At 36.2% G+C, this 461,373-nt stretch carries 404 protein-coding genes, 8 tRNA genes, 3 rRNA genes and 6 pseudogenes (2 of these 421 cut by a window edge); 227 read left to right on the forward strand and 194 right to left on the reverse strand.

Annotated features, from left to right (window positions below):
* Positions 1-595: the beginning of an ABC transporter ATP-binding protein gene (locus tag MUB18_RS12360; protein ID WP_094773337.1), read on the reverse strand. 1,181 nt of this gene lie to the left of the window's left edge; the window shows 595 of its 1,776 coding nt (coding positions 1-595); it begins with the start codon at positions 593-595; its stop codon lies beyond the left edge, outside the window.
* A gap of 172 nt (positions 596-767) precedes the next feature.
* On the opposite strand from MUB18_RS12360, the gene MUB18_RS12365 reads away from it, so the two are divergent.
* From MUB18_RS12365 to MUB18_RS12395, 7 genes are all read left to right on the forward strand, one after another.
* Positions 768-1,841, forward strand: coding sequence for a Glu/Leu/Phe/Val family dehydrogenase (locus tag MUB18_RS12365; RefSeq protein WP_094773338.1), 1,074 nt, complete (start codon positions 768-770; stop codon positions 1,839-1,841).
* A gap of 52 nt (positions 1,842-1,893) precedes the next feature.
* Entirely contained in the window at positions 1,894-2,841 is a 948-nt protein-coding gene (gene nusB / locus MUB18_RS12370) for a transcription antitermination factor NusB (RefSeq protein WP_045755835.1), read from the forward strand.
* A gap of 10 nt (positions 2,842-2,851) precedes the next feature.
* Positions 2,852-3,319, forward strand: coding sequence for a DUF1573 domain-containing protein (locus MUB18_RS12375; RefSeq protein ID WP_248753288.1), 468 nt, complete (start codon positions 2,852-2,854; stop codon positions 3,317-3,319).
* 22 nt (positions 3,320-3,341) lie between these two features.
* Positions 3,342-3,653, forward strand: coding sequence for a preprotein translocase subunit YajC (gene yajC / locus MUB18_RS12380; protein WP_045755837.1), 312 nt, complete (start codon positions 3,342-3,344; stop codon positions 3,651-3,653).
* Positions 3,654-3,772: 119 nt separating this feature from the next.
* Positions 3,773-4,723: a hypothetical protein gene (locus tag MUB18_RS12385; protein WP_248753289.1), complete on the forward strand. Its 951-nt coding sequence runs from the start codon at positions 3,773-3,775 to the stop codon at positions 4,721-4,723.
* Between the two features lies 1 nt (position 4,724).
* Positions 4,725-5,306 (forward strand): dephospho-CoA kinase, encoded by a 582-nt coding sequence (gene coaE / locus MUB18_RS12390; protein WP_248753290.1) that lies wholly within the window; start codon positions 4,725-4,727, stop codon positions 5,304-5,306.
* A 6-nt stretch (positions 5,307-5,312) separates the two neighbouring features.
* Complete coding sequence (locus tag MUB18_RS12395) at positions 5,313-6,269, forward strand: MBL fold metallo-hydrolase (RefSeq protein WP_248753291.1); 957 nt, start codon at positions 5,313-5,315, stop codon at positions 6,267-6,269.
* Positions 6,270-6,326: 57 nt separating this feature from the next.
* Here the strand turns inward: MUB18_RS12395 and MUB18_RS12400 are convergent, their stop codons facing one another.
* The 5 genes from MUB18_RS12400 to MUB18_RS12420 all read right to left on the reverse strand — a co-directional run bounded on the left by MUB18_RS12400 (position 6,327) and on the right by MUB18_RS12420 (position 11,186).
* A complete protein-coding gene (locus MUB18_RS12400; protein ID WP_094773340.1) occupies positions 6,327-7,520 on the reverse strand; it encodes an MFS transporter in 1,194 nt (397 codons plus the stop codon).
* 94 nt (positions 7,521-7,614) lie between these two features.
* Entirely contained in the window at positions 7,615-8,421 is an 807-nt protein-coding gene (metQ, locus tag MUB18_RS12405) for a methionine ABC transporter substrate-binding lipoprotein MetQ (RefSeq protein ID WP_045756076.1), read from the reverse strand.
* Between the two features lie 17 nt (positions 8,422-8,438).
* Positions 8,439-9,092, reverse strand: a complete 654-nt coding sequence (gene metI / locus MUB18_RS12410) for a methionine ABC transporter permease MetI (protein ID WP_045756075.1) — start codon at positions 9,090-9,092, stop codon at positions 8,439-8,441.
* The gene (locus MUB18_RS12415; RefSeq protein WP_248753292.1) at positions 9,085-10,104 is read right to left on the reverse strand and encodes a methionine ABC transporter ATP-binding protein; all 1,020 of its coding nucleotides are present in this window, start codon (positions 10,102-10,104) and stop codon (positions 9,085-9,087) included. The genes metI and MUB18_RS12415 overlap by 8 nt, the downstream gene beginning before the upstream one ends.
* Positions 10,105-10,265: 161 nt before the next feature.
* Positions 10,266-11,186, reverse strand: a complete 921-nt coding sequence (locus MUB18_RS12420) for a TIGR01777 family oxidoreductase (protein ID WP_248753293.1) — start codon at positions 11,184-11,186, stop codon at positions 10,266-10,268.
* Positions 11,187-11,325: 139 nt separating this feature from the next.
* Between MUB18_RS12420 and MUB18_RS12425 the strand changes: the two genes are divergently transcribed.
* Both MUB18_RS12425 and MUB18_RS12430 read left to right on the forward strand, forming a co-directional pair.
* Positions 11,326-13,236, forward strand: coding sequence for an AAA domain-containing protein (locus MUB18_RS12425; RefSeq protein WP_248753294.1), 1,911 nt, complete (start codon positions 11,326-11,328; stop codon positions 13,234-13,236).
* 83 nt (positions 13,237-13,319) lie between these two features.
* A complete protein-coding gene (locus MUB18_RS12430; protein ID WP_248753295.1) occupies positions 13,320-13,934 on the forward strand; it encodes a hypothetical protein in 615 nt (204 codons plus the stop codon).
* A gap of 136 nt (positions 13,935-14,070) precedes the next feature.
* On the opposite strand, the gene clpB is transcribed toward MUB18_RS12430, so the two are convergent.
* On the reverse strand, positions 14,071-16,674 hold the full coding sequence (gene clpB / locus MUB18_RS12435; protein WP_094773345.1) for an ATP-dependent chaperone ClpB: 2,604 nt from the start codon (positions 16,672-16,674) through the stop codon (positions 14,071-14,073).
* A 277-nt stretch (positions 16,675-16,951) separates the two neighbouring features.
* Here clpB and MUB18_RS12440 point away from each other — a divergent pair.
* Positions 16,952-17,024: transfer RNA gene (locus MUB18_RS12440), tRNA-Thr, on the forward strand.
* A gap of 24 nt (positions 17,025-17,048) precedes the next feature.
* A tRNA-Thr gene (locus MUB18_RS12445) sits at positions 17,049-17,121 on the forward strand.
* Positions 17,122-17,245: 124 nt separating this feature from the next.
* Here the strand turns inward: MUB18_RS12445 and MUB18_RS12450 are convergent.
* Entirely contained in the window at positions 17,246-17,965 is a 720-nt protein-coding gene (locus MUB18_RS12450) for a TIGR00730 family Rossman fold protein (RefSeq protein ID WP_084405459.1), read from the reverse strand.
* Between the two features lie 110 nt (positions 17,966-18,075).
* Here MUB18_RS12450 and recR point away from each other — a divergent pair, with 110 nt between their 5' ends.
* The 3 genes from recR (at position 18,076) to MUB18_RS12465 (ending at position 23,516) form a co-directional block, all read left to right on the forward strand.
* Entirely contained in the window at positions 18,076-18,690 is a 615-nt protein-coding gene (gene recR, locus MUB18_RS12455; RefSeq protein WP_262917495.1) for a recombination mediator RecR, read from the forward strand.
* Between the two features lie 140 nt (positions 18,691-18,830).
* Positions 18,831-20,099, forward strand: a complete 1,269-nt coding sequence (locus MUB18_RS12460; RefSeq protein ID WP_045756326.1) for a Gfo/Idh/MocA family oxidoreductase — start codon at positions 18,831-18,833, stop codon at positions 20,097-20,099.
* 18 nt (positions 20,100-20,117) lie between these two features.
* Positions 20,118-23,516 carry a family 16 glycoside hydrolase gene (locus tag MUB18_RS12465; protein WP_248753297.1) on the forward strand — a complete coding sequence of 1,133 codons (3,399 nt, stop codon included), beginning with the start codon at positions 20,118-20,120 and terminating at the stop codon, positions 23,514-23,516.
* A gap of 286 nt (positions 23,517-23,802) precedes the next feature.
* Here the strand turns inward: MUB18_RS12465 and MUB18_RS12470 are convergent.
* The 9 genes and pseudogenes from MUB18_RS12470 to MUB18_RS12505 all read right to left on the reverse strand — a co-directional run bounded on the left by MUB18_RS12470 (position 23,803) and on the right by MUB18_RS12505 (position 29,444).
* Positions 23,803-24,133, reverse strand: a pseudogene (locus tag MUB18_RS12470) (DMT family transporter).
* Positions 24,134-24,237: 104 nt separating this feature from the next.
* Positions 24,238-24,798: a Crp/Fnr family transcriptional regulator gene (locus MUB18_RS12475; RefSeq protein WP_108159022.1), complete on the reverse strand. Its 561-nt coding sequence runs from the start codon at positions 24,796-24,798 to the stop codon at positions 24,238-24,240.
* Positions 24,799-25,206: 408 nt separating this feature from the next.
* Positions 25,207-25,419, reverse strand: coding sequence for a hypothetical protein (locus MUB18_RS12480; protein WP_045755988.1), 213 nt, complete (start codon positions 25,417-25,419; stop codon positions 25,207-25,209).
* A 35-nt stretch (positions 25,420-25,454) separates the two neighbouring features.
* Complete coding sequence (locus tag MUB18_RS12485) at positions 25,455-26,165, reverse strand: siderophore-interacting protein (RefSeq protein ID WP_248753298.1); 711 nt, start codon at positions 26,163-26,165, stop codon at positions 25,455-25,457.
* Positions 26,166-26,243: 78 nt separating this feature from the next.
* A complete protein-coding gene (locus tag MUB18_RS12490) occupies positions 26,244-27,107 on the reverse strand; it encodes a helix-turn-helix domain-containing protein (protein ID WP_094773349.1) in 864 nt (287 codons plus the stop codon).
* Positions 27,108-27,195: 88 nt separating this feature from the next.
* On the reverse strand, positions 27,196-27,810 hold the full coding sequence (locus MUB18_RS12495; RefSeq protein WP_248753299.1) for an alpha-ketoglutarate-dependent dioxygenase AlkB family protein: 615 nt from the start codon (positions 27,808-27,810) through the stop codon (positions 27,196-27,198).
* A gap of 74 nt (positions 27,811-27,884) precedes the next feature.
* Positions 27,885-28,736 carry a methylated-DNA--[protein]-cysteine S-methyltransferase gene (locus tag MUB18_RS12500; RefSeq protein ID WP_248753300.1) on the reverse strand — a complete coding sequence of 284 codons (852 nt, stop codon included), beginning with the start codon at positions 28,734-28,736 and terminating at the stop codon, positions 27,885-27,887.
* Between the two features lie 225 nt (positions 28,737-28,961).
* The gene (locus tag MUB18_RS21855) at positions 28,962-29,087 is read right to left on the reverse strand and encodes a hypothetical protein (protein WP_262917496.1); all 126 of its coding nucleotides are present in this window, start codon (positions 29,085-29,087) and stop codon (positions 28,962-28,964) included.
* Positions 29,088-29,273: 186 nt separating this feature from the next.
* On the reverse strand, positions 29,274-29,444 hold the full coding sequence (locus MUB18_RS12505) for a hypothetical protein (RefSeq protein ID WP_248753301.1): 171 nt from the start codon (positions 29,442-29,444) through the stop codon (positions 29,274-29,276).
* A 45-nt stretch (positions 29,445-29,489) separates the two neighbouring features.
* Here MUB18_RS12505 and MUB18_RS12510 point away from each other — a divergent pair, with 45 nt between their 5' ends.
* The gene (locus tag MUB18_RS12510; protein ID WP_094773352.1) at positions 29,490-30,047 is read left to right on the forward strand and encodes a hypothetical protein; all 558 of its coding nucleotides are present in this window, start codon (positions 29,490-29,492) and stop codon (positions 30,045-30,047) included.
* A gap of 14 nt (positions 30,048-30,061) precedes the next feature.
* The gene (locus MUB18_RS12515; RefSeq protein WP_248753302.1) at positions 30,062-30,529 is read left to right on the forward strand and encodes a lipocalin-like domain-containing protein; all 468 of its coding nucleotides are present in this window, start codon (positions 30,062-30,064) and stop codon (positions 30,527-30,529) included.
* 176 nt (positions 30,530-30,705) lie between these two features.
* Here the strand turns inward: MUB18_RS12515 and MUB18_RS12520 are convergent.
* From MUB18_RS12520 to xerD, 4 genes are all read right to left on the reverse strand, one after another.
* A tRNA-Arg gene (locus tag MUB18_RS12520) sits at positions 30,706-30,777 on the reverse strand.
* Between the two features lie 73 nt (positions 30,778-30,850).
* Positions 30,851-31,390 (reverse strand): hypothetical protein, encoded by a 540-nt coding sequence (locus tag MUB18_RS12525; protein ID WP_094773398.1) that lies wholly within the window; start codon positions 31,388-31,390, stop codon positions 30,851-30,853.
* A 14-nt stretch (positions 31,391-31,404) separates the two neighbouring features.
* Positions 31,405-33,687 carry a TonB-dependent receptor gene (locus MUB18_RS12530; RefSeq protein WP_262917497.1) on the reverse strand — a complete coding sequence of 761 codons (2,283 nt, stop codon included), beginning with the start codon at positions 33,685-33,687 and terminating at the stop codon, positions 31,405-31,407.
* A 323-nt stretch (positions 33,688-34,010) separates the two neighbouring features.
* On the reverse strand, positions 34,011-34,916 hold the full coding sequence (gene xerD, locus MUB18_RS12535) for a site-specific tyrosine recombinase XerD (protein ID WP_045752105.1): 906 nt from the start codon (positions 34,914-34,916) through the stop codon (positions 34,011-34,013).
* Positions 34,917-35,004: 88 nt separating this feature from the next.
* Here xerD and MUB18_RS12540 point away from each other — a divergent pair, with 88 nt between their 5' ends.
* Complete coding sequence (locus MUB18_RS12540) at positions 35,005-37,860, forward strand: M16 family metallopeptidase (RefSeq protein WP_248753304.1); 2,856 nt, start codon at positions 35,005-35,007, stop codon at positions 37,858-37,860.
* A gap of 82 nt (positions 37,861-37,942) precedes the next feature.
* On the opposite strand, the gene MUB18_RS12545 is transcribed toward MUB18_RS12540, so the two are convergent.
* The 4 genes from MUB18_RS12545 to MUB18_RS12560 form a co-directional block, all read right to left on the reverse strand.
* Positions 37,943-38,404, reverse strand: coding sequence for a copper resistance protein NlpE (locus tag MUB18_RS12545; RefSeq protein WP_248753305.1), 462 nt, complete (start codon positions 38,402-38,404; stop codon positions 37,943-37,945).
* Positions 38,405-38,477: 73 nt separating this feature from the next.
* Entirely contained in the window at positions 38,478-38,765 is a 288-nt protein-coding gene (locus MUB18_RS12550; RefSeq protein WP_045752102.1) for a SelT/SelW/SelH family protein, read from the reverse strand.
* Positions 38,766-38,867: 102 nt separating this feature from the next.
* Positions 38,868-39,752, reverse strand: coding sequence for a 4,5-DOPA dioxygenase extradiol (ygiD, locus tag MUB18_RS12555; protein WP_248753306.1), 885 nt, complete (start codon positions 39,750-39,752; stop codon positions 38,868-38,870).
* Between the two features lie 107 nt (positions 39,753-39,859).
* Positions 39,860-40,693 carry an AraC family transcriptional regulator gene (locus MUB18_RS12560; protein WP_248753307.1) on the reverse strand — a complete coding sequence of 278 codons (834 nt, stop codon included), beginning with the start codon at positions 40,691-40,693 and terminating at the stop codon, positions 39,860-39,862.
* A gap of 81 nt (positions 40,694-40,774) precedes the next feature.
* On the opposite strand from MUB18_RS12560, the gene MUB18_RS12565 reads away from it, so the two are divergent.
* The 6 genes from MUB18_RS12565 to rrf all read left to right on the forward strand — a co-directional run bounded on the left by MUB18_RS12565 (position 40,775) and on the right by rrf (position 47,092).
* On the forward strand, positions 40,775-40,936 hold the full coding sequence (locus tag MUB18_RS12565; protein WP_248753308.1) for a hypothetical protein: 162 nt from the start codon (positions 40,775-40,777) through the stop codon (positions 40,934-40,936).
* Positions 40,937-41,936: 1,000 nt separating this feature from the next.
* Positions 41,937-43,466, forward strand: a 16S ribosomal RNA gene (locus tag MUB18_RS12570).
* Positions 43,467-43,595: 129 nt separating this feature from the next.
* Positions 43,596-43,672, forward strand: a tRNA-Ile gene (locus MUB18_RS12575).
* 9 nt (positions 43,673-43,681) lie between these two features.
* Positions 43,682-43,755, forward strand: a tRNA-Ala gene (locus tag MUB18_RS12580).
* A gap of 226 nt (positions 43,756-43,981) precedes the next feature.
* Positions 43,982-46,870, forward strand: a 23S ribosomal RNA gene (locus MUB18_RS12585).
* A gap of 110 nt (positions 46,871-46,980) precedes the next feature.
* Positions 46,981-47,092: ribosomal RNA gene (gene rrf / locus MUB18_RS12590) — 5S ribosomal RNA — on the forward strand.
* The 16S, 23S and 5S rRNA genes sit together here with 2 tRNA genes alongside, the layout of an rRNA operon.
* A 770-nt stretch (positions 47,093-47,862) precedes the next feature.
* On the opposite strand, the gene MUB18_RS12595 is transcribed toward rrf, so the two are convergent.
* The 3 genes from MUB18_RS12595 to MUB18_RS12605 are packed head-to-tail and all read right to left on the reverse strand — an operon-like array spanning position 47,863 to position 51,699.
* Positions 47,863-48,591 (reverse strand): MIP/aquaporin family protein, encoded by a 729-nt coding sequence (locus tag MUB18_RS12595; protein WP_248753309.1) that lies wholly within the window; start codon positions 48,589-48,591, stop codon positions 47,863-47,865.
* Positions 48,592-48,602: 11 nt separating this feature from the next.
* On the reverse strand, positions 48,603-50,111 hold the full coding sequence (gene glpK / locus MUB18_RS12600; RefSeq protein WP_248753310.1) for a glycerol kinase GlpK: 1,509 nt from the start codon (positions 50,109-50,111) through the stop codon (positions 48,603-48,605).
* Between the two features lie 10 nt (positions 50,112-50,121).
* A complete protein-coding gene (locus MUB18_RS12605; protein ID WP_248753311.1) occupies positions 50,122-51,699 on the reverse strand; it encodes a glycerol-3-phosphate dehydrogenase/oxidase in 1,578 nt (525 codons plus the stop codon).
* A 158-nt stretch (positions 51,700-51,857) separates the two neighbouring features.
* Here MUB18_RS12605 and MUB18_RS12610 point away from each other — a divergent pair, with 158 nt between their 5' ends.
* From MUB18_RS12610 to cmk, 4 genes are all read left to right on the forward strand, one after another.
* Entirely contained in the window at positions 51,858-52,622 is a 765-nt protein-coding gene (locus MUB18_RS12610; RefSeq protein ID WP_045752258.1) for a DeoR/GlpR family DNA-binding transcription regulator, read from the forward strand.
* Between the two features lie 154 nt (positions 52,623-52,776).
* A complete protein-coding gene (topA, locus tag MUB18_RS12615) occupies positions 52,777-55,206 on the forward strand; it encodes a type I DNA topoisomerase (protein WP_094773463.1) in 2,430 nt (809 codons plus the stop codon).
* 5 nt (positions 55,207-55,211) lie between these two features.
* A complete protein-coding gene (locus tag MUB18_RS12620) occupies positions 55,212-55,625 on the forward strand; it encodes a hypothetical protein (protein ID WP_045756028.1) in 414 nt (137 codons plus the stop codon).
* Between the two features lie 4 nt (positions 55,626-55,629).
* Complete coding sequence (cmk, locus tag MUB18_RS12625) at positions 55,630-56,316, forward strand: (d)CMP kinase (protein WP_045756027.1); 687 nt, start codon at positions 55,630-55,632, stop codon at positions 56,314-56,316.
* Positions 56,317-56,348: 32 nt separating this feature from the next.
* On the opposite strand, the gene MUB18_RS12630 is transcribed toward cmk, so the two are convergent.
* The 4 genes from MUB18_RS12630 to MUB18_RS12645 form a co-directional block, all read right to left on the reverse strand.
* Complete coding sequence (locus MUB18_RS12630; RefSeq protein WP_045756026.1) at positions 56,349-56,642, reverse strand: hypothetical protein; 294 nt, start codon at positions 56,640-56,642, stop codon at positions 56,349-56,351.
* Between the two features lie 272 nt (positions 56,643-56,914).
* Positions 56,915-58,114, reverse strand: coding sequence for a pyridoxal phosphate-dependent aminotransferase (locus MUB18_RS12635; RefSeq protein ID WP_045756025.1), 1,200 nt, complete (start codon positions 58,112-58,114; stop codon positions 56,915-56,917).
* A 99-nt stretch (positions 58,115-58,213) separates the two neighbouring features.
* Positions 58,214-58,588 carry a DUF1573 domain-containing protein gene (locus MUB18_RS12640; protein WP_045756024.1) on the reverse strand — a complete coding sequence of 125 codons (375 nt, stop codon included), beginning with the start codon at positions 58,586-58,588 and terminating at the stop codon, positions 58,214-58,216.
* Positions 58,589-58,715: 127 nt separating this feature from the next.
* A complete protein-coding gene (locus tag MUB18_RS12645; protein ID WP_094773460.1) occupies positions 58,716-59,681 on the reverse strand; it encodes an SIS domain-containing protein in 966 nt (321 codons plus the stop codon).
* 99 nt (positions 59,682-59,780) lie between these two features.
* On the opposite strand from MUB18_RS12645, the gene recQ reads away from it, so the two are divergent.
* The 3 genes from recQ (at position 59,781) to MUB18_RS12660 (ending at position 64,079) form a co-directional block, all read left to right on the forward strand.
* Positions 59,781-61,970, forward strand: a complete 2,190-nt coding sequence (recQ, locus tag MUB18_RS12650; protein WP_094773459.1) for a DNA helicase RecQ — start codon at positions 59,781-59,783, stop codon at positions 61,968-61,970.
* 15 nt (positions 61,971-61,985) lie between these two features.
* Entirely contained in the window at positions 61,986-62,801 is an 816-nt protein-coding gene (kdsA, locus tag MUB18_RS12655) for a 3-deoxy-8-phosphooctulonate synthase (protein ID WP_248753312.1), read from the forward strand.
* A gap of 189 nt (positions 62,802-62,990) precedes the next feature.
* Positions 62,991-64,079, forward strand: a complete 1,089-nt coding sequence (locus MUB18_RS12660) for an SGNH/GDSL hydrolase family protein (protein ID WP_248753313.1) — start codon at positions 62,991-62,993, stop codon at positions 64,077-64,079.
* Here MUB18_RS12660 and MUB18_RS12665 read toward each other — a convergent pair.
* The 5 genes from MUB18_RS12665 to MUB18_RS12685 form a co-directional block, all read right to left on the reverse strand.
* Positions 64,069-65,244: an NAD(P)/FAD-dependent oxidoreductase gene (locus tag MUB18_RS12665; protein WP_248755930.1), complete on the reverse strand. Its 1,176-nt coding sequence runs from the start codon at positions 65,242-65,244 to the stop codon at positions 64,069-64,071. The two genes, MUB18_RS12660 and MUB18_RS12665, sit on opposite strands and share 11 nt — an antisense overlap.
* Before the next feature lie 172 nt (positions 65,245-65,416).
* Positions 65,417-66,454 carry an ACR3 family arsenite efflux transporter gene (gene arsB, locus MUB18_RS12670; protein WP_045752165.1) on the reverse strand — a complete coding sequence of 346 codons (1,038 nt, stop codon included), beginning with the start codon at positions 66,452-66,454 and terminating at the stop codon, positions 65,417-65,419.
* Between the two features lie 2 nt (positions 66,455-66,456).
* Positions 66,457-67,068, reverse strand: coding sequence for a protein-tyrosine-phosphatase (locus MUB18_RS12675; RefSeq protein ID WP_248753314.1), 612 nt, complete (start codon positions 67,066-67,068; stop codon positions 66,457-66,459).
* 11 nt (positions 67,069-67,079) lie between these two features.
* Entirely contained in the window at positions 67,080-67,538 is a 459-nt protein-coding gene (locus tag MUB18_RS12680) for a DUF6428 family protein (protein ID WP_045752164.1), read from the reverse strand.
* A 77-nt stretch (positions 67,539-67,615) separates the two neighbouring features.
* Complete coding sequence (locus tag MUB18_RS12685; RefSeq protein ID WP_094773454.1) at positions 67,616-67,942, reverse strand: ArsR/SmtB family transcription factor; 327 nt, start codon at positions 67,940-67,942, stop codon at positions 67,616-67,618.
* A gap of 185 nt (positions 67,943-68,127) precedes the next feature.
* Between MUB18_RS12685 and MUB18_RS12690 the strand changes: the two genes are divergently transcribed.
* Positions 68,128-68,349, forward strand: coding sequence for a hypothetical protein (locus MUB18_RS12690; RefSeq protein WP_045752281.1), 222 nt, complete (start codon positions 68,128-68,130; stop codon positions 68,347-68,349).
* A gap of 169 nt (positions 68,350-68,518) precedes the next feature.
* On the opposite strand, the gene MUB18_RS12695 is transcribed toward MUB18_RS12690, so the two are convergent.
* Together MUB18_RS12695 and MUB18_RS12700 are read right to left on the reverse strand one after the other, a co-directional pair.
* On the reverse strand, positions 68,519-69,385 hold the full coding sequence (locus MUB18_RS12695) for a cation diffusion facilitator family transporter (RefSeq protein ID WP_094773452.1): 867 nt from the start codon (positions 69,383-69,385) through the stop codon (positions 68,519-68,521).
* Between the two features lie 171 nt (positions 69,386-69,556).
* On the reverse strand, positions 69,557-69,937 hold the full coding sequence (locus MUB18_RS12700) for a hypothetical protein (RefSeq protein WP_248753315.1): 381 nt from the start codon (positions 69,935-69,937) through the stop codon (positions 69,557-69,559).
* Positions 69,938-70,282: 345 nt separating this feature from the next.
* Here MUB18_RS12700 and MUB18_RS12705 point away from each other — a divergent pair, with 345 nt between their 5' ends.
* The 11 genes from MUB18_RS12705 to MUB18_RS12755 all read left to right on the forward strand — a co-directional run bounded on the left by MUB18_RS12705 (position 70,283) and on the right by MUB18_RS12755 (position 83,184).
* Positions 70,283-72,304: a BCCT family transporter gene (locus MUB18_RS12705; RefSeq protein ID WP_045752283.1), complete on the forward strand. Its 2,022-nt coding sequence runs from the start codon at positions 70,283-70,285 to the stop codon at positions 72,302-72,304.
* A 15-nt stretch (positions 72,305-72,319) separates the two neighbouring features.
* The gene (locus tag MUB18_RS12710; protein ID WP_045752284.1) at positions 72,320-73,342 is read left to right on the forward strand and encodes an LLM class flavin-dependent oxidoreductase; all 1,023 of its coding nucleotides are present in this window, start codon (positions 72,320-72,322) and stop codon (positions 73,340-73,342) included.
* A 418-nt stretch (positions 73,343-73,760) separates the two neighbouring features.
* On the forward strand, positions 73,761-74,414 hold the full coding sequence (locus MUB18_RS12715) for a TetR family transcriptional regulator C-terminal domain-containing protein (protein WP_248753316.1): 654 nt from the start codon (positions 73,761-73,763) through the stop codon (positions 74,412-74,414).
* Positions 74,415-74,496: 82 nt separating this feature from the next.
* On the forward strand, positions 74,497-75,813 hold the full coding sequence (locus tag MUB18_RS12720) for an ABC1 kinase family protein (RefSeq protein WP_045752286.1): 1,317 nt from the start codon (positions 74,497-74,499) through the stop codon (positions 75,811-75,813).
* Positions 75,814-75,969: a DUF2256 domain-containing protein gene (locus tag MUB18_RS12725; RefSeq protein WP_084405251.1), complete on the forward strand. Its 156-nt coding sequence runs from the start codon at positions 75,814-75,816 to the stop codon at positions 75,967-75,969.
* Positions 75,921-77,222, forward strand: coding sequence for a DASH family cryptochrome (locus MUB18_RS12730; RefSeq protein ID WP_248753317.1), 1,302 nt, complete (start codon positions 75,921-75,923; stop codon positions 77,220-77,222). The genes MUB18_RS12725 and MUB18_RS12730 overlap by 49 nt, the downstream gene beginning before the upstream one ends.
* The gene (locus MUB18_RS12735) at positions 77,210-78,688 is read left to right on the forward strand and encodes a cryptochrome/photolyase family protein (RefSeq protein ID WP_248753318.1); all 1,479 of its coding nucleotides are present in this window, start codon (positions 77,210-77,212) and stop codon (positions 78,686-78,688) included. Before MUB18_RS12730 ends, MUB18_RS12735 begins: the two co-directional genes overlap by 13 nt.
* On the forward strand, positions 78,688-78,969 hold the full coding sequence (locus MUB18_RS12740) for a TIGR03643 family protein (protein ID WP_045752289.1): 282 nt from the start codon (positions 78,688-78,690) through the stop codon (positions 78,967-78,969). The genes MUB18_RS12735 and MUB18_RS12740 overlap by 1 nt, the downstream gene beginning before the upstream one ends.
* Positions 78,970-79,029: 60 nt before the next feature.
* Entirely contained in the window at positions 79,030-79,728 is a 699-nt protein-coding gene (locus MUB18_RS12745) for an SDR family NAD(P)-dependent oxidoreductase (RefSeq protein ID WP_248753319.1), read from the forward strand.
* Between the two features lie 1,238 nt (positions 79,729-80,966).
* Positions 80,967-82,247: a hypothetical protein gene (locus tag MUB18_RS12750; RefSeq protein ID WP_248753320.1), complete on the forward strand. Its 1,281-nt coding sequence runs from the start codon at positions 80,967-80,969 to the stop codon at positions 82,245-82,247.
* Positions 82,248-82,251: 4 nt separating this feature from the next.
* Positions 82,252-83,184: a hypothetical protein gene (locus MUB18_RS12755; protein WP_248753321.1), complete on the forward strand. Its 933-nt coding sequence runs from the start codon at positions 82,252-82,254 to the stop codon at positions 83,182-83,184.
* A 206-nt stretch (positions 83,185-83,390) separates the two neighbouring features.
* Here MUB18_RS12755 and MUB18_RS12760 read toward each other — a convergent pair whose 3' ends face one another.
* The 3 genes from MUB18_RS12760 to MUB18_RS12770 all read right to left on the reverse strand — a co-directional run bounded on the left by MUB18_RS12760 (position 83,391) and on the right by MUB18_RS12770 (position 85,696).
* The gene (locus MUB18_RS12760; protein ID WP_248753322.1) at positions 83,391-83,969 is read right to left on the reverse strand and encodes a nuclear transport factor 2 family protein; all 579 of its coding nucleotides are present in this window, start codon (positions 83,967-83,969) and stop codon (positions 83,391-83,393) included.
* A gap of 121 nt (positions 83,970-84,090) precedes the next feature.
* Positions 84,091-85,104: a hypothetical protein gene (locus MUB18_RS12765; protein WP_248753323.1), complete on the reverse strand. Its 1,014-nt coding sequence runs from the start codon at positions 85,102-85,104 to the stop codon at positions 84,091-84,093.
* A 61-nt stretch (positions 85,105-85,165) separates the two neighbouring features.
* Positions 85,166-85,696: an NAD(P)H-dependent oxidoreductase gene (locus MUB18_RS12770; RefSeq protein WP_248753324.1), complete on the reverse strand. Its 531-nt coding sequence runs from the start codon at positions 85,694-85,696 to the stop codon at positions 85,166-85,168.
* 96 nt (positions 85,697-85,792) lie between these two features.
* Here MUB18_RS12770 and MUB18_RS12775 point away from each other — a divergent pair, with 96 nt between their 5' ends.
* A complete protein-coding gene (locus MUB18_RS12775; RefSeq protein WP_045756547.1) occupies positions 85,793-86,155 on the forward strand; it encodes a winged helix-turn-helix transcriptional regulator in 363 nt (120 codons plus the stop codon).
* Positions 86,156-86,375: 220 nt separating this feature from the next.
* On the opposite strand, the gene MUB18_RS12780 is transcribed toward MUB18_RS12775, so the two are convergent.
* The gene (locus MUB18_RS12780) at positions 86,376-86,780 is read right to left on the reverse strand and encodes a helix-turn-helix domain-containing protein (protein WP_248755931.1); all 405 of its coding nucleotides are present in this window, start codon (positions 86,778-86,780) and stop codon (positions 86,376-86,378) included.
* A gap of 168 nt (positions 86,781-86,948) precedes the next feature.
* Between MUB18_RS12780 and MUB18_RS12785 the strand changes: the two genes are divergently transcribed.
* From MUB18_RS12785 to MUB18_RS12795, 3 genes are all read left to right on the forward strand, one after another.
* Complete coding sequence (locus tag MUB18_RS12785; protein WP_248753325.1) at positions 86,949-87,419, forward strand: hypothetical protein; 471 nt, start codon at positions 86,949-86,951, stop codon at positions 87,417-87,419.
* Entirely contained in the window at positions 87,406-88,581 is a 1,176-nt protein-coding gene (locus tag MUB18_RS12790) for a hypothetical protein (RefSeq protein ID WP_248753326.1), read from the forward strand. The genes MUB18_RS12785 and MUB18_RS12790 overlap by 14 nt, the downstream gene beginning before the upstream one ends.
* Positions 88,582-88,722: 141 nt before the next feature.
* Positions 88,723-90,231 carry a HEPN domain-containing protein gene (locus tag MUB18_RS12795; protein WP_248753327.1) on the forward strand — a complete coding sequence of 503 codons (1,509 nt, stop codon included), beginning with the start codon at positions 88,723-88,725 and terminating at the stop codon, positions 90,229-90,231.
* 119 nt (positions 90,232-90,350) lie between these two features.
* On the opposite strand, the gene MUB18_RS12800 is transcribed toward MUB18_RS12795, so the two are convergent.
* Positions 90,351-90,440 (reverse strand) — tRNA-Ser (locus tag MUB18_RS12800).
* A 131-nt stretch (positions 90,441-90,571) separates the two neighbouring features.
* Positions 90,572-92,686, reverse strand: a complete 2,115-nt coding sequence (locus tag MUB18_RS12805) for an HD family phosphohydrolase (RefSeq protein WP_248753328.1) — start codon at positions 92,684-92,686, stop codon at positions 90,572-90,574.
* A gap of 170 nt (positions 92,687-92,856) precedes the next feature.
* On the opposite strand from MUB18_RS12805, the gene rpe reads away from it, so the two are divergent.
* The 4 genes from rpe to MUB18_RS12825 all read left to right on the forward strand — a co-directional run bounded on the left by rpe (position 92,857) and on the right by MUB18_RS12825 (position 100,042).
* Positions 92,857-93,537, forward strand: coding sequence for a ribulose-phosphate 3-epimerase (rpe, locus tag MUB18_RS12810; RefSeq protein ID WP_248753329.1), 681 nt, complete (start codon positions 92,857-92,859; stop codon positions 93,535-93,537).
* 458 nt (positions 93,538-93,995) lie between these two features.
* Positions 93,996-96,758 (forward strand): bifunctional aconitate hydratase 2/2-methylisocitrate dehydratase, encoded by a 2,763-nt coding sequence (locus tag MUB18_RS12815; RefSeq protein WP_094773444.1) that lies wholly within the window; start codon positions 93,996-93,998, stop codon positions 96,756-96,758.
* Positions 96,759-96,816: 58 nt separating this feature from the next.
* Complete coding sequence (locus MUB18_RS12820) at positions 96,817-99,084, forward strand: aconitate hydratase (RefSeq protein WP_248753330.1); 2,268 nt, start codon at positions 96,817-96,819, stop codon at positions 99,082-99,084.
* 67 nt (positions 99,085-99,151) lie between these two features.
* Positions 99,152-100,042, forward strand: coding sequence for a hypothetical protein (locus MUB18_RS12825; protein WP_045752532.1), 891 nt, complete (start codon positions 99,152-99,154; stop codon positions 100,040-100,042).
* Positions 100,043-100,080: 38 nt separating this feature from the next.
* Here the strand turns inward: MUB18_RS12825 and MUB18_RS12830 are convergent, their stop codons facing one another.
* Positions 100,081-100,917 carry an MBL fold metallo-hydrolase gene (locus tag MUB18_RS12830; RefSeq protein ID WP_248753331.1) on the reverse strand — a complete coding sequence of 279 codons (837 nt, stop codon included), beginning with the start codon at positions 100,915-100,917 and terminating at the stop codon, positions 100,081-100,083.
* Positions 100,918-101,001: 84 nt separating this feature from the next.
* Positions 101,002-102,144 carry a serine hydrolase domain-containing protein gene (locus tag MUB18_RS12835; protein WP_248753332.1) on the reverse strand — a complete coding sequence of 381 codons (1,143 nt, stop codon included), beginning with the start codon at positions 102,142-102,144 and terminating at the stop codon, positions 101,002-101,004.
* A 336-nt stretch (positions 102,145-102,480) separates the two neighbouring features.
* On the opposite strand from MUB18_RS12835, the gene MUB18_RS12840 reads away from it, so the two are divergent.
* Positions 102,481-105,087, forward strand: a complete 2,607-nt coding sequence (locus MUB18_RS12840) for a TonB-dependent receptor (RefSeq protein WP_248753333.1) — start codon at positions 102,481-102,483, stop codon at positions 105,085-105,087.
* 82 nt (positions 105,088-105,169) lie between these two features.
* On the opposite strand, the gene gap (MUB18_RS12845) is transcribed toward MUB18_RS12840, so the two are convergent.
* The 7 genes from gap (MUB18_RS12845) to MUB18_RS12875 form a co-directional block, all read right to left on the reverse strand.
* Positions 105,170-106,168 (reverse strand): type I glyceraldehyde-3-phosphate dehydrogenase, encoded by a 999-nt coding sequence (gap, locus tag MUB18_RS12845; RefSeq protein WP_248753334.1) that lies wholly within the window; start codon positions 106,166-106,168, stop codon positions 105,170-105,172.
* 9 nt (positions 106,169-106,177) lie between these two features.
* Positions 106,178-106,786, reverse strand: coding sequence for a redoxin domain-containing protein (locus tag MUB18_RS12850; RefSeq protein ID WP_094773439.1), 609 nt, complete (start codon positions 106,784-106,786; stop codon positions 106,178-106,180).
* A 96-nt stretch (positions 106,787-106,882) separates the two neighbouring features.
* Positions 106,883-107,968: an AI-2E family transporter gene (locus MUB18_RS12855; RefSeq protein WP_045752537.1), complete on the reverse strand. Its 1,086-nt coding sequence runs from the start codon at positions 107,966-107,968 to the stop codon at positions 106,883-106,885.
* 213 nt (positions 107,969-108,181) lie between these two features.
* Positions 108,182-108,574 carry a VOC family protein gene (locus tag MUB18_RS12860; RefSeq protein ID WP_248753335.1) on the reverse strand — a complete coding sequence of 131 codons (393 nt, stop codon included), beginning with the start codon at positions 108,572-108,574 and terminating at the stop codon, positions 108,182-108,184.
* A 6-nt stretch (positions 108,575-108,580) separates the two neighbouring features.
* Entirely contained in the window at positions 108,581-109,645 is a 1,065-nt protein-coding gene (locus tag MUB18_RS12865) for an NADH:flavin oxidoreductase/NADH oxidase (RefSeq protein WP_248753336.1), read from the reverse strand.
* A 54-nt stretch (positions 109,646-109,699) separates the two neighbouring features.
* Positions 109,700-110,419 (reverse strand): 3-ketoacyl-ACP reductase, encoded by a 720-nt coding sequence (locus MUB18_RS12870; RefSeq protein ID WP_248753337.1) that lies wholly within the window; start codon positions 110,417-110,419, stop codon positions 109,700-109,702.
* Between the two features lie 52 nt (positions 110,420-110,471).
* Positions 110,472-111,059 carry an NUDIX domain-containing protein gene (locus tag MUB18_RS12875; protein WP_248753338.1) on the reverse strand — a complete coding sequence of 196 codons (588 nt, stop codon included), beginning with the start codon at positions 111,057-111,059 and terminating at the stop codon, positions 110,472-110,474.
* 22 nt (positions 111,060-111,081) lie between these two features.
* Here MUB18_RS12875 and pyrE point away from each other — a divergent pair, with 22 nt between their 5' ends.
* Positions 111,082-111,729: an orotate phosphoribosyltransferase gene (pyrE, locus tag MUB18_RS12880; RefSeq protein ID WP_248753339.1), complete on the forward strand. Its 648-nt coding sequence runs from the start codon at positions 111,082-111,084 to the stop codon at positions 111,727-111,729.
* An 18-nt stretch (positions 111,730-111,747) separates the two neighbouring features.
* Positions 111,748-112,146, forward strand: a complete 399-nt coding sequence (locus MUB18_RS12885; RefSeq protein ID WP_045752543.1) for an SRPBCC family protein — start codon at positions 111,748-111,750, stop codon at positions 112,144-112,146.
* Between the two features lie 86 nt (positions 112,147-112,232).
* On the opposite strand, the gene MUB18_RS12890 is transcribed toward MUB18_RS12885, so the two are convergent.
* The 6 genes from MUB18_RS12890 to MUB18_RS12915 all read right to left on the reverse strand — a co-directional run bounded on the left by MUB18_RS12890 (position 112,233) and on the right by MUB18_RS12915 (position 119,845).
* Positions 112,233-112,949, reverse strand: coding sequence for a superoxide dismutase (locus MUB18_RS12890; RefSeq protein WP_248753340.1), 717 nt, complete (start codon positions 112,947-112,949; stop codon positions 112,233-112,235).
* Positions 112,950-113,346: 397 nt separating this feature from the next.
* Positions 113,347-114,639, reverse strand: coding sequence for a branched-chain amino acid transport system II carrier protein (brnQ, locus tag MUB18_RS12895; RefSeq protein WP_248753341.1), 1,293 nt, complete (start codon positions 114,637-114,639; stop codon positions 113,347-113,349).
* 424 nt (positions 114,640-115,063) lie between these two features.
* Positions 115,064-115,927: a hypothetical protein gene (locus MUB18_RS12900; RefSeq protein ID WP_248753342.1), complete on the reverse strand. Its 864-nt coding sequence runs from the start codon at positions 115,925-115,927 to the stop codon at positions 115,064-115,066.
* A gap of 245 nt (positions 115,928-116,172) precedes the next feature.
* Complete coding sequence (locus tag MUB18_RS12905) at positions 116,173-116,733, reverse strand: biliverdin-producing heme oxygenase (protein WP_248753343.1); 561 nt, start codon at positions 116,731-116,733, stop codon at positions 116,173-116,175.
* A gap of 18 nt (positions 116,734-116,751) precedes the next feature.
* The gene (locus tag MUB18_RS12910) at positions 116,752-117,471 is read right to left on the reverse strand and encodes an HmuY family protein (RefSeq protein WP_248753344.1); all 720 of its coding nucleotides are present in this window, start codon (positions 117,469-117,471) and stop codon (positions 116,752-116,754) included.
* 4 nt (positions 117,472-117,475) lie between these two features.
* Positions 117,476-119,845, reverse strand: coding sequence for a TonB-dependent receptor (locus MUB18_RS12915; protein WP_248753345.1), 2,370 nt, complete (start codon positions 119,843-119,845; stop codon positions 117,476-117,478).
* Positions 119,846-120,135: 290 nt separating this feature from the next.
* Here MUB18_RS12915 and MUB18_RS12920 point away from each other — a divergent pair, with 290 nt between their 5' ends.
* From MUB18_RS12920 to MUB18_RS12930, 3 genes are read left to right on the forward strand one after another with little or no spacing between them, the layout of a single operon-like run.
* Positions 120,136-120,987 (forward strand): hemin ABC transporter substrate-binding protein, encoded by an 852-nt coding sequence (locus tag MUB18_RS12920; RefSeq protein WP_248753346.1) that lies wholly within the window; start codon positions 120,136-120,138, stop codon positions 120,985-120,987.
* Positions 120,988-120,994: 7 nt separating this feature from the next.
* Entirely contained in the window at positions 120,995-122,029 is a 1,035-nt protein-coding gene (locus MUB18_RS12925) for a FecCD family ABC transporter permease (protein ID WP_248753347.1), read from the forward strand.
* 3 nt (positions 122,030-122,032) lie between these two features.
* The gene (locus tag MUB18_RS12930; RefSeq protein ID WP_248753348.1) at positions 122,033-123,862 is read left to right on the forward strand and encodes a heme ABC transporter ATP-binding protein; all 1,830 of its coding nucleotides are present in this window, start codon (positions 122,033-122,035) and stop codon (positions 123,860-123,862) included.
* A gap of 7 nt (positions 123,863-123,869) precedes the next feature.
* On the opposite strand, the gene MUB18_RS12935 is transcribed toward MUB18_RS12930, so the two are convergent.
* Positions 123,870-124,829 carry a helix-turn-helix transcriptional regulator gene (locus MUB18_RS12935; protein ID WP_248753349.1) on the reverse strand — a complete coding sequence of 320 codons (960 nt, stop codon included), beginning with the start codon at positions 124,827-124,829 and terminating at the stop codon, positions 123,870-123,872.
* Between the two features lie 253 nt (positions 124,830-125,082).
* Here MUB18_RS12935 and MUB18_RS12940 point away from each other — a divergent pair, with 253 nt between their 5' ends.
* Both MUB18_RS12940 and MUB18_RS12945 read left to right on the forward strand, forming a co-directional pair.
* Complete coding sequence (locus MUB18_RS12940; RefSeq protein WP_248753350.1) at positions 125,083-126,129, forward strand: ferredoxin--NADP reductase; 1,047 nt, start codon at positions 125,083-125,085, stop codon at positions 126,127-126,129.
* A gap of 210 nt (positions 126,130-126,339) precedes the next feature.
* On the forward strand, positions 126,340-128,247 hold the full coding sequence (locus tag MUB18_RS12945) for an acetoacetate--CoA ligase (protein ID WP_248753351.1): 1,908 nt from the start codon (positions 126,340-126,342) through the stop codon (positions 128,245-128,247).
* 111 nt (positions 128,248-128,358) lie between these two features.
* Here the strand turns inward: MUB18_RS12945 and MUB18_RS12950 are convergent, their stop codons facing one another.
* Positions 128,359-129,966: an acyl-CoA carboxylase subunit beta gene (locus MUB18_RS12950; RefSeq protein ID WP_248753352.1), complete on the reverse strand. Its 1,608-nt coding sequence runs from the start codon at positions 129,964-129,966 to the stop codon at positions 128,359-128,361.
* Positions 129,967-130,117: 151 nt separating this feature from the next.
* Here MUB18_RS12950 and MUB18_RS12955 point away from each other — a divergent pair, with 151 nt between their 5' ends.
* The 4 genes from MUB18_RS12955 to MUB18_RS12970 all read left to right on the forward strand — a co-directional run bounded on the left by MUB18_RS12955 (position 130,118) and on the right by MUB18_RS12970 (position 134,130).
* On the forward strand, positions 130,118-131,263 hold the full coding sequence (locus MUB18_RS12955) for an acyl-CoA dehydrogenase family protein (protein ID WP_248753353.1): 1,146 nt from the start codon (positions 130,118-130,120) through the stop codon (positions 131,261-131,263).
* Positions 131,256-132,101, forward strand: coding sequence for a hydroxymethylglutaryl-CoA lyase (locus MUB18_RS12960; protein WP_045754713.1), 846 nt, complete (start codon positions 131,256-131,258; stop codon positions 132,099-132,101). The genes MUB18_RS12955 and MUB18_RS12960 overlap by 8 nt, the downstream gene beginning before the upstream one ends.
* A 12-nt stretch (positions 132,102-132,113) precedes the next feature.
* The gene (locus MUB18_RS12965; RefSeq protein WP_248753354.1) at positions 132,114-132,899 is read left to right on the forward strand and encodes an enoyl-CoA hydratase/isomerase family protein; all 786 of its coding nucleotides are present in this window, start codon (positions 132,114-132,116) and stop codon (positions 132,897-132,899) included.
* A gap of 508 nt (positions 132,900-133,407) precedes the next feature.
* On the forward strand, positions 133,408-134,130 hold the full coding sequence (locus MUB18_RS12970; protein ID WP_248753355.1) for a class I SAM-dependent methyltransferase: 723 nt from the start codon (positions 133,408-133,410) through the stop codon (positions 134,128-134,130).
* A 302-nt stretch (positions 134,131-134,432) separates the two neighbouring features.
* On the opposite strand, the gene MUB18_RS12975 is transcribed toward MUB18_RS12970, so the two are convergent.
* From MUB18_RS12975 to MUB18_RS13020, 9 genes and pseudogenes are all read right to left on the reverse strand, one after another.
* Positions 134,433-134,900: a hypothetical protein gene (locus MUB18_RS12975; protein WP_094773430.1), complete on the reverse strand. Its 468-nt coding sequence runs from the start codon at positions 134,898-134,900 to the stop codon at positions 134,433-134,435.
* A 10-nt stretch (positions 134,901-134,910) separates the two neighbouring features.
* On the reverse strand, positions 134,911-136,770 hold the full coding sequence (locus MUB18_RS12980; RefSeq protein ID WP_248753356.1) for a CocE/NonD family hydrolase: 1,860 nt from the start codon (positions 136,768-136,770) through the stop codon (positions 134,911-134,913).
* A gap of 143 nt (positions 136,771-136,913) precedes the next feature.
* Entirely contained in the window at positions 136,914-138,218 is a 1,305-nt protein-coding gene (locus tag MUB18_RS12985) for a DEAD/DEAH box helicase (RefSeq protein WP_248753357.1), read from the reverse strand.
* A gap of 74 nt (positions 138,219-138,292) precedes the next feature.
* Positions 138,293-139,300: an aspartate--ammonia ligase gene (gene asnA, locus MUB18_RS12990; RefSeq protein WP_248753358.1), complete on the reverse strand. Its 1,008-nt coding sequence runs from the start codon at positions 139,298-139,300 to the stop codon at positions 138,293-138,295.
* A gap of 279 nt (positions 139,301-139,579) precedes the next feature.
* Positions 139,580-140,949 (reverse strand): annotated as a pseudogene (locus tag MUB18_RS21995) (IS3 family transposase).
* Between the two features lie 81 nt (positions 140,950-141,030).
* Positions 141,031-141,357: a HesB/IscA family protein gene (locus MUB18_RS13005; RefSeq protein ID WP_021189141.1), complete on the reverse strand. Its 327-nt coding sequence runs from the start codon at positions 141,355-141,357 to the stop codon at positions 141,031-141,033.
* 90 nt (positions 141,358-141,447) lie between these two features.
* Complete coding sequence (locus MUB18_RS13010; protein WP_248753359.1) at positions 141,448-142,620, reverse strand: cysteine desulfurase family protein; 1,173 nt, start codon at positions 142,618-142,620, stop codon at positions 141,448-141,450.
* Positions 142,621-142,645: 25 nt separating this feature from the next.
* The gene (locus MUB18_RS13015; protein ID WP_045754004.1) at positions 142,646-143,080 is read right to left on the reverse strand and encodes a DUF983 domain-containing protein; all 435 of its coding nucleotides are present in this window, start codon (positions 143,078-143,080) and stop codon (positions 142,646-142,648) included.
* Between the two features lie 2 nt (positions 143,081-143,082).
* Complete coding sequence (locus MUB18_RS13020) at positions 143,083-143,952, reverse strand: AraC family transcriptional regulator (RefSeq protein ID WP_052627587.1); 870 nt, start codon at positions 143,950-143,952, stop codon at positions 143,083-143,085.
* A gap of 137 nt (positions 143,953-144,089) precedes the next feature.
* Here MUB18_RS13020 and MUB18_RS13025 point away from each other — a divergent pair, with 137 nt between their 5' ends.
* Positions 144,090-144,941 (forward strand): mechanosensitive ion channel family protein, encoded by an 852-nt coding sequence (locus MUB18_RS13025; protein WP_045754003.1) that lies wholly within the window; start codon positions 144,090-144,092, stop codon positions 144,939-144,941.
* Between the two features lie 111 nt (positions 144,942-145,052).
* Here the strand turns inward: MUB18_RS13025 and MUB18_RS13030 are convergent, their stop codons facing one another.
* The 5 genes from MUB18_RS13030 to MUB18_RS13050 form a co-directional block, all read right to left on the reverse strand.
* A complete protein-coding gene (locus tag MUB18_RS13030) occupies positions 145,053-146,048 on the reverse strand; it encodes a 2-hydroxyacid dehydrogenase (RefSeq protein WP_248753360.1) in 996 nt (331 codons plus the stop codon).
* A gap of 160 nt (positions 146,049-146,208) precedes the next feature.
* A complete protein-coding gene (locus MUB18_RS13035; protein WP_248753361.1) occupies positions 146,209-147,639 on the reverse strand; it encodes a serine hydrolase domain-containing protein in 1,431 nt (476 codons plus the stop codon).
* A gap of 36 nt (positions 147,640-147,675) precedes the next feature.
* Positions 147,676-148,416, reverse strand: coding sequence for a LytR/AlgR family response regulator transcription factor (locus tag MUB18_RS13040; protein ID WP_045754001.1), 741 nt, complete (start codon positions 148,414-148,416; stop codon positions 147,676-147,678).
* Positions 148,409-149,452, reverse strand: a complete 1,044-nt coding sequence (locus MUB18_RS13045) for a sensor histidine kinase (protein WP_045754000.1) — start codon at positions 149,450-149,452, stop codon at positions 148,409-148,411. Before MUB18_RS13045 ends, MUB18_RS13040 begins: the two co-directional genes overlap by 8 nt.
* 2 nt (positions 149,453-149,454) lie before the next feature.
* Positions 149,455-150,354: a LiaF transmembrane domain-containing protein gene (locus MUB18_RS13050; RefSeq protein ID WP_248753362.1), complete on the reverse strand. Its 900-nt coding sequence runs from the start codon at positions 150,352-150,354 to the stop codon at positions 149,455-149,457.
* A gap of 284 nt (positions 150,355-150,638) precedes the next feature.
* On the opposite strand from MUB18_RS13050, the gene MUB18_RS13055 reads away from it, so the two are divergent.
* Positions 150,639-150,968 carry a DUF3276 family protein gene (locus MUB18_RS13055; RefSeq protein ID WP_045753998.1) on the forward strand — a complete coding sequence of 110 codons (330 nt, stop codon included), beginning with the start codon at positions 150,639-150,641 and terminating at the stop codon, positions 150,966-150,968.
* 225 nt (positions 150,969-151,193) lie between these two features.
* Here the strand turns inward: MUB18_RS13055 and MUB18_RS13060 are convergent, their stop codons facing one another.
* Positions 151,194-151,925 carry a FadR/GntR family transcriptional regulator gene (locus MUB18_RS13060; protein ID WP_045753997.1) on the reverse strand — a complete coding sequence of 244 codons (732 nt, stop codon included), beginning with the start codon at positions 151,923-151,925 and terminating at the stop codon, positions 151,194-151,196.
* A 138-nt stretch (positions 151,926-152,063) separates the two neighbouring features.
* Here MUB18_RS13060 and MUB18_RS13065 point away from each other — a divergent pair, with 138 nt between their 5' ends.
* From MUB18_RS13065 to MUB18_RS13075, 3 genes are all read left to right on the forward strand, one after another.
* Positions 152,064-155,363, forward strand: a complete 3,300-nt coding sequence (locus MUB18_RS13065; RefSeq protein WP_248753363.1) for a SusC/RagA family TonB-linked outer membrane protein — start codon at positions 152,064-152,066, stop codon at positions 155,361-155,363.
* 22 nt (positions 155,364-155,385) lie between these two features.
* Positions 155,386-156,921, forward strand: a complete 1,536-nt coding sequence (nanU, locus tag MUB18_RS13070; RefSeq protein ID WP_248753364.1) for a SusD family outer membrane lipoprotein NanU — start codon at positions 155,386-155,388, stop codon at positions 156,919-156,921.
* 111 nt (positions 156,922-157,032) lie between these two features.
* Positions 157,033-157,953, forward strand: a complete 921-nt coding sequence (locus MUB18_RS13075; RefSeq protein WP_248753365.1) for a dihydrodipicolinate synthase family protein — start codon at positions 157,033-157,035, stop codon at positions 157,951-157,953.
* A gap of 121 nt (positions 157,954-158,074) precedes the next feature.
* On the opposite strand, the gene MUB18_RS13080 is transcribed toward MUB18_RS13075, so the two are convergent.
* Both MUB18_RS13080 and MUB18_RS13085 read right to left on the reverse strand, forming a co-directional pair.
* Positions 158,075-159,901: an alpha-L-fucosidase gene (locus MUB18_RS13080; RefSeq protein WP_248753366.1), complete on the reverse strand. Its 1,827-nt coding sequence runs from the start codon at positions 159,899-159,901 to the stop codon at positions 158,075-158,077.
* A 189-nt stretch (positions 159,902-160,090) separates the two neighbouring features.
* Positions 160,091-160,984, reverse strand: coding sequence for an AraC family transcriptional regulator (locus tag MUB18_RS13085; RefSeq protein ID WP_248753367.1), 894 nt, complete (start codon positions 160,982-160,984; stop codon positions 160,091-160,093).
* 569 nt (positions 160,985-161,553) lie between these two features.
* Here MUB18_RS13085 and MUB18_RS13090 point away from each other — a divergent pair.
* Genes MUB18_RS13090 through MUB18_RS13105 form a run of 4 tightly spaced genes read left to right on the forward strand, consistent with a single transcriptional unit; the run spans position 161,554 to position 168,133 of the window.
* Positions 161,554-164,310, forward strand: a complete 2,757-nt coding sequence (locus MUB18_RS13090) for a DUF1553 domain-containing protein (protein ID WP_248753368.1) — start codon at positions 161,554-161,556, stop codon at positions 164,308-164,310.
* A gap of 5 nt (positions 164,311-164,315) precedes the next feature.
* On the forward strand, positions 164,316-165,809 hold the full coding sequence (locus MUB18_RS13095; RefSeq protein ID WP_248753369.1) for a DUF1501 domain-containing protein: 1,494 nt from the start codon (positions 164,316-164,318) through the stop codon (positions 165,807-165,809).
* A gap of 12 nt (positions 165,810-165,821) precedes the next feature.
* Positions 165,822-166,703: a sugar phosphate isomerase/epimerase family protein gene (locus tag MUB18_RS13100; RefSeq protein ID WP_248753370.1), complete on the forward strand. Its 882-nt coding sequence runs from the start codon at positions 165,822-165,824 to the stop codon at positions 166,701-166,703.
* A complete protein-coding gene (locus MUB18_RS13105) occupies positions 166,700-168,133 on the forward strand; it encodes a c-type cytochrome domain-containing protein (RefSeq protein ID WP_248753371.1) in 1,434 nt (477 codons plus the stop codon). The genes MUB18_RS13100 and MUB18_RS13105 overlap by 4 nt, the downstream gene beginning before the upstream one ends.
* A gap of 206 nt (positions 168,134-168,339) precedes the next feature.
* On the opposite strand, the gene MUB18_RS13110 is transcribed toward MUB18_RS13105, so the two are convergent.
* The 7 genes from MUB18_RS13110 to MUB18_RS13140 all read right to left on the reverse strand — a co-directional run bounded on the left by MUB18_RS13110 (position 168,340) and on the right by MUB18_RS13140 (position 176,640).
* Positions 168,340-168,885 (reverse strand): GNAT family N-acetyltransferase, encoded by a 546-nt coding sequence (locus MUB18_RS13110; RefSeq protein WP_248753372.1) that lies wholly within the window; start codon positions 168,883-168,885, stop codon positions 168,340-168,342.
* A gap of 96 nt (positions 168,886-168,981) precedes the next feature.
* Positions 168,982-169,422 carry an N-acetyltransferase gene (locus tag MUB18_RS13115; protein WP_248753373.1) on the reverse strand — a complete coding sequence of 147 codons (441 nt, stop codon included), beginning with the start codon at positions 169,420-169,422 and terminating at the stop codon, positions 168,982-168,984.
* A 71-nt stretch (positions 169,423-169,493) separates the two neighbouring features.
* Positions 169,494-169,961: a VOC family protein gene (locus MUB18_RS13120; protein WP_248753374.1), complete on the reverse strand. Its 468-nt coding sequence runs from the start codon at positions 169,959-169,961 to the stop codon at positions 169,494-169,496.
* Positions 169,962-170,043: 82 nt separating this feature from the next.
* Positions 170,044-170,892: a helix-turn-helix domain-containing protein gene (locus MUB18_RS13125; protein ID WP_248753375.1), complete on the reverse strand. Its 849-nt coding sequence runs from the start codon at positions 170,890-170,892 to the stop codon at positions 170,044-170,046.
* Between the two features lie 169 nt (positions 170,893-171,061).
* Positions 171,062-172,744, reverse strand: a complete 1,683-nt coding sequence (locus MUB18_RS13130; protein ID WP_248753376.1) for a RagB/SusD family nutrient uptake outer membrane protein — start codon at positions 172,742-172,744, stop codon at positions 171,062-171,064.
* A gap of 10 nt (positions 172,745-172,754) precedes the next feature.
* On the reverse strand, positions 172,755-175,715 hold the full coding sequence (locus MUB18_RS13135) for a SusC/RagA family TonB-linked outer membrane protein (protein ID WP_248753377.1): 2,961 nt from the start codon (positions 175,713-175,715) through the stop codon (positions 172,755-172,757).
* A 529-nt stretch (positions 175,716-176,244) separates the two neighbouring features.
* On the reverse strand, positions 176,245-176,640 hold the full coding sequence (locus tag MUB18_RS13140; protein ID WP_052627821.1) for a DUF2809 domain-containing protein: 396 nt from the start codon (positions 176,638-176,640) through the stop codon (positions 176,245-176,247).
* A gap of 194 nt (positions 176,641-176,834) precedes the next feature.
* Here MUB18_RS13140 and MUB18_RS13145 point away from each other — a divergent pair, with 194 nt between their 5' ends.
* The 3 genes from MUB18_RS13145 (at position 176,835) to MUB18_RS13155 (ending at position 179,174) form a co-directional block, all read left to right on the forward strand.
* Complete coding sequence (locus MUB18_RS13145) at positions 176,835-177,407, forward strand: Crp/Fnr family transcriptional regulator (RefSeq protein ID WP_248753378.1); 573 nt, start codon at positions 176,835-176,837, stop codon at positions 177,405-177,407.
* A 71-nt stretch (positions 177,408-177,478) separates the two neighbouring features.
* Positions 177,479-178,300 carry an alpha/beta hydrolase gene (locus MUB18_RS13150; RefSeq protein ID WP_045756441.1) on the forward strand — a complete coding sequence of 274 codons (822 nt, stop codon included), beginning with the start codon at positions 177,479-177,481 and terminating at the stop codon, positions 178,298-178,300.
* Positions 178,287-179,174 carry an EamA family transporter gene (locus MUB18_RS13155; protein ID WP_248753379.1) on the forward strand — a complete coding sequence of 296 codons (888 nt, stop codon included), beginning with the start codon at positions 178,287-178,289 and terminating at the stop codon, positions 179,172-179,174. The genes MUB18_RS13150 and MUB18_RS13155 overlap by 14 nt, the downstream gene beginning before the upstream one ends.
* 158 nt (positions 179,175-179,332) lie before the next feature.
* On the opposite strand, the gene MUB18_RS13160 is transcribed toward MUB18_RS13155, so the two are convergent.
* The 5 genes and pseudogenes from MUB18_RS13160 to MUB18_RS13180 all read right to left on the reverse strand — a co-directional run bounded on the left by MUB18_RS13160 (position 179,333) and on the right by MUB18_RS13180 (position 183,666).
* Positions 179,333-180,721, reverse strand: a complete 1,389-nt coding sequence (locus MUB18_RS13160; RefSeq protein ID WP_411028122.1) for an aldehyde dehydrogenase — start codon at positions 180,719-180,721, stop codon at positions 179,333-179,335.
* An 8-nt stretch (positions 180,722-180,729) separates the two neighbouring features.
* Entirely contained in the window at positions 180,730-181,317 is a 588-nt protein-coding gene (locus tag MUB18_RS13165; protein WP_248753381.1) for a glutathione peroxidase, read from the reverse strand.
* A gap of 451 nt (positions 181,318-181,768) precedes the next feature.
* A pseudogene (locus tag MUB18_RS13170) lies at positions 181,769-182,752 on the reverse strand (aldo/keto reductase).
* Positions 182,753-182,764: 12 nt separating this feature from the next.
* The gene (locus MUB18_RS13175; protein WP_248753382.1) at positions 182,765-183,052 is read right to left on the reverse strand and encodes a putative quinol monooxygenase; all 288 of its coding nucleotides are present in this window, start codon (positions 183,050-183,052) and stop codon (positions 182,765-182,767) included.
* Complete coding sequence (locus tag MUB18_RS13180) at positions 183,049-183,666, reverse strand: NAD(P)H-dependent oxidoreductase (RefSeq protein ID WP_045756435.1); 618 nt, start codon at positions 183,664-183,666, stop codon at positions 183,049-183,051. The genes MUB18_RS13175 and MUB18_RS13180 overlap by 4 nt, the downstream gene beginning before the upstream one ends.
* 393 nt (positions 183,667-184,059) lie before the next feature.
* Here MUB18_RS13180 and MUB18_RS13185 point away from each other — a divergent pair, with 393 nt between their 5' ends.
* Positions 184,060-184,959 (forward strand): LysR family transcriptional regulator, encoded by a 900-nt coding sequence (locus MUB18_RS13185; protein WP_248753383.1) that lies wholly within the window; start codon positions 184,060-184,062, stop codon positions 184,957-184,959.
* Positions 184,960-185,149: 190 nt separating this feature from the next.
* Positions 185,150-186,139, forward strand: coding sequence for a Gfo/Idh/MocA family protein (locus tag MUB18_RS13190; protein ID WP_045756434.1), 990 nt, complete (start codon positions 185,150-185,152; stop codon positions 186,137-186,139).
* Between the two features lie 195 nt (positions 186,140-186,334).
* Here MUB18_RS13190 and MUB18_RS13195 read toward each other — a convergent pair whose 3' ends face one another.
* A complete protein-coding gene (locus MUB18_RS13195) occupies positions 186,335-186,736 on the reverse strand; it encodes a hypothetical protein (protein WP_248753384.1) in 402 nt (133 codons plus the stop codon).
* Between the two features lie 812 nt (positions 186,737-187,548).
* Here MUB18_RS13195 and MUB18_RS13200 point away from each other — a divergent pair.
* Positions 187,549-188,055 carry a sigma-70 family RNA polymerase sigma factor gene (locus MUB18_RS13200; RefSeq protein ID WP_045754878.1) on the forward strand — a complete coding sequence of 169 codons (507 nt, stop codon included), beginning with the start codon at positions 187,549-187,551 and terminating at the stop codon, positions 188,053-188,055.
* A gap of 86 nt (positions 188,056-188,141) precedes the next feature.
* On the opposite strand, the gene MUB18_RS13205 is transcribed toward MUB18_RS13200, so the two are convergent.
* Entirely contained in the window at positions 188,142-189,185 is a 1,044-nt protein-coding gene (locus MUB18_RS13205; protein ID WP_248753385.1) for a DNA topoisomerase IB, read from the reverse strand.
* A 418-nt stretch (positions 189,186-189,603) separates the two neighbouring features.
* Between MUB18_RS13205 and MUB18_RS13210 the strand changes: the two genes are divergently transcribed.
* From MUB18_RS13210 to MUB18_RS13230, 5 genes are all read left to right on the forward strand, one after another.
* Positions 189,604-190,596 (forward strand): aldo/keto reductase, encoded by a 993-nt coding sequence (locus MUB18_RS13210; RefSeq protein ID WP_248753386.1) that lies wholly within the window; start codon positions 189,604-189,606, stop codon positions 190,594-190,596.
* A gap of 165 nt (positions 190,597-190,761) precedes the next feature.
* Complete coding sequence (locus MUB18_RS13215; RefSeq protein ID WP_248753387.1) at positions 190,762-191,478, forward strand: type 1 glutamine amidotransferase domain-containing protein; 717 nt, start codon at positions 190,762-190,764, stop codon at positions 191,476-191,478.
* 16 nt (positions 191,479-191,494) lie between these two features.
* Entirely contained in the window at positions 191,495-192,451 is a 957-nt protein-coding gene (locus MUB18_RS13220; protein ID WP_248753388.1) for a YihY/virulence factor BrkB family protein, read from the forward strand.
* Between the two features lie 686 nt (positions 192,452-193,137).
* Positions 193,138-193,473 (forward strand): hypothetical protein, encoded by a 336-nt coding sequence (locus tag MUB18_RS13225; protein ID WP_045754883.1) that lies wholly within the window; start codon positions 193,138-193,140, stop codon positions 193,471-193,473.
* Positions 193,474-193,507: 34 nt separating this feature from the next.
* Positions 193,508-194,185, forward strand: coding sequence for a hypothetical protein (locus MUB18_RS13230; protein ID WP_248753389.1), 678 nt, complete (start codon positions 193,508-193,510; stop codon positions 194,183-194,185).
* A 147-nt stretch (positions 194,186-194,332) separates the two neighbouring features.
* Here the strand turns inward: MUB18_RS13230 and MUB18_RS13235 are convergent, their stop codons facing one another.
* Together MUB18_RS13235 and MUB18_RS13240 are read right to left on the reverse strand one after the other, a co-directional pair.
* Positions 194,333-194,494 (reverse strand): hypothetical protein, encoded by a 162-nt coding sequence (locus MUB18_RS13235; protein WP_248753390.1) that lies wholly within the window; start codon positions 194,492-194,494, stop codon positions 194,333-194,335.
* A 30-nt stretch (positions 194,495-194,524) separates the two neighbouring features.
* On the reverse strand, positions 194,525-195,727 hold the full coding sequence (locus tag MUB18_RS13240; protein ID WP_248753391.1) for a glycosyltransferase family 4 protein: 1,203 nt from the start codon (positions 195,725-195,727) through the stop codon (positions 194,525-194,527).
* Between the two features lie 443 nt (positions 195,728-196,170).
* Here MUB18_RS13240 and MUB18_RS13245 point away from each other — a divergent pair, with 443 nt between their 5' ends.
* The 7 genes from MUB18_RS13245 (at position 196,171) to MUB18_RS13275 (ending at position 204,296) form a co-directional block, all read left to right on the forward strand.
* Complete coding sequence (locus tag MUB18_RS13245) at positions 196,171-197,637, forward strand: ATP-binding protein (protein ID WP_248753392.1); 1,467 nt, start codon at positions 196,171-196,173, stop codon at positions 197,635-197,637.
* A gap of 6 nt (positions 197,638-197,643) precedes the next feature.
* Positions 197,644-201,240 carry a response regulator gene (locus MUB18_RS13250; protein ID WP_248753393.1) on the forward strand — a complete coding sequence of 1,199 codons (3,597 nt, stop codon included), beginning with the start codon at positions 197,644-197,646 and terminating at the stop codon, positions 201,238-201,240.
* A gap of 17 nt (positions 201,241-201,257) precedes the next feature.
* Positions 201,258-201,629, forward strand: coding sequence for a response regulator (locus MUB18_RS13255; RefSeq protein ID WP_045754888.1), 372 nt, complete (start codon positions 201,258-201,260; stop codon positions 201,627-201,629).
* Positions 201,630-202,454: a CheR family methyltransferase gene (locus MUB18_RS13260; RefSeq protein WP_045754889.1), complete on the forward strand. Its 825-nt coding sequence runs from the start codon at positions 201,630-201,632 to the stop codon at positions 202,452-202,454.
* A 19-nt stretch (positions 202,455-202,473) separates the two neighbouring features.
* Positions 202,474-203,043: a chemotaxis protein CheB gene (locus MUB18_RS13265; protein ID WP_045754890.1), complete on the forward strand. Its 570-nt coding sequence runs from the start codon at positions 202,474-202,476 to the stop codon at positions 203,041-203,043.
* Between the two features lie 69 nt (positions 203,044-203,112).
* Positions 203,113-203,493 (forward strand): response regulator, encoded by a 381-nt coding sequence (locus MUB18_RS13270; RefSeq protein WP_045754891.1) that lies wholly within the window; start codon positions 203,113-203,115, stop codon positions 203,491-203,493.
* Positions 203,494-203,771: 278 nt separating this feature from the next.
* On the forward strand, positions 203,772-204,296 hold the full coding sequence (locus MUB18_RS13275) for a ferritin-like domain-containing protein (protein WP_045754892.1): 525 nt from the start codon (positions 203,772-203,774) through the stop codon (positions 204,294-204,296).
* Between the two features lie 260 nt (positions 204,297-204,556).
* Here MUB18_RS13275 and MUB18_RS13280 read toward each other — a convergent pair whose 3' ends face one another.
* A complete protein-coding gene (locus MUB18_RS13280; protein WP_248753394.1) occupies positions 204,557-205,465 on the reverse strand; it encodes a diacylglycerol/lipid kinase family protein in 909 nt (302 codons plus the stop codon).
* 84 nt (positions 205,466-205,549) lie between these two features.
* On the opposite strand from MUB18_RS13280, the gene surE reads away from it, so the two are divergent.
* Together surE and MUB18_RS13290 are read left to right on the forward strand one after the other, a co-directional pair.
* A complete protein-coding gene (surE, locus tag MUB18_RS13285) occupies positions 205,550-206,278 on the forward strand; it encodes a 5'/3'-nucleotidase SurE (RefSeq protein ID WP_248753395.1) in 729 nt (242 codons plus the stop codon).
* Positions 206,279-206,417: 139 nt separating this feature from the next.
* Positions 206,418-206,687 (forward strand): hypothetical protein, encoded by a 270-nt coding sequence (locus MUB18_RS13290; protein WP_248753396.1) that lies wholly within the window; start codon positions 206,418-206,420, stop codon positions 206,685-206,687.
* A 204-nt stretch (positions 206,688-206,891) separates the two neighbouring features.
* Here MUB18_RS13290 and MUB18_RS13295 read toward each other — a convergent pair whose 3' ends face one another.
* Positions 206,892-207,353, reverse strand: coding sequence for a ferritin-like domain-containing protein (locus MUB18_RS13295; protein WP_248753397.1), 462 nt, complete (start codon positions 207,351-207,353; stop codon positions 206,892-206,894).
* Positions 207,354-207,597: 244 nt separating this feature from the next.
* On the opposite strand from MUB18_RS13295, the gene MUB18_RS13300 reads away from it, so the two are divergent.
* Positions 207,598-207,810: a hypothetical protein gene (locus tag MUB18_RS13300; protein WP_248753398.1), complete on the forward strand. Its 213-nt coding sequence runs from the start codon at positions 207,598-207,600 to the stop codon at positions 207,808-207,810.
* 1 nt (position 207,811) lies between these two features.
* Positions 207,812-208,489 (forward strand): DUF421 domain-containing protein, encoded by a 678-nt coding sequence (locus MUB18_RS13305; protein ID WP_248753399.1) that lies wholly within the window; start codon positions 207,812-207,814, stop codon positions 208,487-208,489.
* A 124-nt stretch (positions 208,490-208,613) separates the two neighbouring features.
* Here the strand turns inward: MUB18_RS13305 and MUB18_RS13310 are convergent, their stop codons facing one another.
* From MUB18_RS13310 to MUB18_RS13330, 5 genes are all read right to left on the reverse strand, one after another.
* Entirely contained in the window at positions 208,614-209,654 is a 1,041-nt protein-coding gene (locus MUB18_RS13310) for a fatty acid desaturase (RefSeq protein ID WP_094773413.1), read from the reverse strand.
* 326 nt (positions 209,655-209,980) lie between these two features.
* A complete protein-coding gene (locus MUB18_RS13315; RefSeq protein ID WP_045753501.1) occupies positions 209,981-210,175 on the reverse strand; it encodes a cold-shock protein in 195 nt (64 codons plus the stop codon).
* 318 nt (positions 210,176-210,493) lie between these two features.
* Positions 210,494-213,031 (reverse strand): outer membrane beta-barrel family protein, encoded by a 2,538-nt coding sequence (locus MUB18_RS13320; RefSeq protein WP_248753400.1) that lies wholly within the window; start codon positions 213,029-213,031, stop codon positions 210,494-210,496.
* A gap of 158 nt (positions 213,032-213,189) precedes the next feature.
* Positions 213,190-213,879 (reverse strand): LytR/AlgR family response regulator transcription factor, encoded by a 690-nt coding sequence (locus MUB18_RS13325; RefSeq protein ID WP_248753401.1) that lies wholly within the window; start codon positions 213,877-213,879, stop codon positions 213,190-213,192.
* The gene (locus MUB18_RS13330) at positions 213,869-214,909 is read right to left on the reverse strand and encodes a sensor histidine kinase (RefSeq protein WP_248753402.1); all 1,041 of its coding nucleotides are present in this window, start codon (positions 214,907-214,909) and stop codon (positions 213,869-213,871) included. Before MUB18_RS13330 ends, MUB18_RS13325 begins: the two co-directional genes overlap by 11 nt.
* 148 nt (positions 214,910-215,057) lie before the next feature.
* Here MUB18_RS13330 and MUB18_RS13335 point away from each other — a divergent pair, with 148 nt between their 5' ends.
* Both MUB18_RS13335 and MUB18_RS13340 read left to right on the forward strand, forming a co-directional pair.
* Entirely contained in the window at positions 215,058-215,450 is a 393-nt protein-coding gene (locus MUB18_RS13335; RefSeq protein WP_248753403.1) for a DUF1398 domain-containing protein, read from the forward strand.
* Positions 215,451-216,071: 621 nt separating this feature from the next.
* Positions 216,072-217,487: an MFS transporter gene (locus tag MUB18_RS13340; RefSeq protein WP_248753404.1), complete on the forward strand. Its 1,416-nt coding sequence runs from the start codon at positions 216,072-216,074 to the stop codon at positions 217,485-217,487.
* A 233-nt stretch (positions 217,488-217,720) separates the two neighbouring features.
* On the opposite strand, the gene MUB18_RS13345 is transcribed toward MUB18_RS13340, so the two are convergent.
* Together MUB18_RS13345 and MUB18_RS13350 are read right to left on the reverse strand one after the other, a co-directional pair.
* Entirely contained in the window at positions 217,721-219,523 is a 1,803-nt protein-coding gene (locus MUB18_RS13345) for a serine hydrolase (protein WP_248753405.1), read from the reverse strand.
* Between the two features lie 205 nt (positions 219,524-219,728).
* Positions 219,729-220,196 carry an Lrp/AsnC family transcriptional regulator gene (locus MUB18_RS13350; protein ID WP_094773410.1) on the reverse strand — a complete coding sequence of 156 codons (468 nt, stop codon included), beginning with the start codon at positions 220,194-220,196 and terminating at the stop codon, positions 219,729-219,731.
* Between the two features lie 86 nt (positions 220,197-220,282).
* Between MUB18_RS13350 and MUB18_RS13355 the strand changes: the two genes are divergently transcribed.
* Positions 220,283-221,725, forward strand: coding sequence for an MFS transporter (locus MUB18_RS13355; protein WP_248753406.1), 1,443 nt, complete (start codon positions 220,283-220,285; stop codon positions 221,723-221,725).
* Between the two features lie 224 nt (positions 221,726-221,949).
* On the opposite strand, the gene MUB18_RS13360 is transcribed toward MUB18_RS13355, so the two are convergent.
* Positions 221,950-222,023: transfer RNA gene (locus MUB18_RS13360), tRNA-Ile, on the reverse strand.
* A 300-nt stretch (positions 222,024-222,323) separates the two neighbouring features.
* Between MUB18_RS13360 and MUB18_RS13365 the strand changes: the two genes are divergently transcribed.
* Complete coding sequence (locus MUB18_RS13365; protein ID WP_248753407.1) at positions 222,324-223,577, forward strand: MFS transporter; 1,254 nt, start codon at positions 222,324-222,326, stop codon at positions 223,575-223,577.
* Positions 223,578-223,702: 125 nt separating this feature from the next.
* Here the strand turns inward: MUB18_RS13365 and MUB18_RS13370 are convergent, their stop codons facing one another.
* Positions 223,703-224,464 (reverse strand): hypothetical protein, encoded by a 762-nt coding sequence (locus MUB18_RS13370; protein WP_248753408.1) that lies wholly within the window; start codon positions 224,462-224,464, stop codon positions 223,703-223,705.
* Positions 224,465-224,759: 295 nt separating this feature from the next.
* Here MUB18_RS13370 and MUB18_RS13375 point away from each other — a divergent pair, with 295 nt between their 5' ends.
* Both MUB18_RS13375 and MUB18_RS13380 read left to right on the forward strand, forming a co-directional pair.
* Positions 224,760-226,565, forward strand: coding sequence for a beta-lactamase family protein (locus tag MUB18_RS13375; protein WP_248753409.1), 1,806 nt, complete (start codon positions 224,760-224,762; stop codon positions 226,563-226,565).
* A 364-nt stretch (positions 226,566-226,929) separates the two neighbouring features.
* On the forward strand, positions 226,930-227,787 hold the full coding sequence (locus tag MUB18_RS13380) for a bestrophin family protein (protein WP_248753410.1): 858 nt from the start codon (positions 226,930-226,932) through the stop codon (positions 227,785-227,787).
* Positions 227,788-227,975: 188 nt separating this feature from the next.
* On the opposite strand, the gene MUB18_RS13385 is transcribed toward MUB18_RS13380, so the two are convergent.
* Entirely contained in the window at positions 227,976-228,431 is a 456-nt protein-coding gene (locus MUB18_RS13385; protein ID WP_094773407.1) for a GNAT family N-acetyltransferase, read from the reverse strand.
* A gap of 647 nt (positions 228,432-229,078) precedes the next feature.
* Positions 229,079-229,426, reverse strand: coding sequence for a hypothetical protein (locus MUB18_RS13390; RefSeq protein ID WP_248753411.1), 348 nt, complete (start codon positions 229,424-229,426; stop codon positions 229,079-229,081).
* A gap of 485 nt (positions 229,427-229,911) precedes the next feature.
* On the opposite strand from MUB18_RS13390, the gene MUB18_RS13395 reads away from it, so the two are divergent.
* A complete protein-coding gene (locus tag MUB18_RS13395) occupies positions 229,912-230,154 on the forward strand; it encodes a hypothetical protein (protein WP_248753412.1) in 243 nt (80 codons plus the stop codon).
* Between the two features lie 43 nt (positions 230,155-230,197).
* On the opposite strand, the gene MUB18_RS13400 is transcribed toward MUB18_RS13395, so the two are convergent.
* From MUB18_RS13400 to MUB18_RS13425, 6 genes are all read right to left on the reverse strand, one after another.
* Entirely contained in the window at positions 230,198-230,926 is a 729-nt protein-coding gene (locus MUB18_RS13400) for an SDR family oxidoreductase (RefSeq protein ID WP_248753413.1), read from the reverse strand.
* Positions 230,927-231,382: 456 nt separating this feature from the next.
* Positions 231,383-232,216: an AraC family transcriptional regulator gene (locus tag MUB18_RS13405; RefSeq protein WP_248753414.1), complete on the reverse strand. Its 834-nt coding sequence runs from the start codon at positions 232,214-232,216 to the stop codon at positions 231,383-231,385.
* A 221-nt stretch (positions 232,217-232,437) separates the two neighbouring features.
* A complete protein-coding gene (locus MUB18_RS13410; RefSeq protein WP_248753415.1) occupies positions 232,438-233,433 on the reverse strand; it encodes an SDR family NAD(P)-dependent oxidoreductase in 996 nt (331 codons plus the stop codon).
* A gap of 1,643 nt (positions 233,434-235,076) precedes the next feature.
* Positions 235,077-235,775: a CPBP family intramembrane glutamic endopeptidase gene (locus MUB18_RS13415; protein ID WP_248753416.1), complete on the reverse strand. Its 699-nt coding sequence runs from the start codon at positions 235,773-235,775 to the stop codon at positions 235,077-235,079.
* A 199-nt stretch (positions 235,776-235,974) separates the two neighbouring features.
* On the reverse strand, positions 235,975-236,433 hold the full coding sequence (locus tag MUB18_RS13420) for a cyclic nucleotide-binding domain-containing protein (RefSeq protein WP_248753417.1): 459 nt from the start codon (positions 236,431-236,433) through the stop codon (positions 235,975-235,977).
* Positions 236,434-236,523: 90 nt separating this feature from the next.
* A complete protein-coding gene (locus MUB18_RS13425; RefSeq protein ID WP_248753418.1) occupies positions 236,524-236,733 on the reverse strand; it encodes a hypothetical protein in 210 nt (69 codons plus the stop codon).
* Positions 236,734-237,037: 304 nt separating this feature from the next.
* Here MUB18_RS13425 and MUB18_RS13430 point away from each other — a divergent pair, with 304 nt between their 5' ends.
* The 6 genes from MUB18_RS13430 (at position 237,038) to MUB18_RS13455 (ending at position 246,215) form a co-directional block, all read left to right on the forward strand.
* On the forward strand, positions 237,038-237,655 hold the full coding sequence (locus MUB18_RS13430) for an RNA polymerase sigma factor (RefSeq protein ID WP_248753419.1): 618 nt from the start codon (positions 237,038-237,040) through the stop codon (positions 237,653-237,655).
* A gap of 65 nt (positions 237,656-237,720) precedes the next feature.
* A complete protein-coding gene (locus MUB18_RS13435) occupies positions 237,721-238,695 on the forward strand; it encodes a FecR family protein (RefSeq protein WP_248753420.1) in 975 nt (324 codons plus the stop codon).
* 126 nt (positions 238,696-238,821) lie between these two features.
* Positions 238,822-242,469, forward strand: a complete 3,648-nt coding sequence (locus tag MUB18_RS13440) for a SusC/RagA family TonB-linked outer membrane protein (protein WP_248753421.1) — start codon at positions 238,822-238,824, stop codon at positions 242,467-242,469.
* 15 nt (positions 242,470-242,484) lie between these two features.
* Entirely contained in the window at positions 242,485-244,137 is a 1,653-nt protein-coding gene (locus tag MUB18_RS13445) for a SusD/RagB family nutrient-binding outer membrane lipoprotein (RefSeq protein ID WP_248753422.1), read from the forward strand.
* Positions 244,138-244,165: 28 nt separating this feature from the next.
* Positions 244,166-245,365, forward strand: coding sequence for a purple acid phosphatase family protein (locus tag MUB18_RS13450; RefSeq protein ID WP_248753423.1), 1,200 nt, complete (start codon positions 244,166-244,168; stop codon positions 245,363-245,365).
* Between the two features lies 1 nt (position 245,366).
* Positions 245,367-246,215: a glycerophosphodiester phosphodiesterase family protein gene (locus MUB18_RS13455; protein WP_248753424.1), complete on the forward strand. Its 849-nt coding sequence runs from the start codon at positions 245,367-245,369 to the stop codon at positions 246,213-246,215.
* A 108-nt stretch (positions 246,216-246,323) separates the two neighbouring features.
* Here MUB18_RS13455 and MUB18_RS13460 read toward each other — a convergent pair whose 3' ends face one another.
* The 8 genes from MUB18_RS13460 to MUB18_RS13495 all read right to left on the reverse strand — a co-directional run bounded on the left by MUB18_RS13460 (position 246,324) and on the right by MUB18_RS13495 (position 257,332).
* Positions 246,324-247,163: an SDR family NAD(P)-dependent oxidoreductase gene (locus MUB18_RS13460; protein ID WP_248753425.1), complete on the reverse strand. Its 840-nt coding sequence runs from the start codon at positions 247,161-247,163 to the stop codon at positions 246,324-246,326.
* A gap of 72 nt (positions 247,164-247,235) precedes the next feature.
* The gene (locus MUB18_RS13465) at positions 247,236-248,144 is read right to left on the reverse strand and encodes a helix-turn-helix domain-containing protein (protein WP_248753426.1); all 909 of its coding nucleotides are present in this window, start codon (positions 248,142-248,144) and stop codon (positions 247,236-247,238) included.
* 413 nt (positions 248,145-248,557) lie between these two features.
* The gene (locus MUB18_RS13470; protein ID WP_248753427.1) at positions 248,558-249,568 is read right to left on the reverse strand and encodes a purple acid phosphatase family protein; all 1,011 of its coding nucleotides are present in this window, start codon (positions 249,566-249,568) and stop codon (positions 248,558-248,560) included.
* A 12-nt stretch (positions 249,569-249,580) separates the two neighbouring features.
* Entirely contained in the window at positions 249,581-251,230 is a 1,650-nt protein-coding gene (locus MUB18_RS13475) for a RagB/SusD family nutrient uptake outer membrane protein (protein WP_248753428.1), read from the reverse strand.
* A gap of 15 nt (positions 251,231-251,245) precedes the next feature.
* The gene (locus MUB18_RS13480; protein ID WP_248753429.1) at positions 251,246-254,272 is read right to left on the reverse strand and encodes a SusC/RagA family TonB-linked outer membrane protein; all 3,027 of its coding nucleotides are present in this window, start codon (positions 254,270-254,272) and stop codon (positions 251,246-251,248) included.
* A 19-nt stretch (positions 254,273-254,291) separates the two neighbouring features.
* Positions 254,292-255,401 (reverse strand): FecR family protein, encoded by a 1,110-nt coding sequence (locus MUB18_RS13485; RefSeq protein WP_248753430.1) that lies wholly within the window; start codon positions 255,399-255,401, stop codon positions 254,292-254,294.
* 163 nt (positions 255,402-255,564) lie between these two features.
* Complete coding sequence (locus tag MUB18_RS13490) at positions 255,565-256,089, reverse strand: sigma-70 family RNA polymerase sigma factor (protein WP_248753431.1); 525 nt, start codon at positions 256,087-256,089, stop codon at positions 255,565-255,567.
* 163 nt (positions 256,090-256,252) lie between these two features.
* A complete protein-coding gene (locus tag MUB18_RS13495) occupies positions 256,253-257,332 on the reverse strand; it encodes a hypothetical protein (RefSeq protein ID WP_248753432.1) in 1,080 nt (359 codons plus the stop codon).
* A 559-nt stretch (positions 257,333-257,891) separates the two neighbouring features.
* Between MUB18_RS13495 and MUB18_RS13500 the strand changes: the two genes are divergently transcribed.
* From MUB18_RS13500 to MUB18_RS13510, 3 genes are all read left to right on the forward strand, one after another.
* Positions 257,892-259,196 (forward strand): Gfo/Idh/MocA family protein, encoded by a 1,305-nt coding sequence (locus tag MUB18_RS13500; protein ID WP_248753433.1) that lies wholly within the window; start codon positions 257,892-257,894, stop codon positions 259,194-259,196.
* Positions 259,197-259,655: 459 nt separating this feature from the next.
* The gene (locus tag MUB18_RS13505) at positions 259,656-260,012 is read left to right on the forward strand and encodes a two-component system response regulator (protein ID WP_045755869.1); all 357 of its coding nucleotides are present in this window, start codon (positions 259,656-259,658) and stop codon (positions 260,010-260,012) included.
* A gap of 281 nt (positions 260,013-260,293) precedes the next feature.
* Positions 260,294-261,013 carry a YoaK family protein gene (locus tag MUB18_RS13510; protein WP_045755870.1) on the forward strand — a complete coding sequence of 240 codons (720 nt, stop codon included), beginning with the start codon at positions 260,294-260,296 and terminating at the stop codon, positions 261,011-261,013.
* A gap of 15 nt (positions 261,014-261,028) precedes the next feature.
* Here the strand turns inward: MUB18_RS13510 and MUB18_RS13515 are convergent, their stop codons facing one another.
* From MUB18_RS13515 to MUB18_RS13530, 4 genes are all read right to left on the reverse strand, one after another.
* Complete coding sequence (locus tag MUB18_RS13515; protein WP_045755871.1) at positions 261,029-261,625, reverse strand: methyltransferase domain-containing protein; 597 nt, start codon at positions 261,623-261,625, stop codon at positions 261,029-261,031.
* Between the two features lie 617 nt (positions 261,626-262,242).
* Complete coding sequence (locus MUB18_RS13520; protein ID WP_045755873.1) at positions 262,243-262,428, reverse strand: hypothetical protein; 186 nt, start codon at positions 262,426-262,428, stop codon at positions 262,243-262,245.
* Between the two features lie 422 nt (positions 262,429-262,850).
* The gene (locus tag MUB18_RS13525) at positions 262,851-263,216 is read right to left on the reverse strand and encodes a PleD family two-component system response regulator (protein ID WP_248753434.1); all 366 of its coding nucleotides are present in this window, start codon (positions 263,214-263,216) and stop codon (positions 262,851-262,853) included.
* Positions 263,209-264,720: a PAS domain-containing sensor histidine kinase gene (locus tag MUB18_RS13530; protein ID WP_248753435.1), complete on the reverse strand. Its 1,512-nt coding sequence runs from the start codon at positions 264,718-264,720 to the stop codon at positions 263,209-263,211. The genes MUB18_RS13525 and MUB18_RS13530 overlap by 8 nt, the downstream gene beginning before the upstream one ends.
* 508 nt (positions 264,721-265,228) lie before the next feature.
* Between MUB18_RS13530 and MUB18_RS13535 the strand changes: the two genes are divergently transcribed.
* Positions 265,229-267,742 carry a cation-translocating P-type ATPase gene (locus tag MUB18_RS13535; protein ID WP_248753436.1) on the forward strand — a complete coding sequence of 838 codons (2,514 nt, stop codon included), beginning with the start codon at positions 265,229-265,231 and terminating at the stop codon, positions 267,740-267,742.
* A 191-nt stretch (positions 267,743-267,933) separates the two neighbouring features.
* Positions 267,934-269,373, forward strand: a complete 1,440-nt coding sequence (locus MUB18_RS13540; protein ID WP_248753437.1) for an SDR family oxidoreductase — start codon at positions 267,934-267,936, stop codon at positions 269,371-269,373.
* Positions 269,374-269,404: 31 nt separating this feature from the next.
* Here the strand turns inward: MUB18_RS13540 and MUB18_RS13545 are convergent, their stop codons facing one another.
* From MUB18_RS13545 to MUB18_RS13560, 4 genes are all read right to left on the reverse strand, one after another.
* On the reverse strand, positions 269,405-269,905 hold the full coding sequence (locus tag MUB18_RS13545; protein ID WP_248753438.1) for an RNA polymerase sigma factor: 501 nt from the start codon (positions 269,903-269,905) through the stop codon (positions 269,405-269,407).
* Positions 269,906-270,339: 434 nt separating this feature from the next.
* Complete coding sequence (locus MUB18_RS13550) at positions 270,340-270,693, reverse strand: hypothetical protein (RefSeq protein ID WP_248753439.1); 354 nt, start codon at positions 270,691-270,693, stop codon at positions 270,340-270,342.
* A gap of 175 nt (positions 270,694-270,868) precedes the next feature.
* Positions 270,869-271,324 (reverse strand): hypothetical protein, encoded by a 456-nt coding sequence (locus MUB18_RS13555; RefSeq protein WP_248753440.1) that lies wholly within the window; start codon positions 271,322-271,324, stop codon positions 270,869-270,871.
* 108 nt (positions 271,325-271,432) lie between these two features.
* Positions 271,433-272,815, reverse strand: coding sequence for an arginine decarboxylase (locus MUB18_RS13560; RefSeq protein WP_248753441.1), 1,383 nt, complete (start codon positions 272,813-272,815; stop codon positions 271,433-271,435).
* Positions 272,816-273,326: 511 nt separating this feature from the next.
* On the opposite strand from MUB18_RS13560, the gene MUB18_RS13565 reads away from it, so the two are divergent.
* From MUB18_RS13565 to MUB18_RS13590, 6 genes are read left to right on the forward strand one after another with little or no spacing between them, the layout of a single operon-like run.
* Entirely contained in the window at positions 273,327-273,881 is a 555-nt protein-coding gene (locus tag MUB18_RS13565) for an RNA polymerase sigma factor (protein ID WP_248753442.1), read from the forward strand.
* 53 nt (positions 273,882-273,934) lie between these two features.
* A complete protein-coding gene (locus MUB18_RS13570; protein WP_248753443.1) occupies positions 273,935-274,927 on the forward strand; it encodes a FecR family protein in 993 nt (330 codons plus the stop codon).
* 1 nt (position 274,928) lies between these two features.
* Positions 274,929-277,967, forward strand: coding sequence for a TonB-dependent receptor (locus tag MUB18_RS13575; protein WP_248753444.1), 3,039 nt, complete (start codon positions 274,929-274,931; stop codon positions 277,965-277,967).
* Positions 277,968-277,971: 4 nt separating this feature from the next.
* The gene (locus MUB18_RS13580; protein WP_045756578.1) at positions 277,972-279,315 is read left to right on the forward strand and encodes a DUF4876 domain-containing protein; all 1,344 of its coding nucleotides are present in this window, start codon (positions 277,972-277,974) and stop codon (positions 279,313-279,315) included.
* Between the two features lie 31 nt (positions 279,316-279,346).
* Positions 279,347-280,891, forward strand: coding sequence for a DUF6850 family outer membrane beta-barrel protein (locus MUB18_RS13585; RefSeq protein ID WP_248753445.1), 1,545 nt, complete (start codon positions 279,347-279,349; stop codon positions 280,889-280,891).
* Positions 280,892-280,911: 20 nt separating this feature from the next.
* Positions 280,912-282,057, forward strand: coding sequence for a cytochrome-c peroxidase (locus MUB18_RS13590; protein ID WP_248753446.1), 1,146 nt, complete (start codon positions 280,912-280,914; stop codon positions 282,055-282,057).
* Between the two features lie 3 nt (positions 282,058-282,060).
* Here the strand turns inward: MUB18_RS13590 and MUB18_RS22000 are convergent, their stop codons facing one another.
* On the reverse strand, positions 282,061-282,474 hold the full coding sequence (locus tag MUB18_RS22000; protein WP_411028102.1) for a DUF6713 family protein: 414 nt from the start codon (positions 282,472-282,474) through the stop codon (positions 282,061-282,063).
* Between the two features lie 288 nt (positions 282,475-282,762).
* Here MUB18_RS22000 and MUB18_RS13595 point away from each other — a divergent pair, with 288 nt between their 5' ends.
* The 4 genes from MUB18_RS13595 to MUB18_RS13610 all read left to right on the forward strand — a co-directional run bounded on the left by MUB18_RS13595 (position 282,763) and on the right by MUB18_RS13610 (position 286,477).
* Positions 282,763-283,143 carry a DoxX family membrane protein gene (locus MUB18_RS13595; protein ID WP_248753447.1) on the forward strand — a complete coding sequence of 127 codons (381 nt, stop codon included), beginning with the start codon at positions 282,763-282,765 and terminating at the stop codon, positions 283,141-283,143.
* 580 nt (positions 283,144-283,723) lie between these two features.
* Positions 283,724-284,560: a sulfite exporter TauE/SafE family protein gene (locus tag MUB18_RS13600; protein WP_045756582.1), complete on the forward strand. Its 837-nt coding sequence runs from the start codon at positions 283,724-283,726 to the stop codon at positions 284,558-284,560.
* Entirely contained in the window at positions 284,560-284,940 is a 381-nt protein-coding gene (locus tag MUB18_RS13605; protein WP_248753448.1) for a DUF1634 domain-containing protein, read from the forward strand. Before MUB18_RS13600 ends, MUB18_RS13605 begins: the two co-directional genes overlap by 1 nt.
* A gap of 604 nt (positions 284,941-285,544) precedes the next feature.
* The gene (locus MUB18_RS13610) at positions 285,545-286,477 is read left to right on the forward strand and encodes a hypothetical protein (protein WP_248753449.1); all 933 of its coding nucleotides are present in this window, start codon (positions 285,545-285,547) and stop codon (positions 286,475-286,477) included.
* A 3-nt stretch (positions 286,478-286,480) separates the two neighbouring features.
* On the opposite strand, the gene MUB18_RS13615 is transcribed toward MUB18_RS13610, so the two are convergent.
* A complete protein-coding gene (locus MUB18_RS13615) occupies positions 286,481-286,864 on the reverse strand; it encodes a winged helix-turn-helix transcriptional regulator (protein WP_248753450.1) in 384 nt (127 codons plus the stop codon).
* A gap of 153 nt (positions 286,865-287,017) precedes the next feature.
* Between MUB18_RS13615 and MUB18_RS13620 the strand changes: the two genes are divergently transcribed.
* Positions 287,018-287,695 carry a YceI family protein gene (locus tag MUB18_RS13620; RefSeq protein ID WP_248753451.1) on the forward strand — a complete coding sequence of 226 codons (678 nt, stop codon included), beginning with the start codon at positions 287,018-287,020 and terminating at the stop codon, positions 287,693-287,695.
* Between the two features lie 100 nt (positions 287,696-287,795).
* Here MUB18_RS13620 and MUB18_RS13625 read toward each other — a convergent pair whose 3' ends face one another.
* Complete coding sequence (locus MUB18_RS13625; RefSeq protein ID WP_248753452.1) at positions 287,796-289,208, reverse strand: MFS transporter; 1,413 nt, start codon at positions 289,206-289,208, stop codon at positions 287,796-287,798.
* 119 nt (positions 289,209-289,327) lie between these two features.
* Here MUB18_RS13625 and MUB18_RS13630 point away from each other — a divergent pair, with 119 nt between their 5' ends.
* Both MUB18_RS13630 and MUB18_RS13635 read left to right on the forward strand, forming a co-directional pair.
* Positions 289,328-289,666: a winged helix-turn-helix transcriptional regulator gene (locus MUB18_RS13630; RefSeq protein WP_248753453.1), complete on the forward strand. Its 339-nt coding sequence runs from the start codon at positions 289,328-289,330 to the stop codon at positions 289,664-289,666.
* Between the two features lie 122 nt (positions 289,667-289,788).
* A complete protein-coding gene (locus tag MUB18_RS13635) occupies positions 289,789-290,856 on the forward strand; it encodes a DUF4476 domain-containing protein (RefSeq protein ID WP_248753454.1) in 1,068 nt (355 codons plus the stop codon).
* Between the two features lie 9 nt (positions 290,857-290,865).
* Here the strand turns inward: MUB18_RS13635 and MUB18_RS13640 are convergent, their stop codons facing one another.
* The 3 genes from MUB18_RS13640 to MUB18_RS13650 form a co-directional block, all read right to left on the reverse strand.
* Positions 290,866-291,822: an alpha/beta fold hydrolase gene (locus MUB18_RS13640; protein ID WP_248753455.1), complete on the reverse strand. Its 957-nt coding sequence runs from the start codon at positions 291,820-291,822 to the stop codon at positions 290,866-290,868.
* Between the two features lie 190 nt (positions 291,823-292,012).
* A complete protein-coding gene (locus MUB18_RS13645; protein ID WP_094773667.1) occupies positions 292,013-292,768 on the reverse strand; it encodes a Ku protein in 756 nt (251 codons plus the stop codon).
* 54 nt (positions 292,769-292,822) lie between these two features.
* The gene (locus tag MUB18_RS13650; protein ID WP_045753954.1) at positions 292,823-293,014 is read right to left on the reverse strand and encodes a hypothetical protein; all 192 of its coding nucleotides are present in this window, start codon (positions 293,012-293,014) and stop codon (positions 292,823-292,825) included.
* Positions 293,015-293,525: 511 nt separating this feature from the next.
* Between MUB18_RS13650 and MUB18_RS13655 the strand changes: the two genes are divergently transcribed.
* On the forward strand, positions 293,526-294,542 hold the full coding sequence (locus MUB18_RS13655; RefSeq protein WP_248753456.1) for a hypothetical protein: 1,017 nt from the start codon (positions 293,526-293,528) through the stop codon (positions 294,540-294,542).
* 987 nt (positions 294,543-295,529) lie between these two features.
* Positions 295,530-297,008 (forward strand): glycoside hydrolase family 130 protein, encoded by a 1,479-nt coding sequence (locus tag MUB18_RS13660; RefSeq protein ID WP_045753952.1) that lies wholly within the window; start codon positions 295,530-295,532, stop codon positions 297,006-297,008.
* Here the strand turns inward: MUB18_RS13660 and MUB18_RS13665 are convergent.
* Entirely contained in the window at positions 296,986-299,202 is a 2,217-nt protein-coding gene (locus MUB18_RS13665; RefSeq protein ID WP_248753457.1) for a glycosyltransferase family 4 protein, read from the reverse strand. The genes MUB18_RS13660 and MUB18_RS13665 overlap by 23 nt on opposite strands.
* Positions 299,203-299,574: 372 nt before the next feature.
* On the opposite strand from MUB18_RS13665, the gene MUB18_RS13670 reads away from it, so the two are divergent.
* A complete protein-coding gene (locus MUB18_RS13670) occupies positions 299,575-299,763 on the forward strand; it encodes a CsbD family protein (protein WP_031289203.1) in 189 nt (62 codons plus the stop codon).
* Between the two features lie 538 nt (positions 299,764-300,301).
* Here MUB18_RS13670 and MUB18_RS13675 read toward each other — a convergent pair.
* Positions 300,302-300,375 (reverse strand) — tRNA-Ile (locus MUB18_RS13675).
* An 88-nt stretch (positions 300,376-300,463) separates the two neighbouring features.
* On the opposite strand from MUB18_RS13675, the gene MUB18_RS13680 reads away from it, so the two are divergent.
* From MUB18_RS13680 to MUB18_RS13715, 8 genes are all read left to right on the forward strand, one after another.
* Positions 300,464-301,102, forward strand: coding sequence for an HAD family hydrolase (locus tag MUB18_RS13680; RefSeq protein ID WP_248753458.1), 639 nt, complete (start codon positions 300,464-300,466; stop codon positions 301,100-301,102).
* 88 nt (positions 301,103-301,190) lie between these two features.
* Positions 301,191-301,385 carry a 30S ribosomal protein S21 gene (rpsU, locus tag MUB18_RS13685; protein WP_021190399.1) on the forward strand — a complete coding sequence of 65 codons (195 nt, stop codon included), beginning with the start codon at positions 301,191-301,193 and terminating at the stop codon, positions 301,383-301,385.
* Positions 301,386-301,477: 92 nt separating this feature from the next.
* Positions 301,478-302,356, forward strand: a complete 879-nt coding sequence (locus tag MUB18_RS13690; protein WP_045754593.1) for a tyrosine-type recombinase/integrase — start codon at positions 301,478-301,480, stop codon at positions 302,354-302,356.
* A 14-nt stretch (positions 302,357-302,370) separates the two neighbouring features.
* Complete coding sequence (gene hpf / locus MUB18_RS13695) at positions 302,371-302,715, forward strand: ribosome hibernation-promoting factor, HPF/YfiA family (RefSeq protein ID WP_045754592.1); 345 nt, start codon at positions 302,371-302,373, stop codon at positions 302,713-302,715.
* 191 nt (positions 302,716-302,906) lie between these two features.
* On the forward strand, positions 302,907-303,281 hold the full coding sequence (locus tag MUB18_RS13700) for a DUF6686 family protein (RefSeq protein WP_045754591.1): 375 nt from the start codon (positions 302,907-302,909) through the stop codon (positions 303,279-303,281).
* A gap of 180 nt (positions 303,282-303,461) precedes the next feature.
* On the forward strand, positions 303,462-303,989 hold the full coding sequence (locus MUB18_RS13705) for a ferritin (RefSeq protein ID WP_045754590.1): 528 nt from the start codon (positions 303,462-303,464) through the stop codon (positions 303,987-303,989).
* Positions 303,990-304,218: 229 nt separating this feature from the next.
* Positions 304,219-306,882: a TonB-dependent receptor gene (locus tag MUB18_RS13710; protein WP_248753459.1), complete on the forward strand. Its 2,664-nt coding sequence runs from the start codon at positions 304,219-304,221 to the stop codon at positions 306,880-306,882.
* Positions 306,882-307,850 (forward strand): NAD(P)H-quinone oxidoreductase, encoded by a 969-nt coding sequence (locus tag MUB18_RS13715; RefSeq protein WP_045754589.1) that lies wholly within the window; start codon positions 306,882-306,884, stop codon positions 307,848-307,850. The genes MUB18_RS13710 and MUB18_RS13715 overlap by 1 nt, the downstream gene beginning before the upstream one ends.
* On the opposite strand, the gene MUB18_RS13720 is transcribed toward MUB18_RS13715, so the two are convergent.
* The gene (locus MUB18_RS13720) at positions 307,847-308,719 is read right to left on the reverse strand and encodes an AraC family transcriptional regulator (protein ID WP_248753460.1); all 873 of its coding nucleotides are present in this window, start codon (positions 308,717-308,719) and stop codon (positions 307,847-307,849) included. The genes MUB18_RS13715 and MUB18_RS13720 overlap by 4 nt on opposite strands.
* A 141-nt stretch (positions 308,720-308,860) precedes the next feature.
* Between MUB18_RS13720 and fucP the strand changes: the two genes are divergently transcribed.
* The 7 genes from fucP (at position 308,861) to MUB18_RS13755 (ending at position 315,576) form a co-directional block, all read left to right on the forward strand.
* Positions 308,861-310,123, forward strand: coding sequence for an L-fucose:H+ symporter permease (fucP, locus tag MUB18_RS13725; RefSeq protein ID WP_248753461.1), 1,263 nt, complete (start codon positions 308,861-308,863; stop codon positions 310,121-310,123).
* The gene (locus MUB18_RS13730; protein ID WP_248753462.1) at positions 310,116-310,469 is read left to right on the forward strand and encodes an L-rhamnose mutarotase; all 354 of its coding nucleotides are present in this window, start codon (positions 310,116-310,118) and stop codon (positions 310,467-310,469) included. Before fucP ends, MUB18_RS13730 begins: the two co-directional genes overlap by 8 nt.
* A gap of 1 nt (position 310,470) precedes the next feature.
* On the forward strand, positions 310,471-312,135 hold the full coding sequence (locus MUB18_RS13735; protein WP_248753463.1) for a UxaA family hydrolase: 1,665 nt from the start codon (positions 310,471-310,473) through the stop codon (positions 312,133-312,135).
* A 131-nt stretch (positions 312,136-312,266) separates the two neighbouring features.
* Positions 312,267-313,031 (forward strand): SDR family NAD(P)-dependent oxidoreductase, encoded by a 765-nt coding sequence (locus tag MUB18_RS13740; protein ID WP_248753464.1) that lies wholly within the window; start codon positions 312,267-312,269, stop codon positions 313,029-313,031.
* 56 nt (positions 313,032-313,087) lie between these two features.
* Complete coding sequence (locus MUB18_RS13745; RefSeq protein WP_248753465.1) at positions 313,088-313,945, forward strand: fumarylacetoacetate hydrolase family protein; 858 nt, start codon at positions 313,088-313,090, stop codon at positions 313,943-313,945.
* Positions 313,946-313,955: 10 nt separating this feature from the next.
* The gene (locus MUB18_RS13750; RefSeq protein ID WP_248753466.1) at positions 313,956-314,783 is read left to right on the forward strand and encodes an amidohydrolase family protein; all 828 of its coding nucleotides are present in this window, start codon (positions 313,956-313,958) and stop codon (positions 314,781-314,783) included.
* Position 314,784: 1 nt separating this feature from the next.
* Entirely contained in the window at positions 314,785-315,576 is a 792-nt protein-coding gene (locus MUB18_RS13755; protein ID WP_045754582.1) for an SDR family oxidoreductase, read from the forward strand.
* Between the two features lie 63 nt (positions 315,577-315,639).
* On the opposite strand, the gene gap (MUB18_RS13760) is transcribed toward MUB18_RS13755, so the two are convergent.
* Genes gap (MUB18_RS13760) through pfkA form a run of 3 tightly spaced genes read right to left on the reverse strand, consistent with a single transcriptional unit; the run spans position 315,640 to position 318,500 of the window.
* Positions 315,640-316,638: a type I glyceraldehyde-3-phosphate dehydrogenase gene (gene gap / locus MUB18_RS13760; protein ID WP_045754641.1), complete on the reverse strand. Its 999-nt coding sequence runs from the start codon at positions 316,636-316,638 to the stop codon at positions 315,640-315,642.
* Positions 316,639-316,642: 4 nt separating this feature from the next.
* Entirely contained in the window at positions 316,643-317,494 is an 852-nt protein-coding gene (locus MUB18_RS13765; protein ID WP_045754642.1) for a hypothetical protein, read from the reverse strand.
* Positions 317,495-317,513: 19 nt separating this feature from the next.
* Positions 317,514-318,500: a 6-phosphofructokinase gene (gene pfkA / locus MUB18_RS13770; RefSeq protein ID WP_084405365.1), complete on the reverse strand. Its 987-nt coding sequence runs from the start codon at positions 318,498-318,500 to the stop codon at positions 317,514-317,516.
* 163 nt (positions 318,501-318,663) lie between these two features.
* On the opposite strand from pfkA, the gene MUB18_RS13775 reads away from it, so the two are divergent.
* From MUB18_RS13775 to MUB18_RS13815, 9 genes are all read left to right on the forward strand, one after another.
* Positions 318,664-319,335: an NUDIX hydrolase gene (locus MUB18_RS13775; RefSeq protein ID WP_084405366.1), complete on the forward strand. Its 672-nt coding sequence runs from the start codon at positions 318,664-318,666 to the stop codon at positions 319,333-319,335.
* A 156-nt stretch (positions 319,336-319,491) separates the two neighbouring features.
* Complete coding sequence (locus MUB18_RS13780; protein WP_248753467.1) at positions 319,492-320,103, forward strand: TetR/AcrR family transcriptional regulator; 612 nt, start codon at positions 319,492-319,494, stop codon at positions 320,101-320,103.
* A gap of 21 nt (positions 320,104-320,124) precedes the next feature.
* Positions 320,125-321,474, forward strand: a complete 1,350-nt coding sequence (locus MUB18_RS13785; RefSeq protein ID WP_248753468.1) for a TolC family protein — start codon at positions 320,125-320,127, stop codon at positions 321,472-321,474.
* A gap of 12 nt (positions 321,475-321,486) precedes the next feature.
* The gene (locus tag MUB18_RS13790; protein WP_248753469.1) at positions 321,487-322,545 is read left to right on the forward strand and encodes an efflux RND transporter periplasmic adaptor subunit; all 1,059 of its coding nucleotides are present in this window, start codon (positions 321,487-321,489) and stop codon (positions 322,543-322,545) included.
* 16 nt (positions 322,546-322,561) lie between these two features.
* Positions 322,562-325,738, forward strand: a complete 3,177-nt coding sequence (locus tag MUB18_RS13795) for an efflux RND transporter permease subunit (protein ID WP_248753470.1) — start codon at positions 322,562-322,564, stop codon at positions 325,736-325,738.
* Positions 325,739-325,913: 175 nt separating this feature from the next.
* Complete coding sequence (glmS, locus tag MUB18_RS13800; protein ID WP_248753471.1) at positions 325,914-327,755, forward strand: glutamine--fructose-6-phosphate transaminase (isomerizing); 1,842 nt, start codon at positions 325,914-325,916, stop codon at positions 327,753-327,755.
* Positions 327,756-327,760: 5 nt separating this feature from the next.
* On the forward strand, positions 327,761-329,947 hold the full coding sequence (locus MUB18_RS13805) for a DUF4954 family protein (protein ID WP_248753472.1): 2,187 nt from the start codon (positions 327,761-327,763) through the stop codon (positions 329,945-329,947).
* Between the two features lie 245 nt (positions 329,948-330,192).
* Complete coding sequence (locus MUB18_RS13810; RefSeq protein WP_248753473.1) at positions 330,193-332,196, forward strand: DUF3858 domain-containing protein; 2,004 nt, start codon at positions 330,193-330,195, stop codon at positions 332,194-332,196.
* Entirely contained in the window at positions 332,193-334,088 is a 1,896-nt protein-coding gene (locus MUB18_RS13815; protein ID WP_248753474.1) for a DUF3857 domain-containing protein, read from the forward strand. Before MUB18_RS13810 ends, MUB18_RS13815 begins: the two co-directional genes overlap by 4 nt.
* Before the next feature lie 44 nt (positions 334,089-334,132).
* Here MUB18_RS13815 and MUB18_RS13820 read toward each other — a convergent pair whose 3' ends face one another.
* Complete coding sequence (locus MUB18_RS13820) at positions 334,133-334,405, reverse strand: hypothetical protein (protein WP_045754652.1); 273 nt, start codon at positions 334,403-334,405, stop codon at positions 334,133-334,135.
* 304 nt (positions 334,406-334,709) lie between these two features.
* On the opposite strand from MUB18_RS13820, the gene MUB18_RS13825 reads away from it, so the two are divergent.
* Positions 334,710-335,354, forward strand: coding sequence for an NAD(P)H-binding protein (locus MUB18_RS13825; RefSeq protein WP_248753475.1), 645 nt, complete (start codon positions 334,710-334,712; stop codon positions 335,352-335,354).
* A gap of 215 nt (positions 335,355-335,569) precedes the next feature.
* Positions 335,570-337,783, forward strand: a complete 2,214-nt coding sequence (locus MUB18_RS13830; RefSeq protein ID WP_248753476.1) for an NADP-dependent isocitrate dehydrogenase — start codon at positions 335,570-335,572, stop codon at positions 337,781-337,783.
* 411 nt (positions 337,784-338,194) lie between these two features.
* Here the strand turns inward: MUB18_RS13830 and MUB18_RS13835 are convergent, their stop codons facing one another.
* From MUB18_RS13835 to MUB18_RS13870, 8 genes are all read right to left on the reverse strand, one after another.
* Positions 338,195-338,710: a MepB family protein gene (locus MUB18_RS13835; RefSeq protein WP_248753477.1), complete on the reverse strand. Its 516-nt coding sequence runs from the start codon at positions 338,708-338,710 to the stop codon at positions 338,195-338,197.
* Between the two features lie 35 nt (positions 338,711-338,745).
* Positions 338,746-339,402, reverse strand: coding sequence for a DUF1801 domain-containing protein (locus MUB18_RS13840; RefSeq protein WP_248753478.1), 657 nt, complete (start codon positions 339,400-339,402; stop codon positions 338,746-338,748).
* Between the two features lie 190 nt (positions 339,403-339,592).
* On the reverse strand, positions 339,593-340,858 hold the full coding sequence (locus MUB18_RS13845) for a hypothetical protein (RefSeq protein ID WP_248753479.1): 1,266 nt from the start codon (positions 340,856-340,858) through the stop codon (positions 339,593-339,595).
* 6 nt (positions 340,859-340,864) lie between these two features.
* A complete protein-coding gene (locus tag MUB18_RS13850) occupies positions 340,865-342,853 on the reverse strand; it encodes a hypothetical protein (protein WP_248753480.1) in 1,989 nt (662 codons plus the stop codon).
* A 4-nt stretch (positions 342,854-342,857) separates the two neighbouring features.
* A complete protein-coding gene (locus MUB18_RS13855; RefSeq protein WP_045754659.1) occupies positions 342,858-343,544 on the reverse strand; it encodes a hypothetical protein in 687 nt (228 codons plus the stop codon).
* 159 nt (positions 343,545-343,703) lie between these two features.
* Entirely contained in the window at positions 343,704-344,333 is a 630-nt protein-coding gene (locus MUB18_RS13860) for a response regulator transcription factor (RefSeq protein ID WP_248753481.1), read from the reverse strand.
* Positions 344,333-346,591, reverse strand: coding sequence for a sensor histidine kinase (locus tag MUB18_RS13865; protein WP_248753482.1), 2,259 nt, complete (start codon positions 346,589-346,591; stop codon positions 344,333-344,335). The genes MUB18_RS13860 and MUB18_RS13865 overlap by 1 nt, the downstream gene beginning before the upstream one ends.
* 151 nt (positions 346,592-346,742) lie before the next feature.
* Positions 346,743-348,098 (reverse strand): WG repeat-containing protein, encoded by a 1,356-nt coding sequence (locus tag MUB18_RS13870; RefSeq protein ID WP_248753483.1) that lies wholly within the window; start codon positions 348,096-348,098, stop codon positions 346,743-346,745.
* Between the two features lie 333 nt (positions 348,099-348,431).
* On the opposite strand from MUB18_RS13870, the gene MUB18_RS13875 reads away from it, so the two are divergent.
* The 5 genes from MUB18_RS13875 to MUB18_RS13895 all read left to right on the forward strand — a co-directional run bounded on the left by MUB18_RS13875 (position 348,432) and on the right by MUB18_RS13895 (position 353,452).
* Complete coding sequence (locus tag MUB18_RS13875; protein WP_248753484.1) at positions 348,432-348,926, forward strand: hypothetical protein; 495 nt, start codon at positions 348,432-348,434, stop codon at positions 348,924-348,926.
* Positions 348,927-348,997: 71 nt separating this feature from the next.
* Entirely contained in the window at positions 348,998-350,521 is a 1,524-nt protein-coding gene (locus tag MUB18_RS13880; RefSeq protein WP_248753485.1) for an NAD(P)H-hydrate dehydratase, read from the forward strand.
* 372 nt (positions 350,522-350,893) lie between these two features.
* Complete coding sequence (locus MUB18_RS13885) at positions 350,894-351,697, forward strand: hypothetical protein (protein ID WP_094772671.1); 804 nt, start codon at positions 350,894-350,896, stop codon at positions 351,695-351,697.
* A gap of 222 nt (positions 351,698-351,919) precedes the next feature.
* Positions 351,920-352,315 carry a VOC family protein gene (locus MUB18_RS13890; RefSeq protein ID WP_045754665.1) on the forward strand — a complete coding sequence of 132 codons (396 nt, stop codon included), beginning with the start codon at positions 351,920-351,922 and terminating at the stop codon, positions 352,313-352,315.
* Positions 352,316-352,483: 168 nt separating this feature from the next.
* Positions 352,484-353,452 (forward strand): ROK family protein, encoded by a 969-nt coding sequence (locus MUB18_RS13895; RefSeq protein ID WP_094772669.1) that lies wholly within the window; start codon positions 352,484-352,486, stop codon positions 353,450-353,452.
* Positions 353,453-353,587: 135 nt separating this feature from the next.
* Here MUB18_RS13895 and MUB18_RS13900 read toward each other — a convergent pair whose 3' ends face one another.
* The gene (locus MUB18_RS13900; protein ID WP_211322301.1) at positions 353,588-354,223 is read right to left on the reverse strand and encodes an alpha-ketoglutarate-dependent dioxygenase AlkB family protein; all 636 of its coding nucleotides are present in this window, start codon (positions 354,221-354,223) and stop codon (positions 353,588-353,590) included.
* 298 nt (positions 354,224-354,521) lie between these two features.
* Between MUB18_RS13900 and MUB18_RS13905 the strand changes: the two genes are divergently transcribed.
* On the forward strand, positions 354,522-355,904 hold the full coding sequence (locus MUB18_RS13905; RefSeq protein ID WP_248753486.1) for a M20/M25/M40 family metallo-hydrolase: 1,383 nt from the start codon (positions 354,522-354,524) through the stop codon (positions 355,902-355,904).
* A 152-nt stretch (positions 355,905-356,056) separates the two neighbouring features.
* On the opposite strand, the gene MUB18_RS13910 is transcribed toward MUB18_RS13905, so the two are convergent.
* Positions 356,057-356,992 (reverse strand): alpha/beta fold hydrolase, encoded by a 936-nt coding sequence (locus tag MUB18_RS13910; protein ID WP_248753487.1) that lies wholly within the window; start codon positions 356,990-356,992, stop codon positions 356,057-356,059.
* 697 nt (positions 356,993-357,689) lie between these two features.
* Between MUB18_RS13910 and acnA the strand changes: the two genes are divergently transcribed.
* Positions 357,690-360,464 carry an aconitate hydratase AcnA gene (gene acnA / locus MUB18_RS13915; protein WP_248753488.1) on the forward strand — a complete coding sequence of 925 codons (2,775 nt, stop codon included), beginning with the start codon at positions 357,690-357,692 and terminating at the stop codon, positions 360,462-360,464.
* Between the two features lie 129 nt (positions 360,465-360,593).
* Here acnA and MUB18_RS13920 read toward each other — a convergent pair whose 3' ends face one another.
* A complete protein-coding gene (locus MUB18_RS13920) occupies positions 360,594-361,247 on the reverse strand; it encodes an HAD family hydrolase (protein WP_248753489.1) in 654 nt (217 codons plus the stop codon).
* A 338-nt stretch (positions 361,248-361,585) separates the two neighbouring features.
* Complete coding sequence (locus tag MUB18_RS13925) at positions 361,586-361,792, reverse strand: hypothetical protein (protein ID WP_248753490.1); 207 nt, start codon at positions 361,790-361,792, stop codon at positions 361,586-361,588.
* Between the two features lie 758 nt (positions 361,793-362,550).
* Here MUB18_RS13925 and MUB18_RS13930 point away from each other — a divergent pair.
* Entirely contained in the window at positions 362,551-363,309 is a 759-nt protein-coding gene (locus tag MUB18_RS13930; protein WP_248753491.1) for a hypothetical protein, read from the forward strand.
* A gap of 156 nt (positions 363,310-363,465) precedes the next feature.
* Here MUB18_RS13930 and MUB18_RS13935 read toward each other — a convergent pair whose 3' ends face one another.
* Both MUB18_RS13935 and MUB18_RS13940 read right to left on the reverse strand, forming a co-directional pair.
* The gene (locus MUB18_RS13935) at positions 363,466-364,290 is read right to left on the reverse strand and encodes an ATP-binding protein (protein WP_248753492.1); all 825 of its coding nucleotides are present in this window, start codon (positions 364,288-364,290) and stop codon (positions 363,466-363,468) included.
* Between the two features lie 265 nt (positions 364,291-364,555).
* Positions 364,556-365,254, reverse strand: coding sequence for an ankyrin repeat domain-containing protein (locus MUB18_RS13940; protein ID WP_248753493.1), 699 nt, complete (start codon positions 365,252-365,254; stop codon positions 364,556-364,558).
* 511 nt (positions 365,255-365,765) lie between these two features.
* On the opposite strand from MUB18_RS13940, the gene MUB18_RS13945 reads away from it, so the two are divergent.
* From MUB18_RS13945 to pepF, 3 genes are all read left to right on the forward strand, one after another.
* Positions 365,766-366,239: a hypothetical protein gene (locus MUB18_RS13945; protein ID WP_248753494.1), complete on the forward strand. Its 474-nt coding sequence runs from the start codon at positions 365,766-365,768 to the stop codon at positions 366,237-366,239.
* A 90-nt stretch (positions 366,240-366,329) separates the two neighbouring features.
* A complete protein-coding gene (locus MUB18_RS13950; RefSeq protein WP_248753495.1) occupies positions 366,330-367,130 on the forward strand; it encodes an SOS response-associated peptidase in 801 nt (266 codons plus the stop codon).
* A 319-nt stretch (positions 367,131-367,449) separates the two neighbouring features.
* Entirely contained in the window at positions 367,450-369,324 is a 1,875-nt protein-coding gene (pepF, locus tag MUB18_RS13955) for an oligoendopeptidase F (RefSeq protein WP_248753496.1), read from the forward strand.
* 125 nt (positions 369,325-369,449) lie between these two features.
* On the opposite strand, the gene MUB18_RS13960 is transcribed toward pepF, so the two are convergent.
* Together MUB18_RS13960 and MUB18_RS13965 are read right to left on the reverse strand one after the other, a co-directional pair.
* Positions 369,450-369,857 (reverse strand): hypothetical protein, encoded by a 408-nt coding sequence (locus MUB18_RS13960; RefSeq protein WP_248753497.1) that lies wholly within the window; start codon positions 369,855-369,857, stop codon positions 369,450-369,452.
* A 166-nt stretch (positions 369,858-370,023) separates the two neighbouring features.
* Entirely contained in the window at positions 370,024-370,566 is a 543-nt protein-coding gene (locus MUB18_RS13965; protein ID WP_045752887.1) for an RNA 2'-phosphotransferase, read from the reverse strand.
* 614 nt (positions 370,567-371,180) lie between these two features.
* On the opposite strand from MUB18_RS13965, the gene MUB18_RS13970 reads away from it, so the two are divergent.
* From MUB18_RS13970 to MUB18_RS13990, 5 genes are all read left to right on the forward strand, one after another.
* The gene (locus MUB18_RS13970) at positions 371,181-371,744 is read left to right on the forward strand and encodes a GNAT family N-acetyltransferase (RefSeq protein WP_045752886.1); all 564 of its coding nucleotides are present in this window, start codon (positions 371,181-371,183) and stop codon (positions 371,742-371,744) included.
* Positions 371,745-372,095: 351 nt separating this feature from the next.
* Positions 372,096-373,475, forward strand: coding sequence for a hypothetical protein (locus tag MUB18_RS13975; protein WP_248753498.1), 1,380 nt, complete (start codon positions 372,096-372,098; stop codon positions 373,473-373,475).
* Between the two features lie 3 nt (positions 373,476-373,478).
* On the forward strand, positions 373,479-374,483 hold the full coding sequence (locus tag MUB18_RS13980; protein WP_248753499.1) for an SPFH domain-containing protein: 1,005 nt from the start codon (positions 373,479-373,481) through the stop codon (positions 374,481-374,483).
* A gap of 3 nt (positions 374,484-374,486) precedes the next feature.
* Positions 374,487-374,708 carry a hypothetical protein gene (locus MUB18_RS13985; protein WP_248753500.1) on the forward strand — a complete coding sequence of 74 codons (222 nt, stop codon included), beginning with the start codon at positions 374,487-374,489 and terminating at the stop codon, positions 374,706-374,708.
* Between the two features lie 534 nt (positions 374,709-375,242).
* On the forward strand, positions 375,243-375,878 hold the full coding sequence (locus MUB18_RS13990) for a hypothetical protein (protein WP_248753501.1): 636 nt from the start codon (positions 375,243-375,245) through the stop codon (positions 375,876-375,878).
* A gap of 128 nt (positions 375,879-376,006) precedes the next feature.
* Here the strand turns inward: MUB18_RS13990 and MUB18_RS13995 are convergent, their stop codons facing one another.
* Complete coding sequence (locus tag MUB18_RS13995) at positions 376,007-376,612, reverse strand: phosphatase PAP2 family protein (protein WP_248753502.1); 606 nt, start codon at positions 376,610-376,612, stop codon at positions 376,007-376,009.
* Between the two features lie 236 nt (positions 376,613-376,848).
* Here MUB18_RS13995 and MUB18_RS14000 point away from each other — a divergent pair, with 236 nt between their 5' ends.
* Genes MUB18_RS14000 through MUB18_RS14020 form a run of 5 tightly spaced genes read left to right on the forward strand, consistent with a single transcriptional unit; the run spans position 376,849 to position 381,565 of the window.
* Positions 376,849-377,658 (forward strand): hypothetical protein, encoded by an 810-nt coding sequence (locus MUB18_RS14000; protein WP_248753503.1) that lies wholly within the window; start codon positions 376,849-376,851, stop codon positions 377,656-377,658.
* The gene (locus MUB18_RS14005) at positions 377,651-379,159 is read left to right on the forward strand and encodes a nicotinate phosphoribosyltransferase (RefSeq protein ID WP_248753504.1); all 1,509 of its coding nucleotides are present in this window, start codon (positions 377,651-377,653) and stop codon (positions 379,157-379,159) included. The genes MUB18_RS14000 and MUB18_RS14005 overlap by 8 nt, the downstream gene beginning before the upstream one ends.
* On the forward strand, positions 379,149-379,931 hold the full coding sequence (nadE, locus tag MUB18_RS14010) for an NAD(+) synthase (RefSeq protein ID WP_248753505.1): 783 nt from the start codon (positions 379,149-379,151) through the stop codon (positions 379,929-379,931). Before MUB18_RS14005 ends, nadE begins: the two co-directional genes overlap by 11 nt.
* A gap of 12 nt (positions 379,932-379,943) precedes the next feature.
* Complete coding sequence (locus MUB18_RS14015) at positions 379,944-380,858, forward strand: hypothetical protein (RefSeq protein WP_248753506.1); 915 nt, start codon at positions 379,944-379,946, stop codon at positions 380,856-380,858.
* Between the two features lie 2 nt (positions 380,859-380,860).
* Positions 380,861-381,565, forward strand: a complete 705-nt coding sequence (locus MUB18_RS14020; RefSeq protein WP_248753507.1) for an NUDIX hydrolase — start codon at positions 380,861-380,863, stop codon at positions 381,563-381,565.
* A gap of 198 nt (positions 381,566-381,763) precedes the next feature.
* Here MUB18_RS14020 and MUB18_RS14025 read toward each other — a convergent pair whose 3' ends face one another.
* A complete protein-coding gene (locus MUB18_RS14025; protein WP_248753508.1) occupies positions 381,764-381,952 on the reverse strand; it encodes a DUF4262 domain-containing protein in 189 nt (62 codons plus the stop codon).
* Between the two features lie 357 nt (positions 381,953-382,309).
* Between MUB18_RS14025 and MUB18_RS14030 the strand changes: the two genes are divergently transcribed.
* Genes MUB18_RS14030 through MUB18_RS14060 form a run of 7 tightly spaced genes read left to right on the forward strand, consistent with a single transcriptional unit; the run spans position 382,310 to position 387,667 of the window.
* Entirely contained in the window at positions 382,310-383,443 is a 1,134-nt protein-coding gene (locus MUB18_RS14030; protein WP_248753509.1) for an NAD(P)/FAD-dependent oxidoreductase, read from the forward strand.
* Positions 383,434-384,147, forward strand: coding sequence for a methyltransferase domain-containing protein (locus tag MUB18_RS14035; RefSeq protein ID WP_248753510.1), 714 nt, complete (start codon positions 383,434-383,436; stop codon positions 384,145-384,147). The genes MUB18_RS14030 and MUB18_RS14035 overlap by 10 nt, the downstream gene beginning before the upstream one ends.
* Entirely contained in the window at positions 384,144-385,196 is a 1,053-nt protein-coding gene (locus MUB18_RS14040) for a type III polyketide synthase (RefSeq protein ID WP_045756416.1), read from the forward strand. The genes MUB18_RS14035 and MUB18_RS14040 overlap by 4 nt, the downstream gene beginning before the upstream one ends.
* A 6-nt stretch (positions 385,197-385,202) precedes the next feature.
* Positions 385,203-385,637: a 3-hydroxyacyl-ACP dehydratase FabZ family protein gene (locus tag MUB18_RS14045; RefSeq protein WP_045756417.1), complete on the forward strand. Its 435-nt coding sequence runs from the start codon at positions 385,203-385,205 to the stop codon at positions 385,635-385,637.
* Positions 385,634-386,905, forward strand: a complete 1,272-nt coding sequence (locus MUB18_RS14050; protein ID WP_248753511.1) for a beta-ketoacyl-[acyl-carrier-protein] synthase family protein — start codon at positions 385,634-385,636, stop codon at positions 386,903-386,905. Before MUB18_RS14045 ends, MUB18_RS14050 begins: the two co-directional genes overlap by 4 nt.
* Positions 386,906-386,909: 4 nt before the next feature.
* Entirely contained in the window at positions 386,910-387,164 is a 255-nt protein-coding gene (locus MUB18_RS14055; RefSeq protein WP_153197881.1) for an acyl carrier protein, read from the forward strand.
* Entirely contained in the window at positions 387,161-387,667 is a 507-nt protein-coding gene (locus MUB18_RS14060; protein ID WP_248753512.1) for a 4'-phosphopantetheinyl transferase superfamily protein, read from the forward strand. Before MUB18_RS14055 ends, MUB18_RS14060 begins: the two co-directional genes overlap by 4 nt.
* Before the next feature lie 238 nt (positions 387,668-387,905).
* Here the strand turns inward: MUB18_RS14060 and MUB18_RS14065 are convergent, their stop codons facing one another.
* On the reverse strand, positions 387,906-388,793 hold the full coding sequence (locus MUB18_RS14065) for a LysR family transcriptional regulator (RefSeq protein WP_248753513.1): 888 nt from the start codon (positions 388,791-388,793) through the stop codon (positions 387,906-387,908).
* Between the two features lie 122 nt (positions 388,794-388,915).
* On the opposite strand from MUB18_RS14065, the gene MUB18_RS14070 reads away from it, so the two are divergent.
* Positions 388,916-390,127: an MFS transporter gene (locus MUB18_RS14070; protein ID WP_248753514.1), complete on the forward strand. Its 1,212-nt coding sequence runs from the start codon at positions 388,916-388,918 to the stop codon at positions 390,125-390,127.
* Positions 390,120-390,635: a GNAT family N-acetyltransferase gene (locus MUB18_RS14075; protein ID WP_248753515.1), complete on the forward strand. Its 516-nt coding sequence runs from the start codon at positions 390,120-390,122 to the stop codon at positions 390,633-390,635. The genes MUB18_RS14070 and MUB18_RS14075 overlap by 8 nt, the downstream gene beginning before the upstream one ends.
* A 664-nt stretch (positions 390,636-391,299) precedes the next feature.
* Here the strand turns inward: MUB18_RS14075 and MUB18_RS14080 are convergent.
* The 3 genes and pseudogenes from MUB18_RS14080 to MUB18_RS14085 form a co-directional block, all read right to left on the reverse strand.
* Positions 391,300-391,740 carry a dihydrodipicolinate reductase C-terminal domain-containing protein gene (locus MUB18_RS14080; protein WP_262917528.1) on the reverse strand — a complete coding sequence of 147 codons (441 nt, stop codon included), beginning with the start codon at positions 391,738-391,740 and terminating at the stop codon, positions 391,300-391,302.
* Positions 391,735-391,866: pseudogene (locus MUB18_RS21860) on the reverse strand (hypothetical protein); the annotation flags it as partial. The pseudogene MUB18_RS21860 and the gene MUB18_RS14080, both read right to left, overlap by 6 nt.
* A 158-nt stretch (positions 391,867-392,024) precedes the next feature.
* Positions 392,025-393,071, reverse strand: coding sequence for a hypothetical protein (locus MUB18_RS14085; RefSeq protein ID WP_248753517.1), 1,047 nt, complete (start codon positions 393,069-393,071; stop codon positions 392,025-392,027).
* A gap of 845 nt (positions 393,072-393,916) precedes the next feature.
* On the opposite strand from MUB18_RS14085, the gene MUB18_RS22005 reads away from it, so the two are divergent.
* The 5 genes from MUB18_RS22005 to MUB18_RS14105 all read left to right on the forward strand — a co-directional run bounded on the left by MUB18_RS22005 (position 393,917) and on the right by MUB18_RS14105 (position 397,709).
* Positions 393,917-394,207 (forward strand): PD-(D/E)XK nuclease family transposase, encoded by a 291-nt coding sequence (locus MUB18_RS22005; RefSeq protein ID WP_411028123.1) that lies wholly within the window; start codon positions 393,917-393,919, stop codon positions 394,205-394,207.
* A gap of 657 nt (positions 394,208-394,864) precedes the next feature.
* Complete coding sequence (locus MUB18_RS14090) at positions 394,865-395,701, forward strand: alpha/beta fold hydrolase (RefSeq protein WP_248753518.1); 837 nt, start codon at positions 394,865-394,867, stop codon at positions 395,699-395,701.
* A 1-nt stretch (position 395,702) separates the two neighbouring features.
* Complete coding sequence (locus MUB18_RS14095) at positions 395,703-396,197, forward strand: RNA polymerase sigma factor (RefSeq protein ID WP_248753519.1); 495 nt, start codon at positions 395,703-395,705, stop codon at positions 396,195-396,197.
* Entirely contained in the window at positions 396,184-396,753 is a 570-nt protein-coding gene (locus MUB18_RS14100) for a hypothetical protein (protein ID WP_248753520.1), read from the forward strand. The genes MUB18_RS14095 and MUB18_RS14100 overlap by 14 nt, the downstream gene beginning before the upstream one ends.
* 506 nt (positions 396,754-397,259) lie before the next feature.
* Positions 397,260-397,709, forward strand: a complete 450-nt coding sequence (locus MUB18_RS14105) for a nuclear transport factor 2 family protein (protein ID WP_094772642.1) — start codon at positions 397,260-397,262, stop codon at positions 397,707-397,709.
* Between the two features lie 627 nt (positions 397,710-398,336).
* Here the strand turns inward: MUB18_RS14105 and MUB18_RS14110 are convergent.
* The 3 genes from MUB18_RS14110 to MUB18_RS14115 form a co-directional block, all read right to left on the reverse strand.
* Positions 398,337-398,972, reverse strand: coding sequence for an MgtC/SapB family protein (locus tag MUB18_RS14110; protein ID WP_248753521.1), 636 nt, complete (start codon positions 398,970-398,972; stop codon positions 398,337-398,339).
* A gap of 594 nt (positions 398,973-399,566) precedes the next feature.
* Positions 399,567-399,692, reverse strand: a complete 126-nt coding sequence (locus MUB18_RS21865; protein ID WP_262917498.1) for a hypothetical protein — start codon at positions 399,690-399,692, stop codon at positions 399,567-399,569.
* A 300-nt stretch (positions 399,693-399,992) separates the two neighbouring features.
* Complete coding sequence (locus MUB18_RS14115; protein WP_248753522.1) at positions 399,993-400,916, reverse strand: hypothetical protein; 924 nt, start codon at positions 400,914-400,916, stop codon at positions 399,993-399,995.
* A gap of 249 nt (positions 400,917-401,165) precedes the next feature.
* On the opposite strand from MUB18_RS14115, the gene MUB18_RS14120 reads away from it, so the two are divergent.
* The gene (locus MUB18_RS14120) at positions 401,166-401,336 is read left to right on the forward strand and encodes a hypothetical protein (RefSeq protein ID WP_248753523.1); all 171 of its coding nucleotides are present in this window, start codon (positions 401,166-401,168) and stop codon (positions 401,334-401,336) included.
* A 4-nt stretch (positions 401,337-401,340) separates the two neighbouring features.
* Here MUB18_RS14120 and MUB18_RS14125 read toward each other — a convergent pair whose 3' ends face one another.
* Together MUB18_RS14125 and MUB18_RS14130 are read right to left on the reverse strand one after the other, a co-directional pair.
* Positions 401,341-403,293 (reverse strand): ATP-binding protein, encoded by a 1,953-nt coding sequence (locus tag MUB18_RS14125; protein WP_248753524.1) that lies wholly within the window; start codon positions 403,291-403,293, stop codon positions 401,341-401,343.
* Positions 403,294-403,965: 672 nt separating this feature from the next.
* Entirely contained in the window at positions 403,966-405,156 is a 1,191-nt protein-coding gene (locus tag MUB18_RS14130) for a TlpA family protein disulfide reductase (RefSeq protein WP_248753525.1), read from the reverse strand.
* 394 nt (positions 405,157-405,550) lie between these two features.
* Here MUB18_RS14130 and MUB18_RS14135 point away from each other — a divergent pair, with 394 nt between their 5' ends.
* The 5 genes and pseudogenes from MUB18_RS14135 (at position 405,551) to MUB18_RS14150 (ending at position 409,463) form a co-directional block, all read left to right on the forward strand.
* On the forward strand, positions 405,551-405,997 hold the full coding sequence (locus MUB18_RS14135) for a nuclear transport factor 2 family protein (protein ID WP_248753526.1): 447 nt from the start codon (positions 405,551-405,553) through the stop codon (positions 405,995-405,997).
* 204 nt (positions 405,998-406,201) lie between these two features.
* Positions 406,202-407,116: an Rpn family recombination-promoting nuclease/putative transposase gene (locus MUB18_RS14140; RefSeq protein ID WP_248753527.1), complete on the forward strand. Its 915-nt coding sequence runs from the start codon at positions 406,202-406,204 to the stop codon at positions 407,114-407,116.
* 188 nt (positions 407,117-407,304) lie between these two features.
* Positions 407,305-407,436 (forward strand): annotated as a pseudogene (locus MUB18_RS22010) (hypothetical protein); the annotation flags it as partial.
* 497 nt (positions 407,437-407,933) lie between these two features.
* The gene (locus tag MUB18_RS14145; protein WP_248753528.1) at positions 407,934-408,473 is read left to right on the forward strand and encodes a GNAT family N-acetyltransferase; all 540 of its coding nucleotides are present in this window, start codon (positions 407,934-407,936) and stop codon (positions 408,471-408,473) included.
* 219 nt (positions 408,474-408,692) lie between these two features.
* The gene (locus MUB18_RS14150) at positions 408,693-409,463 is read left to right on the forward strand and encodes a hypothetical protein (RefSeq protein WP_248753529.1); all 771 of its coding nucleotides are present in this window, start codon (positions 408,693-408,695) and stop codon (positions 409,461-409,463) included.
* Positions 409,464-409,508: 45 nt separating this feature from the next.
* Here the strand turns inward: MUB18_RS14150 and MUB18_RS14155 are convergent, their stop codons facing one another.
* Positions 409,509-410,069, reverse strand: a complete 561-nt coding sequence (locus tag MUB18_RS14155) for a suppressor of fused domain protein (RefSeq protein ID WP_248753530.1) — start codon at positions 410,067-410,069, stop codon at positions 409,509-409,511.
* A 185-nt stretch (positions 410,070-410,254) separates the two neighbouring features.
* Here MUB18_RS14155 and MUB18_RS14160 point away from each other — a divergent pair, with 185 nt between their 5' ends.
* From MUB18_RS14160 to MUB18_RS14190, 7 genes are all read left to right on the forward strand, one after another.
* The gene (locus tag MUB18_RS14160) at positions 410,255-410,452 is read left to right on the forward strand and encodes a hypothetical protein (RefSeq protein ID WP_248753531.1); all 198 of its coding nucleotides are present in this window, start codon (positions 410,255-410,257) and stop codon (positions 410,450-410,452) included.
* Positions 410,453-410,518: 66 nt separating this feature from the next.
* Complete coding sequence (locus MUB18_RS14165) at positions 410,519-410,704, forward strand: nuclear transport factor 2 family protein (protein ID WP_248753532.1); 186 nt, start codon at positions 410,519-410,521, stop codon at positions 410,702-410,704.
* Positions 410,705-410,920: 216 nt separating this feature from the next.
* Positions 410,921-411,859, forward strand: a complete 939-nt coding sequence (locus tag MUB18_RS14170) for a hypothetical protein (protein ID WP_248753533.1) — start codon at positions 410,921-410,923, stop codon at positions 411,857-411,859.
* Positions 411,860-412,004: 145 nt separating this feature from the next.
* Entirely contained in the window at positions 412,005-412,178 is a 174-nt protein-coding gene (locus MUB18_RS14175) for a heavy metal-binding domain-containing protein (protein ID WP_248753534.1), read from the forward strand.
* A 219-nt stretch (positions 412,179-412,397) separates the two neighbouring features.
* On the forward strand, positions 412,398-413,579 hold the full coding sequence (locus MUB18_RS14180) for a putative Ig domain-containing protein (RefSeq protein WP_248753535.1): 1,182 nt from the start codon (positions 412,398-412,400) through the stop codon (positions 413,577-413,579).
* Positions 413,580-413,728: 149 nt separating this feature from the next.
* A complete protein-coding gene (locus MUB18_RS14185; protein WP_248753536.1) occupies positions 413,729-414,178 on the forward strand; it encodes a nuclear transport factor 2 family protein in 450 nt (149 codons plus the stop codon).
* Positions 414,179-414,324: 146 nt separating this feature from the next.
* The gene (locus MUB18_RS14190; protein WP_248753537.1) at positions 414,325-414,483 is read left to right on the forward strand and encodes a hypothetical protein; all 159 of its coding nucleotides are present in this window, start codon (positions 414,325-414,327) and stop codon (positions 414,481-414,483) included.
* 36 nt (positions 414,484-414,519) lie between these two features.
* On the opposite strand, the gene MUB18_RS14195 is transcribed toward MUB18_RS14190, so the two are convergent.
* The 6 genes from MUB18_RS14195 to MUB18_RS22015 all read right to left on the reverse strand — a co-directional run bounded on the left by MUB18_RS14195 (position 414,520) and on the right by MUB18_RS22015 (position 418,253).
* Positions 414,520-414,951: a luciferase family protein gene (locus tag MUB18_RS14195; RefSeq protein ID WP_168126126.1), complete on the reverse strand. Its 432-nt coding sequence runs from the start codon at positions 414,949-414,951 to the stop codon at positions 414,520-414,522.
* A 3-nt stretch (positions 414,952-414,954) separates the two neighbouring features.
* Entirely contained in the window at positions 414,955-415,875 is a 921-nt protein-coding gene (locus MUB18_RS14200; RefSeq protein WP_248753538.1) for a hypothetical protein, read from the reverse strand.
* Positions 415,876-416,069: 194 nt separating this feature from the next.
* Entirely contained in the window at positions 416,070-416,837 is a 768-nt protein-coding gene (locus MUB18_RS14205; protein ID WP_248753539.1) for a DUF2310 family Zn-ribbon-containing protein, read from the reverse strand.
* 166 nt (positions 416,838-417,003) lie between these two features.
* The gene (locus MUB18_RS14210) at positions 417,004-417,456 is read right to left on the reverse strand and encodes a hypothetical protein (RefSeq protein ID WP_248753540.1); all 453 of its coding nucleotides are present in this window, start codon (positions 417,454-417,456) and stop codon (positions 417,004-417,006) included.
* A 128-nt stretch (positions 417,457-417,584) separates the two neighbouring features.
* Entirely contained in the window at positions 417,585-418,163 is a 579-nt protein-coding gene (locus MUB18_RS14215) for a hypothetical protein (RefSeq protein WP_248753541.1), read from the reverse strand.
* A 12-nt stretch (positions 418,164-418,175) separates the two neighbouring features.
* Positions 418,176-418,253: a DUF1963 domain-containing protein gene (locus MUB18_RS22015; protein ID WP_411028124.1), complete on the reverse strand. Its 78-nt coding sequence runs from the start codon at positions 418,251-418,253 to the stop codon at positions 418,176-418,178.
* A 389-nt stretch (positions 418,254-418,642) separates the two neighbouring features.
* Between MUB18_RS22015 and MUB18_RS14220 the strand changes: the two genes are divergently transcribed.
* On the forward strand, positions 418,643-418,930 hold the full coding sequence (locus tag MUB18_RS14220; protein WP_132845780.1) for a hypothetical protein: 288 nt from the start codon (positions 418,643-418,645) through the stop codon (positions 418,928-418,930).
* Here MUB18_RS14220 and MUB18_RS14225 read toward each other — a convergent pair.
* From MUB18_RS14225 to MUB18_RS14240, 4 genes are all read right to left on the reverse strand, one after another.
* Positions 418,866-419,789: a hypothetical protein gene (locus MUB18_RS14225; protein WP_248753542.1), complete on the reverse strand. Its 924-nt coding sequence runs from the start codon at positions 419,787-419,789 to the stop codon at positions 418,866-418,868. The two genes, MUB18_RS14220 and MUB18_RS14225, sit on opposite strands and share 65 nt — an antisense overlap.
* Before the next feature lie 186 nt (positions 419,790-419,975).
* On the reverse strand, positions 419,976-420,770 hold the full coding sequence (locus MUB18_RS14230) for a DUF2711 family protein (protein WP_248753543.1): 795 nt from the start codon (positions 420,768-420,770) through the stop codon (positions 419,976-419,978).
* Between the two features lie 78 nt (positions 420,771-420,848).
* Positions 420,849-421,526, reverse strand: a complete 678-nt coding sequence (locus MUB18_RS14235; RefSeq protein WP_248753544.1) for an SMI1/KNR4 family protein — start codon at positions 421,524-421,526, stop codon at positions 420,849-420,851.
* 85 nt (positions 421,527-421,611) lie between these two features.
* On the reverse strand, positions 421,612-422,043 hold the full coding sequence (locus MUB18_RS14240) for a DUF3859 domain-containing protein (protein ID WP_248753545.1): 432 nt from the start codon (positions 422,041-422,043) through the stop codon (positions 421,612-421,614).
* Between the two features lie 255 nt (positions 422,044-422,298).
* On the opposite strand from MUB18_RS14240, the gene MUB18_RS14245 reads away from it, so the two are divergent.
* Both MUB18_RS14245 and MUB18_RS14250 read left to right on the forward strand, forming a co-directional pair.
* Entirely contained in the window at positions 422,299-422,748 is a 450-nt protein-coding gene (locus MUB18_RS14245) for a nuclear transport factor 2 family protein (RefSeq protein ID WP_248753546.1), read from the forward strand.
* A 219-nt stretch (positions 422,749-422,967) separates the two neighbouring features.
* Positions 422,968-423,909: an Rpn family recombination-promoting nuclease/putative transposase gene (locus MUB18_RS14250; protein ID WP_108160877.1), complete on the forward strand. Its 942-nt coding sequence runs from the start codon at positions 422,968-422,970 to the stop codon at positions 423,907-423,909.
* 220 nt (positions 423,910-424,129) lie between these two features.
* Here the strand turns inward: MUB18_RS14250 and MUB18_RS14255 are convergent, their stop codons facing one another.
* Both MUB18_RS14255 and MUB18_RS14260 read right to left on the reverse strand, forming a co-directional pair.
* On the reverse strand, positions 424,130-424,462 hold the full coding sequence (locus MUB18_RS14255; protein WP_232789242.1) for a hypothetical protein: 333 nt from the start codon (positions 424,460-424,462) through the stop codon (positions 424,130-424,132).
* Between the two features lie 26 nt (positions 424,463-424,488).
* A complete protein-coding gene (locus tag MUB18_RS14260; RefSeq protein WP_248753547.1) occupies positions 424,489-425,139 on the reverse strand; it encodes a hypothetical protein in 651 nt (216 codons plus the stop codon).
* Positions 425,140-425,646: 507 nt separating this feature from the next.
* On the opposite strand from MUB18_RS14260, the gene MUB18_RS14265 reads away from it, so the two are divergent.
* From MUB18_RS14265 to MUB18_RS14285, 6 genes and pseudogenes are all read left to right on the forward strand, one after another.
* The gene (locus tag MUB18_RS14265; RefSeq protein ID WP_248753548.1) at positions 425,647-426,096 is read left to right on the forward strand and encodes a nuclear transport factor 2 family protein; all 450 of its coding nucleotides are present in this window, start codon (positions 425,647-425,649) and stop codon (positions 426,094-426,096) included.
* A 219-nt stretch (positions 426,097-426,315) separates the two neighbouring features.
* Positions 426,316-427,257, forward strand: coding sequence for an Rpn family recombination-promoting nuclease/putative transposase (locus tag MUB18_RS14270; protein ID WP_248753549.1), 942 nt, complete (start codon positions 426,316-426,318; stop codon positions 427,255-427,257).
* Between the two features lie 55 nt (positions 427,258-427,312).
* Positions 427,313-427,516 (forward strand): hypothetical protein, encoded by a 204-nt coding sequence (locus MUB18_RS14275; protein WP_248753550.1) that lies wholly within the window; start codon positions 427,313-427,315, stop codon positions 427,514-427,516.
* A 52-nt stretch (positions 427,517-427,568) separates the two neighbouring features.
* Positions 427,569-427,658, forward strand: a pseudogene (locus tag MUB18_RS22020) (hypothetical protein); the annotation flags it as partial.
* Positions 427,659-427,682: 24 nt separating this feature from the next.
* On the forward strand, positions 427,683-427,895 hold the full coding sequence (locus MUB18_RS14280; RefSeq protein ID WP_248753551.1) for a hypothetical protein: 213 nt from the start codon (positions 427,683-427,685) through the stop codon (positions 427,893-427,895).
* A 12-nt stretch (positions 427,896-427,907) separates the two neighbouring features.
* Positions 427,908-428,405 (forward strand): hypothetical protein, encoded by a 498-nt coding sequence (locus tag MUB18_RS14285; RefSeq protein ID WP_248753552.1) that lies wholly within the window; start codon positions 427,908-427,910, stop codon positions 428,403-428,405.
* Between the two features lie 994 nt (positions 428,406-429,399).
* Here the strand turns inward: MUB18_RS14285 and MUB18_RS14290 are convergent.
* Both MUB18_RS14290 and MUB18_RS14295 read right to left on the reverse strand, forming a co-directional pair.
* Positions 429,400-430,734 carry an HlyD family secretion protein gene (locus MUB18_RS14290; protein WP_248753553.1) on the reverse strand — a complete coding sequence of 445 codons (1,335 nt, stop codon included), beginning with the start codon at positions 430,732-430,734 and terminating at the stop codon, positions 429,400-429,402.
* Positions 430,734-432,917, reverse strand: coding sequence for a peptidase domain-containing ABC transporter (locus tag MUB18_RS14295; protein WP_248753554.1), 2,184 nt, complete (start codon positions 432,915-432,917; stop codon positions 430,734-430,736). Before MUB18_RS14295 ends, MUB18_RS14290 begins: the two co-directional genes overlap by 1 nt.
* 158 nt (positions 432,918-433,075) lie before the next feature.
* Between MUB18_RS14295 and MUB18_RS14300 the strand changes: the two genes are divergently transcribed.
* The 4 genes from MUB18_RS14300 to MUB18_RS14315 are packed head-to-tail and all read left to right on the forward strand — an operon-like array spanning position 433,076 to position 436,358.
* Complete coding sequence (locus MUB18_RS14300; protein WP_248753555.1) at positions 433,076-433,804, forward strand: 2-C-methyl-D-erythritol 4-phosphate cytidylyltransferase; 729 nt, start codon at positions 433,076-433,078, stop codon at positions 433,802-433,804.
* Positions 433,779-434,975 carry a LicD family protein gene (locus MUB18_RS14305; protein WP_045756487.1) on the forward strand — a complete coding sequence of 399 codons (1,197 nt, stop codon included), beginning with the start codon at positions 433,779-433,781 and terminating at the stop codon, positions 434,973-434,975. The genes MUB18_RS14300 and MUB18_RS14305 overlap by 26 nt, the downstream gene beginning before the upstream one ends.
* A gap of 13 nt (positions 434,976-434,988) precedes the next feature.
* A complete protein-coding gene (locus MUB18_RS14310; RefSeq protein ID WP_248753556.1) occupies positions 434,989-435,936 on the forward strand; it encodes a hypothetical protein in 948 nt (315 codons plus the stop codon).
* Positions 435,937-435,938: 2 nt separating this feature from the next.
* Positions 435,939-436,358 (forward strand): hypothetical protein, encoded by a 420-nt coding sequence (locus MUB18_RS14315; RefSeq protein WP_045756485.1) that lies wholly within the window; start codon positions 435,939-435,941, stop codon positions 436,356-436,358.
* A 342-nt stretch (positions 436,359-436,700) separates the two neighbouring features.
* On the opposite strand, the gene MUB18_RS14320 is transcribed toward MUB18_RS14315, so the two are convergent.
* The 3 genes from MUB18_RS14320 to MUB18_RS14330 form a co-directional block, all read right to left on the reverse strand.
* Positions 436,701-438,248, reverse strand: a complete 1,548-nt coding sequence (locus MUB18_RS14320; RefSeq protein ID WP_248753557.1) for a TlpA family protein disulfide reductase — start codon at positions 438,246-438,248, stop codon at positions 436,701-436,703.
* Between the two features lie 722 nt (positions 438,249-438,970).
* On the reverse strand, positions 438,971-439,768 hold the full coding sequence (locus MUB18_RS14325) for a hypothetical protein (protein WP_248753558.1): 798 nt from the start codon (positions 439,766-439,768) through the stop codon (positions 438,971-438,973).
* 274 nt (positions 439,769-440,042) lie between these two features.
* Positions 440,043-440,954 (reverse strand): hypothetical protein, encoded by a 912-nt coding sequence (locus MUB18_RS14330; protein ID WP_094772093.1) that lies wholly within the window; start codon positions 440,952-440,954, stop codon positions 440,043-440,045.
* Between the two features lie 491 nt (positions 440,955-441,445).
* Between MUB18_RS14330 and dinB the strand changes: the two genes are divergently transcribed.
* From dinB to MUB18_RS14345, 3 genes are all read left to right on the forward strand, one after another.
* Positions 441,446-442,624 carry a DNA polymerase IV gene (gene dinB / locus MUB18_RS14335; protein WP_045756481.1) on the forward strand — a complete coding sequence of 393 codons (1,179 nt, stop codon included), beginning with the start codon at positions 441,446-441,448 and terminating at the stop codon, positions 442,622-442,624.
* Complete coding sequence (locus MUB18_RS14340) at positions 442,614-445,550, forward strand: DNA polymerase III subunit alpha (protein ID WP_248753559.1); 2,937 nt, start codon at positions 442,614-442,616, stop codon at positions 445,548-445,550. The genes dinB and MUB18_RS14340 overlap by 11 nt, the downstream gene beginning before the upstream one ends.
* A 100-nt stretch (positions 445,551-445,650) precedes the next feature.
* Complete coding sequence (locus tag MUB18_RS14345) at positions 445,651-446,145, forward strand: GNAT family N-acetyltransferase (protein ID WP_248753560.1); 495 nt, start codon at positions 445,651-445,653, stop codon at positions 446,143-446,145.
* A gap of 156 nt (positions 446,146-446,301) precedes the next feature.
* Here MUB18_RS14345 and MUB18_RS14350 read toward each other — a convergent pair whose 3' ends face one another.
* Both MUB18_RS14350 and MUB18_RS14355 read right to left on the reverse strand, forming a co-directional pair.
* Positions 446,302-446,484, reverse strand: coding sequence for a hypothetical protein (locus MUB18_RS14350; RefSeq protein ID WP_094772097.1), 183 nt, complete (start codon positions 446,482-446,484; stop codon positions 446,302-446,304).
* A gap of 73 nt (positions 446,485-446,557) precedes the next feature.
* Complete coding sequence (locus tag MUB18_RS14355) at positions 446,558-447,733, reverse strand: YhcG family protein (RefSeq protein ID WP_248753561.1); 1,176 nt, start codon at positions 447,731-447,733, stop codon at positions 446,558-446,560.
* Positions 447,734-448,124: 391 nt separating this feature from the next.
* Here MUB18_RS14355 and MUB18_RS14360 point away from each other — a divergent pair, with 391 nt between their 5' ends.
* The 10 genes from MUB18_RS14360 to MUB18_RS14400 all read left to right on the forward strand — a co-directional run bounded on the left by MUB18_RS14360 (position 448,125) and on the right by MUB18_RS14400 (position 457,186).
* Positions 448,125-448,598, forward strand: a complete 474-nt coding sequence (locus tag MUB18_RS14360) for a hypothetical protein (protein WP_248753562.1) — start codon at positions 448,125-448,127, stop codon at positions 448,596-448,598.
* A gap of 69 nt (positions 448,599-448,667) precedes the next feature.
* Entirely contained in the window at positions 448,668-449,468 is an 801-nt protein-coding gene (locus MUB18_RS14365; RefSeq protein ID WP_248753563.1) for an SOS response-associated peptidase, read from the forward strand.
* An 18-nt stretch (positions 449,469-449,486) separates the two neighbouring features.
* Positions 449,487-450,119 carry a hypothetical protein gene (locus MUB18_RS14370; protein WP_248753564.1) on the forward strand — a complete coding sequence of 211 codons (633 nt, stop codon included), beginning with the start codon at positions 449,487-449,489 and terminating at the stop codon, positions 450,117-450,119.
* 345 nt (positions 450,120-450,464) lie between these two features.
* Positions 450,465-450,965: a HEAT repeat domain-containing protein gene (locus MUB18_RS14375; protein ID WP_248753565.1), complete on the forward strand. Its 501-nt coding sequence runs from the start codon at positions 450,465-450,467 to the stop codon at positions 450,963-450,965.
* Between the two features lie 86 nt (positions 450,966-451,051).
* On the forward strand, positions 451,052-451,387 hold the full coding sequence (locus MUB18_RS14380; RefSeq protein WP_248753566.1) for a hypothetical protein: 336 nt from the start codon (positions 451,052-451,054) through the stop codon (positions 451,385-451,387).
* A gap of 366 nt (positions 451,388-451,753) precedes the next feature.
* The gene (locus MUB18_RS14385; protein ID WP_248753567.1) at positions 451,754-452,716 is read left to right on the forward strand and encodes a hypothetical protein; all 963 of its coding nucleotides are present in this window, start codon (positions 451,754-451,756) and stop codon (positions 452,714-452,716) included.
* Between the two features lie 420 nt (positions 452,717-453,136).
* Positions 453,137-453,928 carry a hypothetical protein gene (locus MUB18_RS14390; protein ID WP_248753568.1) on the forward strand — a complete coding sequence of 264 codons (792 nt, stop codon included), beginning with the start codon at positions 453,137-453,139 and terminating at the stop codon, positions 453,926-453,928.
* Between the two features lie 179 nt (positions 453,929-454,107).
* Positions 454,108-454,290: an AAA family ATPase gene (locus tag MUB18_RS22025; protein WP_411028103.1), complete on the forward strand. Its 183-nt coding sequence runs from the start codon at positions 454,108-454,110 to the stop codon at positions 454,288-454,290.
* Positions 454,281-455,801 (forward strand): ATP-dependent nuclease, encoded by a 1,521-nt coding sequence (locus tag MUB18_RS14395; protein ID WP_248753569.1) that lies wholly within the window; start codon positions 454,281-454,283, stop codon positions 455,799-455,801. Before MUB18_RS22025 ends, MUB18_RS14395 begins: the two co-directional genes overlap by 10 nt.
* On the forward strand, positions 455,798-457,186 hold the full coding sequence (locus tag MUB18_RS14400) for a UvrD-helicase domain-containing protein (protein ID WP_248753570.1): 1,389 nt from the start codon (positions 455,798-455,800) through the stop codon (positions 457,184-457,186). Before MUB18_RS14395 ends, MUB18_RS14400 begins: the two co-directional genes overlap by 4 nt.
* A gap of 592 nt (positions 457,187-457,778) precedes the next feature.
* Here MUB18_RS14400 and MUB18_RS14405 read toward each other — a convergent pair.
* The 4 genes from MUB18_RS14405 to MUB18_RS14420 form a co-directional block, all read right to left on the reverse strand.
* Positions 457,779-458,477, reverse strand: a complete 699-nt coding sequence (locus MUB18_RS14405; protein WP_248753571.1) for a hypothetical protein — start codon at positions 458,475-458,477, stop codon at positions 457,779-457,781.
* A gap of 60 nt (positions 458,478-458,537) precedes the next feature.
* On the reverse strand, positions 458,538-459,305 hold the full coding sequence (locus MUB18_RS14410) for a hypothetical protein (RefSeq protein ID WP_248753572.1): 768 nt from the start codon (positions 459,303-459,305) through the stop codon (positions 458,538-458,540).
* Entirely contained in the window at positions 459,305-460,693 is a 1,389-nt protein-coding gene (gene dgt, locus MUB18_RS14415; protein WP_248753573.1) for a dGTP triphosphohydrolase, read from the reverse strand. The genes MUB18_RS14410 and dgt overlap by 1 nt, the downstream gene beginning before the upstream one ends.
* Before the next feature lie 259 nt (positions 460,694-460,952).
* Positions 460,953-461,373: the 3' portion of a deoxyguanosinetriphosphate triphosphohydrolase family protein gene (locus MUB18_RS14420; protein WP_248753574.1), read on the reverse strand. 818 nt of this gene lie beyond the right edge of the window; 421 of the gene's 1,239 nt are visible here — the last part of the coding sequence; its start codon lies beyond the right edge, outside the window; the stop codon is at positions 460,953-460,955.

Below are 461,373 nucleotides of genomic sequence, written 5' to 3' on the forward strand. Positions count from 1 at the left end.
TAATAATTTTATTGACAAACAAGATCACAACAGAGAGAATCGGGATCGGGATGAGCGCATATGTTGCTAGGCGAGCATTGACATCGTACATGGCATAGATGACCATGATAGAAAGAACAACCGTATTGATCGCATACATGATCGCGGGGCCTAAATAATTGCGTACCTGATTGACATCCTCTGTCGCTCTGCTCATGAGGTCGCCGGTATTATTTCTTCTAAAAAAAGCAAAATCGAGCTTCTGGTAATGGCGGTAGATTTCATTTTTTAGATCATACTCGATATGTCTGGAAGTCAAGATAATGGTTTGACGCATCATAAAGAGGAAAATGCCGCGTAATAAGGATAGGAGTAAGACCACTCCACCGAAGAAAAGTAAACTCGATCCAAAAACCTTGTATATCAGCTCCTGTCTTTCAAATCCACTGTAGAGTTTATATAAATAAATGTTCTCCTGTACTAAATCAAAGGCTTCGCGTATTACCTTAGCAGGAAGAATACCAAAATAATTGGAGATGATAACGAAAATAACACCTGGAACCAACTTCCAGCGGTATTTGTAAAAATATTTATTTAAATAAGCTAACTCTTTCATATAATAATACAAATGTAAAACTTATTCAGCATTAAATTTTGTATTTTACAAACTTATACTGTCACAAACAATTCATAAGTTTTGTATTTATTTTGAAAGAAAAATTTAGTGTGAAATATATTTTCTACTTTTGTTTCCAAATTACCATAAATAAAACTTGAAGCAGAATTTTATGTCAGCATCTCAAACTCCAATTTTCGAATTACTGGGTCAATTTGGTCACCAGAATTTGTTTTTTTGTAATGATGAAGTAGTTGGTTTGAAAGCAATTATTGCCATTCATGATACCACATTAGGTCCAGCAATAGGCGGAGTCCGAATGTTGCCCTATTCCAGTACAGAAGAAGCAATCGAAGATGCTCTTCGTCTTTCCAAAGCGATCACTTACAAATCAGCAATCACAGGTCTCAACCTAGGTGGTGGAAGTGCAGTTATCCTGGGAAATCACCGTATCGATAAATCTGAAGTATTATTAAGACGTCTCGGACAATTTATTGAAGGTCTCAGTGGCAATTTCATTGCTTCGATCGATGTGGGTATTGGACAACGTGATTTGGAGCATATCTTTGCTGAGACTTCGCACGTCGCAGGTCTTCCCAAAGCTATTAATGGAGGTGGTGATACTTCAGTTTTTGCAGCTCAAGGTGTACTTTATGGTATCAAAGCTTCTTTAAAAGAATTATATGGCTCCGATAGTTTAGCAGGACGCAAAGTAATCGTACATGGCATTGGAAGTGTAGGTGAGCGTCTGATTGAGATGTTGCGGGACGAAAATTCACGTGTCTATGTGAGTGATATTACCGAAGACCGAATGTTAAAAACTGCGGCTAAATATAAAGTGGAGACCATCGCATTTGACAAAGTTTTTGATTTTGATTGTGATGTCTATGCTCCATGTGCACTTGGAGGTACTGTTAATCCCGAGACCGCTGCTAAAATGCAATGCAAAATTATTGCAGGCGCTGCCAATAATCAATTGAAAGAAGAATTGATCACAAGTAATATTCTCCATGAAAGAGGCATTTTATATGCACCAGATTATTTAATCAACGCTGGAGCATTGGTCAGCTGTTATTCCGAAATACAGGGATATGGTGCTGATCATACCGAATTTGTCATCAAAAATATTTACAACGCAACACGCGAAGTATTCCAAAAATCAAAGCAAGAAAATATTTCTTCATTCCAAGCTGCTAATCAAATCGCAGAAAAGCGTATCTTTGACATTCGAAAACTCAAAAGATAGAGAAAACAAAAAAAACAATCGTTCTTATATACAAATCGTTCTTTAAAATACTATGTTAAATAGAAGACACCTAAGGGTCAAAGTAGTGCAAACGCTTTATGCGTACAGTTTATCTGAAGATAAAGATATCAAAGCCTTTGAAAAGGCATTATTGCAAAATGTGGATGAAGTGTACGAAATGTACATTTGGACATTAAATCTGCTAGATGAAGTGGCTGATTACGCATTAATAGATGCAGAAGGTCGTGCAAATAAATTTTTGCCAACGGAAAAAGATTTATCGCATAACACAAAACTAAGTAGCAATACGTTTATCGAATCTTTAAGACAAAACCCACAGTACGCAGAAGGAGTAAAGAAATACGGTGTTTCTTGGAACTTTGATCCTGAAATTGTTCGTACAGTATTTGCTCAGTTGAAACATTCTGAAGACTATGCTTATTATATGCAGTCGTCAGATCGTTCAATCGCTGTTGAAAAAGATATCATTAAATTTATTTTCAAAAAAATAATTTTGAAATCTCCGGTTATCGAGCAGGTTTTTGAAGAAAAATTTATCAACTGGACAGTCGATAAAGAAGTTTTGCAAGCGTTGATTGCCAAAACATTCAAAAATTTTAGCTCCGAAGAGCCTAGACAAAATAAGCTAGCAGAGCTGACACAAAATTGGTATGATGATAAAGATTTCATCTTGAATCTGATTGCAAAAACAATCCGAAACACAAATGAATATCAAAAAATGATTACCGAAAAGACAAAAAACTGGGAATCAGACCGTATCGCTTTAATTGATACGCTATTGATGCGCATGGCTATTTGCGAATTGGTGAATTTCCCTTCTATTCCAGTAAAGGTTACGATTAATGAATATATTGAAATTTCAAAGGTTTTCAGTACACTTAAGAGTAATACCTTTATTAATGGTATTTTAGATAAAATTTTAAGTGATTTAAATCAAGATGGCCGTATTCAAAAACAAGGTCGTGGATTGAATAATTAGAAAGATATTTATGAAAAAATTGAACTATTCACTTCTTTTAGCATTAGGCATTTGTACGTTGAGTTCATGTGGCTCCAACACTAAAAGTGAAAAGACAACAGCAGAACCAACAGTTACGACAGAAGATACTGCTGCCAATCGTGAAGCTGCTGCAGCTGCGATTGGAACAATTGAATTTGCTGAACCTGTACATGAGTTTGGACAGATCAAAGAAGGGGAAGAGGTAACGCATGTTTTCACCCTGACTAATACGGGCAATGCACCTTTGATCATTTCAGAGGTAAGAGCTTCATGTGGATGTACGCAGCCCGAGTTTTCAAAAAACCCTGTTCTTCCGGGTAAAACATCAGACATTAAAGTCACTTTCAAAAGTGAAGGTCAGGTAGGCAAGCAACAGAAAATCATAACCATTCACTCTAATGCTTCAAATGGACTGACAACAGTTCAATTAAAAGGCGAAGTATTGGCGGCTAAATAATTAAATATAAAACAGATAACATATGAATACAGTTTTTTTACAGGCAGCGGGCTCAGGAAGTAGTTTAATGAGTTTCTTACCGATGGTACTTATCGTGGTTGTTTTTTATTTCTTTATGATTAGACCTCAAATGAAGAAACAAAAAGATCATAAGAAATATATTGAAGAATTAGGTGTTAATTCTCAAATCGTCACAAATGCGGGTATTCACGGTCGTATTGTTGAGGTTTCGGAAACAACATTTTTAGTAGATGTAGGTTCTGGTGTTAAAATTCGTTTTGACAAGTCAGCAGTTGCATTAGATGCTTCAAAAGCATTGAACGCTAAAGCATAATACAATAGAAATTGAAGGAAGCCGATCTTATTAAAATAGGATCGGCTTCTTTATTTAAGGAGCTTCAATTTGCAATTTATTTCGTCAGGATATGAAAGGCAAAATGATTAAGTTTGTATATGGCAAGTATTATTCGCATCAGTAAATCACAGAAAAGAAAATTGATCACATTTACACGGTGTGTTCTTATTTCCTTATTTGCTTGGCTATTATTTTCAATTTCAAATGAATATACCATTACTGTAAAAGCAGGAATAGAATACGTCAACTTGCCTGAAAAACGTGCCTTTCATCCACAACAATCTGATACGGTCAACATCAAGTTGAAAATGACGGGATGGCAGGTGCTGTTCTCTAAAGTCAAATCTGAAGTTCCAACAGTACATGTGGATATCAGTGGCCTGAAGAATAAGAATTGGATTGTGCTGTCCAACCAGATCGGCTTTATCAATCGTCAATTCCCCCATGAACAATTAGTGGTTTCCGTCAGTCCAGATACCTTATACTTTGACTTTTCAAAGCAGACGCAGCGTAAGGTTCCCGTAAAAGCGATGGCAGATATTCAATTTAGAAAGCAATATGGATTTATCGATGAAACTCTTGTCAGTCCCAAATATGTCACGATATCAGGACCCTATGAAGATGTTGCCAATATAGAATATTGGGAGACGGATACCATTAGAGGAAAGGACGTATTCTCTGATCTCCGCACGGTAGCTTATCTCAATAAGAACCAAAAGGCAAATATCAATGTCTACCCGACCTCTGTGGAGGTGTTGATGCCGGTGGGTGAACTGACCGAAAAAATTATTGAATTGCCTCTGAAGGTTGAAAATAATACACATTTTAAGTCCGTAAGAACAATGCCAAGTAAAGTTGCCATTACGGTACTCATGTCTGTCAAAGACTATAATAATTATACAGCAAGAGATTTTGAAGCTGTGGTCGATATCAATGATTGGGAAGGAGCTAAGGTGAAATATTTACCTGTTATCTTGACCAAGGTGCCAGATTTTTGTTCTATTCTAAGAGTAGAGCCTCAAAATGTTGATTTTTTTGTGCGTAAATAATATGGGAATTAAAGTAGGAATAGCAGGTGGTATTGGGTCTGGAAAAACAATCGTATGTGATATTTTTAAAGTTTTAGGCGTACCAATTTACAATGCCGATCTAGAGGCAAAGTTGATCATGAATAAGAGCGATCAGGTTCGACAAGCAATTATAGCCACATTTGGTGATCAGACGTATCAAAATGGGATATTGAATAGGGAATTTCTAGCTGCTCAAGTCTTTAATGATGCTGACCAATTGGCCAAACTAAACGCGATTGTCCATCCCGCAGTGATACAAGCTGCAGAAGATTGGGCTGATGCCCAAACAGCGTCTTATTCATTAAAAGAGGCTTCCATCCTATTTGAAAGTGGATCGTACAAAAAATTGGATTATACGATTTTGGTGACAGCTCCGGTCGAAATACGTATAGCGCGAGTCATGGCAAGAGACCAAGTCACAAGAGAACAGGTGCTGGCACGAATGAACAATCAGCTACCTGATGAAGAAAAGGCCAAATTAGCCGATTTTGTGATTATTAACGATGGAATAGAAGCATTAATTCCACAAGTGATGGCATTACACCATCGATTTCAGAAATAGTTTTTTATGTTAAATATATTATCAGACTTTTTGGTTCGAAAACCAGAAGGTTATTATTGTCAATATGGAGATTTTTATATTGATGCCCTACTGCCCGTTTCTATAGATGTTGTGTCTCATGGACATGGTGATCATGCAAGACCTGGACATACAACGATTTACAGTACAGCAGTTACTGCCGCTATAATGCGATACCGTTATTCCCAACAACCGCAGTCCAGCTATAGAACAATAGATTTTCAGCATGCATTTCAGATTGGTCCAGTGCAACTGACTTTTATTCCCGCAGGACATATACTCGGATCTGCCCAGATCTTGATGGAATATAAAGGAGTTCGGTATCTGTATACAGGTGATTATAAATTGCAGGAGGACGAGACCTGCGAGCGCATTGAAATTGTTCAGGCAGATGTTTTGATTACAGAATGTACATTTGCAGATCCGGAAGTCATTCATCCAGATCCGATTGATGAAATCAAAAAATTGAATGATCAACCTTTTAATATCTTACTGGGAACTTACTCACTAGGGAAAGCCCAGCGTTTAACTGATTTGATCAATAAGCATTGCCCAGACCGAAGAGTATTGGTGCACCATGGTATCCTGCCGCTTCACCGTATCTATGATGATATGGGCCGTAAAAAGCTTACCTATGAGCAGTACAATAGAAGAGAGATGAAGGTGGGAGAACCCAATAAGGTCTATATGGTTCCGCCCATGACATTCAATAGTTACATTCGTGCGACTAAAGTCGTTCGAGCTTTTGCTTCAGGATGGAAGAGACTTCAGCAGCATAATGATCTTTCCCTCTACATTTCTGATCATGTGGACTGGAATGATATCCTATTTTTCATCAAAGAGGTCAAACCTCAGGAAGTATGGACACTGCATGGAGACGGTCGGATATTAAAACAGTATTTTGAGGGGCAGCTAGCTGTTCGTGATATCTTTTTATCTTTGTAAATCAATTTATTATAGCCATCTATTTAATTATTAAATTTAAATAGATGGCTGTTTTTTTTATTGAGATTTTACCTTTGATCTGATCAATAAAAGACATACAATAACCCCTAATACTACTAAAAATAGACTGAATGGAAATATAAAGTCCATGCCAAATTGCTTGGCCACTAAGCCGATAAGCGGACCTGATACACCCAGCGAAATATCAATAAATAGTCCATAGGCCCCTAAAGCCGCACCTTTATTTGCGCTGGATGCTCTTTTGACAGCCTCAACTCCCAATGCCGGAAATACCATTGAAAATCCTAATCCAGTAATAGAAGCACCAATGATCGTCAATAGCGGTGAGGGGGCAAAGGCGATCAGCAACAGTCCAGCACTTTCAATCAGCATCGAATATAAAGCTATTTTGACGCCTCCAATTTTATTGATACTTCCCGTCAGCACAAAACGGCCTAAGACAAACATCGTACTAAAACACGTAATGCAAATGGCGGCATTTTCCCATCCCTTATAATTGTAGTACAACGTGATGAATGTTGAGATTGTTCCAAAACCTATACCTGCCAGTGCAAGACCTATTCCAAAGGGAGATACGACTTTAAAAACAGAGAAAAATGAATTTCTAACTTCATTGGATAGCGAATACAGTGCTTTTTTATTGATGGTCGAAATAAGACCTATAAAGCCCACCACGATGGTAAATGCTGCGATTGACCAATTGCCTAGGTGCTGAGATAAAATGACGCCTAAGGGAGCGCCTATAGCCATAGAGCTGTAATTGGATATCCCATTGTAAGAAATTGCGGTACCGGTGTGTTGGTCGCCTACGCGCAAAATAGCCCAGTTGACCGGACTTGCACCAACCATACCTTCGCCACAGCCTGTTAATAATCTGGAAATAGCCAGTAAGCTAATGGAAAGTAATGGGGTAGCGCTGGTCGAAAATGCAGCCCATAACAGGATCCCTGTGACCATAAAACAGATCATACTCGCGATAATAGCAGGCTTAGGACCTTTTTTATCGACGATCGTTCCCGCGTAGGCACGCATAAAAAAGGTCATGATATATTGAGAACCAATGACTGCACCTGCAATAATGGTATTGAATCCTAATGTTTCATGGATGAAAATAGGAAGTACAGCTAGCGAAAGACCAATTGTGAAATATCCGTAAAAAGTTAAAATCACATAGCTAGCAATCTGAAAACGGTAATCAAGAGCCGTCTTTTGCAAAGATTTGGATAACATGCTGCAAAGGAAGCAAACCTAACGGGGATAAAAAAATAAAAGGCGATATTCTCGTTCAGAATATCGCCTTTATTACAAAGTAATTATAATAAGACTACCAGCCCTTTATAGCACCACCTTTAAAGACTCTTTTGGCAGTTGCTTCTACTTCAGGCGACTGGTACGCCTCAATAAATTGTTTGATGCGTTCATCATTTCGATTGTCCTCTCTGGATACGATTAAATTGACATACGGCGACTCGCTATCTTCTGCAAATAAACCCTCTTTTTCAGGATTTAACCCCGCTTGAGCAGCGAAAGTATTGTTAATGATCGCAATGACCACTTCCTTATCGTCCAAAACTCGTGGTAATTGAGGAGCTTCAAGCTCCATAATATTTAATTTCTTGGGATTATCGATGATATCTGTCTTTTTGGGCAATAGACCAACGTTGTCTTTTAGTTTGATCAATCCTTCTTTTTGTAGCAATAGCAGTGATCTTCCTCCATTTGTGGGATCATTGGGAATCACAATAGTAGCACCTGGTTGCAATTCACTGATCGATTTTATTTTTTTAGAATAAGCAACTATCGGAAATACAAAAGTATTGGCAACGGCTGCTAATTTATAACCCCGTTGTCGAGATTGTTCTTGAAGATAAGGTAAATGTTGGAACGAGTTGATATCAATGTCACCTTGGTTTAAAGCTTCATTGGGGACTACATAATCGTTGAAAGAGACCAATTCAACATCAAGGTTGAATTTCTCCTTAGCAACTTTTTTTGCTGTTTCAGCAATTTCTTGTTCAGGACCGGCGACAATTCCTACTTTAAGGACTTTCGAATCTGTTTTTTTTCCGTTACAAGCAATCAGGCCAACTAAGGTCAGTGCTACCACGCAAAGTTTAGAGTGTAATCTCATAGTTTTTAAAATAGATGTTAACGATGATTAGCTTTTTTAGACATGTAATCTCCAGTAAACTGAAGAATAAATACAATTAAAATTAGTAAAATTAATACAGCATTCATAATAAAAGTATCATAACCAATATAACCATACTGATATCCAATCTGCCCCAGTCCTCCGGCACCGACAGCACCTCCCATAGCTGAATAGCCAACTAAGGTAATCAATGTAATGGTCACATTATTAATGAGTGATGGTAGTGATTCGGGCAATAATACCTTGAAAATAATCTGTGTTGTAGTCGCTCCCATAGCACGTGCAGCTTCAATCAGTCCATGAGGAATTTCCAGTAAACTATTTTCAACTAATCGCGCAATAAAGGGTGCCGCAGCCAGACTTAAGGGTACCAAGGCTGCTGTCACTCCAATGGAAGTACCTACGATTTGCCTAGTGAACGGAATCATCCAGACAATAAGAATAATAAAAGGGATCGAACGAAATACATTCACCAATACAGCAAGTAACTGGTGTATCAATTTGTTCTCATGCAATTGGCTTTTGCGGGTTAAAAACAGGAAAATACCTGTAGGAAGTCCAAGGGCAAAACCAAAAAATCCCGACAGGAAAGTCATGACAATAGTTTCTATGGTACCATTGATCAATAAATCGATAACTGTATCAGACATATCCTATAATTTCTGTTTGTGAATAATTTGATTTTAAATAGCTCAGGCCATCGACGATGCGTTCGGCATCACCAATAAGTTCCAAATTAAGGATCCCAAATTTAATTGACCCTACATAATCAATCTGCGCACTGATAATGGCAACATCAATGTGATAGTGTTCATGCAAATGTTTGATAACCGATATTTGATTATGATGTTCTGCTAGATAGATCTGTACAATAGGATTGCCGCTTTCTTTTAGGCGGTCTTGGTAGATCGCAGGAAGTTCGGCATGTAGAGAAGATTGAATAAAATGTTTGGTAAGAGCTTCCTTTGGAGACGTGAAAATCTGTTCTACAGTACCGGTCTCTATTAATTTGCCACCATCTATCACGGCTACTTGATCACAGATGATTTTGATTACCTCCATCTCATGCGTAATAAGCAAAATCGTCAAGTTTAGCTTTTTATTGATTGACTTGAGCAATTGCAAAATAGATTTGGTTGTCGCAGGATCCAATGCGCTGGTCGCTTCATCACATAACAGAATTTCGGGATCACTAGCTAGTGCTCGAGCGATAGCCACACGCTGTTTCTGTCCTCCGGACAAATTAGCGGGATAATCATGGACCTTATCCTCGAGTCCTACTAACGCAAGAAGTTCCATTACTTTGAGCTGGATATCTTTTTTTGAAATACTGGTCAACTCCAATGGGAACGCAATATTTTGAAAAACCGTACGAGAAGATAGTAAATTGAAGTGCTGAAAGATCATTCCGATTTTTCGGCGTTGCTGAACCAAATCCTGGCGAGACAACTGCATGATGTCAACGCCGTGGATCAACACTTGACCTTCATCGGGTTTTTCCAATAAATTGACACAGCGAATCAACGTGCTTTTTCCTGCACCCGAGCTCCCTATAACACCAAATATTTGCCCTTTCGGAATCGCTAGCGTGACTTGATCTAATGCTTTCGTAAACTTATTTTTTACTGCAAATGTCTTGGAAATGTTAATTAATTCTATCATTTATGTATAGTAAAAACTAATCTTACAAAAAAAACCTTTCAAACATGTCCTGAAAGGCTTATGGATATGAAGCAATTTGATCTCATGATAAAAACATGAATTGCTATATTTTAGGGCAAATGTATCAAAAGTAGCCCTAACTCACAATACTAATCTTTAAATTACAGGTTTTTGATACATGCTTCGTTCAAAGTGGGATATTTAAATGTAAAACCAGCATCCCGTATTTTTTGGTTACTGGCGCTTGTGCTTGTCAGTAAAACTTCCTCACCCATCTGGCCCAAAGCCAACTTCAGTGCAAATGTAGGAACATAAATAGGGAGATAAAAGCTACCTATCTTTTGCTTGGCCATACGATCGATAATGGTCTTCTGAGGAAGTACTTCCGAAGAGACTGCATTAAAGATGCCTGATAGGTTACTATCACGAATGGCTGCCAAATAAAGATGGCAAACATCATCAATATGGATCCAGCTCATTTTTTGTTTACCTGATCCTAAGTAAGTAGCCATTTTGTACTTAAAGGATTTGATTAGTTCTTTTAACGCTCCTCCATCCTTACTGAAAACTACCCCTAATCTCAAGATGACGATTCTTTTGTGGAGAAGCTCAATAGGTTTAATGCTATCTTCCCATAGTTTACAGGTCCAACTCAAGAAATCCGTTCCCTGCTCTTCATACTCTTTAAAAATGTGGTTAGGACTTTTGTCCGCTCCATACCAGCCAACAGCAGAAGTAGAAATGACGGCTTTTACCTTATTTGGGATTTGCTGTAAGGCTTCAACGATCAAATTACCGCTATTGACCCGACTCGAAATGAGTTCTTGCCGGCGCTTTTTAGTCCAACGTTGATCAGCAATCCCGGCTCCGGCGAGATTGATTATATAATCAGCCCGTTGAATAGCGTGATTATTGATTCTTTTTTGATCCGGATCCCAATCCAGGTATTCGATATGGGCACTGTCTTGATGTGACTTGGCACTTCGCGTGAATATGATGACATGAAAGCCTTCGCTAATCAGTAATGTTGCGAGATCTCTTCCTATTGTTCCTGTACCACCAGCTAGAATGACTGTTTCCATATTTGATAAGATCTATTAAGCTTAAAAATAACAAGATAGTTTATTAACGCCAATTTAATTTTTATTTATCATATTCCAGCCTTAATCAAATTAAAAATTGGTTATTTTGCTGCATATCGTGGAAGAGAATTATTATAATATGAATTATTTCGATGAGCTGACAACGCTCCTTAATATTGAACAAAACTTTGATCGTGAGCAATATGAGTTACTTTTGTTAAAGTCAAGCTTGAATGAACGTAAGCTGAAAGGAGTAACTTGGTTTCCCATTCAAATAAAAAGTGACGAAATAGGTAGAGATGATTATTTGACCATTACGCTGACCAAAACAAATCAGATGGAGGAGGAGCATCGTTTCCGATTTGGCATGCCTGTAGCACTATTTTCCAATCATGATCCACAAGTAGACCGACAAGAAGGTTTGATTTCTTATGTAAGCCGTGACACCATGAAGATTGCATTTCGGGTAGACGAACTGCCCGATTGGAGTCGGCGCGGAAAGTTGGGTGTGGATCTGCTATTTGATGAGAACTCGTATAAGGAGATGCACGACGTGCTCCGGAAAGCAAAAGATTTGCGCTCGGATTTACATAAAGGAAGACTCATTCGCGAAATAATCGGAGAAGAACAAGTAAAGGACTATGAAAAAGAAACGTATTATGATGATGCAGCTTTAAATCAAAGCCAAAATGAAGCTATTGCACTAGTGTTGAGTTCAAGTCCGATTTCAATTATTCATGGTCCCCCAGGTACAGGGAAAACGACAACGCTCATCAAAGCCGTAGCTGCCTTGCTCAAAAAAGAAAAAAAGCAGATCTTGATTGTTGCTCCGAGTAACACAGCGGTAGATGTGCTGACCGAACGATTGGATGCTGTGGGCGTGCTGGTGACAAGGATTGGAAATCCAGTGAAGATTTCAGAGCACCTGCAAGAATTGTCATTGGATGCACAAGTGGATCAGCATCCTGCCAATAAGGAGGTCAAGATATTAAAGAAAAAAGCTCGAGCCTATACGGATATGGCTCAAAAATATAAACGAAGTTTTGGACGTTCAGAGCGTGAGCAACGCAAGGCTCTTTTTGATGAAGCTCGAAAAATAACGAAAGAAATTGGCGATATCCAAGATTTTATCGTTGGAGATATTTTGGATAAAGCGCAAGTGGTGACGGCCACTTTGGTAGGGGCAAATCAATACGCTATTAGAAACAGAACCTATGGGGTCGTCGTTATTGACGAAGCGGCACAAGGGTTGGAACCCGCATGTTGGATTCCTATTTTAAAGGCAGATAAGATAGTGCTGGCGGGAGATCATCGTCAACTGCCCCCAACCGTAAAGTCAACTGCGCATATGAAAACAGGACTTTATGATACATTATTTGAAAAGTTGGTCAGTCGGTATCCTAGCCATGTTGCCCTACTCAATGTTCAGTATCGGATGAATGAAAAAATAATGAAATTTCCGTCCTTAGCCTTGTATGACGACCACTTATTGTCAGCAGAGCAGGTGCAGCACTGGACTTTAAAAGGAGATCAAGAACCTGTGTTATTTATTGATACGGCAGGTGCTGGATTTGAAGAAGAACAAGAAGGAACAGCTACTTTTAATCAAGGGGAAGCCCAGTTTTTAAAAACTCATTTGAGCGAATTGCTGACAAAGCTTTCTGCGACTTATGTTGAAGATGATTTTCCAAGTATTGGGGTTATTACTCCTTATCGGAAACAGGCAACTCTATTGCATGAGGTGTTATCACATGATGAATGGATGGCTACCTATCGTAAAAACATACAGATCAATACCATCGACAGTTTCCAAGGACAGGAGAAAGATATTATATATATAAGTTTAACCCGAAGCAATGATCAACAAACCATTGGCTTTTTGTCGGACGTCCGCAGAATGAATGTGGCCATGACTAGAGCTAGAAAGAAACTCATCGTCATTGGTGATAGTGCTACAGTAGGCAAACACGAATTTTATGATGCCTTTATCAAATATGTTGAGTCTGTCGAAAGCTATCATAGTGTTTGGGAATGGGATCTGAATCATTAGATTCCCAAAAAATGAATAAAAAAATATTGATCAGATTTCATATTTAACTGTTATTTTAGTACACAACCCATATCAAATTAATTATGTATCAGCATTATCAAAATAGCGAACTTGTTTTTAAAACACGATGGATTACCAACGAAGGGTTTTATTTTTCTGAGAAAGAATTGCCAGATACATCATTAGAACAGTTTCTGAGTAAATCTGGAGACCCAGAAGAACATATAATTTTCATACCCTATAGTCAGATTAAGCAAGTAGCACCCCTTTATGAAAATCAACCTCCCTTGCTCGATATGGATGTCGTTGACCCGAGTAATTATCAAGCACTAGTGGCAGATTTTGAAAATAAAGCCCAATTGCAGGAAGCTATCCAAGAAATCGAAAAGCATTCAGGACTTAAAGAAGATGTTGAAATTATAAAGAATAAAAGCTGGATGCGCAATTTGTTGTATACGATTGCAGCAGCTTTTTTCGGCTTTTCATTGGTGATGATGGCCAGAGAAATGGAAGCAGGAGAATCATTAGACTTAAGCGGTAGCAGATCGGGATTTAAAAATATTTTGGCTTCGATAGCAGGTCAGTTGGGGGTCGTTGGATCCTCTGTATTGGCAATTGCGTTAGTTGCAGGATTTGGTTATCTTACTTATACAATCTATAAAAGCTCAAATACAACAAGGGTGGTATGGAAGAAATAGGGTCTCAGATATGCCATCTCCATCATAAGTATTTTGTAGGCAGACGTTATCATACGATCAGATTGTTCAGGATAATACCATAAAAAATGCGGTTGACACAGTCAACCGCATTTTTTATGGCGAGGCATGTTTTATGTTATTCGATCTCTTTTTTATTTAAGAATACAAATTGACCGTCGAAGACATCGAGCTGGATAACAGCATCTTTATTTACCTTTCCTGAAAGGATCTCTTTTGAAAGTTCATTCAAAATTCGTTTTTGAATCACGCGTTTCAAAGGTCTAGCACCATAGGTAGGGTCATATCCCAGTTGTGCCAACCAATCCAGTGCATCATCAGAAGCAGTGATGAAAATATCCTGTTCAGCTAACTGTTTTTGAATGTTACCAAATTGCATCCTGACAATGCTACCAATTTCTGTTCTGCTCAATGGTGTGAACATAATGATTTCATCAATCCGGTTCAAGAACTCTGGACGAATCGATTTCTGTAACAGCTCAAACACTTCACCTCTTGTTTTAGCGATGACCTCATCTCTATTGATATCATTCAAATGCGAGAAGTTCTCTTGGATAATATGCGAACCTGTATTTGAAGTCATGATGATAATCGTGTTTTTGAAATTGACTGTTCGACCTTTATTGTCCGTCAAATGTCCATCATCCAATACTTGAAGCAATATATTGAACACATCAGGATGTGCTTTTTCAATTTCATCCAATAGGACCACAGAGTAGGGACGGCGTCGTACAGCCTCAGTCAATTGACCACCTTCTTCATAGCCCACGTATCCTGGAGGCGCTCCGATCAGTCGAGATACAGCATGACGTTCTTGATACTCAGACATATCAATTCTGACCAACGCATGTTCGTCGTCAAATAAAAATTCAGCTAATGCTTTCGCTAATTCTGTTTTACCAACACCAGTTGTACCCAAGAAGATGAAAGAACCAATTGGACGTTTCGCATCACTAAGGCCAGCTCTTGATCGACGAATCGCATCTGATATCGCTTCAATAGCTTCTTCCTGACCAGCCACTCTTTTATGTAATTCGGCTTCGAGTGAAAGTAGTTTTTCACGTTCTGACTGAATCATTTTATTGACAGGGATACCTGTCCATTTGGATACGACATCGGCAATGTCTTCAGCGGTCACTTCCTCTTTCAACATGCGCTTGCTATCTTGCTTTTCAGCCAGTTCAGCCTTTAGTTTTTCAACCTGATCTTGTGCCTCTTTAATACGGCCATAGCGTATCTCTGCTACCTTGCCATAATCTCCAGCACGTTCAGCTTGATCAGCCTCTTGTTTGTAATGCTCAATATTTTCAATTTCTTGGTTGACCTGGTCTACCAATGTTTTTTCAGACTGCCAAGAAGCACGTAACGAATCCCGTTCAGCAGATAAATTTGCAATAGTTTCAGATAGCTCACTTACTTTCTTGTCATCATGTTCACGCTTGATGGCTTCGCGCTCGATCTCCAACTGCATAATGCGGCGATTTAACTCGTCCACGGCCTCAGGCACAGAGTCCATTTCAAGACGTAATTTTGATGCGGCCTCGTCCATCAAATCAATGGCTTTATCCGGTAAGAAACGATCTGAAATATAGCGTGTCGATAATTCGACCGCTGCGATGATCGCCTCATCAAGAATACGCACTTTATGGTGAGTTTCGTATCTTTCTTTTAATCCCCTTAAGATTGAAATTGCATCTTGGGTAGTTGGTTCATCAACCATTACTTTTTGAAAACGACGCTCCAATGCCTTATCCTTTTCAAAATACTTTTGATACTCGTTTAAAGTTGTGGCACCTATAGCGCGAAGTTCACCGCGCGCTAGGGCAGGCTTTAAGATATTGGCAGCATCCATTGCGCCTTCACCGCCACCAGCACCCACTAAGGTATGGATCTCATCAATGAACAGGATGATCTCTCCATTGCTATCGGCTACCTCTTTGACAACAGCTTTTAATCTTTCTTCAAATTCACCTTTGTACTTAGCGCCAGCTATCAGCGCACCCATGTCCAACGAGAATACAATCTTTGACTTTAAATTTTCGGGTACATCACCATTGATGATGCGGTGTGCAATACCTTCAGCAATTGCCGTTTTTCCAACACCAGGCTCACCCACTAAAATCGGATTGTTCTTAGTTCTTCGGGACAGAATTTGCATCACGCGACGGATCTCTTCATCACGACCGATAACTGGGTCCAATTTTCCCGATTCAACAAACTCATTTAAGTTACGCGCATATTTTCCCAAAGCATTATAGGTCGCTTCAGCATTTTGATCCGTTACCCTGCTATTGCCGCGCAGCTCCTTAATGGCCAATTTGAGATCTTTTTCATTGACACCTTGATCTTTTAACAAGGAAGAAGTCTTATCTCCAGCATTTAATATACCCAAAAGAAGATGCTCAACAGAGACAAATTCGTCATTAAACTCCTTCAAGTAGCTTTGCGCTTTCTGTAAGGCTGTATTAGAAGCGTTGCTCAAATAAACATTTGTACCACTTACTTTTGGAAATGCTTGGATCTGTTTATCCAACTCGCCACCTAAGTAGGAGATGTTGACATTTAATTTTTTTAACAGGTGACTGATCACATGTTCATCAACTGTTAGTAATGCTTTTAATATATGTGCGGTCTCAATAGCTTGCTGTTGATTGCCACTGGCAATCTCAGAAGCCTTTTGAATCGCCTCTTGTGCTTTAATCGTGTAGTTATTGAAGTTCATAATTTTTTCCATTTGATTCTACACAAGGGTAACAATCAAAATGCCATATCTGTTTTTATTCTTTTTTCGGAAAAAATGTCTTCTATTTTTATTGTTAAATGACAAAATTTCAGTTTTAGCTGTTTTTCTGTGTTCTGATCCGATATGGAGAGAAAATAAAGCGCTTGATTTTCAGAAAATTATTAAAATTATTAAAAAAAAATTCAATAAAGCTTGATTTTGTTGTCAAAGGTTTCGATATTTGCACCATCATAATTCGAAAGGGTTATTTAAAAAAGCCTCTTTAGCTCAGCTGGTAGAGCAACTGACTTGTAATCAGTAGGTCATTGGTTCGATTCCGATAAGAGGCTCTTTTTTAAACTTTCAGACATGATGCCTCCTTAGCTCAGCTGGTAGAGCAACTGACTTGTAATCAGTAGGTCATTGGTTCGATTCCGATAGGAGGCTCAAAAAGGTCAATCTCACAAAGATTGGCCTTTTTTTATTTATAGCAATTTCCTGATGTTTCGCCTTATAAAAAAAAGTCCACCATACGATCGTATGGTAGACTTGATGCTTACAGGTTGTACTACTAAAAGTTTGGTTTTAATAAATACTTATCATAGAACCTGAAAATATGATCAGCAGCTTCTTCAGCTGTATCTACAATTCGATATAGTTTTAGATCCTCTTCACTAATGTAGCGATCGCCGAGCATCGTATTTTGAATCCAATTAAAAAGACCACTCCAGTATTCGGTACCTACCAATACGATCGGGAAGCGGGCGATCTTACCCGTTTGGATTAAAGTTATGGCTTCAAATAATTCATCCATCGTTCCAAATCCTCCCGGCATGACGATATAGCCCTGCGAATATTTCATAAACATCACCTTTCGAACAAAGAAATAGTTAAATTCGAGTAGCTTATCACGATCAATATATCTATTGTGAAATTGTTCAAAAGGCAATTCAATGTTTAATCCTACAGATTTACCCCCTGATTCGTACGCACCCTTATTGGCAGCCTCCATGATTCCGGGACCACCTCCAGAAATGATCCCATAGCCTCGAGCGGTCAATAGGCTTGCTACATCAACAGCCATTTGATAGTATTTATGGTCTTGGGGAGTTCGCGCAGATCCAAATATGGATACACAAGGTCCAATCTTTGCCAATTTCTCAAAACCATCCACAAATTCGGACATGATCTTAAATATTTGCCACGAATCTTTTACTTTTATCTCTTGCCACGTTTTGTTTTCAAAGGCACTCCTTATTTTGTCGATTTTATCGTCTTTAGTGATATCCATGCTCTAATGTTAGTGTAAAATTATTATTCCCATTTTTTGAAGGGAATACAAGATAAGGAATATTTTTAATTTGAGCAGTTTCTTTAGCTAATATATTATTAAATTTGCGCATGAATTTTTCTTCTAAATTATTAGAAAACGCTGTTTCAGAGTTTGGACGTCTACCTGGAGTAGGTCAAAAAACTGCGTTACGACTTGTTTTGCATTTGTTAAAACAATCTGACACGGAAGTTTTACGATTTACATCGGCGATAAATCAATTGAAGGAAGAAATTCAATATTGCCGCATTTGTTTCAATATTTCAGATTTTCAAGAATGCGAAATCTGCACCTCTTCAAAACGTGATCATTCCATCATCTGTGTGGTAGAAGATACACGCGATGTAATGGCTATTGAAAATACAAACTCTTATCAAGGAAGTTACCATGTATTGGGAGGGCTTATTTCTCCAATGGATGGGGTAGGACCGTCTGACTTGAAGATCGAAGGATTGGTGGAGCGCATGCGGAAGCGCGACATCAAAGAAGTAATATTGGCATTGAGTGCTACCATGGAAGGCGATACCACTATATTTTATCTGTATCGCAAATTAAAAGAATTCAATGTTCAGGTCACCACCATCGCCCGCGGTATTGCTTTTGGAGGTGAACTCGAATATGTCGATGAATTGACCCTTGGAAGATCAATTGCAACAAGAACATTATACGAGCGTCCTACGCTGTAGCTACGCAGATTTCATATAATAATAATTGTAAGAGCTTTGTTACCCGACAAGGCTTTTTTTTAGTTTGCTTTTTAGTAAAAAGTTGTATTTTAACAGATTATTAAATCTAACACAACCAAACTATCATTTATTAAATAAGTATGAAAGAAAAAAATAGCTCCAGAAGAGATTTCTTGAAGAAATCCGTCACAGGAGCAGCGGCATTTACTATTGTCCCTCGATTCGTATTAGGAGGACAGGGATACTTGGCACCAAGTGACCATTTAACAAAAGGCATTATTGGTGTAGGTTCAATGGGTCGTGGTCATTTTGGATACGCGGGGACCAAGACAGTGGCCATATGTGATGTGGACACCAGACATTTGGCTATTGCTCAACAAGCTTTAGGCGGAGGAGTCAAAGAGCATCATGATTTTCGTGATCTCATCAAAAACCCCGAAGTCGATATTGTACATATTGCAACCCCACCACATTGGCATGGTCTGATGTCTTTAGAAGCAGCTCGTGCTGGAAAGGACATCTGGTGTGAAAAGCCAATGACACGTACGATAGGTGAGGGTAAAAAAGTTAAAGAAGCCATCGCACAGCATGGCAATATGTTTAGACTAAATACATGGTTTCGTTTTAGCGATAATTTTTATGGAATGAATGTTCCGGTAAAAAAGATCAAAAAATTAGTAGATACCGGGATGTTAGGCTGGCCATTAAAAGTCACGATCAGTAAGCATACAGGTTTCGATTGGAAATTTTATTGGGTGGGAAAAGAAAATCTTCCTGTTGAACCTGTACCTGCCGAGTTGGACTATGAATTGTGGTTGGGTCCGGCACCGTTCAAACCTTATAGCACACACCGCGTGCATACGACTTTTAGAGGTTATTGGGATTATGATGGCGGAGGATTAGGAGACATGGGACAACATTATTTAGATCCTGTGCAATATTTCTTAGGAAAAGATGGCGAGAGCCCCGTTTCTGTAGAAGTAGATGCACCTCAGCAGCACAGTGATGCTGTTGGTACTTGGAGAAGAATCACCTATACCTATGCTGATGGTTGCCAAATTATTTTAGATGGAGAAGGGAAAGATGAAGGCATGGCTTATATAGAAGGACCAAAAGGTAAACTATACAAAGGCTTTGTCTCGGATATCCCAGATATGGAAAGAAAATTATCACAATTTCCAGAGCCAGCTCCGCAAATTACAGATTTCTTAGAATCGGTACGTACACGCGAGAAATTTGCATTGAATGAAGAAAACGGATATCGCTCCTGTACGTTGGTAAACATGGGCTTAATTGCATTACGTTTAAATCGTTCATTGAAATTTGACTCTACCAAAGACGAGTTTATCAATGACGATGCAGCAAACCGTTTAGTTTATCAACCAATGCGTGGTCCTTGGTCAATGTAATTTTCTAATCTATCTAAAATGAAAAAAGTTTTTAATACGATATCTGCCTTATTAATACTTCAAGTGGCAGCATATGCACAACAACCCCAAAATAGAACAACAGCAACTAAAATAGCCGATGTCTTGGGCCAACAACCTGCCGAAGAGAAGGCTAAGTTTTTATACGCGATGAACGAGTTGGAAAACTTTACATCAAGTGAAATTGCGGCGATGCTCAATCAGTTGAAACCGCAAGGCCAAAACAATGCGCAGGTAGAATATGCCACAAACAGCTATTCTTTTTATGTTAACCAACCAGGTAAGGAAAAACAGAAAGAAGTATTTGTTCAAGGTCTATTAGATGCATTGGGCACGGTAAAAGAAGATACCAACAAAGCCTTTGTATTGCGTCTTTTACGTCAGTGTGCAACAAATACTGCTGTTAGTAAAGTCGCTACTTATTTAAATACCCCATATTTGGCTGATGCCGCAGCACGCACTTTGGTTTCCATCAATACGAAAGAATCCAGCGATGCACTTGCACAGGGATTAGCGAAAGTAAGCGATGAAAAATGTGCAGTTGCGCTCGTGACCGCTTTGGGAGATGTTAAAAACCAAAGCACCGAGACGGCTATCATCGCTTTGATGGATAAGTTCAAATCGGATAGCTTCAAACGTACCGCTTTGATTGCCCTGAGCAAAATTGGCGGGACGGCAGCACTTCCTATCTTTGAAAAAGAACTTAAAGCCGCAAATTATAGTTATGATAACCTGAATGGTATTGGTTTAGGTCTGGACTATGCCGAATCTTTAATCGAGAATAAGAAAAATACGGAAGCTGTTGCATACTTAAACACCTTGTTTGCTGAAGCTTCTAAATTAAAAGCGATCAATGCACAGGTAGGCTCATTAACCTTATTGACAGAACTGGATGCTAAGAAACAAAAGAAAAATTTGTTTGCAGCAGCGCAAAATGAAAATAATGTTTACCGTCATGTTGCTTTAAGCTTATTGCACAAATATGGAGATGCCAATGATACTAAGAAGCTGTTAGGATTAGCCGCGAAATCAAGTCCTGCTGTGCAAGAATCGCTGTTGAACTATATGGCTCAAAACGGTTCGATAAGTCAATTAAAAGCAATCGAAAAAATCGTTGGCAAGTCTACAGATGCGCATGCCAAATTAGCGGGTCTGTCGGCGATCAATCTCCTGTCTAAAGGTGCTGACTCGAAAGCCTTAATTGACAATCTGTCAACTGATGCACAACTGAATGAATCGATCAAAGCGCTTTTGTTAAGTTCAAAAAATGAGCAGACAATGGATGTGATCAACAATTCATTAGCAACTGTCGATGATGCAAAGAAAATTCAATTATTGGATATTTTAAGTACAAGAGCCAATGCTAATTCTTCACAGGCAGTATTGGCGCTGAATAGCACAAATGCTGATGTTAATAAAGCGATTAATAAGGCCTTGCCAAATGTTGCACAAGAGAAAGACCTAGATGTACTGGTCAATTTATTGGCAAAATCGGAGGATGCTTCAAGTAAGAATTTGGAAGTTGCAATTGCCAATGTGATCCAATCTAGTCAAAATAGAGACCAGCATATTCAGAAACTAGCGGCTAATATTTCGAGATCTGCAGCACCGAGTGCAATCAGGTATTTTCCGGTTTTTGCAAGATTAGGCGATCAAGAATCACTGAATGCAGTGGCTAATTACTTGAAATCTGATAATCCTGACCTTCGAAATGCTGCTGTAGCTGCCATTGCTGACTGGTCTACACCATTAGCGTTGAATGAACTGATTCAACTTTCCAGAACCGATCTATCGGCTGATTTAAATGGAAAAGTATTCGCAGGACTGGTTAAGAATATCAATAAATCCAGTGAAACAAATGATCAGAAAACGCTTTTATTGAAAGATGCATTTGCTGTCGCTAAAAATACCACTCAAAAAAGAACAGTCTTGGCCTCATTGCAAGCAACAGGTACATATCAAGCATTGGTATTTGCGAGTAAATACATGAAAGACCCAGAGTTAAAAGGAGCGGCTGTCAATACAGCGATGAACATTGCTTTGGATAATAAGTCTTTTGTAGGTACGGAAATCCGCACGATATTGAATGAAGTTATCGGTAATTTAAGTGGAAGCGAGAGCTCTTATTTAAAAGAAGCTGTTATTAAGCATCTTGCTGAAATGTCCAAATCTGAAGGTTTCGTGAGTCTTTTTAATGGACAGGATCTGACAGGCTGGAAAGGTTTAGTTGCCAATCCAATCAAGAGAAGTCAGATGACAGAAAAAGAATTGGCTGCAGCACAACTAAAAGCGGATGAGCAAATGCGCCAAGGATGGATAGCTAAAAATGGGGAATTGATCTTTACTGGAAAAGGAGACAATATCGCGACAATCAAACAATATGGTGATTTTGAGATGTTGGTGGATTGGAAGTTGGATAAAAATGGTAAAGAAGGGGATGCTGGAATATATCTTCGCGGTACGCCACAAGTGCAAATTTGGGATATATCCAGAGTACACGAAGGAGCTCAGGTGGGTTCTGGAGGTCTGTACAATAACCAAAAAGCAGAATCGAAACCATTATTGGTGGCGGACAATCCATTAGGAGAATGGAATACCTTCAAAATTAAGATGGTTGATGACAAGGTTACAGTTTACTTAAATGGTAAATTGGTTACAGATAATGTGCCTTTAGAAAATTATTGGGATCGCAATCAATCCCTTTTCCCGACCGAGCAGATTGAGTTGCAGGCTCATGGTACGGTAGTGTCGTATAGAGATATCTATGTGAAAGAGCTGGCTAGAAAAAATGTATTTCAATTGAGTGCAGCTGAAAAGAAAGAAGGTTTTGAGGTGCTGTTTGATGGTACAAACTTAGATAAGTGGACGAAGAATGATGGTTATGTCATCAGTGATGAAGGATATCTTAGGGTAGTGCCGGATGCTAAATTTGGTGGTAATCTTTATACAAAAGAAGAGTACGGCGATTTTATCTATCGTTTTGATTTCAAATTGACTGAAGGTGCCAACAATGGTGTAGGTGTAAGAGCTCCATTAGAGGGTGATGCAGCTTATGCCGGTATGGAAATCCAAGTATTGGATAACACTGCTGATATCTATAAAGACTTGAAACCTTACCAATACCATGGTTCGGTATACGGTGTTGCAACGGCTAAAAAAGGATTCTTAAAACCAGTAGGCGAGTGGAATACGGAAGAAATCGTGGTAAAGGGTAATCGTGTTCAAGTTACTTTAAATGGCACCGTGATTCTTGATGCTGATATTGCAGCGGCAAGTAAAAATGGTACTTTGGATGGTAAAGATCATCCAGGTTTAAAACGTACTACTGGCCATCTTGCTTTCTTAGGGCATGGATCTGAAGTATTCTTTAAAAATATCAGAGTGAAAAAATTGAAATAAGAATTATCTTATTTTATTGATTAGGTCCTTATTAATATCAATTAATAAGGACCTTTTTCGTACTGATACCCCATTTATCGAAATGTTCAACAGTTAGATTGATAACTTTAGGGATCAACATTCTTAACAATCTATGTTGCTGCAGACCTATAAAAATATTTAGATGACTGACAACCGATTGAAGAATTCATATTGCTGATCAATAGAACTAGGTAATCGATAGAAATGGCACTTGAAATATATGGATAAAAAATAATATCACACGTTACGGTAGGCTGGATGAATATTAGTGAGCTGTAGAATTTGAAAATACATTCATCACCACTACTCCCGAAACAATCAAGATAATACCAATCACCGCTGGCAAATCTAGTGTATGTTTAAAAACAACAACAGAGATAACAGTTGTCAGCACAATACCAATACCACCCCAGATGGCATAAGCAATACTGAGCGGTATAGACTTAAAGCGCCAAGGAGAGGAAATAGAAACATGCAATAAAAGCAATAACCGTGATAATGGAAGGAATTAGCTTTGTAAAACCGTTAGATGCTTTCAAAAAGCTGCTGCCCGTTAATTCAAATACAATCGACAGCCCTAAAAATAAATATTTCATGATATTTTATATATGATTTAATAATCATACAAAGTAACGTTAGATTGAGACGAGTTTTTTTGATATAGATCAAATTCAGTTATCAAGTACCAGGTAGTACGTAATTATTTTTTTCGAATACGACTTAATGTTTCCTGCGTAATGCCCAAGTAGGAGGCGATATGTCCCAAAGAAATCCGTAAAGAGGCTTCTGTTTCATTCTTCAACAACGTGTTGTAACGCTCCTCCGCAGATTCTGTCTGTAGTGAAATGGCACGCTCCTCTAATATTTTACAATATTCTTCCGCTAATTTTCTACCAATGGTTTCCATCTGATGGTACTTTTGGTACAGCTCATTCATATCTTCTCTTGAGATGTAGTAAATGGAAGAATTTTCTAAAAACTGAATACTTTCTTGGGAGGGAAGATTAAAGAAAAGTGGAATCACCGAACCTAATATGGTATTTTCAATACCAAACCAAACATTAATTTCTCGACCTTCTTTATTGTAAAATGCACGAACAAGTCCGTTTTCGATAACAAACATATTGGATACAACCTGACCTTGTTTAAGAAAAAAATCCCCCTTCTGTTTGGTCATGAATTTAGTTCTACTTAACAGTTCTTGCTCAAGATCATCATGAATTGCTCCATATTTTTTTAGTTGTTGAATTAAAAGATTCATATTTTTTGTTACTTCCTTACCTATTAAAATATTCAGAATATCTCTATACCCTTGTTCCAAAATATCACTTTATGTATGTAAGCGCTAAATTTGAAGCCTTATAAGCCAATATCTATATATGAGCTTCTGTTTGCAACTACAATAACAAAATTACTCAGATTTATAATATTATATGCATGATATCTCATTTACATCATCCTTATAGGGATAGGACGTAGTGAAAAACAATTTTTATCCCCATATCTTAACTGTTGATCCCTTATCGGGATCGTTTGAATCCTGGTATTGTTCATGCACTTTCTGTTTTTTTTAAGTTGGAACAGCACAAAATAAGATTGATCTGATCATGATCAAATAATCAGGTCAATATCCGGGATATGGAATTTATGATTGCCTATTGTCAATGGACTAGTAGGGTAACTCTTCACAGTTAAAACCCTTATTCTGCAAGAGTGAGATGATGGACGCTGCATTTTGCTTTTGCGTATCAATACGTAAGATACGATCGCAATCCTGTAAGTCGAAATTCCATTTACCGGGGGTACAGTACGCAGTAAGATCGTATGCTAAGTCAAGAATATCTTTTTCAGTTTCAACTGATGTCTTAAATACATAAATCATATGGCTCGTTGTTTTAGTTTTTTAAATATAATCTGTTATAGTCCTTTCTTTCCTTGCAACCAATAGCCCTGTGCCGATATGCGTTTCGCGCCTTTGTTTTTAAGAACTTTTCGAAATGTCTGGATAGAAATGACATTGCCGACCAGTATATAGCTCGCATCTAACCATTCCTCATCATAGAATATGGGAAGATCAGCTATCCATTTCTCATGCGAGAATGATCCATTTTTTGGGAATATCTGATAATTTTCCAAGCCTAATAATGCTGGAACCTCTTTATTTTCATCGTCCAATTCCAGATAAAATTGAAATAAATGTTTGTTTTGCTTTAACATAGGAAGTAAAGAGCAGGCTAACCCTAACGATGTCTCATCTCCAAAAAAAAACTGATGTTTGATCTTCTGCTGATATACCTTACGTCCTCTTGGGCTACTGATATAAAGTTGATCACCTATGTTCAAGCTATGGGCGTATTGGCTACCAGGACCATTGTCGTGAAGATGGAATATAATATCCAGGATACCCGTACGGATATCGTGATAGGCAATGGTGTAATTACGATATTCGATATCATTGACACGTATGACACTGGCATAGCCTATCTGAAAATTCATATGAGCAATATTACTCCGGAAGCGTACTTTTTTAAGATACGGGCTAAGGTAAGTGGCGTATATGACTTCGGCGCGCTGTCCGACGACACTTTCTAATAGTTTTCCTGCCCATTTGGGTATTGTTGATATCATGGTATTCCTTTTTAGTTCATTACAAAGGAACATCGAATTTACAGTGTAAACAATGGAGTAAAGAAAGAGTGTATTGGACTAATCGCGGTTTTTATTCCTAAAGGATAGGGCTGACATTCCAGTTGCCTTAGTGAAAAGTCTGGAAAAGTAGGCATAATCCTCGAAACCCAACGTGTCAGCAATTTCTTTTACCGATTGGTCAGAATGGTAAAGCAGTCGCTTGGCTTCTAAAATAATGCGCTGCTGAATATGATAGGATACCGGCTGGCCAGTACTGTCTTTTACACATTCATTCAAATAAGAGGTTGAGATATTGAGGATCAAAGCATAAGCCGAAGGCCGCTTTATCGATACAAAGTCTCGCTGTAATGCAGCTTTGAAAGCTTTAGTAATCTGCTCTGATCTAGAAAGCTTGTCAATAGGTGTGGAGCCTTCTAGGTATACTGAAGTGAGCAGTCCAATCAAGGTATTGCAGCTGTCTTTTAATAAGGAGTGATACAATTGCTGATTTTTTCGTTCAGATAGGTTAAGACATAGCGATGCACTATTGGCTAGGATAGAAAAGATATCTTCTTGAACCATTAGAGGTTTGAGGGGAGCCAGCTCTTCTAACAAATGGAGGTATTCTGGATTTATATGTTCACTATTGATCCTCAAAAAACTACCGTTCACACTTGTCAGAGCAACAATACGATGTACCTGATGTGGATGTATATATAGAATAGAAAATGGCTTTACAGTATATTGTTGAAAATCTATTTCGATTACCGTAGTTCCATTTTCTAACAAGAAGAACGAATGGTAGTTATCACGGTGTGATCGTCTGACTTCATCCAGATTCATGATATCCTGTTCATCAAAGTGTGCTTTGCCCATACTGATTCCAGAGCTGAATTCAGCAGTCATTGTTTTTATAGGGATGGACTTATTTTTTTGACGCATGATTGGATGTGTATATCTTTAAACCTGATTACTGTCACAGCTAAGAGAAGCAAAAATACGAGAAATATTAAAGATTGGTGGGCACCGTTTATTTTTGCTCTACAATAGTTCTGAAAGTGAGGTTAATCCTCGGGGTATGGATCTTTTTTGTTGGAGGAAGCCGATGTAGCCAATGGGATTGAGTTTCGTCTTTCATCACCAGCAAGCTACCATGTTCTAAGGTCAATCCGACATGCTCTTTCGTTTGTTTATGTTTGAAAGCAAATTTACGCACGGCACCAAAGCTCAAGGAGCCGATAGCCCCATTTTTCTTTAGATCTTTTTCGCCATCACTATGCCAGGCCATACCTTCATCCCCGTTATGATAGAGATTGAGCAAGCAAGAGTTAAAAGTCTCACCAGTCATTTTTTCAATTAAAACTTTCAATTCCAACAACTCTTTTGACCACGGTAGTGCGCGCTTTATTATATTCGAATAGGTGTATTCAAAAGCTTTTTCCCCGTACCATGCAACCTTTCTTTTGGTCACTATATGTTTGCCAAAAATAACAGCCTCATCATGGCGCCATTCGATAGCAGCTAATAATTTTTCATAATAGCGATTGGCAGTTTCCATATCCACGATTGGACCATAATAATGTACAGTACCATCTTTTGGAAGCCAATTTTTTGAGCTATCTACAGGGTAAGCGAATAATTCCATATCGTTAATTTATGCTTTTTTTTTATTTATGTTAAGTTTGCACCCTTATAAAGGACGATGTGTAAACGGGATTTTTACCATTGATCTTCTGTTCGAGCACTTTCCCAACCTATTATGGCAGTTTTCCTTGTCGGTCCCCACATATATCCTCCCGTAATGCCAGAAGATTGGATAATGCGGTGGCAGGGGATAAGAAAAGCAACCGGATTACTCCCAATTGCGGTGCCAACTGCACGTGACGCTTTTGGATTTCCGATCTGTTGGGCAATGGTACCATAAGTCGTCAGCTTTCCCATAGGAATTTTTAGTAAACTTTCCCAAACCTTCAGCTGGAAATCAGTTCCCTTGAGGTGTAGCTTAATTTCCGATAGCGCAGACCAATCATTTTGAAAAATATAAAGAGCATTTTCCTGCAGCTCATCTTCATGGTGATTAAATACAGCATTCGGAAATTTAGCATGGAGATCCTGAAAAGCTTTTGTTTCATTATTTTCAAATGCTATATAACAGACCCCTTTTGTCGTGGATGCAACGATAAGTTTGCCAAATGGACTATCTGCAAAGCGATAATTAATATGTAGAAATTGACCGCCATTTTTATATTCAGCAGGGCTCATCCCTTCAATATTGATAAATAAATCATGTAGACGGCTTGTACTGGAAAGCCCCGTCTCGTATGCTGTATCAAATAGAGTAAGCCCCTTGTTTTCATTCAGTAATTTTTTAGCATATTGAATGCTGATGTACTGCAAAAACTTTTTAGGACTTGTACCTGCCCATTCCGTAAAGAGCCGTTGAAAATGGGATGGGCTTAGGTGAATCTGCGCAGCGACCTCATCAAGATTAGGTTGCTCCTTAAAATGATGTTGTATATATTCGATGGCGGAGGCGATTCGATTGTAATTTAAACTTGCTTGTGTTTCCATTCCATTTTTATTTATTCACAAATTTCAATATGATTTTGATTTTTTACAATCCGAAACATGCTGACTTTTAGCCGATCTCCCTTACCACATGATCATCAATTGGATGCTGCTTGAACAACACAACCTTTTATATAATCCTTGTGCGCTGCGCATTCAAAAAAGTTTTAGCAATATAGCTTACATCCGGGGGGTATCTTGCTGGCATTTCATTTTTTAATTCAATTCCTACCCAACGATATAAGTGATTGCCAACCTGACAGTCCCCTCCTCATTTTGATCAACAAACAAGAAATCCAGATAAGTTCCCTTGTCTAAGTTACAAAAACCGTAACCTTTCGGAGCTATGTTCATAAATTTTTCTTGCTAAATGATGATTTGCCCATTCTCAATAGTGTATAAAAAGCAAAATAGCAATTCATTTGGGATCTTTTTAGCAGGTGAATATTAAGAGAGGCCTACGATCCAATCAAATTTGTAAAAAAAATACCGTTCAATTTATGAGCCGGTAAAACGTGTTTCCTAGCGATTGGAGATGAGCTATATTTCAAGCAGTGGATTGAGATAGGTTGAAATAGATCGGAGAACGCTGATTGTCGCCGATTTTACGGAGTCCACGGAAACCATTACCTCACCGATCAATATTCCTTTTTCAACGATAGTTTGTGCCTGTCCGATGGATAGTGAATTCGACGGACGGTAAATAGGCATAGATTTACATCAGTAAAACAAATCAATCATTCAAAAATTAGTATTATGGAAATTATTCAAACCTCAGAAAATGCATTATCACACTCATCAGTAACAGCGATCATTCATGCACCTATCGAAAAGGTAAATATTGCAGACTGGTTATTGAACCTACCTGATGCAGAATACCAAAGATGCTCAACACAGCATATCGCTGCTGCAATCTCTACAACGTTTGATGGAGAACCCGTTTCACTTAATGTCGAAACAATAGGAGACGCATTAATGGTACAGCACTACGTAGCTGTTGTCCATGAACCGGCATACTGTCGAATGCTGTCGATTTCAGATTCAATCACTAAAGGGGGGCGTACAAAAGTACAGGTACTTTGGGAACTTAGGGCTACCAGAATTGACGATAATACTTGTCTTTATACCAATGAGATCCACGCTACAGCTACTCCAGAGATGCTGGCTTATATCAAAGAAAATGGAATCAATCTTTCCGATGCAGCAGCAGCAAGACAGGCTGCTTCAGATGCCCACAATCATGAAGAGACACCGAACTTTGCTAAAAGTATCGAAAATAAGGCCATAACAGGAAAATACAATCAACCTTTTTAAAAAAAATGTTTAAGATGGAAAAGACATTATTTGAAAAATTGATCGGTACCTGGACCTTAGTGGAATTGCAAGAAGTAGCGCTCGAAAGTGGGAGCATTTCCTACCCCATGGGTGAAATGCCAAAAGGTCTGATCATGTATAATCCTGATGGTTATATGTCTGCTCAGATCATGAATCCAGATCGCAAGAACTTTAAAAAGGAACATTGGACTGGAGCTACAGCAGAAGAATACAGGCAGGAGGGATCCACCTATTTAGCATATTCAGGGCCTTTTACTGCTGATCAGAACGAACAGACATTAAGCCATGTCATGTATATTTCTCTTTTTCCGAATTGGACAGGTCAAACACAAAATAGGATCATACGTTTTGAAAATGAATATCTGTTTTTAGAAAGCGGTAAATCCTTCCTGTCCGAGGGAAAAGAAGTTGTACATCAACTTAAATGGAAAAGAGCAGAAAATTTAAAACCCAAAAATTGATTCAAATGAAAACGGTTGCAATGTCAAGGTATGGTGGTCTTTTTTGAGGAATTGGTAAACGAATATGATAGGGTTTAATTGAAAATTTAGAACGCTAGATGAATATACTTTAACAGGGTGGTTTATAGTTTTTTTGCATAAAAAAGGAGACAACTTATCTAAAGTGCCTCCTTTTGTGTCCCCGAAGGGAGTCGAACCCATATCAACAGAACCGGAATCTGCAATTTTATCCATTAAACTACAGGGACATGCTAGCAAAGATATACTATTTCATGAAAAATCAAAATAGCTAATTACAATCTCTTGCCAACGCTCTCATCTTTAGTCAATAAGATTTAAAGTTAAGTTTACGGCGATATCTGGAGTTCCGCCACCTAGTATTTGGTAGTTCTTATTGTTCCAATCTGCTGCTGTTACAGCGGATTTGCGTAAACCATGCATCAAGACAATTTTCATCGGAATATTACTCGCGGTTTGCAATACTTTCCAATTACTTTGTAAACCGACTTGCTTATCCAAGTAGGTAAAGTTGATCTGTTCCTGAGTAGGACCTACGAAGAAAAATTGATGTTCATCTGCATCGTCAGCGATCTCTTGTTGAACCTCATGGCCATCAAAATCATATAATTTTAGATTCATATCGTAGTTTCCTTTTTTCAGATTTAGGACCTTAGTTTCTTTATCTGTTGCATCTATACTAACAACTACTGATGCATTGGTGGTTTTTTCCGTAAATGTTAAGGTCATCGTTTTCATTTCCTCATTATCATGTTCGTGGACAGGGTCATCTTTCTTACATGAGTTGAAAAGGAGTACGGCTGCGACTAAGATTAATTTGCTGCTGTTAATGATTTTTTTCATGATCGTTATATTTATTAAAATGTGTAATTGATTGTTAGTTGTACATTTCGGCCCACTCCGTGACTGTAATAACGGAATAGATCTGTATAAGATTTGTATTTGCTATTCAATAGATTTTCCACCAGTAAGCGTGTCTGCAATTTATTGTTTCCGAGCAGGGAACCTAGGCTTATTGATCCATTTATTAATTGATATGCCGGCGGAGGAGAAGCCATTTCCATACTTGCGGTAGACATAAATTGCTTGGCATAAACCTCTTGGCCCAACGCAAATTTTAAATCTTTCATCCAGTTATGATTTCCTTTTACTAAATAGGCTATTTCATGGGTATAAGAAAGAGGAGGAATAAGGGGCAAATAATTATGATCATCTAAATTTCGCGCATAGATGAAAGAGGAATTGGCACTATATTCTAAATTTTCTTTAATGAGGTATCTTCCTTGTATATCGATTCCTGTTAGTAGCGCATTGTTTTGGCTGTATTGCCAAATCGGAAAAGTACCTGAAAGATTTTGTATGTATTCAGAAGTGGGTTTCACATAGATGTAATGATTAATGAAGTTGGCATAGACATCGATATTTAAGAAATTTTTCTTTTCATGAATATTTAAACTTGTGATCCATTTCAAACCTTTTTCTGCTTTTAAACTCGCGTCACCTCTTTCGTACCTTGCCGTACTTTGATGTATGTTTTGACTGTATAATTCTTGTGCAGAAGGTGCTCTCCATGCCAGTCCTAGATTTGATTTTAAAACCATGTGGTTATCGATAGAATAGGATACACCCAGATTGGTCGATAGGTTGTGAAATTGATTGTCTCCTCCATAAGGCTTACCATAGAAATCATATCCTGCCGCATCAAAGTTTTTGAAATCATAACGCGCTCCCAGTTCGTAAGCCAGTCGATTTCTTTGCCATTGGTAGATACCATATGCCCCGATGTTGACTGCACTATAATTAGGAATCAATGGTGTATTGAATGTGCCGACAACATTATTATTGACCTGTGTCTGTGCTTGCAGTCCTGTGATGAGTTTTTGGTCGATACCTTCCACGGTATAGGATACATCTAGCGCATGCGAGCGCAAAATCATATCCATGCTAGGAGTAGCACTGCGACCCGCCCGTCTTTTATCATATTCCTTGCGGTGATTGTTTTGGAAAGCATATTTTATGGATAATGTTTTGTCACTGCTCAATTGTTGGTTATAGGCCAATTGAAGTACATCGTGTTTGACCTCTTGACGTGGCGCTTCGATACCGTATGAGAATCCGAATATTTCACTAGGGTAGGGACGTCCATAAGCAATACGTTCTTGAAACGAAGCTAAATCTCCGATATGGGTTGATGACAATATACCTGCTTCATTATGATATTGCTTATAGGAAACTTCAACATTGGCATTCTTGTATTGATAATCAACAGCGGCATTTAAATTGTAAATGCGTTGTCCTGTATTGTTGAGGTAGTAGTCTGGAGTTTTTCTATTCCCACTTTTGGTATAATTTCCATTCAAGGTCCATTTTAAACCCGGGATAGGAGAATTACCTTCTAAGTTCAATGCTCCCTGCATACCTTTGCCATTGGTAAATCCATTGACACTGATTTGTCCCCTAATACTATCAACTTTGTTCCAAGGTTTGGATGACAGTAAAACAGCACCACCTAAAGCTTCTCCTCCATATCGAAGGCTTTCTGCTCCCTTCAAGACAGTAATGGAGTGTGCTGCGTAAACATCAATTTCTGGTGCATGGTCATTTCCCCATTGTTGACTTTCTAATTTCATCCCATCATTCAATATGGCTAAACGATTTCCATAAAGACCATTAATAATGGGCTTGCTGATCGTAGAACCTGTCTGTAGCAGCTGCACACCAGAAACTGTTTTTAATACTTCCGCTAAGGAACGGTTGCGGTTTTCGGATAATGACAACGCATTTACCTGCTGTGCAATTTGTGTTTTCGCGGCAGTTTGATAACCATACACTTGCGTTTCAGCAAGTTTTTTAATATCTCTTTTCAATCGTATGATAATGGGCTGATTGTCTTTTACATAGGTGGTGTCATTTTCATAACCCACTAATGAAGTTATCAACTTTAGCGGTAAGCTGCGCTCCGGGTTAAATTTAAATTCACCTGAAAAGTTAGTCGTTACAGGCTTTCTGTGGCCTTCATAGTGGATATTTGCGCCATGAATGGGGGCAGTGTTTCCCATGTCAATTACCTTTCCGCTTACCGTCCTTTGTTGTGCATATAAAGTATGAGAGGTACCTATGCTTAGAAGTGCCGGTACCATGATAGCAAAAATGCTGAGTTGTTTTGTTATGCTTGATTTAATCACGGGTCAAAAATACAACAATGTTGCATTATTTGAAAATTATAATGCAACATTGTTGTGTTAAATTTTTAAAACCGTGTTATATGACTTTAAATCAATGCTTTTAGTCTGCTTGGATATCTGTTATATGAAGTTATGACATCCATCGTTAAGGGATAAGAAGATATCAAACTTTAGCTTTTTGAAGCGATATTAATTTTATTTAGTTTGATAAAATATCTAAAATAGCGTAGAACCAGGTTATAAATGCACTATTCTGGGTATAGGGGATCAAACGCTATTTACGAACGCGGATGATATTGTGTAATCACACTTTGCAAATAGTCGCGGTCGATATGGGTGTATATTTCTGTCGTTGTAATACTTTCATGCCCGAGCATATCCTGTACTGCGCGGAGATCTGCTCCCCCTTCGACCAGATGTGAAGCAAAACTATGACGAAAAGTATGGGGGCTTATGTTTTTTTGGAGACCAATTTTTGAAGCGAGATCCTTGATGACGATGAAAACCATCACACGGGATAGCGCAGCACCACGTTTATTTAAAAAAACGAAATCTTCTTGACCGGATTTGATTTTGATGTGCGCTCTTACTTCGTTAATATAGATTTTTAAATATTTTATCGCTTGACGACCAATAGGTATTAAGCGTTCTTTATTTCCTTTTCCTTCGACTTTGATAAATTCGATATCCAGGTATAAGTTCGAGATTTTCAGATTGACCAATTCAGATACACGAAGACCACAACCATATAGTACTTCTAGGATTGTTTTATTGCGCATACCTTCTGGAGTCGATAAATCGATCGCATCGATCAGCTGATCAATTTCTTGGATATTGAGGACGCCGGGTATTTTTCGAGCTATGCGAGGAGCTTGGATCAATTCGACGGGATTATTTTCCCAGTCGTACTCCAAGAGCAAGAAATTATAGAAAGTTTTGAGCCCAGATAAAAGACGTGACTGCGTAAATGGAGAGATACCAAATCCATTTATCCAGATCAAAAAACGTTGGATATCTTTACTGGTTATTTGCTGTACTGCCAGATTATTTTCTTCACTATAAACTTCCAACTTGGAAACATCATTGAGATACGCTTCAATAGAATTTTCGGAAAGACCACGCTCAAATTTCAAAAAACGAGCAAAATCTCTTTTAAAATGCACCCAATTATTTTCTTCTATCATCGTGACAAAAATACAACAGATTAATTGTACTTTCGAACATTAATTTTATAAAACAAACTAAATTAAAAACTTAAGGTAAATCAAAAAAATGAGATTTATTAAACCAATTGCATTAACATTTTTGTTGCCAGCCATCTATTGTACGACCCCAAGTACAGCGGCAACAGCATTCCGTGCTGAAGCGAGAGCAATTTTAGCACAAGACACCGTCAGCTGGAATCAAAATCTTCCATTTGACAATGAAGTCGTTACAGGTAAACTGAAAAATGGTTTTACTTATTATATCCGTCGCAACGTGGAGCCTGAAAAAAGGGTAACCATGTATTTGGCTAATAAAGTAGGTTCAATTTTAGAAACAGACGAACAGTTAGGTCTTGCACACTTTTTAGAGCATATGAACTTTAATGGACTGAAGCATTTTCCAAAAAATGAATTAGTCAATTACTTGCAAAAAGCAGGTGTACGTTTTGGTTCTGACTTAAATGCCTATACCGGTTTTGATGAAACGGTGTACCAATTGCCCATTCCATCTGACGATCCAGAACTATTGAAAAATGGTTTACAAGTGATGCGCGATTGGGCGCAGGATGCTCTGTTATCTGACGATGAAATTGATAAGGAACGTGGTATTGTCATGCAAGAAATGCGTGGTGGTAGAGGAGTAGGTCAACGTTTGCAGGACCAATATTTTCCGATCGTTTTAAATGGTTCACGCTATTCCAAGCGCATCCCAATCGGTACAGAAAAAATCATTACGACTTTTAAACCGGAGACTATCCGTCAATTTCACCAAGATTGGTACAGACCAGATCTACAATCGATCATTATTGTTGGTGATATCGATGTTAAAGATATGGAAGCGCGCGTAAAAGCCCTGTTTTCTGATTTAAAAACTCCTGCTAAAAAGTTGGAGCGTACCAAATACAATGTTGATTTATTGAACAAAAATCAATTTATTGCAATCACCGATCCTGAATTGCCGTACACGGTAGCTCAAATCATGATTAAAAGTAAATCCGAGAAAACAGTAACCGTAAAGGACTATAGAAAGGAGTTGTTGATTTCATCTTTTAATACGATGGTGAGTGAGCGTTTTTCAGAAATTATGCAACAAGCAGATGCGCCATTTATGCAAGCTGGAGGTAGTATAACTGATTTCATCGCGGGCCTAGATGTATTTTCGCTCATGGTGGTTCCAAAGCCAAATCAGCTGGAACTTGGTTTCAAAAAGATGATGACCGAATTTGAAAGAATTCAAAAGTTTGGATTTACACAATCTGAATTGGATAGAGCGATCATAGCTATGAATAAAGCCAACGAAACCTCTTATGTGGAAAGAAGTAAAAAGAAATCGGATAGCTATGTTAATCGTTATTTGAATAATTTTTTAAAGGATGATGCGGCTTTGAGTAACGATGACAGTTACAAAATTACGAAACAGCTTTTGCCGACATTGACATTGACAGAAGTGAATGCATTGATTTCAAAATATTACACTGACCTGAATCGTGATGTCATTATCATGGGGCCTGAAAAAGATAAGGCTACTTTACCGACTGAGCAGATCATTAATACGTGGATAAAGGATGTGGAGGCTCAAAACCTGACAGCCTATGAGGACAAAGTATCTAAATTGCCGCTATTGTCTAAAGAGCCAATAAAAGGGACTATTGTTTCTGCAAAAGAGCTAAAAGATATCCAGGTAAAGGAACTGACGTTAAGTAATGGCGTGAAGGTTATTTTGAAACCTACTAATTTCAAAAATGATGAAATAAGAATTTCTGCATTTAGTGAAGGTGGATCATCTCTATATCCTGATGCGGACTATTACTCTGCGAGTAATGCAGCAGGCTTAGTGGATGCAAGTGGGTTGGGACAACTGAATAATGTAGAATTGCAAAAATACCTGACAGGTAAAAATATTGGGATCACGCCTTATATTTCCGAACGATATGAAGGATTATATGGAAGTTCTGATAAAGAGGGATTAAAAAATGCCTTTGAATTGATTTATGGATATTTTACTGAACCACGATTGGACGATGATGTATATCAAAGTATCATTACCCGTACTCTAGGAAGTTTGGAAAATCGTGATAGTAATCCATCGAATGTATTCTCTGATAAAGTAAAAGAAACACTTTATGGCGATAATGTCAGAAGGAAAAATGCAACGGCAGAACTGGTAAAGACAATTGATAAAAATCGTGCTTTCCAAATTTATAAAGAACGATTTGCGGATGCATCCGACTTTACATTTACGATTGTAGGATCTTTTACTGAGGAGGAAATCAAACCTTATCTAGAGAACTATCTTGCAGCCCTACCTAATTTAGGTCGTAAAGAATCTTATAAAGATCTGGGTATTGTGGAGCCGGCAAAAGGAAAACGTGTTGTTGTTCAAAAAGGTAAAGAGGATAAAGCTTCTGTACAGTTAGCTTATTATGGAGACTATACCTACTCTGAAGATGAAAATATAAATATGGATGCTTTGGAAAGTATCTTGACCATTAAATTATTGGAACGTCTTCGTGAAGCTGAAAGTGGAGTTTACAGCGTAGGTGCATCGGCTAATTACGGTAAGTTGCCACGTGGTCGCTATACTTTTGGTATTGGTTTTGGCACCGCTCCAGATAAAGTCGATGTTTTGATAAAATCTGCGGTTGACGAAGTCGCTAAAATAAAGAAAAATGGACCTGTTAAGGAAGATATCGAGAAATTCGTAATCGAACAGAAACGTCAATTGGAATTACAGCTTAAAGAAAATGGTTTTTGGGTTGGATATCTTTCTGGATCATACCAAAATCAGGAGGATGTAACTGAAATTTTGAGAAAATTAGATGATCTAAATCAAGTATCCGTAGAAAGTGTAAAAGCTGTAGCGGATAAATACCTAAAAGATGATCGTATGTTCGAGTTTATTTTGTTACCCGACGCAAAATAAGGTCTTGTTAAAAACAAATAAAGCTCCTGATTATTTCAGGAGCTTTATTTGCTTCAATATTTTGACTAAAAGAAACCCAGTATTATTTTATTTTTTTAAAGTTGTAGAATTCTTCTAATTCTCCTTTGATTTCTTTTCCCTCTATATCTAATTTCTTCATCATTCCTTCCCCAACTTTGTATTTGCTTTCGCCATCTTTCTCTTTTAAGATAATGGAGCCACCATCAGGAGTCCATGTGAAAGTCCCCGTTTCTTTGAAAGGTTTACCTTTTTCAAGATATTCTTCAGATTTTTCATATGTTCCGTCCATATTTAAAGTTAGGATAACATGGATACCCGTACAGTCTGCGCAGGGAAGAGTGCCTTCATAAGTTCCCGCCCAATCCACGGAGTTTTTGGTATTGTGTTCATCGTAAGATACGCTATCTTGTTTACCAACAATGGTACTACTATCTTTACCGGAGCTTTCTTTCTGTTGTGTTTGACTGTTACAAGCCGAAAATATAGCTGCAATGACCAAGAGACTTATGATGTTTTTTTTCATGTTATTTTTATTCTATTAACCTGTAGAAATGTGTCTTTGAGATTTACACTTGAGTAAAGCTACAAAATAATTTTTATTTTCTTTCCGAGTGCCCCAAATCCTTATCGGGGTTAATGTGGTCCCTTATTAATTGTTTCAATTCCTTAACTTCCGGAAATCTACCCCTATCTTTACGGTCAAATAAAGGGAGCAGATCAATTGATATGGTATATTTTCCAGCAGTTTCACTTGGAATTAATAAGATCCCATGAATATCTTCTGTAAAAGTGCTTAACAGCTCCTGTGCCATATAAGCCGCCCGCAACATCCAGTTGCATTTTGGACAGTACTCAATTGAAATGGTTGGTTTTTGTGTGTTCATAAATACGCAAGGTCGAATCTATAGCGAAGATAAGTGATTTTGTTTTTATATGTGTAGATTTTAAAATTTGACATTCAGCTCATGCTAACAGATCTTTGATCATTAGCCAATTTTTAAGGAAGTCATAGCCAGAGATCCTCCAACAGAGCTGTCATTAAACAAGAACAGATCGTCTTGTTTATCCTTTAAAGCTAGGCTGTAAATCAAGGGTAGATAATGTTCTGGAGTTGGAATGGCAAGATCAAATGCTTTTCCTTGATTTCTAAAGTCAATTAACGCATGGTGATTGCCCTCCATGATATATTGTTTCATTTTTTCCTTTGCTTCTAGTGCCCAATCCCAGGCAAAACCAGATTCGTTTAACTTATCCCACGCGACCATTCGTAGATTATGGACCATATTTCCGCTGCCGATTATTAAAACTCCTTTTTGACGCAAAGAAGCTAATTCTTTTGCAAGTTCGTAATGATATGATGCAGGTTGTGTATAGTCGATACTCATTTGAATAACCGGAACAGCTGCATCGGGGTATAGATGTTTGACCACTGACCAAGCTCCGTGATCGAGGCCCCATTTGTTATCGAGCAGCACATCTGTTTTGGTAATAATCCTTTTGGTCTCCTGAGCTAAAGCTGGACTTCCCGGAGCAGGGTACTGCACGTCGAATAATGCCTGTGGAAATCCACCAAAATCATGAATAGTAGGAGGGTTTTCCATAGCGGTGACAAATGTGCCCCGGGTTTCCCAATGTGCTGAAATAACAAGAATGGCAGTTGGTTTTTCAAATGTCTTCCCGATGTTTCGAAAGCCATCGACAAACTCATTTTCTTCAATCGCATTCATTGGACTTCCATGACCTAAGAACAAAACTGGAAATTTTTCTGTTGCCTCAAAGTTTTGAGATAATTCTCTTAAGGAACTTACTTTTAAAGCAGCTCCTGTTAGTGGTAATGCAGCCATAGCGGTTATAAATTTTTTTCTATTCATTTTAGTACTCCTGATACCGATTCGCTAATTTGAAGTGATTCGTTAATAAGTACAAATATCGGGGAGATTACAGGAGCGGGGTATTGTTTTTTGGAAAGAATGTTGTGTTATTTGGAAATAATGCTTTTCATGTCCGTTCTAAATTCACTAGGTGTCTGACTTGACTTTTTCTTGAATACATTTGTAAAATAAGCTTTATCGGTATACCCTAATTCAAAACCAATCTCCGATATGGTTTTATCTGTATTCATCAGCAAATTTTTAGCTTCAATTAATTTTCTGGTTTCAATAATTTCAGAAACACTTTGCTGTAATATCTGATGACAGATCAGATTGAGTCCGCGTGCACTCATGAAAAGTTTTTCTGCATAGAAATTCACGGATTCGGGACGATGATAATTTTCTTCTAGAATCGTTAGGAAATTTTTAAAAGTAGTACTTGAGTTGGAAAGTGTCGGTAATCCTTCCGGATATTGTTTTCTGTATTCAGACTCGATCATGGTAAATAGCGTACTTAACAGTTGCCGAACAATTCCAAGATCACTTTGTCCTTCCTGCATCTCGTCGGCAATCATTTGAGCAATATGGGTTAACCTTTGAAAACAAGTTGAATATGTGATGCTAAAAGTAGCATGGTCGTGGAAATGATTATAAAGTTGAAAAGTGGTTTCGGGAATAAATTCACTTTTGAATCTTAAAACCCAAAATAAACATTTGCCCTCTGTCAGGTGGGGCTTCACACGATGTGTCTTTCCTTTGGTTACGAAACTGATAAATGGTGCTTCATAAATTTCAGATTTGAAATCAATAAAATGTTCTAATTTTCCTTCAAGGCCAATAATGAGTTCTTCGAAATCATGCTGATGAATGTTATTCTCACTATGAGCGATGCGGTTTGCTTCTGCTTCATCAACTTGGTATATTTTGAAAATCTCCTTCAACGCTTATTGTATTTGTTAAGTTTAAAGTTATACAAAATATGCAATAATCTTAATCGTTATATTTTTTATGCGCTCTGATCGATGATTCATCCGATTGATTATAGTCCATGGTTAGATGGAAATGTCTTGTTATTGATGATGATTGATCGAGTTCTTATCGTTTATACCAATGGAACATCCATATGCTGGGGCATTATGGCTGTATGGGTGATCAGAGAAGTGCAAAATTATTATCTTTTTTAATACGTTATATATAAGAATCAATGTACCTATGTCGTGTTCCAGTATAAAAGCATACCAAATTCTAACCAACTTCGTATTTAATACCGGTATAGTAGGGGGATAACAGGGGGTTTATAGGGGGTTAGTAGGGGTACGCCCCTACTAACCCCCTATAAACCCTAAGTAATGTCTGGTGTATTCCCCATTTAATAGTGAAGTTGGTATGTAGTTGGTCAGAATTTGTCTCTAGGATCTGGTATATATGGTAAAGTAACGGAGGGATCGAGTAACGCAGTGATTTAGTGACGGAGTAAAGCAGTAACATAAAAGGGTAACGCAGTGATCGAGTAACTAGGTAACATAGTAACGGAGTGACGAAGTAACCGAGTAACGCAGTATTTGTGTGAAGAACCCATATATGGACAGGTGACGGGCGTGTCCGCACACAGATGATCCCAGACCAATTAACGATGTGATCCATAGCAAAAGGTAATCCATATCCGACCCAGCATGATCATCAGGCGGCATCCAGATAAATTATCGGTCACATTTATAGCCCTTTACCGTGTCGCGGTAAACTATTTCCGGAAAACATTAGGAAGTGAAGGATAAAAGTTCCTATCTTTGCACCACTCCGCAAGGGAGGAACGGCTGATCCGAGAGGGGAAGCACTGAAAAAAGAAGGGTTTAATTTAGTTTAAACGCAGAAACGAAAGGAAAACAAAAAAAATAAATTTTCACATTTATTTTGGAGATACCAAAAAGATTTCTACCTTTGCAGTCCCAACGGAAACGAAGAGGAAACAAACAAGACCGATAACGGCGCAATGCCGACATCATAAAAGCCGAAGCGAGATGCGGGAGCGAAGAAAGTTCTTTAAAAATATAATCATGTAACGTAACGAGTAGTGTTGAGAAACAACGAAAGTTAAAAAAATCAACCTGTTCAATTTTAGAATTAGAAATAAAATACAAGACAATTCTATTTATTATAAATAGTCTTGATCTTACACTTCATTTTACAATGGAGAGTTTGATCCTGGCTCAGGATGAACGCTAGCGGCAGGCCTAATACATGCAAGTCGGACGGGATTGAAATTAAAGCTTGCTTTAATTTCATGAGAGTGGCGCACGGGTGCGTAACGCGTGAGCAACCTACCCATATCAGGGGGATAGCCTCTCGAAAGAGAGATTAACACCGCATAACATCATTTACCGGCATCGGATTATGATCAAATATTTATAGGATATGGATGGGCTCGCGTGACATTAGCTAGTTGGAGGGGTAACGGCCCACCAAGGCTACGATGTCTAGGGGCTCTGAGAGGAGAATCCCCCACACTGGTACTGAGACACGGACCAGACTCCTACGGGAGGCAGCAGTAAGGAATATTGGTCAATGGAGGGAACTCTGAACCAGCCATGCCGCGTGCAGGATGACTGCCCTATGGGTTGTAAACTGCTTTTGTCAGGGAATAAACCTTTCCACGTGTGGGAAGCTGAATGTACCTGAAGAATAAGGATCGGCTAACTCCGTGCCAGCAGCCGCGGTAATACGGAGGATCCAAGCGTTATCCGGATTTATTGGGTTTAAAGGGTGCGTAGGCGGTCCTATAAGTCAGTGGTGAAAGACGGCAGCTTAACTGTCGCAGTGCCTTTGATACTGTAGGACTTGAATCTATTTGAAGTGGGCGGAATAAGACAAGTAGCGGTGAAATGCATAGATATGTCTTAGAACTCCGATTGCGAAGGCAGCTCACTAAGTTAGTATTGACGCTGATGCACGAAAGCGTGGGGATCAAACAGGATTAGATACCCTGGTAGTCCACGCCCTAAACGATGATAACTCGATGTTTGCGATACACAGTAAGCGTCCAAGCGAAAGCGTTAAGTTATCCACCTGGGGAGTACGGTCGCAAGATTGAAACTCAAAGGAATTGACGGGGGCCCGCACAAGCGGAGGAGCATGTGGTTTAATTCGATGATACGCGAGGAACCTTACCCGGGCTTGAAAGTTAGTGAATGATCCAGAGACGGATCAGTCCTTCGGGACACGAAACTAGGTGCTGCATGGCTGTCGTCAGCTCGTGCCGTGAGGTGTTGGGTTAAGTCCCGCAACGAGCGCAACCCCTATGTTTAGTTGCCAGCACATTAAGGTGGGGACTCTAAACAGACTGCCAGCGTAAGCTGTGAGGAAGGTGGGGACGACGTCAAGTCATCATGGCCCTTACGTCCGGGGCTACACACGTGCTACAATGGATGGTACAGCGGGCAGCTACATAGCAATATGGTGCTAATCTCTAAAAGCCATTCACAGTTCGGATTGAGGTCTGCAACTCGACCTCATGAAGTTGGATTCGCTAGTAATCGCGTATCAGCAATGACGCGGTGAATACGTTCCCGGGCCTTGTACACACCGCCCGTCAAGCCATGAAAGTTGGGGGTACCTAAAGCATGTAACCGCAAGGAGCGTGTTAGGGTAAAACCGATAATTGGGGCTAAGTCGTAACAAGGTAGCCGTACCGGAAGGTGCGGCTGGAATACCTCCTTTCTAGAGCATTCAGGATTGAAGCTCGTTACGTACACACATGGTTTATATAAGAAACAAACAAGAGACAAAACATTTGAAGAAATGTGCCCATCCCTGATTGGATGGTCCAGAGAGATAGAAAGATAAGCTAGTCCCGTAGCTCAGTTGGTTAGAGCACTACACTGATAATGTAGGGGTCAGCAGTTCAAATCTGCTCGGGACTACCAAAAATACACGGGGAATTAGCTCAGCTGGCTAGAGCACCTGCCTTGCACGCAGGGGGTCATCGGTTCGACTCCGATATTCTCCACAGGTTTGCCCGGACGCTAAGATACTGCGTTCATATACAGGCATACAAAGAGTTCTTTGACATATTGAAAGAAAAAAAATTACAAGAGAAGACAACAGTAGAGACAATACTGTGGTGTGTCTGATGTATTATGAAGACCCTCGGTCAAGGCCGAACGGATTAATGCGTAGCACCATGGTTATATATATCAAAAAGCAACCCATAGTAGCAAAAGGGCTATGAGGTGAAGAAAGTAAATAAGGGCACACGGGGGATGCCTAGGCTCTCAGAGGCGATGAAGGACGTGATAAGCTGCGATAAGCTTCGGGGATTAGCAAATGTGAGATTGATCCGAAGATTTCCGAATGGGGCAACCTAGCATACTGAAGGTATGCTGTAAAATACGCGAACGCGCTGAACTGAAACATCTAAGTAGGCGTAGGAGAAGAAAATAATAATGATTTCCCAAGTAGTGGCGAGCGAACGGGAAAGAGCCCAAACCAACTTTGTTACGGCATGGTTGGGGTTGTAGGGCTGCGAAGTGGCATTAGCAAACAGAAGTGGAATGGGATGGGAAGCCCAGCGATACACGGTGATAGCCCTGTACACGTATAGAATGCTAGCCTAGCAGTACCCTGAGTACCGCGGGGTCGGAGACGCCCTGTGGGAATCTGTCAGCACCATCTGATAAGGCTAAATACTCCTGAGAGACCGATAGTGAACTAGTACCGTGAGGGAAAGGTGAAAAGAACCTCGAACAGAGGAGTGAAAAGAACCTGAAACCGTGTGCTTACAAGCGGTCGGAGCTGGCAGGTCCAGTGACGGCGTGCCTTTTGCATAATGAGCCTACGAGTTACTCTTGTCTGGCAAGGTTAAGTGGTTCAGCCACGTATCCGAAGCGAAAGCGAGTCTTAATAGGGCGCATAGTCAGATGAGGTAGACGCGAAACCTTGTGATCTACCCTTGGGCAGGTTGAAGTTGCAGTAACATGTAATGGAGGACCGAACCGATAAACGTTGAAAAGTTTCCGGATGACCTGAGGGTAGGGGTGAAAGGCTAATCAAACTGGGAAATAGCTCGTACTCCCCGAAATGTTTTTAGGAACAGCGTCGGCATGGAGTCTTATAGAGGTAGAGCTACCGATTGGGTGCGGGGGAGTCAAATCCTACCAAATCCAGACGAACTCCGAATGCTATAAGATATGGCCGGCAGTGAGGCTTTGGGTGCTAAGGTCCAAGGCCGAGAGGGAAAGAACCCAGACCATCAGCTAAGGTCCCTAAATATACGCTAAGTTGAACTAACGAGGTCCGATTGCCTAGACAGCTAGGATGTTGGCTTGGAAGCAGCCATTCATTTAAAGAGTGCGTAACAGCTCACTAGTCGAGCGATCGGGCGTGGATAATAAACGGGCATCAAGTGTATTACCGAAGCTATGGATTCATACTGAAATATGTATGTCTGGTAGGGGAGCATTCTATTTACGGCGAAGCGGTCTGGTAATGGTCCGTGGAGTGGATAGAAAAGCAAATGTAGGCATAAGTAACGATAAGGCGGGTGAGAAACCCGCCCACCGAAAGACTAAGGTTTCCTGATCAACGCTAATCGGATCAGGGTTAGTCGGGGCCTAAGGCGCATCCGAAGGGAGTAAGCCGATGGACAACTGGTTAATATTCCAGTACTTTTTATAACTGCGATGTGGTGACGGAGTAGTGACACTGCCGCGAACTGACGGAATAGTTCGTTAAAAGGCGTAGGTATAGGGACGGTAGGCAAATCCGCCGACCCTGCTGAAACCCAATAGTACAGCAAAGCTTCGGCGGCGCTGATAGAGCAGGTAAACAGACTTCCAAGAAAACCCGCTAAGCTTCAGGTTATAAAAACCCGTACCGTAAACCGACACAGGTAGTCGAGGAGAGAATCCTAAGGTGCTCGAGTGAATCATGGCTAAGGAACTCGGCAAAATGGCCCTGTAACTTCGGGAGAAGGGGCGCTTCCTCCAGCAATGGAGAAGCCGCAGTGAAAAGGCCCAGGCGACTGTTTAACAAAAACATATGGCTTTGCAAAATCGAAAGATGAAGTATAAGGCCTGACACCTGCCCGGTGCTGGAAGGTTAAGAGGGGATGTCATCGCAAGAGAAGCATTGAATCGAAGCCCCAGTAAACGGCGGCCGTAACTATAACGGTCCTAAGGTAGCGAAATTCCTTGTCGGGTAAGTTCCGACCTGCACGAATGGTGTAACGATCTGGGCGCTGTCTCAGCCATGAGCTCGGTGAAATTGTGGTATCGGTGAAGACGCCGATTACCCGCAACGGGACGGAAAGACCCCATGCACCTTCACTATAGCTTAACATTGGAATTGGGTACAGGATGTGTAGGATAGGCGGGAGATGTTGAAGTGGCTTCGCCAGGAGTCATGGAATCAACCTTGAAATACCGCCCTTTCTGTATTCGGTTTCTAACTCGGTTATGCCGAGGACATTGTTTGGTGGGTAGTTTGACTGGGGTGGTCGCCTCCAAAAAGGTAACGGAGGCTTTCAAAGGTAAGCTCAGTACGCTTGGTAACCGTACGCGGAGTGCAATGGCATAAGCTTGCTTGACTGTGAGACCAACAAGTCGAACAGGGTCGAAAGACGGACATAGTGATCCGGTGGTTCTGTATGGAAGGGCCATCGCTCAAAGGATAAAAGGTACGCTGGGGATAACAGGCTGATCTCCCCCAAGAGCTCATATCGACGGGGAGGTTTGGCACCTCGATGTCGGCTCGTCACATCCTGGGGCTGGAGAAGGTCCCAAGGGTTGGGCTGTTCGCCCATTAAAGTGGCACGCGAGCTGGGTTCAGAACGTCGCGAGACAGTTCGGTCCCTATCTGTTGTGGGCGTTGGAAGTTTGAGTGGATCTGTCCTTAGTACGAGAGGACCGGGATGGACTGACCGCTGGTAAACCAGTTATGCCGCCAGGTGTACGGCTGGGTAGCTACGTCGGGAATAGATAAGCGCTGAAAGCATCTAAGTGCGAAACTAGCCACGAGATGAGACTTCCTTATAGGGCCGTAGTAGACTACTACGTTGATAGGTTGCAGGTGTAAAGGTAGAGATATCATAGCTGAGCAATACTAATCACCCGAAGCTTTCTCAAGCAACGCAGACACTGTTGTCTTCCTCTTTTAGTTTTTCTTTCAATTGTCTATAGATTAGTATGTTGGATGGGATATTGTATATTTCATTCTTATGACTAATAAAAACATTTTAGGTGCCTATATCGGCGGTGTCTACCTCTTCCCATTCCGAACAGAGCAGTCAAGCCCGCCAGAGCCGATGGTATTGCCGTAACAGGTGGGAGAGTAGGTCGGTGCCTTTTTTTATACAGAAGCCCTTGCTAAACAGCAGGGGCTTTTTTGTGCGCTAAACTTTTTCTCCCTTTCGGATGCAGCATAGCCCAATACCGGTGCTTTAGAACAAGCCATTCCGCTGCTACAGTATAATCAATACCGCTGCTTCCGGAACGATGCTGTTGCCGCAGATAACCCATTTCACAGCCAAAGATATCGACTTGCTACGGCAGTACTGCAGACGCAGCACACTTACATTTCTTCTCCTTCATGTCCGACCTGGTTCTATATATGGCTATTGGCGGCACGGTTCCACTTCAAGCTCATCCTCCATATCCACGGCAGGCAACTCCTGCTTTTGAAATACGCTTACAGCCCACCTGCTGAAATACTCTAAAACTGGTTTCTGTATTCAGTTTTTATGCGATATGGTTTCTTTTTGAATGGATCTACATGAGCGGTGCTGCTGAGATATTTTGCTTACTACCTGAGCGATTATCTGTTTGAGCGTTTCTTGCTTTCATATGATCTGGTTTGACCAATTACCTTATCAGTTTTATATTTTAAACTAAATCCATTTTATGAACAATACGTCTGGTTTATTCTAATACGCGTTGTATGGTGGTAGTTTTTACAACAGAGAAGTAGTATTAGCCTTGTAGTCAGCATTTTGATGAGTAATGATTTTAGATTTTTTCTAATATAAAAAGGCTAATCACCTCTTGTAAGATGATTAGCCTATATCTCATGATTGACCATAAATCATCACTATCGACTAATGATGAACTGTAATGTCATCTTATGTTGTGATATATAAATAAAGAATAGTCGCTATTGCGCTTCCAATAAGTGGACCTACTACAGGTATCCAGGCATAGGCTATGTGGAAGGATTTTTTATTTTTTATGGGTAATAAAGCATGTACAATCCTTGGACCTAGATCACGTGCAGGATTAATGGCATATCCAGTAGTTCCCCCTAATGAAAGGCCAATTGCCCAAACGATGAAACCTACTGGTAATGCTCCTATAGAACCTAATCCAAAAGTTTCACCTTGGTGTGTAGTGGGATTAGTAAAATGTAAAATTGAAAATATTAATACAAAAGTACCAACGATTTCACTGATCAGATTAATCTTAGGATTAAAAATAGCAGGTCTTGTGCAGAATACAGCTTCTTTAGCACCAGCATCATCGGTTTGTGCGAAATGATCTTTATACATATACCAAACTACAAAAGATCCAAACATAGCACCTAACACCTGCATCAGGATATATTGCATACCTAGCATCAGTGTCATCTTATTTAATATCAAATTGGCTAATGTGACCGCTGGGTTGATATGTGCACCGCTATAGGGACCAGCGATGATAACACCTGTAAATACGGCTAGAGCCCAACCTGTACTGATGACCATCCAGCCGGCATTGTGTCCTTTTGTGTCTTTTAAGACCACGTTTGCGACGACTCCACCTCCCAATAGAATAAGCACTGCTGTACCTATAAATTCTGCGATTAATGCATTCATATCAGTTATTCTTAATGGTTAACATCATAATTGGCCCAAAATTTCACTGTTTCTACAGCTCGTTTCCATTCTTTAAGCGATTCTTTAACAGATTGATCGGGTATTGGCGTAAAGGTCCTATCTATTTTCCATTGTTCCGATATTTCCTCAATATTTGCCCAAAATCCTACGGCTAAACCTGCTAGATATGCTGCTCCTAATGCGGTTGTCTCAACGACTTCTGGGCGTAAGGTAACCACATTTAAAAAATTAGCTTGGGTCTGCATTAAAAAGTTATTGGAACTCGCGCCACCATCTACCCGGAGTTCCTTGATATCCGTTTGTGCGTCGGATTGCATAGCACTTAATATATCTGTAATCTGAAAGGCTATTCCTTCCAGTGCAGCACGAGCAATATGTGCCGCATTTGTTCCTCTAGACATCCCTAAAATCGTACCCCTTGCATACGGATTCCAATGTGGTGCTCCTAATCCGGAGAAAGCTGGTACGAGATACACGCCATTACTATCGTGTACACTTTCTGCCAATTTTTCAATTTCTTGAGCATTTTTAATGATGCCTAATTCGTCCCTCAACCACTGGACTACTGCTCCACCTATAAACACACTGCCCTCTAGTGCATATACCACTTGATCACCGATTTTCCAGCCAATGGTGGTTACCAAATTATTTTTGGACAGAATGGGTTTGGAGCCTATATTCATCAACAGGAAGCAGCCTGTTCCGTAGGTGTTTTTTACCATCCCCTTTTCGGTGCACATTTGTCCAAAAAGAGCCGCTTGCTGATCTCCTGCAATTCCAGCTATTGGCACTTTGCTGGAGAGAATCTGTCCTGAAGTATGGCCATAAATTTCAGATGATGATGCCACTTTTGGAAGCATGCGTTCGGGAATATCGAATAGGGTCAAAAGCTCGGTATCCCAGTCTAAGGTTTCGATATTGTATAGCATGGTTCTCGAGGCATTGGACACATCCGTAACGTGAACTTCGCCGTTTGTTAAATTCCAAATAATCCAACTATCAACTGTTCCAAAAGCGAGTTCTCCTGCATTTGCCCTTTCTCTTGCTCCTTGAACATTGTCGAGAATCCAATTGATTTTCGATGCTGAGAAATACGCATCTATTCGAAGGCCGGTTTTACTCTGTATAAGATCTGCATACCCTTGCTTTTCGATATTTTTACAATAATCAGCAGTCCTTCTGTCTTGCCAGACTATCGCATTATAGATGGGTTCGCCTGTTATTCTGTCCCAAACAATAGTAGTTTCTCTTTGGTTGGTAATTCCTATTCCTTTGATATTCTTCGGCGTTATTTTCATCTTGGCCATGACTTCTGTAAATACAGAGAGTTGGCTAGACCAGATTTCTTTGGGATCATGTTCCACCCAGCCTGATTCAGGATAAATTTGTGTAAACTCTTTTTGTGCTACCGCTTCAATTTTTCCAGATTTTGAAAAAACGATCGCTCTTGAACTTGTAGTGCCTTGGTCTAGTGCCAAAATATATTCAGATGTATTCATGGGACAAGGTTTATTGTGATTGGTAATCGTATTGTTTGCAAAGGTTTAAAAATGAGGTTAATTGATCATCTTGCCATGCAGTTGATCGGTCTAATTCTTTAGCCATGATTTTCACGACAAGGGGAGCTGCTTCTATTGCTGCTTTGGCATCCAGAAATAATATACGCATCCTCCTCGCCAATACATCTTCTACACCTCTAGCCATTTCATTTCGTACTGCCCACACGACTTCTGCCGCGATGTGATCAAATCTTGGATGTATTTTTTGAGCTAGATCTGGATTTTCTGAAGCTAAATCTTGGATTAACTTTGCATCGGATCCATAAAATTGCCAGTGACCTTCTTGTTGCTCTTTGTGATAACCATGGATTTTTAATGTCTTGGTAACACATGGTTCATCCCTTAATTTTCCAATTTCAATAGCCTTATTTACCGTTTCTTCTGCCATTTTCCGATAGGTGGTCCATTTTCCACCGGTGATGGTGATTAAACCTGATGGGCTGCTGATTAATTTATGATCTCGCGATATCTCCTTCGTCGAAGTTGAATTCGAATCTTTGGGTGCAGCTAAAGGTCTTAATCCTGCAAATACACTTAATATATCGGCTCTTTGTGGTGCAGGATTTAAATAATTTTTAGCGGTATCAAGAATAAATGCAATCTCCTCCTCTAAAGGTCTTGGTTCAATACTATGTACATTTAAGGGGGTATCTGTTGTTCCTAACAAAATATGATCGTGCCATGGAACTCCAAACAATACGCGACCGTCTGTTGTCTCAGGAATCATAAGAGCATCTTCTTTGCCCAAGAACTTTTTATCAATAACAATATGTGTTCCCTGCGAAGGTCTTACTAGGTTTTTATGGTTGGGAGATTCCATTTTTAAGATATCATCTACAAAAATTCCTGTGGCATTGATGACTGTTTTTGCTTTAATTTGAAAACTTTCACTGGACTCCGTGTCCGTAAATGAGATACCCGAAACCAGTCCTTCTCCATTTTTATGAATAGCGTTTACATCACAATAATTTAAAATCGTAGCTCCTAATGTATGTGCTGATTGTGCTAAATTAATAGCAAATCGCGCATCATCAAATTGTCCATCGTAGTAAATGATACCTCCTTGAAGACCTTGTTGTTTAACTGAATGAAGTTTGGAGACGACTTGTGCATTGGATAGAAATTTAGAATTTCCAATTCTATACTTGCCAGCCATCCAATCGTACATCTTTAAGCCGATAAGAAATTTCCATTTACTAAAGAATGAATAACAAGGAATGATAAAACTTTGTATTCGTGCCAAATGAGGAGCATTTTGAAAAATTAAGCCTCTTTCGTGTAAAGCTGAATAGACGAGCTTGATATCGCCGTTCGCTAAATAACGAACACCCCCATGAACCAACTTGGTACTTCTGCTGGATGTTGCCTTGGCAAAATCGTATTTTTCCAGTAATAGGGTTTTGAATCCTCTGGATGCTGCATCTACAGCAATACCAAGTCCAGTAGCTCCACCTCCGATGATGACGATATCCCATTCAGAAGTGCTTTTTACCGCTGTTAAACTTGTGTTTCTATTAAAATTAATCATATATGTATCGTTTTTATTACGATTTATTTCTTTTTGTTGTGAAATTGCAATAATCAAATATAAATGAAACATTTTAATAATCAAACGAAAGCTTACGAAAGTTGGTTTTATTTATTTCATAATAAGTAGTAACTTGCATCATAAATTATTGAATTTTTATGAATCTTGTAGATAGACATGAATATATCTTAGCGCAGTTGAAAAAGTCTGATCATATAACGGTGATGCAGTTGTGTCAAGATTTAAATGTTTCCACTGTAACCATTCGAAAGGATTTGAAGCAGTTGGAAGATTCTAATTTACTTTTTCGAACACATGGTGGTGCTACCAATAAAAATCCTTATATTATAGACCGTAATGTTTTTGAAAAGGAAAAACATTATTCGAATGAAAAAGCACTCATCAGTAAATGCGCTGTTTCTTATATGGAGTCTCATGAATCTATTATTATTGCTTCGGGGACGACTATGCATGCCCTGGCAGATGCCATGGATTCCAGTATGGAACTGAATGTGATCACATCGTCTTTGCAGGTTAGTATGAAGCTCAATCAATTTCCGGCAGTAGAAGTCTTGCAGTTACCTGGAATTCTTCGGAAAAGCAGTATTTCTATCTCTGGCCATTATGCTGAACAAATCTTGGGGGATTATTTTTGCTCCAAATTGTTTATTGGTGTTGACGGTATCGATATCACGTATGGCTTGTCTACGACTTCTGGTCAGGAGGCCAAGTTGAATAAAGCGATGATTCAATCTGCGCAGAAAGTCATTGTATTGGCAGACTCTTCTAAATTTGGAAGAAAATCTTTTGGAAGGATCTGTGCCATTGATGAAATTGATATCATCATAACAGACCAAGGGATTACACCTTATTATAAAGAAGAGATTGAGAAACTAGGCGTTAAATTAATAATAGCTGAATAGAAAAAATAGGCTATGTTGTTCGGAAATATGGTAACAAAATTTGGGATTTTACTCAACCAGATTTTATTATTTTTCTTTAAATTATGTAAAAAAAGACTAAAAATATTGTCATTCGTTAAAGAAATGCCTTTATTTGCACAAATCTCAAATTTAAATGGCTAAAAATTTACTCATAGTAGAGTCTCCAGCGAAAGCGAAAACAATAGAAGGGTATTTAGGGAAGGACTTTTTAGTGAAGTCTAGTTACGGACATATTCGTGATTTGGTGAAGACCGATGATGCTATTGATACAGACAAAGATTTTCAACAAAAGTATGAAGTCCCGAGTGATAAAAAGGCTGTTGTCAGTGAGTTAAAGAAATTAGCTAAAGCTGCAGAAACTGTATGGCTAGCGTCCGATGAGGACCGCGAAGGAGAGGCCATATCTTGGCATTTGTTTGAGACGTTGGGATTAAAGGATGAGAGTACCAAGCGTATTGTATTTCATGAGATCACGAAACCTGCAATTTTAAAAGCCATTGAGAATCCACGCAAAATAGATTATAATTTAGTAAATGCACAACAAGCACGTCGTGTATTGGATCGTTTGGTCGGATTTGAACTTTCTCCTGTATTATGGAAAAAGGTGAAACCTTCATTATCTGCAGGACGTGTTCAATCTGTCGCTGTCCGTCTGATCGTCGATCGTGAGCGTGAGGTGATCAGATTTAATGCTGAGGCATCCTTTCGTATAGTTGCTTTTTTCCATACTGGAAAAGTTAAAGATAGTTTTAAAGCAGAACTACCACATCGCTTTGCAACAGAAGCTGAAGCTAAGCAGTTTTTAGACGATTGTAAGACTGCAGAGTTTGCTGTGAAGAGTTTGGAAACAAAACCTGCGAAACGAGCTCCTGCGGCTCCATTTACGACTTCAACATTACAACAAGAGGCTAGTCGTAAGCTTGGGTTCTCTGTAGCACGCACGATGCAGGTGGCACAACGTTTATATGAGGCTGGACGTATTACCTATATGCGTACCGATTCTGTTAATTTAAGTGATACTGCAACGGAAGCTGCTGAAAAAGAAATTCGATCTGCTTATGGTGATCGCTATCATAAGCTGAGAAAATATAAAACCAAAACTTCTGGTGCTCAAGAGGCCCACGAAGCTATTCGTCCGACTTATTTTTCTGAACATAGTATCGAAGGTGATGCTGCAGAAAAACGTTTATATGATTTGATTTGGAAACGTGCTATTGCTTCTCAAATGAGTGAAGCAGAGTTTGAAAAAACATTAGCTAAAATTTCCATATCTACGCGTAAAGAAGATTTATCGGCATCGGGTGAAGTCATGAAATTTGATGGATTCTTAAAGGTTTATTTCGAATCTACGGATGACGATCAAGATCAAACCCATGATGAAGAAAGTGATAATTCATTATTGCCACCGTTAACGACCGGGCAAGCAGTTGTGTTGAAAAGCATGAATGCGACAGAACGTTTCACCAGACCTCCTGCTCGTTATACGGAAGCGGCCCTAGTGAAAAAGTTAGAAGAACTTGGTATTGGTAGACCTTCTACCTATGCACCAACTATTTCGACGATTCAAAACCGTGGATATGTGGTAAAAGAGGAAAGGGAAGGTCGTTCGCGTGATTATCGTGTATTGACTTTGGAAAATGCTGAAATCTCTGCTGTGACTAAAACTGAAATTACGGGTGCTGAGAAAGGAAAAATGTTTCCAACAGATATCGGTATTGTGGTCAACGATTTCTTAGTTGAGCATTTTAAGGGTATTGTTGATTTTAATTTTACGGCAAAAGTAGAAAAGGAATTTGATGAGATTGCGCATGGTCTGACAGAATGGACCGATATGTTGCGCGAATTCTACGGACCTTTTCATTCGGAAGTACAGAATACGTTGGAAAATGCTGAGCGTGCGAACAATGAAAGAGAATTAGGTGTAGACCCTGTATCGGGTAAGCCTGTATCTGTGCGTATCGGTAAATTTGGTCCTTTAGTTCAGATCGGTGCACAGGATGATGAAGAGAAGCCTCGTTTTGCTTCTTTACGTAAGGGTCAAATGATCGAAACCATTACTTTTGAGGATGCTATGGAATTGTTCAAGCTTCCTAAGAAAGTAGGTGTTTTTGAAGAAAAGGAAATGACTGTTGCTATTGGACGATTTGGTCCTTATATCCGTCACGATTCTTCTTTCTATTCTTTACCAAAAGGTATTGATCCACTTGATGTGACCGAGGAAGAGTGTATTCAGATCATTAAAGAAAAGAGACAGAAGGATATTGAAAAGATTATTCGTGTTTTTGATGAAAACCCTGAAGCTCAAATCGAACAAGGTCGTTGGGGGCCATTCGTCCGTTTTGGAAAGCAAAATTTAAAAATTCCTAAAGGAATGGAAGTGGAGCAAATTACTTATGAGGATGTATTGAAATGGGCGGAAGCTGATGCACCTAAAGGTAAAGCTAAAGTAACGGCCAAAAAAACGGCCACAGCTAAGAAAGCACCGGCTAAAAAAGCTACGACAGCAAAAAAGGCGACGACAACTAAAAAAGCAGCTACAGTTAAAGCAACTAAAGCGAAATAATTGAAATGAAAAAGGATTTACCTGAAAACATTGTTCAAAATATCACAATTGCTGTTGTTTTGGAAAGTGAAAGTCCAGAGTTTAAGGTATGGAATGTCTATTTGATCAATGAGAAAAGTCAAGAGATTCAAAATGTCTTGGTTACTTCAAAAGGATATGGTGAGAAAGATGGTGCTCAGGTACAAACAAGTACATTGCGTCATTTTATTGGAAATGTTGCCGCACATTCTTTTGAAAAAATCGAAGCTATTGACGAACAGGTATTTGGCTTGACAAATGAATACTGGTTGAGTTTTTACATTGATAATATTATTTACGATAAGAAATATATCTTCTTGCCAGAGAGCATCATTGAAGGGAATTTAATACTTGTTCCTTTAGTCAACAAGCTTGGGGTAATCATAGGAGGTATGAATTAGTTTTATGACAACTAGACATAACTTTATTATTGCTATTGATGGTTTCTCTTCCTGTGGGAAAAGTACAGTAGCAAAGGCATTAGCTAAAAAATTAAAATTCGTCTTTATTGACAGCGGTGCGATGTACCGTGCTGTAACATTGTATTTCCTTAGGGAAGGGATCGATGTAGAAGATGAAGCGGCAGTTGCTCAAGCATTAGAAAATATTCATATTGACTTTATACCTAATCTGGAAAAAACAGAGATCCACCTGAATGATGAAGATATATCTGATGAGATCCGTCAGATGTATATTTCTGATAAGGTGAGTGAGGTGAGTACGATTAAAGCGGTACGTCAAGCCATGGTTGCACAGCAGCAGAAGTTGGGACGTAGGCGCAATATTGTGATGGATGGTCGTGATATTGGTACGACTGTATTTCCGGATGCAGATATGAAGATCTTTATGACTGCCGATCCGCAGGTTCGTGCAAACAGGCGTTATCTCGAATTGACCAGTAAAGGTGAGCACGTGACCATGGATGAGATTGTTAAAAATCTGGCACATCGTGATCATATCGACAGCACGCGAGAAGAGAGCCCACTACGAAAAGCTGATGATGCCATCATACTGGATAATTCATATATGACTCAAGAGGATCAGCTGACATTTGTCATTGAAGAATATACAAAAAGAAAAGCTTCCAAATAGGAAGCTTTTCTTGTATTATTTAATAGTAAATCTTATTTAATACTATTGATTTGCTGTTGTTCTTTTAGTTTGGCAACATTGTTCTTCTCACCGTACTCATCTGTTTTTTCTTGGAAAGAGTCCAATAGTTGACGAATTGCATCTGAATTGTCTGCAGTACGTTGAAAAATATCCGGTAGAATTTTTTCTAGATTTTGGTCTCCAAGTTCGATATTATCCACCTCAATTTTTCCAATTTTTTCTAATACGGCTTGCTGACTTTTTCTTACATCTTCTAACTCTCTGGAAATTTTTTCCATCAATTCAAATTTCTTCAATTTATCCATATTATATCTATTTAGTGATCAATTACTATAATAACGTTTGAAGTGGATAAAATGTTTGGTATGAAATAAATAAAAGCGATTGAGTCGTAGCCTGTATGTTGACACTACAGCATATTTTATCGGCTATGCAGATGGGTAATAGCATCAAATAAGAAATGGAAAAGCGGGTAATGGCTGGAAGGGTAGGAGTCTTTTATAAGGGAAAGGGCTATCACACAGATGTATGATAGCCCTTTCCCTTATTTTGGATCAACAGGCAGTACCTTTTGGAATTATACTGTACGCCCTGGGTATGCTTCTAATCCTTTTTCTAAACAAATCAATGCTTTTTTCAGGTCGTGTTGATTGAGTACGTAAGCTAATCGCACTTCATTGTTTCCTGCTCCCGGAGTACTGTAAAATCCGGTTGCCGGAGCCATCATCACGGTTTCATTTTCGTAAGCAAATTCTTCTAACATCCACTGACAAAATTTATCTGCGTTGTCAATAGGTAATTTTGCTACGACATAAAAAGCACCACCTGGATTTGGCGAAAATGCACCTTGAATTTTATTTAAACCAGCGACCAAGGTGTCGCGACGGGCTGTATATTCTGTTGAAACGGCATCAAAATAACTAGCTGGTGTATCTATCGCCGCCTCAGCAGCGATCTGACCTTCCAAAGAAGGGCTAAGGCGTGCTTGAGCAAATTTGAGTGCTACTTGGTATAGTTCTTTGTTTTTTGTAATTAGACAGCCTATTCTAGCTCCACAAGCCGAATAGCGTTTTGATACAGTATCCAATACAACCACGTGCTGTTCTAATCCCTCCATATGCATGGGCGAAATAAATTCGCGACCATCATAGCAGAATTCACGGTATGCTTCGTCAGAAAATAAGTATAAATCGTATTTTAAGCAAAGTTCGCGTAACGCTTCGAGTTCTTCTCTCGAATATAGATAACCTGTAGGATTATTGGGATTGCAGATTGCAATAGCTTTTGTTTTATCCGTGATCACTTTTTCAAATTCGGCGATCGATGGTAAAGCAAAACCACTGTCGATATAGGACATAATCGGTTTAACTACGATATCTGCTGAACATGCAAAACCATTGTAATTAGCATAGAAAGGCTCTGGAATAATTACTTCTTCACCAGGGTTTAAACACGCTTGCATAGCGATCATAATCGCTTCAGAACCACCATTTGTTACTAAGATATCAGTAGGTTCGATATGATAGTTCAAATTATTGTAGTATGTCGTGAGTTTATTGCGGTATGATGCTGTTCCCTCAGATGCTGTATATGCCCAAACTTTGAAGTCAATGTTTTTTAACGCATTAAGCATGACCTCGGGTGTTTCGATGTCCGGCTGTCCGATGTTTAAATGATAGATTTTTTTTCCTTCTTTCTTTGCTTGATCAGCAAAAGGCGTCAGTTTTCTAATTGGAGAAGCGGGCATATTATACCCTTTTGTTGATATTGATGGCATTATTTTATATAAATTAGCAATACAAATTTAAGGAATAAAAACTAAAAAAAGCCACTTTAGTTGAAGTGGCTTTTGATGATCATGATATCTGTAAAGTAATTACTCTACAATTCCTTTAATGTACAATGTTTTTACAGGTGTTTTCGTATTTGATGTTACCGTAAAGCTTTTTGTAAATGGAGCTTTTGATGCAGCATTGAACGTTACTTTAATGGTTCCTGTATCTCCTGGTTTGATGGGAGTCTTTGTGAACTCGGCCACTGAACAACCGCATGATGGTTTAACATCACTTATAATGATAGGCTCACTTCCAACATTTGAAAATTTGAAACTGTATGAAACTGGAGTTCCTTGTGCAATCTTTCCAAAATCATGCGTTTCCTTTTCAAATTTAAATTCGCTTTGACTCGCTTGCATTGCAGTAAATCCTACAAATGCGATAATAACAGTTAATACGGCTAAAAACTTTTTCATATCTTCTTCTTCTTTATTTGTTTACTATGCTATTTGATATAGTCAAACAACGTACCAAAATAGCTATTTAGACTTTGATTTAGTGGGTAAAAGGAGCTAATAACAATAATATTACATTCACCTCAGACTAGATGATTCCTTCTTTTAACAAATCCTGAATATGAATAATGCCATCATATTTTCCATCGTTTAAAACAATCAATTGCGAAATATTATTTTGGCGCATCATATGCAATGCATTTACTGCAAGTTCAGATTTGTCAATTGTTTTGGGGTTTGCACCCATGATGTCGGCGGCAGTAAGCCCAGATAAATCTTGATGATTTTCGAGCATCCGTCTTATATCACCATCGGTAATTACGCCAATAATCTGATCTTGGTCCAATACAGCAACGGCACCTAATCTATGTTGGGTAATGGTGAGTATAATTTCCCTGATCCTTGCATGACTTTGAATTTTTGGTTTTTCATTTTGATCTGAAAGATCCGCAACCTTGAGGTATAGTTTTTTGCCGAGTGCTCCTCCTGGATGGTACTTCGCAAAGTCTTGATCTGAAAAATCACGGCACTCCTGTAAGCATACGGCCAAGGCATCGCCCATCGCCAATTGCGCTGTTGTACTGGAAGTGGGAGCGAGGTTATTTGGACAGGCTTCTTTGTCAACAGTTGTGTCCAATACATAATCTGCCTGTTCTGCCAAATAAGAGTTAATATTACCAACAAGGGCTACCAAAGTATTGCCTGTTTGTTTTAAGAAAGGTACCAATACTTTGATTTCGGGAGTGGTCCCACTTTTTGAAATAGCAATGATTAAATCTTGCTGTTGAATGATCCCTAAATCTCCGTGAATGGCGTCAGCGGCATGCATAAAAATGGATGGTGTTCCAGTAGAATTCATTGTTGCAACAATTTTTTGAGCAATTATTGCACTCTTTCCTATGCCGGTAACAATGACACGTCCCTGTAAGTTTACAATTTGTTTCACCACGTTAACAAAGTCGTCGTCAATCCGTTGTGACAAATCAGCTACCGCTTTAGCCTCTTCTTGTATCGCTTGTATAGCTATATTTTTTATATCGATGTTGCTTTTCACAAATAAAATATCTACTTTTATATTAAAGATTGACTACAAAAATACGTTATTTTACAGATTTTTTGGTCATTTATCTATCTTATTTTTGCCCGAGGCTCGATGGAAATAGAAAAATCACTTTTCGACAATTTACAAGATTTTTTTGGTTTTGATACTTTTAAAGGAGATCAAGAAGCAATCATAACAAATGTGCTACAGAGAAAGGACACATTTGTCATTATGCCTACTGGGGGTGGTAAATCCATCTGTTACCAGCTGCCGGCATTGATGAGTGAGGGGACAGCAATTGTCATTTCACCTTTAATTGCCTTGATGAAAAACCAAGTTGATCAACTTCGCGCGTTTGGCGGAGAGGATAGTATTGCTCACTTTTTAAATTCTTCATTGAATAAAGGTGATATTATGCGCGTTAAACAGGATGTTACGGCAGGGAAAACCAAACTACTTTATGTTGCACCGGAATCGCTTTCCAAATTGGAAAATGTCGAATTTCTAAAGCAGATAACGGTTTCTTTTGTGGCTGTTGATGAGGCGCATTGTATCTCTGAATGGGGACATGATTTCCGCCCTGAATATCGTAAGATTCGTCAAGTGATCAATGGTATCGGTGAAAATATACCCATCATTGCGTTGACAGCTACTGCTACTCCAAAGGTGCAGTCGGATATTCGTAAGAATCTTCAAATGAATGATGCTATGCTCTTTAAATCTTCTTTTAATAGGGGCAATTTATTTTATGAGGTAAGACCTAAGAAGGATGTCGTTAAAGAAATCGTACGTTTTATTAAAGGTCAATCTGGAAAGACGGGTATTATTTATTGCTTAAGCCGTAAAAAGGTTGAGGAAATTAGTGAGGTCTTAAATATCAATGGAATCAAGGCGCTTCCTTATCATGCTGGTCTGGATGCTAAAACGCGTGCTGATACACAGGATAAATTTTTAATGGAGGATGTGGAGGTTATCGTAGCAACGATAGCTTTTGGTATGGGAATCGACAAACCCGATGTACGCTTTGTCATCCACCATGATATTCCAAAATCAATGGAAGGTTACTATCAGGAAACAGGTCGTGCTGGTCGTGATGGTGGAGAGGGGCTATGTTTGGCTTTTTACTCGGAGAAGGACGTTGAGAAATTAACGAAATTTATGAAGGATAAGCCTGTTGCTGAAAGGGAAATCGGTACCCAGATTCTCAAAGAGGTCATTGATTATTCTGAATCTGCAGTTTGTAGACGTAAACAAATATTACATTATTTTGGTGAGAATTTTGATGAAACGGGTTGTAGTAACATGTGTGATAACTGCCGTTCTCAAAAGACTTATTTTGAAGCTGAAGCCTCTTTATTAGAAGTGCTTTCTTTCATTAAAGAACAGGGGGAGAATTTTGATGATCTGCATGTGATCAATGTGATGATCGGTCAAAATAATCAACCTGTGTCTGCTTATAAACATGATGAGCATCCGCTGTTTGGAAAAGGTAAAGATAAAGGTATTGTGTACTGGGAGTCTTTGGTTAGGCAAGCTGTTCTGAATAACTTCTTGGCAAAGGATATTGATCATTATGGTTTATTAAAAATGACCGATATCGGACGTCATTATTTAGAAAATCCATATGCATTAAAATTTGTCATGAATCGTCCTTTGGATTTTTCTGGAGATTCGTCCTCTGACGATGCTGGACATGCTACAGGAGCTTTAGACACCGAGTTATTGAAGATGTTAAAAGATCTCCGTAAAAAGATTGCTAAATCAAAATCGTTACCACCATTTGTTATTTTTCAAGATCCATCATTAGATGAAATGTGTACGCATTATCCTGTTTCATTGGATGAATTAAAACAGATACAGGGTGTGGGCAATGGTAAAGCGGTTAAGTTTGGAGCACAGTTTGTTGAGTTGATCAAAAACTATGTGGAAGAAAATGACATCGATCGTCCTGTTGATTTAGTGATCAAGGGTACGGCCAATAAGTCTGCATTAAAGGTTGCCATTATACAGAATATCGATCGTAAGATTGGTCTTGATGATATTGCTGCTGCAAAAGGAATCAGTTATGAAGATTTGTTGAAAGAAGTGGAGACGATCGTCAATGCTGGCACAAAACTGAATATTGGATATTTCGTTGATGAAATGATCGATCAAGATCGCCAAGATGAGGTTTACGATTACTTTAAGCAGGCTGATTCGGATTCTATTGATCAAGCTTTGCGAGATTTAGGTGGAGATGACTATTCTTTTGAAGATATTCAATTGATGCGAATTAAATTTATGTCTGAATTAGGAAATTAGAAACGCATATATTAAATGATAAATACAGTACTACCTCAAATTAAAAATGGAGATTCTACGAATTTCTTTTTAATGGCGGGACCATGTGCGATAGAGGGAGAAGAAATTGCTTTACGTATCGCGGAGAAAATCCTTACCATAACAGATCGCTTAAATATTCCTTATATATTTAAGGGTTCTTATCGTAAAGCAAACCGATCACGTGTGGATTCTTTCACCGGTATCGGCGATGAGAAAGCATTGCGCATTTTGGAAAAGGTAGGTAAAACATTTGGAGTTCCTACCGTGACTGATATCCACGAAAGCCATGAAGCCGCTTTGGCAGCAGCTTATGTTGATGTTTTGCAAATTCCAGCTTTTTTATGTCGCCAAACGGAACTACTTGTTGCTGCGGCAGAAACGGGTAAGGTGGTTAATATAAAGAAGGGACAATTTTTAAATGCAGCGTCGATGAAGTTTGCTGTAGATAAAGTAATAGACTCGGGCAATACTAATGTGATGTTGACTGATCGTGGTAATACATTTGGATACCAAGATTTAATAGTCGATTTCAGAGGTATTCCTGAAATGCGCGGTTTTGGAGTTCCTACGATCATGGATTGTACGCATTCTTTACAGCAACCGAATCAAACATCGGGAGTAACTGGTGGTAAGCCAGAATTGATCGAAACAATTGCAAAAGCTGCAATTGCGGTGGGTGCTGATGGATTGTTTATTGAAACGCACCCTAATCCTGCGCAAGCTAAATCTGATGGTGCCAATATGCTGCACTTAGATTACCTGGAAGATTTAATGGAAAAATTAGTTCGTGTAAGACAGGCTATTCTGTAGCACGAATGTTTATAATTTATCAAAAGTCATCGTTTCGAACGATGACTTTTTTTTATGTCTTATTTTTCAGTCTGTTGCGGATTTGGTGGTTTTTATTAATTCTTATTGATTACAATTCTTTTGGTGCGTCATTCAATTGATTTTTTAATTTGTTATTTTAATTGTTAGATTTGGATTTCAATCTAAATTATGAAATTAAACTTACTTTTCTCTGTTGCTGGGCTTATTCTTGCTTTCAGCTCAGTTGCGCAACAGTCCAAGTGGAATGACCCACTTAAGGATAAGGTGATTCAAGGCCGTATCGCCACGGAAGAATTGTCTAATTACTACCGATTGCCTGATCAGTTAAAAGATCAGGTAAGATCGCCCGTGTGGAGTCTCGGAACGAATAGTGCCGGTTTGTATGTTGATTTTAAGACTGATGCTACAGCCATTACAATTCGTTATAAAGTGAGTGGTTCTTTGAATATGCCCCATATGCCAACGATCGGCGTGAGTGGTGTAGATCTTTATGCAAAAGACGAAAAAGGTGGTTGGAACTGGGCATTCGGTAATTATAATTTTGCAGATACGGTCTCGTATAGTTATCGGGAGTTGGGTGAAAATTCTAACTTCACTTATCGCCTTTATTTACCTTTGTACAATACCGTTGAATGGATGGAAATCGGTGTAGGATCTGACAAAAATTTTAAGTTTGTGGTTGGTGAAGGCAAACCTATCGTGATTTACGGTACTTCAATAGCACAGGGCGCCTGTGCGACAAGACCTGGTCTGGCGTGGAGTAATATTTTAGGACGAGCGGTTCCAAATCCGATCATTAATGTTGCTTTTTCGGGAAATGGTCGTTTGGAGCAGCCGATTATCAACCATATCAATCAGGTAGATGCAGCTGTTTATATCTTAGATTGTATTCCAAATCTAGCATTAACAAAAGATAGAACGGCTCAGCAGCTGGATTCTTTGTTAACGAACGCAGTTACAGAAATTAGGAAAAGACATCCCAAAACTCCTATTATCATTACGGAGCATAGTTCTGGATTTAACAAGGCTATTTTTAATTTAGATAAAAATGAAGAATACCGCAAAAGCAGTGCGGTTGCCCATGCATTTGTTGGTCGTGTAGCCGCATCAGGGGATAAGAATTTGTATTTGTTAACCAATAAGGAAATTGGATTGGATATAAATTCAACAGTTGATTATGCACACCCGAATGATATCGGTATGATGAAAATAGCTGATGCGTACCAAAAGCTGATTGCTAAAATACTTAAGAAGTAGTTCGCTTATCTATAGATGATGCTATCCATGCGCCTGTACTAAAGCATGCCTGCAAGAGATATCCTCCTGTAGGCGCTTCCCAATCGATCATTTCGCCTGCGCAGTACACGTTAGGAAACTGATGGAGTGCAAGATCTTCTCGAAGTTCTGTAAAAGGTATGCCTCCAGCTGTGGAAATAACTTCATCAATCGGTCTCAATCCAGACACTTGGATGGGATAATGTTTAATCGCGTCAGCTAAAGCTTCGGGATTGGTAAAGGTGTGTTTATCGAGGCGTCTTAAAAGGGCTGCTGCTGTTGCTGATAATCTGAGCTTAGTCTTGAGTATAGTGCTGACCTGACTGCCAGATTGAAGCTGCTTGACAAGAGCATCTTTAGTCAGGTTTGGTTTAAGATCAATATGAAGGTGTAACGGAAAATGGAACGTTCTGGTATACCGGTTCATATAGTATAAAGGGCTTCCTTCTATACCATATTTGGTAAAGACCATTTCTCCTAACTTCTTTGTATTTTGAAAGGAAATTTCAATGTTCTTTAAGACCTGTCCCTCTAAACTGGTATAATCATCCGTTGTATTGTAGCCAGAGTTGGCAGCTTGCAAAGGTTTTATTGTGATGTTTTTATTTTCTAATAGGGATATCCATGCTGCGTCCGAGCCTGTTTTTTTCCACGAACCTCCTCCTAGTGCTAATATCAGTTTGTGATAAGGCTTATGGATCGATTCGTTGTTGTGATTTAAGGTCACGGAGTGCTGATCGAAATCCATGAAGTTATGTTCATAATGTATGATAACGCCCAGTTGGTTGAGCTGGTCTAACCATGCTTGCAATACCTGTATCGGCTTGATATCTTTTTCGGGGAATATTTTTCCTGAACTTCCTACATACGTGGAAATGCCGATCTCGGCTAGCCACGCAACGGTATGACTGTTGTCAAATGATTGAACGATATGCTGGATCTGCTCGGCATCGTATTTTTTGATGAAGGATGCGATCGGTTCGCTATGTGTGAGATTAAAGCCACCATGTCCTGCAACTAAGAATTTCCTTGCTGCAGCTTTATTTTTCTCGTAAATATGCACTTTATAGCCTTTTTTTGCTAGCTGATGTGCTGCCATTAATCCTGCAGGACCTGCACCAATGATGATAATCGGATCTTCGTTCATTTGCTGCAAAAATAAGCATTTAAGATCATGAATAGCGTAGGCATGATCAAAATCATTGACCTCATGAATAGGGAAGATGATGTACTAACCTTGGTGAGTCATCATCTTCTATTGTAGGTGTGTAATTTCTGCAATTTTAGTTAAAGACTCTTTTTAGTGTTTTATGGGTACGCTACTTTAAAGGATAATATTTCTTTTTTAGCCATAAACTAGTTCTTACCAGAAGAATTAATACAGGTACTTCTATCAATGGGCCAATGACGCCAACAAAAGCTTGGGGTGAGTGTATTCCGAACACGGCTATAGCAACTGCAATCGCTAATTCAAAATTATTACCCGTGGCTGTAAAGGCAATGGAGGCATTCTTGTCGTAGGGGATATTTTGGGATTTGCTGATAAAAAAACTGGTAAAGAACATGATCACGAAATAGAGTATCAGTGGAATTGCTATTTGGAGAACGTCTAGTGGTAATTTTACAATCTGATCTCCTTTTAGGCTGAACATGAGTACAATGGTAAATAATAGCGCATAAAGTGTAATGGGAGAGATGGTCGGGATGTATTTTCGGTTGAACCATTCCTTACCTTTTGTTTTGATCAATACGTACCGACTGAGGAAGCCTAGTAAAAAGGGGATGCCCAGATAAATGAGAACACTTTCTGTCACATCTTTGATGGATACGGATACATTGAACTGTGCAATACCCAGGCTGGCGGGTAGCTTATTGATAAACAGCCAAACTAAAAAACTATAGGAAAATACTTGGAAAATACTATTCAAGGCGATCAATAGTGCTCCATATTCTCGATTTCCTTTGGCGAGATCATTCCATACGATCACCATGGCTATACATCGGGCTAGCCCGATTAAAATCAGTCCTACCATATAGTCGGGTTGATCTCGCAGGAAGATGATCGCTAATCCGAACATCAATATAGGACCGATGATCCAGTTGAGTACAAGTGAAATTGTTATTGCTTTTTTGTCCGAAAATGCCTGAGGTAATAGGGAGTAGTCGACTTTTGCCAATGGCGGATACATCATGAGTATTAACCCTATGGCTAAGGGAATATTGGTACTTCCTACTGTGAGCGTGTTGAAGATATCAGGTACTTGGGGATAAAAATAACCCAGCGATACACCGAGCAACATGGCTAGAAATATCCATAAAGTCAAAAATCGATCAAGAAATTTTAGTTTGGTCTCCATACTTATTTTTTGATTTGAGAAAAGACATAAAACATTTGTGAGGCAATTTCTAAACTTCGTGCTCTGTATACTTCATCTTGCTGCTCGGTACCATCAGCTATTTTGGGATCTTCAAATGTGACTGAAATTCTTTTTTCAGCAGCAGGGATATAAGGACAGCCCTGATCTGCGTGTGAGCAGGTCATAATCGCAGCAAAATGGGATTGTGGGTTGAAGTTGTTATCATACTGCTTAGAGAAGCCAATCAGAGGTGCTGCATTTTGATCAAATTTGATTGCATATATGGGATTGGCAGTGTCGGCGATCATATCGATTTGCATGCCTTCTTCTTTCAGTATTTCTACTACTTTTGGAAATAGTGCAGTTGCTTCTGTACCTCCAGAATAACAAGATGTCTTTGGAATTTGATAGTACCTTGCAGCTAGTTGCGACCAGATCTGACACAGGTGACTTCGCCTTGAATTGTGCGTACAGATGAAGTTTAAATTGACTTCTGTATCTTGATTCACCTTGAGCTGGATAAAGTCAATCAAGGGCTGTAAAATAGCTTTACGCTCTTGATCGATTGCTGTATGAACGATGCTTTTGATCGTGATGTCTAATTTTGGATTCATATTTTTACTGATTAGCAGCAGCCAGAGCCAGGAGTACATGAATTACTTGTAGATGCTACCACATGTAATGGTTTTAAGGGAATACCACACGATTCTAACGCCAAGCAGGCCGTGGTTTTATTTATGAGTACCAAGTTTTTTCCATCGAAATCTAAGCTGTATTTTCCAATGGTATCGCGTTGATATTCTACTTCGATTTCGTAATCGCCGATCTGTAGTTTTTCTTCTGACAATTGAATAATATGCAACAATTTATCTGGTTTCAAGCGATGCTCGTAGTCGTCGGCATTCCACAATTGAAAATTTACAGTATGCTCTACTCGGATGGTACCTCCACAATCGATAAAATTTTTACTGATTTGCCCTACTTCTGTGACATGAACATGTGCTGGAACAGCAGTTCCATCTGCTAGTTGAAAGATCACATGTTCTAATGTCGGTAGAATTTTTTTGATGTCTGATAATTTCATATGTTATATAATTTGTATATCGCTATATTGCGATGTGTATGAATAAAAAAATTTATGCTACAGGATGAAGTATTGTCTTAACAGCATTTTTGATTTTGGGTATTGACAACGATTTGACCAAAGTAATTTTTTAAAAATCCAAAGGTTTTCTCATCTATACAATAACATATGGATGTTCCTTCTATATTTCCCTTGATGAGTCCTGCATTTTTCAACTCTTTGAGATGCTGCGATATGGTTGACTGCGCTAAGGGCAGTTCATCTACGATGTCACTACATATACATACATTTACTTTTAATAAGTATTCAATAATGGCAATACGTGCAGGATGTCCAAGTGCTTTAATGATATTGGCCATGTGATTTTGTTCGTCTGTAAAAAGATCTGCTCTGGTAACTCCCATATTGATATTATTTGTATATCGCAATATTACGATTAATTATTTACTTTTCAATTTTTTTTAAAATAATTAGGTGTACAAATTAAATAATTTTGCGTATTTGTTTTGGTGAATGGGGCAGAAGGATATGTCGATATTGGAATAAGGCTTTGATTTTAGTATATTTAGTGCAACCAATAATACTTAATATGGCTAAATCAATTAAATTAACTCAGCGGGTTAAAAAAGGTGATGAGGTAGTAGAGAGACCGATCTATTTTATAGCGGAAAATATCGTTCATTTCGTACAAAATGATTATCAGGGTAAATCTCTTACGACTATTTTTTGCATCGTTTCTTCCACTCATGGTACGACGTCATTTGACGTTATTGAATCAGCAGAAGAGGTGGCTAGATTGATAAATTTATAAGGTCATCATTTGGAAGAAGGATATCTTTTATGGCTATCCATTGCGGATAGCCTTTTTTGTATAAAAATGATTATGGAAAAATGGGGCAGATACCTATTGGAGAAATCGAGAATGATCTATCCGTATCATTACATGACTATATGCTATACTTCTTGATCGATGTTATCGATCAATTGGGTTCTACATGGATCAAAATATTTCCCAGTTGCGGCATTTCTTGCTGGAGATATGCCTGCAAATTATGCGCTAAGATATGGCCTTCCTTCACTGTTATATCGCCATTGACAATTGCGTGTAGATCGACAAGATGTTTTGTACCTGATTTTCGAACGAAACATTTTTCTGTATCTAATATTCCTTCGACTTTTAAAGAATGGATACGAATATCTGCAATGAGATCTTCGTAAAGGTTTTCATCCATAATTTCTGCTAATGCTGGTCGGAAAATCAGATAACAATTGTATAAAATAAATCCTGATGCAAAAAGCGCAGCGAAGTCATCGGCACTTTCATATCCTTTTCCTAAAATCAATGCTATTGAAATGCCGATGAAGGCAGCTACTGAGGTTATGGCGTCGCTACGATGATGCCAAGCGTCAGCTTTGAGTGAGGAGCTTCCGGTTTCTTTGCTCTTTTTTATGACAATACGATACGATATTTCCTTCCATATGATGATGGTCAGTAAAACAATGAGTGTCCAAGGTTTTGGTAATTCGTGTGGTTTGCCAATATTTTGAATACTCTCATAGGCAATTATAGTGGCTGAAATAATGAGGAAACCAACTACTGCAAATGTAATCAGTGGTTCAATACGACCATGCCCGTATGGATGATTTTCGTCGGCAGGTCTTTTGGCATATTTTAACCCAAGTAATACCAGGAATGAAGAAAAAATATCTGTGGTTGATTCTATTGCGTCGGCAATAAGGGCGTATGAATTACCGAAATAACCTGCTAACCATTTCAGAACTGCAAGTAAAAAATTTCCGACTATACTAAAATATGTTGCTTTTATAGCTGTTTGTTCATTTGACATGTTACTGCTCTTTTATTGTCACATTAAAATTCTATATAAAAATACGATCCTTTAACTGCATCGCGATATAATATCACATGCATAATAGTAAAGGGGTGCATCAAATAGGATGATGCTAATCAACATTATTCAACTCGATGTAGGTGAGGTATGAGATTTTAAAAAAAATGATTAGAGTAGCTTTGGTGGTTGCCAAATATGATTGATGTACGTACTGACGCGGTCTTGATCATCATGAAAAAACGCCTTTTTTTCGAAGAAAATATTGGACATCAGCTGTGGTAGCTGGGTGGAAACTCGACAGTAGATGGCTGTTACATTCAAAGAATTAGCATGCTTAATAAAGGGCAGTTTCTGATCGGTATCTGTATCACCATCTTGATCGTGCTTATTGTAATGATCGAACAAAAACTGTCCTATCGTTAGTTTGCTGTTATTTTTTTGATGCTCAACGCAATGTGATATCAATATGGGTATCTTCAATAACTGAATTAATTCTGTCGTAGAGAATAAATAAAGAGACAATATTAATATGATTGAAAGATTTTTCACGTGGACAAATGTAATGGTTTTTGCGCTGTTTTAAAACGGATTGATGTACTAAAACCATAAAAAAATTAGATGAGAATATCAGTGTGGCTTTATTTAGTATTCCACATATTTTAAATCTTATCTATTTTTAATGACAGCGGACTACTCTGCCATATCCAATTTAATATAACATTTAGGAGATCATCATTCAATAACGATTTCCAAGGTAAACTATTCATTTCCCAGAATGAGGTGAAATTTTTCTATAAGTGTTTGAATGATGTTGATTAATTTTAAATTAAATTATAATATGGGCTATTGTAAAAATTGTATATTTGAAAGTATTGTAAAAATTCTCTCTCTATTATGAATTCATCAAAACAAACGAAGCTCAAATTTACATTCGATAAAGGAGTTACCATACCCAGCTTAATATTTATAATAGGAATATGTCTTTTCTCGGTCTTGTTTCCTGTTGAAATCAAGGCTGTTCTGGATGAAATTAAAAATTTTATTTTTGTTAATCTGAACTGGGTATATGTATGGTGTGTGACGGTATTTGTAATTTTTCTGGTATTTCTGATGTTTAGTAAGTATGGAAAAATTAGACTGGGCACCAACGACAGCAGGCCCGAACATTCTTTTTTTTCATGGATCTCTATGCTTTTTGCTGCCGGTATGGGAATCGGTTTGATGTATTTCAGTGTGGCAGAACCGATGCAACATTATGCTACGGATGCTTTTTCTGAAAGTCAAGTTATAAGCAGAGCAAAAAATGCACAACTTTATACCTTTTTCCACTGGGGAATTCATGCTTGGGCAATTTATGGTCTTGTTGGCCTATGTTTAGCTTACTTTACTTACCGGTATCGGCTTCCATTATCGCTTCGCAGCTGTTTATATCCTTTATTGAAAGACAGAATCAAAGGCAAGTGGGGAAATGTTATTGATATATTTGCGCTATGTAGCACTTTTTTTGGTATTACAACAACCTTGGGATTTGGAGTTGTTCAAATAAATTCAGGATTGGAGACTCTTAAAATTTTGCCGCAAACAGGGTTTATCTATCAGATATTAATCGTTGTTGTTTTGGTATCGTTTGCTGTTTTATCCGCAGTTTCTGGCGTTAATAAAGGAATTAAGATCTTAAGTAATATCAATGTGGTAGCAGTCATTATTCTCCTGTTATTTGTGTTGATTCTAGGACCGACCGTTTATCTTATCGGAAGTTTTACCAATGGACTGGGTAATTATATCAATAATTTTTTTGATCTTACTTTCAATACGCATGTGTACGAGGATAAAACACTCCCTTGGTTTTATAACTGGACTATTCTGTATTGGGCATGGTGGATTTCATGGTCACCTTTTGTTGGGCTTTTTATTGCAAAAATTTCTAAGGGACGCAGTATCCGTGAGTTTATTGCAGCAGTTTTGATCATACCGACACTATTCAATTTTATCTGGATGTCGGTTTTTGGCAACAGTGCAATCTGGATTGACTTTAATATTGCAAACGGCGCACTAAGTGCCTTGGTTTCTGATCCGGATGCTCTCATGTTTAGATTTTTGGAGTATCTGCCACTTTCCAATATTTTAGCTTTTACGGTCATTTCAATTATTATGATATTTTTTGTCACCTCTGCGGATTCAGGAATGCTGGTGATGGACAGTATATCTTCAAAAAACTCCAGTAAATCTCCTAAACTGCAGATCGTATTCTGGGGCGTACTTTTGGCCGTATTGTCGTTAATGTTATTGAATGCAGGAGGGCTAGAAGCGCTACAAACAATGACTCTTATCACTGCTTTGCCGTTTGCTATTATTATGATCTTGTTTGTGGTGTCATTGATGAAGGCTCTTGTCATCGACTATCGTTACTACGAAAAGGGATTGTCTGTTTCAACAATCCCCTGGTCAGGTGAATTCTGGAAACAACGGCTGAAGCAAATTATTTCTTTTAAGACGGAGAAGTCTGTAAAAACTTTTATACAAGAGCAGGTAATGCCTGCATTCACTGAACTGAAGGATGAATTTGCACTAAACGGAATTGCTGTTGAGATCAATTATATGCCTGACAATTTAAAGATTAATTTAGAAATCCATCATGACATTGTCAACAATTTTGTCTACGGAGTTATGGGGCAAAAAAGGATTGTCTCTGAATATATGGTGGATGATGATAATTTGCCAGATCTGGAAGGTAAGGTGACTTATTTTCCTAAAACATATTTTGGTGATTCACGTGAAGGATACGATGTGCAGTATTTTACCAAAAATGAATTAATCAGCGATGTACTTAAACATTATGACCGTTTTCTTAAAATAATCGCTGAAGAGTCTAACGAAATGTTCATTAGTATCGAGAATAATACTCAAGAAAATTAGAAACGATAAGCTAGTATGAAGAAAATAGGATTTTTATCATTTGGGCATTGGGCCAATCATCCATCTTATCAGGCACGGACAGCTAGCGACACGCTGCTTCAGTCTATTGATCTATCGGTAGCCGCTGAAGAAATAGGACTTGATGGAGCGTACTTTAGGGTACATCACTTTGCGAAGCAACTGGCTTCGCCGTTCCCCTTACTTGCCGCTATCGGTGCTAAGACGAAACACATAGAGATTGGGACCGGGGTGATCGATATGAGGTATGAAAACCCTCTGTATATGGTTGAAGATGCTGGTGCTGCTGATTTGATCTCAGAGGGAAGGCTGCAGCTTGGTATAAGCAGAGGTTCTCCTGAGCAGGTAATTGAGGGATGGCGTTATTTTGGCTATGGGACCGAAGATGGGGAGACCGATGCTGATATGGGACGTAAAAAATCCATGGAGTTTCTAGAAAGATTGAACGGTGTCGGATTCGCCAAGCCAAATCCCAATCCGATGTTTCCGAATCCGCCAGGTTTATTACGATTGGAGCCCTATTCTGAAGGATTGCGGGACAGGATATGGTGGGGGGCAGCATCGAACGCAACAGCAGTATGGGCAGCGGAACATGGCATGAACCTACAAAGTTCTACCCTTAAGTATGACGAGAATGGAAAGCCATTCCATATCCAGCAAGCAGAACAAATTAGGCTGTATAAAGAAGCTTGGAAAAAAGCAGGACATCAACGTGAACCCAGAGTCGCTGTGAGTCGATCTATTTTTGCTCTTATCAATGATCAAGACCGGTCTTATTTTGGACATGAAGGAAAAGGTAAGGATAGCTTTGGTTATATTGAGCAGGATAGGAGGGCTGTGTTTGGTAAAAGCTATGCTGCTGAACCTGAAAAGCTTATTGCAGAATTATCTCAGGACGAAGCTATCAAAGAAGCTGATACCTTATTGCTCACCATTCCCAATACGTTAGGCGTTGACTATAATGTGCATGTACTTTCTACTATTTTAAAATATATCGCTCCCGAATTAGGTTGGCGTTGATTTTAGTAGGGTCTTTTATAAAAGGACCCTACTAAAATCAATCAGAAAGATACTAAAATGGAAATGTGTAAGCTGGATTTGTTAGCACTTTAAATTTTTGTTGTGACATCAAATTCTTTTCCTAATTTACATTTTCTAGAATGCAAACCTCTCCTTTAATGCACTGGAAATAAAAACATACATGGAACAAGGGAGCAAATCGATCTTTTTAGTCACATAACCTCAATGTGGCTCTCGTATTTTTTAGAAGATGAGTGGATCGTAGCTATTCCAAAATCGACTCACATGTTGACTTGAACCCTATATTTTTAGCACTAGTCTTATTTTGAATCATTGAAATAGTGTAATATTATACTTTTGTTTATTGCATTAGTATAATTTATTACTAAATTGTCTGATGTAAGATATAAATACAAAAATGGAAAATCTAATGACAGCAGATAAAATATTTGAATTGTACGGAGAGTACATTTTGAATCACGGCGAAAGACCAAAAAATATTTATCGTTTCGCAAAGGACAATGGGTTTGAAGAGAAGGATTTTTATGATTATTTTTCAAGTTTTGAGCAGATTGAAAAATCAATGTTGGTTAATCTTTTTGATAAATCTGTCGCATTGGCATCAGAGGCTCATATTGGGGATGAGATGACGTCGAAAGAAAAGCTTTTGAATGTCTATTTTATCTTTTTTGAAAATATGACGATGAATCGTTCCCTGGTTTTGATGATTTTAGGAAATGACAAATTACATTTCGCAAAAATTTCAAATCAACTCAAAAAGACGCATCGAGATTTTATCAAAACGTTTGATTTTAACGATTGGAGCATGATTAAAGAGGCACAAGATGATGTGAGAAATTTTCATGAAAAAGCTAGAGAAGAAGCATTTTGGCTTCATCTGGTTTCTGCTATCGAGTTTTGGAAAAAAGATACTTCTCCAGCATTTGAAAAAACAGATATCTTCATTGAAAAGACTATCGATACAGGATTTGAACTGATGGATAATGAACCTTTGCGGAAAGTAGTCGACCTGGGTAAGTTTTTATTCAAAGAAACATTCAGAAAAGCTTAAAGGACAAATCTGAATTTTAAGTTTTCTGTATTTCAATCAAAATAATGGAAATTCTTCAGTGTATTAACAATGAAATTTTAAAATGAAAACACTCCATAAAATACCGACAGGAAAGTTAGAACGAACAAGCAGTTTGTTGAAAGCCGGTGCCAAAGTTGGCGTTAATTACATCAAATATTACGGAAACAAAATTATTAAGGATGAGGAGGAGGCTCGGAAAACTTTAAATGAAGATAATGCGACCGATATTTACGATTCTTTAAAAGAATTGAAAGGTTCTGCTTTGAAAGTTGCCCAGATGCTGAGTATGGAGAAAAATATTCTTCCGCAAGCTTACGTTGAGAAATTTTCTTTATCGCAATTTTCTGTTCCACCGCTTTCTGGTGCTTTGGTGAAAAAAACTTTTAGAAAATATTTTGGAAAAAATCCAGAGGATTTATTTGATGAGTTTACTACTGAATCTGTTAATGCGGCAAGTATCGGGCAAGTTCATAAAGCGAAGAAAGATGGTCAAAATTTTGCTGTCAAAATTCAATATCCCGGTGTTAGAGATAGTATTTCGAGCGATCTGAAAATGGTAAAACCGATTGCGATGAAGATGTTTAACATTAAAAAAGAGGGTTCGGAATCGTATTTTCAGGAAGTGGAAAATAAATTGTTTGAGGAAACTGATTATGATTTGGAACTAAAAAGGAGTCAGGAAATTTCTGAAAAATGTGCTCATCTTCCGAACCTGGATTTTCCGAAATATTATCCTGAGTTTTCTTGTGAAAGAGTCATTACGATGGATTGGATGAACGGAAAGCATTTTTCAGAGTTTACAAAACAAGATCATTCACAGGATGATCTGAATAAAATCGGACAGACGCTTTGGGATTTTTATATGTACCAAATGCATGTTCTGAAGCAGGTGCATGCGGACCCGCATCCAGGAAATTTTTTGGTATCGACAGATAAGAAGCTGCTTGTGATTGACTTTGGTTGCATTAAGGAAATTCCGAATGATTTTTACAAACCTTATTTTGAATTGGCTAAACGAGAGAATTTGGATAATCCTGAATTTTTCAAAGAAAAATTATACCAGTTGGAAATCTTGTGTGACACTGACTCTACAAAGGAACTGGAATTTTTTACCAAATTATTTTACGAATTACTGGAATTATTTACAAGACCTTTCAATACGGTGAATTTTGATTTTTCTGATGAAACTTTCTTTCAGGAAATTGCAGATTTAGGTCAGCGGTATGCGAAACTGAGTAGTATGAAAGGGATGAACACCAACAGAGGTTCGAAACATTTTATTTATATGAACCGAACATTTTTTGGTTTGTATAATATGATGCATGATTTGAAAGCGCAAAATATCGTCATCAATCAATATCAAAATTTCATTCAATAAATGCCTGCTAACTTACCTTCAAAGATTTGTGAAGTATGCGGATTGCGCTTCAATTGGCGGAAAAAATGGAAAAAAAATTGGGACGACGTAAAATATTGTAGTGAACGATGCCGGAAAAACAAAAAATCAACATTCTCTGGTTCGGCAACGATTTAAGAATTAGAGATAACGAGTCACTTTTCAACGTCATGCAGGAAGATTTGACTTTTCTTGCACTATATATTTTTAACGAAACTTTTTTCTGTTCGGGACCACTTGGTTTTAAGAAAATTGGAAAATTCAGAGCTCAATTTTTGCTGGATACAGTTTTGGATTTGAACAGTAATTTAAATCAAAAAAATATTCCGTTTCTTAAAAAAATTGGACGAACTCAGGATGTATTTAATCAAATTTCGGGGCAATTTGAGATTGAAAAAATATTCTGTCAAAGTGAATGGACTCAAGAAGAAGTCGTTTTGTATAATAAAATCAAGCGTATTTTACCTGGTGTAAAATGGGTTAAATCTTATTCCCAACTGTTGCTGCAACCTAATTACGTGGCTGATAAAGTAGATGAAATTCCTTTATTGTTTACTAATTTCAGACAAAAAATTGAGAAAGATTTTAAAATTAGAAATGAATTTGATTGTGAACATTTAGTGAACAGAAGGCCAAATTTAGATTTGCAAATAGAAAGCGATGACATCACATTAAAAACGTTGGGTTTCGATGATTTTGAAGTGCATCAATCTACGGCTTTTCCATTTTCGGGTGGAGAAACAGCAGCTATACAACGATTGAATGCTTATCTTTTTGAAACTAAAAATCTAAGTTGTTATAAAGAGACAAGAAATGGTTTAATCGGTGAAGATTACAGTAGCAAATTTTCTGCCTGGCTTGCAAACGGAAGCTTGTCTGCTGTATCTATTTTCCACGAAATCAAGAAATATGAGTCGAAATTCGGATATAATGAGTCAACTTATTGGCTTGTTTTTGAGCTATTGTGGCGTGATTTTTTTAAATATACTTCAATGCGATTTCGGGATAAAATATTCCTTAAAGTTGGAATTTTAGAAAGAGATGTTCAATTTAAATTTGATCAAAATTTAGTGAATGAATGGATAAATGGCGAAACAAATTCTGATTTTATCAATGCCAATATGCTGGAAATTAAAAATACAGGCTGGATGAGTAATCGCGGACGTCAAAATGTAGCTTCGTACTTTTGCAAAATTCTTAAACAGGAGTGGAGAATTGGTGCCGCATACTTTGAAGAAATGCTGATCGACTATGATGTTCATAGCAATTATGGAAATTGGATGTATCTAGCAGGTGTTGGAAATGATCCAAGAAGTAGAATTTTCAATGCTGAAAAACAGGCCGAACAGTACGATCCAAACCACAAATTCAGAAATTTATGGCTACAGTAAAATCATCAACGGCACAATTGATATTTCCGCATCAACTTTTCAAAAATACGGATTATCTGGACAATGATCAGCCGATTTTTTTGTTGGAAGAGTTTCTCTTTTTTAATCAATACAAATTTCACAAACAAAAAATTGCTTTGCATAGAGCGAGTATGAAGTTTTATGAGGGTTATTTAATCACAAAAAAATTTAAGGTTGAATATATTGAAAGTACGTCGCCACTTTCTGATGTCCAAAATTTGATTAAATATTTAGAAAAAGGAAAATTTGAGAAAATCCGCATTACTGATGTTTGTGACAATTGGCTTGAAAAAAGAATTAGGGAAACCAAATTGGAACTGGAAGTTCTTGAGAGTCCTTTATTCATAAATACTCGGGAAGATCTTAAGGTATATTTTGAGAATAGAAAATCCTATCATCAGACCGATTTTTACAAGCAGCAGCGCGTTTTTCGAAATATTCTGATGAAAGATGGCAAGCCTATTGGTGAAAAATGGACTTTTGATACGGAAAACAGAAAAATATATCCTAAAAATAAAAAAGCGCCGTTCATTAATTTTCCTGAAAACAGCATGTATTTTGAGGAAGCTAAAATATATATTAATCAAAATTTCAGTGATCACTATGGCAATTTAAGTTCATATCAACGGTATCCTGTTACTTTCGAGCAAGCAGAAAATTGGTTGAATCAGTTTCTTGAATTTCGATTTGCTGATTTTGGAGTGTATGAAGATAGTATCGTGGGTGGTGAACATTTTTTGCATCATAGCGTGCTTTCGCCTTTGCTTAATATTGGACTTTTGACTGCGGATCGTGTTTTGAAAAAAGCAATCGATCACGCTGAAGAACATAAAATCCCGATCAATTCTTTGGAAGGGTTTGTGCGTCAGATTTTAGGCTGGAGAGAGTTTGTGAGGGGAGTTTATTTGTATCAGGGAACTTATCAGCGTAATAAAAATTACTGGAAACATCATAACACGCTTCCCCAGTCTTTTTATACTGGAACGACAGAAATAAAACCGGTAGACAACACAATTTTAAAAGTTTTAGAAACGGGATATGCCCATCATATCGAGCGACTGATGATTGCGGCTAACTTGATGAATCTCCTTAAAATTGATCCTGATGATGTTTATCAATGGTTTATGGAATTATTTATTGATTCTTATGACTGGGTGATGGTGCCGAATGTCTATGGGATGAGCAGTTTTTCGGATGGCGGAAAAATGAGCACGAAACCGTACATCAGCGGAAGCAACTATATCAAAAAAATGAGCGATTATATGGACGGTGACTGGACGGATAAATGGGATGGTCTTTTCTGGAATTTTGTGAATGATAACCGCAAGTTTTTTGAGACAAACCCGAGGCTTGGCATGATGTTGCTCACATTGGATAAAATGGAAGATGAGAAAAAATCCAAGCATCTCGAAATAGCAAAACAGACGATTAAAAATCTAAAATAATGACGAAAGAATTTGATTTAACACAAACGGACCGCATTATCGAGATGGCATGGGAAGACCGAACGCCGTTTGAAGCGATAGAATTTCAGTTTGGAATTACTGAATCTGAAGTGATTGAAGTGATGAGAAGAGTATTGAAACCTTCTAGTTTTAGACTTTGGAGAAAAAGGGTGAATTCGAGTGTAAGCAAGAAACATCTGATGAAAAGAAATCCTGAAATGGTGAGGTTTAAATGTACAAGACAACGAACAATCAGTCATAATAAAATTTCGAAACGCTGAAAGTTTTGTTTTTCCCAAACCTAGGAGGAGTAAAATTTAATATTAATAAAATATACGGATATGAAAAATATAGTTATCATAGGCTGTGGGCAAGGAATTGGATTTGCTACTGCAAAAATATTATCAGAGAGTCATCATGTGATTGGAATTTCACGAACTGAAAATCCTGAAGTTCGGAATTTGAATATGGAGTTTCATCCCATGGATATTATCTCCGGAGATTTGGGCGAGATTAATTTTCCTGATGTGATTGACGGATTGGTTTATGCGCCAGGAAGTATTAATTTGAAGCCATTTAGTAGACTTTCAGTTGATGATTTTAAAAATGATTTTGAAGTTAATGTTGTGGGTGCGGTGAAAACGATTCAGAAATTATTACCTAATTTAAAAAAATCTGATAGTGCGTCGGTTGTACTATTCAGTTCTGTGGCTGCTAAGATGGGTATGCCTTTTCACGCATCGATTTCGGCCAGTAAAAGTGCTGTGGAAGGTCTGACTAAAAGTCTGGCGGCAGAATTGTCTGCTCAGAAAATTAGGGTTAATGCAATCGCACCTTCTTTAACGGACACAAAACTTGCTTCACAACTCCTTTCAACACCTGAAAAGCGGGAGGCTTCGGAAAAAAGACATCCGCTGCAAAGAATTGGTAATGGTGACGAGATCGCAGAAATGGTCAAGTTTTTACTTTCAGAAAATTCAGCTTGGATTACTGGACAGATCATCGGAATTGACGGGGGGATGAGCAACATCAAATTGTAATCATTTATTTTTTTACCAAAAACCCATCGATTATCCAAGTGAATTAGAAAAAAACTTATCTACTGCTTTGAATTCAACGAAACACTAGCGAAAAGTCCTAATTGAAATTTTAGCTTGTATTGATATTCTTAAACCAGTTTCTTATGACTGACTAAATAGAGGTTAATAACTGGACTTTTGTTGAATACTAGGGTGGAGAAAATAAATATAATGAAGAAGCTCTGAATAAGTATATTGGAAAATATATGAAGTAAATGCTTTCTGCTGGCTTTGCCTTTTATTTTTATGAATTTGCTTTATACATGTCAACAATGGCAGCATTTTTAGCTTATAGATTAACTTTCTTATGGTTGGCAATTGTGTGGTTTTTCCTAAGACCCAGACAAATCAGAAAGCAGAACCAAAAGATATTGAAGATTATCGATTCTCTGGAAACTATTGAAAAAGATTTAATATGATCTAACAGAAATTTTCACCGTAAAGGATCGGTTGTACTGCGATATCGGGTTTATGCCGTAGCCTTTTGCGGCATGTGGGCTGTAAACCCACCTGTACTTTTGAATGTCTTATTCGACCGTCCTTAAGACAAATTGATGAAAGCTAAAATTAAAGACCATGCCTATGATATGGGACTTAAACGAAAAGCTTATAAAAGCAGACACTACCCGCTAGAAACGCAGAATTTTTAAGCGTAAAAATAAGTAAAATTAAATGATACTTACTCTGGTTAACACTGCTTTAAACCAGCGAGAATATTTAAATGATCGGTAAATACTTCTTGTTCTATTCGGACCCTTTTCAATATCAATCGTAGAGTAAGCATATTTTTCTTCCAGTAGATCCACTAGTAACTTAGTCAATAGAAATTTTCCTTATTGCTGATTCATTGGCTTTTTATCGTCTTTCCTTTGGCTTTTTCAGCTTTTCATATCTGCTATATTATGCTATCTATCATAAAAGCGTAGGAATGCCAACTTAACAAGATTGAAATCGCTATGACCAGCAGTTAAGATTCAATCAAAAACATCTGATTTTCAACAAGAAATAATAAAAGAAATATTTTAATGTAAAATTATTTCTTTTGTATATATAATTGTAATATATTTACTAAAGAAATTTTTATATAGTTATGTTATAGTCATTTTATATTTTCTAGTGACATTTTACCATCATGTTGGTTTTTAAATTAAACGTATGCTATCGTTCCTAAATATGATAAATCAATAATTGAATAATACATGAAAATAAATTTACTATTTTGTTTGCTGATACTTGTTTTTGTAAGTTGTAAAAATGAGAACAGTATGCTCCCTGAGAAGAGCTCGTCAAATCCTATTGAAGCTTTGCAGGCTGATTTTGAGAAACAAACAGGTTATCACCAAAAGGACTCCAATTTTCTGTTTCAAAGTTTTAAGACATCCATTAACTGGGAACAGAACAAAATAATCTCTGATGATACTGTTTACGTGAAAGTAAATGTTTTAGATAAGGTAAAACTATTGTCAACGGATTCGCGGCAAATTTCCATACATAACATGGTTTGGATAAAAGCAATTAAAGCAAAAGATGCTTGGATGTATACATTGTTGACTTTTATTCCTGAAAATACTAAATTAGGATATACTGGTACGATTATTTCTAAATCTATTTTATCTGGCGAACAATGGAAAGCATATTTTATAGAAGGTGAACTTGTCAAACAAGCAAGCGGCTTGAAAGCTTCGTCAACAGACAGAAAATGTACGTATGGTTATGTAAATGGTGAGATAAATGTGATCAGTTGTGAACCACCACGTACGGGGACTGATTATCCAGGGCAAGGAGGAGGACCAATTGATTACGAAACTGTCGATCCAATGGAACATGGAGGTGCCGGAGGTAGTAGCGGAGGAGATGGCGCTGAAGGTGAGTCAACGACTAATCCTGACCATGAAATTATTGATGCTTTAGAAGGATATCCTTGTGCACAGGCAGTCTTAGCAAAATTGCCTAACTTAGAAAATAAGATTTCGACCTGGTTGAACAGTGTATTTAAAAATAATGCAAATAATAGCTTAACATTCAGAGTTAGTACTAATATAAAACCTGAAGTTGATGGCTTTTGGAACTATAATAACCCATCAGGAAAAGCTCAAACGATAAGTTTAAATGGCCAAATGCTTTCTAAGGCCTCTCAGGAATATATTGCGGCTACATTTTTTCATGAAGCTCTGCATGGCTATTTACATAATGAGAAAGTAAGACTTGAGGAAGAAGGTAAAGGATCTCAATTTGGAATTTTATATCCAGGATGGTCTGCTACAGATGTTCTAGTTGAAAATAGATATGTAATTGAGCATTCCACTATGGCAACCTCTTTAAAGGATTTAGCTGATGCAATAAAATCATTTAATCCTTCAATGAGTAACGCTGATGCGTTAGCATTGGCAAAAGCCGGTATAGTATCGAATATGACACAAGCAGAAATTGATTTGAACTTAAGACATAGAAATGGAAATGAGGGTACAAGATGTAACTAGGAAAATGAAATGTTGGTTTTTATTGCCGCTGTTATTGATTACGGTCAATTCGTCCGCACAGGTCAAATACTTTATTATACCGGATCAGGCAGAGGACTATACCGTCAATCATTATAAATTATCGACTGAAAAATTATATGGTGTCAAAAAGAACGTAGAACTTTTTTCTCTGACCTTTCCTGGATCAGAAACCATAAAAAGAAGCCTGAAACAGTATGTTGATATGGATCTCGATATAGTGCTTTTTTCAGTGCTGCCTGATTTATCAGGTAAAAGCGATTGGATTGAAATTAAAATGGATAGTATTAAAAGTAATATAATCACACATTCGAATCTAATAAGGCTACTGTCACTAAATACTTTTTCGGATTATGAGCAACAATATAGAGCAAAAAACAAATATTTTGATGAATATCAGGTTATAAAAAAAATAGACAATAAATACTTTGCATCCAAGCATTGTCTACTACAATTTTTTGCTGTCCGAAACAGGCCATCTGTTTTTCAAAATGTTTTTGGAACTATAAATACTGAGCAGGAACCGATCACAATCATTGAGATGGAGCAAATTTTTAAGAAAAGATACCGCGGTTCTATATTTCCACCCTATTCAATCGGAGAATCACCATATTCTTATTCTAGTGGGGGGTTCGATTTTCTACGGGATAGAAGAGAATACTTATCTAAAGTTATAAAATTGCGTAATGACGAACTGGCTTATCAATTCTGGACATATACAAATTGGCATGAGCATAGGCATGAATTTGAAATTGACCGGGGTATTGACCGTTTTGTATACCTGCCAGGTCAAGGCATTATCGGCGGTTCCTTTGACTTCTATTTTTACTTCCACAGAAAGAAGTTACCGATTGGATACGCTGACTTTATGCAGAATATAAAGGAAGAAAAAGTAATGATTGCAGATAATTATAAATAGGAAAATAATCACCCTTGACAAAAATTACCAATGGTTTTTTGTAAGGGGTGATTATTTTGAGACCGATATCTTCTTGCGAAATCTCGAAGTCATGTACTTTTTTTAGTTTAAGTGGGCAGCTTTGAATAGATTTATAATTCCCTCATAATCGTAAGCAAAAGTGCCCATATTAGGATCAATATCTAGTTTCATTTTTATTCACTGATTCATTTGTCAAGATTTTCCTTTTCTATGACAAAAGCTTTCAATTCTGCAATTTTTCCATTTTCGAAGCGCCATATATCGCAATAATCATAGTGGTGATAAATGCCATTTGGCGCCTTCAAGGTGATTTCACCTGTCACGGTTACCATGCTACCTTCTTCAATGGTCGTTTCGACGGTAAATACAGGCGGTTCCACATAAAATTCTTTCATATAGGCTCGTACTTTATCTTTACCCTCGAGGATACGTTCACCTACAAAAACCCATTTTGTATCTGGTGTACAATGAGCTAGAAAATCCTCGTAATTTCCCTTTTTAACAAATTCATTTGCTTGATGTAATATCGTTGCATTTTTCATTTTTGTTTCTTTTTTGATGTGAATTGATTCATTAATGCTTGTATCTAGACTGCTGTCAGATAATTCCATTTCCAAGCTTTCTCCGTGATTTTCATTACAGTTATTCGTATTTTGAGCATTTGTAACTGTTCGGAATGTGTTTTGATTAGGAAGATATCTCATCGCTTGTGCAGTAATGCCGACTACTAGTAAGATGGATATAGTTAATGTCAGTTTTTTCACGTTAATATTTTATTTAGACGCCAATTCATTAGTTCTAATCTTGATCCTTGCTATGCCTTTCATATGCCTATTGCTAAGTCATGGCTCAGTTTAATAATGTTTAGAATATCCGGATTAAGTATTACAAACTTTCCGAGGTTTCCTCCATCATTTCGATTCCGAATTCTTTTAAGCGGGTACTTATATTATGACTTGGAACAATAGTTTCTGGAAGGTGTAAACCTCCAACCTTATGTTCCGGCTGCCCATTAAGTCCTAATATTTTTTCTGCAATCAAGTATACGCCAACAGCGGTTAGATGAGAATTTCCTCTCGGGCCCGATACGATCGTGCTGAGTTTTCTTTTTTCGCCGGATAGTAGGGTGCCTTCAATCGTAATGTATAAATCATGTGAAGCTTGCAAGCCTTTATTGCTACCTATTGATTCCCCTGTGATAAAATCGAACCGAATATTTTTCGCACTCGTAAAAGCGGCAATGCTCGGTACATCCAGTGTGCTAAGTGGATAACCTATTACTGAGGAATGATTGTACAAATCAATAGTTCTCGGGTTTTCCTTTGCTTGTAATGATAGCCAATTTCCTTCCTTGCGGATCAGAGCATTACCAACAAAACCACTGACTTCGTTGGCAACTAGCGGTCCAACACTATCCTTTGGGTCAAATAACCCGGCAATTTCGATCGTTTTTATATGGCTGAATTTATTCGCTAGTTGTTTAACCACAAGGGTTAATATTCCTGCTTGCCAATGTCCAGCGTATACAACTGGCGCAATGATCGTTTTGTGCAGGCCTAGAAATGCTGTGGGAGAAATTTGATCAGCTAATTCGCTGACGGCAATACACGCAATGCCCTTTAAGATAGCAGTCTCTCTTACTATATTACGATGATCATCCACTGCTGATATGATCAGATCAATTTTTTGAAAGTGACTTAAATCGAAGCCTTCTTCAAGGTTGATGTAAGCTGTTTCTGTATGATTTAATTCCTTCGCTAAAGATATTCCGTTTTGCGGATTTCTGCCCGCTAGAACAAGTTCGATGCGATGATCAACTTGTCTGATTAGTCGTGCTATGTGACTCCCAACCATACCGTAACCGCCTACAATTAATACTCGTTTTTTCTGTGATTCCATCTTGAAATTTTTAAATTATATACTTTTTACATTTAGCAATGCAGTTTAAGCGTGTGGTCTGTCAAAATTTATCTAGAAACTCCAAATATGATTTGACACCATGTGCTAGATGGCTTTCCGATATGTTGTGCTCTATCCAATAAAAAGCAAATGGAGGTTGGTAATTAACTTTGACATATTGAAAAGTCAACTCAAAAGGTCGTGTGAGTTCCTGTAAGGTGTATTTGTATTTTCCTGCTCCCTTCAAATCGTTTTCATCTAAGCCCAGAGATATCGCCAAGGCTATTTTCTTCCCATGCATCCGATATCCGCTTTGACTGCCATATGCCCACCCATGAGTCAACACGTCATCAAACCACTGTTTTAACAGAGCGGGGCAGTTAAACCAGTAAAAAGGAAATTGGAAAACAATTTTATCATACTGTTCGACTAGGCGCTGTTCGGCCAAAACATCGATATTTCCCTCTGGATAACTTTCTTGTAAATGGTGTACGGTATATTTTTCAGGATACTTAAGCAGTTCCTCAATCCATCTCTTATTTATCACCGACTTAGTTATATGAGGATGGACGACAATTATTAAAGTTTTCATATTTCAATTATTCATTTGTTGAAGACAAAGTTAGGGTTCCACATGAAGTTTTGTATATTGCCAGCTAATTGTTAGGTACTATAAATAATGTAAGTAATGAGTGAAATCAAACAAACCTCAACCAACTTTTCCAATAAGGCTGCTCTGAGCGATGAATGTCCGGAAGCATACGCCTCAAATATCATTGGCGGTCAATGGACATTGGTGATATGTTCTTGGTTGTTAAGTGGTAAACTTAGATTTGGAGAGCTAAAGAAGAAACTACCTGGTATTACTGAACGGATGTTGACTTTGCAACTGCGTAAGCTCGAAGAGAATAAAATAATCAGCCGGACTGTTTATGCTGAAGTTCCGCCACGTGTAGAATATGAAATGACGGAAATTGGATATGCGTTGAAGTCTGTTATTAAAGAGTTAGAGGCTTGGGGAGAAAGCCATAAGAAATTGACAGGTAAATAACCTAATATGCCTGTATGAAATCATTCGCTTTTCTATTTTATTAGAAAATCAAATGATTGAAATTGACTTTAAGAAAAATTAGTGATCAAGATAATTCACCAAAATCGGTTCTTTAATCTAGTTTTTGACAAGAATTTTATCCGAAAGTAGCTTTGTTATTAAAAAGATATTTCCATTGTGCAACGGAGAGTCGTACAATGGAAATATACACAAGAATAGCTTATTTACTATTCAGTAATTTTTCTAAATATTCAACCTTCGATTTTTCGGCTTCAAGAAGGCGTTCGTAGAGTTTTTTGTTTTCTTCGTAGACTTCGATGAGTTTGTCTACAGGATTGCAAGAAAATGTGGAGTTTGTGCTATATGCACCGGCACCACTATTATCGTGAAAGCTATTAAAATAATTGAACACAGCTTCTTCACTAAAATTCTCAATTGCATCTGGAGTAACGCCCAATATTTCGGCTACTTGAGCCAAAAGATCTGCTTCTATGGATTCACTTCTTTCTATGTTGGAAATGGTCTGCTGACTTACTCCCAAAGCAGTGGCTAAAGCTTCTTGTTTCATACCGCGTAACTCACGTAGGCGGCTGATTTTTGGTCCAATCTTGTTTTCCTTACTCATACTCAAAGTTAATAATATTCTTGCATTTGTTACACTGTAATTACATGTCTTGGTAATTTACAAATTTTTGCTTGTTTTTTACAAATCAGATTGGTGATTTACAAGTGTTTTTGGTTCGGTACGAGTGGTTTTCTGTGGTTATTTGTGTAAACCAAAATACAAATAATTATGAAAAAGAAAAATAATACGAAGAACACTACAACAGGTAGATTTTCTAATTACGATGAAATCGATGAAATGTACGCAAGCCTCGATAGAAAGTATGAATTAAATGTGCCAAGCAATTTTAGAATGATTTGTGCTATTCTCGGGGTTAAAGTAGAAGTTATTCTTAAAGATTTTATGTGGCTGGTAAGCTATTCTAATCACCGTGATGGAGAGAGTAAAAGACGGAATGCTGCTCGAGCATTTTTTATGAGTTGTGCGTATGGACAACCAGGTTATTCTGAAGAACAGATCGACCAAATGTTTGACGAATTGAAAGCAGAACGATTAATCTATGATACAATTAACGGTATGAATCGAGAAGATCTAGAGTTGTTCTGGAGGAATAACCATATGTATAAGCAACATTGGTTTAAACGATGGTTTGAGCAGAAATGTCGTAAGGAAGAAATATCAATTCTTGCTGAATATTAACAGAAGTAATCTAACACCATTTAATAAATTGATTATGCATCATGTTGAACATAATGGCAGTTCTATCACACTGCTCACTGAGAAAGAAATATCCAATCCGTTTTTAGTATTAAAAGATACATTTAAAGAATTATCATCCGCAAGGGAGATTCACGATGAATTATTTGAAATATTAACCTTGTCAATACGACGGAATTACTGGATGACATACAAGTCACCTCTTGTAATTTATAAGAAGTATAAGAAATTAATGCGTCTGTTTGAAGCAGGATGGCTTATTCATAAAATAAGACCTGATTTTACGATAGCAGAGCTTATATGCGTTCCTTATGATCAGATTGGGCTTAATAACGGTGAACACAAAGGTTATCAGTTAAATAATAATCCCCTTATCAATGCTTATCAAATAATGAATGATCTGTATAATTCGTATAGTTTAAATTCATTTAGATGCAATCTGTTTCATATGTTATTTGAGGGTTTGATGCCATCTTGTGTCAGCTATGATCACGAATTTGAAAGTTATACTGTGACAGCTTTTCAACAGATGACTGATGTGATAAGTAGTTTGCACTTGATTAATCAGCATGAGAAAGATTTTGAATTATCTCAGCGCGATATCGAGGTTTTAAATACGGAGTGTGAAGAATTTATGGAAATGGATACCTTGTACGATTATGACAGTAATATAAATGATATGCATTGGCATTCAAAGAAAGATGATATAATTCAAGCGATACGCATTTCAAAGACTATTTTAAATAGTAAAGGTTTTTGGAAATCGCACAGCAACCCTGCAAATATTCTTTATTACTACCACGATTTTCTCTTTATTATAGATCATTACTGGGAACATTATCAATTACTGCTAGATCAAGAAATTGATTTTAATACGAAATGGGAATATCCCAAAACTGAAAAAGGGCAGCTATTTAAGACAAATTATGAATGGATTAAAAGACCTTGGAAATTCCTTCACGATAAATTTGAAAAGAAGTCTATATCTGAATGGCGGATACAACTTGAGCTTTGTCTAGAGGATGTTTTAAGCAATAATAAAATCACTTATAGAATAAATCGTCAAAATGATGATGTATTGAATTTTGTTGAAGGACTGCTTTTCTGGAAGGAATTGACCAAATACGAACCAAATATTTTCTAAATATGGAAAAATATATAATTATCACTGAGGAATTATCATCGGTCGTTGATAACATAACAGGTAAATTCATTATCGAACAGATGTATCTATAAACGAGAACAGACTCCTTACGAACTCATTATTCTAGTCTCCAGTAAGTATGTGAGAACCTTAGGTGAATTAGTGCCTAAAATCGTTAACTCGATAAGAGATTTTTCGGAATTTAAAGTGTTTTGTTATGTCGCTTTTCAGGCAAAAAATAAAATAAGAGAGGGGAACCTTTTCTTATTTACATCTTGTCAGCCTGATAAGCTGGTATATAAAAGGGAAGATTCTAAATTCGAAATAATTCCAAAAGATTTTGATTTCAATAGATGTAAGGAACGTGCTATTGGATTATTGGATAGGGAGCAACAAAAAATCAATAATTTTAAAGACGGTTATTATCATTTTAAAGAGATTGGAAAATATCCAATTGCTTCTTTCATGCTTCATCAGGTTATCGAGTTAACATATAGAAATCTAGAGTTGTTCCTTATAGGCAAAGAGAGAATCACGCATTCGATACGTTCTCATCATTTGTGTTTGAAAGATATCGATGGTGGCTATAATGGAATATTTGATGATGAAAATGACGAGGATATAAACTTGTTGCAGATGCTTGAGAATATTTATCGAGCAACTCGATATGAGGATAACTTTTATGTAGATATCGAAATGCTAATTGAAATAGAATCGAAAATGAAGGCTCTGATGGCGTATTCAAAAAAGACAATAGAAAAAGTGATTGATAGGTTTGAGGAGATTAGTACGTCATATCTAAAAAGTGTAAATGCGCAATTGAAAACTGAAGTAACTAAAGAGTCAGATGAGGATCGTTTGAATAATGTTGTAAATCGAATAAAAGAAAGCTTATCTATTGACATGGCTATTTACTTGTTTGGTCAGCGAAAACGATCATTCTCTATGGAGGGTATCCATACAATTGTAGATGATGGAGACCATCATTATGATTTGCTTATTGTCGGTGATGCGGATATCAGAGAGCAAGTCTCGAATTTACAAGCCAACTTGAATCAAAGTTCTGATACTTCGGTATTATTGATCTCGTTCACGAAAGACCAAGTTCAGAAGCAATTGGATAATAATAGTCCATTTTTTCATCAGGTTTTACAGTTTAGAGAAACATTATTTTGTAGTGAAAACTTCCATTTCTATCCGGTTTTTGATGAAAATATTGTTAATAATGGTGTGCAAACAGAAGGTGAGGATAAAATGGTTTGGTATAATCGGGAACAGAATGCTAAAGGTTTTTTCCATGGTGGTGCTCGAATCGATGAGTCGGAAGAGATTGGTGTGAAGGTTTTGTTATATAATCAAGCCATTGAGCAAGCATGCTTAGGATTGCTAGAGTATTATTTAGGTTACAAGCCCTATCAATATAACTTAATGCACTTGTACGATTTGTGCTGTAGCTTTTGGTCTTTTCCTAATGATATTTTCCCGCGTTCTACTATTGAAGAAATTGATTTATTCAATAATCTTGTCAACACAGTAAAGGATATTCGCTATAAAGGAAATACACATATGGATTGGGACGAAGTCTACAGGTATGAGGCACGGTGTGAGCGTTTTATTGAGGAGTGTGGTAAATTGGTTCGCGGAGAATAGCAATTAAGCCATTCACTTTGTCCATTACTTTTGTTGTCTCATACTTTTTGTTAAAACTTACGTTTACCGACGTATATAAACAACAAAACCCGACTTAATAGTCGGGCTTTATTTTGTCTTGGCGGAAGAGGAGGGATTCGAACCCTCGGTACCGTTTCCAGTACGACAGTTTAGCAAACTGTTCCTTTCGGCCACTCAGGCACTCTTCCTCGTTTTGACATTGCAAACATAAGGCAATTATTTTATTCTGCAAAGTCTATTTTATAAAAAAATAAAAAAAAATCGTAAGGTTTTAGTAAGCGATTGTATGTCAATTTATTGCTCATCCAATAAATTTCACTTATTTTTTCTTACTGAGATCGTAATCAACCCTGACGTGATAAATACTCTTCAACATGGCCTTGAAAATGTTTGAAGACTCCGTGATTTCCTTCAATGTGATGTTACTATTTGCAAATTGATTCAATTTTAATTTGTGTTCAATGATCTTATCGACAAGTGTATTGATCGACTCTTCTGTATGCTCTTTAAGGGCTCTAGATGCTGCTTCTACAGAATCGGCCATCATGAGTACTGCCGTTTCTTTGGAATAAGGAATTGGCCCTGGATATTGATACAACGATTCGTCAACAAGTTTGTCCGGATTGTTCTTGATAAATAAATTATAGAAGTAATCGACTTTTGTGGTACCGTGGTGTGTTTTGATGAAATCGATAATCACATCTGGAAGTTGATTTCTCTTTGCTATTTCAACTCCTTTAATGACATGGGAAATAATAATTTGCGCACTCTGTTCTGGAGATAGCTCATCATGTGGATTCTTTTCTGTTTTTTGATTTTCAATAAAAAACTGTGGGTTTGTTATTTTTCCGATATCATGATATAATGCTCCTGCACGTACGAGTAGGGGATTTCCGCCTATTCTATAAATAGCAGCTTCCGCTAAATTAGCGACTTGAAGCGAATGCTGGAAAGTCCCTGGTGCTTTAAAGGATAGTTCTCTTAGTAGTTTGGAATTACTATTGGTAAGTTCCATGAGCGTTAAATCCGAAACAATGCCAAAGAGTTTCTCAAATGCGTATACCAATGGATATGCCATTAAGGTAATCATGACACTGACAACAAAAGGTATGACGTCCATGATATTGATCGTACTCAGGGAACCATTTCGTGTGAGAAGAAGACCAAAATAGGCAATGAGGTAAGTGGCGAGTATAATCGCAGATGAAATAAAGAACTGCTCTCTCTTAACTAGAGTTTTGATGCTATAGATCGCAACTATACCGGCCATAAATTGTAAAAAAACAAATTCATATGAATTGGGAACGAATAAAGCGGCTAGCAATACCATGAGTAGATGGATGTTTAAAGCTACTCTTGAGTCAAATAGAATCCGGATGATGATCGGTACGGAACAAAAGGGGATATAGTATAAATTGGGAATCTTAATTTTAATGGCCCACGATAACGCACCGAGCATCCCGATGATCACAATCATGATAATCGAAAGTAGGCGGTTGTTGTAGTAGATATCTTTTCGGAACAGATAGAGAAATACTAATAAGATGGATAATGCTAATGAAATAATCAAAAACTGACCTAAGGTAACATAGGTTTGGTTACCTGATATTTTACCTTCGTCTTCGTAGATCTTACGAAGTGATTCTAACTTTTGGTAGGTTTCATTGCTGATAATCTTATCCTTCTCGGCTATAAGCTCGCCTTTTTGTACCACCCCCCGAGTAGAGGAAATATTGGCTAAAGCTGTTTGTTCTAGTCGTTCTGTTTGTTGATCGTTGTAGACGTAATTGAGCGTAATGTAGTTTTTTAAGGTTTCTAATAGCCACTTTTTGTAGAAGATCTTGGACGAATTGTTGAGGACTGAATTTGCATATTCATAGGATGATTCTATGGTGTAACAGTCGGCTGTATTTTTTTGAGTGGCTACTTTGTCTTGGATCAGGGTAAAATTATACTGTTTTGCAGCGGGACTTTTGTCGTCATTTCGATTTTGAAATCGATTATTAAGAGATAAGATACCACGATCATAGAGATGTGATAATATCGCATTACCTACTGCTCTATAGTCTTGGATTTTTTGAGGGGTCGTATCCAATTTATTGGTTTGCCATCTTTCAGCTAAATCCGTTTCAAATTGATCAATCTGTTCTCTACTGATGGTCGAATTGACATCGTAGATAGGTTGAATGGTTTTGAGGATATTTTTTTTATCCTCATTTAATTCTTCTTGTGTTTTAAGAATAGCAAAATTATAGGGGGAAATTAAATTTTCATGATCCCACACTTTTCCTTTCTGAAATTCGTAACGAAAGCGTGCTTGCTTGGGAAGGAATATACAAATAAGAATAATGGTCGCCAATATTAAACTGATCTTACGAATGAGGTTAAGATTGTTGTCGGATTCGCGATTATATTTAATTTTTAATCTACTCACGGAATTGAATTGTTGTTGGATAATAAAGAATTACTCAAGCAAATGTACTTAAAAATGTCCTATTATTAAGTTCTTTATCGATAGCAATCGGGGCTATATTTAATTTTTTTGATTTAAATTCGAGGCTTCCGCAAGACTTAATTATCTTTGTGAAAACAAATCAAAGACTCATGTCAAGTAAAAAGCATCTTATTGCACCTTCAGTTTTGGCAGCGGATTTCGCTAAATTATACGATGATATTATAATGGTAAACAATAGTGAGGCCGATTGGTTTCATATTGATATCATGGATGGCGTATTTGTGCCAAATATTTCTTTTGGTTTTCCGGTCATGCAAGCAATTGCAAAACATGCTACAAAACCGTTAGATGTACATTTAATGATTGTAGATCCAGATCGTTATTTACAGGTGTGCAAGGATTCGGGAGCTGCGGTGATTACCGTACATTACGAAGCATGTACGCATTTGCACCGTACTTTAGCGGCGATTAAGGAGTTGGGATGTAAGGCGGGGGTAGCATTAAATCCACATACTCCGGTTTCTTTGTTGGCAGACGTTATTGCTGACTTAGATTTGGTCTGCTTGATGTCTGTTAATCCTGGTTTTGGAGGTCAAAAATTTATTCAGCATACGTATACTAAAGTAAAACAATTGCGTGCTATGTCAGCGGGTGTGAATGATGGCTTGTTAATCGAAATCGATGGTGGGGTTGGTGTAGGTAATGCTGCTGCGTTGCTTCAGGCTGGTGCTGATGTGTTGGTTGCCGGTAGCTCGGTTTTTGCAGCTGCTGATCCAACTCAGTCTATAGCAGACTTAAAAGCGGTTGATATTCAGTTACAAAATATTTAATCAAAATAAAAAGGTATAAAAAAGGGGGAGATCAGACATGGTTTTCCCCTTTTTTATACCCTTTGATACGATCATATTTAATATCAGCGTCAAAATATACTGATATGAATTGCTATTTATTTGATGAAAATCTTCTGCAAATAATTGTATGTTAGGGCTTTGTTTTATTTTATTATGGAAAATAATTCTTGTTTAGAATATTTCCAAATTGAGTGAATAAATGGTAATGATAGCTATTAACTATTGATTTTTAGTATTTTTGTGCTCACATTTCAGCATTGATTTTATCGAGAAATAGATCCTTAAAACCAATAAAGTGTAAAGTTAATCTTAGTGTCACGGTGTCTCGTATAACATGATGTTTTTTTTGACTTAATTTATTAAACTTGTGGCTGTATTGGAAAACTGCAATGTGTATTTTTTTGAACAGCCTTTAACATATAAAAGATTTATAAACTATGAGTATTTACAACGATTACGTACAAGAGGTTGTAGAACGAAAAGGTCAAGGATTAAATCCTAAACCAATTGATGGAGCAGAATTATTAAGTGAGGTTATTGCTCAAATTAAAGATTTAAATAACGAAAATAGAGCTGATTCTCTGAACTTGTTTATTTACAATACCCTGTCTGGCACGACTAGTGCAGCTGGTGTAAAAGCAATATTCTTAAAAGAAATTATTCTGGGAAAAGAGGTAGTCGCAGAAATTACACCAACTTTTGCATTTGAGTTATTATCTCACATGAAAGGTGGTCCTTCTATCGAAGTACTTTTGGATTTGGCGTTAGGGGATGACGTAGCTATTGCGAAGCAGGCTGCTGAAGTTCTTAAAACACAAGTTTTTCTTTATGAGGCGGATACTACGCGTCTGAAAAATGCTTTTACTAACGGTAACGTCATTGCAAAAGAAATTCTAGAGAGTTATGCTCAAGCTGAATTTTTTACAAAACTACCTGAATTGCCAGAAGAAATAAAGGTGGTTACTTTTATCGCTGGTGAAGGTGATATTTCTACGGATCTGTTATCTCCAGGTAACCAGGCGCATTCGCGCTCGGATCGTGAGCTACATGGTCAATGTATGATTACTCCAGAGGCACAACAACAGATTAAAGCTTTACAGGCACAGCACCCAGATGCTAGTGTGATGTTGATTGCTGAAAAAGGTACTATGGGAGTGGGGTCTTCTAGAATGTCAGGTGTAAATAATGTGGCATTGTGGACAGGTAAACAAGCTAGTCCTTATATTCCATTTGTTAACATTGCTCCAATTGTGGGAGGTACTAATGGTATTTCTCCAATTTTCTTGACTACTGTAGATGTGACAGGTGGTATTGGAATTGATCTTCAGAATTGGAAGAAAAAAGTAGATGCAAATGGTGAGGTTATTCGTAATGAAAATAATGAGCCCATTTTGGAGCAAGTATATTCAGTTGCTACAGGTACTGTTCTTACGATCAATACTAAAACTGAAAAATTATATCATGGAGATCAAGAGTTAATCGACATTTCTAAATCTCTTACTCCTCAGAAAAGAGAGTTTATCAAAGCAGGTGGTTCTTATGCTATTGTATTTGGTAAGAAAATCCAAACATTTGCGGCTGGGGTATTAGGTATTGAAATTCCAAGAGTATTTGCTCCTTCTAAAGAGATTTCTATTGAAAACCAAGGTTTAACTGCTGTAGAGAAAATCTTCAATAAAAATGCTGTCGGTACAACTCCAGGAAAAGTATTACATGCTGGTTCTGATGTTCGTGTTAAGGTGAATATTGTAGGTTCTCAAGATACAACAGGTTTAATGACTGCTCAAGAGTTAGAAGCGATGGCTGCAAAGGTCATTTCTCCAACAGTAGACGGTGCTTATCAATCAGGTTGTCATACGGCATCTGTATGGGATAAAAAAGCGCAGGCTAATATTCCTAAATTGATGAAGTTTATGAATGACTTCGGATTGATTACAGCGCGTGATCCAAAAGGAGAATACCATGCTATGACCGATGTTATCCACAAGGTATTAAATGATATTACGATTGATGAGTGGGCGATCATCATTGGTGGCGACTCGCATACGCGTATGTCCAAAGGTGTAGCTTTTGGAGCTGATTCGGGAACTGTTGCCTTGGCATTAGCTACTGGTGAAGCTTCGATGCCGATTCCAGAATCTGTAAAAGTAACATTTAAAGGGAGTATGAAACAGCACATGGATTTCCGTGATGTGGTTCATGCGACACAATCTCAGATGTTACAGCAATTTGGTGGAGAGAATGTATTCCAAGGTAGAATCATCGAGGTTCATATCGGTACACTACTTGCCGATCAGGCGTTTACATTTACGGATTGGACTGCAGAAATGAAAGCAAAAGCTTCGATCTGTATTTCCCAAGATGAGACGCTAATTCAATCACTAGAAATTGCTAAGAGCCGTATCCAAATCATGATTGATAAGGGTATGGAAAATAAAAATCAAGTATTACAAGGATTAATCGATAAAGCTAACAAACGTATCGAGGAAATTAAAACGGGTGTAAAACCTGCTTTGACTCCAGATGCAAATGCAAAATATTATGCTGAAGTGGTGATCGATCTTGATATTATTGATGAACCGATGATTGCTGATCCTGATGTCAACAATGTGGACGTTTCAAAACGTTATACGCATGATGCTATTAGAGAGCTTTCTTACTATGGCGGTGACAAAAAAGTGGATTTAGGTTTTGTAGGTTCTTGTATGGTACACAAAGACGATTTAAAAATCGTTTCTCAAATGCTGAAGAACGTCGAGAAACAACTTGGTGTTGTTAAGTTTAATGCACCATTGGTTGTTGCAGCTCCTACTTACAACATCATAGATGAATTGAAAGCAGAAGGCGACTGGGAATATTTGCAGAAATATTCTGGTTTTGAATTCAGTGATATTTTACCAAAAAGTACAGCACGTACTGAGTACGAAAATATCATGTATTTAGAGCGTCCAGGGTGTAATCTATGTATGGGTAACCAAGAAAAAGCAGCAAAAGGTGATACGGTAATGGCTACTTCTACTCGTCTTTTCCAAGGTCGTGTAGTGGAAGATCGAGATGGTAAAAAAGGTGAATCTTTATTAGCCTCTACTCCAGTGGTTGTGCTTTCTGCTATCTTAGGTAGAATTCCAAATATGCAAGAGTATAAAGCTGCTGTTGAAGGTATCAACTTAACCAAATTTTCGCCTATTTCGACAAAATAGAAACTAATACTGGAGTTTGAGTAAATAACTTATATAAGTATCATAAAATTAGAAATATATGGCTTTTGATATAGAAATGATTAAAAAGGTATATAACCGTTATGAGGAGCGTGTAAACGCTGCTCGTAGCTTGGTTAATAAACCTTTAACCCTATCTGAGAAAATTTTATATACTCACTTATGGGATGGAAATGCAACTGAAACATACGATAGAGGTGTATCTTATGTTGATTTTGCTCCAGATCGTGTAGCAATGCAAGATGCGACTGCACAAATGGCACTATTGCAATTTATGCAAGCGGGTCGTCCTCAAGCGGCTGTTCCATCAACAGTACACTGTGATCACTTGATTCAAGCGAAAGAAGGTGCTCAAGTAGATTTGCAAAGAGCGAATACAGAATCAAAAGAAGTATTTAATTTTTTAGGTTCTGTCGCAAATAAATATGGTATCGGTTTCTGGAAACCAGGAGCGGGTATTATTCACCAAGTCGTTTTAGAAAACTATGCTTTCCCTGGCGGTATGATGATCGGTACAGATTCACATACGGTTAATGCTGGTGGTCTAGGTATGTTGGCTATTGGGGTTGGTGGTGCAGATGCATGTGATGTCATGGCTGGTCTACCTTGGGAACTTAAATTTCCTAAATTGATCGGTGTTAAATTAACAGGTAAATTAAGTGGCTGGACTTCGCCTAAAGATGTGATCTTAAAAGTTGCGGGTATCTTAACTGTAAAAGGTGGTACTGGTGCTGTTGTAGAATATTTCGGTGAGGGTGCTCAATCTATGTCTTGTACGGGTAAAGGTACAATCTGTAATATGGGTGCTGAAATTGGTGCAACGACCTCTACATTTGGATATGATGAGTCGATGGAGCGTTATTTACGTGCTACTGGTCGTGCTGATGTAGCTGATGCGGCAAATACTGTTAAGGAGCACTTAACTGCCGATGCTGAAGTATACGCAAACCCAGAATTATATTTTGATCAACTTATTGAGATTAATTTATCTGAACTCGAGCCTTCATTAAATGGTCCTTTTACACCAGATCTATACACACCAGTTTCACGTATGCGTGAAGAGGCTGCTAAAAATGGTTGGCCTACAAAAGTGGAGTGGGGATTGATCGGTTCATGTACCAACTCTTCTTATGAAGATCTGTCACGTGCTGCTTCTATCGCTAAGCAGGCTGTTGATAAAGGTTTGGTGACAAAAGCTGAATTTGGAATCAACCCAGGTTCTGAGCAAGTACGTTATACCGCAGATCGTGATGGTTTATTGAAAACTTTTGAAGATCTGAATGCAACCATCTTTACAAATGCTTGCGGTCCATGTATTGGTATGTGGGATCGTGTAGGTGCTGAAAAGCAAGAGAAAAATACAATCGTCCACTCATTCAACCGTAATTTTGCAAAACGTGCGGATGGTAACCCGAATACATTTGCTTTCGTAGCTTCTCCTGAGATCGTTGCAGCAATTGCAATTTCGGGTGATTTGGGCTTCAATCCTTTGACAGACACGTTGACAAATGCTAACGGTGAGCAGGTTAAGCTGGATCCTCCTACGGGTGATGAATTGCCTGAAAAAGGATTTGCAGTAGAGGATGCTGGATATCAAGCTCCTGCTGAAGATGGTTCTGCTGTCGCAATTGATGTAGATCCTAATTCTGACCGTCTGCAATTGTTAGAGCCTTTTGCTGCTTGGGAAGGTACTGACCTGAAAGGTTTAAGATTATTGATTAAGGCTAAAGGTAAATGTACTACTGACCATATTTCTATGGCTGGCCCTTGGTTGAAATACCGTGGTCATCTGGATAATATCTCCAACAATATGTTGATCGGCGCTGTTAATTACTTCAATGAAAAAACAGATTCGGTTAAAAATCAATTGACTGGTGAATATGGTCCTGTTCCTGCGACACAACGTGCTTATAAAGCTGCTGGTATCGGATCGATCGTAGTTGGTGACGAAAACTATGGAGAAGGTTCTTCTCGAGAGCATGCTGCTATGGAGCCTCGTCACTTGGGCGTTCGTGCGGTGTTGGTGAAATCTTTTGCTCGTATCCATGAGACGAACTTGAAGAAACAAGGCATGTTAGGTTTGACTTTTGCTGATAAGGATGATTATGATAAGATCCAAGAGGACGATGTAATCGACATCTTAGGATTGACAACTTTTACTCCTGGACAGCCACTTACTCTGGTCCTTCACCACGCGGACGGAACGGAAGATCAAATTTTAGCAAACCACACTTACAATGCTCAACAAATTGAGTGGTTTAAAGAGGGTGGTGCTTTGAACATTATTCGTAAAAATCAAGTAAAATAAAGTAATTATTTTGCTTATCTAAATATAACCCGGTACTTTTGTGCCGGGTTTTTTATTGACAAACAATATGAATAAATTTTTATTGGCCTTAAGTGTGCTAACAGTGTCTGCTTCTTCTTTATTTGCACAAGATCATAGTAGTGAATTACCTGCAAAACCAATTGCTAAAAGTATATTCAATCCGAAATATTCGCGTACGGAAAGCAACAAAGGCAAGTTTTATTTTCACTGGGGATATAACTTTTCATCTTATGCCAAAAGTGATATTCGGTTTAAGGGTACGGGATATGATTTTACTTTGTTGGATGTAAAAGCATCGGATAGACCGACTAAATTGTCGATGACCTATATTAACCCTGCTACAATTTCTATCCCTCAATTCAATTTCCATTTTGGGTATTTTATCAAAGATAATTATTCGATATCATTGGGCTGGGACCATATGAAATATGTGGTGGATATTCCACAGACGGTACGAATTAAGGGACATATCAGTCCTGAAATTTCTGAACCTGGCATTCCAACTGGTGGTATGGCCGGAACTTACAATGGTGAGCAGGTTACTTTAGTGGATTCGGTACTGAAATTTGAACATACAGATGGATATAATTTTGCTTCTGTTGCCTTGGAAAGACATGACGATATCTGGGTTTCTAGAACGGGAAAATCTTATTTGTCAATGGAAACTGGTGCTGAACTTGGACTGCTAGTGCCAAGAACTGATGTTCGATTATTTGGAGTAGGAGAGAATAACTTTTGGAATATTGCTGGTTATGGTGCTGCTGCAAAAGTTGGTTTGCAATATCACTTTTTGAAGTGGATGTATTTGCAAACAAGTTTTAAAACCGGGTGGACAGATCTTAATAATATCCGTACTACGGGGAGAAACAATATTGATAAGGCAAGTCAGTCGATATGGTTCTTTGAGAACTATTGGGTGCTTGGTTTCAAATTCTAAATTTTAAAAGCGGATGATTGTCATCCGCTTTTTTTACATTAAATATCTGAAAGCTGAAAACTTTCTTTTAGTCTTATTCCTTTTTCTGTATGCTGTAAAGTACAACAAGCATTGACCGCATCATGTTCTAAGAAAAGGATGTATTCTCGATCTACTATCTCTTGCCAGTAGTTATTCCTTTCTTCCATGGTAGTGAGCGGTCTTATGTCATAGCTCATGACGTAGGGAAGGGGAATATGTCCTACCGAAGGAAGTAAATCTGCCATATACAAGATTGTTTTATTTTTATATTGAATTTGGGGCAACATCATGGATTCGGTATGTCCGTGAGCATACCTGATGTGAATATTTGGACCAAATGGGCTGCTCTCTTTTTCAATAAATTTTAGTTGACCACTTTCTTGTATAGGTATTATATTTTCCTCCAAAAAAGAAGCCTTTTCTCTTGGATTTGGATGAATCGCCCAATCCCAATGTGCTGCATTGCTCCAATAATTAGCATTAGTAAATGAAGGACGTAATTTATCTCCTTGACGTGCAATGGCGCCACCACAATGATCAAAATGCAGGTGTGTCAAGATTACATCCGTGATATCTTCTCTATTGAAACCATGTTTTGCTAATGATTTATCTATGCTATTGTCTCCATGTATATAATAGTGTCCAAAAAATTTTTCGGATTGCTTATCTCCGAGTCCAGTATCGACCAGTATCAACTTTGCACCATCTTCTATCAAGAGTAAACGATTGGTCCATGTACACATATTATTCGAATCGGCAGGATTTGTTTTATGCCATATTGATTTGGGTACTACTCCGAACATAGCTCCGCCATCTAATTTGAAGTTTTGAGTTTCAATCGTATATAACTGCATAATTTTTTCTTTTTATGTATCTTATACGAATATACTAGTTTTGATCAGTAAAATAGAGGCATCAATGACAAGATCGTATAACGATTAATTTTCAATCATTTCTTGATAAATCAATTGGATACAATCCTTTAAAAATGGATTGAAATTGGTGTACTCGGGGACACGGCAACCATTGGTGATGACTACTATTCCAAATTTTGCTCGGGGATCAAAAAACATAGCGCTATAAAGACCGTATGCAGAACCTGTATGTCCGATCAACGTTTTATGCGGAACTAATTGGTCAGTTGACCTGAGTGCTAGTCCATAGCCTTCATCAGGTGTAATGGGGGTCTGCATGATTTTTGAACTGCTTTTTTTGATGATTTGCTGACCATTAAATCCTTTACCATAATTCATGTGCATACCCATATACTTCGCTAGATCAACGGCTGAAATTTTCATTCCTCCAGTAGGAGAGAAGACGGGAGTGGAATGGCCTAAAGTGTAATTTTTGATTTCTAATGATCGCGGATTATAGGCACTGGTTTGGGGACGGAATCCACTTTTATCACGGTCATATTCATAAAGTGTGACAAACTTGTTTTTATCTAAGGAGTCAACACAATAACCTGCATACAATTGCAAAGGATCTAGGATATGTTCTTTGATATATAAATCAAATCTTTGTCCGGATAAACGTTCAATCACTGCTCCAATCATATTAAAATTGAGGTTGCAGTATGCATATTTTGTCCCTGGCTCATAGTTGCTATACGAGTTTATGTATTGATCTGAATGCGTAGGATTGATGACTTCTAAGTCAAAGTATCCATTTTTATCATTGATACTTGAGGTATGCGAAAGTATCATTCGTAATGTAATTTTCGTATTTGGAAAATTAGGGTTTCTAATTTTGAATCCAATCAAATCACTGAAATCATCATCCAGGTGACATTTCTTTTGCTCGATCAATTGCATAATGGCTGTTGCCGAAAATGATTTGGAAATTGATGCTATTCTAAATATATCATCATTTTGTAAGGCTTGATTCTCTTCTATGTTTTTAAGTCCGTAGGAATTCGAAAATATTAATTTATTGTTTTTTATGACAGCAACTGATAGGCCAATAGCCTGATATTTTTGCATGATATCGGTTATTTTTTTATCAATAACAGTTGGTTGAGCTCGGCTTATTTGACTGCAACAGAAGGCTCCGAGTATAAGAATGAATAAGAATTTTTTCATGATTTATGGATTAGTATCGAAAGGTATAAATAATTAATAAATATAGTTGCATTAGTTTGCATTTTTATGTAGTCTTATTGCATACTCTAGCTGTATTTTCTTTTCTTCTTTTATGTTGGTTTGCTCACTTTTTTTTTAAAATCTTTTGTCAAACAGATGAAAAGTCTATTTGAATTTTGTTTTAAAAAATAGTATCAACATGTTGTTTTTAAGGTGATTGTGTGTTTGTTTTTGGTTTCAAAATAATTTTATATTTATTTAAAATAAATCTAAATAGATTGAAAAAAAGATTGTAAGTTTGCATCCGAAATAAAATTTATCTTATTATCATACACTATGAAAAAGTCATTTCTCAGCTTAGTATTAAGCTTAGGATTAGTCGGGGGGATACAATTAGAAGGAATTGCGCAGCACAGTGGAATTCACGGAAAACTAAAAAATAAATCTGGGGCTCCAATTGAAGCTGCGACGATAATTGTTAAAGAATTAGGGAAGTCAACAGCAACTGATCGCAATGGATCATTTTCTTTTTCTTCGTTACCTGATGGATCTTATACTATCATCGTTAAAAGTTTGGGTAATGTCATTGACGAAGAGCGTATAAAAGTTGTCAATGGTAGTTCGCAACCTATCAACTTGGTAGGGGATAGCAGCGATTCGAAATTGGATATCGTGGACATTCGCGGGTATAATTCACATAATAATCAGACAGTCAGTGTTGGGAAAGCTGGAATTGCTGATAAAGATCTACCACAGAGTGTTCAGATTATAAACGAGCAGGTGATCAGAGATCAGCAAGTGAATCGGCTTAGTGATGCCTTAAAAAATGCCAATGGAATAGCCATGGGAGCAAATAGGGGTGGTGTTAATGAAAATTTCTATGCACGTGGTTATAGTCTTGGTGCAAATAATATCTTTAAAAATGGGGCACGTACCAATAATGGAGGCTCTATTGAGGCCAGTACATTGGAGTCTGTGGAGATTTTGAAGGGAAGTGCTGCATTGCTATATGGTGGTGTTACCGGTGGTGCTGTTGTCAATTTAGTGACCAAAAAGCCGAAATTTGAGTATGGTGGAGAGGCTTCGGTACGTGTCGGTAGTTATGATTTTTATAAACCGACAGTTGATGTGTATGGACCTATATCCGATAAATTAGCTTTCCGTGTGATCGGTACTTATGAAAAATCTGGCAGCTTCAGGGATCATGTCACTTCTGAAAGGTTATATGTAAATCCTTCTATTTTATATAAAATCAATGATCGTACGGATATCAACTTGATGTTTGACTATCTAAAAAGTGATTATACACCTGATTTTGGTATTGGATCAGTGGATGGAAAGCTTAACAAAGATGTAGGTCGTCATACCTTTTTAAATACGCTTTGGGCATATAATAAAACAAATACGAGTAATGGTCAGATTAATTTGAATCATCAATTTAATGATAACTGGAAGTTAAATGCAATAGCGAGTTACCAAAGCTATGGCCGTGATTATTATGGCTCAGATAGAATTCAAGCTGCTGCCAATGGTATTGCTGCTCGAAATCTGACGCGCTCAAAATCGGATGAGCTTACTTTCAATCAGCAGTTAAATTTGACTGGTACGGTAAATACAGGTGGCATTAAGCATAAAATTTTGGTAGGTGCTGATGCTGATCAGTCCAATACAAAGGCCTATGCATATCGTATTGATAATACTTTAAATATCAAGACAGTCACTTACGATCAAAAAGGATTGCCTGTCATCATGCCAGGATCTGTTTACGATAATATAAATGTTTTTGATCCGGCATCAACAGTATATACTTATATTCCTAGTCATTTTGAAAATAATCTAGCAAATCCTAAAGTTACAGTTCCTGCAGTGATGCAGACTGGGGTTAGAACAGATATGCCAGGAGCAGAATATTTAACCAGAACAACGACTAATATCTACCGTTATGGTGTGTTTTTACAAGATCTGATTGAGGTTACAGACAAATTTAAGGTACTTGCGGGTTTACGATATACATACCAAAGAACGCCTTATGCTGAAAAATATACCTATGCTACTGATGTAACTGAAGATGTTAAAAATTTGGATGCTAACCAAAAGGAATTGGGCGCAAAAGTTGATCAAGCTTGGTCTCCAAAATTTGGATTGATCTTCCAACCGATCCCAACTTCGAGTATTTATGTGACTTACGCGAATAACTTTACATCCAATGCGGGCTATGATGTGGATTATAGACCAATGGGCCCTTCGACTATAGATCAGTACGAGGCAGGTATTAAAAACGATTTTTTCAACGGACGTTTGACTGCGAATGCATCGGTATACCGCATCAACAACAACAGATTTGCACAGCAATTGTTGGTTAAACCTGATGGAACAAGTAACGGAGATACTAATATGAAAGAGTTTTCTGGTAAAACGGCTTCGGATGGTGTTGAGCTTGATGTAACGGGTTCTATATTGCCAGGATTGGACATCTTAGCTGGATATTCATATAACTATATGCGTTATACAGAGACGAGTCCTATAACAGAAATTACTACTGTTGTCAATGGTAGTCCAAAGGTTACTGAGGTTTCTGGTAATCAGGAAGATGTTCGTTTGGTCGGTACAACTGCACATACTGCTAATGGAACGATCTTCTATACTTTGCAACATGGTGGTGCTAAAGGATTAAAATTGGGCGTATCGGCATTTTATACAGGAAGAAGAAATGCAGGCTGGAATAATACGAAAATCAATGTGAGAGATGGTCTAGACCGCTTAATTACTGTCAGTCCTTTTACAACAGTAGATATCTCTGCTGGTTATACGTATAAAAAATGGAGTATTTTAGCTAAAATGTCTAATGTTAATAATGCTTTCAATTATTATATTCATGAAAATTACAGTGTGAACCCGATTCCACCAAGAAGTTTTATGACCACATTGACGTATAAATTTTAAATGTTTAGTTTGTTTATAGTTTATGTTAAAAGGGCCTCCATGGAGACCCTTTTTATATTGAATAGTATGTGATATACGTATTTTAAAGTTTACTGATTTTTTCAAGAAGATCTACAAGTCGGTTTGAATAACCGAATTCATTATCATACCATCCCACAACTTTAACCAGCCCGCCTACAATAGATGTTAATTGTGAATCAAATACACAGGAATAGGGATTGTTGATAATATCAACAGAGACTATTGGGTCTTCTGTGTAATAGAGTACATTTTTCAATTCACCTTCTGCAGCTTCTTTAAATTTTGCATTGATTTCTGTTACTGTCGGTTGATGTATCAACGTACAGGTGAAATCTGTCAAAGAGCCATTTAGGACAGGGACACGTATACCAGCACCACCTAATTTTCCTTCTAAATGAGTAAAAACGTTGGTAATTGCCTTAGCTGCACCAGTTGTGGTTGGAATAATAGAAGATGATGCTGCTCGTGCTCTACGAAGATCACGATGGGGGGCATCATGCAGATTTTGATCACCTGTCATGGAATGGACCGTCGTGATATACCCGTCCTTGATACCCCAGTTTTCATCTAATATTTTGACCAGCGGAGCAACATTGTTTGTCGTGCAGGATGCATTGGAGAGTATAGGTACGTTTAAATCAAATTCTTTATCATTAATACCTAATACAATTGTCGGTACATCTTTATCAGAGGATGGTGCTGAAATGATTACTTTCTTGGCACCGGCTAGTACATGTAAATTTGCTTTTTCTTTACTAGTAAAATGACCTGTTGACTCCAATACGACATCAATATCTAAAATCTTCCAAGGAAGATTTTGCGGATTTTTTTCATTGGTTACCAAAATCCGTTGATCATTGATAATAAGGTGATGCTCATCAAAATCGACTGTACCTAAGAATGGCCCGTGAACTGAATCATACTTGAAAAGATGAGCTAATGTTTTTGTATCTGTAAGATCATTGATCGCAACAACTTTTAAATCATCTAATCCGCGAAGTAAAATGTTACGTAAAGTATTCCTTCCAATACGTCCAAACCCATTTATAGCAATATGCATAATTGACTACTATTTATGAAATTCGGCAATTGCCTCATTTACATTTTTGTCACCTTCCCACTGCGCCTTTAACTGACCATCAGCACCATAAACATAATTAGCTGGAAACTGCTCTGGAACATGTATTTTTTGAATAAACTCTTGGTTCTTGTCTACTAAAATTTCAACATTTTCCATCTTGGATAGTTTTGGAGCGAAGTTGTCGAAAAATCCCAATACTAATGCCGGATCATTCATGGAAACGTAATAGATATTGATATCTTTGAGTCTCTCTCTATTTTTTTCCAATTCTGTAGCTTCCTGTTGGCAATGGCTACATCCTGGATCAAATAAGATAAATACGGTGTTTTTATCTTTTGATACATCTGATTTTGTAACTTTAATTCCGGATTTTAACTGATAGAAAGTGAAATCTGGAAGCATTTTAGCGGCTTCTTTTGCCATGGCAGCAGGAGCTGCTTCATGAGCACTGTGATCGTGTGCACTATGGTCGTGACCATCATGTTCGTCATGAGCTTCAGTTTTTGTTGCTTCTTGGGTTTTGTTATTTGAATTGCAGGAGAAAAGCATAGATGCTGTTAAAATTCCTGATATGCCTAATATTAATTTTTTATTCATGGTAATGGTATCAATTATCTATCAAAACTATAAAAAATATTGAATTTAAATTTTAAAAATGCTCATAATGACATTGTACTGTATATCTAGATCCGTTTAGGTGATGATATTACGATCGTTGTCCAAGTTTTTTAAGGATGTTGATTCGATAATTGCTGGTTGTCCTTTGCCATATTCGTTGTTATATACTTTTAGTAATACACGTACAGAAGAAATGATCAACGGTCCAAATATAAGTCCGAGCATCCCGAATAGGTTTAACCCCAATAAAACACCAAATACGGTAATTAATGGTGGTACATCGCCTAATTTTCTTAGAATGGTGAAACGAAGCACATTATCAATACCGCCAATTAATATAAATCCATATAGAGCAAGTCCAATCGCATTGCCGGTAGATCCTATTGCGAGTAGATAGATCGCTGTAGGGACATATACAGTCATGGTACCCAATACGGGTATAATGGTCGAAATAGCTGTGACGATGCCTAGCAAAATGGGGCTATCGACTCCAAAAATCCAATAACCGATACCGGCTACGATCCCCTGACAGATGCCTAGAATCGGAATTCCGATTGCATTTGAACGGACCATCATACTTATTTCATTCCAAAGTTCAGTTTTACTTTGTTGTGAAAAAGGGATCGCATGCCCAATTGTTGATTCCATCTCCTTACTATAGTACTGCATGAAATAAAGTACAAATAAAGCAACAATGATATTAACGACGGTTTCTGCAACCGAATTCAGCACATTGGGGATGTATTTTGCCAATCTTTGGAGCGAATTGAGAATAGCTTCATCTGATAAATCTATATTTTTTAATACCGGTTTATTGTGCATGTAGTCTTTTACAGAATCAAATTTCGAAAGAATGTCTTTTTGATTGACAATAAGTTGTTCAAGCTGCGGTATTAAGTAATTGATCAATCCCCACAGCGGGAAAACGATAAAGATGACAGAGAGACTGATTAGAAAAATACTTGCTGCTGATTTGTTCCATCTTTTTTTCTCTGTCAGTGTATGGTATATATTTCTAAATAAGATGTAAAGTGTTATTGCACCTAAAAAGCCCGGTAAATAATAGGATAAATTTGTGAAAATTAATATACAGATCAATAAAATGATCGTTATCAACATGATTTGGTTAATCGAATTGTTGTTTATTTGTTTATACTTCATGGTCGGCTCCTCAGAATAAGTAAATATTAAGTACTTTATTTGCTAAACTAAGATAAATTTGTTTTACCTAATTGCATATAATATAAAACAAATTTATCGATATCTCTGCTACGGTAAACATTATTTTATATGGGAAATATATTAAATATTATTGAGCAATTTTTTGAAAGAAATAAAAAAAGCTAGCTTTAAAGTATAGCTAGCTTAATTGAATCAAATTTCGTAGAGTTCCAGAGGCAATCCATCTGGATCTTCAAAAAATGTAAATTTTTTATGTGTCCACTCGTCTATACGAATAGGTTCTACAGCAATTTGCAACTTTTTTAAGAACTGAACTTCTTTTTCAATATCCGATACGGCAAAGGCGAGGTGCCTCAAACCTACAGCTTCGGGTTTAGAAATTCGTTGAGGTGGGTGTGTAAATGAAAACAATTCGATAATATAGCTGTCGTTCAAAGCCAAGTCTAATTTGTATGAATTTCGACCCTCGCGATATACTTCCTGAATAATAGTCAATCCCAATATATCTGTATAGAACTTTTTAGATCGCTCATAATCACTACAAATGATCGCGATGTGATGTACTTGCTGTAAATTTAGTGGCATATTGTTTTATTTAGCACGTTCATATTGTGATGGCCAATCTATTTTATCTCCTAAGACTTCTGCAAAATGAAATGGAAGATGTGGGTTTTTTAAAAAAGCGCGCGCTATCATGATGATATCTGCTTTATTATCTTGTAGGATCTGTTCAGCATGAACGGCTTCTTTTATAAGTCCGACAGTGGCTGTTGTGATGCCTGTTTCTTTCTTTATTGCTTCGGCAAACGGAAGTTGATAATCGGGCTGAGCATTTATTTTTTGATATACAACCGCCCCTCCTGTAGAGACGTCTATCACTTCCACGCCGCATTTTTTTAATTCATGTGCAAGCGCGATAGATTGTTCCAAGTCCCAACCATCGGCAGCCCAATCTGTGGCGGAGATTCTGACCCATAGCGATTGTGAGGTAAGCTCCTGTTGGATTGCATCAATGATCTCCAATAAAAATAATATTCTATTTTGAAATGAACCTCCATATTGATCTGTTCTGATATTGGACAGTGGGGATAGGAATTGATGTATAAGATAACCATGTGCTGCATGAATCTCGATAATATCGTAACCGGCTTGAACAGCTCTTCGAGCAGCGATTTTAAAGTCAGCGATTGTCTCTTTAATTTCGTCAATAGATAGTGGTAGGGGAGCAACTTCTTTTTCTGGTCTAAATGCTAAAGCTGAGGGTGCGACTGTTTGCCATCCATTTTCTGCCTCAGGTGAAATTTGATAATGATTTTCCCAAGGTTTTCCCGTACTAGCTTTACGGCCCGCATGTGCTAATTGAATGCCTGGAATGGCATTATGCTCTTTGATAAAGGTCGTGATTTCTTTAAATTTTTCGATGTGTTCATCTTTCCAAATACCCAAATCTCCAGCGCTGATTCTACCTTCTGGAGTTACCGCTGTGGCTTCTTGGATAATTGCGGCGGCGCCACCTGTCGCAAACTGGCCCAAGTGTACGAGATGCCAATTGTTGGCAAAACCATCAATAGCAGAATATTGACACATTGGAGAAACCACTAGCCTGTTTTTAAGTGTGATATGCTTGAGGTCTAATTTTGAAAATAAAATACTCATATACGAAAGAAATTAAAAATGAAATAAAAAAAGGAGCATGCGCTCCTTTAATTTTTATGATGGATTTGTGGACCATAAAGATGCAGATTTTAACATCGCTCTTCTTGGTAATTTCAAATTTGCAATAATCAATTCTGCAAAATCTTCAGGTTGTAATACCGATTCAGGATTTCCGTCTGTCAAACCTAATTCTTTGGACATATCCGATGCAATGGTACTAGGCATCAAGGTGCATACTCGAATATTGTGTTTACGAACTTCGCGCATAAGCGAATCTGCCATGCCAATAACAGCAAATTTAGATGCACTATAGGCAGATGTCGTTGGCGCTCCATTCAATCCTGCTGTGGATGAAACAAAGATAATATCTCCTTCATTTTTTTGGATTAATTGTGGAAGTATTGCCTTTGTGACGTAGTAACTACCCAATACATTGGTATTGATTATATCTGTCCATGTATCCGGGCTCATCTCCATCAAAGAACCAAATGAAGCTATACCAGCATTGTTAATCACAATATCAAACTGTCCAAATGATTGGTTTAATTGTTCAATCGCTTGCTGTACAGCGGTTAAGTTTGAAATATCAAAAACAGCATATGTAGCCGTTACACCCAGATCTTTTAATTCGTTAACCGTCAATTTTAATTGCTCTTCATTGCGCCCTGTGATGGCAACATGTACCCCTTCTTTTGCCAATGCAAGGGCCGTTGCTTTGCCTAATCCACGAGCACCACCTGTAACCAGTGCTTTTTTTCCAGCTATATTTTCCATGTTTTAAAGGTAGCTATTCGAGTTAAGCTTAATGTCAATAGAATTTAAAATTTTATAAATTGTCCTCCAATATATGCGCAATAATGGGATAGGTGTTTTGTTTCACTTTCTTTAGGTTTCTTGCATCTAGCCATTCAGCCTGTGTGATATCTTCTTCCAGTTGTGGTACTAGCTTAGGGACTTTATTGACCCCCATTTCATACCAGTTTGTTTGTTTCAAAACAAATTCGCCATTTCTCAGATAATACGTATGATAGGAGGTCTGTATTTTTTTTCCGAGATAATCTATTTTTAAACCACACTCTTCTTCTACTTCTCTTACTGCAGCTTCTCTCATTTTTTCATGGCTTTCAACTTTACCTTTTGGAAGGTCCCATTTACCAAGTCTAAAAATGAATAAATAGTCTCCTTCGCCGTTTTTAACTAAACCGCCAGCCGCTTTTATAATTTTATGTTTTTCTTTTATTTTTTGAAAAACCGATTCACAATCCTTGTGTATATATAAAAATGATCTAGGAATGTCATTTTGTTCAGATAATTTAAAAAGTTTTTCAAGTTCAATATCTTGAACATCAATTGTTTGAGGGTTTTTAATGCCCGTAGGAACGAAATCTGCCAAAATTAGCACAGATTGGTTCATATAAATTTTATAAATTTGCGACATGAATAATTTAAATGAGGTTGAACAAAAAGTTGCTGAATCCTTATTGCAAATTAAAGCAATAAAATTGCAACCTAAAAACCCTTTTACTTGGGCATCGGGTTGGAAGTCTCCAATTTATTGTGATAATCGTATTACTTTATCGTATCCAGCAATCCGTACGTATATTCGTCAGAAGCTTTCAAAGTTGATTCAAGAAGAATTTGGATCTGTGGATATGATTTCTGGTGTCGCTACTGCAGGTATCCCACAGGGTGTTTTAGTTGCTCAAGATTTGGGTTTACCATTTTCTTATGTGAGAAGTAGTGCTAAAGATCACGGTCGTCAAAATATGATTGAAGGTGAGGTTGTTAGCGGTCAGCGTGTTGTTGTTGTTGAAGATTTAGTTTCTACAGGTAAAAGTAGTTTGGTAGCTGTAAAAGCGCTGCGTGAAGCGGGATGTAATGTAGTAGGTCTAGTCTCTATATTTACGTACGGTCTTGACGAGGCTACGAAGAATTTTGCTGATGCAAAATGTACCTTCCACAGTCTTTGTGATTACAATTCCCTTATTCAAGTGGCGGCAGAAAATGGTTTTATTTTTGAAGAAGATGTCGAGCTATTGAAAGATTGGAGAAAAAATCCATCGACTTGGTCAACGACAGTTTAATAAATAAAGAAAATTTTTATGACAACGATTCAGAATAATGTAACGATTGATAAGTCAGTTCAAGAGGTTTTTACTTTTTTAACAGATTTAAATAATCATGAGCAATTGATGCCTGAAAACATTTATAATTGGTCTTCCACTGCTGATGAGGCACGCTTTACAATCCAAAATATGGCTAAATTGGTCTTGAAAGTTGAGGAACGTATCGTAGACCAAGAAATAAAGTTAGTGCCAGCAGAAAAAGCTCCTTTTGATGTTACATTAAAGTGGACTTTGTCAGCAATAGCAGCTGATGCAACAATAGCAACATTTACGATTGATGCTGATCTGAATATGATGATGAAAATGATCGCATCTGGTCCATTGCAAAAATTAGCTGATTTTCAAGTGAATAAATTGAAAGAGATTTTAGGATAATCTATCCCTATGTTATCCTGTAAATTTTCAGTCTATAAAGAAATGTCTTCCAATTTGGAAGACATTTTGAGTTTATAGTAATATGTTTATGCAAGTCTTTCGTGTACTATTTTCCAATTCACAACATTCCACCAGTTTTTGATATAGTCGGCTCTTTTATTTTGATAGTGTAGGTAATAGGCATGTTCCCATACATCAAGAGCCAAAACAGGAATTCCTCTTTGATCTACTACATCCATCAATGGATTGTCTTGATTGGCTGTAGATGTAATTTTTAATTTACCAGATTCGTCTAAGATCAACCATGCCCATCCAGAACCAAATCTCGAAGTTGCAGCCGTTGCAAACTGTTCTTTGAATTTTTCCATGCTTCCGAAAGATGAAGTAATCAGTTGCATTGTTTTCTCAGAAGGTCCCGTCTGCTTTGCGGATAAATTTTCCCAAAAGAAATTGTGATTCCATGCTCCCCCAGCATTATTTCGAGCCTTAGCAGAATATTTAGAAATATTTGCTAGTAATTGTTCTTCTGATGATTCCGAAATGTTTTCTGCAACGATCGCTTCATTGATCGCTTTGATATATGCAGCATGATGCTTTGTGTAATGGATTTCCATTGTTAACGCATCAATATTTGGCTCCAGATCGGAATACGCGTACGGTAATTTGATTTGACTAAAAGAAAGAGGAGCGGCTTGATTACGTGCAGGTTCGGCTTGTGCTAAATTAGTTAAAACACTGCCCGATACAGCGACAGCCAATGTTGCCTTAGCGGTGTTGTGAAGGAAATTTCTACGTGTTTGCATTCTTTTATTATTAAGTTAATAGTAGTAATATAACGTGTTTTTTTAGTTTTATTATTCTTTATTGCGGGAAATTTTGGAAGAGAACGAGAATGTTACCTAATCATGACTTTTTGCATATTTTATAAAATATAAATATTGTGTTTATCGTCTATTAATGTTAATAAAATTACATTGTAATATAATAACTCAAGTTGTATTAACTTTTATTATTAACTAATTGTGATAAAGTGTTGATGTTATCGATACCACCATTATGAAGGTGGTAATTTTTATGTTGGGCTTTTTGTATATAGTTTCCAATAGTTTAATAAAGCCTAGTGAAATGCTTTTGTTTTAGACTCAGCTTGACTATTTAAATTAAGTTGTATTTTCTACGTATCCTTATTATAAAAGGTAATTATTGCTTAGCTTTTAATTTTTCGCATATTAAAAATATAGCAAATCCAATTATGGAGGGGACTACCCACCATAACTCATATCCGGCTAATGGAACTGATTGTAGCACTTTTTCTGCACCTCGTATATGGATGTTAAATCCTGCTAGCAGATAGATCGTAGAAAATAGGGTAGTTCCTGCTAAAGCTCCTATATAGGGTAATCTGGCCTTTATAAAACGTCCAAAAATCAACACATAAAGTACAAGGGTAATGACAATCGGGTAGATGAATGCTAAAAAAGGATAGGCAATCTGAATAATATATTCTACTCCTGTAATGGCAAGTACTGCTGAAAAAAGACAACAAATAATAACAATCCACTCGTAGGTAATTCGATTATTAAACAACTGACTGAAAAATGTACCGACAGCACAGGTCAATGCAATAGCAGTTGTTAAACAAGCTAATGCTATACTGATCGAAATGGCTAATACGCCATAAGTCCCAAATATTTTATTTGAAATAAACAGGAGTAATTCGGCACGTTTCACATCAGTAGATACGGGATATCCAGATTTAGCTCCTAAAAATATTAAACCACCATATATCAATAGTAGACAAAAGGTGGCAAGACATCCTGCACTCGCGACGATTCTACTTTTATCTTTACGTTTTTCATATCCTTTGGCTTTAGCGGCTGCGATAATGATACTACTAAAAATGACAGAAGCCAACACATCCAATGTTTGGTATCCTTCTATGAAACCAAGCTTAAAGGCCTGCATGGATTCCATCTGTTGTGCGATATTCGGTGATAACGGAAACAAAATTCCCATGATGATCATACCGATCAATAAAATCAAAAGTAACGGTGTCAGAAAATTTCCAATGACATTCACGACTTTGGAAGGGCGGATAGAAAGGATAAAAGTAACCGCAAAAAATAGTATTGAACCCCAGATGGGAGATAGGTTTGGAAATGCAGGCAATAAACCTACTTCAAAAGTAGTTGCGGCTGTTCTCGGAATGGCAATTAATGGTCCTATACCCAACATGATGATAATACCCAGTATAGTGGCTATATGAGGATGAGTTCGATTACCTAAATCTTTGAATGATTCACCTGAATTGATGATTGATAAAACGCCTAATAGAGGAAGTAAAATACCTGTGAGCCCAAAACCTACTATTGCCCAATCCCATTGATCCGCCGCATGGAGCCCTATAAAAGGAGGTAGCAGTAAGTTTCCAGCTCCAAAAAACATAGCAAATAAGGCGAATCCTAGTGTCGTAATATCTTTGATTTGTTTCATCAATAGTTAATTATGTCCTTTCAAATAGGTCTGAGCTTCTTATCAACACAAGAGTGTTCATAGTCTGCACGTTGTAGATCTTTGAAATGTAAATAGTATTATCGAACGGCAAATATAGTAGGACTTCCCAATTAAACAAGAAATAAGTAGCGCTGTTTTTAAATAGCTTATTTATATTGGTGACTAGGTTGGGGAAATCAAATGCAGTGTAAGCAATATGCTTGCAGTAGTTTGAACGTCTGTGTTGCTGCGTAAAATGATCAGATCTAAGATTTTTTTTATCTTTCCTAAGTTATGCTGAAATCAATTGATCTCAAAAAATAGATCGAATACCACGGAGATATCATACATCTTACTAAAAATAAGAAAGCATCTTGATTTGTATCAAGATGCTTCGTGCGATTATAAAATTGACTTTTTACGTCTATTTAATAAACTGTTTTATTTTCAATTTGAAAGTCACATCTCTACCCGCAGTAACAAGTTCATTTGCTTTGAAGATGATGACTTCATTTGGATTTTCAGATAATGATGTTCCTTTATACAATAATACATACCGATCAGCAGTAGGATATACAGCATGTGTTGGAGCACCTGCATACACCATCCATGTTGGACCTGTTACTGGTACGTTCATGCTTGTGGCATCTAATCCTAATGATGTTGCTTCTTTAAAATCAAGTTCTTTTAAGTTCGCGATTTTGATATCTTCAATAGCTTTTCCTTTTAAATCAAAATATCCAAATTTATAAGCTGTTGTACTTGGCTTAAGCGTAGTACCGGAAGTCCCTGAGAAATTTATTAGACTTGTTTCGACAGTTTCAGTGCTTTTATCATTTAATAAATCATAAAATACTGTTTTCCCCGAAGCAACAGCAACAGTACCCGTTTTTACTTCTTTTTCTTTGAGAATATTAATATCATGCGATTCCGATTTTAATTGGTATCGTGCATTTCCATCTTTGGCTGTTACTTTATCTGCTTGCATAATGATGACTTCAGTTTGTGCACCACTTGTGATGTCTGCTTTTTTGTAGAATACAATATAACGATCTGCAGTCGGGTATACAGCATGATTATTTTTATAGTCATAAATAATCCAAGTTGGACCGTTTGCCGGTTCTCCTGCAGTGGATGCATCTATAGTTAAAAAATTAGTTTCTTTAACATCCAATTGGTTAAAGTCTGCTGTATTGGTCAACTTAATATCTTTGATACTCGTATTTTTCAAGTCAAAATATCCCATTTGATAACCTTGGTTTCCCAAATCTAAACGAGACCCGTACATGCCTGAAAGTTTAAAAGTATAGGAGCTTTCTGTCGCATCTTCTTGTTTCTTTAAGTCGTAAAATATAGTTTTACCACTTGGTACAGCAACATTAAGTCCTTCAGTTTTGAAAACTTCTTCTTCTTTTGGCTCTTCAACTTTATCTTTTTACAAGCTGTAAATTGAAAAGAGGTCAGTGCAATAGCACTAACACACAGGATAGTTTTTAATTTATGTGATGATTTCATGATTACACGGATTTAAGATTACGAGACAACTGCTTTTGAATTAAAGGTATTGGTAAAGGCATCAAATGTCGCTAATGCAGCATCGATAGCTTCTTGCTCGTCATTTTCGGCAACTTCTGCATTGATTATTGCAGTAAACTCCGCCCATTTTTCCATTGATTGGTCACCATAACCATTAAAAAAGTTAAATCCCGAAGTGATACCTCTATGTTGAAGCATTTTGACAATATGTGGCCCGCCCATGATAGATCCCTCTAGTACATAAAGAGCACCGATAGCTTGGTTTTTTGTGCTGATCGTCGGTAACACAACTTCAGGTAAGTTTTCTAAACTACCACCTAGTTCAATGATATCTTTGGCAACATGTGATGCATTTCTGCGTGTGGCATAGTAAGACGCTAAGCTTGTTGGTAATGCCGCTTCAATGTTTCCTTCTGCAGCATTGAAATAAGCATAGAAATATTTCAATACGTCTGCATAATCTAAGTTATTTTCAATAGCCTTCAATTTAAAAATAACATTTTTTTCTAATTCTTGATGGCCATTTTTTGTGGCTTCTTTGATTTTTAAGTTTAACATGATATTTGCTTATTAATTTTATAAATTACTCGTTTTTAAATTTTTTGTTCCGTCTTCTTGTATAAAATATCGGAAAGTAAAGTAGGGGGCAGGCCAGTAAAGGTCAGTAATCGGCGTAAAATTGTGAATACCCTGATATACACTGATCATTTGCAGCTTAACATATTTCCCATTACTTAAACGGATGACATAGGTGCGGTCAGGCATGGCTTGTACCAAATGACGCTGTATATTATAATCATACCAGCCTGATGACTCGGCATCCATAATAATACCGAATGCATTTATCTTTGAGTTTTCAAATTCAATATCCTCAGGAGCTGAATCGACCTGGTCATATGGCTTTTTAATCAGTACAATGCGGTGTCTTGATGGATTTCCGTAAGCGGGATTATTTTCCATCGTTCCATCATTAATAAAAAGTGTTCCATTGTATTGTCCTGTAAAGGCAAGATCCCAATCTGTTTTTGCAAAGTTCGTGACCGAATCGGTATGATTTTTTAACCAGGTCTGGTTTTGATCTGAAAACCGAAATAGGAAGGTATAAAAGTCTCTTGTTTCTTTGGGGTTTCCGCCACCAACACCAGCTCCAACATAAGCATTTACATCACCAGCAAGATCTTTTATGATCGTACTTTTTCCGTCGGCTAAGATGTCTGGCTCAATGTTGGGTTTAAAACATGAAGTAAACACTGTTGCTATGCAACTATAAAAGAGTATTTTTATGGATAATTTCATCTTTTTACTTTATTAATCTGTAGGATAGGCCAAAGGATACACTTCGACCAATTTGGCCTGGAATTAAATAATTAATATAGTTTCCGAGGTTTTCTCCAGTCACCCGGACAGTTAGAGGAAGTTTGTCAAACTTTTTTTCAATAGTTGCATTATAGAGAATATGCTGATTGACAAATGTGTCAAAACGATCAATAAAATGATTGCCATTTGCATCTGAAAATGCATACTTCCCTCTGTAGTTAGCGCGTGCATTTATTGTCAGATTCCAAGGAGCTTGATAAATTGCACCTACGTTGAATTGATGTCTTGATCTGTTTTCTAAGCCCCAGTAGTCTTTTGATGTTGGTTTAAACGTCTCACCGGTCTTTGGATCTCTTAAGGTATTAAATGGCCAATTCCCTTGCTCTATACTGTCAATAACACTCATATCTTTGGCAATCAGATATTGATAACCTGCATTGATTGTGATTTTTTCTAATACCCGAGTAGAAAGAGATATGTCAAATCCTTTATTGACTGACTTTGGTAAATTTTGATACGAATAAATCGCCATGTTTTGCATACCTGTGGCAACCTGTATACTATTGATTTGATTTTTAAGCTGATGACGAAATACATTGACTTCTACTGTTGTATTCGTTAACGGCTTCCAGGTCAAACCTGCATTGATTGAGGTGTTGTGCTCGGCTTTTAAATTACCATCAAGTTGATTGATGATGTAATTGCGACGTTCAGAAATTTGTCCTGCGGCATCCATTTCATCCAGAGTACTGTTTAAAACTTCATTGCCGATAACGTAGTAATTGGCAGCAGGGTTGTAAAACACCTGATAACGGGTCTTGAAGTCAGGAGCTTTAAATCCTGTTCCTATACCTGTTTTCAAAGCAAGCTGAGGCAGTAATTGATAGGTCACACCTAAACTTGGGTTTAATCGTCCTCCGTAATTGTCTGTCTGATCATAGCGCAATCCTGCAACAACAGTGGTTTTTTCTCCGATTGTTTTATTCGCTTGGGAATATAAAAAGAAGTTCTTCTGATTTTTGTTGTCAAAATTCTCATCAAGATCCATAGCTTCTATAGCGCCACCTAGTCCCATAGTCACATTTAAGCCTTCTGACTGATAAGCAAATTGTTGTTCCAGACGATGGACCATCTGTGTGAAATTGTCTGAGGCCAAATTGGCATTGTTTTGTTGTGCTGTTACTTTATTATCGGATTGATAATGCGATACGTAATAGGTAGAAAGCGATTTCCAGCGCTCATTCCAACGGCTATCGTAGAACAATGAAGCATTGATGTCAGTTTCTTTTTGTTGATCTAGCGTGCTGAAATCTTGTCCGTAACCACGGTGCATATCGGATTGGCGATAGTTATAACGCCCTGAAGCGCCAATAAAATGCTGATTATCTTTCAATTGATGTCTTACTTTTCCCTGGATGGAAAAAGTTTGGTAGGGTGGGACCGTGGTTCCGCTTGACTGAAATTTTTTGTTTGTATTAAAACCATCCGTACGGTAGTAATTCGTAGAGAGTAAAGCTGTTCCTCTATTTTTATTAAAGGAAGTCTCGCCTTCTAAGGTTGCATCCAATACGTTGAAGCTTCCATAGTTAATATTTGCATGCATTTGAGGAGTTACTTTACCTAAACGGGTGATGATATTGATCGCTCCTCCCAGTGCATCACTCCCATAAAGACAAGAAGAAGCTCCTTTGATAATCTCTATACGTTCTATATTTGTTACCGAAATACGTGATAAGTCAAAGTTACCGGAACTTCTGCCAAGCATAGGCTGTCCGTCAATAAGGATCATGACGTATTCACTAGAGAATCCCTGCAGCTGCACACCTACAGAACGGTTACCACCAGCGGTATTGTTAACAATGGCAATACCTGTCTGTTCTTTTAACACTTCGTCCAAACGTCTACTCCCCATAAGTTCAATTGCCTTCCTGTCGATAATAATAACCGGCATGGCAGAGTTCTTAGGATCAATTAATGTTGGACGGTTTTGAATCTCTTGCGTCACCAATGCTTCATCTAAAACTTGATTCGATTTATGAAGCTGGAAGAGATGTAGCTGCTTATCTTTTGCGATCAACTCAATAGAGCCAGTTAAGGTTTCATATCCAATTGCACTTAAAGTATAAGTATATGTTCCGGCATATAATTTTTTGACAATGAAATTTCCACGATTATCTGTTTTTGTCGTAGATCGGTCTGGTTCGATTAAAATACTAACATCTGCCAACGGTCTTTGTAATTCATCCACAATAAGCCCCTGAAATTGCGCATTCTGTTGTGCAAGCACTGAATTACTTTTCCCGATCAGAAAAAGAAAACTAAATAGCAGGCATAGATAGTGTGTTGTCTTCAAAGTTATTTGTAATAATTCTAAATAATAATGCAAGTATCTCCATAAAATGCCAAAGTTTATTTATGCATTGTGTATTTTGATTTGTGCAAAGCGTATTAATTTTTGTGCAATATGATATTATTTAAATGACATAATGATCCCTGCTGTTTAGTTAATTTATTGCTTATCAGTGTATTTAGGTGATTTATATCTACTCTTGTGTATTAGTGTAAGCGTATTGCAAACAGAACCCTTTATTTGTAATTAGTTTAAATAAGCCCATTTTTGTTCTTCATAAATGAACAAATTATATGAAGAAAATATTAAATAATTTTGCGCTTATCATCATTTTATGGTTTAGCTATACAGTAGCTATAGCACAAGGCAACACGCCAAAAAGAATTGTTTCCTTAAGTGGAAGTTTGACGGAAATTGTTGATGCATTAGGGCTAGGTGCTAATCTAGTGGCTGTTGATGTGACAAGCGATTATCCAAGTTATGTGAAAGAGATTCCCAAAGTGAGCAAAAACAGATCAATTACGGCTGAAGGAATTGCTTCATTTCGTCCAGATATTGTACTAGGTTTTGAAGGAGAGGTCAGTGCGGCTGTATTGGCGCAATTTAAGACCTTGAATATTTCATGTGTTTTGTTTAAACAAGAATTTTCTGAGGCTGGATTAACAGGATTGGTTCGCAAAGTAGGACAAGCTCTAAATGTTACTACAAAAGGAAATCAGGTCGCAGATCAATTATCGAAAGATCTAAAGTCTGCAATTGCGAAGGGGAAATCGAGTAAAGCAACTAAAATGATGTTTGTATATGCACGTGGGGCAGGAGCAATGAGTGTATCTGGTTCAGGAACTGCTGTTGATGCGGTAATCAAGTTAGCCGGTGCTCAAAATGTGATGAAAGGTTTTACGGGATACAAAACATATAACACAGAAGCCTTAGTTCAGGCCAATCCGGAAGTTATTTTGTTATTTGATTTTGGGATGTCCAGTTTAGGAGGAAAAGAAGCTATTTTGAAATTACCAGGTGTTAATTTAACTACAGCAGGTAAAAATAAAAGAGTAATTGCTATGGATGCATCCTTGTTAAATGGTTTCAGTATGCGTTTACCACAGGCGATACAGCAGTTGCACGAAAAATTATTTGGAAAATAGTGCTGTAATGAAAAATACCTTAATTTACACGCTACTCAGCATATTACTTATTATCGTAGTCATATTTTCATTAGGGATGGGATCGATTTCGGTTTCTTTTTGGGAGGTTTGTTCTATACTATTACATAAAACAGGTATTAGGACTTCATCTGGTATTGATGAGCTGACTGTCAATATTCTGGAGCAAATACGATTGCCTAGAATTTTGATGGGAATTGCAGTTGGTGCAGCTTTAGGCATCAGTGGAGCAGCTATACAAGGTATATTTCGAAATCCATTAGCTGAACCGGGATTAATGGGAATTTCTTCCGGAGCTTCTTTTTTTGCTGCACTCGTTATCTCTTTCGAAGGCTTATTACTTCCTTTAATTTCTGCAAGCCTGGGTTATTACGTTCTGGCATTTTCCGCATTTTTAGGTGCGACATTGACAGTGCTTATTGTTTATCGGATTTCCATGAATAATGGGAAATCACATATTGCGACGATGCTCTTGGCCGGTGTTGCTATGAATGCATTTGCGGGAGCCTTAACAGGATTATTGAGTTATTTGGCAACTGAACAACAATTACGGTCCATCACGTTTTGGTCATTGGGTAGTTTGGCGGGAGCATCATGGGAAAATATTAAGGTACTATATCCTTGTGTTTTGGTTTCTTTGGTTATTCTACCTCTTTTTGCCAAACAATTGAACGTTTTTGCTTTAGGAGAGTCTCAAGCCGAAATGATGGGGGTCAATACAAGCCGTTTGAAGATTGTTGTTATTTTATTTTCAACTTTAGCAGTGGGTGCCGCAGTGGCATTTTCTGGTGTGATCAGTTTTGTTGGTTTGTTGGTGCCACATGCTATCCGATTGATCGGTGGTGTTGATAATCGCTATGTGTTGATTGCTTCAAGTATAGCTGGTGCTTTGGTCCTCACACTTGCTGATCTATTGTCGCGAATGATCATACAGCCATTGGAACTTCCGATCGGGGTTATTACTGCTCTATTAGGTACTCCAGTTTTCTTATTTATCCTGATTAGAGACAAGAATAAAATCTAGTTTATGCTACAAGTACAATCACTATCATACGAAATTAAAGGACGTCCTATTTTAAGGGATATTGATATCTCTATTCAAAAAGGCGAATTTTACGCAATTGTAGGGGCAAATGGAGCCGGAAAAACATCGTTGTTGCGTATGTTGGCGTCCGATCTAAAGCCTGCTAAAGGATCGATATGGTTTAAAGGAAAACCGCTCCGTTCTTATTCATTGAAGGAACTGGCTTGTGCAAGAGCTTTTCTGCATCAGTCCAATAGTATGTCCATGGCCTTTACGGTTGAAGAAGTCGTGCGCATGGGGCGCTATCATTTGAAATCTTCTCAGGAGCAACATGAACTGGCTATAGCTGAGTGCATGCGTATCTGTGAAGTCGAACATCTGGGCGATAGAAAAATACAGCAACTGTCGGGAGGCGAGCAGCAACGTGTTCATTTTGCACGGGTATTGGCACAGGTGTGGGATCAGAAGGAGGTTTTGCTATTATTAGATGAACCCGTGGCAAGTATGGATATTCAATTTCAACATCAAACATTAGCCATTGCGAAAGCTTTGACCGCTGTCGGATTTAGTGTTGTTGCCATTCTACATGAATTGAATCTTGTCGCACAGTATGCAGATCGTGTATTGATGCTTAAATCGGGACGGAAATGGTGGGAGGGAACTCCGATGGAAGTGCTCAAGCCTGAAAATATATATGCTATATTTGGTGTACAAACAAAAGTGAGTACGGATATGGCTACGCTGACACCGTCAGTACATATCTGTACAGTACACTATTCGGCACCAAAATTTAATTCAAATTATAAATATGAATTGGCTATGGAATTAAAAGAAAAATACGAAAATTATAAGAGGGAGCATCCTAAGGCAAGGATTTACGACTGTGCAAAAGCATTGAATGTAAGTGAAGCACAGCTTCTATTGACACAGTTATCCGATGATGTGGTGTTACTTAAAGATGATATTTGGGCTATTCTGCAAGAATTGCCCCGTCTTGGTCACGTAATGGCTCTGACACGTAACGACGCATGTGTTCATGAAAGAAAAGGTACATATCCCACGCCTTCCAATGAGGGACATGTCGTCCTATTTCATAATGAGGATATTGACCTACGTGTTTTTATCCAGAATTGGGCCTATGCATTTGCTGTAAAGGTCAATGATCTTTGGAGTATCCAGTTCTTTGATACAGCTGGGTTGGCTGTCCATAAAGTTTATTTGACCAAGGACTCTAATCCGCTTCCGGTGTATGAAGAACTCGTAAATGCGCATCGTGCCACAGAACAAACCTATTTTACAATCAATATTCCTGCAATATTGAGCGACATCTCCATCCCAGATTCGGAGATGGATATCGATAGTTTTCAATCAGATTGGTTAAATATGAAGGATAGTCATGAATTTTTTGGTATCCTACGAAAATACAGTTTACAGCGGACACAAGCGTTACGTTTAGCTCCAGCAGGCTTTGCAGAGCAACTGCCATTGGACCGATTCACGGAGATCTTAAATCAGGCTTCTGAACAGCAAGTTGCGGTAATGGTTTTTGTGAGTAACAAAGGCTGCATTCAAATACATTCGGGGTTAATATCGAGACTTGTAACGATGGATAACTGGTTTAATGTATTGGATCCGCAATTTAATCTGCATCTTAACATGGATGCTATCGATCAAATCTGGCTGGTAAGAAAACCTTCTACGGATGGTATTGTTCATGCACTTGAAGTCTACGACAAGCAGGGAAATCTTATTGTTCAATTTTTTGGAAAGCGAAAACCGGGTGTTCCTGAACTGGAATCTTGGCGTGCGTTGTTGCAGGGTGAAAAGGTCTAAAAGTAAATTAACGGCTTATTTCTGAAGGGAGTAAGCCGTAATATTTTTTAAATGCATGTGTAAAACTAGCCTGATGTTTAAAACCCACAATCGTACTCACCTCATACATGTTTTTGTTTTCATTTAAAATTAGACGCTTTGCTTCTTCCATACGGATACGGGTGATGTAATTGTATATGGTCGTCCCGAAATGTTGTTTAAAGCCATTACGAAGTTTAAATTCATTTAATAGTACTAATTTTGATAATTGCTTGTGTGTCGGTGGATTAACAAAACTATTCCGAAGGATACGTTGTGCTTCTTCCAATTTTTGGACGTCTTCTATCTTTAAAAGATCTGTTAGCTTATCACTGATAAAACTGAATTGCTCAAATTGCAGCATGATTAGTTCCAGTACACGTGCATTGACGAATATCTGTTTCAATTCGTTTTTATTTGTCGTGGTACGGATACTATCAATGATTCCCTTCATTTCTGTGGTAACAAAAAGATCTTCTTCGACAATGGAGATTACTTTTTTTTCCTTCATCTTCTCTTTGAACTCCAAATGTAGCGGCGTATGTATGCTGATCATATTCTGATAGAGTTCTGGCGTCATAATGACCATAAAATATAGAAAGTCCTGGTTGTTCTCAATGGGGTGCTCTTCATACAGCGATGGAATGTAACGAATATTGTGCTTACTGAAAGTAAATCCATGGGCAGATTCCGATTTGCTGAGTATAAATTGACTCACTACAGCTTCGCCCTCTATCTCGGAAATAATATCGACCGGTGCTGATACACGCATATCTGCACAGAGTATAAATAGACCTCTGCTGAGGATCTGATACGTGCTGATATTGATCGGACTTTTATTGATCGCAATATGCTTTTCGGATAAAATGGTATTGATGGAACTGATTTCAGGAAGTTCTTCCCAAAATAGCCATTCATTATGTTGTTTTATCTTTGCCTTTATAATCATACCTAATTACAAATATACATTATTTATAATAAATCTAAATAATTAAATTGTATGATACCCCGAGGTGATAGCATATACATCTAATGTAAAAGTAGTGTGTGATATATCGAATTGGAGCTTTATCAATATTGCTGTGCTAATTAGATGGAGGTAGTTTCATATGTTCTAAGTCTTGTCAAAGTATATTTTTAAGATCTATAGCCTATTGCTATTTATGATTTGATAAAACTCAATGTGAATACTATCTTTGGTTATGCACAAGCTCAGAATTACGAACATCATTCCTCGTGAAAATCATAATGTAACCATAAATTTTGAACCAGTATCAGGGGAGTTTACAACTTATAAGGCTGGTCAATTTTTGACTTTATCTTTTGAATTTGGTAACAGAGAGGTGAGAAGGTCGTATTCTTTCAATAGTTCGCCAGATGTTGATGAACCTTTAAGCATCACCGTAAAACGAGTTGAGAATGGGGAGATTTCCCGTTTTTTGCATCATAAAATTAAACAGGGAGATATCGTGAATGCTCTAGAGCCACAGGGACTATTTACGTATGAGCCTATTAGTGATAAAGAACGGACAGTATTTTTATTTGCTGCAGGTATAGGCATTACACCGTTGTTTTCCATTATGAAAACTGCACTGGTTCGGGAACTTAAGTCTAAAATTGTCTTGATATATAGCAATAGTTCTCCTGAGGTAACGCCTTTCAAAGAAGAACTGCATGAATGGGCGGTAAAATATCCAGATCGTCTTGAGATTATATGGATTTACTCCAACAGTAAAAATCTCATGACAGCACGTTTGAACAGAGATTATATTCTTTCAATTTTGAAAAGTCATTTGCCAATTGACCATCAGGATGTTCTGTTTTACACTTGTGGTCCGGTCATCTATATGGATCTGTGTCGTTTCACTTTACTGGGTATGGGCTTTGAAGAGTCTCAAATCAAGCGTGAGACTTTTTTGCTTCCTGAAAATGAAGAGGACGATGATGATGAATCGGAAAAAGAGATTGATAAAAGCACCTATTCGATTACGTTAAATTTTCAAGGTGAGTGTTATCAGTTGGATATCCCCTATAATAAATCTATTCTGGATGTCGGTTTAGAACATAAAATTAAGCTCCCGTATTCCTGTAAGTCGGGTATGTGCAGTACTTGTATATCAAACTGTTCTCATGGGAAAGTCCGTATGACTTATAATGAAGTGTTGACTGATCGAGAGGTTGAAAGTGGACGTATATTGCTGTGTACGGGACATCCTGTTGAAGCGGATACGGTTATAGATGTATTTTAATATCAATTTTTTCTATATAGTCATATTGTCAGCGATTATATGGATCCTTTATTGGTATTTCAATCTGCAGGCGTATTATCCTAGGTTGGATGATGATGTATTAGTATCAGTTTTATATTGATCAATCTGTATGTTATAAATCAATCGTTTGATCTCATTTATTTTACATTATTTTCAGTAGATTTGATTCAAACCAAATGAATCAAAATAATGAGAAATTTACTTTGGAAGCCTTCTATTGCTTATCAAGAGGAGTCTTCTTTACACCAGTTTAAAGAATTTGTATCTCAGAAACGGCAGCTCAGCATAGACTCCTATCCTATACTATGGGATTGGTCTGTTTCTCATCTAGATGAGTTCTGGGAAGATGTAGCCTTATTTTTTAATGTCATTTTTCATCATCCTTATCAACGGGTTTTTGGGGCATCTGCACAAGGTTTTATCGGTTCGAAATGGTTTGAAGGTGCGACGTTAAATTATGCGGAGCATATTTTCCGTCAAGCTACCATAGATCGTTCAGCTCTTTTGTTTCAAGAGGAAAATAAACCCGCTCAGGAGATTTCATGGAAGGAACTGGAGGTCATGGTTCGATCTATCCAAGAGTACCTGTTAGGGAAGGGAATACAGCCAGGTGATCGCGTCGTGGCTGTGCTGAAAAATAGCCCGGCTTCTGTCGCTCTTTTTTTAGCTGTAAATAGTATAGGTGCGATATGGTCATGTTGTTCTCCAGATTTTGGAGCAACCAGTATATCCGAGCGATTTGCTCAAGTGGCTCCAAAACTTCTGTTTGCAGAGGCAGCTTATACCTATAACGGCAAACTGTTTGATCTGAAAGATTCAATGATCGATTTAGCATCGAATCTCGAGAGTTTAGTAGGGGATGTCATTTTTGTAGGGGAGCAAATATGGCAAACTATCTTATCACAAGATACGGGATTGCCACTGCGTTTTAAGGCTGTTCCATTTGATCATCCGATCTGGATTTTATATTCTTCGGGTACTACTGGTAAACCTAAGGCGATCACGCATAGTTGTGGCGGTATTTTACTGGAACATCTCAAAGCTTTGGCTCTTCACCAGAATGTGCAAGCGGGAGAACGATTTATTTGGTATGCAACTACTGGTTGGATGATGTGGAACTATGCACTTTCTTCTTTATTGGTTGGTGCTACACTGTGTATTTACGAAGGCTCATTGGTCTACCCTGAAAAATTATCTTTTTGGAATTTTACTGATGAGCATGAGATTGATCATGTGGGTGCGGGTGCGGCTTATTATATCGCGAATCAGCAATTTGATTTGATAAAATCGCGTTATCAACCTAAAACTATAGGTTCGACAGGGTCTCCTTTACCCCCACAGACTTTTTGTTGGTTGCAGCAGCAATTTCCGCAAGCACAGATTATTTCGTTAAGTGGTGGTACTGATGTATGCAGTGCTTTTTTGTCTGGAAATCCGTTGTTACCTGTGTATGCTGGTGAAATACAGTGTTTAACTTTAGGGTCGAAGATTGAAGCTTATAATGAAAATGGAGAATCGGTAAAAAATGAGGTGGGCGAACTGGTTATTACGTTGCCTATGCCTTCCATGCCCATATATTTTTGGAATGATGTCGATAATGAGAAGTATCTAGCTAGTTATTTTGATAAATATCCGGGTGTTTGGTGCCATGGTGATTGGATCAAGTTTACCGAGCACGATGGTATTGTCGTTTATGGACGTTCTGATGCGACATTGAATCGGGGTGGAGTGCGAATTGGCACTGCAGAAATCTATAATATAGTGAACACTTTTTCGGAAGTGGCAGACAGCTTAATTATTTGTCTTGATCATGAAGATGGAACGTCTACGATGCCACTGTATGTCCAGATGCGGGATGGGATTTTGCTGACTGACGAACTTAAAGCTGCTATCAAATTAAAGTTGAGAAAGAGTTATAGTCCGCGCCATGTACCTGATGATATTGTGTCAGTGCCAGCGATACCTTATACGCTAAGTGGAAAAAAATTAGAGATTCCTGTGAAAAAAATTATGATGGGAGCTCCGCTAGAAAAGGCTGTAAGTGTAGCTGTATTGAAAGATCCTAAGTCTTTGGATTTTTGGCTTAATTCACTTTAGTTGAGGTATTTGTTTGTTTCGTAGTAAATGATTACTATATCTAAAAAATAAAGCTCTGATTTTAAAAATCAGAGCTTTATTTTAAAAAAATAGTATTTTTTTCTTTTGTGATCAGGTTTGGATCACGCCGACATTGTAGCGTTCTGTTATTGGATTATGATTGGCGGCTTCTATACCTAAACTAATCACATTTCTTGTCTCATCCGGTCTAATGACTCCATCTACCCAGATACGAGCGGCGGCATAATAAGGACTTAACTGCTCGAAGTAACGCTTCTTGATATCATCTAACAGGGTGTTCTTTTCTTCTTCTGAAATGTCTATTCCTTTAGCTTTTAAGGCAGACTCTTGAATTTGTAACAGGGTGTTTCCTGCTGCGGCTCCACTCATAACTGCCATTTGTGCAGTAGGCCAAGCATAGATTAATCTAGGATCGTAGGCTTTACCACACATTGCGTAATTTCCGGCTCCATAGCTATTGCCGATAATAAATGTAAATTTGGGCACCACTGAATTTGCCATAGCGTTGACCATCTTAGCTCCGTCTTTAATGATTCCTCCTTGTTCTGAGCGACTACCGACCATAAAACCTGTTACATCCTGTAGGAACACCAGCGGAATTAATTGTTGATTACAGTTCATGATAAAGCGCGCAGCCTTGTCTGCTGAATCGCTGTATATCACACCACCCATCTGCATTTCAGTGGCACCAGCCGGTTTTTTGGCTTTAACTATTTCTCGTTGATTGGCAACGATACCGACTGCCCATCCATCTATACGTGCTAGGCCGCAGACGATGGTTTTGCCATAATCTTGTTTGTATTCTTCAAATGTACCTTGGTCAACTAAAGCTTCTAATAACTTGTGCATAGAATAGGGTTTGGTACGATCTAGGGGCAATATTTCTGCTATTTCTGCACTTTTTCGTAGTGGTTCTTTAGCTTCTTTTCGATTGAAACCTGCTTTTGGATGTGCACCAAGCTTGTCCATAACGCCTTTTATGGCGTCCAAACAACTTGCCTCATCTGGAAATTTATTGTCTGTGACTCCTGAGATGACAGAATGTGTACTTGCTCCGCCTAATGTCTCTGCATCTACCGTCTCGCCAATAGCAGACTTTACTAAATAGGGACCGGCCAAAAATACGGAACCAGTTCCTTCAACAATAAATGCGTAATCGGACATGATGGGTAAATAAGCTCCTCCTGCAACACAACTACCCATTATAGCTGCAATTTGGGGTATACCCATCGAGGACATTTTAGCATTATTTCTAAAAATACGTCCAAAATGTTCTTTGTCGGGAAAGATCTGATCTTGCATCGGTAAAAATACGCCTGCAGAGTCAACGAGATAGATGATGGGAATTTTGTTTTCCATTGCAATTTCTTGCGCACGAAGATTTTTCTTGCAACTAATAGGGAACCAAGCGCCAGCTTTTACGGTTGCATCATTGGAAACAATGACGCATAATTCGTCTTTAACGTATCCTAAGACACATACAACACCTGCATTTGGGCAACCGCCTTCTTCGGGATACATTTTATCTCCTGCAAATTGGGCAATTTCAACATAAGCTTTGTGATCATCTAAGAGGTATTCGACACGCTCCCATGCGGTGAGCTTTCCTTTTGCTTTTAATTTTTTGATTTTATCTTCGCCACCTCCCAAGCGAAGTTCTGCTCTTTTTAGTTCTAACTCTACAATTAGTTCATTCATGTTATAATTGGATTTTAAGCATGTCAAATTCAGAATTTGATAATATGAGATAAATTTAACATTATATTTTGAGTTTCTCTAAAAAAAGATGTTATAATTTTGTTATTATTGTAAATAACAGAATTCCAATTATAAATTAAAGATAACATTTATGTTTATTGAAAATGAACAACAAATGATGATGATTCGTCAAAGTGCTAGAGACTTTGCGGAAACTCATATTCGTCCCTACATCATGGAATGGGATGAGGCACAAACATTTCCTGCGCCTTTATTTAAGAAACTTGGTGAGCATGGTTTTATGGGTATTATTGTCCCTGAAGCTTATGGTGGGTCTGGTTTTGGATATCAAGAGTATATCACTGTTTTGGATGAAATATCCAAAGTCTGTGGTTCTATAGGACTTTCGGTAGCGGCACATAATTCATTGTGTACAAACCACATATTGAGTTTTGCAAATGAAAATCAAAAGCAAAAATATTTACCCAAATTAGCAACGGGAGAATGGCTTGGTGCTTGGGGACTGACAGAAACAGGTTCGGGGTCTGATGCTGGAGGTTTGGCAACTGTGGCGGTTCGTGATGGTGATTATTTTGTGCTGAATGGTTCTAAAAATTTTATTACGCATGCGATTAGTTCGGATGTAGCTGTTGTGCTTGCGCGTACAGGTGAGAAGGGAGACAAAAAAGGAGTGACTGCTTTTATTGTCGAGAAAGGGACTGAAGGGTTTTCTGCTGGTAAAAAGGAAAACAAGCTAGGTATGCGTGCCTCGGAAACTGCTTGTTTGTTTTTTGATAATTGCCGTATACATCAGGATCAGATGGTCGGTGAGGAGGGACAGGGCTTTGTTCAGGCATTGAAACTATTGGATGGTGGACGTATTTCGATTGCAGCGCTATCATTAGGTATTGCTCGCGGTGCATATGAGTGTGCTCTGAAGTATGCAAATGAAAGAGAGCAGTTTAATCAGAAGATTTTTGAATTTCAGGCTGTTGGCTTTAAGCTTGCTGAAATGGCTACTGAAATTGAAGCGGCAGAATTATTAACTCGTCAAGCTGGTTATATGAAAGATCGTGGTGAGCGTATTTCTAAAATAGGGGCAATGGCTAAGCTGTACGCATCTGAGGCTGCTGTGTCTGTGTCTAATGAATCAGTACAGATCTTCGGGGGATATGGTTTTACGAAAGATTATCCTGCAGAAAAGTTCTTTAGGGATGCAAAATTATGTACAATCGGGGAAGGTACATCAAGTATACAGAAGATGGTTATTTCTCGGGAAATTCAAAAAGATGTCTAAAAAGGATGCTGTAATTTTGGTGGAATGTCCACGAGATGCTATTCAGGGGATAGCACAGTTTATTCCAACGGAAAAAAAGGTTAAGTATTTGAACATGCTGCTTGAAAGTGAGCTGTTTGACTGGCTTGACTGCGGATCGTTTGTATCTCCAAAGGCTGTTCCGCAATTGGCGGATACAGAAGAGGTGCTTCGTCAGTTAAATACCTCTGGACAAACGAAGCTGCTGGGCATTATTGCTAATGAACAAGGTGCTCTACGTGCTGTGAAATCGGAGAATATTACTTATTTGGGTTATCCATTTTCGATCTCTGAGGTCTTTCAAAGACGCAATACGAATGCTTCTATTGTGGATTCTTTTGAACGGTTGAAGGGGATTGTGGAAATCGCTCATCGGAATAAAAAACAAATGGTCGTCTATATATCCATGGCATTTGGAAATCCTTTTGGTGATTTTTGGAGTAATGAGCTCGTGCTTGATTGGATGGACAAAATTGCTGCCCTAGGGGTTGTGGAATTCTCCTTGGCGGATACAACGTCGGAGGCAACAGCGCCACAGATAACTGAGCTTTTTGAACAAGCGATCCTGCAATTTCCGGCATTACATATTGGAGCACATTTTCATTCTCCTAAAGCGAGTAGTTTGGATAAAATTAATGCGGCTTATCTCGCTGGTTGTCGGAAATTTGATGGTGCTATTTTAGGTTTTGGCGGTTGCCCTTTTGCCGAAGATGAATTGGTTGGCAATATACCAACTGAGGATTTATTGTATTATTTTGATCGAAAAGGACAGGATAAAATAATATCTTTAGGAGGTGAGTTTGTTAATTTAATATCATAAAGTCAGTTACTTATGAATGGTTATATAAATTATAAGTTTATTAAGGTAAAATTGGTTGATCATGTTTTTCATTTGACACTTGCTCGTGCTGAAAAGCGCAATGCATTTACGCCAATAATGATTGATGAGATTTATCATGCGATACAAATAGCGGATGCTGATCCCGAAGTTCGGGTTCTGCTACTTGATGCTGAAGGTCCTGTTTTTTGTGCTGGTATGGATCTAAAAGCTTTTGAGAATCCAGATAACATGGAGTATTCGGATGTAGTGCCGCACGTGGATTTGTCATTGGGGGAGGTGTTGTCATTTCTGAATAAACCGTCGATTGCGGTTATTGAAGGTCATGTGATTGCTGGTGGTTTTTTGATGATTTTGGAGTGTACTTATGTTTTTGCGCATTCGTCTGTCCAGTTTTCTTTACCTGAGGTACAGATTGGTTTATTTCCTTTTCAAGTGTTGGCTGGTCTGTTGAAGCATCTTCCCTATCATAAAGCGATGGATCTCTGTATACATTCTGAGGTCATAACGGCCCAGGAAATGAAAAGCATGGGACTAGTATATGAGTTAATGGATCAAAAGCCAGATGTTTTGCCTGCATTGATGGCTAAGCTTACTTCTGCTGCTCCTTTGGCAATAAAGATGGGCTTTGAGGCGGCGAAGCAATTGCGTGAGCTTAAATCGGCTGATCAGTATACTTTTTTACTTCGACAGTTGGATAAATTGAGGACGAGTCATGACTTTAAAGAAGGGGTGACTGCGCGTATTGAAAAACGGGCTCCCAAATGGAGGGGCGAATGATCGTGTTATTAAAATGTTTTAAAACTGGGTGTATTTGTTGATGGTGAGTCCCCTCAGGGTGTAGATGTAGTGATAATGCCTCTTGTCCAAGCAGTGTAGATCAAGATCGTTTTGAACTTATCTGCACTGCTTTGTTTTTTTGGTTTTATATTACTAATGGTGAATATAATGATCATGGTGATCAGTTGTATGAATAAGAAGCGTTCTTTGATCATTTTTTGAAAGTTGCTGATAGAATAATTTGATCATTGGAAGCCCAATATAAATAGGGTTGATCCTAAGATAAACTGTATGTAAATTAAGATAAAAGTGATTATTTAAAGTATATATCATACAGTTTTTAACTGATCTTTTTTAGTTCATGTTACTTGAATTTGAGAATTAAAATGCCATCAATTGATTAGTGTTAAAGGTCTCGTATGCTGCTATTTGTATGGAAAGCACAATGGGTTTGATGTCGTGATTATATTTTCTTGAATTTCCTGTTTTTAAATTGTAAATTTATGAGATGACTGATTTTGGTACAAGAAAAGGAGGCTACACACAAATGAAGGGGTTTGGTCAAAAAGCCAAGTATGCTCTTGATAGGATCAGGTTTTTGACAAAACAACGTGGAGTAGTCAATACTTGTAAATTTATTTATAGTCGCTATTTGTATTTTTTAAAGTACCGCATTAATCTGGCTGGGGTAATGACACCGCAAGAACTTAATATTCAGAACAAAGGTGCATGTAATTATGAGCCTATTGCACATTACACTTTTAATAGAATGTTGAAAAATATCGATTTCTGCTGGCATGAAAGCACTTTTATTGATTTTGGATGTGGAAAAGGGGCTGCTGTTTTGCTGGCAACTCGATACAATTTCAAACGTTATATAGGTGTTGAACTATCTCCACTGTTGGTAGATGAATGTCGTAGAAATGTTCAAAAATTTATCGGAAACAGGGTTTTAGATTATAAAATTGTCAATTGTAACGCAGTGGATTATGTCATTGAGGATGATGTCAATGTATTTTATTTTTTTAACCCATTTGCTCCATCTGTTTTAAAATCTGTGCTAGATAATATGGAATTATCTCTGAATAAGAGATATAGAAAAATAATAATTTTATACTGCAATGGGGTGGATGTATCGTTCATGTTGGATCGTGGCTATAAAATAGTTTACTCGGAAGATATAGATCCTATTACCCGTTATTCATGTGGTAATTATGCACTTGTAAATTAGTGTTATATTGAAATATTTACATAACTGCTATTGCAAATTACTTCAATTGATTTTGATCTGCTATGTTACCGACTTCGTTATGGGGAATGATATGTCTCGATTTAATCTAATATGCTGACCTTTTTTGTGCTTTGAGGAGTTAGGGCGGGGTTTTGATTAGCTCAGTAGTCACGGGAGCTTAAATAGGCTGATCGGTACACTTTGTTTATACCATTAGATAAATTGAAGTCAGTGTTATGACTATAGAGGATGACTTCTCGCAAAGAATAAGGAGCGCTCAGTTGGAGCGGTGTATAATCTGCTTAAAACATTCTGAAACTCGGTCTGCTTGTTAAGGGAGAAAATTCCCAGGGTATTGAGGTCAAGATAATGCATGTAGCCCAAGTCGTGTAGATAAATATCGTTTTGAATTTAGCTTCACTGCTTGGGGCTTTATGTGCTTTTATATAACCAATTGTAAATACGATAATGCCAATGGTCATCATGGTGATATGTTCCATGCCAAAAAAACGTACCTGACGTAATTTGACGGCTTCTTTAAAATTGTCAATAAAGTATTGTACGATCGGGCTTTCAAAATAGAGTGTTAATCCTACTGCAAACTGTATGTAAAGTAAGACTAGTGTTATGATCTGAAGAGTACTATCATACAGTTTTATTTGATACTTTTTTTTCCAGCCCATATAGCTGCGCAATAACAAAAGAATAAGACAGATGACAATCATCCATCTGCTAGCCGAGTGCAGGGCAAGGAAAAAATGGTAGAGCATGCTATTATACTTATTTTAATACTAAAAACTCAATATAAGAAGAGTTGTTTTGGTCGTGAAATATGCGATGTGTTGCTTTTCTATAGTCACTGGCTGTGGCTTCATAACCTTCAAAAAATTGCTGCGGATTTCGTTCTGCAATAGGAAACCATGTGTTTTGTATCTGTATCATGATGCGGTGTCCTTTTTTGAAGGTATGTGCGACATCTGGCATACTGTAGTTGACAGCTGTAACGAAATCGGGTTGCATAGGTTCTGCTTTTTCAAATCCATTTCGATATTTTGCCGCCATAATCTCACCGCGAACTAGCATTTGGTATCCATCCATCACTTTGTTGTTGAATGAAGGGCTGTTTACGGGATAAACATCAATTAGTTTGACAACATAATCGGCATCTGTTCCAGAGGTGGATACTTTTAAGAAGTTTGTAATAGGGCCTACTATGGTCATATCTTCTGTTAGCGGTTCTGTTTGATACACCATAACATCAGGTCTAGATGAAGCGAAACGCTGATCATCGATCATGTATTCGCGCGTGCGGCTCTCCATAACACCTCCTTGATAGGGTACGGGTTTGTTGGGATCGCTGACATATTCATCCCAAGAATCTGTGCGACCAACTTTTTCGAAGCCAAGTTTTCCCTGTGGTTGTAAATAAAGTTTTTTGTTTTCTACATCTTGCGGAGGCCATTTTTCAAATGCTTTCCACTGATTGCTTCCTGTGATAAAAATATTGGCTTCAGCAGCTTTAAAATCACCTTTTCCTTTTAAATAGTAATTGAAAAATGGCAATTCAAATTTTTCTTGATAGGTCACACTAGTTTTTTGGTCGAATTGGATGTCACCGAAGGAACTGCCATCGCCTCGTACCCATCCTCCATGAAACCAAGGTCCTGCGACTAATATCGAATTATTCTTTTGGTTCTGTTTTTCTATTGCTTTATAAGTCTCAAATGTGCCGTATGCATCTTCTGCATCGAAGAAGCCACCAACAACCATGACAGCAGGTTTAACATCTGTTAAGTGTGGTAAGATCTCGCGGTCTTTCCAGAACTGATCATAATGTGGATGAGCAAATGCGTCATTCCAGAATTTTACAGAATCTCCAAAGTAGGTGTCTTTTAGATCTTTGGCAGTTCCGGCATTCATATAAAATTGATAAACATCTTTAGATGGATATTGAAAAGTTTTGGGTGCTTGATCCGGTGTGATGGGTTTTGGCCTAGGGATTCCGAAACTGGACATGAATTTGAATGCGTCTCCTGTGAATAGTACGCCATTGTGGTGAAAATCGTCGCCCATATACCAATTTGTAACTGGTGCTTGGGGGGATACTGCTTTTAGAGATGGGTGAGTTTTGACCAGACTTACGGTCGAGTAAAATCCTGGATAGGAAATGCCGTACATGCCTGCTTTGCCATTGTAGTTTTGGAGATTCTTACTGAGCCATTCTAGTAAATCGTATGTGTCTGTGCTTTCGTCAATTTCCTTTTTTCCATTTTTTAAATTGGTCGGTCTAATATCATCAAATGTTCCTTCACTCATCCATTTGCCACGTACATCTTGATAAACAAATATATAACCTTCCAGAGTCATTGCTGGAAAATTTCCTAAAGTCTCTTTAAATTTATCTTCACCATAGGGACCAACGGTATATGGAGTACGATTTAGTAAAACAGGATATCTGTGGCTTTTATCTTTTGGTGTATATATGGTCGTAAAAAGTTTTACACCATCACGCATTGGGATTGTGATTTCCTTTTTGTCATAATGGGTTTTAACATAGTTCGTTTCGAGCGTCTCTTGTGCTTTTACTTGATATGTAACGCTTATGACAAGAGCTGAAAAAACGATAAGTGCTTTTTTCATGGTGTTAGATTAATGTTTCGATAAGACAAGGTAAGGAAAATCTCTAAAATAATGGATTAAAAAAAAACCAGATTAAGCGTTTTAGCGTGTAATCTGGTTTGGTATATGTGTAAAAAAATAGTGGATATCAAGGATTAAATTTTCTAACTTCTTAGAATTCTAATTTTTTTACCCTTGATTTTTTCTAAATTGGAATGTTTTAATATGGTGCTCACTAACGAACGTTTTACTGCGACAAAGGATTCTCTATCTTTCACTTCGATGATCCCTACATCACTTTTTTCAATTTGATCCAAGTTTAGTAAAAAACCAACTAAATCAATTTTGTTTACTTTATCTTTTTTACCTGCTGAGAAGTATAGGGTTGCAAATTCAGAGTTTTTTGGTAAATCATATTCTCCGTCTATTTCTTCGATTGCGATATCATCAGCAACATAAGGATAATCTTCGTCAGGTTTTAATATGATGAAGACTTCACCTTTGGCTTGCATGCGTGCTGTACGACCGTTTCTGTGCGTAAAATCATCTTCTCGGTAAGGTAACTGATAGTGGATAATGGCGTCAATCTCGGGAATATCAAGTCCTCGAGCGGCAAGGTCTGTTGTGATCAAGATGTGATTGCTATTGTTTCTGAATTTTAGTAGGGCCAATTCGCGATCGCTTTGTTCGAGTCCACCATGAAACACGTCGTGTATAATATCCCGATTTTGCAGTAATTCACTGATGTGATCAACAGCATCACGATGATTACAAAAAATGAGGACTTTTTGATTTCCTATTTTGCACAGCAATTGAAATAGGGCTTCGAGTTTTTTATGGATAGGTGCAACAATTTTTTTGATTGTTAATGCTGGGGTACTATGTGTATCGTTGAGGAAATTAACTTCTGTAGCAGTTGATATACCAGTGAAATCAGGTATATCTTTCATTGCGGTAGCCGAGGTTAATATGCGTGTTTCTAAGGTTGTTAAATAATCAATGATAAAAGACATCTGTTCTTGAAATCCTAATTCCAGCGATTTGTCAAATTCATCCAACACTAAGGTCTTGATCTGAGTTGGATCAAAATGATTGCGCTCAAGATGATATACAATACGACCAGGTGTACCGATCAGTATAGCGGGAGGATTTTTCAGGTTGTTTCTTTCGGTTTTGGTATCGTGACCACCGTAGCAACATGTTATCTTAAAACCGGTAGCAATTCTTTTTAATACGGATTCGATCTGCAAAGCCAATTCCCGAGTCGGGACTAAGATCAAAGATTGGACTTCTGCTGCATCTTTATCTAAAGTTTTCATCAATGCCAATGCAAAAGCTAAGGTTTTACCTGAACCTGTTGGTGACAGTAGGATGAGATTTTCTTTTTCTTTGAATTTTTCCAACACCTCATTTTGCATTTCATTGAGCGAAGAGATATGGAGTTTTTGTAATATGGCGTCTATTTGCATGTTACAAAAGTACACAAAGTATTACATAAAAAAGGTCTGCTACGGCAGACCTTTTATTATATTGGGGCATTCAATTATAATAAATGAATGCCTTTATCTTGTAAGGATTGTTTTTCTTGTTCGTCCCAGATACTTACTTGAACTTCACCTATATGTGCTTTTTTTAGCATAAACATACATACTCTAGATTGGCCTATGCCACCGCCAATGGCTTCTGGCAATTCGTCATTCAAAAGCATTTTGTGAAAGGATAATGCTGCTCTTTCCGGATTATTTCTGATAACAAGCTGTCTCTGTAAAGCTGTTTTGTCAACACGTACTCCCATAGAAGATAATTCAAAAGCGGTATTCAAAACAGGGTTCCATACTAAAATATCACCGTTGAGACCATTGGTGCCGCTACCATTGTCTGTGCTCCAGTCATCGTAATCTGCCGCGCGTCCATCATGAGCTTCGCCATTAGATAAAACACCGCCGATACCATAGATAAATACAGCCCCATATTCTTTGGCAATTGCATTTTCTCTTTCTTTAGGAGTCAATGTTGGATAAGTTTGTAATAGTGCTTCGGAGGAGATAAAGGTAATCTCTTCTGGCAATACTGCTTTAATATCAGGATATTGACGTTCTACTTGTTTTTCAGTAAAGCGTAATGCATCGTATATTTTGAGAACAATATCTTTTAAAAATGAAAATGTTCTTTGCTCTGCCGAGATTGTTTTTTCCCAATCCCACTGATCTACGTAAATAGAATGGATGGGGGTATAGTCTTCATCAGGACGTAGTGCTCGCATATCGGTTAATATACCTTCTCCAACCTCCAGTTCTAACTCTTTTAATCTTAAACGCTTCCATTTTGCAAGTGAGTGAACAACTACAGCTTTGCGTTCTTGTAATGCTTTGATCGGGAATGCGACTGGTCTTTCGATCCCGTTTAAATCATCATTTATACCTGTACCATCGAGTACAACCAAAGGTGATGAGATAGGAATCAATCCTAAATTATTTCTAAGTTGTTGTGCAAAAGTATCCTTTACAAAACTAATAGCAACTTCAGTTTTTAATAACTTTCTTTTATCCATGAAATGTATATATATCAAAAAATAGCCTCTTGGTTATCTATTTTTTATTTGTATTAGTCGAGAATTTATGTGAATCTATGGCCCATACAAATTCTGTTTTCCCTCAATTTGCATCAAAAATAACAATATTTCAGATATAACAAGGTATTGTTAGAAAATTTATTTCTGCTGTGATGTTTTTTTGATTTGATGGCAAGAATATGCCTGAATTGATGAGATACTAAAAATAAAGAGGTCGCCATATCTTTGGACTGCCCCCAAAATATTGGACAAATTTAGTTAATTAGATTTGTAATAATGAGCTCGATATTCTGTCGGGCTCATTCCATTTAAATTTAGTTTTATCCGTTGATTATTGTAATAGGAGATATAATCTTCTATTTCGCTTTTTAACTTCTCTGTTGATTCGTATTGTTTTAGATAAAACAGTTCTGATTTTAAAATTCCGAAGAAATTTTCAATTACGGCATTATCAAGGCAATTTCCTTTTCTGGACATGCTTTGAGTGATTCCGTTTTCTTTGAGCCACTGTTGATATTTAGGCATTTGGTATTGCCAGCCCTGATCTGAATGTAAAAGCAGTTGTGATGCCCCCCTTGCTTTGGGCAGTGCCTTTTTGAGCATATCCATTACCCCTTTAAAGACCGGCCTGTCAGTAATTTCATAACTTATAACTTCCTGATTAAACAGATCAATTATTGGGGAGAGATACAGCTTTTTTTCCTTGACTTTGAACTCAGTAATATCCGTGGCCCATTTTTGCAAAGGCCCCTCAGCCTGGAATTTCCTGTTGAGGATATTGGGAGCGATCTTGCCCAGTTCACCCCGGTATGACCTGTATTTCTTTATCCTGATCAGACTCTTCAAACCCATTTCCCTCATTAATCTAAGAATGGTCTTATGATTCATATCCACTCCATCCCGTTTGAGCTGCAGGGTAATGCGGCGATAGCCAAAGCGGCCCTTATGTACATGGTAAACTTTGTTGATTTGCGCTTTCACCTGTTCGTATTTATCTGCTTGTCCCTCCTTCTTGGAATGATAATAGAAAGTACTTCTTGCCATTTTAACGCAACTCAGCAGGATATCAAGATCAAATTGATGCCTTAGCTCCATTATGGCTTTCGCTTGTTTTCGGCTTGAGCTAAGGCGCTGAGCTTTTTTAGCAGGGCATTTTCTGCACGTAAATACTCATTCTCCTGCAAAAGTTCCTCTTCACGCGTGAGCGCTTTATTCGTTTTTCTAACTTTTCGCTTGATCTGCGGATTTGCTTTCTTTGTCATCAAGGGTCTCCCTTTTGGCCGTGCCTCCAATCCTTCTGGACCAAACTTGTCCAGCCTTTTCTGCCATTCAATGATATGGGCATCCGAGGAAAGGTCAAAGCGTACACGGGCTTCTTTCAAAGATAAACTTTCTTCTCGGATTGCAGTAAGGACAGAAAGCTTAAAAGAAGCACTAAAGTGTCTTTTCCCTTTCCTGGGAAGTAGCCCCGATTCCCCCTGATACTTATATATTTTGTACCACGTCTCAAACAAAGAATACGTAATCCCGAATTCTTCTCCCAAAGACTTTGCAGAACGATAATGCTCATCCATTTGTCTAACACAGCTCAACTTAAATTCAAAACTGTGCTTGTTTTTCTTATTCATAAAAATACCCCCAGAAAGTGTCTAACTTTTTGGGGGCACTGCACTTTATGGCGACCTCTTTATTTTTATATGTTTGTTTTTTTAAACGGAGAAACTTTCGCCACAAGCACATGTTCTTGTCGCATTTGGATTATGAAATTCGAATCCTTTTCCATCTAATCCATCCGAATAGTCAAGTTCTGTTCCAGCTAGGTATAAGAATGATTTGATATCTAAGCATACCTTAACACCTTTATCTTCACAAAACTGATCACCTTTTTTTTCTTCGTTATCAAAATGTAGCTTATAGCTTAAGCCTGAACAACCTCCGCTTTCAACAGCAACGCGCACAAAATAACTGCTGTCATATTTTTCAGTACTCATTATCTCTTCAATTCGAGATTTTGCTTTGTCTGTTACGGTTACCATATCGATGAATTATTATATTAATATTGAATATTACAAATTACGCTAACTTCTTTTTTATTTCCAATATAAATCTGTTTGTAAATGTAATAATTAAGTAATAAGACCAGCCTGAAAGAGTTGCCAAATAGGTGAGTTTTGTCTAATTTTTATTAATGCTTCTGTTATTAAGCTAATTGTAGCCGCTATTTCTTCTGTTGTCGTCAATCTACTTAAGCTAAATCTTACTGTTGCTAATGCGTCTTCTTTTGAAACGCCCATAGCGAGTAATACGTGGGAGGGATCTCTTGTGCCGCTCACACATGCGGATCCAGAAGAAAGGGCGAGTTGTGGACAATGGGTCATAAGTTCGCTCGCTAATATATGCCTGAAACAGATGGATGTGGTATTGGGTAGTCGTGATACTTCTTTTGCATGAATGTATACTTCAGGTAGAGTACTTAAGGCACTTTCTAGATTGTTCCTTAGTTGCATGATAGTATCGTCATGTGGTATATTTATGATTGCCGCTCCTAGTCCAACGATATTGGGAACATTGTATGTTCCTGCTCGAAAACCATGCTCTTGTCCTCCTCCGACGATTAATGGGCTTACTTGTATCGGCTTGCTTTTACGGCGAATAAACAGTGCTCCAATGCCTTTGGGCCCATGTAGCTTGTGGGCGCTTAAACACAATATATCGATAGGGGTTTGGGCAAGATCGAGTGGAATTTTGCCGATGTATTGGGTTGCATCACAAAAATAAAAGCAGTCTTTTCTGTTGCAGATGGCCGCAATCTCTTTAATCGGGTGGATATAGCCTGTTTCATTGTTTGCGGCCATGATGCACACTAATATGGTCTCTGGGGTAATATGATCTTCTAGCAAGGTAAGATCAATTTTTCCTGAGTGGTCTACCTCTAGATAAGTGACTACAGCTCCTTGTCTTTCTAGATCTTGTATGGTAGTCAAAACAGCTTTATGCTCTGTCCTGACGGTGATGATATGTTTTCCTTTTGATTGATAGTTCTTAAAGATTCCCTTTATAACCGTATTGATAGATTCAGTTGCGCCTGAATTGAAAAAAATTTCTTTTGTTTGGCAATTGAGTGCTTGTGCAACTTGCGTACGGGCCTTTTCTATAACAGCATTGGCTTCGCGTCCCATACTGTGATACAGGCTGGATGCGTTTGCATAATTATGGATGAAATAGGGTACCATGGTATTCCATACATCATCCATAATTCTTGTAGTCGCATTATTATCAAGATAAATCAAATCCTTCATGATATAAAGGTAGAAATTATCTTTTTTATAAAGTCCTTGATGTAGGATTGATTTCCTTTTGTTTAATGTTGGGATTGTAGTTTAATCCTGGACTCAACCAATACATCAATACGACCCTAGAATATCGGTAATTGAAAGGACTAAGTATAAAAACTGTTAATAAAGCGACAATTGAATACAGCCAAAAAGAATTGTCATTGCCGGTAATCACATAGGCAGCGACACAAGCTGTGATCATTTCGGCTACTGTAAATGCGTAGCTGACAAACATGGATACATAAAAATAACCAGGTTCTCGTTCATAACGTAAACCACAATAATCACAATGTGTATTCATTTTTTGAGTTTTAAAACCGTAAGTATTCCCTGTGAATATTTTACCTTTTCGACAGCGAGGGCACAGTGCTTTGCTGGCAGCTTTAAACTCTGATAATTCGTAGGTAGTTTCGTTCTCTTTCATATCTAACTGTTGTTTTTTCTGAATTCATCGGGTGTTAATCCAGTAGCTTTTTTAAAAAATTTAGTGAAATAAGAGTTGTCATTAAAATTCAACTCGATTGCGATCTCATTAATATTGAGATTTTTATTGACCAATAACCTTTTTGCTTCAAGCAATACGCGCTCCCTGATTATCTCTCCAGCAGAACTCCCGATATAAGACTTGCAGATCGCGTTCAAGTGATTGGGGGTAATAAATAATTGTTCTGCGTATGCTTTGGGTAATCTGATTTCTTTAAAGTTTTTTTCAACTAATCGCTGATAATTATGGAAAATGGTATAATTATAGGGATTACTTGTTTTTTCTGTTTTTGTGCCATGCCATGACTCGATCCAAAGTAATAGTTGGAGCAGACTCACCCGAATTAAATCTGTAGCAATTGGATTTTTGCTCGTTTGGTAAAATGCTTCAAACATCTTTAAAGCTTCTTGTCGATTGGTCTCTGGTATAGTAAAAACAATTTGATCACTCTGTCCACTTAGAAATGAGAAACGGTTTAAATAGTCAGTCCTCAGTAAAAAAGATTGAAAATATTCTGGATCAAAATTCACTACAAAACCTTGTTCGTCACCACTGAAGTTCCAAGTATGTACTTGTCCAGGTGCCATAAAGTAGATTTGATAAGCTTCTATGTCATGCTTTTCGAAATCGATTAAATGATTGCCTGAGCCCTTTGTAAATAATACAAAATGGTAGAAATTGTGCTTATGCGGGAATACCATGTTGTGGTGCTTTGCGATATAATCAGCCAGATGATCGACAAATAATAGGCTGCTCGAATCATTATTGATGGAGCAGTTATCTAATACGGGTATGGTACTTTTCTTTATCACACTACAAATTTACTTCAAATATCATATTAAAAACTGATTTAATTATCGATTTAATGGTGTTTTTCAACGATCGGTAAATTTATTGCCAAATTGTGATTCAATTATTATATTTATATGGAACAAAAATCAGATTACACATGAATAGATTAGAAACCAGTCTGGACACGCTATTAGATGTGGTACTTTTAAAGGTGCCAAGCATTATTACAGGGATTATTATATTAATCGTCGGAAGTTACCTTGTCAAGTTTTTGCTGAACCTCATCAGTAGACGATTTGAAAAGCGTCATGTAGACTTATCAATACGTGGATTTGCGATGAGTATATTGCGTGTTGTGTTTTACGCATTATTATTCTTGACTGTAGCAAGTACGATGGGAATTCAAACAACGTCGTTTATTGCCGCATTATCTGCATTTGGTCTAGCAGCAGGTTTAGCCTTACAGGGGAGTTTAAGTAATTTTGCTGGCGGGGTATTGATTCTTTTATTTAGACCGTTTGAAGTCGGGGACTATATGAGCAGTAATAATGGAACTTCGGGTACTGTGGAAAGAATCGATATCTTATATACAACTTTAATTGCGGGAGATGGTGTTCGTGTATTTAGTCCAAACGGTCCTTTAGCAAACTCCGTTATTCAAAATTTCACAAAAATTACTAATCGACGTTTTGAGTATACTGTAGGTATCTCGTACGATGCTAATATTAAAGAAGCTCGCGAAATCATTATGAATGTACTCCATGCTGATCCTCGTATTCTAAAAACGCCTGCGGCAGAGGTTTTTGTAAAAGGATTGGGGGATAGCTCTGTTAATTTGACCATACGGGCATGGACAAAGAAAGAAGATTTTTGGCCTGCCAATAATGAAAATCAAGAAGCTATTAAAATTGCTTTGGATAAAAATAATATTAGTATCCCTTATCCGCAGACCGAGATGCGTATTATTTCGGATCCAAATGGGGGACAGGACCGTATTATGAAATCTTAATCTAAGGATCTAATTAAAATGAAGTATCGATAAGCTATAATAGCTTGTTGGTACTTTTTTAACTTTGAAGGATCTTTCTTCGCGTATTTTGGCAAAATCAATTTGTTGATTTTATTGATTATTTTGTATATTATCTTCATAGATCTCGTTATTTAGTATTTGTGGCATTTTGATTTGATTTTTTAGTGCTATTAAATTATTGGCTGCCATTAATGCCATGTTATCTCTTGCCTCTATTGTGGCGGATCCAATATGTGGCAGTACGGCCACATTGGGCAAGCTAATTAATGGATTGTTGGCAATCATCGGTTCTGGATTTGTCACATCTAAACCTGCTCCCCATAATTCGCCATTTATCAATGCGTTATATAAATCTTGCTCTTGGTGCAAGCCTCCTCGTGCTGTATTAATAAAAATGGCGGTGTTTTTCATTCTTTTAAAGGCATCTTTATTAAATTTATTCTTTGTTTCAGCAGAAAGGTTGGCATGTACCGATAGCACATCACTTTGCGTCAGCAATTCATCATAATTAACGTATGTAGCATCTAGTAATTTATGCGTATGTTGATTAGGATGCCTATTGTGATAGATGATGTTCATGTTGTAAGCGGCTTTGGCTTTGCGAGCAAGTTCAAATCCGATACGTCCTAATCCATATATACCTAATGTCTTTCCGTTTAATTCAATTCCTAAGTGTTCGGTCAATTCGAAATCTTTCCATTGGTTACTGGTGATTTTGCGATTCATATAAAATGCTTTTCTTGATACTGCTAGCATTAATAGGAAGGCGATGTCAGCTGTTGCATTGGATAAGACGTCGGGAGTATTGCTCACCGGTATACCGTTTTTGGTAGCTTGACGAAGATCAACGCTATCATATCCAGCACTCATCAAGGCAATTCCTCTGAGATGACCACAGGCATTGAAAAACTTCGCATCTAAGAGGTTATGTCCTGCCGCAAAAAGATAATCGACCTTTTGGCAGGACTCAATTAAATCGGATTGATCGATATTTCCAGGTTCAGTACGATAGATAATCTCAAAACCAGCCTGTTTTAAACTATCAATTGCTTTTTGGGGAATTGTTCTACTGATAAAAACTTTCATAGTCATTACATCAAATTAATATAACCAAACTTAGGAAAATTTGTTTTATATAAAAGCCAATAACTCCTCTAACATCCAGAATTTTTGAATATGGAAAATAAAAAAAATAGGGGATATATGATAGCATATGTCCCCTAATGATTTGGATAATTGCTTTTTCTTATTTTTGAGAAAGTAGAAAATGGAAAATTGATAATCCATTTGTTTCTACAGATTCTGCTGCATTTGAGAGTAAAACAACCGCTGTTTTTTTATCTGGTGCAATAGCTATGAATGAACTGCTACCTCCTGTACCGCCAGTGTGATAACAGTACGTAATATCATCTAATAAATCCATATGCCAAGCTAAGCCAATGTCTGTGCTAGGAGGAAGAAAATAAGTGAATTGGCGAGTAAGTGCCATAGCATTTTCTAATTGGGTTTGAGGCATTTTAAATTGCACTTGGGCAAAGTTGAGTAGATCTGTTACAGTAGATTTTAAACCGCCAGCAGCGCTAAATATTTGAAAATCCCAGGCTTTAGTTTCTTCTCCATTTGTATTATATACTTTGGGAAGGTATTGTGTTTTAGGATTTAGAATATCAGTAGTAGATGTTAGGCCTAAAGGTTTTGCAATAGTTTCTTGGATTAATGTATTGTAACTTTTTTTATTAAGTGATGTTAATATATCTCCTAATAATGCATACCCAAGATTACTATATTCATATTTTTCTCCGGCTTCATTTTCTGCTTTGAAAGTCGCTAGATATTGGTATAAATATTTTTTGTCATAATCCTTGTAAGGGTTAGTAGGATCAAAACCTTTTGTTTTTTCAAGGTTTTTTGGTAATCGAGGTAAACCTGATGTGTGATTAGCTAAAGTTTTAAAGGTGATTTTTTGTAAGCTTGAATTTGTTTTTAAAGAATCGGGCAAAAAATCAATGATCGATTGATCGAGACTTAATGTTTCATTTTCAATAAAATTAGCAAGTAGGGTCGCTGTAAAAATTTTGGAAAGAGATCCTATTTCATAAAGAGTACTACTTGTTGGTAGTACTTTATTTCCTTTTTCAGTTTCACCGTAAAAATAGGTGTTTAACTGTCCATTTTTTATTATACCAATTGCTAAAGATTGAGTATTTCCTTTTTTTGTATAAATATTGGCCGCAGAATCAATGAAAAAATCAACTTTATTTTCAACAACTGTATTTGTTAATACGGGTGCCTGTTTCTCTGCAATTGGTTTGGTAACGGGTTGAAAACCTAAAGTGTGGTAATGAAATGTGCTATCCATACCGAAGGGAACCTGAAAGGATTTATCGGTGAAATCCACACGGTACTGACTTACTCCATTACTGAAGTTTATTTTTTCAGCATGTTTGATCCTACCTAATGGATAAATTTCATTTTCCAGTAAGTTTTTTATAGTAGAATAAGGTACTGCTCGCTTAAAATCTTCATTAGCCAATTTATAAATGGAGTCTGTATGTTGTGAATTGATAAAAAATTCTATTTTATTATAGAATGTATGATTTATTTGTTCTTGATTAGAATGTTGAGCAACAGCAGACAATGAACTACTGAGTAAAAGTGCAGCAATAAAATTTTTCATAATGAATATACTGCTGCAAATTTACATAAACTTTATCTATATGCCAATCATTTGTTTTAATCGGGCATATCCTGACTTACTGATATTTAATTTTTCACCGGTAATCAGGATAGCAACAAAACTATCTTTCTCCCAAGGTTCTATGCGTGCTAATTGATCAACTTTGATGATATAAGAGCGATGAATTCTGACAAATGTTTGTTCATCTAGATGTTTTTCAAAAAAAGCCATTGTTTTATTTTTCAGAAACATACCGTCTGCCGTATGAATTTTGACGTAGTCATCGTACGCTTCTAAATATTTGATTTGTGGAACTGGTATAATTTTAATCTGCGTTCCAGTTTTCACTACAATACGATCTAATTTGGATTCCTCTTGATGTATAACAGCTTCATAATTTGGTGCAGGCTCTGCAGCTGGTTTGGCAAAATTTAATTTAAACTTTTCAAATGCCTGTCTAAATCGATTAGGTGAAATAGGTTTCATCAAATAATCAATGGCATTTTTTTCGAATGCTTTTAATGCATAGTCGTCAAATGCTGTTGTAAAGATGACTGCAGGTGGATTTTCTACTAATTCCAACATTTCAAAACCGGTCAACTTTGGCATCTGAACATCTAGAAATAAGAGATCAGGTTGATGTTGCTGTATTGCTTTTACTCCTTCAAATCCATCTCCACATTCAGCAACAATAGAAACTGATGGGTCCTGTTTGAGGTATTCTACTAAGATAGAACGCGCCAAGGGTTCATCATCAATGAGGATAACTTTAATCATATTGCGGTATTTTGATACTACTGGTAAATATATTGTTTTCACTATGAGTTGTCAGAAGATCATTTCGACCGAAAAGTAGAAATAAACGTCTTTCAATACTTGTAAGTCCAAATCCTGTTCCTTTGGATTGGATAGCTTCACTTGGGTCAAAAGGATTTTCTATGGAGACATGCAACATTTTGTTCTCTAAGAAACATTTAATGTTAATGGTTACATTTTCGGTAACGTTGTATAGTCCATGTTTAATTGCATTTTCTACCAGCGGTTGTAAGATCATCGCCGGTATCTTAGTCGATAAGACATCTTGATCATGATCCATATGGATATAAAGCCGGTGACCAAATCTTACTTTTTCAATATCTAAGTATAATTCTAAATGATTTAGCTCTTCTTGTAAGACAATTAATTGATTGTTTTCTTTACGAAGTGTGCCGCGCAAAAAATCTGATAACTGGAAAGTCATATTGCGAGCCTCTTCTGGTTTGCTACCAATTAGTGCAATTATAGAGTTTAGGCTATTGAAAAGAAAATGAGGTTGTAATTGTTGCCTAAGGTTGTATAATTCTGCTTCGCGCAACTGATTTTCAGAGTCTTGTTTTCTTTTGATATTTGAAATATACTCTTCTTGTATATTCCAGACGATAATAAAGATGGCAACAGAAGTTAGAATAAGAAAATTGACAATGTATCGGTAAGGTATGATCAGATCATATATTTTTAAATGCTCTTTTGGTAAATAATACTGAACGACCAGGCGACTACCTAGGATGCTGATACCACTCATGATAAATCCAATAATCAGTACTTTCCAGATTTGATTGGGTTTTGGGATGTAATAGTTTAGTGTTGTTGAAATGGCATAACAACACAGCATCATCGTAAGGCTATTGATAATAGAGTCTTTAATGGTTATTTCACTCGGAAAACCAGATCTATACATCAAAGCATATTGCATGACAAAGTAGCCTAGCAATATGCTTAAACAAATGATTAATATGAGTCGATTTTTATTCTGCAATAACAGTTTATCCTTCATGGCTAGGCATTTCTAATGGTCAAATTTCCAAAAAGACAGGTGCCTGTAATATATAATTTTTTTGCAGGATCTCTGGTGAGACCCACATTGAAACGTCGATCATCGACATCTCCGAAAACCGAAGATACATTGGAGTATACTGTCCAATTTGCTGGAACAATAATTTTAGCACTGCCAAACATTTGAAAGGCATCAATAACTGCGACATCGGTAATATCTGCTTGTGTCAGGTCAATGGATACGCTACCAAACATACAAGCGATATTTCCTCCTCTAAAGTTTTTAGATAGAATGAGCTTTTTAAGACTTGCAAATATGGAGTTGACATTGAGTACATCCTCGAAGCTATTATCCGTTTGTGAGTAATTTGGAGCAGCGAAGGTCTGCTCGTTGAGCAGACCTTGTTTACTGTTATCGTTTATAGTAGAATTTTCATCTGTTAGTCTATCTTCACCTTCAGCCTGAACACTTTCTGTATTAGGATCGACAACGCGCTTGTCCCAATCAAAATCCGCAGGAGGTCTAGGTGGGCTATTAGGAGTTAGTGGAGTAGGTGGAAGTGGAGGCAATCCTTTTTTTCTGCCCATAATAAAGTAAGCTCCTAATCCTATAATCAGTACGGGAAAAATAATACCTCCAAAATCAGTATGCATAATTCTTTTGGCAAGAAATGCTAGACCAACGGCTATTAATATAACAGAGGATTTTTTTTGAAAATTTGAATTAACACCGATTACTAGACCTATAATGATCGGGATCATATACCAACCAAATATCCATGATGGGAAGAAGAAATCTATGTTTAAATTTTTTAGCAATAATAGGATTCCAATGAGTATGATGATACCACCTATGATATTTTTGCTGTTGTTACTTTTTGGTACGAATGGCTCTTTTTCCATGACTTTTAAATTTATACTTCAAAGATATAGGTGTTTTATAACCTTGAGTAATTGAAATAGGTAATCGATCAATATTATTCGGTAAATGTAATAAAATCCTCGGTGAAAAGATATTCTTATCAACCGATTGATTGTACAAAATAGTCAAATATAAATGTCAAATATGCTAAAATAGTGCAGGACAGGCTAAATATTTATTTTTTTTCCAATAATATTTGGAAGTTTCATGCTAATTATTATATATTTATCAAAGATTAAGATTACTTAAACTTAAATAATAACCAATGGGAGATTTTGAAAACAAAGAGCGAGAAGAGGTTTTTTCAAAAAAAGTGAGAGCAGGTAAACGTACTTATTTTTTTGATGTAAAGGCTACACGGTCTAACGATTACTACATTACCATCACTGAAAGTAAAAAACGTTTTGAAGACGGACAGTTTATTAAACACAAAATATTCTTGTACAAAGAAGACTTTGAAAAATTTGCAGAAGGTTTGACAGATGTTGTTGAATACATTAAGTCGAATCAAGAAGTTGTTGAAAAACGTTATGAGCCTAATTTTGAGGACCCAGCATATGCTAGTGAATCATCTAAAGATGATTTTTCTTTCTAAAATTTTTACAAATTAAATAAAGAAGGGCTGTAATAAATTATTGCCCTTTTTATTTTTTAAAATTAGAATAAAGTGTAGATAATATCTTCAGCTTCTTGAATCAATCCAAAAGGAAGCGGTGACCTACTGCCAACAATACGAATTGGTGTAACAAATTATAGCCGTTTTCCAGACATTACTCCTTTGCTAGCTATTGCTTGTATTTTTTTTGACCAAATGATTTTTTTAATCAATCATGGTGTTATCATATTGTTGTATGCGCTGAAAGTGATTGTCTAAATGTTGACGCATCGCATTTCGAAATACTTCAGGAGTACCGACTTTTAAAATATCGACAAGCCCACGATGGGATATAAAGTTTTTTGAATTGGATTTTTCAATCAACATTCCACTTGAGTGAACGAATTTAAATACAGGTAAAAGTAAATTCTGAAAATCCTTTAACATAATATTGCCACTAATTTCATAAAGCTTTCCATGAAAAGCAACTTCGATTTCAATGTCAAATATACTATTGTCTAAATCAATAGATTCTTTTGAAACAATAGCTTCCAATTCTTGAATATCTTCGGGAGTAATGCGTTGATACAATAAATCAGCCATTCCAAGCTCTAAAATTAAGCGCATTTCGAATAGATCACGTAATGTTTTATCATCCATAATGGTTGGATAAAGCGATTTTTTCATTGGACTGATTAAATCGGGACTTGTTAATACGGCTCCTCTATGTTTTTTGGATTCTACCAACCCGACTAATCTTAATCGTAACATAGCTTCACGTATTACTGTGCGACTCACGCCTAAAGTTTCAGCTAATTCTAATTCTTTTGGAAGTGCATCTCCTATTTTTAGCCCTTGACTTATAAATAGATTGATGATTTCTTTCTCTACTTTATCCACTAAAGAAGAGGTGTCAATGGTATTTACAAAGTTGATTAATGTTGAATTTGTGCTCATAAAAGTGCTTGTATACGCTTAAAAACAAATATACACATAATTAATAACAACTATGTTATACATAATGTTAAATATTTGTTGCTTTTTACAAATTAATTTATTTAGATTTGCTTTATGTAATACTTAATAATAACCAATATGTATTCAAACCGCAAATTAAAACATTTATTAATTTGGTCTATGCTAGCAGGAAATCTAGCTTTAGTGCATGCACAAGATCGAAACATCCAAGGTAAGGTTAGGGACGCCGTTACGGGAGAGGTGCTCAGTAATGTCACAGTCAGTGTAAAAGGGAGTAAACAATCCTTACAAACTAGAGCTGATGGATCATTTATTTTACCGACTCATCCAAATACAGTCTTAATCATCACTTCTACAGGGTATAAATCTCAGGAAGTAAAAGTTGGTCAAGGGGAAACATTGGATATCAAATTAGAATCATCAAATCAACAAATTGATGAAGTTGTTGTGGTGGGTTATGGTACACAGAGCAGAAGAAGTGTAACAGGTTCTATTTCTAAATTGGATAAAGAAGTACTTCAAAATTCGCCTAGATCTAATGTTGCAACTGCACTTCAAGGAAGTATTCCAGGATTACAGGTTGTTAATAAATCTGGTCAACCAGGTGCAGCTCCTATGTTAAAGTTAAGAGGTGGGGCCTCTATCAATAATCCGGGAGCACCGCTAGTTATTGTTGATGGTGTAATTCGGGATCTGAATGATATCAGTTCTGAAAACATTGAGTCGATTGATTTATTGAAAGATGCTTCTGCGACAGCTATTTACGGCGCTAGAGCAAACAATGGAGTGCTCTTGGTGACGACTAAAACAGGGAAGGCAGGCACTTCTAATATATCCTACAAATTTGTCGGAGGCTTTAATCAGCGCCGAGCAGGTTATGAATATATGAATGCGGGTGATTATATCCAGTATACGCGACAAGGCTATTTAAATGCTGGGCGCTCATTGCAATCTGTCAATAGCTCAAGGGGATTGGGTATTTCGCCAGATCCTGCTTACAATTTGGCATTTGATATTAAAAAATTCACAGATGAATTGAAGCCCTTATTAAATCAGGGTTGGAAGCTTGTGGATGATCCCTACGGAGGTCAGATCATTTATAAAGATCATGGTGGTGAAGTGGAAGATGCCTTATTTAGGAATACCTATACAAAAGATCATTATGTAAATGTTTCGGGAGGAAATGATAAAGGGAAATATTTCGCAGCATTCGATGCCTATAATGAAGATGGCGTGATCGTTGGCTCGAGTTACAAAAGATACACGGGTGATATCAATGGTTCTTACAAATTGAAACCTAACGTGGAAGTATCTACCAATGTGACACTTTCCACGGCTTCACAATATGGAACACCTTCTTCTGAAACGAATGCAATCTATAGGACATTAGCGATTTGGCCTACCTTTAACCCATGGATTGATGAAGCTAAAACGCAACCAAATCCTGGAGTTTCAGCTAGTGATGGTAATCCGTTATACTGGTTAGGACGTTTGAAACGTAAAAATGAAACGAACCGTATAGTCGCGAATGCTTCTTTAAAATGGGATATCATTCCGGGCCTTTATTTTAAAGCAACAGGTAATGCTTATATGAAAGAAGAGTTGAATGAGTCTTTCCAGATGTCTACGCAAACTTATTCCAATATATTTTCAAATCCACAAACGATAGCTAGTAGCTCAAGAGATGCTATTCGCAATTTGAATAGAGACTTTCAAACACAGTTTAATGGTATCTTAAATTATTCGAAAAGTATTGCAGAAAAGCATAATATGTCTGCAATGGTGGGAGCAGAATATTTTAAAGTGAAGACTGATTATATGCAAGTGTATGGAAAAAATGCACCTACTGATGATATCCCTACGGTCAATGCATCTACGGTTTTCGCAGCTGGAAGTAATACCAGTAATGCATCTGAGTACCGAATCATATCTTCAATGGGGCGACTTGCATATGATTATGATGGCAGAATATTGATCAATGCTGTATATCGATTAGATGGAACTTCTATATTAGCACAAGGAAATCGTACTGGATTTTTTCCTGGGGCATCCGCAGGATGGAATATGCATCAAGAAGAGTTTTTTAAGAAATCCGTTCTTTCAAAATATATAACCACCTTCAAACCACGGATAAGTTATGGTGAGAATGGAAATATCGCAGGTCTAGGTCGCTACCAAGTACAAGGAGTATATAATGTGCAGACTAGTTATAATGGTCTTGCAGGTTATTTAAATACTTCACCAGTAAATAAGAATCTAGCTTGGGAAACAAGTAAAACAACAGGTGCGGGTTTAGATTTAGGTATACTGAATAATCGTATTACGGTATTGCTAGATTATTATGATCGTCGTACAAGTAATTTGCTAACCAATTTGCTGTTGCCTAGTTACGTCGGGTTTCCAAACATTACAACGAATTTAGGAACTTTACAAAACAAAGGTTTCGAAGTCGCAATACAATCACAAATTTTAAAAAATCCTGATGGATTTAATTTAAATATTGGTGCAAATGCTGCTTTTGTCAAAAATAAAATATTAGAACTTCCATACAATGGTGTTGAAAATAATAGACAGGGCGGTTTACAGGTTTATGATCCAGCTTCAGGTCAGGTTAAATGGGTAGGTGGTTATCAAGAAGGTCAAACATTAGGTGATATCTATGCTTATAAACAAGTTTCCATCTTTAAAGATGATGCAGAAGTAAGTCAGATAGCGGGCAATAGAACGGATCAAATTGCAGGAATTACTGGACCAAATCTACCTGCAGGTAAAAATGGAAGGATAACGCCCGGTGATGTCAATTGGCTGGATGTTGATGGTAATAATATAATCGATTCTCGTGATCAAGTATATATCGGCAATATCAATCCTAAGTGGACTGGTGGTTTCACTACCAATATGAGTTACAAAGGATTCAATATGTTTTCCAATTGGGAATTTGCATTAGGACATACCATTTATAATGATCTTGTAGCGCGTACATTGGGTAATTATCAAGGTACCTTTAATTATTTAGAATTACAAAAACAGGCATGGTCTCCAACGAATACGGAAACAGATATTCCGAAAGTTTATTTTGCAGATCAAGTTGTGGGATCAAAACAGAATTATACACGGGGTAATAATGGCAACCCAAGTTTGAACAGTAATAATTCTAGATTTTATGAGAAAGGAGATTATTTAGCACTTCGTGAAATCACCCTTTCCTATGATCTTCCGAAATGGTTATACTCAAAAACACATATTCTTTCACGAGCTCGAGTTTATGTAAGTGGAAATAACCTCTTTTATATTACTAAATTTTCTGGTCCGACACCTGAACCACCAGTCGATGGAAACAATGTAGCAACTGGTGTATATGGGGGTACATATCCTACTCCGAGATCGTATGTTTTGGGCGTTCAACTTTCTTTTTAATTGAATTAATTGAAAAACTATCATGAAAAAAATAATATTAACCTATCTTTTTGTAGGAAGCTTAACCTGTTTGGGATTAAATTCATGTACAAATGATCTGGAACTTACACCAGTGAGTAACTATAGTGATGAAATTTACTGGAAGACTGCAGATCAATTTGATGCATTTGTCGTCGGTTTACATTCTAGATTTAGAACACATGAGCGTAATTTTTTATTTTTAGGTGAAATGCGTGCCGGGCTTTTCGGTAATGATCCAGGGACTACAGCATCTTTCACTGGAGAAGCATCACAAGGTCTGGAACGAATGTGGCAACACAATTTGGATATGGATAATTCTGGAGTAAGCAACTTTGGAGGATTATATGATCAGATCAACCAGCTTAATCTGATGATTAACAAATTGAACAGTACCAATGTATTGACTGAAGGAATAAAAAACTATTATCTGGGTATTGCTCATGGCATGCGTGCATTTTACTATTTCCAATTATATCGGACTTGGGGAGATGTTGTTATTCAGATAGAGGCTATCGATAAGATTGAAGTTTCCAATCTTGCAAAAGCAGCCTCTCCTGAAGCAGAGGTAATGGCGCTGATTAAATCAGATTTGGATCAATCAGTTTCAGCTTTTGGAACAGATTATAGTATTAAGCAAGAACGTTCATTTTGGTCTAAAAGTGCTTCTTTGATGCTCAAAGCAGAGGTTTATTTGTGGTCAGCACATCGTGAGGGTGCCAAATCAGATGCTACTATTGCGAAAAACGCTCTTATAGATGTAAAATCTAATTTACCTTTAGCTTTGCAAACAGACTTCAATAGTGTTAATGATGTGAAAAGTAAAGGAAATAATGAGATGATATTTGTGCTTAGGCATAAACTGAATGAAGCCACCCTTGGATTTATTACAGATTTTGTTCCTAATGCAAATATTCTTGTTAATTTCTCTGATTCGTTGGCTAAACGTCAATTTAGTGTGACGCAGGATAATTATGGAGGTTTATTACGGATTCCAACTCGTATCAGTACTTATCGTAATTATCATGATTTAGACACGCGTAAAAATAGCTCTATTCAGGCTGCATATAGTAAAGATAATGCAGGAAATTATAAAATTGCAGGTTGTTTTCTAAAGAAGTACCAAGGAGAGCAGAATGCAGGGGCCCGAGCTTACACGAATGACTATCCAGTATATCGTTATGCAGATCTTTTATTATTGTTGGCTGAAGCAAAAGTCATTCTAGGAGAAAGCCCAAAAGAAGAAATAAATCTAGTACGTAACCGTGCATTTGGTATTCATTATACGGAAAGTGTGTTAGGCTATCCAAATCAATCCGTTGATAAAGATCCAAATGAAGCGATTTTACAAGAACGTAAATTCGAATTTTTAGGGGAGGGTAAGTATTGGTACGACTTACGCAGGTTTGGCAATCAATACGTATTTTCACGTACAGGTTTATCGGCACAAGAAGCTTACAAATTGCTTTGGCCGATTGATCGAGCTTCACTGACAAATAACAGAGCTCTTAAACAGACTGTTGGTTATCCTGAATTTTAATAGTCTGCCCATCCCTGATAGGCTATTATTTTAATAAAAAACATATCCTGCCCCATGTAGTAATTGAAATGGGGTGGGATCATATTTAACTGAAAACATAAGTATATATTTATGATCACTCAAAAAATCGAGGGCTTAATTGCAGCTCCTTTTACGCCATTTAATGAAAATGGAACATTAAACTTAGCGCAAATACCCAATTATTATCAATCTTTAAAAAATAATAATGTGAAAGGGGGATTTATCTGTGGCTCAACGGGAGAAGGGGTATCTTTAACCTTTCAAGAAAAGGTTGAGGTGTTAAAAGCCTGGGCTAAACTCACGGTAAAGGATCCAGATTTCATATTGATGGTATTATTAGGAGGTACTAATATTCGGGAGTGTGTTGAATTGGCTAAAATTGCTCAACAGGAGGGTGCTGATGCTGTTTCATTTACATCTCCATATTATTTTAAACCTGCGAATGTAGAACAATTGGCCAAATGTTGCGCTGAAGTTGCAGCAGCGGCACCCCATACTGCTTTTTATTATTATCATATACCTGTATTGACTGGCGGAAATTTTGCAATGCTTGACTTACTAAAAGCAGTAGATGGTAGTATCCCAAATTTTGCAGGTATTAAATATACCCATGAAGATTTTATGGATTTTTTATCGTGTATGAATTTTGCTGGACGTAAATATGATATGTTGTGGGGAAGAGATGAAAATATGCTGTCATCCCTTGTTTTAGGATCAAAGGGTGCAGTTGGGAGTACTTATAACTACGCAGCACCATTATATCATGAATTGATAGAAGCATTTAATGAAGGTGACTTTGAACGAGCTAACTTACTACAACAAAAATCTATAGATATGATTACTTTATTGGGGAAATATGGTGGTATATCTGTAGGAAAATCTTACATGAAACAAATTGGAATCGATTGTGGTGCATTTAGGCTTCCTGTCAAAAATATGTCTATTGAACAATATCAAACCTTTGAAAAAGATGTTGCTCAATTGAATTTTCACACATTTTGTTCAAAGTAGTCGTTAACTTCTATCAGAACGGTATCAGTTACAGCCTGCATAATGGGCAGTTCGTGTGAAAAAGTCGATTCCCTTTTATTTATGATAAAAAGGAATCGACTTTACGGTATATTGATATTATTTATTTAGCAGGAATCAGTCTGATTGAACTGATCTCTGGAAGCATGTTTCCTTTGATTTCAAGTGCCTTAAGTTCAACCTTTAAAGCAGTATCACCCAGCGATTGCTGAGAGATTTCGAATGTTCCAATTTCCATATCTACAAACTGATTGCCTTTAGCATCATTAAGTTGGTATGACAATTTGTTGTTTCCAAATGAAAGTGAAATTGTACCTGACTTTTGTTCATTAGGGAGATAATTGACGATTACTTTATAAGTGCCGGGACGTTGTATTTTTATATCCCATATCACTTGGTCACCTTTATTTGACCAATCACCTATTGCATTAGGACGATTGGGATTATGTGTCGTAGCACCGATAAGTTTAATTCCTCCAGCGCCAATTAATTTGGCATTATTTGCCGTCAATACTATTCGACCGTCTTTTTGAGTGCGTATCTGCTGTCTTATAACTTCTGGCAAACCATTAATTTCAGCTACGATCACCAATGGCATTTGACCTTTAAAATTAGTTGGTAATTGAATTGTTTTGCCAGCAGATGTCTTTGTAATTTTTAAAGACTTTTTAGAATTTCCTATTACATATGCTTTACTGATCGCACTTGACAAAGGCACCTCTATGGCTCCATTTTGTGGAATATCAAAAACATGGAAATAAAGCTTTTTACCCTTCTGAGTACAGTATCCCCAGTCAAGACCTTGAAATGGGCTTGCTGTAGTACCGTAGATTGCTTCACTATTAACTTTCATCCATTGTCCAATATCTTGAAGCAATTTCACTGCTTTTTCAGGTATTACACCTTCGCCATCTGGTCCTACGTTAAGTAAGAAGTTTCCACCTTTACTAACAGTTTCAATAAATAAACGCATTGTTTTGTCGAAAGATTTCCAGTTTTGATCGTGTGCACTATATCCATAACTTTCATTCATCGTGTGGCTCACTTCCCAGTCCATACCCGGAAGACCGGTTGGTGGTATATATTTTTCGGGAGTGCCTATATCTCCATTTTTATTTTCTAGGCCATCCCAGAATCTATTGTTAACGATAATTTGTGGTTGCCACTTGATTAAATCTGTCAAGATACGCTTTGTTCCCCAGCTTTCGCCTTCTCTGTTTTTACTACTAAAGTCTAGCCATAACACATCTAAACCACCATAATTATTAGCAAGCTCTTTCACCTGCCCATATAAATAATCTTTATAGACTTCATGATTGGGCTTATAGCCAGTAGTGTTGGGGTTTAAATAGGAAAGACCTTCGTAAGAGTCCGGATGTTGCCAATCCAATAATGAATAGTAAGCACCTGCTTTTAATCCTTTAGCGCGAAATGCTTTAACGACTTCTTCATAAAGATCACGTCCTTTAGGTGAAATATTAGTACCTTCTGTGATGTCATTTTTTAATGAATAAGGTTGTTGACTATTAAAAATGGAGAATCCTTCGTGGTGACGTGAGGTTATAACAACATACTTCATACCTGCTTCCTTAGCTAAAGATGCCCACGCAGTGGCATCAAATTTTGAAGCTGTGAATTTTGGTTTTAATACTTCAGCATAAGTTTTACTTGGCACTTTGGCCCAAGCTTGTATCCATTCGGCATAGTGTTGTGGATATTGTTTTCCATCCCAACTACCTCCAGCAGCACTGTAGAGCCCCCAATGGATAAATAGGCCAAATCTAGCCTCTCTAAACCATTCCATACGACTGTCTTTTGTTTCTTTCCATCCAGATACCCCTTCGTATGGAACTGATGACGATTGTGCAGTAGCAGATAAAACTGCTGCGGAAAGTAGACTGAGGAGTGTGGTTTTTTTTAATAATTTCATGAAGGTTTGATTAGGTTTGATACAACATGTATCGAGTAGAAGATTGATTTTATACTGTACTTTTTTCTTTTACAAAGAAATTAAATAATTTGTATATTAAAAGTTGAAAAGATCATTGATCGTTTAAATATATTGAAAAACCAGTCTTATATTTTTTGAGTATGTTAAATCGCACATCAAAGAAAAAATTTAAAGATGGTCATTCATGTTAAATTTTCCTAATTCCATCTCTTTACGGTACACGCTAGGATTTTTGTTCATAATTTCTTTAAAAAACTTATTGAAGTTCGTTAGATTTTGATAGCCACTCGCATAGCAGACTTCAGATATATTGTAGTTTTTATCTTTTAATAACTTACAAGCATGACCTATCCGCATTTCATTGACAAATTTAGAAAATGATTTCTGTGTGTGCTTTTTGAAAAATCTGCAGAATGCATTGGGAGTCATGTCTAATAAAGCGGAGGCATCTTTTAAGGAGACCGTATCCCTAAAATTCTGCATAACATACAGATAAATTAAATTTATACGTTTATTTTCTCTTTCGTTATAAATGGGTTTATAGGAACCACTTGCCAAACTTTCGAATTCATTAGTTTGATAAAGTAGGGTAATGAGATTAAGAAAACCTGTTATTTTAGATAAAGAATCTTTCTCAATTAAATCGCGTATCATCGTAATTGCTTTTTCTAAAGTATCTCCAAAAAATCGTAAACCATCTTTTGCTTTATCTATAAAGTGCTCCATGGCTTGTATAGTCGATTGATCATCTGTTAATTGAATGAGAAAGTCAGCAGGAAAATAAATCACAATAGCTCTAGCACGTTCATGATGATTTGGGGTCAAAAATACATCATCATTACGCCAGATATGTGGAACATTGGGTCCGATCAAAACCAAATCTCCAGCGCTAAATGAATCGATATGATTACCAACAATACGCTTACCATAACTTTCTTCAATGAGAACCAGTTCACATAATTCGTGAAAATGTAGAGGATTACTTAAAAAAGCTTGATCCACCAATTTAATATAGATTGTTTTTTTTGAAGGTGGACTTATTTCTATTAATTGGGCTTTCATTCATCAAATGGTATTGGCTATAATTTACGAATATATAAATTTCAACATTATAAAACAATTTTAAGCCAGATACAGTGCTCATCACTGTATTTAGGGATAAATAGTTGCAATAGGAAATTCATGATATCGAATATTACCAACACTTTTTAAGTATTTTAATATCCTTTAAATTACTTTTGATGCTTTAAACTGTCTTTTAGTTTTGACATTCACGAGCTATCTGCTCATCAACTATTGACACCGTATCAACACTTATTTCAGATCTTGATACCAATTATATATTATAGAAAATTTATTTCAACAAAAAAATGTACTGCAGAATCTAGATGATAGAGCATAAAGTTCTTCAATTGCGTTAATATACTGTCACTAATTGATAATCGGGTTGTAATTTATTCGTTATAAGATCCCTAATTTTATAATTGTAAAATAGACTAGCTGGAAGTAAGATTGTTTTATAACCTAAGTATGATTTATAAGCCATCATATCAGATACATAAGTTGTCTGTGATTAAAAATTGTACCATTAACATTGAAATTTGGCCTTTTAAGTTAAACCTATATTTAGAATGAGAAAGAAAGTTGTCGTTGTATCCATTTTATTGACTATTTGTGCAGCTGTCGGATTATTTGCGTTTCAACAGGAAAAACCTGTTGATTTTAGTGCTGAAGTGAAACCTATCCTTAATAAACATTGCATTACTTGCCATGGTGGCGTAAAGAAAAATGGAGGTTTTAGTTTGCTTTTCGAAAATGAGGCATTTGCTAAGGCAGAGTCTGGTAAACCGGCTATAGTCGCAGGCGATGCAGATCATAGTGAATTTATTAAACGGTTGACCATTGATGATCCCGAATTAAGAATGCCTTACAATGCACCACGATTGAGTGATGATGAAATCGACATCTTGAAAAGATGGATCAATGAGGGGGCGAAATGGGGCAAGCACTGGGCTTATACTTTGCCTGAAAAAGTTGAAGTACCTAAACCATTTTCTTTTGCCGGTTTATTTGGTATGAATCCATCGGGTATATCCAATAATATCGATTATTTCGTTCAAGATAAAATGAAAGAGAAAGACCTGTCTTTTTCAAAAGAGGCAGATAAGGAGACCTTATTGAGACGATTGTATCTTGATGTGGTCGGTATTCCGCCAAGTTTATCCGAATTGCAATCATTTGTGAATGACACGAGAGGAAATGCTTACGAGTTAAGAGTTGATAGTTTACTCGCTTCACAGCAGTATGGTGAAAAATGGGCTAGCTGGTGGCTCGACTTAGCCCGATATGCAGATACTAAAGGTTATGAAAAGGACGGGTCAAGACAAATATGGCCTTATCGCGATTGGCTCATTAAAGCTTTTAATAAAGATATGCCATTTGACGAGTTTACGGTACAGCAATTAGCGGGTGATTTATTACCTGATCCAACTAAAGATCAACTTATTGCAACTGCTTTTCACAGAAATACAATGAATAATGATGAAGGGGGGACAGACAGTGAAGAGTTTCGTGTTGCCTCTGTTTTAGATCGGGTCAATACGACTTACCAGGTCTGGTTAAGTACAACTTTTGAGTGTGTACAGTGTCACAGTCATACTTACGACCCATTTAAATTTGAAGAGTATTATAAATCTGTTGCTTTTTTTAATAATACACGAGATGAAGATACCCAAGGTGATCATCCAAGGTTGCGGTTCTATAAGGCCGAAGACGAAAGCAGAGTGGATAGTATCAAATCTTGGTTGACCCAGAAAGGGAATCAAAAGTTGATCCGTTCTACAGACTTATTTTTGCATACCTTGGAACCAAAAATTCATGCACATTATAGTGATCAGGTTGAAAACGGCGCTTTGTATGATACTAAATGGCTCGGAATACGTTCAGGAGGAAGTGCTCGATTGAAACACATCACCTTGCAGGGTAAAAAGCAATTTTATATGAATTATTGGACATCATTAAATGGAGGTGCCATAGAAGTCAGAAAGGGTAGTAAAACAGGCCCGTTACTGACGACAGTCCAATTGCCTAGTACTTCAGGAAGACAAGTTATTCAAGCAGATCTGAAAGATGATACCGGAGTTCATGACCTTTATTTAATATTTAAGAATGCAACTGAAGCAAAAGATCAGCCGATTTGTATGATTGAGTGGTTCGCATTGCGCGAAGGGTTTCCAGTATCTGCAGACCCGGAGTCCCAGCGTATGCAAAATAACTTTATGCAACTGATTAATACAAATCCTGAAAGTGTACCTGTGATGATTGAAAATCCTGCAGAAATGCATCGTAAAACACATGTTTTTGAGCGAGGAAATAGATTAGCGCTAGGTAAAGAGGTGCAACCTGCAGTTCCTGAAACATTAAATCCTTTTCCAAAGGGAGCTCCTAACAATAGATTGGGATTTGCTAAATGGATTGTAAGTAAAGATAATCCTTTGACAGCACGTACTTTGGTCAATCGAATTTGGGCGCAATTATTTGGACGCGGGTTGGTGGAACCACTAGGAGATATGGGGACGCAGAGTACACCATCTATGCATATTGATTTATTGGACTACTTAGCGCTAGATCTCATGCAAAATAAAAAGTGGAGTATGAAAGCACTTATTAAGGATATTGTTATGTCTTCCACCTATAAGCAATCATCGAGTTTAAATCAAGGAGATGTGGAGAAAGATCCGGCTAATATATTTCTAGCGAGAGGACCAAGATTCAGACTTTCGGCAGAGCAGATTCGGGATCAGACATTAGCCGTAAGTGGCCTCCTCAGTTCTAAAATGTATGGACCTTCGGTGATGCCCTATCAGCCGGATGGTGTATGGATGACGGTATATAGTGGTGAATCGTGGGCAACAAGTACCGGTGAAGACCAATTTAGAAGGGGATTATATACATTTTTAAAACGGACAAGTCCTTATCCTTCATTTATTTCTTTTGATGCATCGAGTCGAGAGGTCTGTTTGGTTGATCGGATCAGAACAAATACTCCATTACAAGCACTAACCACGTTGAATGATCCCGTTTATCTGGAGGCGGCTAAACATCTTTCGACACTCATGCAGAAAGAAGGAGCAGGAGATTCTAAAAAAATAATTTCTTATGGTTATAAGAAACTGATGTTAAAAAATCCGAGTGCAGAAAAAGTGGTTGCACTGGAAAAATTATATAAAGAAGCATTACAAAATTTTAATAAAAAACCAGCAGAGGCGGCTAAATTCATGGCTGTTAATGCGAGTGATTTAAAAGATCCATCTTTAACATCAAAGGCTGCCTACATGGTGGTAGCCAATGCTTTATTGAATCTGGATGAATTTCTTACAAAATCTTAAACGACATGAAAGATCTCGATAAATTATTTCGTGAATTGCAACAGCAGAAATTGCAGGCGGTAACGCGCAGACATTTTTTGAAGGATTGCGTGGCAGGTGTTGGAAGCATAGCATTAGCAAGTTTTTTAGCAAGTTGTGGAGGAAACTCCAGTGGATCTGGAGCTATAGATTTAAATGCATTGAATCCACTTGTACCAAAATCACCTCATTTTCCTGGAAAAGCAAAAAGTGTCATTTACTTGCATATGGCAGGAGCTCCTTCACAATTGGAACTTTTTGACTATAAGCCAGTGTTGCAGACATTACATAATCAACCCTGTCCTGAGTCACTATTAGCAGGTAAAACTTTTGCATTTATCAGAGGTACTCCTAAAATGCTAGGTCCTCAAGCGACTTTCAAACAGTATGGGCAAAGTGGAGCTTGGGTTTCCGATCATCTACCGCATTTTAGTAAAGTTGTGGACGATGTCAGCTTTTTAAAGGCTGTACATACAGACCAGTTTAATCATGGTCCTGCACAGATGTTTATGCAAACGGGTAGTGCGAGATTGGGTAGGCCTAGTATTGGATCTTGGGTAACTTATGGTTTAGGATCAGAAAATAGCAACTTGCCAGGTTTCGTGGTATTGACTTCAGGTGGAAAGACTCCCGATGCCGGAAAAAGTGTTTGGGGATCTGGATTCTTACCTTCAGTATATCAGGGTGTGCAATGCCGTTCGAAAGGTGATCCTGTTCTATATCTTGCCGATCCGGAAGGCATGAGCAGAGACTTAAAGAGACATGCTATCGATGCGATTAATGAAGTCAACAAGGACGAATATAATACCTATAAAGATCCTGAAACATTATCTCGAATAGCCCAATATGAGATGGCTTACAAAATGCAGGTAGCAGTTCCTGAGGTTATGGACATCAGTCAAGAACCAGCGCATATTCATGAATTATATGGTACGGAACCGGGTAAAGAGTCTTTTGCGAATAATTGTTTATTAGCACGAAAACTGGTTGAACAAGGAGTCCGTTATGTACAGTTGTTTGATTGGGGATGGGATAGCCATGGAACTAATGCTTCCGATTCTATCGATTTTGGTTTCCGTAACAAATGTAGGGAAATCGACAGACCTATGACCGCATTGATTATGGATCTTAAACAACGTGGATTGTTGGACGAAACGCTTGTGGTTTGGGGAGGAGAATTCGGACGAACTCCAATGCAGGAAAATAGAGACAATAGCGATATGCCCTTTTTAGGACGTGATCATCATACTGATGCCTATACGATCTGGATGGCAGGAGGCGGTGTCAAGAAAGGGGTGACCTATGGAGAGACCGATGAAATCGGGTTTACCGGTGTAAGCGGAAGATCGTCCGTTCATGATGTACATGCGACAATGCTTCATTTGCTCGGTTTCGATCATGAAAAATTTACTTATGAATTTCAGGGCCGACCATTCCGTTTAACGGATGTTGAAGGTAACCTGATTAGTGCAGTTGTTTAATAAATAATTGGAATGAAATATATATACAGCATGATGCTTTTTATTTTATGGGCTCTACCAAATCAAGCTCAAGTGAATAATAATTTAAAAATAAAGTTCTATTGTACCAATTGGGGTATGTCAGAGTCATGGGACAGCTACTGTGCTCGAGTAAGTCAGGCTGGATTTGATGGTTTAGAGACTTGGCTTCCAGCGGTAGGAGAAGAGCGTACAGCCATGTTTAATGCTTTAAAAAAGCATAAGCTCTCCTTGGGGTTATTAAGTGGAGGTGGCGGTGCCAATTTTGATCAGTATTTGGCTTCTTTTATAAAAAATGTTGAGGATGCCGCGCAGCAAAAACCGGATTATATTAATTGTCATACTGGAAAAGAATATTATACGTTTGAACAAAATAAAGCTCTAATTGATGCTGCTGAAGCCATTTCTAAAAAAACGGGTATCCCAGTTAGACATGAAACACACCGTGGCCGATTTAGTTTTGCCGCACATATTACAAAAAAGTATTTGGAAAAGATTCCGCATTTGCGTTTAACATTAGATATATCACATTGGTGTAATGTTCATGAGTCCATGTTGTCAGATCAAAAAGAAGCTGTTCAATTGGCGCTTCTAAAAACTGGACACATACACGCTCGTGTTGGCCATCCGCAAGGACCACAGGTTAACGATCCAGCAGCCCCAGAATGGAAATCTATTTTGAATCAGCATTTGGCCTGGTGGGATGAAATTGTACGTATTCACAAAGAAAGCAAAGCAAAAGTTCTAACCATAACAACTGAATTTGGTCCCGCTGGATATTTACCGACTTTACCTTATACACAACAGCCTGTAGCTGATCAATGGAGTATCAATGTCTTTATGTTAAATCTTTTAAAGGCACGCTATAAATCATGATATTGTTTTTTGAAGAGTTAATGAATTTTACAGGAAGATGGCACCCAGTTATGGTACATCTTCCTATTGGAATGTTAGTTATTGCCTGTGTATTGGCATTGTTCTCAAGAAAGGAAAATTATAAGAATATAGGTCCAGCAATATCATTATCCTTATTGTTTGGTAGTGTGGCTGCTATACTCGCTTGTTTTACAGGGTATCTGTTGTCTTTACAAGGTGGTTACGAGCAAGATACCTTAAATTTTCATCAATGGTTAGGACTTGCAGTTGCTGCTATTAGTCTTTTTTTGTATTTTTTATATAAGGAAGGTATTCGCAATTCCTTTATTGAAAAGTTTAAATCTAAGCGTGTTGCAATATTGTTTTTGATGTTTATTCTTATCGGTATTACTGGTCACTTTGGAGGTACTTTGACACATGGGAAAGGGTATTTTAAAGACGCGCTTCCTACAGCGATTAAAAGAGCTGTGGGGATAGAGGATGCATCTGAAGAACCTGTTTTACTGACTAATGTGCAACAAGCGCAGGTATATTCAGGAATTATTCAGCCCATTCTTAAACAGCGGTGTCAAAGTTGTCACGGCGAGAAAAAGCAAGAAGGTGGTTTTGCTCTTCACGATCAAGCACATTTATTGAAAGGTGGTGATGGCGGGACAGTACTTGTTGCAAATGATTTAGAAAAAAGTGAATTATATGCGCGATTGATATTGCCAGAGGGGCATAAGAAAAGAATGCCTCCCAAAGGCCGTAAGCCAATTACTGCAGAACAAATTAAGTTGATCGGATGGTGGGTGAAAGAAGGTGCTGATTTTGCTAAAAAATCGAGTGACTTGGCGCAGACAGCAGAAATAAAAGAAATTTTAGGGAAGTTAGAAAAGGGAAGTGAACCAACTTCTCCATTTGAAGAATTACCGGAGGCAAAAAAGCTACCAGCTGATTTTGTACAGCAGTTACAAGCAAAAGGAATTAAGGTTTTGCCTATTGCAAGTACTAGTGAATATGTAACCATCAACGCCATTAACTATCCTGAATTTAAGGATCAAGACTTAAAAGATCTTTTAAAGATCAAGGATAACATTGTGCAGTTGAAATTAGGAAATACCGCTATAACTGATCAAAGCCTCAAGATGATGGCCGAATTTCCAAACTTAATGAAGTTACATTTAGAAAATACAAAAATTACAGATTTAGGACTTGAACATCTGAATGGACATCCAGCTTTATCCTATCTAAATTTATTTGCAGTGCCAGTTACAGATAAAGGGTTAGAAAAGCTCAATAAAATGCCCAAATTGAAACAGATCTATGCCTATCAGACAAAAGCGACATTAGTAAGTGTTGAAAATTTAAAGAAGATAGCTAAACATGTTGTGCTGGATACAGGATCTTATCAGTTGCCTTTTCTAGCTTCGGACACAGTTCGTTTTTAAAAGCGGTATATCAATTGAATTTCTTATTGGGATAAAGCCTATAGTACAAATTTCAGTTTTTAAATGTTACTTATTGGCGTTAATTTTTTCATGATGAGTATAAATCTTATAGGGGTCGTCTTTAAAAATTATTAAAGAAATGATTTTTATTCCTAATTAGTACAGGATTATAATTGTTTTTTGTATCATCGGATTTATGATATTGATCATAAATCCGATGATACATTTTTCTGTTTCCTTGTCAATATCAACTTTTCAATGATAGTGCCTTCTTCATTTCCTTTAAAGTAGCTTCTAAATCCAGATTTTTCTAATAATCTTCTAGAAGCAATATTTTGTGGATGAATTACGGCAATGATATCTTTTTCCTGATCTATTTCTAATGCTAAAGATAGTAGATGTTCACAGATTTTAGTTCCTAGACCTTTCTTCCAATGCTCTTTTTTGAGTAAATAGCCAATTTCAAAAACGCTATGATCTTTTTTGTAAAAGACCAATTTACAATCTCCTATGATCGTGCCATTTTCAGCATCTAATACTTGAAAATAACCTAAATATTTATGCTGTTTACCTTGATCCAGAATAGAGTCAAATTTTTTATTAGCATCCGGTACAGACATACCTTTTCCAGTGATATATTTCATGACATCATCTTCCTTAACGAGATTGTGATAGTCCAAAAGGTCTTTTGCGGTATATTTTTTAAAGGTGATATTGGTAATCATATGTTCATAAAATATAGATCTTGGCAAATGGAGTTTTTTTATTTTAAGGTTTGTAAAGTGTCATTATGTGCGAATAGATTCAAGTATTGAATTTTTTATATAAATCATTTTTTTCTAAAAATATTACTCTTTATGCCATTTCATCATCAGCTCAGTTTCTCCTGTTTCAGCATCTATCAATTCTGAAACCTTCGCAAATCCCTTTTTTTGATAAAATGCTACACTTGGTCTGTTATTTTTGTAAACTTTAAGTTGAAGATCATCTCGCATTTTTTTGACATGATTTAACAGTAATGTTCCTATCCCTTTACCTTGATGTGTTGGTGAAACAAAAATAGCAGCAACCTCATTCTCTACTAGTGCAATAAAACCTGAAATTTCGGCTTCATGGGCTAATAAGTATATTTCTGATGCGGGTAAATACTGTGTTCGCATTGCTGTTTTATTTGTTTCCCAATATTCTTTTTTAATAAAGTTATGAGCTTGCTGTGATGCCTCATACCAGATTTCGACAAGCTGATCTAGGTCAGCGTCGCCTGCTTTTCTAATCATTGCATTATTCATAATCGCGTATTTATGTTTCAGTATAAATGTAGGGTAATCCTATTAAACTCTCTCACTCAAAAATAGCACAGTTATGTTGGCTTTTGAATTGTTTCTGTTATTTTTAACCAGTCGACGTAGTTTATTACCCCTAATTCAGGAAGTCCTTGCCCCTCTAACATACTGATAAACTCCAAGCTGTTGCCATCAGGATCGTCAAAATAAATCGCGATAGCAGGCATCCATGCAAAAACCATAGGCTCTGCACTGCCGTTGTTTAAAAAGTTGTAAGGTTTTAAATCATTTTTTTCTAGCCATGATACTGCACTGTCACGTATAAACTCCAAATCACATTGAAATGCAAAATGTCTCTTTTGTATAGGTGAAGGTTTTTCCCATAGTCCTAGCATCGCTTTTTTAGCAGGTGTCAACCAGAGAAATGCGATGCGACGGGGATGGTCGATGTGAGCCAATTCCAAATTTAGGATATTGGAATAAAATGCAATTGCTTCTTTCATATTGCTTACTTCAATATGAGTTTCAAATAATCCTTTAATCATATTTTCTTGATTTTGATTTAATCAAAGCTAATAAGAATATGATCATTTGTAGATAGCATATATGCTGTAAAACAGACCTTTTTTACGGTTTTGATCGGTACTCGGTAGGAGTCATACCTCTCAATTTGTAAAAGAGTCGTGAAAAGTGATTGGCTGTGTCAAAGTTGAGTATGAGCGCAATTTGTTTGATGTTCATATCTCCATACTTTAGTAAGCGCTCAGCCTCAACCATAAGCTGATTTTGAATTAAACGGAGAGCAGAATATCCAAGTTGATCGTGTACACATTCGCTTAGGTATTTAGGTGATATATGAAGTTTATCAGCATAAAAAGCGACATCTTTAGCTATTTTAATATGCTCTTTTAATAAGGTTCGAAAGCGTTGTGTAATTTGATATTTTCGATTAATGGAAGTATCCGAATTAATTAAACAAATTTCACAGATCCGGTTATATTCGTATAAAAGTTGGATAAGATAGAGACGAATCATGTCTATTCCAAATGGTTTATCATGATCGAGTTCTAATTTTATTTTTTTAAACTTATAGTAAAAATCATGAAATTCAGTCCTTTTTAACGGAAACGTTGGCGCATATTCTGGATTTATAAATAAGAGGTCGTTCAGAATATTGGTTTCAAATATACCTGTAGATAGTAGTGTGCTTTCAAAAGTGATGATCTGCGCCGCATAATCGTCACTTGGACGCTGTAAAGAATAGGTAGATAAAGGTGGGATTATAGTAATAGAACTTTTCGTTATTCGAAACGAATGATGATCGATCTGTATTTCACAAAATCCTTTCATTCCTAAAATAAGCACATAACAGTTTGTTCTATGATGCTTTATTGCATAGAATTCTGATGCAGAGCATAATTCTATTTGTACGGTACTATCATTTTTCAATGTGTTAAAGAGTTCTTTTTGAGTCATTATTTACTATTATATCCTTAGTAAAGGTTTTATTTTCCTTTAGTTTATCTATTCCTGGTCTGACTTGTGGCAGATAACAAAAGTACAGCATATCTGCAGTAAATTTTCATGTATTCTTATGATAAAAAAACAAACCCCTTAAATCAATGACTTAAGAGGTTGTTGTCGATTAGTAACCAGGGTTTTGTTCTAGCTTATTGTTTCCAGCAATAGCTTGGTTAGGAACAGGGAAACGGTTGAGATGTAAGCTACTAGAGGGGGAGTGATCCCACCATTTTTCTGTCGTAAAGGCTTTCCATCTGATGAGGTCAGTTCTTCTACGACCTTCTCCTATAAATTCGATACTCCATTCATCTAGAAAACGATATTTATCTATATTAGCAATTGTGACTGGATTTAAATCGATATTGTCTTTAAAATTTCTTTTTCTGACCTCATTGATCAACGTGACAGCTTTACTTTTATCTCCGATACGAAATTCACATTCGGCTAACATATAATAGATTTCCGCTAATCGGATCACCGGCATATCTGCGCCCCATCGCAATGTATTATTAGCTAGATTTGGAATAGGAACTTTTACTAGACGAATTCCAGTATTTTCTTCGCCTTCGGACATCTTTGATGGAAGTTGAGCTACGGAGCTGTATTTTTTTCCTGGACCGACTTCTGAAAAACGTGCCACCTGATCTACAAAATTCAAAGGCTGTTTATTATATTCTTCACCGCCAAGAATGGCTTTCCCGTCTGGAGATAGATGAGGTCCCACGATGAACATACCTTCATAATTTTCAGTACCTAAATAGTGATAGGGGTTCTTTCGAAAATCTCCGGTAGTGAATGCTTCATAGGGCGATCCTAATTTAAAATCACTGCTGTAAAGTGTACCATCTGGTTTTCTAGAAGGAGTAAGGTGGGCACCATTATTCCCGCCCATATCTTGACTAAAATATTCACGTGTATTGTAATGGTAGAAGTCCGCATAAAACCAATTGTATTCTAACATTTTAAATTCTGAAGGCATAGACCATATGATTTCTGGAGAACTGTTGTTTTTGAAGCCATGAACTCCATTCCAGGTTGGGTCTAATTGATAATCACCATATTCTTTATTGATGAGCGCTTGACTTAATTTTCTACTTTCCTCATACATCGGTTTACCAATATAAGTTTCCGCATTAAAATACAATTGAGCAAGCATCGCCGCTACAGCAGCTTTTCGTATTGCCCCTTCTTCTTTATCACCAGCTTTTTTTGCAGGTAAATTATTCATAGCTGCGGTCAGTAACTTTTCAATATGTAAAAAGAGTTCCTGTTCCGTATTTCGAGGAAGTGACTCTTGATCTAGTGATTCAAAAATAGGCATTCCACCAAAATAGTCCAATCCTCTTAAATAGAAGTAGGAAATTAATGCATCGAGTTGAGCCATATCAGCATTTTGGCGTTCAGCAGTTAAAGCAAATTTTGTATAGTCCAATTTAGAAAGATCATTTTTGGTATCCAAAGCAAGAGCAACTCCCATGAGCGTTCCACGCCAGGTTCCCCAGATCCAACCGTCATCTGCGGTCCATTTATGATAATGATATCGTTCATTTTCTCCGCCATTATACCAATGTCTGCCCTTTGTCGTGATCGCAAAGTTGTCAGCAGTATACTCTTGTAGTCTCCAGCGATCTTCTCCCAAGTACCACTTGGCATGTGTAAAAGGTCTAAACAAGGCTGCTTTAATATCTTTTTCACTTTTATAAAATGTTTCAGGAGTGACAGAACTATAAAATTCCTGATCTAATTTGGTACAGCCCTGAAAGATGAGTCCTGCAGATAGTGTTAATATCGATATGTATTTTTTCATGATTTTATTTTTAAAAATTAACTTGTAGACCCATCATAAAAGTTCTGGTTTTTGGATAGACATTTCTTTCTTCAAAACCAGGTTCAAGTCCATTGATGTTCACCTCCGGATCCAATCCTGTATAATTTGTAAATACAAATAAGTCCCTTGCAGTAGCATAAATACGAAGTGATTTTATCGGTTTGATTACATTGTTATTGAATGAATATCCAATATTGAGCGCGTCAACCTTTAAGAATGTGCCTTTTTCAAGCCAGTAATCACTCAATTCTTTTTCACCTTTGATATTTTTATGTTTATCGTAGGCTTCTGCCAAGACATTCTGTCCTTTCACATTAGGCAGGCTGTAGTACATATTGATCATATTAAAGACATCATGGCCTATCCAACTACGCATATAGATACTTGCATCCCAGTTTTTATAAGAGAATTGATTGTTCCAAGATAATTGAAGCGTTGGGATCGCATTGCCCACGAAGGCTTTATCGCCAACAGTTTTACTTCGTTCTCTAACGTCAAATATATTTCCATCTTTGTCGTATAGCTGCCAGTAACCATCATCTGTAAATCCTGCAAATTTCCAGATATAAAATCTTCCTATATCTTCGCCCGGATAAAGTCTCACTGCTGATCCAGGGGAGCCTGGTGCAGGGAAGTCTTTTCGATCAGTAAATGTTTGGCTGCCCCACAGGGTATTGAGGGTGCTTTTATTATGAGAAGCCACAATACCGGTACTATACGTAAAGTGCTCCTTGGATACTGCTTTATAATTTAATTCAAATTCGTAACCTGTATTTTGCATGCTTCCAACATTCATGGTTGTTTTATCATGGATTGCTGGTGGCTGGGAGACGCTGATGTCATAAATAAGGTCATCTATTTTACGCTTATAGAAGTCAATTCTTCCGCTCAATTTATTTTCTAGAATTGAAAAATCTAGACCCAGATTATACTCTTTTTTAACTTCCCATTTGATATCAGGATTTTGATTGTGCATGACACCGTATGTTCTAAACCAATTACCATCTTGTAAGAACCAAGTATCAGCACTGTACATTCGGCTCGCTACTTTAGCGTCAAAACCTTCATTTCCGGTTTCACCATATCCTGCCCGTAATTTTAGATCATTGATAAAACTAACATCTCTTAAGAAGGGTTCTTGTGAGATACGCCATCCTGCAGATAGACCAGGAAAGAATCCCCATCTATTTTTGGGAGCAAACTTACTAGAACCCTCATAACGCGCTGTCGCAGTCAGAATATAGCGATCCAAATAAGAGTAATTGACACGACCAAAAAAAGCAGCTAATTTCACCCAAGGGTTGCGCCATGAACCCATACCTGCTCTACCTTCGACTAAGTAGCTCCCTGTTCCCATATCATTTTCTTTAATGCCATCTACAGGAAAATCAGAGTTATTGGCTGAAAATCCTTGACCATTAAAATCTTGATAACTGTAACCTGCGACCGCATTTACCGCATGATCTGCCCATCGATTATTGTAATTAACCGTCCATTCAAATACCCGGTCATTATATTTGTTATAGTATTGTGAAGCATTTCCATCTACACCATCCTGCCTTGATAATCGATGTTGAGCGGATCGATAATAAGTGCCATGTTCAGAATTGTTTTTCACCCCAATTGTTGCACTTGTGGTTAGATGTTCCGTGAGATTGAGCTTTAACGTGCTATTGGCTAACAGATATTTAAATTGTTTTAAATCTGATCTCAGTTTCACTTCGGCCACCGGATTCCAATAGTCATATCCACCTACTAGAACATTAAATCCGCTGACATCATTTACATCGTAAGGAGTTTCTGTTGGATTAAGCACCATTGCCATATTGAAAATATCATTATTGCTTCCAAAGGCTTTTGCTTCATTGTAGCTTACATTAGTGTTTAATTCAGCAAACCCGTCAAAAAACTTAAAGGATGAATTGATACGTCCACCTATTTCTTCCCTTTTAGATGTAATGGCCATACCAGTAGCATCTCTTTTTGTAAAGGTGGTGTACAGATTGGCATTTTCAGATCCACCACTGATGTTTACCACTTGTCTATGGCTAAATGGATTGTTATTTGTCACTTCATCGTACCAATCAGTTTTGTGCCCAAGGTCATTCCCAAGGCCATATTCAATAAATTTTTCGGCAGATAGGACTTCAGGTTTTTTGCGCACGGTTTCGATGAAATATTCTGAAGTAAAATTGACTTGTGCTTTTCCTATTTGAGGTCTTTTAGTTGTAATTAAAATAACCCCACCAGAAGCTCGAGTTCCATAAATCGCTGCGGCCGAAGCGTCTCGCAGCACATTAATCGATTCAATGTCTTCCTTAGCAACCGAATTGATATCACCACCAGGTACACCATCAATCACAACCAAAGGACCCTGAGATGCATTGACTGAATTAACACCTCGTAGTTGCAAGGAAATTCCCGCGTTGGGATCAGTCCCGTTGGTCGAGATGACGCTTAGCCCTGGAACTTTTCCTTGGATAGCAAGTAATGGTGATACCGTACCTGCGACCATGTCTTTTTGTTTGATGGTGGATACAGCACTTGTAAGTTCTTTTTTATCGATGGTACCATAACCTACTACGACAGCTTCTTCTAAGCTTTGTGCTACCGATATCATTTTGATATTGAGGGTGGTTTCGCCATTATATCGAACCTCTTGTGTTGTAAATCCGATCATATGGATGGAGATCACTTCATTTTTTTTGACATTGTTCAATTTGAAAATACCATTCTGGTCCGAAGCGGTACTTTTTGGAGTACCTTTGACATGAATCGTGGCTCCGGCTAAAGGGTTTCCAGCTTCATCGGTGATACTACCGCTAAGTACTGACTGCAACTCATTACTGTACTGGTTCATAGGCGATGCCATAGATGTGATCGCGTAAAAATTGGTACTAAACAGCAATAATTTGGTAGCTACTTTAAAATTGTTGATTTTAAATTTCATAAGCTAAAATGTTTATAAGAGGTGTTTAAAATTATTGGTGAAGATTATTTCGAGTATAATCCGTTCGATATTGAAGTCAATATGCCGTAGCAATAATAGGAGCTTATTAAGTATATAATAATTATCATAGTTGGTTTGGTTATAATCCTCAAATTGAGAAATTTTTAAACCTTAAACCTTATGGTGAGACATTTTGATATGATTATGAGACGATTTGCTTATGTTTTATCTTTTTAAGTAAAAAAGTATAAATTTATAAGAAAATAAGATTAATCTCACTTTTTGTATTTGATGGTACTAATCTCGTGTGTTAAATATTGTTATTGGATTAAGAACAAGCATTATGGTCTGCTTATTTCAAATTATGATTGCGTAATTTAAAGTTGATTGGAGAAAAATTTAAATGTACAACTGGATTGTATTTCTATGTTTAAGGAGTCTACAGATCAATTGTGTTTATTAAAGGGAAATAGACTTTTAGAAAAATAAAAACCATGATCATTTAGATCTGATAATGTCTTCACGTCATTTACATTTTTTTTGGTGGATCAATCATACCTTTTTTATTATCCAATAAGAAAGCAAGAGTAGCGCCAGCGATATAACCTATTAAATCTGACCATAGAAATCCTTGTCCAAATATTAGACGAAGTACTGGGTTATTTCTGATATAGATCAAAAAGGGAATTTGTACCAATTGCAAGCATTCAATGAAAAAACAAAAAACAAGCGCTATTGTAATGGAGAATAAATTTGAACGATCATAAAATAGTAACCTACAGAACCAGTAGACCATCACAGCATAAAGTATATCACCCGTTACAGCTGGAATAAAGGTCAATTTTCTAGAAGCTAAGCCTACTATTATTGTTGTTATAGCAAGCAAAAGATATCTTATCTTTTTATTTCTCAGGTTAGTTATCATGAATGATTGCGATTACTTTTTTTTGATATTAACGTCAAGAATTTTTAATTACTATCCTTGTAAACCTCTCTTAGGCTGATCTTAATTGCGAAAGTAGTTAAATATTTCGGAGAAGTGAATAAGTTGTACAATAGAACTTGAGTAGTGAGAGTAGGAACAATTGTGTACTTTAGCCAATAGCAATACAATTGACTATGGATGATTTTTTGAAACAGGTAAATTCTTATTACCCCCTTTCAGAGCAAACAGCTGATGCTGTTAAAGCTATTTGCAAAATACAATCTTTCAAAAAGAATGATTTAATCTTAAGCGCGGGTGATAGGGCACGATATTATTATTTCATCCGCAAAGGTTTGTTGGGGTATTATACTGTTGATGACGATGGTCATGCTATTTTCAAAATGTTTTTTGAAGAAAGTAGCTTTGTTGCTTCTACCTCGGCGATCATTGAAAATAAACCCAGTACCTTTAGTATCGTCGCTTTAGAAGATTGTGAATTAGTGATGTATCCTGCTCAAGCTTTCCGTGAGCTACTGGTCAAACATCATGATTTGGCATTGTTTCAAATTCATTATTTAGAGAAAAATTGGGTTGTGAAGAAGGAACCTTTAGAAATTGGTCTAAAATGGGATACAGCAAAAATCCGTTACATTAAACTCTATGAAAATCAGAAATTATATCAACGACTTAAACAACATCATATTGCTTCCTATTTAGGTATTACACCAACTCAATTAAGCCGCATACGTAAAGAGTTAAATTTCTAATTTCTCAACATATGTAAACGTTTTTCATCTTTTGAACCTAGACCTTTGTCCTGGATTAAAATAAAAAGAAGATGAAAAAAACAGCAATGACATGCTTTATTTTTGTAATTATACTACCTGTTTTTGGACAACAGATTATCCATGAGCAAGTATATAGTGCAAAAATGCAAAAGAAAGTTCCGGTAGTCATCATCACGCCTGACATCGTAGAAGGGAAAAGCTATAAAACGGTTTATATTTTACATGGCTATAGTGGCAATTCCGAAAGAACTTATCAGCGGGACATACCCGATTTAATCACAAAATCGCAGTCTTTTCAAACCATCTATATTTTACCTGATGGTCATTTTAACAGCTGGTATGTCGATAGCCCAATTGATCGCGGATCTCAGTATCAAACTTTTATAGGAGATGAATTGGTGAAGTATGTAGACGCTCATTATCCAGTCGTTTCTAATAGGGCAAATAGGGGTATTTTGGGATGGAGTATGGGTGGTTATGGTGCAATTAATATAGGTGTTACCTTTTCACATGTATTTTCTCTAGTGGGGAGTTCATGTGGCGCATTGGATTTTGCCCAATTTGGTGAAGCCTATCATCAATATCAAGTTGATCAAGTTTTAGGTGCATATCAACAATTAGATCGATCATATTTAACTTCCAATAAGATTGGGAAAATGAAAAGTGCAGATCAGTTTTATATTTTAGACTGCGGTATTGAGGATGACCAGATGATCGGTATGAATAGAAGCTTTCATAATCAATTGATAGAGGCACATGTGGACCATATTTATCAAGAATCAAAGGGTGCTCATGATACCTCTTATTGGAGCAGATCGCTTTCTAATCAATTAGCCTTATTTGAAAACTACTTTTATTATGAAAAATTTTAGAGCAGTTATCTATGTGCTATTAGGAGCCATTAGTTATGGATTATTGGCGACCATTGTCAAATACGCAAATGGTTTAGGTATAGGAACAAGCGCACTTACATTTTGGCAATTTTTTATCGGATTTATATTTTTATTAGGGCTAGACTTAATTTGGAAAAAAAGATCAAGTGAGGCGAACATAGTAGTATCTTTTAAATCAAAGTCAACGTTGCTGCTTTGGGGAACTTCGCTTGGACTTACCACCACGCTATACTATCTATCGATTCAATATGTTCCAGTATCCGTAGGGATTATACTGCTTATGCAGTCCATTTGGATTAGTCTTATTGTTGAAGTTGTCGTTCATAAAAAAAGACCAAATACGACTAAGATTATCGGTGTGATCATCGTTTTGATTGGTACAGTGCTTGCAACAAACATTTTTGATGCGGAGCTTAACCTCAGTTTAAAAGGTCTTTTATTGGGGCTAGGGGCAGGAGCTTTCTATACGTTATCACTCTTTGCCTCAAGTTCTGTGGCCTTGGATGTGCCTAGTCATATCCGAAGCAAATATTTAGTTATGGGAGGTTTACTTTTGATTATTATGTTTTGGAATATCAGTATTGTTCAACAAATGACTTTAGATAGTTTATATTGGGGAATTGTGATTGCTATTTTTGGGACTATTTTACCACCGCTTCTTTTCACGAAAGGTATTCCACAGGTCGGAATTTCGTTGGGTAATATTTTCGCTAGTCTGGAAATTCCTGTATCGATTCTATCAGCAGTTATCATTTTACATGAGTCTGTTGTCATGGTTCAATGGACTGGGATCACATTGATTTTGTTTGCAATTGTATTGATGAATAAAAAAATAAAAACTGGTCTTAAATGATGATGATGCAGTCTAATCATAGATACGTTTGTATGTTACAAACGTATCTATGATGATATATATTGAATCAGAAATAGTTAGATAAAGATTCTTATTTTTTTTAAACAAATTAAATTTTATTAGTTTAACCATGATGAAGTCCGCTATTACGTTCTATTTTAAAGCAATCTTTTTATCCATTTTAATTTTGTATCCGTGTACGGAGGATATTTAATATTGGGTTCACCCCATGTCGCTTTTTTTAGTACTGATTTTTGATGTGTGAAACAATGGAATCCAGCTTCACCATGATAGTTTCCGATACCTGAATTTCCCACACCACCAAAGGGAAGAGATTCATTGGCGACGTGCATAATTGTATCATTGATACATCCGCCGCCAAAAGATAAGAATTCCAGAAACATTTCTTTTTCTGATGATTCGTTACTGAATAAATAAGCCGACAGTGGCTTTTCTTGTTGTGTAATGATTTGATAAGTTTGCTCTAGATCGATGTACGTCAATATAGGTAGGATGGGACCAAATATTTCTTCCTGCATCACTTGATCTTCCCAACTGACATCAGTCATAATTGTAGGTGCAAAATGCAACGTTTCAGAATTATTTTTTCCGCTGATATAAGCGATCTTATCTTTATTGATCATCTGCTCAAGACGGTCATAATTGCGTCTATTGATGATGCTGACATAGTGATCTGAATTTTCAGTATAGCGTACTTCTTCTAATACTATTTTGATCATTTGCAATACCTGATCTTGGATAGACTCATGTACATATAGGTAATCTGGAGCGATACAGGTCTGTCCGCTATTGAGAAATTTCCCCCATATCAAGCGTTTAACAGCCACTTTTAGATCTGCCGAGGGGGTTATGATCGCTGGTGATTTACCTCCTAGTTCCAATGTGACTGGACACAAATGTTTAGCAGCAGCTTGATACACGATTTTACCGACTTTAGGACTTCCTGTAAAGAAAATTTTATCATAACGCAGTTCCAAAAGAGCGGTAGTTTCCGGTATGCCACCCTTGATTACATAGAGATACTCTTTTGGGAAATTTTTATTGATTAGCTCTTCCATGAGTAGCATAGTCTGTTCAGGTAGTTCACTTGGTTTGATCATAGCGGTATTTCCTCCTGCTATTGCACTGACCAGCGGCGCTAGTGTTAATTGGTATGGATAATTCCATGCTCCTATAATGAGTGTATTCCCTAATGGATCTGAATATCGATAACTCTTTCCGGGCAGATTTGCTAAATTTGTGCGAACTCGTTTTGGTTTCGCCAGTTGATCGAGGTGCTTTAAATAAAAGTCTATTTCTGAATAGATAATAGTCAGTTCATTGGTATAAGTTTCGAAAGGAGATTTTCGAAAATCTTTGTAAATGGCATTATAGCATTTTTCTTCGTTGGATTTAAGTAGTTCCTTTAATTTGGAGAGTTGTTGTTTTCTGAAATTAATAGATCTGGTCGCTCCTGACAGGAAGAATTGTCGTTGAGACTTATGTATCTGTTGTAAATCCATATATTTAATGTGTGTAGTCTCTATTGCTGTTTTTAATTTTCGACTGCTTTTATAAACTCAGTATCCATAGGGGAAATACTTGGCCCAAAATAATGGGTTAGATTTCCATTCTCATCAACGATATATTTGCTGAAATTCCAATCTGGTGCATGATCATTCCATCCATTGCATGAGGCATTTGTCAACCATTGAAATACGCGATGCTGTGCGCTGTTTTTGATGACAGTAGTTTTTTTGGCAACAGGAAATGTAAGTCCAAAATTTAACTGACAAAATTGTGTAATTTCAGCATCATTACCTTTTTCTTGACTACCAAAATCATTAGCTGGAACAGCAATTATAGCAACTCGATCACCTAATTTTTCATGTAATCGTTGGAGCTCTTCATATTGACGGGTATAACCACAGTCAGATGCTGTGTTTACCAATATTACTTTTTTTCCTTTAAGATAGGAAAAATCTAATTTTTGACCATTGCTTTTTATTATATTTAAATGGTAAAATGACTCCGGAGTTCCTTTTTCGGGTTTGTTGTAACGCATTATCCCCATCTTTCCTGATTTGGAAATCTTTTTGATCACAGGGTATAGGATATGCATTATTTTTTGCTTTAAATTCATAGTGAAAGACTGTTGATATGCGATGTCGATTATTTTTGTGAAATCGGTCTAAAAAAATATGGACTCCTTTTAAAAAATATTTTGAATAGCGATCTCAGGAACTAAGTTACAAATAAATAGTTTGTCCGTACTTAGATACTTTTAAATGTAGAAGAACAATAATTTTTACACAATAAAGAATATCATATACACTATTTTGGATAATTAGATTGGATTGTCTAATGTGCTATTTAAAAATTAAATAAAGATATATGAGATGTTATTTATGTTTTACACAAGATATCTATAATGAGGATAAATTTTTGAAAGTACTTGATCAAGTATTATAGATAGAATTGTTGAGAATAAATGGACTCGTTCGTTCGGATAGATCATTTAAAACAGAAAAAGGAGAAGTATACCTGTTTCCTTCTCCCTTTCTGTTGTACTTGAATGTAATACCCTTTAAAAATTAAAGCTTTGAAAGCTGATTATTGATGATCATTAATTCTTCTGAACTGAGATTGATGTCCATGGCTTTAGCATTGGCAATAGACTGCTCAGCATTTCGAGAACCTGCCAACACAACAGTTATTGCAGGTTGAATCGTTGTCCATCGTAATACTAATTGAGCTACAGATACTTTCTTATTTTCAGCAATAGGCTCAAGTGATGTGATTAAATTCTTTACTTTTTCAAGATTAAATTGAGAAAAATATTCTTTACGATGATCATTTTCTTTTAATTTACTTTCATTAAAATATTTACCCGTTAACAAACCTCGTTCCATGGGACTGTAAACGATGATTCATGTTTTGGTATCTAGCGCATAAGGTACTATATCATGCTCAATACCACGATTGAGCATACTATAGGAAACTTGATTACTAGCTAATTGGATTGTTTCTGACGCCTCTTTTAATTGTGCTATGTCGTAATTACAAACTCCGGCAGCGCGTATTTTTCCTTGTTCAATAAGTAGCTCCAAAGCCTCCATAGTTTCGCTGATGGGAGTTGTCGAATCTGGCCAATGTACTTGTAGGAGGTCGATGTAATCCGTTCCCAAGCGTTTGAGACTTTCTTCAAGTTCCTTAATAATATGGGCTTTGGACGTGTACCTAAACACAGGAACAACTTTTCCCTGTTCTTCTGCGTCAAAGAAAAAATCGCCTTTACCACGATTACTACCATCCCAAACTAATCCAAATTTAGTCAATAACTGTATTTTTGATCTATCTTTTCCTTTGATGGCGTCACCGATCATTTCTTCGCTCAAACCAAACCCATAGAATGGAGCAGTATCGATACTGCTAACACCATAATCAAGTGATGCATGTATGGCAGCAATAGAATCTTTCTTTTCATTTCCGCCCCACATATTTCCTCCAATAGCAAATGCTCCGTAAGTGATTGCTGATAATTCTAGAGCTGTATTTCCTAATCTTCTATATTCCATGATGTTCTTTTTTTAAATTAATGCTGTAATCAAGATCGTGGGGGGCTCCTGTAATTTTTCTTCTATCAATTTACCAAATGCTTGAATATAGGGTTGTCGGTTGTGATTGTCTAGACCCGCTTTTGATTTCCAAATCTCGTAGAAGGTAAACAGATTATCATCATCAATAGCTTGATGTAAGCTGTATAATTCACATGCTTCTTCTTGACGTGTTTCTTCAACCATATGTTGTAATACAGAAAGGACTTTATCCTTACACTCGCCTTTTGCCTTGATGATGGCTGTTAAATAAATTTTCATGACACTAATTTTTCTGTTACTATTTCTGTGAACACTTTTTCAAGATGATTTTCATAAGCTTGCATATCGCGTAAAATGTCAGCATTTTTTTCAACATCATGAAAGTGAAAACTCTCTAATTTTTCTAGTGATGCAAATGCATTCATGCGATGGAAACCAAATAGCGGTCCCTCGTCTACACTGGTTTGATTGAAAAACTCTCCGGGTAATGTAAAAGCTGTTTTAGGTGCATTCCAGCTGGATGTAACCATGTATTTTCTGCCCTGTAACATGCCTCCAGTCCCATAGTCGATGTCAGGGTTTTCGGAACGTCTTCCATCATTTCTATAAATTCCTTTTCCATGACCTGCTGTAAATACCTCGTCAATATATGTTTTAAAACCATTTGGAACCTGAAACCACCACATCGGAGTGTGATAGATAATATAATCTGCCCAAACAAATTTCTCCACTTCTGTGTCTTTGTCGTATCCTTCGGATATCGTTGTCACTTTTACCTCCACATCCATAAACTTTTCAAAAAAAGCAACTGTATGATGCGAGACTGTTTTATTGAACCGTCCGCTTGAATGCGCGAATGATTGTCCGGCGTTGATAATTAATATATTTTTCATATGTAAATGAATTGTATTTTAATGTGTATATGGAATATCCAGATTACTTTCATTGCTATTTGGCTATCGTGAATATTTCATTTTATTTTAAATTTCTGTTACAAAGGTATTGGGCTTTGTATTATTATAGAAATAGGATAAATTATAGTTAACTATCATATTTATGATACTTTTGCTTTCAGTTGCTACTTTGTAAGAGTTGCCGTGTTCAATAGGGGCGATTGTGAGCAATAAAGGTTTATTAACCAGCGTGGTGTTCTTTTAATATTCTTAAAAAGAGTGAATTATATTGGTGGAAGAATGCGGGTTTTTCATATATATGATTTTTTATATCGGTCGCGATTTATCATTTTTATGATACTTTTAGTATTTTTACATCATATTTTTGATACTATGGTTAATTTAGAATGGTATCGCACGTTTAAAGCGATCTATAAGACAGGGACATTAACAGGTGCTGCGGAAATCTTATTTATTTCGCAACCTGGTGTTAGTTTGCATCTAAGTTCGCTGGAAACCTATGTTGGAAATAAATTGTTTGACCGTACAGGTCGTAAAATGATACCAACAGAACATGGAAAAGTATTATTTAATGCGTTGGTCGAGCCTTTAACAAAACTCGAGGAGGTAGAGAAAAACTTTCAGCGGTCAACAGAGAAACATATCCCGACAATAAGTGTAGGTATGTGTTTTGAAACTTTTCAGATTACTTTGGAACAGTATGTCTCGACACTTCCTTTTAATCTGATTATCAGTTTTGGAGAGTATCCTGAGATGCTTGATCAACTGGACAAAGGTATTTTAGATTTGATCATCACCCCTAAAAAGGGGGTGTCTGCTAATATTGAACATGAACCGTTTTCATATGAAAAAATCGTGCTGGTAGGGGGAAAGGAGGTCGATACTGAGGCTTTTAAAGAGGTACTGAAAACAAAAAATAAGGGTTTTATTGAGGAGTGGCTGAAGCAGCAGAAGTGGTATGGCACAACTGGTGATATGGAACATCTTTTTAATTTTTGGAACTTAAATTTTGGTAAAAAGCCAGATTTTAGACCCAACTATATTGTTCCCAATCTCAATTCAATTGTGCGTTGTCTAAGTGCTGGAACTGGTTTAGCTGTAGTCCCAGATTTTTTATGTCACAGCGAGATTGATAACGGAAGTATACAACTGATCTGGGAAGGGGATAAAAAGTTGAAAAACACTCTATATTTCGGCAATCGGAAAAAAACTGTTCATCACGACGAGATTGATCATATCAAAGTATTATTCAGAAAAGTAATGGCAAGATAATTGTGATTTTTTCCATCATTAGGAACTCTATTAATGGATAGATAAAGAATAGGCGGTCGATTTGTTTGTAAGAAATTAAGTAAGATTAACATCATGGATTTATGTATACTATGATTGGTGAAATTAAAAAGCTAGGTAGATCATCCTTATTTTGATTCATACCATAAAAACTGATTTTTATAGAATAGAAATGAAAAAAGAGCAGATCACATGGGGGATTATTGGATGTGGTGATGTAACGGAAAAAAAGAGCGGACCAGCCTTCAATAAAGTCAGAAATAGTCAGTTGTTAGCTGTCATGCGGAGGGATGGCAAAAAAGCAGCAGACTATGCACGTCGGCATCAGGTTCCATTGTGGTATGATGATGTGAATCAGTTATTACTGAATTCCGAGATTAATGCCATTTATATCGCTACACCGCCTTCTTCACATCTTGAATATGCTATCAAGGCATTGAAACATGGTAAAGCAGTTTATATTGAAAAACCAGTTACGCTCAATGCAGATGAGGCGACATGTCTGGCAGCCGCTGTTGAGCAATATCAAGGTAAGCTTGTCGTTGCTCACTATCGAAGACAACTTCCTATGTTTCTCAAAATTAAAGAAATCATTACGCAAGGTGTGATCGGTGATATAAGACTTGTAGATTTACGTCTATGGCAATCTAGATCTCCTGATTTAGTTACTCAAGATCCATCAAACTGGCGTACAAATCCAGCAATTTCAGGTGGAGGATATTTTTTTGACCTTTCGCCACACCAACTAGATCTAATGCTTTATTTCTTTGGAAAACCGCTGTCCTATTCGGGTTTTAGTCAGGTTCAAAATCCTCATAACAATGACGTCGCAGATCAAACTATAGGAACGATATTATTTGATCATAAAATTGTATTTAATGGAAGTTGGAATTTTAATGTATCGAAATCCGATAATGTGGATACTTGTGAGGTAATAGGTGAGTTAGGTAGCTTAAAATTTTCAATATTCGGCAATAAGATCACTTTAAAAGGGTGCGAAGGAGAGCGTGAAATTTTCTTTACACATCCCGAAAACATCCAACATCCGATGATTGATAATACTGTAAATTACTTTTTAGGGAAGGGGACAAATCCAAGTTCAATAGAAGAGGCAGTTACATTAATGCAGATGATTGATACATTTGCGGTAGTCTATCATTGATTTTCTGATTCTAAGCCGTTCTGTTGAATAATTTTATTGATTATTTTTTGATAAACATCTAACCTTAAATACAATTAAATAAGTTTAATTAGAAGGATGAGCTGCCTACCTTTTACATGTCTACTAAGTTTAAAAAAAATAGGAACCGACCTTGAAAGGGTAGATTCCTATTTTTTATGTTTTGTCAATAACTAATTAAGCAACATCGATAGTAGCTTGAATAGTTTTTGTTATTGCATCCAATAATACTTCTTTGTAAGCCATGAAATGAATCTGACGATCTACTTCTTCTGACAATTTTAAAGCAGTTTTTGCTGTTTTTACTGCTTGTAATTCATTTAAATAAAGGCTGTTAAACGTTTCAGTATCTTTATTTTTAAGTATCCTTATCGTGTGAGAATATTGCTCAAATATATCCGTTATGATAGCTAAATTAGCACTATCAAAGTGTTGAAGTTCAATTGTTTTTTCAGAAAGCTTCTCAAGCTTTTTTCTTTCTTTTGCGTAACCCATAATAGTTGCGAAGATACTGAATTTTATACATCTATTTGCACTATAAATAGAATACATACCTTGTATATTTACTGCATCATTCATATTATAATTTCTAAGGTTTAGTTCGTGTACTAAATCTTGAGTATATACTAATTACTGTACTTTTTTATCGTATTATAGCATAGACTTAGTTTTGTTCACTGGATTGCTATAACTCATGGCAATATATCTTGCTTTATTTCCTTGAACGATTATACCTGTTAAAAGTCCTTTTGATAAACATTGCAGAAGTGAATACAGATCTTTCACTGATCTTTACTAACAAAATGGCTTAAAAGAGGTTTATACTATTGGGTGTCATCTTCGAACCATAATATAAATAGGTTTGCGCATCGGATGAAAATTTGAGATGATCCACGGTATTCTCTTTTTGCTCATCCAAGTAATTTAATAAATGCTTTAGAGAAGTTATACTCATTTGAGCGTTATGATTTTAAATTATAGAATTAGAGCTGTGATTTTAACTGTATTCTTTGCTTTCTGGCACTATTCCTAGTTAGTTGTATAGAGAAGTAGACAACTTATTTATTCGATTTCGGTACCATCATGGGCTGCCAAAAACGAATATAAGATTTTTCACCTTTCATGGGGGTTAAATACCTAGTCATTGGTATAAATTCATTCCTTTAATTGAGGTTCTGTGTATTTTAACAATAGACTTCTTGATTTAACTTTGGGTTTAAACGTATAAATACTCTTTTTTAAGAATAAAATCGAAAGGATATAGCATACTGTTTGCTCTTTTGTTAACAGCAATCTTGATCAATTGTTTTAATTAATATCAGTATTGCCAGATAAAATTAAAGTAAGCGTTAACAGAGATTTATAACAGTACAGCACAAAAATTATCCTTTATGACGAAGACAGAATTTAACACCCAAGTAATTGAGCAAACAAATGAGCTCAAGGTTTTTGCAAAACGTTTTACAAATGATCATGACGAGGTCAATGATCTATTGCAAGATACAATGTTGAAAGCGGTTAGCTACTTTCGTAATTTTCAAGAGGGATCTAATCTAAAAGCTTGGCTTTATACCATTATGCGCAATACTTTTATTAATAATTATAGACGTACCACAAAAAGTCGTTCGTTTATTACGACAGAAGACGAAATAAGTACCGCACATCTTCATTATTCGTCGGTTAGAAATGGTGGTGAAGATAAGTTTGTAATGGAAGATATTCAAAGAGCATTAGGTGAATTAGATGAAGGATTTTATGTGCCGTTTACGATGTTATTCGAAGGTTATAAATATAATGAAATTGCAGAACACCTTAATCTTCCTATTGGTACTGTAAAAACACGTATTCACATTGCACGTAAAAGATTAAAAGGTACTTTAGCAACCTATAAAAATTAAATTAAACTTTTATTAATATAATACAAGGGCTCTCTAAAATCTAATTTTTGGAGAGCCCTTGTATTTGGAGCATTGTCCGTTTAAAATTACGCTTCTAATGATTTAATGAATTTTAGCAGACTTTTCTCTGTTGCATCACTAGCATCTTTCATTTCTATTTTTTTCTTTAGCTTAGCAAGTATTGTTTTCAATGAACCTGATATATATTGTTTTTGCAAATCAGGATGTATGTAATAGTTGCGGGTGACTGTTCTCGTATTGCCCAATTGATCAGCAACATAATCAAGAATATTCAAAAGCATTTTTTTTCGATCACTTTCAATTTCAGAAAATGGCTGTTGAGCCATCATCATTAAGGCCAAAGAGCAACCTGCCCAGGTTCTAAAATCTTTACAAGTATAATCTTCCTGCATTGCTTTTTTTAAATAAAGATTTAGATCTCCAGAATCCAGTCTTTGGATTTCACCCTCTTGATCGTAATATTGAAATAGTTCCTGCCCAGGGATATCTTTGAGATTTTTTAACATTTTAGCAATTTTTGGTTCTTTGAGATATACCTGCTGTAAGACACCTTTTTTACCTTTGAATTTAAAAAAAATTTCATTACGGTCTATTTTTATATGTCTATTTTTTAGGGTGGTAAGACCAAAAGACCCATATTCCACTTCGTAAGACTTATTACCAGCACGTATATAAGTAGCATTCATAGTGCAGATTGCGATTGCACAGACTTTGTCTTTGGTCATCCCTCTTTTACGTAAATCTTTTGTAAGTTGATTGCGCAGTAACTTCATCTTCTTAGCAAAGCCTACTAATCGATCAAATTTTTTGAGATTGCGTATACTGGACCAATTTGGGTGATACTTATATTGCTTACGGCCTCGTTGGTCTATTCCAGTAGCTTGTATGTGACCATTTTTGAATTTACATATCCATACATTACGCCACGCAGGTGGTATGACCAGTGCTTTTATTCTTTCAATTGTATTTTCGTCTTCAATCAGTCCTTTTTTTGAAAAATAATAAAATTTTCCATTTTTTTGTTTGCGAGTGTAACCAGACTCTTTACCAGTTACGTAACGCAGATTTAGCTCCACAGCTGGATGAGGAGAAGAGATTGCTGTTTTCATAGAAAAAATTTATTGTTTTTTGGTAGAATCAAGAATTAAACGCCTCATGTTAAGATTCGCGCGTACTTGTATTATTTTTTAATCATCCTATTTATTATAAATTGTAGGTTACCGTAGATTTCGTATCCTGTCCTAATTCTCTGGTAATACTTTAAACTAATGAGTGGTCACAATGTTTGGAGAAGTCAGATTTTGCGTATTATTTGCAGTAGTTTAAGTATTTGTAACAGCTAAATAATTTGAAATTCATTTAATGATTTTTTAGCCTGTATTTCCATTTTGACAAATCTCTACTTTAATGAAATACGACCGTTGCCGCTTCTCGATTTCAAAACAGCTTGGTAATAGATAAGTAAAGACCGAACCTTTTTATCTATCATTCGTTATATCAATAGTGTCAATCATTAAATTATAGAGTATGGCTTATTTATTTAAAGAAAAACATAGATTAGGATTAGGTGGAGTAGCTATTGGAACAGGATTTGAGGTTTTGTCCGATACTCAGTCACAAATGATATTACAAAAAGCCTGGGATTTGGGTATTCGCTATTACGACACTTCTCCTTGGTACGGATTGACAAAAAGTGAGGCTAGATTTGGAGAGTTTTTAAAAGAAAAGGATAGATCTGAATATTTACTATCTTCTAAAATCGGTCGTTTGTTTGAACCGGTAATACCAGAAGCAGTTCCTCCGACAATGTGGAAATCTCCATTTTCATTTGATTTTGAACATGATTATACAGCTGATGGGACAAAACGATCGATCGATGATACTTTACAAAGAATGGGAGTAGACCATTTGGATATTGTATTTGTTCATGACTTGTCCGAAGATCAAGTTGGTGATCGATATCCTTATTTTTTTAAGCAAGCTCAGCAAGGCGCATTTAAAGTGCTTTCAGACTACCGCGATCAAGGTATCATAAAGAGCTGGGGTTTAGGAGTCAATAAGATTGAGCCAATTTTAGATTGTTTAGAGGTTGCCGACCCAGATGTATGTCTATCAGCAACGCAGTATTCCATTCTTGAGCATGAGGATGCTGTCGATCGTCTTTTGCCTGTAGTAAAAGATCGGGGAGTCAAGCTCGTTTCTGGAGCAGGTTATAATTCTGGATTTATTGCCGGAAGAAATCGCTATAATTACAAGTCTACTATACCCAAAGGGATGGTTGAAAAAAGGAACCGTATTGCACAGATTGGTATTAATTATGGGGTTGATATCATTGCAATTGCTATGCAATTTGTCCTCGCTAGCGATTCGTTTGTTTCAATTGTGCCAGGAGCAAGCACAGTGGACCAGGTCATTAGTAATGTAAATGCTCTACATGTAAATATCCCTAATGAACTGTGGCAGGAACTAAAACATGAAGGACTCATTTACAAAAATGCTCAACTGCCGACAGAATCTTAGTATCCAGGAGTGTGTATTTCATTTGTCTATTAGATTGGCTCTCGTTATATCATAGTAAATTTTGACCACTTACTTAATGAGTATATAGTATAATTAAACATGGGTACATGCTCACTACTTAAGATTATAACCTAATTATATTTTAACAATTTTTATTAAACAAAAATGGAAAATAAACGGCATATATTGATGATCTTAACTTCTCATGATAAAATGGAAGATACAGACAATAGGACAGGTGTTTGGTTAGGTGAAATGACAGATCCATATTATAAATTTATAGATGCAGGGTATCAAGTTCTTTTTGCTAGTCCGTTAGGAGGAGAGCCTCCGATCGACCCTATGAGTAAGCTGACAGAACATGTTACGGCTTCTAATAGGAGATTTGCAGATGACTTAAGTGCACAGTCACAATTTAAAGATACACTTTCACTGGATAATATTCTTTCCTCGGCATTCGATGCAGTTTTTATCCCGGGAGGACATGGACCTCTTTGGGATTTGTCAAGACATCCAGATGTAAGCAGATTGCTTCAAGATTTTATTAAGGAAGGTAAGCCAGTAGGTGCTGTTTGTCATGGCCCTGCTGCCTTACTTGCTCTTGCCAAGGATCATCCAGACTATTTGGTTGGCAAAAAATTGACTTCATTTACAAACGTGGAGGAAAAGCTAGTGTTTAGAAATCAGCATATTCCATATCAATTAGAAACTAAATTGCAAGAATTGGGAGCAGACTTCAGTTCTGCATTAATACCCTTTGGAGTTCATGTCGTGCAAGACGGCAATTTGGTAACGGGGCAAAATCCTTTATCTGCAGGACCAACCGCACTGAAAATTATAGAAATCCTTCAGGGACTAAATAAAGAAAACCTGGAATTATAAATATTAGATTAAACATATGGAAAAAAAAGAACAAGGATTTATTAAAAAATATATTGAAGTACTCAAGAATGCGGTGTTAGGATTTATCAATGAAGACTGCCTTAAGTACAGCGCATCCCTTTCATACTATACAATTTTTTCGATTGGCCCTATACTGGTTCTGATGATATCGTTAGCAGGGATATTTTTTGGTGAAGATGCTATTCAAGGTAAAGTATTTTCTGAGATGAGGGGCTTAGTCGGTCCAAGTGCAGCTAAGCAGATTCAAGAAGTGATCATGAATCTTAAGTTGTCCGGAAAATCAAACTTGGCATTAATAGTCAGTATCATTACATTGTTAGTTGGAGCAACTACAGTCTTTGGAGACATACAAAATTCGATTAATAGAATTTGGCACGTACGCGCAAAACCAAAACGTGGATGGTTAAAATTAATAACCGATCGTTTGTTATCTTCTTCTTTAGTCGTAGGTCTCGGATTTCTATTGATGGTTACTTTAGTTGTTAATGGCATTATTTTAGCATTTACAGATCAGTTGCAACTCTATTTTCCAGATATAACAGTGTTTTTTATGGATGCGGTCAATTTTGCATTAAGTTTTGCAATTATTTTTATTCTTTTTGGTATCATATTTAGAACTCTTCCTGATGTTAAAATCGAATGGAAAACAGTTCGCGTTGGTGCTTTCTTTACCGCGATCTTATTTATTATTGGTCGATATGGAATTGGTTTATATTTACAATCTTCAGGTACTGAATCTACCTATGGTGCCGCTGGAGCATTAGTTCTAGTGCTATTATGGGTATATTATACTGCTGCGATCCTCTATTTTGGTGCTGTTTATACCAGAGAATTTGCCGTAGCAAATGGTATTCCTATCAAACCAGCCGATTATGCGGTGTATGTTGAAGAAAAGGAGAGAGAACGTATTGTTACTGAAATTCCTCCTGAAGATGTATCCGCTGATAAATAAGTTTCTGCATCATCATGTTTAAGTAGTTATGAAACTAACTCTTTGAATAAAATACGTTGAAATACATACATATACAATTTACTTGTTATCAACTCAGTATGTATGATAAGTGAAACAGATAATAAAATTTGAATGCTCGCAAAAGTAAAACGCTTTATGCGGGCATTTTATTTTTTAGTGCATGACCCTATTCGACTTATGTTTAGCATTTCGGTTTGATTTTTGTGTTAAATTTCTTAAAGAATATTATTTTTAATTATTAAAATCTTACTAATTTTTGATTTTTAGAGCGCATTTGTACTGTTCTGATCTCCTGTATAAGCTGTCTTTTTTACGATAGTATTATGGAATTATTACAAATCAATTTCTATCCGCTTAATAGTGCGTGTTATGATATGTATATCAACCTATAGGTTCCTTATATTTTTAAAATATATGATTTCAACTGATCATTAAAATAATGAGAAGATTATCTTTGATTATTTTTCTTTGCACAGGATATTCCATTCTCTTATAATGATACTGGCGAAAATCATCTGAGGGAAGTTAGTGGGCGTTATGCTAACAATGAAGGAATTTATCTTTTTGGTGATGGTTGTCTTTTACTTTACACTTATGTTTTAGTAACACAGTCATGTTGTTGTCGCTGTTTGTGATTAAAGAATAAATGCCAACAGGAGGGTTCTATGCTCAAAAAAGAATATATAAATTTAATTTTACATGAAAATATGATGGAATTCATTAAAAACAAAGTAACCATTTTTTTTGCACTCAGTATATTATCGATTTTAATTGGAATTTTCACTGCCATAGTGCTTTATACTGGAGCTTCTGCTGCAGACAAATTAGCGGCGATGTATATTATTTTTGGTGGAATTCCCATTTTTCTTCTTATTGTGATTGATAGAATCTTTGTGTGGAAATTTGGTGCAAAGCAAGTAAATAGGGTGCAGCTTTATATTGTTATTATTTTTTTGGTGCTTTTTGTACTCAACTGGATCAGATTGCGTTCGCAGGTTTAAATAAATTGAAGAATTAAAAATAAACAAATTTCCAATGAAAAAGAATAAAACCAAAATGATTATTTTAATAACAACAGCAACTGTACTTGTGCTGCTCGTGGTGAGCAATTTTATTTATGTTTCACCTCATGAAACATTGCTTTATAAAATTCAACAGTATGTCACGTATTCAAAATCAGATTGGAAAAATTATGAAGAAAATAAAATGATATTAGCCAATAATCCAACTGACGGTAATAGGGTTACTGAAGTAGAAAGGGCGGTATCTCCCGAAGATATCTACTCATTAGATACAAATCGAGTAGCTCCAGAGGTTAAAGATGAGGAATTAAATAAAATTAAAAATGCAAATTTCGAGAATTTAATTCCTTCTTCCCATGTACCTGATCATGAGGATGCCCAAGCTGCTTTGATTCGATTCACTAAAGGTCGATTAACCGATGTTATTATCAATCAAAAGATAAATATCAAAGTCGGAAAATGTTATGATAACCCCCATACAGAAGGTAACTACCATTGTGTAAGCTGTATGATATTACTGTATAATCGAGATACCAAAGATTGGCAAGAAGCACCAAATGGGGATCATTTTCTTAAGTCTGCATATGATTTTTATCAACCTTCAAAAGGAGATATTTGGGAAGCAAAAGATCTTTCCATGCGCATACCATTTGATTATGATTTGTATAATAAATTTCAAACTAAGAAGTAAGGTTGTTGCTTGTGAGAATCGTGCTATAATTCTTATGTATAATTTGTAATTAATCAATTGAAATTAATTCTTAAATTGGGAATTGATAGATAATCGTTATCTATCAATTCCCGAAGCTATATGTAGAAGATGATTGCATTTATTTTATCATGCATCATCGTGATTATCGACTTCATTTGGATTCGGCGGCAATGGATTAGTATCTTTTGATGGCCTAGTACCAGTATCGCTTTTCACTTTGGTTTGTGTCTGAGTAACTGAAGTCTTTCTCTTTCCTTTCACCTCTGGTTTTGCAGTTTGATTTTTCATATGTGATAGATGTTATGATGCGATATTTCTTTATGAAGATAATCTGTTATTTGTTTGAAATATAGGAGTTAGTACCTTGTCATTCACTGTATTTTTCAAACTTATAGTTGTTGTCTGTTCAATATTTACCTCTTTCAGTAATGCTAATTGACGTTTTCCCACATTTTCCCATGACATCTGCTGTCCATAATTAGCAGCATTATTTCGATAATATCGCATTTTAGTCGGATTGTCCAACAAGTCATTGACTATCATTGAGAGCGCATGGGCATCATTGAAAGGGAATAGTATCCCTCTATCTTCAGCTAGCAGATCCTTGGCATACCAATAAGGGGTAGAAATACATGCTGTACCTGCGCCAACTGCAAATGATAGGGTGCCACTACTGATTTGATGTTCATTGGGATATGGGGTCACATATATATCGCAAGCACTCAAATATTCTTTTAATAATTTTTCAGATGCAAATTGGTTAATAAATTGTACTTTGTGACCTATATTGAGATTCATAACCATTTCCATTAGATCGTCTCGATACACATCACCCTCTGTCCGTAAAACATTAGGATGGGTAGAACCTAATATGATGTATACAAAATCATCATTCTCAATATTTGCAACAGCTTTTATCGCTGTTTCGAAACCTTTGCTTCTTCCCAAAAATCCAAAACTTAACATTACTTTTTTATTTTGAAAGCCAAGTTTCCTCTTTGCTATTTGTTGGTCACATTCAAATTGAGGGACACCATGCGGTATTAAAGCAATAGATTGTTTATTAATTTCATATATTTTTTCCAACATATCAATGGCACGTTGCGTCATGACTGTCACTTTACTGCTATATTGCGCTAATTCTCGAATAATTCGATATTCAAATTGATTTGGTTGCTCAAGTACCGTGTGCAAGTTTGTTACTACCGGTACTTTAATATTTTTAAGTAAATCAATGATATATTTTCCTGTATCTCCTCCAAATATGCCATATTCATGCTGGATAATACAAGCATCGAACTTTTCATTGATGATCTGTGCTGCTTCAAAGTAGCTGCTTAAATCTTCCTTATCGATAATAAATTCTACCTCTTCAGGAAATACATATTCTGATCCATCGGACACCGCAAATATACGATGATCCTGAGTTGAAGAGTGTAATAACGATTGGTAAAGATCATGTGTAAATGTAGCGATACCGCACTGCCTAGGTGGGTAAGTTCCAATGATAGCTATTTTCATATATATAAAATATTTTTAGTCTATTAGGTTTTGATATTACTGATGATATAATTTTACTTATTACAAGTGCGCAAAATCAAACCTTTAACTTAAGAACAAATGTCACCTTGATTAGTTCCATCAACATGTTTGTAAATGATAAAAACAGGCATTAATTCTTTTCGAGCAAGTATAAATTTCCTCAGACAAGTTTTTATCCACTAAAAAAGTGCTTTTATAATTATTATTTACTGTAATACGATACAATTGTACGCTGAAAGATATTTTTAAGATGTATTCAGACTGATTTGTCCTGTTCGATTAAGTAAGATCTTTGTATCTATCATGCTTACTTTTTAATATACTTTTATTATTAAAAAATAAAATGCTATTTTTAAACTTTATCATTCGAATACCTATGTTGGAGCTGCTGTTGTTTGCATAGGTATATGAACTAAACTGCTATGATTTTAATTGTTGACGACCAAGAAGCGAATATTTATTCACTGAAAAAATTACTGGAATCCCAAAATTTTATGGTAGATACAGCACTTTCTGGAGAGAAAGCGCTTAAAAAAGTATTAAAAAATGATTATGCTTTGATAATACTTGACGTTCAGATGCCCGGGATTGATGGATTTGAAGTTGCAGAAACGCTGTCGGGTTTTAATAAAACAAAGGATGTTCCAATTATTTTCTTATCTGCTGTCAATAAGGACAAAAAATTTATCACAAAAGGGTATGCCTCCGGCGGAATAGATTATGTAACTAAACCTATCGACCCAGACATTTTAATGCTAAAGGTGAAAACATTCTCGCGTTTGTATGAACAAACGTTAGCCTTAAATGAGATTCAACAAGTACTTAGATCTGAAATCGAAGAAAGAAAAAAAGTACAACAGGAATTAAAAGAGCAGGTTGATAATTTATATTCTACTTTAGAATCTCTTCCGCAGTTGGCCTTTACCGCTAATGGATCGGGTGATATCGAATTTGTAAATAGTAAATGGCTATCATATGCTGATGCCAACATGCTACCTGCTACCCATACTGATGATCTGGATATACGTACAGTCTGGGCCGACGCTATACATGCTGAGGTACCCATGGAACTTGAAGTTCGTATCAAAGAGTTGAAGTCTGAAGTGTTTAGGTTTCATCTTTTACGTATCATTCCAATTAAAGAGAAAAATAATCAGCTTAAATGGGTCGGTACTTTCACGGATATCGACGATCAAAAGCAGATGGAAAAGAAGAAAGATGAATTTTTGAGCATCGCCAGCCATGAATTGAAAACTCCACTGACCAGTATTAAGGCTTACGCACAATTGTTGGAAAGGACGCTTAATACTACAGTCGACGATCCTGCAGGAAAGTATATTCATCGGGTACAGAGTCAAGTAAGTAAATTAAATGCACTTATCACAGATCTGCTCGATATTTCTAAAATTGAGAATGGAAAATTAAAGATCACAAAGAAAAATTTTGATTTTGAAAATCTATTGTCCAATGCTATTGATATCATTTATCAAACTCATGATAATAATACTATGGTAATTGAAAGACAAGGAGACCGTATAGCTGATGCATTTTTGGGCGACGAAATTCGCATTGAACAGGTATTGATCAATTATTTAACAAATGCAATCAAATATGCACCTAATACAGATCGTATAATCGTTCATACAGAAAAGAATGATCATCAAGTCAAAGTTAGTGTAACCGATTTTGGAATCGGAATTCCAGAACATAAACAGAAAAACATATTTGGTAAATTTTATAGGGTGGAGGAGTCTTCAGTTCGATTCCAAGGACTAGGAATCGGTCTCTACATCTGTTCAGAAATTATCAAACAGCATAATGGTACAGTGGGTATCCAGAGTGAGTTGGGACAAGGATCCACTTTTTATTTTACATTACCTCTAAATTAGTATTAAATGCCTAAACCATTTTTAAGAAATTTACAGATTGGCTTTGGATTTTCCTTGCTTTTACTATTGGCAAGTTCTACAGCTTCCTATATCAGTATTAAAGAACAAATCAGCAACCGTACGAAAGTAGATCATAGTCGTCGGGTAATTGCTTCAGCAAATAAAATTCTAAATGATTTGCAGAATGCAGAGACTGGACAAAGAGGATTTCTTTTATCTGGAAAAGAAACTTTTTTAGAGCCTTATCTCATTAGTCTACAAACCTTGCCAAAATCATTGGATCGTACTCAACAACTGGTCAGTGATAATCTTCTACAAAGTCAAGTGGCTGATAGTCTTACTTATTTAGTGAAATCTCGATTAGGAATCTTAACTAATTTAATTGAAGTCAAAAGAGAAGGTAAGCAGGTGACCCTAGCACAGCTAGAGGAAGGTAAGCATTATATGGATAGCTGCCGAAATATAATCGCTCGTTTTATCAGTGTCGAAGAAGGTTTTTTAGATAAGAGATCCAATGAACTTAATAAATCATCGCTATATACATCCATTTTTGTCGTTATTGCCGCTATTGTTTCTTTGTTGATTACCGTTGTATTCTACCTTCGTATACGTGAAGATTTTATAAAAAGAGAAGGTTTGCAGAAGTCTTTACGGGAAAAAGATGAGGAAATCAGTCGAAGACTTAAAGCAACACAGCGAATTGCGAATCAAATAGCAAGTGGAGATTACAGTGTTCATGTCAATGATGAGGAGGAAGATGATTTGGGAAGCCTAGGAGGCTCTTTGAATCAGATGGCCAATGCTTTGCAAAAATCATTTGATGACTTGAATAATAATGAATGGCGACAAACTGGTTTGGCGCAATTAAATGAAATTCTTGTTGGAAATAAGACAGAAGAAATATTAGTAGCAGACGCTCTTCATCAGCTCATTCGTTACGGAAATGTTACCAACGGTGCTTTTTATTTATTAGAGCAGGACCGGATCGTACTTAAAGATGCTTATGGTCTTGAAAATAGGATGGTAAAATCGTTTAATATCGGTGAAGGAATGATTGGACAAGTCTTTAAAGAAGGTAAAGTGAAGCGATTTGCAAATCTTCAAGATAAAGATTATGTCGTAAGTTTTGCAAATGGACAAGTTCAAATTAATTACATTCTTTTATTGCCTGTATTTGTTGATTTCACATGTATTGGTGTTATAGAACTCGGCTCGATCGATGCTTTTGAAAATGTGAAGTTACCATTTTTTATTGATGCAACTCGTAATATCGGAATAGCTATATCGGCAGCTAAAAGCCGGGATCAAGTGCAACAGCTATTGGAGGAAACACAGACACAAACTGAAGAATTGCAGGCACAACATGCGGAATTAGAGAATCTAAATACCGAGCTTGAAGCACAGACACATAAACTGCAATCTTCGGAGGAAGAACTTCGAGTACAACAAGAGGAACTCGTACAATCTAATCAGGAATTGGAAGAGCGATCTAAATCTTTAGAAGAAAAAAATTACCTCATTGCAGAGCGTAATTTAGAGATACAGCATAAAGCCGAAGAATTAGCCCTGAGTACAAAGTACAAATCTGAATTCTTGGCTAATATGTCCCACGAGCTTCGAACGCCTCTAAATTCGATTTTGCTTTTATCACGCCTCATGTCCGAGGATACTGATGGTAATCTCAATGAGGATCAAATCGAGTCAGCTAAAGTTATTCAAAGCTCTGGAACAAGTTTACTCAATCTTATTGATGAAATTTTAGATCTATCTAAGATTGAATCTGGAAAAATGGAACTTGATTATCAAGATGTAAAGTTGGATGAAGTAATCCATGATCTGCAAAATTTATTTTTGCCTATAGTAAAAGATAAATCACTCGCATTTAATATTAAAACTGAATCTGGTATTCCAGATATGATTGAGACTGATCGTTTAAGACTTGATCAGATCTTGAGAAATTTACTTTCTAATGCAATTAAGTTTACACATGAAGGAAGTATTACACTAACCATATCTGAAGATAAAGAACATGGCGACCAGTTACTTTTTGAAGTTAAAGATACTGGGATTGGAATTGCAGAAGAAAAGCAAAAAATTATATTTGAAGCTTTTCAGCAAGCGGATGGTTCCACGCGTAGAAAATTTGGAGGAACAGGACTGGGGCTTTCTATCAGTAGAGAAATTGCTCGCTTATTAGGAGGAAAGATTTCATTAAAAAGTAAGGAAGGAGAAGGAAGCGTTTTTACATTAATTCTTCCTAAAAGAAAAATTTCAGAAACAATAAAGCCTACTTCAGAGGAATTGATTGATATTATCGCCTCAGATATTAATGAGATGACTACTATCGTTTCGGAATCTGTTGCGCCTAACATTGTCTATAATATTCCAGAAGAAGTTGACGACGATCGCGATAATATTGTAAAAGGCGATAAAGTGATCTTAATCGTTGAAGATGATACCGCTTTTGCAAAAGCTTTATTAAAATATACACGTCAGCAGCAATATAAAGGTATCGTAGTCGTACGTGGTGATATTGCAGCTGATTTTGCAGCTCGTTATCTTCCCTTGGCTATTTTATTGGACATTCAGCTACCGATTAAAGATGGCTGGGAAGTTATGGATGAGATAAAAAGTAATCCACAGACACGACATATACCCGTTCATATTATGTCTTCACTTCGCGTGAAGAAAGAAAGCTTGCTGAAAGGAGCGATTGATTTTATAAATAAACCTGTTGCTATCGAGCAGATCGGATTGATGTTTAAGAAGATAGAAGATGCCTTAACACGTTATCCAAGAAAGGTACTGATTGTTGAGGAAAATCCAAAACATGCTTCAGCGCTTTCTTATTTCTTGAGCAATTTTAATATTGCAGCGGAAATTAAAACAAATGTTGACGATAGCGTTCAAGCATTGAGTTCTGATTCGGTCAATTGTGTGATTTTAGATATGGGTGTACCCGATAAGATTGGTTACGAAACTCTTGAAGCAATCAAGAATAATGAAGGATTGGAAAACTTACCTATTATTATTTTTACAGGAAAGAATCTCTCTCATGCGGAGGAAGTGAAAATAAAACAATACGCTGATTCAATCGTTATAAAAACAGCTCATTCGTATCAGCGGATTTTAGATGAAGTTGGACTTTTCTTGCATTTAGTGGAAGAAAATACGACAGATCAACAGAAAAGGAAAGCAAATAAACTGGGATCTCTAAGCGAGGTGCTAACAGGTAAGAAAGTGTTGATTGCTGACGATGATGTGCGAAATATATTTTCACTATCAAAGGCTTTAGAGAAATATCAAATGAATGTTATTTCTGCAACAAATGGAAAAGAGGCATTATTACAGTTAGATAATCATCCTGATGTATCCATTGTGCTTATGGATATGATGATGCCTGAAATGGATGGATATGAAACCATCAGACTGATCCGAAAACATCCTCAATATACCAAATTGCCCATTATGGCTGTCACTGCAAAAGCAATGACGGGTGATCGTGAAAAATGTATTGTTGCAGGAGCTTCAGATTATATTTCTAAACCAGTTGACACAGACCAACTGCTCTCTTTACTGCGAGTATGGTTATATGAAAATTAAGAGCATAAAACAGTGTGATGAAAAAAGTTAAGTTAGTATTGATTATTGATGATGACAATCGCAATATTTTTGCGCTGCGATTGGCGTTAAAGTCGAGAGGATATCAATCACTTTCCTGTAATAGTGCAAAGGAAGGAATTGCTCTACTGGACTCCAATAGGGATATTGAAATCGTTTTGATGGATATGATGATGCCAGATATGGACGGCTATGAAGCTATACAGGTAATCAAATCATCTCAAATTTATGGTGATATTCCAGTGATTGCTGTTACTGCTCAGGCGATGCAGGGCGATCGCGAAAAGTGTATTGAAGCAGGTGCCCGTGAATATGTCCCTAAGCCGATTAACTTAGATAGATTAATAAGCATAATTGAACAAAACTGTTAAATGTGGGAACCGAATATTATAAAAAATGACGATATTGAACTTCTCTTGACCGATGTCGCCGATCGCTATGGCTACGATTTTACGCAGTATAGTAAGGCTTCATTAAAGCGTCGATTGAATCGAATCTGTTTAATTGATAAGTTTAGTAGCTTTGCAGAACTTCGATATCGGGTCATGAATCACCCCGAATATCTACAACGTTTTGTTGAAGAAATAACAGTCAATGTGACGGAAATGTTTCGTGATCCAAATTTTTATAAAGCGTTGCGGGATGAGGTTTTCCCCCGGTTAGGTACTTATCCCTTTATTCGAATATGGGTCGCTGGTTGTTCTACAGGAGAAGAGGCATATTCTGTCGCTATTCTTCTCAAAGAAGCTAATTTATATCATAAATCATTGATTTATGCAACGGATATTAACCCTGGCGTATTGGAGCGTGCGAGTAGTGGGATTTTTCCGATTAGTCAAATGCAATTATACTCAGAGAATTATAGATTATCTGGAGGAATAGAAGATTTTTCTAAATATTATACGGCCAATTATGATTCTGTCAAATTTCACCATGATTTGAAAGAGAAAATGATATTTTCGACTCATAATTTGGTTTCCGATAGTTCGTTTAATGCTTTTCAACTTATTCTCTGTAGAAATGTACTGATTTACTTTGATAAAGAATTGCAAAATAGTGTTTTTAACCTTTTTGATATAAGTCTTGATGCATTGGGGTATTTAGCTCTAGGATCTAAAGAAACTATTCGTTTTTCAAAATTAGAAAAACAGTATAAGCAAATTGGTGACGAACGCATTTGGAAAAAAATCCGATAATCTTAAGATATACTTAGCAATGGTAAAAAGGACAAATATAGTGGTTATCGGAGGGTCGGCCGGAAGTCTCAAAGTACTTCTCGTAGCTTTACCTCTCCTAGATCAAGGCCTTCCGTTTCCCATTGTTATCATTATGCATCGCAAGGCTTCATCCGATTCGGTATTAAATAAGCTCTTGGCACATAACACAAAATTAGACGTCATAGAAATCGAAGATAAGATGACCATGTTACCGGGATGTATCTATATTGTACCACCAAATTATCATATGCTTTTTGAAAATAAGTCATTAGTATCGTTAGATTTTTCTGAGAAACTTAATTTTTCACGACCATCTATTGATATTACATTTCGTTCTGCTGCTGAAGTCTTTCAGGAATGTGCTGTTGCTTTGCTGTTGTCTGGCGCAAACTCGGATGGAGTAAATGGATTGAAAGAAATTAAAAGCTATCAAGGCACTGTAGCGGTCCAAGACCCCTCGACCGCAGATGTTGATTATATGCCTTTACAAGCTACTTTGCATGTCGCTGTTGACATCATTTTAAAGCCAATTGAAATTGCGACTTATATCAATAGATTACGTATTTAATCTTTGTCCTTTTACAGGACAAATTATTATATTAGCGCCTTGTTAATATTCCCTATACATTGATTTACTATGAAAGATAAAACTATACTGCTCTTTGATGATGATGTAAATATCTTGGAGGTATGCACCATTATTTTAGAGAACTATGGGTATACAGTAGCTACTTCTGAGACATCGCACGACATTATTGAAAAAGTAACTGAAATTAGACCAGATGTTATTTTAATGGATAATTGGATTCCTGAAATTGGTGGTATAAAAGCAACTCAGTTGGTGAAGCAACACCCTGAATTTAAACATATACCAGTTATTTATGTATCTGCAAATAATGATATTCATCTTTTAGCTGAAGAGGCTGGAGCGGATAGCTATCTTGAAAAACCATTTAATTTGGATGATTTGGAAAGTGCCGTAAATACGATGCTAATGGATTCAAAGGATAGGGTCTAAATTGTAATAATTAAACATCATAATAGTAAAAAAGGATTTTGTGTATACAGAATCCTTTTTTATTTAATATTTGTGAATTATACCTTTCATGATATAATCCTTTCATATGACTGCAATTTACAAATATTAGATTTTTTTAAACTTGCTGTAAATGTACTTGTTCACAGCGCTATGTACGTAATTTGTTGTATTTGTACCTGTTGTAAATTATGTGTGAAAACTAATAAGTTACGAGGGCGTTATTAGTGTGTAGATAATAACATTAAAACTTACATATTATGGCAACAGTAAAAAGTAAAAAAGGTAATATGCCTAACGCACATCTCCACGAATTATTTGTAGACGAATTGAAAGATGTACTTGGAGCTGAAAGACAATTGTTAAAGGGCCTAAAAAAATTGGCCGATGCAGCACATGGAGAGCAGCTTAAGCAAGCATTTAAAAGTCATTATGAGCAAACTGAAGGGCATATTGAGCGATTGAAGTCTGTGTTTTCGAGTATCGACTTGACCGCTAGAGGTAAGAAATGTAAAGCGATGGAAGGTTTGCTAAATGAAGCTGAGGAAATTTTAGAAGAGTTTCAAGATAGTCCTGAAGTATTAGACGCTGCTCTGATCGCTGCTGCACAAAAAGTCGAGCATTACGAAATCGCAACTTATGGTTGTTTGGTCACGTATGCTAAATTGATGGAGCACAAAGAGGCCGAAGAGCTTTTAGCTGCTACTTTAGCAGAAGAAAAAGATACTGATGTATTATTAACAGAGATTGCTATGAGCGAGTCAAACTTGGGGCAGTCAGCTTAATTTACATAATCATACAAGAAGCTAAAACAGCTGTCATCATTTATAAGATGACAGCTGTTTTTATATTATTAGTAGCTTAATACTTCCGCTTTTCTGTGGTATATGTATATGCTCTATTATCCCTTAGGAATCTTTTTGCATGTATGCATAATTAATGATATTATACGATTTACTATACGTTATGCTTACGACAATCCACTTTTAATTTACGATGTCACTTTGATCAATTCAATGATGGATGAAAGGAGACCTAGTAGTATTTAAATTTTGGGAACTAAAAATTCCAGTACATTTTCTCTCACTTCATATACAGCAATATTTTTCAATGGAAGTATAAGTTCATCATCGATATGCATGTACGCACTATCGCAATCAATAGTCAGTTCCTTGGCTTCAAATGATTTATAGTTAAATGAAACATCATGTTGATCAATTCTTTTTTTGATATACTCCGCAAAATCTGCTCGTTGATCTTCATCGACATATACCACATTAAACATACCATCGTCTGTTGCTGCTTCTGGTGACAATATCAGATTGGGACCTATCGATTGAATATTCATGACTTCCAATAAGATACAATTCCCTTCGTATATTCGATCATCTGCTTTTATCCAATATTTTTCAGATTTAGCCGATAATATGATCTCATGTAGCACCTCAAGTGCCAGTTTTAATTCATCTTTTGAATTTTTCACTTTACTTTTATCCACGCCAATCATTTTTCTAATTAAATGCGGAAACACGCCATATCCTGCACCTTCAAGAAAAAAATCTGTTGTATCTGCATTTTTAATTACACCAACATCAAATCGTTGTCGCTTACTATTTTTCCAGCTTTCGATATGCTTTGCATGATTTAAATTACTGTCGATACCTAGAGCAATTGATAGATTATTGGCCGTTCCCATCGGTAGAATGGTGATGGGTATTTTTTTATCAAGTGCAGTTCTTTTCATCAGCTCTTTCACAACGCCCCTTACAGTGCCATCCCCGCCAGCAACTATCGCAAAATCCGTTTGATCTAGCTGATGAACCCAGCTATCACCTTTTTTAACTGAAAAATACACACAAGTATATCCTTCATTCTCGATACATTCTACTAAATCAGACTTCAAATGATCTTCATCTCCCGCGCCGGGATTATGCAGTAAAATAGCTTGTTTCATACATTAATTTATATATATAACAACATTTCCCAAGACTATTTGTTGTTATATAAATAAGATTTATTTGCAGTAACGATATACATTATGAGAATTTTAATTACAAATGACGATGGTATTTACAGTCCAGGCATTGCATCACTTGCCAAAGTTGCTAGAAAATTTGGACAAGTAAAATTGGTCGCACCCGATGTGGAACAGTCCTCGATGGGACATGCGGTCACACATTCTCGACCTTTGAGTTATAAAAAATCACCAATCGAGTTTCCTGATGTTGAAGCATATCGGGTCAATGGTACACCAGCAGATTGTGTTGCGATGGGAACCCATCTATGGAATGATGTGGATGTGGTATTATCAGGGATTAACATGGGACCTAATTTAGGCAATTCAATGTGGCATTCGGGCACTTTAGCCGCTGCTAAGCAAGCTGTTTTATTTGGTATTAAGGGTATAGCACTCAGTACACCAGTTGGCAATACAGAGCCTGACTTCGAGGCACTTGAACCTTATGTTGAACAGACCTTAGAATTGTTACTAAAAGATAAGGAATTGGCTTTATATAATGTTAATTTTCCACCTCAACCTACTGACATGATGTGGACCAGACAATCTGTTCGTTTGTATGATGGAACGATTATACCAGGCACAGATCCTTTAGGACGTAAGCATTATTGGTTTACGGTTACACCGTTAGAACCTGCTGATGAAGGAACAGATCGTTGGGCAATTGAAAATAATTTGGTTTCTATAACACCATTAAGACTCGACCTTACAGATGAAGCTGTGCTTTCTAAAAAGTTGAGCGAAGTCTAGTTAGTGATATTAATATTCGATTTCATGATCCGTTATGTATATGTGCGATCCTAACTATTTTTGTCTATTTTATATCTATGATGATAGTGGATACATATTCACTTTAAAAATTTGATGTCTATTTAAATATAATTTGAAAATGAAGAATCTGAGAACTATATTTTTACTTTCGCTTTTATTCTTCATCACTGCTTGTGGTGAAAATAAAAATTCCAATTCAGCTTTACAGCATAATCAGGATACTGCAAAACAGCAAAAATCAAATCCCGGAGTTCCATTGGATAATCTCCATAGAAGTAAAACAGGAGATTCTGCTTCAGGGATAAAAGATGTCAAAACCGGTATTCCACTTGACAATTTAGAGCGTAGCAAATCAGCTGATAGTATTAATCAGCCATTGAATCGTTAGAAATTTAAATTATTCAAGTATTAGACAGGAGTACTATTGCGTATTTAGTTAATATCTGAGGTAAAATCCAGTCAAGACTATTATCTGTTTAAGGAAGTATTGACCATTATTAAATACTTATTTTTATAAGCGTATACGAATGATCTGATTTAAATGATATACAAAGTTGATTTTGTATAGTTCATCCGTACTTTTTATTAGCTATCATTGAGCAGCATCCCTTAAATTGCGGACATGATCATGAGCTGCTTTTTGTCTTTGTGCATGATTTCGGATTATACTTACGATATGTATAGGAAGGTCGGGTGATTCCTGAATTGCTTTTTCATATGCCTTTTTACTTGCGTCTTCACCGCGTTCACATTCCTCGAGGATACTCTTACGATCATGACCAGATAGCGAAGCTTTAAGTTCTAACCAAAAGCGATGTAATTTTCCAGAAATATGCATTCGCTGTCCCGATCCTTCGCCCTCAATAACTGCGAAAGGAAGCAATTCACTATTGAATTGATTGGTTTGCTGAATATAATCTTCAAATAGTCTTCTTAAATCCTGGTCGCTGTCAGTTTTCAAATTTTCTAAAGCACGTGTATAGCCATCTATTCTATCATTGTTGATCTGAATCAAATCACTGATAATTTCTGCAGTAGTTTCACTGGTATACATAATTTTTGCCAATTTATCTGTTAATAACCTAATTACTATTTATTAACAACTCGGCGTATATAAAGGTTTTTGTTATAGCATTGTTTATCGTTTAATAACAGTCGGTACATGAGTTTTTTTGGCTGTTGCTTTTAAATGTAAACAAGTATTCTTTCTATCATTTAACGTATTTGTTGTAGTTTTTTAAATGCAAACTTTTGACTTAGTACCATGTTATATAGTCAGTAACGCTAAATTAACAAAGATGGCAACAAAAAATGAAAATGAAAAAGTAGGTATTGTCAATAAAGATCAACAACCTATAAAAAAGAAAACGATTACGTCAGTAGTTGATAAAAGAGATAAAAAGCAAGAAGGTGATGGCGAAGCTGGAGTCGATGCGCAAATAGAGCAGCTAAATGATATGCCAGAGCCAGATACATTTCCACGTGAGCATGTAAAGCCTAAGCATAAATAGCATGATAGAAATCAAGAAGATGTTTTTAGAGGGTGCCGAACTAGATTTTCTATTGGAGATCGTGGGGCGATCGGTCATTATGTTTATCTTGATATTAGTGATTTTGAGATTGTCAGGTAAGAAAGGGGTAAGGCAGCTTACCCTTTTCGAAGTAGCAATTATTTTGAGCTTAGGCTCTGCTGCTGGTGACCCTATGTTTCAAGAGGAATTGCCTATTATTTATGCACTCGTTGTCTTATTTTCAGTTATTCTGATTTATAAGCTTATAACTTGGCTATCCACTAAATCCACTTTTATTAATAAGATTTTAGAAGGAGAGGCGATGGTCGTGGTCAGGCATGGTATGTTTGATTTAAAGCACGAACATGATGGTGATTTTTCAAAAATGGAGTTTTTCTCAGAGTTGCGTAATCAATCAGTAGAGCATCTTGGTCAGGTTCGTATGGCTGTACTTGAGATTGATGGTTCAATGAGCATATTATTTTATCCAGATGCAGAAGTAAAATATGGACTCCCATTATTTCCAGATGACTATCAACAGATTACAATCAATGCAGCAGGAGCTCCGATTGCTTGTATGTATTGTGGGCAAATTTTGGAAAATATTCCTCAAGAACAATCATGCCCTCGATGTCAACGTAAAAAATGGGCACTAGCAATTGATACTAAACGTATCTAATTTAGAAGTAATAGAAAAAGATCAAATTATAAGGGAGTACGATATCTTATAATTTGATCTTTTTTCCGTCCTTAGAGTATCATTAGATACTCATTTATTCATGCTATTGAAAAAAAATATGACATTAAATTTCTTTATATTTTGCTTGAAGATAAGGATTATGATAACGTTTGTAGAATAATTTCTTGTCATCTCTATAGCTCGATACGGCTCCCAATTTATGTAACAGTTTAATGTAGTACCATGCCAAATCTATTTGATAAGGTTTAAAACCACTGCGTGCGCTTTTGGGAAATAGATGGTGATTATTATGCCATTCGCCGGCAACGATCCCGGGCCATATTTGATTGATTGATTTGTCATTGACGCTAAAATCTATACCTTCTCTTTGTTTATCTTCTCCTTTAGCATGACCTTCATAATTAAACGTCCTTACTCCAACACCCCAAAAAGCTGCGGCTCCAAAAAGGCTACATGCTAGAGCGTGCCCCCCCATTAGATAAAATGCTAAGTACCAAAAAGACCAGTTTAGTATCCAAGACAGTAGCGCATATGCAGGTTTTACATAAGAGCCCCATTTTTTGTACTGCTTATAGCTATTTGCTGGTACAGCAGTATGCTGCATAAGCAATTTTACTCTATTATAATCTTGTTCATTAAGATCTTTGGCTATGGGTTGATGATTGACGTCGGCGAGAAAGCAATATAGAAATCCCGCTTGTGCATTGTATGGATCTCCTGGTTGATCAGATTTAGCATGGTGTACATGATGTGAAATCACATAGATCTCTTCTGGAATCACATTGATCGTTAGATTTTGGGTGAAAAATCTCCAGAAAGCATTTTTGAATTTGTACGCTCCATGGGTACAGTATCGGTGATGCCAGATAGTTCCATGGGTTCCCATGATGATCATACTGTAAATAAAAGCGGCTAACAGTGTCCACCAACTTAAGTAAGTTGTTAAAAAAATAAAGAAAAAAGGTATTAGACAAATGATCTTTAACCAGCTGAAAAAAGGAAGCCAATTTTTTCGATCTTTAAAAATATTTATTCTATTGAAAAATTCAATGATGATTTCTTTATTCGTTGGCTTAATAAGTTTGCCCGTAGCGTCTTGCCACCCATAGGAAGGTGGTTGTAATACATGATCTAAAAATGACATGTTGGTAATAATTTTAGTTTAGGGATGTTGTCAGAGTAGTTTAGCTAAAAAATAAGTGATATATGAATATTTTTTAGAATAACATTTCGTGTTTATAATTATCTTCTAATAGAACTATTTGAGATCGATTAGGGAATAATTTGGAGTGGTAAATAGTTGATTGAATAGTGTTGTTATCGAATTAGTGATCATCTGAAATGACATATTTAACAGAAGCTAGCATGCACATTGAATAGACGAAATCTAAATTTAAAAAATGTAGTAAATTAGCACAGATGCTAATCACTACATCAATACGGAGAATTTATCTTAATTCCCCAATTCTTTTATCTTGCTACGCGTACGTTGAAAGCGTTAACACCCTTTTGGCCATTTTCTACTTCAAATGTTACGCTGTCATTTTCACGGATATCATCCATTAAACCAGTTGAATGTACAAATACATCTTGACCACCATTTGTTGGTGTAATAAAACCGAAACCTTTGGTAACGTTAAAGAATTTTACTGTTCCTTCTTGCATTATATTATTGTTTTTATTAAAAATTATTTCATTATAGACCTATGTTTATGTCATCGTATGACACATACAAGTTAATCGATCTGCTAGCAAGAAAAGGATGTGTATTTTTGAAGGTTGATAGAAGTCAAGCTCTAAGAGTACTGCGCACTTTTTATGAATAACAAAAATTGGCAGTTGCAAAAAGCGATAAGTAACACATTGTGGTTTATTTACCTGTTTGGTGTTTGATAATCGCAAGGCAGAGCCTGATTCTAAAACAAATGTAAGTATTATATATTGAAAATCAAAATATATTAATTTTTATCCGCAATAAACTGATTATTGCATCTGTATGCCTTCCATGGCATTTTGACTTTTATTTTTCTTAAACATATTCATATCCATTTTTCCAAAGCGGTATGACAAGTTTAATTTAACGAGCTGCGGATTGGAAAGACGATAATAGGTCTGTGAAAATCCCTCACCAGAAGAAACGATAGTATTGCCCCGGCTTCTGAAAATATCGTTTACAGCCAGAGTAACAGATGCTGCTTGGTTTTTCAAGAAACTTTTCTTGATGGCAAGATCAACCCCGTAAAATGGTTTTATATATCCTTGTGACGAGCTTTGAGCTTGATTCATAGGCGGACCGAAACTTTGATTTTGTGTAACAGGCATATTTGTTTTGCCTTGATACTCAAAAGCTAATTGAAAGTTCCAATTATTTTTAATATTGAATGTATTGTTTAATTTTCCAAATACTGTCCACATCGCATCAGTTTTTACACGTTCATCTACCTCGATTTTAGAATTATAGAAATTTACATCTGCTGTGAGATCCCACCACTTTTTCAGATTATTAGTGTAAGTAAACTCTGCACCATAGTTTCTGCTGGCATTAGCATTGATATAGGTATTGATAAAATCCATTTTATCTGTGATCGGATTGAGTTCTTGTGTCAGATACCGCGTAATTAAATTATTGGTTTTTTTGTAATATACAGAAGCCAAAAAAGTGCCTTTGCCATGTGTTCTACTATAAGAAATTTCACCCGATGTCGTAAACTCTGGTACAAGGTCCGCATTACCTCTTGTGATATTTAAACTATCGGTATAATCTATAAAAGGAATAATTTGAAAAAAATTGGGACGGTTAACACGGCGGGTTACACTCATTTGAACCTGATCTTTCTCGGATATTTTTTTACTCAAGAATAAGGATGGAAATAGGCTAAGTGGATAGCGATTGTGAAATTTTTCATTGGTATTCAAAAGCTCTCCATCGTAAGTGGAACTTTCGCCACGAAGACCAACTTTGTATGATACCCAATCTTTTAAATTTCCACCAAGAGAAGCGTATACTGCATATACGGTGTTTTTATTATCATAATTGGTAGATGCTGATGTGATATTTTCAAAATCTTCTTCACCTATAGCTTTTAGTGAATTGTCATTGATATTTGTTAAATTATTGATCTGTGCACGCAATCCTGTTTCGAGTTTCATACCATTTTTGAATGGTTTAACGTAATCAGCTTGGATAGTCATAAACTGATTATCACCTGAACCATTATTTTTTTGTATCTGCGTACCTGTAATCTGGTTCATACTATTAAGGTAGTTGGTCGTGTAAAGGCCATTGGATGTATTACTCCCTCCAAAATAGTTAAAGTCAACTGTCAATTCTTCACCTTCTGTTTTGAATTTTTGAACTAGACCAGCTTGTAGACCTCTAGGTTTAAAGCTGCGCTCTGATTCAGAAATTCTATTGCTTAGTGAAGTGTTGCTTGCTGATTGTGTTGAGATCAACGTGCTTTCATTAGGACGAAATTTTCCCTCGACAAATATTCCTGCAATTGAAAATGTAGTCTTTGGACTAAAATCATAATCCAGACCCAGTCTTCCAAAAGTGATCATCCCTTTTGTTTTTCCTTCTATATCTTGGTCTACAACTGAATTTTCGTTGTTGATATTACTCAGTCGATGACTATCTCCCTCGGTATTGGTTCGCATACGCATATTCATACCTGTTAATGAAATATTTAATTTGTCCTGACGTGCATTGAGACTTCCCATAAAATTGGTTCCGCCAAAGCGGTCACCTCCAAGGGTCACCATACCATTGTAACCTGTTTTTTTATTTTTCTTAAGAATGATATTTAAAATACCTGCCATACTCCCTGAAGCATCGTACTTAGCAGATGGATTGGTAATGATCTCTATTTTTTCGATAACGTCGGCTGGTATTTGATCTGGCGAAAGTGTTGTCGGTTTACCATCTACGAAAATTGTTGGAGCAGCATTTCTGAGTTTGACATTGCCGTCAATATCAACTTGAACAGATGGCATATTGCGAAGTACATCAACGGCTGTTCCACCGGCTGCTACGATATTTTTTTCTACATTGTACACTTTTTTGTCAATATCCATCTCCAGCAGCGCTTTACGCCCTGTCACAGTTACTTCATCAAGTTTTTGATTATCGGGTTCTAGGACGATTGACCCCATATCTTTGTTTATATTTTTGGTATTACTTCCATATTCTACTTGTATATCTTTAGCAGTATAACCGACAGAGCTAATTTTTAATTTCCATTTGTCCTTAGTGGATACATCTGAAAAACTGAATGTACCATTTTCTTGAGAACTGGTACTTCGTATTAATACTTCTCTTTCCTTGCCAGACGTTTGTTCTTTTATGATCTGCAGTAGAGTGACCGAAGCCTGCGCAATTGGTTTACCTTGATTGTCTACAATTTGACCTAAAAGTTTACCTTCAGAGATGCTTATACTACTTGGGCGGTTAGTTGAAGACGTTTGGGCATCTAATGTCGAGACGGACGCAGCCATCATCAGTGCTGATATATATGTTTTCATTTTTTCTTTTTTCCATGTATGCGGACAGTTCAGGTAATGAAGTCCGATCTAAAGCAAATGTGACAAGGATTTTTAATCTACACAATCATCTGTAGACAAATCACGTAAATGTGTAGACCAATGGAGGTAGATTTAATTAAATTTAGGTATCGAAAGCTTTATCTCAGGTGAAAGCGCTCGATATTGCTGATATATTTTTTTCCGATAGGCAATGCTATTTCGGGGAGTGTAAGCTTTGTTTGGGTAACGTGTTCAATTCGACTTTTATTGATGATGAAAGAGTTGTGGATACGTAAAAAATCAGTTTCAGGCAGTATTTTTTCCATACCCCTCAGGTTACTGCGTGTAAGAAGAGGATTTGAACGACTTACCAGGTATATTTTGACATAATCTTTTAAGCCTTCTATATAACTGATCTCATGTAAAAAGATTTTTGTTTTTTTATATTCCACATTGACTACGATGTGATCTATTTTTGGTTTATCACGTCTCAACATAATTTCCTCCACTTTCCGAATCGCTGTCGTCAATCTTCCTTTTGAGATGGGTTTGAGTAGATAATCAACCGCATTGAGCTCAAATCCCTCTACAGCATAATCATGATAAGCTGTAGTGAAAATAAATAATGGTGGGGCGGGTAGTTCACGGATAAATTCTGTACCTAATTTTTCTGGCATCTGGATATCTAAAAAAATTAGATCTACAGGTTGATCTTTTAAAAAATCAGACACATCATTAGGAGCATTGAATTTCTGTAAAATCTCTATATTGTCAAAGCTTAATAAATCATCTTCCAAGATATTTAGGGCAAATGGCTCGTCATCGATCAGTATACATTTAATCTTCATCAGTAGTCAGTTTTAGTATAACTTCAAAATACCCTTGATCATTTTTATTAATGGAAAGTTGATGCTTATTGGGGTAGAGTAATTGTAGACGACGCTGTATATTGGCTAAACCAATACCTTCGTTTACACGAGGCTGGGTGTGCTGCAAAATTTTATTGCTTGATTTAAAAGCAATTCCGCCGGGTATTTTAATAAATTGAAATATGATGTCCGGTGTGTTTTTGCTATCCACTCCATATTTAAATGCATTTTCTACAAAATGAATAAAGAGCAAGGGTGGAATCATTCTATTTTTTAGATCGTTTTCAATTTCAAGCTGTATATTTCCTGCAACCGGAAGCCTTAGTGTTTGTAAAGCGATGAAATTTCGCATATGTTCAATTTCCTTGAAAAGTTCCACTTTTGGACCATCAACCTCATAAAGGATATAGCGCAATATTTCAGATAATTTAATGATGGTATCTTCTGAATCTGGAGATTGCTTACGGATCAGCCAACGAATATTATTTAGCGTATTGAATAGAAAATGGGGGCTGATCTGAAGTTTTAAAATGGTGAGTTCAGCTTTAGTTTTTTCCAATGCAATTTGCTTATTCAATTCTTTCTGCCTAGCCTGTTCTCCATAAAGAAAGATCATGGATGAAGTGATCATACAAAGTGAATATATAATCCCTGGACCGATTACCAGTCGTACAAATAGAATATTCTCTTTTGTAAAATGAGCTAACTCTCCATTGGGATTAAAATAAACAATTGCATAATTGAGAGCAACATATGCTAGAAAACCAAAAAGAATGATAGATACAAAGATTCTACGATGGCTAAAGAAATATTTTGGTGCAACATAGTAGCAGTGTAAATAAAAGCTAGTCGCCAAAAATAAAATATTAACGAAATGAGATATACCCGAATATGGTTTAAATTCGGCAATCTTGTCTGGTTGGTATAGGTAAGTAATAAATGGAAGAAACAATAGTATAGTCCAGATGACAATATGCAAATAGAACTTTTTGAAGAATCTACCAATCATAACATTATTTTAAGCCAGAAAATTCTCTGATATTTCAAAAATATAAAATTATTCAACATTATTTCGAAAATTCATGATAACATTTATATTCGTATCGTATTGTAAGTGAAAAATGTTTTAAAACTCTTTCATTAAAAATTAACGCAACATGTTTACATTAGAACAGATCAATGAAGCTCATGGTAAAGTTAAAACAGGAGCGGGGTTTCCCTATTTCATAAAAGTAATTAAAGCTTTAGGCGTTATGCGCTATGAAGCTTACATAAAAGATGGACATATTGATTATTATGGTATTCATAATCATATCGTAAAGGCTGGTGCAACATACGAACCACTAGTAATTGCCAACAATGTAAAAAAAGAAAAATTTAAGACCGAATTATTAGCGCATCAACAAGGTAAAACAGATTTTTTAACTTTTATTAAAATGTGTGCTCAGGTTGGGATTGATAAGTGGGTTATTTGTATGGATAAGATGACATGTACCTATTATGATCAAGCAGGCAATGAAATTTTGGTGGAGGATATTCCTCCTGTCTAAATACACTAACATGAGGTATACTCATGCTGAGTCAATTGATGAAGTCAATCTGCACCTTTAATTTCTTTATTTTACGTTATTTTTCTAAATAATTTCGTGTCGATTGTGGATCATTTTAATATAAATAGCATCATCAGGATAGAAGTACCTTTTCTTTTTTATAATTACTGATACAGACATTCCAATCTACAATACCCGTTTGTGCATTAAATTCTGCCATTATATTTCCATTACGTTGCGCGTTGTTATATGAAGCCAAAAGGTTCCAGATTTTTCCTGATAAGCGGGGCTGTCATTTTTTTTGGTTTTACTTCCTATCCAAAACATATGGCATTCGATAAAAAATCAATACGAAGCAAAAATGTGTTGTAAAGGCTGCACTTTTATTAAAGTAAAGTAAAACTATTGATTTGTTTGCATAATTCTCTTCATTATTTGTCAAATTTGTGATCAGGTTTATATTTACATCTGTTTTGTAGAGATATTACTTTTCTTGAAAATTTATCTTTACAATAATGATCTACAAGATATAGGATCTTAAAAGATCGCTTTATTTCTTATGTAAAATGTTTAGTATAATTACACGGTAAAGAAAAATACAATATCAACAATTAAATGAGTATGATGAACTTGAATGTACCTGCAAAGACCTCAGAGTCAGTAAAAAAAATACTTCCGATCATTCTTGCGACTTCAATATTTATGCAGATGCTCGATTCAACTATCCTCAATACTTCATTGCCAGCTATTGCCAAAGATCTGAATGAATCACCATTAAATATGCAGAATGCCATTATCAGTTATGTCCTTACTTTAGCTGTTTTTATGCCTGTAAGTGGATTTCTGTCAGATAAATTCGGTACAAAGCGTGTTTTTATTTTCTCTATCGTACTCTTCAGTGCTGGTTCCTTATTTTGTTCGCTTTCTCAAAATTTGATGCAACTCGTAATCGCACGGGTGGTACAGGGTATCGGTGGTAGTTTGATGACTCCAGTAGGCAAATTGGCCCTCATCAAAACTTTCCCAAAAAAAGAATTACTTAAAGCAATGAATTTTGCGATCATTCCAGCTTTGATAGGGCCTGTATTAGGTCCTTTGGTAGGTGGGTATATGGTCGATTATCTTTCTTGGCATTGGATCTTTCTAATTAATATACCAATTGGTCTAGTAGGTCTCCTGTTGAGTCTGCGATATATGCCCGATTACAGATCAAATATCATTAATTTTGATCTAAAGGGATTTCTTATCTTTGGTGCCGCATCATTACTACTTTCGATTTCCCTAGAATTATTTGGCAATACCGCTCACCTTACACCAGTTTTACTCGTGGCATTAAGTGGATTTTTTATGCTGTATTTTTACTATCGCCATGCGGAAAAAGATGATAATCCTATTTTTCCTTTAAATTTATTTCAAGTGAGAACTTTTCGGGTCGGGATTTTAGGCAATCTAGCTACAAGATTGGGGATTAGTTCTATTCCATTACTATTGCCCATGATGATTCAGATTGCTTACGGTCAGTCTGCAGTGACATCAGGTTGGATCGTGGCCCCAATGGCGTTAACAGCTATCTTTGGTAAATCTGTAGTAATTGGGATCTTAAATAAGTTCGGGTACAGAGCAACTCTGATGACCAATACATTTATTATTGGATTGCTGATCTGTTGTATGGCCATACCTGCAGTAAATTCGTCTATATATTGGTATGTACCTATTATAGCTACTCTTGGTTTTTTTAACTCTATTCAGTTTACATCGATGAATACCATTTCTATAGCCGATTTACGGCAGTACCACACCAGCAGTGGCAATTCATTGGTTTCTGTCAATCAACAATTGGCCGTTGGTTTTGGTATAGCATTTGGACTCATCGTATTGAAACTTTTTCAAGGTGATGTAAAATTGATTCATCATGAAATTCACAATGCCTTCAGATATACGTTTTTAGTAGTGGGAACTTTAACGATTTTATCGGGATTAATTTTTAGAAGATTGCATTTTAGAGATGGAGATAATATGAAGACCGAAGAGAAATAAAGGCCAGTAATCAAAACGGTATTTTTGGACCATCATGACACTTTTAGTTCTATTCATGATATCTCTTAAAAATTAAACAGGAGATATCTGACTGCCTATCAGATGTCTCCTGTTTAAATATCCTGTCATGAACTTGTCCCATAAATATAGAATAGGTGATCATTTGTGCTTTGCTTGTATAGCTGTAGTACTTGTTATAAAGAGTTTACATTTTATACAAAAGATCCCTCATGTTATTTTTTTCGAACAGCTTTAAAATTTCCGTTTGGCTGTTTGAATGTTAATGATACAGCTTTGTCATTGACCAGTTCAAATTGAAGGTTATATCCGGTTAATATATTAATTTTAAAAGTATGATTTCCAATAGCTGTAGTTTCATAATCTGTCTGTCCTGGAACAGAAGCGACCAGAATATTGCCCTTCAGGTATACCTTGATAAGAGTGCCTCCTAATATATATTCACCCACATACCGATCCATCACTTCTTTTGACAAATCGACTGCTTTGGGGCGGAAAGTAAAGAAAACAGATTTTCCGTCCATAGGTATTGTCAGACCTGCAATCTTTCCATCATTACCAAAGCTGAAATTGAATTTAAATTCACTATAAGCAGTATCAATTACTCCTTTTTTGTCGATATCTCTAGCCTCGAAGACATCATAATGAAAATGCTTCAGGAAAACATGTTCTTTTCCAAATTTTGAAAATAGTGAATCGCCTTTATGATAAACCTGAATTATTCCTGCAATAGGATTATCATAAAAACCGACATAACTGTCTACTTGGTGAGAGGGACTGGTATTTAAGATTTGTTCTTTTTCTGCTGTCAGGTTTTTATTTTCCTTTTTCTTAGCTGCTTCTTTTTTCTTATTCTGCTCAGCATTCCAATCTATCGGATTGATTTTTAAAATACGATCGGCAATGGTATTACTGATGATCGCTGGTACGGGTGAATTGCTTTGATTGCTCAGTACGACAATACCGAGTTTATCTGATGGAAAAAAGGATACACTTGCAGAAAAGCCATCAATATTGCCACCATGCTCTACTTTATAATGTCCACGGTAAGAGCTGATCATCCATCCTAAACCATAGCTGGCCGAATAAATATCCTTATGCTCTTTCGGTAAACCGCCCGCTATTACCATTTGTGCAGAAGCGGCTTGTTCTATGTAAGACGATGGTAAAATATCGTTACCCATATAAGATCCTCCACTAGTCCACATTTGCAACCAATGTGCCATATCATTTACACTGCTATTAATTGACCCAGCAGGCCCCATGCCCGATATATCATAATAATCCACCCTATCGATCAGGCTATCGTTTTTTAAGGTGTAAGGCAGCGAAGCATCCGAATCTTTTTGCATATCGTAGATACTGGTATTTGAACGTGTCATGGCTAATGGTATAAATAGCTTTTCTTTTATATTTTGCTCCCAAGTTTTTCCAGTTATTTTTTCAGCAATCATACCCTGAAGAAGAAACATATAATTATTGTACTGCCATTTTTCTCTAAGTCCCACATTAGGTTCCATGTACTTGATTCGTTGCATTAAACTATCTCGATTTGGCGTATTAAAGAGATACCACGAATAATCATATCTGGAAAGTCCCGTACGATGGGTCATCAGATCACGAACGGTTATTTTATTATTCATATCATCATTAATAAAACGCAAGTCCGGTAGATAGCTTGTTGCCTTGCCATCCAAAGATAGCTGACCGTCTTTTTCTAGTAAACCAAGTAGGGCACAAGTAAATGCTTTCGAGCTTGAGCCTATGGCAAAAAGTGTATTGGGTGTTACGGGCTTCTGTTCTTCAAAGTCCCGATAACCAAATCCCTTACTATAAATGACTTTATTTCCCTCAGTGATGGCTACAGCAAAGCCAGCAACTTTTTGATCATGTAATACTTGGTTTAATACAAGATCTAAATCTATAAGTCTTTTATCAAGCTTAACCTTTTCTTGTTGAGCAAATGTCGAAATGCTGATTAAAGAAAGGGAAAGATAGATAATCGTTCTTTTCATCATATTAAAATTTGTTTTGTTTTAATGGCCTTATTTTTATAACAATCAAACTTATATGCCTATATATAAGAATTTTTGTTAAATCAATGATACGATATAATTATAATCTTTACAAGAAAAAAATTATTGTATTGCAATATGATATGGCTTGTGATTATTATTCATTTGTTAGTGCCTTTAATAGTTGGTTAATATGTTATGCGGATGTTTAATAGATGATCTGGGAACTTTCTTTAATACTGTTCATGACGAAAATACTTTTTGTTTGTCCAATGCCCTCTATCTCAGAAAGCTGATTTACAAAAAAATCATGGAATTCATCCATATTCGGTGCTAGAATTTTTAACATAAAATCAAAGTCACCACTGATATTATAAAATTCCACTACTTCATTCAATTTGCTCACTTCTTCAATAAATTTAGATGCGGTCTTTTTGTTATGTGCATTTAAAGCGATCATACATATTACCATCATTCCTTTATCCACTTTTTTACGATCTAAAACAGCCGTATATCCTTTTATGATCCCCAATTTTTCCATACGCTTGATTCGCTCATGAGTAGGTGTTGAGCTTAGGTTAATTCGGCCAGATAGATCGCGGACACTAAGCTTAGCATCTTTTTGTAATAAACGTAGAATAGCGAGATCCTTTTCATCAAGTGTATAATTTTCCATTTGTTCTTTTATGAGATTCAATATTAATATTTAAAGTGTAAATGTTCTTTATTTTGTTTTGATTATGATGTATTGTTCCAAATTTAATGAATAGTTTTATTTTTTGTCCCAATAATTTTAATTTTGCAGGCAATTTGAATGATATGGGAACAAGGAGAAATATAATATTAATACTAGCATCGATAGGAACTTTTGTTGAAGCTTTGGACATTGCCATTATTAACTTAACTATTCCCTCCATTCAACAACAGTTTCATATTGGTGCAGATAAGGTTCAGTGGTTACAGACCTTATATGTTTTATTTTTTGGAGGCTTTTTGATTATTGGAGGTAAACTATCTGATGAGATTGGGCGTAAAAAATTATTTCTTTTAGGCGGGTTGATTTTTATGTTCTCCTCATTAGGCGCAGGACTCTCTCCCAGCTTTGAGGCGCTTGCCCTATTTCGTGCTTTACAGGGGCTTGGGGCCGCACTTATTATGCCAGCATCCTTGTCAATTGTCACCAATACTTTTACTGAAAATCAAGAAAGAAATCGTGCATTAGGAGTTTTTAGTTCATTTGCAGCGATAGGGTCTGGAAGTGGATTGTCGATAGGAGGGATCATCAGCACCTACCTGAGCTGGCACTGGGTTTTCCTGATTAATGTTCCCATTCTTTTCATCACGTTAATATTAGCATATCATTACCTGCCATCAGATGAAAAAAATAAAAATGTTCAGAAAACAGACGCTATTTCTGGATTACTATTGGTTTTAGGCTTATTAAGCCTGACCTATGGTACACATGAGCTTATCCATATCCATGAACATACCCTATTGGTAGTTGGGTCACTTGCATTGGCCGCATTTATATTAAGCACTGTATTTTATCGTTTAAAAACAGTGTCCCAACCCCTAATCAACCTCGAGCTATTTAAATATAGATCACTGGTGGCTTCCAATCTTGCATTCTTTACTTTAGGAGCATTTTTCATAGGATTTTTATTTTTAATATCCTTGATGCTACAGAAAGATATGCATCATAGCGCTGCTTCAGCAGGTATCATGTTGGTACCTTTTAGTATCATGTCTGCACTAGTTGCTAAATTTATACTGCCCACTATTTGTCGAAAATTTTATCCTGCACAGATGGGTATCTTAGGATGGTCTTTTATGTTAACAGGTGCCATATCTTTACTATTATCCATCTACTTTGGTCATCCGCTACAGATTGTTTTATTCGGCGCTGCATGTATTTCTGGAATTGGAATGACCATTTGTTTTACCAGTTTATCTATTTTAGGTATTCGTGATGTGGATTCCGTTCATTATGGTGTAGCTTCAAGTTTAACCAGTACGAGCTACTTTTTGGGAGCTGGAATCGGTCTTTCATTTATGACCCTAATGAGTCAGCTTTTTCCTTCAAAATTAGCCGTGGATCATTTAAGCTTAACTATTTTGGCCTGTTATGCTGTGATTGCTATGGGCATTTTGAGGTATTTGATCATTAAAGAATTAAAAGCTGAGAAAACTCAAGTTGCTATTTAAATGGAGTTACAGAAATGGAGTAAAAACTATGCCTAGCATCCTGTACAGTCTATTTTTATCAAACAAATAGAATACTGTCTTGGAGATAAGGGTATCCATTTTATCTTAAACTATGATCATGATCGTTTAAATATTTAAAAAGGAATGATTCAAGTGGAGTGCCTATTGTGTTGTAAATCATATAAATAAAAAAATCCTCATTTAGAAATGAGGATTTTAAGCCGTGCTCCCAACTGGGCTCGAACCAGTGACCAAAAGATTATGAGTCTTCTACTCTAACCAACTGAGCTATAGGAGCGGTATGTAGCCTTTTTGATGGCTCTGGTGCAAAGATAATAAATTCAAATTTATTATAAAACAATAATTGATAAAAGGTTAAAATAGTAAGTGTCGTTTATGTTATCATTTCAATTTTAACTTTCAATCCTTCATTTTTTATCATATCAAAATAGGGAAGGAGTGTCCAAAAATATTTTTTTCAGCGTTCTTGGATAGACCCATAGTGAGATCAAAGTGTCAAAGAAAATCTATAAATTCAGATCGCTTTAAAGATATTGCACATTAAAATTTTTACCTTTACAAACGTAAAAATCATAAAATGGAACAAAATAAATCAATGTCGGCCACCAGATTGTTTATTCTTGCGTGGGTATTTGGACTTATATTCTATTTTTTAGATTATGTGATACGTTCTTCTCCAGCAGTTATGCTACCTCAATTAGCCGAACAGTTTAAGGTAACTCCTGTTACTCTTGTTACGATAATAGGCACTTATTATTATACCTACTCTACGGTTAGTTTACTTGCAGGTTTGGCGCTCGACAAGTTCGGAGCTAAATATTCTTTATTTATCGGAACTTTTATCTTAGGACTAGGCTGTTTACTTTTTGTACTCTCTCATTCATTTTCAGGTAATGCAGGTCGTTTATTGCAAGGTGCAGGTTGTGCATTTGCCTTTCCGGGATGTGTCTACTTAGCTTCAAAAGGATTTTCTGCAAAATCATTGGCAACAGCCATCGGCTTTACACAATGTATAGGCATGCTTGGAGGCTCTGCTGGACAGTTCATTGTTGGTCCATGGATTGAACAGGGCTTGAAGATTAATCATTTTTGGCTCATAACTGGTCTAATCACGATTGTAGTTGCTTTTGGGCTTTTACTCGTCATACCTAAAAACGCTGATCAAGTTCAACCGGTTAATCAAGATAGTTCAAAAGGGATTTTATGGCCATATAAAGTTGTTTTTTCTAATCCGCAGTCTTGGCTGTGTGGTATAATATCAGGGTTATTATTTGCGCCTACTACAATATTTGCCATGACTTGGGGTGTTGCTTTCTTTCAACAAGATAGAGATTTTAGTTTTCACACCGCAACTATAGCCAGTGCGATGGTCCCCATGGGGTGGGTATTAGGCTGCCCTCTGCTGGGGTATATAACGGATCGAATTGGTGCACGTAAACCTGTATTAATGGCAGGTGCAACAATGATGATCTTAGCTATCTGCCAGGTCATTTTTATGCCAGATCTGTTATCGGCATATACCACTAATTTTATATTTGGAGTTGCTTCTGGTGCTGCCATGATCCCTTACTCGGTCATTAAAGAATCTAACCCAGATGAAGTTAAAGGTAGCGCTACAGGGGCGATCAACTTTATTACTTTTGGAGTTACCACATTGTTGAACCCCATTTTTAGTAAATTTTTTGGACAAACTTTATCTCAAGAAGCTGATAAATCTACACATTTTCAACTGACAGGATTATTTTGGATTGCCGGTATAGGACTTGCCATTATTTTAATGTTCTTTTTAAAAGAAACAGGACAAAAAAAAGTAAATAAATCGATTTCATAAGATCGATCCACTTTTCATAATGAAGTTATAGCGTTATCCATTCATCTGTATTTTTAAAGATTTTAAATGGCTAGTTTTTAGTTATTTAAATTGAGTAGGGGTAATAAGCTCCTTTGATAGATGTTCTATTCTATTTTTTTTATGATGTTTTCTAAATGGTCAACCACTAGGTTAATTATGATTTTGTTGCCCGGATAAAATCTTTCCATCTCCGCTTGAAGGTCTTTGTAGGATTGCAATGCCTGATCGTCATTTGCCGTTCCAGCAACAACCGAAATAGAAATCACATAGGTACTATTTATTTTTTCAGCATACACATACTTCGTTACTTCCTCATCAAAGAAAGTTGTTTGGGTCAGGATGTCTGCCAGTTTATCAACATCATGATTAGTCAGGTTTTCACTGTCAAAAACAATTTCATGTTTCATAACACCATACGTATTAACTGTTTCAGTTGTTCCTGACCGATCCGTAACAAATATGACAGAAAATAGTATGATCAAGGTGACTATAAGACCAATTATTCCAACGCAAATTATACGTCCCCAACTGAAAACCTCTCCACCTGTCGCGATATAGTTTTCAATATTTTTACGCTGAAAATAGTTTAGTAAACCAGCAGCAATAGTGGTATAAATGATAGGAATTATTTGATTTGGAATTTTGATATGTTCTGGAATTAAGAATATACCACCACAAATTATAATGGTCGTAAGAATGGCGTAAATCCAAGTTTTTTTAGCTTTACCGTATTCTCCAAACACTTTAAAATTTTCTGCGATAAAGTAACCTGCAACTAAGGGACCACCTAAAAATGTTCCAACCCAAATTGCTTTATCTTTATAAATTTTTTTACTTCCATTCTGGATTTCAAGTGTTTGTTCCATATTATTGATTAAAGGTGCATTCACACGCTGTTTTTGGTATTAAATGTAATATTTTCACCTTAAGTATACAAATTCACCTTCACATTTCCTCCGTTCACCGAGTTTTTCCTTGCGTTAGTCTAAATGTTATGGTTATCGGTTTATTTTTATCCTACTTTTAAATCAACAAATAGGGCAGCGGCTTCGGAGTTTCAGTTGTTGGATTTTGAGCATAGCTGGAAATGCTTATGATAACTTCATCAAAGATGAATAGCAAAATGTTATGTTTTAATTATCAACCTAAATTTAGAAGATCATGAAGATTATAAAACCTCTCCATATTACATTTATTTTCGCCACGTTGGTGACAACTGTTTTTGCACAGACCAGCAAGGAGCTGCAAGAAGAGATTACAAAAGTAGAATCCGGCCTAATACCACCAGTCCGGTTTGAGGGCGAATCTTCATGGGATATCGTTTCTCGGATGAAGTTTTATGATGTTCCCGGTGTAAGTATAGCTGTTATCAAAAATTCCAAAGTCATCTGGAGTAAAACATACGGATACGCCGATCTTGAATCTAAGACTGCAGTGAGCGCTAATACCTTGTTTCAAGTAGCTTCGATGAGCAAACCAGTAAGCGCTTATGCTGCTTTAAAGGAAGTAGAACTTGGTAGGCTAGATCCTGAAATGGATGTGAACACATATTTGATATCTTGGAAAGTTCCCGATAATGAATGGACAAAAACGAAAAAAGTCACGCTTAAAAATATGCTGAGCCATACTGCTGGATTCACTGTAAGCGGATTTCCCGGTTATACAATAAAAGATCCAATTCCCACAGCAGTTCAAGTATTGAATGGCGAAAAACCCTCTAATACGCCTATGGTTTTTGTTGATAAAATTCCTAGTACTAATTTTCGATATTCAGGAGGTGGATATACCGTGATGCAGCAAATGCTTGTGGATATTGAACAGAAGGACTTTACAACCATAATGCGTGAAAAAGTGCTCTTACCTCTTCATATGAAAAACAGTACTTTTGCACAACCACTTCCACCATCTATTGCTCAGTTTGCAGCAACAGCCTACAGCGCAGACGGAAAACGAGTGGAAGGTAGATATCATATCTATCCGGAGCAGGCTGCTGCAGGTTTGTGGTCTACTGCAGAAGATTATGCCAAATTTGTCATTGATATTCAAAATACATTGAGCGGCAAAAGCAATGTCATTATTTCCAAAAAGACGGCTGAGCAATTTACTAGTCCTTTCATACAATCATTTATAGGCTTAGGCATTTTTCTTGAAAATTATGACGGCGAGATGTATGTTTCCCATGGTGGCTGGAATGAAGGGTTCAGTAGCAGTTTTATTGGTAGTAAAACAAGTGGTGACGGAGTTGTAGTGCTTACGAATACCAACAAGCCTCTGTTTATCAATGAACTCGTCCGTTCCGTTGCTTTAACATACAGTTGGCCTAATTATATGGCACCTGCTCATAAAATTTTACCTTTAACCCAACAAGATCTAAATTCCTATTTAGGAAGATACAAGTATGATCAGTATGGGTTTATCAAAGTATATAAAGAAAATGGTAAACTGATGGCTGTTCAGAACTTAAATGATCCTACAGAACTGATTAAAGTTGGAGAAAATACATTCGCGATGCGCGACTGGAATTTTAAGGTGAGTTTTGTACAAGATACCATCTCAGGAAAGAAAGAACTCATACAGACGTTGGCTGATCAAACTATCCGGTCTAAAAATCCAAAATTAGTTAAAGATGAAATTGTACCCCTGGAATTAATTTTAGAAGGTCATTTTGAAAAGGCTTTACAAGCTTATCAAAGAGCAAAAAAAGAGGATAGTAATCATGAACAACTTTCAGAAGGGTTTCTGAATAGTATGGGATATGTACTGCTCCATCGGAATAAGACTGATCAAGCTATTGATCTTTTTAGAGTCAATACACACTTATATCCCAATAGTGAAAATGCATATGACAGCTTGGGAGAAGCTTATTTAAAAGCCGGTAATAAAAATAAAGCAAAGCAGAGTTATCAACAGTTAATTAAAATCAATCCTAAAAACGAACGTGCTACTCAGGTTTTACAAACGCTATAATAAAAAAAAACAAAAAATATAGCAACTCATGTGATGACTCTCAGTGAAGAAATATAAAAGATATGTGGATGTACCATTCATGGACATTTTTTGGACTTGAAAAACCTTTTGTAAGACACTTTGCAGTCGCTATTCGATACTATTGATAAATAAAAGTTTAGCGATATTTTATCCATGATTTTTTGAATAAGCAAAAAGTAAGAATTTATTCAGCAGCTCGCTACTGTATAGGACTACTGCCTTACGATAACGAGTAAACAAGTCTCTACAAATTCAAAAAAAATAGAAATATGAGAAACAGATGCCAAGAATCATTGTTTATCATAATATGATACTAAACTCGTCTAAGATTCCCTTACGTTATATGTTTAACAAAGTAAAAAAGGAAATCACTTTGGTCGCCATTATTGGCTTAATCTTTAATGCCTTTACTTATGTATTGGAAGATAGGCTTCCCGATATGCCATTGGGGGTTCCTGCATTTTTAGGAACAGCGATATCGGTTTTATTATCTTTCAAAATGAGTCAATCCTATGAACGATGGTGGGAAGCCCGAAAGATCTGGGGCGCTATTGTCAACGATTCTCGGTCACTTGTCATCCAGTTACAGGGCTATCTTGATGCCGAATATGCAAGCGTTATAAAGGAAATAGCATACAAGCAGATTGCTTGGTGTTATGCATTAGGGGATTCTCTTCGCGGTCTCAATCCTCTTGCTAGACCATTGGAACTGACACAGGATGAAATCGATTTACTTCAACACCATAAAAATGTGCCATTGGCAATCACCCAATTACAGGCACTCACGATCAAGAAATTATCAGAGAAGCAAGCTATGCACGAGTTTTACCGTGTTCAGTTGGATCAGACCTTAGTGCGTCTGGTAGATGCTATGGGTAGGGCCGAACGTATCAACACTACTGTTTTCCCAGTTACTTACCGGCTTTTCCTGCACGGAGCGATATATCTTTTTTTAATCACTTTATCGATAGCCATACAGGATGTAAGTCCGATTTTCGAGATTCCACTATTAGTTCTTATCGCAGCCTTGTTTTTCCTTGCTGATAAGACAGCATATAATCTTCAGGATCCCTTTCGTAATCGACAAAGTGACACACCAGTAACCGCCATAGCCCGGAACATCGAGATCAATATTAAGCAATTGCTTGGAGAAGAAGATATTCCAGAGCCATTGAAACCAAAGACATTTTTTATTCTCTAGTTTTTTTGGTAGAAAAGCAGTTTATTATCAGTATATTAAAGAAAGGGTTAGGAATTACAATTGTTTAGTTGAAGGTGAGTTTAATCAGTGAAAAAGATATCTTTGAATCCTACATGATCATAAATCTGAGCAACTCCCATTATATAAAGATAAGTAATGGGAGTTGTTATTTCATTTATTGTATTGATTTATAATTTAACTTTTATCTGATAAATTCTAGTTTCCTCTTCCCAGGGATGGTATCCCTGACCAATATAGTCAAATCCTAATTTTTCATAGTATCCGATATGGTCCGTGCAGAGATTTAAATAGGTAAAACCAAAATTTCTTGTATCTGTTTTTGCTCGATCAATGATTAGGTTGCCATAATTGTGGCCCCTATATTTTTCATCAATAAATAGTGCGCAAAGCCATGGATATAAATCCATTCGGCTAATGAAATCGTTTGTAATCAATCCTGCACAACCGATTATTTCATTTTCTTTCTCTAACAAATACCATTGAGGTAATGGTTGTTCTGCGTCTATACAATTTGTTATGCAATCTTCATAAATAATTGGTAATACTTCAGACCAACTGTTTTGTAAGTATTGTATGGCTTTCTCCTTATATTCTGGATTTTCTCTAACAGAAATTACGTTCATTTGTTTGATTTTTATGATAAACAAAGAGTAGCATAGCTATCCTTTAATATGCTCTATTGATGTTGTTCGTTCGATAATTTTACGAGGATACTATTTATATTGTAGAACTAGAAAAGATTTCTATTTAATTATCAGTTTTTTTAATATTTCTTCCTTTAAGGCTCCGTTTAAATAAGACCCTATTTCTATTCAATAGATCATTATAGTGGGGCAAGTTTAATTATATTTTCCGTTAAAAAAAAGAAATCAATTGTAGAGAATTGCAGTAATGAACGAATTTCAGTAAGTGTCAGTTCAATTGTTTGACTTCGATTTTAATTAGAGAGTTAATACATTGAACATTAAAAAGGACTGTAAATACCACTTATCAGCAAATTATCGATATCAAACATATTGCTTCTTACGAAAGTATAGAAAGCATATATAATATGCGTTATTTTACAGGAAGACTATATGTCGCTTATAGCCGGATCTGAAGATAGTACAAGAAAACAGTTAGAGATAATTCAGGAGCAATACGGTATCGAAATTCGTAAATTTATTACCTATTCAACTAACTTCGTCAAATGGATCATCATCTTCCTACTTTTGTATGAAAAAACTAGGAAGATGATATTATAAATCCAATTTTGTTGATGCAAAATGATCTAATGCCAATCAAAGTAGCAGTGTTTACACTGTCTTGCTAGCGGAGTTCTTGCCAACTTGCCACATTTTGGGCAATTGTTAAAAGTAATTTGTGAATGATGGTGAGCCAAGATACGTTCGGCAGTATTTTTATAAAATTTTTCCGATCCATCACGGATGAGTGATAAAGCTATACGATCTTTAGTAAGCCAACCAGTTTTAAGGTAGATCTTCTTCATTTTATCCAAATCCTTATTTCCTTCAAGTTTCAATAATGAATGTATATGCTTATAAGCTAATTTCTCATGTGGAGACATCAGATGAAGATAATGGGTAATTACATAGTTTTGAGTATCTTGATCTATCATAATTTTAAACATCAATTACCATCTAGTGTGGAGGTTATTATATTATAATTAATAGTTAGCAGGTTGATTGAAAAAACACCATTACATTTTTTGTTGTTTCCTTTCGATTGGATCCTACGCATTTTCAATGATTTGTCATTGGTAATAGCGATAGTTAAATAATGAATATAAAAAAAGGAAATAAGTTCTTTTTTTATTTGACAAATACATTTATCTAAAATCATATGATAGGCTTCTATATGGTCTGTAAATATAATAAGGAATAATTAATAATCCGCAAACATCTCCAAATAAAACAAGCTAAAAATAATAGTAATTATATGCTAATATAGTTAGTTTTATTATCTATCTTTGAATATTGAATAAGGATGAACACTATATAAGATAATCGGTTGCTCAATATTCTTACGTGTTCATCCTGTTCAATATTGGATTAAAACAGGGGAAGTTCTATAATTAATCTATTAATTTTAAAAGCTAAACAGATGAATTTAAAGCAAATACAACAAGAATATATCACTAAACATCCTACAGCTGTAAAAGTAAATACTAAAGGAAAAGCTCAGTTATCCTTTCAACAGGTTGCTGGCATCCGTGAGTCCGCTTTTAGTATTTCCAAGCTATTTACCATTAGCGAAGGCGAGCAGGTGATTAGACAAGGTTTTGCTCGTTGGCCAGATATGATAGCAGGAGAGTTGGAGTTACTCAACAAGAGATTGGTGGATTAGTAATTAATTCACCTTCTTTGAACCTTTCTTAGGCGTGCATTTGTTATAAATTAAAATCATTCATAGCCGGCATATTGATTTCCTTTACACAACTAGCATTAGAAGTTGATATGATAAATTTCAATGCATTAATCACATCTTGTAAAGGAATTAGGTTTCCATCAGTTTTTTCTATTACAGTTTCTATACTTTCACCATTGTCAAATTCGGTTGCTAAATAACCTAAGTTTAATATGGAAACCCCAATTTTATACTCACGAAGATTCTCTCTCAATGAATGTACTATACCTCTTAATGCGAACTTAGTCGCGGCAAAAGTTACTTCTTTTCCATTATTGTTATCTAGTCCCCAAGTTGAGCCAATTAGAATTATTTTGGCGTTGTCAGATTGTTTTAAATTTTCAATTACTGATTTAATATTCAAAATACAGGATGTGATATTTGTATTTATCAAAGTAGATATTTCTGATTCAGAATTTTCTTCAAAACTATAGCTTTCTGTAAAAGCATTACTTTCCCATATTCCAACATTATAAATGAAGTAATCTACTTTTTTATCCCCTACATTCGCTTTTATAATCTCTGACGATTTTTTTGGGTTTGACAGGTCCGTGCTAATCCACTTGATATTCATTTTTTCGTGTAAATAGTCTGGTTTACTTCTTGAAATTCCCAATACTTCATCATTTTCATTGGGTAAGCATTTAGTAATTGCTTTTCCCAGACCTTTACTTATTCCAAATATTAAATAAGTTTTTATTTCCGCTTTCAAATTCTTCTACTTTTAAGGATGATCTCCGTCTTGTCGCACCATTGTATTCAGATGTACTTGGCAGTGCGGACGGTTTTGACTAAAATACAAAATTTAAATATAAGAGCTTCACTTGAAAATTTGCATAACTGGATCCAATTGAATTATCTTTTTTCAATTGCACATCTACCGATGAAATGTAGAGTATCATTAGAGGAGATTCGTATTAACTTAAATAAAATTTATGGCTCAGATTATAATAGATCACCAGCAAATCCAGTATAATTCTTAATAGAACATTTATCAAACTTACCTGAACCTGGGGGAGCGATAACGTGTAAATGTCCATCAGTTAAATGATTGTCTAATTCGTCAAGCACACGTTGTTGGTATTTTCTCCAACTGTATTTAAATTTTATGTCTTTAGGATATTCTGTCCATGTATCGGTAAGTTTTTAAAAGCCGTAGTATGAAATATTATTGTCCAACGTTATCTGTCCTAAGTTTGTTCAGTAATTCAGTTGGCGCATAGCCATAGTGTTTTTTAAAGGCGTATGAAAAGTGCGACAGGTTCTCAAAGCCTGTTTCATAACAGACATCAATGGGACGTTTCTGTTTTTCCGTAAATTGGTAATGCGCCAGTTCTAGCCTTTTTTGAGTGAGCCAGCGTTGTGGCGTTGTATGGAACGCTTTGCTGAAGTCTCTTTTAAATGTCGTCAGGCTTCTTCCGGTCAGGTAACCGAATTTTGCAAGAGGAAGGTTAAACATAAAGTTTTTCTCCATATATCCGGTCAGATCAATTTTTCCAGGTTCTTCAAAATTAGCCAGTATATGGTCTATGCTTTTATCAATTACCCTTAGAATACTAATGGCTTCTGTTATTTTTAATGTTGCAATATGTTCTGGTAGTTCTTTGATATCAAAATACGGAATCAGGGAAGACAAACAACTTTCCAATAAAGGATCATTGCTAAAATGATAAATTTTAGGCGACTCTAATGTTTTGGAAACTACATCCAGATGGGCATAAAAATCCCTTAATCTTGCAGTGGTCAGATGCATCACGACTGTCTTATGTGGTTTCCCGTCTATTGGATAATTGATGATGGTGGCTAACTGGTTTCTAGGAATAAGGAAAATATCGCCACCTTTAAACACATAATTGGCATCCGCTTGGACTATTTTTGTCTCACCTGAAATGAACCAGATCAACATGTGGTGCTCAAATAAAATGTCCGATTTAAAAAACTTATCCTCGTAACAAGAAAGCTTGAGATCATCCGTTATGTATTTTGCTTCGTATTCCATCATCGTTTCTTATTGATTTTCCTAAGGGAAAAGATTACCTTAAAAATAAAAAATATAATTAATTTTTTTTGTAAAAGGCGGTATAAATTTTTGTTGATAGTAATAGACAGATGGTGTTCTACCGTTCTTTTAAAATTTTCTACCGCCTTACGATTATATTGATTATCTCCAGCTAAATGACAACGATCTTATCTTCTAGCGCCTTCATATCTTTTACTTCGGTTTTAAATTATAGGAAAAGTGATACCGCTGGTTTCTTCACTCCATTTCCATAGTTGTTTGGCATTATCCTCATCCAGAGCGTATTGTTTTACTCCCGAAGATATTCCGCTGTCGGATGCCAGCGTGGCAATATCTGCATCTTCACAGTACACGCCTCCTATATTATCGAGCAACGACGTAGTCGCACACCATACTGTAGTTGCCGCCCCCTGCGGGATGGTTTTGAGTGAAGCCAATACCTCGGGAAGCATATTTCCCTTTTCATCCATAAAACCCATTTTTATAAACAGGTCCAATGGAGCTTCCCTTCCAAGTTCTGTCCCAGCTATAGAACCCGGATGCAGGCTATATGCTCGTACATTGAATGCTCTAGCTCGGTTATCTAGTTCTAGAGCAAATAAGTTGCTTGCAGTCTTTGATTGACCATAGGCCTGTAATGTTTCGTATTCACGGTTTTGAAAATTTGGATCATTGAAATCGAAGGTTCCAAAATGGTGACCGTGCGAAGATACATTAATGACTCTAGCACCATTTGCTTGTTTCAAAACAGGCCACAGTTTTGATGTTAACTGGAATTGGGCAAGATAATTAGTAACCAGCTGCGATTCGATAGCACGGCTATCGTAGCGAAGTGGTACCCACATAATTCCCGCATTGTTGATCAATAGGTGAAGCGGTCTGCCTGACGCTATAAATTTATCTGCAAATGCATAAATGGAAGAGGTATCCATTAAATCCATCTGCTCTATTTCCACTTGGTCAATTCCTTTTAGATTCTGTTTTGCTTTTTCGATATCTCTTGCCGGTACAATAACGGTCGCCCCTGCAAGTGACAATGTCTTGGTCGTTTCTAGACCAATACCAGTGTTACCACCTGTTACGATTGCTATTTTTCCTGTCAGGTCTATACCTTTAATCACGTCTGTTGCTGTTGATTTTGCATTGAAGCCAGAGCCTATTGGTTTTTGTAGTGCTCCCTGATAATTGTATTGTTCCATTTTTTATAATTTTATTTGTTATTGTTGAAACAAATATAGATGGATGATTAAAAGCTAGGTTTGTTCAAACGTCCGAAGTCACTTTGCTTAAAGGTCCACTGTTATTTTTTAGTAGCTTATGCGGAGTTGTATGTTTTTTGTATAACTGCAATCCGGAGCCAGCTCTGTGAAGTTTGCTTCGAAGATCTCTTCGGGATTTTTCAGTGTGCCCTCTCGCAATTATGAGAATAAATTACATGCACTACATAAAAGCCTAATGGACTATTTAAAGCAAAATACCCATAGCCACCGGGCAGACGCTGTTATAGACTTCAGCGTCAATATTGACGAACTCTCGGGCAAAGAAACCCACGATCGTTTATGATCACCGCTATCACCGTTTAAGTCTTTTTTTGTTAAGACTTAACATCAACTCCTCTGCAGAAATTACTGTAGTGTTATTCTATAATATTATCATAACAGTTGTACTAGGAATTGTTTTGAATTTTTTAATTTGGTTATTTTATTTTGTTAATTAGTTGATTATGTGTATATTCATATAACCTTTCATAAAATATGCACACGCAGAACTGCTGTGCTGCGAAGCCTCCCAACCTGGAGGCTTCGCTGTATAGTGTCCTCGTAACTGCTAATGAGGAAGAATGCAAATTTTTTCTTGTGTTGTTTCATAACCTTGTTTTTATTGGACAGATCGAAAGAAATTTTTGCCTTGGACGTTTATTATTCTTTTACTTAAGATGACTTTGACCGATTTCATCCGACCTGCTATAACAAAGTTCAATAGCATTTTTTGTTATTTTTTGGGATTTGTAGCCCTATATTTTGTGAATTTATACCCAATAATTTGGGTATTTGAGCCCTAATTATTGGATAGAAGCTACTTTTTTCTACCGTTTTCCTACTCTTCTTCTGACTTTCTTCTGACCAACTTCTACCTTTTCTTTAGTGCGCTTCGACTGGGCTTCGAGGCTCCTTCGATACAACAGCATGAAAAGTCGAAGCCGACTCGAAGCGCACTCGAAGCCGACTCGAAGCGAGCTGGGCAATAGGTAGGAGTTAGTATGGTGTTGACTGCCGATTGTGATGGAACGATCTATACTAACATCCATTTTTTTGCTTTCTTTTGCCTTGTTCGGTCGGATGTAGGTCAATAACATGATGCCGATCGGTTTCAAGTCGGTCATTCTTCTTTTAACTATTGATGATTGTTTTGTTGTGTAGTATGTTTGTTATGTCAATTGATAGTTTCTTTCTATAGACCTCAGAGATGAGGAGAAAGATCATGGAGTGAGTACAAGCTTTGGACAAGCTTAAGGCTTTGATTAACACATTTTGGAAAAAGATTAGGTGGGGCACTTTGTTCCCTCTATGCGAGCTTTTCTTTTGGAGATTTGATACAAACTGCTTTGATGGCTGTAGTCGGGACGCTCGTGAGGTATGTGACGAGCTGATTGTTGGGCAAAATAAAGTCAAAAATGAAATAAGGTTCTATTGTAATAGGTTAAAATCAATAAAGGAGATACCCCGTATCTATCTCCTTTGATATTTCGGATTATGAATCAGGATGCTCTGCTTTAAATTTTAATAAATCAAAGCTTTCCCAATTGATTTTACTTTAATGTTGATATATTTTACAATAGGACTTAGTTATATCCTACACCAATAGCTTTTTCTTTATTTTGCTGTTTTTTTCTAATGATTAGCGCAATTACCCAAATTGATATCAAGCAAAGTATTAATAAGACTTTAATAGTGTTCATGTCTGGAAAAAAGTTATTAAGGGAGTGAAACGCAGATACTGCCAATAGAGAATATGTCTGATTGGCAACTTTTCCGATCCCCCAACTTCCAAGAATTAAAATCACAAAAAATAATAGATTTGAGCTTGTGAAATCAAAGTTTAAGTGCCAAACGAACCACAATATGGCTACTATGAAAATATTTAAAATCTCCGGTAATGGCTTAAGCTGTTGCTGCAAAAAACCTCTCCATCCGATCTCTTCTAAGAGACCATAGATTAAAATTGCGGTAATGGCTTCAAATGATATTGTTCCTTTAGTACCATACTCGACACCTAGAATCAGTACAATAGGTAATGTCCAATATAAAAGAAATGGGGTAAGTATATGACCATAGTTTCCCTTTAATGTCAGAATCGGTTTTATTTTAAATACGGCAAATACCGTTATTGCAGCAATAGTTGGCGATATACCTTGCAGGATAATTTTAATGAAACCGCTTGGTAGATTGCTTAATAAATCAGTTTTATTGGTCAGATAGCGAAGGGCAATTGCGATGATAAAAAACGTCAGAATAGCAAGATAATTAACTTTATTTTTCATGTTTAAAGGCTTTGTTTAGTACCCAAAAATAGAAAGATGATTTCGTTAAAAACTTGACGAAAGTTAAGAAAGTACATTATATGTTCTTTTTTCTAATTCTACTTAAACTTTCTGCAGCAATGCCTAGATAGGAACAGATGATTTTTAGAGGCGTTCTCTGAAAAACTTCTGGACGATCTTGTATTAACTTCAAATACCTTTATGTAGGAGATCGTGTAAGTAGATTTATTTGCTCAGATTGCTTCCTGATAAACATGGCATCAGAAATGGCTTTACCAATAAGTAACCCTGTGCTGGATCTGGTGTATAATGCATGGAGATCGTTGTAGCTGATCGACCATACGTGTGATTCTTCTAAAGCTTGTGTTTTTATAACAGTTGGAGACTGGGTCAGAAATGAGAGATAGTCACTGAATAATTGTTCTTCGTAATAAAGGTTAATGCATACGTCTTTTTCATCTGCCAAAACAAAGTGAGCAACTGAACCACGGATTAAAATGTTAATATATTTTTCTTGTTTGTGGTAATCCTTAATTAATTCATTTTTTTTAAATGTGCGAACATGCAGATATTTTGCAAATGCTGTCCAAAGGTTGATATCCGCTTTGTAAAATGGATCAAATATTTCTTTTACTCGTTGAGGTGTTGGCTGTTCCATCAATAGTTTTTGGCTTATACGGTATTATTAAATGAATAATAGCATCATCTTAATTCCTTTCGTTGCTGACGATCATATTTTTATACTCCTCTAATTTAAGGCTTCGCAAGTATGACCTAGTTTTTCAAGGCAGATGCTGCTGCTGTTATTGGCAATTACTACATTTTTGATCCTCAAGATATTGTCACAGTCATCAAGATCGAAATTGATTTTATAGCCTGGATTTTCTTTGGATAGAATGACAGATTGAAGTTCTGATTCAATTTTGTTTGTTACATTTGTTTTGAATATCTGTACCATAAAAGTTGGAACGTTTTGTATAAGCAAATCTATAAATTCATTTCACATTTTGGATGTAAAAAAGTATTGACACGGACAAAACTGAACTTGAAGTTTAGATTGTACAATAATGGGTATAAGGGTTTCGAGCCGTAAATTTTGATTAAGCTGCCATAGTAATCGTCTCCAGTAGTATCTTAGCAGTACCTTAATAAATACGAATAATACGATCTTTTTATCGACCCTTAAATACGATCTGAATGAATAACAAGGTTGATGATTAATTAATATTAGCGTAATATCCTCAAGCTATCTTTGTCGGGTCATGTCTACCCAAATTAAGAAGGAAATCCTTTATTTATCTCGATTCAAGAACGGAGATCCGCGTGCATTTACTTTTTTCTTTGATACTTATTGGGCAGAGCTATATATACTGGCTTATCGGCATGTGCAGGATGAAGCAATTTCGAAAGATATCGTTCAGGAAGTATTTATTCAGATCTGGGAAAAACGCCACCTGCTTAAGGAAGATTACGAATCGTTAAAACCTTATTTTTTTAAGGCAATCAAGAATAAGATTCTAAATCACTATGCGACTGAAAAAGTACGAGAAAACCATATGGAAAAGATGTTATACCGTATGGACAAATTTACTTTTTTAAACGATCATACAACAGCACAGTATCAAGGCTTAGAAAATATAGTAGATCTTGCTGTATCGAGGTTGCCCAAAACAATGCAGGAGGTATATCTTTTGAGAAATGACAATTATTCGATCCAGCAGATTGCTCAAAAACTCAATATTGCCGAGCAGACGGTAAAAAATCATCTGTCTGAGGCAAAGAAAATACTGAAACAGGATCTGACAAAGCGTTTTGCTGACCATGATGATATCTTTTTAGTTTTAGCGAGTGCTTATCTATTTCATCATTTCTTAACATAAAGAAAATAGTTTATTAAAGTACTTTGAGCCTCTTCACCTGTAATAAGTAAAACAATAGGATACAAGTGAAGGTACAACAGTTTAAAAATATCATACAACGTTATCTCGATGGCAAGCTGTCTGAGGAGGAAAAAAAGAACGTAGATAGTTGGTATGATGAAGTGTCTTCTGATCAAGAAGATATTTTTAGAGATCGGCAGCATAAATCGGAAGTAAAGCAGGCGATATTTGCTGCATTTCCTCCAGCCATACAAGCTGCTAAAAAACAGATTCGTATCGTACGATTGCGTTGGATTTCCGTCGCAGCTTCGATGTTGATATTAGGTGCTTCGGGTTTGTTCATCTACCAAAATTTACCACGAATTATTCAAGGGAATACTGCTGCTTCAATTTCTTTAAAAGAGCTGTCGACCTATCCTGGTGAACAACGGGAATTACTACTTCCAGATCATTCTAACATCACGCTGAATGGAAATACCCGGATTCGATATCATGAGCAGGGGTATCTGAAAAACCGAAAAATTTATCTGGAAAAAGGAGAGGCCTTTTTTGAGGTGCAACGCGATACTTTACATCCATTTTCAATCGAAACGGCAGCATTGACCATCGATGTGCTCGGTACTTCTTTTAATGTAAATCACTCAGAAAAATCAAAAAACATCACCATAGATGTTAAAACGGGACGTGTACGCGTTGCTAACAAATTAAACGCCTCGGTACACGTGCTATTAGCAGGTCAGAGTTTGCAATATGAAAAAGATCTTGGAAGCTATAAACGGTATGATACTAATCCAGATTACGCCAATATCTGGACACGTGGAGGTATTTTAATCTCTGGAGCTAATTTTCAGAAACTACAGGAACTGATTTACAATCGGTATGGCTTGATCTTACGCAGTGACGGTTTAGATACTGCCAATTTTAGCTATTCGCTGCTTTTACCCCACGTCAAATCGGTCGATCAGCTGCTTCATATGATCTGTAATATTCACCAAATTAAATTTAGGAGGGAAGGCAATGATATAATACTACATCAATAAACTTATAAAAAGTAAAAGAATGGGAAACGGGGAAGTTTTTCCATAGTAAAGTGCTCATCTGGCAAACCGCAAAATCAACCAGTGAGCACCCTTAGTTCATGTTAATATAAACATTAATGCAAATATATGTATAAAATTACGAAGCTCAGCACAGTTGCCGCTGCATTAGCTTTCAGCTCATATGTACCCATTTTGAAAGCTACTACTGCATCCGTAAATGTCCATAGTAGTCAAGTGAAATCACATGGAATCAATATCCATCTAAAAGCAGGAAATGCCTCTCAGGCCTTATTGCTGTTATCGGAGCAAACTGGTTTTGGCATCGGTTACGATAAAAAAGCGTTGCAATTAGAGAAAGTTGTTATAAAAGAGCGCGCCTTTCAAAATGCTAGTTTTGAAGAGGTACTGCGCTATATTTTGAGAAATACTCATATCCAGTCAAAAAAAGTAAACGGTGGAGTGGTTTTAGTGGCTGAACAAGCACAGCAAACTTTTAATGTGCGATTTCATGTCAACGATAATGCCGATAAGCCTATTGCAGGAGCTTCTATTAAAATAGTAGCCAACGGTCAAAGCATATTGACCAATGCTCAAGGTGATGCGCAACTGAAAGTTCCTGCGGGCATTTATACGATTTTGGTTACCCATATATCTTATGGGACCAAAGAAATAAGCGCCGTAAAGGTGGATGCTAATACTTCTGGCGTTCAGGAAGTTGTTTTAGAAGAAAACAAAAATGAAATTGGTGAAGTGGTCGTTACTGCCTTGGGAATCAAACGGCAGGACCGTTCGTTGGGTTATGCCGTAGGTACGATAAAGGGAGAAGATCTCAATCGGGTGAACAATGATAATTTTATGGTTGCTATGGCCGGAAAGGTTCCCGGCGTGTCTGTTAGTGCGACTGGCCCAACCGGTTCTTCAGTGAGCATGGTGATTCGGGGTGCTTCATCCTTAAGTACCGACAATCAGCCTTTATTTGTCGTTGATGGGGTACCGCTCATGAACAAGCTCAATAACATCGGTCAAATTGGTGATGATAACAAAGTCGATTATGGTAATGCGATATCCAATATCAATCCAGAGGATATCGAAAATATCTCCATCTTAAAAGGCCCCAGTGCTGCTGCGCTGTACGGATCTAGAGCTGGCAACGGTGTGGTTTTGATCACCACTAAAAGCGGTAAAAATGCCGAGAAAATGACCATAAACGTGACGAGCAATACCGTTTTTGATATTCCATATCGCTATATCGACTTGCACAATAAATTTGCAAGTGGCACTATGCCCTGGAAACCCGGAGATATCAATGGCGACCTTAAAATAGAGGAAGAGTCCAGTTACATGGTAGGACCTGCATTGGATAAAGGATATCAGGCCATTCAATGGAATAGTCCAATGAATGCGGATGGAAATCCGATTCCGACGGAATTAAAGTCTTACCCCAATAATATCAAGAATTTTGTCCAGACCGGCATAACGAGTACCAACGGGATTTCATTGGCTAATCGCAGTGAACGACTTGATTATCGGTTTTCTTATTCCAATATGAACAATAGGGGTATTGTACCTCATGCTGATTTGTTTAGAAATACGTTGAATATCAATGCAACGATGCGTTTGCGCGATAATCTTTCATTAGGTATGTCTCTGGATGCAAGCCGTAATAATGCTAACAACCGCCCAGCTACCAATCGTGGTACAAACCCGCTACAGGCGGCATATGAAGTTGCCCCGCATATTAATATCTTGGATTTGAAAGATTATTGGATGCCTGGACAGGAAGGGATACAGCAACGCTCCCAGTCTGTAGGAAATTTTAATAACCCCTATTTTCTTGCGTATGGCGTCAACAATGGTTTCGTACGTGATCGGGTATTCGGAAACCTGCGCTTAGATTGGAATATCCGTAAAGATTGGAGTGCGATGATCAGGTATGCGACAGATATTTACTGGGAGAATCGGGAAACCAAGATTCCGTACAGCTATACCAAAGAACCAAGAGGTGCTTATGGTATTGTCAATTTGATGAATCTGGAACAGAATATCGATTTTCTGACCACCTACAATAAAAAGATAGGCGATTTTCAAGGTACGGGTTCACTAGGTGGCAATCTGCGCTATTCAAAGGCAACTTCTGTTCAAAATACTTCCAAGCTTGGAGCTGGTCTAACCACTCCCGGTTTATATACGCTTTCCAATATCAGTCCGTTGAATCTGGATTTTGCGAGTATACTATCTGAGCGTGCGGTAAATAGCGTATACGGATTGGTTAACTTAAGTTATCGGGATATGGTATATCTGGACCTTACTGGACGAAATGATTGGTCGAGTACGCTGCCGGCTGCCAACCGTTCTTATTTTTATCCTTCCGCTTCGTTGAGCTTATTGGCAGACCGCATCTTGATGTTACCAAAAGAAGTCAGTTTATTCAAATTACGGGGCGGTATTGCGCGTGTAGGAAATGATACTGGAAGTTATAATCTATTTAATGTATTGAGCAATCCGGGGAGTTGGGGAGATGTGTTGCGCCTCACACGTTCTGGAAACCTCTTAATACCTGACCTGAAACCCGAACAGGCTACCTCCTATGAGGTGGGTACAGATATTGGCTTCTGGAAAAACAGATTGAAATTTGAAGGAACCTACTATACATTGGACAATAAAAATCAAATCATCTCTACCGCACTACCGAGTTCCAGTGGTTTTAGTTCGAGAAATATTAATGCCGGTCTACTGAGCAGTAAGGGGATAGAGCTGGCATTGTCTGGACGTCCTATTGAAAAAGAAAACTGGACCTGGGATCTAGGTGTTAATTGGCACCGTAACCGAACGCGTATTCAGGAACTTTCAGAAGGTGTTGAATTTCACACGTTCTGGACAGATGGACGTGGTGGAGCACGTACTTACGTTGGGGAAGAGATCGGCGATCTGTATGATTCTAAACTCGTGACTGTTGAAGATCCATCATCGCCTTACAATGGTTATCCTATATTGGATAAAAATGGTTCTTGGCAGGCCGTCCGTATTAATAATAGCCGCAATAAGATCGGTAATTTTAATCCTGATTTCAGTATGGGTATCCAGTCTTCCCTACGCTATAAAAAGTGGACCATGAACATCGCTGCCGATATGCGTTTTGGTGGTAAGTTTATGTCCCAGACTTACCGATATTTTGAATCGAACCTCACTACACAGCGATTTTTAGATCAGTTGATCAATCCGAATGGATTGACGGGGGAATCTTTACGTAACTATTTGATTGAAAATGATCTGGTGCGTGTGCAGGGTAATCGTTATCCTATTGTTGGCGGACCTGGTGATGAGTATGGTGGTTATCCAATAAATGTAGGCGGAACGGTCGGAAATTTTGGGGTGTTCAACCCAGGTGTCATTGCGGAATACGATGCCAAGGGAAATATCACGGGATATAAAGAAAATCTCGGAGGTGAGGGTACAAAATATATAGCTTATTCTGATAATTACCCTTGGGATTTTATGAATGCGGCAACATTTGACGCTTCATTTATTAAGTTGAGAGAGTTGTCTTTTAGCTATGACTTGAAAGGGAAATGGTTGACCCGTATGGGAATAAATGGCGGAAGTGTGGGTGTTTATACGCGTAATCTTATTTTATGGACAAAAGCCAATGTCGGTGTTGATCCTGAAATGGCTTTTCAGTCGGATACAGGAATTGGATTTAAGCAGGGTATCGAGAGGTATAACGTGACTCCCTGGGCAATGCCGATCGGATTTAAAGTTAATATCACTTTTTAATAAAAAGCTATAACGATGAACAATCATTTTAAAACTATAAAAATAGCCCTATTGGCATTGACGCTCAGTTTACAGATATCGGGCTGTAAAGATCTTACTGAAATCAACATCAATCCCAATGGTGTAAGTGAGGAGCAGGCAAATCCTAACCTGCTGTTGCCGACTATACTTGCTGGTACAGCTAGTAAATATAATGAACTCAGTTTTACAGATCTTGGAGGGGTCGTGCAGTACACGCAATTGGATGCCTGGTTTGATGCACACAATGATTATAAATGGACCGGTGGAATCTTAAGCTGGGATGCTTATTACGGCTATCTACGTGATAACGAGTTGATGCGTCGCCGTGCAGAAGAATTAGGACTAGACTTTCATCAAGGAGTTTCGCTGGTCATGCGTGCTTACCTCTTTGGACTGATCACCGATCTATGGGGTGATGCTCCATATACCGATGCGCTCAAAGCCGAAATGGGAGGGGTGCAGTACAATTTTCCCAAGTTTGATCGACAGGACGTGATCTATAAGGGCATAATTGAAGAACTGAAACAGGCAAACGCCTTGTTTTCAAAACCTAATGGCCGCTATGATGTTTTGGCAAGCGCAGATATCTATTTTGGAGGGAATGTGTCCAAATGGCGTCGCTTTGCCAACTCGCTGGCGCTTCGATATTATATGCGTATCGCTGAGAAAGAAAGTTCGTATGCCAGAAAAGGAATAGAAGAGATGGTCGCAAGTCCGACAGATTTTCCATTAATTACATCTGCGGAGGATGATGTGTTGATGGATTTTATGGGAAATAATGCAGCAGATTCCTGGCCCTCCAATACCGTTTTTGATGCCAGTGGAAGTAACTTCCGAAGAATGAAAATGTGTGCAACACTTGTCGACCGTTTACAAGAGCTTCATGACCCGCGTATCGCTGTATGGGCGAAAAAAGTAGAGATTCCAATTGAAATTCGCTCGACAGAGCCAAATGGAACGGATAAAATTGTAAATGGTAAACGTATTGTTTCTCCAGATGTAGTCAAAGGTATTGCTGTAGATGTAGATGTCGAATACGTAGGATTGCCACCTAGTGTTTCTAAAAACCCATCAGCTTATAATCTCAATCCTAGCCCGGGGCAGACTTCGATCAATCCACATGTCTCTTATCTGAATGATCGTTATAAAGCCGCTAAAGGTGGGATGCTGAAGGCTCGTTTACTTGCTGCATCTGAGGTGAATTTTATATTGGCAGAAGCTGCCAAGAAAGGATGGACCTTAGCAGGTTCTGCTAAGGCATACTATGAACAAGGGGTGCGCAATTCGCTTAAAAGTTGGGGCGTAGAAAATGATTATAGTGCCTATATTCAACAGCCTGGGGTTGCTTTTGATAATACATTGGCACAGATCATGGAACAGAAATGGATTTCGAATTGGACTACTGCATCTCAAGCTTGGTTTGACTATAGAAGGACAGGGCTTCCGTTGCTAAAGGCAGGTCCTGCAGCTAGCCGTTCACAACTACCCCTAAGGATACCCTATATGCAGAATGAAATGAGTGTCAATCAAAAGAATGCTGCAGAAGCTTTAGCACGTATCGAAAAGACAGCATACTCCCAAGCAGATAATGAAAATAGTGCATGGTCTAAGTCCTGGCTTTTGCAGGGAACTAATAAACCTTGGTAAAACATAGAAAAAACTAATAAAGATGATCATGAATATAAAAAATGTAATGGTATTATTGAGCTTGTGCTGTCTCACACGCATAAGTACGGCGCAAATTCAGAACCAAGGTGCCTATCCTGACCGTATGGTCCTGACTTGGTCCGATAATCCTGCTACGACACAATCCGTGACCTGGAGGATAAATAGCAGTTCCAATAAAATCATAGGACAGGTGGTTGAGGAGCAAAGCGGACCCGATCTGGAGCAGAGCGCACAAACAGTGACAGGGATCAAGAGTCAGTTAAAAATAGAGGGCAGTAGCCAACTAGATAGCTATGGACAAGTTACGTTTGCGCGATTGAAAGCGGGGACAGTATATGCTTATCGTGTAGGCGATGGGGAGAATTGGAGTGCGTGGAATCAGTTTCGTACGGCAGATCTAAAGGGTGGTTTTTCATTTATTTACCTGGGCGATGCACAGAATGATTTACGTTCGAAATGGTCCCGTTCCATTCGTAAAGCTTTTCAACAGGAGCCTAATGCACGTTTTATTGTTCATGCTGGCGATCTGATAAACCGTTCCAATAACGATAGCGAATGGGGTGAATGGCATGAAGGAGCAGGATTTATCCATCAGATGATACCTGCTGTACCCACACCGGGCAATCATGAATACCGCAGGGACTCTTTGGGGCAGCTGGTCTTAGATCCGCACTGGAAAATGCAATTTCATCTTCCTAAAAATGGACCTGCGGATATGCAGGATGCGGTGTATTACCTAGATTATCAAGATGTGCGCATGATCTCATTAAATTCACAATTAATCATGTTGGATTCTATTGCTGCTCAAAAACAAGAACAATGGTTAGCGGATGTTCTGGCATCCTCAAAAGCTAAATGGAATATTGTTGTGATGCATCATCCGGTTTATTCAACAGCAAAGAATAGAGATAACACGATTCTTCGTGAACGTTTTAGACCTATTTTCGAAAAGTATGGCGTCGATCTGGTTTTGCAGGGACATGATCATACCTATGCAAGAGGAACAGCTGGTCAAGTTCGTCCGGTATATCTCCTTTCAGTAGCAGGACCAAAGATGTATGGTTCTGATTCGGAACGTTGGATGGAAGTGTCAGGTGCGCAGACACAGCTCTACCAAGTTATTCGGGTGACTGACGAAAAGCTTTATTTTTCAAGTTATAAACTCAATGGGCAGCTGTTTGACTCATTTGAATTATCTAAGAAATAAAATGGAACATGCTATTCGTATATTTTTGATCGCATCATGTTTGTTGTTTTCAATGGTCTATGCACAGTCTGTGCGATTGTTAGCAGAGTTGGGCAAAAAGGACATCCATATTGCGGCACATCGAGGGGTGCATACACAGTATCCTGAAAATTCTATTCCAGCGATATTGGAGGCTATATCTTTAGGGGTTTCTATCGTTGAGATTGATGTCAGAAGTACAAAAGACGGCGTGCTACTCGTGATGCATGATGCAACAGTGGATCGTACCACTACAGGGAAAGGAACGGTCAGTAATCTAACTTATGCTGATATTCAGAAGCTTTATTTGCGCGAGACACCTCATGGTTCTGCTTCTCCATATCAGGTGCCTACTTTGCAGGAAGTACTTCGTATCTGTAAGGGTAAAATTATCGTCGATATCGATTTTAAGGAAGAGAATAAAAAATATATAGCAAACGCTTTTGACCTGATTGCTGCAGAAAATATGGTTGACGAAGTCTTGTTTTTTCTCTATGATCACCAAGATATGAAACACGTTTATTCGCTTCATCCTACGATCACCCTTTTTCCACGAGCAAGAAATAGGAAAGATTTGAATGCCATACTGAAGTCAAAGTTGACCTCTGTGGTGCATATCGATGCATCTTTCGAAAACGTTGAACACTTGAAAAAGCTTAAAGATCAGGGTGTCATCTTATGGATGAATAGTTTGGGTGATATCGATAAGCAAGCGCTTAGGCAGGGTAATCGTGTTTACGAACTGTTTCTAAAGGAGTATCCTTATATTAAGATTATTCAGACGGACTATCCAGCGCTATGGACCAAGATGTTAGGGAGTGAAAATAAATAAATGGAGCAATTATAAACACCAAGTGTCTTCTGTCATATGATAGAAGACACTTGGTGTTTTAAAAGCCTGTTTGAGGCTCTATGCTTTATTTGTGAAAAAATAATGTCATTATAGTGCCGTTGATAGGGTATAACTTTTCCATTGCTCTACATCATTGGTGAGAATATCTATCTTTTTATAAACAATATCATACGCATCGCTTCCCAAAAACAAATGTACGGGTGGATTTTCTGATTTGCTTATGGCGATTAATGCATCGGCTGCTTTATCAGGATCATTGGGCTGATGGCCATCAATATCGTTCAAGTGTGCTTGTTCAGATTGACGGGCGGCTTCGTATGCTGCTATCGTATGCTGCGGAGTCTGGACAGATCCTTTAGCTAGAAAATCGGTGCGAAAATATCCTGGATATACGACCGTTGCCTTTATTCCAAATCCTTTTACTTCTTCAGCTAGACTTTCTGTTAAACCCGCAACAGCAAATTTAGTGGCACAATAAATTCCCCAACCTGCAAATCCCCCCGAAAAACCACCTATCGAAGCAATATTAAAAATATGTCCCGATTTATGTTGGCGTAAATAAGGCATCGCGTTTCTAATGATATTTAAGGAGCCGAAGACATTGATGTCAAAACTGCTTCTCGCTTCTTCGTCCGTTAATTCTTCTAAAGTGCCTATTTGTCCAAAACCTGCATTGTTAACGATAACATCTAGCTTTCCAAAATGAGTCATACTCGTTGCAACTGCATTTTTTACATCCTCGTTGTCGGATAAGTTTACTTCTATTGGTAAAAATAAATCCGATACATCACCAAGCTCTTGGATCAAAGCGTGTTTATTCCGAGAGGTGGCAATTACCCTAAATCCTTCTTTTAATAATTTTTTCACTAGTGATAAGCCCAAACCTTTTGAAGCTCCTGTGACTAACCATACTTTTTTTGTATTCATCGTTTTGATTTTTATGATAATACAAATGTAAAATGATGCTCAAGAGTAGGATAACGAAAAGCTAACAATAACTTACGAAATTCTAACATTTCTAAATTTCGTGGGATTAATTTCTAAATGTTTTTTGAAGAAATTATTGAAATGCGTCACTTCGGTAAAGCCTAATGCAAAAGCAATTTCAGATACATTCCAATCGGTTTGGACTAAAAGAACTTTGGCTTCTTGTAGCAAGCGTTCGGCAATGATTTGGGTGGGAGTTTTATGGGTGATTTCTTTGACTGCTCTGCTCAAATGGTTGACATGCACTGCAAGTTGACCAGCAAAATCAGATGCAGAACGAAAATGTACCCTTTGTCTGGTATCTTCAATAGGAAATTGTCTTTCTAGTAATTCCAGAAACAAAATAGCGATACGATGTGAAGCATTGATTTCCTGTTTTTCGATCTTTTTTGCGGGCTGCATTTTTAAGGTTTGATGCAGAATTTCAAACACCAAATTTCGCAATGCGTCGTATTTATGTACATACTCCGAATCAATTTCTTCGAACATAGTCAAGTAGATATGCTTTATCTTTTCGGTTTGTTCGTCGCTAAGTTCAAAAATTGGAGTTCCATTAGGCTGGAAGACTTCATAATTTCTTAAGTTTCCGAAATGATGAAAAAATGAAGGCGTAAACACACAGAAAAAACCGGACTGCTCGTCATCAATTGATTCCCAATTATAGGGGATCTGAGGGTTGGCAAATAAAAGTGCTTGCTTTTTTATCTCGATTTCCTTATCGGCATAATAAATTTTGTTTTTGCCAATAATTAAGCTGATTTTATAATAGTCTTTCCTACTGTATGGTACCGGTTTGGCATGGCTACCTACAAAATCATCTAATCTAAATACATTAAAATGGCCAATCTCTTTCCGGATATTATCAGGCACCCAATTGAGCTTGGTCTTATAAAAATCTTCGATTGATTGTGTCTTTTCCATTTTTCAAAGTTACAAAAAACAAACAAATGAAAGCGTGCTCGTTTTTCTATAATAGTCTTTAATCCAGACTTCATCGTATCTATTTGAAAAATTTTGATAGATACAATTGGTATAAATACGTTAGCTATTGATGTCCTAGCAGCATTTTTAGCGATCATGAAAAGGGGTGCAATGGATGATGAGTTTAACAAGATCAAGAAAAATTTAGCTTAGCAACACTATGTATCACCAAATTGGATATTATTGCAACTGTTGAAGAGATGGGTCAATATGGAAAAATAGGAGTCTGGTTCTAAAAGGCGTGAGAGTGGTTTTTATGTAAAATAATCTATAATTTTTAATTAAGGTATGGAAAAAAAGGAGATACAAAATCTGTATCTCCTTGTATTACTAGATTGTTTTATTGCTCCTGTTTACGGTGTATCGATAGAAAGGATGGTGCTATAAATAACGTTTCCTTGGTGGTCGATGCACTGCACCTGTAATCGATCCTGATTTAGGGAGAAGTACATAAACCCATAAATAGAGGCCTCAAAGCGACTATAACTTAAACCCTTTTTAACGGGAGTCACTTCAGAACCGCTTCCTGAAATAAACTGATGAAAACAATTGTTATCCATCTTTAAATGCTGCATAGAATGTTCGTGTCCAGACAGGTATAATGGAATCCGATGTTTGGTTAACAAGGGTTGCAAGACCTTCCTGACGGCTAATGTATCATAGTTCTCCGTGCGTGGACCTGCCGTATATAGCGGATGATGCCCCACTACAATCTTCCATTTTGCTTTAGAAGATTGAAGGAGCTCATCTAGCCAAGCGATTTGTTTTTCAGGTTGTTGACCCGTCACATGGGGCCCATATTCGCTATTCTGATAGAATTCGGGTATCAATGGATTGGTGTCTATAAAAGCGAAAAGCACCTCGACGTCATCCTTGATCTTAAATGTTTTGCTATAATAACGTGCTGGCATCTTCCACCTCCGGCTAATGCTGCTGTAGCGTATCTGGGCATCTGGATCTGACTTGTAATCATGATTTCCCAAGATCGGATACCAATCCCATTGTAAAGAGAAATCGGTATAGACATTTTCAAATGAATAATGCCATAGCGGATCGTGTTCGCTGGCAACACCTGAAGGATAAAAATTATCACCTGTCGAGATGATAAAATCATTGGGATGTTCGCTGGCCCATTTGCCCATTTGCTGTGCCACCTGGATCTGATGATCAGCACCATTGCGTCCCCAATCGCCAACAGCTAAAAAATGCAGATCATACTCGTCTCTTAGCAAAGCGCGGCTATCGATATCTGCGCTTTCTATTCTTGTTGTTGATCCAGCAACTATAGGACCTAAAGGTAAAGCAGAAAGTCTACTGACCATAGCAGTACTCAAGGTACTGATGACAAATGCTCTTCTTTTCATGTTCAACTGTGATTAGTACCCGTTATTCTGTTTCCATTTTGTATTCACTTCCATCACAGGTCTTGGGATAGGAAATATACGGCGGAAGCGTTCTGAATATCCTGCGCTGTATAAAGATTTGAATCCCCAGTCTTCCTCAAATTTGCCAAAACGGATCAAATCATTTCTGCGCCAAGATTCATCAGAAAATTCCCTTGCTCGCTCGTCCAGTATATCGGTTAAAGTAGGTGGAGCAGTTAATGCAGGAGCATGGACATAGGCACGTATTTGATTCATGAGCGACATGGGTGTTTCCCCATTAGTAGGTGCTGCACCCCGCAAGATCGCTTCGGCTTTCATCAATAAAATATCGGCATATCGGAAGATCGGCACATCGTTACTTTGGTTTCTATTATTTGCAGCCGTGACGTTTACATCCATGTAAAATTTAACCGACCGGTAGCCCATTGATCGCCCTTTTTGATCATTACCTGCATTGAGTGTCGGACCCCCATCTGGGCGAAGTTTGATTTCTTTGGTCGTTTCCATATGCCAGTCAAAAGTGACATTAGCATCGCTTCCGGCATAGTCTTGATCGATCCCTTTTTTAGAAGTTTTGATTAAAAATGGACGTGTTAAATCTGGAGTATAGTCAGACCAATAATATTGAAGTCCACCCATGTAAGCCGCATTTCTGTCATCACCCGTCAGGTTGAATTTGGCTAGAAAAGTAGGTAATACGCGAAATGTGCCGCCTACGCTTTGTGGTAGTTTGGCAAATTGATTTTGTCCGCTGCGGTGTATCCAAAAGCGTGCATAATTCATTCCTTGCTGTTTCTCTCGATCGAAAGGCATAGCAAATATGAAATCTTTGATCTGCGGTCCATTGTCGGGACGGAATTTTTCCATGAACTTGTGGCTGCTGAGGTTAAATTGACCAGACCCAATAATGTCATCGCACATCGCTACTACTTGTGCTAGTTTTTCATTGGGCATGCTTGCGGTGTAGTTTGCGACATCACTCGAAGTATATACGGCCCAATTGAGGTATAATTTGGCTAACAAAGCATCTGCCATGTAACGTGTTGCTTTACCATATGTGGAGGCAGAAACTTCTTTGGGCAAACGATCTCGAACAGCTAATAATTCGGTGGAGATGAAGTTGGCAATTTCAGATCGTGAGGAGCGATCTGGAATTTGATCAACCTTGCCGGTGATCAGTGGTGCTCCTCCAAAATTGTCCATCAATATAAAGTAAAAGTAAGCTCTCATGGCGCGCATTGGTGCGGCTTTATCACTTTCATTATCCCCAAAAATAGCCAGTACATTGTTGGAAAGATTGATACCGGACATAGCTGCATTCCACATCGTTGGCAGGATGGCATTATCAGGAGTCCAATTATGGACGTGGAGTTCGCGGAATCGACCACCATCATACCAATCGGTACCCAAAGAAAGGCTTACGGCTTCGTCAGAGGATAGGGTTTGCGCCATCCAGTGATTGTTGCCTAATGCAGCTCGATATGCAGCATAAACATCTGCTGATATGGCTTCTGCTGCTCTATCACTAGTTGGAAATTCGGTATACTGTGATTTGATGTCTACATCTAAATCGGTACAGGCAACTAAAGTTGCCGCAAATGCAGATAGGGTAAAAAGACGTAAATATGGTTTTGATTTCATGATAAAATATGCTGATTATAAGTTAAAGTTTACACCTAACAGGATGGTTCGGGTGCGTGGATAGGTCTGCCTGTTATCAATACCAGGGGTGAGGCCACCAAGATCCACTTCAGGATCTACCCCCTTATAGTTGGTGAGGACAAATACATTGTTCATGGTAGCATAAAGCTTGATGTTTTTCAATTGGCCACCGATATTTCGAATGTTGTAGGACAGTCCGAGGTTGGCTAAGCGTAGGTAATTGCCATTTTCCAGATAACGGTCTGATAAATAGTGTGCATTGATATCGGTTGCTTTTTCCGTCTCGATCACACTGGCTAGGAGGTTTTTCTGACCGGCATTGCCCACAACATTGGAATGGCGTGCTCGTGTCGCATTCATGACCTTGTGACCAAATACTCCTTGAAACATACCGGTTAAAGCAAAGTTTTTGTAGGTTAACGTATTGTTCCATCCTAAAGTTAGCTTTGGTTGCGCACTTCCGGTGATGGTGCGATCTTTATTGGTTGGCGTGATGGTGGTTTCACCTGTCCTTTGTTTGGTTTGTGCATCGCGTACATAGAAGGTTGATATACCTGCATCATTATAACCAGCCCATTCCCACGTGTAGAACTGACCAATTGGGGCACCCTCTTGAAGCCGTTGCTGAAAAGCATTACTTTGACCGGCTCCACCTAAGTCTGCTAAATCTACATAGTCAGTCGAAAATTCTTGGTTGGTAATACGGGTTACTATATTTTTATTATGGGATGCCACGATGCCTGTGTTCCAATTGAAATGTGTTGATTTTACCGGAATAGCATGGAGGGAGAGCTCGATTCCTTTATTATTGATTTCACCGACATTGGCTGTTAATGATCGATACAAATACTTGGTCGTGGAAACGGCATAATCATAAATGAGGTCCGTGGTGTTTTTATCGTAAAATTCTAATGTACCACTTAATCTATTATGGAGAAATGCGAAATCTAGACCTAGATTGAGCATCCCAGTGCGTTCCCATCGTAAATCTGGGTTTGAATTACGAAGCGCTGCGAGCGTCCGAAGATCGTTGCCGAAAGCATCGGTGTAGAAACTTGATGTGGCGCCGTAGACTTGTCTTGCGGTAAATACATCGAAGCCCAAAGAATTGCCGCTGACGCCATAACCAGCACGCAATTTAAGATCATCGAAGAAATTCATATCACGAATAAAGGATTCTTCGGATAGTCTCCATGCTCCCGAAATGGAGGGGAAAGTCGCCCATCTGTTGTTGGCTCCAAATGCCGAAGATCCATCTCGTCTTACTGTAGCTTGAAAAAGGTACTTATTGTCATAAGCATAATTTACTCTTCCATATACAGAGATCATACGTAATGTCGAAAGGTAATAGTTACCAAACCCCAAGATATCCACAACATTGGCCATACCTGGATTATAATAGCTTAATCCATCATCGTAATAGTCCGAAGTCGTCAACTGAAACCCATCATTATTATTGTTTTCTTCCCAGGAATAACCGGCTAACGCTGAAAACTTGTGTACATCTCCAAATGTGCGATCAAAGCTCAGGTTCATCTCCATGATCTTGCGTTCATCTTCTACTGCAGCGCGGATAGATTTTCCATTTTGATTACGTGCTGCCATGGATAAACTAGAATAGTATTGCGCATTGTTATACTGACGGTTCTGTAAGGAGAGGTCAATGTTATAGGTCAGGCTGGGCAATATTTTATAACCGACTTTGGCATGCGCTTGTATCATTTTGCTTTTGGTATAGTTCGTATTCTCTTCTATCAATGACACGGGATTAACATATTGAGAACGATCTGTTTTTTCAAACCAAGCACCAGATTCTGTCCGGACCGGAGATACGGGTAAATAATAATACATGGCATCGTATACACTTAAGCCATCGCCAAGCGCTAGGACATCATTTTGTTTGGTGATACTGGTATTGATATTGAAAGAAGCAGTCAGGCGATTGTCCAGTGCTTTGGTTTGTACAAATCCACGCGCGATCTGGCGGCCTAAATCTGTTCCTTTGATCACACCATTGTTTTTAAAGCTATTGAGGCTGGCACTATATTGCGTTGTCTCTGTACCACCGATAAGGGATACATTGTGATTATTGGATATGCCCGTACGTGCTACCTCGCGTTGCCAATCGGTATTTTCAGCGAGGTCATCTGTAGGTTCCATCGAAAATTTGTTGTCAGCAATATACTGTCTATACTGCGCTCCGGTCATCATCTCATACCGTTTAGCGATTTTGTCTATTGCCAAATATCCGTTGTAACTGATACTTGCCTGTCCAGCTTTACCGCGTTTGGTCGTCACGATAATTACACCATTGGCGGCTTTGGATCCATATATAGCCGTTGCCGATGCATCGCGCAAGACATCGATCGACTGGATGTCGTCTGGTGCCACAAGCGCAAGTGATGCCCCAGGCACTCCATCGATCACATAATACGGTTCCATTGCTTCTCCACTTCTTAAGGTCGAAGCGCCACGCAAACTGACCGAAGGTGCGGCATTGGGATTACTATTGTTGGTAGATATGGTCAATCCCGGTACTTTACCCTGAAGCATCTGAGCAGGAGAGGTCATGACACCAACATTCATATCTTCTGCTTTGACGGTCGTAATGGAACTGGTAAGATCTTTTCGGGCGATACGGCCATATCCGATAACCACCTCATCCAATGTCGTTGCTGTGGGGGTAAGCTTGACACTTAATGCCAATGGTTTTCCAGGTTGGACACGGTAACCGGATAGGGTATCTGATCGAAAACCTACCGAAGAAAATATAAATTGATAGGGACCACCTTCGGGCAGATTGCGAAAAGAGAAAAGTCCTTTTTCGGAAGAACTTGTCGTGAAAGCTTTACCCGATTCCCGATGAAGGGCTTTAATGCTGACTCCAGATAAAAACTTGCCATTTTCATCTTGTGTTGCTCCCTTTACTTGTTCCTGCTGTGCTTGTACTTGGGTAAACCCTGCAGTAAACAGTGCAAAGAATAACATGCTTTTTCTGAATTGGTTCTGTTTGTTAAACATGATTTTATTAGTAATTGATTTATGGATTGATAAGCTGATCGGTTATGGATTCTTTTTGACGATAGATGGTATAAGAACCATCCGGTTCTTGCACATAACGCAGGTCATTGATGAGACAGATCACTGTCAGTACTTCTTGCAGTGTTTCGTGCTGTGGATCGATACTGCCTGTATATTGGATGTTAGCTACGTCTTGCTCACCTATTTCTATTGAAGCGTTATAGGTCGTATTGAGGGTAACAAAAACCTCAGACAATGGAATATTGTTGAGTTGAAGTAAAGTAGGGCTTGTCTTATTCTGGTCAGGAGTACTGATCGCTGTTACTGCTTGTTTAATAACACCCGCATGATGCGCTATGATATGCATCTTCGTATTAAAATATAGCGATTCTCCGCTGTTTTTTAGGAATACATTTTCAAATGCAGGGTGCTGAGCGGTTGAAGCAACGACAACTCTTCCGGTATGGAGTGTCACAGATATATGTTTTGCTTGTTTGCGTGTATCAATAGTAAAAGAGGTGCCCAGAGCAGTTGTTTTTGTTCCGCTAGCGTATACGCTAAAGGGACGTGAGGCATCTTTTGCAACTGAAAAATAGGCTTTCCCATCTAAGTAGATGATGCGGTTCTGGTTGCTGAAATGTTTTGGATAACGGATTGTACTTTGCGCAAATAATCTAACTTTAGAGCGGTCAGGCAAAGTATGTGTCTGGATGGATGTCTGGTTGTTGATTAATGAAATCCAGATCGTATCCTCTTTAATACTTGTTTTTTTTTGTTGCTCGACTAGATTAGGACTGTTGATATAAGTAGCTGGTTTTATCCAAAACCAAATACCTAATGATAACAATACGATGACCGAAGCAGCGGCATAATAGGTAACCCGTTTGAGATCAATTTTGCTATTGGAATGCTGTTCTAGAGGTTTACTTTCCTTGTTGATTCTGTCACGGATGTACTGTGCCATTTTAGTTGAGGGAGTGATCTGAGTAGGATCTCCTTCATGGGACTGCCATTCTTGATCAGGAAATATATCTTCAATGATGGATGGATCTTTCCATAAATATTTTCGGATAAATTGCTTTTCCACACTTTTCTGCTGATTGCCTGTTTTCTTTTTTCTGAACCTCATAATAGCATTACGTGGTTCGACAGGCTATCCCTAGCGACTTAACAATTATTTAATCTAGGATGGATGGAATACGGAAGTATTTGTAATTTTATTTATCTTATTATGAATAAGTTAATGGTTGCGAAATGGAGTGTCTAATTTGTGTAAGATACCTATATGTCACCTAGAGCATAATCGAATATATATGCTGTTTGAGTTGCATAAGCGCTTTGCCAATATGGTGTTCGACCGTTTTTGGGGAAATGGAGTAGAGCTGAGCAATTTCTTTATGCGTGAGTCCTTGTTTACGACTCAATTCAAAAACAATACGACGCATTTTGGGCATATTTTCGATGTCCTGCTCCATGATCTGCAAGATATCTTTACTTTCGATAGCAGTTATCAAACTGTCGGTGAATGGGGTATTTGCCGATTCGCCTTCATACTTAAAACGGTTAGACTCTTTTCGGAGCAAATCGATCATCACTTGTCTAGCCATTCCAAAAATTTGGATATGAATGCCCAGTTGTTCGTTCAATTGGTTTCGTTGCTTCCATAATTTGATGAACGTAAGTTGTGTTACTTCCTCAGCAATGTATTCGGAACGGGTTTTTAGTAGAATAAAGCTATAAATTTGGGTATGATATTGGTCATAGACCTGAGTGAAAATTTGATGGTTATCTTCTTTTATTGCTTTAATATGTTCCATACCTGAGCAAAGGTAAATTGTCCTTGCGGCATATTTATTAAGCGAATATTATGATTTTGTAAAGAATCTATCCATTTAAATTTTGATCAGGATACTCATCCATCCTGATGTATGGTATACTTTGCCATTGATCAGGATGGATGAGTGAGACTGTTTTAAGTCATTAATACCTAACTTGTAAGACTATTTCTCCTAGATCGGCTAAATCTTCTTGTGTTGTGAAGACCACACGACCTTTTTTTGACAATACTTCCCAAGCGATATTACTCACAATATCATCAACTGCATTTTCGTGGTTTGTATCTTCTACTAGATCAAAAGTTCTTTCGTCTAGCATGACCACTGGTTGCGCAAAATCATTATGAACGATCAGAAGCTCTCCGCGACCATCTAATGCCGCTTGATAGATTTCTTGTAAGTCGGTCAGTACTTTACCTGTCCCAACAGCTTCTTTCATCTGACTGATGGCTTGTGTGCGTTCTTGCTGTTGTAGGGATTCAATAATCTTCCAAGATTGTTTGACGATTTCATGAGGAGCTACATGATTATAATTGATTGCGGCATGACCAATATAAGCAGCTGGTATATCGGCTACCTGTTGTAGTTTGCTGTAATTATCTTCTGTAGCAATCACGATGCAGGGCAATCCAGTTTCGTGGTGCACTTTTACGAATGCTTTATCGACATGATTTAGATACTCGCGCACCATGTTGTCCACTTTCCGGGCATTGCTGCCCTGGTCTGCATTTTCAACTTGAAGTGTATTTTCAGCAAAAGGAAAGTCATCATTAGTGATTTCACCGATTATGCTATCATTGACGGCCTCATAAATATGTACACCACTCTGAGACAGTAACATCAATACATAATTGGTACTTCTATTGTTGGATTTGATGAGTGAGCGTACAGCAAATCTTTCGGCGATATGGACACCTTGGTGGCTGGTCTGCCATGCGGATTTTATAATTTCTTCGGTATCATTGGATAGAAAAATATGTAAACTGTCCAAGCTATAATTGAGATCAATTTTAGCACTTATAGTCTGTATTTTTTCTAATAGTGGTGCGATCGTTTTTTTATCAAACTCTGAAGTCAATCGATCCTCGGCTTCTTTAAGTAAATTTTTCAATGAAACTGCATCTGTCAGGTTGTCGGGATGCGTACGATGTGTATTCAGTGATATGGTTACACAAGGAATACTTTTTACATTGGCGATTTTCTGTAATTGTTCTTTTAATATCATAACTTTTACATTTTATTAATCAGAAATTTAATTTAAAACTGATATTTGTTGTGTGTTTTGTTAATATAGTTAAAAAACACTTCATACCCAAGAAAGTTTGGGTATTTAACTTTATCTTAACAGGGAAAAGATCTTGTTGCTGAATGTGTAGATGAGCAACGATAAGGTGTATTTATGGGAGCAGAGTTAAGGTAGTTGCAAATTAACCAGAGATACCAGTAGTATGTTAGGAACGACAGGGATATGAGGGCATGATGGCTAATATTTTTAATGATGTGGATCTTCATTCAGGTGCATATCTTTAAGGTACTGATTTTGAAAATAAATTAATAGCCCTGTAAAGATTATTTAATTGCGGTTTTAAAATAGGCTGATCTTGTATGATAGGGCAGCGTTCCCAAACTTGACCTGGTACAGTTTTATTATTTTTTTGTTTTTGTTAAATAAAATACGGTTCTTTATATATTAAATGTCATTGAGACATATAAATTGAACTGATGCACTGACCTCTGTGCGTTCGTTCGAAGACCAAAAATAAACGAACAAACTGCAAACGATTATGAATAACACATCAAGAAGAAAGTTTATTAAAAATTCAACAGCCGTTGTTACAATGGCTGGATTGACGGCTATATTTCCTAAACTATATGCTGGAGTAGGGGATGATCGTAAGATCCGTGTTGCCGCTATTGGTATCAATGGTATGGGCTGGTCCGATCTTAATGCCCTATTAAAGCATTCTGATGTGGTCTGTACAGCGCTTTGTGATGTTGATAACCATGTCCTTCAGAAGCGGATAAAAGAACTTAGAGAAAGAGGCATTACCGCTACAGGTTATACAGACTATCGTGATGTATTAAAAAGTAAGGACGTGGATGTGGTGGTGATCGGTACTCCTGATCACTGGCATTGTTTACAGATGATAGAAGCATGTCAGGCAGGAAAGGATGTTTACGTTGAAAAACCCTTGGGCAATTCGATCGCAGAATGCCGCGCGATGATGGTAGCTGTAGAGAAAAATAAATCAATTGTACAAGTGGGACAATGGCAACGCAGTCAGCAGCATTTTAAAGATGCTGTGGCTTTTGTACACTCTGGTAAGTTGGGTAAAATACGTCTGGTAAAAGCATGGGCATACCAAGGATGGATGAAAAGTATTCCGGTCAAGCCAGATGGACCAGTCCCTGCTGGTGTCCATTACGATCTGTGGTTAGGTCCAGCAAAGAAACAGCCTTTTAATCCAAATCGTTTTCATTTTGATTTTAGATGGTATTGGGATTATGCAGGTGGATTAATGACGGATTGGGGTGTTCATATGCTTGATTATGCACTACTGGGAATGAAAGCATCCACACCGATTTCAATTATGGCTTCTGGTGGAAAATTTGCTTATCCGCAAGATGCTGCCCAGACTCCTGATACTTTGACAACGGTCTACGAATTTGAGGGTTTTAATATTCAGTGGGAGCATGCTACTGGTATTGACGGAGGTCCTTACGGAAAGGACCATGGGGTGGCATTTATTGGAAATAACGGAACATTAGTACTGAATCGGAGTGGTTGGGAGGTCATACCCGAAAAGGGACGTATGGAGGGGGTTGCTTTTCAACGTGCCGTGGATGATGGATTGGACCTGCATGCCGTTAACTTTATCGAAGCCGTTAAAAGTAGAGATTCATCTACTTTAAACTGTCCTGTGAAAGCAGGTGCTGAAATTGCAATTTTCTCACAAATGGGTAACATTGCATACCGTACAGGAAAGAAAATTTATTGGAATCCAGATACGTGGTCTTTTGGTATGGCTGAGGCTGATCAATTAATTTCGGCAGCTTACCATAATGGATACCGCTTGCCAAAAGTTTAAGTTTATCCTTAACTATTGTGTTTGTGGCAGAGCACTTTAATATGCTCACACAATGACAATCTGGAGGGTTCTCATAAAAGCTATTCAATCTTAAGAATTGTGATCGATCAATAAAATTAGCAAAGAATATCTTTAACTGTGTTGATGTAAGGACATGTACAGTTAGAGAATTATGGATAATATCAACTTGAGGAGATTAATTGTTCAGTATGCTGATGGTTTCTTTCTAAAAACAGCGTGTAGATCTACATAAAAAAATCATTAAATAAGAGACATTTTGGATCGTTTTCTTATTTAATGATTTTTTTGTTTGATTGCTATTGGGATCGGATTTATAGTAAATACTAATCGCATTCTTTATTTGGTTGATTTTTACTATTTATGATGTTTATGTTTTGTTTTTCAGGGGCTTTAGAATATTGAATTATAACTTTATATTTGTAAAAAAATGGTAGCGGTATGAAAAAGAAAGTTGTGCTTATTCAGGATGACGAAGATATTCTAGATATAATGGATGAAGTATTGAAAGATGAAGGTTTTGAGGTTACTTCATCGTTATCAACTGAGCCCATTGAGAAGATTGACGAGATCGATCCTGATGTTGTAGTCGTGGATGAGCATATCAGGGGCAGTAAAAAAGGTTCTGAAGTTATTGAGCAGCTGAAAAGTGATGCAGAAACGGAAGATATTTCTGCTGTGTTAACATCGACATCTTATGACTTACCTCAAAAGGCAAAAGACTGCAAAGCCGATGATTATATTGAAAAACCATTTGATCTGGATCATATGGTTGATGTGGTGAAAAAAAATTCTTAATTGTACAATGGCTTCTTTATCTTCAATTGAAGCCATTTTATTTTGATGCTACTTGAAAGATCGATTTAGATCCATAACTGGAAATTTAAATGATTAAAAAGTTTTTATTGAATATTTCTTACAACAAGTGAGATCTCAATAGAGAAAGAAGACTTAGATTAAGTTTAAAAAATGTAGTTTTGAAGGTGTGATCTAAGCCTTTCTTTCTTTTAATCTAAAGAAATTATTGCACTCCAAAGCTAGGGCAGGGCTAGATTCCTTATATATTTATATTCATTATTATGTTTAGGCATCGAGATAGGGGACGTACTTTTGTCCATAATGTGCAACTGGCGGCATTATTGTCGATTGTTGCTGGTGTGGTGAATATCGTGGGGGTTTTGTCTTTTAAGACATTGACAACAAATGTGACCGGACACTTCGCTTTTTTTTCAGAAGAACTTTTTTCAAATAATTATGGGTTAGCTTTTTTAAGCATCATCTATGTCATTTCATTTTTCTTGGGCGCATTTTTAGCGAATACAACCATGGAAATGACTTCCAGAGGTGCGGCTCATTATTCTTATATGCTACCGCTCTCTATTGAAATTTTTCTCCTCGTACTTGTTGCTTTTTCACCCGCTGACTATGCTGTTGTGCTCTCCTGTGTATTATTGATGGCTATGGGGCTACAGAATGCACTGGTGACAAAAATATCAGGTTCGGTGGTACGTACCACTCATCTAACAGGGTTGTTTACAGATCTAGGAATAGAATTATCCCAAATGATTTTCTATAAAAAAAGCAATGAACGTAAGCGCCTAAAACGTGCTATCCTGCTCAAAGCAATTATTATCGGAGGTTTTTTTTGTGGAGGAATAATAGGAGCATTGATGTATGGATGGTTTGATCGAAGAACGTTGTGTCTACCGATATTTATTTTATTGGTGGCGCTTTATAATGACCGAATGCTATTGGGTTATTATAGATTCATAAGAAAACATCAGAGCAATCATCATTGATCAGGCGAAATCTAGTTATTTGATTTTTGTCCAAAAATTGAGTAGTCCACTACAGGCTGTTTTATCCAGATCGAAACTCGTGGGAATCTCATCCCATCCGCTCCAATAAGAAACAATTCGTGTACCGATCGGCATTTGTACGAGTTGTTTTCTAAGGTATTCGGTATAGGCATGATAGAGCTCTTTGTCGGGTATGATATCGTGATCTATCGGACAAGATGTATCCATATTTTCATAAAAAGAATTGTAAAAATAAAAAGCGTCATAATCTGCAAAAGAGATTTGATCAATGTTTGCATGAATAAATTCTACGTTATCAATAGCATGTTTTTGTGCGATTTCATTGGAAATCTGGACCAGTGATTGGCGTTGTTCAACTCCATAAAATTTACCTGCTGTACAAGATGCCCCAACAAGACAAAATTTGCCTGCACCCGCACCTATATCTAAAACCTTGTCATTTGGGTGCTGTACCAAATAGTTGGCGGCCATCTTTGCAACATCCACCGGAGTCCAATGTCTTTGTGCTAATTTTTTTATGTTAGGGGGGTATAAATCGTTAAATGTACTATCATCAACATTTACATCTGATCTCAATGCTTTAAAAATCATTTGTTTTTGTGGTTATGAATTAATAGGATGATCCAGTAAATAGATGGGTCCTATCATTTATGTAAGCTATTCGTGTTAAAATTCTTTAAGTAGATGATTATCGGTTCAGGACTCGTCATTAATTGTATTTTTAGCTGATTTCATCATCTAAATTTGCCGATAGACACTTCTTGTATTTCTTTATGAATATCATTTTCAAATGTTCTCGTGGATTTGTATGGATGCATCCAACGGTATCAGCTCCATCACGGATATTTAATTTTACTAAATTACAATAATATATTTTGCCTACAACCATTATGCTGCTACTTTAGATTGAGAAATAGTCTTTTTACAAAAATAGCGAAACAACATAAGATTTAAAATTGGATCTGTGTATTGCTGAATCCGTAACTCATGTCATGGTGATATCGATCTCGATTGTGAAAATGAGATGTAGCGGGATAGGAAATGATGAATATTAAATATGCCCCAATAAATTCGTTACTTATTGGGGCATATCTATAACTTATAATCGGAAAGTGATAGGAGAATGGATCTGCAAGCGATTCGCTACCTATTAGTAGCGGGCACCCCTATCATTTAACTGTTCATTTGGATATCGCCGGAAGAGCAGATTAGGATTCGTCTTTTGTATTTTTGACTAGGCCTATGCCTGAGAAAAAAAAGATTAGCCCGATCATCCCTACTACGATAAAGGTCGTATATGCTGTACTTTTATTGATAAGTTCATATCCTGTATAAATTAAAGCAATAATACCCAGAATAGTGAGTACGGTGCCGAAAACGCGTTTTACATTCATTTTTATTTATTTTAAATTGTATAAGTATAGACTTTTCTGATAATTGTAAAACCACCTTTGTTTTAATTACGAAAAACTGCTCGATCTCTAATACTACCAGAAATAGTAAGCCTGATTGCTATTATTCGTTTGTTAGCAAGTGAATTAAATAATTTGTTTTTCAAAATTTATATTTTTAATGCCTATTGCTGTAATTTGATCAGCAATTCATACTGTATATAACCTCTGAAGGAACGGAAAGTTTTTTATTATGAGAAAAAAGAAACAATAGAGTTGATGTGAGTTGGGATGATCTATAGGTATGCGGCATTGTTCTAAGCAGAAATTAAATAAATGCATTTGATTTAAATAAAAACAAACTTTTTTTCAAGCCAGTTACTTATGTGGATCGATGATGGATTAAAATAAATATCTTATTACCATTAGTTTGGTAATAAGATATTTATTTTTGTTATGATATCATCAAGGTCAAAAGGTTTGGCTATAAAGCCGTCGGCCCCGACTTCCATCGCTATTTTATTTCCATCGCCACTTGCGGATAAGACAATAACAGGTAGTTTTTTTATCTCAGGTGTATTGCGAATGGCTTTTAAAATTTGGTCACCAGACAAGACGGGCATCCATAAATCCAGTAAAAGGATGTCTGGGGAATACGTTAGAATTTCTTTAATAACATGAATACTATTAATCTGAGGTAAAACTTCAAATCCCTCTAATTCGAGTAACATTTGAAGTACATCAAGTATTCCTTGATCATCATCACAAACCATTATTTTTTTACTATCCATAGTTTTTATTTTTCATGATTGGTAATGTAAAATTAAATGTTGATCCTTCACCAATCTCACTTTCAACCCATAAAGTTCCTTTATGGTTGACAACAATTTCATGAGATACATACAATCCTATTCCTAAGCCAGGATATTTTTTTTGAATATCGCTTGCTCTAAAAAATCTTTCAAAGATTTTGATCTTATCTTGGTGATTAATACCCATTCCATAGTCTTTGACGGATATTTTAACAAATTTTCCTACATTATTGATATAAACTTCCACATTTTTAGATCCTGGAGCATACTTGATTGCATTGGAAATTAAATTATTAATTACCTGTAATATTTGCATTTCATCGCCAATAACAGTCGCATTTGTACAGCCTGTAAATGAAATCTGATGTCCAGGTATAGCAACAGACAGATTTTCGATCGCATCCTTTATGGTTTTATCAATTTCAAACGGTTCCATATGCAATTCAATATTGCCGGAATGGATTTTAGATGTATCCAGTAATTTCGAAATAAGCTTATTCAATTTTTCAATGTATACGGATACTTTATCGAGAGAAGTAGTAAACTTTTCTGGATTTTTAGCCGGATCCATACGTTGAAGGAGTTGTACCAGACTCTTTATGGTGGTAAGTGGAGTTTTTAATTCGTGACTTGCTATTGAAAGAAAATCATCTTTACGACGATCTAATTCTTTTTTTTCTGTAATATCTTCTATTGCTATTAATATCCGATCTTTATATTGTCCTTCGAGCTCTATTCGATATGCATTGAGCAGCATTACTTTTTTTCCGATGTGTTGAAAATGGTGTTCTACTTCATAATCAGTAACTGGATTATTGGTAGGCAAAATCTTTGTCAAAAGGTCTTTTAGGGGGTCAATGTCCCATTGATGGTTTCCTAATTCAAAAAGAACTTTACCAACAGTCTCTTCTTGTGATACTTTAAATGTACTTAGAAAGTGATTATTGGCACTTAATACAACATAATTGGAATCGAGTACTAATAAGCTTTCTCTCACCGTCTGAATGATACTGGACAAGAATGCTTCTTTGACCATAAGTTCTTTGGTACGTTGGCGTATTTTATCTTCTATAAAGGATTTTTCTTCACGCAATTCATACTCTACTCTTTTTCGATCTGTTACGTCATGTTGCACACCTATAAAATGTGTGATTAAACCTTCCTCATTTTTGACTGGGGAAATTAATAACTCATTCCAAAATAATTGACCATTTTTGCGGTAATTTCTAATTTCGACTTTACACTCCTTTCCCTCTCTTATACTATCTTTAAGTAATTGCCTTTCGGCTTGGGATCTGTCCTGTGCTTGTAAGAATCGACAGTTGTGACCGATTATTTCATCATTTGAATAACCTGATATTTTTTCAAACGCACTGTTGCAATAAATTATCGGATTATCTGGTTGCAAATTATCAGTGATGATAATACCAGAGTTGGCCGAGTTTAAGGCCTGTAAATATATATGGAGATTTTCATTTATCATATACTTTAATTTCATTTTGTGAAGTCTTGTGCTATAAAAACTTCATCTTTAAAACTTAATATCTGTATGGTGATTTTACAAATATTATGCCTTTTCAACTCCTTTTGATTCCATTATTTTTTAATTGACCCTCATCTGTCCCCCATAAAATTAAATCATTCATCTTTTACATTTATCTATTGTATCCTTTTATTCCACTATTTTTCTTTGTTTAAAGATGATAAACAGAAGTTTTTGATTATTTTCATTTTAAAGTACCCAGATGTAATCTTCAGTACTAAATGATGCAGGTACCCGTATTTCTTAACTATACATGGCGTATCGCAGAGTGTAATACCCGTAGAAATCCTGGTGAGATACGTATTTATCGAAATGATACGAAAAATAGTTTAGTAAAAATTTTAGGATGGAATCTCACTCATGTGGCTGTGATTGTTTGTTATCATATTAAATATTATTTTCTTTGAAATAATAGTGTTAACTTACTATCTAACTAGTTGGCTTAGATATGGGTTATCCAATTCCTAAGGACCTAAAAGGTCTTAATGCTGCGCAGGTCAGGCAGTCAGTTGAAAAAGATGGTTATAATAGCCTGAATACAAAACGCGATTCTGGTACGCTTGATCTATTGCTCAATATCGTGAAAGAACCGATGTTGATCTTGCTGATCGTGATTTCCGTTATTTATTTGATTGTTGGAAATTATACGGAGGCCTATTTTATGTTGGCTGCGCTTACTTTTGTCTCCGGAATTTCTTTTTATCAAGATGTGAGGAGCCAAAATGCGATGCGGGAATTAGAAAAATTAAATGAACCTCTAAGTAAAGTAATACGTGATGGTCAGATCATTGCTATTAAAACGCACGAAATAGCCGTTGGGGATCTATGCATAACGGAAGAAGGTCAAATTATCAATGCCGATGGAATAATTGTGCATAGCCATGATTTTTCAGTAAATGAATCTTCCCTAACAGGGGAGAGTCTGTCTGTGTTCAAAGATGCTAATGGAAGGGATAACTGCGTCTACAGTGGTACGATCACGGTATCAGGTTTGGCCGTTTATGAGGTAAAGAAGATCGGACAGCAAACCAAGCTGGGTCAGATCGGTCAGTCTATGAAGTCAATAAAAGAAGAAAAATCGCCGCTGCAGTTGCAAATTGAACGCTTTGTGAAAAATATGGCGCTGATTGGACTGATCGTTTTTATGTTGGTCTGCCTGGTGAGCTATTTTCAGACACGCAGTGTTATTGATAGTTTATTAAGTGGTCTTACGTTAGCCATGTCTATCCTTCCGGAAGAAATCCCAGTAGCATTCACCACTTTTATGGCGCTAGGTGCATGGAAATTAATGCGCGAAGGAGTCATTATTAAAAAATCAAGTATTGTGGAGACACTGGGTAGTACTACCGTAATTTGTACAGATAAAACAGGTACAATAACCGAAAATACAATGAATTTAGTAGCTGTTTATAGTGAAGCAAAGCAGCGTACGGTGTATGAGCAAGACTATCATCTGCCCGATGTGTCCGATGTGATCCAGACGGCTATGTGGGCTAGTGAACCTGTACCTTTTGATCCGATGGAAAAAGAACTTCATCAGCGTTACGAACAGACTGCTAAACAGGATCAAAGGGCAGAGTTTGAGTTATTTCACGAGTATCCATTGGAGGGTAAGCCGCCCATGATGACTCATTTATTTAGAAATGATGCTGGCGACCGGATTATTGCTGCTAAGGGAGCTCCCGAAGCTATTCTTGAAGTGTCTAGTCTTTCCGTAGAAAAGAAAGAGGAATTGAGGCAGCTTATTGCTCAATTTGGGCAACAGGGATACCGCGTACTGGGGGTAGCGAAAGCACATGATACACATCATGATTTTCCAGAAAAGCAACAGGATTTTCAATTTGATTTTGAGGGTTTTGTTGTTTTTTATGATCCTCCAAAGAAAGGTATTGAGGCTATATTTAAGCAGATCTATGAGGCAGGAATCAAAGTCAAAATGATCACTGGAGATAATTCCAACACAGCAACATCCATTGCCCAGCAGGCGGGCTTAAAGGATGCGTCGATACATATTGACGGGAAAGATTTAATGCTGTTGTCGAAAGAAGTACTGGATAAGCAATTGCATGACTGTACCATATTTGCACGAATGTATCCGGAAGCAAAACTGGCTGTAATTCAATCCCTCAAGCGTAGTGGTGAAGTTGTGGCCATGCTGGGGGATGGTGTTAATGATGCTCCTGCTTTAAAGGCTGCCCATATTGGGGTGGCTATGGGCAATAAAGGGACAGAGATAGCAAAAGCTGCTGCTGCTGTAGTTCTTGTCAATGATGATTTTTCAAAATTAGTGGTCGCGATCGCTGCGGGTCGACGGATCTATGCCAATATCAAGAAAGCTATTCAGTATATCATATCTATCCATATTCCGATTATTCTAACAGTCTCTCTACCGTTGTTTTTGGGTTGGATATATCCACAGATCTTTACGCCAATACATGTTATTTTTTTAGAATTGGTCATGGGACCTACTTGTTCGATCGTGTATGAAAATGAACCTATGGAACCGAATGCCATGCAGCATAAACCACGTCCAATTTCAGAAACATTCTTAAATTGGAAAGAACTCACAATTAGTATGATTCAAGGATTGGTAATTGCAGCAGGTGTTCTTTTTATTTATCAGTACGCTTATCATCAAACAGGAGATGAGAATACCGTGCGCAGTATGGTATTTACGACCCTCATTTTTTCTAACATCCTGCTTAGTTTTATCAATCGTTCTTTTTACTATTACATCTACGAGACCATTACTTATAAGAACAATCTAATCTATTATATGAGTTGTATCACTTTGGGAATGCTCTTTTTGATGCTGTATTTTGAAGCTGTTTCGCACTTCTTTAGTTTAACATATTTGAGCGCTGTTCAATTGCTCATCTGTCTGTTGGTCGCTGGAGTGAGTACACTTTGGATGGATGCTTATAAATATTGGAAAAGATCGAGAACTGTACATGTTTCTTGATATGAATCGTCGTGCATGTGATCAGGTAAGATCTGTCATGATTGCTTTAAGGGAATGTATAAAAAAAGCAGGTTAAGATATATTATTGATTAAATTTGAGTGATATATGTTTCATTGACCATAAGATATTTTGCGGATACGATCTTATAGTGAGTATTAAATACGAGTGAAGAACTAGAAATTTTGAAGATATGAAAATATTGTTGACGGGTGCCACGGGTTATATCGCACAGCGTTTGCTGCCTGTACTACTCGAGAAGAAACATCAAGTGGTCTGCTGTGTACGTGATCGGAATCGTTTTGATAAAAGTAAATATGAAGGATTTGATTTTGAGGTAATAGAAGTAGACTTTCTAAAGAAGGATGTTGTGGGTCAAATTCCGGAAGATATCGATATTGCTTATTACCTCATGCACTCTATGTCATCTTCAGAAAATGATTTTTCACAAACTGAACTCCTCGTTGCTGATTGTTTTAAAGCTTGTATGGAAAAAACAAGCGTCAAACAGGTAATTTTCTTAAGTGGTATTGTGAATAGTAAGCACCTCTCGAAACACTTACAGTCTCGCTTGAACGTCGAAGAAAGATTGCACTCCAGCCGTTATGCAGTCACTACTTTAAGGGCAGGTATTATTGTAGGGTCGGGTAGTGCGAGTTTCGAAATCATACGGGACTTGGTGGAGAAGTTACCGATTATGATTGCACCTAAATGGTTAATGACCAAATGCCAACCAATAGGTATTCGTGATGTACTGGGCTTTTTAGATGGGGTGATGATGCAGGAGTATACATTTAATAAAGCTTATGATATCGGTGGGCCTGAAGTCATTACCTATAAAGATATGTTGCTGCGGTTTGCTCATGTTAGGGCGCTTAAGCGTTGGATATTGACAGTGCCTGTCATGACACCAAAGCTTTCTTCTTATTGGCTCTATTTTGTTACTTCTACTTCTTATCCGCTTGCTAGCAGTTTGGTGGAGAGTATGCGCGTAGATGTCATAGCTCAACCTAACGATCTTCAAGAAAAAATTAATATCCAGCCCATGAGTTATGAAGAGGCTATTCGTTTGGCTTTTGGAAAAATTGAACAAAACCAGGTGATATCCAGTTGGCGGGAGGCCATGAATATCGAAAGATACCCAGATCAATTTGTAAAACTGATAGAAGTTCCGCAAGATGGATGCTTTAAGGACATCAGGTCTATGGACGTGTCAGATCCCGATCTTGTATTAAAACATATCTGGTCGATCGGTGGAAAAACGGGGTGGTACTACGCAGATTGGTTATGGGGTATCCGTGGATTCCTTGATAAGCTGGTTGGAGGTGTTGGATTGCAACGAGGAAGGACAAATTCGGAGATTTTATCAACAGGTAGTGTAATTGATTTTTGGAGAGTAATATTAGCCGATAAAAAGGATCGTAGATTGTTGTTATATGCGGAGATGAAATTACCAGGTGAAGCATGGTTGGAGTTTAAAATTGATAAAAATAATGTTTTTATCCAAACAGCCACTTTCCGTCCACTTGGTATTTCGGGTAGATTATATTGGTATGCAGTCTTACCTTTTCATTCCTTTATTTTTAAAGGAATGATGAAGAATATTGCTAAAGGTACGTCAAAAAATCAATAATGAAGTTTGCTGCTTAAAATCTGGTGTTGACCTAAGATGACTGGTACATTTTTAATTTTTGTTGTAGAACTTTACGTGTCAAATGAATACGGGATTTAATTGTTCCCTCCGGAAGATTAAAGGTTTCGGCAATCTCGTGATACTTATAACCGTCTAAGTGTAAACGGAAGATCTCCGCATTTTCAACTGGAATGCTATTTAAAGCCTTTTGGATATCATCATGAATCATTTTGTATTCATTTGAATTAAAGGATGTGGTATCGAAGTGGTCGCTATGGATACAATCTTCATATACGATGTGTTTACGTCTTTCTCTTCGATATTGATTGATGTAAATGTTTTTCATAATCACATACAACCAAGTCATTAATTTAGGATCATTTATAAAATTATGAACCGATTTCAGTGCTCTCATAAGCGTTTCTTGAATCAAATCTTCCTTTTCATCGTAATCAGACGTAAATTGACTAGCGAAATGGTTCAACACTTGTCTTTTTTCTTGAAATAAGACATTTAAATTTACATTTTCCATAATAACCTCCATGTTATGATGTGTAGTATATTTAATAACGCTTATATCTTTATAATAGTTTGATAGTGAATGTGGTATATTGTTTGTTTTCTAACTATACGTATAAATTCGTTGCATGCATTTGTATGTAAATTGTCTTATTTTCATTTTATCCATGAGTTTATTTAAATTTCAAGCATTTTTTAAATCGATATAATTTTTAAATCAGGTATTTATATCGTATGCTGCAGGAGACTTCATTATTGCTTTGATGATACATAGGCATATGATCGCTCCAAATCATGTTTCTAGAAAAATGTAAGGGTAAAAACTTAAGTTGTTCAGAATGCGTGACCATTTAGGAAATCAGCACGAGTAAGGAAATAAAAAAAGGAATGCAAATTGACTTGCATTCCTTTTTTTAGATGAATATCTAAATCAAGATATTGTTTTTTCTATAAGAAATTGCCATCATTATCTTCTTCTTCAAGACCATCTTCTTCGATGTCGCGATCGTCATCGTCAAAAACTTCTTCCTCAGGATCACCCTCTAACAGATCTTCCTTTGGATTGTCTATTTCTAATTCATCCTCCTCGGGATTTAATTTATCACTGTCTGGATCTACTCGATCGATTAAGCCATCTTCTTGATTTTCTCGCTCTATTGCTTCGTGTTCCGCATTGCCAACTTCTTGAAGAGGATCATATTGTCTGGAGTCTTTCAATTGATTTTCAGATCGGTAATCTTGTTCCGATAGATTATTTTGTTTTGGAACAATGCTGTTACTATTTTCTAATATTACGCACATAAGCAGGCCTAGTCTGTTTTTTGTGTTGTTTTTTTCAATTGTGATCATATTTTGAATTTAAGGAATGGAATTTAAGATAAAGAGTAGGCTCTGCCAGCGTGTTTGTCACTTATTTAACGAGCTGGTTAGAATAGGGAATGCTGTAATTTTAATAATTACTTTACCCATTGTTGTGTTATTCTAATTCAGTATCCTCTTTATCATTAATTTCTACTTCATCGATATCCTCTTGCTCAGGCAATTCTAGCGGCTCTTCTCTTGTGAGATCATCATCTTCCTCCATTGGAAGTTCTTCTTGGGGCTCACCTTGTTCTATTTCATCTTGATCTTCATCGGGAAATTCTACTGGATCTTCTGTATCTAATTCGCTATTTTTTGAAATATTTTGTGTTGATTCTTGTCCATTGGATGGTGTATCCTCATCTTCATCCTCTGGTACAAAATTTGGATCTTCTAATTCTGGATCAGGATTCTCAGCAGGATTTTCTGCCTGTTTTTGCTCGCGTAAATCATTCGGATTTTTTGGCGAACCATCAGGATTGTTGATTTGTGACTGATCGGCATTTTCCAATATTACTGCAACAATAAAACCTAGTCCTGTTGTAGTGGTATTTTTTTGTTGTTTCATCATAACTGTCCTTTTTAAATTAATCAATGTATAGAAAGAACAGTCGACATGCTGTAATAGTTGTTCCAATAAATACCTGAAATAAATGAATTAGTACGTCGGTGTATTGATCTATTTTTGATAACCCAATATTTTTAAAAGATGATGGCTTGTTTGCTTTTCAGAAAAGACAGTATATTGTAGATCTTCATGATCATCCCGATCAATGATGATATGTTTTGGTGATGGAATCAAACAATGATTTATTCCGCCAAAACCACTAAGAGCTTCTTGGTATGCACCTGTATGTAGGAAGGTGATATATTGTTCATTGTCGGTATCTGGCAACATTACATATCCGCGATCAATCGTGTTTGGATAGTAATCGGCACTGTCACATGTCAATCCGCCTAGCACATAGGGTTTATAATTTTGTTTTAAATTATTGATAGGAAATACGGGATATTCCTGATGAATAGCCCATGTATCTGGCAAATGGGTAATAAAAGAACCATCAATAATAGCCCAATCTACACGGTCACCTTGTTTTTTTTCATTTATTTTGAAAATTGTAGCTGTTGCTTCTGCTACCGTATATTTTCCAAATTCGGTAATGATGTCTGGTTCCTGAACGCCTTCTTCTAGACAGATGTTTTGAATGGTAGATATAAGCTGTCGGACTAAAAGTGATAGATCAATGTTGTCATTTAGTGAGCTTCGAAAGGGCATACCGCCTCCGATATCTAATGTCGTTAATTGTGGATTTATCCTTTTAAATCGGCAGTAAAATCGGATAACTTCTTCTAATACATTCCAATATTCATTTCCTGTATTCAATCCTTTTTCATTAAAGAAATGTAACGTGGTGACGGACACCTGCCCGTTTGCTTTTATATAATCATGATAGTGACTCATGATATTATCGGGTGATAGCCCAAATCTCGACTCATGAGGATAGGTCTGTAGAAAACTCAGGTTTATTCTAATTCCTATAGTTAAGTTAGTGGTGTTACTCAGATTTTCAAGATAATGTAAAAGTTCACTTTTACTATCGATGATAGGCATGACAGAACAATGGTCTTGCTGAATCAAGGATAATATTCCAGCTTGATAATCAGAGGTCTTATAGCCATTGCAAATTATTTTTGTACTTTTTTTAATATTTCCATCTTCTATTAAAGATTTGATTAAATCGATATCATAAGCTGATGAGATTTCAACGCCTATATTGGATTGAATAGCTTTTTGTAGTATATGCCTAAAATGAGAACTTTTTGTACAATAATAGTACATATAACTGCCCTGATAGTTCGTTTTTTGTATGGCTTCTTTGAAATATAACTTCATCTCATTTATCTTTTCTTCAATAGTAGGAAGAAACGTAAATCGTAAAGGGGTTCCATAGTCTTTTGATAATCTGAGTAAGTCAATATCTCTATAAAATAATTTAAAATCTTTTATATCGAACTCGTCAGGTAGATCGATCACTTCGTGGATCAATAGTTGTTCTTTCATTCACCAATGCCTGTTTTAATAAAAATAATGCGAAGATATCATTATTGTGATCTTACATTAAGGTAGTAAATGTATAATAAATAGTGTTTTTCGAGGTTGTGCTCTAGACTATCAATAAAACTTGTTTGATCCGCTAAAAAAATGAAATATTTATTGTAATATTCCTATTAGTGAGAAAAAAAATATTATGTTTGTTTGAAAATAAGATTAAGCATCACTTTGTAAGGTCTTGTAAGATTTGATAATACCAAAACCATTATAGGAAAGATCCATTTTATATCGCTATAGATTTAATATCTGTAGCGATTCTTTTTTGATTATAATTTCTGAGCAACTCTTCTTTTTGATATTTGCTTTAAATAACCTTTGACTCATGTGCATGCAGCTGATGTTTGCAAACTGGTTCATCACTTTTCTCAGATCCATACGATGAATTTAGTCGCGTATCGGATATTTATATCTATTATTTGGAATAAATCTAAATAATATGTTATCTTAGCGACCTTGAAAAATGAAAACGCACTGGGTCAATATTACAAAAGGGGATAAGGAAAGTTTCTTTATCATTTATGATACACTGTATAGGTCTTTGTTTCAATACGGGATGGTTATTGCCAAGGATAGAGAAGTTGTTAAGGAAGCAATCCATATTTTATTTTATGAGTTGTGGGAAAAGCATGAGCGTCTTCCGGTCGATATTAGTGATCCTAAATATTATCTTTTTGTCTGGCTCAAGCGTATTATTTTTCGACAACTAAAAGCCCAGGAAATTTGTTTTGAGAGCTTACTGGAAGAACCTTATGAGGAATCTGTAGAGACTCAAAAAATTAGAATTGAGGAAATGATGGAAAGAGAGCGACATATCCATGCCGCTATGGCTAGGCTGACCAAAAAGCAACGCCACTATATTGAATTGAAATATTTCTACAATAAGTCTTACGACGAAATTGCTATTTCCGAAAATGCTGCTGTCCGAACAGTATATAATGTCATTTATGAAGCTATAAAGAGTCTTAAGAGTCATTTAACAGTGATTTTAATTCTTATTTTAAATTATTATAAATAAAATAGGTAAAAATCAGGTATTTCATGCACTACTCTTAAAATGCATGAAAAATAATGGATAACCCTACTCTTGAAAAATTGATCTGTGATCCTTCCTTTGTTGAATATTGTCTGGATCGTGAATCAGAGAATGTTACTTATTGGAAAACCTGGATTGAGGAAAATCCGCAATACGAAGACTTAACAATAGCAAGTAAGGCCTTAGTTTTACAGCTCCAGGCCATGCCATCTGAGGACGAAATCGCAATGGCAAGACGGCGTCTTTATCAAGCGATCGATGAAGTTAAGGTAAATCGAAAAATTCTGTTTCGGAAATGGTTTCCCTACGCTGCTGCGTGTGTACTGCTTTTGGGTTTGTCCATCTTTTTGTTTCAGCAAAGTCCGGATATGCTGCAGAGCCCCTCGCCTAAAGTCGCTGTTGTAAAACAATACGTTCCCGCCGGTAAGTACATGAATGTGCAACTGACTGATGGAACAAAAGTACGATTAGGGCCTACTTCTACACTCGACTATCCTCAGCAGTTTGCAGCGAGCGAGCGAAAAGTGAGGCTCAAAGGTGAGGCTTTTTTTGATGTAGCTCATCGTAAAGACCAGCCCTTTACCATCGAGACAGGTGAATTTCAGGTTAAAGTCTTGGGAACCTCATTTAATATTCATGCTTTTGAAGAGGACAAGGTAGCAAAGATTGCCCTGTTTACTGGTAAAGTGGAAATCTTTAATAATAGCATGCGCCTGATCATCTTACCTGGACAGGCATTTGTATATGACAAAGTGTTGGACAAATATACTATAGAATCTTTTGATCAGGGACAAGAACGAGAGACGATGAATGGAGTACTGCACTTTAATCATGCTACTTATTCGGATATTGGCCAACAATTGGCTCGTAAATATGGCATTTCTTTTCAGGCTGATGCAGATGTAGATCTTGATTTTTCTGGAACTATAGCGCATGAAAATCTGGATCAGGTATTGGATAAATTGACTTTAACCACCTCATACCGCTTCTTTCTTGAATCTAACACCTTAATTGCTCATAAAAAATAATATGAAAAAAAATAATAGACTCAGCGCGATCTGGGTTCGTTCTTTATTTCTTGGTATCGCTTTTACCTATCATGGACTACCGGTATCGGCACAACAGCTCCATATTGAAAGTAAAAGCCAGTCGCTTAAATCCATTATGCAACAGATCGAGAAACAATCGGGCTATAGCTTTCTTTATGATGAGAAAACCATCAATCTCAACCGGAAGGTTTCACTACAAATGACTGGTTCACTGACTCAGATCTTACAAAGTCTGGAACAGCAGACTTATCTACAGCTGAGGTTGTCAGGAAGAAATATCTTAATCAACAATGGCTCTGTAGGTGTTCTGACCGGGAAAGTGACCGATGAAACGGGATTGCCCTTATCCTTGGTTTCGGTGTTTTTTAAAGAACTAAACCAATATTTTTTGACAGAGCAAGATGGTTCTTTTCGGTTCCAGTTTCCAGCACATCGCCTGAAATCTGCTGAGGTCAGGTTTTCGATGATCGGAAGGCAGGGCATTACGCTTAACGTAGCGCTGGATAAACAGCAGACAGGAATACCCACTGTTACTTTACCGTTATTAAGCGTGGGCCTCGATGAAATTACGGTTAGCCCTCGTACGAATCAAAATTTAGAAAGTAATAGTTCACTTTATATTAATCGGGAGGTTATTGAACAGTCCGGAGCGCTTAGTCTCAACGATTTATTGAGTTTGGTACCTGGCCAGAAGATCGCTGCTCCATCTTTACAGCAGGTACAACAGGCTAATCTACGTAGTGCTTCATTCGGTACAAATTCTTTGGGCACCAAAGATCCTTTTTCATTGAATAATTCTTTTGGAATTGCTTTGATTATGGATGGAATCGCGCTGTCCAATAATGCCAATATGCAGACGCTCAATCCAGGAATCAGCGGTATGGGGAATTCTTATGTAGGTGGTAATATATCTGGTTTAATGGGGAGTGAAGACCGTCTTGACCGTTATACTGGTGATTATACATTTGGAGGGGTGGATTTACGTCAGATTGCAACGGATAACATTGAAAGTGTTGAAATAGTGGCTGGTATCTCTTCGGCAAAATATGGAGATATGACCAATGGGGCTGTGATCATCAATCGGATTGCTGGTGCAACTCCTTTCAATTTTAATATGCAACTTCGTGATAATGCAACTGTATATGGACTAACGAAAGGTTTTCAAACTAAAAAGTGGGGTGCTTTTACGGTAGGCGGTAATTTTACACGTTCGTATAATGATAACCGTGATAAGCTCAAATCGTATGACCGTGTTGGAAGCAATTTAATATGGAGTACAGCAGCTGGTCAAGATCGTGCTTTTACCAATACATTTACTGCTGATTACGGTCGCAATCTGGACAATGTACGTCGTGACCCAGATGATCCTACTGCAACACTTCTGCGCTATAGGGCCTATAATTTTTCTGTTGGTAATCGGACCAATTACAGAATCGACAACAGTTTTCTGACTAATATTGGTTTTAATGTGCGTTATAGTGAGACTTATCAGAATACCTATAAAGAGCAATTCATGAATAATACCTACATCATCTATACCGATGCGACGGATGTAGGGGTAACAAATGGAAAATATGCTTCTGGTATCTATACAGCAGTGACCAATCTGGAAGGCAAACCTGTTGATTTTACGGCTAGACTGGATTTGAATGGTAGTTTCCATACTGGTGGTATTTTACACCAATTGAATTTTGGTTCTTCATACAATTTTTCAAAGAATAAGGGGCGAGGGCAGATCGTAGATCCTACACGACCTCGAAATAATACTTCAACTGCAAATGGAGATAACCGTTCTGAACGATATTATGATTATTCACGTATCCATGCCCAAAATCAGATTGGATTCTACGCCGAAGATGTTTTTAGAACAACTATAGCAGATCGCAATCTGCATGTACGGATAGGAACGCGGTTGGATCTGTTTGAAGGTTATGCTACATTTTCACCACGTACGAATATCAATTATGAAATCACTCCGGATCTGCGCATTGGTTTAGCTTATGGATGGGGTAGTAAAGCTCCCGCATTGGCTCAGTTATATCCTGGTCCAGTATTCTATGAAATCCCGCTATATCAACGCACTGCAGTAAAAGATAATGGTGCTGTGGATGAAGCAAATAGTTTATACTTATTATATGTAGATAAGTTTACTCCTGACAATAGCAAATTGAAACCTGCACTTTCTGAGCAGTTGGAGTTATCGTTGTCCTATGAACATCGCGGATTTAGAGGGGGCTTGAATGTTTACAGTAAACGCAATTATCGGGATATATATAGCGAAATGTCTTTTAGCTCAATCTTATTGGGTAACTACATAGACAATCCGGATCAAGAAGCTGAGTTGCCCTATGTGATCGACGGTCAAAAGCGTCATCGCCTGTCCCGCTATAATTTTGTTAATGGGAAAACGACTAAAAACCAAGGTATAGAGGTCATGTTATCCACTCCAAAATGGACGGCGATAGCGACTTCATTTAATCTGCGCGGCGGTATAACCAAATCTATCTATAACCCAGTTCAAAATTGGTTATCGGTAACCAATAACACCAATAATCCAAATTATGCTGTAACCGGTTTATATCCTGTATTTGAGCGCAGCAGCTGGACCAGTAATGCTGCACTTACTTCGAGTACCCATATTCCAAAGGCTAAACTCTTATTAAATTTTACTACGGAATTTAATATTTTGAATAAAACCAATACACGTGCTACGGACGGTATCCCGATCGGATATTTTACGCAGGACGGAAGATATTATGAGATTGATAATTTTGATAAAGAAAATGTCGACTATGCACATCTGCTTCGTCCGATCGAGGAAATAAACAATCAAAATCAGCCAGGTGTATACACCAATTTTCATCTCAACTTATCAAAAGAAATTAGTAAACGACTGACCCTAGCTTTTCATGTTTACAATGTATTTAATTATCGCCCGCAATATAAACGATCGGATAGTGCGATGGTCATTCCTAATGGTAAACCAAGTTATGGTGCTCAAGTAAGACTTAAACTTTAAGCATATGAAATTACAACAATATTTAATGCTGATGATCATTTTTATGGGGTCATTGAGCAGCTGTCAGAAAGAATTATTGCCCAATAATGGTCCTGTGGATGTTACAGTCAACATTACTTATGAAAGCGAGGAGTATCAAGAGAAATTACCTGTAGACACCATCACGGTTAATATCTATTCGTTGAAAGGGAAAAAGATATACAGCGCCCAAACTGATGCTGAGGGTCATATTAAGTTTCCACAGCTTGCTCCTAATACCTATAGGATACAAGCTGTGATCAGCTTTAAGGTCGATTTGTTTAATCAATTGCTGGATCGGCAAGAGGATTTTGATATCACCTTTAGTTCGGAGATCAAAGAGATTATGGTCGGTAGGGAAATAGATCATCACTGGGATCTGTCCTTGGTGAGTGGCAATTTCAATCCAAATGGCTTGGTGATCAAACAGATCTATTATGCGGGTTCGCATGCGACTTTGGGTGCAAGTTTCCGAGATCAATTTATTGAAATCTTTAATAATTCGGACCAGATCCAGTATGCTGATAGTTTGTGCATTGCTGAGGCATATGGAGCAAATAATAGAAACGCGATCTATACGTATCAAGCGAATAGTAAACAGTACGATTGGAGTAAATCATATGGAATGCCTACCAATATCAAGGCGAATTCGGACTATGTATATGCGCAAACTATACTCCGCTTGCCAGGTCAAGGTCAGGATTATCCGATCGCTCCTGGTCAAAGTATTGTTATAGCGGCTACGGCAACCAATCATAAAGCGCCTTATGAGGGAGCTGATGGAAAAGTAATCGCTGTTCAGGATCCAAGTTTAACAGTCGACTTGAGCAAGGCAGATTTTGAAGCTTACTATGCACCTTATATCGGTACAACAAGGCCTTTGGCATCTGATGTGGATAATCCCAATGTGCCGAATGTGGAGGTAATCCGACGGGGAAGTGGTGCCGATTTGATCATGAGCCAGACGGCACAACAAAGCTGGTTTATCTTTCGATCTGATGCTATGGGACCTGAAGCAAATTGGAAGGGTTACGGATTGCCTTATGCGGATGGTCAGGTTAATAATTCCAAAGCATATATACAGGTGCCCGTTGATGTGATCTTGGATGCAGTGGAACTACAGTCTTCCACTTCAACGCAATATCCAAAGCGATTTTCTGCTCAAAATGATGCGGGATGGATTGCTGTGGATGGTGGAGCTCGTTCCTCAAATGCTGTCATTCGGAAAACCAAATCAGTGGTCAATGGAAGAAGAGTGCTGCAGGATTCTAATAATTCTAAGGATGATTTTGTTTCCATAAAAGCAAACCCAAAGGGTTTTGCAGATTAGATCAGGTACTTGATTAAAATTAATACAATTCATGAAAAAACGAGATATAATAGGATTGTTGTTTGCAACTTGGGGAGCCTGCCTTCCAGTATATGCGCAAACGACTGTAGAGCAGGATACTATAGAGCGCCGAATACGTCAATACACAGTTGATAACCCGATGTGGTTAGAGAAGTCTGTTTCACCTCGCTACAGCCTAATTCAATTGGGATACAGCCAGATCAGTGGAGAGTATCGGGCTGCTCAGGATGCTCAAAAAATAAAAAATATCAATTTTAACTCGGAGGGTGCGGTAACAATTAAAGATGTACGGCTGTGGGGAAGATTTGCTTATAACCGCAGTACGGAAGATAGCACGAGGTTTGCCCATCAAACGCGAGAAAATCCGGCATCACCCTGGTACTTTGGGTCGTATGGCTACAATCATTATGAAAGGATCAATTATCTTATTCAGACTAGGGGACAAAAATACTTTGCTGACCGTCGGTACTCGGTCTTCGGTGGCTTGGATTATCATGTGGGTAATCATTTTAGTAATAACGATCCAAGAGGTACGATTGATGCAATTCAAGTCAATGGAAGCCTAGGGGGGAGTGCCCATATTACTTCTGAATGGGAGCTTGGGGCCGAGGGAAAGTATGGCTATGGCCAAGAGCGTGTGGAAATAGCCTATCGTAATGATCAATATGCGTTAAGTGCGGTTGAATCTCCTTTTATGAACTACATCGTGAGAGGATATGGTTGGAAAGTGAGCGATTGGTTAAATGAAAAGAATATGTATTATCAGAATGATATGAAACGTTATGGTGCTAAGTTTTATTTATCGTGGGATGGGCATTTGGGAAAGTTCTATGGAAATATAGGATACCTGCAGGAAGTACAACGCTATAGACAGACGCTACGTAATGATTCGCGCATCAATGAATTGAGCAAGTTCAATCTGGATCAATTGAGCTACCAACTTTTGTGGAACTTAAAACAGTCTAATCGTACCTATCTGGTATCTTTTAATAGTTTCATCCATAGCGGTAAGGATCGGGTGATCGAAAGTGGCGATGCACAGAATTATGTCTACAGAAAGAAACATCATACATTGGATTTTTCGTATTTGGTGCATAATAAAAAGTGGCAACAGCTATATGAAGCTAATATAGGGTATACCAATCAATTGCGTCATGATGGAGGTACGGAAACACGATTGGATTATGACCGTCTGGACTATGGATTGGCAACATTATTTACCTATGCTACAGCAAGAAATCAAGAGTTTGAATTTGGTTTGACCGCTTTTATGGAAAGAAATTTAGGTGCTGCATGGACTCTTCCTGTAATCAATGAAAATGTATTTCATCAATATGTGTTTTATCATGATGTTCTATATCATCAGGCAAATGTTTGGGGAGGTAAATTACGTCTGGGTTTTATGCAGCGACTTAGAAAAAGTAATTACATCAAGTTGACAGCAGATTATACGTATCGTAAAGCGGATCAAGCTGATGCTTTGGATAGAATGAATTTGGCTCCTTTGGGTAGAACACGCGAGGAGGGAAGTTTACGTTTAAGTTATGGATTTTAAGTTGGAGGTATTTAATTTTGATGAAGAAAAATAAGTTTTTGGTGGCATTGATGGTTTGTTTACCTGTACTAATCAGTGCTTTTGGAGATGCAGTAGATACGGGATATTCGATGGCTGATCTTCGCCGGATGTACAGCAGTGGCGATATGAGTCAGTGGCCTAAACCACATCTAGATGCTTCAGTTCAAAAAGGATTTGTTGATATTGGAGTTTTGCCCGCGGTTGAATATCCGCAATCAAATCCCTTCAGTAAAGAAAAGGCTTCATTGGGAAAACTATTGTTTTTTGATGCACGGTTATCGGCATCGAAGCAGTTATCTTGTGCGAGCTGTCACGATCCGCAGCTCGGTTTTGGTGATGGTAAGAGTTTAGCTCATGGCCACGGTAGAAAAGAAGGAAGACGTAATGCGATGACTTTGTATAATGTGGGATATTATAAGAGTTTTATGTGGGATGGAAGGGCTAAAAGTCTGGAAGACCAAGTTTTGTTGCCTGTGCAAGATCACGTGGAGATGAATACCGTTTTGGACACGATGGTCGCACATGTTCGCGAGATAGCAGGATATCGCACCCATTTTAAAAGCGCTTTTGGGGATGATGTTGTGACTTTATGGAGAATCCAGCAGGCATTGGCGACTTATGAACGCAGCATTGTGAGTTATCCAAATAAATTTGATCGCTTTGTGTCGGGGCAATCTGATGCGCTCAATGATCAGGAATTAGAAGGACTTCATCTCTTCCGCACTAAGGCTCGATGTATTAATTGTCATAATACGCCTTTGTTTTCAGATAATTTGTTTCATAACGATGGACAGACACTCTATGGTACCAAACAGGAGGATTTTGGACATTATCATTTAACAGGTGATCAGAAAGATATAGGCGCATTTCGAACACCTTCACTGCGTAATGTTGCATTGACGGGGCCTTGGATGCATCATGGGAACTTCCCTACGCTGAGGGATGTTGTAGAACTCTATAATCTGGGCAATCCTGCTCCTATACAGAGAAGGGTGGTGGTTGATGAAAAGACAAGACCCATTCATTCCCCCTTGTTAAAAAAACTTAATCTTTCTAAAACGGAAGTCGATGCGGTATTGGCATTTTTGCAGGCATTAAGTAGTCCAACGCAACGCCGTATAGCAATGCCTGAGCTTCCCGAATAGAGCTTATATATTAAGTGTATTATTATTTATAGGATGAAAACTAAACATGAGGTATGAGCATGAATCTTTCGTCAAATCTAGAATCCCACATATCGCTATTCCTATAATTAATGTCCAGGAAATATAGTCTTTGAATTCATTCTTTTTATGTTTGATAAATAAGAGATGAACAATTAGATGGAGGATCATAAAAATATCAAAACCCTTGATAAATGCGCTAGAGGATTGAATAGGGGTGAGTCCTTCATATATCAAGAAAAATAATGGGATATGTGCTAAGAGGAAGATCACATACCCGATTTGCTCATTGAGCAAAGAGAGTCCTGGAAAAATCCGCCATTCTTTGCACCTTATGGCATCGATTTCATGCAGGATGAACAATACGATTCCGATATATAAAAAGATCTGTTCTGGCATCTGATGTCACTATTTTTGAATTTAGTGGATAACTAATTAAATTTAGAAGCAAATATAGGACTATGTCCCTAAAATACAACTTCATTAATAAAAAAGGCAAGCTGTAAAACAAACTAGATGATAGATAATTCGAAAGCTCTTGAGTGGGAACTAATTTTGGTGAGATCAAGTAATGGGATTAATGATAAAAGAGCTTGTGAATAAGAAGTCGTATCAAAAATATTAAAAAAATAGAACAATAATTGTTTAAAACTGTTCTAAGTCGTGAATAAACAAAATTAATCAATTATGAAAAACAAGATTCTTTTCGTGTTATGCTTATTGACAGGCTTCATGTTTATTAATGCAGGCTTGGACAAATTTTTTCATTATATGCCTATGCCTAAAGATATGCCAGAGGAAATGGTAAAATCGAGTAAGGCTTTTATGGAAATAGGCTGGTTGCTGCCTTTAGTAGGTGTGGTCGAGATTGTTGGTGGACTGTTGCTGATCTCGGCTAGGACTAGGGCATTAGGCGCCCTTGTCATATTTCCGGTCTTAACAGGTATTTTGCTGACTAATATTGCAGTAGCTCCTTCTGGACTGCCCATCGTATTTGTATTGATCGCAATTGTCTTATGGATCATAATCGATAATTGGAAAAAATATCTTCCGATGATTGACAAATAACTTATCCAAGAACTTTTACGTTTTTATTAATGTCTGATTTATGCCCTATCTTACTTCATGTAGATGCCTAGATCAATATTAAGGAGAAGTTCAACCTGTTTTTGTGGTTTGCTTATATCTGATTATAGGATATGACATACTCAAGAAGAGTAGTCATATCCTTATTTTTTATTTTTTTTGATTCTTTGTTCTATAGGTAAATCCAAAATTGCCATTAGCAATAAGTAATATCCTTTTTTCAATCCTAACTTTGTTGATTTTTGAGTTTGCTTATTCATGACTGTAATATTTAGTGTTACTATGTTTTAAGAAACTTTTTTCAAAGCTTGTGCCATCTTAAAGGGGGGAACTTATTAAGGGTATTTATCTGATTAGATTTGCGTATTTTAATAATGTATGATCGTTATTTATACTTAAAACTTACCTGCCGCTGTACAAAATCAATAATAATAGATTAATAGCGTCTATATTAGAGAATCATTAGAAAGTAAGCAGATTACCTTTTAAAATTAATATTATCCCTAACTTTATTGCCTTAGAAAATTAAGGATTTTCTACGTTTAAATTCTATTATAAAAATATGACCGTTTTAACGTTTACATTGATTATGCTACTGGGTGCAATTTGTGCTGGCATTATTGGGTCCCTATCGGGGCTTGGGGGGGGAATAGTCGTAATCCCTTTACTGACTATCTTGCTTGGAGTAGATATACATTATGCAATTGGGGCCGCATTGGTCTCCGTAATCGCAACTTCATCTGGGTCTGCAGCGGCTTATGTTAAAGAAGGTATTGCCAATATGCGTCTAGGAATGTTTCTGGAGATTGCTACAACAGCTGGTGCGGTTGTAGGTGCTTTAATTTCTACTGCTGCACCAAGTTCTGCTATTGCTATATTATTTGGTTTTGCTTTGATTTTTTCTGCTGCAAATTCACTCCGAAAAAAAGAAGAGCATATCGTGACTCAATCCAGTAAACTTGCTGAAAGATTGAAATTACCGTCTACTTATCCCGTTGTGAAAGGACAGGAGGTGGCATATGGCACCAAAAATGTTATTGGTGGTTTTAGCATGATGGGTCTTGCTGGCGTGCTTTCTGGCATGTTGGGTATTGGTTCGGGGGCTTTTAAAGTGATCGCCATGGATACCATCATGAGAATTCCTTTTAAAGTCTCTACAACGACCAGTAATTTTATGATGGGGGTGACGGCATTGGCTAGTTGTGTTATTTATCTTCAAAAGGGATATATTGTTCCTGACATATGCTTGCCGGTGATGATTGGAGTATTGATAGGGGCAATGATTGGATCCAAAATATTGATGGCTACGGATCCGAAAAAGCTCCGAATATTTTTTGCTTTTATCATTTTTTTCTTAGCTTTTAATATGATTTATAACGGTTTTAAAGGTAAATTCTAATGCAGGTTACAGATAAAATTATTCAAAAAATAATAGGTAATGTCTTAAAATACGGTGTAAGAAGTGTATTAATCATCAGTATAATCGGGGGATTGATCTTTCTTTTTAATCATGCGGATGAACCTGTTGCCTATGGAAGATTTACGGAAAATGATCGAAGTATAGTCGATGTTGTTTCTGGGATTTTAAAGGGTGTAGTAGATCTTCAGGGACGTGCGATTATTTATTTAGCGATTTTAGTGCTTTTTTGTACGCCTTTGTTAAGATTGTTACTTTCGTTATTGAGCTTTATGCTCGAGGGAGATAAGCTGTATGTTTTTATAACAAGTATTGTTCTTGTTATTATTGGGTTTAGTATGTATTTTGGATTTGGACATTAAATACGCAACTCATCCAAGTACTTGATGTCAGTTGTTCTTACTGACTGTATGAAAATTCTTGATAATTGAAAAGTTCTCCACATGGGAGAACTTTTCTATATAAAGGGTACTTGTTTTTCTATTTTCTCGCTTTCTTGATTTTTTCTTCTATGGGTAAATCCAAAATTGCCATTAGCAATAAGTAATATCCTTTTTTCAGTCCTAATTTGGTCGCGTTTTGATTCTCTGCATTCATAATAGTCAATTTTTAATGTTCAGTAGATATAACTTATAAAACTTTTTACAAAGCTTGTGCCATCGTGGATAGACTTTGTAATCAAACGTATTTATTTTAATTGTTTTACGTATTTAACTGATCCTCATTTGTTATTTATACTTGCTGATTGAATTGCATAAGCTCAATATTTTCCTTATTTGAGTTTTAAAAGATATTAATTTTAGATAGTATGATATTTGATTTGCAGTTTTTTCTACCTATCTGCGACTAGGGTATTAATTTTTATGGTAAATTTTACTTATTAGAATGTGTTTTTTAGATAAAATAATCTTAACTTGCTAACAGTGAGTTTGATAACCTGTTTGACAACCTTTAATGTATATACCGATGATCCTAAAACATTCGAAATTAATAATTGCCTGTTTTTCCACTTGTTGTATTCTTTCCATCATTTCTTGTAATAAAGATGATTTGAATCGTAATACAGAACTTTTTAATGCTGATTACAAGGATATCCAACTGAATTCTGGTTTTTCTAGTAATAGCATTGCTATTCATTCGAAGGAGTGGTCGGTTGCATATGTAAAAGATGCTTTTACAGGTGAATTATTATCCGATAAAGAGGGAAATCCAGCTGTATTAACTGCTGTTGGTCAGGTAGAGTTATTGGGTAGCTGGTTGAAATTGGAGAAGACTGATCAAAATAATTTATTAACGATGTCCTTGAAAGAGAATTTCAATCGTATTCCAAGAAAATTTTCAATCGGTATCGTTGCTGACGGCAATCAAGATGAACTGTCTTTCACTCAGAATCGGGGAGAAACCTATGAGATTATCAAAAAGGAAATTATAGAAGTACCGGGAAGTCGAAAGGAATATAAAAGTAATGAAGGTTGTGATATCATCCAACTGAATAATCATACTTCTAGAGCAAAAAATATGGAAACTACTTCGATATTTAAAGATGTTAAATACATATCAGAGTTTACGAGTACTGATCAAGATGCTTTTAGTTGGATGAATACGCCAGACTCACTTATTTTTATGGGAGAGATTTTAAAAGATGGAGTGACGTATTGGTCTAAACAAGTTCCTTATAAGGAAGGCCGGTATTTAGAATCTTATATGAATGATGGAAGTAAACAAGAAGTGCTTGTTGAACCCTATACAACAATCCATGTAAGTGGTGAAATCTCCTACTTAACGCGGGAGTGTATTTATACTTTTACTATTAAAAATAAGTCTTCGGGTCATGAATTTGATATTTCTGGTGTTTGGAAACAAAAAGTACCTTTGTCTTCAATAACTAAAATCTTTTAATCTTTATATCTGTGATGTTTGATCTTGTTGCTTTTTAAAAATAGCATTTCGATATGCTTCACCCCATTTGGCAATTTCATCTATAATGGGTTCTAATGTACGACCATATTCGGTCACTTCATATTCGACAGTGATGGGTTTAGTGTTGAGGACTGTGCGACTTATCAGATGATTCATTTCCATATCTTGCAACTCTTTGGATAACATCTTTGCAGCGATGCCGTCTACTTCGCGAAGCAGGTCCATAAAGCGTATTTTACCACCTTCCATGAGTGTTCCAAGTATGTGAAATTTCCATTTTCCGGATAAAATTTCCATAGTGTCTGTTATCGCTGTTATCCGCGCTTTACATCCTGACCTATTATTGATGGTTTGATTTTTTCTCATGAGCTACTTATTGATCCAAAAATACGAAGTAAAATTACGGAAACGATTATTAGTTTCCAATAGGAAAGTAGTTTCCAAAAGGAAACTGATAGCAATTGTAAACTATCACTAAGTTATCTTTGCAGCGTATTTAATTAATAAAATTATAAAAAAATGAAAAAATTATCAATCGTAGCCGTATTGGCTTCTGTCATATTAGCCTCATGTGGTGGCGCTAATGGAGACAAAGCACAAACTGGAACAGAGCAGCAAGTAGCTGAACAAAAGGGAGAAACTTTTACAGTTGATACAGCTGTTAGTACCATTAAATGGAAAGGATACCACAAAGGTGGTTTTGATCCAAGATTTGGTACTTTAAAAAGTGAAGGGACTGTATCTCTTGAAGAAGGTGCAATTACTGGTGGATCTTTTGTTATTGATATGAATTCTGTAGTTACAGATAAAAGTTCGGTAGATCCTGCAAAATCAGGTGGAAAAACTTCTGCTGACTTAGATGGGCATTTGAAAACTGGTGATTTCTTTGAAGTAGAAAAATACCCTACAGCTAAATTTGAGATCACAAGTGTAACTGCTTTTGACGCATCCAAAGATAAGAGTGTAATTGCTGATGCAACAAATATCATTAGCGGAAATTTAACGATTAAAGATAAGACTGTAAATGTTACTTTTCCTGCAAAAGTAAATGTAACAGATAATGAAGTAAGTGTTCAATCTAAATTTACGATCAACAGACAAGATTGGGGATTAGCTTACGGTACTGAGGGTGATCCGAAGGATTGGATGATTTCTCAGGAAGTAGATATGGAATTGAATATCACCGCAAAAAAATAAGCCATTAAAAAACACGCTTTAATTATTTAAAGCGTGTTTTTAATGATTGGATATGATCAAAATCGGATCACTAACAATATTTATACTATTTGTTGGTTATTTAATGTCCAATTTTGTCTTTTTTATTGGGTAATAATATAGTGAAAATTGCTACTCCTAATAATAAGACAATAGAAATAAGGGTCGAAAGCCCATAAGCATGAGTTAGATTTTTCATTTGTAAGAATGTTTCTTTTTGGTCATGTAAATATATACCTAACACTAACGCAATGCCTAAGCAAATAGCAATTTGTTGTATGGTCAGATAAATACCAGAACCTATCCCAGTAAGATCTGTATTTAAATCCTTTAAAGCGATGGTCATTAAAGAAGGCAGTACAGTTCCGCAACCTAACCCGTAAAAGAACAATATTCCATGGAGTTGTTGAATAGGAACTTTGCTTTGATTGTAAATGAAAAGATGTGCTATTAATCCGATTACCATCATGGTTAATCCGATAAGGATGATCTTTTTGCCGTTTTTTTGAATAAAACGACTTACTATCACACTGGCAATAACATAGCCTATTCCTTGATATACAAATGCAATACCTGTCATGGTAGGTGTAAAGTGCTTATATGCCTGTAAATAATTAGAATTTATAATGAAATAAGCATCTTGTACCATGTAATAAGCTAATGCGGCACCTAAGCCTAAATTAAAAATTTTATTGTTAAAAAGCGAGAAATTAATTAGGGTAGCATGACCAAGATCGTATTGATTTTTCTGTTGTTTCAGAAAATATAGTATGAAGAGTATAGAAGTGCTTAATAAGATAATAATCCATAGGGGCCAATGTAACTCAGGTCCTAATATCAAAGGACAGATTAAACAAATGAGTACTCCAAACAATTGAAACATGGATATCAAGTTGATGTGTAATGTTGGTTGTGCTTGGGTGGTGGGAATGGTTAAATAGGCCATAAAAAAAGCAAAAATACCAATAGGAATATTGATGAGAAATATCAATCGCCAGCTTTCATCGATCCAGGTCTGATCTGGAAGGATACCTCCCAGCAGTTGACCTAAGATAGACGCTACTCCAGCTATGCTACCATAAATGCCTAATGCCAATGAACGTTTTTCTTGTTCTTTAAATAAGAAGGTTAACAATGCGATGCCTTGTGGCACCATAAGACCTGAACTTATACCTTGTAAAAGTCTCCCAAATAGTAATAGATATACTGTGTTTGATAGCGCACAGATGAGGGATGAAGTCGTAAAACCAAGCATACCGATGAGGTATATTTTTTTTCTACCATAGTAATGACCTGCATTTCCAGAACAAATTAATAAACTTGCATAGCCAATTACATATAGAATAATGATCCATTGGGTTTCACTTGTAGTAAGTTGCAGTGTCTCTTGTATAGAGGGTAGGGAAACATTGATGATAAATAAGTCGATAACGAATAAAAATATCCCTGTAGAGAGGATGGATATTTTAAGTATATCTCTGATCTGAAGCTGCATATTAAAAGTTTTTGTTAATTTTATCAAGCAAATTTAAGGGTGTCAGTTTTCGTTATCAAGTAGTTATAATAAGTATACTAAGTATAGTTTTATGTACTCATACTCAGTATAAGACAATTATGGAAGAAAAAAATATAAAAAATTTTGGGAGTTGTTGCGATGTCAACGGTATCTTTAAAATTATAGGTGGAAAATGGAAAGTTTTGCTTATTAAGTCTATTGCGCAACAATGTCCAAAAAGATTTGGTGAGTTGAAAAGGGAAATGGAAGATATTGCGCAGACGACTTTGACCATGCAATTGCGAGAATTGGAAAGGGATGGTATTATTTGTCGCAAAGTTTATCCAGAATCGCCTCCTCGGGTTGAATATAAATTAAGTGATATGGGGAAAACATTATTGCCAGTTATTGAGATGCTGGACCAATGGTGGGTGGAATACAAAGAAATACAGCTTTAAATCAGGAATGTCATTTAATATGATGCTATCTGATTGGAGTGATCGGAAATATAATAGTTATACACGTGTCTTAATCCTTTTCCATTTATTCTTGTCAAAAGAGCATCATCTAAATTATTAATATGTTGAAGAAATCATATATAATCGCCATATTCTTGTTTTGCTTTAGTTTGACTTATAGTCAAAATAGAATAGGCAGTGGGGGAAATGTAACCATCTTCTCGGATCGTGATCCATTTTATTTGTTTATCAATGGTATTCAATACAATGACCAACCTTCAAAACAGGTGCGTGTTGAACAATTGAAGGATCATCTTTATGATCTTCAAGTTGAATTTGTCGGTAGAGTGAAATCTTCACTCTCGAAAAAAGGAGTTTCCGTACTGAATGAAGATGGAGAATTTTTGGATTTAACGTATCTAGCAAACAGTATCAGAAGTAATCGCATGCGTAGCTTGACACTATATGCCATGTTTCCTGCAGATAATCATCTTCCTGATCCTAGAGATGCTCAGGTATTTGCTTATGGAAGACCGAAGCAGATCGTTGATTCTGAATCGGAGTATGAATATGGTCATGAAACCTATTATGGGGATGAAATGACAGTATCCGAATTTAATGCTTTTTTGAAAACGATTGATCAAGGTGGATTTGATAATGATAAGTTAAAAATCGCTAGTATGTCTACTTCGCAGGTTTCTTTCTCACTGAATCAGATCAAAGATGTACTAAAAAGGTTTTCATGGGATGAGGGTAAGCTTGCTTTTGCCAAAATGGCATATGCAAATTGTCCTGAAAAAAGGAACTATATGTTGCTTACTGATCAGTTTTCTTTTGGCGACAGCAAGAATAAATTGTTGGATTTTATTAAAAATCAACCAATTGATAGTGAATATCTCGAAAGAATGAGTGAGGTTGAATTGAATAGTTTGATTAAAATGATGAGTCAAAGTGGTTTTGACGAAGATAAATTGAAAATATTGGCAACTGTAAGTGAAAAGGTAGCATTTCCTGTAGCTTCTATTAAGAGAATTCTCAAAGAACTGAGCTGGGACCAGGGGAAATTGTCTGCGGCGCAAAAGCTCTATCCAAATTGTCTCGATAAGCGTAATTATGCGATCTTATTAGATGAGTTTACATTTTTAGATTATAAAAATAAATTTACTGCTTTTGTTAGAAATCAGAAATAGGGTTTTAATTTAAGTATTTGGTGAATGTAGTTTGCTATCAAGCCATAGTACAATTTGTTGGTATACTTCATCTTTAATTGATTCGTTGAGGAGTTCATGGCGCATCTTAGGATATAGGTGATATTTTACGTCATTGTTTCCATGTGTAGTAAGATCTTGTACAGTTTTAATTACCCCTTTTCCAAAATTACCGATCGGATCTTCTTCACCGCTTTCTAAAAGAAATGGAAGTGTGGTCGGAATATGATCTGTCCAGTTTGGACCGCTACCTCGATTGGCGACATATGCTGTTGCATAGAAGGCGTTATTTGAAAATGGGATACCACATAAGGTGTCAGCGATAAAATGATCACGGTTTTCTTTGGCTAAACTGAGCCAATTACTGTTTTTTTGATTAGGCTCATCTTTAAATTTTAGGTTATTGAATGCTCCGAATGAATAATTAATTAAAGTGGACTTTCGTTTAGGAAGTATTTTATTTAAAAGCCCTAAAAGTCTTTCGCCTATAATGGCAGCTTGATCCATCGTGCCTGTACCGATAAGCACTACACCGCAAAATAGATTTCCTATTTCTTGTACAATGCACCTTGTGATGAATGATCCCATCGAATGTCCGATAATAAAATGTGGTAGATGGGGATATTGATTTGCGAGCAGCTGCGCCATTTCAATACCGTCGTCTACGAGTCGGACACCGGGATTCTGACGTTGTATATAACCTAGGGCACCTTTATTTTTTACAGAGCGTCCGTGGCCTATATGATCGTATGTCATAACCAAGAAACCTTTTGCTGCCAGAAAGCGTGCGAAATCATCATATCTACCGCTATGCTCTTGCATACCATGTAAAATTAGTATTGTGGCTTTTGCTTCTTTTTCTTTTGGAAAATATAGGGTCTTGAAAATGTCATGTTTACTTCCGTTAAGATCTATAATCTCGTGGAAGCTGGATTCTGAGTGGATCATATTTTTAAATTCGTTCGGTTTATTCCTTAAATGAATCTTCTTTTTCAAATGCTCTATTTTTATTATTGTAAAATACAACATCAGTTAATACTGATCTAATATAAAGGTTATTTTTTATTAAAAATAGTGATTAGTGCTCATGGATATGCGATGAAGGATCCATGAGTCTTACATACAGATAGTTTGAGAACTAGGCAAGACTTGCTTTTAATCTTGCTAGCAAATCACTAGCTTTTGTATCGTCGATATTTATCTTTCTGATCGATGCTCGTTTTCCTTTATCTTTTTGATGAATAATTTTTATTAAATCTTGAGTATATTCATTTTTATATTTACTGATATCAAATGCTGTACTGTGTTGTTTGATGAGCTGAAGAGCCATATCCATTTCCTCTTTCTTAATTTTAACATTAGCTGGCAATTTCAATTCATCGATAGACCGAATCTCCTGTTCATAACGTATTTTATTGATCAGTAAGCTTCCTTTGTATGGTTTCACAATAGCCAAGTGTTCCACATTGCGCATGACGAATGAGCCAAGGCCAGCTGTTTTACTTTTTTCTAATGCTTTTTCGAGCAATTGATAGGCTTTTTCTCCACCTTTTTGGGGTTCTAAATAATAGGGTGTATCGAAATAAATACTGTCAATGTCATTTAGCTGTACGAATGCATGGAGGGCTATAATCTTACTTTTTTCTGGACTTGCTTCTTCAAAATCAGCATCTTCTAAGAGTACATAATGATCTTTAAGGAAATATCCTTTTACAATATTTTTCCAAATAACCTCTTTTCCTGTTTTTTCATTGACTCTTTTGAACTTAATGTTCGCTTGGTCTTTACGATCAAGCATATCAAAATCCAAATTACTACTGTCAGTTGCACTATACAATTTCACAGGTATATTGACAAGTCCAAATCCTATAGCTCCGGTCCATATTGCACGCATATGTGATGTACTTTGATGTTTAGGGATAAAAATGTGTTTTATAATTTTCTGACTCTACATAGAGCAGGTTTGTTTCAATTTTCTAAGAAGTGAATCGATGTATTCTGGAAATTGTGTCAGGGCCTCTCTTAAATGTCTTTCTCCTTCGATGTAGCCTTCTGTTCTTGCAATTTCCAATGCAGAATCATATACTTTATCGAGGTAGCCATCTGGCATTTGAGCAGAATCTAAATCAGTGTTGTTCATAGCTTTACATTTAAATGTTGTGAGTTTTATTGTTTAGTGATATCCTGTGATATTTAAAATATAAAACAGTTTATTTAATATAACATATTGATAAGCAAATAGTTTTAAAAATTACGAATTCATGTACGGATATATTTTTATTGGTACAAGGTGAATGTGCTGATACAGTGATGGATGCTCCCCCGATACGTTTTTTGTTTATACACAAACTATTGATATGTATTGGAAAACGGATATTTTAAATTTGTGTAGTGTATGATCATATTTATGATCAATATATTTTCTTAATGAGTGGGGTTAATGTGTTATGATAGGATATCTAACAGATAGTAGTAGTATTTGATGTGGTCATCTTATGTTTTTTGTAAAACCTGATTGAAAAGAGCGGATAACTAGTTAAATTTACACTGACCTTTTTTGACTATCAAGAAATATTGATTAATCTATATTTTTTATTTCATTCTTAAATAAAAAAGTAATAAATTTATATAACCAATAAAAACCATACTTGATGAGAGAGTTAATTAAAAATAATCTTGGTGTGAGATCTTTTTGTTGCTACATACTTGTCAGTGCTACTGCTGTTGCTATTGGTATATTTTTTATACAATGTTTTGATCAAATTGTTTCATACGAGTTTACTAAAATCCCATATTTTTTGTTAGACATGTTTATGATAACCTTTAAGGCTGCTATTTTAGTAGCATTGATCACATTATTTTGTTCCTATATCCTTAGATCAAATCAAAAAGAAAATGCAAAATCTGGTATTATAAAATGGCAACCATTCTTTTCAATACTGTTTGCATTTGTATTTTTGCTGTTTATACATTTTATGTTAAGTGCAGATACACCTCTAATTATCCATAGTTATGCAGTTGCTATTGGATTCTCAGTTGTGATTGTATGTGTATTATTGTTATATGGAAATAAGGCTTACTATGATAATTTTAAAAAAGTGTCATTTTATCTTGATAAAAATGAATCTTCTAAACTTATAAATGAAAGTTATTTAGGGAAAAATTTGATTTCTAATAATAATCAGCAAAATATCAGGCAAGCAGTAGATCCTAATGAAGAACTCATCAAGAGGGTAGAAGAACTAATGAAATTTACTGAAGAGCAGGAGGTTGAACCTATCGGAAATGTCAATTTAAATATTGTAATTTATGTTTATGGTGAAGGTTTTGACTATTGTTTACTTGATTCGGGATTGGATATACCTTTTTTGTTTGGTGATGAAAAACCTGAAGCTGTATTAGAAGAATGTCATTTTTTACATATTAACCTTGCTTTATACATTAGGGTTGATCAGGTATATATATTTGATTTTGATGAAAATTATGTGATACTGAATCCAGCTGTTGATCGCAATTTATCCAATATCAGAAGCAGGAGAGTGAAAGAAAAACTGAATAGTTATCGTGTTATTGGAAAGCCATCGGGTTATTTTCATATACATCCAGATCTGAGTATTGAACTTCGTGCTTTATTAGATAAGTATATGAATAAACGTTTTGAAAATTAATAGTTGTATTTCTTTACTACTTATATCTATCTTTTTGATTTGTGAATATGGATTTAATCAGTGTCAAAGTTGAAGTGTTGCATACAGGTTTATAGATTAAAATTACACGATTTTGCTGCGAAAAAAAATACTGCCAACCAGATGAGTCCTTTAATTAGGAAAAAAAGGAAAGCACCTATTCCTACATTTTTGATCCATTGTCTATTTTTATTTTGCATAGTTGATTTATTTGTTTAATGTAATTTTATTCAACCTCTGTTTTATTTTACTAATATAGATAGCTGTATGGTGAATTGAGCCAATAGGAATACTGATTTCTTTTTGATCTAATAATTCTAAGTTATTTAATTTTATCGGATCACCAAAATGCTTTTTTTCTTTACATATACAGTGCTATGTACTTTTCTTAAATACCAAAAATTAGTGGAGTCGAAAATCTTTAAGTGATCAAGATAAATAAGTGATAGTAAGTGGTGTTATAAGTAAACTTTATCTGGTGTAATTTATGTGCTTGATCTAATATGGACTGCTACTATTGGGTTGTTTTTGTATATAATTGTTCTGCTGAGTTATGTTTGAATACAGAAAGATCACCCTTTTATGTTTGAAAAATAATTATGATCAGCGGATTAAAAGGTGATCTAAGTATGTACATGATGATCTATGTATGGATAAATAATCAAGATCAATTTATTCAATTTCCTTTGCAATAAGTTTGTTGTATTAATTTTGTTATCAAAAAAATGGCAAATTTTGTTATTTTTATCATGCATTAATATGAATTGATGATGTATATCAAAATGGTTATGAACATACGTTTGAATTATTTGCCATATATCACTTGGTAACTATTGTTCTATTAAGAGGTGTAACTAAAATTAGTTTCAGAAAACGGATTGTTTAAAATATGCTGAAATTTTATAACAATGTGGTCATTGATGCGTTTTAAAGAAGAAATTGATTAGTCATATTTATATTCAATAGTTTATGTATAAACCCGTTCAAGTTAATCGGAAAGATATTTATTTTAGACCTGATACGAAACGTGTTCTCGCCCGTTTTTTTTCATTAGGTGATGAGCGGTCGGTAAAAGTTATCCATCGTGTATTGCAATTGTCCGATGAAAAACAAAAGGAAGTTTTTGGACAAGTATTGCGTAGTTATTCGCAAAGACATCGCAGTATTGTTAAAGTTTTTGAGCGGAATTTTGATCGCGTACGTCATTTATTAGAGCGATTAGATACGCCAACGGATAAAATATCAATGACCGCAAAATTATTAATCGGCTCATATTTTACGATGGAATATTCAATTGAATCGGCTGCACTATTTAATCCTTCTATTGTTGAGCATCCGGATCAGAGTGAGCTTTTTAAAGGTGAGAAACGAGTCATTATTAGTTTTAGAGCTACAGGTGAGGGTCATGTATCATCTATTGTTTTTCGATCTGGATATATAGATGTTGAAAATAACATTCATCTGGATGTGATGGGAACGCTATTGGATAAGCCTATTAATATCAAGAATCACCGGTACAATAAGAGTAGTTTTATATCAAAGCTTATGGAGTTACATCCTAATGGAGCGTTGGCTATGGAGAAGCTCACCCAAAATTTAACTGAAACTTTTACTTATGAAGAATTGAAACGTTATGTCGAGGAGATAAGAGCAGGAATTGAGTATACAGCAGATAATGATGGGATCTTGAAGCAGGCTATATGGTTGGCTTCATCACACTATGAGATGACATTCTCCTTGGATACGGCTATATCGGAAAGGGTTATCTTTCCAATTTCTGATACGGAGAAAAGGGGTATTGAAGACGCCCGCTTTGTTCGATTTATAACACCAAAAGGAGAAGTTATTTATTATGCTACCTATACTGCATATGATGGATTTAGTATTTTACCGAAATTATTGACGACAAAGGATTTTTATCATTTTACGGTGAAGCCTATTCACGGTGAAATTGCTAATAAAGGTGCGGCTATTTTCCCAAGAAAAATCAAGGGTAAATACGCGATGCTATGTCGTATAGATGGTGAAAATAATTATATCGCTTATTCCGATTATATCAATATATGGAATGAAGCAATTCATTTGGTTCAAGAGCCTTCGAGTCCATATGAATTTATACAGATAGGAAACTGTGGTTCCCCGATTGAAACCACAGCTGGATGGTTGATCATTACTCACGCAGTTGGTCCTATGCGTGAATATGTGATCGGTGCTTCTTTATTAGATTTAGAGAACCCACATATTGAAATAGGCCGCTTAAGTCTCCCAATTTTAACACCTAATGATATGGAGCGGGAGGGTTATGTGCCTAATGTAGTGTATTCTTGTGGTGCAATCGTTCATAATGATCAATTGATCATGCCCTACGCTATGTCTGATTATGCATCGACTTATGCAACGATCAATCTGAACGATTTAATTCAAGCTATTCTTCAACCTGAAGTTTAATCTTTAATTCTTTATAAATAGTTATATAGGATATAAAATAACATAATGTACTTTCAGCTCCTTGATTTCGATTAATACCATAGGTCTCTAGCCCATCGCAACAACCTTTCGTATGATGATCGTAAAGAGGGAGCTTAAGGTCATTTTCACCTAAGAACCATTCGAAAGAACGAATCATTTTTTCAAAATATTCGTCGTTTTTGGTGATTTCAAAAACCTCTCTGAATAGGAGTACAGTGGCTGTGACATCAATAGGTTGTTGACCAAATTTACTCATATTTTGATTTTGTTTAGCCCACTTTTGATTTCCGATGATGGATAAAAATCCGTTTTGCATAATGATATTTTCCAAAAAGTAAAAAGTCGTAAATCCGATTTCTTTCAGTTTATCATCGTTTAAAAATTTATTAGACATGAGTATAGCTAAAGGTATAATAGCATTGTCATAGGCAAGTACAGGTTCAAACCATTTCCAGTCTTCATCAGCGCTGGCTTCATATTCATGTACTAATTTGAACGCTAATTTACGAAGTAGCTCGGTGATCCGTTCATCATTGGGTTGTTGTTTTAGATATTCAGATATACCCATCATCGTATAGGCAATTGCACGAATTGATTTTAAATTTTCAAAATGCGGTACTGCTTTAAAAAAAATGAGTGAACCTAATTGATAAAAATCATTGTATGGTGCTGTATTGAAAAGATAACCTAATGCCCAAATAGCTCGACCAAAGGAGTCTTCCGATCCAGTCTCTTCTAAAAACTCATTTTGAAAATTCATGAAATTATGAAAGAGGCCATCTTCTCTTTGCGCATAATAAATATAACTTAGATAAGTCGAAATTCTTTTCTTTGTTGCTTTCTCTCCAAATGCATCATGTTGCATTAAACTTACGAGAAGTGCTCTAGCATTATCATCTAAACAATACCCTTCTCTGTAATTTGGAGTTGCAAAGGTAGCGTGTTGAATAATGCCGACATGGTTTGTCAATCGATCTAGATGATCCCATCTAAATTTTGGAAAACTTTCCAGGCGATCTATTTTTGTTTTGGTATCGGGACTCAAAGGTGCTAAAAATAGATTTTGGAATAATTTGGTATACGAATGCCCCAATTTATTCCAAGTCGTCTTTTCGCCATGATGGCGAGCTTTAATTCTAAGATCTTCAAGTTTTTTTGGATTGTCAAATAGATCAATGAGAATATTTTTTAATTCTTTATAATTTTTAAAATCAAATAAAATACCTCTTCCATCAGCCAATAAATCTTTAGCATGCCAGTAAGGTGTGGATAATACTGCAGCTCCAGCTCCCACCGCGAATGAAAGTGTACCACTTGTTATTTGGGCCTCATTAATATAAGGTGTGATGTAAATATCACAGGCTGTCAAGTAAGTTGTCAATGCCTCAGTACTAACAAAATCATTAACAAAAAGGACATGTTGCTCTAGCCCTTTTTCTTTTATGAGTTCGATGAGATATTCTCGATATTCTTCGCCAGATTCCAACAGGACATTAGGATGTGTTTTGCCTACTATAAGGTAGATCGTCTCAGGGTATTCTTGAACTACTTTAGGAAGTGCTTGGATAACGGTTTCAATTCCTTTATTACGGGCTATAAAGCCGAATGTTAGGATAATTTTTTTGTTAGCTAATTGAAGTTGCTCTTTTGCTATATCTTGTTTGTAATCGAAAGCTGGGACTCCATGGGGTATCAATCTAATTTTGTTTTCATGTACATGATAGATTTTCTGAAGTAAATCTATCGCATATGAACTCATCACGACAATGATAGATGCTCGTTTGGCAATTTCTATCAGAATTGCTCTTTCGTCGATATTTGGTTTTTCTAGTATGGTGTGTAAATTCACTAATAAGGGCATGTGAAGCTGATTTATTAATGAGAGAATATAAACGCCACTATTTCCTCCGAATATGCCATATTCATGCTCCAATACCACGCAGTCGTATTTGTTTTCATTTATGAAATGAGCAGCTTGAATATAATCTAATTGCTGATGAGTATTAATTTGGAATACGACTTCCTCTGGATAGGAGTATGGTTGATCGGAAAGTGCGATAACGTGCTGCGTGATCGCTGAATCTTGGTGGTCTATGGATTGTATTAAATCATTTGTAAAAGTTGCTATTCCACATTGTTTCGGCAAATAAGTACTAATGTAAGCTATTTTCATGTTTATTTTGTAAATTTTATTGTGAAATTAAATTGTCTTGTATCATGATCTTAAGGATACTATTTTCTGTGATAAGTTCTATGATCAATGGAAGCGTGTATTATACTAATGCTTATTTTTTTTAAATTTATTTTGAATAGTGAAAATTGTGACTAACAAAATGATGATTGTCTTTGATCCGATTAGTAAACAATTAGATAGGGTGAAAGTTTTTGAATTGGTTCAAGATACTGCTTTTAATTTAACATTAGCAATATCATTGTAAATCGTTAATTATAGTTTGTGAACTGAATTATTTTATATTACCTGAAAACAATTTCATCGTTTGTATGTTATTTAGATAGTACTTAATTTAAAAAAGGAGATTTTATTATGAGCGAATTAACATGGAAAGGTCGTTGGAACGAACTAAAAGGAAAAGTTAAACAGCAGTATGCGGATCTAACAGACGATGATTTATTGTATGCTGAAGGAAAAGAAGATGAGTTATTAGGTAAGCTTCAAAAGAAAACTGGTAAGACTAAGGAAGAAGTTGAAGATTGGTTGGACAAATTGAAATAGTAAAAAGAAAAATAATTTTTTGACATATAAAATAGGCTGTGTAGTATATATACAGCCTATTTTATGTGATCTATTTTTAATACAAAATCAGTGTTTTAACAACAAATTACATGTTTAACCATGAATAATCGCATGTAATTGAGCGTGTTAAATAAATTATCTACAAGATCTTTTAAAAAAATAGCTTAATATTCAATAAGTTACATTTGACTATTAAAATTTTCCCTCATTTGTGAAAAAAAACTTTTATCTTCGTATAGCCCATCCCAAAAGGGCATGTTTTTCATAGGTAGATGAAAAAGTCGAGTTTTCCTAACTCGACTTTTTTTTTGTTATACTCCTTACATGTTTTCTGATTCTGTTGCTGCGATGAGAGGTACAATTGTCATTGATTTTTTAGATGATGGTAATAAATGTTTTTTCAAAAATTGGCTATCGACATTTAAATTGCTAAAGCTGTATGAAATTTTTAATATTCGAAATTATTGAAAACAGAAAAGCCTCACTAGAAGTGAGGCTTTATTAAGCAATTAAGCAGTGCTCCCAACTGGGCTCGAACCAGTGACCAAAAGATTATGAGTCTTCTACTCTAACCAACTGAGCTATAGGAGCGGTTAATTTTTTTTTGTCAAAATGCAACGTTTAGCGCGTTTTGACGATGCAAATATTGATATTTGTATTGATATTTCAAAATAAAAAGATGAAAAAAATTAAAAATATTATCCTGGATTATGGTGATGTGATCTTTATGATCGATTTTTTGAAGATGGAAGCAGCCTTTAGTGAGTTGGGTATCAAAAATGTACGTGACTATTATGGACATCGTTCGCAAACAAAACTTTTTGATGAATTTGAACAGGGGAAAATTTCATCTCAGGACTTTAGAGAAGGGATTCGCACTATATCAGGTATTTTTTCATTGACAGATCATCAAATTGATTCAGCTTGGAATGCCATGTTGTTGGGTGTACCTGATGGAAATCATGATTTACTGTTAGCATTGAAAAATAAATATAGGTTATTTTTACTGAGTAATAATAATGAGATCCATTATAATTGGATTATGAACCATCTGAAAAGTAAGTTTGGTCTGGAGAATAATACCAAATTTTTTGAAAAGGATTATTATTCACACTTAATGGGTATGCGTAAGCCCAATGCCGATATTTTTGAATACGTATTATCGAAACACGAATTAAACCCAGATGAAACGGTATTTATTGATGATAGTCCACAACATTTAAAAACGGCTCAAGGATTGGGGATACAAACTTATTTGTTGACAAAACCAGATACTTTGCAAGCGCTAGTTTATAGAGAGGGATTATTAGAAAAATAGTAAAATATATATTTGAAATTACCAATCATAGTTGTACCTTTGCAACACTTTAAAATTAAAAGGCTACGAAAGGAGGTATATACAGAGCATGATTATCGTAAATGTAAAAGAAGGAGAATCTTTAGATAGAGCATTAAAACGTTTTAAAAAGAAATTCGAGAAAACTGGAGTTTTAAGAGAACTACGTTCACGCCAAGCTTACGAGAAGAGATCTGTAACTCGTCGTATTCAAGTTAAGAAAGCGATTTACAAACAAGGATTAAACCAAGAGGTTTCAATCTAAGGTTTCTTAGAAGATATAAAAAAGGGGAAAGTTTACTTTTCCCTTTTTTTATGCGCTTTATTTTGCTAAATTGGATACAAATAGAATGAAGTATGTATTTGAAGGAGTTTGAGCGATATTTGCAATTTGAAAGACGGTATTCAAAGCATACCTTAATTGCTTATATCCATGAGGTCAATTTATTTTTAACCTTTCTCGAAAATGAAGATTTGATTTTTGAGCAGGTTAATCATCGTGATATGCGCCACTACTTTTCATTGATGGCAGAAGCGAAAAAATCGGCTACTACTGTCAATCGAAGTATTTCTTCTTTACGTACTTACTACAAATTTTTACAGCGGGAGGGGATCGTGAAAGGCAGTCCTATACAGGTGAAAGCTTTAAAGACACCTAAAAAGCTTCCTGTCGTTGTTGAGAAAGATAAGTTACTGCTTTTATTAGATCAAATGGAAGTGAACGTTCATGATTTTGAAAGTAGGCGAGATAAATTGGTGGTTGAATTACTTTTTGGGACAGGTATTCGACTTACTGAATTATTACAAATTCAAGATCGAGATATCGACTATTATAATAAAAATATCCTTATATTCGGTAAAAGGAATAAAGAAAGGCTTGTCCCGATCAACGAAACGTTAATAAAGGAGTTACAACTTTATTTGCAAGCTAAAAGTTTGTATATTGAAAATAATAAATCAAGTTTCTTAATCGTTACTAAAGAGGGAAAACCAGCATACGAGAAATTGATCTATAGAATAGTGCATAAATATCTATCGATGGTTTCTTCACAAAAGAAGAGAAGTCCGCATATATTAAGGCATACTTTTGCAACTGCATTGTTGAACAATGGAGCTGATCTTAATGCAATAAAAGAGCTCCTCGGGCATGCTGGGCTTGCAGCAACGCAAGTATATACGCATAATTCTGTGGAGCGGTTAAAGTCTATTTATAAACAAGCTCATCCAAAAGCTTAAAAAAAGGAGGAAAAATGAACATTACTGTGCAATCAATTAAATTTAATGCTGATCAAAAGCTAATTGAGTTTATCCAAAGAAAAACAGGTAAATTGAATCAGTTTTTAGACTCAATCATTGGTGGAGAATGTTATTTGCGTTTAGAAAATGTAGATGATGAAGCTAATAAGGTATCGGAAATAAAAATAAATATACCCGGAAGTCAACTTTTTGCGAAAGGACAAGCTAAAAGTTTTGAAGAAGCAACTGATATTGCAGTAGAATCCTTAAGAAGACAAATTAATAAACATAAGACCAAAACAAAGACACAAGCAAGTAATCATAAAGAAATTTTGACTACTGAGGAAGAAGAGTATTAATGAAGTAAATATTAAAGAGAAAGGACTAATCGACGAGGTTAGTCCTTTTTGTGTTTAGATTGTTTTAAAAATTTGGTATGCTACTGCCTGCTCACAGTAATTGCTATTTATAATTATTAAAAATAATTCATCAGTTACTTGGATTGATTATAAATAATGGCTATTTTTGTCTCATCATAATAAATAAGGAAATGATCGATACAATCTGTCCATTAGCACATGTAGAAGAGGTTTTTAAAACTGAAACTGGAGCGATATATCAATGTAGTCGTAAAAATTGTTATTGGATGGAATTTGCTGGTTCGACTACTTCATTTTCTGTTTCTGATTTTTTAAAATTTAAAAAATTTATTGATCAAATTGATATTGAAAAAATGTTAATTGATACTGCAAGGTCTTCGGATTTTACTTTGGTGATGCCTTATCGTACAGAACGATGCTTTCTACTGGCTGTCCAAGATATTTTAAATTTAAGAGAACTGTTGGATGGTGCTAAGTTTATGATTGAATTAAATAGTGTCATTAAGGCTTGTTTACGAAGTTCCTTAGTCTCCGTATTGGCATAAAAACCTTACTTATAATTATACTGATTCTAAACTATTTAAGTTTTTTACCGCTAATTTAGACTTAATTTGTATTGTATATTTTTTATACAAAAATCAGTTTCCAGCCGTATATTTGTATTGTTCAAGTAGGTCAGGTATTATCAAACTTGATCTTTAATATTGGAATTAAAACTTACAGATATGAAAGATTTATTAAAACTAAAATCTTCTTTAACAGAGGAAATTGAAAATATATTAAATGCTCAAATTAAAGTTGAAGCACACTCTTCCTCCTTATATTTAGCAATGTCATCATGGTGTGACGACCAAGGTTTAGAAAATGCGGCTGAATTTTTTGCTAAGCAATCCAATGAGGAAAGAGAGCATATGTTGAAAATATTTAATTATATCAACAATAGAGGCGGACGTGCAATATCTCCTGAAGTGACAGGTATACCTTCTGATTTTGATTCTTTTCGAGGAATTTTTGAATCTGCATTAGAGCAAGAGATGTTTGTAACTGAGCAATTTAATAACATCGCTGATAGATGTATGAAAGCAAAGGATTATGTTACTTTCAACTTTTTACAGTGGTTCTTATCGGAACAAGTTGAAGAAGAGTTTGTTGCAAGAAGAATTTTAGAATTGTTTGATGTAATAGGTGAAGAGGGTACTGGTCGTTGGGAAATTGACAAACACTTACTCAAGGTTACTTTTTCAGGTGAATAATTAATATATTCTAGTAAAAATAAAAAAAGGTGGTTTATTTATAATAAACCACCTTTTTTTATACAATAATTCAATATTGCTCGTTATGGTTGTGCGAAATATTGTGTATATTAACATACTAATAGAATAAGTTGTTTTGATGTCGGATAAATTCGAAATATCAGGTAGTAATCATAAGATCATTTTATTTATCATTCTTTTTTTTGTTGTAAATAGGGTTGAGGCTCAAATGCAAAAAAAGGAAGTGTATGGCTTTGTTGTGGACAGTGAGGGTCAGCCGCTTGCAGGTGTAAATGTTCGATTGACAACTTCGCTGGATACTATTGTGGCAATCACTTCTAAAACAGGATTCTATAAGTTTTTCCAAGTGAAGGGTAGTAATATCCGGTTGAACTATAGTTCACTTGGACTGCAGATCGTAGATCGATCTTATCCTCAATACAATACGACTGATCGGGTAGTCGCGGAGACGATCATACTAAAACCTCAAACCTCTGTTTTAAAAGAGATTGTTATTAAGAAATATAAGCCTATCACCTTTAAAGAGGATACTGTACAATTTAATATGGCAGCATTCCAATTTGATCGGCGAACGTTATTAGAAGATGCGTTAAAGCAAATTCCAAATTTTCAAGTTTCAAGAGATGGTTCTGTATATGCTTTTGGAAAACCGATTACTTCTGTACAAGTAGATGGTAAGAAGTTTTTTGGTGGTGATGTACTGACTGCTACCCGAAATCTTCCTGCAGATTTTATCAAAAATATTCAAGTAATTGACTTTTATGGAGATGAGGCTAATGCAAAAGGAACAAAAAGCGCAAATTCAGAGAAGATTTTAAATATTATTTTAAAAGACGATAAAAAGAAAATCACTTTTGGGCAGGTAACAGGAGGATTGGGCAACCAGGAACGCTATCTTGCTAGTGCGGGTATTAATAAATTTAATGATGGACAAGAATTATCTTTTGTCGGTTCTATTAATAATACTAATACTAATTTATTTTCTTTTGGATCTCCAAATGGTGGTGGTTCTCGTGATCGGGTTATGGGTGAATTGGCCGACTTTGCAGATCCTACCGATGGATTTAATAATGTTGGATCTTTGGGAACTAGTTTTTCAAGTAATCTAAGTGATAAAATTTCGGCTTTTGGACGTTATAGCTTTACAAATACGAAAAATACTACCAAAGGAAATTCCTATCTACAATCGGTTTATGGTTATAATACCATCAGTAATCTGGAAGATTACGTCACTAAGACTGTCGACAATACTCACCATATGAACTGGGGGTTTGATATTAAACTATCTGAATCGGATATGTTAAAAATATCCCCAACATTTTCTTGGAATAAATCGAAAGGTGATGAAATCCGTGATCGCCATATTAAAAATAGATTGATTACGAACAAAGGTGAATATGCCTCTGAAAATAATAGTACAAGTCCTAATGCAGAAATAGATATCTTGTATGCTAAAGTCTTTAAGAAACCAGGTAGAAAGGTAGTATATAACTTGCATCTGGGTTATAATTCTCTTGAAAAAAATGAAAACATCGTTGATAAAAATACAATTATAGATAGTACATTTAATGAGATAAATACGAAGAATACTTTTTTAAATCAATTTGTTAAGAGTAATAATCAAAATCAAGATATAAAAAGTTCACTATCGATCATAGAACCTGTGGATAAAGGGGGAGTATTGGAATTAAATTATGATTTTAATTATACCGCAATTGATGCAAGGCGTTTGGTTCATGAACGGAGTAATGAACAAAATGAATTATTTCGTATTGATTCGCTTAGTTTAAGCTATGATTATGCATTTTCATCCAATAGGGTTGGAATGAAATATCAACAAGATATTTTCTCTAAATTTAAATATAATATTGGATTTGCTGTGCAACCTACTGAGCTGACAGGATATTCACGTGATAAATCAATTAAAACATCATATAGTAATGTAAACTTAATACCTGCAGCAGGCATCAAGTGGAAATTCAATGAAAATACTGACCTATCTATTGATTATTTGGGAAAAAACAATCAACCCAATTTCTATCAGATCCAACCGATAGTAGATAATACAAATTCTCAAAATATCATTGAAGGAAATCCCGATTTAAGAGCTGAATTTGCCAATCGTATTTTAGCAAAATATCGTAAATCGATTGTTACCAAGGGACAGTATTTTGAGGGTAGTCTTGCATATAATTTTGTATCTGATAAAATTGTTTCTAACCGGACTACCGTTCTGAATTCTACAGTACAAAAGACTACTTTTTTAAATACTTCTGGTTATTACGATGTGAAGGCCTACTATCTATTTACTGCGGCTCTGTTTAATGATAATATACAAATGAGTCTGAATGGTAATGCAGATTATTATAATAATGTGACTTATATCAATGATAGGCGCAATGATGGCGGGCATTTCTTATATTCGCAATCCCTTCAATTCCGCTATATGTTTAATGATTTATTTGAAGCAGAACTCAATGGTAATTACTCTTTAAATAAGGCTTCATATAAACTGCCTTTTAATGATCAAATCATAGCACATACTGGTGTTCTAGGTTTAGGTTCTAAGTGCTATGTAAGTGAACATAGTTCTTTTGGTGTAGAAGTATCTCAAAGATTAAATGCAGGATATTCATCTTCGTCTTGGACAAATATTAATCCGACAATTATTAATGCTTACTTTGAGTATACGTTTATGCGCAACAATTTAGCTATGCTTCGAATTCAGGGTTTTGATTTACTAAATCAAAATTCAGGAATTACGAGAGATGTAATAGGGAATGATATTTTGGATGTCCAAAATGAAAGATTGTCACGTTATTTTATGGTTTCTCTAAATTTCCGTTTACAAAAATACCCTAAAAAATCATAATGAAAGCAGTTGTTATAACAAAATTTGGTGGACCTGAGGTTTTAGAGGTGCAAGAGGTCGATAAGCCAACGTGTACTGGGTACGAGGTTTTAATCGAAGTGAAGGCGGCGGGAATGAATCGGCCAGACGTTTTTCAAAGGAAGGGAAATTATAGAGCTCCTGATGGTGCTCCTGCTGATATTCCAGGCTTAGAAGTAGCTGGAGAAATTGTGGGAATAGGAGATTTGGTACGTGAATGGAAGATTGGAGATCAGGTTTGTGCGCTTTTATCTGGAGGTGGCTATGCTGAATATGTCTCTGTTGATCAGGGGCAATGTCTACCTATACCTAAAGGGTTTAGTTATGCGGAGGCAGCTGCTTTGCCCGAAACCTTATTTACAGTTTACCACAATGTATTTAAGAGAGGCACTTTGAAATCTGGTGATAATTTTTTAGTGCATGGAGGAAGCGGTGGTATTGGATCTATGGCAATACAGTTGGCAAAATTGTCTGGAGCAAAAGTATTTGTTACGGTAGGATCAGATGCTAAAGCATCATATTGTAAACGAATAGGTGCAGATGTTGCGATTAACTATAAAAAAGAAGATTTTGAGGAAATCATTGGTAAGAATCAAATTGATGTTGTGCTAGATAGTATCGGCGGTGATTACTTTGCTAAAAATATAGAAATATTGAAGGAGGATGGTCACTTAATTTATATCAATGCGATGCAAGGTGCAAAAGTAGAATTGAATCTTTTTAAATTGATGCAAAAACGTATTTATATATCTGGCAGTCTCTTAAGAAGTAGAAGTATTGCCTTTAAGAAGGAGGTGCGTAATGAAATTATTGATCATGTTTTTCCATTGTTACAACTAGGGTTATTTAAAACCAATATATACAGAGTATTTGAACTTGAAAATGCACAAACAGCTCACACGATATTGGATTCTGGAGATTTTACGGGGAAGTTAGTTTTTGTTTTTTAATAGTTTCTCGAAATCTCTCTTTGATATTGCAAAGGGGTAAAGCCAGTTGCATCTTTAAAGTACTTGTGGAAACTCACAAAGTTCTGAAATCCGCTTTCAAAGCAAATCTGTTTGACATTCAGTGTCCGCTCGGCCAATAATCGGCAAGCATATCCAATACGCATCTCAATAAGATACTGAAATAGGGTCTTTCCAGATTTGGCTTTAAAATAACGACAAAAAGAATTGGTTGTCATACCGGTCATGGAAGCAATATCTTCAAGTCGAATGTGTGTTCTATAGTGTTGCGTAATGTATTCCATAATTACGTTCATTCTTCCAAAATCAAGATCTTGTCTATCAATAGGGTAGTTTTCACTGGATAATAAATGATATTCTTCTGACTCTGATATTAAAGTTAAAACTTCTATTAATGCTATTATTTTAGTTGAATTTTGACTTTTTAAAAGTTTTTCTATAAGTGATTGTGATGATTTTAATATTGATCTATTTAATTGAATTCCTCTTTTGGATTTTTTGAATAAGTTCTTAATTTTATGATTTTCAGGTAGGTTAAAAAATTGCTCGCCTAAGAAATTTTCTTTAAAATGTGCTACTCTAATATCTGCTGGTTCGGGATTTGGACCATCCAAATAATGACTATCAAATAGCCAATAATGTGGTAAATTGGGACCAACCAAAACAATATCTCCACTTGAAAAATTGTTAACACTGTCACCAATAAATTGTGTACCAGCTCCTTTCTCAAAATGTATTAATTCCAATTCTTCATGATAGTGCCACAGATTATGATTCTGTGGTACGATATCATTTCTTACGCTGAAAGATTGTACATTGCTGTTATTGACTTTTAATAGCTGAGGCTTCATTTATTAATAAATATATGCACATTTTTTTGATTTATCGGCATGATGAATGATAATATAGTTTATTAATTGGGTAAAATACTTAAATTTTGTTCCATTATTTATTCTTTATTTTACATAAACCAATGATAAATTATATTCTATATGTCGATCAGTAAAAGTAATAAACTAGCAATTGTTCTTGTAACGTCCTTATTCTTTTTTTGGGGATTTGTTCATAATCTAGACCCTATTTTAATTCCACATCTGCGCAATGCTTTTAGTTTAACGCATTTACAGGCTTCTTTAGTAGATTCGGCAGTTTTTATTGCATATTTTTTACTGGCTATCCCTGCTGGTATAATCATGAAGAAATATGGTTATAAATCAGGGATTTTAATCGGCTTGATACTTTTTGCCGTAGGTTGTTTTCTTTTTATACCAGCGGCTAATCAGATTAGTTATGTTTTCTTTTTAGGGGCATTATTTATAGTTGCTTGTGGCTTAACAATCTTAGAAACTGCCGCAAATCCATATGTAACAGTATTAGGGGATCCTAGTAAGGCTACTCAACGTTTAAATTTTGCTCAATCTTTTAACGGTTTGGCGGCATTTATTGCTCCAATTCTTGGTGGTAAATTTATTTTAGCAGAACAACCTAAATCCGATACGGAGATAGCTGCTATGACTGAACAGGTTAAAATTGCTTATATTCAAGCAGAGACTGCAACAGTTAAAGGGCCTTATTTGATTTTAGGTTTAATTATATTGATTGTAGCGGCTATTCTTTTTTTTACAAAACTTCCTGATATAAAAGATGACGAAGGAGAGCAAAAGTCAGGTTTTTTTCATGCGTTCAGACATCTGAATGTAAGATGGGCTGTGATTGGTCAATTTTTTTATGTTGGTGCTCAAGTTTGTGTATTAAGTTTTATGGTATTATATGCCACAGATGTGGCCGGCATATCTCCATTAAATGCTTCAAAATATGCGAGTTTTGCTGGTTTGGCATTTATGTTAGGTCGATTTGTCGGTACATTTTTTATGAAATATATTAAGCCATTGACATTATTGATGATATACTCTGTAATTTGTATTTTATTGTCATTCATTGTGATATATGGTTCAGGTGAAGTGACAGTGTATGCTTTAATTGCGGTTGCTTTTTTTATGTCAATTATGTTTCCAACTATATTTGCAGTAGGTGTTGAAGGTATTGGAGCAGATACAAAGTCTGCGTCGAGTCTAATCATTATGTCAATTGTAGGCGGAGCAGCGCTACCTCCAATATTGGGGTTAATTTCAGATAAAACCGGAGATCTTCAGCTTGGATACTGGGTGCCTTTAATCTGTTTTGTCGTGGTATTGTTATTTGCATTAGCAAATAGAAAATCAAATAATCAAATTGTAAATTCTACTCATGAATAATATTAGTAATATCAAACAGTATACGTTTGCTTTGGATTTAGTCAATGATCCAAAGCTTATAATGGAATATGAAAACTATCACCGTGCCGTATGGCCGGAAATTGAACGATCGATATTAGAGGCTGGAGTCACAAAAATGCAAATCTTTAGATTTGAGAATCGATTATTTATGATTATGGAGGTAGATGACTCTTTTTCTTTTGAGAAAAAAGCACATATGGATACGAATAATCCCAAGGTGCAGGAATGGGAGCAATTAATGTGGAAATATCAAAGTGCTATTCCAGGTGGAAAAGAAAATGAAAAATGGGTATTAATGAATAAAATATTCGAATTGAAAAAATAAGATGATACAGGATAAGAAAACGTATTTGCAGATTCATCCAAGTGATAATGTGTTGGTGGCTTTACAAGATTTGCCTCAAGGCACAGTGATTGAATGGGATAATAAAAGTTTCGCATTATTGGAGCATGTTGCTGCTAAACATAAATTTACCATTCATCCATTGATTAAGGATGATGATATCTATATGTATGGGGTATTGGTAGGAAAGGTAAATTGTGATTTAAAAACAGGATCATTAATATCAACGTTGAATTTAAGACATGCTGCAGATGATTTTAAATTAAGTAAAAGAAACACTTCTTGGAATAAACCAGATGTTAGTGTTTTTAAAGATCGGACTTTCAATGGTTTTCATCGTTCTAATGGAACTGTTGGTACTGCTAATTATTGGGTAGTGATTCCGTTGGTTTTTTGTGAAAATAGAAATGTTTTGACTTTAAAAAGCGCTTTTGAAGAAAAGCTCGGATATAAAATTAAAGCTAATGATTATAGTGCGGAGGTAGACGAGTTGATACGCTTGTATCAGTCGGGTGCTGATGTATCGCAAATTATCGCTCAAGATTTGAGCGCTTCGGTTGATCAAACTAGCGATCAACGACTATTTGCAAATGTAGATGGTATTAAATTTTTAAATCATGAAATGGGATGTGGTGGTACAAGAATGGATTCAGATGCACTATGTGGACTGCTAGCGGGTTATGTGACACATCCAAATGTAGCTGGAGCTACTATTCTGAGCTTAGGCTGTCAACATGCTCAAGCTTCGATTTTGCAAGCTGAAATCGCAAAAAGGGATCCACAGTTTGACAAGCCTTTGTATATTTTTGAACAACAAAAAGAAGGTACTGAAAAGGAGTTAATGCAAAAAGCTGTTAAATCAACTTTTGCAGGCATGATGGAAGCGAATAAAAATTCGCGTAAGCCTGCTTCTTTGGATAAATTATGTATTGGATTAGAGTGTGGAGGATCAGATGGTTTTTCTGGTATATCTGCTAATCCAGCTTTAGGTTATCTTTCTGATATGTTGGTGACATTGGGCGGGTCTGTTATTTTAGCGGAATTCCCTGAGCTCTGTGGTGTAGAGCAAGAGCTTAGTGATCGTTGTATAGATGAAGCTACTGCGGACAAATTTATGCAGTTGATGCGCGTATATAATGCAAAAGCAGAAGCAGATGGATCTGGTTTTTATATGAATCCTTCTCCCGGAAATATACGAGATGGACTTATTACCGATGCTATAAAATCTGCTGGGGCAGCAAAGAAAGGTGGAACATCTCCTGTAACAGCAGTAATTGATTATCCCGAATTGGCCAATAAACCAGGTTTAAATCTTTTATGCACTCCGGGCAATGATGTTGAGAGTACTACGGCAGAAGTCGCTGCCGGCGCTAATATTGTTTTGTTTACGACAGGATTGGGTACCCCAACCGGAAACCCCATTGCTCCAGTGGTAAAATTATCCACAAATACTAAAACATTTGAGAAAATGTCTGACATCATAGATCTGAATTGCGGAACAATTATAGAAGGAGAAGAGTCCATTGAAGAGGCTGCTCATCGTATTTTAAATTATGTGATTCAAGTAGCGAGTGGTGAGGTAGTTCCTAAAGCAGTTCTCCTTGGTCAGGATGATTTTATTCCTTGGAGGAGGGGGGTGTCTTTATAGAATAGGATGAGCGGTCAGATTGCCTTATATTTAAAATGCAATTTGAAATTTAAAAAAATACCATTTGAAAAGTTATATTTTCGAGCAGCAATTTTTTCCTGATTGAAAATTATTATGATAAACACAACAATATGTCAAAATTAAAAAATAAGGTCGCTATAATAACTGGTGGTGGAAGTGGAATTGGACGTGCCATAAGTTTGCTCTTTGCTGCAGAAGGTGCTACCGTTCATATCTTGGATCTAAATGTGGAAGGAGCACAAGAAGTTGTTACTGAAATATTATCTGGTGGAGGACAAGGATTTGTCCATAGTTGTAATGTAAGTATTCAAGAAGACGTTTTAGCCATAGTAGATAGCATAGGTAAAATTGATATCTTAGTCAATAACGCAGGCATAGCACATGTAGGAAAATTAGAAAATTGTACAACAGCAGATTTTGAACGTATCTTCAACGTAAATGTAAAAGGTGCTTACAACGCTTTATTTTCCGTAATCCCAAAAATGAAAGCAAATGGAGGTGGAGCTATTTTGAATTTAGCATCGATTGCTGCTTGGGTAGGTATTAGCGATCGTTTTGCTTATTCAATGAGCAAGGGTGCCATTTTTGCCATGTCACTTTCTGTTGCACGTGATTATATGGCTGATGGAATTCGTTGCAATAGTATTTCTCCTGCCCGTGTGCATACACCATTTGTAGATGGGTTCATTAGTAAAAATTATCCAGGGCAGGAAGCTGAAATTTTTGAAAAATTATCAAAGAGCCAACCGATAGGCCGGATGGCACAACCAGAAGAAATTGCAAAGTTGGCTTTGTTTTTATGTAGCGATGATGCCGGCTTTATCACTGGAAATGATTATCCCATTGATGGTGGTTTTATTAAATTGAATAATTAAGATTAAAATAATGGAGAGGCTTTTGAAGTCAGAGTTTATAATAAAAGTTTAAAGATATGAAATTAATACGTTTTGGAGAGCAAGGGAAAGAGAAGATAGGTGTGCAAATCGATGGTGTAAATTACGATACCTCAGCTTTTGGTGGTGATTATAACGAGTCATTTTTTGAAAATGACGGTTTAGCTGCTTTAGAGGAATTTGTTAAAGCAAATTCAGGTAAATTAATTCCTGTAGCTGATACAGAAAGAATTGGAGCTCCCTTTGCAAGACCTTCAAAAATCGTTTGTATTGGATTAAATTATAAAGATCATGCAGAAGAGACTGGTGCAGCAATACCTGCAGAACCTATCATCTTTATGAAATCGACTACTTCTTTATCAGGTCCTTACGATCAGGTGATGATACCACGGGGTTCTGTAAAAACTGATTGGGAAGTAGAGTTTGGTATTGTGATAGGTAAAAAAGCTTCGTATGTAGATGAATCTGATGGTCTAGATTATATAGCAGGTTATGTGCTTCACAACGATGTTTCGGAACGTGAATATCAATTAGAGCGCGGTGGGACATGGGACAAAGGAAAAGGTTGTGATACATTTGCACCTATGGGACCATATTTGGCTACTAAAGATGAAATTAAGGATATTAATAATGTCAATATCTGGTTGAAAGTTAACGGTCAGATGTATCAAAATGGCAGTACAAAAAATTTAATTTTTTCTGTTCCATTTATTGTGAGTTATGTATCTCAATTTATGACATTATTACCAGGAGACGTAATTTCTACAGGAACACCAGCAGGTGTTGGTCTAGGCTTTAATCCTCCTATATATCTAAAGGCTGGTGACATCATTGAATTGGGGGCTGATGGGTTAGGGGAATCGCGCCAAGAAGTCATCGCTTATTCTCGTCATTAATCTCATTTTTATGCGTATAGATGCTCATCAACATTTTTGGCAATATGACCCCAGTCGTCATAGTTGGATTACGAATAAAATGCAGGTTTTAAAAAAGGATTTTCTTCCATTAGATCTAAAATTTATTTTAGAAAAAAATGAATTTGACGGTTGTATTGCTGTACAAGCAGATCAATCCGATCAAGAAACTAAGTTTTTAGTACAACAAGCAAAACAATATCCATTTATTAAAGGTGTGATTGGTTGGGTGGACTTACGTGCGGGTAATATTGATGAGCGATTGCATCAATATAAAGATGAATCACTTATTAAGGGTTTTAGACACGTTGTGGAAGGAGAAGAGGATCCCGACTTTCTAATACGGGATCATTTTCTTAAAGGCATTGAATTTTTATCAAAGTATGGTTATACTTATGATCTATTAATCAGACCTCGTCATTATGATGCTGCTTTAAGATGTGTTCAAAGTAATCCAGATCAAGTATTTATTTTGGATCATATCGCTAAACCTCCAATAAAATCACGCGAATTTGAAGAGTGGGCATTATTCATTGAAGAGTTAGCTGCTTTTTCAAATGTGAGTTGTAAAGTTTCAGGTTTGGCGACTGAGGCCGATTGGTCAAGTTGGCGTTTGGATGACTTTAGCCAATATTTAGGTCATGTATTTGATACTTTTGGTAAGCATCGTATTATGTTTGGTTCAGATTGGCCGGTATGCTTATTAGCTGCTTCTTATGAAGAAAGTGTTGCCATTGTGGAATCTAAATTAGAAGCATTTACTACAGTTGAAAAAGAAGCGTTTTGGGGAATGAACGCATTTACAATTTATAATTTATAATATGAATCTAAATCTAAAAGATAAAGTTATCATAGTTACAGGAGGAGCAAAGGGGATTGGTAAGGCAATTGTTTTGGGTCTAGCTCAAGAAGGTGCTATCCCTGTGATTGTTGGCCGTCGACAAGTGGACAATAATCTGGTTAAACAAGAAGTAGAGGCTCTTGGTCAGCAGGCATATGCGGTGCAAGCTGAACTCTCTGATCCAAAAGATTGTGAAATTGCAGTTGCAGAAACACTTAATCGTTTTGGCCGCATTGATGGTTTGGTCAATAATGCAGGTGTGAATGATGGGGTAGGTTTGGCATCTGGAAATTACGAGAAATTTGTTTCCTCTTTACATAAAAATCTTATTCATTATTATTTAATGGCTCATCATGCTTTGGATGCTTTGATCGTATCTAAAGGAAGTATTGTCAATATTACTTCAAAGACTGCTGAGACAGGTCAAGGAAATACATCTGCATATGCCGCTTCTAATGGAGGTCGGAATGCATTAACGCGAGAATGGGCAGTCGAACTGCTTCCATATCAAATTCGTGTCAATGCCGTAGTGGTTGCAGAATGTGCTACACCACAATATGATACATGGATACAAACGTTAGACAATCCTGTAGAGACTTTAAAGAAAATTACTGATCGTATACCTTTGGAGCACAGAATGACTACCGCAGAAGAAATTGCGCATACTGCATTATTTCTTTTGTCTGATAAATCAAGTCATACGACAGGGCAATTGATACATGTAGATGGTGGTTATGTCCATCTTGATCGATCAATTATAGCCGAAAAATAAGAAAATAATAACAAAGGGCTTTTAATAATTATTAAAAGCCCTTTTCTATTGTGTTATTCAGGATTAACCTAATTTACCTACTTCTTGAACCAAGTCAACAATTTTGTTTGAATAACCCCACTCATTGTCATACCAAGATACAACTTTCACAAAGTGATCATTCAATGAAATTCCAGCTTTAGCATCAAAGATAGATGTACGTGCATCACCTAAGAAGTCAGATGAAACAACTTCATCTTCAGTATAACCTAAGATACCTTTTAATTCACCTTCTGAAGCTTCTTTCATAGCAGCTTTAATATCTTCATAAGAGGCAGCTTTTTCTAAACGTACTGTTAAATCAACAACAGAAACGTCTGCAGTAGGAACACGTAAAGACATACCTGTTAATTTACCTTTTAATTCAGGTAAAACCAAACCTACTGCTTTAGCAGCACCTGTAGATGAAGGGATGATGTTTTGGTAAGCACCACGTCCACCTCTCCAGTCTTTTGCTGATGGACCGTCAACTGTTTTTTGAGTTGCAGTTACAGCATGTACAGTTGTCATTAGACCTTCTACAATTCCAAATTTGTCATTTAACACTTTAGCAACTGGTGCTAAACAGTTTGTAGTACAAGAAGCATTAGAAACGATGTGTTGGTCTGCTTTTAATTCTTTATGGTTAACGCCCATTACAAAAGTAGGTGTATCATCTTTTGCAGGAGCTGACATAACTACTTTTTTAGCACCAGCATCAATGTGTTTTTGAGCTAATTCTTGTGTTAAGAAGAAACCAGTTGATTCGATAATAACTTCTGCACCAACTTCATTCCACTTTAAGTTTGCTGGATCTTTTTCTGCAGTAACACGAATTGTTTTTCCGTTAACAACTAAGTTTCCGTTAACAACTTCTACAGTACCATCAAATTTACCATGTGTTGAATCGTATTTCAACATATACGCCATATAATCTGGCTCGACTAAGTCATTGATACCAACAACTTCAACATCTGGACGATTTACCGCAGCTCTGAATGCTAAACGACCAATACGGCCAAATCCGTTAATTCCAATTTTCATATTATTAATTTTTATTGATATAATACTTGATAAGATTATGAATAGGTTCTTTAATAATTGTTCCTATTGATATATTAAATTCTTCTGTTGCAACCTCTTTTAAAAGGTCTTCAAAATTTGCAGCTACAGAGCCTGTAAAATTGATGTCATTATCAGGATGTTCTTTATATAGCGGCTTGATGAAAGTTTTCAGAAATAAGCGAAATCCATTTTTCACAATCTGAATGATGAAAGGATGATTTTTATTTTCTAAAACAAAGTCGGAGAATGAATTAAGAAAAATAGTCGGTTGTGGAGAATTGTACACCTTCTCTAAAATTATTTTTCTATCAATGGCAAATTTATTCAACAGTTTGTCTTGTAAATCCTGAGGAAGGGTATCTGTTAAATAGTGTTTAAGTAATAACCTGGAAGTCCAATTTGTCGATCCTTCATCAGCTAAAATATAACCCAGACCGTAGTTATTAGGGATTACTTTTTTTCCCGTGTAGAAAGCAGCATTTGAACCACTTCCAATAATGCCAATGATTCCTTTTTCATCACCAAAAGTTGAAATTGCCGATGCGATCACATCATGTTCAACTTTTACTTTAGCATTGATAAAGAATTTTTCGAATACAGCCTTGATTTTATTTTTACGTTCAGGAGAAGATGACCCTGCGCCAAAAAAATAGATACGTTTAATTTTTTCAGCATTATTAATCAGATTGGTATTCTTATTTAGAAGCTGTGCAATATATCTTTCATCCTGTAAATAGGGGTTAATACCACTAGTCCGAAAACCAGTGATCACCCGACCTTTGTCGGCTAACCTCCAATCTGCAAATTTTGAACCACTGTAGACTACTGCAATCATCTGAATTCGTTTCTTTAGTCTAGATAGCCAATACTTGAACAAGTTCTAGCATATCAGCACTTAATTTGTATTCTTTATTATTAATAGCTTCTTCTAAAGGTGTGGTAACGATTTCGTTTCCCCTGACACCAACTGTAATGCGATTGTTTCCTTTCAATAACTCTTTTACAGCAGCAAAACCTAAACGGCTAGCCAATACCCGATCAAAACTTGAAGGAGAACCACCGCGTTGCAAGTGCCCTAAGATACTAACTTTTGTGTCATAATAATCAAATTTTTCTTTGACTTTTTTCGCAACGTTGTATGCACCACCATTATGATCACCTTCTGCAACAATCACAATGGAGGAAGATTTTTTGCCGCGTCCATCAGCAGCAGATAAATGATCAATTAATTCATCAATGGCAGTTTCTTTTTCAGGTAGTAAGATTGCTTCTGCACCACCTGCTATGCCAGCATTCAAAGCTATACAACCTGAATCGCGCCCCATTACTTCGATGAAGAATAACCTTTCATGAGAAGCAGCTGTATCTCTAATCTTATCGATCGCTTCAATTACTGTGTTGGTAGCCGTATCATAGCCTAGTGTAAAATCAGACCCATATAGATCATTATCGATCGTTCCCGGTATACCAATCACGGGGATATCATATTCTTTTGAGAAATATTCAGCACCTGTAAAAGTACCATCGCCACCAATAGCTACTAGAGCATCAATACCTGCAGCTTTGATATTTTCATATGCTTTTGCTCTTCCTTCTTTGGTTTTGAATTCTAGACATCTTGCTGTTTTCAAGATCGTGCCTCCTAATTGAATGATATTACTTACGGAGCGGGATGTCATTTCTGTAAAATTACTGTCTAACATACCTTGATATCCTTGGTATATTCCAGTAACACTTAATTTTTCGTATAATGCTGTGCGGACTACTGCTCGAATGCAAGCATTCATGCCTGGAGCGTCTCCGCCTGATGTAAAAACTCCGATTCTTTTAATATTCACCACTGTCAAAAATTTTAGGTTTTACGAATATAGTGTATTTTTTACACTATTGAAATTATTTTTTATTTTTTTGTTTTGATAAAATTGAGGTAATATTATTAACTTTATGGCATAAGCTACATATTCAACTCATTGGTTTAAGTAAATATAATAAATTAGAAAAGTTTTGTATACTACATTTACAGTCGATTGTGTCATTTTTGGTTTTTATGAAGGGGAACTTCATGTTTTACTAACAGAGAGAAATGAATATCCTTTTAAGGATTGGTGGGCGCTTCCTGGATTTTTTGTTAATAATGATGAGGAAATGGAAGATGCCGTGAAGCGAATACTGTATGAAAACACCGGCCTTAAGGATGTGTTTTTGGATCAATTATATGCCTTCGCAGGTCTAAAAAGACACCCGCAAGGAAGGATATTAACCGTAGCTTACTATGCTCTCCTCCAACTTGATAAGACAAAAATTAAGTTAAAGCCCGTGACCTCGTATATGAGACAGGCAAAGTGGTTTCCATTAAACAAAGTGCCTGATCTTGCATTTGATCATAGCACTATTTTAAAGCAAAGTGTTGAAAAGTTACGTCGGCGAATCGCGAATACACCTATTGCTTTTGAACTTTTGCCAGATAAATTTACCCTAACTCAGTTACAATTAGTCTATGAAAGTATTTTAGGGAGGGAATTGGATAAAAGAAATTTTAGAAAAAAGATGATTAATTATGGTTTTCTAAAGGAATTAGATGAAGTCCAAAAAGGAGTTGCTTATCGTGCTGCTAGACTTTATAAATTAGATAAACGTAAATTTTTAAAGCAATTCCAAAATAGTATTACATTCTAATTTGGAAAATTTAAATAACGGAAAGTGTATGTCATAAGGTGTACACTTTTTTTATTTTATAAAATTGACGATGTACTGACAAATTAATTGCAAAAAATTTCACCTTTTTGTATATTTGACCAAATTTTATATAAAGTCAAAAGTTTAGAATCGAATATGTCGTCAAACACTGATAATAAAAAAGACCTGATTATTGCCGCGGCTATACGAAGATTTGCGCACTATGGTTTTTCAAAAACCACTATGAATGAGATAGCAGAGGATGTCAAGATTACAAAAGCAAATCTTTATTATTATTACCCCGAAAAAACGGCTTTGATTCATGATGTTATACTAGCTGTTACAGATGATTTCAGAAAATTGGAGCAAGAATTGATTGAGAAGTCTACTTCATCAATTATTGATCTTGTTTTAGCCCTATTGGAATTAAAATCATCTTTCATTGAGCAGCATTACATGTTGCATATGAATGAAAATATGGAATGGATAAAAGGCGCTTCATTACAAACTTTGATGCGTGAAATTCATGAAAAAGAAATTGTCCAAGTAGCTAAATTATTTCAAAAAGGAGTGGATAATAAGGAATTAGCAGTTGAAGATGTAAATAAGGCAAGTGAAATATATGTATACATTATGAAGAGTATTGGGCTAGTGGGTATACTGTGCGATGTATTTACTGGTATTCCAACACAATGTAATGTTGGTGATGTTCTGCAAAAACAAAAAGAGGCAACTTTGTTAATATTCAATGGTTTAAAAGTTAAATAAGATTTCGAACAATTATAAAAAATGAAAAAGATAAGAATAGTAGGGGTGCTATTAGCAGCTTTGTTTTCAGTTAATTTCTTGCATGCGCAAGAAATTTTAACGCTGAATCAGGCACTTAAATATGCGCTTGAAAACAAAGCGGAAGCAAAAAAATCGACACTTGATTTGGAAAATGCCCAGTATAAGATTGATGAAGTTCGAGCAGGCGCTTTACCGCAGATCACTGGTGCTGGAACGTTAACATACAATCCTATGCTACAAAAGGTTGCATTGCCTGGTGAAATCATTGGTAAACCTGGTGAAACTGTATTAGTAGCTATGGGGCAAAAATGGCAGTCAAATGCAACTCTTCAGGTAAACCAACAATTATTTAATCAATCTTTATTTACGGGGTTAAAAGCGGCTAAGACTACTAAAGAATTTTATGTCATTAATAAAGATTTATCGGATGAACAGTTGATCGAAAAAGTTGCAAATGCTTATTATGATGTTTTTCAATCCCAACTGCAGCTTCAAACAGTGGATAATAATCTAAACAGTACGATCAAAACAAGGGATGTAATCGCTGGTTTAGTGGAAGCCGGGTTAGGAAAGAAGATTGATTTAGATCGAACTAGTGTCGCTGTCAACAATTTAAAAGCAAATCGCCAAATTTTGGTCAATGCTTTAGAATTGAAAGAAAATGCCTTAAAGTTTGCTATTGGTATGCCAATGGAGCAAGATGTTAAACTTCCCAATGAAACATTTGAGATCAATCCTGCAACAGCAGATTTGGCTGCTTCAAATTTATCATCAAGAACAGAAGTACGTTTATTGGAAAAGCAGAATCAACTTCTAGAACTAAATCGTGATGCCATGAAAGCTGCATATTATCCCAATCTTTCATTTTCGGGTAATTTAGGATATTTAGGAATGGGACAGACTTTTCCAATATTTTCAAAAAATGAAGGAGTCAAATGGTCTGGTTTTTCAGGTTTGGGATTAAATTTGTCAATTCCAATATTTAACGGTGGAGAAACTAAGGCTAAAATTAATCAAGCTACTATTCAATTGAAACAAGCTCAAGTGGATTTAGAGGATACTAAGTTAGCTTTGAGCTTAGCGAATGAAAATGCGAGATCGCAAATTACTAATAGTCTACTAACAATAAATAGTAATCGTGCAAACGTAAAACTGGCAAAAGAAGTTTTGGATAACACTCAAAACAACTACAAAAATGGACTAGCAACACTTACAGATTTATTGGATGCAGAGAATGCTTATGCTGATGCACAGAATAATCTAAGTACTTCATTGTTAAACTATAAAGTCGCAGAGATACAGCTTGTTAAAGCAAAAGGGGAATTAAACACATTATTAAATAGCAAATAGTAACCAATATATATGAAAAAGATATTAATAACGGGAGTCATAATTATTGCTGCATTAGCAGGTATTATGTACGTGTTGAAAAAGAATAAAAAAGAAAATGAATCACAAACGGCTGTTGTAGCAAAAAAGAATGCGGCTGTTGCTGTTCGTGTTGCTGAGGCTGGTTTTAAAGATGTTAATACGGTATATGTAACGAACGGTACTTTTCTTCCCAAGCAAGAGGTGAAACTTTCTTCAGAAGTTGCAGGACGAGTTGCTCGTGTACTTGTAGATGAGGGGGCTTACGTTAAAGTTGGACAAACGTTAGCAGTTATCGTCGGAGATAAACAAAATGTAAGTGTTAGCAATGCAAAAGCAGTATATGAAAATGCAAAGAATGAAGTGGCTCGATTTGAAAGCGCATATGCTACTGGCGGTGTTACGAAACAACAGTTAGATCAAATGAAATTGCAACTTGAAAATGCAAAAAACAATTTGCGATCTTCACAGATCACAGCCTCTGATGTTAACGTAAAAGCTTCTTTTGCGGGTATCGTCAATAAAAGAAGTATAGAACCTGGTTCATATGTAAGCCCAGGAAATGAAATGTTTGAAATTGTCAATGTATCTTCTTTGAAATTGAAGGTAAATGTAGATGAGAAAAACATCGGGTTTGTGAAATTAGGACAAAGTATAAAGGTAGAGTCTGCGGTTTTATCCAATAAAACATTTCAGGGTAAAGTTACATTTATTGCCCCTAAGGCAGACGGAAGCCTAAATTTCCCTGTAGAGCTGGAAATTAATAATAATGCGGCAAATGATTTAAAAGCGGGTATGTACGGTACTGCATATTTTGGAGATGAACAAACCGCTAATGCTTTAGTTGTTCCAAGAGATGCTTTCGTCGGTAGTGTGAGTTCAAATCAAGTTTTTGTGGTCAAAGATGGTAAAGCTGTTTTAACTAAAGTGACTTCGGGAAGAGTATTTGGAGATCAAGTCGAAATCATTTCAGGTATTGAAAGTGGTGCGCAAGTCATTACGACAGGACAGATCAATTTATTGGATGGTACTGCTGTAGAAATCATTAAATAATTAACGCAAGTTTTAAATGAAAATTTCTGAAATATCTATAAAGCGGCCGAGTATTATCATAGTCATATTCTTATTATTGACTATTGGTGGTATCGGATCGTATTTGAATTTAGGGTACGAATTAGTTCCTAAATTTGATGTGAATGTGATCACAGTACAGACCGTTTATCCAGGTGCTGCACCATCAGAAGTGGAAACTTCTGTGTCAAAAGTAATAGAAGATGCGGTATCATCTTTGGAAAATGTGAAAAAGATCGAAACAAAATCGATGGAAAGCGTTTCTGTCGTGATGATTACTTTAAACACTGGGGCAGATGTCAATTTTCTTTTGACTGATGCGCAACGTAAGATTAATGCGGTTATTAACGATTTACCCGAAGATGCAAAAACTCCATCTTTGAGTAAGTTCTCTCTAGACGATGTGGCGATTATGAACCTTTCCGTAACATCCAGTCTTTCAGAAAAAGAATTGTATGATCTATTAGATCAAAAAATTCAACCTGTTTTTGCCCGCATTTTAGGTGTTGCAAAAGTAGATCTAACAGGGGGAGAAGAACGTGAAATTCAAGTAAGTGCAAATCCTGAAAAATTAGAAGGATATGGATTGACAATAAGTGATGTTCAAAAAATCATAGCATCTTCTAATTTAGATTTCCCAACTGGTAGTATCAAGTCTAGAGACAATCAGACAACCATACGCCTCTCAGGTAAATTTACATCCTTAGATCAAATGCGCAATCTTCCGATAACAACTCCTTCTGGTGTATCAATTCGTTTGAGTGATGTCGCTGATGTGCAAGATGGTATAAAAGATATTGAGAAAATAGCCCGTATCGATCAAAAGAACACAATTTTGATGCAAGTCTTTAAACAATCTGACGCCAATGCCGTTGCGGTATCTAAACTTGTTAGAGAGACTCTTGGCGTTATTGAAAAAGACTATAAGGAACAAAATATTAAAATTGACGTAGCGAGTGATTCAACAGAATATACGATTAATGCAGCAAGTAATGTCATGCACGATTTAATGATTGCTGTGGCATTAGTAGGTTTTATCATGTTATTTTTCTTACATAGTTTACGTGATGCCTTTATCGCTGTTGTGGCCATTCCTCTTTCCTTGATTGCTACTTTTATTGGACTTTATGTGATGGGATATACCCTTAATTTAATGTCTTTATTAGGCTTGTCATTAGTAGTAGGTATTTTGGTGGATGATGCGATTGTTGTTATTGAAAATATTCACCGTCATATGCAGATGGGCAAAAGTAAAATCCGTGCCGCATATGATGGAGCCGCAGAGATTGGCTTTACTGTAACCGCAATTACATTGGTTATTGTAGTTGTATTTTTACCAATCGCGCTATCATCGGGTTTAGTATCCGATATTCTTCGCCAGTTTTGTGTAACCGTTATATTTGCGACCTTAATATCATTATTGGTATCCTTTACAGTGGTACCTTGGTTGTATTCGCGTTTCGGAAAATTATCACATATCAGTAACGCGACTTTCTTTGGTCGAATTTTAGAAAAATTTGAAGCAGGCTTACAGAAATTGACCCATTGGATTTCTGGAATTTTAGAGTGGTCGTTAAAAAATAGATGGAATAAAGTTGTTACGCTCGTTGTGACGATTGTTATGTTTGCCGCATCAATTAGTTTATTGGTGATGGGTTATATCGGAACTGATTTCTTTCCAGGTAATGATAAGGGAGAATTTTATCTGCAGCTGGAGCTTAATAAAGATGCTTCGGTCGAACAGACAAATTTTATGACTCAAAAGGCAGAATCATACTTAGCTGGAAGACCAGAAATTGAACGTGTGATTACTACAGTAGGGCAGGCCTCCGATGGTATGATGGCAGGTACATCTGGAACAAAATATAAGTCTGAAATGCAAATCTATTTGAAGGATGGTCATAATAAATTGGAGCCTACAAAAGTGTATGCCGCGAAATTAAAGAGAGAAATGGAAAATCATCTCGTTGGTGCCAAAGTGAAAACAGTTTCTATCGGTATCATGGGAGCTGAGCAAGCCCCATTAAACTTAACAGTTATAGCCTCATCGCAAAAAGACGCTTTAGAATTTGCTGATAAAGCTGCTGCATTGTTACGCAATGTCTCTGGAGCGACAGAAGTGAAGTTGACTTCCGAAGATGGTAATCCAGAAATTAATGTGCAGTTGAACCGTGATAAAATGAATGCTTTAGGATTAAATGTTGCTACTGTGGGTGCAACTATGCAAACGGCATTTTCGGGTAATACGGATACAAAATACCGTGCTGGCGATACCGAGTATGATATTAACATTCGTTATGATGAATCGGGTAGAACGAGTATGGACAATGTTAAAAACTTGAAGTTTATAAATGCTAAAGGAGAATCAATCACATTAGAGCAGTTTGCCGATATCGAATATGGTTCAGGACCGACTTTATTAGAACGTCGAGATAAGTCACCTTCTGTTTCTGTTCAAGCTCAAGTAGTAGGAAAGCCCGCTGGTACTATTGCAACAGAGTGGGAAACTGAATTTAAAAAACTAAAATTGAAACCGGGTGTATCTTTCAAGTGGGGAGGTAACATGGAGAATCAACAAGAAGGATTTGGTACTTTAGGAATAGCATTATTAGCATCTATTATCTTAGTGTACTTTGTTATGGTAGCCTTATATGATAGTTTTGCAACACCATTTATTGTCTTATTCTCGATTCCATTATCATTCATTGGAGCATTCTTATTGTTAGCATTGACAAATCAGACTTTAAATATCTTTACGATTTTAGGTATTATTATGTTAATCGGTCTAGTAGCTAAAAATGCCATCATGTTGGTTGATTTTGCCAATCATAAAAAAGATGCAGGGTTTACAACCTATGAATCACTAATTGCGGCAAATCATGCTCGTTTACGTCCGATATTAATGACGACAATTGCGATGGTTATCGGTATGGTTCCTATTGCTATGGCACAAGGAGACGGTGCTGATATGAACCGGGGTATTGCCATTGTCATTATCGGTGGATTATTATCATCATTATTTTTAACGTTGATTATCGTGCCAGTGGTGTATTCAATTTTTGATGGAATTCAAAGAAGATTAGGAAACCATGAGAAAATAGATTATGAAGCAGAGATGGTCGCTGATTACATTCCTAGTGACGATTATGTAGATGAAATGTCTACGAAGCACTAGTTATAAATAACTTTCATTAAAATGGAAAGGCCCTGCATGCAGGGCCTTTCCATTTTAATATTATTCACATTCCATTAATGTTAAATTTTCATAAAATTATTTGAAACAATCGATTGCATGAAAAATAATGCTAATTTTGAACCAATCATTTTAATATTAACTTAAATAATAAATTATGTGTGGAATAGTTGGTTATACAGGTCCTCGTCAAGCATTTTCAATCGTTCTTGACGGACTTAAAAGGCTTGAATATCGTGGGTACGATAGTGCTGGAATAGCAATCGTGCAACAAAATAAACTTCATGTTTTTAAAAAAGCAGGAAAGGTAGCAAACTTAGAAGCCGTTGTAGCCGACCATGATGTGAGTTCACATACAGCTATTGGACATACCAGATGGGCTACGCATGGAGAACCTTCGGATAAGAATGCTCACCCACATTACACTCCAGATGGCCAAATAGCCATGATTCACAATGGTATCATAGAAAATTATCAAACCATTAAAAATGAATTGTTAAGTAAGGGATACGAATTTAAAAGTGATACGGATACTGAGGTGTTATTATATTTTATTGCTGAAATAAAGAAAAATAATGCATGTAGCTTAGAAGAAGCTGTCCGAATTGCTTTAAAGCGAGTTGTAGGAGCATACGTCATCTTATTGATAGAACCTGAACATCCTGAAACGATTATAGCAGCAAGAAAGGGAAGCCCATTGGTAATTGGTATTGGAAAAGGTGAGCATTTTCTTGGTTCTGACGCTTCACCAATGTTAGCATATACCAATGAAGTTGTTTATATCAATGATTATGAGTTGGCAATTGTGAAACCTGATGAGCTTATACTTAAAAATATAGGAAATGAGCGTGTCACACCATATGTACAAAAATTAGATTTGGAGTTAGCGGCTATTGAAAAAGGAGGATACGATCACTTTATGCTAAAGGAGATCATGGAACAACCTCAAGCTATTTTTGATTCTATGCGTGGTCGATTAGATTTAGATAAATTGACGATTACATTAAGTGGTATTGAACAGTATGCAGAACAAATATGTAAAGCTAACCGTATAGTCATTGTTTCTTGTGGTACAAGCTGGCATGCTGGTTTAGTCGCTGAATATTTAATTGAAGAACTTTGCAGAATCAATGTTGAAGTGGAGTATGCTTCAGAGTTTCGTTATAGAAATCCAATAATTAACGAAGGGGATGTTATTTTAGCCATATCACAAAGTGGTGAAACTGCAGATACATTAGTCGCTTTGGAAAATGCAAAAAGTAAAGGGGCAATTATCTTAGGTGTAGTCAATGTAGTGGGATCATCTATCGCTCGATTATCTCATGCAGGTGCTTATACACATGCGGGACCTGAAATAGGAGTTGCAAGTACCAAAGCGTTTACAGCACAGTTGACAGTTTTAGAGTTAATCGCTCTTAAAATAGCACATATCAAAAAGTCTATTGACGACGATCAGTATGCACATCTTTTAAATGAATTAAATGCTGTTCCTGATAAAGTACAAGCGATTTTAGATAGCCAAATTCCAAAGATTAGAGAAATAGCTCGCAAATATAAAGATGCTCGTGATTTTCTATACTTAGGAAGAGGCTATAATTTTCCGATAGCTTTGGAAGGTGCTTTAAAATTAAAAGAGATTACGTATATCCATGCCGAGGGATATCCTGCTGCTGAAATGAAACATGGACCTATTGCATTGGTAGACGAAAATTTGCCTGTTGTTTTTGTTGCAACTAAGGATCGCTATCATGAAAAAATTGTCAGCAATATCCAAGAAGTAAAGGCAAGAAAAGGACATGTGATTGCTGTTATTACAGAAGGAGATGAAGTGTCTAAACAATTAGCGGAAGATTATATCGAAATTCCTGAAGCCGATGAGATTGTAGCACCTATACTGTCTGTGATTCCTTTACAATTACTTTCTTATTATATTGGAGTAGAACGAAATCAAGATGTAGATAAGCCTAGAAATTTGGCGAAATCAGTGACCGTTGAATAAAAAATATGAGTCAAATAAAAAAAGGTAATATTGTTCGCCTAGGTTTTGATTTCATTCCCCCAGCTTTTATTCCTAAAGGAAAGGATGAAAATCATCAGCGGTTTGAGCAAAATGCGAGATCTGATTATAGAAGCTTAACATTAGAAGAGATTGTTGTTTTAATCGAAAATGGCAACAGAGCGGATAGTTGGGAACATATATTGGTCTGTGATCCATTTATACCCCATCAGATTAGGCATAATAATTTCTTTGGATTAGTTCGTATCGGTGCTATGGAGCCGATTTATTTGGAATATCGCAATTTAAAGTTAGAGTCAGGAATATACAATAGTACGATCGTGAGTTGTGATATAGGTGATGCCGTAGCTATCCACCATGTCCGATATATGTCACACTTTATCATTGGAAATGATGTTATTTTAAGTAACATCAGTGAGATGGAGACTAGCAGTACAGCAAAGTTTGGAAATGGTATTTTGAGAGAAGGAGAGTCTGAAGACCTAAGAATTGCACTGGAATTATGCAATGAAAATGGTGTGAGATCTATTTTGCCCTTTGACGGTATGCAGGCAGCTGATGCTTATCTTTGGACGCGTAATAGGCAAGATTTGCAATTGCAAAATAGATTTAAAGAAATTACAGAAAAAAGATTTTCAAAAACAAGAGGTTCCTATAGTGTCATTGGTGACAGATGTATCATTAAAAATTCACAGAATATAAAAAATGTGAATATAGGTTCCGATGCCTATATTAAGGGTATTAATAAACTGAAAAATGTTACCATTAATTCTTCTCCCGACGCCTTTACTCAAATAGGAGAAGGTTGTGAGCTGGTTAATGGTATTGTCGGTTATGGTTGTCGTATTTTTTACGGAGTTAAAGCTGTACGTTTTATTTTGTCATCTTTTTCACAATTGAAATATGGTGCAAGACTTATTAATTCATTTTTGGGAGATAATTCCACCATTTCATGCTGTGAAGTGCTTAATTCTTTAATTTTTCCCGCACATGAGCAGCACCACAATAATTCCTTCCTATGTGCAGCTGTGGTTATGGGGCAAAGTAATATGGCTGCAGGGGCAACAGTTGGATCAAATCATAATTCACGAGCAGCCGATGGAGAAATTATAGCAGGAAGAGGATTTTGGCCAGGCTTATGTGTCAGTTTAAAACATAATTCAAGATTTGCGTCCTATACACTTTTAGTTAAAGGAGATTTCCCCCATGAATTAGATATTCAGATTCCTTTTTCTTTAATCAATAATGATGTTAAAAATGACAAATTGATCATCATTCCAGGTTATTGGTTTATGTATAATATGTATGCGCTAATCCGCAATGGTAATAAATACGAGAGTAGAGATAAGCGCTTGTTGAAAAATCAATATCTGGAGTATGATATACTTGCTCCTGATACGGTGAATGAATTGTTTAATTCGTTACGTATAATAGAATTTGCTGTCGGCTCACATCATAATGCGAGATTGAGTGATGTAACTCATGAACAAATTCTTATTGACGGTAAGGCAAGATTAACTGGTGATAGTCATGAAATACCATCATCAATTGAGGTAAGTGGATTTGAGCATTCAAAGCGAAAAGTAGAGCTAGTGAAGGTCGGACAGGCCTATTCGCTTTTTAAACGTTTTATTCAATATTATGGATCCATTCATATCATTGAATTTCTCAAGAATAATTCTTTCGAACAATTAAAAGTTAAAATGAAAGATAGTCAACGTTTGGAGTGGGAAAATATTGGAGGGCAATTGATCGAAAAAGATGCCATTGAACAGTTGATGTCCGAAATCAAATCAGGTAAAATTGATGAGTGGGAAGATGTCCATAAATATTATCATGACTTGAGTAAATCTTATTTAGAATCCAAAAGATCACATGCTTTTGCTTCTATATTGGAAATAACTGGTGAAACTTGGGAAACAATAACTATTGAAACGTTAAAAAGCTGGTTACACGAAGCAATTTTACATCGCACTTGGATGGTCAATGAAATATTTGCAAGTAGAGCAAAAGATTATGTCAATCCATTTCGGAATATGGTCTATAATAGTGATGAGGAAAGGGATATAGTGGTAGGTAAGTTAGACGAGAATAGCTTTATTTTGCAGCAACGTGAAGAACTTGAAGTTTTCGAAAATGGTGTACAAGATCTCCTGATTAGCTTGTCCATGTAGTTGATAAGTTTGATAATAATTACATATAAGGTTAATTTAAAAAAGATGAATCATTCGTTTTTTTTATCTTGATGGTTATATATACTTATATATAGGCATTATATTTAAATCGTCAGATGGATTGAATTTAAGCTATAGCTAATGGGTTCTTCTAGTTTTTACGAAAACCTTAAATAATAAAACGATATTTAATAACTTTAAATATCGTTTTATTATTTATATTTGCCTAGCCAATTCTTAATAAAATGCCATATAAGAAATTATTATTACCTCTTGTGATGTTATTGATCACGACGGTTCATTGTGTTCAAGCACAAAAAAATCAAAAACTTGAATATAAATTTGGGAAAATTCTACCACAAGATTTTTTGATTAATGCATCAGGAATAGATTCAGCAGCATCAGCAATTAAATTATTTGATATCGGAAATTGTTATTTTGAGATAAGTCCTATATCTAAATCATTTGTTTATGTTTATGAAAGGCACATCCGTTATAAAATCTTAAACAAAAATGGTTATAATTATGCAAATTACTCTATTGGTCTTCATAAAAGCAATAGTGAATCCAAAGAGGTTTTAGAATTTATGAGTGCAGCTACCTATAATATGGTAGATGGTGTCATGACAACGAGTAAAATTGATAAAGATTCAAAATTTACGGAAGAAGTCAATAAGAATACTGTTTTTAAGAAATTTACACTACCTAATGTAAAAGAAGGATCTATTATTGAATATAAATATAAGATCAAATCTGATTTTATATTTAATTTGCCCGGTTGGAGCTTTCAAAGTGAAATACCAACATTATGGTCCGAATACACAGTCACTATTCCAGAGTATTTTGATTATAAATTTAATAGAAGTGGTTATTATGATATCGCTCACCCTGTCCATGAAAAGGTCAATGCAAGTTATGTCACCAATGTTCAATCTTCAGCTACTCGGGATCGTTATGTTGCACAAGACATGCCTGCACTAAAAGATGAGCCCTTTATATCTAATTTAGATGATTACAGACCATCAATTGATTTTGAACTTCGATCAACGAATTTTCCTGGTCAATTTTTTAATGACTATACAGGATCATGGCCGAAGATTGTTCATGCTATTCTTGATGATGATAATTTCGGTGGATATTTAAATAAGGGTAATTACGCAAAAAATAATTTAAAGACTATTCTATCTTTAGAAAATGATTCTCTGAAAAACGCAAAGAGAATTTATAAATATATTAAGGATAACCTAAAGTGGAATCAAAACTATCATTATTATAGTACCGAAACAAATCCTAAAGCCATATTTGAGAAAAAAACAGGTAATTCAGCCGATCTAAATCTAGCATTAATCAATTTTCTAAGAGAGGCTAAGTTTAATGCTTATCCTGTATTAATCAGTACGCGCTCAAATGGTAAACATCCTGGTTATCCAGTGATCAGTAAATTTGATAATGTTATAGCAGCAGTAGAGATTGGAGGAAATGTCTACTTTCTTGATGCTACAGTTAAAGATATGCCATTTGGAATGATTCATTATGAAAATTTGAATCACGAAGGATTTCTTATCAATGTTAATGATAAAAGTGGGGGATGGATTAGTACCGAAACAAGCTTTGGAGATGAAAGTATGCATGTCTATCAGTTAACATTAGATAAGGAAAACAAACTTAAAGGAACGCTAACAAATTATTTCAATGGATACGCTGGTTTAACAGCAAGAAATGCCTATAGAAATGCCATTAATGAAGAAGATTATTTGAAAAACTTGAAAAAGAGTAAAAATGGACTAGAACTCCATAATTTCAAAATTTTAAATCTCGATAGTTTAGATGAGCGGTTTATTGAATCTATGGATGTGGAAATAGAGGATCATGTAGAAGAGGCTGGAAATCTAGTCTATTTTAGTCCATTGCTTTATGAGCAAACCAAGGAAAATCTTTTGAAACATGAAGAACGAATTTTTCCTGTGGATTTTGCTCACCCTATTATGGAAAATTGCCGTGTTGTAATTATGATCCCAGATGATTATGAAATTGATAAACTTCCGAAAGGAGGAATTTTTAAACTTCCCGAGAATGTAGGATCATTTACCATATCTTATCAGACAGAAGGAAAGGCGTTATTGATTAAGAGTATTGTCAACATTAATAAATCAACCTACAGTCCAGAAGAGTATTTCGATTTGAAAGAATTATTTGCAGCTATTGTTGAAAAACAAGCTGAGAAAATTGTGTTAAAGAAAAAAATATGATGAAATATACATTAAGTATCATGTTCGTGATATGTAGTCTTTTTTTAAAGGGACAATCAACTTGGGATATCGCTAAAATTCCAGATGACTTAAAAAAAGATGCCATAATTGTGATCAGAAATGAAGAGCAATTTTTAGATATAAAAGGTGTAAATGCTGCAAAATATGATTATAAAATTACAGCCACTATATTTAGTAAAGCAGGTGATGATTTTGCTGTAATGGAAGAAGTGTATGATAAATTTTCAAATATCTACAATATTAAAGCTGTACTTTATGATGCCGCTGGTAATAAAATTAAGGAATATAAAAACTCCGACATTAAAGATCAAAGTTTACTTTCCGATTTTTCTATTTTTGAAGATAATAGAGTAAAAAGGCTAAAATTTGTTAGCAATACCTATCCATATACAATAGAGTATAGTTTTAGCCAAGATTTTAAAGGATTACTTTATTTTCCACAATGGCGCGATATTAAAGATTTTGGTATGTCGGTAGAAAAATCCAGTTACACGATTCAAAAAGATAAAAATTATCAAATGAAATATTTGAGTCGTTCGGGATTACAAGTAGATTCAACCACAACTGCCGGTAAAACACTATATAAATGGAATAGTAATCACGTTGTTGCTGTACCGAGAGAACCTTTATCTGTCGGGATCAATAACGTTTCTTCTTGGGTCACAGCATCGCCCAATTTATTTGAATACGACGGGTCTAGTGGTAATTTTGATACCTGGAAAAATTTTGGACATTGGATCTATAAACTCAATGCAGGTGGAAATAATTTACCGGATGCATTCAAAATTAAAATTCGAGATTTGACCAAAAATGCACAGTCACCATATGAGAAGATGGCGATTTTGTATCGTTATTTGCAACAAAATACACGTTATGTCAGTGTGCAGTTAGGTATCGGAGGGTTTAAGCCAGTAGTCGCTGAAAAGGTCGCGACAATTAATTATGGTGACTGTAAAGGATTATCTAATTTTATGAAGGCGATGCTAAATGAAGTTGGAATACAGTCACATTTAGTCATGATAGGTAATAGAAAACCAAGTTTAAATGAGCAATATTCAAGTATCGGTCAAGCAAATCACATGATCTTGGCTGTACCGTTAAAAAACGATACAACCTATTTAGAATGTACGAGTCCCTATTATCCAATGGGATTTATTGGTTATGGAAATGCAAATAGAAAGGTGCTTTTAATTACTGAAGAGGGTGGAGTACTTGTAAAAACACCAGTTTACACGGCTGAAGATAATTATCAAATCAGTAAAACTAAAATCACATTTCATAATGAAAATGATATTGATGTCTTAACCAATACACGCTATGGAAATTCTCAATTTGAAGATAATTTAAGAACAACTTTATTAGAACCAAGCGAACAAAAGAAAAAAGTATTGGAATACAGTACAATCCCCATCCAAACTTTTGGACATTATAAGTGTGAGCAGAAAGATAAAACTAAGCCAGAATTAGAAGAAGAAATTGCATTTAAATCTAAACCATTATTAAGCAAAGGGGGGGATAAGTTATTTTTATTACTCAATCAAGTTAACCGAAAGGAATCAGTCCCAATTAAAATTGAAAACAGGAAAACTTTTTTTTCTGTTCCATATGCTTATCAAGACATTGACGAAATTAATTTTGAATTACCAAGCGGATATCAAGTTGATTTTATACCAAAAGATATTACAATAGACTCTGAATTTGGAACCTATGAGGCTACATTTACTTTCAAGGATGGTGTTATTCTTTACAAGAGAACACAGAAAATGAACGATAAAACTTATCCACCGGAAAAATATAATGAGTATGTTGACTTTTATAAAAAAATAGTTCAGGCAGATAAGCAGAAAGCCGTAATCACAAAATCGATGTAAAATTTAAATTTGTCTAAGGAGCGTAATTTTGGAGGTTCCATTAGTTAATCATCTAAATCGGCCATATAGATATCATGTACAACAAATTTAACATGTTTTTCGGGCGTAAACATGTCCAAAACATCTTCTGAGTCAATTGGGTATAAGGTTTCGGTATCTGCATCTAACATTTCAGAGTCAGGAATAAGTTCAAAGAATGTAATTCCATTAGTTTGTGATAATTCTTCAACTTTTATACAGATTACATCTTGAGATTTCCAATTAGACCAAATTGTTTTGTTGAACAATTGATAGGGATTTTTTTCAGTTTCAGACATAGTTACAAACATAAGTATTCGTACACCGATAGCAAAATTTCAATCGATATAAATTAATCAGGAGATTGGGATAGGGCTGCGTGATCATTTATATCGTCAACATGTGTGGATAGATTGACTGAGCAAAGTTCCAATTGTTACATACGTGTTAATCTCATGTTTTTAAAATCATATCTGAGCAACTTGAACCGGAGATCACCCGAGGTCATCAATGCGCTTAATCGTTTGAAAATCTTCCATAATATATCTCCATAGTAATTAATATCATAGTAAAATATAGGTCACGAATCATTATCTTTAGCATATGGTAGCAATTGTTATTGGTGGAAGCGGAGCGACAGGTAGAGAACTTGTTCGACAATTATTAGTGGACCCTCGATTTAGTAAAGTTCGGGTATTATTGCGACGTCCTTATTTTGAATATCATGATAAATTAGAAGAGATTATTGTTGACTTTGATAAGCTATTCTCTTTTCAAGATCAGGTAAGTGGAGATGTTGCCTTTTCTTGTTTAGGAACCACATTAAAAGATGCAGGAAGCCAAGAAGCCCAGTGGCATATTGACTATGACTATCCTTTTGCTTTTGCGAAAATGTCTTTTGAAAATGGAGTTACTCATTTCGTTTTACTATCTGCAGCCGGAGTAAATGCAAAATCGCGAATCTTTTACAATCGAATGAAAGGATCTTTAGAAGATGCAATCAAAAACATTGGCTTTCAACAACTCACTATCTTGCGTCCAGGATTTATTGAGCGACCTCATTCAGATCGTTTAGGTGAAAAGATCGGCTTAAAAGTCATTACCGCTCTTAATAAAGTCGGCATTTTTAAACAATATGCCCCAATTAAAACTAAACTACTTGCCAAAGCGATGTTGGAAAGTGTTTTTACATATAAAAAAGCTAGACAGGTATTAGAATTGAAAGATATAAAAGCAATCATCAAATAGTCTGCACATCTGTTTTTCCATGTAGTAGGATATAGGGCATCTTATTTTCATTTAATTCAGTCGAGCCAATATTTTACTTTCAAGCGTCATAATTCAACCTTTTGTGGCGATTTAAATTTCATTTTCTTATCTTTAGGCGAATTTTGAAGCAACCTAACCGTTCGTTTTAATTTCAATTTTGTTTAAGCAAGTTAAAAGATTTCAATAAAAAAATTATGTCATCTAAAATCATTTATACCAAGACAGATGAAGCGCCATTATTGGCGACTTATTCATTCTTACCTATTGTACAAGCATTCGCTAAAACAGCTAATATCGATGTTGAATTAAGAGATATTTCTCTTGCAGGTCGTATTTTGGCGAACTTTTCAGATGTACTAAGCGAAGATCAGAAAGTAGCTGATGCTTTAGCTGAATTAGGACAGTTGGCAACCACTCCAGAAGCTAACATTATTAAGTTACCCAATATTTCAGCTTCTATTCCTCAATTAAAAGGCGCAATTGCTGAATTACAGGCTGCAGGCTATGCAATTCCTAATTTTCCTGACAATCCAGAAACTGCGGAAGAAAATGAAATCAAAGCGAAGTATGCCAAAGTATTGGGTTCTGCAGTAAATCCAGTTTTACGTGAAGGAAACTCTGATCGTCGTGCACCGAAGGCGGTTAAGAATTATGCTAAAGCAAATCCACATTCGATGGGTGAGTGGTCTGCAGATTCAAAAACTCGCGTAGCTTCAATGGCTCATGGCGATTTCTATGAAACCGAGCAATCAGTTACGGTACAAAATCAAGGACAGTTCAAAATAGAGTTTGTAAATACCGATGGTTCTATTTCTGAATTAAAAGGTTTATCACCATTAAAAGCAGGAGAAGTAATCGATTCATCAGTAATGAGCTTATCCGCTTTAAAAGGTTTTGTTGCAGATACAATTGCAGCAGCCAAAGCTGACGGTGTTTTGTTGTCTGCTCACTTAAAAGCAACAATGATGAAAGTTTCAGATCCTATTATTTTTGGTGCGATCGTAGAAGTTTACTTTAAAGATGTATTTGCTAAGTATGGTGAATTGTTCAATTCTTTAGGAATTAATAAAAATAATGGTTTAGGTGAAGTATTGGCTAAAATTGTAGGCAATCCACAGGAATCAGAAGTTAAAGCAGCTATTGATGCCGCTATTGCTAATGGTCCGGATTTAGCAATGGTCAACTCTGATAAAGGAATTACAAATTTACATGTGCCTTCAGACGTTATTGTTGATGCATCTATGCCAGCTATGATCCGTACTTCGGGACAAATGTGGAATAAAGAAGGAAAGTCTCAGGATACGATTGCCATCATTCCAGACCGTTGTTATGCCGGCGTGTATGAAGCAACGATTGAAGATTGTAAAGAGCATGGTGCTTTAGATCCTACCACTATGGGTTCAGTTCCTAACGTTGGTTTAATGGCTCAAAAAGCAGAAGAATATGGATCTCATGATAAAACCTTCCAAGCTACTGCAAATGGTACGATACGTGTCGTAGACAATGAAGGAAATATTTTAATGGCGCAAACGGTTGAAACAGGTGATATCTTTCGCATGTGTCAAACAAAAGATGCACCAATCCAAGACTGGGTCAAATTGGCTGTTAACCGTGCTCGTTTGTCTGCTACACCAGCAGTATTCTGGTTAGATGAAAACCGTGCTCATGATAGAGAGATTATCAAAAAAGTAGAAAAATACTTAGGTGATTTTGATACAAATGGATTGGATATTTTTGTTATGAATCCAGTAGAGGCAACTAAATTTTCTTTAGATCGCATTCGCGAAGGTTTAGACACTATTTCTGTTACGGGTAACGTATTACGTGATTACTTAACCGATCTATTCCCTATTTTAGAAGTAGGTACATCTGCAAAGATGCTTTCTATTGTCCCTTTAATGAATGGTGGAGGTCTATTTGAGACTGGTGCTGGGGGTTCTGCTCCAAAACATATTGAGCAATTTTTGCACGAAGGATACCTGCGTTGGGATTCTTTAGGTGAATTCTTAGCTTTAGGTGCTTCTTTAGAACACTTGTCACAAACTCAAAATAATGCAAAAGCATTAGTCTTGGCTGAAACATTGGATGTAGCTACAGAAAAATTCTTAGCAAATGATAAGTCACCTTCACGTAAAGTGGGTCAGATCGATAACCGTGGGTCTCATTATTATTTAACAGCTTATTGGGCAGAAGCTTTAGCAGCGCAAACCAAAGATGCTGAATTAGCTGCAAAATTTGCACCTTTAGCTAAGGCATTAGCTGAAAATGAAAAGCAGATCAATGATGAGTTGATTGCTGCTCAAGGTAAAGCTCAAAATATCGGTGGTTATTATTTCCCTAATGATGATTTAGCTACTAAAGCAATGCGTCCTTCGGAAACATTGAATAATGCAATCGCATCTTTATAAGAAGATTTTGCAATAAAATAAAAAACTCCATTCATTATGAATGGAGTTTTTTTTATGAAATAGCATCACTAAGTAATCATTCTCTGCTAATTTTTGTTCTTAAGTAAATTCATCTCTAATAGGACTTGTTCTAAAGCATCTGGTTTGACAATCGGCGTTACCAATAGTTCAATGTGGTTTGAAGTTAATTGGTTTTTTCCAAGTGCACCTTCTTGTACTTTTACAAAGGGGTGAGAGGATACTTCTGGAGAACATCTATATGCATAGATACTAGTGTGTTCTCTGTTTTTGTTTCGGAATGGATGCATAATGATTCGATTATGTCTACAAATGGTATTAACAATTTACACATAATTTATTTAAAGTTCAAAATATATTATCCAAAATACCCATTTGTTAAAAAGACTCAACTTAAATCTGTAATAAATGTTTTGCTCTTGTGAGATCGATTTGTTGATGTTCAGGTAGGTGTAAAAAATATAATTTTTGCCAATCTTGGGTTTTCTGCGCCTGTTTATTTTCAACGACATCCCAGTTTGGATAAACTCGAAACCCCCGTTTGCCTTCTTTACCATTTCCAGAAAGTATCCCTTCTTGGAATAAAATAGCTTTTGGGAATATGAAGATTCCAAGATTTGGTTCTTTTCGCACAGCTATGATATAAAAGTCTATAGGATCATTAATTTCGAAAGGAGCGATAATACCAGAAGTAGTTCGCTGCCATAAGGTAACAAATTGCCCAGTTTTTGTCGGTGTTATTTTAGCTGTCCTATATTTAAATTTTCGATTTATCAATTCAAAATTCTGAGCAGCATATTCTTGACTTTCAAGTTCTCGTGTTAAGTTTGCTATTGCTAAACCGCAAGTCCGAAAGACATATTGATCTATTTTTTGTAAGTTAGGATCGACAATTTGAGTATATAACAAGGGAATAAATTTAATTTATACTTTATTTGAAAAAATTAGTTTTCGATACAGGTTGACTGTAAGAGCTGATGGGAGCCATCACAGGAAGGCATGCGTTTTGATAAACCACAGATACAATCATTTAAGCCTTTTCCCTTCAAGATGCGTGGAATATATTTTTCAATACGTGCTTGGATAGTCTTAGATTGTTTAGGCGCTGCGAAATGAAGTAAATATGCTCGTTGTCTGCCTGGAGTTAAGGCCTGAAAGGCAGCTGTCAATATGGGATCTGCTTTTAATTTTTGTTCAAATTCTAAAGGAACTAAAAAATCGGAAGTCTCTTTTAATACAACTTTCAATCCACTTTTTTCAACTTCTATAGCTTCAAAAATATATGCTTTAATTTGAGGCTCTTTCTCCAATATATCTGCAACATTTGTAAACTTTATACTTCTTGAAGATTGAGAGTTCTCACCATGTTGCATCAGCAGTGAGTACGTATCACTTAATAGCGCACCTTTAAAAAAGCCAAGTTCGCAATAGGATTTAAAACGATTGATCAGAACAACATTTTTATTGTTGTATGTATAGCAAGGTGTTTTCCACTTAAACGTTTCCATGAGTTGACAGTCAAGTACAATTCTACGCAAAAGTTTCATTTCTTCTTGCCATGTCTTGCTATTATTTAAATATTCATCTACTTGAGGATTCATGATAGAAACAGATGCTAATTTTATAATTGTAATGATACAAATATAAATAGACTTTACCAGAGCTTAATATAATTGTAAAAAAAAGATCTTCCTATCGTTTTGATTTAAAAGTAGATTTTTTTCTAAAAAAAATGATACAGTATATTTCTACACTGTATCATCTTCAAAATATTAATTCGGTTCCGTTATACTAATAATTGATTTGTCCCTTTATGGACAATTTCTTTTGATCCTGTAGCGTAGTCATTATTGTCGCCTGAACTTTATTATCTTTCAAATTTTTAAATATAGATAACGTCCATTCTTCTGGCCATGTCTCAAAATCTATAAAACAATAAAAAGGATATAATGTGGGGCTGCTCTCAATCTGATTGATCAAATTATCAGAAGTTGTCTGTAACAAATATTGGCCGGCTTTCATTTTATGGAATTGATAAAACATATTATTCGGAAGTGATTCTTCCAGCGATTTGTTATATTTCCAAGCCTGTATGATATGAGGTACACGCAGCTCTTGGATCTTTTTTGCTTCAACAGCATTAAAATCCTCATCGTATTCGTAAGTAATTGAAGTATCCCTTTGAGTGATAGGATTAGCTTTTACTTGTAAATCAAAGTAATTAGAATAATTATCAGCTAACTCTGCTTCATTAAGTCCAGTATACTTGTTCATTACATGCGCAAGTATAGGAATATCCTTCAGATGAACCAGACTCCAGAAAGCAAGCGTCTGATCTGTGGTGTCCATAGCTCTGATTTGCAATTCCTGATCTATATCATGAGATAGTAACCATTCACCATCAATTTCTGTTTTATTTTTTCCAATTGATGCTTCAATTTTTAAGCTTTTGTCTTTCTGTACATAGTTAATATGCTTTTTTGACAGTACGTGCTCAAATCCTTTCAAATCACCGATCTGTGTCCATGTATGACTACGCTGTAATAAAGATTCTAGATCTGCATTTTCTGAACTGTTATCTAAAGCTATCTTGTAGATAAAATGATTTCTATCAAATAGTATTTGGATATATTTTCCTATTATAACACTGACTATACCCTTTTCTTTATTTATGAATTTTATTCCTTTGGGATAATGGTTGGCGAAAAAAGAAAAGCAATCTTCATAGTTCTTTATAGCCAAAATACCGTAAAATTGATTTTTATGAGCGGCAGTATTGAATAAAAAAATTCGGGCTGGAATTGAAATTCCAGCATCCAAAATAAGGCTTTTTATCCATGTTTCCTTACTCTTTACATCAGGAGATTGATCACCCTTTGAAAGCAGGGAGGAGATATTATCCAATAACAAATCATCAACTGCGATAGATAAGACAGAAGCACTTTCTTTACTTACATATTGCTTCTCAATGTTGTTTTTTCGAACCATATAGACTGTCCACCCAAGTGCACATATTAAAAACAATAAGGAGCTGATGATTATTGCAATTCTTTTCATCTATAATTAGTTTTTGATATTATGATCTAAATTTTTCATAACATGCTTCAATATATATTGAAGTGCATTTTTATCTTGTTTTGGTAACTCCACAGAAAATTCTCCCGAAAAGCGATTTTTATGAAGATTTGATTTAATTTGAACATCTCCATAAGCAGAAAGATCTTTTAATGTTTGTTCCAGAGATGCGGTAACAGGAATTTCGAGTTTATTGACAACTTCAGGTATGGCATTGGTATGAACAACCATATTAAAAGGATTAGTAGACATGTCTTTTTTTACTTTCATATTTCTACTTGTTTTAAAACGATTTTGTTCAATGGAAGTTAACTGTTCCAAATCACTTCCTACAAATACAATATCATGCTTAAAAAGAATATAGATTGGTTCTAATTTTTTCTGTTCAGAAATTTTATAAATACCATTTTCCAAACTTACCTCTTGTTTCTTTACTGCAAATTCAAGGATTTTTTTATATAACCGTTGATCCTGAGAAGTAAACATCCAAAGGAAATTAGGCACATATTCATCTTTTGTTTTTGTTATTTCTTTATAATTATAATCATCATCATATTCATAGGTAACATAATCTTTTGTTACTTTCTGTAGATCGTTTAGAAAGAAAGCATGATCACCCTTCATTACTTTACCGATAGATTTTTCATCTAATCCGATTTCTAAAGCGGTCGCAGCTATAGTTACCACATCAGCATATTCTCCTGCCAACGGTGCGTACCAACGAGATATTAATGCTGGTAATTGCTTTAGATAACCCTCTGTACTGATATTCATAGAGGCATATGCTAAGTGATTTTCAGGAATATATTGACTGAATTTTTTATTAATTTTATTATTATAGAGCGTTTTGAAAATTTTAGCCATTTCTGCATCTACACCTACTGTTCCAGTCAATTTTAGCGTATGTTGATCTTGTATCAAATCAAATGTAGCATCTTCATAGCCGTATTTGAAATTTTTCAAATCAACACCGTAAGCCATTTTTAAGACGTCGTAAGGCAAGGCATCCTGATATAATTTATCCAGATTTGGTATCCATATCCTTAGTAGATGTTTTTGATCAGCGATCTTGACTGCTTTATGTTGTCCCAGATTATTTTTAGGATCTAAATAATGGTTAAAATCATTAGTAAGCCAAGTGCCAAATAGTTTATTTTTAAGAGAATCATTCTTAGCTTCTCTGATTTGGCTGAGAAGGTATAATGAATCAGATTCAACATCGTAACTATCCATTTCAACCGTATCAATATCATCATTCCAATCTTCAACAGATATGACAGCAGATGTATCAGCATAAGCTATTTCAGCTTCAGCGGTAGCTTCACTAATTTCCTCTAAGATATTTACGGTATCAGGTAATACCTCTTCAGTAGCAATAGCTTCAACTGCTACAGCAGTATCTGCGGCACTTAATGTGTCATCATATAGCCAAGTATCACTACTGCCACCATATAGACCAAGATCTAAGCCATAGCGATCGGCCACCTCTTTCATTTGAAAGTAATTGCGATGTAGATCACCTGTCAAAACAAATAAGGTTTCTTGATTCCATGCGACCTGTGTCTTTCCGTCTTTTGAAACCCTTCTTTCATAGCCATTATACATGGGAAGCAAATCAAATTGTGAAAACATACGCTCTTTGACTTTGTGGTTTGCTTTCAAGGGAATTAAAACACCAATGTAGTATAAGCTATCCGTATTGGTCCGATAAACAAATGCTTGTTTATCTAAATCGAAATCTAATTCTTCCAAGCTTTTAATAGAAAAATCCAAGTTATTTGTTGACTTTTCAAAAGCTCCTAATTTCGTTAAGGTCTCATTCAGTAATTCCATAGAACTCTGTTCTACAATAGCTTTATTATTAATGGCAACAACAAAGTCAGCTTGAGACGGTATTTTGCTCGTCAACTCTTGAGCTGTAGCTTGCATGCTTGAAAAAGCAGCGAATGCTAACAAGGGTAAGTATTTAAAATTCATGTATTTATTTATTATTTAAGGTTATTGTATTTGCTAGGGACGCCTTTCCACTAGCAAGATCAGTTGCTTTTAGTTTCAGTAAGACTGCTTTTGCAGAACTTGATATTTTTGCCGAAGCATGTTGTTGTGATTTGACCGTTTTATCAAATCGTACGATTTGGGTATAATAAGCATCATTGAAATATTTTCGATCAGTTTCAGATATACGTGCATATTCTTTACTTAAAACCGGAGAGTGTGTATATGTTCTGGTGAAAGTACCTGTATGAGCATTATAAGCATAGCTATTATTGTTACCCAAAGCACTCTTAAAGTGAGTACTAAGTGCTTTACTAAAGTTATTTAATGCCGATACTGATGCAAAATGGCAAGACACAGTTGCGATATAATTATTAAAATCCAAACTATATTGTACCTGACTAATACCTGCTGTATTTTTTAATATACGAATCATATCTTCAGTTTCACTCTTTATCTTGTCCTTTGTAGGTATTTGAATACCATTAACACTTTTTAGTTTCATTAATGACGCTACTTTAGTACTGCTTTTGCTGAGATTAAGAGTAGCCTTTATGTTTCCTGATCCATTAGCATTCAGGTTAATATCTTCAATAAAATCAAAGCAACTCGTGAGTAAGCTGCAGCAACAGATTAAGATAAATAGTAGTGAGAACGATTTGAGTTTGATCATTTTTAATTATTTTTAGGATTTAACCAGATGTAATTCTTCAATAAAATAGCATCCGACACTTTGGTATATAATTTCATATAATATATTAATTAGTAAAAATAGTGTTTAACACACCTTTTCAGTATCCCTGATTATGGTGGTTTTTATAGGAGATTAAGATTATTGACGTATGAGTCCATATTCAATGGCTAATTTGATAACTGAGCTTAGATTTTTTGAGCCAAATTTTTCAATGAGATTTTTCCGGTGACTTTCGACAGTATGCGGACTAATGAATAATTTTTCTCCGATTTGGCTAGTAGTTAGTCCAGATGCTGCTTCCAAAAGTACTTCTTTTTCTCTACGCGTCAATTTTGGAACTATTTTTAGTTCATCTTTAGTTTTCTTCTCTACAATAATTTTAGTTTGTGAACATAAAAATTTGTTTCCTTTTAATATTTGTTCTATCCCATTGATAATTTCTTCTACAGAAGCATTTTTTTGAATATATCCATGAGCACCTTCTTGTAGCACACTATTGATCACCGCATATTCATTGTGAACGCTGATAATTATAATGTGCATTTTAGGATATTTTATTCGAAGAGGTGCTATCAATTCTATACTATTTGCGTCAGGCAGATTGATGTCTAATAAAAGTACATCTACAGGTGTTTTAGTTAATGCAATATGCATCGTATTAGCATCTGGAAAACAACCCACCACCTCCAAAAGTTCTGATTTGGAGAGTATATTTTTAAGCCCCTCTAAGAGTAGGGGATGATCATCTGTAATCGCTATTTTAATCATTAATTTTTATTTTTTGGAAATAAAACCTCAACACTCGTTCCAAGATTTATTTCAGATTGAATACTGAATCTTCCTTTTAGAAAATCGATCCGAGATTGAATATTATAAAGTCCTGCTGATTGATTTCCTTTGATCTGTTGTATATCAAATCCAAGGCCATCATCTTCAACAGTGATGCAATAACTATCAGCTTCTTCTACAATCTGAATGATGATTTGTTTTGGATCTGCATGTTTTATTGAATTATTGACCAGTTCTTGTACAATACGATAAACCAAGAGCTGCTGTTCTTTGGTTAGCTGATTTTTATAGTGTAAAAATTGTACATCAATATCTAGAAAATCATTGGACATACGGGCTGCATAATCTTGCAGTGCTTCCTGGAGTCCAAATCTATAAAGTAGATCAGGCATGAGATTGTGAGCGACACGACGGAGTTCCTCCACAGCAGTATCCAATTGTTGTATGGACTTTTGCATGTCATCTTTCATGGTTAAATCTAACTTATCCGTTAATTGTGATAAGTTTATTTTAGTGCTGGATAATAAACCACCTAGTCCATCATGTAGATCTCTTGCTATACGTCCACGTTCTTGTTCTTGGCCTTCCAGCATAGCCGTCAAGTTAGATATTTTAGAGTTTTGACGTTCTTTGTCTAACGAAAAATTGTACAGTTCCTTATGCTGGCGCATACTCTTGGATCGCTGTTTATAAGCATAGAGAAGTAAACAGAAAAGCAGTAAGAAAACTAGCATTAAAACTACATAATATTTATTTATCTTTTCTTTATAAGAGATTTCATTTTTAAAACTTATGATATCATGAGCACGACTTTGAGTTTCAAGACGAGACAATTTTAATTCTTGAGTTCTTTTCTCGGATTCCAACTGTGTTAGCTCCAGTTCCTTTCTTTGATTTTCCTCATGCAGCTTTAAGTTTTCAAATGCTTGCTTTTGCTGTAGACCGATGGTCTGCATCAAATTAATTTGTTGTTCCTTCTTATCAGACTCCAACTGCATGGTGATCAGTTGTTGTTGCTGTCTTTCTTTGTCAAACTGAGCCTCTAATCGCTTACCTAGTTCTAATTGTTCTTGATTATAAATGGATTTAAATGTCTCCATATACGCTTTGTGGTAGCGAATAGCTTCAGTCAAATTTTGGTCTGATTCCGCGATTTCAGAAAGATTTTCATATATACTCAAGACGATATTTTGATCGGGTACACTACTTTTAGAGATCTCGACAAGAGCCGACAATAAATATGCCTTTGCTTCCTTAAAATTTTTATTTTTCAAGGCAATCTCTGCCATGATGCCATAGGCAGAGGCAACGTGGGTGTACTGCTGCGTCTTTAGACCTTGCTTTTGAGCAAGTTGAGCATATCGAAGCGCTTGATCTTGATAGCTTTCAGGATAAGACGTCAGATAAAGATGAGCCAAATTATTGGCAACAAAAGAAAGGTTTGAAGGGAATGGAATATTGTTCTTGTTTTGGCTATAGGTATTGATCGCTTGTAAATAGTATTTTTCAGCTTGATCCCGCAACTGTTGCTTAGTTTCATCCGCTCTATATCGTTGCTCATACATATAACCCATAAGCATATAAGCATCAAATATAGCAATCGGATCATCTTGCTGAATGGCTAGATTTAAAGCAAGTAAACTATATTTTTCTTGCAATTGGTATTCATTCCAATTCGCATATATTGAAGTAAGCTCTTTGTAAGTGGATGATTTTCGCGAGCTTAGAGTGGGAGAGGAATGGCACTGGTCAAAATAGTTAATAGCACGTAAAAAACTTCGTACAGCCTCACCCTCTTTATTATTACGCGCATATAGCCAGCCTTCACAATAATAGACATAGCCTTTGATTTCTTGATTCTTAGATTTGTAAGCAAATTCCTTTGCTTTTGATAAACTATTTTGTGATTCCTTTAAGCGCTCGGCAATGCGATTGTTCATTGCATCGATGGCATATAGATTCGCAGCATATTGACCATCCTGATAGCGAACTGCTATCTGAATATTTTCTTTCAGTATTTCGGCAGCTAGATCTTCTTGTTGATTAAAAAATAAGGCTCTTGCATATTTACCAGCTATATATAATCGTTCCGTATTCGAAGCAGGAGTATTTTCATATTGTTGCTTCAGCTTATCTAATATTTCTTGAGCAAGAGCACCATTCACGATTAAACACAACATCAGAATAAGTAGAATTTCTTTAAATTGTTGGCCAAAACCGATTATGCTCTTCTTCATTTGCATTCATTGTGGATCTTTCTGTAAGAGACTAAGATATCATTTTTTATAAACATGTATCGATTAATTGCTCAAAATAGCATGACAGATGTCATTTGTAGATAAAATTGACCGCTCATTTTTATGGACATCATTAGGTGAATATTTAAAATTATTCAGCCTCGAGAGCCGGTATTTTTTCCCCTTTAGTATTAATATAATAAAAGTCTTCCCCAGCCTCATCTTCCGACACGATGGCCACACCATCTGAAAAGGCAATTGCAGTTGTAAATTTGAAAGGAATAGTTGTTTTACCCTTATCGTCAATAAAACCATATTTTCCGTTTTTCATAGCCAAGAACGTTGTTCCTTCATCTGGTAAAGCCATATAATCATAGCCGTTTGCGATTTTCTTATTATCTTTAATGCTGTATAATGCATAGTATTGACCTTGAGTTGAAATAAAGTAATGCTGATTACGTCCCATAATGTATTCATGCACCGCAGGGACGACTACTTGTTCTTTTTCATTAATATATCCACTTTTATTATTTTTGGTAAACTGCATTAGACCATGTTCAGGGAAATTAATCATATCATAATTAGCCTTAATTAATACTTTGCCATTTTCATCCAATAAACCGTACTTATCCTGTTGACCATAAAGGAATTTACGATCTTTTTCTGAATAGGTTAAAAAATCATATTGTAGAGGAATCACCTCTTGCCCCCTTAAATTCATCGCACCAAATTTGTCTGAAGAATTATTTACAACCGATATATCACCTACATATGGTGCTACAAATGCATATTTTGGTTGGACAATAATTGTTCCGTTTAGATCACGTACTCCATATCGCTCACCTGTTTCATCAGTAAAGGCGAAGCGGTCATCAGCTATCTGGGTATCACCAAATCCTTCTGCAGAATCGACCTCCATTTGAGTATAGTGGTCTGGAATTTCGAAGAGTTCTTGAGGTAATTCTTCATGTTCAATTTTTGTAGCAACGTAACCACTCCCAGAAACGGTTATGGATAATGGTGCTCCAGGTAAGACATGTAAAAAATTAAACTCTGACCAAAATAAATTAGGAATTTGTTCGGTATAGTAAACTTCCAATTTGATTTCTTCGTTAGTATCTTCATCAGTACCCAGATTTAAAACGGCAAGTTGGCAAGTATAACCGGCTATTTTCTTATCCTGGCCCTTTATATATTCAATCTCAATTTGTGTATAATCGTTTTTATCTCCATCATTAAGAATTAAATATTCTTCGTTTTGAGGAATTAATATAAATGATCTATAATTTTTTTTATCTGTGATTTCGATGTGGCTTTCATCGTGCGTATAGGATATGCGCATAAAATCCTGATTTACCCAAGCTCTTAATTGCGTATCACTTATTCCGTCATCTCCAGAGATCTCCGTATTTATTCCGTAATCAATACGAAGAACCTTTTTGGATTGTGCTAAAGCTGACCAGCTGGTTAAGCATGCGATCATCCATGCTAGTGTTAATCTTTTCATATAATATTAAAGTATGATCACAAAGGTGATTAATGTGTATCACTTTTTTTATCCCTGATAGCAGCCATATTGGATATTGCTGCCATAGCATTTATTTTAGTTCTTCTTAATTTTTGTTTTTATCAAATTACTTAGGAGCGATATTTTAAGATAAGCGATCTGTCTGCAGTCACTCTACGCCACGTAATATATACTAATTTAAGCTTGACTTTTTAGATGATGGGGGTATAGAGAATTGCTTTGTAGTGATTAAATAATAAACTGTAAACAATAGCTCCATGTAGTTTGTTGAAAGTATATACAGTTGTATGCGATCCAAAGACGTTCCATATTATGCAAGTTTATATATTACTTTGTTACATATTATTACTTTCGCAGCCTTGCTTAAATCAAGTCCAACGGATTTCAGAGGAAGAGTCGGCGCTTCGAGATATTGTCTTTATGCGCACTGAAGGATTGTTGATGACACAAATGTTGGAGAAAAACTCCAAGAACAGAGATGTATTGAAGATTTGTAAACAAGTAAAAGTATATTATAAACAGACACAACCCCAGTTGTTGGCAGTCACGCAAGGAAAGGATCTCAAGTTGGATGAAAGTCAATTTGCAACTATCGCCAAAGAAGTAGAGAAAAAGTTTGAGAATTATAATGTCAATCGTGAAGACAAGTGGATCGACATGTATAAACTTCATATCCACAATAGTATACGCGTGTATAGTTTGTTTTTGCAAAGAAGAGAATGGGTAAGTGTTACCTATTTCTCTTTTAAAGCATTACCAGAATTGATCAATTTGGAATTAGAATTTAATAAGCTGGATATCAAATAAGGATATTTTAAAAAATTGATCTTTAGATTTGATCATTTTTACACCTATATTTAGTTCATATTTAGAATAATATGAAAATTCTTTCTGCGGCGCAAATTGCTCAAATTGATGCTATAACTTGTGAGGAACAGCATATAGCGAGTTCAGATTTAATGGATCGTGCAGCTCACGCTGTTTTTTTAGAATTAAAGAAACGGTACCAGAACATGGCCAATCAACATTTTACTATTATCTGTGGTAAAGGAAATAATGGCGGCGATGGACTTGTGTTAGCACGCATCTTGGATGATAATTTAGCAGAGGTCAACATTTATTTAGTAAAGTCAGCAGATTATTCCAGTAATAATCTGATCAATCAAAAAAAGATTTCCGATAAAAGAATTCAATTTTTTTCTGAAACAGATGATTTAGCTTTTCCTAAAGATACCATTGTTTTAGATTGTCTTTTTGGGTCTGGTTTGCGTGAAGAATTAAATGAAAAATGGAACCATATCTGCAACCAGATCAATCAAGCTGATGTCGTGGTGTATGCCATTGATATGCCTTCTGGTTTAGTGGCTGATCATCCTACCTCCCTTAAAGCTCCAGTTATTCACGCAGATTTAGTGTATACTTTTCAGGTTCCAAAACTCAGTTTGTTAATGCCACAAAATCAATGTTTTTATGATGACTTTCAAGTGCTGGATATTCAATTGAGTACACATGCTATTGAGCTTACAGACTCGAATATGAACTATGTCACAGAAGATATCATCTGGTCATCCTACAAAAAAAGAAAAAGGTTCGAGCATAAAGGCAATTTTGGGCATATCCTGATCATAGGCGGTAGCAAAGGGAAGATGGGAGCGGTTCAGTTTGCTTTAAAGGCCGCATTGCGTAGCGGCTGTGGTTTGGCCACAGCTTATATACCATCAAACGGGAATACCATCATACAAACGGCTGTCCCCGAAGCGATGTTGTTGTTGGACGATCACAGTAGCTACATCACCAATATACCCCAACTATCGTCTTATCAAGCAATAGGAGTTGGAGTAGGTTTGGGGACTGCAGTAGAAACGGTTAAGGCATTTTCAAAATTTTTAAAAAGCATCAGTGATCAACCTATAGTAGTAGATGCTGATGCCTTGAATATATTAGCAATCAATTCTGAATGGTGGAGTGCCATACCGCCAAATAGTATTTTGACCCCACATCCAAAAGAATTGAGCAGGATCATTGGGACTTGGGCTGATGATTGGGATAAATTAAAAAAAGTGAAAAAATTTGCACATCAGTATCAATTGCATATTTTGGTCAAAGGTGCAAATAGCGCTATGGTCATGGCAGATGGAACGATTTTTTTTAATAGTACAGGGAATGTGGGTATGGCAACCGGCGGAAGCGGTGATGTTTTAACGGGTATATTAACCGCATTGCTAGGTCAAGGCTATCCACCACAGCAGGCATTAATATTGGGCGTCTACATACATGGTAGAGCAGCAGATATAGCAGTGCCATCTATTGGAAAGTATAGCCTCTTGCCATCTGACATCATATCTTTTTTACCTCATGCGTTTCTTGAGTTAGAAAAGAATGGATCTGTAATATCTAGATAAATAACAGGATTAACCGCAATTTTTTAAGCTGTTTATACTACCAAATTATTAAGTAATAATTTCCGCTAATCGAATACGATTGTCCAATCAATATAATCGCCCATCTCCGAGCTGGTACACCGTAAAATGGATAACTTTTATACTTTCCCAAATATTAAGGGTGTTTTTTATAAAATTAGCTTGTATACCCGATGCTGATACCAGCAAGTTGATATATTCAGGACATTGATTATCATAAGCAATTTTATCTAAGAATAGACCCTTCCACAATTGCTTATTTTAAATATTAGTGATATATTAGAAAACAATAAATAGAACCTATCAAGGGACTATATTAATGAATATCCGCTAAAAATTAACCATTTATTGAAGATGAAGATTTATAAAACTTTTATTCCCGTATGTGCCGCACTCTTTTTGTCAGCCTGTTCTTCTAACTACTTAATGACTGTTAATAGTGTCAATAGTAAAAAAGATCAAGATCGTAGCACCTTTCTATATTCAAATGATACAATAGCTGTTCATTACTCTTTTGCAGGTAAAAACGGCGAGATTTACGTTAAAGTAGAAAATAAATCAAATAATCCGATCGTTTGGGATTTAAAAAACTCAGCTTTGGTGATTAATGGTAAAGCAAATAGCTATGCTGATGGTCGTATCAATATGAAAGGACAAGTGAATCAGATGAGTACTTTTAATGATGATTATACGTATGGATATTTTAAGGGAACAGCAACACTCCCTAAAGATGTATTATTGATACCTCCACATGCTTATGTTGACGGAAGTTATTTTGATTTGCGAAAGGATATTAAAGAATTCGTTACAATAGCTAAAAAACAAAAGGCAACCCGGTATGGGATGAATGGAAATCAATATCAGGTGAAAGAAGCTAAATTTAATGAAGATAACTCTCCGTATATATTAAGAAGCTTTTTGAGTTATTCCATTTTGAACAATAATGAAATGATCTTAAAGACGACAGAACAAAAATTTTATGCCCAAACATTGTTTCAAACAGGAGCTATGTCTTTAAATAATGTGTTCGAATATTATACCGAGAAAGGAGACATGATGGCTTATCGAAAAATAAAAGGTGAAAATGCACTATTGCTTGGCGGTGTTGCGGTATTAGGTGCAGCAGCCGTAGCGCTTGATGATAAAGAAGTTAAATAAGTTATCATCGATCGTAAGAGAATGCCCTATCGAGATAGATAGGGTTTTTTTTATGTTTTTTTTAGCTATAAAAGCAATTACTGACATACAGTTGTCAACACCCTACTTATTTTTGTGCCCAACAGAAATATCTTTATTAAACATAAACAAGGCATCACATTTTGAGATCATATGCTCAAAGAATGTCACCTAGACCATAGACAAAATTTTAGTAACAAAAGTATGATTAAATTTAAGTACACCATTCTATATGTGTCCGATGTGACACGATCAATTCAATTTTATGAACAAGTATTTGGCTTTGTTAGAAAATTTATTACCCCAGAAAATGATTATGGTGAACTCATTACAGGGGAAACTACGATTTCATTTGCATCACATAAACTTGCTAATACAAATTTGACGGCAGGATATACAGCAAGTTCGCGTTTAGACAAACCCTTCGGGATAGAATTAGGTATCGTAACCGATAATGTGGAAGATCTAGTGGACAAAGTATGGGAGTTTAATGGCGTTATTGTTGAGCAACCCACCATTAAGCCATGGGGACAAACAGTTTCTTATGTACGAGATCTGGATGGTTTCTTGATTGAAATTTGTACCCCCATGCATGAATAAAAGAATCACGATATGAAAATTAATCTCTTCATTCATGTAAAAAATGATTTCATAAATGAGTTTTTATTCTTTGATCTACAACAGTCATCCTTCAATTAGTATTTTTTAAATAGCGCATTTATACATTTTTTTTTATAGTTTTAGCGATTTAGTATATTAAATTAAGAAATGGCGTTAACAAACTTGTCAGCACGAGTCGCTCTTGGAATAGATATCGGCGGAACCAACACTAAATTTGGAGTGGTAAATCATCGTGGGGAAGTTCTTGAAAAAGGATCCTTAAAAACAGATGAATATGAAAAAGTAGAAGATTTTATCGATGCATTATATCTTCAAATCTCTCCTTTAATCGAGAAATATGGAGCAGATAAAAATTTTGATGGTATTGGAGTAGGAGTACCTAATGGTAATTATTATACCGGCACTGTTGAACAAGCTCCCAATTTGCCTTGGAAAGGGGTGATACCTTTTGCCGAAATGATGCAAGATAAATTTAACATGGACTGTACCATTACCAATGATGCAAATGCGGCAGCCCTTGGAGAAATGCTTTTCGGAGCAGCTCGTGGTATGAAAGATTTCATCATGATTACTTTAGGTACTGGTGTAGGGAGCGGAATTGTTGCCAATGGAAATGTTATCTATGGACACGATGGCTTTGCGGGAGAATTAGGGCATTCCATCGTAAAACCCGGAGGCAGAAAACACTGGAGCACAGGTTCAGAAGGAAGTTTAGAAGCTTATGCTTCAGCAACAGGTATTGCAATTACAGCAAAGAAAATGCGTGCTGAATTTCCGAGCTCGATGTTAAATCAATATCCTGAAGAGGCTATCAATTCCAAAACAGTTTATGAATGTGCTATAAAAGGTGATCCGATTGCGATTGAAGTTTTTAGATACACAGGGCAAAAACTGGGGGAAGCATTAGCAAATTTTGTAATGTTTTCATCACCAGAAGCGATTTTGCTATTTGGAGGAGTAATCAAGGCAGGAGATTTTATTTTAAAACCCGCTAAACTTCATATGGAAAGAAATCTTTTACCCATATTCAGGGACAAGGTAAGATTAGTTTTTAGTGAGCTACCAGAGGCTGATGCAGCTATTTTAGGTGCAAGCGCTTTAGTTTGGGAGCAATAGCATACTGTTACCACTCATTTCTAATAAGCATCTAAAGCTGATAAAATAAGACTTACCGGATGGTTGGTATCAATAAATCTGGTAAGTCTTATTTGTTAACTTTTTTGCTCGATGATACGATCCAATTGTTTTCAATTAGTGACCTTCAATACGGTTGACGTTTCTGAAAGTAAGGTTTATCCGAGGTAAAATATTTTTAGCGGTTTTAGGTACTTGGTGTTGCCAGCAACTATTAGTTGTTCCTGCCATCAGGAGAAAAGATCCATGGTGCAAGGGGATTTCCACTTGTTTTACGGCCTTCAAAAATCGATGGCGAAGGCGAAATAGACGAGTTTCTCCAAAACTGACCGAAGCGATTACAGGATTGGGTCCTGACTGATCAATATGATCACTGTGCCATGCTACACCATCTTTTCCGTCCCGATACAGATTAAGTAAGACCGCATTAAAGCTTAATCCAGTTTCTTTTTCCACACGTTTCCGGATGGCCAATAGTTCAGGAGTCCAATCAGGACCATTTAGATTAGCACCACTATTATTTTTATTTTCATACCACGCAATCATACGTGGTGCTTTCACCGTTTTGTCAAATATTTCCATCTCATATTCACGCCATGTTGTATCCCTCAATAGCGTATTATAATAATAATCAGATTCTTCTTTTGTAAAGAAAGAATCGATCAGCATCAGATCGGTATCCGGGAGATCAAATCGGACTTTCCCCGCATTTCCCGTAGCAAATATTTCCGTATCATCAAATAAAGTCATCATCGTATCTTATGTTTATCAATTCAAGGGGTAATAATGCGATTCATCATGTCCCAAAATAATGAATCAAAAATACTAATTTTATTAGTTTGTTGAAACTATAAATGTTAGTGTTTTTTTAGAAAAAATAGATGGCAGGAAATTTACCATTGATAAACATTGAAATGATCCCGTACACAACCGTGATTGAACCTATTCTGATCAATTATATATTTCCCTTCAAATTAAAATCGAATTAGCTTAGCCGTTCCACTTCCTAAAAAAAATACTTATGTTTACTCCAAAGAACACAACTAAACGAATGAAACGAACCATTTTACTCACCTTACTTTCTATATCCACTTTTACGCAGGGAGCTTTTGCACAGCAGGACTCCATTATGTTGGATAAGATCTATCATGAATCTTTTTATAATGGGCAGGCCTATGACAATCTACACCATTTGACAAAACAAATCGGTCATCGTATAGCAGGATCACCACGGGCGGACAAGGCAGTAGCTTGGTCGAAAAGCATTATGGAAAAGCTTCCTTTTGACCGCGTGTATCTTCAAGATGTGAAAGTTCCATATTGGGATCGGGGACCTCAAGAAAAAGCTTACCTTGTTGGTTCTAACGAACCTTTGAGTGTATTGGCTTTAGGAGGGTCTGTTTCCACCCCAGCTAAAGGCTTGGTCGCAGAGGTGATTGAAGTAGAACTGTTAAGTGATTTAAAGAAATATGGAGATCAGGTACGTGGGAAAATTGTTTTCATCAACAAACCCTGGGATGAGTCCATCGTAGAGACAGGTGTAGCATATGGTCTCAATTCAAGTCAAAGAAGCCGTGGTCCAGCAGAAGCGGCTAAGTTGGGTGCAGTAGCGTATCTATTTCGCTCACTGTCTTCCTCTAAGACCGATGATTATCCACATACAGGAGGCACAGGTTATGTAAAAGGTATTGATAGTATACCCGCGATGGCGATATCAGCAACATCAGCTATTAAGCTGAGTGATGCGTTGAAAGCAAATCCACATACAAAAGTTTACTTAGAGCAGCATGCAGCATGGAAAGGACAAGTACATACGCATAATGTCATTGCAGAATGGAAAGGGCAGCAATCTCCAGATAAGATCATCACGATTGGTGGACACATCGATTCTTGGGATGTAGGCGAAGGAGCTCATGATAATGGTACCGGAACTATGGGGACTTTAGATGCTATTCGTACGCTGATGGCACTTGGATATCAACCAAAGCACACCATCCGCTTGGTCTTTTATATGAACGAAGAAAATGGTGTTCATGGTGCAGCAGCTTATGGGCAGATCGCAAAAGATAAACAAGAACAGATTATTGCCGCGATTGAAAGTGATGCCGGAGGATTCGCACCTCGAGGTTTTGATATCAAAGCCTCAGCCGATCGAGTTGCTTGGATACAGCAACACTGGAAGCCCTTGTTCGAGCAGAAGTTCTGGGTCTCACGATTTCTACAAGGAAGTCCAGGAGTAGATTCTGGAGTCTGGGGCAAGCATTTTCCGAATACCGTGATGTTCAATTTTAGACCAGACCCACACCGTTATTTTGATCTGCACCATACCGCAAAAGATGTTTTTGAAGCGGTAGATAAGCGCGAGTTACAATCTGGCGTAGCAGCTATTGCCTCACTATTGTATTTGGTTGATCAACAAATCGATCAATTATAATACTTAAAACAGCATAAATAAACTAGAGCCATGCATACATGGGCTCTAGTTAAATGGTTTGATGCAAAGCAATTCAATTCCTCCGTTATCTTCAAATTGATCCCGGCTAGTCTAGTCATAGACCGATTTGAGAAAGAAATAGTAGCTACACTTTACTTGTTCGAACGCACACATGTCTCATAAGCATTTAATAACTCTTGAGCTACTAATTTAGGATCCTGATGGTGAATTCCATGGCTGTATCGCGGCAGTAAAACCAACTTACTAGAACGATTGTTTTTGATCATTTCTGCATAGTGTTTTATTCTCAAATCATCCAATTCTTTCCACCAAGGGATAAGGTTAATTCCTAATTTAAGGTTTTCGTTCATTGTTGTTTCATATTGCTCTATATGCTTATGATAGGAAATCATTACCGTTACCGGAATATCGATAAGAGGGGGTAAGGATGCGTAGTTTTTAAAAAAATCTGGCGTACTCTCTTGGAGCTCTCGCTGTACTTCATATCGAAAACCTTTTGTCGTTGAAGGGTCTTTTAAGATGTTCTTGAAATTAATGGTCAATAACTCTCGGTATCCTGTTTTGCTTGCAGTGCTGGACTTTACCTGATCATCCTCTTCTTTTGTTAGCATAAAGTCTGTCGGGTCAATGAAAAATAAACCACAAACCTCGTGGGGATATTGTGATGCATACAAGCGGATAAACGGTCCCCCAATAGAATGTCCAACGAGTAAGTATGGAGGACTTATAGTTAAGGTCGATAATAAATCGTGAAGCCTTTTTACAACTTCAATATCTGTACTGACTAAACTATCGATCTCAGACTCTCCAATTCCGTTTCTATCGTACACAATACCTGCAAAACCATGTTCAATAAAAGGAAATAAACTCCCGAAACTGCCGCCACCAGAACCAAGGCCGCTTTCAAACACGACAATGGGTTCATTTATTTTTCTATTTTCAATTCCAAATGTTTTGTAAGCTATTTTTTTATTATTGATGGATACAAACTTTCTTTCAGAAATCTGAGAATAGACCAACGATACGGAAAAAGTGATCGTCAATATAAAGGTGATGATTAATTTCATGGACTGATATTTTAAATAAAAATGGATGTACAATAATGGCTATATGCTTTGATTATAAACTTATAGTGTATTAAACGGCTACATGTAAAAATTTAATAGTGCTCAATATCAACATTATTTCACATACGAGTTTACTAATATCAATATTTGTTGTTTTTTTAGTTAGCGCTATTCGGTATATCATACTATTTGAACGGTAAGTGTACTGATTATTCACGTGAATGGCGAAGGCTCTTACTCTCCATATCCTATTTTTAAAAATATGATTGCGTTGACACATAAAAATATAAAATCAAGCATTTGAACAATAAAATTCCAATGGCCTATGCGATCAGTATTAAAAAGGAAATTTTTAAATGAAGATAATTTAAGCGGTATTATATATAAGTACTGTATAGGACCAATTGGATCTTAAAGATGGGATTTGGTATGAGGTAGAAGATGAGATATTTTAGGGAATCAGGATCATTAGAGAATAGACCTACCAGTGACTATGTTGGAAAGAATGATCCGAATGAAATATGTTGATCATCAGTGTAATAGAAAGTATACGATATACAAATAACTGGTTAAACCAAAAATAGAGATTCTCTTTTTTAAATATTATAATCAAAAACTGGAACAATTGCGCCGTGCTATTTGTTTTGCATCTAGATCGTTAATTAAGTATATTTAAATGTTAACAAAACTTGTACATATGAGCATAAATAACGCTAAATCACAAAAAACAATAGTTATAAACGAAAAAAGTTATAACTATTGTTCGCTAAAAGATCTTCCGCAAGGTTCAGTGTCCCATCTACCATTCAGTATCCGTATTTTGCTTGAAAACGTATTGCGTAATTATGATGGTTTCAGCATTACCGATGAGCATATTGATACACTCATAAATTGGACTCCAGAGCCAGTTGACAAAGATATTCCTTTTAAACCCGCACGGATCTTGATGCAAGATTTCACAGGAGTACCTGCTGTCGTTGATATGGCGTCCCTTCGTGCAGAATATGTTCGTCATGGAAAAGATGGTCAAAAGATCAATCCTGCAATTCCAGTAGATTTAGTGATAGACCATTCAGTGCAGGTGGATTATTATGGAACGGATTATGCTTACGACAAAAATGTAGAACTAGAGTATCAACGTAATAAGGAGCGTTACGAATTACTCAAATGGGCACAGCATGGTTTGAAAAACTTTACGGTAGTCCCTCCAGGAATGGGAATTTGTCACCAAGTAAATCTGGAATATTTAGCTAAAGGTATTATAGAACGTGAAGGCTGGTTATTTCCCGATACTTTGGTGGGTACCGATTCGCATACGCCCATGGTCAACGGTATGGGGGTAGTGGGTTGGGGCGCAGGAGGTATCGAGGCCGAAGCCGCTATGTTGGGGCAACCGATCTTCTTTACCTGTCCTGAAGTGATTGGTTTAAAATTGACGGGGAAAATACCTGAGATTTGTACAGCCACTGATATGGTCTTGTCCATTACGAAGGTGCTTCGAGATAAAGGTGTTGTCGGAAAGTTTGTTGAACTTTTTGGAGATGGATTGGATCACTTGACGGTTACAGATCGAGCAACTATTGCCAATATGTCGCCAGAATTTGGCTGTACGATTACTTATTTCCCAATTGACGATCGTACTCTGGAGTATATGTATACAACCAATCGGACACCTGAACAAATTAAGATTGTGGAAACGTATTGCAAAGAAAATCTACTATGGAGAACAGGTCATGAAGAAATTAATTTTTCTTCTATAGTAGAGTTTGATCTATCCACTTTAGAACCAACTGTTTCTGGGCCAAAACGTCCGCAGGACAAAGTTTTGGCAAAAGATTTAGGCCATCAATTTTCAAGTTTGCTGCAGCAAGAATATCAACGTAATTATAGCTTGCCGAATGAAAGAAAAGAATCGGCTTGGCTTGCAGATGGAGGGTCAGGGACCGAATTTACTTTTGGTAAAGTTCCCAAGAACAGTGAATCAGAATTAGAAGTCGTGAAAGATGCGATACAGTCCGTACGCATCAAATATAAAAATCAAGAATTTGTATTAAGCGATGGAAGCATTGTGATAGCAGCGATCACGAGCTGTACCAATACGTCTAACCCTGCGGTCATGATTGGTGCGGGATTATTGGCACGCAACGCTATAGAAAAGGGCTTGAGAACAAAATCATGGGTCAAAACTTCTTTAGCACCCGGTTCTAAAGTTGTTACCCAATATCTGAACCGATCAGGATTAAATACGGACCTGGAAGCATTACGTTTTCACACTGTAGGATATGGGTGCACCTCTTGTATTGGTAATTCGGGGCCTTTACCGCCACATATTGCCGAAGCTGTAGACAAAGGAGATCTAGTAGTGGCATCGGTATTATCGGGGAATAGGAATTTCGAAGCAAGAGTGCACCCACAGGTGAAAATGAATTTTCTAATGTCTCCCATGCTTGTCGTGGCTTATGCGTTGGTAGGTCGGGTAGATGTCGATCTGATAAACGATCCACTGTCGTATGACCCGAATGGTCGTCCCGTTTATTTGAAAGATATCTGGCCGAGCCGCGAAGAAATAGTAAAAACAGTAAACGACTGTGTTAAACAGGGAGATTTTCAGGAAGTTTATGATGTTATATTTGACGGTTCAACAGATTGGCAAAATCTAGAGGTAAGCTTAGATGAGCGCTTTGAATGGAATAAAGAGTCCACTTATATCAAAGAAGCTCCATTTTTTGAAAATCTGGAGGCCACTCCAAATCCCGTGACGGATATTACCCATGCTCGTGTATTATTATACTTGGGTGATTCAGTCACGACGGATCATATATCACCTGCAGGTTCCTTTCGTGAAAATAGTGCAGCTGGACAATACTTATCTGCTCATGGAGTAGAAACCGCTGATTTTAATTCTTATGGTTCTCGTCGTGGAAATCATGAGGTCATGATGCGAGGTACTTTTGCCAATGTACGTATTAAAAATAAGATCGTACAGAAAGAAGGTGGTTTCAGCGTGTACTTTCCAACCGGAGAGTTGAAAACAGTGTATGAAACTGCTATGGAATATAAAAAGACAGATACTGCCCTTATTGTATTGGCCGGGAAAGAATATGGATCAGGTTCGTCACGCGATTGGGCTGCCAAAGGCGCTTATTTATTAGGTATCAAAGCAGTCATCGCAGAAAGTTTTGAACGGATCCATCGCAGCAACTTGGTCGGTATGGGGGTAGCTCCATTAGTATTTACCAATGGACAAAATGCCGAAATTTTAGAACTAGACGGAACTGAAATTTTTGATATTATTGGACTTGCTGATCAGTTGACTCCGCACAAATTGTTGGATGTAAAAGCAACTCATCCAACTGGAAAAATAACGGAATTTAAAGTTCAGGCTCGGATGGATTCTGCTATAGAAATCGAATATTATAAAAATAATGGCATTTTACAATATGTGTTAAGAGATTATTTAAAAAACAGTTAATAGGTGGATGTGAAATCTGTATAAACAATACGTACGTGTTGCCTAAAAAATCAAAAAGTCACGTCAAACGATGTGAGTTTTTGATTTTATACTTTAATAACTTGCAATTTGTGGAATATTATCCTTTTATTATCGTTTAATTACAATATCGAGTAGCTGCTGCGGTTCATATATAATATAATCTGCTCCATGTAGTCTCAATTCTTCTTCATCCCGAAATCCCCATGTTACACCGACTGCACGTACTCCAGCATTACACGCGGTATCCATATCGACAGATGAATCACCTACATAGCAGCAGTCACTTGGCTGCAAGTTCAGCATAAGGAGCGTTTCGAATACAATATCGGCATCAGGTTTGGGCGGATGTCCAGTTCTATGTCCCAGTAGAACATCAAAAGAAATCTCCGGAAAATATTTTTTAACCAACGGAATGACAGCTTCATGATATTTGTTGGATGCAATTGAAATCAAATAGCCAGATGATTGAAGTGTTTGCAATAAGGGAATAATACCAGTATAGGGTTTGGTACAACTTTCAGTTTGATCTTCATAACGTTTCTTAAATGCAAGAAGTAGTCGTGTTATCGTATCCTCAGTTCTAGCCTCTGTAGGTAATGCGCGTTCAATGAGCATGCGGACCCCATTTCCTACAAATTTTTTATAAGATTCTAAGGGGTGAGTGGGGTATCCAAATTGGCCAAGTATGGTATTGCAGCTCTCTCCTAAATCTTGGAGAGTGTCTAACAATGTGCCATCTAAATCAAATATTATTAGCTTCATGGGCTAAATTTAAAAAAACAACACTATATAGTCAGCAAAATTTCTTTTATAAATGACTATTTAAACTTTAAAATACGATATAGAAGTGGAAAGTTGTGATCTCTTCCCTAACTTTAAGATGTGCTTAATATTTTTTTAAGGAAGTATTGGATGAAAATAGATGCTGCGCGTAAATCAAGTAGATATTGATTCATGATAGGGGAGAACGCTATACGTAGATACGGGTTGTGAAAGTAACGATAGTTTTTAATAAAAATGAATTTTTAGTTCTTATTCAAATTCAGGATAAAAAACTGTATTTTTGCTAGTTTTCATTCGTTCTACAACGTCATAGGGATTTACAACAATTCCAATTTCTGCTTTTCTCCTTTCAATTTTCCAACTCTGGTAAAATTCTTATAATTGATACGCCATACATACCATCTCTCAGATATTTTTACATTTTCTTCTCCTGCCGTCGAACCAGAGTCGCTAGAGCCCCGACATAAAATATTAGCTATTTTTCCAACATTACTAATATGACCAACTTTTTCCCAAAGATTCATTTTCAACCCCAGTTTGTAACACAATATGTATAAAACTCAACTTCTCCACTGACGATTTCTGATAAATCGGGATTGGTATTTATTGGATATACTTTCTTAAACGCCCGGATTACATCGCTGTTCAACTGTGTTAAATCAAAAGCCACTAATTGAAAATATTTCTTCTTGCTCTCGTCTATTTCAGCCAAAAAAACGTCTCCTATTTTTGTATTTGCTCCATAAGTTTACTCTTGAGGGATAATCTGTTGACCAGATCATCGTGGTGAATGAATATGGATGGTGTGGTACCATAGACAGACATTCCCTATCAAACCATCTGCTAGGCAAGTATCAAGCAATTATACCGTATGGGTAAAGCTTGTTTGCCTATGTGCGGTATTGAAATAGCATAAGTGTATAGTAAGTGCATGGTAAGTGTATCAAACACCCTGTTTTGATACTGTATCTATGCACTATCTATGCTTTATATATGCATATGCCATGCTTTATCGATGCCTAACATTTACTTGACCGATGCGGTATGGCGCTTTAATTTTGCAAATCAGGTTTAATTCCTCTCCAGAAAAATGCTGTTATTGGTTATTCATGTACTAAAATAAGTTTTTCCTATAGAAATCAATTTTATTCCTGATGATTTAGATTTTTATCGCCTGAGATGAAGTAAAATGGTATCATTATTCCCCATATTTCCGCTTGTCTCCACTTTTGGACCTACTGCTCTTGGATGGCCATCTTCGTAGTGTCAAAACAATAACGTCATGGCAAGAGTAGAAAGTTTAATCAAGTTAAATGGAACGATCGGGGATCTTTCCTTTTACAAATCAAAAAGTGTGGGTTACCAAGCACGGATGAAAACCGGTGTTTCGGGTGCCCGAATTGCTAACGATGCTGCGTTTGCCCGTACCCGTGAGAATGGGAGTGAGTTTGGCAGGTCACAGCAGGAGGGTAAAAAGCTGCGTGAACTGCTACAAGATGTGCTGTTTGAAAATTCGGATAATAAATTCAGCCAGCGTTTAGCAAGCCGCTTGCTCAAAGTTATTCAGATGGATGCGGTGAATGTTCGCGGGGAAAGGGTGATGGTCCCTGAAAATCTGCTCCTACTGGATGGCATGGAGTGCAATCAACGATCCAGTTTGCGCGCCATCACCTTAAAACCCTTTACGGTCACGTACGACCGTTTTAGCGGTGATGGCTTTTTTTCATGCCCGCAGCTGATGCCCAACCTGCACATCGCCAAATTGAGTGGTGCTACGCATGTGCAGTATACGCTGGTGCTGCAGGAGTTTTCGGGAGATGAATTGGATCAGCGTCCTGTGATCCGAAGATCTGCTTACATCAAACTGGGAGAAATGCAGCCGATGGATGTGGACCTCATGGCTTCGCTTGAAGCTGATCCTGAAAAAAGTGTATTGGTCCTGGTAGGTACGGGCTATTTTCAGATGGTCAACAATGCCTACTATCCGCTGGCCAATGGACAGTATAATGCGCTGACCATTAGTCAGGTGATCATGCCTTAATCTAAGGTGATGATGTCGTGAAGGATATTTTCGGGAGGCAAGTGGATTTTTATTAACCGCTACCTCCCGATATATCCCTTCTGATCAGAAAGAATTGTCTATTTGTTTTTTAATCCAGATACGTATTATGGAATATATTTGCGAGGAAGGGATTATCTATTTCAATTGATATGCTGCAACACTATTTTTGAAGAAAGTAGGTACATAAATAATCTTTTTAACAGGGTCATATCCGATATCTGCTGTATTTTTCTTCTCTGCAGTGCTATCCAGTAGTAATTCATATTTTCCATTAGCGTGAACGTAATAAATATAGCCCGCCCAGCATGAATAGACGAAGTCACCATTGCCGATCGGTTCTATACCATCACCGCCACATGGTAGATCGGCTATTGTTGTCAATTCCTTCTTATCATTAGCCTGCAGTAATTGCTTATTGCCACCAGCGATATACATATCTTTACCGATAGCTTTTAAACCATTGACGCCATCAATATTTTCAAGATATACAACATCTTTATTATTAATGATTTGATGGATCTTTTTTGTCCTAGAATCCGAAACATAAACAACGCCTTTGTCAGTGACAGTAATGTCATTTAAAAATATGGAACCTGCAATTGGGATTTTACGAACGATTTTACTAGAAGGGATATCAATGACAACGACATCCGTTATATCTGCTGCATAAAGAGTGTTTCCATATTTGGCAAGTCCTTTAGGAGAATTGAGCCCGTGGATCCAATCTAGATCTATAATTTTGCCATTCAGGTCTAATTTACCAATACCACCAATACCATCTTTCTCATCCGCACTATTGCCCATGATGGATACATATAGAATACCAGCTTTGGTATCTGGTAAAACAGATTCAGGCATATTGATAATCGAATCTGTTTCCCATATTTTCTCCAACTTACGCTGTGCCTTGACCGTAGTACCCAATAGTAATGCGAGAGATAGAATCATTATTTTTTTCATAATTGCTTCATGCTTAAAGAGGTTTAAATTTTGAAAATAAGCAAAATTTGGCAGATTATAAAGGTTTAGATGATTTTTAATCAATTTTAAGGTCGTCAGCAAAGTATATTCGTACATTACTTTAGGGTTTAGATGTTGGTTTTAAAATGAATTTGACGATCCTGTAATTAATTTAATTTTTCTGATACAACTATGATTTTTTAACAAAATGATAAGAAGATAAATTCACTTTTTTGAATTATAGTCGGATATGAAATGGCGTGATTTATCTACACTTTAAATGTGCTAGTGATGAGGTAGCTGCTTGCTCCAAAAGTTGAACGATAGCGGAATATCCCTTGTTGCGAGCATGTTGGAGAGGAGTAATTTTCTCATGGTCGGCAATATGGATGTTACATCCCGCATCGATCAGTGTCCGAACAATGTCAATATATTTTTGACTTCCATCACCCAAAATTACAGCCTCCATCAAAGCGGTCCAACCCAGTCGATTAACATGATCAATCGGGAACCCTTCTGTATTGGCTAACACGTTTACAACCTCCAAATGTCCACGCTCACAGGCAGGAATAAGAGCTGTACCATGATACCTGTTGAATACATCAAACCGAGCTCCATGCAATAAATAGAGTTTCACCAGTTCAAGATTTCCTGTCGCTCCTGCATATAGAAATGGACTGTCTTTGATATGATCTTGTTGATTAACATCTGCCTGATAGGATAGCAACAACTTGGCCATATCAAGAGCATTATTTTGTGTTGCAATTAAAAGCAAAGATTTGCCATTTTGATCAGTTGTATGAACAGAAGAGCCGTTCTTTAACGCTTCTTCAACTAGAGCTAATTGATTCTTTTGCACAGCTTCAATCAATTTTTTTTGAGATGAGGTATCAGCATTCATATCGGTATCAGTATGACAAGAGTTTAGAAATAATAATGAAAAAAATACAATAAGATGTTGCATAAGTACGGTATAAAAGGTAATAAAGCAGTTAGGAATATCAACCCTATAAACAAAGTTAGTATATAAATGGTATTAGAATAGGTACGATTTATATAGAAACTTGTATATATTATCACATTTAAGCTAATAATTATAGTGAATAAAAGCTAATATGTTTAGTTTAATTGTTTATCTTTGGATATTCAATATAGATAGACACCCAAGAAAAAGGCTGCTCCATATTTTATACCGTAATTCATTAGATCCTTACAGGATCAAGTAGTTACTTATGATAGAATAGATTTGACGATAATATAAAGTACTGTTTATAAAAGGAATTCCATTTTTTATGAATTTAATCCCTAGGTTCATAGGAGATGAATGATTGAAAAAAATCGTAGATTTTTTCATAAAAACTGCCCTCTGTAGTGATACACAGGGCTTTTTGTTTCAACTTTAAAATTGTAATGTAGTCAAAAATGATATTTTTTAATCACAATTATTATCTTCGTATCAACAATTGAATACTGCGATGCTGTACAATCCATTTGAACCATTAACTCGACATACTTGGCAAGATTTTCTTGAAAAAGGTTATCGTGACTTTGTATTGCAGCGGTTGGAGTGGCCAGATATTAGCAAAGGAAAAGGTTTTCTACTATCACCATACTCAACTCTGGAAAAAGCACATCTACATGCAGCAGAACTTGGAGCTAAAGAAGGTAAGGCTTTACAGATAACTGTAGACATAAATAAAATTCAACAATTATTAGCGGTCAATTCTGGCTATCGTGTTTTCGTCAATCGTTTTTATGAGGAAAATTGGGATAAACGCATGTTGCGAGTATATCAGGGTAGAATTATTAATTATTTGCGTAGTAATACCAATTTCAAACGAAAAGATCCGATTGATATTTTGTTTACATTGGAACATGGACGTGTTTGGGCTCTCATATCAGATGGGAAAACTACAAAGAAAGTCAAGGCTATAGACCTGATCAGTTAACATGAAGCTATCAGATTAATCCCTGAAATACATAAATACTTCACGTTTTTAAAATTAAATTATTTAACTTTTTGCATATTAATACATACTATGTGTTGGGACATATCACTTCATACTAATCTTGAGATTGTAAAAAAAGCTTTTCCTGCTTTACTGGACGAACGCAAGCAACTCGAATATGACTACCGGAACTTTGAAAATGTGCAAGCAATTACCTTTCCCGCATATCCCGTTATTTATAAAGATCAAGAAAACGAGAAAATCAATCTCCTAGAGATGGAATGGGGCGTGTTGCCCACCTATATCCAAGACCCTCAAGAGCAAGTCGAACGCCGTCGTAATATGATCAATGTCCGTAGCGAACGTATCCTTACCGATCATAATTCGTACTGGCACCGTTTGAAAGACCAGCGCTGTCTTATACCCGTGTCAGGTACATTTGAGCACCGTAAAATCCATGATAAGAAAAAGAAAATACCCTATTATATAGGACAAAAAGGAAGAGAAGTATTTTTTATACCAGGGATATACCAATGGCATGAAGTAATAACGCAGGATGGTGATGTTCATCAAGTAGGTAGCTTTGGTATGTTGACACGCGAGGCAAATACTGTGATGGGACATATACACAACGATGGACCCAATAAAAGAAGGATGCCGCTATTTCTCACACCAGAACTTGAACAACAATGGCTACAGGCAAAAGATGATAAAAGCTTGGTCGATATATTCCATTATGAAATAGCAGACCAGGCATTAGAATATTATCCTGTTTATACCTTACGGGGCTATCCCAATAGACCAGACGGCAAGCATCGCTACGAACCTTATCCCTGGGCAGGTTTACCACCCCTAGGGCAGGATGGACCGATGCAGCAAAGTTTATTTTAATTTATTATAATAAACATAATATGAAGTTCGTGCCATTGAACCGATCGATAGTTTTAGAGTTGCAGCATGGTGGATATGGTAGATGGATGGCTTAGATGATCTGTTGAAGTCGGATGGTACATAAGTATAGATCTACTATAAAGCCTTATGTTTTGTCATATGGTTATGTCTTGATGCCTATCTGAAATAATCAGTTAAAAGTAGAAGTCTTTATCGAAGATAATTATCGTCAAGTTTAATAATAAAAGCTATTGCTACTGTTAATGCTTGAGGGAATATAAAAGATGTTTTGTAAATTGTGGACACTATTTTAAACAATATGCGTAGAAAAACTCAAATGATCACCGCGATGATGCTATTCTCAACGACGGTTGCCGTAAGTCAGATGAAAGTTCGTGAAGAACTGCCCGAAAAATATAAGTGGGATTTGTCCCATCTTTATGCTACAGATGAAAGTTGGAAAGAGGAGAAGGAGCGTTTACGACAAAAAATGCAGAAAATAGCCTCGTATAAAGGTAAACTTACGCAGTCCGCTAGCGGGCTTTTAGAAGCGCTTCAGTTAAGTACTTCACTCATAAAGGAAATGGCCAAGTTATCATCATATGCCTCAATGAAATCTGATCAAGATACCCGCGTAACCAAATATGCGGGAATGAATCAAGAGCTACAACAGCTTTTTTCAGAATATAGCGCATTAACATCGTATATGGAGCCTGAATTATTGACCTTCAAAGAAGATCAGCTCCAGGCATTTTTTACACAAGAAAAAGAATTGAGCACCTACAAGTTTTACCTGACCGATCTACTTCGTAAGCGTGCGCACAGAGGATCAGAAGAAGTTGAAAAAGTATTAGCATACTCTTCCTTGATGTCAGGCAACGCCGCTAATATCTACAGTACCTTTATCAATGCAGAGTTTCCATATCCAGAGGTAGAATTAAATGGCGAATCTGTCAAACTCAATGCTGCCAATTTTGCTTTATATAGAGCGAGCGAAAATAGGGAAATTAGGAGTAAAGTATTTGATGCTTATTTTTCCAAATTAAATGAATTTCAACGTACCCTAGGTGCACAACTTTATGGAAACATCAATGCCGCATTGTTTGCCACGAAAGCCCGCAACTATGAAAGTACATTAAAAATGGCATTGGATGGTGGTAATATTCCAACCGCTGTTTTTCATAATCTTATCAAAAATGTAAATGGCAATTTAGAAACCTTTCATCGCTATTTAAATCTACGAAAACGTATGATGGGAGTAGATACCTTGCATTACTATGATTTATACGCACCTCTTGTGGCTAAAGTTGATTTATCCTATACAGTAGAAGAGGCCGAAGAAAATATTTTGAAATCCCTAAAACCTTTAGGTACTGATTATATAAATGTGTCAAAAAAAGCATTCGGCGAAAGATGGATTGACATGTATCCAAATGAAGGAAAAAGATCAGGAGCATATTCCAATGGTTCGGCATACGATGTACATCCCTATATTCTTATGAATTACAATGGAAAGTACAATGACATGTCGACCCTTACCCATGAATTGGGGCATACGATGCATAGTTATTTAACCAATAAGAAGCAACATTACGTCAATTCAGATTATTCGATTTTTGTTGCAGAAGTAGCATCGACTTTAAATGAGGAGTTATTGAACGATTATATGCTGAAACAGATCAAAGATGATGAAACCCGACTTGCGATTTTGGGAAATTATCTAGAAGGAGCCAAAGGAACACTATTTCGTCAGACTCAGTTTGCCGAATTTGAATATATGATCCATGAAAAAGTCGGCAAAGGCGAAGCGCTCACAGGTGAAGATTTTGACGAGATGTATTTAGATCTGACCAAACGATATTACGGTCATGATAAAAATATTTGTATCGTTGATGATAATGTGAAATCTGAATGGTCTTATATTCCACATTTTTATTACAATTTTTATGTTTACCAGTATGCGACGTCTTTTACGGCATCTACAGCACTTTCCGAAAAAGTGTTACGAGGCACCGACGCTGATCGTCAGAAGTACCTCAATTTCCTTGCTTCGGGAAGTACCAAATACCCTGTAGACCTTCTTGTGGATGCTGGTGTCGATATGAATACATCTGAACCTTTTGATCTGACAATTGCTAAAATCAATAAAGTCATAGCAGAGATGGAAACTATCTTAACCAGATTAGGCAAGTAACTCTACAATTAAATACACCCAAAATAAAAGCCGTAATCATATACGGCTTTTATTTTGGGTGTATCTGAATATTGATGTTATAAAACCGCTTTACTTTGAGGCTGATCTTCTCAGGCCGATATAAATTATAATTTTATAATTCCCTTTTCAATCATTTCCAGCATTACTGGTGAAGCATTTTTAAATGTAGGCATTTGTTCAGTAAGGCTTCCTGCATTTTTTTTATTGACTTTAAACGTTAAATCCATTTCTGTCGTAAAAAGCAAAGCCGTTGTAAAAGGATTTTTAATATAAGAACTTAAAACTGTCAAAGCTTCATCAACCGAGTGGAAGTGCTCTATTTCTTCAGTTTTGTATTTTAAAGTTAAAGCAAAGTTATATCCTCCGGTATCTAAAATATGAAGTCGCACATAAATATTTTTAAGTTCAGTATCACCCATCGTTTTGGCCAAAGTAAGTTTTGCAAAAGTTCCTTGGTTGATACTTGATATTATTTGGTCATAAAATTCAACAAAAATAGTCTGATATGGCATTTTAATATAGTTTGAACTGCAAAATTACACTAAGTAGTTGACAAGTACCTTCTTTTTTTACAAAAAGAGATTGAATACACCCCAGCTACATACAAATAGTCCAGATGATAGCATATAATAAGACTCAAGGACATCCTCTCTTTTCTACAGCAATCTTATACATTGATTATAAAATTCTCAAATATCGAGCTGGCACTTGTTCTGTGAGCCATACCCCATTTTCTGATAAATAGAAAGTATACCCATCCTGTGCCATCTGTTGTGCTAAGACCGTTATTATGACTGGTTTTCCATGTCTTTGCCCAACTTTTAAAGCCGTTTCCTTTTCTTTACTAAGATGCACGTGTTGACGATTAAGTTTCTCAATCCCGGTTTCCAGAATGGAGGGGACAAATTGTTGTGCTGTACCATGATAAAGCACCAAAGGTGGAGTTTGAGTTTCTAATGCAAGATCAATAGGTACAGAATGACCTTGATTTGCTCTAATCTTCTGAAAGGAAGGGTCAAAAATAAATCTTTTTTTAGGATTTGTATCAACAATCTGTTTTAAGGTGTTAAAATCCAATTCATTATTGTGTTTATTTATTTTTTCAATCAGGTCTGTTGTATCTGCCCAGCCCTGTTCATCCAGGGTGATACCTATTGCCTCAGGCCGGTGACGAAGAACTAAACTTAAAAATTTGCTTATATGTTTATATTTGTCAGTCATTTTTTATAAATTCTTAAGAAGTTAAAATTGATTGGCTTTATCTTTTTACAGGGAAACGGATATTATATGGAGTATGATTACTGTTAGGTAAATTGATTCTCGCCTTCGTAATTTAAAATGAGTTTTCTTTTTTTTAAAGCACGAGCAGATACCCAAGCACCCATAGACAGTAAATTGAGTGAAATAATAATAGCAAATGACATCATCATTGATGTTTTTGTCTTTTAAAAATATAGTTTTTCTAAGAAATTAAAGCTAAAATAAAAAGATATTTTTGATTTCTGATAGATAAAATAAAGATCGTATTTGAAAACCGATCTGTGAGCCTACAAGTTCATCATTAAAAATCAAAAGGGCCTAATTTTCATTAGACCCTTTATCCTGACGTTTAATTGTACAGTAATCTATTATGTTTCTTATTGTTTCCTCTTTTTTGTTTCATTATCCAAGGCATTTTACATGCATATTTGGTTTTTTTTACTGTACCACGTCGTTTATGTTTTATGCTTCCAAAAGCATATTTATTATCTTTAGTATGATAAGAACACCTGTTATTTAAAAAAGTTCAAAAATATGACTAGATTTTTTTAAATTACTCGCAAATAACATAAATTTTGAAACCATCAATTTTACAAATCAGTCAATTGCTAACAGATCGATTGACACTGATTCCATATACTATACCTATATGTACGCATATATTAAATCAAGAATTTGATTTTTTAAAGAAGATGAATCTGAGAAAAGGTAGAGGTTGGCCTGATGATGATGTGCTGGAAACTTTACCAAAAATAATCAACAATCTTTCCGAAATTGGAGCACCCACAGGATTCGAATCGTGGATGATTATTAAAAATGAAACATTGGAAATAATTGGCGATATTGGTTTTAAGGGATTTAATCAAAAAGAACAACTTATAGATCTCGGATATGGGATTATACTTGGAGAACGAAGACAGGGATATGCTGAGGAAGCCGCAAAAGTTCTTATAGGATGGGCTTTTAAACAAAGCAACGTAAAAGAAATTACGGCACAATGTCTTATTGGCAATGTAAGTTCAATCCATCTTCTGCAAAAGTTAAATTTTAAGCAAATCAAGAGAGAAAATTGTTTTTTGTTCTGGTCGCTTCCATCAAGTAATCAAATCGTCACAGGTAAAGGCCAAACATTTAATTAGGCGTTACCAGCAAATACCGATAGTTATATTTGATATAAAGCTTTGTTTTTTTTGTGGCAGTCAATTAGTCTCTTGTGGCACTGGTACAAAAATAGATTCTATTTATTAGCCGGTGATATTATATGTGGGTTGACAAATTATTTAAATACAGTGTGTTACGGCTATTCAGGCTGTTACTGGAAAATATCGCAAGTGACGCGCTTATTTTTTGACTCTTCTGTATATTTTTTACTTTCTGCGCTTAGCATTTATAATATTGCGAACACAAAAACTTTTAGTTTTCATATTTGTTTTACACAGATCAGATATTATTTATATTTTTAATCTCATAATCTGTTATAGAGATAGAGCATGGCAAAACAAATTAAGGCGTTAAAGTGTCCACATTGTGGTAGTGTTAAGAAGCAAAATATTAAAGAAGACCATTATATCTGTAACAATTGCGGTACCGAGTATTTTCTTGATAATGATGATATCAATGTCAATGTAAAACATGAATACGGAAAATCTAATGGTCTTGATCCAAAAGCAAAAAAATATCTTCTATTAGCTGTAGCAGGAGTTTTGTTTTTTGTCGTTTTTTCTAACCTCATCAGAAACTGTGGAAACAATAGTGGCAGATCTTTCAAAGCTGTTGATTCCGATGATTCACCAAAGAAAAAAGAATATGTAGATCGGGTGAAAGAGTATTTAGCTTTTACAGCATATAATACCAAAAGTCCAATGTTGCTTTTTATTATCACCCGCAGCAAGGACGGCTATACGAGAGAAGGAGCCGAATATTTTGCCCGATTTTATGATCCATTAAAAGAAAAAACAATCAATGATATTCCGCTTGCAGGTTGGAAAGATGATTATTATATCCGAAGTCGTGTTTTCAGCGATGGTAACTACTACATCTGTGCCGATAAGAGTAATAAGGTCTATAAAATTGATCCAGCAAAAAATGAAGTAGTTGATATGACAAATACTTTTTTTGCTGACGTACCTGAGTTCTCTTCAGGTATCGCAACCTTAAAATTTACACAAGATCGAGAAGGTGACGGTTTTAATATCATGACCAATGATGGGAAAGAATATTACTATTATCCATTGGTCAGAAAGATTTACAAGGATCATTCTGAAAGACGTGAAGCGGGAACAGGACTTTCCAGTTTATTATCAGGCGCAAGCACATCTATATATTATACTTTTTCCGAAAAAAGTAGAGATTATCCAGAAGAAAAAATTCAGCTAATTAAATACTGGTATAAAAATAATCCAGGTTATCCCATTATGCTACCTTATAGTCATCAGGTAAGCTGGCAGAAGGTGTTTCAATATCCTAAGAAATCGGGTGTCTATTATGGATCGTTTCCATTTACGAAGAAATTGGTAATAGAGCCACGGATTATAAAATTTATTGATCTCACCCCTGGCCGTCTATATTTCAAAGCCAATATCGCTTATCAAGATAGCACAAATTTGTATATCACAGGACTCCCAGATGCTAATCCAGAAGGCAAAACATTCATCCAGAAGATAGATACAGAAACCGGGAAAATTATTTGGAGCTATATGCCAAACAGTGATAATTATTCTATAGAGAGTGAGATGTATGGTTATGATGGGGGACTAGTCTTTAGCTATTATGACCGAGCAACCAGTGGAAGCACCAATCGAATTATCATTATAGCAAATGATGGTACAGTACTAAAAGACATGGAGAGAGATGAAATTTTTAAAAGATAATATATGGGACTATTTAATTTTTTCAAGAAGCAAATTGCTACAGTCATAGCATGGCAACCTCAGGATCATAATTTGTTGGTGTGGAGGTATAAAGCTGCTACTGACGAAATTAAAAATGCAAGTAAATTGATTATTTCGCCAGGGCAAGGATGTGTTTTGGTGTATGAAGGCAAGATTACAGATGTAATCGATCAAGAGGGAGTCTACAATATCCGTACAGATAATCATCCGTTTATTACTTCACTGCTCAAAGTTGCTCAACTGTTTGAAAGTGAGCACAAAATGGGGCTTTATTATTATCGAAAAGCAGAAGTGTTGAATCAGGGATGGGGAACATCATCACCTATCAAGTATTTTGATGAATATTACAAAATTCCGATCCAGCTCTCTGCTTATGGTAATTTCTCTTATCGCATCAACGATGCAGCGAAATTTTTCACAGACTATGTCGGTACACAAGATATCTATAAGGTAGAGACTTTTCGCGATGTAGTACAATCTCGTATTATACAAGTCTTAACTTCATATTTTGCGAAGGAAAAATTATCTTTTATCGATATTGATGCCCAAATCGATCGTTTGTCGCGAGATATCAAAGAGCGGCTGATACAGGATTTGGAAGCATTTGGTATTCAACTCAATGATTTTAGGATCGAAGGAAATTCTTTTGACCAAGATACACAAGATCGTATTGGCAAGATTGCAGATATAACAGCAGATAGCTTTGCCGCATCAGAAGGTGGTCTCAGCTACGTAGAATTGGAAAAACTACGCGCTTTGCGTGATGCAGCAAATAATGAGGGCGGCTTAGCAGGTGCAGGAGTTGGACTAGGCGCAGGAATGAGTCTTGGAAAAGTATTTAGTAATTCCATTGATGAAGTTACGCAGCCGAAGATCGGTGCAGATCCCATAGAGCAATTGCGGAAACTAAAACTCTTACTCGATGAAAATATTATTTCGCAGGAAGAATTTGATCAGAAGAAAAAAGAGTATCTAAATAAATTTTAATCGATGAAGCATTTTATTACATTTCTATTCGTAGCCTCTCTACTCATTTTGGGATTTATTGCATTGAATTACATTTGGCATTGGATTCCGATAGATTACACGGGACTTATAAAAGTGTTTATATCCGTCCTAGTCCTCATTTTTATTGGTACAGGACTTGCGATGGTCATTAGTGCAGCGTATGGTCGAAAAGACAATCAACAGGACGTAGGAAAAAAAGATTAATATTTTCAACCACCAAATCTCTGGAAAGAAATGACGATGGTTTGCTCGAAAATAATCTATCAAATCATAGATATATGACGCTGCACATGTGTGGTATCATTTCATTTGTACTACTCTATAAAATAAAATATCCAAAAAGCTGCTTAATCTTTATTGGTATATCTTATTGATCATACGATCGCGCTGCGTTATTTGTTAGAAAATGCTTACTGTAGTTTTCAATTTTTGCAATGCATAGATCCCTTAATTTATAATTGATTCTTAAGAATCCACCTGATGGATCCCCTCGATACCAAGATATAATGACCGTATATTTTTTATTTTAATAGTAGTTACTAAAAGTCTCAAACAAATTCCACTTCAATTTTGTTTTCCTATTGAAATATAGCCATAAATATAGATCACATCATACGGATAATACGAATATTTTTAATGAGCCACTTGAAAATGATTTTTATATGAACAATGCTCATCCATTTGGAAGTGCATTTAAAAATAAAATTTAAAGAAATTAAATTGCTAAAATTTACAATTATGAGAAAATTATTTTTACAAATAAGCACCATCGTGCTTATCTTTTCCAGTTGCGCAACTAATAGTATGATTACTGGATCTTGGCGTGATCAATCTATTGATCTTAAGAAATACAGTAGGATATTTGTTGCTGTTATGACAGATAATGTACCTGCGCGACAAAAAGTGGAAGATGAAATTTCTTCATCTTTAAAATCATTAGGGTTAACAACTGTTAAAAGTATAGATGTGTTTCCTCCCAATCTTACAAATATGGGTCCCAAACGTTCTGATTTTGCTATGCAAAAAGTTGCTGCGACCAATAGTGATGCTATATTGACTATTGCTTTGATAGATTCCAAGTCAGAATCTAAATATGTTCCGAATGTATCAGTTTACCCTGTAAATTCTTTTGGATACTATAGAACATTTGGTGGTTATTATGATTTTTGGTATGGCAATCTTTATAATAATGGGTATTATACCACAGAGAATACTTACTATATTGAAACAAATCTATATGATGCGAGTTCAGGAAAGCTCGTTTGGTCGACCCAGTCCGAAAGTTACAATCCAGGCTCTTTGGATAGTTTTCTATCAGGTTACAAAAAAGCAATGACTAAACAGTTAAAGAAAGATAATTTAATTACTGATTAGGGTATAACTTATATGAGCGGAAGTAAATGGATCGTGATCACTTCCGCTTCTAAATGAATAAAATCGATATACCGATGCTAACGTAAACGGACATCGTACTGCCTTGTGCTCAGAAATCAAATAATGAATTAAAAGTATATATTTCCCCCAATTATAAATTGTTTTCCATTATAACTCGGGATAAACATATAGTTCGTTTTATCGTTCTTCTTTTTTCGATCCAGTAGCGGCAATAACCAATAGGCAATTTTTGTACTCAATATACCAATTCCTGCACCCATAGCCACATCAGATAACCAGTGTTTATTATTGTACATTCGAAAGAAACCGGTACCCGTTGCGACAGCATATCCAGCTACTCCATACCACAGTGATCTATCCCTATATTCTTGCCAGAGTAATTCAGCTCCAACAAAAGCAGTTGCAGTATGTCCCGATGGAAAAGAGTTGTTAGCTGAGCTGTCTGGCCGCCATACAGTTCCTGTATTTTTAATACTAAGGACAGTAAAGGTCATAATTGCATTGGACACTGCTGCAGTAAAGAGGCGTTGTTTCACAGTGTGTTTTGCTTTTATACCAAACGCATCTAATGCAAATATACTTGCAGTACCAAGATATTGACTAAAATCATCGACTGAAAATTTACGGTCAATATTTTCCCTTAATTCATTTCTGATATCTTGATTTTGACTAATTAGAAAATGACTTTCTAATGCTATTATTCCATAAGTCATCAATCCCGCTGGGACAAGCAACTTACTGTCTACTCATATGTTTAGTATAAGCTAAATCGTGAGATATGGCTTTTTTGTTTAATACTTATTTAATAATTTCAGATTAATATGTTACTTATCAATGATGTATGTTAGTGATTTTTTTATTGAGTAAAAAATACTCAGAAAAATTGTGTAAATAAAAAATAATGCCCATATTTGTTGAGTAAAATATACTCAACAAATACAAAAGAGTTATGATTGTACTTAACAACCACACTATAATCACAGAACAGTTTCCCAACAAGGAAACCAAAATCAAAGATTTTGATTCTTATATCTTAGAAGGTAATTTGCTTGAATTCACTTACCAAGAGGACGGTGATCTGATTAAACTTCTTTTTGTTAAGAAAAGGCTTGATCAGGATCAGGTTAACTGTAAGCTCGTGATCAACTATATGCCTTATAGCCGTATGGACCGTAAGATTGATGGTGATCTGTTCACCCTTCAGTATATCTGTGCGTTTATCAACGACCTTAACTTTGAAAAGGTTTATGTTATTGAACCGCACTCGGCCAAAACCATTGAACTATTGCACAATAGCGAGGCCATCTACCCAGCACTTGATTGGTTACCAATGATTATGGATCAGATGCAGTTTACAGATCAAGACCGAATTGTTTTTCCGGACAAAGGAGCAGCTGCACGGTATGAAAATGCGGGGTATGCTAATAGTTGCATATTTGACAAGACACGTCATCCACAGACCGGACGTATTGAAAATATGCTTCTTAAACGGGGAGATATACCCCAAGGGGCGAAGTGCATTATCGTAGATGATCTTTGTTCGGCAGGCGGAACCTTCCTCTGGGCAGGACAGATCCTAAAACAAATGGGTGCTAGTGAAGTATATCTTCTCGTTACGCACTGTGAACCACGTGTATTATCAGGTAAATTGCTTAATCAAGATTCACCTATAAATAAAGTCTACACTAGCACATCAATGATGCGTGAAACGCATTCCAAAATAGAGTACATCACCATTAATCTAGAAAACTATGTTTAATCCGATCAGCAAAAATCCTATCCTTTGGACAGACGGTTACAAGTTATGTCACAAAGATCAATATCCTGCCAAGACCAATTGGGTATATGAAACTTGGACACCCCGCATGTCACGTATAGCTGGTATTAGCCATGTTGTATTTTTCGGATTACAGGGAGCATTAGCAGAAATGACCCATGCCTTTGATCAGTATTTTTTCAGTCAGCCATTAGAGGTAGTAGTGGCCGAATACGAAGAAGCTATCCAGCATGTTTTTGCACATACCAATGCTCATTTTGCATCCACTCACAGCTCATCTCACATCAGCGCACTGCATCAACTAGGTTATCTGCCCATTAAACTCAAAGCTATAAAAGAGGGAAGTTTAGTTCCGATAGGTGTACCCATGTTTACAATCGAAAATACACATCCTGACTTCTTTTGGTTACCCGGTTATTTAGAGACCCAGCTTTCAGCCTATATCTGGTCACCCATGACAGCAGCTACCATTGCAGATCGTTACAAAAGATTGTTGAACAGCTATGCCGAGAAAACTGGAGATGTTCAAAAAGTGCAGACCCAAGCAGGTGATTTCTCTATGAGGGGAATGGGTTCTCCAGAGACCGCGTATCGTACAGCAGGAGGACATCTATTAAGCTTTTCGGTATCTGCTACCCTTTCTGTGCGAGACTATCTCAAATCGTATTATGCAGCAGGCAATGATATTATGATGTATACACCATCTACGGAGCATAGTGTAATGTGTTCATATGGCGAGCACGAACTTGAAGCATTTCGCCATCTGATCACCGAAGTATACCCAAGTGGTAATATTTCAATAGTATCCGATACCTATGACCTTTGGAATGTCGTAGACCAAGTTCTGCCACAGCTGAAAGAGCTGATCCTCTCCCGAGATGGAAAAGTGGTGATTCGTCCAGACAGTGGAGATCCTATTCATATTATCTGCGGGGATCAGGATTCTGACCGTGACACCGTTCAAAAAGGAATTGTTGAACGGTTGTTTGAAATCTTTGGCGGTACCGTCAATGCAAAAGGTTACAAAGAGCTAGATCCACATATTGGTGTAGTTTATGGTGATTCCATTACTGTCGATCGTGCAGAAAAGATCTGCAGTGGACTGATGGAAAAAGGTTTTGCTTCCACCAATACTGCTTTAGGAATTGGGTCGTACACCTACCAGTATGTGACACGTGATACATTCGGTTTCGCATTAAAAGGAACAGCAGAAGAAGTAGACGGACACTTTAAAGCCATTCAAAAACGTCCAGCGACCGATACCGGAAACTTCAAAAAATCACAAAAAGGTATCGTAGCAGTGGTATTTGAAGACCAGGATTATCGGTTGATTGATGATCTAACCCCAGAGACAGTAACAGCATTAAAGCATCGAAACCTCTTGAAAGATTTTTATATTGACGGTGAATTCGTTTTCACCAATACATTTGAAGATATCAGAAATTTATTAAAACTAGAATCAAATCGCGTATATGGAAACTAAACTACAGAAGCCATTCGTTATCAATGATGACAATGTCGCACATTATGCAACTAAAATTGCAACATGGATTGCGCAACAGGTCACTACGGCCAAACGTAAAGGAGTAGTGCTGGGTATGAGCGGCGGGATAGACTGTAGCGTTGTCGCCTGCCTTTGCCATTTGGCTAAAGTCGATACACATTTGGTCATGATGCCCTATGGCAATGATATGACCAGTAGCAGAAGTTCACAGCATGCATTAGAACTGATTCAAAAGTTCAATTTTGCACATCATACTTTTGATATCCAGCCAGCAGTAGCTGCCCTGACCATTACTAATGTGACTTTCTTGGCACAAGCTGGAACTGTCAATCAAGCCCTGAGCCAAGCCAATATACGTCCACGTGTCCGAATGACCTACCTCTATCAGTTAGCACAGCTGGGTAGTCGATTTGTGATCGGTACAGGTAATATGGCCGAGCGTACAGTAGGTTATTTTACCAAATGGGGCGACGGTGCAGCAGACCTTAATCCATTGGGCATGCTCACTAAACAAGAAGTATATACTTTAGCCGCATATCTCGGGGTACCCGATTCTATTATTGACAAGAAACCATCAGCAGGGCTTTGGGAAGGGCAGACCGACGAGGATGAGCTAGGTATGACATACGCCCAAATAGATGCATTTATATTAGCAGGGACATCCGGAGATGAAAGTATCGATAGATTAATTAATCAACGTATAGCCCTATCCGCTCATAAGTTTGCCGCAGTTCCAATTTTTAATGATTAATATTTTAGTATTATGAATACCACCTATCAACACATTATCGATGTCAACCATATCGCTTCTTACGAAAGTATAGAAGACATAAATAATATGCTAACCCTTGGCCAATCCGAAAATATCAAACCCGCATCGCAGGATCAGAAACGCAATCTGCTATTGGCTATCGACGTGCAGAACGATTTTATGGAAGGTATTGGGAGTCTTGCTGTTCAGGGTTCCAGAGCAGATGTACAGCGCCTCACACAATGGATGTATCGTAATATAGGATCATTGACTCAGGTTATCTGTAGTCTGGACTGCCACTCCATGATGCAGATTTTTCATCCTGTCTGGTGGGTAGATCATGAGGGTAATCATCCCGAACCATTTACCATCATTACTTACGATGATGTTATTCAGGGTGTCTGGTCTGCAGCCCATGGGGGCAAAGAACGCTCTTTAGAATATCTGAAGAATTTGGAAAATGATCACAAGAAAAAGCTTTGTATATGGCCATATCATTGTTTAGAAGGAACAGCAGGAGCAAAGCTCGAGAGTCAGTTTACCAAAATGCTTTACTTTCATGCGGCAGCCCGTAGCTCACCACCACAATTGATTTATAAGGGACAAAACCCCTACACCGAGATGTATGGTATCATCAAAGCCGAATACGATCCTGATCACTATATCAACTATGAAGTGCTCAATGCCGTGAGTCAGTTTGATGCCATCTATATGGCAGGTCAGGCTTCCAGTCATTGCGTATTGGCTTCTGTTACCCAGATTTTAGAGCACTTTGCTGACCATAGGGAGATCACCTCACGCATTACTTTACTGGAAGACTGTATGTCACCTATAGCTGGATATGAAGAGAGTACAAGGCAACAGTTTGAAGTACTTCAGGAGCGATATGGTATCCACATTCGTAAATCAACTGACATCATTTTATAGTTATGAGCAGCACGAGACCAACATTTAGTTATGAATATCCAAGACCAGCAGTCACCGTAGACTGTGTCATCTTCGGATTTGATAAAGGAGAACTCAAAGTGTTGCTCACCAAGCGTGGCATCGAGCCATTTTTAGGTAAATGGGCATTTCCCGGAGGATTTATTTTAGAAATGGAGACCGCCGATGAATGTGCCCGTCGCAAACTGGCAGAAGAAGCAGGATTAGAAGATCTCTATTTGGAGCAGCTGTATACTTTTTCAGATATCGATCGAGATCCTCGTTTTCGGGTTATCAGCATTGCCTATTATGCCCTGGTCAAGTCTACAGATTATCTTATTGAGGCAGGACATGATATTGAAGAAGCAAAATGGTTCAGTTTAGAAGAAGCCTATGCATTAGCATTTGATCACGATCAGATTCTATCCGTTGCCATTGAGCGTTTGAAAGGAAAGATCCGTTATCAGCCCATAGGATTTGAATTATTGCCGGAGCAATTCACATTGCCCGAGCTGCACAAACTGTATGAGACCATTTTGCAAAGAGCGATTGATCGGGGCAATTTCCGAAAGAAGATTTTAAGTATGGACCTGTTAATTGATCATAGTGAAAAGCAACCAGATCGACATGCTCGTGCAGCCAAGATTTATAGCTTTAATAGAGATAAATACGAGTCACTCAAACAATCAGGATTCTATTTTGAGCTTTAATACTTGTATATCTTTTTACAAATTATGGAGAACTATTTCATGTTGTTTATTTTGAACATATAATTGAAGCATTAGGGAGAGATTGAAATAAATTCCTTGTGACTGCCAATCACCATTATGGTCATGAACCACATGTCAGATAGGTTCAGTGTCTTCAATCCATAGTCTCGTTGTAAACGTTGTTAAATGCTTAGGCTCTTAAAATTTAAAGTCAGCATTCCTGTCAAGCGAAGCCTGTATGGATCGATATTTTTCTTCAAAATTATCCTCCCAGGGAAATTTTGCATTTTGGTCTGTCCAGACCAATAGAAGCGCATCAAATTTTTTACCCTGATAATAATTTATATCAGCACCAGAATATTCGGCTATATTTATTTTATCTAACACTATAGACGTAGCCTTACCTATCCTTAAAGATATTATATATCTACGGCTGTAAACGATTTTTTAGTTCAAACAAAATCATCTCCAAATTGTTGATAAGATGCAGATTGTTGTCATGTGCATTGTTATTTAAAAAAAAACGCTCTTATTGACGAAGATTCGTAATCCTTAAAATAGATCGTTTTCGTTGATAGAAATAAAGTCATGATAAATCATAACCATCAAATTAATTGGAATAAAACCCGCTGATAAAATGACGGAAAATCAGAAATATGTTTTTGTGACTGAATCTTAAATTACTTTTTACATACAAGCTTATTTGAAAACTTTAAATTTATGATATTCCTATTTTATTAATATATGAATAAGAATCCTGATGTAATTATTATTGGTGGTGGCCTAGCAGGCTTGACAGCTGCATTACATTTGTCAAAAAAAGGATTAAAAGTTACATTAATTGAAAAGTATACCTACCCCCGACATAAAGTTTGTGGTGAATATCTTTCCAGCGAAGTATTACCTTACTTAGATTGGCTGGGTTTAGACATTTTACAATTACATCCAACAATTATTAACAAACTTAAATTTAGTCATCAAAATGGTAAAATTGCAAATGCACACTTACCATTAGGAGGACTTGGTGTCAGTCGCTATTCGCTGGATAATTTCCTATATCTAAAAGCAATAGCAATGGGATGCACTGTAATCAAAGCAACAGTAACAGCTGTGACTTTTAAAGTAGATAGATTTACAGTTGTAACCGAAAATCAAATCTTAATAACAGAAATCGTATTGGGTGCATATGGGAAACGCTCAAACATGGATCAAGTACTGGAGCGCAATTTTATAAGTAAGACAGCTCCGTGGCTAGCGGTAAAGGGGCATTATACTGGAGATTTCCCAAATGATGTAGTAGCACTACATAACTTTAAGGGTGGGTATTGTGGTATTACAAAAGTTGAAAACAATACCATAAATATGTGCTATCTAGCAGATTTAAAATCATTCAAAAAATACAGAAACATAGCAGAATTTGAACAAAATGTGCTTTATAAAAATAGACATATCAAATCTTTTTTTGAAAAAAGCACAGTACTTTTTGATAAACCAATTACCATAAGCCAGATCTCATTTGATAGAAAACCGATCATTGAAAACCATATATTGATGATAGGTGATGCTGCAGGTCTTATTCATCCGCTTTGTGGCAATGGCATGGCCATGGCTATGCACAGCGCCAAAATTTCGTCAGAACTGATACTAGATTATTACACAGGTAAAATCCCTACACGAAAACTATTAGAAAAGGAATTCACACGACAATGGAAACAAAATTTCGGAAAGAGATTGTTAATCGGCAACCTTTTAGCTAAAGCACTGCAGCATCAAGCCATCACAACACTATTGATCCGTATCGCAACGATGTTCCCCTCTGTTCTCCCCAAGATAATTAAGCAAACTCACGGTAAACCAATAACAATCAAATGGGCATAAATACCAATGACAGAACAGAACAGACCGAATTAATGGATGATTTTTCACTTCAGGGCGAAGAATTGCGCGAAGCATTGGATAAAATCGCACGGATCAATCAGTTCCTCGGTGGGAATAATATTACACTTGACGGTATAAATCAATTATTAACACACGTGGACAGGTCCAAACCGATCATCATTGCAGATATAGGCTGCGGTAACGGTGATATGTTGCGGATGCTAGCCAAATATGGTAATAAGTACCATATCAATTTTAAAATGATCGGAATAGATGCGAATGAATATACGATAAATTACGCTCGGAAATTATCAAAAGATTACGATAATATCGACTATATATGCCTGGATATTTTTGACGAGGAGTTCAATACCCTAAAATACGATATTGCGCTTTGCACCTTAACTATTCATCATTTTACTAATGAAAAAATAATAGATTTAATCACTATCTTTAATCGTAATGCCTCTGTAGGAATAGTTGTAAACGATTTACAGCGCAGCAAACTGGCTTATAGACTTTACCAAATGGTCTGTTTTATTTTTAGATTAAACAAGATGCTGCAAGAAGATGGATGTATATCTATACTAAGAGGATTTAAAAGAGATGAACTGCAGAGTTTTGCAAAAACACTAAATTTAAAAAATTATACCATCCAATGGAAATGGGCTTTCCGCTACCAATGGATAATACCTAAAATATGAACGTAAAGATAGTAACTGTTGCAAAACAACTACCGAAATATTCAAGCGATACAGCTGAAATACTTCCAATGCTAGATACTTGGCTTTATGGACAAGAAACACGTTTTATAAAAAAAGTAAAAAAAATATTTGAAGGTGCAGCAGTAAATACACGGTATTCAATTATGGATCCTGTTGAAGTATTTACAGCAACTTCTTTCGAAGAAAAAAATGATATTTACAGTCGAGAAGTCATTATCTTGGGTGAACAAGTCCTTGACAAAGCACTTAACAAAGCTGGATGGGATCCAAGCACCTTGGACTATATTATAACGGTAAGTTGCACGGGTATTATCATCCCATCGTTAGATGCATATCTTATAAATAAACTGAAACTCAGGCAGGATATCGTCAGGTTGCCAGTTACAGAAATGGGCTGTGTGGCGGGAGTATCAGGTTTGTTGTATGCCAAAAACTTCCTCAAAGGCAATCCTAAGAAACGTGCTGCAGTAATAGCTATCGAAGCTCCTACAGCCACATTTCAACTTGATGATTTTTCAATGTCTAATATAGTAAGTGCTGCTATTTTTGGTGATGGGGCGGCTTGTTGTCTACTCTCTTCTTACGAAGAAGATTTAGGGCCCTCCATACTTGATGAACAGATGTATCACTTCTTTAATACAGAGCACATCATGGGATTTAAACTTACCAATAGTGGTTTACAGATGATTCTTGGCAGTGAAGTTCCAGATACTATAGCACAACATTTCGGTGCTATTATACATCCATTTCTTAAGAAAAATAATCTAGAAATGAAAGATATAGACCATATGATATTTCATCCGGGAGGAAAAAAAATCGTAATGACGGTCGAAAAATTATTCTCAGAATGGGGGAAAAATATTGACAACACAAAAGAAATACTATTGCAATATGGCAATATGTCAAGTGCAACTGTTCTTTATGTCCTAGAGCGCACTATGGATAATAATCCCCTTCCCGGAGACTTGGGATTGATGTTAAGTTTTGGTCCGGGATTTACGGCACAAGGGCTTCTATTAAAATGGTAATATACAATGAACGTAACAGATATTATAGCACAATTACCCTATAGTAAACCATTTTTATTTGTAGACGAGTTGCTTCACGTTGATGAAAATGGAAGTATTGGCACCTATACTTTCGATGAAAATCTGGATTTCTATAAAGGGCACTTTAAAGAAAAACCTGTTACTCCTGGAGTAATTCTAACAGAAACGATGGCGCAGATCGGTCTGGTATGTCTCGGCATTTATCTTCTTAACAATGAACTTAAAAACACTCAAATCGCATTTACTTCTGCCGATATGCAGTTTCTAAAACCTGTATATCCTAGAGAAAAAGTTACTGTAATTTCTCAAAAAGTATATTTTAGATTCGGCAAACTGAAGTGCAACATTATGATGAAAAATGAAGCTGAACAAGAAGTTTGTAGAGGTACACTTGCAGGAATATTAATCCCTGAACTATGAATAGAGTTGTCATAACAGGATTAGGGATCGTTGCTCCAAATGGAGTTGGCATACCGGCCTTTACCCATGCTATTAAAAATGGTCTTTCTGGAATACGTCACGATGATGAATTACGACAACTGCAGTTTTCCTGTCAGATAGTAGGAAAACCCCAGATTACGGATGAAATAAAGTCAGAATATTTTACCGATCTTGAACTTCGCGGCTTTAACAGTAGCGGCATACTATATGGTGTCATTGCAGGATTAGAAGCTTGGAAAGATGCAGGACTTCCAGTAGAAAATAATCATGACCCTGATTGGGACAGCGGAACTATATTTGGATCAGGAACATCGGGTATTGATAAATTCCGCGAAAGTATCTATAAAATAGATGATTTACAGATACGTAAGCTCGGCAGCAGTGTTGTAGCACAAACCATGAATAGTGGTATTAGTGCATATCTAGGAGGAAAATTAGGACTTGGTAACCAAGTAACCACCAATTCTTCAGCATGTGCGACTGGAACCGAAGCGATCATAATGGCTTACGACCGTATCAGATCAGGAAAAGCAAAACGCATGTTGGCAGGTAGCACTTCAGATAGTGGCCCTTATATCTGGGCAGGGTTTGATGCATTAAGAGTATGCAGTTCTAAATATAATGAACATCCTGAAAAAGGCTCGCGTCCTATGAGTGCAACAGCATCAGGATTTGTACCTGCATCTGGTGCAGGTGCATTAATTGTTGAGGACTTGGAAAGCGCACTAAAACGGGGCGCAAATATCTATGCAGAAATTATCGGCGGAAATGTAAACTCTGGCGGACAGCGTGGCAATGGCACTATGACTGCCCCCAACAGTATTGCGGTTCAACGATGCATTATCGATGCTCTCAAGAACGCTGAGATATCGGCAAGTGATATTGATGCTATAAATGGCCATCTCACAGCAACAGCTAAAGATAGCCTTGAAATAGAAAACTGGACAAAAGCATTGGAACGCGACCAAGATAATTTTCCCTATATTAATTCGCTAAAAAGTTTGACAGGTCACTGTCTTAGTGCCGCAGGAAGCATTGAAAGTGTGGCAACAGTCCTGCAACTGCATCATGGGTTTTTATTTGGAAATGCGAATTGCGATGACTTACATCCCGAAATAGCTACACGGATTGATAAATCAAAAATACCATCAAAAACCCTCAACATCAATTTAAATATAATGGCTAAGGCTAGCTTTGGCTTTGGTGATGTAAACGCCTGTATAATATTTAAAAAATTTAAAATTTAAGCTTATGAGTAAAGAACAACTAATAGAAAAGGTAAAGGAAATTATAAAACCTTATACCACCAATAATGAAGCATATGAAAATCTTACAGAGGACACCGATTTCATCAATGATCTTAACATCAACTCTGCAAATCTGGTAGATATTGTACTTGATATTGAACAAATTTTTGATGTGGTCATCGATAATACCGATATGGAACGTATGCTAGATGTTAGGACAGCAGTTGAAATTATCGAAACTAAACTGGCTAAAAAATGATTGGTAATGATGTAATAGATTTGCAGCAATCCCGTCAAGAAAGTAACTGGCAAAGAAAAGGGTTTCTGGAAAAATTATTTGCACAAGAAGAGCAGTGCTTAATTGCCAATAGTTCCGATCCAGAAATTATAGTATGGTTAATGTGGAGCATGAAAGAAGCAGCTTACAAAATCCTAAATAGACAGACAAAAAAACGAGAATTCATCCCTCAAAAACTATTATGTAAAATGTTGACATGTAGCGATAAAGGTGCAACTGGTCAAGTGTTTTATATGGGGAATATCTACCATACAAGAACGATAATAGCCGATGATTTTATACATACCATTGCTGTTAATTTCTTAGAAGATCTTGATCTAGTAGTTGAAATAGAGAAAAAAGATATTCTAAAAGATATATACCGAATACCTTGGGTAGGTATTTCAAGTTTAAATCAATATAAAGAGGCATCAGTTAGCAATCATGGTCGTTTTGAAAAAACAGTGACCATTGAAACAAAATAATTTGAGTATCGTTTTAAATGTCTCGGTAGGTGAAATATTTTCTTCATGAAAGGTCTGTCTGCCAAAAATAGCCATTCCTATTGCTCCAAAAATGGTAAGGAAAATTTAAAAGTCTTCTGTAGTTATAGACAGATATGGATATATGGCTATATCTACTGAAAAACATGAAAAATACCAGATTTTTTATAGGCCAAACCAGCTAGTGTTTAAGCAGGTTTTCCTTGGGATTGTGTATATCTCATGATAGTTTTAAAGTTTTAGCAGATATCGTTAACATTTTTTTAAATTCTTTGACAGATTCCGTTTCATAAGTACCTTTTAATGAAATGATCTTTGCATATCTCATCAAACCATCATCCCGAATAGCAACAGAAGCCAAAGTAGTTCCCAAAACACTTGTTTTGATGAAGATACTGTACCAATTTCCTGAGTTGACGAGTCTAATGGCTGTGGGTATATCATTGACTTCAATCGTAAATTTTGGACTTAAACCTTTTGCTGAAAAAGCCCTGTGAACGGTATGAGTCATATCATACCCCATTGTTGCAATAACTAAAGGAAGTTTACAAATCTCTTCCAGGGAAATACTCGTTTTACAGGATACTTCTGTACCTGCTAAAGCTGCCAGTACCATTGGACAGCCGAATAAATTTTTATAAATAAAATAGGGTACTATTTCGGTTTCATGAAGAGCCAAGACAAAATCTACCTGAGCTTGTTGAAGCTTCTCATACAGACTGTGGGAGGGCTCATAGATCACTTTAATTTTTATTTGAGGAAATTGCTCTGCAAACTTTATTAAAGTTTCTACAAAGAAATCCTTAAGACCATAAGCAACGCCTATGGTTACAGTACCAAATCTTATCTTTTTCAAATCCTGGAGCATTAACTTTCCATCTTCGGCTTTTCTGACACTCTGTTCGGCATATTCAGTAAATAATCTACCAGGTTCTGTTAGCGTTATCTGCTTACCAATACGGTTAAAAAGAGAGACATCCAGTTCCGTCTCCAGTTGTTTGATCTGCTGTGATAATGTACTCTGGCTGATATTTAAGTGCTTTGCTGCTTCAGTAAAACTCAGTAATTCTTGTGCTTTGAGAAAATATTTAAGTTGTCTAAGTTCCATTTTACTTTTATGATTTGCTCGTCCAAAGGTATAAAAAGTCTCATTAATCCATCGAAAAAATCGATCGATGCTATCGAATAAAAACGTTTTGCCGATTTGAAAAAAGAGCGGAGATTTGTCATATGAAATCAGCATCTCAGTCTATCGAAAGTGGAAAGTTAAACTTTTTTAAAGTTATGAATTTAGGCATGGCGCAAATCGTACTTTGGGGTGGATCTTATTTTTTACTGTCTGTCTTAGCAAAGGACATTATAGCCGAAATGAGCTGGTCTTATCAGCAAGTTTATGGTTGCCTCTCACTTGCCCTTTTGGTTTCAGGTTTACTGTTACCTTCAGTGGGTAGGACTATACAGCATACTGATCGTCATACTGTATTACTTTTTTCGGGGTTAGTGATGGCGATAGGTTTGATCATCATCGGCAGTTCAAGTAATTTTCTGATGTTTGCATCAGGTTGGGTGATTATCGGTATAGCAATGGCAATGGGGCTATATGATGCATTGTTTGCTGCAATTGGTAAAAGATACAGCCTTAACGCAGCAAAGTCAATCGTTTGGATCACTCTGATATCCAGTTTAGCACCTTCCGTTTCTTGGTTATTTACCAGCTATATTTTGGATAGTTTTGGATGGAGAAATACCTGCTATACATATGCCATCTTGTTGATAATTACCATATTCCCGATTCATATGCATGTTTTCAAAAATAAAGAAGGAAACAAAAGCACATTAAAAGGAGAGACCTTGCAATCCGCAGTCGAGCCCTTCCGTTCAAAATTGTATTATTTATTATCAGCAAATTTTACTCTTGGTTCGGTGATAACCACCAGCGTTATCATACACTTAATTCAAATATTACTACATGGCAAGACCGAGATGTCAATGGTTTTAATCGCAATATCTTTTTTAGGACCAAGCCAAGCCATGGCACGAGTTATTGAGTTGATCATTGGAAAAAGGAGCGCTATTGAAATGTCCTTTATTTCTACCATAATCATTTTTTTGGGTATGATATTGATTTTTGTGTCCCCCATATTTGCAATACCTGGAGTAGTTGTTTTTGGAATAGGAAATGGGATGCGTTCAGTTTTGAGAGGAACATTGCCATTGTCTGTTTATGGTAGTGACAATTATGCCTTGATTCTTGGAAGACTTGCAAGGTTGCCCTTACTAGCACAAGCAACAGCTCCTTTTCTTGGAGGATATCTTATTCAACAATTTGGTATGGTAATTTTCTTATGTGTAATCAGTTTTATGGCAATCGTCAATATTTTTTTAATTGCATTAATCAAACAAGCAATAGAACAGTACAAATTAATTTCTATCCATGAATAATATCAAATATATTTTTAGACAAGCTACAGAAGAAGATGCTTTTCAAATTTGGAAAATTTTAGAAAAAGCGATCAAGAGACGAAAAGACGATGGGAGTACACAATGGCAAGATGGCTATCCTAATCAATCCATTGTTGAAAATGATATTAAGAACAGTTATGGTTACGTGCTGGTTGATGAAGATATCATCATTGGTTATTGTGCTATTTTGATAAATGATGAACCAGAGTATTCGAACATAAAGGGATCTTGGTTGACTAATGGTGATTTTGTGGTTTACCACAGAGTTGCAATATCTGAAAAGTATCTTGGTCAAGGATTGGCTCAGAGAATTTTACAGCATATCGAAGATTTTGCGCTTAAACACAATATTTATAGTGTAAAGGTTGATACTAATTTTGATAATAGGGGTATGCTTTGGATATTGCAAAAAATGTGCTATCACTATTGTGGTGAAGTAACATTCAGAGGAAGTCCAAGAAAAGCTTTTGAGAAAATCTTAAGATAAGGTAGGTGTAATAGATCAAGCATAGCTTGTAGATCAACTGTCCATTATAGTAAAGTGTACTATTTGTAATATTTAGTTGGTTTTCACGTTATAACCAACAATAATTTTAAGTGGGTTTTCCTTGATTGCCAAAACCTGTATTTCCTCATCATAGATGTAGTCGGACAACTATTTGTCAAGGTCGCTTTATGTATCGTAATTAAATATTTAGTTTTATTTTCGCACTGGTATTCAAATTTAACAGTATATAGACCAATAAGCTACATCTGGTATAGTACGCGACTGGCTTACCGTTACCGTTCTATCGATAGCTGTAAACATATAATTCTTCGCATTATCGAAGACATTTAGTTTGGGATTTAGCAGTACAGCGTTAACGGTTCTGATTTTGTATAGCTATTTTTTCTCCTTTCAATAGTGCTGAGGATATTTGTCTGCAGTGCTGAGAACTATGAAATAGCAAAATTGAAAACCGTTTTATTCTGGATATTTTTCCAAATCAGGTTGTTTCTATTTCTTCAAGCCACTTAGTATCTTTTTCTAATTTGATTAAATCGCGTATTTAATATTCGAAAGTTAGTGTGAATAGGAGGTGAGCGGTTTTTCTTTCGTCTCTTAATTCTTTTTAAGATGGAATGGACTTAGCGATAAGCTGTTTTGAATATTAAAAATCCATTAAAGTATCTAAGCCCGGGTTGAGATCTTTAAAGGTGTCGATTTTATCCAAAGCTATAAAAATGCCATTAAGATAGGGAGCTGCACCACTTCCTGCTTCGTGTTTTATGCTCAGTTTTTCATCTTCCATACAGAAAATCGTTTCGACTCCAAGTATATGCCCAGGTAAACGAACGGCATGTACCTGAATCCCATTAACAGCGGCACCACGAGTTGCTTTATTACCGATAGTTTCATCTATAAGTACATCAGGAGTTGGTTTTTTTACCTTCGATAGGCGATAGGCAAGTTCGGCAACTGTTCCGCTTGGAGCATCTATTATTTTTTCTGAGGCATAATCAATTATTTCAAAGTGATCTACATATTTGGCAGCTGTTTCTGAAAATCGTTGTAGCAGTACAGCTGTTATCGAAAAATTACCGGCGGCCAATACAGATACTTTTTTTTCATCTGCCAAATTACCGATCTCTTGATAATCTTGATCTGAAAGACCAGATGTACCAATAATAATTATTTTTCCTTTATTGATAGAAGCTAAAATATTTTTCTTTGCTACTTTAGGAAAGGTATCATATAACTTTTGACTGAATTATATCATTTTGTATCTATCACTTATCAGGATGATTTTTAAGTGCTTAAATCAATTTTTTAAAATTTAAATATCTTCCACAAATTATAAACTTATGGAAGATATTTAGTTTTTGGTTGATTAGGTTATTTTATTTTATTGAAATGTGGAGATGCTCCATTGTATGTGTTAGTACTCGCTATGACCATCATTTTATTGCTGTTAAAATCCCAAGGATAGTATAATACAAAATTCCCATCATCTTGCAGAACATAGAATCCGAATTTTACATTATTATAATTTGCATCATTTCGTTTTACATGGAGATTGTCTGTAGACCATACCATAACTCCAGGTTTCTGAGAGGTAGGTTTTGCTGTTAGGATTAAATTTCCATCATCTTGAAAAACAAGTTGATAGTTTCTGGATCTCCCGAATTGTTTAAAAGAACCTGAATCCCATAATACTTTTTTTGCTACTTTATCACCTAAATATATGTTTCCATCCTCTTGGAAAACCATGCTAAATCGACCATTGGGGCTATTCATCTCATAAGGGAATTGAATTGTTTGTCCTGGTCTAAGAATGGCATTTGAGTTTCTGTAATGAAGTGTATCAACAATTACATATGAAGATTTTTTAGTATTAACACGGTATTTTCCCCAATCAACTGGAATTGGAAAATTTTTATTGATTTCATCATCCCACATTACTCCATATGATTTTGATGATGTACCTAGTATTCCAATATAATCAACTTCTCCCGAATGTTTTTTTCCAGATGGAATATTATATTTGATATAAATTCTTCCTCTAGATTTTTCATTAAGTAAGAGTTCTTTTGGAAAACGTATTGTTAATCTTTTATCATAGATTATTTCTCTTGATGCAAAATCATTTCCGTTAACTGTAAATTTAGCTAAGCTTACTATACTTTCCGAAGTAGCATAATAAATTTCGTACTCGGCTTTAAATTCAAAATCCACTCCATCTCCTCTTCTGGATATAACTGACACTAAGAAATCTGTTTCAGAATTTCTGCTAATTATTAAATTATTTCCTTCAGATGTCTCTTTAATTTGTGAGTGATGGATGTCCCAATTATGTAGTTTACGATAAAGAAATGTAGCATTGCTACTTAAACTAATAAAAGTTATACAAACTGTTAGTAAATAGATCTTAAAATTTTTCATTAACTATATTATCTTTTAAAGTTTCTGTATTATGAAAATTATACATATTTTGGACGCTTTTTCTCGATTGGATTACTGATAAAGACTTAATCACGAAAGAATCGGAATTCTTGTCATATATAATACTATCTCTATTGATTTCAATAATTTCACTTAGATGAGTCTGAAGATGATTTATATCATTTTCCACCACGGATTCATTACTTTTTAAATCAACTGTCTCTTTGTTCTTTTGACAAGAAAAAGAAAATGATAAAAGAAGTAAAATTGCTACGATCTTAATTTTTTTCATTATTTGTTCTAAAGATTTATTTATTTTATCAAATGTAATCAAATTTAAAATAAATAAAAAATAAAAACACTTTTAGGAACTTAATGGATTGTCTGTAGCTGATGTAAAATTTTTTAAGTATTTTAAATATTTAAAATTAATTTAAAGTCTATTTTATGTTGTCAAGTATGTTGCTATAAGGCTATTCGTTTGAATGGCATCTTGTTTTCCATCAACAAACTGATCTTCCCGTGCTTTTTTATCATCACGATGCCAAAACTCCATATTCAATTCTGTTTCAGATTCTCTATTTTTACCGCGAGAATATAGAATTCCATTCAGGTAAAGTTGAATAGATAACGATCATTGTAGTAATTCCAAACTCTTTTTATCACTGGACTATTGTGTAATGATAGGAACTCTGTATACTGTTTCGCTTCTGATAAACCAAATCACATTAATGAGGGTTGCATAATCTTCTATATATCATCCGGAATATCTTGTTTTTCAAAATCTTTAATTATTTGCTTGGGTGATAGATGATGGTTTTCGATGGTACTAATTCCTTATTGGTATCTTAGAATTTGAATTAGGAGAAACAGAGCTCGGTAAGTATTTTTATGATGTTGCTCTTTACTTTAAGCTGAGTAATCATGCTTTTTATGAAAAGCTTGATTATACTCTGTTAGTATTACCAAATTTCAAGAAGAATGAGGCTGATATAAAGATGGATATGTGGCTATATCTATTGAAAAAAATGAGTAAACTTGATAAAATACCGGATTTTTTAGATAGGCGTGTATGGGGTCTTATCCCTGACATATGCGAAGTAGAAAAATTAGCGCTAGAGGATAAGATGGCATAAGTAGCAGATTTAAAACATAAGCGTGATGTAAAGAATACCTATTCTACTACTCAGCGTATTGAACATGATCGGGGTTTAAAAAAGCCATTGAGACAGCTTTGAAATTTAAAAATATGGGTTTACCACTAGAACAAATTGCTGAGTGTACCGGGCTTATCATTGATGAGATTAAAAAGCTGAAATAAATCAAATAGATTCTACCATAAACATATAAAGCCATTCTGCATAGAATGGTATACCAGCGCAACCTGCGATTTTGAAGTTTCTAATTTTTATGGCTACTCATATTCCACCATGGTTATTCTCTTATTCTCTTATTCGTTTTTGCAGCTTCATTTCCCCACTCAGCAATAGAATGGAGTAAGGGAATAAGAGTTCTGCCAAAATCACGTTTTGAATTGAATGAAATGGTGCAATCCATCTAAAAAAATAAACAAATACCCCTGATTTTGGTTCTCAGAATGCTATTAGCCCCTTTTGCATCTGTTCACTTTTAGGTTGATCATAGTAAAATGTGCTTCTTATTTTATCGTATTTATTATTCCGTTTAAGCGAAACATAGAGACATCGTAATGTATTTTAAAAAAAAATCGTGTTTTGAGGTAACAATTCATGTAGTAGTGCATCAAAAGATAAACTTTAAAAAAATTAAACATTATGAGAACAAAATTTATTTTAATTATGGTCTTTATGCTGCTTACTTCAAAATCGGTATTTTCCCAAACTGCCTTTAAAGTACATATAAGAGGAAAAGGCGCACCTATTTTATTATTTCCTGGTTTTGGTTGCGCAGGAGAAGTGTGGAATGAAACTGTAGCAGAACTTTCAAAAAATTATGAATGTCATATTTTTACTTTTGCAGGATTTGGCGATGTCCCTCCAATTGAATTCCCATGGCTTTCTACTATAAAAGACCAAGTCATTACTTATGTCAAAACCAAAAATTTAAAAAAAGCAACACTAATTGGTCATAGTTTGGGAGGAACTTTAAGCTTGTGGTTAGCATCAGAAGAAACTAATTTGTTCAAAAAAATAATTATCGTCGATGCTTTGCCTGCAAGTGCAGTTTTAATGATCCCCAATTACCAAGGAGAAATTATTCCCTATGACAATCCGCAAAGTAAAATGATGCTCGCTATGGATCAAAATTCGTTCAATGCAATGAATGCTCAGTCCACTGCTTACATTTGTTTAAACAAAGAGAAACAAAAAGTAATCAATGAATGGATGAATATGGCAGATAGAAAGACCTATGTATACGGTTATATCGATATGCTCAATGTAGATTTACGTAAAGAAATTGCCGAAATTAAAATCCCGGTAGTAATTTTAGCTGCAACACATCCAGATATTAATGCCGTACAAAAAACTTATAAATCGCAGTACGAAAATCTGCCCTCTGCTAAAATTTATTATGCAAAAGACGCTGCTCATTTTGTGATGTTTGATCAACCTGAGTGGTTTATGGAAAAATTAAAATTAGAAATACAATAAGGTGGCTACAGAAGAAGAATTTGACGATATATACGTCACGCATTATAATAAAGTGTTTCGATTGTGCAGAGGTTATTTTTGTGGTGATACTGCATTAGCGTCTGATGCCACTCAGGAAATTTTCCTTAAAGTATGGGAGAATCTCGACTCATTTCGAAATGAATCAAGCGTAAGTACATGGATTTATAGGATTACTGTAAACACCTGTCTTTTATATTTAAGAAAATCATCTTCCAGAAAAGAAATTAGAACCGATATTATGCCTCAGATTGTTTTGGAAACTTATTCGAATGAAAAGGAAGAAAAGCTTCAAAAAATGTATCAATGCATAGAGAAGCTCCAAGAGGTAAACAGATTAATTATTTTGATGACTTTAGATAGCATGGCATATCCGGAAATATCAAAAGTAATTGGAATTACCGAAGAAGCGCTTCGCGTTAGGATCCATCGCATTAAAAAAAGTTTAATTCAATGTGTACAAAATGAAAAAATTTGAAGAATTACAGCATATTTGGAATCTGCAAACAGAATCTGATTTAAGACCAGCTGCTCATGATATTATTAAAAAAGCAGAGGCACATACTAAAAAAATTAAACGCAATCATTTGTGGACTCAAGTAATTTTAAGTGTAACATCAATTATATTAGTCTTTTATTATATTTGGGTAGGAGCTTACAAGCAAACACTATTTAGTTTTGGATTGGGCATCATGATTACAATGCTTCTATTTCGCGTTGTGTTAGAATGGATAAGTCAGAAAAAATTAGCGAACTTGAGGACTGATATTGCCTTAATTGAATATAGTAAACAGGCGCATCAATTTTATCAATGGAGAAAAAAAATCCATTATATCTTCACACCTATCATTTATATGACCTATACTGTGGGCTTTGCTTTTCTTTTACCTGTATTTAAAGAGAGTTTCTCTAGTGGTTTTTATCTTTATATTGTATCAAGTGGATTTTCATTTTTACTCATCTTTGGAATACTTATGGTCCGAATAATTAAAAAAGAAGTACAGCTTTTACATTTGTTAAAAAGTATATCATAAAATAAAGTGTTCTGATTTAATAATATATTATTCAAAATCAATTTATTAAGCTCATTGAGAGTCGGTTTGTAAGATAAATCAAAAGGGCCTAATTTTCATTAGACCCTTTATCTTGGCGTTTAACAGCACAGTAGTTTTTTATGTTTCTTATCGTTTCCTCTTTTTTGTTTCGTCATCCAAATGGTTTTGACGCATTTGAATTTATTTACTGTACTACGTCATTTATCGTTATACACTTTCTTGATGAAAGTAAGCTTGTTGTCGTTTTATATATAAGAACACCTGTGGGTTAAAATAGTTCAAAAAAGTTTAAAATAATTTCACCTACCCATTTCCACCATTCACCGAGTTTTTAGTTGGATTAGTCTAATTGCCATAGGGTAGCGACGATTTGCACCCTACTTTTGAATCAACAACTAAAAATAAAACTGCAAAGCAGGCATCAGGGTTTGAGTTGGTGGATGTGGGGCTGATGCAACTTAATAACAATATAATATAAAGACAATATGAACACTTTAACAAAAACATTCGCAGCAGCAGCCTTGATCGCAGTATCTACATTCACTATGGCAGCAGCAAAACCAGCAGGAGACAACTCTAAGAAAGCAACTGTCAATCTATCCACAGCAGATCTAGCCATTGATCATTACGTAGCCGTTATGACCGAAGGCCAGTCAGCAGGAGTAGAGCAACTTTTTACATCCGACTTCAACCAAAAAGTACAGGTATCAGAAGTTAAAACTAACAGCCGCTCAGCCGTTATCTCATTCTTGAAAAAACAAAAAGGAGAGCAGCTGAATTGCAAAACAAGTACTACAATCGTACAGGAGTCTGCTGATTATATGCTAGCCAAAGTAACCATGCAGTTTGACGGATTTACCAAGATAGATCTGGTGACATTAGTCAATGATGGCGGTAACTGGAAAGTTTCACAATCGATCAACTCGTATAAGTAATTTACCGTTTAATCATATGTTTAGTAAAGGCCATGTCGTGAGATGTGGCTTTATTTATGATAAATTGATTAACTTTTTTAAAAGTGAAGCTGAAAGCAAATTGGACAAAGTATTGTATATGCTCAAGGATATGTCTACGTAAAAGACCTTGCCAAGGATTTTCAGTTCGGCAGTATTTCAACGGTTCTTTCAGTTGGCCCGCTACGCAAAAGTGACAAAGGAGGAACGAACTATTTATGCTATTCGTTCTAAAATGTAAATGTCATGCCGAAGCAGTGCAGAGGTATCAAGAAGGATTAGAAAAACAATTTGAAGAGGCCAAGCAAGCAGCAATAGAGTAGAGGCTAAAGCCAAAGTCCAGCGCCAAAAAGCCATTGAGACAGCTTTTAATCTGAAAGAGATGTGTTTTTCTATTGCTCAGATTGTCAAAGCTACAAGCCTGACCATCGACGAGATCTAAAAGCTGAAATAACTGATTATAGATCATATACAACAAAGTTTATATATTCAAATCACTTAATTTCATTACATCGGAATAGTAAATTTAAACGTTTTTTAATCAGATTTAATACCTTACCGGCCGCGAATAATCAAAGATTTGGTTGCTAAACATAATTGTGGCAAACATTAAGAGAAGCTTAAGATTTCTGGTCGGGTAGCAAGTGTTTCGCTCATTTCCAATAAGTATCTTTTTTTACCTGATACCTTGAAGTTTACTATTAAATGATCGTTTTCTTTTACAATTTCTATTCGTTCTAAAGTAAGTCCTTTTGTATTTAATATATTTTCCAATTTCGGCACCTGCTCAAAGTCAGGATCACGAAAGGTTACACTCAGGAGCTGTTCTTTTTGTAGTTGTGCAATCATTCGCTCCACCCTGGTAACCATTAATAATACCCCAAGAGTAATTAAAGTTAGGCATAGTGCAAGCGCGTGATAACCTATTCCTGCTGTCATTCCGATTGCTGCAGAAGTCCAGATTACAGCAGCAGTCGTCAAGCCACGAATAGAAATTTTGTCTTTAAAAATTACACCCGCCCCAATAAATCCAATACCTGTAATAATATTTGCCGAAATTCGGTCATCAGTACCTGTACCATGCTGGGAAACTATGGTAAAAATGGTCGAACCCAGTGAAATTAAAATTATTGTTCGAAAGCCGGCAGACTTATTTTTGTATTCCCGTTCAAAGCCAATGGCTCCTCCACATATGATAGAAATAACCATTGCTACCATGTCATTAATTTCTACTGTAAAATCCATTAGTATATCCTCTTATATTTATTGCTTCTTTTAAGTGTTTTTGTTGTTTTTGTTAAGGTAGGAAAAAGGATTAGCTATTTAGCAATCAAGCCCGTAATTGTTCAAAGACCCTTTGGTCAATATAAGTACAAGCACTAAAACTGCGAGCCATTTCATTTTTGCATAATGCTGAAATTATTTGAAATATATAGTTCACGAATATAGCTAAATCAGTTGAAAATTATAAAGTAAGGTAGGTTTTTAAAAGGCAGCTGATAATATTCTTTTAATGGACTTTGGTTTCAGAATCATCGTATAAAATGTCTTTCGGTATAATTTCGTTTTTGCACATATTTTACATCAGACGCTGCACAAAATTTGATATTCCTCAGTGCCATTGTTTCGTAGTCAAGCTAATACCATCTTGATCTTGTATCCTATGGGCGTTTATGAGTCAATTTAAGGAAGAGAGTCTGCTACAATCTTGATTGAGCATATTATTGATGCGCCAGAGGGAGTGTGAGAAGGAAAATTCTTAAAGGTTTTCTGATTGATCTATTATTTTAAACGACTACAGATAAATTTAAAGCCAATACAGAACGAGTATATGCTCAATCATCCTGATGAAGCTGCAAAAACTCCTAAGAGCATATCTTTTAGAAAATCATGAGCATTTATTACGGCACTTTCCCAAATTTCCATTAAACGTGGATAATCAGCGGCTTTAATTTCTATAAACATGTATCATAAATTTGTTGTTCCAAATGTCCGGACTTCTTTTCTAATATACTGAATCCAAGTTAAAAAATACGCTTTTTACCTCAGAGCTTGAGTTGACGACTACCCATACCATCGAGGGCAGAGAATTGCAGCGTTATTTTGATTCCATTTTGGAAATAGATTTTAGTGGATCTGTTACTTACAGTAGAATTTAAGCCTGATTAATTATTATGGTAAGGTAACACGTCGTATTGATATGTTATACAAACACTAAAAATGTAATACAGAAAACAGAAGAGCATACATTGAAAAAAATATCCGCTATTTTAAGTAAAAATAATAACGGTCAGACTTTGGATATTCAGACCAGTAAAAACTGTTTTTGAAAGGATGCTGCATTAAGATGAAATTTATTAATTTCTTTGCTTCATCTAGCTTTCCACGATGTATTATTGGATTTTCAAAGCTATTCAATGTAGCGTTGAGAACAAATGAAATAATAAGTTCTCCCTGTGGGATTTGTTGTACACCTGATTGATAGCGCACAAACTGATTTTCATACAGTTGATCCCACACAAATACCTCTGCAGCTTGCGCTGATTCTATTCTTTTAAGACTATCTGATAAGGGGTGAGGATTGATTAATGAGATCTCATATATACTTTTAATGGGTTTGCCATAATATAAAGCTATTCTCCAGCGGGTCAGTTTTGTGCTGTCCAAGTACGACAGAATTTTGTCGGAACCCGTAAAAGAATGGTTCCCTTTTTCATCCACATATACTTCTAGTTGATGTTGATACCTTGAATAATTTTGAACGTCGAAATTATTTCGTTTTAGTTCAGCTACCATATTTTTAACAAATAATCCAATGCCACCGTAGGGGCTAGGCATGTAGTTCGAATAATTTGTAAAACCCACTGAAACTTTCTTTCCTATTGAACTGTAAACTTCTGTTGAATATAGATCCCAGTATATATGTAAGAAGTACGAATTTTTGGACTGCAGTAGAGAGTCTTTTTTTAAAACAGTCTTTATCTTATTTAATAACAAGTCATCTGTTGGAATACTAGGGGTCAAAATGCTAATTTCCCCATTACTCACTTTACTAAAATGGATTGAAAATTGTTTTCCTCTCACCAATTCATCCTTTAGAACCTTACTCAGTTCATCAGTAAGTGGTTTTGACGACTGCCCGTTTGCAGAAAAGCTAAATACAATTAAAAATAGCAGTAATAATTTCATATGTAATTGATGCTAGGATAGGAGATATTCCATAATTTGTGGGATTTACAAACATCTTTTCACTTATTTTAACAGAAATACTATGTTACTCCCATTTAAAATGAACACTTCTAATGCGAAGATTTGGTATCTTATGATTTCTTTATCGAGGGGAGAGAAGTCCTGCGTTATTTTGATCCTATATCAGTGATAGCCGAATTTGTAGTCACATCCTGATTGATCGAATTTGTACCGCTGCTATTCAAAGCGATGAATGAAATAGGAGAGGATCAAGAATTCAAAGATTGTCAAGCCACTCTATTCCCTTATTTTGATTTCCTGGACAATGATCAAGCTACAGCTATACGCTATCAATTGCTGACGGATGATTTAACCGGTGCGCAGTTTAAGCTAATTTGCAAAGCTACCAGCAGTTCATAAGGCGTTATAGGTTGAATGGTAAGGTAAAGGAAAATATACTTCCTTCATCTTTTACACTCTGAACCTGAATGGTTCCATCATGCAGTTCGATGATTTCTCTACAAAGGTAAAGCCCAATTCCGAAACCTGATATCACGCCTCCACTCGTTTCCTTAACCCGATAATAGCGCTCGAATATCCGTTGCTGATCTTCCTCAGCAATCCCTTTTCCACTATCTTGAACATTTACTTTTAAACTGTTACCGTTGGCAGAATAATTTACTCTGATCGTGGATCTGAGAGGCGAATATTTGACCGCATTTCCAACAAGGTTATGGAGTACCTGCGCTATTTTTTCACGATCTGCATGTATCATTATTTTTCCAGATGCTTTAAACAGAAAATGATGAGTTTTGATCGTCGACAGCACTTCATCTTCAATTTCGGCAAACAGTGATTGAAAATCAAAAACAGTTTTCATCAGATGCAGCTGACCCGAATCAAGCCTGGATACGTTGAGGAACCCATTAATCATAGTATTCATATATTGTACCTGTTTGACAGATTTCCCCAGCATATTTTGTGACATAGGATCTTTTGTGAGTAAGTCCATCCGTTGCAATATCTGCAGATAGGCCTTAAGAGAAGTCAGCGGTGTTTTAAGTTCATGGCTCACCATTCCAATGAAATCATCTTTTCGCTGTTCCTCTTTTTTTTGTTCGGTAATATCCCTCAAGGTACCATTTAAGCTGAGTGGATTCCCCTCTCTATCATAGAAAACTCTTCCGTTGGCCTGCAGCAGTCTAATTTTTTTATCAATATTATTTTGAATCCGATATTCTATGAAATAATGACCATCAGAATCTTTACTTAACACGTGCTCGATGGCCAGCGACACCCGATCCCGATCTTCTGGCAAAATAACGGCGATGGCCAGAGAGAGATCCATGTTTTCGTCCGATGAAAGTCCGAACCATTTCTTTAGAAGATTATTTCCGGAGAAGAGATTTGTTTCAGTTTGGTAGTAGAAGGTCGCGAGCTCGCCAGCATCTACTGCTAGGCTCAGCATCTGTTGATCATTTTCATTCTTCTTACGCAGCATTATCTGCTGTGTAATTTCTTCAAGAATGATCAAAACACCTGAAATACTGCCGTCATTAGAAAATATGGGCTGATAGATGGAATTGACGATTGCCTCTCTCAATCCGTCTTTATCAAGCAGTTTTACTGTAAATTCTGTGTTTATCTTAGGCTCACCACTTTGGTATACCTGTTTAAGCCAATTGTTAACAGGCTGTCCACGCATTTCCGGACGAGCACTTTCGTGCGTATACCCAATGACTTCCGATTCCTCTCGTCCCCATATCTTGAGAATCGCAGGATTGGCGATTTCAATATGATGTTCGGGCCCTTTCAACATGGCGATTCCAACAGGTGCCTGCTCTATAATGGTACGAATGTATTCCCTGCTGTCGGCCAGTTGCTTTATATATCTGTTGAGCTCTTCATTGGTCGATGTCAATTCTTCGAGAGTCGCAGCCATTTCCTCGTTGAGGGCCTGCTCTCTTTCTTCTTTATGTTTAATCTGCTCTAAAAACTCACGGCGAGAGGTCACCTCCAGTGCCGTATTCAGTATACACCAAGTTCTATTGTTTTCATCAAGAAGAGCTTTATATTCGTAATCGAAATAATCAAGTGTCTCCTTTCCGTTTTTTATTAACTTTGCAGGAGCCTCAGCCACGGAGTACGTTATCCCAGTCCGCCACACCTCTTGCAACAGCTCTAGAAAAGGCTGTCCTTCCAATTCAGGAATTGCCTCGATCAAAGGTTTGCCTATCACAGAAGCATCTTTGCCCCAAACAGCCAGCATTCCTTCATTAGCAAAACGGATGATCATATTCTCACCGCTATAAATGGCTGTAGGCGAAGGCGAGGAAGCCAGTGCCTGAATAATTAAATCAGCGCTAAAGGGAATCATATTTGGACTTTCTTGGGAATTCATTACAAACAAAAATATGAAAGATAATTTATTTATGTATCATGGTCGTAAAATATGACTTTAGTGTAACGACCTATGCCTAATCATTAAATCGCATGAGGAATTATGTGTCGTAGCCTTTTTCTTGCAGTTTGAATTTTGTTTGCATCCTCACGAACTAAAAATCGTTAACATTGAGGATTAGAATAAAAGAGTACGTGAGCATGAACGGATCGAAGAGTTACATAGGCAACATTTACTTGAAAAGACTTCTCTCCAAGCACAACCTCTCTGATTCAGTACGCAGTGAAATCTGTGAATTAAGAACAAAGGTAAAGCTAGCTTGATTATAGAGCGTTATAAAGGTATCTATGTGATCAACCATGTTCCAGTTGAGTTTATAGCCACATCCCGCTTGACCGAATGTGTACGACTGTTATTCAAAGCGATGAATGTAATAGGAGAGGATCAAGAATTAAAAGATCGTCAAGCCAGGCTTTTTTGCTATTTGGTTACTTAGTTTGTGAAAATTCTTTCATTGGTCTTGAAGATATCTATAAAGGAGTTTTTTTAACTTTCATTATTATAGAATTTTATACGCGTTTATGAGTGAATTTAATGAAGATCATGTTACAGTACATCGAGCAGATCCTGGATTTACCAGAGAAAGTTTTACAAGGATAAATCCGTATTACTGACTATTTCATATAGCCTAGCTTTTTTATCTGGTTGTCTAACCTCAATATTTTCCATTTCACCATCTGGATATACTAATATGCAGTGTGGTATTCCCTTGACAAAGTATTTCTCTTTTATTTTTTTGTTATCTTCATAGGCTAATAAAGATCTCCATGGAATGTCATTTTGTTTAATCACTTTCCGAAAAGCTGGGATATTCTTTTGCTCATCAATTGAAATATAAGTCATAATCAGTTTCTTTCCTAAATCATTGTGTATTTCTTTTAATAAAGGAATTTCTTCTAAGCATGGCACACACCATGACGCAGTGAAAACGATTAAATTAAATTTTGATTGATCTTGTAACACTTCCTCATGTCCCTTTTGATTCAAAGTTGATAAAGATGAGTTCTCAAATTTTCTACTCATAAATAATTCAATCTTTTTGGCCCATTGTGTGTTTTTATGTTTTTCAGAAAATAGTGAATAGAGGATTTTAATATCGTCCACTGATTTATAATTCATGAGATTATTTGCAAGGCCTGAGATAAGGTATCTCGAGTCGGGATAAGCTTGTACAAGGCTTTTATAAAATGTTAAATATTCCGCATAAGATCTTTTTTCATGGTAGTAGTTACTGAACCAACTGAAATATGGATCTTTTGCACGTATTGTTATATCCGAATGATCATTTTGTAACATCAAGTCAAAGTCTTCACATATAATATCCCCCATGATGGACGTATCCTTATTATTGATCTTAGTTGAAATTATATCCCCTGCAAAGACTGTTTTTTCCTTATAACGTGCATAAATATAGTTAACTCTATCCTCCACACCCATGTTTGCAATAGGAGTTATTTTATCATTCTGGGAGGTAATAAAACGTATGTTCGTTGTTGCATTGGTAAGTGGGTCGTAGTCCCTTACTTTGAGCATCATGTTTTCAGAGTTGTCGACGATACTATCCGGGATTGTAATTTCCCACGTGAATTTGTTTTTTTTCTTGCCACTGATTCGAACGTCTCTATTATTTGTATAATCTAATAAATAAAGTGTGTCAAAAGGGGCATTCTCTAAGGTGACCAACAACTTATAATCCTTTAATTTCTTTTGTTGTGCAGTGAGGTTAACTGAGCACCATAAGATTGTGATTGTAAAGATAATCGTCTTAAAATACTTCATTCTTTAAGATGAATTAGGTTTTAATTGTAATCTAATTTTTCTCAAGTATACAGTTTTTTAATTATTATATTCATAAGTGATACGAATATATTTTTCCTGCAAGGATAACAATTTCGGTGCTATACCTTTTAGTTGTCATGATTCAATTTTATTTCTTTTGTTATGTCTTTAATCTGTTGAATTTAGCATTTTGAATCTATCCGTACAACTTCACCTATGCATTTCCACCACTCACCGAGTTTTTAGTTGGTTTTGTCTAATTGCCATAGGGTAGGGACGATTTGCACCCTACTTTTGAATCAATAAATAAATAGAACTGCAAAGCAGGCATCAGGGTTTGAGTTGGTGGATGTGGGGCTGATGCAACTTAATAACAATATAAAGTAAAGACAATATGAAAACTATAGCAAAAACATTCGCAACAGCAGCCTTGATCGCAGTATCGACTTTCACTATGGCAGCAGCAAAACCAGTAGGAGACAATTCAAAAAAAGTAACTGTCAACCTATCCACAGCAGATCTAGCCATTGACCATTACTTAGCCGTTATGATGGAAGGACAGTCGGCAGGAGTAGAGCAACTCTTTACAGCGGACTTCAGCCAGAAAGTACAGGCATCAAACGATCAGACCAACAGTCGTTCAGCCGTTATCTCATTCTTGAAAAAGCAAAAAGGCGAGCAGTTGAACTGTAAAACAAGTACCATGATCGTTGAGCAATCCAGTGATTATATGCTAGCCAAAGTAACCATGCAGTTTGACGGATTTACCAAAACTGATCTGGTGACATTGGTCAATGATGGCGGCAATTGGAAAGTATCTCAATCCATCAATTCTTATTAATAATTAACAGTTTAATCATATGTTTAGTAAAAGCCATATCGAGAGATGTGGTTTTTTTGTGTCCGGAAAGCAAGACCAAGTGGATGGTTATCTTTTGAATAATAGCCGACAACAAACGACTACAAACGTTTAATAACCGGCTAATATTTTTAGTTTTTCTCATATTTGGCCATCTAATTAATGATTTAAATAAACCATATTATTATGAAAAAAACAAAAAGTAACTTAGGTAAGTATGTTGGTTTTAGTGGAGACTGGAGTTTTAAATTTTATTTTGGCAGGGAAGAAAATAAGCCGATTTTAATTGGGTTCTTAAATGGGCTCTTTGAGGGAGAGAAAGTTATTCAAGATCTTCATTATCGGCCTGTGGAGCAGGATGGCGATCTTGAAAATGAACGGAAGGTTATTTTCGATCTGTATTGTACCGGCATTGATGGTGAGCATTTCATTATTGAGATGCAGCAGCTTTATCAAGATTTTTTTAAGGACCGAACCGTTTTTTATACATCCAGGCTTATCAATAAACTTATTCCCAAGGGCTATAAGGGAAATACATATGAACTTCCCGAAGTATATTTTATCGGTATTTTAGAGTTTGAATTAGGAGAAACAGAACCCGGAAAGTATTTTTACGATGTTGCCCTTTGCGATAAGCAGAGTAATCGTATTTTTTATGAAAAGCTTGGTTATAAGCTGTTAGTATTACCAAATTTTATTAAGGATGAGGCTGATATCAAGACAGATATGGATATATGGCTATATCTATTGAAAAACATGAGTAAACTTGATAAAATACCGGATTTTTTGGATAAGCGGGTATTTGGTCTTATCTTTGACATAGGCGAAGTAGCAAAATTAACACCGGAGGATAAGATGGCATACGAAGCAAGTTTAAAACATAAGCGTGATGCAGAGAATACCTATTCTACTGCTCAACGTATTGGACATGATCGAGGTTTAAAAGAAGGTTTAAAAGAGGGGTTAAAAGAAGGCATTGCCCAAGGCGAGCACAAAAAAGCCATTGAGACAGCTTTGAATCTTAAAGAGATGGGTTTGTCTATTGATCAGATTGCCAAAGCTACAGGCCTGACCATTGACGAAATCGAAAAGCTGAAATAAATCAAATAGATCATATAAAAAAACAAACAAAGCCATTCTTCACAGAATGGCTTTGTTTGTTTAACACCATCCTTACTGTTTCCCGTATCTGTTACGCAAACCGATCCATTATTTTCGGGCTTTAAAAACAGTATTCATTATAGACTATGATCGTTACCAGTATCCATACCATCTAGGGAAGAGAAGTCTTTCGTTATCTTGGTCCCATTTCAGCAACAGCTGTTATTGGAGCCAATGCTTTGAGTGAAAAAGGAGCAAGCTTCGTAGACCTCTTCGGTGGGCGTCTTTTTAGTTATACATCACGCCGATTCCAACATTAGCTACAAACTTATGGTATAGATAATGTCTTCCAATTAATGGTTTTCCAGCAAAAAGAGTCTGCCTTTAGTATCTCCCGGTTATTTACGGTATTATATGGGGAAGAGATTGTTAGAGCAGGATTTGCTCGCTGGCCAGATATGATAGCAGGGGAGCTGGAATTGCTGAAGAACAGATTGGTTTATTAATGTGCCGTCATCGTCATGGAAGAGTTTTCTTCAAATTGTAGAAGCTTTGCATGTGGACAACATTGACCCCGACATTGAGAAATTAATTAATCAAAGAAATGAAGGTGTATGTCCATGTACTTTATCTTAAGTGAATTAATGTGCGAATGTAAACCACGGGAAGCAATATATAGAATGCAAATTTAAGTGAGTAGACAATTCCTATTTCCGCAACTCTGAAAACGATTAAGTCGTCAAGAAAGTTCCGTGTTAATCACATTGGCTTTTTTTGTAAATTTAGGTGTTGATAACGCAATTTTACCAAATCATATATGGATATATTTATAGAAACGGAACGACTAATTTTAAGAGAGCTAGAATTTACAGACCAAAGTGATTTGTTTGAAATGGATTCTGACCCAGAAGTTCATTTATATATTGAAAACAGTCCTGTTAAATCTATTGACGAAATTTCGAAAGTGATTGAAATGCTAAAAAAGCAATATGCGGAAAATGGAATTGCTCGTTGGGCCGTTGTTGACAAAGAAACTAACGAATGCATTGGTTGGGCAGGACTGAAATATTTCAGAGAAAATTTGAATAATCACGTTAATTTCTACGAGCTTGGTTATAGATTTAAAAGAAAACATTGGGGCAAAGGTTTTGCTACCGAAGCATCTGCCGCAATACTGGACTATGGATTCAAAAGCATGAAGGTTGACAAAATTTATGCAATAACCGATCCTAAAAACGTAAATTCAAAAAAGGTTTTAACTAAATTAGGCTTTGACTTGCAAGAAACTTTTGACTATGAAGGCGACCCCACAGATTGGTTTGAATTGACAAGAACAAGTTGGGTGAATAAAAGTTAAATCTCTAATAAATATTTTAGCAGTTTAAAAAAAGTATACCCGCGATTCCTTCAATATTTGTTACTTGTCTTCTAATTTCAATTCCACTAGTAAACAATCAATAATTTCTCAATCTTATTTATTTACGAATTCATTCAGTAATTTTAAAATAAATTAAATGTTGAAATATTCATCATTAATAAACATATTTGATTGGGAGTAATAAAGCCTCTTTTTAAAATGGGTACATTCGATTTTTGGAAACGATGCAATAGCAAACCTTCAATAAAGAAGAGATTAAGAAAGCTGCTTAATTCCCTTTATGAATCATTTGCTGATAAGCAATACTTTCAGCAAAGTGTAGAGTACAATCATTTGGATGAATGGGGGCTTGCGGTTGAAAGTCTGATAGAATTGGGTGTTACGGGACCGCCACATTATACTAAAGAAGTGTGGTGTGAACTATATCAGCTAGCTAGAGAAATAGGGCTAGATGAAGACGCAAATTATTGCCGAAAACAAATTGACCTGATAGCATCTGAAATTTATGAAATAGACGAGGTTGATGAATTAGGATTTACTAAGTCTGAATTGGAATATTATGACAAGCACGTCAGGTTCTACTATACCAATATCGTCAATTCGCTTATTCTGTTCACTTATAAATCTAGAGAACTAGAGCTTATGGCATCTCCCATTTTCGATCCAATGACAGAGCTTTATCAGGAATTGGAATATGCATATACACCGGTGTGCTTCGAAACGGTATTTAGGAAAAACCTAATACCAATCATATACAAGCAAGAACTACTGAGGTTCAAAACTAAGGTCGATCAAATGCCAAGTGAGATATGGGATTGGGAATATTTGGAAGAACATCCGAGCTGGATAAACACAAGAACTGATGCTGAAGAAATATTAAAGAAAATGGGAATACTGCACCGCGTATATGATTATTCATTCACCAATATAATATCATCAAGTGGAGAAGTGATCAAAAAGAAAGAATAGTAATAACATTCTGAACAATAATCTTGAATCAAAAAATGTTAATTTTTAAATTAAACTGGCTCTTTTAGGACTTAGATAATTTAATTCTTTTTCTTCAAAAATTGTCTCTAGAGCATCATATCCAAATTCAATTTTAAAATCCCGTTCAGCTTTTGTTATAGGAATATACCAAAAGCATTTGATAGTTTTATGATCTATATCTATTTGCTCAAATTCAGGTTTTTCCAGATAAGGAAAAGATATAAAGCCATGGTCGCATAACGATTCCCCCAACCAAGGTTGTCCTAAATTAACTGTGTGATGTAAGTTCAATGGCGCATCGTTTCGATGGTAGCTTGCACAGTAGCAGAGAAGGTCTACAAGTAATGAATTCTTTTCAGCGGCATAAATGAATAACTCAATTAAGTTTTCATTCCACCTGTTTAATGACATTCCTACTGTACAATAGGTGTACATATTATGAATCTGATTGGGAGGAAACTCTAATATGAAAAATTCAGGATCGAGTTTATTTATTGGTCCCTTACCAATTTTGTGCACAATTCCTGAAATACCAAAGTATTGTTCATAATGCCTCTTCAACTTATCTATATAAACATTGATCATATTTTATACAACAATTTATGTGCTTAATTTAGCATTTTGAATCGATCTTCACAACTTCACCTACCAATTTCCACCATTCACCGAGTTTTTAGTTGGTTTAGTCTAATTGCCATTGGGTAGGAGCGATCTACACCCTACTTTTGAATCAACAAACAAGAACTAACAAACTATAACATAAAGACATTATGAATACTTTAGCAAAAACATTCGCAGCAGCAGCCTTGATCGCAGTATCTACATTCACTATGGCAGCAGGCAAACCAGAGGTAGCAAACCCTAAAAAAGCAGTGGTCAATTTATCTACAGCAGATCTAGCCATTGATCATTACGTTGCGGTTATGACAGAAGGTCAATCGGCAGGAGTGGAGCAGTTGTTCACATGAGACTTCAGCCAGAAAGTACAGGCATCAGAAGATAAAACTAACAGCCGTTCAGAAGTTATTTCCTTCTTGAAAAAGCAAAAAGGAGAGCAGTTCAACTGTAAAACCAGTACTACCATTGTACAGGAGTCTGGTGACTATATGATCGCCAAAGTAACGATGCAGTTTGAAGGTTTTACCAAAACCGATCTCGTGACTTTAGTCAATGACGGCGGTAACTGGAAAGTATCCCAATCAATCAATTCTTATCAGTAATCAAGTTTAATCCATATAATAAGTAGAAGCTATGTCGTAAGATGTGGCTTTTGTTTTTTCTGCATTGATGCTGTCTCTGGAAAAGGAACGCCAATTGTTTAAGATCCCGTTATCGATACACGCGTACTTCTAAGGTTAAGAAAATAAAGAAACAAATGCTAATATATTTAGTTTTTATTTGTATCTTTATTTCTGTTAACCAATTGATAGACCGTTATGAGTGTAGATTCAAGACGTTTAAAGCCAGCCAAGAAGAATGATGAGCTTTTGAAAGCCATTTTTGAGGATAATTTTCCTGATTTTTTGCGGTTTATGTATCCAGATGCCGATGCTACCTTTGATCTCGGGCGTGGATTGACTTTCATGGATAAAGAATTGTTGGAGATCATTCCCTATCGTGAGCGTAAAAAAGGGAAGCGTGTGGCAGACCTTCTGGTCAAGGTTTATTTAAAAGACGGAAGCGAGAAGTGGATTTTAGTGAATACCGAAATCGAAGGCGGACATGATTCCGATTTCTCACATCGTATCTTTCAATATTTTTACAGACTACTAGACCGTTATCGAGTTCCTGTGGAGACCATTGCTGTTTTTACTGGAGGGCGTTCACAGCCATGTACTGATGAATACCATTTTGCTGTTTTTCGCACGTCGTTACGCTTTCAGTATTTGAGCTATCAGATTTTTGATCATGACGAATCACAGCTACTTGATATGGACAATATATTTGCCTATATTGTCTTGGCATGCCAGAAAGCTTTAGATGAAGATAGGATCCCAGAGCAGGAGCTCGCCGAACAGCGTAGTACAATCGCTCGAAGGCTCATCGAGACCAATAAGTATAGTAAAGATCGTATAATGAGCTTTTTAGTTTTTTTAAAGAGTTTTCTTTTTATACGAGATAAAGAAATAAATAGTAACTTTGATCAATACATTTATCAAGTGACAGGAGGCACAATCGAAATGGGTGTAATAGAAACAATCAAACGACAAGAAAGAGAAAAAGGAATTCAGTCTGGAATTGAAAAAGGAATTGAAAGAGGCAAACGAGAAGAATCTATTGCCATTGCTTTAGAGTTCAAGAAAATGGGCTTACCTATTGCCGATATTGCAAAAGGTACAGGCCTTACCATCGACGAGATCGAAAAACTAAAATAAATCATATAGGATATAAAAAAAACATATAAAGTCATTCTGTCAAGAATGACTTTATATGTTTATTACCCTCTTTACGGTTTACCGTATCCACTAATCAAACCAATCCATTATTTTCGGGCCTTTAAAACAGCATTCATCATACACCATGATCGTTACCAGTACCCATACCATCGAGGGGAGAGAAGTCCTGCGTTATTTTGATCCCATATCAGCAACAGCTGTTATTGGAGCCAATGCTTTGAGTGCAATCCGTAGCGGGTTTCGTAGACCTCTTCGGTGGGCGCTCCCGCAATATGCATTCAGTGTAGAAGAGGAATAGCGGAAATTGGATAATCTGATCATAAAAGATATATTAAAGAAATGAACGATGCCAATACACAATTAGGGCTTGACCATATCATAACTATATATTAAATTTGGTAATAAGCGTAAGCTAGATAGAAGGTTCTAATTATAAGCCAATACCAGAGTTTGTGATACACACCTCAGCTATAGCTGTTGTGAAGCATAAAAACAGATACTGCAAGATTAATATATAATGAATAAAATAATCCTTCCACTTATTCTCATTCTCTTACTGCATAGTTGCATATCGTCTACCAAAACGACTAATTATCTTGGCCAAACATATCCAGATTCTATTCCTGTGATTTTTGCACCAGGTGTAGTTTCAATGGAAGGTAGATTAGAGCATGGTATTTCATTTACACCTGACAGACGGGAATTAGCATTTGGAGTATTAAACAAGGACGATTTTAGTGGCGAAATATTTTATTCCAGGAGGATTAACGAAAAATGGACTGAGCCGATGGTTTTTGAACCACTAAAAAATAAATGTGTATATCTACCCTATTTTTCACCTAATGGAAAATCCTTACTTTATACTCAAAGTCAAGCAGATATAGACAACATGCAAACAGATGTTTGGATGGTTGAAAAGATTAATGATGAGTGGGGTACTCCAAAAATTATTCGAGCTCCAATAAGTTCGACAAGCAGGGAAGCTAACGCTTGCATGACATATGGTGGTACAATCTATTTTTCTTCTAATAGGAATTGTTATGGAAAGGATAATTGCCATACCGCAGATTTGTTCTGTACTAAACCAATAGGGAATGAGTACCAAAGTGTGAATGTTATTTCCGAATTTATTTCACCGAATGATGAAGAAAGCGTTTTCATTTCCCCTAAAGAAGACTACATAATTTTCTGTAGATATACAGACAACGATACAGGAGTGGATTTATATATTAGTTATCGTGATAGTAATAAAAAATGGATTGAGCCTCAAATAATTAATTCAACAATAAATTCAAAAGATTGGGATAGGAGACCATTTGTAAGTATTGATAATAAATTTTTATTTTTTACTCGATTACAAATCGGAGAAACGGGATTAACCGAATCAGATATATATTGGGTTAATACTTCAAAACTATTTAAACCCTTCGTTTATCATTCACTTCCTGACACAACAACAATTCAAGTTGGAGAGAAATTCGAAATATCCATCCCCAAAGATTACTTTAAAGATATAGATGATAAACAGTTGATTTACAGTATTAATCAAAATAAATTTGACTGGCTGATTTTTGATAGTGAACAAATGAAATTATCAGGAAAGCCCACTGTGCCTGGAGATTTTGAATTGATTTTTACAGCAATTGATAGATCTTCGAATAGGACGCATGATAAGATTATAATAACGGTAAAAAAATAATTACCGTGCCCCTTACACCTTCACCTATCCATTTCCTTCATTTACCGAGTTTTTAGTTGGTTTAGTCTAATTGCCATTGGGTAGGAGCGATTTACACCCTACTTTTGAATCAACAAACAAGAACTAACAAACTATAATATAAAGACATTATGAATACTTTAGCAAAAACATTCGCAGCAGCAGCCTTGATCGCAGTATCTACATTCACTATGGCAGCGGGCAATCCAGAAGTAGCAAACCCTAAAAAAGCAGTGGTCAATTTATCTACAGCAGATCTAGCCATTGATCATTACGTTGCGGTTATGACAGAAGGTCAATCGGCAGGAGTAGAGCAATTGTTTACAACAGACTTCAGTCAAAAAGTTCATGCATCAGAAGATAAAACCAATAGCCGTTCGGAAGTTATTTCCTTCTTGAAAAAGCAAAAAGGAGAGCAATTAAACTGTAAAACAAGTACCACCATCGTACAGGAGACGGGAGATTACGTGATCGCCAAAGTAACGATGCAGTTTGAAGGTTTTACCAAAACCGATCTCGTGACTTTAGTCAATGACGGCGAAACGTGGAAAGTATCACAATCGATCAACTCATACAAGTAACTTACTGTTTAATCATATGTTTAGTTAAGGCCAAGTCGCGAGATGTGGCTTTTCTTTTTTATCGCCATTGATTCGCGTTGATAAAAGTTCTCGATATAAAAAAATAAGTATATTTTTACTGATCAGTAAATTTAAACAGTATTTCTATGTTAGGTTTAATCGCATCCTTTCTTTCTATCGGTCTTGGATTTATGTTAAAGTATTCCTCTCAAGATGGCTATGGTGAAATGAGAAAATATTGGCTATTTTTTGTGGCATCTGGAATTTTAACAATAATTTATAAAAGCTTTAAGCATTTTGGTTAATCGAACATTTTAGTAGATATTCTTTTGGTTTTAATATTATGTAGATTTAAATATTGAGGCTTTTTTTTCATAAGCCAATAATAGCAATCCCATTGCGTACTTACAGTCCTGTTCATTTGTAATGTAAAAACTGATCCAGCCTGAATTTTTAAAAACATGATGATTTTGTATTTTACCATCCTTGAGCAGCTGTTGTTTAATAGTTTTATTTAAGCGGATGTCTAATAATCCATTACTATGCAAATGCCCAAACTCTTTATCCAAGTAATTAAATTGAGTTCCACCATATTTATGAACAGTAATACTGGTGTTCGGATATTTTGAAATCGTTTCTTCGATATCATCAAGCCAGTCCAACAGTTGTGGTTTTGTAGCAAAGAACCAAAGTCTAATGAGGCTGTCATATAAAATTGCTATTAGAGGGATAGACTTTAAGAAGCCCAGGTATTTCACGACAAATGAAAACATAAGTTATGATTCACTTAAAACCTTAACATGCTCCATTACCCTAAAATGAACATTTCTTGTAATACTTTCAGCCCATAAATCATAATACCAAGTAGGAAACACGTGGAGTTTATACCAGCTGTTTCCTGTTAATGTTGTGGTGCCGTCACCATTATCGTGTAATAAAAATTGACCTTTTGTGATATCAATATGCCCCATGATCTCAGGATCTTTAGGTTGATCAATAATGTCAAATGTCAAGTTTTTATTAATATCAAATTCAACAATAGTTTCGTCAAATATGTAGCCGTTGCTAAAAATACATTTACGATTTGCACCAAGCTTCCTGTCACTTACTGTAGTCGCCATAGGACTAGGCATACCAATTTTGAAAAGCCAATAATTTTCTTTGTTTTCAATCTTATCAAATGCAACTACGTGTTGCCAAATTTCTTCCGGGGTCGCATTGATTACTATTTTATCTGAAACTATATTTTCATGATCGTGGTCAGAAATAGAATCTACAATAAAAATGAGAATAAAGATGCTTATTAGACTCCCATTCAGTTTTTGATTGTTTCTTTTAAACATTGCTCTGCCTATGAAGGCCCCTGAAATGATAAACCCAAAGATCAGTGGAGATACTATCAGTAAGCAGATTACTCCTTCATTTAAAAAAAAATAACTTAAAGCAATAGCAATTATGCCACTTATTATAGAATATCCTGTTATCTGTTTACCCTTTAAATTCAGATTTTTCCAATACCAGGTTGAGATTATGCCCATGAGCATCGGTATGATTACAAATTCCGAAAAGATAAGTACTCCTGCATCTTCATGACCAAAAGCGCTTTGTAGTCCGATAACTGTCATGGCAAATAAATTTGCTAACAAAATACCTGAAGCTATTTTTGACTGAATTAATTTTGAAATGATATTTGTCACTGAGTTTTTATAGTTAAATTAAGCTATATTCTTTAGATCTTATCAGTTTAAAACACTGAATGCTTAAATTTACATAAATTTTCAATATACCTAGAGAGTCATCGTAAATTTTAAAGTTAACTTATGTCTCTTGTCTTGCTGTATTTTAAACACTCCAGTGATTTACATATTATAAAGAGGATGTCTAGGGTCATTTATGTATTTGTAGATATTGTTGATATGATTCTACAATTATCACATTTGAAATCATAAAGATTGTGTAATTGTGTTTTTAAGGTCCATTTTTTATTACAATTTGGGCAGAGTCTATTTTTATCATTGCCGGTATTTTTTCTATAATTGTATAAATAGTAAAATGTTGGAATTGTCGTTTGTTCTTCAATTTGTTTACATATATCCAAACCTTGCTTTGATAATGGTGATTTTGTTTCTTGCATCTGATTTAAAGACCAACGTTCTCCGACCTCACAATTCATTTGTAAGCTATCACAAGCTTGATAGTTTGTTTCCCAACTTAAAATTGGCATATAACCAAAGTCGTAAAATTTTGGTAGCTTATAAAGTGGGACAGATTTGTTACATGTACCACACGTTAATGGAGAGTCTATCGAAATGTAGTTTGTGATAAGAATGTAAAATTCAGATTTACAACATATACAAGGTTTCTTATACTCTGAACTTGTTTTACCTATATTCTTAATTGAAATTGTCGATCCACTAAGTTTTTCAATTTTGTCTATTTGGTCTTGGACATATTTGTTATTATACTTTTTACTAAGTGATTTTTTTTCAAGTGTATATGGAAGACTTACAATTTTATTTCTCTTGATGTATTGGCTTTCAATATTTGCTTGCGTTTGACCGTTTCCTCTATAAAAGGATAGGAGTAAATTGAACTCATCATAAAGTTTGTCTTTATTTACTTTTGTTTTTATAATAATTGAAATCTTTTTTATAAACATTGTTTTTTTGGTTAAACTTATAATTGACCAACATTCCAGCGTACAAGCGATTTAGGAACAGAAAGCTACTTATCAATATCGAAATTGAATAAAAGCAGAAAATTTTTTTAGCAATCAATAGGCTCTTTTGCAAAAAGCCCGTTAATATTCGTGATTTCTTATTTGTTCATTTTTTTGTATAAAAATTCGTTGGTTTGAATATACGGTTAAATACAAAACTAAATAGTATTAAAATTGGTAAAGCTAACCAAGCTGTAAATACTAATTCCAGTCCATTTTGTCCGCCATGACCATGGCACAATGTCTTTCCGCTTATAAATAAAGGTGTCAAACTTGATTGAATAAACATGTACTCAAATAAATTAAATAATGTTAGACGCGTTTTTAGTGATTGTAATTTATCGACTGTTAAACGAGTTATGTATCTGCAAAACAAAAATGGTAAAATAAGTCCTGCAATACTTGTTGTCGTCCAGATAATTGTCCAGGCAGTAGGACACTTGACACCAAAATAATTTAAAAGCATTTGGAGTCCTAATAGTCCGATTGCAGTAAAGCCTGGAATAATTAGTCCGACGATTGCAAAAATTACTGTTGGTTTTATAAAATTGAATAACATTTTCGTTCTTTATTTGCGTATTATACCGGTATTAGTACTATCCGGTAGTAAAACTGATATACAAAAACTTTTATCAATCGATTTCTATAACTAATTTCGCTACTTATATATTAAATTAGAGAATGATTCTATTCGTCTATATCCTCATATATTAATTCATTTTTTAGTTTGCTTATCTTAATTTTTCTAAAAGTAGGGGCATAATTATTTTGTCCACTGGGTTTAAAATACTCCCTAACATAAGCATCTTCTGTTTCATAATTCTGTGTAATTTTTGGACCCCAATATTGATTTAATGAATTATAAGATAAAATGTGATTAGAAAATTCGGTCGAATGGAAATTTTTGGAATTTATAATTTTCGAAATAGCTTTTTGTTTATCAAAATTAGAGATTTTAAGCGTAAATGTTTCATAACTCTCACCAATTGCAAACGATGAGTTATTGTTACTGATCTTAAATTCATCTACTAATGTTATCCCTTGTTCTTCAACTAGTTTGAGCGCATCAGATTTTGTGAAAAAATAATCACTAAAAAATAGATAACATGTAAATAATAGGCAAATAAAACCATAGGTAAATAGCAGAGATCTTGCAAACCTTGGGTATCCCAGTTTTTTAGGTATTATATATATCAATAATCCCACAACAATTGGTATACCTATGAAGATGAGAAATAGAATCAAAGGAAAAAGAAAATCATCCATAAAATTAAATGATTAGCAACAATCCCAGTTGAACCAAGCTTTGTCAAATCGCTTATTTATCAAATCTTCAGGGTAAATTATTGTATGCATATTTTAATTCGTTATTAGTTCGGTAATCCTTTCCAATTTAACAAAAGAAATGATAGGTTACAACTACCCCTATTCATTTCCCAAATTCTCCGAGATTTTTATTGTGTTAGTCTAATTGCCATAGGGTAGGGACGATTTACACTCTACTTTTGAATCAACAATTGCTTCAGCAAGCATCAGGGTTTGAGTTGGTGGATGAGGGGCTGATGCAACTTATAAATAGAAACTAACAATAAAAATATTATGAACCATCATGGGTACATTGGTAATTAGTTGTAGACTTTATACTCATGATAGCCTTATCACCTTTAAATAACAAATTATCTAGATAAAAAACTTTAGCAAAAACATTCGCAGTAGCAGCCTTGATTTCAGTATCAACATTTACTATGGGAGCAGGTAAACTAGAGGTCTCGAACCCTAAAAAAGCAGTGGTCAGTTTATCTACAACAGATCTAGCCATTGATCATTATATTGCGGTTATGACAGATGGTCAATCAGCAGGAGTGGAGCAATTGTTTACAGAGGACTTCAGCCAGAAAGTACAGGCATCAGAAAAAACACTAAAAATTGAACACGAAAAACAGAAGTTTGCATTCAAAAAAATATCCGCTATTTTAAGTAGAAATAATAACGGTCAGACTTTGGATATTCAGACCAGTAAAAACTGTTTTTGAAAGGATGCTGCATTAAGATGAAATTCATTAATTTCTTTGCATCATCTCGGTTTCCACGATGTATTATTGGATTTTCAAAGCTATTTAATGAAGCGTTGAGAACAAATGAAATAATAAGTTTTCCCTGTGGGATTTGTTGTATACCAGATTGATAGCGCACATACTGATTTTCATAAAGTTGATCCCACACAAATACCTCTGGAGCTTGTGCAGATTCTATTCTTTTAAGACTATCTGATAAGGGTTGAGGATTGATTAAAGAGATTTCATATATACTTTTAATAGGTTTACCATAATATAAAGCTATTCTCCAACGGGTCAGTTTTGTGCTGTCCAAGTACGACAGAATTTTGTCGGAACCCGTAAAAGAATGGTTCCCTTTTTCATCCACATATACTTCTAGTTGATGTTGATACCTTGAATAATTTTGAAAGTCGAAATTATTTCGTTTTAGCTCAGCTACCATATTTTTAACAAATAATCCAATGCCACCAGAGGGGCTAGGCATGTAGTTCGAATAATTTGTAAAACCCTCTGAAACTTTCTTTCCTATTGAACTGTAAACTTCTGTTGAATATAGATCCCAGTATATATGTAAGAAGTACGAATTTTTAGACTGAAGTAGAGAGTCTTTTTTTAAAACAGTCTTTATCTTATTTAATAACAAGTCATCTGTTGGAATACTAGGGGTCAAAATGCTAATTTCCCCATTACTCACTTTACTAAAATGGATTGAAAATTGTTTTCCTCTCACCAATTCATCCTTTAGAACCTTACTCAGTTCATCAGTAAGCTGTTTTGATGACTGCCCGTTTGCAGAAAAGCTAAAGAAAATTAAAAATAGCAGTAATAGTTTCATATGTAAGTAGATGCTAGGATAGGAGATATTCCATAATTTGTGGGATTCACAAAAATCGTTTCACTTATTTTAATTTACAATTAAGCCCTCTAATTAGAAGATTTGGTATCTTATGATATCTCTAAGAAAAGTAAATTTAAACAAGTGAAAATACTTATAAGGTTTTGGCTTGTAACAACCATTCTTTTACTTTTTATCCATATAATCCCAATGATGATCTGTCTCATCATTACATAGAAAACCCTCAAACAATTTGCTCTCTATTAACTGTTCCATTTTTTTGCTGTCTGTCGCAATAATAAAGAAAAAACTATCCCATTCCACCGTAAACAAAAGTTCAAAATCAGCAGAATATAGGTAGTAATCTTTGAAATTAATTTGATTACAAAATTCAAATTCACTTAATTTATCGAGGTTTATACTAAAGGTCTGTTGGTAGAATTCGTCTGTTATTACAATCTGAGGTTTTCTGAAAAATTGGAAAGTTTTATAAATGCTTACTTTTGATAACATATCAAAAGTACCTTCAGTCGGATGATAGATACTTTTCTTATCAGTAAATGCATTAAGCTTTTCCAAAAGGTCTGGTCTAGCATAATTGTTATTTAGCGCACCAATCGAAGTTCGTAAAGCTTTATTAAGTTCAGCATAGTCCGTAAACCCTGATCCCGTAACCACCTTGTTCCATGAGATTGCTTTGCCTTTCAAAAAAATAGTTTCATTTGAGGGATATTCATCATTTTTGTAACTATAAATTTGCCTATTCGCTTTTGGAAGATCTTTCAAGAATTCAAATTCTTGTACAGCTTCTTCATGAGATAATAGTTTTGATTTCTTGAGACTTACTTTATTATTAGTCTGTGAATCAATTTGAAAGAATGGAATAAAAGCTATAAATGCAGCATCGTAAAATCCTTTAAAATGCTCTTTTATTTTTCCTTGATACGGATATATGTTTTCATCCTTAAATATGTCGCTCATAAAATTCTTTTATTGCCTTATAAAATGATAATTGTAACAGAATTTTCTGTAGTTCAGCATCTTTTCGGTTTTAAAAATCTAGTATCCAAATTCTTCAAAGTTTCCTTTTTCCATTGCGATCCAGCTTTCCCAGTACTCTTTACCTGTTGCACCAGCACCCTCAGGGTCAATTTCATAGAAGTCGGCAAACACTTCAAAACGTTTTCTTTTTTCAATTTCGGTCAGGAAATGTGTTAAGCATGTCAGCATTTTTCTAAACGATGAAAAAATAATTTCACTCAATCCATCTAGATCGCCACCATATTCATGGTCATAAACTCTTATCGGAAAATCTTCCTTTCCGCTAGCGTTTCTTGTGTCAAAGACTAATGGTCCAGCATCATTACCTTCGTTTGCAAAGGGAATAAGACCAAGAGGAATCAGCTGTTCTGCTATATACCAGTCAAGATTGTCTATTATTTCCTGTAAAGGTCTACTGGGACTTGAGGAGGGTAATCTGATGATTGAACAATCGCAGTCTTCGAAGAAATAACGTTTGTGCCATGCTATGAAGTTTTCTGGAAAAGTGATTTTAAATTGTGTTTCTACGTTTTTATAATCTTCATTAGTCAATACTCCAGGAATTAGTTTCCACTCATAGCTTCCTTCACTATTAGGTGCCGAGACCATCATTTCTTTTGGAACATATTCGGTGTAACCGGCCTTCATTCCCTCTTGCCAATATGCCTTAAAAAACTGTTCGATTTCGTCTGTCATTGTTAATAAATCATTTTCAATAGGAATTTCTATATGAAACTAAATATATAGAAATTTAATAATTATTCATTTATATTACCGACAATTATATTATCTCAAATCTCTTTTCAAGTTTGATAACATCGTTTTCTATTATTTGAAAAGTCCATATCCCCTGTGAAATTTCCCAATGATATTCAAAATGGAAGTAGTCAAAATTATTTTCATTTAAATAATTGTTTTTGGTTTCGATTGTCCTTGATGAAGAAAATCCAGTTTCTGGGTTTGTAAGGGGTGGGTGAGTAATTATACATCTAAAATTCACATCCTTAAATTTTTCTGGGGTATAACCTTGAATAAAGTACTCTATTCCAAATTTTAAACCTATCGTTCCTTTTAAAACATCAGTCTGATCAATGAAATTAACGGCATTAGTATAAAGAAAATATCCAGAGACACTCTTTTCATTGCTCTCTCTATCTTCGTGATCGGTAATGATACTACCGAAATTTATTAAATTAATTTTCTTTATTTTCATTGTATAAATTATTCATAATTGATATGGCTTATTTATTATGAATTTAGCATTTTGAATCGATCCTCACAACTTCACCTATCCATTTCCTTCATTCACCGAGTTTTTAGTTGGTTTAGTCTAATTGCCATAGGGTACGTACGAATTACATCCTACTTTTGAATCAACAAACAAATAGAACTGCAAAGCAGGCATCAGGGTTTGAGTTGGTGGATGTGGGGCTGATGCAACTTAATAACAATATAACATAAAGATATTATGAAAACTTTAGCAAAAACATTCGCAGCAGCAGCCATGATCGCAGTATCTACTTTCACTATGGCAGCAGGCAAACCAGAGGTAGCAAACCCAAAAAAAACAGTAGTCAACTTATCCACAGCAGATTTGGCCATTGATCATTGTGTTGCGGTTATGACAGAAGGACAATCGGCAGGAGTGGAGCAGTTGTTTACAGCAGATTTTAGTCAAAAAGTACAAGCCTCTGAGGTGAAGACAAATAGCCGTTCAGAAGTTATCAGCTTTTTGAAAAAGCAAAAAGGTGAGCAGTTGAATTGTAAAGCGAGTACTACAATTTTACAGGAATCAGCAGACTATATGATCGCTAAAATAACGATGCAGTTTGAAGGTTTTATTAAAACCGATCTCGTGACTTTAGTCAATGACGGTGGTAACTGGAAAATATCACAATCGATCAACTCGTATAAGTAATTTACTGTTTAATCATATGTTTAGTTAAGGCCATGTCGTAAGATGTGGTTTTTTTTGTGTCCGGAAAGCAAGACTAGGTTAACGAGTTGAAGCTTTTGTTGCCAGCTAGCCGACAACAAACGTTTACAAACGACTACAAACATTTAATAACCGGCTAATAATTTTAGTTTTTCTGATGTTTGCTTAGCAACATTAATTATTTAAGCAGATCCTAAAATTATGAAAAATCACGTTCAGCCCGTTTTTATTGATCCGACCACCGATGAGGGCTTTAAACGGTTATTCGGAGACAAAGTCAACCTGATCAACTTTCTTAACATCATCTTTCGTGGTCGAAAGACCATCGTTGATCTGACGTATCGAGATACCGAGCGTATCGGTGCAACCGAAGAGATCGGTAAAGTTATCTTTGATCTAGTAGTTCAGATCAGCACAGGCGAAGAGATCATCATTGAGATGCAGACCAGCAGTCAGACTAATCTAAAGCAACGCATGCTGTATTATGCCAGCAAGGTCATTTCAGATACAGCGCCCAAAGGAAACCGCAAAGCCTGGGGGTATGCCATTCCCGAGGTTTATACCATTGTCCTGATGGACGGTTTTCATATGCCGGGAGGTGATCATAGAACCTATTTTCACGATACTTGCCTGTGTAATAGAGATTCAGGGCAAATATTTTACGAGGGTTTGGGGTTTATCTATTTAGAAATTATTAACTTTGTTAAAAGCGAAGCTGAGGTTGAAGACGAACTGGATAAAGTATTCTTTATGCTCAAAAATATGTCTACGTTAAAGACCTTGCCACGGATCATGAAATCGGCGGTATTTCAACGATTCTTTCAGTTGGCCAGCTACGCAAAATTGACAAAGGAGGAACGAACTATGTATGATATTAGTTTAAAACGTAAATGGGATGCTGAAGCAGTGCGGATGTATCAACAGGAACAAGTTGAAGGACTAGAAAAGCAATTGGGAGGACTAGAAAAACAATTGAAAGAGGTTAAACAAGCATCCAAGAAAGCAGCAATAGAGGCTAAAGCTGAAGGCGAACACAAAAAAGCCATTGAGACAGCTTTAAAATTTAAAAAGATGGGTTTACCTTTAGAACAAATTGCTGAGGGTACCGGCCTTACCATCGACGAGATTGAAAAACTGAAATAAATCAAATGGATCATATAAAATAAACGTATAAAGCCATTCTGTCAAGAATGGCTTTATACGTTTTAAACCATCCTTACGGCTTCCCGTATTTTTTAATCAAACCGATCACCACAAAAATCCCATTTCAGCAACAGCTGCAATTTGAGCCAGTACTTTAAGTGCGACCTGGAGACAGCTAGATTGTTATGATACATGAATCCTTTAGGTTTTTCTGTAGTTATTACGATAAAAACAAGTAATTTTTTAATTCTACAAGTTTATAAATTGCAAAGTTTAATTCATCTTGTTCTGCACCGTATTCTTGTATTTCACCTTCATATTTGAATTCAGAAATATTAAACCCTTCTTCTATATCATTATAATATACTACTAAGTTTTTAAATTTTGCTACTACCCAAAATCCATTTCCTTCATCTCCATATTCAGCTTCAGACCATTTTTTTGGTACAGTTTTTATTTTATCCCAAAAATCTAAAAGATTCTGATCCATATTATGTTCACCATTTGAGATCAAAATTTTTAGTTCTTCAAAAGTTATCGGTGTCCAGTTCATAGCTTTATTTTTAAGAATTTAGATGATTATTTTACGACGATTGTATCTGGGAACAGCTTGTTTTCTGAATCTTTATTATTCCATGTAGAGAAAATTAATATATTTTTATCCTGACTATAGTTTACATTTAATTCATGCGCATAGGCGTTAATATCGTAGTATTCTTTTTTTACGATCAAATATTGTAAAACGGGAAAGAAAGCGATTTTTTTAGCAATTTCAATACGTTTACCTTTGTAATCATTTAGTGCATTACCCAATGTAAATTCGGTATAAGTTAGGTTAGTTGCTATTTTTTTTGACATTTTAGCCTCATATTCACCTAGTATAAATGCAGTTCCAAGTGCACCAATGGACCCAGCTGACATGCCGAAAAAAAAGGTAAATAACATAAGAATGATGGTGGTCACTTTGATGAATTTATTTTTATGATCTTGTAATATCCAAAATAATAAACTAATTGTAAGATAAATAGTCATTATAATAACCCAGTTTATTTCAGTAGATAATGTAGATATACCAACTCTCATTCCCACAATAGCCAATAAATCCAAGACAATTAATGACCATAATACTCTTCTTAATAATACTGGTTTTCCCTTTGTCAATTGGTAAATAATATAACTTAAAAATGGACATATCCATAATGCAGTTATAACTATAAAAAATATATTCATTGTAATTTTGTGCTATTTTAGATTTAAAAATGTCAATATTGAATACCATATCCAATAAATTCAATCGTATTAAGTTACGTATAAAATGATATATTAACACTGTAAATCATTATGAGAATTAGGCCATTTTTAAACATCAAAAGGGCCTAATTCTCATTAGACCCTTTATCTTGGCGTTTAACTGCACAGTAATTTTTATGTTTCTTATCGTTTCCTCTATTTTGTTTCATCATCCAAATTGTTTTCAAGCAATTGGATTTATTTACTGTACTACGTCATTTATCGTTTTACACTTTCATGCTGAAAGTATGTTTGTTATCGCTTTATATAATAAGAACACCTGTCGAATAGAATAGTTCAAAAAAGTTTAAAATAATTTCACCTATCCATTTCCTTCATTTACCGAGTTTTTAGTTGGTTTAGTCTAATTGCCATAGGGTAGGGACGATTTACACCCTACTTTTGAATCAACAAACAAGAACTAACAAACTATAACATAAAGACATTATGAATACTTTAGCAAAAACATTCGCAGCAGCAGCCTTGATCGCAGTATCTACATTTAATATGGCAGCAGCAAAACCAGCAGGAGACAACTCTACAAAAGCAACTGTCAACCTTTCCACAGCAGATCTCGCCATTGATCATTATGTTGCGGTTATGACAGAAGGTCAATCGGCAGGAGTAGAGCAATTGTTTACAACAGACTTCAGTCAAAAAGTTCATGCATCAGAAGATAAAACCAATAGCCGCTCTGAAGTTATTTCCTTCTTGAAAAAGCAAAAAGGTGAGCAGTTAAACTGTAAAACAAGTACCACCATCGTACAGGAGTCAGCAGACTATATGATCGCCAAAGTAACCATGCAGTTTGATGGTTTTACCAAAACCGATCTCGTGACTTTAGTGAATGACGGCGGTAACTGGAAAATATCCCAATCGATCAATTCGTACAAGTAATATACTGTTTAATCATATGTTTAGTTAAGGCCACATCTTAAGATGTGGTTTTTTTTGTGTCCGGAAAGCAAGACTAGGTTAACAAGTTGATGCTTTTGTTACCTGCAAGCCGACAACAAACGTTTACAAACGACTACAAACGTTTAATAACCGGCTAAAAATTTTAGTTTTTCTGATGTTTGCTTTATGTAATTAATTATTTAAGCAAAAGCTAAAATTATGAAAAATCACGTTCAGCCCGTTTTTATTGATCCGACCACCGATGAAGGATTCAAGCGGTTATTCGGAGACAAGGTCAACCTGATCAACTTTCTTAACATCATCTTTCGTAGTCGAAAGACCATTGTTGATCTGACTTATCGAGATACCGAGCGTATCGGAGCGACCGAAGAGATCGGTAAAGTTATATTTGATCTAGTAGTTCAGATCAGTACAGGCGAAGAGATTATCAATGAGATGCAGACCAGCAGTCAGACTAATTTAAAGCAACGCATGTTGTATTATGCTAGTAAGGTTATTTCAGACATAGCGCCCAAAGGAAACCGTAAAGCCTGGGGATACGCCATTCCCGAGGTTTATACCATTGTATTGATGGATGGTTTTCCTATTCCAGGAGGTGATCGAAGTACATATTTTCATGATACCTGCCTGTGCCATAGAGATTCAGGGAAAATTTTCTATGAAGGATTTGGGTTTATTTACCTCGAATTGATTAACTTTGTTAAAAGTGAAGCTGAGGTTGAAGACGAACTGGATAAAGTATTCTTTATGCTCAAGAATATGTCTACGTTAAAGACCTTGCCACGGATCATGAAATCGGCGGTATTTCAACGATTCTTTCAGTTGGCTAGCTACGCAAAATTGACAAAGGAGGAACGAACTATGTATGATATTAGTTTAAAACGTAAATGGGATGCCGAAGCAGTGCGGATGTATCAACAGGAACAAGTTGAAGGACTAGAAAAGCAATTGGGAGGACTAGAAAAACAATTGAAAGAGGCTAAGCAAGCATCCAAGAAAGCAGCAATAGAGGCTAAAGCTGAAGGCCAACACCAAAAAGCTATTGAAACAGCTTTGAATTTGAAAGAGATGGGTTTGTCTACCCATCAGATTGCCAAAGCTACAGGCCTTACCATCGAAGAGATTGAGAAACTGAAATAAATCATATAGGATATAAAAAAAACAAATAAAGCCATTCTGTCAAGAATGGCTTTATATGTTTTATACCATCCTTACGGTTTACCGTATCCGTTACTCAAACCAATCCATTATTTTCGAGCTTTTAAAACAGTATTCATCATACACCATGATCGTTACCAGTACCCATACCATCGAAGGGAGAGAAGTCCTGCGTTATTTTGATCCCATATCAGCAACAGCTGTTATTGGAGCCAATGCTTTGAGTTCAATCAGGAGCTAGCTTCGTAGACCTCTTCGGTGGGCGCTCCCGCAATTATGAAAACAAATTACAGGAGCTATATAAGAGCGTAGTAGAGTCTTTAAAGCAAAATGCACGTAGCTATCGGGCAGATGCGGTTATAGGCTTCAGCGTCCATATTGATGAGCTCTCGGGAAAGGGAACTCAAATGTTTATGATCACCGCTATCGGTACACCTGTATTGCTCCATGAAATCAAACATATACAAGCAGAAGCAGTAGGTGGAGATATCGATGGATCAGTTATTAAGAACAAAGTCAAAGCAAGCTTGATCATAGAACGCTATACCGGTATCTATTCGATGACCAATGCTACAGCCGAATTTATAGCCACATCCCGATTGACCGAATTTGTACCCTAGTTATTTAAAGCAATGAATGAAACAGGGGAGGATCAGGTATTTATAGACCGTCAAGCCACGCTCTTTCGTTATTTTGATTTCCTGGACAAAGACCAAGCTACAGCCATACTCTATGGACAGTTGCTGTCGGATGATTTAACCGGTGCGCAGTTTAAGATTATTTGCAAAGCTATCAGTAGTTCCAATCTTATCGATTACGATCAGGTGGCGAAACTGTTAGCAGGATCTTTATTGGCAAAAAAGGCAGCATTGAAGGTACTTACCTTAGACAAAGACTGGTCTTCAGCTCCAGATATTGCCTATCTACAGACATGGAGAGGAGAGGGCTTGGTACAGCTATTTCCTGAAGTAGTTACCGTTAAAGAATCAAAGGGCATGTTTTCATCGGGCAAAGAAGTATGGGAATGTTTATGTGGCTATAGTAATAAGCTGGATGCTACAGCATGTAGTTCTTGTACCAAAGATAAGCGAGGCTTCGGTGCTGAAGAATTTAAACCTGAAGCTGTGTAGAAACTGATTAATCATCCTTATCCGTATCGGTGCATTTCGCAGTTTCGGGAGTAGCAAGAAAAAACTGCTGTGGGAAGCACATCTCCTATTGAACAAGCATACAATAGTAAGCCCAAGTGCCGAACTGCTTGAATCCAATAGTCGCAAACCCTTTTTGCCACCTTTGGATAGTCATATCCTGGAGGACTATTATGATGATATGGAGCTTATCGGTTTCTGTGTCAGCGGTACACTGTTTGATCTCGCCCGGAGCGATTTCAGGGGCGATGTGCAGAGCCGAGAACTGCTGGGTCAGTTGGTAAGACGGTACGTATGGTAGGCGATTTTGTGTCCGAAAAGTTTGTGAAGACAAAGTGTGGCGAGCTCATGAAATTCGGCACCTTCCTCGATATCGAAGGCAAGTTTTTCGATACCGTACATGTTCCACCCACGTTGGCACAATATCCTTTACGGCGAGCAGGCATTTATCTTATCGAAGGGAAGGTCGTGCAGGAGTTTGGTTGTCCGTCACTGGAAGTGATCCGCTGTGCAAATATACCCCTTAAGCCTGATCCACGGAGTATATAGCCGTAAATGCCGTAGAATTTCTACTGATATTCTTTATATTAGTATCAACACGTGATACCGTTATGCTATAAAATCCATTTGAATAAACCCTCCGTAGTACCTTTCAGGAATTTCTGGAACAGGGCTATCGCGATTTTGTACTGCAGCGGTTTAGTGGACGAACATCAGTAAGGTTAACGGTTTAAAGTTATTACTATTTTGTATAGCAGAAAAAACACGTTTAAAATACTCATACTTAAATTAACCAATTAGTTTATAAGAGTCTACCTTCTATAATTTCTTTTTTATAACTTTCAAAACGGCAAAGCACTCGTGAATACCAATAAAATAAAACACGCATGAAAATCAAGTTATGTTTTATCTTTACTTTCCGAATAAAATTAGAATATCGCAATTATTCATTATTAATTTTTATTAATGATACACTTTAATTTACATCCCCGGAGGGAGGCTGATTTTTATCTGTAAGCATATATTTTAAATTGTCAAAAATTCGTTCGATTAATCGTCTATCTTTAGTTATGATTTCTGCGATTCCTTTTAATTCATATTTGAAATTTAGCGTTTTACCATAATTAGTTTTTAAACCATCTGGTAGCTCTACTTGAACGAGATAACTTTCAATACTTCCCTGAGCAGTTTCCTGTGTGTTTGTTACTAATGAAATATCATTTACGATTCCTTTTATTGAACCATATTCGTTATACGGATAATTATCTAATTTAATTACTACATTTTGATTATGAGTTACTTTTCCAGCCCCCGAATTTGGTAGGAATATTTGAGCTATTATTTTATTATTAGTTGGAACAATTGAAAAAATAGGTTCTCCAGCTTTAACATAAATATTGTCGTTCCAAAAATTTAGGTATTGTAAAGTCCCTGTTTGAGGACTTTTGAAAATATAGCTTTCTTCAAATGATTTTAGAACCATTGAGAATTCGTGATACGATGAATTTAAATTTAATAAGAGTGATTTTTCAATTTCTTCTTTTTTGATCTGGGTTTCAGTTATTGCATTTTGCGTTCTAAAAAGTTCTAACATAATTTGCGATGCTTCATTTTTATTGTTCACAACACTATATGCAGCATTTAAATAGCTTATTTTATTTCTTTCAAATTCTGCTGCACTGATCACTTTTTTCTGTAAAAGAATAGAATCACGTTCCGCAAATTTGTTCATGTAATTGATGCTTCTATTGGACAACTCTGCTTTCTGCTTTGTTGTGGTTAAAATATTATTTTGCTCGTGCAATAATTCTCGATAAGTATTCAATTGATGGTCGAAAGTTCCATTTTGGTGATAATTTTTAAATTGTTGTAAGGCATCTAAAAACGTGTAATATTTATTGTTAATGATGCCAAGGTATATTCTGTTTGGTAAAGGCTTCAGATCCATCAATAAATTGCTATTGCTTACATTAATTTTTTCAATAAGTGCTTTTATCTGCAATACATCATTCATTTGTGCAGGATTATCTATGTAAGCAATGATTTCATCTTTATAAACATGTTGCTGATTTTTTTTTACCAAAATAATCTTTCCCGAATTTGGACTTATAATTTTGATAGCAGGATTTTTTGTATTTATTGAGACGGTGCCCGTTTGTACATCGGGGTAGGATATGAGGAAACCAAACAGTAATAACAATAAGATGCTCAACATTACAATAACAGTAATTTGAATACCAAATTTTTTGGGCATCCTATTAATAATATGATCAACTTCTTCCGCCTTTTTTATTTTATTAATATCTTTCATTAGTTTAAGTTGGCTTGCGAATTGATTAAATCATAATAATGGCCTTGTTTATCCATCAGTAATTTATGGTTACCCACTTCTATGATCTTTCCATCTTTCATTACGACGATCTGATCTGCTTTTCTGATGGTACTCAGACGATGTGCGATAACCACGACCGTTTTATCTTTAAAAACTTTATCTAACGATTCAACTATTTTTTTTTCATTTAATGTATCCAGTGAATTTGTAGCTTCGTCCAGGAACAGGTAGTCTGGATTTTTGTATATTGCTCTGGCAATAAGTATACGTTGTTTTTGACCACCGCTTAGTCCTCTGCCTTGTTCACCCATCATTGTTTTGTATCCTTTGGGCATATCTTCGATCTCTTGACGAATATTGGCAATTTCGATCGCTATTTTGAATCTTTCAAAATCAAGTTCCTCATCATTAAGTACCACATTATTAATAACCGTGTCATTAAATATTTTGCCATCCTGCAGTACAACCCCACATTTCGAACGCCAGTAGCTTAGCGGTATATTTTTTACGTTCAAAGGACCAATACAGATTTCACCATGACTTAGGCCATATAACCTTAAGATTAATTTCATTAAAGTCGTTTTTCCACTTCCGCTATCTCCAACAATTGCTGTTATCTTTCCAAACGGAATAGTTAAATTAACACCCCTAACACTGTATGGGTGCTTTGGTGCATATTGGAAATAAACATTTTTCAATATAATACTTCGGTCTTGAGGCAGCACTGCATCATTGAATTCCTGAATCTGCTCCTCATCTTCCAGTGCGTGAATTTCATTTATTCTGGCAAATGATATTTTAGCAGATTGAGCCGATGTAATAAATTGAATATATTGCTGAATAGGCGAATTTAGCATGCCAATAATTATCTGTGTAGAGATCATAATTCCAAAGCTCATTTCACCATTAATTACAGCCTTTGCACATATGATGGTAATAATGATGTTTTTTAGATTATCAATAAATTGACCACCCAGATTTTGATAATTTGTTATAGAATGAAGTTTCAAATTAACTTTGTAAAGGCGGGCTTGCAAATTCTCCCATTTCCATCTTTTTTCAGTTTCATAATTATTAATTTTAATATCCTGCATTCCTGAGATGGTTTCTACCCAATAACTTTGATCTTTCGCCATCAGACTAAAGTAATTTGTGTCCAGTCTTCTTCGAATGGCTAGAAAAGCCATTACCCATATGAGGTATACTACGCTTCCTGCAATAAATACCCAAAAAATAAAACTGTTGTAAATCGCTAATATAACGGCAAAGACTAAAAATGTCATCCCTGAAAATAATAAGTTCAGAGAACTGCCCATTATAAAATCCTTTATTCTTTGATGATCCTGTGCCCTCTGTAATATATCTCCAATTGTTTTATTCTCAAAAAATGACATGGGCAACTTCATTAATTTGAGGAGATAGTCAGATATTAAAGATATATTTATTCTGCTAGTTAGATGCAGTATTATCCAATCTCTAACGGCATTTGAAAAAGTAGTAGCCAATAGAATAGCAATGTTTGCAATAAGCATAATGTTCACAAAATTCATATTTTGAGTGCTTACGCCCACATCGATGATAGATCTGGTAATAAATGGAACAATTGCCTGTAGACTTGTTACAAACAACATGACTATCAATAAGTTTACCATACTGGTTTTGTATGGTTTAAAATAACTAAATATGGAATTAAATTTTTTATGTTTTACAAGGCTATCCTCATGATTGATTTCTGAAAAATTAATATCTGGATCAAAACCAATTAAAACTCCCTTCTTCGAATTTTCTTTTATCCATTTTTTAGCAAACAATTTAGTAGGATATTTTACAAGACCTTGTGCAGGATCAGAAACATAGATATAATTTTTTGTGGTTTTATATACGACCATAAAATGTGAATCATTCCAATGTATGACTACAGGTAGTGGAATGTCGTGTTGAAGTTGGTTTAGCGTGCATTTAACAGCGCGGGATTTGAGACCTATTTTTTCTGCAGCATAAATCAAATTGAGAATTGAAATACCCTCTTTGGTTTTACCACATAATTCTCTTAGAAAGTGTAAGGTGTAGAATCTACCATAGTGCTTGGCTATTATTTTTAGACAGGTAGGACCGCAATCCATCTTATCGTACTGAATCTCTGTAGGGAATTTGTTAAACATTGCTCGAATATCACACTATCTCTTTAACTGAATATTAATTTTCTGTTAAACAATCTATTTTCCTATGTTTTTGATAAAAATGTTGCTTAATTTTCATCATTAATTACAGTGTATTAAATTTTTATCTTCTATGGAGATGATTTTTTTCAATTGATTTTATGTCATATATAAAGAAGTATGTTATCATCTTAGCTGGTGGAGTTGGAAGCAGGTACGGAGCTGTCTTAAGTAAGCAATTTCATAAGATAAACGGCCGCCCCATAATTGTGAAAACTTTATGCAAATTTTTAAAATTATTTCCAATACAAAGTTTACGGTTAGTCATTAATCCTGAACATCAGTTGGAATGGTCACAGATAAAAAATGAGTATCCTTTTATAGCTGATATACCCACTGTTTATGGAGGGCCTCAACGATATCATTCTGTTAAAAATGCATTGGAGACTATCGATTCAAAAGAGCATGATCTCATAGGAGTGCATGATGGTGTACGACCATTTGTGTCCTATGAAACAATTTCCAATACTTTTCAAACTGCAGAGCGACTGGGAAACGCAGTTCCTTATTTTGATGCTGTTAATACAATACGAATAGAAAAAGGTATAGTTAACGAAGCCCTCAATAGAGCTGAGATAAAAATTGTGCAAAATCCGCAAGTTTTTAGGTCAGATATTATAAAGGATGCTTATAAGTTGCCATATTCCCCAGTTTTTCTAGATGACGCCACTATTGTAGAAAAAGCAGGCTATAAGATTCAATTGTGCCACGGTAATTATGAAAATATAAAAATTACCCATCCACAAGATATCTATATAGGGCAGGGATTAGAGAATTTTTTAATTGATTTAGAAGCTACATCAAATGGATACTTATACAGTAACGCGTGAATTGACCTATTATAAAAACAGTGATAAAAAAGAAGAGAAAACTAGTCAAGTACTTCTAGAAGTAGGTCAAGATTTCAAGGATCTATATGGTATAGCAATATCTCCATTTGAAATAACCTGGTTTAATACTCATTTTGCCATCTGGCAAGATTTTCTTGATCATTCAAGAGAAGAATTTTGTTTGATTACTTCAGTAGATGTTGTCTGGAACAGCACGGTAGACATTATGGAAAGTATATTAGTGGAATGCGATATTCTTTTCCATGTTTTTTTTCCATATGATCTCATTAATGCTAACTGTAAGATCAGCCCGTCTGTAGCACTTAGCCGATTTGGGTTTTTCTGGGGGAGTGATGCGTATTTTATATCAAGAAAAACGGTAAGCGATCTGCTCGTTACATGTCAGAAAATATACTGTCCACTAGATGAGCAACTTTTGGATTTTGGGATCAACAAAAGTATTCGCTTTATCTGTTCGGATACCAACTGGATAGATTATGATTTTTCAACATCTCCAAGCTATTTGTCAAGGAGATCAAGTATTCTGGATTTTCTGTCAAATTATTCGGCATGGACTGAAGATGAGTTGATTGAAGTTCGAAAAATTCTACATTATATTTCCGAAGTAGCAACTAATTTAGATGTGAAAATATTTTTACATGCTGGCACCTTGTTGGGTTCAATACGACATGGCGGAATAATGGCTTGGGATGATGACGTGGATCTGATGGTTATGGATGTAGACGTTAAGTCATTAATCGAAAAAATAAAAAAAGATGGTATTTATGAGGTAATGGAGTGGACCTGGAAAAAGACAGGACAGGTCTATTATAAAGTATGGAAACCAGGAGGATATAAGGTTGAAGGTTACGCTTATACATTTCCATTTGTAGATATCTGGTGGGCTCAGGAAGTCGGAAACGAGGTTCAAACCAATGATGGTTACACCTTTAGAAAAGAAAGCTACTTTCCTCTGAAAGAGATCCAATTCGAAGGCTGTAAATTTTATCATCCACATATTTCGACAGATATATTGAACAAGATGTATTTAGGATGGGAAAGTGCTATTAAAATATTTTCATGGTCACATAAATATAAAAATCATTCCGTAAAACAGGTTACAATTCCAATTGAGACCAATAGTAACGGACATATTGTAGGATTTAAATAGATTAATAAAAATAATGAAAAGGAAAACAAATTTACACTTTTTTGATATTTCAAGTAATATCGAAGAACTACCTGAAAATGAACTTTTTGAATTTAAAGGTGGCTATAGTGATGGCACTATTGATGGCGGAGATCTGGAGGAGGTTGAAATTACTCCTCCAGATCGCGATGAACCTGAAGATGATTGGGGAACAGATGATCCTTGGGATGATCAGGAAGATCCTTGGGATGAACCTGAAGATGATTGGGAAGATCATGGCGGGGGAGGAGACAATAATGAAGAAGAAGAGCAGGATGAATGTACATGTTCTCAAGGTATTGTAGGTCAGGGTTCAGGATTATTAATGGACTCTACAGGTGTAGAAAAGAATTTATCTGCGGCGATCACTGCAGATTTGAACAATCCCGATACAAATCAGTCTTTTAAAAATACATTGAATGGTATCCAAACTATTTTAAATCGGATTGGAAACAGTAATTTCAATTTAGTTATCGAGTTTGGTGATGCCAAAGGTTCCGATGGCCTGACAAGCCTGCAAGACAATAAAAATCTGATAGTGACTTTGGACAGATCAAAATTAGTATATGAAAATGATACTTTTGTACCTGGAACCAATATTGTTATGAATAAGCAAGGAGAGTTAAATAACGCCTTAGTAAATAATGTTTTGGTTCACGAGCTTAAGCATGTAGAGCAATTTTTAGATGGCAGAATAGGATTTGAGTCCTTTGATAATGAAAAACTTTTAAATTATGGTGTTGAAGATGAGGTGGAAGCTTTTTCATTCGCAGAAAGTTATTCATCTTTTGGAGGTTCTACAGAACATATAACGAGTGATTGGGTAAAAAATCAAGAAATTAAGGTCACTAAAGATGGTGTTGAAACAACTTATAAACCATATGAAACCCTAGGAAATGGAGGTAACTGTCCAGTGCACGGTGTTTCATCAAATCCAAATTAAATATGCAAAAAATAAAATATTGTTTTCTGACTACAGTACTGTCATTACTGCTTATGTCAAGTTATGCCCAGGCAGATAAAAAGATATCCATATTACAAGATCTTGTAAAGCGCACACATCAAACTATTCGGGATGTGGCAACAAAATCTGGAGTACCATATACGGCTTCGGCGACTTGGGTAGACGATGTTTACATTGAAAAAGGTGACTCCTTGGTTGCAGTTCCATTTGATAGCCTAACTTCCCCCCGTTGGAATTACTTAGAATATGATATTAAGATCGTCTTTGATAAATTTACTAACAACCGGACAAGACATCTACAGGGAATCATTGTTTTGGAGCGTATAGATTCCATTAGAGAAGAGAAACTTCGAAAAAGGATGTTGGAGGATCTAAAAGCTAAGCAAGAAAAGCTCCAATAAGTTAAGCATTTCCTGTATTGAGTGTACTATCAGTAATTATCTAAAGTTACTGACTGATAGTAAATGAGAAGACCATTAAGTTAATTTAAGTTTCGCAGAGCCCTTCGGGGCTCTTTGATATTTTGAGGCAGTAGAGTTGGAACTGCTGAAGAAGAGATTGGCCGATTAATATGTGGTGATTGGATATTTTTCTTCTCATCCTAGAAGTTTTTAAAAAAAAGAGAACATTGACGCTTGACTTCTGGAAATTGACTAGGCAGCTGTTCAAGAATCAGAATTATGATCTAAAAAACTCCTTAACTTATCTTCGGATTTTATTTCTAGCTGCAACCGAAGTGCACATCAGATTTCCTCCATCAATTGATAATTAAAAAGTTGAGGATAATTTTTAGTGAGTTCAGATTTCCAATTATGCATTTGGAAATCATCATTTCTGATTCTACCATCCGGGTCCATCAAAACATACCTGGGGATCCCGTTAAACTTAAATAGTTCGCGCAATGCCATATACTCATCTGCAGATACTCTATATGATTCAGACATATCATTTTCAACAATATAATTCTTATAAAAATCCACATCTGGTGTACCCACATTATCCGTTACGAAGACAAATACCAAATTCGGATTATCCTTGAATTTTAACCGTTTTTCCTTCATTGATTCTATGCCTTGGCGACACGGTCCACACCATTGTGCCCAAAAGTCGACGATCACGACCTTACCACGATATTTATCTGTCATCTTGGTAAAGAGAGCACCAGCAGGAGTATTTGGTAATAAATAGCCGTCTTTGGATATTTTTACACGCTCCGCCAATTTAAGTGCTTCATTTTTTAAATCTTTATTGGTTAATACTGTTAACAGATCACCTGTTAAATTTGTAATCTTTATGGTATCTGTAGCATAATCTAATTTAGGCTTCAAGGTACGCAATTTAGCAACTTCTGTAACTAAGGTATTGGCTATTGTCGGATTAAACTTTTTATTTGCCGAATCCTGCACCAAGTATAAGTTGCCTTTAAACTGACGATTCAAGGCATTATTATATTCTTGTGTACGAAAAAGTGGTGAAAATTCGAAAAGATTGATAAAACTTGAAAATTCATTTGGTACCAACAAAGCAAAATCGTTTAGGTCTAATCGAGCCATAAAATTAAAATAATCGGTCGGAAGAGGTTCTTTAAGAAAGGAATTTTTAGGATCTTCCCTTAAAAGACTTTTTTTTGTCATTTGGAGATCCATTAATTGTGTCGCATAGTAAAGTGCAATATCTGTATGGATCAGATTTTTTAATTTGGGTGAAAATCCGGATTTCCTAAAACGTACGTCTACTTCATTTTGCACCGAATCCCAAGCAGAAATAATTTGCATTTTGCCTTGTGAAATAGGTTGTTCTTTTAATATCTTTTCCAGATTCTGGTAGAAGGCCCGAGGATTCTTTCCCCAAGCAAAATCTTTTAATTGTTGGTTTTCGACAGCAAGAGGTCCCTCAAAACCTATTAATTCGAGGTTTTGATCTTGAGTAACTTTGAATCGCAAAGCTAACGTTTGCCCAGGTTCAATATAAAATGTAAACCTGTCATTTCTATATTTTATATAGGAAATTTCAGGATGTGTCACAGGGTAGCTCGCTTCAAAACGACCATCAGGAAAGATCTGAACGGTTGTTGGATAATCTTCCCAAGTCAGCTGATTGCTACTATATATTATGCCACTTGTAAATTCCGATTTAGGATTATAACCCTCAATAAATCCAATTAGTCTTACGGTATCAAATTGGAAGAAATTGTCCTTATAACTTACTTTATTTGTTTTTACTTTAGCCTTTGCTAGTTCTTTTAATATCCAGCTGTTCGGATCGGGTTCAGCTGATTGGTTTAGTGACATCTGTGCAGTAGCACAATACAAAGAGAATAAGGGGAAAAAAAAGGCACAATAAATATTTCATAATTTCAGGTTATCGGTGACAATAAAGTTAAATAATTTAAACTAAAAAAGGAATATAAAATCGATGTTATTATTTCTCTTTCCAATATATGAAATACACCATAATATTGTTATTAGCGGTCAGTAACGTCCAAATAAAATTATATGATCAAAGAGCATAGTTACTTGTGCACTCAGGAATTTAGATCATTTAGCGAAGCTCTAAGTCAATAATATTATATTTCATTTATTAAGATAATGATATTAATGTCTTCATCGTATTTTTAAATACCATAATTTAGAAATCAATGATAAAGAGATTACGGTAACTGCTTTATAAATATTGCAAATTTAAGACTGGAGAAAAAAGTACCAATACCATAGAGGGGAGAGAAGTCCTGCGTTATTTTGATCTCATTTCAGTAACAGCTGTTATTGGAGCCAATGCTTTGAGTGAAATAGGAGCCAGCTTCGTAGCGTTTGCTTCGCAGATCCCTTCGGGATTTTTCGGTGGGCGCTACCGCAATTATGAAAACAAATGACAAGAGCTATATAAGAGCGTAGTATATGCCATCACTATTAAGTAGTACATATATCCTAATTTTTGATTCTTTAGGTCCACGATCTATAGTAGCTGGAAGCCAGTTTACATTATTCGATCTTTACAACTCCCTACGTTGAGATTATCGATTATAACCACAGGTAAATACTTTTAAAGCGCCATTTTGGACTTGTGCAAAAATTTCAATATAGCTTTTCACAACTCGACCTCCTAGTATCCTTGGCTGCCATACAGATCCAGACTGCTGTAGTGAACGAAGTATTTGGTTGCCTACTTTGTCATTACCCATTAACATTTGCATATTGTTTATATATCCTTTCTGATCAACTATACCTTTAAAAAGATAATGAGTTTCTTTATTTATATTTCTAATGCCAGGAATATCCTTATTTAAATTTTCTTCTAAGACAGCGTTACCCTTTTTGTAACTAGCATTGAATCCTTCATAAGGGATACTGGAAAGTTCACGTTGAACTTTTGTTCCTTTATGCAACCATTCTGTTAGCATGTATTTTAGACTATCTTTTGTCAGTATTGCAGTTATTGTGTAGTTTATAAGTTCATTTTTTTCATCATATTTTTCATCAATTATTTTTAAGTTATATATTGGATAATCTGGTATTTTTAAATTGGGATAGTCTCTTTTTAAAAGGAATAAATCACCTGGAAATTTTAAATAGAAGTAGGATTTTCTATTTTGTCCGGCTTTCTTATTTTCATATTTAAAAAAAAGTTCTATAGGTTCATTTTTGTCGTAGTTAATAATTAAACTATCTAAATCTTGATTTTTTTCAAAATAATCTGAGTGACAATTATTTAATCCGTTAATAGTCAGATCTTTTAGTCTGTGAGATTGAGCAATACAAAAGTTACCATTTAGAAATGTAATGGTAAGTGGTAAAAACAAAAATATTTTCATTCTATATATTATTTTCGGTTAGTCATATATTAAAAGTTATATTGTGTAATACACAATATCGTAGGAATAAAGATTTGTATCATCACCAGCTGAAAAATGATTTTCTGTAAAAGCAGTGAATGATACGTTGTCTTGAATACTAGCATTATCCGTTTTTTATGAGTCTAATTATCTGAACCATTTACTATTGCTGAATGTGCTATAAATCGATCCTCTGAAGATTTATATCTGTATCTATATTCCAATAATCAATTTTTGTTCAATGCATTTTAACTTAATTATTATTCAATAATTTCGCTAGTTTTTTTGGTGTACTAATACTCATTGTCCCGTCATCATTTTTTTCTTTTATGAAACATTCATAGTTTCCATTAAAATACCAAAAGAAATCAAGAGTTATATTACCTGGGTCTTCATCAAAACATTGTTCAACTGTCGGATAGATTGTTACGATAACGTCTAAGATATCAGCTTCTGAAATGGGATATAGAAAGGCAGTTCCTTTTGTTGGTAAAGCAATCAAAGTTCCAAATTGTCCAATAGTGAAGTCTAAATCTTGTTCAATTAATAATGTATATGAACTTGAAAAGTCGCCATTAAGTAATACAAAGACATCGTATTTATCTTCATATGTGTATTGTTTAATTTCTATTTCTTCTTTTCTTAAGTTATTTTTTGCAATTTCAAATAATTGGATCTCATCTACTTCCCAAAGATGTACTTTGCTTTTTTCTACATAATGAAATTGATCTTCAAAGTCAAAGACCAAAAATGTCAATAAATTGGGATAGCTTTTTTGATAAACGAAATCTTCATTGTTGGGTAAAATATCGTCTGCTTTCAGTAATATTTTAAGAAATTGCTTTGCATAATCAAAATCCTTGTAAAGGTAGGTGTATGCTTTTGATTGGTCTTTTAATTTACTGAAGTGCGTTTGTATTACAATATCTTGTTCCTCATTATTTACTTGTATGTATTTCCTTAGAAGGTTGTCTAAATAGAAATGTGCTTCTAGGCTGTTTTCTTTTTCATACACAATGTCACCATTGTTAAAACTTATAACTTTATAACCTAGATACTTAAGTGTTAACAGACATTTCTTCAGAAAGATTTCATAAGATTTTTCGTCTATAAGGTTTGAGTAATCTTCAGGAAGAATGGTTCTCTTTTTAAAAATATTAAACATTGTCTATTGTTGCGATCAGTTTTAAATTAATGCCAAGAACAATGTTGGTGAAACAGAACTTTATATTACCCTTGTCACTTACTCATGTATTGGTAAAACTAATATATAAAAAAATGATCAATGTTCGTAAAAACTAATATAACACTCACATAACACAAAATTTATTTATGTTTCTTCTTGTCTTAAATCCCAACTCTTCAAATCTGATGATAAATGAATCAAATGCACGGATGAGGAATAGTTTTTTCGCAAGAATTGGCATTTTCGTAAACGTTTACAGTTTTATTGACTGTCACTAAATCCTCAATCTTTCCTTTAAAAAATCAATCCTTACATTATATTTGGCTAAATATTTTAGTCTTGTAATTCAGTTGTTTATCAAGTTGTGTAAATTTCATATGTATTTTAGCTAAATATATTAGTATATTTGATCGAGTATTTATACCTTTAAAGTATAAACAACAGACGGGATAGAGATGATTTTTTAGAAAATGGAACGGAATATAGTGCATTGTGATCTTGACACATTTTTTGTGTCCGTAGAGCGTTTGCTCAACGTAGGGCTGGTGGATAAACCTGTGCTTATCGGTGGGACTTCCGATCGGGGTGTGGTCGCATCCTGCTCGTACGAAGCTCGTAAGTATGGTGTACACAGTGCCATGCCCATGCGGCTGGCATTGCGTATGTGTCCCGAAGCAATCATTGTCAGGGGTGATCATGACCTGTACAGTCATTATTCTTCTATGGTCACCGAGATTATCGAAGAGGTGACACCTGTGGTTGAAAAAGCCAGTATCGATGAGCATTACCTCGACGTGACCGGTATGGACCGCTTCTTTGGATGCTGGCAGTGGACGCAGGAACTACGGCAGCGCATTATAAAAGAAACAGGATTACCCATCAGCTTTGGACTGTCCGTCAATAAAACCGTTAGCAAGATTGCTACAGGTCAGGCCAAACCATCCGGTGAACTGTTTGTCAACAGCGGTACCGAAAAAGGCTTTTTAGCACCGCTCTCCATCCGGAAGATCCCGATGGTAGGCGAGAAGTCCTACACCTTGCTCCGCAATATGGGCATCAGCAAGATCGGTACCCTGCAGCAGATGGAAGCCTTCACCATGAAGCATGTGATGGGGGAGAACGGAGTCACCATCTGGCGTAAAGCAAACGGTCTCGATGATTCCCTTGTACTGCCATTTCGGGAGCAGAAATCCATGAGCAAGGAAACAACTTTTGAGCAGGATACCATTGATATGGATCTGCTGCGCCGAACACTGATCGGTATGGTCGATACCCTTGCATTTGAGCTTCGCAAAGATCAGAAACTCACCAGCAGTATCACCCTCAAAATCCGTTACAGTAATTTCGATACCCATACCCAGCAGGTCAAGGTAGCCTTCACCAACTCGGATAAGCTTATTACCGAAAAAGTAATGGCACTATTTAAAAAGCTCTACAGCCGGCGCATGCTTATCCGCCTCATCGGAATCAAGTTTTCCAATCTCATCTATGGCGCCTATCAGACCGATCTGTTCAATGACAGCAGTGACGAAGTCAACCTGCTACAGGCCATGGACAAGATCCGCTTACGCTACGGCAGCCAGTACCTGATGAAAGGCATCTGTGCTCCCGATCCGACGGCGAAGAAAGGAGGGAACCATGCTCCTTAATCTGCACAGTTACTATAGCCTTAGACATGGCACCTTAAGTCTCGACGAACTGCTGGAAGGCATGCTTACCAATGGCTACGATACTGCCGTGCTCACCGATATCAACAACAGTACCGGTTCGATAGACTTTATCCGCAAAGGCCAGCAGGCAGGACTCAATATTCTGGCCGGCATGGAATTCCGTCAGGACGACACCTGCTGTTTTATCGCCATTGCACAAAATGAACGGGGCTTTAGCGAGATCAATGCCTACCGTACACAGCTCAATTTCGAGAACGCAAAAGTTCCTCTGCAGGCACCAGAGTTCAAGGAAGTATTTGTCATCTATCCCTTGCAGCGCATGGGCAGTTTTGCCCTGAAAGACTACGAATATATGGGTATCCGTCCGTCGGAGCGGAGCAAGGCGATCCTGATGGATAAGCAGTTGCTTTCCAAAGCCGTTATACTGGCACCCGTAACATTCCGCACGGCAGATCATATCTTTCATCGTCAGCTCAGAGCTATTGATCACAATCTGCTCATCTCGCAGCTCTCGGACGAACAAGTAGCACCTGTCGATGAAGTTTTTGTACCCAAAGCACGGCTGATGAAAATCTATGCCGATCTCCCACAGCTCTTGAACAACACCCATCGATTGTTGGCACAATGCCGCTTTCAGATGGATTTCCACAGCGTGAAGAACAAAGCTACCTTCACCGGAAATCGGTATAATGATAAACAGCTCCTGCTCAAATATACCGGAGATGGATTCGAACACCGCTATGCCAAGAACGACCCCATAGCCCGGGAACGCATAGCACGCGAACTGGAAATCATTGAACAGCTCAATTTTTCCAGTTACTTTCTCATCACGGACGATATCTGCCGTTATGCCCGTCATCGCGATTACCATTACGTAGGTCGGGGTTCCGGTGCCAATTCCGCAGTTGCTTACTGTCTGGGCATTACTGATGTCGATCCCATTGCCCTCAAACTACCTTTCGAGCGTTTCCTCAATCCCAAGCGTAAAAGTCCGCCCGATTTTGATGTTGACTTTAGTTGGCGAGACCGTGACGATATGTATGACTATATTTTCAACCGTTATCAGCACGGCTATACCGCGCTAATGGGAGCGATGAGCACCTTTCGGTCACGGAGTATCCTGCGAGAACTTGGCAAAGTTTATGGCCTCCCCAAATCCGAAATTGACCGTCTTGTACACGAACCCGAGCATATGCTCAATAAAAATGAAGTGACCAATACCATCTTGAGCGTCTACAACCGTATGGCCGATTTTCCCAATCAGCGGACCATCCACGCCTCCGGAGTGCTTATTTCCGAACAGCCATTGGTCAGTTATTGTGCGGTCGACTATCCGCCAAAAGGATTGCCGACCATGCAGTTTGATATGTATGTCGCCGAAGAAATCGGATTTGAAAAATTCGATATCCTGTCCCAACGCGGTATCGGTCATATTAAAGACTGTCGGGAGATCGTACATGCCAATCAGGGCATTACGATTGATACCCGTCAGCCAAAACGATTTTTCGAAGATCCGCATATCGCCCAGCAGCTTCGCTCGGCCAATACCATCGGCTGTTTTTACATCGAGAGCCCCGCCATGCGGCAGCTGCTAACCAAACTGCATTGTGACGATTACCTTACGCTCGTTGCCGCATCCTCCATCATCCGACCAGGTGTATCGAGCAGCGGCATGATGGCTGCCTTTATCCAGCGGCACCATGACCCCAGTCAGGTGGTATATCCGCATCCCGTATTCAAAGAGCAGCTGGAAGAAACCTATGGTGTCATGGTTTATCAGGAAGACGTGATGAAGATCGCCAATGCCTACGGTGGGCTGGATATGGCCGATGCCGATGTCCTCCGTCGTATGATGTCCGGTAAATACAGAAGCAAAGATCACCTCATCGAGATCGAGGGGAAGTATTTTGACAACTGCAAGGCAAAAGGGTATGACGAAAAAGTGAGCCGGGAGATCTGGCGGCAGATGGAGAGTTTTGCAGGGTACTCGTTCAACAAAGCCCATTCCGCCTCCTTTGCTGTCGAGAGTTATCAAAGTCTCTATCTCAAGACCTATTTTCCACTCGAATTTATGGTCAGCGTGCTCAACAATTATGGCGGTTTTTATAACCGCAAAGTCTATGTCAACGAAGCCCGTGTCGCGGGCGCTACCATCTGTCTGCCCTGTATCAACCGGTCGGAGTATCAGACCAGCATTCATGGCAGCGATATCTATCTCGGTTTTGACTGCATGCAGCACGTAGAATCCAAACAAGTTGAACGGTTAATAGAAGAGCGGACGCGTAATGGGTTGTACCAGAATCTTGAACAGTTTATCAGACGTACAGGTACTGGGCTCGAGCAGTTGATCATTCTTATCCGTATCGGTGCATTTCGCAGTTTCGGTAGCAGTAAAAAAGAACTGCTCTGGGAAGCACATCTTTTGCTGAACAAGCACACAAAAGCGAGTCCAAGTGCCGAACTGTTTGAATCCAATAGCCGAAAACCCGTTTTGCCCCCTTTGGATAGCCACATCCTGGAGGACTATTATGATGAGATGGAACTTATCGGTTTCTGTGTCAGCGGTACCCTCTTTGATCTTGCCCGGAGTGATTTTCGGGGCGATGTGCAGAGCCGTGAACTGATGGATCATGTCGGTAAGACCGTACGTATGGTAGGCGATTTTGTAGCCGAAAAGTTTGTTAAGACCAAGCGTGGCGAGCTGATGAAATTCGGCACCTTCCTGGATATCGAAGGCAAGTTTTTCGATACCGTACATTTTCCACCCTCGCTCGTGCAATATCCATTGCGGGGAGCAGGTATCTACCTCATAGAAGGGAAGGTGGTGCAGGAGTTTGGTTGTCCATCACTGGAAGTGATCCGCTGTGCCAAGATGCCCCTTAAGCCAGATCCAAGGAGTATATAAACAATTTTAATTAGCGTTTAGTTATTGTTCTTTGATAACTTTATGCAGTTTTTGTTCGCATTTATATTCACGAATTGCTATATTTTCAAAAATATAAGAAATGGATATAACCCTGGTCAAATATATAGAAGATGACTTTGATTCTTTTAAAAGAATGGTAAGTGATGAGGAGACAATGAGATTCATAACCGGAATAGTTTGGACAGAAGACGATGCAAGATTACAGTTCGATGCAATGCTGCGAATGAATACTCAACACGAAAAATTAGGCTTTTTTAAAGTAGTCAATCAGAAAAACGAATTTATAGGAAACTGTTCACTGGAATCCTACAAATATGATGCTGCAATTCTTGAAATTGGCTATGTCCTTAAGAGAGAATTTTGGAGAATGGGCTATGGAACGGCAATTCTACAACAGCTCGTTTACAAAGCCAATAATTCATATCCAAACATGGATGTGATTGCGATAATCGATCCGGAGAATGAGGCTTCAAGAAAATTACTTTGCAAAAATGGTTTTGAAAGCTATTTCAGAGGAATGGAAGATGGTAAGTTTTCTGAAAAGTTTATATTGAAAAATCTGCACGCAGACTAAACCGTCATTTTCTTATATTCGTATCAAAAACGCGATACCGTTATGCTTTACAATCCATTTGAACAACTCACCCGTGCTACCTTTCAGGAATTTCTGGAACAGGGCTATCGTCAGTGTTTGTGTTTATTAAGCAATCATAGATACCTGTTTTCACTGCTATTTCTGTGATTGATCACCCGAGGTATCTGTTTTTTTGAGCTTTGCATGAATAGCTAGCAAAGATTCATATTCTTTTTTCGATTTTTCCAAGTAACGCTCTTTTTCAATAATTACTTTATCTTGCTCTTTTATTCTTCTTCTTAAATATAAAATAAAGATCAAGCCAATAAAAATTGCCATTAGTATGATGATCATAAGGATGATAAGTATCTGCATAATATATGGATTTAGATATCTATTATAAAATTTTTCATTACCTTTTATAATTGTCTTTAGCTACCTTTTTATAAATTTCTTCCTGTTCTCTTAACACATTATTTTCCCTTTGAATTTCTGCGATGAGTTCTTTTTCTGAGGGTAATTCAAGCAAATATTTACTCACAAATAATTGCTGATCGCTATCTGCAATAGCATATTCTACCAGTGCTTTGTTCTGATTAGTGACAAGCAGTATTCCTACAGGAGGGTTGTCATCTTTTTGCATTATCTCCTTCTTATAATAGTTTACATAAGTTTTCAATTGGCCTATATGCTCATGCTTAGCTTCATCTACTTTTAGTTCTACTAAAACATGACATTTTAATATGCGATGATAGAAAACGAGATCGATAAAGAAGTATTCGCCACCGATCAATATACGTTTTTGTTTAGACTCAAAACAAAAGCCGTGTCCCATTTCTAATAGAAAAGTCTCTAGATGATCCAATAGTGCCTTTTCAAGATCATTTTCGTAAACAACATCTTTAGGACTTATACCGAGAAATTCGAAGGTGAAGGGAGATTTAATAATATCTTCCGGATTCATGCGTTCAGCCTTCTCATTTATAATTTTAGACAGTTGGTCAGGTTTCTTACTGATTCCACTCCTTTCAAAATAGAGTGTATTGATTTGCCTTCTCAGTTCTCTTACACTCCATGTGTTTTTTATAGTTTCGATTTCAAAAAATTCTCTTTTACTTAGATCTGAAATGGATATCAATTCCAAGAAATGAGAATATGATAGCTTTGTAAGCAATTCTTCAGGCTTTATGCGGTCAGAATTAAACTGGTGATGCAATGATTTTTGGTATATATCGTTTTCAAAATTAGTGTTTTGTAATTGGTCAGACACTGTCTGACTAATTAGATAACCCTTGTTTTCGAACATAGCCTTTATTGTAGCAAGGATGTTAGGATATGCAATATAAAACTGTCTGCATAGTTTCAAATTTGTCTCAGACAATCCTTTGATCTTAATAGACAAAGCTAGATCAGAAAGTAATTTCTCACCATATTTAGCTCTATCTTCACCCTGTTGTTCAAATTCAACAATAGACAGACCAATCAGCCAATTGCGCACTGTTAGCGACTGGTTCACCGCTTTCGCTGCAGCAAGATATAACTCACTGTGAGTATTTCGGATACTATTTACAAGTTTAGTAAATTTCATATGTTTATGTTCAAGTTATCCTGAGCCTATCCATTTCATCTATTCCTTCACTATACTGCCCGATTTCCACTCTTATTGTATCGTATTTTAGATTTGCTTGTAACAATTGTTTAGCTAAACTAATATACATAAAGTTTCACTAACGTAGCGAAGTACAAGGAGATAATCCATATCCATAGCAGATACGCTCAGTTGGGATCTCTTTCAAAGTATTGTTGCCAGATCGACTACATTGTCGCTCCAGTTCTAACATCTTTTAAACCTTATAAATTCAAAACCAAATACAATTGAGTCATCCATAAATGATATTAATCAAAAGTTTATATTGAAAAATCTGTACGCAGACTAAACCGTCATTTTCTTATATTCGTATCAACAACACGATACCGTTATGCTATACAATCCATTTGAACAACTCACTCGTGCTACTTTTCAGGAATTTTTGGAACAGGGCTACCGTGATTTTGTACTGCAGCGTTTCGAGTGGCCCGATGTTCTCAAAGGAACAGGTTTTCTCCTTTCGCCATATTGGTCAGCCGAAGAAGCACATGCACATGCTGCAGAACTGGGCCCCAAGGAAGGGAAAGCCATACAGATACCGGCAGATGCCCACAATATACAACAGTTATTGGAAACCAATTCCGGCTATCGCATTTTCAACAATCGCTTTCGCGAAGAAAAGTGGGACAAGCGTATGCTACGCATGTACGAAAGCAAGATTGTCGGTTACCTCCGTAACCAGACCACTTTTAAGAGGAAAGATCCGATCGATATTCTCTTTACCCTCGAACATGGGCGCGTCTGGGCGATCATTACCGATGGTAAGACACAAAAGAAAGTCAGGGCTATTGAACTCATCAGTTAATAGCCGCAGACAAAACAAATGCATACATCACCGTGTTTAACAAGAAACATACTATCAATATAAACAACTATGTGCTGGGACATATCACTTTATTCCGATCTTGAAATCGTCAAGAAAGCATTCCCTAAGTTACGGGACGAACGCAAACAGCTCGATTACGACTACCGTTATTTTGAAAATGTGCAGGCCATCACCTTTCCCGCATATCCCATTATCTACAAAGACAAAGAAGGCGAGGAGCTGGGCTTACTTGAAATGGAGTGGGGCGTATTGCCTACCTATATCAAAGATCCCAAAGAGCAGGAAGACCGCCGTCGCAATATGATCAATGTGCGGAGCGAGCGGATCCTTGCCGATAGTAAATCCTATTGGCATAGACTCAAAAATCAACGTTGTCTTATCCCTGTATCCGGCACCTTTGAGCACCGTAAAGTACACGGATGGAAAAAGAAAGTACCCTATTTCATTGGAGAGAAAGGAAGAGAGATCTTCTATATCCCAGGTTTATACCAATGGCACGAGATTGTTGACGAGGAAGGAGAGATCCATAAAATAGGAAGTTTCGGTATGCTTACCCGTGAAGCCAATACCGTTATGGGCCAGATCCATAACGATGGACCGAACAAAAGACGAATGCCCTTATTCTTAACTCCTGAACTCGAACAGCAATGGCTATCCGCCAAAGATGAAGAAGCACTCATTCCTATTTTCAATTATGAGATCTCCGATCAGGAGCTGGATTACTATCCTGTTTATACTTTAAGAGGATATCCCAATAGGCCAGATGGAAAGCATCGGTACGAGCCCTATCAATGGTCAGATCTGCCACCTTTAGGACAGGATGGACCCATGCAGCAAAGTTTGTTTTAGTGATATGTGTAAGATCTTATGAAGTTTGTCCCCCTGAGCAGAATTATACCATTAGAATTAAAGCGTAACGGTTATAACATTTTAACATCTAAAAATACAGTTGACGACGAAAACCCAACATGGTATCCGTTAACTGTTCCAGATGTTGATGATTATTTGTTACACCTAGATTGTAGTGGAAGCTTTGTTCCTATGGAAGAGCAAGCGCTATTGGTCATTGACGATGCACTTGCCAATATAGATGAGGAGCAGCTTTCAGGAGAAGTATTTATAGAAATAGATCATTTAGGAGAGTTGGAGGATAAAATTCAGTTTTACGGCAAGCAGTATAAGTTTATCTCCAATCCAGAATATTATGTTTTTTCATTCGATCCAAAGCGGGTCTTAATACGTAATTATGCCTTGCGCACTGGCAATCATCTTCTCTATTTAGCTTATATTGGCGTAAATTATCCCACTCATATCATCGATGAGATGCAAGATCTTGAAGATCTAACCCGATCCCTGATCTGTCTAGATCAAGAACAGGCAAGGGAATGGTTTAGCACACATGATGTTAGTATGGTACAACCCGATATCTCAATATATGACAAGGATGTTATTTTAACCATTTTTTTACTTGGAAAGGATCAACAAATAACGATTCCTTAAGAAGAAAAGGATGAGCTGGTTTATAACTTGATGCACAGAGAAGAACTTCTGCAACTCCGTGATCTGTTTTGGATAGATCCGCGAGTAAATTAGTGGATCATTATTTCAATATTTATTTGTTAATGGTTGAGATGGAGTAAATGACAGATGATGAGGATTATGTTGATAACGAAAAGCTCAATAAATCATCTTTTTACTTACTGCAGAGTCATTTATTGTGGCGAAGGAGAATCCGTATTAAGAAAAGTGAAAGTCTAATAAAAAAGAGGTAATATTGTTAGAACACCGGCTTGAATTAGGATTTATATTTTATAATTTAATTAATAGCTTTAAAGTAATTAAGTAATGTTTGATTTTTGGAAATTTTATAAAGGACTGTTTAGTAGGGATAATTATTTCGACAATTATTGGGATAAGTTCCCTGAGGGGCGACATTTACAGTTTAAAAAAGAAACACTTTCTTTACTGAAAAACAATGTTGCAAATAAAGATGAAAAGGGATTAGCTAATACCTTAGCAGTTCTTTGTAGTGATGGAGCAGACAGCGATTATACAGATATTTTGCTACAACTTTTAGATGAGAAATGGCACATTTCTGAAGAGGACATTATAACCGTTCTTGAATTAATTAAAGACCCTCAAAGTGTGAACAAATTATATGAAGTTGCTCTTGACGTTCCTGATTACGATGAAATGAGAGCTATAGCAAAAAAATGTATATGGGCATTAAGTGCAGTTAATACACCTGAAGCAGTTCAAAAGTTAAAGTTGTTAACAAAAGTTGATGACCCAATTATAAAGGAAAATGCAATATTTGAACTTGAAGTGGTTCTCAAAAAGAAATAACTGGTAAGGTAATTATGATTTGGAGGAAATAACAAAAAAGTTTTGAAAATATGCTTGATTGCAGGTATTACACTACAAAAAACTGAATGACGACAAAAAAGGCATATGAACTATTAGCATCTTTGCCAGTTTATGGACCAATGGATGTGTCAGTAACAGAAAGTGGAGAACCATTTTATTCCGAAGGTTTTCCTGTTCGTTTCTATAAAAATGACGGCACAGAATGGGTAGCGAACTTTCAACCAGGTTGGACAGACTTTGCAGAAATTATAGAACTTGAAAAAACACAAAACTTGTTAGTAATTGCTCGTGGCACTTGTTACATAATGAATCCCAACGACACAAAACCTATCGACGTTTTCGGAGTTGGCTATTGCGATATTTTGAAAGCAAGTAAAAATAGATATGTATTTCAAGACTAGATCGACCCCACAATTTTTGAGCAAGATGGAACACATTGGAATACAGAACGAATTTCTTGGGATGGATTAGCAGAAATTAAAGTTGAAAATAATTTAGTATCGGGATTAGCGTTTTATCCAATGAATGATGCTGACGAATGGATTGAGTTTCAGTATGACCTTGACACAAAAACTTTGACGGGTGGAAGTTTTATTCATTTTGAGAATAAAAAACCTTGGTGGAAAATATGGTAACAGAAAAGTTTGCTTGCCCCTGTTGTGGCTACAAGACATTTATAGAAAGATCCAATGGCTTAATAAAAAAAATACTAATATATTTAGTTTTTATTCGTATCTTTATTACTGTTAACCAATTGATAAACCGTTATGAGTGTACATTCAAGACGTTTAAAGCCGCCTAAGAAGAATGATGAGCTTTTGAAAGCCATTTTTGAGGATAATTTTCCTGATTTTTTGCGGTTTATGTATCCAGATGCCGATGCTACCTTTGATCTCGGGCGTGGATTGACTTTCATGGATAAAGAATTGTTGGAGATCATTCCCTATCGTGAGCGTAAAAAAGGGAAGCGTGTCGCAGATCTTCTGGTCAAAGTTTATTTAAAAGACGGAAGCGAGAAGTGGATTTTAGTGAATACCGAAATTGAAGGCGGACATGATTCCGATTTCTCACATCGTATCTTTCAATATTTTTACAGACTACTAGACCGTTATCGAGTTCCTGTGGAGACCATTGCTGTTTTTACTGGAGGGCGTTCACAGCCATGTACTGATGAATACCATTTTGCAGTTTTCCGTACGTCATTACGCTTTCAGTATTTGAGCTATCAAATTTTTGATCATGACGAATCACAGCTACTTGATATGGACAATATATTTGCGTATATTGTTTTGGCATGCCAGAAAGCTTTAGATGAAGATAAGATCCCAGAGCAGGAGCTCGCCGAACAGCGTAGTACAATCGCTCGAAGGCTCATCGAGACCAATAAGTATAGTAAAGATCGTATAATGAGCTTTTTAGTTTTTTTAAAGAGTTTTCTTTTTATACGAGATAAAGAAATAAATAGTAACTTTGATCAATACATTTATCAAGTGACAGGAGGCACAATCGAAATGGGTGTAATAGAAACAATCAAACGACAAGAAAGAGAAAAAGGAATTCAGTCTGGAATAGAAAAAGGGATAGAGAAAGGGATAGAAAAAGGAATTGAAAGAGGCAAGCGAGAAGAATCTATCGCCATTGCTTTAGAGTTCAAAAAAATGGGCTTGCCTATTGCAGATATTGCAAAAGGTACAGGTCTTACCATCGACGAGATTGAAAAACTGAAATAAAACTCAGATCATATAAAAAACGTATAAAGCCATTCTGTTAAGAATGGCTTTATACGTTTTATACCCTCCTTACGGTTTACCGTATCCACTAATCAAACCAATCCATTATTTTCGGGCTTTTAAAACAGTATTCATCATACACCATGATCGTTACCAGTACCCATACCATCGAGGGGAGAGAAGTCCTGCGTTATTTTGATCCCATATCAGCAACAGCTGTTATTGGAGCGAATGCTTTGGGTGCAATCCGGAGCGAGCTTCGTAGCGTTTGCTTCGCAGATCCCTTCGGGATTCTTCGGTGGGTACTCCCGCAATTATGAAAACAAAAATAGGAGCTATATAAGAGCGTAGTGGAGTCTTTAAAGCAAAATGCACGAAGCTATCGGGCAAATGCTGTTATAGGCTTCAGCGTCCATATTGATGAGCTCTCGGGCAAAGGAACGCCAATCGTTTATGATCACCGCTATCGGTACACCTGTATTGCTCAATGAAATTAAACATATACAAGCTGAAGCGGTAGGTGGAGATATCGATGGATCTGTTATTAAGAACAAAGTCAAAGCAAGCTTGATCATAGAACGCTATACCGGTATCTATACCATGGACAATGCTACAGCCGATTTTATAGCTACATCCCGATTGACCGAATTTGTACCCTTGCTATTCAAAGCGATGAATGAAACAGGGGAGGATCAAGAATTCAAAGACCGTCAAGCCACGCTCTCCCGTTATTTTGATTTCCTGGACAAAGATCAAGCTATAGCCATACTCTATGGACAATTGCTATCCGATGATTTAACCGGTGCGCAGTTTAAAATCATTAACAAAGCGATCAGCGGTTCCAATCTTATCGATTACGATCAGGTGGCGAAACTGTTAGCAGGATCTTTATTGGCAAAAAAGACAGCGCTGAAAGTACTTATCTTAGACAAAGACTGGTATTCCGCTGAAGATATTGCCTATCTACAGACATTGAAAGGAGAGGGCTTGGTACAGCTATTTCCAGAAGTAGTGACAGTTAAAGAATCAAAGGGCATGTTTTCATCGGGAAAAGAAGTATGGGAATGTTTATGTGGCAATAGTAATAAGCTTGATGCTACAGCATGTAGTTCTTGTACCAAAGATAAACGAGGCTTTTGTTCTGAAGAATTAAAATCCGAGGCTGTGCGGAACCTGATTAACCGGAGATTAGCGGTTATTGAAGGAATTTAATAGTGAAAACAACTATTTTACTTTTTAATGTTTAATTTTCACGGTATATTGTGGTTGATTTTGTGTGAAAAAGTATAAAGCCAATTATTTATTAACAGTTTATATTGATGTGTCAAATTGCGAATGTTTAGGATATTACATACTAAATGATAAACCACGTATAATTGAATTTTTAGATTATGATAGTAAACTACGTCCGAATCGAGAATTATAGGAATTTTAAGTATTTTGAAACCACTTTAAATAAGTTGGCCATTATTATAGGTGAAAATGATTCTGGTAAATCTAACTTTCTTCACGCCTTAAAACTTCCTTTTGTTCAAATGAACTTGAATTCAGAAGCAAAAATCTTTTGTCGTTAGATTTTAATGCAGAATGCGTTAAACAATTTTATGATAAGATAAAAAGTGATGCTGATGACAAGGAGTTGTCTGGTAGTATTCCAAGAATAAGGGTTACAGTACGATTTGAAAATGTTGGAAATGATCATTATGCCAAAGCTATAGTAGGAAACTGGATAAAAACTGAAAATGGCAATACTTTTTATGAAATTCAGTACAATTACCAACCTAAAAACGAGAAAGACTTTCTTGAATTGACAAAGAAGCTTATACAGACTAGTGATTCAAATAAGAATGATCTCTCGCTACTGATACCTGCAGAACTTTATGAGTATTCGATAATCTCTACTAATAATTTTAAGACTATTCCTTACAACGATCTTAAACATATTACTATAAACTCTATCAATGCTGAACGGGATGATTTCTCGGAATCAAGTTCTATGAAATCAAATAGTATTTTGACGCGTTTGTTGGAAAAGAAGCTTAGTAAAGATGAAAAAGCTAAGATTCACGAGGCTTACTTTGGATTTTTTAAAGAGATTAAAGATCAGGATAATTTTAAAAAGATATTTACACGGGATGTGGAATTTCCTGATCTGGATCGGTTTGTTGCCAATATTGACTGTATACCAAATCTTGCGAATCTGAAAAATATATTGTCTAATATTACCTTGGCTTATGGTGACGAGTTTTTATATCAAAAGGGGCTTGGCCAGCGAAATATTATTTTCATTATATTATTTTTTCAACATTTTAAAAGTAATAAGTCCTGTTTTAATTTAAGCTTTATCGAAGAACCAGAATCGCATCTTAGCACGAATAATTTAAATTTGGTAATTGATTACATTAAGAAAAGTGTAGCGATCAGCGGCAATCTGTTTCAGACGATAATATCAAGTCATTCTCCTCAGGTAATTAATAAGCTTGAATTTGAAAATGTAATTGCTTTCTCTGGAAATATGGCTGTCTCTTTTAAAAATGTGGATAGTGCGTTGGTAAAATATTTATCGAAACGTCCCAATTTTGATATATTGAAATTGTTATTTTCCAATAGGATAATTCTAGTGGAAGGAACCACCGAAGAAATGTTTATTAATACAATACTGGATTTAGACAAAAATATCCTAACTAATATTGATGTAATAAGTATTAGCCAAAAAGGATATAAGACTTTTCTTGAAATATGGAAAAAATTAAATGAAGGAAATACTAAGAAAATTGGTGTAATTCGTGATTATGATGATCAACCCAATGCAAAAATGGAGCACGATGCCTACGACAACAAAAAGACTATTTTCGTAGAGACTACAAAAGGATATACGTTGGAAGACGATATTGTTTCCACAGGAAATAACTGTGCACTTATATCAAAACACTTTGGTTTGAATAATGATGAGCAAACGGTCTCAGGTTTTTTAAAATCTAGTAAGGTGGATTATATGTTTGACCTTTGTAATGCGATGCAGGATGGAAGTATAGTAATTTCAATACCTGAACACATAACCTCTGTTTTAAAGAACTTGCAATGATAGAAATCCAGATCGCAGGTGCCGGTGCCGGTAAGACATATAACTTATCAGAAAAAATCATCAAATTCCACGAGGATAATGATTCACATAAACTGATTTATGCCATTACTTATACCAATGCAGCAAAGAATAAAATAAATGATCAAATTATGAAGAGACTTGGATATATACCGGATCAAGTAAGAATTGAGACAGTTCATAGCTTTTTTCTTAATGAAATAATCTATCCGTATTCTCATTTTACAATTTCAGAGGTTTATAATAATGCTGTTGCGCATTCCCTTCCGACTGTTCATGCCTATAAATATAAGAAAATTAGGTTGTTAAAGGAAAAATATATAATCCACAGCGAATCGGTCTTTAATAAAGCAAAGATGATTATTGATCGCTCGAATAGCAAACATGGAAATAAAGCAAAAAAAGCAAAAGTTGATTTTGTAAATTCTCACATCGCTGCAAAAATCAGCCATATTTTTATTGATGAGGCCCAGGATCTAGATGGGGATGCCTTGTGTGTATTTAAAATTTTGGGCGCGAATGAAATAGCTGTATTTATGATTGGAGATCCTAAGCAGGCTATAAAGTTCCCTGGTGTATTCAGAGATTTTATAAAGCAGGCTATAGGAAAAGATTTCAGTGTTTTATCCAATAATAACTTTACAAAAAGAGTGCCAGTTGAAATTTTAAAATTATCAAACGAACTGTGTTTAAGTGATGAAAAACAGACCAATACTAGTGGAAAAGTCGGTAGGGTAGGTTATATTAAATCGAGTAATAGAAATTATCATTCAATAATTGATCATTACAAATCTATGGGGAATTTAGTTTATATTGAAGAAAAACAGGGGTGCTACGATACACATTCCAGCCGTCATCTTTTCTTACCAATGTCCATAGAAGAAAAATTAATTGACATTGCCATAAACCGAGATTTAGACGGTCGTTTATTCGTATCATCAATCCTTTCAGAGATTGCTGAGCGTCTCAATAATAACTCTTCAAAACAGATAATTGCTTGGCTTTCCAGATATTCTGATCTAAGACTTGAAAAAAAGGAGTATGCTGAACTTATCCAACATTTGCAACAGTTATTGGACGTGATTAAAAGCTCTAAATATGTGGTTTCTAGTATTGACGCAGTAAAAGGATTGGAGTCTGAAGTATGTATTTTCATATTGAATCAGACAATGTATGACTACATCACTCAAAATATTCTAGAATCTAAGTATCACAATAAGAATTGGAATAAAGCATATGTTGCACTGACACGAAGTTGCGATACACTAATATTTGCTTTGGATCAAGAGCTGTTTTCAAGAAATACTATTGTGGAAGTCGAGAGTTACTTAAAAAAAGCAGGTATTGATGAAATTAATTTTATTTAATTTCTTTCGTATGACTATTTTCCCGGCTAATCCGATTGAAGTAACCTTCGCCAGATACAAAGATTACCAAACATAGCTCATGAATACTTATAAAAAACACGAATTAGTAAAGCAAATTTTTTTTTCTGTATAGAAAAGGCACCAATAAAATTAATGTACCTAATCATAAAAGATATATTAAATAGGTGTACAATGCCAATGCACAATTAGAACTTGACCATAGCTCAACATTATTAAATTTGGAAATATGGTCAAGCTCGATTAAGGCTTGTAGGATTAGGTTAGCTATCCTTAAACAAAGTTTGAGTTTTACTCCCGTCTATGTTAAAAATACTTAATTCTACAAGTAAAAATCGGTGCATTTTAAATTCTCTTGTTGTTTATCTATTTTTAAATCTAATTCGTATTGCTCTTTCGATTTTACAAAAAACCAGCCATCTGTCTCTAAAGATGTAATTTCACATGAGCACACTGAACAGTAAATTTTAACTTTTTCACTTTTTTCAGGAAAGAATAATTTGTTGTTGATTACAATATTCTCTGTGTTACATTGAGCACATTCAATATTCAAATTCATAATTTTTGTATTAATTTATAGAAATAGTTTTTTAATATCTGTTACGCTATGCTGATACAAATAGTTATTTGTACAATAGCAAAATCCTTGACAATTTCTTGTCATAAACTTTCCTTTTAAGGGATGTTCTGGTGACAAAACTTCTTTTATATTTTTAACACTTTGATTAAAAACATGAAGCTTTTTACCATCTTCTATAAAAGTCCTCTTAGGGTCATCTACTATTACCCTTCTTGCATAGTTAAACAAAATTGGTGAAAAATTGTTTCTTATTGTAATCATTTTCCTTTGTCGTGGGATAGTTTCCCATTTTTCTCTTAAATCTTGTATATTAATAAAATAACGGTCACTATCTTCCATCTCTTTTTTCCAATTAATAGGATTATTTTTAGTGATCCAAATTTCAAATTGCTCATCTTTAATGAGTTCTCTATCAAACTCAAATAGAACTGGGCCATAATAATTTTGACGTGGAAAAAAAGAATGTAAATCAATAGTATCTAAAAATACGTCATTCCATACATTTAAGACTTTGTCAATTTCGTCTGAATTTTGTGATGTCTGAGTAAGTCCCATTTTTTCTACAGCTCCTCTAGATAATAACCCATATTGTTCGATGTAGGTTATTGATGTCGTAACTGTATTAGCGTGATATAGGGTGGGAATTTCTTTATCAACAAAAAACTCATACAATTCTTTGTTATTTAATCTCATGTTTTTTTATATAATTCTATGATTTAAGATGGTGAAAATCGATGCATTATAAATAGTGTATCATAAATCTAATGAAAGTTGATTATTAGGATTGACATCATATTTTAAATAATGGATAAACTGAGTAATATCTAAGTCAGTAACTAAGTTATACTTAGGGTAACTTTTTTTTACTAACCTTAAGTGATCCTGAACACTATCGTATTTATCAGAGAGTTGACCTATTTTTTTTAAAAGATAGTAAAATGTATTATTGGACATGGAAATTTGAAATTCTTTTTTAAGATAAATAGATCTTAAAATATTTGCTTCTACTGAAGGATTAAGATTCTTATAAAGTGATTTTTCTTGTAAAATATTTAATGTTTTGTTTTGAAAAAAATCTTTAAAGAAACGCAAGTTATATGAATAATCCATTATGTTGATAACTAAAGCATCATAATTATAAAAACATCCTTTAGCGATACTATTTAGTTTATCTTCATTATTTAACTTAACTAAATTATTTTTAAACGCCCAATTATTGCTAATGGTCCAGATATCAAGAGTGTAATGTTTAAATATAACCTTAATTCCGCCATGCCGGTTTACAGCATACTGCAAAGCATTATTTTTTAAAATTTCTAATAATAAATCATTATCTATATCAACTATCACGTCAATATCACGACTTTTTTTATTTAATAAAAAATCCCTGAAAAAACCGCCAACTACATAAGCATTTCCATAAGAAAGAATTTCATAAAATAGTGGCAATGCACCATTTTTATCCATTTCATTGGAAAAGTGATTATAAAATGATCTTTTTATTTCGAGTTTTTCGAACATTATAACTTAATTCCTTTTAATTCCTGATACAAGTTTATTGCATATGTATCTGTCATGCCTGAAATAAAATCAACAATCATTTGGAATTTTTTATATTCCAGATTTTCATATGTTTCAATATTTTCATAAACATAGGTATGTCCAGCTGATATTAGTTTGTAAATCCTTGATTCGTAATTATTTCCTTGTGAACTAAATTTTTCACTCTCCGATGCAGTAACAAAGATTTTTAATAGGCCATAAATTGCCTCCCAGCCTGCTATTTCTTTTTTTAGAATTTTACTATCATCAAATATTTTATATTGCAACATCTTATATGCTTTTCGAATATCTTTAGCTCCAGATACTTTGATAATTTCATCTTCTAATAGCCCCTCCATAATAATTTCATATTTCAACTTAAAACATTCGATTATATTAGAAATCATAATTCTTTGTGTATAAATTCTAAACTTTTGAATTGCAATTGACTCATCAATTATTCCACTATTTTTATCAGTGATCAAGTTGTCTAAGTTCTTCAAAACTTCAACCTTATTATCTTCTAAGTTATCACTAAAAATTCTCCTTACATCTTCAATATTTACGATTCCTAATTTGATACCATCTTCGATGTCTGCTGCACTATATGCAATATCATCTGCAGCTTCCATAAGATATACTATTGGGGATCTTTTGTTATTAAGATTTAAGTAATCATTTATTTTATCATATGTAGATTTTTCAGTAATAAAATATCCAAATTTCTTTTTTGCAATTTTTTCATTATCCCTCTTATTACCTTCCAGAGAATTACATGGATATTTTATACTAGAAGCTAGGGTAGAGTATGTCAAATTATAACCAAATGAATCACCAAAATAATACAATTTAGATAAGATTCTTAATGTTTGAACATTCCCGTCAAAATTTGTAAAATCTGCCATTTCCATTTCATTCAGAATTTTTTCTACCTTATTACGTTTTTTGAATTTAGCTGTATTAAAGTAGTCAACAAAAAATTTTTTAACAGCTTCCTCACCAAAATGTCCGAAAGGAGGATTTCCTAAATCATGAATCAAACCGGACACTCTCAGTAATGAGCTTAAATGTCCCTTCTTTGTTTCAGGAATATCACCCTCTAATATTAGCCAGCTTTCAAGGCTTTGGCCAATTGAACTTGCAATATATGAAACCTCTAAGGAATGAGTTAAACGTGTTCTAATGTAGTCACTTTGTTCTAAAGGAAATACTTGTGTTTTATCTTGTAATCGTCTTATTGGTGAGCTAGAGATTAGACGCCCGTAATCATTTTCAAATGGATTTCTAGCATCGGTTTCTAATATAGTTGTTTTTTCACGGAATCTTTTATCGCTAAGGAGAAGTTCCCATTTATTTTTAATATTCATGTTTAGTTAATATAATTGGAATAACATAACGTAGATTATGAAATCTGATGTTAATATACGCTATAATTTATAATTTAAAAAAAGCATTTTTATGTGATGATTTTCAAATAAAATATTTGGTATTTTTTATAAAAATCTTAATATAATTTTTTAAGATTGTCGAAATTATTTTTCTTAGTTAGATTTTAAAGTATTACTTACTAATTGGAAGAGGTACGCATCATCCAATGCTATTTAATAAAATGATTAGGTTAATGATCTATTTGAAATAAATTCCTTTCTTATCTAATTGACCAAAGTATTTTTCATATTGTTGAATAGCATAAATATCCATCATTCCTCCAATATAATCTTGTACTTTACGCTCCCAATGATCTACAGCTCTATAATTGGCTGGTAACAAGACCATCTCCAGATTATAGGTTTTATCTGTATATAATTCATACAATCTGGTAAGAATATGTTGGCCTAGTTGTTCATACTCAACTATATCCGGCTGTCTTTTTATAGCCTTAAATGTAAGAGCTTTTAAGCCAGATACTAATAAATTCAATTCTTTATAACCAAGTTTACCATCTATCAAATCTATATCATTAACAAACGCAGTTGTGAGAATTGAAGTTAATTCCTTTCTATATAACATTGCGTATTCTTCAGATGTTTTATATACTGACGCTTTT

Origin of the sequence: Sphingobacterium sp. PCS056 (assembly GCF_023273895.1) — a bacterium.
Taxonomy (GTDB): domain Bacteria; phylum Bacteroidota; class Bacteroidia; order Sphingobacteriales; family Sphingobacteriaceae; genus Sphingobacterium.

Bases quoted from the DNA above. Each gene is read 5' to 3' on its own strand.
- MUB18_RS12365 (WP_094773338.1), top strand. From the start codon at position 768: ATGTCAGCATCTCAAACTCCAATTTTCGAATTACTGGGTCAATTTGGT.
- nusB (WP_045755835.1), top strand. From the start codon at position 1,894: ATGTTAAATAGAAGACACCTAAGGGTCAAAGTAGTGCAAACGCTTTAT.
- MUB18_RS12375 (WP_248753288.1), top strand. From the start codon at position 2,852: ATGAAAAAATTGAACTATTCACTTCTTTTAGCATTAGGCATTTGTACG.
- yajC (WP_045755837.1), top strand. From the start codon at position 3,342: ATGAATACAGTTTTTTTACAGGCAGCGGGCTCAGGAAGTAGTTTAATG.
- MUB18_RS12385 (WP_248753289.1), top strand. From the start codon at position 3,773: ATGGCAAGTATTATTCGCATCAGTAAATCACAGAAAAGAAAATTGATC.
- coaE (WP_248753290.1), top strand. From the start codon at position 4,725: ATGGGAATTAAAGTAGGAATAGCAGGTGGTATTGGGTCTGGAAAAACA.
- MUB18_RS12395 (WP_248753291.1), top strand. From the start codon at position 5,313: ATGTTAAATATATTATCAGACTTTTTGGTTCGAAAACCAGAAGGTTAT.
- MUB18_RS12400 (WP_094773340.1), bottom strand. From the start codon at position 7,520: ATGTTATCCAAATCTTTGCAAAAGACGGCTCTTGATTACCGTTTTCAG.
- metQ (WP_045756076.1), bottom strand. From the start codon at position 8,421: ATGAGATTACACTCTAAACTTTGCGTGGTAGCACTGACCTTAGTTGGC.
- metI (WP_045756075.1), bottom strand. From the start codon at position 9,092: ATGTCTGATACAGTTATCGATTTATTGATCAATGGTACCATAGAAACT.
- MUB18_RS12415 (WP_248753292.1), bottom strand. From the start codon at position 10,104: ATGATAGAATTAATTAACATTTCCAAGACATTTGCAGTAAAAAATAAG.
- MUB18_RS12420 (WP_248753293.1), bottom strand. From the start codon at position 11,186: ATGGAAACAGTCATTCTAGCTGGTGGTACAGGAACAATAGGAAGAGAT.
- MUB18_RS12425 (WP_248753294.1), top strand. From the start codon at position 11,326: ATGAATTATTTCGATGAGCTGACAACGCTCCTTAATATTGAACAAAAC.
- MUB18_RS12430 (WP_248753295.1), top strand. From the start codon at position 13,320: ATGTATCAGCATTATCAAAATAGCGAACTTGTTTTTAAAACACGATGG.
- clpB (WP_094773345.1), bottom strand. From the start codon at position 16,674: ATGAACTTCAATAACTACACGATTAAAGCACAAGAGGCGATTCAAAAG.
- MUB18_RS12450 (WP_084405459.1), bottom strand. From the start codon at position 17,965: ATGGATATCACTAAAGACGATAAAATCGACAAAATAAGGAGTGCCTTT.
- recR (WP_262917495.1), top strand. From the start codon at position 18,076: ATGAATTTTTCTTCTAAATTATTAGAAAACGCTGTTTCAGAGTTTGGA.
- MUB18_RS12460 (WP_045756326.1), top strand. From the start codon at position 18,831: ATGAAAGAAAAAAATAGCTCCAGAAGAGATTTCTTGAAGAAATCCGTC.
- MUB18_RS12465 (WP_248753297.1), top strand. From the start codon at position 20,118: ATGAAAAAAGTTTTTAATACGATATCTGCCTTATTAATACTTCAAGTG.
- MUB18_RS12475 (WP_108159022.1), bottom strand. From the start codon at position 24,798: ATGAATCTTTTAATTCAACAACTAAAAAAATATGGAGCAATTCATGAT.
- MUB18_RS12480 (WP_045755988.1), bottom strand. From the start codon at position 25,419: ATGATTTATGTATTTAAGACATCAGTTGAAACTGAAAAAGATATTCTT.
- MUB18_RS12485 (WP_248753298.1), bottom strand. From the start codon at position 26,165: ATGATATCAACAATACCCAAATGGGCAGGAAAACTATTAGAAAGTGTC.
- MUB18_RS12490 (WP_094773349.1), bottom strand. From the start codon at position 27,107: ATGCGTCAAAAAAATAAGTCCATCCCTATAAAAACAATGACTGCTGAA.
- MUB18_RS12495 (WP_248753299.1), bottom strand. From the start codon at position 27,810: ATGGAATTATTCGCTTACCCTGTAGATAGCTCAAAAAATTGGCTTCCA.
- MUB18_RS12500 (WP_248753300.1), bottom strand. From the start codon at position 28,736: ATGGAAACACAAGCAAGTTTAAATTACAATCGAATCGCCTCCGCCATC.
- MUB18_RS21855 (WP_262917496.1), bottom strand. From the start codon at position 29,087: ATGAACATAGCTCCGAAAGGTTACGGTTTTTGTAACTTAGACAAGGGA.
- MUB18_RS12505 (WP_248753301.1), bottom strand. From the start codon at position 29,444: ATGCCTATTTACCGTCCGTCGAATTCACTATCCATCGGACAGGCACAA.
- MUB18_RS12510 (WP_094773352.1), top strand. From the start codon at position 29,490: ATGGAAATTATTCAAACCTCAGAAAATGCATTATCACACTCATCAGTA.
- MUB18_RS12515 (WP_248753302.1), top strand. From the start codon at position 30,062: ATGGAAAAGACATTATTTGAAAAATTGATCGGTACCTGGACCTTAGTG.
- MUB18_RS12525 (WP_094773398.1), bottom strand. From the start codon at position 31,390: ATGAAAAAAATCATTAACAGCAGCAAATTAATCTTAGTCGCAGCCGTA.
- MUB18_RS12530 (WP_262917497.1), bottom strand. From the start codon at position 33,687: ATGGTACCGGCACTTCTAAGCATAGGTACCTCTCATACTTTATATGCA.
- xerD (WP_045752105.1), bottom strand. From the start codon at position 34,916: ATGATAGAAGAAAATAATTGGGTGCATTTTAAAAGAGATTTTGCTCGT.
- MUB18_RS12540 (WP_248753304.1), top strand. From the start codon at position 35,005: ATGAGATTTATTAAACCAATTGCATTAACATTTTTGTTGCCAGCCATC.
- MUB18_RS12545 (WP_248753305.1), bottom strand. From the start codon at position 38,404: ATGAAAAAAAACATCATAAGTCTCTTGGTCATTGCAGCTATATTTTCG.
- MUB18_RS12550 (WP_045752102.1), bottom strand. From the start codon at position 38,765: ATGAACACACAAAAACCAACCATTTCAATTGAGTACTGTCCAAAATGC.
- ygiD (WP_248753306.1), bottom strand. From the start codon at position 39,752: ATGAATAGAAAAAAATTTATAACCGCTATGGCTGCATTACCACTAACA.
- MUB18_RS12565 (WP_248753308.1), top strand. From the start codon at position 40,775: ATGATTCATCCGATTGATTATAGTCCATGGTTAGATGGAAATGTCTTG.
- MUB18_RS12595 (WP_248753309.1), bottom strand. From the start codon at position 48,591: ATGAATGCATTAATCGCAGAATTTATAGGTACAGCAGTGCTTATTCTA.
- glpK (WP_248753310.1), bottom strand. From the start codon at position 50,111: ATGAATACATCTGAATATATTTTGGCACTAGACCAAGGCACTACAAGT.
- MUB18_RS12605 (WP_248753311.1), bottom strand. From the start codon at position 51,699: ATGATTAATTTTAATAGAAACACAAGTTTAACAGCGGTAAAAAGCACT.
- MUB18_RS12610 (WP_045752258.1), top strand. From the start codon at position 51,858: ATGAATCTTGTAGATAGACATGAATATATCTTAGCGCAGTTGAAAAAG.
- topA (WP_094773463.1), top strand. From the start codon at position 52,777: ATGGCTAAAAATTTACTCATAGTAGAGTCTCCAGCGAAAGCGAAAACA.
- MUB18_RS12620 (WP_045756028.1), top strand. From the start codon at position 55,212: ATGAAAAAGGATTTACCTGAAAACATTGTTCAAAATATCACAATTGCT.
- cmk (WP_045756027.1), top strand. From the start codon at position 55,630: ATGACAACTAGACATAACTTTATTATTGCTATTGATGGTTTCTCTTCC.
- MUB18_RS12630 (WP_045756026.1), bottom strand. From the start codon at position 56,642: ATGGATAAATTGAAGAAATTTGAATTGATGGAAAAAATTTCCAGAGAG.
- MUB18_RS12635 (WP_045756025.1), bottom strand. From the start codon at position 58,114: ATGCCATCAATATCAACAAAAGGGTATAATATGCCCGCTTCTCCAATT.
- MUB18_RS12640 (WP_045756024.1), bottom strand. From the start codon at position 58,588: ATGAAAAAGTTTTTAGCCGTATTAACTGTTATTATCGCATTTGTAGGA.
- recQ (WP_094773459.1), top strand. From the start codon at position 59,781: ATGGAAATAGAAAAATCACTTTTCGACAATTTACAAGATTTTTTTGGT.
- kdsA (WP_248753312.1), top strand. From the start codon at position 61,986: ATGATAAATACAGTACTACCTCAAATTAAAAATGGAGATTCTACGAAT.
- MUB18_RS12660 (WP_248753313.1), top strand. From the start codon at position 62,991: ATGAAATTAAACTTACTTTTCTCTGTTGCTGGGCTTATTCTTGCTTTC.
- MUB18_RS12665 (WP_248755930.1), bottom strand. From the start codon at position 65,244: ATGAACGAAGATCCGATTATCATCATTGGTGCAGGTCCTGCAGGATTA.
- arsB (WP_045752165.1), bottom strand. From the start codon at position 66,454: ATGGAGACCAAACTAAAATTTCTTGATCGATTTTTGACTTTATGGATA.
- MUB18_RS12675 (WP_248753314.1), bottom strand. From the start codon at position 67,068: ATGAATCCAAAATTAGACATCACGATCAAAAGCATCGTTCATACAGCA.
- MUB18_RS12680 (WP_045752164.1), bottom strand. From the start codon at position 67,538: ATGAAATTATCAGACATCAAAAAAATTCTACCGACATTAGAACATGTG.
- MUB18_RS12685 (WP_094773454.1), bottom strand. From the start codon at position 67,942: ATGGGAGTTACCAGAGCAGATCTTTTTACAGACGAACAAAATCACATG.
- MUB18_RS12690 (WP_045752281.1), top strand. From the start codon at position 68,128: ATGGCTAAATCAATTAAATTAACTCAGCGGGTTAAAAAAGGTGATGAG.
- MUB18_RS12695 (WP_094773452.1), bottom strand. From the start codon at position 69,385: ATGTCAAATGAACAAACAGCTATAAAAGCAACATATTTTAGTATAGTC.
- MUB18_RS12705 (WP_045752283.1), top strand. From the start codon at position 70,283: ATGAATTCATCAAAACAAACGAAGCTCAAATTTACATTCGATAAAGGA.
- MUB18_RS12710 (WP_045752284.1), top strand. From the start codon at position 72,320: ATGAAGAAAATAGGATTTTTATCATTTGGGCATTGGGCCAATCATCCA.
- MUB18_RS12715 (WP_248753316.1), top strand. From the start codon at position 73,761: ATGGAAAATCTAATGACAGCAGATAAAATATTTGAATTGTACGGAGAG.
- MUB18_RS12720 (WP_045752286.1), top strand. From the start codon at position 74,497: ATGAAAACACTCCATAAAATACCGACAGGAAAGTTAGAACGAACAAGC.
- MUB18_RS12725 (WP_084405251.1), top strand. From the start codon at position 75,814: ATGCCTGCTAACTTACCTTCAAAGATTTGTGAAGTATGCGGATTGCGC.
- MUB18_RS12730 (WP_248753317.1), top strand. From the start codon at position 75,921: ATGCCGGAAAAACAAAAAATCAACATTCTCTGGTTCGGCAACGATTTA.
- MUB18_RS12735 (WP_248753318.1), top strand. From the start codon at position 77,210: ATGGCTACAGTAAAATCATCAACGGCACAATTGATATTTCCGCATCAA.
- MUB18_RS12740 (WP_045752289.1), top strand. From the start codon at position 78,688: ATGACGAAAGAATTTGATTTAACACAAACGGACCGCATTATCGAGATG.
- MUB18_RS12745 (WP_248753319.1), top strand. From the start codon at position 79,030: ATGAAAAATATAGTTATCATAGGCTGTGGGCAAGGAATTGGATTTGCT.
- MUB18_RS12750 (WP_248753320.1), top strand. From the start codon at position 80,967: ATGAAAATAAATTTACTATTTTGTTTGCTGATACTTGTTTTTGTAAGT.
- MUB18_RS12755 (WP_248753321.1), top strand. From the start codon at position 82,252: ATGAAATGTTGGTTTTTATTGCCGCTGTTATTGATTACGGTCAATTCG.
- MUB18_RS12765 (WP_248753323.1), bottom strand. From the start codon at position 85,104: ATGGAATCACAGAAAAAACGAGTATTAATTGTAGGCGGTTACGGTATG.
- MUB18_RS12770 (WP_248753324.1), bottom strand. From the start codon at position 85,696: ATGAAAACTTTAATAATTGTCGTCCATCCTCATATAACTAAGTCGGTG.
- MUB18_RS12775 (WP_045756547.1), top strand. From the start codon at position 85,793: ATGAGTGAAATCAAACAAACCTCAACCAACTTTTCCAATAAGGCTGCT.
- MUB18_RS12780 (WP_248755931.1), bottom strand. From the start codon at position 86,780: ATGAGTAAGGAAAACAAGATTGGACCAAAAATCAGCCGCCTACGTGAG.
- MUB18_RS12785 (WP_248753325.1), top strand. From the start codon at position 86,949: ATGAAAAAGAAAAATAATACGAAGAACACTACAACAGGTAGATTTTCT.
- rpe (WP_248753329.1), top strand. From the start codon at position 92,857: ATGTCAAGTAAAAAGCATCTTATTGCACCTTCAGTTTTGGCAGCGGAT.
- MUB18_RS12815 (WP_094773444.1), top strand. From the start codon at position 93,996: ATGAGTATTTACAACGATTACGTACAAGAGGTTGTAGAACGAAAAGGT.
- MUB18_RS12820 (WP_248753330.1), top strand. From the start codon at position 96,817: ATGGCTTTTGATATAGAAATGATTAAAAAGGTATATAACCGTTATGAG.
- MUB18_RS12825 (WP_045752532.1), top strand. From the start codon at position 99,152: ATGAATAAATTTTTATTGGCCTTAAGTGTGCTAACAGTGTCTGCTTCT.
- MUB18_RS12830 (WP_248753331.1), bottom strand. From the start codon at position 100,917: ATGCAGTTATATACGATTGAAACTCAAAACTTCAAATTAGATGGCGGA.
- MUB18_RS12835 (WP_248753332.1), bottom strand. From the start codon at position 102,144: ATGAAAAAATTCTTATTCATTCTTATACTCGGAGCCTTCTGTTGCAGT.
- MUB18_RS12840 (WP_248753333.1), top strand. From the start codon at position 102,481: ATGAAAAAGTCATTTCTCAGCTTAGTATTAAGCTTAGGATTAGTCGGG.
- gap (WP_248753334.1), bottom strand. From the start codon at position 106,168: ATGCATATTGCTATAAATGGGTTTGGACGTATTGGAAGGAATACTTTA.
- MUB18_RS12850 (WP_094773439.1), bottom strand. From the start codon at position 106,786: ATGAATAAAAAATTAATATTAGGCATATCAGGAATTTTAACAGCATCT.
- MUB18_RS12855 (WP_045752537.1), bottom strand. From the start codon at position 107,968: ATGAAGTATAAACAAATAAACAACAATTCGATTAACCAAATCATGTTG.
- MUB18_RS12860 (WP_248753335.1), bottom strand. From the start codon at position 108,574: ATGCCACTAAATTTACAGCAAGTACATCACATCGCGATCATTTGTAGT.
- MUB18_RS12865 (WP_248753336.1), bottom strand. From the start codon at position 109,645: ATGAGTATTTTATTTTCAAAATTAGACCTCAAGCATATCACACTTAAA.
- MUB18_RS12870 (WP_248753337.1), bottom strand. From the start codon at position 110,419: ATGGAAAATATAGCTGGAAAAAAAGCACTGGTTACAGGTGGTGCTCGT.
- MUB18_RS12875 (WP_248753338.1), bottom strand. From the start codon at position 111,059: ATGAACCAATCTGTGCTAATTTTGGCAGATTTCGTTCCTACGGGCATT.
- pyrE (WP_248753339.1), top strand. From the start codon at position 111,082: ATGAATAATTTAAATGAGGTTGAACAAAAAGTTGCTGAATCCTTATTG.
- MUB18_RS12885 (WP_045752543.1), top strand. From the start codon at position 111,748: ATGACAACGATTCAGAATAATGTAACGATTGATAAGTCAGTTCAAGAG.
- MUB18_RS12890 (WP_248753340.1), bottom strand. From the start codon at position 112,949: ATGCAAACACGTAGAAATTTCCTTCACAACACCGCTAAGGCAACATTG.
- brnQ (WP_248753341.1), bottom strand. From the start codon at position 114,639: ATGAAACAAATCAAAGATATTACGACACTAGGATTCGCCTTATTTGCT.
- MUB18_RS12900 (WP_248753342.1), bottom strand. From the start codon at position 115,927: ATGTACGGGTCTCGTTTAGATTTGGGAAACCAAGGTTATCAAATGGGA.
- MUB18_RS12905 (WP_248753343.1), bottom strand. From the start codon at position 116,733: ATGTTAAACTTAAAAATCAAAGAAGCCACAAAAAATGGCCATCAAGAA.
- MUB18_RS12910 (WP_248753344.1), bottom strand. From the start codon at position 117,471: ATGAAATTATCCATAAAAATACTCTTTTATAGTTGCATAGCAACAGTG.
- MUB18_RS12920 (WP_248753346.1), top strand. From the start codon at position 120,136: ATGAAGAAAATATTAAATAATTTTGCGCTTATCATCATTTTATGGTTT.
- MUB18_RS12925 (WP_248753347.1), top strand. From the start codon at position 120,995: ATGAAAAATACCTTAATTTACACGCTACTCAGCATATTACTTATTATC.
- MUB18_RS12930 (WP_248753348.1), top strand. From the start codon at position 122,033: ATGCTACAAGTACAATCACTATCATACGAAATTAAAGGACGTCCTATT.
- MUB18_RS12935 (WP_248753349.1), bottom strand. From the start codon at position 124,829: ATGATTATAAAGGCAAAGATAAAACAACATAATGAATGGCTATTTTGG.
- MUB18_RS12940 (WP_248753350.1), top strand. From the start codon at position 125,083: ATGCACAAGCTCAGAATTACGAACATCATTCCTCGTGAAAATCATAAT.
- MUB18_RS12945 (WP_248753351.1), top strand. From the start codon at position 126,340: ATGAGAAATTTACTTTGGAAGCCTTCTATTGCTTATCAAGAGGAGTCT.
- MUB18_RS12950 (WP_248753352.1), bottom strand. From the start codon at position 129,966: ATGAATGAACTAATTGTAGAGTTAGAACTAAAAAGAGCAGAACTTCGC.
- MUB18_RS12955 (WP_248753353.1), top strand. From the start codon at position 130,118: ATGTTTATTGAAAATGAACAACAAATGATGATGATTCGTCAAAGTGCT.
- MUB18_RS12960 (WP_045754713.1), top strand. From the start codon at position 131,256: ATGTCTAAAAAGGATGCTGTAATTTTGGTGGAATGTCCACGAGATGCT.
- MUB18_RS12965 (WP_248753354.1), top strand. From the start codon at position 132,114: ATGAATGGTTATATAAATTATAAGTTTATTAAGGTAAAATTGGTTGAT.
- MUB18_RS12970 (WP_248753355.1), top strand. From the start codon at position 133,408: ATGACTGATTTTGGTACAAGAAAAGGAGGCTACACACAAATGAAGGGG.
- MUB18_RS12975 (WP_094773430.1), bottom strand. From the start codon at position 134,900: ATGCTCTACCATTTTTTCCTTGCCCTGCACTCGGCTAGCAGATGGATG.
- MUB18_RS12980 (WP_248753356.1), bottom strand. From the start codon at position 136,770: ATGAAAAAAGCACTTATCGTTTTTTCAGCTCTTGTCATAAGCGTTACA.
- MUB18_RS12985 (WP_248753357.1), bottom strand. From the start codon at position 138,218: ATGCAAATAGACGCCATATTACAAAAACTCCATATCTCTTCGCTCAAT.
- asnA (WP_248753358.1), bottom strand. From the start codon at position 139,300: ATGGATAAAAGAAAGTTATTAAAAACTGAAGTTGCTATTAGTTTTGTA.
- MUB18_RS13005 (WP_021189141.1), bottom strand. From the start codon at position 141,357: ATGGTAACCGTAACAGACAAAGCAAAATCTCGAATTGAAGAGATAATG.
- MUB18_RS13010 (WP_248753359.1), bottom strand. From the start codon at position 142,620: ATGAAGGATTTGATTTATCTTGATAATAATGCGACTACAAGAATTATG.
- MUB18_RS13015 (WP_045754004.1), bottom strand. From the start codon at position 143,080: ATGAAAGAGAACGAAACTACCTACGAATTATCAGAGTTTAAAGCTGCC.
- MUB18_RS13025 (WP_045754003.1), top strand. From the start codon at position 144,090: ATGAATAGATTAGAAACCAGTCTGGACACGCTATTAGATGTGGTACTT.
- MUB18_RS13030 (WP_248753360.1), bottom strand. From the start codon at position 146,048: ATGAAAGTTTTTATCAGTAGAACAATTCCCCAAAAAGCAATTGATAGT.
- MUB18_RS13035 (WP_248753361.1), bottom strand. From the start codon at position 147,639: ATGAAAAATTTTATTGCTGCACTTTTACTCAGTAGTTCATTGTCTGCT.
- MUB18_RS13040 (WP_045754001.1), bottom strand. From the start codon at position 148,416: ATGATTAAAGTTATCCTCATTGATGATGAACCCTTGGCGCGTTCTATC.
- MUB18_RS13045 (WP_045754000.1), bottom strand. From the start codon at position 149,452: ATGAAGGATAAACTGTTATTGCAGAATAAAAATCGACTCATATTAATC.
- MUB18_RS13050 (WP_248753362.1), bottom strand. From the start codon at position 150,354: ATGGAAAAAGAGCCATTCGTACCAAAAAGTAACAACAGCAAAAATATC.
- MUB18_RS13055 (WP_045753998.1), top strand. From the start codon at position 150,639: ATGGGAGATTTTGAAAACAAAGAGCGAGAAGAGGTTTTTTCAAAAAAA.
- MUB18_RS13060 (WP_045753997.1), bottom strand. From the start codon at position 151,925: ATGAGCACAAATTCAACATTAATCAACTTTGTAAATACCATTGACACC.
- MUB18_RS13065 (WP_248753363.1), top strand. From the start codon at position 152,064: ATGTATTCAAACCGCAAATTAAAACATTTATTAATTTGGTCTATGCTA.
- nanU (WP_248753364.1), top strand. From the start codon at position 155,386: ATGAAAAAAATAATATTAACCTATCTTTTTGTAGGAAGCTTAACCTGT.
- MUB18_RS13075 (WP_248753365.1), top strand. From the start codon at position 157,033: ATGATCACTCAAAAAATCGAGGGCTTAATTGCAGCTCCTTTTACGCCA.
- MUB18_RS13080 (WP_248753366.1), bottom strand. From the start codon at position 159,901: ATGAAATTATTAAAAAAAACCACACTCCTCAGTCTACTTTCCGCAGCA.
- MUB18_RS13085 (WP_248753367.1), bottom strand. From the start codon at position 160,984: ATGAAAGCCCAATTAATAGAAATAAGTCCACCTTCAAAAAAAACAATC.
- MUB18_RS13090 (WP_248753368.1), top strand. From the start codon at position 161,554: ATGAGAAAGAAAGTTGTCGTTGTATCCATTTTATTGACTATTTGTGCA.
- MUB18_RS13095 (WP_248753369.1), top strand. From the start codon at position 164,316: ATGAAAGATCTCGATAAATTATTTCGTGAATTGCAACAGCAGAAATTG.
- MUB18_RS13100 (WP_248753370.1), top strand. From the start codon at position 165,822: ATGAAATATATATACAGCATGATGCTTTTTATTTTATGGGCTCTACCA.
- MUB18_RS13105 (WP_248753371.1), top strand. From the start codon at position 166,700: ATGATATTGTTTTTTGAAGAGTTAATGAATTTTACAGGAAGATGGCAC.
- MUB18_RS13115 (WP_248753373.1), bottom strand. From the start codon at position 169,422: ATGAATAATGCAATGATTAGAAAAGCAGGCGACGCTGACCTAGATCAG.
- MUB18_RS13120 (WP_248753374.1), bottom strand. From the start codon at position 169,961: ATGATTAAAGGATTATTTGAAACTCATATTGAAGTAAGCAATATGAAA.
- MUB18_RS13125 (WP_248753375.1), bottom strand. From the start codon at position 170,892: ATGACTCAAAAAGAACTCTTTAACACATTGAAAAATGATAGTACCGTA.
- MUB18_RS13130 (WP_248753376.1), bottom strand. From the start codon at position 172,744: ATGAAAAAATACATATCGATATTAACACTATCTGCAGGACTCATCTTT.
- MUB18_RS13135 (WP_248753377.1), bottom strand. From the start codon at position 175,715: ATGAAATTTAAAATCAACAATTTTAAAGTAGCTACCAAATTATTGCTG.
- MUB18_RS13140 (WP_052627821.1), bottom strand. From the start codon at position 176,640: ATGATAACTAACCTGAGAAATAAAAAGATAAGATATCTTTTGCTTGCT.
- MUB18_RS13145 (WP_248753378.1), top strand. From the start codon at position 176,835: ATGGATGATTTTTTGAAACAGGTAAATTCTTATTACCCCCTTTCAGAG.
- MUB18_RS13150 (WP_045756441.1), top strand. From the start codon at position 177,479: ATGAAAAAAACAGCAATGACATGCTTTATTTTTGTAATTATACTACCT.
- MUB18_RS13155 (WP_248753379.1), top strand. From the start codon at position 178,287: ATGAAAAATTTTAGAGCAGTTATCTATGTGCTATTAGGAGCCATTAGT.
- MUB18_RS13165 (WP_248753381.1), bottom strand. From the start codon at position 181,317: ATGAATTTAAAGCAAAAAATAATGCATATCCTATACCCTGTGATCAAA.
- MUB18_RS13175 (WP_248753382.1), bottom strand. From the start codon at position 183,052: ATGAAAATTTATTTAACAGCCATCATCAAGGCAAAAGGCGAGTGTAAG.
- MUB18_RS13180 (WP_045756435.1), bottom strand. From the start codon at position 183,666: ATGAAAAATATATTAATTATCAACGCCGGACAATCATTCGCGCATTCA.
- MUB18_RS13185 (WP_248753383.1), top strand. From the start codon at position 184,060: ATGGTTAATTTAGAATGGTATCGCACGTTTAAAGCGATCTATAAGACA.
- MUB18_RS13190 (WP_045756434.1), top strand. From the start codon at position 185,150: ATGAAAAAAGAGCAGATCACATGGGGGATTATTGGATGTGGTGATGTA.
- MUB18_RS13195 (WP_248753384.1), bottom strand. From the start codon at position 186,736: ATGAATGATGCAGTAAATATACAAGGTATGTATTCTATTTATAGTGCA.
- MUB18_RS13200 (WP_045754878.1), top strand. From the start codon at position 187,549: ATGACGAAGACAGAATTTAACACCCAAGTAATTGAGCAAACAAATGAG.
- MUB18_RS13205 (WP_248753385.1), bottom strand. From the start codon at position 189,185: ATGAAAACAGCAATCTCTTCTCCTCATCCAGCTGTGGAGCTAAATCTG.
- MUB18_RS13210 (WP_248753386.1), top strand. From the start codon at position 189,604: ATGGCTTATTTATTTAAAGAAAAACATAGATTAGGATTAGGTGGAGTA.
- MUB18_RS13215 (WP_248753387.1), top strand. From the start codon at position 190,762: ATGGAAAATAAACGGCATATATTGATGATCTTAACTTCTCATGATAAA.
- MUB18_RS13220 (WP_248753388.1), top strand. From the start codon at position 191,495: ATGGAAAAAAAAGAACAAGGATTTATTAAAAAATATATTGAAGTACTC.
- MUB18_RS13225 (WP_045754883.1), top strand. From the start codon at position 193,138: ATGCTCAAAAAAGAATATATAAATTTAATTTTACATGAAAATATGATG.
- MUB18_RS13230 (WP_248753389.1), top strand. From the start codon at position 193,508: ATGAAAAAGAATAAAACCAAAATGATTATTTTAATAACAACAGCAACT.
- MUB18_RS13235 (WP_248753390.1), bottom strand. From the start codon at position 194,494: ATGAAAAATCAAACTGCAAAACCAGAGGTGAAAGGAAAGAGAAAGACT.
- MUB18_RS13240 (WP_248753391.1), bottom strand. From the start codon at position 195,727: ATGAAAATAGCTATCATTGGAACTTACCCACCTAGGCAGTGCGGTATC.
- MUB18_RS13245 (WP_248753392.1), top strand. From the start codon at position 196,171: ATGATTTTAATTGTTGACGACCAAGAAGCGAATATTTATTCACTGAAA.
- MUB18_RS13250 (WP_248753393.1), top strand. From the start codon at position 197,644: ATGCCTAAACCATTTTTAAGAAATTTACAGATTGGCTTTGGATTTTCC.
- MUB18_RS13255 (WP_045754888.1), top strand. From the start codon at position 201,258: ATGAAAAAAGTTAAGTTAGTATTGATTATTGATGATGACAATCGCAAT.
- MUB18_RS13260 (WP_045754889.1), top strand. From the start codon at position 201,630: ATGTGGGAACCGAATATTATAAAAAATGACGATATTGAACTTCTCTTG.
- MUB18_RS13265 (WP_045754890.1), top strand. From the start codon at position 202,474: ATGGTAAAAAGGACAAATATAGTGGTTATCGGAGGGTCGGCCGGAAGT.
- MUB18_RS13270 (WP_045754891.1), top strand. From the start codon at position 203,113: ATGAAAGATAAAACTATACTGCTCTTTGATGATGATGTAAATATCTTG.
- MUB18_RS13275 (WP_045754892.1), top strand. From the start codon at position 203,772: ATGGCAACAGTAAAAAGTAAAAAAGGTAATATGCCTAACGCACATCTC.
- MUB18_RS13280 (WP_248753394.1), bottom strand. From the start codon at position 205,465: ATGAAACAAGCTATTTTACTGCATAATCCCGGCGCGGGAGATGAAGAT.
- surE (WP_248753395.1), top strand. From the start codon at position 205,550: ATGAGAATTTTAATTACAAATGACGATGGTATTTACAGTCCAGGCATT.
- MUB18_RS13290 (WP_248753396.1), top strand. From the start codon at position 206,418: ATGAAGAATCTGAGAACTATATTTTTACTTTCGCTTTTATTCTTCATC.
- MUB18_RS13295 (WP_248753397.1), bottom strand. From the start codon at position 207,353: ATGTATACCAGTGAAACTACTGCAGAAATTATCAGTGATTTGATTCAG.
- MUB18_RS13300 (WP_248753398.1), top strand. From the start codon at position 207,598: ATGGCAACAAAAAATGAAAATGAAAAAGTAGGTATTGTCAATAAAGAT.
- MUB18_RS13305 (WP_248753399.1), top strand. From the start codon at position 207,812: ATGATAGAAATCAAGAAGATGTTTTTAGAGGGTGCCGAACTAGATTTT.
- MUB18_RS13310 (WP_094773413.1), bottom strand. From the start codon at position 209,654: ATGTCATTTTTAGATCATGTATTACAACCACCTTCCTATGGGTGGCAA.
- MUB18_RS13315 (WP_045753501.1), bottom strand. From the start codon at position 210,175: ATGCAAGAAGGAACAGTAAAATTCTTTAACGTTACCAAAGGTTTCGGT.
- MUB18_RS13320 (WP_248753400.1), bottom strand. From the start codon at position 213,031: ATGAAAACATATATATCAGCACTGATGATGGCTGCGTCCGTCTCGACA.
- MUB18_RS13325 (WP_248753401.1), bottom strand. From the start codon at position 213,879: ATGAAGATTAAATGTATACTGATCGATGACGAGCCATTTGCCCTAAAT.
- MUB18_RS13330 (WP_248753402.1), bottom strand. From the start codon at position 214,909: ATGATTGGTAGATTCTTCAAAAAGTTCTATTTGCATATTGTCATCTGG.
- MUB18_RS13335 (WP_248753403.1), top strand. From the start codon at position 215,058: ATGTTTACATTAGAACAGATCAATGAAGCTCATGGTAAAGTTAAAACA.
- MUB18_RS13340 (WP_248753404.1), top strand. From the start codon at position 216,072: ATGATGAACTTGAATGTACCTGCAAAGACCTCAGAGTCAGTAAAAAAA.
- MUB18_RS13345 (WP_248753405.1), bottom strand. From the start codon at position 219,523: ATGATGAAAAGAACGATTATCTATCTTTCCCTTTCTTTAATCAGCATT.
- MUB18_RS13350 (WP_094773410.1), bottom strand. From the start codon at position 220,196: ATGGAAAATTATACACTTGATGAAAAGGATCTCGCTATTCTACGTTTA.
- MUB18_RS13355 (WP_248753406.1), top strand. From the start codon at position 220,283: ATGAATAGTTTTATTTTTTGTCCCAATAATTTTAATTTTGCAGGCAAT.
- MUB18_RS13365 (WP_248753407.1), top strand. From the start codon at position 222,324: ATGGAACAAAATAAATCAATGTCGGCCACCAGATTGTTTATTCTTGCG.
- MUB18_RS13370 (WP_248753408.1), bottom strand. From the start codon at position 224,464: ATGGAACAAACACTTGAAATCCAGAATGGAAGTAAAAAAATTTATAAA.
- MUB18_RS13375 (WP_248753409.1), top strand. From the start codon at position 224,760: ATGAAGATTATAAAACCTCTCCATATTACATTTATTTTCGCCACGTTG.
- MUB18_RS13380 (WP_248753410.1), top strand. From the start codon at position 226,930: ATGTTTAACAAAGTAAAAAAGGAAATCACTTTGGTCGCCATTATTGGC.
- MUB18_RS13385 (WP_094773407.1), bottom strand. From the start codon at position 228,431: ATGAACGTAATTTCTGTTAGAGAAAATCCAGAATATAAGGAGAAAGCC.
- MUB18_RS13390 (WP_248753411.1), bottom strand. From the start codon at position 229,426: ATGATAGATCAAGATACTCAAAACTATGTAATTACCCATTATCTTCAT.
- MUB18_RS13395 (WP_248753412.1), top strand. From the start codon at position 229,912: ATGAATTTAAAGCAAATACAACAAGAATATATCACTAAACATCCTACA.
- MUB18_RS13405 (WP_248753414.1), bottom strand. From the start codon at position 232,216: ATGATGGAATACGAAGCAAAATACATAACGGATGATCTCAAGCTTTCT.
- MUB18_RS13410 (WP_248753415.1), bottom strand. From the start codon at position 233,433: ATGGAACAATACAATTATCAGGGAGCACTACAAAAACCAATAGGCTCT.
- MUB18_RS13415 (WP_248753416.1), bottom strand. From the start codon at position 235,775: ATGAAAAATAAAGTTAATTATCTTGCTATTCTGACGTTTTTTATCATC.
- MUB18_RS13420 (WP_248753417.1), bottom strand. From the start codon at position 236,433: ATGGAACAGCCAACACCTCAACGAGTAAAAGAAATATTTGATCCATTT.
- MUB18_RS13425 (WP_248753418.1), bottom strand. From the start codon at position 236,733: ATGGTACAGATATTCAAAACAAATGTAACAAACAAAATTGAATCAGAA.
- MUB18_RS13430 (WP_248753419.1), top strand. From the start codon at position 237,038: ATGTCTACCCAAATTAAGAAGGAAATCCTTTATTTATCTCGATTCAAG.
- MUB18_RS13440 (WP_248753421.1), top strand. From the start codon at position 238,822: ATGTATAAAATTACGAAGCTCAGCACAGTTGCCGCTGCATTAGCTTTC.
- MUB18_RS13445 (WP_248753422.1), top strand. From the start codon at position 242,485: ATGAACAATCATTTTAAAACTATAAAAATAGCCCTATTGGCATTGACG.
- MUB18_RS13450 (WP_248753423.1), top strand. From the start codon at position 244,166: ATGAATATAAAAAATGTAATGGTATTATTGAGCTTGTGCTGTCTCACA.
- MUB18_RS13455 (WP_248753424.1), top strand. From the start codon at position 245,367: ATGGAACATGCTATTCGTATATTTTTGATCGCATCATGTTTGTTGTTT.
- MUB18_RS13460 (WP_248753425.1), bottom strand. From the start codon at position 247,163: ATGAATACAAAAAAAGTATGGTTAGTCACAGGAGCTTCAAAAGGTTTG.
- MUB18_RS13465 (WP_248753426.1), bottom strand. From the start codon at position 248,144: ATGGAAAAGACACAATCAATCGAAGATTTTTATAAGACCAAGCTCAAT.
- MUB18_RS13470 (WP_248753427.1), bottom strand. From the start codon at position 249,568: ATGAAAAGAAGAGCATTTGTCATCAGTACCTTGAGTACTGCTATGGTC.
- MUB18_RS13475 (WP_248753428.1), bottom strand. From the start codon at position 251,230: ATGAAATCAAAACCATATTTACGTCTTTTTACCCTATCTGCATTTGCG.
- MUB18_RS13480 (WP_248753429.1), bottom strand. From the start codon at position 254,272: ATGTTTAACAAACAGAACCAATTCAGAAAAAGCATGTTATTCTTTGCA.
- MUB18_RS13485 (WP_248753430.1), bottom strand. From the start codon at position 255,401: ATGAGGTTCAGAAAAAAGAAAACAGGCAATCAGCAGAAAAGTGTGGAA.
- MUB18_RS13490 (WP_248753431.1), bottom strand. From the start codon at position 256,089: ATGGAACATATTAAAGCAATAAAAGAAGATAACCATCAAATTTTCACT.
- MUB18_RS13495 (WP_248753432.1), bottom strand. From the start codon at position 257,332: ATGATATTAAAAGAACAATTACAGAAAATCGCCAATGTAAAAAGTATT.
- MUB18_RS13500 (WP_248753433.1), top strand. From the start codon at position 257,892: ATGAATAACACATCAAGAAGAAAGTTTATTAAAAATTCAACAGCCGTT.
- MUB18_RS13505 (WP_045755869.1), top strand. From the start codon at position 259,656: ATGAAAAAGAAAGTTGTGCTTATTCAGGATGACGAAGATATTCTAGAT.
- MUB18_RS13510 (WP_045755870.1), top strand. From the start codon at position 260,294: ATGTTTAGGCATCGAGATAGGGGACGTACTTTTGTCCATAATGTGCAA.
- MUB18_RS13515 (WP_045755871.1), bottom strand. From the start codon at position 261,625: ATGATTTTTAAAGCATTGAGATCAGATGTAAATGTTGATGATAGTACA.
- MUB18_RS13520 (WP_045755873.1), bottom strand. From the start codon at position 262,428: ATGAATGTAAAACGCGTTTTCGGCACCGTACTCACTATTCTGGGTATT.
- MUB18_RS13525 (WP_248753434.1), bottom strand. From the start codon at position 263,216: ATGGATAGTAAAAAAATAATGGTTTGTGATGATGATCAAGGAATACTT.
- MUB18_RS13530 (WP_248753435.1), bottom strand. From the start codon at position 264,720: ATGATAAATGAAAATCTCCATATATATTTACAGGCCTTAAACTCGGCC.
- MUB18_RS13535 (WP_248753436.1), top strand. From the start codon at position 265,229: ATGGGTTATCCAATTCCTAAGGACCTAAAAGGTCTTAATGCTGCGCAG.
- MUB18_RS13540 (WP_248753437.1), top strand. From the start codon at position 267,934: ATGAAAATATTGTTGACGGGTGCCACGGGTTATATCGCACAGCGTTTG.
- MUB18_RS13545 (WP_248753438.1), bottom strand. From the start codon at position 269,905: ATGGAAAATGTAAATTTAAATGTCTTATTTCAAGAAAAAAGACAAGTG.
- MUB18_RS13550 (WP_248753439.1), bottom strand. From the start codon at position 270,693: ATGTGCGTAATATTAGAAAATAGTAACAGCATTGTTCCAAAACAAAAT.
- MUB18_RS13555 (WP_248753440.1), bottom strand. From the start codon at position 271,324: ATGATGAAACAACAAAAAAATACCACTACAACAGGACTAGGTTTTATT.
- MUB18_RS13560 (WP_248753441.1), bottom strand. From the start codon at position 272,815: ATGAAAGAACAACTATTGATCCACGAAGTGATCGATCTACCTGACGAG.
- MUB18_RS13565 (WP_248753442.1), top strand. From the start codon at position 273,327: ATGAAAACGCACTGGGTCAATATTACAAAAGGGGATAAGGAAAGTTTC.
- MUB18_RS13570 (WP_248753443.1), top strand. From the start codon at position 273,935: ATGGATAACCCTACTCTTGAAAAATTGATCTGTGATCCTTCCTTTGTT.
- MUB18_RS13575 (WP_248753444.1), top strand. From the start codon at position 274,929: ATGAAAAAAAATAATAGACTCAGCGCGATCTGGGTTCGTTCTTTATTT.
- MUB18_RS13580 (WP_045756578.1), top strand. From the start codon at position 277,972: ATGAAATTACAACAATATTTAATGCTGATGATCATTTTTATGGGGTCA.
- MUB18_RS13585 (WP_248753445.1), top strand. From the start codon at position 279,347: ATGAAAAAACGAGATATAATAGGATTGTTGTTTGCAACTTGGGGAGCC.
- MUB18_RS13590 (WP_248753446.1), top strand. From the start codon at position 280,912: ATGAAGAAAAATAAGTTTTTGGTGGCATTGATGGTTTGTTTACCTGTA.
- MUB18_RS22000 (WP_411028102.1), bottom strand. From the start codon at position 282,474: ATGCCAGAACAGATCTTTTTATATATCGGAATCGTATTGTTCATCCTG.
- MUB18_RS13595 (WP_248753447.1), top strand. From the start codon at position 282,763: ATGAAAAACAAGATTCTTTTCGTGTTATGCTTATTGACAGGCTTCATG.
- MUB18_RS13600 (WP_045756582.1), top strand. From the start codon at position 283,724: ATGACCGTTTTAACGTTTACATTGATTATGCTACTGGGTGCAATTTGT.
- MUB18_RS13605 (WP_248753448.1), top strand. From the start codon at position 284,560: ATGCAGGTTACAGATAAAATTATTCAAAAAATAATAGGTAATGTCTTA.
- MUB18_RS13610 (WP_248753449.1), top strand. From the start codon at position 285,545: ATGATCCTAAAACATTCGAAATTAATAATTGCCTGTTTTTCCACTTGT.
- MUB18_RS13615 (WP_248753450.1), bottom strand. From the start codon at position 286,864: ATGAGAAAAAATCAAACCATCAATAATAGGTCAGGATGTAAAGCGCGG.
- MUB18_RS13620 (WP_248753451.1), top strand. From the start codon at position 287,018: ATGAAAAAATTATCAATCGTAGCCGTATTGGCTTCTGTCATATTAGCC.
- MUB18_RS13625 (WP_248753452.1), bottom strand. From the start codon at position 289,208: ATGCAGCTTCAGATCAGAGATATACTTAAAATATCCATCCTCTCTACA.
- MUB18_RS13630 (WP_248753453.1), top strand. From the start codon at position 289,328: ATGGAAGAAAAAAATATAAAAAATTTTGGGAGTTGTTGCGATGTCAAC.
- MUB18_RS13635 (WP_248753454.1), top strand. From the start codon at position 289,789: ATGTTGAAGAAATCATATATAATCGCCATATTCTTGTTTTGCTTTAGT.
- MUB18_RS13640 (WP_248753455.1), bottom strand. From the start codon at position 291,822: ATGATCCACTCAGAATCCAGCTTCCACGAGATTATAGATCTTAACGGA.
- MUB18_RS13645 (WP_094773667.1), bottom strand. From the start codon at position 292,768: ATGCGTGCAATATGGACCGGAGCTATAGGATTTGGACTTGTCAATATA.
- MUB18_RS13650 (WP_045753954.1), bottom strand. From the start codon at position 293,014: ATGAACAACACTGATTTAGATTCTGCTCAAATGCCAGATGGCTACCTC.
- MUB18_RS13655 (WP_248753456.1), top strand. From the start codon at position 293,526: ATGAGAGAGTTAATTAAAAATAATCTTGGTGTGAGATCTTTTTGTTGC.
- MUB18_RS13660 (WP_045753952.1), top strand. From the start codon at position 295,530: ATGTATAAACCCGTTCAAGTTAATCGGAAAGATATTTATTTTAGACCT.
- MUB18_RS13665 (WP_248753457.1), bottom strand. From the start codon at position 299,202: ATGAAAATAGCTTACATTAGTACTTATTTGCCGAAACAATGTGGAATA.
- MUB18_RS13670 (WP_031289203.1), top strand. From the start codon at position 299,575: ATGAGCGAATTAACATGGAAAGGTCGTTGGAACGAACTAAAAGGAAAA.
- MUB18_RS13680 (WP_248753458.1), top strand. From the start codon at position 300,464: ATGAAAAAAATTAAAAATATTATCCTGGATTATGGTGATGTGATCTTT.
- rpsU (WP_021190399.1), top strand. From the start codon at position 301,191: ATGATTATCGTAAATGTAAAAGAAGGAGAATCTTTAGATAGAGCATTA.
- MUB18_RS13690 (WP_045754593.1), top strand. From the start codon at position 301,478: ATGTATTTGAAGGAGTTTGAGCGATATTTGCAATTTGAAAGACGGTAT.
- hpf (WP_045754592.1), top strand. From the start codon at position 302,371: ATGAACATTACTGTGCAATCAATTAAATTTAATGCTGATCAAAAGCTA.
- MUB18_RS13700 (WP_045754591.1), top strand. From the start codon at position 302,907: ATGATCGATACAATCTGTCCATTAGCACATGTAGAAGAGGTTTTTAAA.
- MUB18_RS13705 (WP_045754590.1), top strand. From the start codon at position 303,462: ATGAAAGATTTATTAAAACTAAAATCTTCTTTAACAGAGGAAATTGAA.
- MUB18_RS13710 (WP_248753459.1), top strand. From the start codon at position 304,219: ATGCAAAAAAAGGAAGTGTATGGCTTTGTTGTGGACAGTGAGGGTCAG.
- MUB18_RS13715 (WP_045754589.1), top strand. From the start codon at position 306,882: ATGAAAGCAGTTGTTATAACAAAATTTGGTGGACCTGAGGTTTTAGAG.
- MUB18_RS13720 (WP_248753460.1), bottom strand. From the start codon at position 308,719: ATGAAGCCTCAGCTATTAAAAGTCAATAACAGCAATGTACAATCTTTC.
- fucP (WP_248753461.1), top strand. From the start codon at position 308,861: ATGTCGATCAGTAAAAGTAATAAACTAGCAATTGTTCTTGTAACGTCC.
- MUB18_RS13730 (WP_248753462.1), top strand. From the start codon at position 310,116: ATGAATAATATTAGTAATATCAAACAGTATACGTTTGCTTTGGATTTA.
- MUB18_RS13735 (WP_248753463.1), top strand. From the start codon at position 310,471: ATGATACAGGATAAGAAAACGTATTTGCAGATTCATCCAAGTGATAAT.
- MUB18_RS13740 (WP_248753464.1), top strand. From the start codon at position 312,267: ATGTCAAAATTAAAAAATAAGGTCGCTATAATAACTGGTGGTGGAAGT.
- MUB18_RS13745 (WP_248753465.1), top strand. From the start codon at position 313,088: ATGAAATTAATACGTTTTGGAGAGCAAGGGAAAGAGAAGATAGGTGTG.
- MUB18_RS13750 (WP_248753466.1), top strand. From the start codon at position 313,956: ATGCGTATAGATGCTCATCAACATTTTTGGCAATATGACCCCAGTCGT.
- MUB18_RS13755 (WP_045754582.1), top strand. From the start codon at position 314,785: ATGAATCTAAATCTAAAAGATAAAGTTATCATAGTTACAGGAGGAGCA.
- gap (WP_045754641.1), bottom strand. From the start codon at position 316,638: ATGAAAATTGGAATTAACGGATTTGGCCGTATTGGTCGTTTAGCATTC.
- MUB18_RS13765 (WP_045754642.1), bottom strand. From the start codon at position 317,494: ATGATTGCAGTAGTCTACAGTGGTTCAAAATTTGCAGATTGGAGGTTA.
- MUB18_RS13780 (WP_248753467.1), top strand. From the start codon at position 319,492: ATGTCGTCAAACACTGATAATAAAAAAGACCTGATTATTGCCGCGGCT.
- MUB18_RS13785 (WP_248753468.1), top strand. From the start codon at position 320,125: ATGAAAAAGATAAGAATAGTAGGGGTGCTATTAGCAGCTTTGTTTTCA.
- MUB18_RS13790 (WP_248753469.1), top strand. From the start codon at position 321,487: ATGAAAAAGATATTAATAACGGGAGTCATAATTATTGCTGCATTAGCA.
- MUB18_RS13795 (WP_248753470.1), top strand. From the start codon at position 322,562: ATGAAAATTTCTGAAATATCTATAAAGCGGCCGAGTATTATCATAGTC.
- glmS (WP_248753471.1), top strand. From the start codon at position 325,914: ATGTGTGGAATAGTTGGTTATACAGGTCCTCGTCAAGCATTTTCAATC.
- MUB18_RS13805 (WP_248753472.1), top strand. From the start codon at position 327,761: ATGAGTCAAATAAAAAAAGGTAATATTGTTCGCCTAGGTTTTGATTTC.
- MUB18_RS13810 (WP_248753473.1), top strand. From the start codon at position 330,193: ATGCCATATAAGAAATTATTATTACCTCTTGTGATGTTATTGATCACG.
- MUB18_RS13815 (WP_248753474.1), top strand. From the start codon at position 332,193: ATGATGAAATATACATTAAGTATCATGTTCGTGATATGTAGTCTTTTT.
- MUB18_RS13820 (WP_045754652.1), bottom strand. From the start codon at position 334,405: ATGTCTGAAACTGAAAAAAATCCCTATCAATTGTTCAACAAAACAATT.
- MUB18_RS13825 (WP_248753475.1), top strand. From the start codon at position 334,710: ATGGTAGCAATTGTTATTGGTGGAAGCGGAGCGACAGGTAGAGAACTT.
- MUB18_RS13830 (WP_248753476.1), top strand. From the start codon at position 335,570: ATGTCATCTAAAATCATTTATACCAAGACAGATGAAGCGCCATTATTG.
- MUB18_RS13840 (WP_248753478.1), bottom strand. From the start codon at position 339,402: ATGAATCCTCAAGTAGATGAATATTTAAATAATAGCAAGACATGGCAA.
- MUB18_RS13845 (WP_248753479.1), bottom strand. From the start codon at position 340,858: ATGAAAAGAATTGCAATAATCATCAGCTCCTTATTGTTTTTAATATGT.
- MUB18_RS13850 (WP_248753480.1), bottom strand. From the start codon at position 342,853: ATGAATTTTAAATACTTACCCTTGTTAGCATTCGCTGCTTTTTCAAGC.
- MUB18_RS13855 (WP_045754659.1), bottom strand. From the start codon at position 343,544: ATGATCAAACTCAAATCGTTCTCACTACTATTTATCTTAATCTGTTGC.
- MUB18_RS13860 (WP_248753481.1), bottom strand. From the start codon at position 344,333: ATGATTAAAATAGCGATTACAGATGATCATCCCCTACTCTTAGAGGGG.
- MUB18_RS13865 (WP_248753482.1), bottom strand. From the start codon at position 346,591: ATGAAGAAGAGCATAATCGGTTTTGGCCAACAATTTAAAGAAATTCTA.
- MUB18_RS13870 (WP_248753483.1), bottom strand. From the start codon at position 348,098: ATGAAAAGATTAACACTAGCATGGATGATCGCATGCTTAACCAGCTGG.
- MUB18_RS13875 (WP_248753484.1), top strand. From the start codon at position 348,432: ATGCAAGTTTATATATTACTTTGTTACATATTATTACTTTCGCAGCCT.
- MUB18_RS13880 (WP_248753485.1), top strand. From the start codon at position 348,998: ATGAAAATTCTTTCTGCGGCGCAAATTGCTCAAATTGATGCTATAACT.
- MUB18_RS13885 (WP_094772671.1), top strand. From the start codon at position 350,894: ATGAAGATTTATAAAACTTTTATTCCCGTATGTGCCGCACTCTTTTTG.
- MUB18_RS13890 (WP_045754665.1), top strand. From the start codon at position 351,920: ATGATTAAATTTAAGTACACCATTCTATATGTGTCCGATGTGACACGA.
- MUB18_RS13895 (WP_094772669.1), top strand. From the start codon at position 352,484: ATGGCGTTAACAAACTTGTCAGCACGAGTCGCTCTTGGAATAGATATC.
- MUB18_RS13900 (WP_211322301.1), bottom strand. From the start codon at position 354,223: ATGATGACTTTATTTGATGATACGGAAATATTTGCTACGGGAAATGCG.
- MUB18_RS13905 (WP_248753486.1), top strand. From the start codon at position 354,522: ATGAAACGAACCATTTTACTCACCTTACTTTCTATATCCACTTTTACG.
- MUB18_RS13910 (WP_248753487.1), bottom strand. From the start codon at position 356,992: ATGAAATTAATCATCACCTTTATATTGACGATCACTTTTTCCGTATCG.
- acnA (WP_248753488.1), top strand. From the start codon at position 357,690: ATGAGCATAAATAACGCTAAATCACAAAAAACAATAGTTATAAACGAA.
- MUB18_RS13920 (WP_248753489.1), bottom strand. From the start codon at position 361,247: ATGAAGCTAATAATATTTGATTTAGATGGCACATTGTTAGACACTCTC.
- MUB18_RS13925 (WP_248753490.1), bottom strand. From the start codon at position 361,792: ATGAATCTTTGGGAAAAAGTTGGTCATATTAGTAATGTTGGAAAAATA.
- MUB18_RS13930 (WP_248753491.1), top strand. From the start codon at position 362,551: ATGGCAAGAGTAGAAAGTTTAATCAAGTTAAATGGAACGATCGGGGAT.
- MUB18_RS13935 (WP_248753492.1), bottom strand. From the start codon at position 364,290: ATGAAAAAAATAATGATTCTATCTCTCGCATTACTATTGGGTACTACG.
- MUB18_RS13940 (WP_248753493.1), bottom strand. From the start codon at position 365,254: ATGCAACATCTTATTGTATTTTTTTCATTATTATTTCTAAACTCTTGT.
- MUB18_RS13945 (WP_248753494.1), top strand. From the start codon at position 365,766: ATGCTGTACAATCCATTTGAACCATTAACTCGACATACTTGGCAAGAT.
- MUB18_RS13950 (WP_248753495.1), top strand. From the start codon at position 366,330: ATGTGTTGGGACATATCACTTCATACTAATCTTGAGATTGTAAAAAAA.
- pepF (WP_248753496.1), top strand. From the start codon at position 367,450: ATGCGTAGAAAAACTCAAATGATCACCGCGATGATGCTATTCTCAACG.
- MUB18_RS13960 (WP_248753497.1), bottom strand. From the start codon at position 369,857: ATGCCATATCAGACTATTTTTGTTGAATTTTATGACCAAATAATATCA.
- MUB18_RS13965 (WP_045752887.1), bottom strand. From the start codon at position 370,566: ATGACTGACAAATATAAACATATAAGCAAATTTTTAAGTTTAGTTCTT.
- MUB18_RS13975 (WP_248753498.1), top strand. From the start codon at position 372,096: ATGGCAAAACAAATTAAGGCGTTAAAGTGTCCACATTGTGGTAGTGTT.
- MUB18_RS13980 (WP_248753499.1), top strand. From the start codon at position 373,479: ATGGGACTATTTAATTTTTTCAAGAAGCAAATTGCTACAGTCATAGCA.
- MUB18_RS13985 (WP_248753500.1), top strand. From the start codon at position 374,487: ATGAAGCATTTTATTACATTTCTATTCGTAGCCTCTCTACTCATTTTG.
- MUB18_RS13990 (WP_248753501.1), top strand. From the start codon at position 375,243: ATGAGAAAATTATTTTTACAAATAAGCACCATCGTGCTTATCTTTTCC.
- MUB18_RS13995 (WP_248753502.1), bottom strand. From the start codon at position 376,612: ATGACTTATGGAATAATAGCATTAGAAAGTCATTTTCTAATTAGTCAA.
- MUB18_RS14000 (WP_248753503.1), top strand. From the start codon at position 376,849: ATGATTGTACTTAACAACCACACTATAATCACAGAACAGTTTCCCAAC.
- MUB18_RS14005 (WP_248753504.1), top strand. From the start codon at position 377,651: ATGTTTAATCCGATCAGCAAAAATCCTATCCTTTGGACAGACGGTTAC.
- nadE (WP_248753505.1), top strand. From the start codon at position 379,149: ATGGAAACTAAACTACAGAAGCCATTCGTTATCAATGATGACAATGTC.
- MUB18_RS14015 (WP_248753506.1), top strand. From the start codon at position 379,944: ATGAATACCACCTATCAACACATTATCGATGTCAACCATATCGCTTCT.
- MUB18_RS14020 (WP_248753507.1), top strand. From the start codon at position 380,861: ATGAGCAGCACGAGACCAACATTTAGTTATGAATATCCAAGACCAGCA.
- MUB18_RS14030 (WP_248753509.1), top strand. From the start codon at position 382,310: ATGAATAAGAATCCTGATGTAATTATTATTGGTGGTGGCCTAGCAGGC.
- MUB18_RS14035 (WP_248753510.1), top strand. From the start codon at position 383,434: ATGGGCATAAATACCAATGACAGAACAGAACAGACCGAATTAATGGAT.
- MUB18_RS14040 (WP_045756416.1), top strand. From the start codon at position 384,144: ATGAACGTAAAGATAGTAACTGTTGCAAAACAACTACCGAAATATTCA.
- MUB18_RS14045 (WP_045756417.1), top strand. From the start codon at position 385,203: ATGAACGTAACAGATATTATAGCACAATTACCCTATAGTAAACCATTT.
- MUB18_RS14050 (WP_248753511.1), top strand. From the start codon at position 385,634: ATGAATAGAGTTGTCATAACAGGATTAGGGATCGTTGCTCCAAATGGA.
- MUB18_RS14055 (WP_153197881.1), top strand. From the start codon at position 386,910: ATGAGTAAAGAACAACTAATAGAAAAGGTAAAGGAAATTATAAAACCT.
- MUB18_RS14060 (WP_248753512.1), top strand. From the start codon at position 387,161: ATGATTGGTAATGATGTAATAGATTTGCAGCAATCCCGTCAAGAAAGT.
- MUB18_RS14065 (WP_248753513.1), bottom strand. From the start codon at position 388,793: ATGGAACTTAGACAACTTAAATATTTTCTCAAAGCACAAGAATTACTG.
- MUB18_RS14070 (WP_248753514.1), top strand. From the start codon at position 388,916: ATGAAATCAGCATCTCAGTCTATCGAAAGTGGAAAGTTAAACTTTTTT.
- MUB18_RS14075 (WP_248753515.1), top strand. From the start codon at position 390,120: ATGAATAATATCAAATATATTTTTAGACAAGCTACAGAAGAAGATGCT.
- MUB18_RS14085 (WP_248753517.1), bottom strand. From the start codon at position 393,071: ATGAAAAATTTTAAGATCTATTTACTAACAGTTTGTATAACTTTTATT.
- MUB18_RS14090 (WP_248753518.1), top strand. From the start codon at position 394,865: ATGAGAACAAAATTTATTTTAATTATGGTCTTTATGCTGCTTACTTCA.
- MUB18_RS14100 (WP_248753520.1), top strand. From the start codon at position 396,184: ATGAAAAAATTTGAAGAATTACAGCATATTTGGAATCTGCAAACAGAA.
- MUB18_RS14105 (WP_094772642.1), top strand. From the start codon at position 397,260: ATGAACACTTTAACAAAAACATTCGCAGCAGCAGCCTTGATCGCAGTA.
- MUB18_RS14110 (WP_248753521.1), bottom strand. From the start codon at position 398,972: ATGGATTTTACAGTAGAAATTAATGACATGGTAGCAATGGTTATTTCT.
- MUB18_RS21865 (WP_262917498.1), bottom strand. From the start codon at position 399,692: ATGTTTATAGAAATTAAAGCCGCTGATTATCCACGTTTAATGGAAATT.
- MUB18_RS14115 (WP_248753522.1), bottom strand. From the start codon at position 400,916: ATGAAATTATTACTGCTATTTTTAATTGTATTTAGCTTTTCTGCAAAC.
- MUB18_RS14120 (WP_248753523.1), top strand. From the start codon at position 401,166: ATGAATGAAATAGGAGAGGATCAAGAATTCAAAGATTGTCAAGCCACT.
- MUB18_RS14125 (WP_248753524.1), bottom strand. From the start codon at position 403,293: ATGATTCCCTTTAGCGCTGATTTAATTATTCAGGCACTGGCTTCCTCG.
- MUB18_RS14130 (WP_248753525.1), bottom strand. From the start codon at position 405,156: ATGAAGTATTTTAAGACGATTATCTTTACAATCACAATCTTATGGTGC.
- MUB18_RS14135 (WP_248753526.1), top strand. From the start codon at position 405,551: ATGAAAACTATAGCAAAAACATTCGCAACAGCAGCCTTGATCGCAGTA.
- MUB18_RS14140 (WP_248753527.1), top strand. From the start codon at position 406,202: ATGAAAAAAACAAAAAGTAACTTAGGTAAGTATGTTGGTTTTAGTGGA.
- MUB18_RS14145 (WP_248753528.1), top strand. From the start codon at position 407,934: ATGGATATATTTATAGAAACGGAACGACTAATTTTAAGAGAGCTAGAA.
- MUB18_RS14150 (WP_248753529.1), top strand. From the start codon at position 408,693: ATGGGTACATTCGATTTTTGGAAACGATGCAATAGCAAACCTTCAATA.
- MUB18_RS14155 (WP_248753530.1), bottom strand. From the start codon at position 410,069: ATGATCAATGTTTATATAGATAAGTTGAAGAGGCATTATGAACAATAC.
- MUB18_RS14160 (WP_248753531.1), top strand. From the start codon at position 410,255: ATGAATACTTTAGCAAAAACATTCGCAGCAGCAGCCTTGATCGCAGTA.
- MUB18_RS14170 (WP_248753533.1), top strand. From the start codon at position 410,921: ATGAGTGTAGATTCAAGACGTTTAAAGCCAGCCAAGAAGAATGATGAG.
- MUB18_RS14175 (WP_248753534.1), top strand. From the start codon at position 412,005: ATGATCGTTACCAGTACCCATACCATCGAGGGGAGAGAAGTCCTGCGT.
- MUB18_RS14180 (WP_248753535.1), top strand. From the start codon at position 412,398: ATGAATAAAATAATCCTTCCACTTATTCTCATTCTCTTACTGCATAGT.
- MUB18_RS14185 (WP_248753536.1), top strand. From the start codon at position 413,729: ATGAATACTTTAGCAAAAACATTCGCAGCAGCAGCCTTGATCGCAGTA.
- MUB18_RS14190 (WP_248753537.1), top strand. From the start codon at position 414,325: ATGTTAGGTTTAATCGCATCCTTTCTTTCTATCGGTCTTGGATTTATG.
- MUB18_RS14195 (WP_168126126.1), bottom strand. From the start codon at position 414,951: ATGTTTTCATTTGTCGTGAAATACCTGGGCTTCTTAAAGTCTATCCCT.
- MUB18_RS14205 (WP_248753539.1), bottom strand. From the start codon at position 416,837: ATGTTTATAAAAAAGATTTCAATTATTATAAAAACAAAAGTAAATAAA.
- MUB18_RS14210 (WP_248753540.1), bottom strand. From the start codon at position 417,456: ATGTTATTCAATTTTATAAAACCAACAGTAATTTTTGCAATCGTCGGA.
- MUB18_RS14215 (WP_248753541.1), bottom strand. From the start codon at position 418,163: ATGGATGATTTTCTTTTTCCTTTGATTCTATTTCTCATCTTCATAGGT.
- MUB18_RS22015 (WP_411028124.1), bottom strand. From the start codon at position 418,253: ATGCATACAATAATTTACCCTGAAGATTTGATAAATAAGCGATTTGAC.
- MUB18_RS14220 (WP_132845780.1), top strand. From the start codon at position 418,643: ATGGGAGCAGGTAAACTAGAGGTCTCGAACCCTAAAAAAGCAGTGGTC.
- MUB18_RS14225 (WP_248753542.1), bottom strand. From the start codon at position 419,789: ATGAAACTATTACTGCTATTTTTAATTTTCTTTAGCTTTTCTGCAAAC.
- MUB18_RS14230 (WP_248753543.1), bottom strand. From the start codon at position 420,770: ATGAGCGACATATTTAAGGATGAAAACATATATCCGTATCAAGGAAAA.
- MUB18_RS14235 (WP_248753544.1), bottom strand. From the start codon at position 421,526: ATGACAGACGAAATCGAACAGTTTTTTAAGGCATATTGGCAAGAGGGA.
- MUB18_RS14240 (WP_248753545.1), bottom strand. From the start codon at position 422,043: ATGAAAATAAAGAAAATTAATTTAATAAATTTCGGTAGTATCATTACC.
- MUB18_RS14245 (WP_248753546.1), top strand. From the start codon at position 422,299: ATGAAAACTTTAGCAAAAACATTCGCAGCAGCAGCCATGATCGCAGTA.
- MUB18_RS14250 (WP_108160877.1), top strand. From the start codon at position 422,968: ATGAAAAATCACGTTCAGCCCGTTTTTATTGATCCGACCACCGATGAG.
- MUB18_RS14255 (WP_232789242.1), bottom strand. From the start codon at position 424,462: ATGAACTGGACACCGATAACTTTTGAAGAACTAAAAATTTTGATCTCA.
- MUB18_RS14260 (WP_248753547.1), bottom strand. From the start codon at position 425,139: ATGAATATATTTTTTATAGTTATAACTGCATTATGGATATGTCCATTT.
- MUB18_RS14265 (WP_248753548.1), top strand. From the start codon at position 425,647: ATGAATACTTTAGCAAAAACATTCGCAGCAGCAGCCTTGATCGCAGTA.
- MUB18_RS14270 (WP_248753549.1), top strand. From the start codon at position 426,316: ATGAAAAATCACGTTCAGCCCGTTTTTATTGATCCGACCACCGATGAA.
- MUB18_RS14275 (WP_248753550.1), top strand. From the start codon at position 427,313: ATGTTTTATACCATCCTTACGGTTTACCGTATCCGTTACTCAAACCAA.
- MUB18_RS14280 (WP_248753551.1), top strand. From the start codon at position 427,683: ATGTTTATGATCACCGCTATCGGTACACCTGTATTGCTCCATGAAATC.
- MUB18_RS14285 (WP_248753552.1), top strand. From the start codon at position 427,908: ATGAATGAAACAGGGGAGGATCAGGTATTTATAGACCGTCAAGCCACG.
- MUB18_RS14290 (WP_248753553.1), bottom strand. From the start codon at position 430,734: ATGAAAGATATTAATAAAATAAAAAAGGCGGAAGAAGTTGATCATATT.
- MUB18_RS14295 (WP_248753554.1), bottom strand. From the start codon at position 432,917: ATGTTTAACAAATTCCCTACAGAGATTCAGTACGATAAGATGGATTGC.
- MUB18_RS14300 (WP_248753555.1), top strand. From the start codon at position 433,076: ATGTCATATATAAAGAAGTATGTTATCATCTTAGCTGGTGGAGTTGGA.
- MUB18_RS14305 (WP_045756487.1), top strand. From the start codon at position 433,779: ATGGATACTTATACAGTAACGCGTGAATTGACCTATTATAAAAACAGT.
- MUB18_RS14310 (WP_248753556.1), top strand. From the start codon at position 434,989: ATGAAAAGGAAAACAAATTTACACTTTTTTGATATTTCAAGTAATATC.
- MUB18_RS14315 (WP_045756485.1), top strand. From the start codon at position 435,939: ATGCAAAAAATAAAATATTGTTTTCTGACTACAGTACTGTCATTACTG.
- MUB18_RS14320 (WP_248753557.1), bottom strand. From the start codon at position 438,248: ATGTCACTAAACCAATCAGCTGAACCCGATCCGAACAGCTGGATATTA.
- MUB18_RS14325 (WP_248753558.1), bottom strand. From the start codon at position 439,768: ATGAAAATATTTTTGTTTTTACCACTTACCATTACATTTCTAAATGGT.
- MUB18_RS14330 (WP_094772093.1), bottom strand. From the start codon at position 440,954: ATGTTTAATATTTTTAAAAAGAGAACCATTCTTCCTGAAGATTACTCA.
- dinB (WP_045756481.1), top strand. From the start codon at position 441,446: ATGGAACGGAATATAGTGCATTGTGATCTTGACACATTTTTTGTGTCC.
- MUB18_RS14340 (WP_248753559.1), top strand. From the start codon at position 442,614: ATGCTCCTTAATCTGCACAGTTACTATAGCCTTAGACATGGCACCTTA.
- MUB18_RS14345 (WP_248753560.1), top strand. From the start codon at position 445,651: ATGGATATAACCCTGGTCAAATATATAGAAGATGACTTTGATTCTTTT.
- MUB18_RS14350 (WP_094772097.1), bottom strand. From the start codon at position 446,484: ATGGCAATTTTTATTGGCTTGATCTTTATTTTATATTTAAGAAGAAGA.
- MUB18_RS14355 (WP_248753561.1), bottom strand. From the start codon at position 447,733: ATGAAATTTACTAAACTTGTAAATAGTATCCGAAATACTCACAGTGAG.
- MUB18_RS14360 (WP_248753562.1), top strand. From the start codon at position 448,125: ATGCTATACAATCCATTTGAACAACTCACTCGTGCTACTTTTCAGGAA.
- MUB18_RS14365 (WP_248753563.1), top strand. From the start codon at position 448,668: ATGTGCTGGGACATATCACTTTATTCCGATCTTGAAATCGTCAAGAAA.
- MUB18_RS14370 (WP_248753564.1), top strand. From the start codon at position 449,487: ATGAAGTTTGTCCCCCTGAGCAGAATTATACCATTAGAATTAAAGCGT.
- MUB18_RS14375 (WP_248753565.1), top strand. From the start codon at position 450,465: ATGTTTGATTTTTGGAAATTTTATAAAGGACTGTTTAGTAGGGATAAT.
- MUB18_RS14380 (WP_248753566.1), top strand. From the start codon at position 451,052: ATGACGACAAAAAAGGCATATGAACTATTAGCATCTTTGCCAGTTTAT.
- MUB18_RS14385 (WP_248753567.1), top strand. From the start codon at position 451,754: ATGAGTGTACATTCAAGACGTTTAAAGCCGCCTAAGAAGAATGATGAG.
- MUB18_RS14390 (WP_248753568.1), top strand. From the start codon at position 453,137: ATGAGCTCTCGGGCAAAGGAACGCCAATCGTTTATGATCACCGCTATC.
- MUB18_RS22025 (WP_411028103.1), top strand. From the start codon at position 454,108: ATGATAGTAAACTACGTCCGAATCGAGAATTATAGGAATTTTAAGTAT.
- MUB18_RS14400 (WP_248753570.1), top strand. From the start codon at position 455,798: ATGATAGAAATCCAGATCGCAGGTGCCGGTGCCGGTAAGACATATAAC.
- MUB18_RS14405 (WP_248753571.1), bottom strand. From the start codon at position 458,477: ATGAGATTAAATAACAAAGAATTGTATGAGTTTTTTGTTGATAAAGAA.
- MUB18_RS14410 (WP_248753572.1), bottom strand. From the start codon at position 459,305: ATGTTCGAAAAACTCGAAATAAAAAGATCATTTTATAATCACTTTTCC.
- dgt (WP_248753573.1), bottom strand. From the start codon at position 460,693: ATGAATATTAAAAATAAATGGGAACTTCTCCTTAGCGATAAAAGATTC.